This window comes from Bradyrhizobium sp. 172 (genome assembly GCF_023101065.1).
Classification (GTDB): domain Bacteria; phylum Pseudomonadota; class Alphaproteobacteria; order Rhizobiales; family Xanthobacteraceae; genus Bradyrhizobium; species Bradyrhizobium canariense_D.
The window spans coordinates 6,389,219-6,850,591 of the sequence record NZ_CP064701.1; the positions used below are offsets into that span (position 1 = coordinate 6,389,219).

General features: G+C 58.9%; 322 protein-coding genes, 73 pseudogenes and 1 other annotated feature (1 of these 396 running past the window's edge). Of the genes and pseudogenes, 166 read left to right on the forward strand and 229 right to left on the reverse strand.

The window, feature by feature from the left end:
• Positions 1 to 638, forward strand: a pseudogene (locus tag IVB07_RS30610) (IS3 family transposase) (its annotated part extends 229 nt beyond the left edge of the window); the annotation flags it as partial.
• Positions 639 to 679: 41 nt separating this feature from the next.
• Here the strand turns inward: IVB07_RS30610 and IVB07_RS30615 are convergent.
• Positions 680 to 2,053 (reverse strand): IS30 family transposase, encoded by a 1,374-nt coding sequence (locus IVB07_RS30615; protein WP_247442676.1) that lies wholly within the window; start codon positions 2,051 to 2,053, stop codon positions 680 to 682.
• Positions 2,054 to 2,307: 254 nt separating this feature from the next.
• Complete coding sequence (locus IVB07_RS30620) at positions 2,308 to 4,098, reverse strand: adenylate/guanylate cyclase domain-containing protein (RefSeq protein ID WP_247338440.1); 1,791 nt, start codon at positions 4,096 to 4,098, stop codon at positions 2,308 to 2,310.
• A 156-nt stretch (positions 4,099 to 4,254) separates the two neighbouring features.
• Between IVB07_RS30620 and IVB07_RS30625 the strand changes: the two genes are divergently transcribed.
• The 4 genes from IVB07_RS30625 to IVB07_RS30640 all read left to right on the forward strand — a co-directional run bounded on the left by IVB07_RS30625 (position 4,255) and on the right by IVB07_RS30640 (position 8,222).
• On the forward strand, positions 4,255 to 5,625 hold the full coding sequence (locus tag IVB07_RS30625; RefSeq protein WP_247456881.1) for a transposase: 1,371 nt from the start codon (positions 4,255 to 4,257) through the stop codon (positions 5,623 to 5,625).
• A 605-nt stretch (positions 5,626 to 6,230) separates the two neighbouring features.
• Positions 6,231 to 7,115: a hypothetical protein gene (locus IVB07_RS30630; RefSeq protein ID WP_247368937.1), complete on the forward strand. Its 885-nt coding sequence runs from the start codon at positions 6,231 to 6,233 to the stop codon at positions 7,113 to 7,115.
• Between the two features lie 358 nt (positions 7,116 to 7,473).
• Positions 7,474 to 7,836 (forward strand): hypothetical protein, encoded by a 363-nt coding sequence (locus IVB07_RS30635; protein WP_247336287.1) that lies wholly within the window; start codon positions 7,474 to 7,476, stop codon positions 7,834 to 7,836.
• Positions 7,833 to 8,222 carry a hypothetical protein gene (locus IVB07_RS30640; RefSeq protein ID WP_247336284.1) on the forward strand — a complete coding sequence of 130 codons (390 nt, stop codon included), beginning with the start codon at positions 7,833 to 7,835 and terminating at the stop codon, positions 8,220 to 8,222. Before IVB07_RS30635 ends, IVB07_RS30640 begins: the two co-directional genes overlap by 4 nt.
• Here the strand turns inward: IVB07_RS30640 and IVB07_RS30645 are convergent.
• Complete coding sequence (locus IVB07_RS30645; protein ID WP_247456406.1) at positions 8,203 to 9,225, reverse strand: site-specific integrase; 1,023 nt, start codon at positions 9,223 to 9,225, stop codon at positions 8,203 to 8,205. The genes IVB07_RS30640 and IVB07_RS30645 overlap by 20 nt on opposite strands.
• Before the next feature lie 143 nt (positions 9,226 to 9,368).
• On the reverse strand, positions 9,369 to 9,566 hold the full coding sequence (locus IVB07_RS30650) for a Dabb family protein (protein WP_247335417.1): 198 nt from the start codon (positions 9,564 to 9,566) through the stop codon (positions 9,369 to 9,371).
• A 283-nt stretch (positions 9,567 to 9,849) separates the two neighbouring features.
• Here IVB07_RS30650 and IVB07_RS30655 point away from each other — a divergent pair, with 283 nt between their 5' ends.
• Positions 9,850 to 10,044, forward strand: a complete 195-nt coding sequence (locus IVB07_RS30655; RefSeq protein WP_247335419.1) for a chorismate-binding protein — start codon at positions 9,850 to 9,852, stop codon at positions 10,042 to 10,044.
• On the opposite strand, the gene IVB07_RS30660 is transcribed toward IVB07_RS30655, so the two are convergent.
• Complete coding sequence (locus IVB07_RS30660; protein WP_247300649.1) at positions 10,031 to 10,192, reverse strand: hypothetical protein; 162 nt, start codon at positions 10,190 to 10,192, stop codon at positions 10,031 to 10,033. The genes IVB07_RS30655 and IVB07_RS30660 overlap by 14 nt on opposite strands.
• Before the next feature lie 729 nt (positions 10,193 to 10,921).
• Positions 10,922 to 12,880, reverse strand: coding sequence for a hypothetical protein (locus IVB07_RS30665; RefSeq protein ID WP_345946760.1), 1,959 nt, complete (start codon positions 12,878 to 12,880; stop codon positions 10,922 to 10,924).
• A gap of 3,481 nt (positions 12,881 to 16,361) precedes the next feature.
• Between IVB07_RS30665 and IVB07_RS30670 the strand changes: the two genes are divergently transcribed.
• The 3 genes from IVB07_RS30670 (at position 16,362) to IVB07_RS30680 (ending at position 19,219) form a co-directional block, all read left to right on the forward strand.
• On the forward strand, positions 16,362 to 17,051 hold the full coding sequence (locus IVB07_RS30670) for a response regulator transcription factor (RefSeq protein WP_018458359.1): 690 nt from the start codon (positions 16,362 to 16,364) through the stop codon (positions 17,049 to 17,051).
• A 73-nt stretch (positions 17,052 to 17,124) separates the two neighbouring features.
• A complete protein-coding gene (locus IVB07_RS30675; RefSeq protein ID WP_245288503.1) occupies positions 17,125 to 18,546 on the forward strand; it encodes a type II and III secretion system protein family protein in 1,422 nt (473 codons plus the stop codon).
• A 10-nt stretch (positions 18,547 to 18,556) separates the two neighbouring features.
• Positions 18,557 to 19,219 (forward strand): CpaD family pilus assembly lipoprotein, encoded by a 663-nt coding sequence (locus IVB07_RS30680; protein ID WP_018458361.1) that lies wholly within the window; start codon positions 18,557 to 18,559, stop codon positions 19,217 to 19,219.
• 43 nt (positions 19,220 to 19,262) lie between these two features.
• Here the strand turns inward: IVB07_RS30680 and IVB07_RS30685 are convergent, their stop codons facing one another.
• Genes IVB07_RS30685 through IVB07_RS30735 form a run of 11 tightly spaced genes read right to left on the reverse strand, consistent with a single transcriptional unit; the run spans position 19,263 to position 27,663 of the window.
• Positions 19,263 to 20,300, reverse strand: coding sequence for an EscU/YscU/HrcU family type III secretion system export apparatus switch protein (locus tag IVB07_RS30685; protein ID WP_018458362.1), 1,038 nt, complete (start codon positions 20,298 to 20,300; stop codon positions 19,263 to 19,265).
• Positions 20,297 to 21,118 carry a type III secretion system export apparatus subunit SctT gene (sctT, locus tag IVB07_RS30690; protein WP_018458363.1) on the reverse strand — a complete coding sequence of 274 codons (822 nt, stop codon included), beginning with the start codon at positions 21,116 to 21,118 and terminating at the stop codon, positions 20,297 to 20,299. Before sctT ends, IVB07_RS30685 begins: the two co-directional genes overlap by 4 nt.
• Positions 21,119 to 21,129: 11 nt before the next feature.
• Positions 21,130 to 21,405, reverse strand: a complete 276-nt coding sequence (locus tag IVB07_RS30695; RefSeq protein ID WP_018458364.1) for an EscS/YscS/HrcS family type III secretion system export apparatus protein — start codon at positions 21,403 to 21,405, stop codon at positions 21,130 to 21,132.
• A 2-nt stretch (positions 21,406 to 21,407) separates the two neighbouring features.
• Positions 21,408 to 22,073 carry a type III secretion system export apparatus subunit SctR gene (gene sctR / locus IVB07_RS30700; protein ID WP_018458365.1) on the reverse strand — a complete coding sequence of 222 codons (666 nt, stop codon included), beginning with the start codon at positions 22,071 to 22,073 and terminating at the stop codon, positions 21,408 to 21,410.
• Positions 22,066 to 23,151 (reverse strand): type III secretion system cytoplasmic ring protein SctQ, encoded by a 1,086-nt coding sequence (gene sctQ / locus IVB07_RS30705; RefSeq protein WP_247766825.1) that lies wholly within the window; start codon positions 23,149 to 23,151, stop codon positions 22,066 to 22,068. Before sctQ ends, sctR begins: the two co-directional genes overlap by 8 nt.
• 26 nt (positions 23,152 to 23,177) lie before the next feature.
• Positions 23,178 to 23,711, reverse strand: coding sequence for a hypothetical protein (locus IVB07_RS30710; protein ID WP_247766826.1), 534 nt, complete (start codon positions 23,709 to 23,711; stop codon positions 23,178 to 23,180).
• The gene (sctN, locus tag IVB07_RS30715; RefSeq protein ID WP_083926521.1) at positions 23,687 to 24,997 is read right to left on the reverse strand and encodes a type III secretion system ATPase SctN; all 1,311 of its coding nucleotides are present in this window, start codon (positions 24,995 to 24,997) and stop codon (positions 23,687 to 23,689) included. Before sctN ends, IVB07_RS30710 begins: the two co-directional genes overlap by 25 nt.
• A gap of 47 nt (positions 24,998 to 25,044) precedes the next feature.
• The gene (sctL, locus tag IVB07_RS30720) at positions 25,045 to 25,665 is read right to left on the reverse strand and encodes a type III secretion system stator protein SctL (protein ID WP_018458369.1); all 621 of its coding nucleotides are present in this window, start codon (positions 25,663 to 25,665) and stop codon (positions 25,045 to 25,047) included.
• Positions 25,662 to 26,294, reverse strand: a complete 633-nt coding sequence (locus IVB07_RS30725) for a nodulation protein NolU (protein WP_157643061.1) — start codon at positions 26,292 to 26,294, stop codon at positions 25,662 to 25,664. Before IVB07_RS30725 ends, sctL begins: the two co-directional genes overlap by 4 nt.
• Before the next feature lie 13 nt (positions 26,295 to 26,307).
• The gene (gene sctJ / locus IVB07_RS30730) at positions 26,308 to 27,174 is read right to left on the reverse strand and encodes a type III secretion inner membrane ring lipoprotein SctJ (RefSeq protein WP_018458371.1); all 867 of its coding nucleotides are present in this window, start codon (positions 27,172 to 27,174) and stop codon (positions 26,308 to 26,310) included.
• Between the two features lie 9 nt (positions 27,175 to 27,183).
• Positions 27,184 to 27,663, reverse strand: a complete 480-nt coding sequence (locus IVB07_RS30735; protein ID WP_245288502.1) for a nodulation protein NolB — start codon at positions 27,661 to 27,663, stop codon at positions 27,184 to 27,186.
• A 185-nt stretch (positions 27,664 to 27,848) separates the two neighbouring features.
• On the opposite strand from IVB07_RS30735, the pseudogene IVB07_RS30740 reads away from it, so the two are divergent.
• The 4 genes and pseudogenes from IVB07_RS30740 (at position 27,849) to IVB07_RS40595 (ending at position 31,407) form a co-directional block, all read left to right on the forward strand.
• Positions 27,849 to 28,542, forward strand: a pseudogene (locus IVB07_RS30740) (nodulation protein NolW).
• Between the two features lie 217 nt (positions 28,543 to 28,759).
• Positions 28,760 to 30,220, forward strand: coding sequence for a DDE-type integrase/transposase/recombinase (locus IVB07_RS30745; protein WP_247766827.1), 1,461 nt, complete (start codon positions 28,760 to 28,762; stop codon positions 30,218 to 30,220).
• A 36-nt stretch (positions 30,221 to 30,256) separates the two neighbouring features.
• Positions 30,257 to 30,946 (forward strand): hypothetical protein, encoded by a 690-nt coding sequence (locus IVB07_RS40590; RefSeq protein ID WP_275975607.1) that lies wholly within the window; start codon positions 30,257 to 30,259, stop codon positions 30,944 to 30,946.
• Positions 30,943 to 31,407, forward strand: a complete 465-nt coding sequence (locus tag IVB07_RS40595; protein WP_276578203.1) for an ATP-binding protein — start codon at positions 30,943 to 30,945, stop codon at positions 31,405 to 31,407. Before IVB07_RS40590 ends, IVB07_RS40595 begins: the two co-directional genes overlap by 4 nt.
• A 972-nt stretch (positions 31,408 to 32,379) precedes the next feature.
• On the opposite strand, the gene sctV is transcribed toward IVB07_RS40595, so the two are convergent.
• From sctV to IVB07_RS30780, 6 genes are all read right to left on the reverse strand, one after another.
• On the reverse strand, positions 32,380 to 34,503 hold the full coding sequence (sctV, locus tag IVB07_RS30755; protein ID WP_018458376.1) for a type III secretion system export apparatus subunit SctV: 2,124 nt from the start codon (positions 34,501 to 34,503) through the stop codon (positions 32,380 to 32,382).
• Positions 34,484 to 34,927, reverse strand: a complete 444-nt coding sequence (locus tag IVB07_RS30760; RefSeq protein WP_018458377.1) for a hypothetical protein — start codon at positions 34,925 to 34,927, stop codon at positions 34,484 to 34,486. Before IVB07_RS30760 ends, sctV begins: the two co-directional genes overlap by 20 nt.
• Before the next feature lie 2 nt (positions 34,928 to 34,929).
• Positions 34,930 to 35,466 carry a hypothetical protein gene (locus IVB07_RS30765; RefSeq protein WP_018458378.1) on the reverse strand — a complete coding sequence of 179 codons (537 nt, stop codon included), beginning with the start codon at positions 35,464 to 35,466 and terminating at the stop codon, positions 34,930 to 34,932.
• A 36-nt stretch (positions 35,467 to 35,502) separates the two neighbouring features.
• Positions 35,503 to 36,393: a hypothetical protein gene (locus IVB07_RS30770; protein ID WP_018458379.1), complete on the reverse strand. Its 891-nt coding sequence runs from the start codon at positions 36,391 to 36,393 to the stop codon at positions 35,503 to 35,505.
• 126 nt (positions 36,394 to 36,519) lie between these two features.
• A complete protein-coding gene (locus IVB07_RS30775; protein ID WP_018458380.1) occupies positions 36,520 to 36,804 on the reverse strand; it encodes a hypothetical protein in 285 nt (94 codons plus the stop codon).
• A gap of 67 nt (positions 36,805 to 36,871) precedes the next feature.
• On the reverse strand, positions 36,872 to 37,057 hold the full coding sequence (locus IVB07_RS30780; RefSeq protein WP_247363765.1) for a hypothetical protein: 186 nt from the start codon (positions 37,055 to 37,057) through the stop codon (positions 36,872 to 36,874).
• Positions 37,058 to 37,686: 629 nt separating this feature from the next.
• Between IVB07_RS30780 and IVB07_RS30785 the strand changes: the two genes are divergently transcribed.
• On the forward strand, positions 37,687 to 39,546 hold the full coding sequence (locus IVB07_RS30785) for an HrpF/NolX family T3SS translocon protein (RefSeq protein WP_275975608.1): 1,860 nt from the start codon (positions 37,687 to 37,689) through the stop codon (positions 39,544 to 39,546).
• A 77-nt stretch (positions 39,547 to 39,623) separates the two neighbouring features.
• Here IVB07_RS30785 and IVB07_RS30790 read toward each other — a convergent pair whose 3' ends face one another.
• Both IVB07_RS30790 and IVB07_RS30795 read right to left on the reverse strand, forming a co-directional pair.
• Complete coding sequence (locus IVB07_RS30790) at positions 39,624 to 40,043, reverse strand: IS110 family transposase (RefSeq protein ID WP_247335457.1); 420 nt, start codon at positions 40,041 to 40,043, stop codon at positions 39,624 to 39,626.
• A gap of 124 nt (positions 40,044 to 40,167) precedes the next feature.
• Positions 40,168 to 40,434, reverse strand: a complete 267-nt coding sequence (locus IVB07_RS30795; protein ID WP_247335458.1) for a hypothetical protein — start codon at positions 40,432 to 40,434, stop codon at positions 40,168 to 40,170.
• 1,582 nt (positions 40,435 to 42,016) lie between these two features.
• Here IVB07_RS30795 and IVB07_RS30800 point away from each other — a divergent pair.
• A complete protein-coding gene (locus IVB07_RS30800) occupies positions 42,017 to 42,640 on the forward strand; it encodes a hypothetical protein (protein WP_018458384.1) in 624 nt (207 codons plus the stop codon).
• Positions 42,641 to 42,757: 117 nt separating this feature from the next.
• Here IVB07_RS30800 and IVB07_RS30805 read toward each other — a convergent pair.
• Positions 42,758 to 43,202: pseudogene (locus tag IVB07_RS30805) on the reverse strand (transposase); the annotation flags it as partial.
• A gap of 564 nt (positions 43,203 to 43,766) precedes the next feature.
• On the opposite strand from IVB07_RS30805, the gene IVB07_RS30810 reads away from it, so the two are divergent.
• From IVB07_RS30810 to IVB07_RS40485, 4 genes and pseudogenes are all read left to right on the forward strand, one after another.
• Complete coding sequence (locus tag IVB07_RS30810; RefSeq protein WP_018454561.1) at positions 43,767 to 43,967, forward strand: hypothetical protein; 201 nt, start codon at positions 43,767 to 43,769, stop codon at positions 43,965 to 43,967.
• A gap of 26 nt (positions 43,968 to 43,993) precedes the next feature.
• Positions 43,994 to 44,225, forward strand: a pseudogene (locus IVB07_RS30815) (hypothetical protein); the annotation flags it as partial.
• 113 nt (positions 44,226 to 44,338) lie between these two features.
• Entirely contained in the window at positions 44,339 to 45,367 is a 1,029-nt protein-coding gene (locus IVB07_RS30820; protein ID WP_247374905.1) for an IS110 family transposase, read from the forward strand.
• A gap of 373 nt (positions 45,368 to 45,740) precedes the next feature.
• Positions 45,741 to 45,872: a hypothetical protein gene (locus IVB07_RS40485; protein WP_256464721.1), complete on the forward strand. Its 132-nt coding sequence runs from the start codon at positions 45,741 to 45,743 to the stop codon at positions 45,870 to 45,872.
• 76 nt (positions 45,873 to 45,948) lie between these two features.
• On the opposite strand, the gene IVB07_RS30825 is transcribed toward IVB07_RS40485, so the two are convergent.
• The 3 genes and pseudogenes from IVB07_RS30825 to IVB07_RS30835 form a co-directional block, all read right to left on the reverse strand.
• The gene (locus IVB07_RS30825) at positions 45,949 to 46,449 is read right to left on the reverse strand and encodes a Mov34/MPN/PAD-1 family protein (RefSeq protein WP_247335460.1); all 501 of its coding nucleotides are present in this window, start codon (positions 46,447 to 46,449) and stop codon (positions 45,949 to 45,951) included.
• Entirely contained in the window at positions 46,437 to 48,113 is a 1,677-nt protein-coding gene (locus IVB07_RS30830) for a ThiF family adenylyltransferase (protein WP_256464722.1), read from the reverse strand. Before IVB07_RS30830 ends, IVB07_RS30825 begins: the two co-directional genes overlap by 13 nt.
• A gap of 693 nt (positions 48,114 to 48,806) precedes the next feature.
• A pseudogene (locus IVB07_RS30835) lies at positions 48,807 to 49,626 on the reverse strand (ISNCY family transposase); the annotation flags it as partial.
• Positions 49,627 to 49,914: 288 nt separating this feature from the next.
• Between IVB07_RS30835 and istA (IVB07_RS30840) the strand changes: the two are divergent.
• The 4 genes and pseudogenes from istA (IVB07_RS30840) (at position 49,915) to IVB07_RS30855 (ending at position 56,584) form a co-directional block, all read left to right on the forward strand.
• Entirely contained in the window at positions 49,915 to 51,456 is a 1,542-nt protein-coding gene (istA, locus tag IVB07_RS30840; protein ID WP_247294116.1) for an IS21 family transposase, read from the forward strand.
• 19 nt (positions 51,457 to 51,475) lie between these two features.
• Positions 51,476 to 52,237, forward strand: a complete 762-nt coding sequence (gene istB, locus IVB07_RS30845) for an IS21-like element helper ATPase IstB (protein ID WP_027515747.1) — start codon at positions 51,476 to 51,478, stop codon at positions 52,235 to 52,237.
• 180 nt (positions 52,238 to 52,417) lie between these two features.
• Positions 52,418 to 52,693, forward strand: a pseudogene (locus tag IVB07_RS30850) (transposase); the annotation flags it as partial.
• A gap of 747 nt (positions 52,694 to 53,440) precedes the next feature.
• Complete coding sequence (locus tag IVB07_RS30855; RefSeq protein ID WP_247767814.1) at positions 53,441 to 56,584, forward strand: Ulp1 family isopeptidase; 3,144 nt, start codon at positions 53,441 to 53,443, stop codon at positions 56,582 to 56,584.
• A gap of 71 nt (positions 56,585 to 56,655) precedes the next feature.
• Here the strand turns inward: IVB07_RS30855 and IVB07_RS30860 are convergent, their stop codons facing one another.
• The 5 genes and pseudogenes from IVB07_RS30860 to panB form a co-directional block, all read right to left on the reverse strand.
• On the reverse strand, positions 56,656 to 56,928 hold the full coding sequence (locus tag IVB07_RS30860; RefSeq protein WP_018458918.1) for a hypothetical protein: 273 nt from the start codon (positions 56,926 to 56,928) through the stop codon (positions 56,656 to 56,658).
• A pseudogene (locus IVB07_RS30865) lies at positions 56,919 to 57,041 on the reverse strand (transposase domain-containing protein); the annotation flags it as partial. The gene IVB07_RS30860 and the pseudogene IVB07_RS30865, both read right to left, overlap by 10 nt.
• 1,362 nt (positions 57,042 to 58,403) lie before the next feature.
• Positions 58,404 to 59,540 carry an MFS transporter gene (locus IVB07_RS30870; protein WP_247287495.1) on the reverse strand — a complete coding sequence of 379 codons (1,137 nt, stop codon included), beginning with the start codon at positions 59,538 to 59,540 and terminating at the stop codon, positions 58,404 to 58,406.
• 1,309 nt (positions 59,541 to 60,849) lie between these two features.
• Entirely contained in the window at positions 60,850 to 61,701 is an 852-nt protein-coding gene (gene panC / locus IVB07_RS30875) for a pantoate--beta-alanine ligase (protein ID WP_247363772.1), read from the reverse strand.
• A gap of 14 nt (positions 61,702 to 61,715) precedes the next feature.
• The gene (gene panB / locus IVB07_RS30880; RefSeq protein ID WP_018458909.1) at positions 61,716 to 62,588 is read right to left on the reverse strand and encodes a 3-methyl-2-oxobutanoate hydroxymethyltransferase; all 873 of its coding nucleotides are present in this window, start codon (positions 62,586 to 62,588) and stop codon (positions 61,716 to 61,718) included.
• A gap of 2,430 nt (positions 62,589 to 65,018) precedes the next feature.
• Here panB and IVB07_RS30885 point away from each other — a divergent pair.
• The 3 genes and pseudogenes from IVB07_RS30885 to IVB07_RS30895 all read left to right on the forward strand — a co-directional run bounded on the left by IVB07_RS30885 (position 65,019) and on the right by IVB07_RS30895 (position 67,342).
• On the forward strand, positions 65,019 to 65,291 hold the full coding sequence (locus tag IVB07_RS30885) for a Dabb family protein (protein ID WP_256470086.1): 273 nt from the start codon (positions 65,019 to 65,021) through the stop codon (positions 65,289 to 65,291).
• A gap of 97 nt (positions 65,292 to 65,388) precedes the next feature.
• A pseudogene (gene pabB, locus IVB07_RS30890) lies at positions 65,389 to 66,781 on the forward strand (aminodeoxychorismate synthase component I).
• Positions 66,778 to 67,342 (forward strand): annotated as a pseudogene (locus IVB07_RS30895) (aminodeoxychorismate/anthranilate synthase component II). Before pabB ends, IVB07_RS30895 begins: the two co-directional pseudogenes overlap by 4 nt.
• 108 nt (positions 67,343 to 67,450) lie before the next feature.
• On the opposite strand, the gene xopAD reads toward IVB07_RS30895, so the two are convergent.
• Together xopAD and IVB07_RS30905 are read right to left on the reverse strand one after the other, a co-directional pair.
• Positions 67,451 to 75,856: a XopAD/skwp family type III secretion system effector gene (gene xopAD, locus IVB07_RS30900; RefSeq protein ID WP_346659443.1), complete on the reverse strand. Its 8,406-nt coding sequence runs from the start codon at positions 75,854 to 75,856 to the stop codon at positions 67,451 to 67,453.
• A gap of 758 nt (positions 75,857 to 76,614) precedes the next feature.
• Positions 76,615 to 76,808, reverse strand: a pseudogene (locus tag IVB07_RS30905) (DDE-type integrase/transposase/recombinase); the annotation flags it as partial.
• A 116-nt stretch (positions 76,809 to 76,924) separates the two neighbouring features.
• Here IVB07_RS30905 and IVB07_RS30910 point away from each other — a divergent pair.
• A pseudogene (locus IVB07_RS30910) lies at positions 76,925 to 77,319 on the forward strand (IS21 family transposase); the annotation flags it as partial.
• Between the two features lie 414 nt (positions 77,320 to 77,733).
• Here IVB07_RS30910 and IVB07_RS30920 read toward each other — a convergent pair.
• Positions 77,734 to 78,276, reverse strand: coding sequence for a hypothetical protein (locus tag IVB07_RS30920; protein WP_247368989.1), 543 nt, complete (start codon positions 78,274 to 78,276; stop codon positions 77,734 to 77,736).
• Between the two features lie 590 nt (positions 78,277 to 78,866).
• Here IVB07_RS30920 and IVB07_RS30925 point away from each other — a divergent pair.
• Positions 78,867 to 80,141 (forward strand): hypothetical protein, encoded by a 1,275-nt coding sequence (locus IVB07_RS30925; protein WP_247368992.1) that lies wholly within the window; start codon positions 78,867 to 78,869, stop codon positions 80,139 to 80,141.
• A 365-nt stretch (positions 80,142 to 80,506) separates the two neighbouring features.
• On the opposite strand, the gene IVB07_RS30930 is transcribed toward IVB07_RS30925, so the two are convergent.
• From IVB07_RS30930 to IVB07_RS30945, 4 genes and pseudogenes are all read right to left on the reverse strand, one after another.
• Entirely contained in the window at positions 80,507 to 80,743 is a 237-nt protein-coding gene (locus IVB07_RS30930) for a hypothetical protein (protein ID WP_247295538.1), read from the reverse strand.
• 126 nt (positions 80,744 to 80,869) lie between these two features.
• Positions 80,870 to 81,130 (reverse strand): hypothetical protein, encoded by a 261-nt coding sequence (locus IVB07_RS30935; RefSeq protein ID WP_247541867.1) that lies wholly within the window; start codon positions 81,128 to 81,130, stop codon positions 80,870 to 80,872.
• Between the two features lie 65 nt (positions 81,131 to 81,195).
• Positions 81,196 to 81,546: a Fic family protein gene (locus IVB07_RS30940; protein ID WP_245288556.1), complete on the reverse strand. Its 351-nt coding sequence runs from the start codon at positions 81,544 to 81,546 to the stop codon at positions 81,196 to 81,198.
• A gap of 273 nt (positions 81,547 to 81,819) precedes the next feature.
• Positions 81,820 to 81,906 (reverse strand): annotated as a pseudogene (locus tag IVB07_RS30945) (plasmid stabilization protein); the annotation flags it as partial.
• A gap of 540 nt (positions 81,907 to 82,446) precedes the next feature.
• On the opposite strand from IVB07_RS30945, the pseudogene IVB07_RS30950 reads away from it, so the two are divergent.
• The 5 genes and pseudogenes from IVB07_RS30950 to IVB07_RS30965 all read left to right on the forward strand — a co-directional run.
• Positions 82,447 to 82,877 (forward strand): annotated as a pseudogene (locus tag IVB07_RS30950) (integrase core domain-containing protein); the annotation flags it as partial.
• 1,036 nt (positions 82,878 to 83,913) lie between these two features.
• Positions 83,914 to 84,240, forward strand: coding sequence for a GcrA family cell cycle regulator (locus tag IVB07_RS30955; RefSeq protein ID WP_247338739.1), 327 nt, complete (start codon positions 83,914 to 83,916; stop codon positions 84,238 to 84,240).
• Between the two features lie 1,134 nt (positions 84,241 to 85,374).
• Complete coding sequence (hemN, locus tag IVB07_RS30960; protein ID WP_247368996.1) at positions 85,375 to 86,709, forward strand: oxygen-independent coproporphyrinogen III oxidase; 1,335 nt, start codon at positions 85,375 to 85,377, stop codon at positions 86,707 to 86,709.
• Between the two features lie 231 nt (positions 86,710 to 86,940).
• Positions 86,941 to 87,066, forward strand: coding sequence for a hypothetical protein (locus tag IVB07_RS40490; RefSeq protein WP_256374451.1), 126 nt, complete (start codon positions 86,941 to 86,943; stop codon positions 87,064 to 87,066).
• Between the two features lie 1,533 nt (positions 87,067 to 88,599).
• Positions 88,600 to 89,904, forward strand: coding sequence for a carbohydrate porin (locus IVB07_RS30965; protein WP_247766829.1), 1,305 nt, complete (start codon positions 88,600 to 88,602; stop codon positions 89,902 to 89,904).
• Between the two features lie 771 nt (positions 89,905 to 90,675).
• On the opposite strand, the gene IVB07_RS30970 is transcribed toward IVB07_RS30965, so the two are convergent.
• Positions 90,676 to 91,605, reverse strand: a complete 930-nt coding sequence (locus IVB07_RS30970; protein ID WP_247338745.1) for a TauD/TfdA family dioxygenase — start codon at positions 91,603 to 91,605, stop codon at positions 90,676 to 90,678.
• Between the two features lie 701 nt (positions 91,606 to 92,306).
• Positions 92,307 to 93,251: a hypothetical protein gene (locus IVB07_RS30975; protein WP_247456620.1), complete on the reverse strand. Its 945-nt coding sequence runs from the start codon at positions 93,249 to 93,251 to the stop codon at positions 92,307 to 92,309.
• 360 nt (positions 93,252 to 93,611) lie between these two features.
• Between IVB07_RS30975 and IVB07_RS30980 the strand changes: the two are divergent.
• The 3 pseudogenes from IVB07_RS30980 to IVB07_RS30990 all read left to right on the forward strand — a co-directional run.
• Positions 93,612 to 94,217 (forward strand): annotated as a pseudogene (locus IVB07_RS30980) (DDE-type integrase/transposase/recombinase); the annotation flags it as partial.
• Between the two features lie 123 nt (positions 94,218 to 94,340).
• A pseudogene (locus IVB07_RS30985) lies at positions 94,341 to 95,470 on the forward strand (IS3 family transposase).
• A 150-nt stretch (positions 95,471 to 95,620) separates the two neighbouring features.
• Positions 95,621 to 95,829, forward strand: a pseudogene (locus tag IVB07_RS30990) (transposase); the annotation flags it as partial.
• A gap of 98 nt (positions 95,830 to 95,927) precedes the next feature.
• On the opposite strand, the gene istB (IVB07_RS30995) reads toward IVB07_RS30990, so the two are convergent.
• The 5 genes and pseudogenes from istB (IVB07_RS30995) to IVB07_RS31015 all read right to left on the reverse strand — a co-directional run.
• Positions 95,928 to 96,689 carry an IS21-like element helper ATPase IstB gene (istB, locus tag IVB07_RS30995; protein WP_247766830.1) on the reverse strand — a complete coding sequence of 254 codons (762 nt, stop codon included), beginning with the start codon at positions 96,687 to 96,689 and terminating at the stop codon, positions 95,928 to 95,930.
• A 15-nt stretch (positions 96,690 to 96,704) separates the two neighbouring features.
• Positions 96,705 to 98,244: pseudogene (gene istA, locus IVB07_RS31000) on the reverse strand (IS21 family transposase).
• 457 nt (positions 98,245 to 98,701) lie between these two features.
• On the reverse strand, positions 98,702 to 101,329 hold the full coding sequence (locus IVB07_RS31005) for a Ulp1 family isopeptidase (protein ID WP_247282781.1): 2,628 nt from the start codon (positions 101,327 to 101,329) through the stop codon (positions 98,702 to 98,704).
• A 1,162-nt stretch (positions 101,330 to 102,491) separates the two neighbouring features.
• Positions 102,492 to 102,860, reverse strand: coding sequence for a hypothetical protein (locus tag IVB07_RS31010; RefSeq protein WP_026233973.1), 369 nt, complete (start codon positions 102,858 to 102,860; stop codon positions 102,492 to 102,494).
• Positions 102,861 to 102,950: 90 nt separating this feature from the next.
• Positions 102,951 to 103,333, reverse strand: a pseudogene (locus IVB07_RS31015) (transposase); the annotation flags it as partial.
• Positions 103,334 to 103,422: 89 nt separating this feature from the next.
• Here IVB07_RS31015 and IVB07_RS31020 point away from each other — a divergent pair.
• Both IVB07_RS31020 and IVB07_RS31025 read left to right on the forward strand, forming a co-directional pair.
• Entirely contained in the window at positions 103,423 to 104,643 is a 1,221-nt protein-coding gene (locus IVB07_RS31020; protein WP_247285483.1) for an IS701 family transposase, read from the forward strand.
• Positions 104,644 to 105,525: 882 nt separating this feature from the next.
• Entirely contained in the window at positions 105,526 to 106,170 is a 645-nt protein-coding gene (locus IVB07_RS31025) for an FMN-binding negative transcriptional regulator (RefSeq protein WP_018455512.1), read from the forward strand.
• A gap of 736 nt (positions 106,171 to 106,906) precedes the next feature.
• Here the strand turns inward: IVB07_RS31025 and IVB07_RS31030 are convergent.
• Positions 106,907 to 112,474, reverse strand: a complete 5,568-nt coding sequence (locus tag IVB07_RS31030; protein WP_247456102.1) for a trifunctional serine/threonine-protein kinase/ATP-binding protein/sensor histidine kinase — start codon at positions 112,472 to 112,474, stop codon at positions 106,907 to 106,909.
• Positions 112,475 to 114,634: 2,160 nt separating this feature from the next.
• Between IVB07_RS31030 and IVB07_RS31035 the strand changes: the two genes are divergently transcribed.
• The 5 genes and pseudogenes from IVB07_RS31035 to nolL all read left to right on the forward strand — a co-directional run bounded on the left by IVB07_RS31035 (position 114,635) and on the right by nolL (position 121,660).
• Positions 114,635 to 115,264: a response regulator transcription factor gene (locus IVB07_RS31035; protein ID WP_051112989.1), complete on the forward strand. Its 630-nt coding sequence runs from the start codon at positions 114,635 to 114,637 to the stop codon at positions 115,262 to 115,264.
• 49 nt (positions 115,265 to 115,313) lie between these two features.
• A complete protein-coding gene (locus IVB07_RS31040; protein ID WP_051112988.1) occupies positions 115,314 to 115,742 on the forward strand; it encodes a response regulator in 429 nt (142 codons plus the stop codon).
• A 1,203-nt stretch (positions 115,743 to 116,945) separates the two neighbouring features.
• Positions 116,946 to 118,208 carry a diaminobutyrate--2-oxoglutarate transaminase gene (gene ectB / locus IVB07_RS31045; protein ID WP_018455506.1) on the forward strand — a complete coding sequence of 421 codons (1,263 nt, stop codon included), beginning with the start codon at positions 116,946 to 116,948 and terminating at the stop codon, positions 118,206 to 118,208.
• A gap of 592 nt (positions 118,209 to 118,800) precedes the next feature.
• Positions 118,801 to 119,962, forward strand: a pseudogene (locus IVB07_RS31050) (transposase).
• A gap of 576 nt (positions 119,963 to 120,538) precedes the next feature.
• Positions 120,539 to 121,660 (forward strand): nodulation factor fucose acetyltransferase NolL, encoded by a 1,122-nt coding sequence (gene nolL, locus IVB07_RS31055; protein WP_018455501.1) that lies wholly within the window; start codon positions 120,539 to 120,541, stop codon positions 121,658 to 121,660.
• A 538-nt stretch (positions 121,661 to 122,198) separates the two neighbouring features.
• Here nolL and IVB07_RS31060 read toward each other — a convergent pair.
• The 6 genes and pseudogenes from IVB07_RS31060 to IVB07_RS31085 all read right to left on the reverse strand — a co-directional run.
• Positions 122,199 to 122,566: pseudogene (locus IVB07_RS31060) on the reverse strand (3-methyl-2-oxobutanoate hydroxymethyltransferase); the annotation flags it as partial.
• 228 nt (positions 122,567 to 122,794) lie between these two features.
• Positions 122,795 to 123,796 carry an aminotransferase class III-fold pyridoxal phosphate-dependent enzyme gene (locus IVB07_RS31065; RefSeq protein WP_247766831.1) on the reverse strand — a complete coding sequence of 334 codons (1,002 nt, stop codon included), beginning with the start codon at positions 123,794 to 123,796 and terminating at the stop codon, positions 122,795 to 122,797.
• A gap of 177 nt (positions 123,797 to 123,973) precedes the next feature.
• On the reverse strand, positions 123,974 to 124,606 hold the full coding sequence (gene bioD, locus IVB07_RS31070) for a dethiobiotin synthase (RefSeq protein ID WP_039799456.1): 633 nt from the start codon (positions 124,604 to 124,606) through the stop codon (positions 123,974 to 123,976).
• Positions 124,603 to 125,757 carry an 8-amino-7-oxononanoate synthase gene (locus IVB07_RS31075; protein WP_247475704.1) on the reverse strand — a complete coding sequence of 385 codons (1,155 nt, stop codon included), beginning with the start codon at positions 125,755 to 125,757 and terminating at the stop codon, positions 124,603 to 124,605. Before IVB07_RS31075 ends, bioD begins: the two co-directional genes overlap by 4 nt.
• An 86-nt stretch (positions 125,758 to 125,843) precedes the next feature.
• On the reverse strand, positions 125,844 to 126,197 hold the full coding sequence (gene panD, locus IVB07_RS31080) for an aspartate 1-decarboxylase (protein WP_018455497.1): 354 nt from the start codon (positions 126,195 to 126,197) through the stop codon (positions 125,844 to 125,846).
• 50 nt (positions 126,198 to 126,247) lie between these two features.
• A pseudogene (locus IVB07_RS31085) lies at positions 126,248 to 126,962 on the reverse strand (radical SAM protein).
• A gap of 2,971 nt (positions 126,963 to 129,933) precedes the next feature.
• Between IVB07_RS31085 and IVB07_RS31090 the strand changes: the two are divergent.
• Entirely contained in the window at positions 129,934 to 130,155 is a 222-nt protein-coding gene (locus IVB07_RS31090; protein WP_157642944.1) for a hypothetical protein, read from the forward strand.
• A gap of 2,155 nt (positions 130,156 to 132,310) precedes the next feature.
• Here the strand turns inward: IVB07_RS31090 and IVB07_RS31095 are convergent.
• The 3 genes and pseudogenes from IVB07_RS31095 to IVB07_RS31105 all read right to left on the reverse strand — a co-directional run.
• Positions 132,311 to 133,531 (reverse strand): IS701 family transposase, encoded by a 1,221-nt coding sequence (locus IVB07_RS31095; protein ID WP_247285483.1) that lies wholly within the window; start codon positions 133,529 to 133,531, stop codon positions 132,311 to 132,313.
• Positions 133,532 to 133,589: 58 nt separating this feature from the next.
• A complete protein-coding gene (locus IVB07_RS31100) occupies positions 133,590 to 134,099 on the reverse strand; it encodes an IS5 family transposase (protein WP_245286348.1) in 510 nt (169 codons plus the stop codon).
• Positions 134,039 to 134,350, reverse strand: a pseudogene (locus tag IVB07_RS31105) (IS5 family transposase); the annotation flags it as partial. The gene IVB07_RS31100 and the pseudogene IVB07_RS31105, both read right to left, overlap by 61 nt.
• A 114-nt stretch (positions 134,351 to 134,464) precedes the next feature.
• On the opposite strand from IVB07_RS31105, the gene IVB07_RS31110 reads away from it, so the two are divergent.
• The 8 genes from IVB07_RS31110 to IVB07_RS31145 all read left to right on the forward strand — a co-directional run bounded on the left by IVB07_RS31110 (position 134,465) and on the right by IVB07_RS31145 (position 145,956).
• The gene (locus IVB07_RS31110; protein ID WP_247766832.1) at positions 134,465 to 135,682 is read left to right on the forward strand and encodes an IS701 family transposase; all 1,218 of its coding nucleotides are present in this window, start codon (positions 134,465 to 134,467) and stop codon (positions 135,680 to 135,682) included.
• Positions 135,683 to 136,704: 1,022 nt separating this feature from the next.
• Positions 136,705 to 137,790, forward strand: a complete 1,086-nt coding sequence (gene gmd, locus IVB07_RS31115) for a GDP-mannose 4,6-dehydratase (RefSeq protein WP_018455490.1) — start codon at positions 136,705 to 136,707, stop codon at positions 137,788 to 137,790.
• Positions 137,771 to 138,748, forward strand: coding sequence for a GDP-L-fucose synthase (locus IVB07_RS31120; RefSeq protein ID WP_276578204.1), 978 nt, complete (start codon positions 137,771 to 137,773; stop codon positions 138,746 to 138,748). Before gmd ends, IVB07_RS31120 begins: the two co-directional genes overlap by 20 nt.
• 219 nt (positions 138,749 to 138,967) lie before the next feature.
• Positions 138,968 to 140,794 carry a glutamine--fructose-6-phosphate transaminase (isomerizing) gene (glmS, locus tag IVB07_RS31125; RefSeq protein WP_018455488.1) on the forward strand — a complete coding sequence of 609 codons (1,827 nt, stop codon included), beginning with the start codon at positions 138,968 to 138,970 and terminating at the stop codon, positions 140,792 to 140,794.
• 973 nt (positions 140,795 to 141,767) lie between these two features.
• Positions 141,768 to 143,117 (forward strand): MFS transporter, encoded by a 1,350-nt coding sequence (locus tag IVB07_RS31130; protein WP_018455486.1) that lies wholly within the window; start codon positions 141,768 to 141,770, stop codon positions 143,115 to 143,117.
• Positions 143,118 to 143,578: 461 nt separating this feature from the next.
• Complete coding sequence (locus IVB07_RS31135; protein WP_247294210.1) at positions 143,579 to 143,947, forward strand: transposase; 369 nt, start codon at positions 143,579 to 143,581, stop codon at positions 143,945 to 143,947.
• Positions 143,944 to 144,297, forward strand: coding sequence for an IS66 family insertion sequence element accessory protein TnpB (gene tnpB / locus IVB07_RS31140; protein WP_007601228.1), 354 nt, complete (start codon positions 143,944 to 143,946; stop codon positions 144,295 to 144,297). Before IVB07_RS31135 ends, tnpB (IVB07_RS31140) begins: the two co-directional genes overlap by 4 nt.
• A 69-nt stretch (positions 144,298 to 144,366) precedes the next feature.
• Positions 144,367 to 145,956, forward strand: a complete 1,590-nt coding sequence (locus IVB07_RS31145; RefSeq protein WP_247369577.1) for an IS66 family transposase — start codon at positions 144,367 to 144,369, stop codon at positions 145,954 to 145,956.
• A 175-nt stretch (positions 145,957 to 146,131) separates the two neighbouring features.
• Here IVB07_RS31145 and IVB07_RS31150 read toward each other — a convergent pair whose 3' ends face one another.
• The 13 genes from IVB07_RS31150 to IVB07_RS31210 form a co-directional block, all read right to left on the reverse strand.
• On the reverse strand, positions 146,132 to 146,998 hold the full coding sequence (locus IVB07_RS31150; RefSeq protein WP_247289257.1) for an electron transfer flavoprotein subunit beta/FixA family protein: 867 nt from the start codon (positions 146,996 to 146,998) through the stop codon (positions 146,132 to 146,134).
• 412 nt (positions 146,999 to 147,410) lie between these two features.
• Positions 147,411 to 149,171 carry a nif-specific transcriptional activator NifA gene (gene nifA, locus IVB07_RS31155; protein WP_247766833.1) on the reverse strand — a complete coding sequence of 587 codons (1,761 nt, stop codon included), beginning with the start codon at positions 149,169 to 149,171 and terminating at the stop codon, positions 147,411 to 147,413.
• A gap of 259 nt (positions 149,172 to 149,430) precedes the next feature.
• A complete protein-coding gene (locus IVB07_RS31160; protein ID WP_026232961.1) occupies positions 149,431 to 150,267 on the reverse strand; it encodes an SDR family oxidoreductase in 837 nt (278 codons plus the stop codon).
• 917 nt (positions 150,268 to 151,184) lie between these two features.
• Positions 151,185 to 152,159, reverse strand: coding sequence for a nodulation protein NodZ (locus IVB07_RS31165; RefSeq protein ID WP_026232960.1), 975 nt, complete (start codon positions 152,157 to 152,159; stop codon positions 151,185 to 151,187).
• Positions 152,160 to 152,357: 198 nt separating this feature from the next.
• Entirely contained in the window at positions 152,358 to 154,364 is a 2,007-nt protein-coding gene (locus IVB07_RS31170; protein ID WP_247363789.1) for a carbamoyltransferase, read from the reverse strand.
• Between the two features lie 189 nt (positions 154,365 to 154,553).
• Positions 154,554 to 155,342 carry an ABC transporter permease gene (locus IVB07_RS31175; protein WP_026232959.1) on the reverse strand — a complete coding sequence of 263 codons (789 nt, stop codon included), beginning with the start codon at positions 155,340 to 155,342 and terminating at the stop codon, positions 154,554 to 154,556.
• 3 nt (positions 155,343 to 155,345) lie between these two features.
• On the reverse strand, positions 155,346 to 156,260 hold the full coding sequence (nodI, locus tag IVB07_RS31180) for a nodulation factor ABC transporter ATP-binding protein NodI (RefSeq protein WP_018455479.1): 915 nt from the start codon (positions 156,258 to 156,260) through the stop codon (positions 155,346 to 155,348).
• Positions 156,261 to 156,264: 4 nt separating this feature from the next.
• Positions 156,265 to 157,977, reverse strand: a complete 1,713-nt coding sequence (nodU, locus tag IVB07_RS31185; RefSeq protein WP_247442443.1) for a nodulation protein NodU — start codon at positions 157,975 to 157,977, stop codon at positions 156,265 to 156,267.
• Positions 157,978 to 157,988: 11 nt separating this feature from the next.
• Positions 157,989 to 158,618 (reverse strand): nodulation methyltransferase NodS, encoded by a 630-nt coding sequence (gene nodS, locus IVB07_RS31190; protein ID WP_018455477.1) that lies wholly within the window; start codon positions 158,616 to 158,618, stop codon positions 157,989 to 157,991.
• Between the two features lie 22 nt (positions 158,619 to 158,640).
• Positions 158,641 to 159,999, reverse strand: a complete 1,359-nt coding sequence (gene nodC, locus IVB07_RS31195; RefSeq protein WP_018455476.1) for a chitooligosaccharide synthase NodC — start codon at positions 159,997 to 159,999, stop codon at positions 158,641 to 158,643.
• A gap of 14 nt (positions 160,000 to 160,013) precedes the next feature.
• Complete coding sequence (gene nodB / locus IVB07_RS31200; RefSeq protein ID WP_018455475.1) at positions 160,014 to 160,673, reverse strand: chitooligosaccharide deacetylase NodB; 660 nt, start codon at positions 160,671 to 160,673, stop codon at positions 160,014 to 160,016.
• On the reverse strand, positions 160,670 to 161,302 hold the full coding sequence (locus tag IVB07_RS31205; protein WP_018455474.1) for a NodA family N-acyltransferase: 633 nt from the start codon (positions 161,300 to 161,302) through the stop codon (positions 160,670 to 160,672). The genes nodB and IVB07_RS31205 overlap by 4 nt, the downstream gene beginning before the upstream one ends.
• On the reverse strand, positions 161,299 to 161,715 hold the full coding sequence (locus IVB07_RS31210) for a response regulator (RefSeq protein WP_247289263.1): 417 nt from the start codon (positions 161,713 to 161,715) through the stop codon (positions 161,299 to 161,301). Before IVB07_RS31210 ends, IVB07_RS31205 begins: the two co-directional genes overlap by 4 nt.
• A 442-nt stretch (positions 161,716 to 162,157) precedes the next feature.
• Between IVB07_RS31210 and IVB07_RS31215 the strand changes: the two genes are divergently transcribed.
• The 7 genes from IVB07_RS31215 (at position 162,158) to IVB07_RS31245 (ending at position 172,821) form a co-directional block, all read left to right on the forward strand.
• Positions 162,158 to 163,102, forward strand: coding sequence for a LysR family transcriptional regulator (locus IVB07_RS31215; RefSeq protein ID WP_018455472.1), 945 nt, complete (start codon positions 162,158 to 162,160; stop codon positions 163,100 to 163,102).
• Between the two features lie 1,793 nt (positions 163,103 to 164,895).
• Entirely contained in the window at positions 164,896 to 165,615 is a 720-nt protein-coding gene (locus IVB07_RS31220) for a MerR family transcriptional regulator (protein WP_026232958.1), read from the forward strand.
• 1,340 nt (positions 165,616 to 166,955) lie between these two features.
• Positions 166,956 to 168,032 carry a histidinol-phosphate transaminase gene (gene hisC / locus IVB07_RS31225; protein WP_247767816.1) on the forward strand — a complete coding sequence of 359 codons (1,077 nt, stop codon included), beginning with the start codon at positions 166,956 to 166,958 and terminating at the stop codon, positions 168,030 to 168,032.
• 209 nt (positions 168,033 to 168,241) lie between these two features.
• Entirely contained in the window at positions 168,242 to 169,270 is a 1,029-nt protein-coding gene (locus IVB07_RS31230; protein WP_039799450.1) for an LLM class flavin-dependent oxidoreductase, read from the forward strand.
• 330 nt (positions 169,271 to 169,600) lie between these two features.
• Entirely contained in the window at positions 169,601 to 169,876 is a 276-nt protein-coding gene (locus IVB07_RS31235; RefSeq protein WP_026232955.1) for a hypothetical protein, read from the forward strand.
• A 554-nt stretch (positions 169,877 to 170,430) separates the two neighbouring features.
• Complete coding sequence (locus tag IVB07_RS31240; protein WP_247289248.1) at positions 170,431 to 170,775, forward strand: hypothetical protein; 345 nt, start codon at positions 170,431 to 170,433, stop codon at positions 170,773 to 170,775.
• A 1,308-nt stretch (positions 170,776 to 172,083) separates the two neighbouring features.
• Entirely contained in the window at positions 172,084 to 172,821 is a 738-nt protein-coding gene (locus IVB07_RS31245; RefSeq protein ID WP_018455462.1) for an outer membrane beta-barrel protein, read from the forward strand.
• Between the two features lie 608 nt (positions 172,822 to 173,429).
• Here the strand turns inward: IVB07_RS31245 and IVB07_RS31250 are convergent.
• The 3 genes and pseudogenes from IVB07_RS31250 to IVB07_RS31260 form a co-directional block, all read right to left on the reverse strand.
• Complete coding sequence (locus tag IVB07_RS31250) at positions 173,430 to 174,023, reverse strand: autoinducer binding domain-containing protein (RefSeq protein ID WP_247442448.1); 594 nt, start codon at positions 174,021 to 174,023, stop codon at positions 173,430 to 173,432.
• Between the two features lie 805 nt (positions 174,024 to 174,828).
• Complete coding sequence (gene metC / locus IVB07_RS31255; RefSeq protein ID WP_346659249.1) at positions 174,829 to 176,175, reverse strand: cystathionine beta-lyase; 1,347 nt, start codon at positions 176,173 to 176,175, stop codon at positions 174,829 to 174,831.
• Positions 176,176 to 176,538: 363 nt separating this feature from the next.
• A pseudogene (locus IVB07_RS31260) lies at positions 176,539 to 176,947 on the reverse strand (transposase); the annotation flags it as partial.
• Positions 176,551 to 176,666: a sequence feature (AL1L pseudoknot), on the reverse strand. It overlaps the preceding pseudogene by 116 nt.
• A gap of 714 nt (positions 176,948 to 177,661) precedes the next feature.
• Between IVB07_RS31260 and IVB07_RS31265 the strand changes: the two are divergent.
• Positions 177,662 to 178,486, forward strand: coding sequence for a transglycosylase domain-containing protein (locus IVB07_RS31265; protein WP_247337050.1), 825 nt, complete (start codon positions 177,662 to 177,664; stop codon positions 178,484 to 178,486).
• Between the two features lie 282 nt (positions 178,487 to 178,768).
• Here IVB07_RS31265 and IVB07_RS40360 read toward each other — a convergent pair.
• From IVB07_RS40360 to IVB07_RS31280, 4 genes and pseudogenes are all read right to left on the reverse strand, one after another.
• A pseudogene (locus tag IVB07_RS40360) lies at positions 178,769 to 178,837 on the reverse strand (FMN-binding negative transcriptional regulator); the annotation flags it as partial.
• Positions 178,834 to 179,211, reverse strand: coding sequence for an FMN-binding negative transcriptional regulator (locus IVB07_RS31270; RefSeq protein ID WP_253075292.1), 378 nt, complete (start codon positions 179,209 to 179,211; stop codon positions 178,834 to 178,836). The gene IVB07_RS31270 and the pseudogene IVB07_RS40360, both read right to left, overlap by 4 nt.
• A 64-nt stretch (positions 179,212 to 179,275) precedes the next feature.
• Positions 179,276 to 179,428 carry a rubredoxin gene (locus IVB07_RS31275; RefSeq protein ID WP_026232952.1) on the reverse strand — a complete coding sequence of 51 codons (153 nt, stop codon included), beginning with the start codon at positions 179,426 to 179,428 and terminating at the stop codon, positions 179,276 to 179,278.
• A gap of 94 nt (positions 179,429 to 179,522) precedes the next feature.
• Positions 179,523 to 180,323 carry an MFS transporter gene (locus IVB07_RS31280; protein WP_345946708.1) on the reverse strand — a complete coding sequence of 267 codons (801 nt, stop codon included), beginning with the start codon at positions 180,321 to 180,323 and terminating at the stop codon, positions 179,523 to 179,525.
• Positions 180,324 to 181,491: 1,168 nt separating this feature from the next.
• Between IVB07_RS31280 and IVB07_RS31285 the strand changes: the two genes are divergently transcribed.
• On the forward strand, positions 181,492 to 181,860 hold the full coding sequence (locus IVB07_RS31285; protein WP_247296012.1) for a hypothetical protein: 369 nt from the start codon (positions 181,492 to 181,494) through the stop codon (positions 181,858 to 181,860).
• A gap of 219 nt (positions 181,861 to 182,079) precedes the next feature.
• Here the strand turns inward: IVB07_RS31285 and IVB07_RS31290 are convergent.
• A pseudogene (locus tag IVB07_RS31290) lies at positions 182,080 to 182,280 on the reverse strand (DUF2285 domain-containing protein); the annotation flags it as partial.
• A gap of 1,201 nt (positions 182,281 to 183,481) precedes the next feature.
• On the opposite strand from IVB07_RS31290, the gene IVB07_RS31295 reads away from it, so the two are divergent.
• Together IVB07_RS31295 and IVB07_RS31300 are read left to right on the forward strand one after the other, a co-directional pair.
• Positions 183,482 to 183,715, forward strand: a complete 234-nt coding sequence (locus tag IVB07_RS31295) for a hypothetical protein (RefSeq protein WP_026232951.1) — start codon at positions 183,482 to 183,484, stop codon at positions 183,713 to 183,715.
• Between the two features lie 3 nt (positions 183,716 to 183,718).
• A complete protein-coding gene (locus tag IVB07_RS31300; protein WP_247339997.1) occupies positions 183,719 to 183,940 on the forward strand; it encodes a hypothetical protein in 222 nt (73 codons plus the stop codon).
• A 1,380-nt stretch (positions 183,941 to 185,320) separates the two neighbouring features.
• On the opposite strand, the gene IVB07_RS31305 is transcribed toward IVB07_RS31300, so the two are convergent.
• Entirely contained in the window at positions 185,321 to 185,743 is a 423-nt protein-coding gene (locus IVB07_RS31305; RefSeq protein WP_247442452.1) for a hypothetical protein, read from the reverse strand.
• 19 nt (positions 185,744 to 185,762) lie between these two features.
• Positions 185,763 to 185,984 (reverse strand): hypothetical protein, encoded by a 222-nt coding sequence (locus IVB07_RS31310; protein WP_026232948.1) that lies wholly within the window; start codon positions 185,982 to 185,984, stop codon positions 185,763 to 185,765.
• Between the two features lie 835 nt (positions 185,985 to 186,819).
• On the opposite strand from IVB07_RS31310, the gene IVB07_RS31315 reads away from it, so the two are divergent.
• On the forward strand, positions 186,820 to 187,275 hold the full coding sequence (locus IVB07_RS31315) for a hypothetical protein (protein WP_247442454.1): 456 nt from the start codon (positions 186,820 to 186,822) through the stop codon (positions 187,273 to 187,275).
• Entirely contained in the window at positions 187,260 to 187,469 is a 210-nt protein-coding gene (locus tag IVB07_RS31320) for a hypothetical protein (protein ID WP_247412383.1), read from the forward strand. The genes IVB07_RS31315 and IVB07_RS31320 overlap by 16 nt, the downstream gene beginning before the upstream one ends.
• A gap of 605 nt (positions 187,470 to 188,074) precedes the next feature.
• Here the strand turns inward: IVB07_RS31320 and IVB07_RS31325 are convergent.
• The 3 genes from IVB07_RS31325 to IVB07_RS31335 form a co-directional block, all read right to left on the reverse strand.
• Positions 188,075 to 188,512, reverse strand: coding sequence for a hypothetical protein (locus tag IVB07_RS31325; protein WP_247442455.1), 438 nt, complete (start codon positions 188,510 to 188,512; stop codon positions 188,075 to 188,077).
• Positions 188,513 to 188,678: 166 nt separating this feature from the next.
• Positions 188,679 to 189,329 (reverse strand): hypothetical protein, encoded by a 651-nt coding sequence (locus tag IVB07_RS31330; protein WP_247766834.1) that lies wholly within the window; start codon positions 189,327 to 189,329, stop codon positions 188,679 to 188,681.
• Positions 189,319 to 189,714, reverse strand: a complete 396-nt coding sequence (locus tag IVB07_RS31335) for a DUF6074 family protein (RefSeq protein WP_247766835.1) — start codon at positions 189,712 to 189,714, stop codon at positions 189,319 to 189,321. The genes IVB07_RS31330 and IVB07_RS31335 overlap by 11 nt, the downstream gene beginning before the upstream one ends.
• 23 nt (positions 189,715 to 189,737) lie before the next feature.
• On the opposite strand from IVB07_RS31335, the gene IVB07_RS31340 reads away from it, so the two are divergent.
• On the forward strand, positions 189,738 to 189,917 hold the full coding sequence (locus tag IVB07_RS31340) for a hypothetical protein (RefSeq protein WP_247442457.1): 180 nt from the start codon (positions 189,738 to 189,740) through the stop codon (positions 189,915 to 189,917).
• Positions 189,918 to 190,094: 177 nt separating this feature from the next.
• Here IVB07_RS31340 and IVB07_RS31345 read toward each other — a convergent pair whose 3' ends face one another.
• Positions 190,095 to 190,358, reverse strand: a complete 264-nt coding sequence (locus IVB07_RS31345; RefSeq protein ID WP_247442458.1) for a hypothetical protein — start codon at positions 190,356 to 190,358, stop codon at positions 190,095 to 190,097.
• Between the two features lie 332 nt (positions 190,359 to 190,690).
• Between IVB07_RS31345 and IVB07_RS31350 the strand changes: the two genes are divergently transcribed.
• Positions 190,691 to 191,035, forward strand: coding sequence for a hypothetical protein (locus tag IVB07_RS31350; RefSeq protein ID WP_247766836.1), 345 nt, complete (start codon positions 190,691 to 190,693; stop codon positions 191,033 to 191,035).
• A 180-nt stretch (positions 191,036 to 191,215) separates the two neighbouring features.
• On the opposite strand, the gene IVB07_RS31355 is transcribed toward IVB07_RS31350, so the two are convergent.
• The 3 genes from IVB07_RS31355 to IVB07_RS31365 form a co-directional block, all read right to left on the reverse strand.
• Positions 191,216 to 192,697 (reverse strand): RES family NAD+ phosphorylase, encoded by a 1,482-nt coding sequence (locus IVB07_RS31355; protein WP_247456110.1) that lies wholly within the window; start codon positions 192,695 to 192,697, stop codon positions 191,216 to 191,218.
• Positions 192,698 to 192,824: 127 nt separating this feature from the next.
• A complete protein-coding gene (locus IVB07_RS31360) occupies positions 192,825 to 193,754 on the reverse strand; it encodes a DUF6035 family protein (protein WP_247442462.1) in 930 nt (309 codons plus the stop codon).
• Positions 193,755 to 193,917: 163 nt separating this feature from the next.
• Complete coding sequence (locus IVB07_RS31365; RefSeq protein ID WP_247442464.1) at positions 193,918 to 195,114, reverse strand: Fic/DOC family N-terminal domain-containing protein; 1,197 nt, start codon at positions 195,112 to 195,114, stop codon at positions 193,918 to 193,920.
• A 175-nt stretch (positions 195,115 to 195,289) separates the two neighbouring features.
• Between IVB07_RS31365 and IVB07_RS31370 the strand changes: the two genes are divergently transcribed.
• Positions 195,290 to 195,856: a hypothetical protein gene (locus tag IVB07_RS31370; RefSeq protein ID WP_247766837.1), complete on the forward strand. Its 567-nt coding sequence runs from the start codon at positions 195,290 to 195,292 to the stop codon at positions 195,854 to 195,856.
• Between the two features lie 598 nt (positions 195,857 to 196,454).
• On the opposite strand, the gene IVB07_RS31375 is transcribed toward IVB07_RS31370, so the two are convergent.
• A complete protein-coding gene (locus tag IVB07_RS31375) occupies positions 196,455 to 197,486 on the reverse strand; it encodes an IS110 family transposase (RefSeq protein ID WP_247372144.1) in 1,032 nt (343 codons plus the stop codon).
• Positions 197,487 to 197,627: 141 nt separating this feature from the next.
• Between IVB07_RS31375 and IVB07_RS31380 the strand changes: the two genes are divergently transcribed.
• Entirely contained in the window at positions 197,628 to 199,184 is a 1,557-nt protein-coding gene (locus tag IVB07_RS31380) for an ISL3 family transposase (protein ID WP_247767817.1), read from the forward strand.
• Positions 199,185 to 199,388: 204 nt separating this feature from the next.
• Here IVB07_RS31380 and IVB07_RS40365 read toward each other — a convergent pair whose 3' ends face one another.
• From IVB07_RS40365 to IVB07_RS31400, 5 genes and pseudogenes are all read right to left on the reverse strand, one after another.
• On the reverse strand, positions 199,389 to 199,487 hold the full coding sequence (locus tag IVB07_RS40365; RefSeq protein WP_253075632.1) for a hypothetical protein: 99 nt from the start codon (positions 199,485 to 199,487) through the stop codon (positions 199,389 to 199,391).
• Between the two features lie 130 nt (positions 199,488 to 199,617).
• Positions 199,618 to 199,917, reverse strand: a pseudogene (locus IVB07_RS31385) (ArdC family protein); the annotation flags it as partial.
• Positions 199,918 to 200,647: 730 nt separating this feature from the next.
• Positions 200,648 to 201,460 carry an arylamine N-acetyltransferase gene (locus IVB07_RS31390; RefSeq protein ID WP_247766838.1) on the reverse strand — a complete coding sequence of 271 codons (813 nt, stop codon included), beginning with the start codon at positions 201,458 to 201,460 and terminating at the stop codon, positions 200,648 to 200,650.
• A gap of 471 nt (positions 201,461 to 201,931) precedes the next feature.
• A pseudogene (queF, locus tag IVB07_RS31395) lies at positions 201,932 to 202,374 on the reverse strand (preQ(1) synthase); the annotation flags it as partial.
• A gap of 440 nt (positions 202,375 to 202,814) precedes the next feature.
• Complete coding sequence (locus tag IVB07_RS31400) at positions 202,815 to 203,282, reverse strand: GTP cyclohydrolase I (protein WP_247766839.1); 468 nt, start codon at positions 203,280 to 203,282, stop codon at positions 202,815 to 202,817.
• A gap of 2,145 nt (positions 203,283 to 205,427) precedes the next feature.
• On the opposite strand from IVB07_RS31400, the gene IVB07_RS31405 reads away from it, so the two are divergent.
• On the forward strand, positions 205,428 to 206,111 hold the full coding sequence (locus IVB07_RS31405) for an HAD family hydrolase (RefSeq protein ID WP_247766840.1): 684 nt from the start codon (positions 205,428 to 205,430) through the stop codon (positions 206,109 to 206,111).
• Positions 206,112 to 206,498: 387 nt separating this feature from the next.
• On the opposite strand, the pseudogene IVB07_RS31410 reads toward IVB07_RS31405, so the two are convergent.
• The 3 genes and pseudogenes from IVB07_RS31410 to IVB07_RS31420 all read right to left on the reverse strand — a co-directional run.
• Positions 206,499 to 207,112: pseudogene (locus IVB07_RS31410) on the reverse strand (nitrogen fixation protein FixA); the annotation flags it as partial.
• Positions 207,113 to 207,139: 27 nt separating this feature from the next.
• Complete coding sequence (locus IVB07_RS31415) at positions 207,140 to 207,883, reverse strand: LuxR family transcriptional regulator (protein WP_247298780.1); 744 nt, start codon at positions 207,881 to 207,883, stop codon at positions 207,140 to 207,142.
• Between the two features lie 883 nt (positions 207,884 to 208,766).
• Positions 208,767 to 209,630, reverse strand: coding sequence for a hypothetical protein (locus IVB07_RS31420; RefSeq protein WP_018455422.1), 864 nt, complete (start codon positions 209,628 to 209,630; stop codon positions 208,767 to 208,769).
• Positions 209,631 to 211,319: 1,689 nt separating this feature from the next.
• Between IVB07_RS31420 and aepX the strand changes: the two genes are divergently transcribed.
• The 4 genes from aepX (at position 211,320) to IVB07_RS31440 (ending at position 215,311) form a co-directional block, all read left to right on the forward strand.
• Entirely contained in the window at positions 211,320 to 212,192 is an 873-nt protein-coding gene (aepX, locus tag IVB07_RS31425; RefSeq protein WP_018455418.1) for a phosphoenolpyruvate mutase, read from the forward strand.
• 362 nt (positions 212,193 to 212,554) lie between these two features.
• Positions 212,555 to 213,355, forward strand: a complete 801-nt coding sequence (locus IVB07_RS31430; RefSeq protein WP_247336995.1) for a phosphocholine cytidylyltransferase family protein — start codon at positions 212,555 to 212,557, stop codon at positions 213,353 to 213,355.
• A 7-nt stretch (positions 213,356 to 213,362) separates the two neighbouring features.
• Positions 213,363 to 213,968: a CDP-alcohol phosphatidyltransferase family protein gene (locus IVB07_RS31435; RefSeq protein ID WP_247363834.1), complete on the forward strand. Its 606-nt coding sequence runs from the start codon at positions 213,363 to 213,365 to the stop codon at positions 213,966 to 213,968.
• A gap of 233 nt (positions 213,969 to 214,201) precedes the next feature.
• Entirely contained in the window at positions 214,202 to 215,311 is a 1,110-nt protein-coding gene (locus IVB07_RS31440; protein ID WP_247766841.1) for a histidinol-phosphate transaminase, read from the forward strand.
• Between the two features lie 604 nt (positions 215,312 to 215,915).
• Here the strand turns inward: IVB07_RS31440 and IVB07_RS31445 are convergent.
• Both IVB07_RS31445 and IVB07_RS31450 read right to left on the reverse strand, forming a co-directional pair.
• Positions 215,916 to 216,388 (reverse strand): annotated as a pseudogene (locus IVB07_RS31445) (transposase); the annotation flags it as partial.
• A gap of 82 nt (positions 216,389 to 216,470) precedes the next feature.
• Entirely contained in the window at positions 216,471 to 216,704 is a 234-nt protein-coding gene (locus tag IVB07_RS31450) for a hypothetical protein (protein WP_247285856.1), read from the reverse strand.
• 1,239 nt (positions 216,705 to 217,943) lie between these two features.
• On the opposite strand from IVB07_RS31450, the gene IVB07_RS31455 reads away from it, so the two are divergent.
• Both IVB07_RS31455 and IVB07_RS31460 read left to right on the forward strand, forming a co-directional pair.
• Positions 217,944 to 218,153 (forward strand): hypothetical protein, encoded by a 210-nt coding sequence (locus IVB07_RS31455; protein ID WP_247336986.1) that lies wholly within the window; start codon positions 217,944 to 217,946, stop codon positions 218,151 to 218,153.
• 73 nt (positions 218,154 to 218,226) lie between these two features.
• Positions 218,227 to 218,520: a hypothetical protein gene (locus IVB07_RS31460; RefSeq protein WP_247766842.1), complete on the forward strand. Its 294-nt coding sequence runs from the start codon at positions 218,227 to 218,229 to the stop codon at positions 218,518 to 218,520.
• A gap of 232 nt (positions 218,521 to 218,752) precedes the next feature.
• Here the strand turns inward: IVB07_RS31460 and IVB07_RS31465 are convergent, their stop codons facing one another.
• Both IVB07_RS31465 and IVB07_RS31470 read right to left on the reverse strand, forming a co-directional pair.
• Positions 218,753 to 219,241, reverse strand: coding sequence for a hypothetical protein (locus IVB07_RS31465; protein ID WP_157642934.1), 489 nt, complete (start codon positions 219,239 to 219,241; stop codon positions 218,753 to 218,755).
• 138 nt (positions 219,242 to 219,379) lie between these two features.
• The gene (locus tag IVB07_RS31470) at positions 219,380 to 220,372 is read right to left on the reverse strand and encodes a hypothetical protein (RefSeq protein WP_247766843.1); all 993 of its coding nucleotides are present in this window, start codon (positions 220,370 to 220,372) and stop codon (positions 219,380 to 219,382) included.
• Between the two features lie 801 nt (positions 220,373 to 221,173).
• Here IVB07_RS31470 and IVB07_RS31475 point away from each other — a divergent pair.
• From IVB07_RS31475 to IVB07_RS31510, 9 genes are all read left to right on the forward strand, one after another.
• Entirely contained in the window at positions 221,174 to 221,362 is a 189-nt protein-coding gene (locus tag IVB07_RS31475) for a hypothetical protein (protein ID WP_247284135.1), read from the forward strand.
• Positions 221,363 to 221,541: 179 nt separating this feature from the next.
• Positions 221,542 to 221,676 (forward strand): hypothetical protein, encoded by a 135-nt coding sequence (locus IVB07_RS40495; protein WP_256466633.1) that lies wholly within the window; start codon positions 221,542 to 221,544, stop codon positions 221,674 to 221,676.
• A gap of 125 nt (positions 221,677 to 221,801) precedes the next feature.
• The gene (locus IVB07_RS31480; protein WP_247297715.1) at positions 221,802 to 222,275 is read left to right on the forward strand and encodes a transposase; all 474 of its coding nucleotides are present in this window, start codon (positions 221,802 to 221,804) and stop codon (positions 222,273 to 222,275) included.
• Positions 222,256 to 222,609 carry an IS66 family insertion sequence element accessory protein TnpB gene (gene tnpB, locus IVB07_RS31485; protein WP_148750250.1) on the forward strand — a complete coding sequence of 118 codons (354 nt, stop codon included), beginning with the start codon at positions 222,256 to 222,258 and terminating at the stop codon, positions 222,607 to 222,609. Before IVB07_RS31480 ends, tnpB (IVB07_RS31485) begins: the two co-directional genes overlap by 20 nt.
• Before the next feature lie 52 nt (positions 222,610 to 222,661).
• Positions 222,662 to 224,233: an IS66 family transposase gene (locus IVB07_RS31490; RefSeq protein ID WP_247766844.1), complete on the forward strand. Its 1,572-nt coding sequence runs from the start codon at positions 222,662 to 222,664 to the stop codon at positions 224,231 to 224,233.
• A 599-nt stretch (positions 224,234 to 224,832) separates the two neighbouring features.
• Positions 224,833 to 225,051, forward strand: a complete 219-nt coding sequence (locus tag IVB07_RS31495) for a hypothetical protein (RefSeq protein ID WP_247338593.1) — start codon at positions 224,833 to 224,835, stop codon at positions 225,049 to 225,051.
• A 163-nt stretch (positions 225,052 to 225,214) separates the two neighbouring features.
• A complete protein-coding gene (locus tag IVB07_RS31500) occupies positions 225,215 to 225,643 on the forward strand; it encodes a hypothetical protein (RefSeq protein WP_247400764.1) in 429 nt (142 codons plus the stop codon).
• Positions 225,644 to 225,708: 65 nt separating this feature from the next.
• Positions 225,709 to 225,903, forward strand: a complete 195-nt coding sequence (locus tag IVB07_RS31505) for a hypothetical protein (RefSeq protein ID WP_247453412.1) — start codon at positions 225,709 to 225,711, stop codon at positions 225,901 to 225,903.
• 733 nt (positions 225,904 to 226,636) lie between these two features.
• On the forward strand, positions 226,637 to 226,897 hold the full coding sequence (locus IVB07_RS31510; RefSeq protein ID WP_247766845.1) for a hypothetical protein: 261 nt from the start codon (positions 226,637 to 226,639) through the stop codon (positions 226,895 to 226,897).
• Between the two features lie 39 nt (positions 226,898 to 226,936).
• Here the strand turns inward: IVB07_RS31510 and IVB07_RS31515 are convergent, their stop codons facing one another.
• The 5 genes from IVB07_RS31515 to IVB07_RS31535 all read right to left on the reverse strand — a co-directional run bounded on the left by IVB07_RS31515 (position 226,937) and on the right by IVB07_RS31535 (position 229,740).
• Complete coding sequence (locus tag IVB07_RS31515) at positions 226,937 to 227,344, reverse strand: hypothetical protein (protein WP_247284166.1); 408 nt, start codon at positions 227,342 to 227,344, stop codon at positions 226,937 to 226,939.
• A gap of 222 nt (positions 227,345 to 227,566) precedes the next feature.
• Positions 227,567 to 227,986, reverse strand: a complete 420-nt coding sequence (locus tag IVB07_RS31520) for a hypothetical protein (protein WP_247766846.1) — start codon at positions 227,984 to 227,986, stop codon at positions 227,567 to 227,569.
• Positions 227,983 to 228,444 carry a hypothetical protein gene (locus tag IVB07_RS31525; RefSeq protein ID WP_247400759.1) on the reverse strand — a complete coding sequence of 154 codons (462 nt, stop codon included), beginning with the start codon at positions 228,442 to 228,444 and terminating at the stop codon, positions 227,983 to 227,985. The genes IVB07_RS31520 and IVB07_RS31525 overlap by 4 nt, the downstream gene beginning before the upstream one ends.
• A 64-nt stretch (positions 228,445 to 228,508) precedes the next feature.
• Positions 228,509 to 228,904, reverse strand: coding sequence for a hypothetical protein (locus IVB07_RS31530; protein ID WP_247766847.1), 396 nt, complete (start codon positions 228,902 to 228,904; stop codon positions 228,509 to 228,511).
• Positions 228,905 to 229,275: 371 nt separating this feature from the next.
• Positions 229,276 to 229,740 (reverse strand): hypothetical protein, encoded by a 465-nt coding sequence (locus IVB07_RS31535; RefSeq protein WP_247766848.1) that lies wholly within the window; start codon positions 229,738 to 229,740, stop codon positions 229,276 to 229,278.
• A 42-nt stretch (positions 229,741 to 229,782) separates the two neighbouring features.
• Between IVB07_RS31535 and IVB07_RS31540 the strand changes: the two genes are divergently transcribed.
• Positions 229,783 to 230,979: a cytochrome P450 gene (locus tag IVB07_RS31540; RefSeq protein ID WP_247767818.1), complete on the forward strand. Its 1,197-nt coding sequence runs from the start codon at positions 229,783 to 229,785 to the stop codon at positions 230,977 to 230,979.
• A 652-nt stretch (positions 230,980 to 231,631) separates the two neighbouring features.
• Here IVB07_RS31540 and IVB07_RS31545 read toward each other — a convergent pair.
• The 3 genes from IVB07_RS31545 to IVB07_RS31555 form a co-directional block, all read right to left on the reverse strand.
• The gene (locus IVB07_RS31545; RefSeq protein WP_247766849.1) at positions 231,632 to 234,100 is read right to left on the reverse strand and encodes an ATP-binding protein; all 2,469 of its coding nucleotides are present in this window, start codon (positions 234,098 to 234,100) and stop codon (positions 231,632 to 231,634) included.
• Entirely contained in the window at positions 234,087 to 234,287 is a 201-nt protein-coding gene (locus IVB07_RS31550; RefSeq protein WP_247284198.1) for a hypothetical protein, read from the reverse strand. Before IVB07_RS31550 ends, IVB07_RS31545 begins: the two co-directional genes overlap by 14 nt.
• 776 nt (positions 234,288 to 235,063) lie before the next feature.
• Positions 235,064 to 235,315 (reverse strand): hypothetical protein, encoded by a 252-nt coding sequence (locus tag IVB07_RS31555; protein ID WP_247410954.1) that lies wholly within the window; start codon positions 235,313 to 235,315, stop codon positions 235,064 to 235,066.
• Positions 235,316 to 235,415: 100 nt separating this feature from the next.
• Between IVB07_RS31555 and IVB07_RS31560 the strand changes: the two genes are divergently transcribed.
• A complete protein-coding gene (locus IVB07_RS31560; protein WP_247766850.1) occupies positions 235,416 to 235,877 on the forward strand; it encodes a hypothetical protein in 462 nt (153 codons plus the stop codon).
• Between the two features lie 402 nt (positions 235,878 to 236,279).
• Here the strand turns inward: IVB07_RS31560 and IVB07_RS31565 are convergent, their stop codons facing one another.
• Both IVB07_RS31565 and IVB07_RS31570 read right to left on the reverse strand, forming a co-directional pair.
• Positions 236,280 to 236,558, reverse strand: coding sequence for an alkaline phosphatase family protein (locus IVB07_RS31565; protein WP_247400753.1), 279 nt, complete (start codon positions 236,556 to 236,558; stop codon positions 236,280 to 236,282).
• 1,000 nt (positions 236,559 to 237,558) lie between these two features.
• Positions 237,559 to 238,971 (reverse strand): MATE family efflux transporter, encoded by a 1,413-nt coding sequence (locus tag IVB07_RS31570; RefSeq protein ID WP_247370294.1) that lies wholly within the window; start codon positions 238,969 to 238,971, stop codon positions 237,559 to 237,561.
• A gap of 1,081 nt (positions 238,972 to 240,052) precedes the next feature.
• Between IVB07_RS31570 and IVB07_RS31575 the strand changes: the two genes are divergently transcribed.
• On the forward strand, positions 240,053 to 240,310 hold the full coding sequence (locus IVB07_RS31575; protein WP_247766851.1) for a hypothetical protein: 258 nt from the start codon (positions 240,053 to 240,055) through the stop codon (positions 240,308 to 240,310).
• Positions 240,311 to 240,408: 98 nt separating this feature from the next.
• Positions 240,409 to 240,614 (forward strand): annotated as a pseudogene (locus IVB07_RS31580) (cold-shock protein).
• 74 nt (positions 240,615 to 240,688) lie between these two features.
• Here the strand turns inward: IVB07_RS31580 and IVB07_RS31585 are convergent.
• Both IVB07_RS31585 and IVB07_RS31590 read right to left on the reverse strand, forming a co-directional pair.
• Complete coding sequence (locus IVB07_RS31585) at positions 240,689 to 241,057, reverse strand: ABC transporter substrate-binding protein (protein WP_346658857.1); 369 nt, start codon at positions 241,055 to 241,057, stop codon at positions 240,689 to 240,691.
• 6 nt (positions 241,058 to 241,063) lie between these two features.
• Positions 241,064 to 241,234 carry a hypothetical protein gene (locus IVB07_RS31590; protein WP_247766853.1) on the reverse strand — a complete coding sequence of 57 codons (171 nt, stop codon included), beginning with the start codon at positions 241,232 to 241,234 and terminating at the stop codon, positions 241,064 to 241,066.
• A 511-nt stretch (positions 241,235 to 241,745) separates the two neighbouring features.
• Here IVB07_RS31590 and IVB07_RS31595 point away from each other — a divergent pair.
• The 3 genes from IVB07_RS31595 to IVB07_RS31605 all read left to right on the forward strand — a co-directional run bounded on the left by IVB07_RS31595 (position 241,746) and on the right by IVB07_RS31605 (position 245,008).
• Positions 241,746 to 242,945, forward strand: a complete 1,200-nt coding sequence (locus IVB07_RS31595; protein ID WP_247766854.1) for a pyridoxal phosphate-dependent aminotransferase — start codon at positions 241,746 to 241,748, stop codon at positions 242,943 to 242,945.
• A 153-nt stretch (positions 242,946 to 243,098) separates the two neighbouring features.
• Positions 243,099 to 243,557, forward strand: a complete 459-nt coding sequence (locus tag IVB07_RS31600) for an isocitrate lyase/phosphoenolpyruvate mutase family protein (RefSeq protein ID WP_247766855.1) — start codon at positions 243,099 to 243,101, stop codon at positions 243,555 to 243,557.
• Between the two features lie 542 nt (positions 243,558 to 244,099).
• Entirely contained in the window at positions 244,100 to 245,008 is a 909-nt protein-coding gene (locus IVB07_RS31605; protein ID WP_247766856.1) for a LysR family transcriptional regulator, read from the forward strand.
• A 227-nt stretch (positions 245,009 to 245,235) separates the two neighbouring features.
• Here IVB07_RS31605 and IVB07_RS31610 read toward each other — a convergent pair whose 3' ends face one another.
• Both IVB07_RS31610 and IVB07_RS31615 read right to left on the reverse strand, forming a co-directional pair.
• A complete protein-coding gene (locus IVB07_RS31610) occupies positions 245,236 to 245,781 on the reverse strand; it encodes a DUF2285 domain-containing protein (protein ID WP_247766857.1) in 546 nt (181 codons plus the stop codon).
• Between the two features lie 414 nt (positions 245,782 to 246,195).
• Complete coding sequence (locus tag IVB07_RS31615; RefSeq protein WP_247410966.1) at positions 246,196 to 246,474, reverse strand: DUF2285 domain-containing protein; 279 nt, start codon at positions 246,472 to 246,474, stop codon at positions 246,196 to 246,198.
• Positions 246,475 to 246,881: 407 nt separating this feature from the next.
• Between IVB07_RS31615 and IVB07_RS31620 the strand changes: the two genes are divergently transcribed.
• A complete protein-coding gene (locus IVB07_RS31620; protein ID WP_247766858.1) occupies positions 246,882 to 247,163 on the forward strand; it encodes a helix-turn-helix transcriptional regulator in 282 nt (93 codons plus the stop codon).
• A 794-nt stretch (positions 247,164 to 247,957) separates the two neighbouring features.
• Positions 247,958 to 248,215 (forward strand): hypothetical protein, encoded by a 258-nt coding sequence (locus tag IVB07_RS31625; RefSeq protein WP_247410969.1) that lies wholly within the window; start codon positions 247,958 to 247,960, stop codon positions 248,213 to 248,215.
• 561 nt (positions 248,216 to 248,776) lie between these two features.
• Here the strand turns inward: IVB07_RS31625 and IVB07_RS31630 are convergent.
• The 11 genes from IVB07_RS31630 to IVB07_RS31680 all read right to left on the reverse strand — a co-directional run bounded on the left by IVB07_RS31630 (position 248,777) and on the right by IVB07_RS31680 (position 268,243).
• Positions 248,777 to 250,123, reverse strand: coding sequence for an aspartate aminotransferase family protein (locus IVB07_RS31630; RefSeq protein WP_247767819.1), 1,347 nt, complete (start codon positions 250,121 to 250,123; stop codon positions 248,777 to 248,779).
• 723 nt (positions 250,124 to 250,846) lie between these two features.
• On the reverse strand, positions 250,847 to 253,324 hold the full coding sequence (locus IVB07_RS31635) for a CoA transferase (protein WP_247766859.1): 2,478 nt from the start codon (positions 253,322 to 253,324) through the stop codon (positions 250,847 to 250,849).
• Between the two features lie 362 nt (positions 253,325 to 253,686).
• Complete coding sequence (locus IVB07_RS31640) at positions 253,687 to 254,475, reverse strand: SDR family NAD(P)-dependent oxidoreductase (protein WP_247477628.1); 789 nt, start codon at positions 254,473 to 254,475, stop codon at positions 253,687 to 253,689.
• 189 nt (positions 254,476 to 254,664) lie between these two features.
• Positions 254,665 to 255,942, reverse strand: a complete 1,278-nt coding sequence (locus IVB07_RS31645; protein WP_256470629.1) for an aminotransferase class I/II-fold pyridoxal phosphate-dependent enzyme — start codon at positions 255,940 to 255,942, stop codon at positions 254,665 to 254,667.
• A 1,267-nt stretch (positions 255,943 to 257,209) separates the two neighbouring features.
• Complete coding sequence (locus IVB07_RS31650) at positions 257,210 to 258,556, reverse strand: LLM class flavin-dependent oxidoreductase (RefSeq protein ID WP_247766861.1); 1,347 nt, start codon at positions 258,554 to 258,556, stop codon at positions 257,210 to 257,212.
• Positions 258,557 to 259,638: 1,082 nt separating this feature from the next.
• The gene (locus IVB07_RS31655; RefSeq protein WP_247766862.1) at positions 259,639 to 260,349 is read right to left on the reverse strand and encodes a hypothetical protein; all 711 of its coding nucleotides are present in this window, start codon (positions 260,347 to 260,349) and stop codon (positions 259,639 to 259,641) included.
• Between the two features lie 784 nt (positions 260,350 to 261,133).
• On the reverse strand, positions 261,134 to 262,222 hold the full coding sequence (locus tag IVB07_RS31660; protein ID WP_247766863.1) for an IS110 family transposase: 1,089 nt from the start codon (positions 262,220 to 262,222) through the stop codon (positions 261,134 to 261,136).
• Positions 262,223 to 262,539: 317 nt separating this feature from the next.
• Entirely contained in the window at positions 262,540 to 263,430 is an 891-nt protein-coding gene (locus IVB07_RS31665; protein WP_247766864.1) for a crotonase/enoyl-CoA hydratase family protein, read from the reverse strand.
• A gap of 240 nt (positions 263,431 to 263,670) precedes the next feature.
• Complete coding sequence (locus IVB07_RS31670) at positions 263,671 to 264,234, reverse strand: aminotransferase class III-fold pyridoxal phosphate-dependent enzyme (protein ID WP_247766865.1); 564 nt, start codon at positions 264,232 to 264,234, stop codon at positions 263,671 to 263,673.
• Positions 264,235 to 264,752: 518 nt separating this feature from the next.
• On the reverse strand, positions 264,753 to 267,215 hold the full coding sequence (locus IVB07_RS31675; protein WP_247766866.1) for a CoA transferase: 2,463 nt from the start codon (positions 267,213 to 267,215) through the stop codon (positions 264,753 to 264,755).
• Between the two features lie 5 nt (positions 267,216 to 267,220).
• Positions 267,221 to 268,243: a hypothetical protein gene (locus IVB07_RS31680; protein ID WP_247766867.1), complete on the reverse strand. Its 1,023-nt coding sequence runs from the start codon at positions 268,241 to 268,243 to the stop codon at positions 267,221 to 267,223.
• 1,186 nt (positions 268,244 to 269,429) lie between these two features.
• On the opposite strand from IVB07_RS31680, the gene IVB07_RS31685 reads away from it, so the two are divergent.
• From IVB07_RS31685 to IVB07_RS31700, 4 genes and pseudogenes are all read left to right on the forward strand, one after another.
• A complete protein-coding gene (locus tag IVB07_RS31685) occupies positions 269,430 to 269,879 on the forward strand; it encodes a transposase (RefSeq protein WP_247766868.1) in 450 nt (149 codons plus the stop codon).
• Positions 269,876 to 270,229: an IS66 family insertion sequence element accessory protein TnpB gene (tnpB, locus tag IVB07_RS31690; RefSeq protein ID WP_247766869.1), complete on the forward strand. Its 354-nt coding sequence runs from the start codon at positions 269,876 to 269,878 to the stop codon at positions 270,227 to 270,229. The genes IVB07_RS31685 and tnpB (IVB07_RS31690) overlap by 4 nt, the downstream gene beginning before the upstream one ends.
• Before the next feature lie 50 nt (positions 270,230 to 270,279).
• A pseudogene (locus tag IVB07_RS31695) lies at positions 270,280 to 271,826 on the forward strand (IS66 family transposase).
• Positions 271,823 to 272,446 (forward strand): UPF0149 family protein, encoded by a 624-nt coding sequence (locus IVB07_RS31700; protein WP_247766870.1) that lies wholly within the window; start codon positions 271,823 to 271,825, stop codon positions 272,444 to 272,446. The pseudogene IVB07_RS31695 and the gene IVB07_RS31700 overlap by 4 nt, the downstream one beginning before the upstream one ends.
• 107 nt (positions 272,447 to 272,553) lie before the next feature.
• Here IVB07_RS31700 and IVB07_RS31705 read toward each other — a convergent pair whose 3' ends face one another.
• Positions 272,554 to 273,306, reverse strand: a complete 753-nt coding sequence (locus tag IVB07_RS31705; RefSeq protein WP_247766871.1) for a class II aldolase/adducin family protein — start codon at positions 273,304 to 273,306, stop codon at positions 272,554 to 272,556.
• A gap of 1,360 nt (positions 273,307 to 274,666) precedes the next feature.
• On the opposite strand from IVB07_RS31705, the pseudogene IVB07_RS40790 reads away from it, so the two are divergent.
• The 3 genes and pseudogenes from IVB07_RS40790 to IVB07_RS31715 all read left to right on the forward strand — a co-directional run.
• A pseudogene (locus IVB07_RS40790) lies at positions 274,667 to 274,798 on the forward strand (class II aldolase); the annotation flags it as partial.
• Between the two features lie 230 nt (positions 274,799 to 275,028).
• A complete protein-coding gene (locus IVB07_RS31710; RefSeq protein WP_346659444.1) occupies positions 275,029 to 275,646 on the forward strand; it encodes a hypothetical protein in 618 nt (205 codons plus the stop codon).
• Positions 275,647 to 275,773: 127 nt separating this feature from the next.
• Positions 275,774 to 276,931 (forward strand): Xaa-Pro peptidase family protein, encoded by a 1,158-nt coding sequence (locus IVB07_RS31715; RefSeq protein ID WP_247766873.1) that lies wholly within the window; start codon positions 275,774 to 275,776, stop codon positions 276,929 to 276,931.
• A gap of 69 nt (positions 276,932 to 277,000) precedes the next feature.
• On the opposite strand, the pseudogene IVB07_RS31720 reads toward IVB07_RS31715, so the two are convergent.
• A pseudogene (locus IVB07_RS31720) lies at positions 277,001 to 277,362 on the reverse strand (IS630 family transposase); the annotation flags it as partial.
• A gap of 333 nt (positions 277,363 to 277,695) precedes the next feature.
• Between IVB07_RS31720 and IVB07_RS31725 the strand changes: the two are divergent.
• The 3 genes and pseudogenes from IVB07_RS31725 to IVB07_RS31735 form a co-directional block, all read left to right on the forward strand.
• Positions 277,696 to 277,818 (forward strand): annotated as a pseudogene (locus tag IVB07_RS31725) (IS6 family transposase); the annotation flags it as partial.
• Positions 277,819 to 278,868: 1,050 nt separating this feature from the next.
• Positions 278,869 to 279,123: a hypothetical protein gene (locus tag IVB07_RS31730; protein WP_247766874.1), complete on the forward strand. Its 255-nt coding sequence runs from the start codon at positions 278,869 to 278,871 to the stop codon at positions 279,121 to 279,123.
• A gap of 8 nt (positions 279,124 to 279,131) precedes the next feature.
• Positions 279,132 to 279,428, forward strand: coding sequence for an aminopeptidase P family N-terminal domain-containing protein (locus tag IVB07_RS31735; RefSeq protein ID WP_247766875.1), 297 nt, complete (start codon positions 279,132 to 279,134; stop codon positions 279,426 to 279,428).
• Positions 279,429 to 279,669: 241 nt separating this feature from the next.
• Here IVB07_RS31735 and IVB07_RS31740 read toward each other — a convergent pair.
• Positions 279,670 to 280,430 (reverse strand): annotated as a pseudogene (locus tag IVB07_RS31740) (IS5/IS1182 family transposase); the annotation flags it as partial.
• 79 nt (positions 280,431 to 280,509) lie between these two features.
• On the opposite strand from IVB07_RS31740, the pseudogene IVB07_RS31745 reads away from it, so the two are divergent.
• Positions 280,510 to 280,876, forward strand: a pseudogene (locus tag IVB07_RS31745) (IS3 family transposase); the annotation flags it as partial.
• 14 nt (positions 280,877 to 280,890) lie between these two features.
• On the opposite strand, the pseudogene IVB07_RS31750 reads toward IVB07_RS31745, so the two are convergent.
• A pseudogene (locus tag IVB07_RS31750) lies at positions 280,891 to 281,019 on the reverse strand (transposase); the annotation flags it as partial.
• Between the two features lie 588 nt (positions 281,020 to 281,607).
• On the opposite strand from IVB07_RS31750, the pseudogene IVB07_RS31755 reads away from it, so the two are divergent.
• Positions 281,608 to 282,572: pseudogene (locus IVB07_RS31755) on the forward strand (IS481 family transposase).
• Between the two features lie 17 nt (positions 282,573 to 282,589).
• Here the strand turns inward: IVB07_RS31755 and IVB07_RS31760 are convergent.
• The 4 genes from IVB07_RS31760 to IVB07_RS31775 form a co-directional block, all read right to left on the reverse strand.
• Positions 282,590 to 283,726, reverse strand: a complete 1,137-nt coding sequence (locus IVB07_RS31760; protein WP_247766876.1) for a Xaa-Pro peptidase family protein — start codon at positions 283,724 to 283,726, stop codon at positions 282,590 to 282,592.
• 831 nt (positions 283,727 to 284,557) lie between these two features.
• The gene (locus tag IVB07_RS31765; RefSeq protein ID WP_247766877.1) at positions 284,558 to 286,036 is read right to left on the reverse strand and encodes an MATE family efflux transporter; all 1,479 of its coding nucleotides are present in this window, start codon (positions 286,034 to 286,036) and stop codon (positions 284,558 to 284,560) included.
• Positions 286,037 to 286,363: 327 nt separating this feature from the next.
• Entirely contained in the window at positions 286,364 to 286,660 is a 297-nt protein-coding gene (locus IVB07_RS31770) for a hypothetical protein (RefSeq protein WP_247766878.1), read from the reverse strand.
• A gap of 115 nt (positions 286,661 to 286,775) precedes the next feature.
• On the reverse strand, positions 286,776 to 288,059 hold the full coding sequence (locus IVB07_RS31775) for an acetyl-CoA carboxylase biotin carboxylase subunit family protein (protein WP_247766879.1): 1,284 nt from the start codon (positions 288,057 to 288,059) through the stop codon (positions 286,776 to 286,778).
• Between the two features lie 757 nt (positions 288,060 to 288,816).
• On the opposite strand from IVB07_RS31775, the gene IVB07_RS31780 reads away from it, so the two are divergent.
• From IVB07_RS31780 to IVB07_RS31795, 4 genes and pseudogenes are all read left to right on the forward strand, one after another.
• Positions 288,817 to 289,056: a hypothetical protein gene (locus IVB07_RS31780; protein WP_247766880.1), complete on the forward strand. Its 240-nt coding sequence runs from the start codon at positions 288,817 to 288,819 to the stop codon at positions 289,054 to 289,056.
• 577 nt (positions 289,057 to 289,633) lie between these two features.
• Positions 289,634 to 289,888: pseudogene (locus IVB07_RS31785) on the forward strand (transposase); the annotation flags it as partial.
• Positions 289,889 to 290,125: 237 nt separating this feature from the next.
• Positions 290,126 to 291,493, forward strand: a complete 1,368-nt coding sequence (locus IVB07_RS31790; RefSeq protein WP_247337952.1) for an IS110 family transposase — start codon at positions 290,126 to 290,128, stop codon at positions 291,491 to 291,493.
• Positions 291,494 to 292,120: pseudogene (locus IVB07_RS31795) on the forward strand (IS3 family transposase); the annotation flags it as partial. It abuts the gene before it with no gap.
• Positions 292,121 to 292,160: 40 nt separating this feature from the next.
• On the opposite strand, the gene IVB07_RS31800 reads toward IVB07_RS31795, so the two are convergent.
• The 5 genes and pseudogenes from IVB07_RS31800 to IVB07_RS31820 form a co-directional block, all read right to left on the reverse strand.
• Positions 292,161 to 293,534: an IS30 family transposase gene (locus tag IVB07_RS31800; protein WP_247334725.1), complete on the reverse strand. Its 1,374-nt coding sequence runs from the start codon at positions 293,532 to 293,534 to the stop codon at positions 292,161 to 292,163.
• 70 nt (positions 293,535 to 293,604) lie between these two features.
• On the reverse strand, positions 293,605 to 295,194 hold the full coding sequence (locus IVB07_RS31805) for an IS66 family transposase (protein ID WP_247766881.1): 1,590 nt from the start codon (positions 295,192 to 295,194) through the stop codon (positions 293,605 to 293,607).
• Positions 295,195 to 295,263: 69 nt separating this feature from the next.
• The gene (tnpB, locus tag IVB07_RS31810) at positions 295,264 to 295,617 is read right to left on the reverse strand and encodes an IS66 family insertion sequence element accessory protein TnpB (protein ID WP_007601228.1); all 354 of its coding nucleotides are present in this window, start codon (positions 295,615 to 295,617) and stop codon (positions 295,264 to 295,266) included.
• Entirely contained in the window at positions 295,614 to 295,802 is a 189-nt protein-coding gene (locus IVB07_RS31815; protein ID WP_247296968.1) for a hypothetical protein, read from the reverse strand. Before IVB07_RS31815 ends, tnpB (IVB07_RS31810) begins: the two co-directional genes overlap by 4 nt.
• Positions 295,803 to 295,805: 3 nt before the next feature.
• Positions 295,806 to 296,036: pseudogene (locus IVB07_RS31820) on the reverse strand (transposase); the annotation flags it as partial.
• A gap of 81 nt (positions 296,037 to 296,117) precedes the next feature.
• Between IVB07_RS31820 and IVB07_RS31825 the strand changes: the two are divergent.
• Positions 296,118 to 296,378, forward strand: a pseudogene (locus IVB07_RS31825) (IS3 family transposase); the annotation flags it as partial.
• Here the strand turns inward: IVB07_RS31825 and IVB07_RS31830 are convergent.
• Genes IVB07_RS31830 through IVB07_RS31840 form a run of 3 tightly spaced genes read right to left on the reverse strand, consistent with a single transcriptional unit; the run spans position 296,348 to position 298,579 of the window.
• Positions 296,348 to 297,034, reverse strand: a complete 687-nt coding sequence (locus IVB07_RS31830; protein ID WP_247766882.1) for a recombinase — start codon at positions 297,032 to 297,034, stop codon at positions 296,348 to 296,350. The pseudogene IVB07_RS31825 and the gene IVB07_RS31830 sit on opposite strands and share 31 nt — an antisense overlap.
• The gene (locus tag IVB07_RS31835) at positions 296,977 to 298,419 is read right to left on the reverse strand and encodes a recombinase family protein (protein ID WP_247766883.1); all 1,443 of its coding nucleotides are present in this window, start codon (positions 298,417 to 298,419) and stop codon (positions 296,977 to 296,979) included. The genes IVB07_RS31830 and IVB07_RS31835 overlap by 58 nt, the downstream gene beginning before the upstream one ends.
• Positions 298,409 to 298,579, reverse strand: a complete 171-nt coding sequence (locus IVB07_RS31840) for a hypothetical protein (RefSeq protein ID WP_247360180.1) — start codon at positions 298,577 to 298,579, stop codon at positions 298,409 to 298,411. Before IVB07_RS31840 ends, IVB07_RS31835 begins: the two co-directional genes overlap by 11 nt.
• An 870-nt stretch (positions 298,580 to 299,449) precedes the next feature.
• Here IVB07_RS31840 and IVB07_RS31845 point away from each other — a divergent pair.
• The 3 genes and pseudogenes from IVB07_RS31845 to IVB07_RS31855 form a co-directional block, all read left to right on the forward strand.
• Positions 299,450 to 299,665, forward strand: coding sequence for a hypothetical protein (locus IVB07_RS31845; RefSeq protein ID WP_247766884.1), 216 nt, complete (start codon positions 299,450 to 299,452; stop codon positions 299,663 to 299,665).
• A 302-nt stretch (positions 299,666 to 299,967) separates the two neighbouring features.
• Positions 299,968 to 300,204: a hypothetical protein gene (locus tag IVB07_RS31850; protein WP_247766885.1), complete on the forward strand. Its 237-nt coding sequence runs from the start codon at positions 299,968 to 299,970 to the stop codon at positions 300,202 to 300,204.
• A 234-nt stretch (positions 300,205 to 300,438) separates the two neighbouring features.
• A pseudogene (locus IVB07_RS31855) lies at positions 300,439 to 301,224 on the forward strand (transposase); the annotation flags it as partial.
• A gap of 314 nt (positions 301,225 to 301,538) precedes the next feature.
• On the opposite strand, the pseudogene IVB07_RS31860 reads toward IVB07_RS31855, so the two are convergent.
• Positions 301,539 to 301,820, reverse strand: a pseudogene (locus tag IVB07_RS31860) (transposase); the annotation flags it as partial.
• Between the two features lie 66 nt (positions 301,821 to 301,886).
• Here IVB07_RS31860 and IVB07_RS31865 point away from each other — a divergent pair.
• A pseudogene (locus tag IVB07_RS31865) lies at positions 301,887 to 302,438 on the forward strand (IS110 family transposase); the annotation flags it as partial.
• Positions 302,439 to 302,440: 2 nt separating this feature from the next.
• Here the strand turns inward: IVB07_RS31865 and IVB07_RS31870 are convergent.
• Positions 302,441 to 302,665 (reverse strand): annotated as a pseudogene (locus tag IVB07_RS31870) (transposase); the annotation flags it as partial.
• A gap of 9 nt (positions 302,666 to 302,674) precedes the next feature.
• On the opposite strand from IVB07_RS31870, the gene IVB07_RS40600 reads away from it, so the two are divergent.
• Positions 302,675 to 302,836 carry a hypothetical protein gene (locus IVB07_RS40600; RefSeq protein ID WP_249812520.1) on the forward strand — a complete coding sequence of 54 codons (162 nt, stop codon included), beginning with the start codon at positions 302,675 to 302,677 and terminating at the stop codon, positions 302,834 to 302,836.
• A 90-nt stretch (positions 302,837 to 302,926) separates the two neighbouring features.
• On the opposite strand, the pseudogene IVB07_RS31880 reads toward IVB07_RS40600, so the two are convergent.
• Positions 302,927 to 303,034, reverse strand: a pseudogene (locus tag IVB07_RS31880) (transposase); the annotation flags it as partial.
• A gap of 464 nt (positions 303,035 to 303,498) precedes the next feature.
• Between IVB07_RS31880 and IVB07_RS31885 the strand changes: the two are divergent.
• From IVB07_RS31885 to IVB07_RS31910, 6 genes and pseudogenes are all read left to right on the forward strand, one after another.
• Positions 303,499 to 303,623, forward strand: a pseudogene (locus IVB07_RS31885) (IS3 family transposase); the annotation flags it as partial.
• Positions 303,624 to 304,119: 496 nt separating this feature from the next.
• Positions 304,120 to 305,115: a RimK family alpha-L-glutamate ligase gene (locus IVB07_RS31890; protein ID WP_247766887.1), complete on the forward strand. Its 996-nt coding sequence runs from the start codon at positions 304,120 to 304,122 to the stop codon at positions 305,113 to 305,115.
• A gap of 150 nt (positions 305,116 to 305,265) precedes the next feature.
• Positions 305,266 to 306,020, forward strand: a pseudogene (locus IVB07_RS31895) (site-specific integrase); the annotation flags it as partial.
• Positions 306,021 to 306,071: 51 nt separating this feature from the next.
• Complete coding sequence (locus IVB07_RS31900; RefSeq protein ID WP_247767841.1) at positions 306,072 to 306,296, forward strand: hypothetical protein; 225 nt, start codon at positions 306,072 to 306,074, stop codon at positions 306,294 to 306,296.
• A 479-nt stretch (positions 306,297 to 306,775) separates the two neighbouring features.
• On the forward strand, positions 306,776 to 307,321 hold the full coding sequence (locus IVB07_RS31905) for a tyrosine-type recombinase/integrase (RefSeq protein WP_247766889.1): 546 nt from the start codon (positions 306,776 to 306,778) through the stop codon (positions 307,319 to 307,321).
• A gap of 104 nt (positions 307,322 to 307,425) precedes the next feature.
• Positions 307,426 to 308,373 (forward strand): annotated as a pseudogene (locus tag IVB07_RS31910) (IS91 family transposase); the annotation flags it as partial.
• Between the two features lie 636 nt (positions 308,374 to 309,009).
• Here IVB07_RS31910 and IVB07_RS31915 read toward each other — a convergent pair.
• On the reverse strand, positions 309,010 to 310,401 hold the full coding sequence (locus tag IVB07_RS31915) for a CapA family protein (RefSeq protein WP_247767820.1): 1,392 nt from the start codon (positions 310,399 to 310,401) through the stop codon (positions 309,010 to 309,012).
• A 145-nt stretch (positions 310,402 to 310,546) separates the two neighbouring features.
• On the opposite strand from IVB07_RS31915, the pseudogene IVB07_RS31920 reads away from it, so the two are divergent.
• Positions 310,547 to 311,306: pseudogene (locus IVB07_RS31920) on the forward strand (IS5 family transposase).
• Between the two features lie 1,343 nt (positions 311,307 to 312,649).
• Here the strand turns inward: IVB07_RS31920 and IVB07_RS31925 are convergent.
• Positions 312,650 to 313,156 carry an FCD domain-containing protein gene (locus IVB07_RS31925; protein WP_247766891.1) on the reverse strand — a complete coding sequence of 169 codons (507 nt, stop codon included), beginning with the start codon at positions 313,154 to 313,156 and terminating at the stop codon, positions 312,650 to 312,652.
• 427 nt (positions 313,157 to 313,583) lie between these two features.
• Positions 313,584 to 315,308, reverse strand: coding sequence for a thiamine pyrophosphate-binding protein (locus IVB07_RS31930; protein WP_247766893.1), 1,725 nt, complete (start codon positions 315,306 to 315,308; stop codon positions 313,584 to 313,586).
• A 206-nt stretch (positions 315,309 to 315,514) separates the two neighbouring features.
• On the opposite strand from IVB07_RS31930, the gene IVB07_RS31935 reads away from it, so the two are divergent.
• From IVB07_RS31935 to istA (IVB07_RS31945), 3 genes are all read left to right on the forward strand, one after another.
• Complete coding sequence (locus IVB07_RS31935; protein ID WP_247766896.1) at positions 315,515 to 316,273, forward strand: SDR family oxidoreductase; 759 nt, start codon at positions 315,515 to 315,517, stop codon at positions 316,271 to 316,273.
• Positions 316,274 to 316,684: 411 nt separating this feature from the next.
• Entirely contained in the window at positions 316,685 to 316,816 is a 132-nt protein-coding gene (locus tag IVB07_RS31940) for a sigma factor-like helix-turn-helix DNA-binding protein (RefSeq protein WP_247766898.1), read from the forward strand.
• 142 nt (positions 316,817 to 316,958) lie between these two features.
• Positions 316,959 to 317,942, forward strand: a complete 984-nt coding sequence (gene istA / locus IVB07_RS31945; RefSeq protein WP_247766906.1) for an IS21 family transposase — start codon at positions 316,959 to 316,961, stop codon at positions 317,940 to 317,942.
• A gap of 40 nt (positions 317,943 to 317,982) precedes the next feature.
• Here the strand turns inward: istA (IVB07_RS31945) and IVB07_RS31950 are convergent.
• The 6 genes and pseudogenes from IVB07_RS31950 to IVB07_RS31975 form a co-directional block, all read right to left on the reverse strand.
• Positions 317,983 to 318,223 (reverse strand): annotated as a pseudogene (locus IVB07_RS31950) (transposase); the annotation flags it as partial.
• A gap of 438 nt (positions 318,224 to 318,661) precedes the next feature.
• The gene (locus tag IVB07_RS31955; protein WP_247766908.1) at positions 318,662 to 319,690 is read right to left on the reverse strand and encodes an ornithine cyclodeaminase family protein; all 1,029 of its coding nucleotides are present in this window, start codon (positions 319,688 to 319,690) and stop codon (positions 318,662 to 318,664) included.
• 71 nt (positions 319,691 to 319,761) lie between these two features.
• Complete coding sequence (locus IVB07_RS31960) at positions 319,762 to 321,045, reverse strand: FAD-binding oxidoreductase (protein WP_247766910.1); 1,284 nt, start codon at positions 321,043 to 321,045, stop codon at positions 319,762 to 319,764.
• 439 nt (positions 321,046 to 321,484) lie between these two features.
• Positions 321,485 to 322,699, reverse strand: a complete 1,215-nt coding sequence (locus tag IVB07_RS31965) for a pyridoxal phosphate-dependent aminotransferase (protein WP_247767821.1) — start codon at positions 322,697 to 322,699, stop codon at positions 321,485 to 321,487.
• A 36-nt stretch (positions 322,700 to 322,735) separates the two neighbouring features.
• Complete coding sequence (locus tag IVB07_RS31970; RefSeq protein ID WP_247766912.1) at positions 322,736 to 324,301, reverse strand: aldehyde dehydrogenase family protein; 1,566 nt, start codon at positions 324,299 to 324,301, stop codon at positions 322,736 to 322,738.
• 115 nt (positions 324,302 to 324,416) lie between these two features.
• Positions 324,417 to 325,811, reverse strand: coding sequence for a VOC family protein (locus tag IVB07_RS31975; protein WP_247766914.1), 1,395 nt, complete (start codon positions 325,809 to 325,811; stop codon positions 324,417 to 324,419).
• Between the two features lie 134 nt (positions 325,812 to 325,945).
• Here IVB07_RS31975 and IVB07_RS31980 point away from each other — a divergent pair, with 134 nt between their 5' ends.
• A complete protein-coding gene (locus tag IVB07_RS31980) occupies positions 325,946 to 326,887 on the forward strand; it encodes a LysR substrate-binding domain-containing protein (RefSeq protein WP_247766916.1) in 942 nt (313 codons plus the stop codon).
• A 289-nt stretch (positions 326,888 to 327,176) separates the two neighbouring features.
• Positions 327,177 to 328,697: a M81 family metallopeptidase gene (locus tag IVB07_RS31985; protein WP_247766923.1), complete on the forward strand. Its 1,521-nt coding sequence runs from the start codon at positions 327,177 to 327,179 to the stop codon at positions 328,695 to 328,697.
• A gap of 301 nt (positions 328,698 to 328,998) precedes the next feature.
• On the opposite strand, the pseudogene IVB07_RS31990 reads toward IVB07_RS31985, so the two are convergent.
• Positions 328,999 to 329,241: pseudogene (locus IVB07_RS31990) on the reverse strand (IS256 family transposase); the annotation flags it as partial.
• A gap of 256 nt (positions 329,242 to 329,497) precedes the next feature.
• On the opposite strand from IVB07_RS31990, the pseudogene IVB07_RS31995 reads away from it, so the two are divergent.
• Positions 329,498 to 330,654, forward strand: a pseudogene (locus IVB07_RS31995) (IS110 family transposase).
• Between the two features lie 38 nt (positions 330,655 to 330,692).
• Here the strand turns inward: IVB07_RS31995 and IVB07_RS32000 are convergent.
• From IVB07_RS32000 to IVB07_RS32020, 5 genes and pseudogenes are all read right to left on the reverse strand, one after another.
• The gene (locus IVB07_RS32000; protein ID WP_247766925.1) at positions 330,693 to 331,016 is read right to left on the reverse strand and encodes a hypothetical protein; all 324 of its coding nucleotides are present in this window, start codon (positions 331,014 to 331,016) and stop codon (positions 330,693 to 330,695) included.
• A gap of 23 nt (positions 331,017 to 331,039) precedes the next feature.
• Positions 331,040 to 332,080: pseudogene (locus tag IVB07_RS32005) on the reverse strand (IS256 family transposase); the annotation flags it as partial.
• Between the two features lie 378 nt (positions 332,081 to 332,458).
• A pseudogene (locus tag IVB07_RS32010) lies at positions 332,459 to 333,831 on the reverse strand (IS1182 family transposase).
• Positions 333,832 to 333,989: 158 nt separating this feature from the next.
• Positions 333,990 to 334,211, reverse strand: a pseudogene (locus tag IVB07_RS32015) (FAD-binding oxidoreductase); the annotation flags it as partial.
• 142 nt (positions 334,212 to 334,353) lie between these two features.
• Complete coding sequence (locus tag IVB07_RS32020; RefSeq protein ID WP_247766927.1) at positions 334,354 to 335,505, reverse strand: Xaa-Pro peptidase family protein; 1,152 nt, start codon at positions 335,503 to 335,505, stop codon at positions 334,354 to 334,356.
• 835 nt (positions 335,506 to 336,340) lie between these two features.
• On the opposite strand from IVB07_RS32020, the gene IVB07_RS32025 reads away from it, so the two are divergent.
• From IVB07_RS32025 to IVB07_RS40605, 3 genes are all read left to right on the forward strand, one after another.
• Positions 336,341 to 337,195: a PLP-dependent aminotransferase family protein gene (locus tag IVB07_RS32025; RefSeq protein ID WP_247766934.1), complete on the forward strand. Its 855-nt coding sequence runs from the start codon at positions 336,341 to 336,343 to the stop codon at positions 337,193 to 337,195.
• Positions 337,155 to 337,478 (forward strand): hypothetical protein, encoded by a 324-nt coding sequence (locus tag IVB07_RS32030; protein WP_247766936.1) that lies wholly within the window; start codon positions 337,155 to 337,157, stop codon positions 337,476 to 337,478. The genes IVB07_RS32025 and IVB07_RS32030 overlap by 41 nt, the downstream gene beginning before the upstream one ends.
• Before the next feature lie 283 nt (positions 337,479 to 337,761).
• The gene (locus IVB07_RS40605) at positions 337,762 to 337,968 is read left to right on the forward strand and encodes an ATP-binding cassette domain-containing protein (RefSeq protein WP_276578205.1); all 207 of its coding nucleotides are present in this window, start codon (positions 337,762 to 337,764) and stop codon (positions 337,966 to 337,968) included.
• Positions 337,969 to 338,205: 237 nt separating this feature from the next.
• Here the strand turns inward: IVB07_RS40605 and IVB07_RS32040 are convergent.
• Positions 338,206 to 338,768: pseudogene (locus IVB07_RS32040) on the reverse strand (CoA transferase); the annotation flags it as partial.
• A 733-nt stretch (positions 338,769 to 339,501) separates the two neighbouring features.
• On the opposite strand from IVB07_RS32040, the gene istA (IVB07_RS32045) reads away from it, so the two are divergent.
• Genes istA (IVB07_RS32045) through IVB07_RS40800 form a run of 8 tightly spaced genes read left to right on the forward strand, consistent with a single transcriptional unit; the run spans position 339,502 to position 344,348 of the window.
• A complete protein-coding gene (istA, locus tag IVB07_RS32045; protein ID WP_247766938.1) occupies positions 339,502 to 340,986 on the forward strand; it encodes an IS21 family transposase in 1,485 nt (494 codons plus the stop codon).
• Positions 340,983 to 341,795: an IS21-like element helper ATPase IstB gene (gene istB, locus IVB07_RS32050; RefSeq protein WP_247766940.1), complete on the forward strand. Its 813-nt coding sequence runs from the start codon at positions 340,983 to 340,985 to the stop codon at positions 341,793 to 341,795. The genes istA (IVB07_RS32045) and istB (IVB07_RS32050) overlap by 4 nt, the downstream gene beginning before the upstream one ends.
• Positions 341,796 to 341,826: 31 nt before the next feature.
• Positions 341,827 to 342,255, forward strand: a complete 429-nt coding sequence (locus IVB07_RS40370; protein WP_253075633.1) for a tyrosine-type recombinase/integrase — start codon at positions 341,827 to 341,829, stop codon at positions 342,253 to 342,255.
• Positions 342,252 to 342,425 carry a tyrosine-type recombinase/integrase gene (locus IVB07_RS40375; RefSeq protein WP_253075634.1) on the forward strand — a complete coding sequence of 58 codons (174 nt, stop codon included), beginning with the start codon at positions 342,252 to 342,254 and terminating at the stop codon, positions 342,423 to 342,425. The genes IVB07_RS40370 and IVB07_RS40375 overlap by 4 nt, the downstream gene beginning before the upstream one ends.
• Positions 342,426 to 342,454: 29 nt before the next feature.
• Positions 342,455 to 342,730 (forward strand): hypothetical protein, encoded by a 276-nt coding sequence (locus tag IVB07_RS32060; RefSeq protein ID WP_247766942.1) that lies wholly within the window; start codon positions 342,455 to 342,457, stop codon positions 342,728 to 342,730.
• Positions 342,678 to 343,361 carry a tyrosine-type recombinase/integrase gene (locus IVB07_RS32065; protein WP_247766943.1) on the forward strand — a complete coding sequence of 228 codons (684 nt, stop codon included), beginning with the start codon at positions 342,678 to 342,680 and terminating at the stop codon, positions 343,359 to 343,361. Before IVB07_RS32060 ends, IVB07_RS32065 begins: the two co-directional genes overlap by 53 nt.
• Positions 343,358 to 343,867, forward strand: a complete 510-nt coding sequence (locus IVB07_RS40795) for a site-specific integrase (protein WP_346659445.1) — start codon at positions 343,358 to 343,360, stop codon at positions 343,865 to 343,867. Before IVB07_RS32065 ends, IVB07_RS40795 begins: the two co-directional genes overlap by 4 nt.
• A complete protein-coding gene (locus IVB07_RS40800) occupies positions 343,803 to 344,348 on the forward strand; it encodes a tyrosine-type recombinase/integrase (protein ID WP_247766889.1) in 546 nt (181 codons plus the stop codon). Before IVB07_RS40795 ends, IVB07_RS40800 begins: the two co-directional genes overlap by 65 nt.
• 144 nt (positions 344,349 to 344,492) lie before the next feature.
• On the opposite strand, the pseudogene IVB07_RS32075 reads toward IVB07_RS40800, so the two are convergent.
• From IVB07_RS32075 to IVB07_RS32130, 12 genes and pseudogenes are all read right to left on the reverse strand, one after another.
• Positions 344,493 to 344,657: pseudogene (locus IVB07_RS32075) on the reverse strand (hypothetical protein); the annotation flags it as partial.
• 12 nt (positions 344,658 to 344,669) lie between these two features.
• Positions 344,670 to 345,563, reverse strand: a pseudogene (locus IVB07_RS32080) (site-specific integrase).
• 278 nt (positions 345,564 to 345,841) lie between these two features.
• Positions 345,842 to 347,080, reverse strand: coding sequence for an FAD-binding oxidoreductase (locus tag IVB07_RS32085; protein WP_247767822.1), 1,239 nt, complete (start codon positions 347,078 to 347,080; stop codon positions 345,842 to 345,844).
• 488 nt (positions 347,081 to 347,568) lie between these two features.
• Entirely contained in the window at positions 347,569 to 349,035 is a 1,467-nt protein-coding gene (locus tag IVB07_RS32090) for a M81 family metallopeptidase (protein ID WP_247766944.1), read from the reverse strand.
• Positions 349,036 to 349,071: 36 nt separating this feature from the next.
• Positions 349,072 to 350,103 carry a dipeptide ABC transporter ATP-binding protein gene (locus tag IVB07_RS32095; RefSeq protein ID WP_247766945.1) on the reverse strand — a complete coding sequence of 344 codons (1,032 nt, stop codon included), beginning with the start codon at positions 350,101 to 350,103 and terminating at the stop codon, positions 349,072 to 349,074.
• A complete protein-coding gene (locus IVB07_RS32100; RefSeq protein WP_247767823.1) occupies positions 350,100 to 351,107 on the reverse strand; it encodes an ABC transporter ATP-binding protein in 1,008 nt (335 codons plus the stop codon). The genes IVB07_RS32095 and IVB07_RS32100 overlap by 4 nt, the downstream gene beginning before the upstream one ends.
• Position 351,108: 1 nt before the next feature.
• Positions 351,109 to 351,990 carry an ABC transporter permease gene (locus IVB07_RS32105; RefSeq protein ID WP_247766952.1) on the reverse strand — a complete coding sequence of 294 codons (882 nt, stop codon included), beginning with the start codon at positions 351,988 to 351,990 and terminating at the stop codon, positions 351,109 to 351,111.
• A gap of 1 nt (position 351,991) precedes the next feature.
• Positions 351,992 to 352,933 carry an ABC transporter permease gene (locus tag IVB07_RS32110; RefSeq protein ID WP_247766954.1) on the reverse strand — a complete coding sequence of 314 codons (942 nt, stop codon included), beginning with the start codon at positions 352,931 to 352,933 and terminating at the stop codon, positions 351,992 to 351,994.
• A 6-nt stretch (positions 352,934 to 352,939) separates the two neighbouring features.
• The gene (locus IVB07_RS32115; protein ID WP_247766956.1) at positions 352,940 to 354,535 is read right to left on the reverse strand and encodes an ABC transporter substrate-binding protein; all 1,596 of its coding nucleotides are present in this window, start codon (positions 354,533 to 354,535) and stop codon (positions 352,940 to 352,942) included.
• Between the two features lie 80 nt (positions 354,536 to 354,615).
• Positions 354,616 to 354,951, reverse strand: coding sequence for a hypothetical protein (locus IVB07_RS32120; protein WP_247766964.1), 336 nt, complete (start codon positions 354,949 to 354,951; stop codon positions 354,616 to 354,618).
• Between the two features lie 837 nt (positions 354,952 to 355,788).
• Entirely contained in the window at positions 355,789 to 357,213 is a 1,425-nt protein-coding gene (locus IVB07_RS32125) for an amidase (RefSeq protein ID WP_247766966.1), read from the reverse strand.
• Entirely contained in the window at positions 357,213 to 357,413 is a 201-nt protein-coding gene (locus tag IVB07_RS32130) for a hypothetical protein (RefSeq protein ID WP_247766968.1), read from the reverse strand. The genes IVB07_RS32125 and IVB07_RS32130 overlap by 1 nt, the downstream gene beginning before the upstream one ends.
• Before the next feature lie 750 nt (positions 357,414 to 358,163).
• Here IVB07_RS32130 and IVB07_RS32135 point away from each other — a divergent pair.
• A complete protein-coding gene (locus IVB07_RS32135) occupies positions 358,164 to 359,303 on the forward strand; it encodes an ABC transporter substrate-binding protein (RefSeq protein ID WP_247766970.1) in 1,140 nt (379 codons plus the stop codon).
• A 459-nt stretch (positions 359,304 to 359,762) separates the two neighbouring features.
• Here the strand turns inward: IVB07_RS32135 and IVB07_RS32140 are convergent, their stop codons facing one another.
• Positions 359,763 to 361,982: an acetate--CoA ligase family protein gene (locus IVB07_RS32140; RefSeq protein WP_247766972.1), complete on the reverse strand. Its 2,220-nt coding sequence runs from the start codon at positions 361,980 to 361,982 to the stop codon at positions 359,763 to 359,765.
• A gap of 981 nt (positions 361,983 to 362,963) precedes the next feature.
• Here IVB07_RS32140 and IVB07_RS32145 point away from each other — a divergent pair.
• Complete coding sequence (locus IVB07_RS32145) at positions 362,964 to 364,433, forward strand: aspartate ammonia-lyase (protein WP_247766974.1); 1,470 nt, start codon at positions 362,964 to 362,966, stop codon at positions 364,431 to 364,433.
• A gap of 1,447 nt (positions 364,434 to 365,880) precedes the next feature.
• A pseudogene (locus IVB07_RS32150) lies at positions 365,881 to 366,256 on the forward strand (hydantoinase B/oxoprolinase family protein); the annotation flags it as partial.
• 373 nt (positions 366,257 to 366,629) lie between these two features.
• Here the strand turns inward: IVB07_RS32150 and IVB07_RS32155 are convergent.
• Positions 366,630 to 367,642: pseudogene (locus IVB07_RS32155) on the reverse strand (IS110 family transposase); the annotation flags it as partial.
• Positions 367,643 to 367,780: 138 nt separating this feature from the next.
• On the opposite strand from IVB07_RS32155, the pseudogene IVB07_RS32160 reads away from it, so the two are divergent.
• Both IVB07_RS32160 and IVB07_RS40805 read left to right on the forward strand, forming a co-directional pair.
• A pseudogene (locus tag IVB07_RS32160) lies at positions 367,781 to 369,336 on the forward strand (ISL3 family transposase).
• Between the two features lie 143 nt (positions 369,337 to 369,479).
• Positions 369,480 to 369,533: pseudogene (locus IVB07_RS40805) on the forward strand (hypothetical protein); the annotation flags it as partial.
• A 6-nt stretch (positions 369,534 to 369,539) separates the two neighbouring features.
• Here IVB07_RS40805 and IVB07_RS32170 read toward each other — a convergent pair.
• A complete protein-coding gene (locus tag IVB07_RS32170) occupies positions 369,540 to 369,854 on the reverse strand; it encodes a hypothetical protein (protein WP_247767842.1) in 315 nt (104 codons plus the stop codon).
• 16 nt (positions 369,855 to 369,870) lie between these two features.
• Complete coding sequence (locus IVB07_RS32175) at positions 369,871 to 370,683, reverse strand: aminopeptidase P family N-terminal domain-containing protein (protein ID WP_247766976.1); 813 nt, start codon at positions 370,681 to 370,683, stop codon at positions 369,871 to 369,873.
• 326 nt (positions 370,684 to 371,009) lie between these two features.
• Between IVB07_RS32175 and IVB07_RS32180 the strand changes: the two genes are divergently transcribed.
• Positions 371,010 to 371,168, forward strand: a complete 159-nt coding sequence (locus IVB07_RS32180; protein ID WP_247766978.1) for a hypothetical protein — start codon at positions 371,010 to 371,012, stop codon at positions 371,166 to 371,168.
• A gap of 273 nt (positions 371,169 to 371,441) precedes the next feature.
• Here IVB07_RS32180 and IVB07_RS40505 read toward each other — a convergent pair.
• From IVB07_RS40505 to IVB07_RS32215, 6 genes and pseudogenes are all read right to left on the reverse strand, one after another.
• A pseudogene (locus IVB07_RS40505) lies at positions 371,442 to 371,990 on the reverse strand (FAD-dependent oxidoreductase); the annotation flags it as partial.
• Positions 371,991 to 372,413: 423 nt separating this feature from the next.
• Positions 372,414 to 373,289, reverse strand: coding sequence for a transposase (locus IVB07_RS32195; RefSeq protein ID WP_247766980.1), 876 nt, complete (start codon positions 373,287 to 373,289; stop codon positions 372,414 to 372,416).
• Positions 373,290 to 374,917: 1,628 nt separating this feature from the next.
• Positions 374,918 to 375,604 carry an SDR family oxidoreductase gene (locus tag IVB07_RS32200; protein WP_247766982.1) on the reverse strand — a complete coding sequence of 229 codons (687 nt, stop codon included), beginning with the start codon at positions 375,602 to 375,604 and terminating at the stop codon, positions 374,918 to 374,920.
• 83 nt (positions 375,605 to 375,687) lie between these two features.
• Positions 375,688 to 376,554 (reverse strand): CmcJ/NvfI family oxidoreductase, encoded by an 867-nt coding sequence (locus IVB07_RS32205; protein WP_247767824.1) that lies wholly within the window; start codon positions 376,552 to 376,554, stop codon positions 375,688 to 375,690.
• A 478-nt stretch (positions 376,555 to 377,032) separates the two neighbouring features.
• Positions 377,033 to 378,202 (reverse strand): Xaa-Pro peptidase family protein, encoded by a 1,170-nt coding sequence (locus IVB07_RS32210; protein ID WP_247766984.1) that lies wholly within the window; start codon positions 378,200 to 378,202, stop codon positions 377,033 to 377,035.
• A 673-nt stretch (positions 378,203 to 378,875) separates the two neighbouring features.
• Positions 378,876 to 380,381, reverse strand: a complete 1,506-nt coding sequence (locus IVB07_RS32215) for a porin (protein ID WP_247766986.1) — start codon at positions 380,379 to 380,381, stop codon at positions 378,876 to 378,878.
• A gap of 490 nt (positions 380,382 to 380,871) precedes the next feature.
• Here IVB07_RS32215 and IVB07_RS32220 point away from each other — a divergent pair, with 490 nt between their 5' ends.
• From IVB07_RS32220 to IVB07_RS32255, 9 genes and pseudogenes are all read left to right on the forward strand, one after another.
• Positions 380,872 to 381,354 (forward strand): MarR family transcriptional regulator, encoded by a 483-nt coding sequence (locus IVB07_RS32220; protein WP_247766988.1) that lies wholly within the window; start codon positions 380,872 to 380,874, stop codon positions 381,352 to 381,354.
• A gap of 649 nt (positions 381,355 to 382,003) precedes the next feature.
• On the forward strand, positions 382,004 to 382,762 hold the full coding sequence (locus IVB07_RS32225; RefSeq protein WP_247766996.1) for a S9 family peptidase: 759 nt from the start codon (positions 382,004 to 382,006) through the stop codon (positions 382,760 to 382,762).
• A 276-nt stretch (positions 382,763 to 383,038) separates the two neighbouring features.
• On the forward strand, positions 383,039 to 383,653 hold the full coding sequence (locus IVB07_RS32230) for a hypothetical protein (RefSeq protein ID WP_346659446.1): 615 nt from the start codon (positions 383,039 to 383,041) through the stop codon (positions 383,651 to 383,653).
• 818 nt (positions 383,654 to 384,471) lie between these two features.
• Positions 384,472 to 386,003: pseudogene (gene istA / locus IVB07_RS32235) on the forward strand (IS21 family transposase).
• A 15-nt stretch (positions 386,004 to 386,018) separates the two neighbouring features.
• A complete protein-coding gene (gene istB, locus IVB07_RS32240) occupies positions 386,019 to 386,780 on the forward strand; it encodes an IS21-like element helper ATPase IstB (RefSeq protein WP_247356441.1) in 762 nt (253 codons plus the stop codon).
• A gap of 140 nt (positions 386,781 to 386,920) precedes the next feature.
• Complete coding sequence (locus tag IVB07_RS40510) at positions 386,921 to 387,055, forward strand: hypothetical protein (RefSeq protein ID WP_256470631.1); 135 nt, start codon at positions 386,921 to 386,923, stop codon at positions 387,053 to 387,055.
• 28 nt (positions 387,056 to 387,083) lie between these two features.
• Positions 387,084 to 387,680, forward strand: coding sequence for an IS110 family transposase (locus IVB07_RS32245; protein ID WP_247767016.1), 597 nt, complete (start codon positions 387,084 to 387,086; stop codon positions 387,678 to 387,680).
• 1,099 nt (positions 387,681 to 388,779) lie between these two features.
• Complete coding sequence (locus IVB07_RS32250; RefSeq protein WP_247767024.1) at positions 388,780 to 389,082, forward strand: class II aldolase/adducin family protein; 303 nt, start codon at positions 388,780 to 388,782, stop codon at positions 389,080 to 389,082.
• A gap of 202 nt (positions 389,083 to 389,284) precedes the next feature.
• On the forward strand, positions 389,285 to 390,220 hold the full coding sequence (locus IVB07_RS32255; protein WP_247767025.1) for a cyclase family protein: 936 nt from the start codon (positions 389,285 to 389,287) through the stop codon (positions 390,218 to 390,220).
• A gap of 54 nt (positions 390,221 to 390,274) precedes the next feature.
• On the opposite strand, the gene IVB07_RS32260 is transcribed toward IVB07_RS32255, so the two are convergent.
• From IVB07_RS32260 to IVB07_RS32275, 4 genes and pseudogenes are all read right to left on the reverse strand, one after another.
• Positions 390,275 to 391,093 (reverse strand): extracellular solute-binding protein, encoded by an 819-nt coding sequence (locus IVB07_RS32260; protein WP_247767026.1) that lies wholly within the window; start codon positions 391,091 to 391,093, stop codon positions 390,275 to 390,277.
• Between the two features lie 350 nt (positions 391,094 to 391,443).
• A complete protein-coding gene (locus IVB07_RS32265) occupies positions 391,444 to 391,674 on the reverse strand; it encodes a hypothetical protein (RefSeq protein WP_247767028.1) in 231 nt (76 codons plus the stop codon).
• A gap of 232 nt (positions 391,675 to 391,906) precedes the next feature.
• Positions 391,907 to 392,742: pseudogene (locus tag IVB07_RS32270) on the reverse strand (MaoC/PaaZ C-terminal domain-containing protein); the annotation flags it as partial.
• Between the two features lie 414 nt (positions 392,743 to 393,156).
• Positions 393,157 to 393,678, reverse strand: coding sequence for an acyl-CoA dehydrogenase family protein (locus IVB07_RS32275; protein WP_247767037.1), 522 nt, complete (start codon positions 393,676 to 393,678; stop codon positions 393,157 to 393,159).
• Between the two features lie 313 nt (positions 393,679 to 393,991).
• On the opposite strand from IVB07_RS32275, the gene IVB07_RS32280 reads away from it, so the two are divergent.
• On the forward strand, positions 393,992 to 395,362 hold the full coding sequence (locus tag IVB07_RS32280) for a transposase (protein WP_247767038.1): 1,371 nt from the start codon (positions 393,992 to 393,994) through the stop codon (positions 395,360 to 395,362).
• A gap of 7 nt (positions 395,363 to 395,369) precedes the next feature.
• Here IVB07_RS32280 and IVB07_RS32285 read toward each other — a convergent pair whose 3' ends face one another.
• On the reverse strand, positions 395,370 to 396,803 hold the full coding sequence (locus IVB07_RS32285) for an IS701 family transposase (protein ID WP_247767040.1): 1,434 nt from the start codon (positions 396,801 to 396,803) through the stop codon (positions 395,370 to 395,372).
• Positions 396,804 to 396,918: 115 nt separating this feature from the next.
• Between IVB07_RS32285 and IVB07_RS32290 the strand changes: the two genes are divergently transcribed.
• Entirely contained in the window at positions 396,919 to 398,139 is a 1,221-nt protein-coding gene (locus tag IVB07_RS32290; RefSeq protein WP_247285483.1) for an IS701 family transposase, read from the forward strand.
• Between the two features lie 182 nt (positions 398,140 to 398,321).
• On the opposite strand, the gene IVB07_RS32295 is transcribed toward IVB07_RS32290, so the two are convergent.
• The 8 genes and pseudogenes from IVB07_RS32295 to IVB07_RS32330 all read right to left on the reverse strand — a co-directional run bounded on the left by IVB07_RS32295 (position 398,322) and on the right by IVB07_RS32330 (position 405,269).
• A protein-coding gene (locus IVB07_RS32295) for an IS5 family transposase (protein WP_247767042.1) occupies positions 398,322 to 399,082 on the reverse strand; the annotation gives its coding sequence in 2 pieces (ribosomal slippage) (positions 398,322 to 398,746 and positions 398,746 to 399,082; 762 coding nt in all).
• Between the two features lie 223 nt (positions 399,083 to 399,305).
• Positions 399,306 to 400,542: pseudogene (locus IVB07_RS32300) on the reverse strand (IS701 family transposase).
• Positions 400,543 to 400,587: 45 nt separating this feature from the next.
• Positions 400,588 to 401,448, reverse strand: a complete 861-nt coding sequence (locus IVB07_RS32305) for an IS481 family transposase (protein ID WP_346659460.1) — start codon at positions 401,446 to 401,448, stop codon at positions 400,588 to 400,590.
• A 235-nt stretch (positions 401,449 to 401,683) separates the two neighbouring features.
• Entirely contained in the window at positions 401,684 to 402,076 is a 393-nt protein-coding gene (locus tag IVB07_RS32310) for an acyl-CoA dehydrogenase family protein (protein WP_247767048.1), read from the reverse strand.
• 207 nt (positions 402,077 to 402,283) lie between these two features.
• A complete protein-coding gene (locus tag IVB07_RS32315) occupies positions 402,284 to 402,886 on the reverse strand; it encodes a plasmid pRiA4b ORF-3 family protein (protein WP_256470632.1) in 603 nt (200 codons plus the stop codon).
• Positions 402,883 to 404,448 (reverse strand): IS66 family transposase, encoded by a 1,566-nt coding sequence (locus IVB07_RS32320; protein WP_247767071.1) that lies wholly within the window; start codon positions 404,446 to 404,448, stop codon positions 402,883 to 402,885. Before IVB07_RS32320 ends, IVB07_RS32315 begins: the two co-directional genes overlap by 4 nt.
• Positions 404,449 to 404,499: 51 nt before the next feature.
• Positions 404,500 to 404,853, reverse strand: a complete 354-nt coding sequence (gene tnpB, locus IVB07_RS32325; protein ID WP_247767073.1) for an IS66 family insertion sequence element accessory protein TnpB — start codon at positions 404,851 to 404,853, stop codon at positions 404,500 to 404,502.
• The gene (locus IVB07_RS32330) at positions 404,847 to 405,269 is read right to left on the reverse strand and encodes a transposase (protein WP_346659447.1); all 423 of its coding nucleotides are present in this window, start codon (positions 405,267 to 405,269) and stop codon (positions 404,847 to 404,849) included. The genes tnpB (IVB07_RS32325) and IVB07_RS32330 overlap by 7 nt, the downstream gene beginning before the upstream one ends.
• A gap of 263 nt (positions 405,270 to 405,532) precedes the next feature.
• Between IVB07_RS32330 and IVB07_RS32335 the strand changes: the two genes are divergently transcribed.
• Positions 405,533 to 405,856 carry a hypothetical protein gene (locus IVB07_RS32335; RefSeq protein WP_247767075.1) on the forward strand — a complete coding sequence of 108 codons (324 nt, stop codon included), beginning with the start codon at positions 405,533 to 405,535 and terminating at the stop codon, positions 405,854 to 405,856.
• On the opposite strand, the gene IVB07_RS32340 is transcribed toward IVB07_RS32335, so the two are convergent.
• Complete coding sequence (locus IVB07_RS32340) at positions 405,844 to 406,668, reverse strand: enoyl-CoA hydratase-related protein (RefSeq protein WP_247767082.1); 825 nt, start codon at positions 406,666 to 406,668, stop codon at positions 405,844 to 405,846. The genes IVB07_RS32335 and IVB07_RS32340 overlap by 13 nt on opposite strands.
• Before the next feature lie 156 nt (positions 406,669 to 406,824).
• A complete protein-coding gene (locus IVB07_RS32345) occupies positions 406,825 to 407,598 on the reverse strand; it encodes a hypothetical protein (RefSeq protein WP_247767084.1) in 774 nt (257 codons plus the stop codon).
• Between the two features lie 617 nt (positions 407,599 to 408,215).
• Here IVB07_RS32345 and IVB07_RS32350 point away from each other — a divergent pair.
• Positions 408,216 to 409,325, forward strand: coding sequence for a DUF2817 domain-containing protein (locus tag IVB07_RS32350; RefSeq protein WP_247767086.1), 1,110 nt, complete (start codon positions 408,216 to 408,218; stop codon positions 409,323 to 409,325).
• A 267-nt stretch (positions 409,326 to 409,592) separates the two neighbouring features.
• Here IVB07_RS32350 and IVB07_RS32355 read toward each other — a convergent pair whose 3' ends face one another.
• The 7 genes and pseudogenes from IVB07_RS32355 to istA (IVB07_RS32385) form a co-directional block, all read right to left on the reverse strand.
• Positions 409,593 to 409,808, reverse strand: a complete 216-nt coding sequence (locus IVB07_RS32355) for a thiamine pyrophosphate-dependent enzyme (RefSeq protein WP_346659461.1) — start codon at positions 409,806 to 409,808, stop codon at positions 409,593 to 409,595.
• A 122-nt stretch (positions 409,809 to 409,930) separates the two neighbouring features.
• Positions 409,931 to 410,446, reverse strand: a pseudogene (locus IVB07_RS32360) (plasmid pRiA4b ORF-3 family protein).
• A 386-nt stretch (positions 410,447 to 410,832) separates the two neighbouring features.
• A pseudogene (locus IVB07_RS32365) lies at positions 410,833 to 411,073 on the reverse strand (tyrosine-type recombinase/integrase); the annotation flags it as partial.
• Positions 411,074 to 411,125: 52 nt separating this feature from the next.
• Complete coding sequence (locus tag IVB07_RS32370) at positions 411,126 to 412,535, reverse strand: tyrosine-type recombinase/integrase (protein WP_247767132.1); 1,410 nt, start codon at positions 412,533 to 412,535, stop codon at positions 411,126 to 411,128.
• Positions 412,535 to 413,194 (reverse strand): site-specific integrase, encoded by a 660-nt coding sequence (locus IVB07_RS32375; protein ID WP_247767134.1) that lies wholly within the window; start codon positions 413,192 to 413,194, stop codon positions 412,535 to 412,537. Before IVB07_RS32375 ends, IVB07_RS32370 begins: the two co-directional genes overlap by 1 nt.
• A gap of 337 nt (positions 413,195 to 413,531) precedes the next feature.
• Positions 413,532 to 414,344: an IS21-like element helper ATPase IstB gene (gene istB / locus IVB07_RS32380; protein ID WP_247766940.1), complete on the reverse strand. Its 813-nt coding sequence runs from the start codon at positions 414,342 to 414,344 to the stop codon at positions 413,532 to 413,534.
• A complete protein-coding gene (gene istA / locus IVB07_RS32385; protein WP_247766938.1) occupies positions 414,341 to 415,825 on the reverse strand; it encodes an IS21 family transposase in 1,485 nt (494 codons plus the stop codon). Before istA (IVB07_RS32385) ends, istB (IVB07_RS32380) begins: the two co-directional genes overlap by 4 nt.
• 211 nt (positions 415,826 to 416,036) lie before the next feature.
• Here istA (IVB07_RS32385) and IVB07_RS40515 point away from each other — a divergent pair.
• Positions 416,037 to 416,129, forward strand: a pseudogene (locus tag IVB07_RS40515) (hypothetical protein); the annotation flags it as partial.
• Positions 416,130 to 416,186: 57 nt separating this feature from the next.
• Complete coding sequence (locus IVB07_RS32395) at positions 416,187 to 416,789, forward strand: plasmid pRiA4b ORF-3 family protein (RefSeq protein WP_247767828.1); 603 nt, start codon at positions 416,187 to 416,189, stop codon at positions 416,787 to 416,789.
• A 342-nt stretch (positions 416,790 to 417,131) separates the two neighbouring features.
• On the opposite strand, the pseudogene IVB07_RS32400 reads toward IVB07_RS32395, so the two are convergent.
• The 7 genes and pseudogenes from IVB07_RS32400 to IVB07_RS32435 form a co-directional block, all read right to left on the reverse strand.
• Positions 417,132 to 418,320 (reverse strand): annotated as a pseudogene (locus tag IVB07_RS32400) (IS701 family transposase); the annotation flags it as partial.
• A 153-nt stretch (positions 418,321 to 418,473) separates the two neighbouring features.
• A pseudogene (locus tag IVB07_RS40810) lies at positions 418,474 to 419,333 on the reverse strand (acetolactate synthase large subunit); the annotation flags it as partial.
• Between the two features lie 182 nt (positions 419,334 to 419,515).
• Positions 419,516 to 420,607 (reverse strand): ABC transporter ATP-binding protein, encoded by a 1,092-nt coding sequence (locus IVB07_RS32415; protein ID WP_247767135.1) that lies wholly within the window; start codon positions 420,605 to 420,607, stop codon positions 419,516 to 419,518.
• A 62-nt stretch (positions 420,608 to 420,669) separates the two neighbouring features.
• Positions 420,670 to 422,424, reverse strand: coding sequence for an ABC transporter permease subunit (locus IVB07_RS32420; protein ID WP_247767137.1), 1,755 nt, complete (start codon positions 422,422 to 422,424; stop codon positions 420,670 to 420,672).
• Complete coding sequence (locus tag IVB07_RS32425; RefSeq protein WP_247767139.1) at positions 422,409 to 423,542, reverse strand: ABC transporter substrate-binding protein; 1,134 nt, start codon at positions 423,540 to 423,542, stop codon at positions 422,409 to 422,411. The genes IVB07_RS32420 and IVB07_RS32425 overlap by 16 nt, the downstream gene beginning before the upstream one ends.
• A gap of 464 nt (positions 423,543 to 424,006) precedes the next feature.
• Positions 424,007 to 425,404, reverse strand: a complete 1,398-nt coding sequence (locus tag IVB07_RS32430) for an aminotransferase (RefSeq protein ID WP_247767143.1) — start codon at positions 425,402 to 425,404, stop codon at positions 424,007 to 424,009.
• 10 nt (positions 425,405 to 425,414) lie between these two features.
• The gene (locus IVB07_RS32435; RefSeq protein WP_247767151.1) at positions 425,415 to 426,950 is read right to left on the reverse strand and encodes an NAD-dependent succinate-semialdehyde dehydrogenase; all 1,536 of its coding nucleotides are present in this window, start codon (positions 426,948 to 426,950) and stop codon (positions 425,415 to 425,417) included.
• A gap of 130 nt (positions 426,951 to 427,080) precedes the next feature.
• Here IVB07_RS32435 and IVB07_RS32440 point away from each other — a divergent pair, with 130 nt between their 5' ends.
• Both IVB07_RS32440 and IVB07_RS32445 read left to right on the forward strand, forming a co-directional pair.
• Entirely contained in the window at positions 427,081 to 427,557 is a 477-nt protein-coding gene (locus IVB07_RS32440; protein ID WP_247767158.1) for an Lrp/AsnC family transcriptional regulator, read from the forward strand.
• Positions 427,558 to 428,025: 468 nt separating this feature from the next.
• Entirely contained in the window at positions 428,026 to 429,678 is a 1,653-nt protein-coding gene (locus tag IVB07_RS32445; protein WP_247767166.1) for an MFS transporter, read from the forward strand.
• Between the two features lie 594 nt (positions 429,679 to 430,272).
• On the opposite strand, the gene pimD is transcribed toward IVB07_RS32445, so the two are convergent.
• The 10 genes from pimD to IVB07_RS32495 all read right to left on the reverse strand — a co-directional run bounded on the left by pimD (position 430,273) and on the right by IVB07_RS32495 (position 447,672).
• Positions 430,273 to 431,415: a pimeloyl-CoA dehydrogenase small subunit gene (gene pimD, locus IVB07_RS32455; RefSeq protein WP_247767168.1), complete on the reverse strand. Its 1,143-nt coding sequence runs from the start codon at positions 431,413 to 431,415 to the stop codon at positions 430,273 to 430,275.
• A 66-nt stretch (positions 431,416 to 431,481) separates the two neighbouring features.
• Complete coding sequence (pimC, locus tag IVB07_RS32460; RefSeq protein ID WP_247767175.1) at positions 431,482 to 432,669, reverse strand: pimeloyl-CoA dehydrogenase large subunit; 1,188 nt, start codon at positions 432,667 to 432,669, stop codon at positions 431,482 to 431,484.
• A 1,098-nt stretch (positions 432,670 to 433,767) separates the two neighbouring features.
• On the reverse strand, positions 433,768 to 434,133 hold the full coding sequence (locus IVB07_RS40815; RefSeq protein ID WP_346659448.1) for an enolase C-terminal domain-like protein: 366 nt from the start codon (positions 434,131 to 434,133) through the stop codon (positions 433,768 to 433,770).
• 194 nt (positions 434,134 to 434,327) lie between these two features.
• On the reverse strand, positions 434,328 to 434,807 hold the full coding sequence (locus tag IVB07_RS40820; RefSeq protein ID WP_346659449.1) for a hypothetical protein: 480 nt from the start codon (positions 434,805 to 434,807) through the stop codon (positions 434,328 to 434,330).
• Positions 434,808 to 435,591: 784 nt separating this feature from the next.
• Positions 435,592 to 436,809 carry an IS701 family transposase gene (locus IVB07_RS32470; protein ID WP_247766832.1) on the reverse strand — a complete coding sequence of 406 codons (1,218 nt, stop codon included), beginning with the start codon at positions 436,807 to 436,809 and terminating at the stop codon, positions 435,592 to 435,594.
• A gap of 747 nt (positions 436,810 to 437,556) precedes the next feature.
• Positions 437,557 to 438,615: a phosphotransferase family protein gene (locus IVB07_RS32475; protein WP_247767177.1), complete on the reverse strand. Its 1,059-nt coding sequence runs from the start codon at positions 438,613 to 438,615 to the stop codon at positions 437,557 to 437,559.
• Between the two features lie 841 nt (positions 438,616 to 439,456).
• Positions 439,457 to 440,329, reverse strand: a complete 873-nt coding sequence (gene tesB / locus IVB07_RS32480; protein WP_247767179.1) for an acyl-CoA thioesterase II — start codon at positions 440,327 to 440,329, stop codon at positions 439,457 to 439,459.
• A 446-nt stretch (positions 440,330 to 440,775) separates the two neighbouring features.
• Positions 440,776 to 441,624 (reverse strand): acyl-CoA thioesterase II, encoded by an 849-nt coding sequence (locus IVB07_RS32485; RefSeq protein ID WP_247767186.1) that lies wholly within the window; start codon positions 441,622 to 441,624, stop codon positions 440,776 to 440,778.
• 1,169 nt (positions 441,625 to 442,793) lie between these two features.
• Positions 442,794 to 443,654 carry a MaoC/PaaZ C-terminal domain-containing protein gene (locus IVB07_RS32490; RefSeq protein ID WP_247767188.1) on the reverse strand — a complete coding sequence of 287 codons (861 nt, stop codon included), beginning with the start codon at positions 443,652 to 443,654 and terminating at the stop codon, positions 442,794 to 442,796.
• Positions 443,655 to 445,794: 2,140 nt separating this feature from the next.
• Complete coding sequence (locus IVB07_RS32495; protein WP_247767189.1) at positions 445,795 to 447,672, reverse strand: ABC transporter ATP-binding protein; 1,878 nt, start codon at positions 447,670 to 447,672, stop codon at positions 445,795 to 445,797.
• Between the two features lie 1,493 nt (positions 447,673 to 449,165).
• Between IVB07_RS32495 and IVB07_RS32500 the strand changes: the two genes are divergently transcribed.
• Together IVB07_RS32500 and IVB07_RS32505 are read left to right on the forward strand one after the other, a co-directional pair.
• Positions 449,166 to 449,918, forward strand: a complete 753-nt coding sequence (locus IVB07_RS32500) for an FAD-binding oxidoreductase (RefSeq protein ID WP_247767191.1) — start codon at positions 449,166 to 449,168, stop codon at positions 449,916 to 449,918.
• Positions 449,893 to 450,387, forward strand: coding sequence for an FAD-linked oxidase C-terminal domain-containing protein (locus tag IVB07_RS32505; RefSeq protein ID WP_247767193.1), 495 nt, complete (start codon positions 449,893 to 449,895; stop codon positions 450,385 to 450,387). The genes IVB07_RS32500 and IVB07_RS32505 overlap by 26 nt, the downstream gene beginning before the upstream one ends.
• Before the next feature lie 855 nt (positions 450,388 to 451,242).
• Here IVB07_RS32505 and IVB07_RS32515 read toward each other — a convergent pair.
• From IVB07_RS32515 to IVB07_RS32530, 4 genes are all read right to left on the reverse strand, one after another.
• Positions 451,243 to 451,563: a transposase gene (locus tag IVB07_RS32515; RefSeq protein ID WP_247767195.1), complete on the reverse strand. Its 321-nt coding sequence runs from the start codon at positions 451,561 to 451,563 to the stop codon at positions 451,243 to 451,245.
• A gap of 1,117 nt (positions 451,564 to 452,680) precedes the next feature.
• On the reverse strand, positions 452,681 to 453,592 hold the full coding sequence (locus IVB07_RS32520; protein ID WP_247767197.1) for a TauD/TfdA family dioxygenase: 912 nt from the start codon (positions 453,590 to 453,592) through the stop codon (positions 452,681 to 452,683).
• 1,728 nt (positions 453,593 to 455,320) lie between these two features.
• Positions 455,321 to 456,205, reverse strand: a complete 885-nt coding sequence (locus IVB07_RS32525) for a pantoate--beta-alanine ligase (RefSeq protein WP_247767204.1) — start codon at positions 456,203 to 456,205, stop codon at positions 455,321 to 455,323.
• Between the two features lie 206 nt (positions 456,206 to 456,411).
• A complete protein-coding gene (locus IVB07_RS32530; protein WP_247767206.1) occupies positions 456,412 to 457,899 on the reverse strand; it encodes a pentapeptide repeat-containing protein in 1,488 nt (495 codons plus the stop codon).
• Positions 457,900 to 458,720: 821 nt separating this feature from the next.
• Between IVB07_RS32530 and IVB07_RS32535 the strand changes: the two genes are divergently transcribed.
• A complete protein-coding gene (locus tag IVB07_RS32535; RefSeq protein WP_247454874.1) occupies positions 458,721 to 458,978 on the forward strand; it encodes a hypothetical protein in 258 nt (85 codons plus the stop codon).
• Between the two features lie 69 nt (positions 458,979 to 459,047).
• Here IVB07_RS32535 and IVB07_RS40825 read toward each other — a convergent pair whose 3' ends face one another.
• From IVB07_RS40825 to IVB07_RS32545, 3 genes are all read right to left on the reverse strand, one after another.
• Positions 459,048 to 459,956: an MATE family efflux transporter gene (locus IVB07_RS40825; protein ID WP_346659450.1), complete on the reverse strand. Its 909-nt coding sequence runs from the start codon at positions 459,954 to 459,956 to the stop codon at positions 459,048 to 459,050.
• A gap of 4 nt (positions 459,957 to 459,960) precedes the next feature.
• Complete coding sequence (locus IVB07_RS40830; protein ID WP_346659451.1) at positions 459,961 to 460,362, reverse strand: MATE family efflux transporter; 402 nt, start codon at positions 460,360 to 460,362, stop codon at positions 459,961 to 459,963.
• Between the two features lie 267 nt (positions 460,363 to 460,629).
• Positions 460,630 to 460,902 (reverse strand): hypothetical protein, encoded by a 273-nt coding sequence (locus tag IVB07_RS32545; protein ID WP_247454876.1) that lies wholly within the window; start codon positions 460,900 to 460,902, stop codon positions 460,630 to 460,632.
• Positions 460,903 to 461,373 lie beyond the last annotated feature (471 nt).

Genomic DNA, 461,373 nt, shown 5'->3' on the forward strand with positions numbered 1-461,373 from the left:
TGAAGGCGGAGCGGGATATCCTAATACTTCGCGAAGGAAGCGACATGAAGTTCGGCTTCATCGCGAAGCACCGGGGCATCTGGCCGGTGGCATGGCTATGCGAAGCGATGGGCGTGTCGCGGTCGGGCTTTCATGCCTGGCTGAACCGATCGCCCAGCGCCAGATCCCGAAGCGACGAGACCGTAGGCCAGCAGGTCAAGGTCAGCTTCCTTGCCAGTGACCGGACTTACGGCGCGCGGCGCGTCTGGCGAGACCTTCTGGCGGACGGCGTCGAATGCGGCCTGCACCGGGTCGAACGGCTGATGCGCCTGCAGGCCCTGCGGGCGCGGCCACGACACCGGCGTCTGCCGAAGGACGCAGGCCATCGCCAGATTGCGAACGTGGCGTCGAACCTTCTGGATCGGCAGTTCGAGGCCGAGCGCCCGAACCAGAAGTGGGTCGCCGACTTCACCTACATCTGGACGGCTGAGGGCTGGCTCTATGTGTCGGCGGTGATCGACCTGTTCTCGCGCCGGGTGGTCGGCTGGTCGATGAGCGCCAGCATGACCGCCCAGTTGGTTGCGGACGCCCTGTTGATGGCGGTCTGGCGGCGCGGCAAGCCGGATGCCCTGATGCATCATTCCGATCGCGGCAGCCAGGGCGGATTCAAGCGGTTGTCGCAACACCGAATGTGTTCCACTCATGACAGCAACTCGTCAAGCGCCTCTGCTGGCGTTTTCCAACCCAAAGTTTTTCTCGGTCGAGCATTGAGGGCCGCGGCCACGGCGGCGATGTCGTCGGCGCTGTGGACGCTCAGGTCGGTGCCTTTCGGGAAGTACTGACGCAGCAGCCCATTGGTGTTCTCGTTGGTGCCACGCTGCCAGGGGCTTTGCGGATCGCAGAAGTAGACTTGGACGCCCGCGTCGATCTTGAGACGATCGTGCTGAGCCATTTCGGCTCCCTGATCCCAGGTCAGCGAACGACGCATCTCTTCGGGCAAGGTGATGATGGTGCGCGTAATCGCGTCGCGCACGGCTTCAGCTCCGTGTCCCGCGAGAGCAGGGCCATTCTTCATGCGTGGAGCTTCGCCATGCCCCGCAAGCCGGGGAAGATGCAGCAACATCGTGAAGCGTGTTGTCCGCTCAACCAGCGTGCCGATCGCCGAGCTGCCAAGACCAAGGATGAGGTCTCCCTCCCAGTGGCCCGGCACCGCGCGATCGGCCGCTTCGGCGGGGCGTTGGCTGATCATGATCTCCGGCGAGACAAAGCTCTTGCCTCGCCTGCGTACGCGCGCCCTGGGGACCCGCAATACGCGCCCCGTTCGCAAGCAGGCTGACAGTTCGCGGCGTAGCGCTCCCCGACCCTGAACGAAGAGAGCTTGATAGATGGCTTCGTGGCTGATGCGCATCGTCTTGTCGTCCGGGAAGTCGATCGGCAAGCGTCGGGCAATCTGCTCCGGGCTCCAAGCCCTGGCCCATCGCCGATCCTTTCGCGGGCCATGCCGGCGGCCCTTCCACGGAACGGCGGGACCAGGAACGGCAGCGCCACTCGGGGTCATGACCACGCCGGCCAGTCGCTGCTCCAGATAAGTGCGCAACGTTGTGTTGAGCGCAAGCTTAGTCGGTTTGGGCCGACGGGCCGATCGCTCGGCGTGCCATTGGGCTGTCGATGCACGATACTCCAGGCCGCCGCTGCGCGTCGCGGCATTGCGTCGTAGCTCACGGGAGATGGTCGAGGCGGATCGGCCAAGTCGGCGTCCGATCTCGCGTCTCGAAAGGCCCTGAACGCGAAGAAGTGCGATCTCCTCACGTTCCGCAAACGAGAGGTACCGCCCGGACCGCGGCTGGGTTGAAGATCTGAACATCGCTGGTGCCATGCCGCCTGCCTGTCGGAACAATCTGGTTCCGACAGGCTGCGACATACCAGCCGTTAATGCAGCATCCTCGCTGGTCATTCCCTGCACGATCCCCAACCAGAATCGCTGGAGTTCAGATCGCCCCGCTACCGGCGGCCGTCCCGGTGACGCCAACGGTGCTCGTCGAGAGCGGTGTGATCGTCGCTTTCGAATGCCCATCGCAACCTCCTTCGTTCAGGTGTTGCGACGACCGCTTGAATCCGCCCATGGATTGCCGATCACTGCCCGCGTCTCGGATATGTCCCTGATCCGAAGACAGAACGAGACCGGCCAGTGACGGGGGCGTCCCGAACGTACGTCAGCTTTGTGACCCATCGCGTCGGCTGGCGCAGTGCACAGGCAGGCCGGGACTCAGGGGCGAGCAGAAGTCATCGCCTCCGGTGCGGACCGCCGCCTTTGACCCAAGTCGGACATCATTCCTCCGGTACGCCGGCCACGCGCAGCCCTTTCAGGATGCGCCTACTTCCCTCGAGATACACCGCACTATTGCCCATTGAGATGCTCTGCACCCGACGAATAGTAAATGTGGGATCGAGCGCTTGCCCTGCTTTCGCAGCGGCGTACGCGTCGTTCAGCTTGCCAAGTAAGGCGAGAGCAGCCGCAAGCCCAAAATGTACGAGGGGATAATTTCGGTTGACTTCGATACCGCGAAGGAACCAGCTGACTGCTTCGTTATCTGCTCCGATCTGCAACTTGGAAAACCCGACTGGCGACAGCCATCGGTAGGCAAGGATGTCACGAGGAGAGAGGCGCAATGCTTGATTTACGTGAGCCTCGGTCTCTGCGCCGCAGCCCATCATATACTTAGCGAGACCAATCATCGCGTGGGCGTCAGCAAAATTGCGATCCAATTCCAACGCTCGCTCGCACTCTGTCAGGCCTTGAAGCGCGCGGTTCGTATGCATCAAGACGATCCCTAGGAGCAAATGTGCAAAGGGATGATTCGGTGCATGGGACAGCGCCTCTAGGAGTATCGTCTCTGCGGCTGCTAGCCGAAGAGATAGGTCGTCGATCAAAAAGATCGATGAGGATGTCACATCGACCGCCGCCATCCAGACCGTCGCGTCAATGTTTTCAGCGTCGATCGCCAATGCCCGCTCGAAACAAAGGCGAGCTTGCGTCAGGGATCTAGACGTAAGGCCCTCATTGAATGAATGGCGGCCTCGGAAAATCAGATCCATGGCGTCGGGGTTCGGCGTGTTTTCCGCTCGCCGTGCCTCAGCCTCAATCAGCTGGGCATTTACTGTGTTCGCCAGCCGCGCAACGATCTCGTCCTGCATGTCGAGCAGGTCAGCGATAGATTTGTCGAATCGGTCAGCCCAGAGGTGACTACCTGTTTCGGTATCGACAAGCTGCACGTTCACTCGCAGCCGGGTGCGGTCACGCTGTATGGAACCTTCGAGTGCGTACCGGACCTTCAGTTCGCGACCGATCTGTTTGAGGTCAGCGACCTTTCCTCTGTAGGTGAATGCTGTGCGTCGGCCAATGACGAACGAGCCTCTAATGCGCGACAAATCCGTGGTCAGGCTCTCGGTCACGCCATCTACGAAGTAGTCTTGCTCGGCATCACCGCTGAGGTTGGTAAAAGGCAACACAACGACGGAAAAATGAGGTGGCGAAACCGGGGCCTGTCTTGTGCGCCTAGTCTCTGATGCCAACTTATCTCCATCCCGGATCATCGCATAAGCCCGGACAGGGTTGGCGATGTTCTTGAGATGTTGTTCGCCCATATCGGCGAACTCAGCGTCGACCTTGCCTCGGACGTGTTCGTAGACAGAAGCCGACACGCATATGCCACCCGGCTCTGCAATGCTCTCCAGCCTTACCGCTTTGTTGACGCCGTCTCCAAAGATATCGTGGGGCTCGACGATGACGTCGCCAATATTGATGCCTACGCGGAAAGCAATACGTGTTTCGTCGGCGTCACCTATTGTAAGTTCCTTGATGAGCGTTTGAAATTGTACGGCAGCCCGCACCGCTTGGACGGCGCTCGAAAATTCTGCCAAGAACCCGTCGCCGGTATTCTTCACGATGCGGCCCCGGTGTTCGGTGATTGCTGGGTTGACAGCGTCCGCCAAGAGCGCGGCAAATTTGGCATGCGTAGGCTCTTCATCGGTATGCATTAGCCGCGAATAGCCAGCCACGTCGGCCGCCAATATCGCTGACAATCTGCGTTCGACCCGGACTGGCCGTTCTTGCACCATGGCTTAGAATCCAAACCTGGGCGATTGTACATCAGATCGAACAGGATTCCACCTAACCGATGTCTCCTATTGGCCGATTTTGTTGCAAAAGTCGGTTGAGACAAGTCACGAACCGTGATTCCGTTGTGTTGACGCGAATCTCGGCGAGGTCGATCCATGATGGGCCGTCTGAAGAGTGACCAAGGTCAACTGTTCTACGAGTTTCGTCTTGGCGACGCGATACCCGAAGATCATCTGGTGCGGAAGATCGATGCTGCTCTCGATCTGTCCTGGCTTCGCGGTGAACTAGCATCTCACTATTCGTCGATGGGGCGCCCGTCGATTGATCCGGAACTGATGATCCGGATGCTGGTCGTGGGGTATGTCTTTGCGATCCGCTCGGAACGGCTGATCTGCCGTGAAGTGCAGGTGAACCTCGCCTATCGCTGGTTCTGCAAGCTTGGTATCGAGGACGCTGTCCCGGATCATTCGGCATTTTCGCGCGCCCGCAACGAGCGCTTCCGTGATGGAGATGTTCTCCGCCGCGTGTTCGAACGGATTGTCGAGACATGCATTGCCGCCGGTCTGGTTGGTGGCGAAGGATTTGCAGTCGATGCGAGCCTGATTGCGGCCGACGCGAACAAGCAGCGCTCGATCGCAGGTCAGGACTGGCGCAGGGATCGCGATCCGGCCAGGTCCAGCCGCGCGGTGAAGGAGTATTTGGCAACCCTCGACGATCCGGCGTGGGGCGCCGCCAGCGATGTCATCCCGAAGTTTGTCTCGCCATCCGATCCGGCAGCGCAGTGGACCGGCGCTCACAAGGGGCCGGCATTCTTCGCGTACTCCGACAACTATCTCATCGACGTGAAGTTCGGCGTCATCGTGGATGTCGAGGCCTCCCGCGCCATTCGCCAGGCCGAGGTCGGTGCAGCAAAAACCATGATCGAACGAACCGAGGAGCGCTTTGGTCTCAAGCCAGAGCGACTTGTCGGGGATACCGCTTACGGAGCGGCTCCGATGCTGAACTGGCTGGTCGAGGAGAAGGGCATCGCGCCGCATATCCCTGTGTTCGATAAGTCGAAGCGGGATGATGGCACCTTCTCGCGGAGCGACTTTCGATATGACCCAACCGGGGACGTTTACCACTGCCCGGGTGGTAAGCGGCTTGGGACGAGCGGTACCGTGCACGAGAGCAAGACCCTTCTGTATCGTGCCAGCAAGCTCGACTGCGATGTATGCCCGCTCAAACCGCAGTGCTGCCCAAAGGAACCATCACGCAAGATCCCGCGCGATATCCATGAGCATGCCCGAGACGTTGCCCGGTCGTTCGCTGGCACCGAGGGCTTCGAGCTCTCTCGGCGTCAGCGCAAGAAGATCGAGATGAGGTTCGCACACTTGAAGCGCATCCTGAAGCTTGGTCGGCTCCGATTGCGAGGCCCGCAAGGTGCCCAGGATGAGTTTGTTCTAGCCGCCATCGCTCAGAATCTGAGGCGGTTTGCATCGCTGGTCGCACGACCGCCGCCGGCTCAGGTTCTGCGCATCGCGTAGCGTAGCGTCAAAGTTGCGTAAAATGCGTCAGGGCCAGCGCTTCAAAGCGCGGCTCAACAAAAGGCCCAGCGGCCAAATCCATTGCAGCCAACTTTTGCAACAAAATCGGCCCTTCGACGAAGTGGCAGCATCGCTCCACGAGGTCCGCTTATTGAGGCATGGCAGGCCAGATTTGCTCACGTTCAGTTCTTCGTATTTTGACCCGCAACTGACTTTCGAACGGTTGCGATGTTGGGCGGCCCCGAACTCATGCTGATTCGATGAAAAAGGGTGTAGAGCCAGAGCGCTCGCTCGGTATCCGGGTGATCGACTTGGCCGTAGCCTCTTAGGAGGGCTGATGGCTGCGCGGGTCTTCGTGGGAAGAGCAGAACAGGGCCTTGGCCAAGTCGAAGAGCTTGGTCGGTGAAGCTTGGTGCGTAACTCTAATTTGCATTCTGGCCAAGCCGCTACAGCTGGCTGGAAGTTGGTTGAAATCTACTACGGGATCGTCAAGCAAGACCTTGGATGGGGGCACGCATTAGGCTCGTCGGAAATTTCCGAGCTCCAGAGGCTTGCGCCTGTCGATAACTTGTTAAACCATGGCTCTCTTTTGATGAAGCTTGCACATGGCCCTTTCCGTTAGATTTTACCTCTTTGCCGAAGACGGGCTAAAGCGCATTTCGCAGCGCGTGATGATGGCGCTGGTGCATGCCCAGGATGCCATGCCGCAATATGCCGGCACAAAACAAAAGGTTGCTGATGTAATTCTGGAGGTGGAGGACGGAAAGCCGCTCCGTATCCAGCAGGCAGAAGGCACCTTTCTGAGATTTGATGAGCGTGGACAAGTTCGCGAGGGCCTCGTCGCCTCAGGATTTGCGGCTCTCAATACAGGTCTCGCACTGCAAGAAGCTCTTCGAAAACCGCCTAGCAAAGTCGTCAACCTCGCTCCAAAGCTCAATCGAGAGAAATGGGAGCGCGAGAATCGCTGGACGTTGTCCAAAGAGGATCTCGATCTGATCGCTGATGACATCTGGGGCCGTAAGCGCGTGGCTGCATCCAAGGTGGAAAGGGCGAAGGGGACAGTACCCAAATCTCCGCAAATCACTTTTGACGCGCGCGAGGCGCTGCGAGAAATTCAAACCGGCATCTCGAGTATCGACAACAAGCTGACCTGGTTGAGCGAACCGTCCCTGAAGGGGGTTGCGCATGAATCCCGACAGAACGCCAAGAGTGACGTGGACGGACCGTTCTGGCTCGCTGTGGCGCAGGCCGCCGATCGTTATCATGAGCTTCTTGTCAGACGCCGCACTGGACGAGGCGCTTGGTATGCCGTGGTTTCTATTCTGCATTGGGACGCTGTCCGTCGAACGGCCGATACCAGCGCCTCTTTTCATGAGCGTTGTGCTTCCAAAAAAGAAGCAGAGGACGCGGTGCGGCGGCTCTTGGCCGAGCACGGAAAGCTTTTCAGCGCCATAGCGCGATCGGCAACAAGGCGCCGATATCGCTGTTGAATGGCTCATCGGCGCCCCCGCCGGCATGAGCTAAACCCCGGAAAATTCCAGCATCAGCTGGCCTAGTTTTGGGGAGCACTTCAGCACTTCAAAGCGGAAGTGCTCTCTGAATTGGAATGGGATGATAAGGAGGAGCAGCGCGCTACTTGATGGCCAGAACAGCGCATGAACATATTCCCCGGATTTCCCCCGGGTGTTGCAGCTTCGTTCTGCCATCTAGTGCCGGTAACTGCCGAAAGCCAGCAAACCACAAAGGGCGAATACGCCTATAATATCAGAGGGATTGGTGGTGGCCGCACAAGGGATCGAACCTTGGACCTCTCCCGTGTGAAGGCGCTACCAGCCATTGTAATTGTTGATGGATTTTTATCTGATCGGGCATTCCCCGCGATTTCCCCGGTTCACCCACCTTGTTGAGCATTGGTTGCGACTCTGGCAATCTTCTGTGATGGCCTCTAATCCGGACGCTCAACTTTTTGCGCAGTTTCTGGACGCCAAGGGCGTCTCGAACAAATGTCCTCGCTGCAATACCTCGAATTGGTTGTTGAACAACCAGCCTTCCCCTTGGGGTGGGATTTGGGGGAAGAATGCGGAGGGCAGCTTTTCGCTGGACTCGCCGATTTTCGAGATATCGATCTTGATCTGCACCAACTGTGGATTCGTCAGTCCCCACGCGAAGCATTATTATGACCAATGGGTGGAGGGGCGGAAAGAGAAATGAGCGAGCAGTCAGCGACTTCCGGAGGCATTGCCGAAGGGCATACGCCTGCTGCTCGCATATCAATGCCTGCTTTTGTGGATTGGCACATGATTCTTGATCGCGAGCTTGACCAACTTACCCAGCCGCAGTCGGGGCTGCTTGGGTCCCTCGGCTTCGTAGGCTTGGGGGCGGTGCTCGGCCTGATCGGCTCTTTTGTCGCGGCGCTTGAGAAGCTCGCCACGATTCCTGCCGCTCCTGTATCCAAGGCCGATATCAGTAATCTGCTGGCGTTTCCGGCCTGCATCGTGCTTACCGCTATTTGTCTTTTACTCGCGTTCCTGTCATGGCGGCGCAATTCTGGCCTCGCTGATGAAATCCGTAAGCGACCTAAGCACGCTTCCTTCTAGAAAGAGCAGTATCCGGCACCGGCAGCAGATCCGCCTGCCGCGCCTCCGCGCTCGCCATCGTGTGATTGTACCGATCAGCCGAGTCAGGATCCTTCCATCGGCCGGTGCGGGTCAGCCCATAGGTGTCGAGCCCGCCGTAGCGGTGCATCCAGGTGCCGTAGGTGTGGCAGAAGATGTGGAAGCCGCGCATGCGGCGCGGCAGCACGACGCCGGCGCGGTCCAGCGCCAGGTAGAGCATCTTGTAGAGCCGGCCGCCTTTGCAGAACCGGAACAGCCGCTCATCGCCATGGCGGTCGAGGAACGGCTCACCGGCACCAATGCGGTTTCGGCCGGCAGCACCGTTGGCCAATACCGTCCCGGCGGCCTTTCGGGGCCGGGTGGGGCGGGGCGGCGCCTTTCGAAACGCTTCCACCACGATCGGTGGCAGGTGTACCGGGCGGGGCTCGCTGTTCTTTGTGGTGCCCAGATAAAGCAGCGCCTGGTCCAGCTTCAGCCCGCGTAGCAAGGCCTCTTCCGTCACATCCCCAAGCCGCATACCTGTGTAGAGCAACGTGAGACAGAACAGGCCGAACTCAGGCTCGATTGCATAGGCCTCGCGGATCACGGCAAAGGCCTGGTCCGGCTCGAGCCATTCGGTGGCCTTGCTGCCGCGCCAGCCCTTGGGCCGGCGGATCTTCAGTTCGATGCCGGCGTGCTTAAGCACGGCCGATACGGGCGTGTAGAATTGGCGGTTCAGCGTAGTAGCGGGCGGCAGAGGGTAGACGCCGCGCGCGGCGTTGTCGATTGCGATCTGGTCGATGCTGGAGAGCGGTTTGTCGCGCAGGGCGTGGTCGCCAGTGGCTTCGATGATCTTGCCCAGAAACTTGGCCTCGCCGCCGGCCTTGAGATAGGCGAGCGCCGCATCGGCGAAGGTGGGCGGCCGAGGTGCCTCGACTACCTCCGGAGCGGGACGATAGCCTCCCCGGCATAGCCAAGCTGAAGAGCTTCTTCCGCGTTGCCGCACTCGATCTCCTGCACATCGAGTGTCTTCTGCCCCAGTCGTCGAGCGTCGATCCGCGCGAAGCTAATGACCTCCACGGAAGCATCTACTCAAAGTTCATCGCGAAGTTGCGGATTGACTTCGCTCAGGTCAGTCCGCTCCGAGAGCTACTGCCGGATCGACTCCTGGTAAAGCTCGTGCGCTTTATAGGCTTCGAGTTCGACTTCGTCCTCGAATTCACCGCAGACGATCACGTCAATTTCGTTGCCAAGCCGGTCACTCTTGCGCTTGCGAGCGAGCTCAAGCCGGCGTGCGTGCGGGATTTTGCCGAGAACGGAAAGGCCGTCGCGCCGATCTCCCGGCATTCCAGGGCGGCGCCGCCGCCTTTTTTGGCTACGAGCTGAACAGGACGCTGGAACGATACCGTCGGGAGGCATCGCTTGCCTCAGGCACTCCTATATCTTTACGAGGCGTGATAAGCTTGGATTACCGCCATGACAAATGCTGGTCCTTTCTACCGGGTGGCCGGAGCAGGATCCGGTTCGCCGGCGTGAGAGAGCTCGCCGAAGAGTCGAAGAATTTGTTGGGCTGGTTACAGTCTCAGCCCCCTCCTTTACACCAGGCCAGGCCGTCACGGCTGTACAACGCGTGATTGATCTGTCGGGTGACGCCTTCCAGGTCAACATTGCGCAGCGCTTCAGCGCTCGCCTGGCGAACTCGTTCGATCTGATAGCCTTCTATTGTCAGCTGCGGAAAATGAATTCGGCTCCCTTTGCCGACCTTCTTCGGTATGGCGAGCTCACCATTGCATCGAGTTCGCCCGAGCATTTCACAAAAGTTTGACGCGCCGGCAGATCAGCTCAAAAGCGCGGCCGATCGCGCGAAATGCCTGCTCACCATCGCTGAAATCGCCGCTCACCATCAGCGAAACGCGGAGGCCTTGGGAATAAAGCTCGCGAAGCGTGTCGGTATGAAAAGGCAACGTCGCCATTGCGCACAATATCTCTGTGATCCTCCACTGCATTTCCCTCGACGGCACGTCGTTTGACTGGGGCCACGCGCCGGCCCGGCCTTAATTTGCAAGTTTCTGGCCCGGTCCGCCGGGCCGGCGATGTCCCGCTGAGACGGTGGTCGTGGTGACCTCGGTCAATCGACTGGTGGCGAGCTCGCCCGCCCGCCGTTGCAGAGGATGACCCACCCCATCCGGACATCATCATGAGGCGCTTGCGATCTCGGAAAGGACCATAACCCCGGCGACGGGCAGCTGATCGCATTGCATTTAGGTGACGGCTAATCGACCAAGAGAACCGAGCTGGTTATCGATCCGAGTCTCTTTACACCGCATTCTGGTGCTCCAGGCCGGGAAGCGCAATCATTGGTAGGGCGCTAAGCACGGCGCCGCAGACACTTACGAAGCGATCGGCGATGGGATCTCGAACACAAATGCGCAAAACTGTTTCATTCACGATCTGAAGCATAGCCGGATCCTAGGCTATTCGGACCCGGCCATCGCAAGCGCGGCGACAAGGGCCGCGATGCTGTTTTTCAAGCGAACGGAAGTCGGGGTCTCCACGCTCCCGATCGAATTTCAGTCGGACCCGTTGTCGATCTGTTCGAGGAGCCCGCGCGGGCTTCGAGTGCATCGAGGATTTCCTCTCGGTGATACGGTCTGCTTGATGGTGTCAGCACAGCGACGCTCTGGCGCGAGACACTCAGGTAACTACATCCTGAGGCGCGCGAACTGCATCGACGCGTGCTCCGCCTCGGGAAGGGAGGCGATGCTCAACAACGACTTACAGAACGCAGGCGCGAGCTTGCCGCGGTGGATCACGACGTTCTTGTGCCCCGTGCGGGCTTGAGCGCTCTGCCATTGCCGATTGTAGCCGCGCTGTTCATTGGACTTCACGTGGCAAGCGGCGAAGTCGGCGACGCCCAGCGTCGCCAACTGCAAGGCATGTACCGGCAGCTTGGTATGGATGTGCACCCACATCGGATTTGGCATCCTACCACTGCGCAGCGCCTTGGGCTGCAGCTCGACCTCGAACAGCGTCGTTGGCTCGATCTTCAATGCGTGGGGTGGATACACAGACGCAAGTTCTTCGGCCGCCCGCAACTGTTCAAGGTACTTCTGCGATGGAAACGCATAGGTCTTCATGCAATCGATCGTGATCGCCGCCTTTTGCGCGTTCACTGAGTTTGCCTGTCCCTGAACCTCGGACAACATCGCCTTAAGCCGGACTATTTTGTTGTGCACTTCGGTCATTTGCGCAGGCGTGAGTAGGCCACGTCGGCGGGGCTCCTCCAGCGCGGCTACACAGGTCTTAATCTCGATGGTCTGCGTCTGCAGGCGTTTAAGGACGAGATCCACGACGTGGTCGGCGTCCTCGGGCTTCATCTGGCGCGCTTGCGAGACGGCGCTTTGCTGAGCCGGCAGATCGAACTGCAGCAGCTCGTCCAATCGCTTGAGTAATCCCGTCAGTGCGTTCCTGGAGGGCGGAGCCTTCCACATGTCCAGGTGCCCGGTCGCCGATGACGACGCCCTCGCGCGCGCCTCCTCTGCACTCGCGAGTTTCTTCGTACCCAGATCCGAGAGTACGATAACCGTGGCAGCGTCGGGCCTGGCGAGCTGCGGCTCGCGCAGCCTGGCAGTTGAACTCCCCTCGCCTGCGGCCGGTGCGCGCTTGCCTTTCCCTTTCCTGCGCGCCGCGTGGTTCTCAGCCGCTAAGTCGGTCTTTTCCGATATCGCAGTCTGGGCAGGCGGCTCCACTTGCCTGTTTGGCTGCACTGCCAAAAGTCGCGTGACTTGGTGCGCGGTGACCCATGCACCTTCCACGATCTGGTCCAATTGTTCCAATGGAAGGTCGGCATCCGTTCTAGCATCCCTTAGGCTGGCAACGATGCGTTCCACCCCTGAGGCAAATTCCGAATGCCGTTCCATGGCTCCTTCCAGAACGGCGCAGTGCTCTGCGTCGAGTGGTTCTCCGTCCTCGTTCAGAACGGCTTTGCACGTCGAGTTGAATGCCGGAAAAGCATCCTGGATATAGGTCCCGAGCAGACGCACCCGCCCCTTCTCATCCATGAGGGCGTCCCTCACGGCTGGTTCAAACGTGCTCGCCTGAGACTCAATCAGAAGCTTCGCGAGCTTAATCCGCGATTCCAGATGCAAGCACCCATCATAAAGTGCCGAGCCGGTATGCAGGCGTAGTGCGGCCTCGATGGGCTTCCGCATCTCGGCCGTCGTGCTTGGCAAGTTGGCAGCGGTCTCGCAGACGGACACCATCCGTTCCGAGCGTAACAGCTTCTTTCCCCACCACTCGATGACAGGCATATGGTCCTTCACCATACTGGAAGCCACTCGGCTCAGCTGGTCGGGGGTAGCGTTCGCGAAAATCCGCTGGAACAGGTCTGCCGAATTCTTTCTGCGGTCTTGCAAGGCGGAGATAATCGCCGAGCCCACCAATTTGGCTTTCCCCCCAGCATCGAGCACGACATAGCAGCATCGACGGACGTCAGCGTCGGACAGAATGCTTGGCGCCATGGCCGGGCGCAGCCTCGCGTAGTACTCCAGAACTGCCGAACCTGCTTCGACGAACCGATCGATCAGCTCTAGCGTCTCCTCCAGCTCGGCATCCTCGCCCGGCTGACGGCAAGCGGCAAGTTCCTCACGCAGGCGCTCCATGTGCCGCCTTGTTGCGTTGATTTCTTCCTCTGACGAAGAAATGGGGACTGCCACACCGGAAGTTGGCGGCTGGCTGGCGACCGGTGCCGTGTCTCCACCCTCCGACACTGAGGGAAAGCCGCGCCGCCGCGCAGTGACTGCACGTGGCGCAGCGGCTGCCCGTGCCGCAGCGCCTAGGATTCGATCTGGGCCAACGGAGGGACCGGAAGACCTGTCGCCAAGGGCATCGTCGGCACCGCGCGCCATGCTAGCGGAGGGCGTCCCTCTATCTTGGGGCCCAGAGCGCATCCGCTCCACGACGGAATCGAACGATTGACTGCCTTCCCCAGGGGCTAGACTTGAGTGCGAGCGTGAACTGCTCGATCCGGCTCCAGCATCCCCAATGCGCGATCTGCCAGATCGGCCAATGCCCGTCATATTCCATCTCCAACCAAGTCGAGAATGCGTAGCCTGTCTGGATAGACAGGCTGGCTGACGAGTAGCTGACGAAGGGCGTTTTTCCGGTTGCACAGGAAACCCACATCGCCGTGGATCGTGGTCGAGTAGCGAGGCCATTTGGCTTTGCCCTCACACATCCGGGCAGACGGCTTGGCGAGTAGGCCGGCGGAATCTCACCGCCGGGCTCTCATGGATCCCAGCGTGAGACTCTCCCGTCACTGGGCTCCCATCAGGCGAACGAGCCGCGTATGCCGGTCTTGCATTGTGCAAAAAACCGGGACGTTCGCGAGATAGCCGTTCGAGAACGCGGCCGGTCTTCGCCTTGCGACCCATAAAGCGTTTGGACCTCCGCATCATCCAAGCCTCGATTGTCTGATTGACGTATCGGAGGATTGCCCCAGAGGCGCCCGCCTGAATCGACCGTAATACACAATCCCCGCCCGCGGAGCGGATTGAGCTGCCGAGCGATGTCACCATTGACACATGGGTCCGTTTTCGGAGGTCCAAATCCCGGATTGCCACCCGCATAAACTTCACCGCCGAAGCGCTGAGCCGAGGCAGAAAACTGCAAAATGCCGAGGCGTTTTGTGAGTTCTTTGCCCGTCGCGGTCGGAAGCGGTAGCCGAGGAAGTCAAACTTGACGTTCCAAACCGGGCATCTGTCACGCGCGAGGAGCACTATTCGGCGCGAGCGCTTCCTTCAAGTTCACTACTGAACCGGCCCCTACAATAGCGAAATACCAGTCGGTTCCGCCAGCTTTCATCATTCCGAATCGCCTTGTCCCACAGCCAATCTTCGAACAGCGCGCTCCAGGTAATACGAGGGATCATCGTCAGACGAAATCCGTCTCGCAGCTCTCTTGACCATCGCTATCCTCGACTTTGGAAAGATACTTTGTAGGGCTGTCTACTCGGTGCCACTGGTCGTTCTCGTTCTCCGTCCACACTTTGGGATCCTGTTGAGGATCAAGCACCCAGTTTTTGCGACCCGCCATGAACAAAACCCATTTCCGCTAGACGGGGTTCCATACCTCCTACGCCAGGACGTGATAAGACCAACGGATGATCGCCGTCCATTCGCAGTTCATGCTCCAGCAGGATATCGCCCGCGTACTCGTCGAGCGGATGAGTAACGCGTAGATCTACCACGGACGTGATAACGTTACGCCCGAACTGTTGGCGAAACTGGTCTCCCTCGATCCGGACCGAGCCTCCGGCTCACAGTTTCGTCACCCGACCTGATAGCTGAAAAATCGCGCCGGCTTATCCGGATCACCGTAAGTACTGGAATAGCCTTCACCGGCAGTTGCAGCCCGCTCGGCTTTCTCCGACAAAATCCGAATACTCCTGCGGGTTACTGGCGATGTGCATGACGTCACTGGACAAGACTGTCTCACTTTGCGCATGAAAGATGCTCGGTCGACGATCTTGATAATGGGCGGATTGGAACGCAAGGAGTATGGCGACGCGCCCGCCGACGACGACCCACCTCGCTCCAGGCCGGCAACCGCTTCCGCAAAACGGATCCACCGATTCTGCCATACATCAGATCGCTCCCGCATTGGCAAAGGGCACGCGATTGAGCTCGTGCGCGGCAAGCTTTGCCAGGAGGATATACAGCTTAGCTGACCAAACGTGACCAAAGCAGCTGTCCGCGCTCCAATGCGCCGGCCAAGCACTGCGGAAGACTTATTGGCCGTCAAGCTCTCTAGGACCGGGGCGCTTCGGCTCAGACGGGACAACTTGCAGACGCGCGGTCATGCACCATGCGATTTCCTGAGCAAGTCGCCCACCGATTCCGAGATGCTGCACATTCTGATCAGACGTAGAATGTCGATCAGAACAACATTTTTCTCACGTCCGGATGGAGCAAAACCGACATTGCTGGGCGAGTGACCATGACTGGGTTTGCTAGTCCAGAAGAGTCGGTGCCCAATGTGAGCCTTGCAGGAAGACGCCGTCATGCAAAATCACCAAAATCATCGCTCACCCTACCAGAGCTGTCAGCGACAGATTGCGTTCGGTCATCAGAGCATCAGGTGCGACTAGGAGAGTGAGACACAGACCTCAGACGTCTTGTCACTATCCAGGATGTGAATGCAATCTATCCAAAGAATTGATTTCACACTTCATGTGCTGCCGGGTAGGGAAAGCGCCGTGCATCACGCAACATCGTAGGTTTGCTGTCGGCAAAGCTGCGATGAGTACGTGATCATGGACACCGCGATCGGATTGTAGGCACGGTTTTGCCCGGTGCGGCCAAGTTCATGTCACCCCCCGTCTTTGGATTGAGCAGTTCTTTCCAAAGCGTCTCGGTGATTTTATAAAAGTCAAAAATAGGAAGGCGCGGCAGGACGGCCTCGTTATGGCGTTCTCCAGCTGAGCGTAGCCGCGCTTCGCCATCACTGTCGCTCCGGTGATCGGAGCACGAAGGAGGCTCACCTTTTTGGCCGAATGAGGAAGTTCGTTGCTCAAGCACGGAACGCCTGCCGGCGTGTGAGGCTTTGCAAATTGAGGGCCGCGATGCAAATCGCATATCATCGCTGCTCCCCCATCAAACCTGCGGCCGTGCGGCTGCGTTCGCCATCGGAAGCATCGATCGTGATGAGGAGATTTAGATCCAGACCATGGAACGGCATTGTCACTAATCCGCCATGTGAATGCATCGAACCAAACCATCGATTTCACCAATCAATGTGTTCTCGGCAATCATCTCGACTTCACGATGTCGGCGACAACTGCCGCGATTGTTCCGGCGCTGAGCGGGTGCTGCCCGCCTATCGATGCAATGTATTGATTGCCGCCTACGCCCCGGTGGAAAGAGCACATTCGACGTCACCAAGATTCACGCGCGCCACGTGAGACAGTGAACAACGCCAGTCGAGCTCACAATGGAATCCCGATCCAATATGCGATTCGCCAGTACCGCAGCTCTTCGTCTATTCCCGATTCCAATGCTTACGCGGAGGCCGGACTGTTCAATTCCGCTCGGGGGTGGCGTGACGTGGTGGGTGTCTTGGCGTGACTTGATAGGAGGTCCTGGAATGCGAACGCTACTCGTTGATCATGAGAGGGACCCCGCGCGCGTTGTACAAGATGCGCTCTCCGATTGCGGTTTTGCCGTTGACGTAGCGTGCACCCTGGACGAGGCCGCCGCCGCTTTTTCTTGCGCCAGCTATGACATTCTCTTGCTCGAGTTGGTTCTACCGGATGGAGACGGCTTGGATTGGCTGAAGCAGTTGAGACGTGACGGACATTCGATGCCTGCCGTGATGATGAGTAACTTCAATGAGCTCGGTAGGCGGATAGCGCTATTTAATGGCGGTGCGGACGACTTCCTGCCCAAGCCCGTATCTACTGATGAACTCATCGCACGAATGCGCGCTACTCTGCGCCGGTCAACGCAAATGACGGCCCCCATTGTTACCTTTGGCAATCTACGATTCGATTCGATCGGTCGGCAAGCGACGGTCAATGGTCGACCACTGAAGATTGCCCGCCGCGAGGTGTGCATTCTCGAACATCTGCTCAGCCGCGCCGGCCGCACCGTGGCTCGTGCGTCATTGGAAGATAGCCTCTATGCATTTGACGACGAGGTCTCAACCAATGCGCTTGAGGTCGGAATCTATCGTTTGCGCGGTCATTTGAGTCGGTCCGGTGCGACGCTACGGATCAAAACCGCGCGCGGGATCGGCTACGTCCTTGAATTGAAAGGCGCGGCATCGACCGCGTAGTTAATTGAACTTGAAAGAAAAGACCATCTTGAGCATCATTCTTGACAAGCATGCTGGCGTCACTCGAGGATCGATCGCCGCCAACGGCCTTTCGTCCACATTTCTTCCTTGTCTTTGGCATCTTTTGTGCGTGGTCATCCTGCTATTCCCGGCTGCGGCCGTAGCTCAGATCAAGCGGGATGATGGAAGTGGGCCGCAGCGTACGGCTGCCGACGGCATTAGCGCAACGCTGACCCTTTCCTCTTCGCTAGGTAAGACGATTCACCTGCCAGCGCCAGCCGCGAGCATCTTTGTCGCAGATCCTACGGTCGCGGACTATCAGGCACCTTCGAACAGGACCATCTTTGTTTTCGGCAAAAAATCCGGTCGGACCACCTTGTTCGCACTGAACGAGGCCGGGGAGGCTCTCGCTGAGCTGCGTGTTGTCGTCACCCAGCCGATCGAGGATCTGCGCGCCACGCTGAAAGCCCAGGTCGGCGACTATCCCATCCAGGTAAGCTACACCCCGCGCGGGGCCATCCTTAGCGGTACGGCGCCCAATGCGGAGATCGTCGATATAGCGATGAAAGTGACCGAGCAGTTTCTCGGGTCTGGTGCGCTCGTCGTCAACAAGATTCAGGTGGCGGGGTCATTGCAGGTGAATCTGAGCGTGCGGGTGGCGGAGGTCTCCCGGAGCGCCATGAAGGAGCTCGGCGTCAACCTCTCCGCTTCCGGTCAAGCTGGCCCTTTCACTGTCGGCTTGGTCAGTGGCAGTGGTGGTGGATACGGCGCGGCGCAGGGCGGCGGTACGGCGAAGATGGGGGTCAACACTGGCCATGTGAACGTCAGCGCTATGCTCGATGCACTGGCTCACGAGCGCCTCGCTTCCGTACTTGCTGAACCGAACCTCACCGCAATGTCAGGCGAATCCGCCAGCTTCCTCGCCGGCGGCGAATTTCCCATTCCGGTGTTGCAGGACAATCGGCAGGTCTCTGTCGAGTTCCGTCACTTCGGCGTCAGCCTGGAGTTTGTGCCGACCGTTCTCAGTAACAATCAGATCAATATCCGCGTGAAGCCTGAAGTCAGCGAACTATCGTCACAAGGTGCTGTCAACATCAACGGCATCTCCGTGCCGGCTCTCTCCACCCGGCGTGCAAACACGGTTGTCGAGCTCGCCAGCGGCCAGAGCTTTGCAATTGGTGGGCTTATCCGGCGCAACTTCAGCACTGAGATCACGACTTTCCCTTGGCTCGGCGACGTTCCGATTCTTGGTGCGCTATTTCGCTCATCGTCATTTCAACAGGATGAGACGGAACTCGTGATCATCGTCACGCCTTACGTCGTGCGGCCAAGATCGAACTCGAAGCAGATGAGTGCGCCCACCGACCGCATCGCTCCGCCCTCAGACCTCGCGCGCAGTCTGACGAACACATTGGCAACGCGCTCGCCTGTTCGCGGTGCTCCCCCGATAAGCGTACCAGGCGCGACAAGGGGCACCGGCCACACCATCGAATGAGGATCGACCAATGAGATTACGATTCGTGCGCCCCTTCATCGGTCTGACGGCCAGTCTAGGTGGCTGCGCAAGCACCGCGCCGACTTACCTCGAGCCGACCGCGCAAGCGATCCTAGTTGAACAAGAGAAGAACGTCTTACTGTTACAGACCCTTGGAGGGCCCGAACGGCAGCGTCTGCGTTACTTCATAGCGAGTACCAGTCGCGGTCGGTACGACACGCTCCATCTTGATATCGTCGGCTCACGTCGGCTCGGGGCGCAGATAGCAGCTGAGGCCCGCGCAGTGGGCGTCGACGCTCACAACATCCGCCTGTACGGTCCATTCATCGATAGGCGTGATGGCTCTGCCGCCCGAATCGAGGCGATTACGTACGAGGCGCGCCCTCCAGTTTGTCCGTCGATTGCGATCGTCGGCCCTTCAGTGAACGACAATTCTTTCGATCCGACGCTTGGCTGCTCGATCCGCAACAACTTGGCCGGCATGGTCAACGATCCGCGCGACTTGATTGACAATCAGGCCGTTGTGCCGAGTGATGGTAATCGTGCGGCCATTCCCGTTGCCACATACAAAACCTTCGCGACCGGCAATAACAGCAACTTGGGTATGGCTAACAACAAGCTGCCGTCAGATCCCACGTCTGCCGGCACCCAGACCGTGCAGCCCTCTCGATAGCGAGAACATCAGTCATTCGATGCGACCTCATTCACAACACGAACTAGATTTGGCCGGCGGCAAAGAGTGCTTTTGCGACAGCCTCGAAGTACTGGACAGGAATGGAATTGCCAAGGCTAGTGTTGCGGATTAGCTCACGGACCAGGACGTGATCTTCGACGATACTGAGACGAAGGCGCCTCGCTTCATCAAAGAGCCGTGAAGCCGCCTCCCCGTCGCCGCGGCAAACCAGGACCGGGACGCCCGTTTCGCCACGGATGTAGCGTACCCCGACCAGCAGCTCGCGCCCAGTCAAGATCAATGTCGCGCGACTCACGCCGAGAGGGGACTCGCTCGCCTGCTCCCGCCGAAGGCGTCGGTGTTCGCGTTTGACCTCCGGATTGCCTTGCTGCTCCTTGTCCTCGCGCTTCATATCGCTCTTAGTCATGCGCATGCCGCGCAAGAACAACCAACGCTGGATGAGGAGATCGACCAATCCGCCGATAAGAAATGCACCACTTGCAATCCCGATCAACAGTTTCACTTGAATGAACACGAACTCGAAGCAGCCCGTGCCGCAAACCGGCAGATAGACCAGTGTCTTCCACGCGCCGACAACGACGAGGACAAAGATCGCGCCGAGGCAGAAGACCTTGAACAAGCTCTTGCCAAGCTCGATGAGGGAACGCAAAGAGGCGATGCGCTTCAGTCCGTTGATGGGATCAATGTTCTCGAATTTCGGCGTCATCGGCTCGGAGGAGAACACTAATCCACCATTGGCTAGGACCGTCGTCAGAATTGCGCAGGTGACCATACTCCCAAGAAGCGGGCCAACAATTCCCAGTGCAAGTTCGGGCAAGACGCCAAGCGCAAGATCGACCGCAATATTGAACGGCTTATCAAGCAGCTTGTCAGTCAGCATGAGCGCTTCACGACATTTGTCGTAGATGGAACTCGCTTCTAACCAGACATAACCGAGACCGGCGCAAGCGCTGAGGGCCCTGACTAGATCCGTGCTATGCGGAACCACGCCTTTCTTGCGCGAGTCGCTTAGCTTCTTTTCAGTGGGGGCGAGCGTTTTCTCTTCGCTCGTGTCGCTCACTTCAGTTTCCTCTCGAGCCTCTCCAGCTCTCGGCTCGACTGCATGATTTCCGCTTGCATGTATTCGATGAGGTAGAGCGTATAAGTCACCATGACGATCGCAAAACCTATATTCTTGATCGTCAACGATAGGTCCCGCGGGTTGAATTGCGGCGCAAAGCGCCCGAGCAGAAGCGCTGATATGTCGGCCAGCAAGAGGAAAGCTACCACAGGTCCAGAGACCAGGACGGCGGTACGTATGATGCTGTCGAGCACGCCCCACAACTCCAGTGTCCCTTGCATGCTCAGCGTGGGTCCAAGCTGATAAGCCGGCCAAACCAGATAGCTGCCGTAAAGCCCGCTGATCATGGTTTGCAGGCCCCCCGATACGACGAAGATCGTGGTCGCGGTGGTCCCGATAAGAAGTCCCGTCGCCGAAGCCTGACTGCGTGTCGCGGGATCGGCGGGAGTGACCACGCTACTGATGCCCCGTTGCGCGTCGATGAACTCGCCGACGGCCTGAAGACTCCAGAGGGGAATACTGAGGAGGGCGCCGATCAGTAGGCCGACACACGTCTCCTTAAGACCGAGTAGCGGGATCTTGAGCAGACGAGTGTCCGGATCTAGCTCCTTCAGGCCATCGGCGATGTGCGCCAAGTATGGTAGTTCGAGCGCGACGGCAAGGCAACCGCGGATCAGGCCGCCGATCTGCGGACGCGTAAATACTGGAAGCACCAGCATGATGCCCACGGGGCGGGCCGCACCAAGGCCGGCAGCAACGACGAGTTCGATGGTCGCCTGGATCAGACTTGGCGTGTCGGCGGTTGACAGATCATACATGACGGCTGCTGCTAGTAGCCCGTCGTGAGCGCGGGAAAATCAGTGAAGATCTGCTTGGCTTGTTCGATGAGCGGGGCGCTCAGCACCGGAGCAAACAAACCTATAATCCCAACAATGACCAAAAGCTTCACAGTCAGTGGCAATGTCTGATCCTGGATCTGCGTTGCCGCCTGGATGATGCCGATGATGGTTTCGGCGACCGCCGCTGCAATGAGCGGAGGCAGAACCCAGGTCATGAAAAGCACCAGTGATCGGCTCATAAAAGGGAGAATAGTGGCCTCATCCATGCTCACCCTCCAGGTGTTGAATAGCTCAGCACCAGCCCGTGCATAAGCCGCGACCAGCCGTCAATCGCCACGAACAGAAACAGCTTGAAAGGAACTGAGATCACTGTCGGAGACACCATTGACATGCCCATGGCCATCAGAATGGTCGTTACGATCAGATCGATAGTGATAAACGGAAGGTATAGTAAAAACCCGATTTCGAAGGCACGCTTGAGTTCTGAGATTAGAAAAGATGGGACGAGAATGACAAAATCATCGGCTGTCGCTCTGCCGCGCATCTCTTCCGGCCAGACACGCTCGGTCGAGGACAGGAAGAAGCCTCGCTGTTCTTCATTGGTGAAGTTCTTGAGATAGCCTCGCAGCGGCTCCTGCCCCACTTTCGCGGCGGCTACCCAATCCTCGAGCGTTTGATAGCGGAGCTGCAGATCGGCGACTCGATTGTAGCTCTGCTCAAAGACGGGGGCGCTCGTGAAGGCGGTGAGCATCAATGCTGCGCCGTATAGAACGATGTTCGGTGGAATCGATTGGGTCCCAAGCGCATTGCGAACGAGGAAGAGAACGACAGATACCTTTACGAACGCCGTGGTCGTGACGACAGCGAAGACCAACAAGCCGAGCGCGGCCGTGACCGCAAGAAGCGGCAGTATTGCTGGTTCAATGTTAGTCATTGCCCGCTAACCCGCCACGCAGTCTAACGCCGAGCTCGTCCCCAATACGTACTATGTCGCCACTCCCGATACGTACGCCGTTTGCAAGGATATCGACCGGGCCGTCGACCGGCCGGCCAAGTTCGAATACATATCCTTTGCTGATGCTTCTCAGGGCTCCCAGCGTGATGGGCCAGCGGCCGCATTCAAAGACAAGCGAAATCTCAATATCGTCGAGATCGGCTTCCGAAGGCGACTGCTGTAAACCGGGCAGTGTCGTCATATGCGCATACTCCAGAGGGCGCGGCCGCAAGCGAAACGGTCCGTGCAGAATCAGGCGGGTGCCAGTGACATCTGCCGCGGCCCATAACGGGCCGGCAGTGAGGATGATCTGACCGCGGGCGAATGGCATTACATCCGGCAACAAAGCGTCGCCCTCACGTGTTTTGCGAAGAAGCGAGGCTGACGCCCGGAGGGAGCCGATCTCTCCTGCAATTGTAACGGGTAGCTGTGCGGGGACCTCACACAACTGTCGCGGCAATTGGCCGAGCAGCTCGCCTAAGGCGCGGAACGCCGGCGGTATCGGTCCGTCAAGAGGCGAGAAAAGAAATAGGCGACCTTTGCCCCTGACCGGACCGTAGATGATGTCGAGTTCGATATAAGGCCCGTTCTTCTCGGCCTTTCCAACATGAAGGAGTCGCAGTTGCTGCTCTGTCTCAGTCTCCAGGTGCGCGAGCAACGATTCAATTGCAAGTTCGAGAACCAGCGAACGACTTGGCTCGGAAAGTAAAGCTAGGCCACTCTGTACTGTCGAGATCAAGACCTCCGCAAGCGCATGCGGTATCGACAACACGAGCGCATCATCGCCGAGGCGCCAAACGCAATCGAGCATCGACAGAGCCGGAGGTTCCTCCTGCCACACAAGTCGTTCCAGTCGCACCGATAGCGGCTTGTCGCAAAGATTACTCCGCAAAGAGGCGGAGGGCCACACGTTTCTGTTGAGCCATGAGACGAGACTCTGGGTTAGACGCTGGCTCGGCTCGTACTTCGCGTATGCGTTCGCGCGAGTTGCAGGAGGCGACTGTACAGGGCAGCGCATTTGGTTCCCAGCTGGACTAGCGGTCATCAAATTGAACCGCCCGCCACCAGCGTGGGCAAACCCCTCCCATGGCGAAGCAAGACTTCATCATCAGCCTCTAGCTCGGCTGTTACTTCCGAATGGGTATCGGCCGCACGCCGGACGTCGGTCTCGATTTGTCGCCATTTATGAGTCGCTGCGGAACGCTTCGCCCAGTGCGCACGCCTCTCGGATGCCGCTGTCTCGGCCTGCTTTTGAGTGATACGCGCCTCCTCAAGTGTGCGGCGTTTCGAGCTGATCTCAATCGCTAGCCTCTCAAGAGTGAGTTGGCAATGATCGAGTTCAACGACGGACAAGGTACCGACCGACATCAACTGCTGGTAAACCTCCGCCTGGGCCTCTGTATGATGCTTTTCAGCAATTCCAAGTTCGTGCCATGCGTGCTCCGCGGCCGAGGTCGCGATATGACGCTTGGCTTCCATATTGGACAACTCACTACGAGCACTACGCTCGCGCATATCCTTCACTTGCCGCAAGCTCGAAACGTGTATGCAACTCATGCAGTCAGACGGCACATCCATGTGACGGTTTCCTCAAAAGTGGACGCATCGTTTTCACCCTGGCGTAAAAACTCGCGCAGATCATCGATCGAAGCGACAGCTCGGTCCGTCAGCGGATCGCTGCCTTGCTTGTATTCGCCAACCTTGATCAAAAATTCGGCCTCTGCATGACGGGAGATAAGATCACGGAAGAGGGATGCTGCCTTGCGATGCGGTGCAGATACGACGGCATCCATGACGCGACTGCGGCTCGACAGTACGTCGATGGCGGGGAAATGCGCCCGCGCCGCGAGAGAGCGTGAAAGAACGATATGACCATCGAGAATGCCACGCGTTTCCTCGGCGATTGGATCGCCCGTGCCGTCACCTTCCACAAGCACGGTATAGAAGGCGGTGATTGAGCCACGCTCACTCATACCAGCGCGCTCCAGCAAACCTGGCAACATTGCAAAGACAGAGGGAGGAAAGCCCCGGCGAGTCGGTGGCTCACCGGCAGCAAGCCCGATCTCCCGCATAGCGCGGCTAAATCGCGTCAATGAATCCATCATCAGAACGACGCGCAGGCCTTGATCGCGAAAATATTCGGCGAGCGCGGTTGCCGTATAAGCACATTGCGCCCGCTCCGTCGCTGAGCGATCGGAGGTCTCAACGACGACGACCGTGCGGCGGAGGGCAGTCTCCCCAAGATGCCGCTCGATGAATTCACGCACTTCGCGTCCACGCTCGCCTATCAGCGCAACCACGGTCACGTCAGCGACCGCGCCTTTTACGATCTGCGACAGTAACGTCGACTTGCCGCCACCAGGCTCTCCATAAATGCCGATGCGTTGGCCCTCGCCGCATGTCAGAAGACCATCCAAGACGCGAACACCGAGTGGCAGAGGGCGAGCGATGATGCACCTCGTCATTGGATTTGGCGCTTTGCCGCGCAGCGGGCGCGTCTCCATGGCTTTGACTGCGCCCTTGCCATCGAGTGGACGGCCGAAACTGTCGATCACCCGGCCAAGCAAATTGGGGCCGACCGGCACTTCGTGCATTCGGCCAGTGGCAACGACTTCTGCGCGGCCGGACATGCCTTGCAGGTCACCGATCGGCGTCAGCAACACGCCGTCCTGCAACAGACCGATCACCTCGGCCTCAAGCGACCATCCGGTGCGCGGATCCTTGAGCACACAAACTTCTCCAATACGAGCATCCGGCAAGACTGCATGGATCAACGTGCCGATCGCACGCGTGATCCGCCCGCGTACGGCACGCGTGTCCACATGGCTTGCCGTAGTTCGCAGACGCGCCAGCGCCGCGTGCAGAGTCCCATCTCCATCAGGACAGCTATGGTCTGGTCTCGGCGCCGTCACTATTCGTCTGCCTCATGATCTAACCCAAGCCCCAAACGCAATGCGCGGAGCTGCGCGTCAAGTCCGAGATGGATATTGCCAAATTCGCTCCACAGCACGCATTCGTTCGCTGACAGCGCCGGGTCCGGAATAATTCGGACTTCCGGCCGGTCCTCCCGTCCGTCGCAGGCAGCAAATTCGCGCGTAAGCGCATCAGCATCCATGGGGGACGCATGAAGGGACAGTTTCGGCCCGCCATATCTGTGCGAAATCGTGTGACGAACCGTCCTCACCAACATCTCGCCGGGATCGAAATCGCCCAGTAGATCAGTTACGATGTCCATCACGAGCGCTGACAGTTCCTGCTCCAAAACGGCCTTTCGTCGTGCCACTTCCGAGGCAGCCTGCGCGACCAGCTGTGCCATTTCCTCGGCGCCGGCCCTCACCCCCTCAGCATGGCCGCGCGCACGCTCCTTCTGATAAGCTCTGCGCGCCCAGCCGCGAACGCGCTTCAGATTGCGCTCGGCCACGGCACGCGCCTCGAGGGCGCTGTGCCAAATCTCGAGATCCCTCGCCGCTATGAGTGGCCCAAGGGGGCGGATCTGCGGAGCGACGGGCGGCGCAGTTTCGTCGTCTGTCATCCCGCTGGGGCCTCCCTCGCCAAATGGGCCAACACCGGCGAAAACAATTGGCCCGCGGCATCGCGGTGTTCAGTCGCCGGATTGTCGGCGGCCGTTCCGACAGCTAGGCGTAGAAGCACGCGGCGGCAATCAAGCGTTGACGCTTCATCGAGCCAAGCGCCGAGGCAGGCATGTCCATCGTCTTCAATCCCTAGCGCGAGTTGTTGAGGATCAGCAATTAATCTGGTCGAAACCGCATGCGCTGCATGTCGGATCCCGAAAGCCAGCACCTCGGTGCCGACGTGCTCGACCAGAACGGCGACATCATGCTTTGAAACCAGCCTTGTCAGCGAACGGGCATGCCAAATGCCGCCGGCGAGGAGGGCAGCCCTGCTCGGATCATGCCCGAGGAGAAGGTCTGGCCCGAAGTCACCTCCGTTCAAGCCCAGTTCATCTTCAAGCAGCAACGCTTGCAGTCTTATCTGCAGCCTAGGACTCTTCTGCAGTCGCACCAACGTCGCAGACGAGAGGTTCGCGTCAAGTCGCGCGGCAAGGCGGGTCGGATGAATCGTGGCAGCAAGCTTACGAATACCTACAGAGGCTAGTTTCAGCGGATCATGCCGCTCGGCAGACGGATTCGGTCTCGTCATGTCGGATACCACACTACGCCGCATTAGGCTTAATCGCTTTGCGAATCATCTCCATAGCAGAGACAGCCGAGCGCCCACCGACAGCGCTAACTTTCTGAGATGATTGCCTGCGCTGACGCCCACGAGCGCTCAGCAAGACGCAGGACAGCACGCCGAATACAGACCCGCCGAGACCCATGGCAACTGCAACCAATGGCGTCGAAATGACTCCAGATGCTTGGGCGAGACCAGCCGCAGCCGCCGGTCGCGGCTCTAGTGCGGGCCGCTCGACTGAGACGAAAACAACAGCCACCTTGTCATAGGTTAAGCCCTCGATGCTGTTGGCGACGAGCATTTTAATCTGCGGCAGCAAGATTGAGAGATTTGCCCTCGAGTCATGTCGGATGAAAACCGACGCCGAAGATGGCGTGGTGTCACGTCGCAACAGGTCGTTCTTTGGCAGAACAACGTGGACGCGCGCCGAGAGGACACCATCGATATCACTGATCGTGCGAGATAATTCCTCGCTCAGCGCATAGACGTAACGGGCGCGCTCCTCGATTGGCGAAGCAATCAGACCCGCCGCGCTGAACACTTCGCCTAGACTCTTGAAAGCGTGGCGCGGCAACCCTTCGCCATTCAGCAGGTCGATTGCGGAAGCAATCTGAGTCTGCTCGACCTGGATCGTGATAGTCCCGTCCTTAGCAGCAACGCGGAGCGCATCGACCCCGTTCTTGAGGAGGACCGCAAGCATCTCATTGGCCTCACGCTCCTGAACTTTCGTGTAGAGATCGGCTTTGCAACCAACCAGGGCAAGCAGGAGCGGCAGCAGAGCCACAAGTTGAAGCCGCTTGCGGAATGGGCGCGCCTGATCGCTTTCGCGATCGATTAAACCAATCATTCGCCCCACTCAGCCCGCCGATATCAGCTTATTCAGAGATGAACCGAGGCTACCGATGCCATTTGAAATGAGTGTTACCTGGATGACGCTGTCAGAAACATCCTTCAGATTCGCCAACATCGCCTCGAAGTCACCTGCGCCACTGGGGGCGCCCGGCACACCTGCTTCCGCTTTGCCGGGTTGCAGCAAAAGGGGCTCCGACGTCGACCCGGTCTCCGCACCTTTTGGAACTGCATTGACCGGATACATCGCAGAAAGATTCTGGAGGATGCGATCGCCCAGCGGGCTCGCCTGTGTTGTTGCACGCGATACCTCGGATGTCGACGGAACCGCCACCGCTCCCGTTACTGGAGGCGCAAGGTCTTGAACCGAAGCCGCTTGCAAGAGACTCTGCTGAAACTGGGCCTGCTCGTCGACCGCTGTTGCCGAACAGGCCTTGGACAGGCCTTCCAGATTGTGAGAGATCGGCGCAGCGCCTAACATCATCATGGAAAGACTCGCTCTCATCGAGATGTGATACGACCAGCCGTTCAAGCCGATTAGCGGCTCAATGTCCTAGACAGGCCAGCTGACGACAAGCTGACGAGTTCGCCCGCACATCGCCATCTAAAGATCACGTTTCGCGTTCACGTACCGAACGTACTCCTGTTAGTTTAAGTCAAAGAGAACCATGAATGCTCATCCGATCCATAATCCCGCACGTTTTGAACGGAGTTCTGTGTGTCGCCGTTTTCGTTTCCGGCGGAACACAGATCGCGCGCGGCGCTCCCCTGTCGCTGCCCTCGACCCCTTATCGATATACGGTTCTGGATCAGGAGCTTTCTGCCGCGCTGCAGGAATTCGGCAACAACCTCAATATTAAAGTCACCATCAGCGCCGAGGTGAAGGGTCGGATTCGCGGGCACATGCCTGACCTGCCACCGCGCGAGTTCCTTGATCATCTGACTCAAGTCTACAATCTTCAATGGTATTACGATGGGCTCGTGCTTTACGTCTCTACCGCAAAGGAAGCGCAAACTCGTCTGCTTCTGCTAACTTCAATCAGCTGCGACGCGCTCAAGGCAACCCTCGATGCGCTCGCCATTTCCGACGAACGCTACATCATGAGATCGGCTCCGGGAAGTGGCCTAGTCCTTGCGTCCGGTCCACCGCGCTTCATCGCACTCGTGGATCAGACGCTCAATGGTCTTGTGGCGGAGGCGCAGGCGCGACCTCGCTCCGTCGAGATGCCGTCTCGGGAATCTGTGCTGATGTTATATCGCGGCGCCTCCGCGACGATCGTTCGGGAGGCGAACTGAAGGCCCGTACTCTTCAGACCTGCCGCGTCGGGAGGGTACCTTGCCTGCGCAAGGGCCGGGCCCAAGATGATACCGCTCAATCAGCCGTTACGCGGGGTGTGCAAGGAGGCTGGACCGATCGTCTGATCAGACGCCGCACAAGCGGGGCGAGACGAACGTGTCGTAAATCGGCTCCAGAACACGAGAATTGTCGCTGCGCGACCTTGTCCACCAGTATCGGGATATCCGGTGGTAGTGTGCGGGAGGTTCTGCAAAAGCTAGCGGCTGAAGCCGTCATAGTAAATCCGGTGCTTGCGAAGATCACCGCCCCTAGCGGAGCAAGCGATCGGGTGTGCGGCAAGCGGCTCAAGGTGATGATCCCGACCTTGCTGCCGGCGCTGGAGCAACATGGTAGATTGCAGCTTGGCCAACCGGACCGTGATCGTGTTCTGGTCATCAGCGCCGCAACCATCGATCGCCTACTCGTCGATGTGAAGATCGCGGCGAGCGGCGGCAGGCGGCGCCGTGCCGGATTTTATTCGGCAATCCGGCGCGAGGTCCCGATCCGCACCTTCAATGACTGGAACAGCCCGCCGCCCGGTTTCTGCGAAGTTGATATGGTCGCCCATGGCGGCACGTCGGTGGCTGGCTCGTTCATCCAGACCTTGACGATGGTCGATGTCGCCACGGGCTGGACGGAGTGCCTGCCGTTGGTGACGCGGGAAGGCTCGCTCGTCGTTGAGGCGATCAATCGAGCACAGAGCCTCTTCCCTTGGCTCTTGCGCGGGGTGGACTTCGACAACGGCAGCGCCTTCATGAACGATGTCGTTGTGCCATGGTGTCGCGAACAGAAGCTCGAAGTCACACGCTCGCGCGCCTACAAGAAGAACGATCAGGCGTTCGTCGAGCAGAAGAATGGTGCCGTCGTCCGTCGCCTGATGGGCTACGGCCGCTTCGATGGCGTCGAGACGGCCCGTGTGATGGGCCGCCTCTATGCGGCGGCACGGCTCTACGTCAACTTCTTCCAGCCGTCGTTCAAGCTGAAGGAGAAGCGCCGCGAAGGGGCTAAAGTGATCAAACGCTATCATCTCCCATCAACGCCCTATGAGCGTGCATTGGCGCATCCCAAGGTGACCGCGGCCGTGAAGAAGCGGCTGCGCGATCAGTATCGCTCGCTCGATCCCGTCGCGCTGTTGGCCGAGATTCGCGCGACCCAGGACGAACTCGGCAATCGCGTCGATCGTCGTGCCGGACAGGTGCGCCGCCTGCAATCCGCCAGCACGAGCACCGCGCCAGCCACCACAGCCACTTTTGCGAAGACGCTCGGCAAGACGACGACGTCCGGCGAGTCACGTGCCACACACCGGCGCACCCGTCGGCCCTATAAAACCAGGGTTCGCATGCCGTCCAAGCTCGACCCGCATATTGCTGCGATCGAGGGCTGGCTCGGTACGCAACCGCAGTTAACTGCACTCGCCATCGTCGACCGGCTGAGGGAGAAACACCCCGAGGAGTTCGGGACGAGACAGCATTCGATCGTGCAGCGTCTGCTGAGGGCGCTTAGACGGAAGATGGCCGAGCAGTTGTTCGCGAAGGAGCCGCTTGCGGACGCTACGACTGCTGCCCCATTGCCCGGGGTTGTGGACGGCTCGGGCTATGTAGGGCCCGACCCGCCCACAGCCCCTCTCATCGAGCAAGCCGGACAAGCCACTTGGCGCGGCCGATCAGTCGAGGTCGCATCGACCAGTGCAATGGCGCCATCAGGGTAACATTCGCTGATGCGGCAATACGGGGGGTCCACTCCAATGCCGAACGCCACCCGTGTCAGCCACGACGGGCTCGTGTGGATCAGTGGGAACTATTACAGCATACCCGACCATACGCGGCGCAGTGTCGAGGTGCAGCAATTGCCCGATGTAATCCCATTCTCGATCAAGCGCAATCGTTGCCGTCCATCCCGTTCTAGAGAAGGCCGCCGGCGAACTCGCGTCGCGCCCGAGCATCGACAGGCGGTCAACCGGTCTAGGTCGCGACCAGGCGTATCCGAAGCCCTCGTCGATCGGGCCGGCGATCACATGCCAAGGCGGTCGCTGGGTGTTACCGAGGTGTCGCAAGCGCCTCCCCCAATCGGAAGGCCGGCCATAACCATCCACGCGCAGCCGGCAGCGATCGACAGCGTCAAGAAAGGCCTAGTCGCACTCAACATGCCAGGTGCGCTCAGAATGACACCACGCTGCGGCGGATTGAAAGAGGGTGAGGTCACCTGGATTGAGGCGCTCGAAACGCTTATCGAGGAGCTGACCGTGCGCGACAGTCGCGGTGTCAGCACCGCGGTGAGAATGTCTCGCCTGACCACGGTCAAAAAGGCTCGCTGGCTTCGACTTCGCATTCCAGCTCGATCGCAATCGCATTCTGGCGCTTGCCCAATTGAAATTCATCTGCTTGCGACACCGGCAAGAGCGATCTCACGACGGCACTCGCGGTCGAGGCCGTGAAGGCGGGAAAGAGCGTCGCGTTCGCCACGATCGCGGACATTGTGACGACCACCGTGCGCGAGCACCTGCGGTTCCTCGCCCGCGCCTCCCTCCTCGTCGTCGACGAAATCGGTTACCTCCCGGTCGCCCCTGGCGGCGGCAATCTGTTCTTCCAGTTGGAAGACGCTCGCTATGACAAGGGCGCGATGATCCTCAATTCAAACTGGCCACAGCAGTGCTTGATGGACTGCTTCCCCACGCAATTGTTATCACATCGAGGGATCGAGCTATCGGCTCCGCCAGCACGCCGCTCTCGTCCCGGAAAACGTCCGCTCGCCAACCCGCCGCAGCCCAAGCGCCGCGGCCGCCCGCCTGGAAGGACCAATGACCTAGCGGCTGATCCCCGAAGCACAATCGCCGTCACCCAGGGAAATCTGGACATTCTCACGGAAAGTTCGCTGCCCGTTGACAGAGGTCCATGATCGCCACCAGGTACAACAGCCATCTGCAGTCGAAACGTAAGTGATGTCGGCGAGCCAGATCCGGTTCGCTGCTGCGGCCCTAAAGTTGCGATCGATGAGGTTTGGCGCGATCGGCAGGCCATGACGGCTGTCGGGAACGCGGTGCGGCCTGGCCATCATGGCGCCGATGCCTTGCCGATGCATTAGGCATTCGATCCCGCCACGGCTGGCGCCAGGTCCCTGTGCCCGCAGCGCAGCATAGACCCGTGGGTTGCCGTCCCCGAGCGCCGCTGTCCTGATGAGATATCAGTCGAGAGCGCAGCATTGGTCGTCGTGCGTGCTCTGTCCGGACGCTCGCGCCAGGCGTGATAGCCGGCCGGCGAGACCTCGAGCAAGAGACAACAGAACCAATACGTCCGCTACTATTAGCTATGCCCGGGTCACTTGTGTAGGGCGGCAGCGCCAGCGCAGCGGGCGGGTGCTTGCATTGCGCGATATCGTGCACCGATCGTTGCGGACAACGTGATTTGGTCCGCGCAATCGGAATAGCTGCGCTGACGCGATTGCTTGTACTGCGGTTGTGGCTCACGAAGCGTCCCACGTTCTCAAGTTAACGCATTTAGTCTTGAGCGCATATAGGTCGCAGGTCCAGGCAGACGTTGACGAGCAATCAATGCGAGGCGCTTTCGCATCGACACGCAAGACCGATCCGCTGCATTGATCTTCCGAGCTTTTTTGCTTCAACGCGTCGCGCAAAGCTCCTGGTTAGGAGTCCGGCCGATCGCGCACTCAATGCGTTCGCGCATAGCTGGATCGATATCTTTGGCGCCGAGCAACTTTGGCGCCGGCCGCTCTTGCATTTGAAGAGCTGGTCTATCCCAGCTAGCGCAACTGCAGAGCCCCAGAGTGGCGAAGAGAGCCGAGCACGAAAGCAGACAAAATGAACCCAAGCGCCACCGCGCTGCCTTACGAGGTGAATTCATGCGGTCCTTCTTAAATTGACTGCTGTGCCTGTGAATCGGGCGCAAGGAGCGTGTTGCTGAGTTCCTCGGACGGGGCGTCGTCGTCCTTTGCAGCTGCGAGTGTAATGGATCCAACAGGCTGGATTGTGAAGTCCGAGGCAAGGTCCTGATAGGATAGAACAGCAAGATCGATCCCATTACGGGTGAGAAAGCCGCGGACAAAGCGTCGAATATCCATCGAAGCAAGGATAACCGGCTTGATCTGCGCCCGAACTACGTTCGAATGGATGTGACGCATTTTTGAGAGCAGCGCCTCGCTTTGCCCGTCGCTCAAAACCAAGTAGGGTCCTTTGGCAGTCTCTCGAACCGCGCTGCGCACGATATCCTCGGTTTGACGCTCGATGATAAAGACCGGCACGACGCGGTGTGCGTTGGCATACCGGTGGCAGATTTGCCGTCTCAGACCGGAGCGAACATGTTCCGTGAGCAAGACGACGTTTTGTTCACGTCCGCTCCATTCGGCCAATGCCTCCAAGACCAGCCGTGTGTTCCGGATCGGAATACCCTCCTCCAGGAGGCGCCGCAAGACGTCGGCTACTTTAGGGACCGGCGTCGTACGCAACACCTCCTTGACCAGATCGGAATATTCGGTCTCCATGCGGGCCAGCAACTGGCGCGTCTCCTGGATACCCACCAAGCACTGTGCATAGCGGGTCAACGCCGAATGGACGCGCAAGGCCAGGATTTCAATGGGACGGTGGTGCCCGATACCGGCTGCTTTGAGAGCCGGTGCATTGCTCTGTTCAATCCAGATTTGATCCGTCTCCCGGTCATGCCGAAACGGGATGCCACTCAATTCAATGTTGGCCGGATCGTCGTGGAGTGCGAGCTGGGTTGGATCAATTAACTCCTGCTCGACGGGCACGCCCTCGACATCCACCCTGTACTGCAGGTCTGGCAAGCGCTCGTCGACCTCGATGGGGATGCGCGGAATTGTGATGCCGAGATCAGACGAGATCAGTCCCGAAACGCGTGCAATGTGCTGTTGCAATTCTTCTTTGTCGATCGCCCGTGTCAGACTTGACGCAAGGAACAACGCGATGGGAAGCGCCTCCGCAGGCACGATTTCCTTGTTAGACTCTGTGGGAGCCGGGCGAGAGACATCAGCGCTTTTCTTGCCGCTTTGGGTCCCACCGTCGGCAAAGCTCGCTGCCGCAAAGACTGCAGCCAAGACGAGAAAGACAGGGAGCGGAAAACCCGGAATAGCCCCCATTACAACGAGGACGCAGGCAGACAGCCGCAATGCGTGCGAGTTTGCTGTGAGCTGGTTAACGATGTCGGTCCCAAGATTGAGCCTTACGACCCCATTTACACGAGTGATGATTGTCGCAGCTGTAATCGAGAGCAGCAGCGAGGGAATTTGTGAGATTAACGCATCACCTATGGTCAGCAGGGTATATTGATGCAGCGCCGCCTGGAAAGACATGCCCTTGGAGAGCAGGCCGATCGTGATCCCGCCCAGCATGTTGACGCAGATAACCACCAATCCTGCGATGGCGTCGCCCTTCACGAATTTCATGGCGCCATCCATAGCCCCGTAAAGCTGGCTTTCTTTCTCCAATGTAGCGCGCCGGCTGCGGGCTTCGTTCTGATCGATATGGCCATTGCGCAATTCCGCATCGATTCCCATCTGCTTGCCTGGCAGAGCATCGAGCGTGAACCGCGCCGCCACCTCCGCCACGCGTTCAGCCCCCTTGGCCACGACGATGAACTGCACCATGGTCACGACTAAAAATATGACAATACCAACGACGATATTCCCCGATATGACGAAATCACCGAACGTGCGAATGATGCTGCCCGCATCCCCCTCAGCCAAGATCAGCCGCGTCGTTGATACGGTGAGCGCCAGACGGAATACCGTGGAAATCAGAATGACGCCTGGCAAGGACGAGAAATCAAGTGGAGTGCTAATATAGAGAGCGACCATCAGCAGCAATATGGCGAAGCCCAGATTGAAGCCGACGAGCGTATCGATCGCCACTATCGGGATCGGCATGATCATCATGCCGACCGTCAGAAGCAGCATCAACGCGACCATCAAATCGGAGCTGGCCGACGCGCGCGCAATGATCTTACGCAGGACGCTGGTCATGGGGACCTTCCGATCGTTGATTGATCAGGCCAGTGCCGTCACGCAACGAGACATAGCGTTGGAAAGCGGCGAGCGCCTCGTCTATGAGGCCGGCCCGCCGCAGGGCGTGGCTACGCAACAGCATCAAAGAGATACGCGCCGAGGGTTCGTCATCAAGTGTGTTCAGCCTATCTATGACCTGCAACGCCTCACCTCCGAGACCTTCCAAGATGAGGGCATAGGCGAGAATCCGTAATAGATCGACATCTCGCGAGTCCTTGCCGACGATGAGTCGTAAGAGAGCCACGCATTCTGCGCTCTGCCCACATGCAAGGTGAAGATAGGAAAGTGTACAGAGCAAATCGCGCTCCTGCCCGGAACTCAGTGAGTCGTTATCGGATTTGGAAACGTTGGTCGTCCGTTGCGCTCCATCGGAGTTGAACATTGTTAGGCTTCGATCAAGCTATTCCGATTCCGGCGGAGCAGCGCTAGCCAGTGCAGTCCCTGCCGTAGGACGACGATACCGCCCCCAGCTATCGGATCCGCAGGCGCGGCCGCCAGCTTATGGACGAGACCTTCCAGAACAATGCTATACCGCTCCGCCCGCAGCATGTCCGGATGACGAAGGCTTGGCGTGACGAAGGAGAGTAGATCGTGCGCGATATCGCGCCCGTAGAGCGATGCCATCCCAGCGCGTTGCTCGAGCTCATAAATGCGAGTGCGCATCTCGTTGAGACTGACACGCCCGACTGCATCAATACCTTTGGCCTCCGATGCGGCTTCGATCGCTAGATCCAGCGGCATATAGCGCGTGTTCAGCTCGCCCCAGATCGACGCCAGCTCCTTCTCGCCGTTTGCACGAGCACCGTCCGCCTCACCTTTATTGGGTTGGATGGTCGGCCCTATCACTGGTTGATGATGGTGCTCGCTGAGTCTCTGCGAAGCAGTGCCAGGCCCGACATCGTAGCGGGACACCTTTGACATGACGATCTCCTTATCCTTCCTTCGGGCCCGGAAACCCTAATACGGAACGGCAACAACGCGGCCATTGCGGCTTAGCAGCACACGCCCATCCTCGATTCGAGTGACCGCCCATCCGTCGGCCAAGAGAGCGCCGACGAAATACTTCTGCCCACCGACAAGGAGATAGGGCTGGGGTCCGCGCGAAACAGCTTCGATCGCGATTGAGGATGGCTGCTTTTCCTCCTTGACGATCACTCCGTTCACCAGTGTCACCGCACCGTATGTACGACCATCGAACCATTGCTGGAGCTCCTGCCATTTCGCAACGGTTGCAGGCGTGACTTTTCCCTCAGCGCTAACAAAACCCGGCCCCGAACCAACCCTGATATCGAGCAGGCCCGCCTTATCAATTTCCTGTTTCAGCACTTCGGCCGCAGCCTGAGCTCGCCGATCGTCAGGCCGGTTCATACCCAGCTTGGGTACAAGCTCTGCGGCAGGCGGAGCAATGCCGGTCGGTGCACTTCCGCTGGCTTTGAAGAAAATCGTCGAGAGACTGCCTACGCCAAGAAAGCTGAGGAGCACGAGGGCGAGAGCTGAGATCCAAACGCGCGAGAGGCTGATCGACCGAGCCTCAATCGCATTCTGCATCGACCAGCGAATAGACATGGCGCCCGCACGAATGACGGCGGGAAGAAAAAGAACAACACGCTCACCTGCGGCGATATCCCCTTCGCCCTCTGGGGTGCTTACGGTCGCAAGAGCCTCAAGCTCGATTGAATTGCCAACGAGGGTGATACGTAGGTGATGCGGCTCAAGCCCTTGTTCGACGAAAACCATATCCGCGTCGAGGCCGCTACCGATAAGACTCGTTCCGACAGCCGCCTTCCCGCTTAGCCCAGCATAAGGTCCCGACAGTACCTCGAAATGTAAGGAGGCGGCCTCATTCACGGACAATTCTCCGAACTATGAGGAGCACGGCAGGGCGATTGGTCGCACGACTCATTCCTAGGCCGCACCACTCACATCACCCCGACGACGGGAACGGCGGGGCGAGATTCGCCCCGCCTTTCACCGTTATCCGTTGACGCGCTCGCTGGCCGCCTTCCTCTCACTCGAGAGCTCGGTCGTCAGTGCACGCAACTTTATGTCCTGCACCATGGCCTGCTGGTTAACCGCCTTCAATTCGTCGATCAGTTTCTCGAAAGTACCCGTCCCACCAACGTTATCGGTCGCCGAGTTACCGACGCCGGGACCCGCGGACTTGGTATCAGTCTTGTTATCAGTCTTGCTAGCATTCTTGCTATCATGGGAGTCGTGGACACCACCAGTAGAAGGGCTAGTAGAGCTTGTTTTGGTCATATCGCTTCACCTTCCATTTTTTTGCTGCCATCAATGGCAACACTCCACTGACGTCGAAGAACCGGCGTCAGGTATCCTCTTCTGTTTCAGCTATAGCTTCGCGAAGATTTGACATGTTTCGCTCCATCGCCTGCATCGCGACGTTGGCAAGAACCGAACCGAAAGCCGATTCGAACTTCTGACGATCAGCTACCGACTGCGAGCTGCCACTGTCAGAATTGGTATGGATCACGCCTTCGATTGCCCCGGCCATCTGGTGCCCCTCACTTCAGTTCCGCCAAAACGGTGGTATCACCACCGAGCGATTCACATTGCTCACGCTACTGGGATTAGCTGTCGAGAAGCTGACGAGAATGAGAACAACCTCACTATCGTCAAGTGAACCCAGCTGAGAGCGCGCATTCGCAGGTACATGCCGCGACTGCCACCGCGCGAATTTCTCGGCCCCACTTTCAATCTCTACATAATGCCGACGAGCGCCAGATCGCGGCGCCGGCCCAACGCACCTCATCACATCGCTCGATCAGCAATGGTGTGATGGCAAGTCGGAGGCAAAACCGTGCGCAGTTAAAAATGCTACCGCGGGAATCGGTGGTGATGTTGTTTCGTGGCCCCACAGCGATCGTCACTCGGGACTGACGACCGCAGGCACCTGCTTTGCGAAAGCGTCAGAGCAGCGTCGTGCCTGCACATGCTCTGAGCCGGAGATGAGTTTCATGAGCACGATGACGCCTCTCCGGGATGTTAAGACGACCGACACTGGCTCGTCCTGCTCCGTCTAAAAGTCGTCAGCTTCTCGAAAGCTCGCCCCCTTAACGTGAAAGCCTCGATCTTACGATGTCGATGCCAAGTATTTACCGCAATGGAATGGAAATGAACCTAATGCAGCTCAACAGCGTTTCGCTGCCCGCCAGTGCAGATCCAGCTCTGTTCGGGCTTGTCCCGGGGGCTTCGTCGGCCTTGGAATCATCCGCGCAGACCCCCGGCCAGATTCGGGAAGGCGAACCTTCGATGTTCGAGGCGATCTTGTCCATCTGCTCGCGGGAAGAGAAATCCGACGTTCCCTCCACGCCACCGGATCTGCTGCAATCAGAACGACAGATCCCGCAGGATTCGCTGGACCAGTTGTCAGCGCACTCGAAGGCGGCGATCGAGGCGGTGATGAAGGATCCGGTTTTTTCTTCCTCGGTCGATTCCTCCTCGGTCGACACCCCTGGTGCAGACGCATCGTCGACGGCTGCTCCATCGCCTGACGTACCGAGCACTCCGGTGCCAAGCTCTAGGATCACGTGGAACGGCGGCACGCTCACCAATGCCGAGTTGCAGATCGTGGCAGTGCTGAACCGGCATAAGGACCAATGCCCACTCAGCTGGGACTCGCTGGCAGCCAAGGCCAGCGATCCGTCGACGCCCCCGGATCTGAAGGAGGCGATCGAAGGATTGCGACGCGATCCAGAGCTCTTCTATGCGATTGGCTCCCAAGGGGACGGCCGCTGCGGCGGCAAGATCAAGGCCAAGGATCTGTCAGAGTTTTCCGCCAGCCATTCGCAGGTTGCTACATTCCAGGAGCAGCAAGCGCAAAGCTACGAGCAGAACTATATTCCATCCGACGGCACCTCGAATGGACAAGCATCGGTCATGACGTTGAATGATGCATTGCGCGAGCTTTACAAGTATTCTGACTACCTGCCCAAGAATTTGAGCCTGGACGATTTCAAGCGGATCGTCGACGGCAAAGCCGACACTGGTAAGTGTCCGCCTCAGCTGATCGCGGCGGCTCAACACTTCCTCGAGCACCCGGACGCCTGGGAGCAGTTGTGCGGTGGTGCGACTGATAAAATCCACAAGGAAGACTTCTTGCAAGTCGCCTCCTCGTCGATGAATTCCACGCAAAGCGAGCTGAACACGCTCGACACGATCAACAAGAATCAGAACGCCTTCTTCGGGGACGGTGACCTGACACGACACAAGTTGGCGAGTATGGTCGAGGACAAGACTCTCGACCCGAAGATACGAGAAGCGGCATCGCAACTGCTCTCGGACCCGATCTTGTTCCGTTTGCTAAACAATTCGATTACGGGCTACAAGACCCATCAGGAGTTCTTCGATTTAGGCGGCGGGCATACGGTCGACTCCGGTAATATCAGCAACAACGACTTCAGGCACTTCTATAGCAACATGTCACCTGCGAACCATACCGTTCAGCAGATCAAGACCCATGTCCCCAAGACCGCCGCTGAACAAAATGCAGTCACAGACATGTTGATGGGGGTATCCGACCAACCCGATGTCGCGTCTCCGAAGAAGAATGGCGGGGTCCTCATGCATGCGGTCGATGACGTAGCCAAGGTGGGCTCGAAGGTGCTCGACTGGGAGGCCACGGCAGTAGGCCTGCTCGGCGTCATTCCGGGACTGGGCGAGTTGGCCGATGGCATATCGATGGTGCTCGAGCTCGAGTCGCAAGCATTGAGCCTTCTGCATACGGGCATTAGCGGAGGTGATATGAAACAGGCTCTGAAAGAGGTTGGCCTTAATCTTGCGGGGCAGGCCATTAGCTTTGTTGCTGGGCCCGAGGTCAAATTCGCGCTGCGCGAGGGCCTCGCAAAGGAGATGCTCGAACAGACCGTGCAGTTCGGCCTCGATACGGCGATCTCGAAAGTGCAGTCCTATGCCGAGGACCATTTGGACGACCTGAAGGCACGCCTTACCGAGCCCATGCAGGCCGCAGGCGTTCCGAGTTAGGTCGCTACGCCGCCGTCGTCTCAGAAGGTGGCCTGAAAGGCCAGTTGCGGGTAAAGGTGCGATTCGTATCTACCTTTTCAGGGACGGACGCTTGCAACTTCTGCGCCGCTCGACAGTACGGCCTCGAGAAAGTCGGTATGTGCCACGTCATCAGGGCGAAGCCGCCGCTCGGCAAGCGGCGGAAGAACGCGCGCTGCACTCGAGGCGCACCCCACGCGCGATGAAAGTCGCCTGTAAAAGCCGCCGAGCGCGGTGTCTGTACGGCCCACGGTTACGGCAGCAAGGCGCAGAATTGCCGCCGCCCTACCGCCGGATCCGCGCGTTCGGGACGAGAGCATTCTGCCGCCGGAGACCTTGTCGTTCGGCGCCAGTCCCAGCCAGGAGGTAAAATCCTTTGCACTTCGCCACGAGGAGAGGTCGTCGCCCCATTCAGCGATCAGCTTCAGCGAGAGGTAAGGACCGAGGCCGTCGAGCGTGGTGATGTCCTTTCCGAGCAACGGAACAGCGCCACGCGGACGTTCGTAAGCTAGAGCGTTCGCCTGATCGGTTCGATTCCGACGCGCCTTCAACACGGCTTCGATCCGGGGCGTCGCAGACAGATGCTTTCTCGTGGTAGGCGTCCTAAAGCGCAAGTGCCTGCTCGAGCGCAAACAGACGCTCGGCGCGATAGCTTCCGGTGAGCGCGTTCACGATCGTCTCCGCGCTAGCGTGGCAACTGTAATGGGCGCAAGCACGCCAGCGCCTCAGGATCGCGCGGATGAGGCGCAGCCGGTGGCGCCGGTGATCTCGGCGAGATCTGGTGGAGTTGAAGATTATCTCCGTCAAGGCCTTGTGCATATGCTTGATGTGGGAGGCCGCGTACCCAATCAGACGCTCGCGCTGGCGCACGTAGGCTCGCAGCTCCGCAATCTGTCCTTTGGGCCGAAAGCTGGCTCGCGACAGCCCAAACGAATGGAGCCGCTGCAGCCACTGCGCATCGGTGATATCGGGCTGCCTCGAGCATCGGCACCACTTCTGACTCAAAACACATCGGCCAACCGGTCCGGCCGGCGACGGCCGCGCCACCCTTCTTCTGCGATGGTAGGCGGGGTTGTTCTGGGTCCGATACGCGGTTGACGGACTAAACGACGCCTTGGCGGCGGCCACTGGCGGGCTGACGGTACTTCGTGTAGAGCCTTCTGTCGTTGCCGCCCGTGATGCAAGAAGTTTCTGACCCGTTCGGCGTGTGGACGATGCGCTCTTCTGTCAGGCCTTCCTTTACGGCGTCCTCAGAAGCCGCTGGCCGGTACGGTGATCCGCGGATCAAGTCCAATTCTCATCTCCGAGCACCTCGGCTCTTCAGCTCTAACTGGTTTTCCTGATCCAGATCTGTTCGATCGTTCCGCCCATTAGGGTCGTCCCCTTCTCACACCCTTCACCAACGTCAGGCTATTTCGTGCTGCATTCGTCATGATGCCGTCACTGCCTGCGCTGGGTTCCGATAATCCACCTTCCGGGTGGCCATGGCCCAAATCGTCCCAGCCATCTTGGCCGCGAAGGCGATCGCCACGAGCAGTGCGCGGCTTCCGCGAGAGCGCTTCGGCGAGCACAAGAGCTGCGTTTGCGCTCAGGTAATCTACCACTTCGCCGGCGGCCAGACCGTCGTCCGCCACTGATCCAGCAGAGCTGGCTCGAGACCGGAAGACGAGCCGCGGGCGTGGTAGTCGATGGCTCAGCTCCGGCTGCCTGTCTTCTCGACTCGGCTTCGGAAGGCGGAGCTTCCATGAGTTCGAGCACGGCGCGCCCCTTCCTACGCCAACCGCCGTTCAGGCGCTCGTCGAACGGCAGTGCCACGTAGTAGGCGACGTCATCCGGAGTCACTCTCGCGATCGCGTTGCGCGCCACGCGCCCACCATCCAGTCGACACTGCGTGCAGTTCGCTGCCTCGGACTGGGAGTGCCACCAGGTCGAGCAAGCCATCCAGCGCACGAGACGCTCGGGCGGCGGTGGAAGTCGCTTTCCTCGCGGCGAGCTCGACGCCTCGGCGGGTCCGAGTGCCCCGCATCATGTTCCCCTTGCGACGTGCCGCTTGCACCAGTCCAGCACCTCCTCGCCTCGTGCTGGGTGGATAACGTGGAAGCCTGCATCGCGCAACGCCTCGACGATACGCGGTCGAGCTGCCCAAAGGGGTCGGATTTTCCCTTTATGCGCTGGCGTCAGCTTACGGACAGCTAAGCTGTCTATCAATCGGGTAAGGTCTAACGACCTGAAGCAATGCAAGACGTATGATCCAGGTGCAGTCGTCATGTACGGTCGAGTTAACAATTGGCCCGATATTCCGGCCGAAGAAAGATATCATCGGGCAGCAAACGCTGAGGAAGCGGGTGCCGAAAGCCAGGGCTTCGCGGATGCGTTCGCTAGAACGCGATTGCAGGAGTCCGCTGGCAGCTCACCTTCGCAACCGAGTTATTCCCTCGTTCGAAAACCTCCTGTGGTCGAGATCGACAGAGCTACCTTCAGGACAGAAGTGAGGACCTTTCATGGCGACGCAATCAACCGCATCGCCAACAATCCACACGAGTACTCGGAATTTGTATCCGCAAGAGCTAAGCGCACAGCAGAGGTCGCTAAGGAATACGGTATCAGAAGAGATTCAGAAGACGCCCGATATTACAGCTACCAATTAGGAAATGTGAGCGTTGGCCTCCAAAGAACGGAGGCCGGATTCAACATGACTGAGTTCGAAAGCGATAAGTGGCGAAAACAGTTCCCTGGACGCAGTGAAGTCACCTCAATTGTTGATTTTCAGGTTGCTCATCCGCTTGTCGCGAACGCCGGCGATATTCTGCTCGAACATCAGCTTCGGCAAGACGGCGAACGACCATTGGTGAACTGGCGTCCTGCTAATGCAGAAGCGAAGGCCCGCGCAGAGACAATGGGCTTCGTTGAAGTGGACGAGGACGACATGGTACTTGACCCCACTCAGTCCGCCCAGTGGACAAAAAACAGCCTCGGTGAATGGCAGCGCGCAACTAAATCTCAGCTTTATCTCTCCAAGGTCGATAGTGATACGGAGGTTGCAGCAGATTCCGAAGAGGATGGTGACTTTATGTAATGCCCAGATCCGCTGGCATTCATGTTTGGGGAGGCGGTGGAGCAAGGAGCGCAGGCAAACGGACAGCTGCGGCAAAGGTCAAGCCTCAGCCGAGCGAAACCGACAATTCGACTGGATCGATGCCGACAACCCGGCAGCATCCTTGCCGAGCAGCGCAGCCAGCGCCTCAGAGAAGTCGCCGGTCGAGATACCCTTCAGGTAAAGGATCGGCAGCAGCGTCTCGATCGACTTCGACCGGCGCATGTAGGGCGGCAGGATCGACGGCGAGAACCGGATGCGGCCAGGATCGGCGGCGTCCGCTTCGCGATCGCGTACACGCGGCTGGCGGACGGCGACCGGACCGATGCCGGTCATCACTTCGCGCTCCGGCAGGTGACCGTGGCGGACGACGCGCTGGTGGCCGTCCCGAGTCTTCAAATCGGCATGCTGGCCTAGAAAGTCTGCAACCTCGGCCTCGACCGCCTGGGCCAGCAGGGGCACGCGCTCCATTGCGCAAGACTTCTGTGAGTTGATCGTCGAAGATTCCTGGCTGAATCAGATGGATGACGTTATCGTTGGACACGGCATATCGCTCCTTCGGTGGAGAAGTGGAGGCGTCAAGCACCCCCACGATATGCCGCCTTTCCGATTCCCGCCGTCACCAACTTTGGGCGATAGCTCATAACCGGCGTGCCCTCGCTCGTGCTGACGGACCATGACCAGCTTCGCTCACGGCGCTTAAAGGAAATCTCAAAGAACGAAAAACGATCGGACATAAACACCGATGGTCTGTCTGTACCGGAACGCCCGCCGCGGCTGCCCCGGAGATGGATTCGCCGTGTGGTGGAAAATAGACACTCTGGCAAGTGGCGAGACATCGCACGGACATCGCGGCGAAAATCGTCAAAAAGAGCCCCTCCAGCGCTGAATTCCACCAACGATGCGGTTCCTCCAGCACTGGAGTGGCGGAGCAAGACCAGCACAACTACCCTGTACGTGGAGGGCACAGCAGCAACGTCTCGGGCACCTACGAGCAACGACGACTGTGGTGAAGTTCATACTCGACTTTGGAATCAGCTAGTAGTCTCTTTGAGCGGTTCAGCGTGCTTCCTCTGCTACCATTCTTTGCGCCTTGCGGAGTCGCCAAGTGTTGGACGCAACGACCACTGCGCTTTTGCGTGCTGTTCTCGAGGAGGTTTGCGACGGTCTGCCTCGCAGCGAAGCCGGCACTCGGGCCCATGTCGCTTCCAAGATCTTGGAGGCTGCCAACAAAGGCGAGATCGCGGCGGAGCGCCTTCGGCAGGTCGCAATGCAAGCTCTTCGCTCCGCGCCAACTATGTGGCGCTAAATGCGGACAATTCTGATAGTGCTCATGTGAATTTCCAGGTCACGGGTTGAAGATCCTTGTGAGCTACCCGAACGGGTTCGCATCCATGCCGGATCTCAAGCGAGACATGGCCATTTTGGCCACGAGCGGTCCGGATTGGGCGGCGCGCACCAAACGAATGGGCGCCCGTGTGCCAGAGCTCGATTTTTTTCGCAGCAACTCGTCGAGCGCTTGAATGGAGGGTGGCGCATCACGGAAAAGGGACGAGCGGTGCTCGAGTGTCATTCGGCCTGCAAAAATTTGCAAACGATGACGTAATTGCGGTCGGCACTCGTGGCAGACAACCTCCGTTATCGTGGAGCCTCGCAATTAAATGATTCGAAGGAGCTCCCATGAAGCAGTACGTCCGGCTGGACGTCTCACAGAGAGAAACCGCTGTGTGCGTTGTCAACGAGACTGGTCAAGTGATCTTCGAAGGGAAAGCAAAGTCTAATCCTGGTGCCTTGACTGACCTGCTTAACAAACATGCGCCTCAAGCCGAGCGTATCGGCTTCGAGACGGGTGCGATGGCGAGTTGGCTATGGCATGAACTCCGCAGGGTTGAGCTTCCCGTGGTCTGCATCGACGTTCGGCATGCGCACGCAGCTTTGTCCGTCCAAATGAACAAGAGCGATCAGAATGATGCGCGAGGGCTTGCCGAACTGGTGCGGCTTGGATGGTATCGAGAGGTAAAAGTCAAAAGTGAGGAAAGCCAGAAGATCCGAGCGATCCTTGTCGCCAGATCTCGGCTAGTGTCCATGCACCGAGACATCGAGAACCAAGTTCGCAGCTTGATCAAGAAATGTGGATTGCTGTTCCCTCGCGCGATCGGCCAACAATTCCGCAACCAGGTCAGCGAACTCTTGGGCGTCGATCATTTGCTTCTCAGCGTGATATCGCCGCTGCTCTCGATCCATGAGAACGTTTGTCAACAACAAGGTAAGTTCGACGACGAGGTCCGCCGGTTGGCAAAGCTGGACGACACGACGCGTCGCCTGATGACGGTCCCCGGGGTCGGTGTCGTGACGGCCCTAACGTTCCGCCACACGATCGATGACCCCTCGCGCTTCCGATCGGCTTCGACGGTCGGCGCCTACCTAGGCCTTACGCCGAGGCGCAGCCAATCCGGCGAAACCGACACCAACGGAAAGATATCTCGATGGGGCGACCGGCTTCTCCGAACTTACTTGTTCGAGGCCGCCACTGTCCTTCTTTATCGAACCAAAAAGTGGTCTTCCCTAAAGGCCTGGGGCATGAAGCTCGCCAAGCGGATCGGCATGAAGAAGGCAAAGGTCGCCATCGCCCGAAAGATCGCCGTGATTCTCCACTGCATCTGGGTCGATGGCACGTCGTTCGACTGGGGCCAGCCGAAGCCAATCTGATATTTGCTCGCAAGTTCCTGGTCCGGTCCGCCGGACTGGCGATGTCCCGCTGGGACGGTGGTCGTGGTGACCTCGGTCAATCGGCTGGTGGCGGTTCGCCCGCACTCCGCTGCAAACGTTGAGGCGCCCGATCCGGACATCATCATGAGGCGCTAGCGACCTCGGAAAGGACCATGACCCCAGCTACGACATCAACCCAACCCGACGAAGCCGCCAACGACGTCGATTGCCAAGCCCGCTAGGCAATCGTCTCGCCATCCGCGATCGCTCCGTCTCCACAACCTGATCAGCTCCGACGGAGCAATCGCTACCGGCGTGTCACTGGAGAGAGGAAGAATGGTAGCTTGACAACAAACCGCAATTAAAGGGCCGATTGACACCCGAGGGCAAGGCGCCATTACAGGTTTTGATCGCCGAGGAGACGATCGAAGAAGCCAAGATACGGGCAATCCGGGAGAAGACCAGCGTGTCCGGGGTCGTCGAGGAGCTGCTGCAGGGTAGCTAAACGGCACCTACCAGCTGAAGTAATAGTGATACACGGCGACCGAAAATTCGCGTCCTAGCGGGTTCCAGAAGACACTTTAGTCATACCGTTGCAGTCGAGCCGACTCGATTGACAAGCTGCGGCGCCAACGCCAAGCCGACACCCGTCTGAACTCGGCGACCCGCACATCCGCCCGCCACTCTTGTGGGTGTCCGAACAGAACCAGCATCAGGACCTTAGACAACCGAGCGTCGCGTGACAGAAGGACGCGCCGCAACGCGCGTTTGTCGGTCCCGCTAAGACGGCCAGACAATGCATCAGGATGTGTGTGCCAATCACCGACATACACGTTCGTACGCCCCGATCGTTCGTATTCTAAGCCGATCTGAGCCGCTTCCCAAACGTGATCGTGTTCGTACGAATAGCGTTTATGGACGGCGGCAGGACCTGCCCCCATCACGGCGGTGATCACGACGTTAGCATCGTCGGCCCAATATCCGGTAAGCACCCCGCCGGTCTCGTTCGGGTAGAAGCGGTCGGCGTCACCGCGCAATTCTTCCAGTGACGGCGACGAAATCCAGGCGGTTAGGCCTTGCATGTACAGTTCGCATGTCGGCTCAAGGTCTCGCTGCGCCACGAGGGCAGTTTTACCCCAGCCTGCTCATTAAAACTCAGCGTGTGAACGGTAGTTGAGCCGTTCCCTCCACCGGCAGCAAGAAAAGCTGAAGCGACTCGCATTCCATGCAACGAGATTTCCTGCAGATCGTAAGACACACCTGTGAACGTTCGCTCTGAGCAACCTGGAGGCTGGACGAGACCGCTTTCGTCACCAAGGCCAGGCGGTTTGGAGATCAAGCCGTCGTCCCAAGCGCGCAGAAGACAAGCGGGGCAACCTCCTTCCGGACCATACAGCACCACGACACCTCCACTAACCGGAGGCGATGCATGCATTGCCATGACGGGAAGGCCGAGCCGCGCCGTAAAGTCGTGAATGAATGACATATTCCAGTACGCCGCCGTGGCGTCGATAACCAGGTCAACTCCGTCGGCCGCATCGGTCAAGGCGCGCTCATCCCTGAACGGATATTTCTGCGACTGCGTCCCCAATTGGTGCTTGATAAAGCGCACGTCACAGTTGGGGAATTCGTTCTTAATGAAGGCATCCAGAGCCTCAACCTTCGACCGTCCCCAGGCGCTCGCCCCCAACGGCCAGCGCATGGAGTTGCCAGGCTCAACGATGTCGGAATCGAGTAGCCTGAGCTCTTTGACGCCGTTGCGAGCCAGATCAATTGCGAGCGGCGCTCCGATGGCACCGGTACCGATGACGCAAACCTTCTTGGCAGATAGATCAGACGCTTGCGGCGCCCTCGAAGCCAAATCGGAAACACCCGCCCGTAAGGTGCGAACGATGCCCCCTGACAGGGGTTTGCGGCCTTGGAAACTCTTTTTGCCGCCCACAGACAGTGCGAAGAGCCAGCCGTCCCCGTTCCGCTTCCACTCGAGCTCGGAAGGATAAAGGAAAGCATTCAAACGGAAGCGCCGTGTGGACAGAGTCGATGAAGAAAAAACTGGAGACGAAGAAGCGATTTCGAGGCCTATGAGATTCCGCAGGGCATCCTCGGTCCCGGGATTCGGAGTTGTATCGAGACGTTCCCACGGAATGGTTAGGTCCCTCGCGTTACCATTCGCGAGAAACGCGGGGAGTCGTCTGTTCCAGTCTGCCAGTAAAGCGCCATCCTGTGCGAAAACCGCGGTCACCGACGCGCGCAATCGAGGCGTCTCCGTTTCGCCATTCTCGATGGTGTATTTGACACTAAGCCGACCTGAATCGATACGCTTGGCCCAGAGATCCCAAGTTGTCTCGATCAGGCAGTATGGAAGGTCATCTACTGGCGATCCGTTCCACCAAACTTCCGCTGGCTCGCCCTGCCGATCTTCATTGGCGCTTGCCTTCAGCGCATCGGTGAGCATCTCTCGAAGTAGGGCCGGTACCGTCAGACTAGAGGTCCATTGCCGACTATCCCTGCCGATAAGGCACAAGGTGCCGTCGGGGGCAACGTGTCTGCGATCGCGAAATGGCACCGGATCCCGCAGCAGGACCTGAGGCCGAAGAAAGGGATAACTGTCCGGATATACCGCCCTGAGTGGAAGAACTCCGCCCTCATGAGGCCACTCGAAATCAAGTACAAGTCGGTGGTCTTGCAGAGCACCGTCCTCGGGGCGAGGATCTACGTTTTCGGACTGAAACGCGTCGAGCTCCATCTGGAGCCGACCGGGAAAGCGTAGATCCCACTGCGGTATTCCGCCCCTTGGCTGCAGGACAGTATCGCCCACTCGCCTTACCCCACGACACGTGGCGGCGGCTTGGGAGGCTCGGGAGGACCGGGTGGCTTGCCGGGGTGCGGTGGCGGACCGTTGCCAGGCGTATCGCTGGGCGGGCCCGGCGGCACGTCAGGATGCTCCGGATGAGATGGGTGGGGCGGCTTAGACACTTAAAACTCCTTCTGCTCGCTTGGGCCACGGGGCCGACGTACGCACGCTGCAAGGGCACAGATCCACACGTTCGTCGTCGGTACCCATCGATCCAGAGCCAAAAGTGTGGTCCCGTTACCTCACTTGCAAGAAAACACCGCAAAACTGCGGGATTTTCACGTTTTGCGGCATTTTCGCCGCAAATCACGGACTTTCTTTTGTGTGAACTAGATCAGGTCCCGTTTTGCTGAGCCGATAGTAATAACGATTATTCGTGCCACAACACGGCCGAGTAGCCTTGTGTGGTGCTCAAAAAATGCATTTTCGAGGCGCAACAGCCGGAAATCTGTGCAGAATCAGATGGATGACGTTATCGTTGGACACGGCATATCGCTCCTTCGGTGGAGAAGTGGAGGCGTCAAGCACCCCCACGATATGCCGCCTTTCCGATTCCCGCCGTCACCAACTTTGGGCGATAGCTCACGCAGCCGCCTCAAGTCCTTCAAACCGCCGATAACCGATGATGCGTCGGACCACGGCTCCGTTCTTCTGTTCGACAAACGCCTGGTCGTTCTTGCGGTAGGGTCGGCAACGCGTGAACTCGATGTTCATCTGCTCACATGCCGTGCAGCGAGAGCGGCAGCTGTCGGCGAACTTTTGTCGTCACGGTGCTCAGGAGCGTTTGCTCGCGCACCAGCAACGGCGCACACTCCGTCCAACAGGTCGCAATATCCGTGAGCACCAGCGTCTGTATAAAACCGGCGCGCGCCGAGGGCCCACTGTGAGCGACCAGATCGGCTTCGACTAAGCCCGGCGCCGGATACTTCCAGCCGGCGGACGTCCGTACCGGGATTCCGTCGCTCTGCGCTCGCCACCGGGCGGCGCCGCTGGCGTCCACCTTCCTCTCGGATCTTGCCCAGCGCCCTATCGATCGTGGACGCGCTCCCCGCCAGTAGCTTCGCACAGGATTTCAGGAGCCAGGCCCATGTGACCGTTGCGTTCCATCGACTCGATCAGGAGCGGCAGCAGCGCTTTCAGCCTCTTGCCGCAGATCCGGTCGGATGCCTCACAAAGCACTACCAGCGCATTTCGCTCAGCTTCCTCGTAATCCGGCGACGGGTGCGCCGAACCGAGGATTGCCTCATCTCGCCTCGGAGCAGGCGCATCGCATGCTTTCGATGCAAGCCCGTCACAAGCACAAACTGGTCCAGAATTCGCGCTTCTCCGCGCGGCTCGCCTCTCTGTAGCGCTGCCCCACAGCGCCCGTCAGCTCTCTCCGAATCGCCATGCTCAGTTGCCTCATTATCGCGCCCGCAGTCCCATCCCACTGGGGAGCAAATTACGTGAGGCAGGCACAGCACAGCATTCAGGAACATTTCAACCGACTTCTTGCCATCCTCGTATGGCTTGCGGAATCCGGGGCAAAGCGGCCACCGATTCCGACGGAAGGCGGCCACCGATTCCGATCGAAAGCGGCCACCCGATCCGAACGAATGCGGCCACCCTGTTGATAGGGTGAGACGGGGGGCGTTGTCGGCAATCTGAACGGGGCAAGGTCCCTCCTTTTGCGGTTGACGCAATGGGAGGTCCGATGCCCGCCGAGAGATTGCCGATGCGGAAGATTCGAGAAGTTCTACGCCTGAAGTATGCTTGTGGGGTGAGCGATCGGGTGATCTCCCGATCGGTCGGGATCGGTCGCACGGCGATCGCGGAGTATGTCCGCCGGGCCGCGGTGATCGGCATCACCTGGCCGATCCCGGAGGAGCTCGACGACACAGCCCTGGAGCGCAAGCTGTTTGCGCCAGCCGGCTACAACCCGCCACGATCGAAGCCGCTTCCGGATTGGGGGCATGTCCATGCCGAGTTGCGCCGCCGCAGCGTAACGCTGGCACTGCTGTGGGAGGAATACCGCGGCCATCATCCCGACGGCTACGGCTACAGCCGGTTCTGCGACCTCTACGTCGAATGGCGCCACGGCATCACGGCGACCATGCGGCAGACCCACGCGGCCGGCGAAAAGCTGTTCGTGGACTTCGCCGGCGATACCATGCCGGTGTTCGACGGGCTCACCGGGGAGGTGCGCGCCGCCAAGATCTTCGTCGCGGTCATGGGAGCGTCGAATTACACCTTTGCCCAAGCCCGGTTCAGCGAGGCGCTGCCCGACTGGATCGGCGCCCATGTGGATGCGCTCACCTTCCTGGGCGGGGTGCCGAAGGCGCTCGTCTGCGACAATCTGAAGGCCGGGGTGACGGTGGTGAGCCGCTACGAGCCAGGCGTCAACCGGACCTACCAAGATCTTGCCGCCCATTACGGCACCACCATTATGCCGGCGCGGCCCCGCAAGCCGCGCGACAAGGCCAAGGTGGAGGCGGCGGTTCTTATCGTCCAGCGATGGATTTTGGCGCGGCTGCGCAACCGGCGCTTCTTCTCGCTCGCCGAGTTGAATGTTGCGATCCGCATCCTGGTCGACCAACTCAACGCCCGCCTGATGCGCAAGCTCGGTGCCAGCCGCCGCGAGTTCTTCGACACCATCGATCGTCCGGCCCTGATGCCGCTGCCGGCCGAGGCCTATCAGTACGCCGAATGGCGTCGTGCCCGTGTGGCGCCGGATTACCATGTCGAAGTTCAGGGACACTTCTACTCGGTGCCATCCCGCATGATCCGCCAGGTTGTCGAGGTTCGGGCCACCGAAGCCACCATCGAGGTGTTCCATCGCGGCACCCGCATCGCCAGCCATGCACGCTCGGGGGTGAAGCGCCGCCACACCACGATCCCCGAGCACATGCCGAGCGCGCATCGCCGATACGCCTTCTGGACGCCGGCGCGTCTGCTGGCCGCCGCTGAGAAAGTCGGTCCGTCCACAATCGCGCTGTGCGAGGCGATCATGCGGACAAAGCCGCATCCCGAGCAGGGCTTCCGATCCTGTCTCGGCATCCTGCGGTTGGAAAAGACCTATGGGACGCAACGTCTCGAAGCCGCTTGCCGCCGCGGGATCAGCATCGGCTCAGCGAGCTATCGGTCGATTGCCTCGATCCTCAAGACCGGCCTGGACAAGTCCTTCCTTCCCGACACCACCCCCGACGCCGATCCCATCCAGCACGGTAACATCCGTGGCCGCGGCTACTACCACTGACCAGCAACAAGGAGGCATTATGCTCAGCAATCATACCCACGAACGTCTCGCCGCTCTCGGGCTCGCCGGAATGGCCAAGGCCTTCGATGATCAGCAACGCCAACCGGACGTCACCGCGCTGACCTTCGAGCAGCGCCTCGGCCTGATGATCGATCGCGAAGCAACTGAGCGAGAGAACAAAAGGCTCATCGTACGCCTGAAGTTTGCCTCGCTACGGCAGGCCGCAATCGTCGAAGATGTCGATCTGCGCGCTCCGCGCGGCATCGACCGCGCCTTCTTTGCCAAGCTCGTCGATGGCGATTGGATCGGCCGCAAGCAAAATTTGCTCATCACCGGGCCGACCGGCGTCGGCAAGAGCTGGATCGCCTGCGCGCTCGGTCACAAGGCATGCCGCGATAATCGATCGGTCTTGTACCATCGCCTGCCAAGGCTGTTCGAAGCTCTTGCGCTCGCCCGCGGCGACGGACGCTATGCGCGGCTCCTCAAGACGTTATCGAGGGTCGATTTGCTCATCCTCGACGACTGGGGCCTCGCTCCGATTACCGGCGAGCAGCGTCGCGATCTCCTCGAAGTCGTCGACGATCGTCACCAGCGCGGATCGACCATCATCACCAGCCAGGTACCGATCGAAAATTGGCATGAGATCATCGCCGACCCGACCATCGCCGACGCCGTCCTCGACCGCCTCGTCCACAACGCTCACCGCCTCATCCTCAAAGGAGACAGCATGCGGAAAATAACTGCCCAACGCGCCAATCTTGACGCCGCGAAGAAAACCTGACCCAACTCCTCATGCCGGCAACGACACCCCGGCCGCCTTCGTCGGAACAGGTGGCCGCCTTCGATCGGAATGCATGGTCGCGTTCAATCGGAATCTCTGGCCGCAATCCCCGGAATCCGCAATGGCTTCCGACCGGGACGATCGCCCATGATGCCCTACACGCTTGAGGCCGATCCGTGTGCCACATCCAGGCGCACCGCTCTCGAGCGCTTCCTAAGCGACGGTCGCATCAAGCTCGACTCCAACGCCGTCGAGCGCGCAATCCGGCCACCAACCATCACGAGAAAAAGCGCGCTCTTCGCGGGCAGCCATGGTGGCCGGACCTCGGCCACCATCGCCACGCTGCTGCAGACCAACGAAGATGAACAACCAGACCCGCACTCCTGGCTCACGCAAACTCTCGAACGGATCGCGCGGCGCTGGCCGATCTCTCAGATCGATACTCTCATGCCCTGAACTTCCAAGCCTGAACGGCCAAAGTTTCGCGCTTACGCCACTGCCAACACGTCTTATCGGCGGCGGCGCGCCTCGCGCAATTAAGGTGCTCGAAAGCGGGGTAGATCACCAAGCTGCGAGGATTTGCCGCATCGTGAAACGGGTATGAAAACCCAAGCAGGCTCGACGCGACAGCGATGGGGGCTTGAAGTCTACGTAGCGTCAGGTTGTACAGTCTGAATCATACATACGGCCTTCTCTGAAGCTTCATGATCACTCGGAGAGGCTCGGTTGGTTGTAGCGAATGTGAGGACGTTGACCTGAAGAGGAAGCAGAGCTTGCAGTGCAAGTATTGAAACCCGGTCGCCTTCCAACAGCAGTGGGGCGGCCCAATGTCGGTCGCCGATGTGCCGCATGCGATGTCCCGGAAGGAGGGGCGGCAACACCGTGGCTTTTTGAGTCGTGCGAGTATTTGGGTTTCGTTTCTCCTGGATCGTTTTGAGTTTGGCGAGCGGTCACCTGTTGCCCAGGAGCCGGGGCGCTTTTCTGCAAGCAGCCAAGACCGGGCAGGTGTGAGTAATGCACGAGCTCGGAGCGACGCGCGATAACAGTCCCTTTTTGTTCAATTTGGCGATCTTGACGTCCGGCTTTTTGAAGCCGGAGTCTCTGTGGTCAATGCGCCGGAGTGTGGCTCCCGGGCAACTATGAAGAATCTTCTCATCTTAGGAGAGTCGTGTGGAACCGATCTATAACGATCCGAACTCTTGGATGCGCTGGTACGCCGAGCAGCAGGCGTTGCAGCGTGCGGGGCAAGAGGCCGACGTCGACCCTGCGGATCAAGCTGGCTTCGAGCAGCAATTGGGCGAGCTGCAACTCCGCTCTCCTGAGGAGAGTTCCGGGGCTAGTTCCCCCGACAGTTCAGCCGCACGGTCGCATGAAAACATCCAGCGTACGGACGTTGGTGGTTCGATGCGAATGCGGCCAAGGTCCAACCTGCGGGACAATTCGTTCAGCAGCACGCGTCACAGTGTCGATGTTCCGCACGCTCATCTTGGCTCGGCTGCAAATAATTATCGGTCTGACTTGCAGGACAGGCCATTCAGCAGCATGCGTTACGCAGCGCCCTCGGAGGAACAACCTACGGCGCGGACGAAGGACAATAAGCCGCGTGGACTGTTCTCTCGGGTCAAATCAGGGTTAAGCAAAGTCTTTGGAGGAAATCACCGTGAGAAGTGGTCCGGCGGCCCAGCCTCTGATGACGTCTACTCGGAGCTTCGCATCGACTTTGCAAAGCGCAGTCGCCCGTCCGAAGCAGACCTAGCGCTGATTGAAGAGTTCAAGACGGCATTGGGCAGCGCGAACCGTAAAACGAAGACGATCGAGAATTATGTGATGGCTCTTCGAATGTTCAGCGAATTCCTCCAACCCAAAGGCGTCACTCTGAACGACCTGCTTGGCAATGCTGATCTGCTGACAGCCTATAAAGATGAATTTAAGAAGGTGGCGAGCGCCAATAGCAGGAACTATGTGGGTGGAGCCTTGGATACACTCCAGAATTTCCAGGCTGGAAATCCCATATCTGCTCCAGCTGGGGTGGGTACGCGAGAGCAACCGATGCACCCCCAAGACGAGCGGATGATCCGCCAGTTCGTGGAAAACGTCAAAGACTACAGAGTAGATCCCGATGGTACCAGAGGCCGCGGGACTGGAAAGGTCCCGCTTGCAACGATCAAGGGCAATGTGCAAGCGCTCAACGCGTTTGCTCGTTGGCTCCGAGCGCAGAGCAAGGGGCCCCTGGCTCCTCGGGCATTCAATGAGCCAAGGTCGCTCGCCGACGACATCAACGAGTACTTCGTAGCTGGCGGCGATGATCGTGACCGCCTCAGCGCGGCATTGTCTCATCTCCGCAGGATCGGGGCTGACGGGCTCCAAGCTGTCGGTGCCGGGCCCCGCCTGATGGGGCGCGAAACGTTGTCGGCTCATCCGAAGGACGTCTCCACGATCAGTGACTTTTTAACGGACGCTCTATCCAAGCTTGGATCCGACGCGACTCGCAAGGAGAAAATCTGCGCTTCGGCGAGGGCTTCCAGGCTACGCTCTTTTAGTGATTGGCTTCAAAGAGAGGGCAGGCCGAGCATCATGGACCGTATCGAGGGCAATGCTAAGCAGCAGTCGTCATTGAGCGCAGATTATGCGGCGTACAGCAAAGCCACAAAGCAGACACCCCCACTCGATCTCCTTCGACAATACCTGGGGCTCGAGCCCCAACAAGGACTTCGTGCTTATGACGATGACGCCAGCCTGATCGAGAGCCTGGCCAAGGAAGAGCTGAGAAACCTCGACCCAGCTTCCGAACAGAGAAGAAAAACAATTCGTAATACTGCTTCGGCCCAACGCAATTTCAGTAATTGGCTCCGCACAGAGGGTAGGGAAAGCATCGCGAGCCGAATCAACGGCAATAGTGAGCAGCGGCGCTCGCTGGAGGCAGACCACCGGGCTTTCACGGAAGCCAAAGGGAAACTTGGCCTGAGTCTCAGGAAGCTCAGGCAGTATCTGCAACTCGTTGAGGCAAACAGAGGGCTGGGTGTGACCTTCCCTGAGCAGAGGGCTAGCTCGAACTCAACCTCAACCTGGGTGCGAGATTTGCCGACGCCGCCGTCCGAAAGTGAGTGGCCGCCGCTGCTAGATCCGTTTGGGCAGGCTGGCTTGCAGGAACCGGCCAGGTCGAGCTCGACCTGGTCCCCGCACGTGCCGTCCGACTTTGATCCAAGTGAGTGGCCGGCAGCGCAAGGCCCGGTTGGACCGGGTTGGCAGGACCTGGCCGGCTCGAGCTTAACCTGGTCTCCACGAGTGCCGTCCGACTTCGAGTGGCCAACTCCAGAGGGCGCGCCAGCTCGGTCCTCAGACATCTACCACGGTTTGGCTTCTTTCACTGATCTGCCGTCCACACCGCAGGAAATACGTGACGACGCCCAGTCAAGGCCGGTGCTCAGCCCTGCCGGCAGACCGCCGTTCTTCATCGGTTCATCAGGCAAGCCGCAAGAGCTCGAGGATATCGGATATCTCGTCGGCGAGGATTGGCAGCATGGCACACAGCCGGTGCCAGACTTCCTGCTCGATGTACTGGACAATAAAATGCTGCTGCCGAGTTCGCAAATGGCTCCCCAGCCGGTCTCTATCAACGGTGAGACCTACTCCATTGCGTTGGGGCCGCGAGGACGCCGCGACGCCCAGCTGATCCATCACCCTGGCCCATCCTCGGTTCCTGATGCCCGGATCGGCGCTTCGAGGGCGAGTGCCTCTGCCAGCGATCGCAGCGGACGGGTGCTCGGAGCCGGGGAATGGCTGGGTGACCAGCATATCCAGCGGGACTACGAGCTCCTGTCGCAGGAGTTGCGGCAAAGCAATCCAAACCTCGCCGCCCGGACCCGGTTCGTCGATCCTCTCATCGCCTTTCAGGTGGGCCATGGTACGCACGGCGACGCCCTGGACGCATTCCATCGCATTGTCAACGATCGGAATGGCAACGATACGGCCGACTTCCTGTTCTTGCCGGTGAGTGATGCGAGCGCTACGAACCTTCGTGCCCGCGGCTCCCATTGGTCGTTGCTGCTGGTAGATCGCCGCGATCGCGACAGGCCGGTCGCCTATCATTACGACTCCGCGAAGGCATACTACGACTCCGCCAAGGCATACAATGCCACACCTGCAGCAAAGCTCGCAGCGCGGGTGGGAGCCGATTTGCGAGATGCCCCCATGCGCCAGCAGGGGAACGGCTATGATTGCGGAGTGTTTGTGGTCGACGGTACCCGGGCGCTGGTCAGACGGCTCGCGGGAAGACGGCACGCAGATCTGAGCCTCCTCTACCTCGTCGTCGATCGGCAGGCATTGCAAAACCGACTAAGGGGGTGAAGTGGCTTCAACTGAATAGCGCGTGCAGCTGGTTGAACTGTATCCGTCCGAGATAAGCCGGGGACAGTGGATCACCGATTCCACCGCCTGAGGGGTTCGGTTCCCCTGTGCATCCTGATGAGCTCCATCAGGTTAGCCGAGTCGGTGAACGCCGTGACGCCGTCGTTACCTATGCTGTAAACCGAGATGACGCCGCCCACCGGGTCCACTCCGTTGGCCACATCCCAGAGCCAGTCCTCGTCCTCGCCGAGGTCCTTTGCCACGCGACCGATGGTGAAGACGAAATTGACTCTGTTGACGTGCGCTGAGCGGAGGACGTCGACGTGAGCGACGTCTAATTCCACGGCAGCAACTGGTGTAGGCAGCTCTGTGGCATGTCCGCGATGCGCGCGAAGGCGTCGGCGAGCCACGCTTTCGCATCGATGTTGTTGAGACGCGCCGTCATGATGAGCGTCATCCGGCGGGAAGTTCCGAACCGGACGTTTAATTGGACAGCCCGCGGCCGGGCTTCTGCGAGGTCGACATGGTCGCCCCCTCGCGGCACGTCGGTGGCGGGATCGTTCATCCAGACCATGACGATGGCCGATTCGCGACGGGCTGGACGGAGTGCCTGCCGTTGGTGAGGCGGGATGGCTCGCTGGTTGTCGAGGCTATGAAACACGCACAGAGCCGGTTCCGCTGGCTTCTACGCGGTGTGGACTTCGACAACGACAGCAGGTTCATGAACGAGGTCTTCGCGCCGCGGTGCGCCAACCGAAGCTCGGGGTGACGCGCTCGCGTGCCTACAACAAGAACGGTCAGGCCTTCGTCGAGCAGAAGAATGGTGCGTTGTGCGTCGCTTGATGGGCTACGGCCGCTTCGTTGGCCTCGACACGGCGCACGTGATGGGCCGCCTCTATTCGGCGGCAACTCTAGGTCAACTTCTTTCATCCGTCGTTCAAGCTCAAGGAGAAGCGCCGAGAAGGGGCCACGCCTGCACCCTTTGGTTTTAAGAGTTGGTACGCGGCTTGCTCCGTTCGGAGCAACATTATGGCGCGAGAGACACACGTCCGCCTTGTAAGGAGCGGTTCATCTGCAGGGTTTGCGATAAGCGCGGCACCATCCTAAGGGAACGAAGTGACCCAACCATGCCCATGAGAAAGCGTGCCGACCAAAAACTGCAATATCTTCACGTCGTGTACGCGTCAATCCAGCTTTCTCTTCTGGTGCCGACTTCGAGACTCCTCCATGCAAGATCCGTACGAAGGCCGATCTCGTGGTCCTTCTCACTCTCGTCGACCCTATCGAGCACCGCCCGCACCGGCGAGGTTGTCTCGGCTTCGAACGTCGGGATAGTCCCGAGAAGGAATGATCAAATCGACCGGGCTTGCAGAATTCGATTGATTAAGGCCACCGCACAACCCTGTCCAGGGGCTGCGAGATACCAGATACCGGTATTTCGAAGTCCGTGAGGTATCAACGCCTGCTCGGCGAACGTCCGCTTTGGGCAATCGGGTTGAACGCTCCGAGCTTGCGAACAGCCGAAAGCGCGGATTCACATAGGCATAGAAGCCTGGGATGAAACGATTGGGCGAACAGCAAGCGCATCAAGCGACCTATCATAGGCATGAAGGCAGATCTCTGTAAGAACGCGGACCACCAATCGCCGGGCCTGAAGCACTTCCGGAGAAGCGCACCGCTTTGTGACCAGCAAAAAGTAAGCGATCATCGGCGCCAGGCAGATATCAGCTAGCCAACTCATTGCCGTCTCGATCAGAGACAAGACACGATCGGAGCTTCTCTTGCGCGCGGGTGCCGCTCTTTCACGTTTCAAACGCATTCACCGTGTGTTCGCCGTCGCGATCGGCGCCAAGAGCACGACGAGGCACATGAGCCCGGCTAGGACCCCAAATGCGGCCGGCAGTCCCACGTACTTGGCCAGCAAGCCGATACCAGCTGGCCCAATGAGAATTCCGGCATAACCCACCGTCATGATCGCGGCAATCGCCGGACCAACGGGCATCGCCTCCTGCGTGCCGGCGCGCCGGAACAGAATCGGGGCGACATTCGATAGGCCAAGACCAATGAGCAGCAAGCCGATCATGGCGATGACGGCCGCCGGTGCCGCCAGCAGAGCTCCGAAACCTGCCAAGGCCAGTAGACTTCCGAACATAATTGTCGCGCGGTCCCCCGCCCGTTCGACGACGGCGTCGCCAGCAAGGCGTCCCACCGTCATGGCTATGGAGAACAGTACATACGCTAAGCCGCCCTGCGTCTTTGGAGCAAGACCAGCGCCGACGACCAACAAGGCAGCCCAATCGAGCATCGCGCCTTCGATAAGGAAGGCGATCGCCGCAATCACGGCTAGAAGGAGCACGATGGAACGCGGCAGAACGAAGGACGGTCCCTGGTCCGCCTGCGCCGTTGGTACCAATCGCGGCCACGCCAGCATGATCGCGATCACTATCAATCCCGAGCAGACCACAGCCGAAACAAATGCGTCAATCTGCAGTGAGAGAAAAGCGGTCATGGCTGCAGACCCCACAAGTCCCCCGATGCTGAATTGAGCGTGGAAGCTGGACATCAGCGGGCACTCCGCCGTGCGCTCCACCTCCATCGCATGAATGTTCGCGGCCACGCTAATCGAGCCTATCGAGGCGCCTAAGGCGAATAGCGCGACGCCGAGCGCCAACTTGCTAGCTGTCGTGAGGCACGGCAGGACGATCGCGAGACTAAGCCCACCCACAAGAATGATCAGCCTGACGCCGTAGCGGGCGCTCAAAACACTGGTCAGAAGCATCGCGATGATGGATCCAGCACCCAGGCAGAGCAGTAGTAGGCCAAGTACGCCGTCATCGGCCGCCAGCCGGTCTTTCGCAAATGGTACGAGCGGGGCCCAGGCCCCGAAGCCAACCCCGGGAACGAAGAATGCAAGACGCGTTGCTAAGCGAGAGGATGGTTGACCAGCAGACGCCATGAAAGGGACCTTATTGATAGACGACCCGCGGGCGCTGTACCAGCGACGGGCTCCCGAGCGACAGAGAGTGCGCAGGTTCGGCGGTCGAGAGGACATCGTTTGTTGGCGCAATCCGCCATGCCGACGGTTCAGCGCGTGATATCGGATCGCGTCGATCGTCACTCTAGTTCGATCCGCGACGACATCTTTGATTGCAAATACGATGCCACCGCGAAAACGCACGTGACGCCTCGATCCGGCCTCGATACGATCGGACCACTGTGCCGGCTAGGCATGGAGCGTCGGGGCTCTCAACAAGCTTGTTACTTGCTGAATTGGTGAGCGCGGTGGCGCACGGAAGGAGCACGAAGCACCCGAGTGCGCCTCGAGACCTCGTATTACGATTTGGTGACGCCCTTCAGCGCGCCAACGCGGCCTCGCCTTCCGTAGTCATATCCGCGACAAGTCAACATGGCTCAGTCGCAAAGCTGACAACGAGACGAAACTCCATCAGCCGATCGCAATCGGTCTCAATGCGAGGCGATGGGTTTGCAACCCTGTTACTCTGGGCTTGCGTAGTCTGCCATAGCTTGTGGCAACCGCCATCGCGGTGTAGACGCCGACATAAACACTTTGATCATGGAAGGCACGCAGATGCTTATGTGCCTGCTAGACTCACGGTCTTTGTCAACGCCCCCCTCACGGCTCGCCATTGACGACTTCTTCATCCAATTGGCTGTGCACATGGACCGGCATTGATTCTTGTCCGTGTGCGGAGGGATGCGCTCGTTGCCCAACAGTTCATCCAGAAAGCTGCCCCGCCCGAGATTGCGACCCGCTCGTGCGTAAACAGCGGACGAATCCGTTGCTTGGTCTGCCGCAACAAAGAAGCCCACAGCGTCGCGCATCTTCGACCGACGCTCCACCAATCATCAAATCCCGAATGATGGTGGCCCAGAGATTCAGAACCACCCGAAAATTGCAACTGTAGTGCTAGATCCGGTGCGCCAAATGCATCGAACCCCGTCCGGATCGCGTGTCGGTGTTCCGTTACGCGCATATTCTCTCCTTCAAGAAGGATCAGTGCAAGATCGGCGAATACGCGCTGCCCCAGACAGTCGTGCGTCATCTTCAGTCGGAATTGATTGCGGAAGCCCCCTGTCGACGCGGGCTACGTGCGCATTAGTTTCGACGACTTCGATCTACCCCGGCTAGAAATCTTGCCGCGGCGAAGCGCGAGGGGCGGCCGCGTCGGAACTTCCAGGGTTACACCGACGACCGCTGAAACAGATAAGAAGAACACAGTTTGTCGATTTGGTTCTGAATTGCGCTACAGAGTTGGCAACGCGAGCAGTACGTTGTCGATCAGCCGGGTCGAACCGACGTAGGCTGCGGCACAGAGCGCCGCCGGAAGCCGCAGCGGACTCGCGGCGCGCTTGAGCGTATCACCATCGACAAGTTCAAGGTATTGCAGCCGATCAACGGTCTCAAGATGCCGCTCCGCGATCGCAATCAGCTTATCCACCTCGCGCACTCCTGAGCGGAACTCATCCGCCGCGGCGAACAGCCCACGACTGATGGCAACGGCTCGCCGACGTTCTTCCTCGCTCAGATTGCGATTGCGACTGCTCATCGCGAGCCCGTCCGGTTCCCGAACGGTTGGCACGGTGACGATCTCGATCGGAAGATTGAGATCAGTTGCCATGCGACGCACGACCGCGCATTGCTGAAAATCCTTTTGCCCGAAAAACACGACGTCCGGACGCACCATGTTGAACAGCTTGCATACCACGGTTGCGACGCCGCGAAAATGCCCAGGCCTAAAAGCCCCGCATAGTGGCTTCGCCAATTCGCCCGGTTCGACGAAGGTCTCGAATTGAGCCGGATAGACTTCCCGTGCACCCGGCGCGAAGACAATCGCAACACCGGCATCGCGGCACAATTTTTCATCGCGCAGGAAATCGCGAGGATAGCTGCTGAGATCCTCGTTTGGTCCGAACTGAGTCGGATTGACGAAGATGCTAACGACGGTGACGTCGCATTGCGCTCGGCTCGCCTTGACCAGGGCCAGATGGCCCTCGTGCAAATAGCCCATTGTCGGCACGAGCCCGACGCGTTTGCCCGCGCTGCAAGCCTTCGCCAGTTCACGACGAAGCTCAGCGACCGTCGTAATCGTCTGCATCGTAGCACCTTACATCAGGTTGTCTTAGGAGGAGCCCAGTTTGCGATGATGTCACCCAGGCTTTCAGGAAGCCGATAGGACTCTTGCGGCGCCGGGAACGCTCCACTGCGGACATCGGTAGCCCAGCGCGACAGCGCCTCCTGCAACAGCTGAAAACCATCTGCATAGGCGCGAACGAATTTGGCCCGACGACCTTCGGTCAGCCCCAGCACGTCATGGAATACGAGCACTTGGCCCGAGCACCCGGGACCCGCGCCTATTCCAATAGTTGGTATCGACAGCGATTCGGTCGCTCGCTGGGCGAGCTCGGCCGGAATGCCTTCAAGCACCAACGCGAAGCATCCGGCCTCCTGCAGACGGTGAGCGTCATCAAGCAGCCGCAAAGCGTCATCGGCTTTCCGGCCCTGCACCTTGAATCCGCCCATGATATTGACGCTCTGCGGGGTGAGGCCGAGATGGCCCATGACGGGAATTTCGCAATCGACCAGGGCGCGCACCATTTCCACGCGCTTGGCCCCGCCCTCGAGTTTCACTGCATCTGCACCTCGCTGCAGGAATCCTCCGGCGTTGCGTATCGTCTCCTCCGGACTGAGGTGAAAGCTAAGAAACGGCATATCGGCCACGAGCAGGGCACGGGGCCTTGTGCGCGCAACAGCCTCGAGATGATGATTCATCATCGCCACGCTGACAGGCAACGTGTTGTCGAATCCGAGGCAGACGTTGCCAACACTGTCGCCGACAAGAATGATGTCGACGATGGGGTCAGCGATGCCTGCAGTAACCGCATCGTAGGCGGTGGTCATGGCGACACGCCGCCGCTCCTGCTTCCATCGCTGCAGGATTGGAATCGTGATCCGCTCAACTGATACTTCCGAAGCGTGGCTCATTTTCGATCCGTTCCGTCAGATGGCCTCAGGTCGATTTCGCAGCTCTAAGCGATACAATTTAATCTCACCTGTCTCGCCTACGATTTTGAAGCCACCGCCCTCCCGAAGTCCCCGCGTCACCGAATATGCTAGGCGAACGGTAATCCGATTCTTGCGACCGAAGCAGTTGAGTATTGCGCGCATCCCGGGGGACCACCCTTTTTCTATGGCGGACGAGTGAAAACTCGTCAACCATGAAAGGGAAACATACGCCTCCAAAGTAGCAGGCGCGTGCATAAAAACTCCAATGGTCGCGCGACCATCAAGCAAGAACTCCCAGATTCAAATTGTCATTTGGAAGCGCCTTGCGTCACGCTGGGCCTCAGGGCGCGCCGATGCGATCATTCTGGCAATTTGCCTGCGGCGTTGTCTTAACCGCATCTCTTGCATGTCGCACTGGCTGGCTCTGCCCAGGGAGGCAATACTCTACCGGAGCGAGTTCTTTTCCGAGCCTCATCAAGTTCAACTGCAGCCCGAGGATTTGTTGCCGCTCACACTGCGCTGCATCAACGCTCCGGCATACTTACTTCCCCATACAGAGCTGATAGAAATTGCGTACCATGCCCTGCTGCAATCCCTTCCCCGGGATACTTGGCACTTTCCAGCTCCCGAAACAGGCCTCGTGCTCACCCTCTGTTGTAGCGGCATATCGCGATCGATTCGTTCGATGAACCCCTGCCTGTCGGCCGAAAATTGCGTTGCGCGTATTCCGCGGTGAAATCCTTCAAACGAGCTCGGAGTGAGCGCCGCGCCTTCGTCAAATGCAAGCATGGGAGTGCTTTCCAGGCGCAGCAGATCGTGAAAGCTATGCAGACGCGCGTCTGCCGCCGCTAATTCGATGGCGTGTGGATAACCCGACCGTACAGACTTGTCAGGCGAGCCGCTTAGAGGCGTCGCTGACCTGAGGCGCCGGTGCGCTTGCCGTCGGCTTGCTGCTCAATTCGCAGCAGCCGTGGCAACCCAAGCGTCAGGCCATCGAAGAGTCGACAGTTTGACACGGCCAGCCAAGTCATGCGATGCAAAAAGGGCTAAGCGGGGTTAAGGCGCAGTAGTGCGGTCGCAATCTAAGCGGCGGCCGCCATTGCGAGGTCAGCAGCTTCTGCTGCACACGTTCAAAGGCCATTACTATTCGTCGAAGACACGATTTCGTAACAACACCCCGCATTCCCTTGGTGCGTCCTTTCGTGGCGTCTTGTACTGGTTGTCAGCGCGATCGTTCTACCCGCCGCGCCAATGCCTATGTCGGGTCGATACCGCAATAGGCGTCCGTCCCCGAACGAGAACTGGCAATTGCCAGGATCCCCCAGATACGTCCTTGCAGACAAGAGCGTCCTGCCAAGCGGGTCGCAGGACGTACACCCGAAGGCGAGACAAAGCCAAGTGGCATGGGAAGTGCTAGCAGCGACAAACAGCAGATTGCGCATGTCTTGCCTCCGCTAGGCTTTGCTTAAGGATAGACCATCGAATTCACTTGTATTGATGTCAAGCAAATGGCAGCCGCGCTTCCCTGGGCAATCGCATCCACCGATGTACCAGCGCGTTGGGCTCGCATGCGCATGCAAGCAACACGGTCCAAGTGAAGGCCGTCTAGGAGTGCTCGATCAGAACCGCGGCACCTCGGGCGGCCATTTTTTCCCAAAACTTGGCGAAGGCGGAGCAGCATTTCAGCGACTTTCCGGAAGGCAGCGCAGCCTTCCGGCGCGATGCAGCTGCGCGTTGGAAGCGCCTCCAGGCAAGCGTGTGCACCAGGTACTACCCTTCTTCGTTACTTCGCGACGAGCAGCGCCGAAACGATAAGCTCCTCCCAGGCGGCATGTATGGCTAAGACTCACGTTCCGCGATTGAAAGTCGTTTCACGATCATCTCTCTGCGGTGATCAGCCGAAGAGCGGAATCAACCTTGAAGTCACGCGTCGATGTCATCGCTTCAGGGGCTGGTGGCGGCCTTCCCCCTTCTGTTTTTGTGACCCGGCCTGTATTCAACGAAGGAGCGCATTTTGCTGCAGTTCTTATGCGCCGATTCTGCAAGTGAGACCGTTTCATGCACGAGATCCGCGCGAAGCTAATGACCGTCGACGGAAGCATCTGCTGAAGTTGTCCTAGCGACTATGATCAGGCGGTTCCTTACTTCGATGCAGAATTTCGTCTCAGAGATTGTCTACCTTGCGTAATAGCGGAGGAAGAACAGCGAGCTAAACACCCGCCACCGGGATGGTGCAGGGCGCCTGCCGTGCAGTGGCATCTGAACGGCTGCCCGAGGCTTGCAGACTTTGCGATGAGGCATCTGTCGCTTTGGGCGAAGTCAAACCGCAATGTTCGCGATCACCGACGGTCATCTATGATTCGACACATCGTATTCTTCACCGCAAAAGATTAGGCGCATGTCGACAAAATAGTCGACGGCCTTTCCGTACTCGCCAAAATCCCGCACGCACGCCGGCTTGAGGTCGCTCGCAACCGCAAGAGTGACCGGCCTGTCAACGAAATTGACGTGATCGTCTACGGTGAATTCGACGACGATGTCGAACTGGTAGCCTATAAAGCGCACGAGCTTTACCAGGAGTCGATCCGGCAGGTAAGACCGCTCCCAGAGCTACGTCTCGCGGCCGATTACAGCATGTCAACAGATGCGGAGCCATTTGGCAGGCCCTACCCGCGGGCGTAATTAACCTGGCCGGCACGTAGCGGTTTTTGGGTGCCCACGAGGCACGCCTTCGCCGGACGGGATTACAATCGGCCATGTATCGCTGAGCGACAGACTAATGCATGTATTGGAACTGCAGTGGATTGAGCCCGTCACAGCCATGCGACGCATCGCGCATCGGAGGCACCTCACGTTCCTGGATAGCGCATCGAGACACGCGGTGCTCGGGCAGTACTCGTATGTGACGTGCGATCCCTTCATCACTTACATAATCGCGGACGGGAGAGGTATTTGCAACGGAGAGTCCATTGTGGGCGATCCGTGGGCGGCACTTCGCGCTCTGCTAGCCAACTATCCGCAAATACATCGCGCCCATCTCCCGGCATTCCAGGGCGGCGCCGCCGGCTTTTTTGGCTACGAGCTGAACAGGACGCTGGAGCGATTGCCGGTGCCGACCATCGGGGGGCATCGCTTGCCTCAGGCACTCCTACATCTTTACGACGTCGTGATAAGCTTCGATCATCGCCATGATAGATGCTGGATCCTTTCTACCGGGTGGCCGGAGCAGGATCCAGTTCGCCGCCGTGAGAGAGCTCGCCAAAGAGCCGAAGGATTTGTTGGGCTGCTTACAGTCTCAGCCCTCCTCCTGATTTTAAACCAGGCGAGGCCGGCTCATGGCATTCAAACTTCAGTCGCCAGGGATACATCGCGGCGGTACAGCGTGTGATTGATCTCATTCTGTCGGGTGACGCCTTCCAGGTCAACATTGCGCAGCGCTTCAGCGCTCGCCTGGCGAACTCGTTCGATCCGATAGCCTTCTATTGTCAGCTGCGGAAAATGAATCCGGCTCCCTTTGCCGCCCTTCTTCGGTATGGCAAGCTCACCATTGCATCGAGCTCGCCCGAGCGTTTCCTAAAGTTTGACGGGCGACAGGTCGAAACGCGACCTATCGAGGGGACGGTGGCGCGTTCTGCTGATTGCGAGGAAGACCGGCGTCGCGCTGAGACGCTGGTACATTCGGAGAAAGACCGCGCCGAGAACACCATGATCCTCGACCTCCTGCGCAATGATCTCTCGCGCGTTTGCACGCCTGAATCAGTCCACGTCCCGTCCTTATGCAATCTCGAGTCCTATGCCTCACTGCACCATCTCGTGTCCGTCGTTACGGGTGAGCTAGCACACGGAGAGGATGCCGTAGGCCTACTTAGGGCCTGCTTTCCCGGCGGCTCAGTTACCGGAGCTCCCCAAGGTACGCTCGATGGAAATTATCTTGGATATCGAGCGTGTGGCGCGAGAGGTGTATTGCGGGGCCATAGGCTACATAGGATTCAATGGACATATGGATGTAAATATTGCCATTCGCACCGTAACGATCGGCGACGGCCTGGCCGTCTTCCATGCAGGCCGGGATAACAGCAATGTCCGATCCGGCCGCCGATTATGAGGAGAGCCTTGCAAAGGCAGAGCGCATTTTTCGCGCATTCATTGCTGAAGACGCCGGTGCATCTTGATTGTCATTATCGACAACTACGACTCTTTCGTCTTCAACATTGCGCGATATTTTCGCAAGCTTGGTGCAGCAACACGTGTCGTCCGGAACGACGCGATGGACGTGAGCGAACTTGCTGACCTTAGGCCGCGCGCGGTTGTCATCTCCCCCGGTCCGTGCACTCCAATTGAGGCTGGAATATCGATAGCCGTCGTTCGTGAACTTTCGGGTCAGGTGCCAATTCTCGGGATTTGTCTCGGACACCGGTGCATTGGGACCGTGTTCGGCGCACGCGTAACGCGCGCCCGTCGTCCTATGCACGGACGGTCCTCGTATGTCACACATGAAGGCGGCGGGCTTTTCAAAGAACTACCGTCTCCACTTCGTGTGGGGCGCTACCATTCGCTTATCGTCGAATTGGATCCTTCATCTGCCCGTCACCTGACGGTGACAGCACGCTCGGATGATGGAACTCATGGCCCTCGCCCATTGCGATCAACCAACATATGGCGTGCAGTTCCATCCAGAGTCGATACTCACCCCACAAGGGGACGTACTGTTCGCAAACTTCCTACGCGCTTGAACCTTAGAAGGGCCAAGCGAGCGCGAGCTTACTCACAGGCAAAATGGCTGTTCTGTTCCCGCACATCGGCGATACAATTCCGGTCAAGAACCGCACAGGAGCTGCGGCTCACCCTGGTTTTGCGCGGTGTGAACAAGTCGCCGCGGTAATCTCTCTTGCCTCCGTTGACCTGGCGATCTCGGGCATTCTTGATTCATCGAAAGCTCGCAATCCAAATGCCGCAGCGGCGCCGTCCTTACGATCTCCTTCGGCTCCCCAGTGGGGTATGCCCAGCGCGCCGTCAGGGATCGCAATCTCTGTGCAAACCTCTCTCGTCCGCTGCACCAGTTTCTCGGCCTCAGCTTGCTCCCAAGCATCCTCGCTTGATTGCCGCCGCAGCCTGCCGAGAATTTTATAGCTGTCGTGATTGGCAAGCTTGGCTTGATAGCTGCCTGGCGTGTGGAACTCCACTTCGAAGCGATAAGAGTCCGCCGTGGTGAGCACTGTCTTGATGCCGACGAAAGTCGGACTGCGCATTCTGAACCAGTTGGTTGTCTGGCGTTCGGTGTAGTCCCGCTCCTCGAAGGCCAGCATGGCTTTCTTGAAGGCACGTGTAAAATCCTTGTCAGGAATTTCTAAGACGTGGCGTACCGCGTTGCTGAAGAGCTGTGGGGCGCTGCTGGGTGGGATGCTCATGCCGGTGAGCTGATCTGTCATGGAGGCATGCGATTTCAAGCGGCGCTCCAGATGGGGCATCTTCACCTCGATGCCGGCTTGCGCAAGGATTCCGGCAACCTCGCGTGCCGCTGCGGTGATTTTCCTCTCTTCGGCTATAGCTCGGCCAGCCTCATTTTGAGCGCGTTCTGAGGCCTGCTCGCGGGTCAGCGTGATCATGTCAGCATCGTCAGCGGCTGGCCGGAGGCCGGACGGTTTGCGCAAAATGCCCTGCTCCGCAGCGAGTTTGATCGAGGTCTCCATGATTGAAGCCGCCAGAGTGGGGTTGTCCCTCAGATCCTCCAAGGTCGCATCGACATCAAACCTTCCGCGGGCGAGGGTCGCCGCCACGCCCTTGACGTAGGGCACGGACTTCAAGCCCGGCGTCTCGTAGAGGAGCCGCTGAAGATGACTGCTCTTCTGGAAAAAGAGGTTGGCGCCAGTATCGGATTTATAGGCGTCGGTGCCGACCTTGATGCCGAGGCTCAGCAAGTTGTTTGCGCTTTTTACGAGGTCGTCCGCATTGTAACCATCCGGGCGGGGATCGATGCGAGCAGGATAGTGGTCGAGTAAAAGCTGGATGCGGTCTCGTGGCTGAGGCGTTGCCGGATAGGTCTCCGCCAGATCCGGGAAAAGGTTGCAGAGCCTTGCGCTGAGGCTCGGGTTTGCGGCGTTCGAGCTTTCGATTATTTCGGGCAGGGGTTGCTCATTCGGCTTCACTGCCCATGCCGCTAGGTTGTCGACGAGCAACTCGGCCATTTCGCGAGCAACCAGATGTTTGGCGACCTCAATCTCGCTCCTCGCTCTCGCAAACGTGTTCTGGATATCTTGGCTACTCACCTCTTCCTGGCCCAACAGCTGACGGATCTCTCGCCTGAGCTCGTGGTGAACGCCCTCATAGGTGCCAAAGACAGCACGCTCGGCAAACCAGCGTTGTGCTTCATGGGATTGAGCCAGAAAGTTTCGCTGCAGGCAGCTATAGGTTCCCAGGACATCCTGCGTGGCGGCGAGGATCTGGCGGGCGCGACCGAACTGGTAATTGTCGCCCTCAAGCGCCGGGGTATGCGACTTTGGCGGCTTCAGCGACGGAAGTCCGAGAGCTTGCTCCTTGCGATCGAACTGGCGCACATGCTCATAAAGCTGCGGCCGGTCGCCGACGATGACGACGGTGTCCCCGTCGAAGTCTCCGTCAAGTTTTTTCTGTTCACCGATCGGGACGGCAACCAACGAGCCCGGAGCGAACACCTCGGTAGCCTGCAGGATGCCGACGCACTCGAGCGGCGTGTCCACCTTGGCGCGGTCCTTGCTCGAGGTCCAGCTCGAATGGCATTTGACGTCCTCGGCAGACAACACCAGCCCACGGTCGGCGTAGCCGGCCGGCCACATCTTATCCGGCACAACCATCAGAATGCCTTTGGCAAAAAAAGTCGGATCGTCGCCCGCCAGTTCCTTCCCCGACTTCTGCGCGACATTGAAGCTGTATTGGATGGCTGTGCAGTTTTCGAGGAACACAGCGGTCGGGTCCCCCTCAACGGCCGACTTGACTCGCTCGGCGGCAAACGGGCGCAGATTGGGCTTGTCGTAGGGCGAGCGCCCGATCAGCACGCCGCTCGCCCCCATCAACGTCTCGCTCTTGAGCGTCGGCACATGGAGACAGTCATCGCTGGACGGTACGGCAACCGCGCCGGGACCGTCGATGTGTCCGGCCGTCACGGTGCGAAACAACTCTTCAGACGTCAACTCTCGCCCTTGTCTGCTCTCGAGCCAGGTTTTGGCCTTCTCCCGCGCCTCATCGGTCACCGGCTCGCTTCGGGGATAGTGTTGCAGCGCCGATGCGGGAACGGACATTCTTCTTCCCTCAGCAAAGGCAGGCACCCGATCAGGACCTTCCTGTCGGCGGGCGCGATTTACAGCTGGCATACGGTTGGCCAGCGAGGCCTTGATAAAACCGCAACCATCATGCGGCCGCAAGGCGATCGGGCCTTCTGGCCCAGTCAGCTTGAAGGGATGCTCCTCGCTGGCAGGACGGTCCGGCAGCAGCGACAGTTTGAAGGCGCCCTCCAGCGCGTAGTCCCGAGGACCTAGGTCCTTGATTGCCGGCGGCGCGGCAAAACCCCTGCGCTGAGTGTAATAGTATGCCTCTTTGAAAGGGGCCCAGGCACGTGACAGCTGCTCGAACGCTGTGCCCGGCGCCGTTTCGGCATACGGAATCGCCAGCAGCTTTCCCCCGGAGGACTCTGCCCTCGCCACACCTGGAAGGCGGCCGGCGATCTGCGACACGGGCTTTTTGGGCGGCTTTAACTTGCTTCCGCCGAACAGGTCCATGCGGTATGGCACACCCTGGACGGTGATCGTACGCGCCAGCATGAACGCGCTCGGCTTTCCTGGCAGCTGGACCGCGACGACGGGCAAAACCCCCGAGGTCAGGCGATGAAAAATCGAATAGCGTGTCTCGGGCTCCGTGGCCACTGGCCGGCCCTGCATGTCCACCACTGACAACTGCATAAGTCCCGCGTCACCCTGCGGAGGTCTGGGCTCGTGGGCCATGGTTCGCAACACCTGATGGACGTCGAACACGGACGCTGGATGTTGGGCCTGGACCGTCGCCGCATTCTGCGCCAAGAACGTGTCCAGCGCATCGACCGGACTCTCCGCCGCGATCTCCGCCATCAGGTTCCAGCTCATGTTGGAAAGATCGCCTTCGACGAGGCCGCCCGTTTTGTCCAAAATCTCCTTAGTCTTGCGCTGCAGCTCTTCCTGCCTCACCCGCAAATCGGACTTCTTGCCTTCGACATAGGGCCGGCGGAACAATGCCGCGAAAACCGCACGGGCCTTGAGCGTTTGATAGATCGACAAGGCGGGGCAACGGCTCGAGTACGGCCCTCGGGCTCGCTCGGCATCGCTTGCTTTGAGATGCCCCTCGATCTTGTGCTCGACGATCGGTTGAATGTCGTTCAGCAAGTTTAAAGCCCGCCTCCGGTGCCAGCGCAGGTGCGGGCTGCGCGCCAGCGGCAGGAGAGCGACGCAGAGAGTACCCATGGTTTCGAGGTCGTTCTCAGCGGCAAAGCCAGGGGCACGATGCAGTTCCGTCAGCCGGTCTAACCCCGTGGGTGCGAGCAAACCGAGATCGTCAAACAATTGAGCCTTAGCCAGCGCTTTGAAAATCATGGCGATGTTCAGAACCTGGGTCTGCTCCAGGCGATCACTGGCATAGTGAAGGTAGTGGGCCATACCGTGCAGCCGATTCTTCAGCAGAGCGGTCTCTATGATCTCTCCAGTGCCCTCTCCCCTCGTGACACCTCGCCCGAGAGCATTGGCTATCATGCTGAGCTGAGTTGTGGTGAACGCTCCGAATCGGAGGTCTCCCGAGCCGAGTTTGCCCGCTATGTCGATTATCGCCCCATGGCACACCGCCTCTTCCGGCCACTTGCTAAAGCCGTTCACCAGGATCGCCAGTTCCCGCGGAGTAAAATCAGAGAGCCGGTTGTCACGGCGAGAGACCTCGTTGGCAATCGCGACTGTGGCTTGGCGAGCGTCCTGCTCTTGCAGCCACTTGCTGAAACCGTTCACCAGGTTCGCTAGACCCTGCGGAGTGAAATCAGACAGCCGGTCGGCGCGAAGGACCTCATGGGCGATTACAACGGTGGCCTGACGTGAGTTCTCCTCTTGTGGGTACTTGCTAAAGCCGTTCACCAGATTCGCCAGGTGCTGAGAGGTAAAATCGGAGAGCCGGTCGGCGCGGCGAAGCACCTCACCGGCGATCACAGCGGTGGCGTGACGTGAGTTCTCCTCTTGTGGCCACTTGCTGAAACCGTTCACCAGGTTCGCCAGACCCTGCGGATCAAACCCAGAAAGCCGGTCGGCGCGGCGACAGACCTCACCGGCGATCGCCAGCGTGGCTTCGCCACAGCCCGTCTCGTCAGGCCACTTGCTGAAACCGTTCACCAGGTTCGCCAGACCCTGCGGATCAAACCCAGATAGCCGGTCGGCGCGGCGACAGACCTCACCGGCGATCGACAGCGTGGCGTCGCCACAGCCCGTCACATCAGGCCACCTGCTGAAACCGTTCACCAGGTTCGCCAGACCCTGCGGATCAAACCCAGACAGCCGGTCGGCGCGGCGACGGACCTCGTCGGCTATTTCAATTATAGCGCTGCAGCAGTCTGTCCTTTCCGGCCACCTGCTGAAGCCGTTCACCAAGCTCGACAAGTGCCGGGGAGTAAAACTGGAGAGCCGGTCCGCTCGGCCAGCGCGGCGACGAACCTCGTTGGCGATTGCAAGTATAGCGTCGTTGCACTTCACCCCCTCGGGCCACCTGCTGAAGCCGTTCACGAGGTTCGACAAGTGCTGGGGAGTAAAATTGGAGAGCCGGTCGCCGCGGTGATGGACGACCTCGTCGGCGATTTGAACTATAGCGTCTCGGCAGCCCTGCGGCCACTTGCTGAAGCCGTTTACCAAGTTCGCCAACGCCTGTGGATCAAAATCAGAGAGCCCGACATCGCGGCGGCCCGCGCGGTAACGGACCTCGACGGCGATTTGAACTATAGCATCTCGACAGTCCTGCGGCCACTTGCTGAAGCCGTTCACCAGGTTCGCCAACGCCTGTGGATCAAAATCAGCGAACCAGACATCGCGGCGACCCGCGCGGCGACGGACCTCGACGGCGATTGCCCTCATTGCACCGCGACACTCCGCCTCTTCCGGCCACTTGCTCAAACCGTTCACCACGGTAGCCAAGTTCTGCGGACTAAAGTCAGAGAGCCAGACATCGCGGCGGCCCGCGCGGTGACGGACCTCGCTGGCAATTGCCCTTATAGCACCGTGACACTCCGCGTCTTCCGGCCACTTGCTCAAACCGTTCACCACGATAGCCAGGCTCTGCGGACCAAAATCAGAGAGCCCGGGAGCGCGGCGGCGAATCTCAGCGGCAACTGCTATTGTGGCCTCACGAGAGTTCTCCTGTTCCGGGCACTTGCTGAAGCCGTTGACCAGCAGGGCGAGACTTTGAGCGTTGAGCTCCGAAAGTGCTCCGCGTTGCTCACGAAAAAATCTGGCGATTCGGATCATTCCATTGCGACATTCCGCCACCCCGGGATATCGACTGAACGACAATACGAATAGGGAAAGCGTTTTGCTTTCGACGTCGTTTAGCGCATTGCCGAGGCTCGACACCTGAGCTGCCATGGCCCTGCAAGCTTCCACGCCTGCCTGACCTCCAGCCTCCCGGCTCATCGTGTTGCATGAGGTGGCGTACCCCCATGTATTCCGGGCGCGGATATCTTGTTCCCATCTTGGGACAAATTCGCGTTTGAACTCGGAAGCGGCCTTTTGCAGGAATGTTGCGTGGTCCGCTCGACCCTGCAGCTTCCTGTCATACTCCACCACAGCGCATGAGAATTTAGTGATGTCGCCAGCGAAGGAAATGTCATGTAAAGCGTTATTAAGTAGTTCCGAGTATCCACGCTTGAAGCTCTGTTCGGCTACATGGACGAAACGCCGCCTTCCCGGTCCTGCACCCGGGTCGGTCTCCGTTTGCCTATGGGGTGGCACCGTGTCTGGTTGCCAGCTTCTGGATCCTTTATTGCCGAGCCAGGGTTTGCCATCAGAACCTAAAGAAGTTTCTTCTCGACCTGGCGCTCCACCCTCCGGCAATGGGGGAAAACCGCACCGTCGCGCAGTGGCTTCACGTGGCGCAGCACCCAGGATCCGATGTGCGCCAACGGAGGGTCCGGAAGATCTGTCGCCAAGGGCATCATCGGCACCGCGCGCAATGCGAGCGAAGGACGTCCTTCTATCTTGAGGCCCAGAGTGCATCCGCTCGACGGAATCGAACGATTGGCTGCCTTCCCCAGGGGCAAGACTTGATTCCGGGTTCGCCGCCTTCGCCAGTCCCTGCGCCTCGGACAACTTCATCTTGAGCCGGACTGTTTTCTCGTGCACTTCGTGCACATGCGCAGGCGTGAGCAGGCCGCGTCGACCAGGCTCTTCCAGCGGGTCCAGACAGGCCTGCATCTCGGCGGGCTGCGTCTGCAGGCGCTCGACCACGATGCCCACTACGTGATCGGCGTCCTCGGGCTTCATCTGGCGCGCTTGCGAGACGGTCCTTTGCTGACCAGCCAGATCGAACTGCAATAGTTCGTCCGACCGCTTGACCAGTGGCGCCAACGCCTCCGTCGATGCCGGGGCCTGCCAGACCGCCGAGTGTGCCGCCGCCGACGACGCACTCGCATGCGCCTCCTTGGCGCTCACAAGCTTCTTTGTACCTAGATCCGAGCGCACGAGAACCTTGTCCGCTGGCGCGGTGTCGCTGTCGCCCGCGGCGACTTGCGGCTCGGGCCGCCCGGCCGAACTCGCGGCATCAGCAGCCGGCTTGCGGTTGCCTTTCCCCTCCCTGCGCGCAGCGGTGCCTTTGGCCGCCGCTGCCTTGCCGGCAGTGTCGGCCGGTACCGTAGCGCCAGCGTCGGCCGGGGATGCAATGATGGCTGACGTTTTCAGCTGCAGTGCCAGGAAGTGCATGACCTCGTGCGCAGTGATCCGTGCGTCGTCTACGATCTGGCCCAACAGTTCGAATGGGAGGCTGGCACCTGTTCGGTTATCGCTTAGCTTGGCAAGGATGTCGTCGTGCAACGCCAACGCAAATTCCGAAAGCCGTTCCATGACTCCTTCCAGAACGGTGCAGTGCTCTGCGTCGAGTGCCGCTCCGTCGTTGTGCAGAACGGCTTCCTCCGTCGAGAGGAATGCCGGATAAACATCCTGGACAAAGGTCCCGAGCAGATGCACCCCCCCGTTCTCACCCATGAGGGCGTCCCTCACGGCCGGTTCAAACGTGCTCGCCTGAGACTCAATCATAAGCTGCATGAGCGCAATCCGCGATTGCAGACGCATGTACCGCGCATGAAGTACCAAGCCGGTATTCAGGCGTAGTGCGGCCTCTTCGGGCTTCCGCATCTCGGGCGTCGTGCTTGGCAAGTTGGCGGCGGCCTCGCAGACGGACACCATCCGTTCCGAGCGCAACAGCTTCTTTCCCCACCACTCCACGCAAGCCGCATGCTCCTTCGCCACACTGGAAGCCACTCGGCTCAGCTGGTCGGGGGTAGCGTTGGATTCGAAAATCCGCTGCAACAGGTCTGCCGAATTCTTTCTGCGGTCTTGCAAGGCGGCGATAGTCGATGAGGCCAGTGCGTTGCATTGGTGGGCCGCATCGAGCACGGCATAGCGGTATCGACGGACCTCAGCGTCCGACAGAATGCTCCGCGCCACGGCCGGGCGCAGCCTCGCGTAGTACTCCAGAACTGCCGAACCTGCTTTGATGAACCGATCGCTCAGCTCTTGCGCCTCCTCCGAGTTCTGGGCGTGCATGGCCGCATTACGGCAAGCGTCAAGTTCCTCAACCAGGCGATCCATGTGCCGCCTTGTTGCGTTGATTTCTTCCTCTGACGAGGAAATGGAGACTGCCACACCCGAAGTTGGCGGCTGGCTGGTGACCGGCGTCGTGTCTCCACCCTCCGACACTGAGGGAAAGCCGCGCCGCCGTGCAGTGGCTGCACGTGGCGCAGCGGCTGCCCGTGCCGCAGCGCCTAGGATTCGATCTGGGCCAACGGAGGGACCGGAAGACCTGTCGCCAAGGGCATCGTCGGCACCGCGCGCCATGCTAGCGGAGGGCGTCCCTCTATCTTGGGGCCCAGAGCGCATCCGCTCCACGACGGAATCGAACGATTGACTGCCTTCCCCAGGGGCTAGGCTTGAGTGCGAGCGTGAACTGCTCGATCCGGCTCCAGCATCCCCAATGCGCGATCTGCCAGATCGGCCAATGCCCGTCATATTCCATCTCTGATAAAAGGGGAGAATCGCTGCTTATGATGTTGCGGGCTGATGTCGCTCGACCATGGTGCATCAAGCCTTTGGCCCATAAGTGCAATCGCCCAGATGGCGCATGGCATGAGGTCTGAGGAACCTGCGGCATGTTTTCGTCAACCGTCATGGTCAGCCCGGACCCGAGACGGCGCGGCCTACTCCTGGCCAAAGTACACGCCAGCAGCCCAAGATCGGCCGAGACTGGCACGCGATCGCATCACGCCGCACTCGCTATCCTCAGTTTTTCAGAGACAGAGTGGAGGTTTGATTGCGCGCTGCCATTCACCGGGGCCGTTCTTCGTCCACCTACGCGAAGATGAATTGTCGGTAGAACCACTCCGGCCAAATGCATCCGGGCAAACATGTTCGCGAATCTTTGGCTTCCTACATCCGTTTGCCCGGTGGCTCCCGACTGATTCGCTTCGTCAGCTTCGCCGCTGTAGAGGACATCGAACGAGGCACCAATTCGACCATACATGATGATTCGCAGCTCCTGCGTTTGCATTGGGTTCAGGCTGATGAGGCGCGGCAGGCCTAGATACACCGCCTGGCTGACGATTGGCTGACGAAGGCGTTCTCCCGGACCGATAAAGAAAATCCGAGACCTGGCTCAAGCGTTAATGAATCGGGCTGCGGCCTACACCGGCCGGCGAAGGCCGCAGGTCAGGCCGCCTGGGCCTGCGATCAGGCGCTGTCACCTTATCTAAGGAGCGGGAGCTGGCTTGGACGAAGAGATTACGGAAGGTTGAGAATATCGAGACGAAGCGCTGCAGGCTTCCCCGGCGAACGGAAGCCCTGCATCGTCCGCTCCCGCTTTCGCAGCGGCACATGGCAATTCTCGGCCCTATTGTTGAAGCCCCTGTGCGCGGTGCTCGGCATCCGGCATGACCTGCCGTTTCGTCGCTCAATAGGACCGCAGTGTGATTTTTCATGGAATAAGGACCCTGCTTGAGGGGTCGTTTTCATCCAAACGGGCCCCCCCTTAACGCAAGGGCGTGACACTGCTTCCGGTTTCATCGGAGGCATTTGTTTTGGATGTTGGTTGTGAAGCCGATTGCAAAGATGCGCCGGCTTTCGCTGGTTCAATCGATCAAGCAGATCTGCCGGGAATTGAAGGTCTCTCGGGAGGTGGTCCGCAAGGTCCCTGCGTTCGGGGCAAACGGAGTTCCGCTACGTGCGCAAGCATCAGCCGTTGCCTCGGCTGGGTGCATGGCGCGATGAGCTTGAGCGGCTTTTGGCGACCAATGCGACGAAGCCGTCGCCGGAACGGCTGACGCTGATCCGGATTTCTATCTTGTCGAGCCGGTGGCCTGCACGCCGGCGTCGGGCTGGGAGAAGGGCCAGGTCGAGAACCAGGTCGGGCTGTGCGCGAGCGCTTCTTCACGCCGAGGCTCCGCTTCAAAAACCTGGAGGAACTCAACGCCTGGCTGCTCGACCATGCATCGCTGTGCGGGAAGGCCTCGCGAAGCCTGAACTTGTCCAGCGCGCGCAGCGACGACAGCCGGTGGATCGATTGATGACACTCGTTCGCCGGCATTGCCATTTCCGATCCGGACCTCAGTCTGCGGGCGATCGCGGCACAGCTCGAGACAATGCGGGAGCGGACGCCGGGCGGCGGCTGGCAATGGGCGGCCTCGTCGGTCGAGCATCTGCTCGATCACGCGGCGCGTCTCGGTTTGACGGTGCACGAACCCGCTGACGGCTGAAAGCGGGCATCCGCCGCCGTTCTCCTGCCCTCCCGTTTCGTCCTGGTGTGACAAATAAGGAGAAATTCTACTCTCCCTCTGGCGTAACGTCGGAGCCTGCCCACAAGCGCGGAAGACCGGCGTTGTGATTCCTGATGTTCAAAGCCTTCCTTGCAGCGCGGGGAAGTTCTCTATCGCGTGCTTGACGGCGGCATCGCCTTGGAGACTGCTGACGTCGATCCGTCCCTCTTCCAAGAGAGCATCAAGGAACGACATCTCGCCGCGATCATGTTCGAACAAGGGCGCCAGTCGTTCTTGCCATTCGGCCAGCACGAGCTCGCGCCAGGCTTCCGGGCGGCCGTCCTTGTCGAACATGTCGCTCTTCACGACGGTTAGCAATTTTCCGCGGAGTTCGTTGGCGTCGTAGCTATATCCGTCCAGCGAGGCCGTCCGCCAGTTCAGGTCCCGTGTGGCCGCCCCGATCGCGAGCGTAGCGAGCTTGACCTGTTTCCAATCCAGCCCGCGGACGTGCAGCAGGCGCCATGCGTCGTAGAGATCGCGCAATGCGCAGCGCGCGGCCATCGCGACGCTTTGTCCGGCTGCGATCTCGCGCAGATCCACGACTGGGATTTTCTTCGCGGTGTAGCCGCCCAGAGGAACGGAATTCATTAGCGACGTCCCGAAGAACGGCGTGCGGTACATGTAGTTGACGTCGACCTCGATCGTGCCGGGCCGCCGATGGGCCGTCCCAGCCGTTGCCCAGCGGTGTGCACGGAAATCGGCGTTGCTCAGTCGCGAAAGAAGTCACTGACAGGCACGCCGCAGCGAGATCGACGGCCGGCCGCTAAGCGCATCCGCGACCTGGCCAGACGACCTTTTGGGGTATCCCGCTTAGAGGCGGCGCGCCATTGAGAGGTGGTGCCGCAAACGGGGCAGAGCGGTCCACGCGAAGCTGACGAGACGCGTGCCGTCCCCGGTCGCTGCATAGGAGGAAAAGAGCGCGACCGCCTTCCGATGGCCGGAAATCATGAGGGTTCCCCCTGGTTCGACAGCTTTGAGCCGGAACGGCGCTCCGGTTACTCCGAAGCTGCGGAATTTGCACACGCTGGCACCGCGATCGCAAGTGTGCTTGCCACGATGGCGATGGCAAGAGTGGATTCCTGAAGCGTTTTCACGGGCATCCTCTCTCGGACTTGTGAATTCATTGACTTCGCCCACTCATGCGGCGAGGGGAGCGATCAGAAGCTCAACTGGGGCGATCACAAGGGATTGAGACAACGGAGCTACCTCACTTGGCCGAGGCTCCCAATGCTGGCGCCAATAAACGGAAGCCCCGGCTTGGCGCGCGCCGCTCCCTTCAGTCTCGGACGTCTGCGGAGTCCACTCCCTCAGGGGAGAGTAGGCCAAAATACAACCATAGTCGCAGTACAGAACAGAGAGCGGCGGCACAGAGCGCCGGCCGACTGCTGCGGCCCGACTGCGGCGGGGTTTCTCCTCCTTTACCCCGCCGCGCCCGAAATCAGATCTGCTGCAAACGGCATCCTCTTCTTTTCTCGCGCAATCAAGGAACAGAATTGACAATTCAAATCGGCGTCAATGGCCACTCCATGTTCGCCTCCGGGGCGTACCGCCAGATCAATGACGAGGACGTCTTCAAGACGCTCGCCGCACATAAACTCAAGCGATACCGCCTGACCATTCCTCTGGCGGCTGACACTGATCCATGGGCAGCGACGCGCTTCACCTCGATCGTGGGCCTTGCCGCCAACTATGGCGTCACTCTTGAACCTGTTCTGGCGCTTCCGCTAATGTGGGGCGACAAGACCGATGCCGGCAAGTATCCTGCCGGCGACGCTGCTGCGATCTACTCCCAGGGCTACAATCGGACCCTGGCGTTTGTTCGCCAGTTCGCATCTTCGGTCGGCGACTGGGAACTTGGTAACGAGATCAATCTGACCGTCCGTGATGCCAACGGCTCTCCGTTGTTCGGCAAGGGATGGACCTCTGCCGAGTTCGCTGCATATCCGTCGATGGTCGACTTCGCCAATCTCTTGCGGGGAATGTCGGACGCGATCGAGCAGGTACGCCGCGACACCGGCAGAAACCTTCGGCGCATCGTCGGCACCACATCGACGATGTTCGGCTACATCGACTTCATGAAGGCGAATGGCGTCAAGGTCGATGTGCTCGGCTATCACTATTATGAGCATGCCGGCGTGAACCCGACGAACTACTGGGGCGGAGTTCGTCCCAATTTCAACCTGTTCACAAAGCTGTCGAGCTACGGCGTTCCAGTCGCCATCAATGAGATGAACGGCGCCGAGATCTACGACTCAACGTTCGTCAACACCTCGACGTCGGCGTCGATGTCGGCCTGCAACTCAAACCTGGATGCGATGCTGGCGAGGTTCTCTCAGTATTCGTTCATCGAGTGGATTGATCTCTACGAGCTGATCGACGAGCCGGACAAGACTGGTCCCGATGGTCGGTTCGGGCTGATGTTCAATCTGTCGACCCCGAAGCCGCTCATGTCGACGGTTGACAAGTATACGGGTGGACCCCAATAGGCCCCACCCGCACCAGCACCGACACCAGCTCCCGTATCGCCTCCGGCGCCGACCTATCCGTGTCCTACCGATGCTCCTGCGTACGGGGCATCGGTCATTTCGTTTTCCTGTCGATCACCCTCATCGCTTCAGCAACCTCAATGACCGCAACCGCGCATCCGGCATCGGCCTGTTCAATGCCGGTCGCCAGCTTGGCTGGTCTCATGGGAGCAACCCTGCTCCACAGATCGATCGACGATACCCGACCTGTCGACTTGGAAGCTCGCGGTTCAGAGCGGAACGCTCATTGATCAACGCTCTTTGGCCTGTGAGCGACCAATCCGTCCTTCACGCGCTCCGCGAATGTCTCCCCAGACTTCGCTTGTTCAGCAAAGGCCACAATGCTTGCTTCCGTTTCGGCGATCTGGGTCTTCATTGTTCGGGGCGCGCGGACCATCCGCCGCCATGCGCCTGATGCGGTCGATTTCTTCGACTGTCTGAGCCTGCACCTCATCGGATAGAACGTCAGGGGGCGGCAATGCGCAGAGCTTCTCGAACTGATCGCTTTCGCTCTGGAGCACGATCGACGAGTAGTCGGAAAATACGATGAGGGAATCGACCATCTCGTCGGTCTCGTCTAGGATCAAAACTCACGCACCCGGCGAGCCTTTGGATCATATTCTGTGGCGGCCGCCGACGAGGATTCTGATTCGACATCCAGGCTATGATCCAATGAAGATGATACAGGCTTAGCTCGCTGTTCCGGTGTCGTTCGAGAAGGCCGTTCGATAAAGCTCCTCAATCTTCGCGACTTCGTCTGGCGTTAATTGGGAGAATTCGTTGTCACGGGCGCGCTTTGAGAGTCGCCCTTCATTCTGTTGCAAGAATAAGAGATTGTTGAGGGTGCGCTCCGGCAAGTCCATCATATTTTCGACGCCCGCTCGGAATGTATCGAAGCTCCGCAAGAACCGGATTTCCTTCGGAAGATCCTGTTCGATGGTCCTCTGCACGCATTCGTACAGAAACTCCGCGTGCGGCGTTGCATCAAAAAATCGGTAAACGTCAGCCCTATCATTCAGGACCTTGACGTTGCCCTGTGGAGTAGGCTGCCATTGGACGCATGGAAGCAATCTACTCGAAGCTTTCTAATACGTCCTTGTATTCGGCGGTTTTGTCTTAGGACGGCGGCTGAAAACCGGAAAGTGGATGCCGGCGGATTGAATCCATCGTGCCAGGTGAGGCCATTGCCGTCCTCGAATGGATGGATGTAGACGAACCCGAAGGCCAGCACGGCGGCAGCCACGGCGGGGTCAAGCTTAATTGACGAGGCCTGGTCGAACGCGATCAATCCGTGGACGAGGGAGGCGATATCTTCGTGATGGCGCGCTGATATGGTCCGGAATGGGTCTCTGCGTCTCGTGGTCATGCTCACCGATGAAACCGCCTTCCTGCCGAAAGCCGAGCTTCACGAAACGCTCATCCACCGATGACAATGCGGTGCAGGCGCAAGAACACCGTCTCATCGAGCGGCGTCCATCCTGCTTCGCCGATGACCTTATCCCACCGCTGGATAAGATCCTGCGGCGGCTCTCGCCTTCGATGACGCAGCTCGATTTTGACTCCTTGAGGAGAAGGTTTAATTGCGCGGGCCCGCCGCAACGCCCTGGCCAGGGGGCCTGGCTCGGAACGCCGGCGCGCCCGTCAGGAGGCGCAGCCGGCCCTCGGGACGCACGGCGGCCTCCAGAATGGCGCACATTTCCGCTTCCGCGCTGCGATTGTGCTACGCCGGCGGATTTTCCCCTCGTAGGCAGCACCATTCTCAAGCGCGATCGGGCTGCACGACCGGGTCCACGAAGGTGATGTGCAACGTGATCGGCCCTCTGGAACCGTCGAGCAACACGCGAAGCCTGCTGCGCGTAGCACCGAACCCGAGAACGACTCCTTGCTTGCCGCTCAGACGCGGTCCAGCCGCTTCGCAAACGACTACACGTTCACCTACGGTCCAGTCGTGGAGCGTACTTTCACTGGCACATGTCACTTTGAGTGTCCCAGGACTTTACCCGTCCCAACTCCAACCACGCCGAAAGAGACACGCGAGTTAACGATCGCACATCGGGTCCCTCCGTTTCCGACACGCCTCGAAATGCTGCAAGACTCGCATAATTGCGGCCCGAGGCCTAGTCGAATGTTAGAGCTCTGCCTGGCGGTTCAGGGCCGGACTGGATCCACCAGTTGGAGTACGAACCTCCCGAAGCTGGTCTACTTTGAATTGGAGGATCCTTTTTGCAGTGGCGTTTATCCATTGGTCTAGGAGGGGCCTAACGGGCGTGTGGCGCGGGAACTGGACCGGCTGATGATCGAGCGCGGCAAGCCCAGGATGGTGGTCAGCGATAACGGCAGCGAACTCACCAGCAACGCCATCCTGGTGTGGGCCGACCAAAGCCGTGTCGAATGGCACGACATCGCGCCGGGCAAACCCATGCAGAACGCCTTCGGCTGTGGGATGAGCTGTTGAACGAGACGTTGTTCACGTCACTGGCACAAGCCCGCGTCACACTTGGAAGTTGGCGGGCCGATTACAACGACACAAGACCACACTCGCAGCTCGGATGGAGAACCCCGTCCGAGTTCGCGATGACCTGCCACCCGCGCCGGGATCTGGCGCTGCGCTATGCCGAAGGCTCCGCGCCAGCTCCCGTCGCTACCACCACCCAACCGGGCAAATCCAACGGCACGGCCGAACTCAGGATTGGATAAAACCTGGGGGCAAGGTCAGGCGCTCTCAGGGCAATGAGCGTTCTGTCCACCGTCGCGACGATATCCGCGACCGTGCTGTGGTCGGCATCGCGGTGGTGCTGTTCACGACGCATGACCATTCGGAGGTTACGCCACGTTCTCCGATGCCGCGATCGGACTGACAGTCTTACGCTGCTGAGCATGGACAGGAGGACTTCATCTTAATAAAACTGGGAGTCTAATACTTCTGCGGCGGGTCCACAATTGTGACGCTTCGCTCTGACGAGAATATTGTGTGATTTGAATCCACGGCTACGATGTCGCGGTATTTTGTTATCGACCAATATGGACCGTACGGGCTGCCTTCGCAATAATGGACGGGATCTTCCCTTCGCAGCCGCTCGAAACAAGTCCAAACGGTATCACCTTCAAAACGCTTGGGCTCGCTTACATCAAGACGGCTCAGCGGGATGTCAGCCTCCTCGCAAACGTTCTCTGCCGATAAGGCTGTCATGATTGTCTCGCGGACATTGGCGTGAAATTTTGAAAGATCGGCTCATGCGCTATTTTGCACTCGCATGGAAGCTCGGTCGAAACACAGCGAGCTGGGCCCTACAGTAACAATGCGTGACGGATGTCATGGCTCGGCTTCGCGAGAGCTCTCTGAAATTATCTTACGGCCGAAGTTACTTGGGAACTTGGTTCGGCCCCCGTCGATAAAGAAAAGTGGAAAGGCGAGCGAAGCTCCCCTATCAAGATTGGGGAGGCGCGCGAACTCGCTTTGTGGTAGTCAACATCAGGACGCAAGCACTCGCCGCGATGGCACCCAGCGGCACGCCCGGTTGCCACTCGACTACTTATATTACGCGAGCAGATGGCACCCTAATCACGGTAGGGACTAAGAAGAGAGCGCGGTGTGCCAAGGACACTCGTTTTCCTTCACTCGCGAGCGGGCTTTCTTAGAATGAATGAACAGGAGACCAAACCGGCGATCGTGCGCGAGCCGGACGAAGAGTAAACTAACCTGGGCGTCACAACTGGCACTAAAGTATCCTCCATGCGCTGGAATAGAAGAGAATTGGCACAGCTGGAAAAGCTCTGGGCCGCGGGACAGAGTGCCGCGCAGATCGCGCGTCATCTCGAGTGCAGTCGCAACGCAGTTTGCGGCAGGCTAGCTCGGTTGGGCCTCACTCGAGGTCACAAGCCACCAACAGCAAAACCCAAGATTAGACCCGCCCCGAAGCGAGGGCCGACGGCGATGGCGGCTGGTCGCGACTTCGTCGGAAAGAAGCTGTCGCAAAAGGCGCTAGATAGCCAGCCTCAGGAAATGAGCAAGCGGCAGCTTTACGCGATGCTAGCTGAGGCAGTCAGGAATACCGCGTAGAGCTATCAGGCGCGCCGCGATCTCCCGGGCCTATGCGCCGGATGGTCCATTCGGACGATTTGCTTGTTGGTTTGCGCGCTTTGTGGCTATGGGACGAACAGTGGCGTCGAGTAGACTGTTTCGCGGCGGAGGCTCGATCGTAGGTCAATTCATTCAATCTCAAGAGGCTGGATGCTCTGAATTAGAAGAAGAATGCGTTCTGGTTCTTGAGCCTCGGTTTCGGCTATGCATCTTCGGGGAAGCGCCCGACGTCCTGGTTTGCGCCGGTGTTTGGAACTTTCTGCACACGCCTGCCCGACGAAATACACGAGCTCGGGTGAAGCCGCTTGACCGTGAGCCTGTCCGGATGGAACCTCCGACAGGTACCGCCCCGGCGTCGGTGACAAGCTCAGCCTTGGAGCAACTTCACGGACCGCCGAGCTCTCGAGATATTGTCCGACCTCAGTCGAAGAAATAGACCCCTGCAGTGCCCAGGCACAAGACGACCACCACCCACCATAGGTGCCTTGACGATCTGTGCAAAACCGGTGGCAAGTCTGAAACGGCTGTTCAATTGCATCGATCACTTCTCGCTCGCCTACCCGGTCATTACTTTTTCCATACCAACTCGAGAACAGACTCACGCCAACAGCCGTGGCGCCGCGCGACACCGACGATCCGCGCATTGGTGAAGTCGACTACGTACCGGGATGTCCCCGAGCCGGCGCAGGATCCTTGGGTGGATGGGGAATACGCCAGGCAGAAGTCAACTACCAAACCTGGTCAGTTGCTGAAGATTGCGAGGCGACGTATCAATTTTGATCGATGAACCTCTCACGAGTCAGGTCGTGGAGCAGTTCCAGCTCTAGCAGCGTCAACCCCCGGTGGATGTCTCGTTGGCGAACGTCGGAGATTCGCGAAGCGGAGTTGAATCTGGGGCCCCGCCGTGGCCGTGTTGATTCGAGTATCTCGCCTGCAGCAGTTGTTCTCTGTCTTCGAGAGGAACGGCTTGCTATCCCACACCGCGTTTCGTCAGCAGATCGGCCGTCACGCAAGCTTCCAATTGTCTAGCGACATTCCGGATACTATCGGCAAAAAGGAATGCAAAAGACTTCGCTTGCGACCACAAACTTCGTAAACATAGGATAACAATCGTTGCAGACCTCGGTCCTGGAAAAGTATTGCGATGCTCGCCTTCCTTGGTACACCATTTATCCAACTGTAGCCCAGTTCTCCACGGTGGTCGGCGCCGAAGCCTGCGAGAAATGGCTGCAGCGCCTGCCGGTTAATGAGTCCGTGTCGCTCTATTTCCACGTTCCGTTCTGTCGATCGATTTGCTGGTATTGCGGCTTCGCTCGAAGCATCACTCGCCGGGATTCACCCATCCTAGAATATTTGGCGGTTCTTCGTAAGGAGATCGAGTTGGTCGGGGCGCAGGTGCCGCAACGGCTGCCTGTGAGCGACGTGCACTTCGGCGGTGGAACGCCGACCCTCATCGAGCCCGCGCAGTTCGGGGCGCTGATGGAACTTCTGCGCCGCCGCTTTGCGGTTTCGAAAACGGCCGCCATCGCTGTTGAGATCGACCCGCGCACGTTCACGCTCGCCACATCCGAAGCGTTAGCGGCTGCCGGCGTGAACCGCGCGAGCCTGGGCGTCCAGAGCTTCGATCCAATTGTTCAAAAGGCCATTAACCGCGTTCAGAGTGAGGCACAAACAGAGCGCGCTGTCGAAATGCTGCGGCAGCATGGAGTAATCCGCATCAACTTCGACCTCATCTACGGTCTGCCAAATCAGACGGTGCAGTCCTGCGTTCAGACCGCGACTACGGCGGTGGCCATGCGACCAGACCGGCTTGCGGTATTTGGCTACGCGCACGTTCCTTCCTTTAAGAAGAATCAGCGCCTGATCGACGAGGCAACGCTGCCAGACAGCCCTGCCCGTGCAGAACAGGCCGCGGCGATGGCCAATACACTGATTGCTGCGGGCTACCGCCAAATCGGACTCGACCATTTCGCCTTGCCGGACGATGAGCTCACGCTGGCGCAGAAAGCCGGTCGCCTGCGGCGGAACTCACTGGGTTACTCGGCCGACACCCGCCATAAAGTCATCGGCTTTGGCCCGTCGGCCATCGGCCGCCTTGGCGACGGTTACGTCCAGAACGAAGTTGAAGCGGGTTCTTACAGCGACCAAATCAATGCCCGCCGTCTGGCGACGGCAAAGGGCTACTGTCTCAGCCTCGAAGACCGCGTCCGGGCCGCAATCATCGAGCGGCTGATGTGCGATTTCGAAGTCGACGTGCCGGCAATTTGCATTACTCATGGATTTGACCCGGTCCCTTTCCTCGGTTCACCCGAACGCTTGGCAATGCTCGCCGAGGATGGGATCGTGGAGGTGGAAAAGGGATTCATCCGCGTGAGGCAGGAGCATCGTTTTCTAACTCGCGCTGTGGCCGCCGCATTCGATGCTTATCTTGGCGCGCCGCTCTGCTAAGACCAGCCAAGGAGCGCTGATCGTATGAATGCATCACCTTCGGTTATGCGCTCAGAAGCCCGGGTAACGATTTTCGCTCACCTGGTGCACTCACGTACAGCGCCAAATTCGTAAACGACGCCGTGCGCAGCTGCGCGACGAGAGCCGACCCGGCCCTACCGCGAAGACGGCTAGGCGAGTTGCTGCCGGGAATTGGACGCCCCCGACTGCAACGCAGTCCGCTCAAGCGGCGTGACCGACAAAGTTCATCACATCACCACCATTGCCCGTGTGGCCGCGGACCTCGACCAGGACGACGACTGGCTGCGGGAGGCCGCCAACAAAATGGCGATCGAGGACGGCTTCATCTGGGTCTAGCGCGCCGGAGAAGATGAGATCTAGGCGTTCAGCGACTTCGGTATCGAAAACCTGATCAAGCTCGTCCGGATGTACGAGGATATTTCGACCTCCTCAAGCGCTGGCAGCTCGGGATACCGCAATCAGCCTGCGGTCTACGCTGGATACGAACTCCCAGCAAAGAGGAGCGCTTCGTGGTGATGCACGACGGATCCTATTGATGTGCATGGTCGCCGCTCGACCGGGATCGCTACGGACCGCTGCGTGCAATCCAGAGCAGCAGCTGGCGACGCGATGAGCTAGACCAAAGAGCACAAAAGGACCAGCGCCGGCGCGACACGGCGCCAACGATAATCGAGCACCACAGTTAGAACCGGATCCCGCGGGATCGAAACAAGTTTCCGTAAGAGCCTCGCGCAACCGAAATCGAAGCGACCTTCCCGAATAGCACCACTCGATGCTGCCATACCGGAGTTCGTCCCTGACGCCGGGACGGTCTCGCGCCGAGCGGCACGATACCTACGATTCGCACAGCGAGGCCGACGTCCCGCGCCCGGTCAACCTACCAAACCTAGCAATTGATGGAGATGACGGACACATGCCAGTCAGTGCCGGTGAAACTCGCTCGGGCCACATCAAGGACGAAGTCGCGATGCGATATAGATTCGGTAAATCCAATCGAGCTGATGGATGTTCTGTCTGGTCCCGCAGCTATCAAAACGCCTCCAATCGCGCTCTCCATCTTCCCATGAGAGCCAATCAAGGCCTCGTGCCGGCCTCAGCGAGCTTACGGGCGTCAAAAGATGTTAGCCCCTTCTGCCCGCCTGTGCTTCATCGCATGGACCGAGCTGCGGGCGTTTCTAGGGTCCGGCGTGTTCTTATGCGAGCTCAGCTACTGGCGCGGCTCTCTGTTGAAGAACATCCTCGTGGCAGCGGATTTGTCGCGAGAATCCCTGGGCTCCGTGCGCTGGCCGCCAATCTCTTGGCAGCGAACGTCACGTCGAGCAGGCCACTCTCCGTCTCGACACGGTGCGGCAGATGCTTGCACTCGATTAGCGATCGGGCGGCTGGGTTGCGCCGCGCTGGGTACCACCCCGTTGGCCAAGCTGCGCCAGCATTGGTGATAGCACGGAAGGCTGAGCGGGTCTCGTTGGCATAGAGATGCGCCCTGGCCTCAAGCGTCACCTACATCGCCTTGAGCACTAGGATCGCGAACCGGTCTAGGCCGTCAGGTGGACGTGCACCTTATTCAAATCGACGGACGTGGAAATCACGATGCATTGTTGCGGTATAGCGCCAGTATCCATGCGGGCATACTCGGCTGGCGCAGTTGCTTTCATCTCTCGACCAAGTGCGAAGCCAAGAGGGCGTATTCTCCTTTCCCTGATAGCTAGTCTCGCCTGCAGTTCGGCGGAGGCAGAACTTCGTGATATCTCTGGCGCTAGAAGTCACAGCCCCGATGAGCTCGCCGAGGCAAGACTCCAAACAATCTCGAATCCGGCTGTAACCTTCCGAAGCGGCAGGCCCAAAGGAGCAGCGCGCCTTTCTGGGAACTTGCTGCCAAAAGCGACTAGGTCTACCACAACGCGCGACAGTGCGGAGGTCACCGCCAAGAGCAGAAGTCAAAAGCAGATTGACCCATTCGCAAAATTCGAGAAGCTCCGCGAAAAAGGTGCGGCGTTCACTGGTCCTGGTCCTGCGGACACCGTAGATCAGGATACAGCTTCTGTCAGATCCGAGCTTTCGGATCTCGGGATTGGATTCGCTGGCTGGACCCTAAACACGTTTATCAACAATCAACTCGATAATGCGGCCAGAAGCACCATCGCCAATCAACAATATGTCGGCCAGAATCCGACATTTAGTACGGTCAACTCTATGATCGTGACCTATGACCTCGCTCGGTTTGGAATTCCCGACGGTCAGATCGTCGTGGGAGCCGAGCATCAATATTGGACATGGAAGAGCGCCGGGCCAGACCGACTGGGAATCAATGCAGTTTCCTACTATCAAACGTTGTTCGAAAGGAAGATCGAACTCAAAGTGGGTTACCTCAGGAACCAACATGAGTTTGCGGGTGCCGGAGAAAAAGTTTTTGGACCCTCGTCGAAGATGCTGTTCCAAGCAGGCATGAGCAACAATTGGGCGCCAACGCCGGCTCTTAATCTGAAGTACAATTTTGACGATCGCTTATATAACAAGCTCTCAATCCAGCGCTCGCTTAGTCCAGCCGGTCAATATACGCATGTAAGCGAAAATCCCACTGGCTTGAACTGGAGCACGCGCGACGCGGGCATTCTTTTACTTGATGAAGTTTGCTATAAGAACAAGCCTACTCCCGGGGTACCCGAGACTTGGCTGCGGGCTGGCGCGGGCTTTAACAACAGCAGCTACACGGACCTACAGCATCCGACGCAACCGACAGCCAAGGCGAACAGCGTCTACTATGTAGCTGCGGATAGGCAATTCTGGCAGTCTGCCGTCCATGGCTCGGCATCTCGCGGAATCTATGGCGGGTTCTCTGTAATGTACGCTCCGCCTGACCTAAATAGGGCTAGCCAGTACTACGAGCTTCGCCTGTATGCGAAGGGCCTGTTTGACAGCCGGCCCACTGATCAGATGAGTCTTGTTGTCAACAACACCATCTGGAGCCATTTCGCGGTGGACGCTGTATTGGCGAAAGAGCAGCTGGCGCACCGGGACAGCACAGCAATTTCGGGACTGTATACGGCGCATCTCGCGCCCGGGATATATACAACCGTAGGACTGACGTACATCAATCACCCGACAAGCATTACCTACACGCCGCAAACAGGACACGCCCTGAATATATTGGTATCTACGTCGGTATTCTTCTAGGCTCTCAGGACTGCGCGTAGCGTCATGTAGTCGATATCCCACTCGCCCTTTTCAACGGTGTGGGCTACCCATCACGGCGATTTTGGTATCCGCTGTGCGCCTGACGCGAAGCCGGGTACCGCGTAAATTGAGCCGTGATATCCAACGTAGCATGCTGTTGGGAATGGTAGGTTAGAGCCTTTGCTGCTTCGGTCTACGAGCGATAGGCCGACGTCGTACTTGCGCAAGAGCTCCTCCGGCCGCGGAATGATCTCCCATGCCCATTTGTTCAATCGAGTGCTGAGCTTGCGGCAGCGACATTGCTTTCGGATGATTGCTGGTGCAGCTCGTCAGAATCGCGCCCGAGCTCGTACTCTGCCATGACAGGCCGAAATCGTGCCCTCGGAGCTTAGTTCACGCCGAAGAGGTGTGGTAAGCGGAGCCGCGACACAGATGCCAAAGCTACCCAACTACGGTAATCGCTGTATCTGTCCGACGGTCGTGGCGCTGGCCGAAAGGCAATGCGCGAGGTCGGCGGACACGTGCCCCCCCTTCGGCGGCAAATCGACCGGACGCGGCCGGATGACTTGCGCCACTCGAATGCTGACTCATTTTCGTCGGTCGAGACGAGCTTTAGCATCTTACTCCAGCAAGGAGGTCGCCTCCCGAGTCTGCGGCGCGTTAGCCCTCCCATCCAATTGCGCGTGGCGTTCTGCTGTCTCTTCTCAAACATCTATTCGCGCGAACATGCGATAAGAGCAGTGCATGATCGGTGAATTTTGCCGAGCCTTGCTAGGCAACCTTCGTGGACGGGTGCTTCGTCGTCTTGAGGCGCGTTACACTGCTTCGACCGTCGACGCTGACGGGCGCGTCACCATCGATTGTGGCACGATGAACGACGCGATGCTGGTCACCGTAATCGTTGACCGCATAATGCTGCGTTGCGCGGTTATCCCAGATCGCGACATCGCCTTCTTTCCAGCTCCAACGTACGGTGTTTTCGGGTGCCGTGATATGAGACTGGAATAGATCAAACAGCTTCTGACCGTCGCGTTTTGGGATATCAATAAACCTTTGCACCAGATCGCCGAGCACCAGGGCGCGCTCGCTGGTCTCGGGATGTACACGGACCACCGGGTGCTCCGTCTCATAGATCGTTTTGGTAAAGACCTCATCAAAATGCTTCTGGTCGATTTCGCGAACACGGCAGGTCCCGGCGTAGTCGAAGGCGTTGCTGTGAACGGTCCAGAGTTCGTCGGCAAGCCGTTGGAGCGGCCGCGGCAGATCCAGATAGGCGGCCACAGCGTTCGACCAAATCGTATCGCCACCGGACGATGGGACCACAATGGCTCGCAGCACCGCAAGTCTAGGATACGCCGCGAGAAAGGTTCCATCGGCGTGCCATACATCGGCCCGGCTACCTCCGCGCGCGGAATCAAGCTCGATGATCGAGGCCGTTCCATTGACCGTACCGAGTGTCGGATGCGGCACCAGCCTTCCCAATCTAGCAGCAAATCGCTCCTGCTCCGCGTCATCAAGATGCCCCTGATCGCGGAAGAAGATCACCTTGTGTTCGAGCAGCAAGCTGGTGATCTCAGCGATGGTTTGGCTCGGTAAATCACCCGAGAGCTTAATATTTCCGATTTCAACACCGATGCGCGCTGCGCGCTTGACGACGTCGGTCAGTGGAATGACCCTCTCGGTCGAAGCCGTTTGTTTCATTGCGAATATTTCCAAGCTTTGCGGATTCTTCAAGCGCACTAGGGCGCGTGTGACTAGGTTTCGTAGGCGAGCCTCGCGCTACGGGTACTCTCGAGCAAGCACCATGCCAGTTGGAAAACGGAGCTGTGAACGTCCCTCAGGTACGGGACCGGGTTTGAGTCGAACAGTTTGCCAGGAACTCGATGCCACCCCCCACCCTCTTTCCAACCCACCCGGGCCGGCGGCGAAAGGTATAGGGCGCATAGTCGATAGAAAATGTACCGCTCGGCACTCGAAGCCATACGGTCCTCGTGCAACGTCGGGCAGCCAGCCTTGCGCGCTGTTCTCGTCCAGTATGCGCACTCCGCTTAACAGTTTGCGGCAATCGGCCAGTCTCGAGCCGCCTCTGCGAACGGACCATCACCGGCTCTCAAGGTGTCCGGGACCTGCCTTGGCCGTGATCACTGCCGAAACAGCATCGGCTGGAAATGGGAGAGGAATAGATGACCCTGGAAGAGCTCCAAACGATTGAACTACGGCTTCATCCAGGCGAAAGCCATTGATCCGCGGCACTGGGCTCGCGATGTTCTCGATGCACCGACGTCCGAGCACGGTAAGGCAGATGTTCTGCACGGTCCGGCTGGATTTGCCCAACAAGCCAAAGATATGTCCACTACCAGTCTTTACAGGTGTTTCAATGTTGTCAAAGTAGTTGCCCTCGATCAGCACTTGCACAGATGGTCCAGCATCCACTGCATGGAAGAATCCGCCGCTCTGTTGCGCATTCGTGTTGTGGAAGTAATTGTTGAGGAGATGAATAATAGCCTGGGCACCGTCAATGTGCGGCGCCCGCCCTGAGATCTCATGGAAATAGTTATTTGCGATGGTGATCGTCTGCGGGACACCAAGAAAAGGAGATTCCAATAGTGCTCCCCGTTACAATAGGAGGAATAGGTATCGCTGCCATCGAAGTCGTTCCAGGAAATCGTAATATTCGTCGTAGGGCCAAGGCCGCCGGCAATCATCTGCCGCCCGATATTATGAAACCGGTTGTGATCGATCCAAACCAGGTCGGCTCGTGCAATTGCAATAGCATCGCCGGCAAATATCATGCCTTGATTGATATCACTGATGGTCATGTTGCGAATAACGACGTTGCTGACCCCATTTAGGCGCAGCCCCTTCCCTTTGATTGTCGCGCTCGGGCCAACGCCGATCACCGTCTTGTTTGAGCCAATCTCCAGCGGGTGCTTGCCGGCCCTGTCGAAGCCGACCAATGTCTTCTCCTTGCCGTCGCAATGCGCATCGTTGCCATCTATAAGGAGAAGGGACTCACTTTTATACGGTGCCGAACAAGCACGGCCGTATTGGCAACCCTGCCCCTCGCCTTGCCCTTCCGTACCGGTAAAGTCTATGGTTCCGGCTACCTGAATCTCGCGCGGACTACTGTCATTGCAGCGCCCGAAGCTGTACGAACGACACAACTCATACTTCAGAGCTTTGGTTGATCTGACCTGAACTACCTCGCCTCCAAGGCCGCCCGTCGCTGCAGAGCCAAAGCCATTGAGGGCTTCCGATCGCACATAGTTCGATCCGAGCACGGAAGAGACGCCGACGACGACAGCAAGTCCACCGAGCACGCGCAACGACCGTTTGATGTGCTTCATCGTGTCCCTCATAGGCATGTGCTCTCTTTTACCCGGAAAACCCGCACGAGGACTTGAACTATCGAACTCAAATGCTGAACTGGAATAGGCCATCAGCATCCGGCGTTAACGCCATCAGATCGTCCTCAATAAGGCAGGATCGGAATATCGGAACCATGCTACGCAACAGGTGCAGCCGCACGCTCCGCACCAGCTGTGATGGATCTGGGTAGCCATTGAGCCAATCACGGCCGATGAGAGCAGCGGTCGACCTTCAAGAGCCCCGTCAGAGGAATACTGTGGGGTGCAACACGTCTGGCCTAGGAGTTTAGTCCCAAGTTTTGATGGTGCATTCTTATCGCACGATTCGAAGGATGCGCTATGGGACAAGTTTTACACGGCTGCGCCACGACGACGGAGGCGGTCCGTCGAACAATACAAAATAGTCAAGAGAGCCTGAGAGTGCTCGCCAAGCGCTACGGGATCAACCAGAAGACTGTCGCGAAGTGGAGGGAGCGCGAGACCGTCGCCGATCTCCCGACAGGCCCCAAAGAAGCCAAATCGACCGTGCTTTCCATCGAGGAGGAGGCGATCATCGTCGCTTTCCGGCGGCATACGCTATTGCCGCTCGACGATTGCCTCTATGCGCTCCAGCCGACCATCCCGCATCTGACGCGATCATCCCTGCATCGCTGTCTCCAGCGCCACGGGATCAGCCGATTGCCGGAGGTCGGAGGCAGCAAGCCTCCGAAGAAAAAATTAGAGGCTTATCCGATCGGCTATTTCCACATCGACATTGCTGAGCTCCAGACCGCTGAAGGCAAGCTCTACCTCTATGTCGCTATCGATCGCACCAGCAAAGTCGCCTTCGTGCAACTGGTCAGGAAGACGGGAAGGACCTCGGCCTCGACCTTCCTCGAAGCTCTGATCGCGGCTGTCCCCTACAAGATCCACACGGTTCTCACCGACAATGGGATCCAGTTCACTTTCCCCCCGCGCTACGCGGACGGCCCCACGGCAAGAGAGCTGGCTCCGCAAATTCGGACAGTAGTTTGAGTGGATTTTCTGCCTGACAGCGGCGAGGATTCTTGCCGCGAATCAGGAGCGAAGATGACGAAGAAGAGCCGCCGGACGCATTCTCCGGCATTCAAGGCGAAGGTTGCTTTGGCTGCGGTCAAGGGCGACAAGACGCTGGCGGAGCTGGCGCAACTGGTTGATGTTCATCCGAACCAGATCACGATCTGGAAAAACCAGCTCCTGGAAGGCGCCGCCGGCGTGTTTGGGCATGACAAGGCATCGGCCGAGACGCCGGTCGATTTGAAGGCGTTACATGCCAGATCAGCGAGCTGGCGTTGGAAAACGATTTTTTGTCCGGCGCGCTCACCAAGGCGGGCCTGCTGAGCGCAAAGCGATGATCGACCGCGGTCATGATCTTTCTATCGTGCGCCAGGCGAAGGTCCTGAAGCTGGCTCGCAGCACGGTCTACTATGAACCTCGGCCAGTTTCGGCCGAGGACCTTGCCTTGATGCGTCGGCTCGATGAGCTGCATCTCGATTATCCCTTCGCGGGAGCGCGTATGCTGCGATCGTTGCTGCGGCGGGAGGGCGTATACGCCGGTCGCCGCCACATCGCGACGCTGATGAAGCGCATGGGGATCGAGGCGGTCTATCGTCGCCCGAACACGAGCAAGCCGGCACCGGGTCACAAGATCTACCCGTACCTGTTGCGCGGATTGAAGATCGAGGGGCCCGACCAGGCGTGGGCAATGGACATCACCTACATTCCGATGCGGCGTGGCTTCGTCTATCTCGCGGCGGTCATCGATGTGTTCAGCCGACGGGTCCTGGCCCATCGCGTCTCGATCACAATGGAGGCGGCCTTCTGCGTCGAAGCGGTCCAGGAGGCGTTGGCGAAGCACGGCAGGCCCGAGATTTTCAACACGGACCAGGGCAGCCAGGTTCACCCGCCTCGAGTTCACCGATGTGCTGCTGGACGCGAAGATCGCCATCAGCATGGACGGCAAGGGCGCCTGGCGCGACAACGTGTTTGTCGAGCGGCTCTGGCGCACGGTCAAATACGAAGAAGTTTATCTCCGCGCCTACGACAGCGTGTCCGAGGCGCGAGCGTCAATTGCCAAGTATCTGGCCTTCTACAATCAGGGAGGCCCTCACTCGAGCCTTGACGGGCGCACGCCCGACGAGGCTTACTTCGGCACGCAAGCTATGGTGATGGTCGCATGACCGTCGCCGACGATTTTGTCGTCGCTCTGGTCGGGCTACGCCCTCCCGACGCAACGACAAAATCGTAAGGCCCCGCGTTCAGCATAACCCGGCAGGAATCCACTTAAACCCCCGCGGGGCGCTGTCCAAACAACCGGGGTCAGCTCTGTCCGCCGCGTCACCAAGACCCATCCATCCGCCGCGAGATGAAGCGCCGCGCCGCGGTCGAGCCGGTGATCGGTCACCTCAAGGCCGAACACCGCATGAGCCGCAACCACCTCAAGGGCCGCGCCCGCGACCGAATCAACCCCGTCCTTGCCGCCGCCGGCTTCAACTTCCACCTTTTGCTGCGCTGGTTCGAACGGCTTTTGCGGCCCTGATGCGCATTTCGCTGATGGTGAGCGGCGATTTCAGGCGATCGTGAGCAGCTGTTTCGCGCGATGGTGAGCAGCGGCTTTGACCGACATGGGTGATTGGTTCAGGGGTTTGAGTTGGCGTCAAGAGTTTGATTGCGGGCGTTCTGCTTTCGCATGCTTTCTCCGGAGAGTTGCAGACGGTGAGCGTTGTGAACGAGGCGATCCAGGATGGCGTCGCCGAGGGTTGGGTCGCCCATAACGTCGTGCCAATGTTCAACAGGGACCTGACTGGTGACGATGGTGGAGGCGCGACCGTGGCGATCATCGAGGATCTCCAGAAGGTCGCGCCGTTCGGGCGGATTTAGAACTGACAGGCCCCAATCATCGAGGATCAGAAGTTGAACGCGGCCGATGGTTTTGAGCAGCCGGCCATATCGGCCGTCGCCGCGAGCCAGGGCGAGCGCCTCGAACAGGCGCGGGACGCGGTGATACTGGACCGAACGAGTGTCGCGGCAGGCCTTGTGGCCGAGGGCGCAGGCAATCCAGCTTTTGCCGAGCCCGGTTGCCCCTGTGATGAGCAGGTTCTCGTTGCGGTCGATCCAGTCGCCGCCGACGAGTCTGGCGAAGACGCTGCGGTCGATGCCGCGTGGCGTGCGCAAATCGACGTCTTCCACGCATGCGCTCTGGCGTAGCGCGGCGAACTTGAGACGGGTCGTGAGACGTTTGGTGTCGCGCTCGGCGGCTTCGCGATCGACGAGAAGCCCGATGCGCTCCTCGAACGGCAGGGCGTCGAGGTCCGGTGATCGTCGCTGCTCCTCGAAGGCTTTGGCCATTCCGGTCAAGCCAAGCGTGATCAGCCGTTCATGGGTGGGGTGTGTCAGCATTGGAGTCTCCCTGGTTCAGTGGAAATAGCCCTGACCGCGGATGTTGCCGTGGCGCAGGGGCTGGTGGTCGGACGTCTCGTCGAGGGAAAGCGCGATCGAGGCCGCTCTTGAGGATCGAACGGATCGAGGCGACGGAGCGAGCCTTGATCAGGATGCCGCGTCGGCAGGCGGCATCGACGCGCGCATGGTCGTAGCTCCTGGCCAGCGACAGAATACCGAGGCAGGTGCGAAAGCCTTGCTCGGGGTGCGGCCGGGCTTCGATGACGACCTGGAAGAACGCCGCCGTCGATGGACCGATCTTCTCGCCGGCGGCGATCAGCCCTCCCGTTGTCCATTTGCCGTAGCGGCGGTGGGCGCTGGGCATATGATCGGCAATCGTGGTGTGGCCGCGCCGGTTGGGCGCACGGGCGTGGCTGGCGATCCTCTGTCCCTTGTGGAAGACCTCGACGGTCTTGTCGGCGATACGGACATCGACGAGTTCACGGATCAGGCGGTAAGGGGTGGAATACCAATGGCCGTCGATCTCGACGTGATAATCTGGGGCGACACGGCAACGCTTCCAGCGCGCAAAGACGTAGGGCTGGTCCGGCAGTTCTCTCAACCTGGGGCGATCAATCTCGGCGAACAGTTCGGTCCGGCTGGAGCCGAAGCCGCGCATCTGGCGGGCGTTGAGTTCGACGACGAGCCCGCGGATGGCGGTATTGAGCTCCGCCAGGGAAAAGAAGCGCTGGTTGCGCAGGCGGGCCAGGATCCAGCGCTGGGCGATCTGGACTGCGACCTCAACCTTGGCCTTGTCCTTTGGTCGCCTCGGCCGGGCCGCCAGGATCGCGGTGCCGTAATGGCCGGCCATCTCAGCATAGGTGCGGTTGATCCCGGGATCGTAGCGATCGGGGTTGGTCACGGCGGCCTTGAGATTATCGCAGACCACGAACTTCGGCACGCCGCCGAGATACCTGAACAGGCTGGCATGCACGCCGATCCAGTCGGACAGGCTCTCGCTTGGGCAGGCCTCGGCGTAGGTGTAGTTCGAGGCCCCCATCGCCGCGACGAACAGCTTCATGGCGCGCACTTCGCCGGTGATGGGATCGAAGATATCGATGGTGTCGCCGGCGAAATCGACGAATACCTTCTCCCCACCGGCGTGGGTCTGACGCATGCTTGGCCGGGCCCGCTGCTTCCAGGCCTCGAACGTCGTGCAAAACCAGGTATAGCCAAAGCCGTCCGGATTGGCGGCGCGATACTCTTCCCACAACAGCAGGCGCGTCACGCTGCGGCGGCGCAGCTCCTTCTCGACATAAGCCCAATCCGGTGTCGGGCGCCGGTCGCTTTGCGAGGCTGCCGTCGGCGCCGGAAACAGCAGCAGTTCAAGGTTCTCGTCGTCCAGGCCCTCCGGCAGCGGCCAGGTCAGCCCCGCAAGGCGGGCGCGACGCACATAACCGTGTACGACCCCATTGCTCACTCCCAACGTCCGCGCGATGACGCGCTCGGTCAGGCCCTGGTGCCTCAAACGTAGAACTTCTCGGATCCGGCGCATCGACAATCTCTCGGTAGGCATCAGGCTTCCTCATTGGTTGAATGAGAAATCCGTAGCCCGGTTGAGTTGTCGGTCGAAGCGTCCGGCACCGCCAAACGTTGCTCACGATCGCCTGAAATCGCTGCTCACGATCCTCTGAAATCGTTGCTCACGATGCGCTGAAATCCGTGCTCACGATCCCGCGAAACGCGCAGCCCTGATGCAGAGGCTCCGGTGCATCATCCGCCAGCCGCACTACGCTTGAACCAGCGCGTTGCGGGAAACTTCACGGACGACATCCTACGCCGCATCAGCGCTTTACGCCACGCTCGCCAACCTCTCAGCACGCCGGCGAATAAGACGGGCTAGCTCCGGCTCCGCTCTCGTTGTGAGACACCATCATGCTCTGCGAACGGGCCGATTGCAGACCTTCAATCGGGGCGAAGTTGCACTTCAACCCCTTCAACCAGCTGCGCGCGCTATTCAGTTGAAGCCGACATCAGCCCCTTAGTCGGTTTTGCAATGCCTGCCGGTCGACGACGAGGTTGAGGAGGTTCAGATCTGCCTGCCGTCTTCCCGCGAGCCGTCTGACCAGCTCCCGGGTACCATCGACCACAAAGACACCGCAATCATAGCCGTTCCTCTGCTCGCGTATGAGGGCATCTCGCAAATCGGCTCCCACCCGCGCTGCGAGCGTTTCTGCAGGTCCGGCATTGTATGGCTCTAAGGAGTCGTAGTGATAGGCAACCGGCCTGTCGCGATCGCGGCGATCTACCAGCAGAAACGACCAATGGGAGCCGCGGTCAAGGAGGTCCGTAGCGCTCGCATCACTCACCGGCAAGAACAGGAAGTCGGCCGTATCGTTGCCATTCAGATCGTTGACAATGCGATGGAATGCGTTCAGGGCGTCGCCCTCCGTACCATGGCCCACCTGAAAGGCGATAAGAGGATCGACGAACCGGGTCCGGGCGGCGAGGTTTGGATTGCTTTGCCGCAACTCCTGCGACAGGAGCTCGTAGTCCCGCTGGATATGCGCGTCACCCAGCCATTCCCTGGCTCCGAGCACCCGTCCGCTGCGGTCGCCGGCAGAGGCACTCGCCGTCGAAGCGCCGATCCGGGCATCAGGAACCGAGGATGGGCCAGGGTGATGGATCAGTTGGGCGTCGCGGCGTCCTCGCGGCCCCAATGCGATGGAGTAGGTCTCACCGTTGATAGAGACCGGCTGGGGAGCCATTCGCGAACTCGGCAACAGCATTCTATTGTCCAGTACATCGAGCAGGAAGTCCGGCACCGCCTGTGAGCCATGCTGCCAATCCTCGCCGACGAGATATCCGATCTCCTCGAGCTCTTGCGGCTTGCCTGATGGACCGATGAAGAACGGCGGTCTGCCGGTCGGGCTGAGCACCGGCCTTGACTGGGCGTCGTCACGCATTTCCTGCGGTGTGGACGGCAGATCAGCGAAAGAAGTCAAATCGCGGTAGATGTCTGAGGACCGAGCTGGCGCGCCCTCCGGAGTTGGCCACTCGAAGCCGGACGGCACTCGTGGAGACCAGGTGAAGCTCGAGCCGGCCGGGTCCTGCCAACCGGTCGGTCCAACCGGGCCTTGCGGCGCCGGCCACTCACTTGGATCGAAGTCGGACGGCACGCGCGGGGACCAGGTCGAGCTCGACCTAGCCGGTTCCTGCAAGCCGGCCTGCCCAAACGGACCTAGCAGCGGCGGCCACTCACTTTCGGACGGCGGAGTCGGCAAATCTCGCGCCCAGGTTGAGGTTGAGTTCGACCCAGCCCTCTGCTCAGGGAAGCTCACACCCAGCGCTCTGTTTGCCTCAACGAGTAGCAGATACTGCTTGAGCTTCTTGAGACCCACGCTATCAACTCTCCCTGTGGCTTCCCTGAAAGCCCGGAGGTCTGCGCCCAGCGAGCGCTGCTGCTCACTATTGCCGTTGATTCGACTCGCGATGCTCTCCCTACCCTCTGTGCGGAGCCAATCACTGAACTTGCGTCGGATCGAAGCAGTCTGTTGAATTATTTTTCTTCTCTGTTCGGAAGCTGGGTCGAGGTTTCTCAGCTCTTCGTTAGCCAGGCTCGCGATCAGGCTGGCGTCGTCGTCATAAGCACGAGGTCGTTGTCTGTGTCGCCTGGTCTCGAGACCCAGGTATTGTCGAAAGAGATTGAGTGGGGCGCCCGGCTTTGTGGCTTTCTGGTACGCCGAATGATCTGCGCTCAATGACCGCTGCTGCTCAGCATTGCCCTCGATGCGGTCCATGATGCTCGGCCTGCCCTCTCTTCGAAGCCAATCACTAAAAGAGCGTAGGCTGGACGCCTTCGTCGAAGCGTCGTGTTTCTCCTTGCGAGTCGCGTCGGATCCAAGCTTGGATAGAGCGTCCGTCAAAAAGTCATCGATGATGGAGACGTCCTCCGGATGAGCCGCCAATGTTTGGCGCCCCATCAGGCGGGGCCCGGCGCCGACAGCTTGGAGCCCGTCAGCCCCGATCCTGCGAAGATGAGACAATGCCACGCTGAGGCGATCATCATGATCGCCGCCAGCTTCGACGTACTCGTCGATGTCGACGGCGAGCGACCTTGGCTCGTTGAACGCCCGAGGAGCCAGGGGATCCTTGTTCTGCGCTCGGAGCCAACGAGCAAACCCGTTGAGCGCTATCATATTGTTCCTGATCGTATCAGGGGGAACCGTTCCAGTCCCGCGGCCTCTGGTGCCATCGGGAGCAACTCTGTAGCTTTTGACGTTTTCCACGAACTGGCCGATCATCCGCTCGTCCTCGGGGTGCATCGGTTGCGCTCGCGTACCCACCCAGGCTGGGGCGGATATGGGATTTCCAGCCTGGAAATTCTGGAGTGCATTCAAGGCTGGCCCCACATGGTGCCTGCTATTGGCGCTCGCCACCTTATTAAATTCATCTTTATAGGCTGTCAGCAGCTCAGCATTGCCAAGCAGGTCGTTCAGAGTGACGCCTTTGGGTTGGAGGAATTCGCTGAACTTTCGAAGAGCCATCACATAATTATCGATCGTCTTCGCGGTACGGTTCGCGCTGCCCAATGCCGTCTTGAACTCTTCAATCAGCTCCAGGTCTGCCTCGGACGGACGACTGCGCTTTGCAAAGTCCATGCGAAGCTCCGAGGAGACGACATCAAACGCTGGGCCGCCGGACCACTTCTCACGGTGGCTTCCTCCAAAGACTTTGCTTAGTCCTGATTTGACCCGAGAGAACAGTCCACGGGGCTTGTTGTCCTTCGTCCGCGCCGTAGGTTGTTCCTCCGAGGGCGCTGCGTAGCGCATGCTGCTGAATGGCCCCTCCCGCAAGTCAGACCGGTAATTATTTGCAGCCGAACCAAGATGAGCGTGCGGAACATCGACGCTGTGACGCGCGCTGCTGAACGCATTGCTCCGCAGATTGGACCTTGGCGGCATTCGCATCGAACCACCAACGTCCGTACGCTGGATGTTTTCATGCGACCGTGCGGCTGGAGTGTCGGGGGAACTACCCCCCGAACTCTCCTCAGGAGAGCGGAGTTGCAGCTCGCCCAATTGCTGCTCGAAGCCAGCTTGATCCGCCTCTTGCCGCGCACTCTGCAGCTCCTGCAGCTCGGCGTGCCAGCGCATCCAATAGTCCGGATCGTTATAGATCGGTTCCACACCACTCTCCTACTAGATGAGACGACTCTTCAAGCCGCCTGGCAGCGACACCGGCGCGAAAAGCTAGACGTCAAGATCGCCAATTGAACAACAAGGGACCGTTATCGCGCGCGCTCCGAGCTCGTGCATTGCCGCAGAAGAGCGCCCCGGATTCCTAGGCAACAGCTGAGCTATCGCCAAACCTTAAACCAACGAAACCAAATACTCGCACGGTCCAAAAAGCCATGGTGCCGCCTCCCCCCTTCCAGGCAAGAAGGGCATGCGGCCACACCGCGATCGAAACTGGGCCGCCCCATTGCTGTTGGAAGGCGTCCGGGGTTTGAGAAGTTCCCTTGCAAACTCTCTTCGTCTTCAGTTCAATGTCCTCACATTAGCTACAACCAGCCGGCCGTGCCTGCACAATCAATACTCCAACGCACCTGCGCTCTTAGGACATTGAAGCCTCTCCTTCCGATCATGAAGCTTCACCGCATGTATGATTCGGACTGTACAACCTGACGCTACGTAGACTTCAACCCCGATCGCAGAGCCGGCTCCGGAAATGAGCTATCGCCAAATTTTGGTGACGGACGGGCCGGTCATGCGGCGGCGGTTTTGGGCTGACGGTCGGTCGGCTTGGCGATGCAGCACCTCCTCAGGGCTGAGAATGAAGGCCAGTGTCTTTGGCGCCTTTGGCGCACTGAATGATCTGGTCGAAATCCCAATCGAGGCCGAGCGTGGCGCGGTAGAGAAATCGAAGCGCCGCGACGGTCACTTGCACCGAGCGTGGCGCCAGCTTCTTCTCGTTCGTCAAATAGACCGGGTAGGCGTGCCAATCGGTCGGCAAGTCGTCGTCGGCGATCTCGTGTTCGTCTGCCCGCCGCCTGGGCCGGTTTCCGTCTTCGGCCTCGAGCGCGGACCCTTTCGGAAGGGATCGTGCGCCGGCGGCGCCGCGCCGCTCATCAAGACTGTCGGTGCGGCCCCGGGTGCACACATCGAGATCGGCGCCGCCGTCGCGATCCATGGCGTGCTGCTGCCCCGATCCCGCCTCAGCCCGTCGACGCTCAGGGACGATCGCTTTCGCCTTGGGCGGGTAATCGTCGCTCCGCCTGGCATCGCTCAGCGCATGGAGTTTTGTCGTGCGGCCGCCTCGCGAGCGGCCGATTGCTTGATTGTGCTCCCCCCTTTTCCGCCGGAGGCACACCGGTGAGCTTTAATCGAGGTCGAGTCGAGCGAAAGCGCGACGGCATCTTTGCCGGGCTTGGCGAGCGCTTCAAAGATCGCGCACCATCGTCCGCGCTTTGCCCAACGATTGAAGCGATTGTAGATCCACCGCGCACCCGATTGCAGCATTTGAATGAAGCCGCTGATAATGCGCCGATCGTCGTCCCGATCCGGTCCGGTCAGTCCCGTCGGCAGGTGAGGTTCTATCCGCGCCCACTGCTTATCATTCAACCAAAACAGGCCGCCACGCATCGCTCGTCCCCGAATCAAAATATGCGGAAGAGAATCACGTGGCGCAAATTAGGTACAGACCCTAGCATTACAGTTGCTTTTGTTGCGGGCTTCTGAATCCATGGGCAACCATGATTCGAATGTCGTGGGCGCGGGCCGCGTCGGTTGAGGCGACGCTTGCGTTGTGGGCGGCGTCGCTTCGAGAGATCAAGCAACGGATACGTCCGTTGTTCACGCAAGAGCGTGTTGCGACGAATGCAGGTCTGTTCCTGGAAGGTCTGCTCGGAGATGAGCAGCGCAAGACCGGTTGGATGCGCGCGGAGGCGGCTGGCGATCCCGGCCCATGGCGGCAGCAGGCGATTCTGGGTCGTGGAGACTGGGACGCTGATGCCCTGCGCGATATCGTGCACGACTATGTCATCGAGCATTTGGCGGATGACGATGCGGTGCTCGTGATCGACGAGACCGGTTTTCTCAAACAGGGCAAAGCGTCATGCGGAGTGGCGCGGCAATACACTGGTTCGGCAGGAAAGATCACGAACTGCCAGATCGGCGTCTTCGCTGCCTACGTTTCGCGTCATGGCCATGCGTTCATCGATCGCGCGTTGTATCTTCCGAAGGAATGGACCGACGATCCAGATCGTCTGGAAGCCACATATGTGCCTGCCGATGTCGGCTTTGCGACCAAACCAAAGCTTGCGACGAGAATGATCGCACGCGCGATAGCCGGGTCTGTACCATTCAAGTGGGTTGCCGGTGATACCGTCTACGGTGTTGGCAACATCGAACAGCAACTACGTCGGGCAGGCAAAGGCTACGTGCTTGGGGTCAGCAGCGCTCATGTGTTTCGATCCTGGGGCAAGCGACCGCCGGTCGCCGGTACGGCTGCAGACCTCGCCCGGACGCGGCGCTCATCCGACTGGAAGCGCCTGTCGGCGGGAGCCGGAACCAAAGGACCGCGGCTGCACGATTGGTGTTATCTCGAATTGGCGGATCTCGAGGCCGAGCAGTCCAACAGTGCAAATGACGGTTTGTGGACACGCGGTCTACTGATCCGTCGTCGCATTGCCGATGATGACCTCGCCTTCTTCACCACCTGGTGCCCAGCGGGAACAGCCATTGAAACGCTGGTCGCGGTCGAAGGCCATCGATGGGCGATCGAGGACAGCTTTGAAACCGCGAAAAACGAGTTCGGGCTCGATCACAACGAGAGCAGATCCTGGCATGGCTGGCACCGTCATGTGTCCTTGGTGATGCTCGCCTTCGCCATGATGGCCGCGATCCGACATCGCGCTAATCCGCCACCGCCCAAAAAAACGAAACGGCGCCCCCCGGCAAAAGCCAAAACATAACCACCCCACCACTGATCCGTTGGTCAATCCAGGAAATCCGCCGCATTGCTATCAGACTTGCGCGGAAGCGGATTCAACCCGCACACATCATCGCATGGTCCTTCTGGCGCAGAGCTCACCAGGCTGCCGCTCAACGCGCCCACTTCAAATCAAAAAAGCAACTGTAATGCTAGGCTAGGAGGATGGGCCGTCGCTCTTGACGTGCTGGACCGGCGGGAGGCGCTTGAGCTCTTCGCCATTTTCGACCAGCACCAGAACGCGTGGTGCATTCGCATCCCGCGGGAAACAGATAGGCGGCGCGGCTGGGATCCTCGTCATCCTGGATTGCACGTCGGATGTTAGGCCCCTGTCTGCGATATAGGTGGGCCAGATTGGGCCTGTATGTCGCGTGCCAGACACATCGCACAGACGGACGCCTCTTATCGACTTCTTGACCGGCGATCATCACGCCGCCGGAATGGCCAAGATTTCCTTGCTTTTGATATGTCCGTCCAGTGCCGGCGCGGATCTAGCACAACCAGTCACCGCCAACCTGCGACTCGCGGCGCGGCGAGCTGATGCGGCAAGGGCTCAGCCGCAACTCTGGCGTCCCACTCATAGCTCTAAGGTGAAGCTGCTCATGTGCTGCAGTCATCGGCACGAAGAGCCGAATTCGTCTGCAGGCGGCCCGTGGAAGGCAACGGCTGGCCAGCGTGCAAACGCACCCTCCGATCTGCACCTGCACCTTTGACTCATCATAGGCTTACTGGCCCAGGGGCCTAGAGCGCGGAGGAATGAAAATACCCACCAAAACCGATCGTTTCTGTGATCCGACACGAGGCGTACCCTAGTCCGAATCATGAGTCGCCCGGCTTTCCGTCGGGCTGCCGGGGAGCTTCGTCGATGTACACGCCGCCCTCCTTCCAAGTTGTCGATATCACCGACGTTCATCGGACGATGCGCGAGGCACGCACGGCGACACTGATCACCGCTACTCACGAAGGGCTTGTTGGAACGATGCTGCCCGTAGTACTCGACGAGCGCGAAGGCTCCATGGGCACGATTTACGCCCACGTGGCGCGTGCGAATCCGCAGTGGAAGCTGACACCGGCTGGCGAGGCGATGGCCATTTTCGCTGGGCCGGAGGCCTATGTCAGCCCTTCCTGGTACGTGACCAAGCACGAGAGAGGCGAGGCCGTACCGACGTGGAACTATGTCGCTGTGCATGCCTACGGGCCGATCGAATTCTTCGATGATGCCGATCGGCTGCGAAGGGTGGTCACGCGGCTGACCGATGTGCATGAGCGCTCGGGCAAAGACCGCTGGGCGGTGTCTGACGCCCCTGCCGATTTCGTCAAAACGGAGCTGAAGGGGATTGTCGGCCTGCGATTGCAAATTACACGGTTCGATGGCACGCGGAAGATGAGCCAGAACCGCAACGCGGCGGATCGCGCCGGCGTCATCGAGGGGTTATCAAAGAGCGACCGTGACGAAGACCGTCGTGTGGCTCACCTCATTGCGATGACGAACCCGAACGACGTATTGTGAACGACGCGGTACCACCTGCATTTCTCCATATCTCGACTGCTCTCCTTCTGCACAGCGATGCGCCGGCAGCGGAGGGTTCCTGCTCGCGGCAGGTGCTTTTCACAGAGCAGAGAAAACCATACAGGACGCCATCGCTTGCGCGTCAGCTATTGCAACCGCCAACAGCGGCGCGCGGCCCCGAGGCCAACTCCGGAGAAGAAGAGCGGTACACCGGTTGCAATCCGAGGTGCGCTTCGGGGCGCATGACAGAATGCTCTGCATTGAGATCGGATTCAAGTGGGCTGCCCCGGCTCCACGGTTATCAAAGCAAGCGGTTTCGAAACCAGTTTAGTACGGAATGTTGCGATGGGCCGAACTGATCACCGACACTGAAGATCTGCACTGCCACAGGCGACGGTTGCATGCATTAAGTTAAATCATGTCGCCCTCCCGACTCAAACAAAAGATGCTTTGGAGGGCGATTGCCGTCATTCTCTCCAACAGGTGCAGCTTTCGTCTGATTCCGCTTGACGCCCTGCAAGCCTCTGAGACTTGCAGGAAGCCCTCAAAGCGTCTTGAATCCGACGTTAGGGTCAGATTGCAGATCTTCTGACAATTCGCGACAATCTGCGCACGCTCCAACACTCCCCGATGGGCAGTAAGAAACGCGAATGTCTCAAATCCTCGAGGTCTCGCCGTTGCTTCTGTCACGATGATCGGGGCTCCCGGAGCGCCCTGCTCGATGTCGAATTCGAGCCTAAGACGTTGAAGAGACCTGTTCCGACCGATCCACGCCCTCCGGCGCAACCGGCATGCTGAACTGAAAGACAGCCCCGCGAGGATCATTGGCGCCCGCCCACATCCGGCCTCCGTGCGCCTCAATAATAGAATGGCAAATGGCCAGCCCCATGCCCATGCCTTCGGACTTGGTGGTGTAAAACGCATCGAACACGCGGTCAGCGCAGTTCGGATCGAGTCCTGGACCCGTATCCCGAAAAGTGACCACTACGTTATTCGAGTCATCTGTCCGCGCACTGATCAGTAACTCGCGATCACTTTCGTTGATCTCGCTCATGGCCTCGATGGCGTTCGTGATCAAATTGAGAATCACCTGCCGCACCTGGACGCGATCTGCCCGGACGAGCGGCAACGCCTCAGTCCGTCGCGTTTGCACCCATACATCATTTTTCGCAAGTTCCGCGCGAACTAGGCCCAGCACCTCTAAAATCAATTCGTCAATTGCGAGAAGCTCCGTTTGCATAGGAGCCTTATTCATAAGAGCGCGGATCCGGCGGATCACGTTCCCTGCTCGCATACTGTCACGGACAATCAACCCGAAGGTCTGCCGAACTTCTTCCAGATTTGGGGGTTGAGCACCGAGCCAATTTAGCCCCGCCCCCGCATTACTCCGGATCGCGGCAATCGGCTGGTTGACCTCATGGGCGATTGAGGCGGCCAGCTGTCCCATTGTCGTGATCCGATTGGCGTGTGCCAGCCCCATCAGAGTCTCGCGATACCGTCGTTCGCTTTCACGGGCTTCCGCTTCCGCTCTCTTTCGCTCTGTCAGGTCGAGGACGAAGCCAACACCTTGGTCGTCTCGCGCATCGAATACGGCGACGCCAACTAGCACCGGCACGCGGCTGCCATCCTTGCGGACATACTCTTTCTCGAACTGCTGAACCGCTCCGGTCCTTTTTGCTTCTGTTCGCGCATTCAGTGTACGCTCGTGCCATTCTGGCGGTGTCAGGTCGAGACCGTTCACTCGCCCCGCGACGAGATCCTCTCGGTCGTATCCAACCATCGTGAGAAAGCTTTGATTTGCTTCGATGATCTCGCCTCCTTCGCGAATGATGAATATTCCAATGATGTTAGCGTCAAGTAAGCGCCGGATTTTCGACTCCCGTTGCTGAACTTCGCTGTACAAGCGGCTGTTTTCCAGCGCTGTTGCAGCTTGGGACGCAAGCATTTTCAGCACCGAGTTGCGGGCAGCCGAGAATATGCGCGCGGCGAGATTATTCTCCAGATAAAGTACGCCGATCAGCTTGCCCTGCGTGATCAGTGGCAGGCAAAGAATAGAACGCGCTTTGCGCTCGCGGATATACGGATCTTCCGCAAATGAAGGCTCGGCGACAGCATCTTCGAGAATGACGTTTTCGCGGACACGCAGGACGAAATGCAGCACGGACTCGGGAAGAGCCATCGGCGTTACGGGCTGTTCATTCACCTTTACAAGCAGCGCATCCGCTACCGTTGTGGCTTCCGCCTCGATCCGTGGCTCGCCTCCATGTAGCAGAATCAACAAACCTCGTTCGGCGCCGGCCTGCTCAATGGCAGTCCGCATAAGCGTGTCGATTAGCTTTTGAAGAACAATCTCGCCGGAAATCGCCTGCGACACTTTTGTTACCGTCGCGAGATCAAGATGCTCAACCGGAGCTCCGATCCTCAGGCCATTCACGGCAGGAGCGGTCTCCTCATGGCTGAGGTGGGGATTCTGCTCGTCGAGCTGACGCACTTTGCCATCTGCCCCCCAACGAAGGTAGCCGCGCCGGGCGTCCTGCAGGTAAACCCGGGATATTCTGTCAAAACCACGCGCAGCATAAAAGCGCGCTGCAAGCTCGCAAGCGATTGCCTCGTGGTGGGCGAAACCGTTACGTGCTGCGGTCTGGATTGCGTGTTCATACAGTCGCATTGCGTGTGCATCCCGGTATTCGAGCCTTGCAATTTCAGCGCCGACCAGGGCAGTCCGATTCTCAAAATTTTCGGGGCAATTCGTCGCCCATATCTGCAGCTGTCTGTAATGGGCATCAATGATAAGCCAATGTTGCTGTTGTTCGCTTTCGCCTAGCTTGTCGCAGTAACATGAGTGAGACAGCGCACCAAAGAAGTGAAACTCCGCGATCAAGGGCTCTGTCGGCATAGTCCATAATTTGGGCTCCGCCTTGGAGCGAGCATCAACAGCCGCAGCATAATCGCCGGCTAGAAATCGCGCCTGAAGTTTGCGGATCCAGTAGACGGTTTCACTAGGTGACAGCTCCAGACTCCGAGCCAACGATCGCTCGACGTCTAGCTCGTCAAACTGTTGGTCATCCAAGCAACCGAATGAGCGCGTGAGGCCGCGCATGCTTCTAATGATTGCGAGCTGAGCGGCTACGGTATCAGCAGCAAACTGAACCTTTCTATCCCGTATCGTAGCAAAGCTTTTCTCTATCTCGTTCTGCACCTCTTTCAGGGGATCTCCGGCCATCATCATATTTGAGGTTAGGTGAAGCAAGCTGTACGCCTCGTAGATGACATCGCCGCTGCTGACCGCAGCTGCGAGCGCTCGCCGAATCAAAACTCGGCCACCTCTTAGGGGCTTCGTCCACGGGATCACGTTGCACCCGAAGGCCAAATAGACGGGAGCCCGAAAGCGGGAGAACTCACCGCGATCAACCAGGTCGCAAGCAAGACGACCAAATTTGTCAGCTGCTTGGTAGTCGCCGAAGCGCCCGGCCAAGATTCGGCCCAGCCATGCGTAATGGGCGCAAGAAGCATCGGTGTTGCCGTATTCGAGGCTGATGGTGACAGCTCTGCAGATGACCAAAGCGGATAAATTGGCGTCCGTGAAACCTGCGGGCGGAAGAATGCGCGTCAAGACGGCAAGCGTGGCAAGCATGGTCTGATCTGTCATCGCAGGCAACCTAGAAAGATCCTCGATTGCCTCGGGCAGCTGTGACCACATCCGCTGATATTCGGTTAATGTTTCCTGGTCCGTCGGATGCTGCGACCACTCGATCCCGACGTCGTGAAGATATTCGAGCCCTGTGAGCACTGCCCGCCCGTGCTGGCCGAGCGCCAAGTAAAGATCGACCCGCAAGCATGCGACCGTTGCTCGCTGGGGCGCGTTCAAGGCGCGCTTCGACAGTACCGACAGGAGGCTTTCTGCAATGTCCAGCTGGCCTACCAAGAATTCGCATTCAGCCCGGCTTGTCTCCAGTGCAAACGCGAGTTCGTGGCGCCTTCCCCAAGAGTGCTCCGCGAGCAGCGCAGCACCGACGGTGAAATATGTGAGTGCCGAGGCGTAGGCAGCCGACGCCCTGGCACGCTGCCCTGCGACGAAATTCAGCTCTGCGAGCTGCTCACGCTCATGACCGGAGGCAATTAGCGCGACGCCTCGATTGAGTTGGCTGACGATGTCGAAGACAGCCTCTTCGCGTTTGTGCGCAGGAACGTGTGCCGCCAGCAACCGACCGATCCGCAGATGGGCAGGAGCGCGCGAGGATTCCGGCACCAGGAAGTAGGCCGCCTCTTGAACGCGATCATGGAGGAAGCGGTAGGCTGTTCCGTGGCGCGCGATGAGTTCCTGCCGGATCGCCGGCCACAGGGTCGCATGCACCTTCTCCTGCGAAATTTCGAGCACGATCGCAAGCTCCGCCGTCCCGGCGATGTTGCCGAAACAGGCCAGCTGTTGCAGCGCGTCCTGCGTTGCCTCAGGCAGGCGGATGAGCTTGCCGAGCATCAGATCCACGACATTCTTGGTGTACGCTTTTGCGTGAATACGCTCGAGATCCCACCGCCAGCGCGCCGACTCGTGATCGAACGTCAATAGCTGCTCTTCGGCCAGTTCAGAAAGGAATTGAATGGCGAAGAACGGATTACCCATCGTCTTCTGATGCACCAACTTTGCAAGCGGGGCAGCGCGTTTTAGTCCGCAGCGAAGGGTATCCGCGACTAACTGCGCGACATCGTCTGCAGCGAGCGGCGAGAGCGTGATCTCCTCGAAATTTACGTCGGCTCTCCTGAAGGAGTCGAGCTTGCGTTTGAGTGGATGGCCTGCATCAAGTTCGTTGCTGCGGTAAGCTCCAATCAGCAGCAGGTGCAGATCCGACTGCGTCAGGAGATCCTCGATCAAGTCGAGCGTTGCGGCATCATGCCACTGCAAATCGTCGAGGAAGAGCACCAAAGGATGGGTTCGCCGCGCGAACACGCCAATGAAGCGGCGAAGCACCAGTTGGAAACGCATTTGCGCTTGCCGGGCTGGAAGCTCAGCAACTGCGGGCTGCTCGCCAATGATCAGGCTCAGATCGGGGATCAATTCGACCATCAGTCGTCCATTCGTGCCGAGCGCCTCCAGGAGCGCTTGCCGCCAGGTGGCGAGTTCGCCCTCACTTTTGCTGAGAAGAGGACGGACAAGACTCTGAAACGTCTGCACTAGCGTCACATAAGGAACGTCGCGCTTCAGTTGGTCGAATTTGCCTGATACCAACTGCCCGCGCGAGGGCACCAGTGCTTTGTGTAGCTCCTGGACGAGCGAAGACTTACCGACACCGGAATAACCGGCGACGAGCACCAACTTCGGCGCGCCGCTCTTCACCGCGCGATCGAAAGAGGCAAGCAAAACCTCGATCTGAAGGGCTCTGCCATAGAGCTTCTCGGGGATGAGCAGCCGATCAGGTGTGTCGTCTGTGCCGAGCTCAAACGGGTCGATGCGAGCGTGGTTGGCCCATGCTGCGAGACAGTGTTGCAGATCGTGCTCAAGGCCAGCGGCAGTCTGGTAGCGTTCCTCGGCGGTTTTCGCGAGGAGTTTCATCACAATCTGAGATATCGGCTCCGGGAGGGTTTGCGACTTCTCGACGGGCGGTGTTGCTTTTCTTGCAATATGACAATGGATCCACTCCGAGGGATCTGAGCCCGTGAACGGCAGCGCGCCCGTCAGCATCTGGTAGAATGTCACGCCAAGTGAATAGAGATCACTGCGACAATCGACCGAGCGATTCATTCGTCCGGTCTGTTCGGGCGCCATGTAGGGCAGCGAGCCGGCGATGAACTCGGCAGGCTCAGGCGGCACGCGCTCGCGGGACAGACGGGAAGCCAGACCAAACCCAGTGAGTCGCACCTGTTCGTCAGGACAATTGACCAGAATGTGAGCGGGTTTCAGCTCCTTGTGGACCAAGCCGTGCCGGTGAAGCTTGCCCACGGCCCTCGCGATACCCACAGCGAGGCGTAGGAAGCGCTTGGGCTCCATACGGATCCCGAGTAAATTTAGCAGTGGCTCGCCGCATGGATCCTCCAGGACCAGCATAGTCCGACCGGCTTCCCGGATGAGTTCCAACGGCCGCACCGCCCATCCCTCGTCTAGCTCCTCCCTCAGCCCGTACTCATGGGCGAGGCGGTCGAGCGTCGCTGGGTGTTCCGCGATGGGCCGCACGACAAGCACGACAGCCCTGCTGCCGTGGATTTGCCGGTGCCACCCACGGCAGAACGCGCGATCACCGTCCTCCCACAGGAGCTGGATGTCACTGTCGATACTTGAGCCGAACAGAGTTCGGCTGAGGTCCCGCGGCATTTGCCCGCCCGATCAATAAGGACTGAGCCGGAAGCTGACACATATCGGGCGAGCTTGTGAAGAGACTTCGCAAAGGGGCCGGAGTACCGATTAAGGCCGCCAAAGAGTGGACGGCGGCACGCCGAGATGCGACTTACAGACCCAATACGTGGCCCAAGCGTGTCGATCCAGCCCAATCCTGCGCGCCGGCCGAGCCTGCACAGAATCGGCGGCGGCGCTCTCGCTAGCGCAGTGTGTCGGCGAAGGATTGTATTCGATGGAGTGGGCTCGTGGCCCGTTACCCGACCATGGCGCACTGCCCGACGTGCAGCAGGGCCCAGATCGCTGCTTCGGTTCTAAGACCCGAGGAGAAGCAAGATGCTCGCTCGAGTCGCTGAACATAAACGCCGCAAGGGCGCTCAGGCTAGAAATCCCGGCGACACGAGCGGTGCTGTTTTCGAGATCGACGTTCACTCCTGGCTCCATTGTTGGAATGCGCCATGCAGTCATCGACTCTGAACCACAGCATCAAGGGCAGATCTGAAAGCCAAGTGTGAGCGAAACCGCGCCCATAACTATTCTCTTCATTCCTCCAATGATGGAGCAACTGACCCGCGACAAAGGCACCCCTGATGCTCACCGAACGCCCGTATAGGCCCTCGCTGATCGGAATGCCGCTCGCTGCCGTTCGCCGCAGGGCAATTGCCGGCCGTTGCGAAGCCGATGACCGAGAGAGTTTTCGCTGCTTGAACCGCTGTTCAAGCAAGGCGTAGGCTACCCCAAAACCGGTGAAGAGAATTGGAATTAGAATAAAGTACAGCGGAACGCCTTCTTTGCCAATTCGATAGATCTGCGCCGGCATCGTACAAACTGACGCTACGAATGACCAAGCCCCCCTTCCTGGCCGGCACGAAGTAGCGGGGAGTCACGACCTACTCTGCCTTGCTGAGCGAGCCTCAGCTTTGCCACGCTGGTTGCTTCATTGGAGGCAGCATCACCACGGATGTACTGGCGATGTGGGGCGAACCCGACGCACTTTCTTCTCGACGGAGTGCGTCGGCTCGCCTTTAATGCTTCTGCCTGGCCCTGGGCCCTTAGCGGATCGATGAGCTACTGGCAGGTCTAACAACACCTTCAGGTTGACCCCTCGGGGCGCGTTTTGTCCTTCCTATGTAGGTCAAGAGCGAACCTTCAAGGTGCCGGGCACGGACCTCTGATGTCCGCAAATTCTGGTGGAAGAATGATTCTTTCGCTGGATCAGCGGTTGTTTGGCTGGTGCAGGAGAGCAAATGCAACTGCCTTTTGGCGAACCGGTCCGCAGCTGGACACCGAATGGAGTGTGTCCCGCCTCTCCTTCAGATTACGCCGCCTCATGTTGGGGTGCGAGGCTCGTGAAGGAACAACGCCACGAACGCACGTGAGCGCCCCTGCAGCAGCTCGAATTCGAGCATCTTTCCTACAAACATGACGGAAAGGACTTGAATCGCACCTTGCGTCAGGTTGTACGAAGTCGGTGCGAGGTGCTTTCCTCACACAGAGCAACTCACAGGCGCTCTGACGACGGAAAAGAAGAGTTCATGTTGCTGATGCCGCTGCTACTCGCTCTGATGTCTATTTTCCTTAGCATGGGTGCGATAGTCTACTCCGCTTGCCGATCTCAACGCTGGCGGGATCGGCGCATGCACAGGCACAATCGGGCCGATTCGCTCAGCTCGCGCCCCCGCGTGCAACTACCAAGGCGACGGGCATTCTGATCGTTCAGCCGCATAATGAGCGGTCCGCTGCAGTCTCACTCGCGAAGGCCAGGCGACACGCGCCGCCGCTAAAGGGAGCGCCTCAAGTTCTGGATTCGGTGCTTCTCGATCGGCTGCTGATCGTTTGATCGGCGCCTTGGGAGCCAATCCAACGCGACGGCGGACAGACTCCAAAGGCAGTTCTCGACCAGTCGGGCGGTTTTTGCTACACTTTCCTGTCTGCGTCACGCTGGCGCGAATGGCTGACCGGTCACATACCTTGAAAATTTCAAAGATTTGCACTGCGCGAACGTCCTCAAAAGCCTATGCGATCAATCGAAGGTGGTCGTGAGGCAATAAGTCTACTGTAAATCGTACAAGTGAGGCCCTTATCGTGACCAAGCGCTCTGAACCCCGGAAGGAAGCCCCAAATGTCGTCGGGCCTGAGGTGAGGCCGAGCGTCTTCGTCGTCGACGATGACCTCTCAATGCGCGAATCGCTGGTCAACCTATTTCGTTCGATCGGTCTAGATGTCGTTGCTTACGGATCCGCCCGGGAAATGCTCCAGAGCGAGCTCCCTGATGTTCCTAGCTGCCTTGTGCTTGACATCAGGCTGCCTGGATTGAGCGGCCTTGAGCTCCAGAATGAGTTAGCCAAACAGAAGATTCACATTCCCATCATTTTCATCACCGCTCATGGCGATATTCCGATGACCGTCAAAGCCATGAAGAGTGGAGCAATCGATTTTCTCAGCAAGCCGTTTCGCGATCAGGAACTACTCGATGGCGTAGTCGCAGCTATCGAACAGGATCGGAAGAGACGAGGTGTAGACAAGGTGGTCAGCAGGCTCCAGTCCTTGTTTGAGGCCCTAAGTCCACGAGAGCAGGATGTGTTGAAACTGGTCGCCGCCGGGCTATTGAACAAACAGGTAGCCGCGGAACTCGGGCTCGCCGAGATTACAGTCAAAATCTATCGCGGCCACGTGATGAAGAAGATGGGAGCTCGATCGCTAGCCGATTTGATCAGGATGGCTGAGAGGCTGGGAATTGGGACTGAGCGTTTCACGGTACAAACCTAAGTATGATTTTACAATTTCGTCGTACACGCGCACCCTTCTGCTGGCCGTCATGCGTCGGCCAGCGCCTTCGCCCAACCAAGAACAGGTCGTCTTGTCTAGGTATTCAACTGTTTCCGTTATTGACGACGATCCTGCGATTCGTGCCGCACTGAACAACCTTTTGAAATCGCAGGGCCACATCGTTCATACGTTTGCATCGGCTGAGGAATTCTTGCGGTCGTCTCAATTGAACCACACGTCCTGTGTCATTGCAGACGTGCAGATGCCCATGATGAGCGGCTTTGAACTTTTGGAAAAGATGCGAGCCCAGGGCCACGCTGCACCGTTCATCTTGATGACTGCCTTCGCAGATGATCGCACGCGAGCTCGCGCGTTGAGCGCGGGCGTAGCCGGTTTTTTTGCCAAGCCGTTTGCTGACCTGGAGTTGAGCGCCTGCCTCGATGCAGCGCTTCGCGAGCAGGGTGGAACGAACGCGTGAAAGATGGGGAAGCAGTCTGGACCAAGCGCACTCGCGCGGCGCTTACGATGTCGATCAATGCGCGACTGCCCGTGCTTACCGCGTGCCAGTGGACCATCGCCTTTCTTGCCGCATTCCTGTCGTTGTTGTTGCACTTTCGGCATCTGGTTGAAGCACTTGCAACGTCGGGCTCCTGACAAGGCGCCTTTGGTATGATCGCGCAATCAGAGGAGGCGAGGCCCTCATCGGTTTAACGAGCGCCCTACCTTCACTCCTAAGATCCTTGCTGAGCTTAGCGCGAAGTGCCACGGCAGCGGCTTGCCGGCAGGACGTCGTTAGAACAAAGAATTCACCTGAAACTTGTGCCACCGCTCCAGACAAATCTGGCACCGAGTTTGCGGGAGCAGGACGGGACGATCGCGTCCAAAATCCCGCAGTCTGTCGAGGCGATCGCTTCGGAATTCACAGGAAACCCAAAGGCCGCATTTTCGATGTTGAGCTTTCGAAGGATCGAGCGGTGTACGCCAAACTCGCCAATTTGCGTTCGCTCCCAGCAACCCTTCGGCGGGCCGAAGCACCCGAACCTACGCAATCGGGTTGCAGGGCAACACAAATGCCACTGGTCGAAGCAATTTCAAGCCACGCCTTTGCTGCCGAACGCATCCACGCCACCACTCTCCGCGCCGATCCCGGCCAAACGCAAGGCCCAAAGCGGCGGCTCTGGACGAGCGATAAGCCCGCGCACCGGGCCAGATCCGCGGCGGCCCTGTCCCTTCTACTCGCCGGGACCCTGAGCGTGAGCATCCAACACACGCCTCCGGCTGGCGGGCTCCGCGGTCGCCGGGAGCGCATCGGCCCTCTGGTCGCGATGAACTTTCTCGGCCCACATACTTCCCCGCTTCCAAGCTAACCGCGCTGTATGCGCAAATTCTTCGATCGCGCGCGACTAAGCAAACCTGCCCGCGAAAGACGACTTAGCCGGGGCCCTCGCTGGATGGGGACAAAACTACTAGACATAGTAGCTTTGTTCCGCCTGGTTCTCGGGTAAGCCGTTGGAGCTGATTTTCAGACGCCCTACGCAGAGCCCAAAGGACGACGAGAGGCGCCGGAACCGTGCGCTCATGATCCGCCAATCCTGTACAATGTTGGCCGCGCGCTTGTTCGTCGGGCAGATTTTCTTGTCGAGGAGACGACGACATGGTTGGAGGACACGAGCCGCACAGAATGAAGACAGTCGAAATGCTAGAGTCTAACGTGCGCTCGTACTCACGTTCCTTTCCTGCTGTGTTCAGCAGGGCGCGCGGCTCGATTATGTTCGCAGAGGATGGCCGAAAGGTCATTGACTTTCTGTCCGGCGCTGGAGCGCTAAATTATGGCCACAACAATCAGGAGATCAAAGCGGCAATCAGCGAGTATCTGGACTCGGACGGCGTCGTCCACGGCTTGGACATGGCCACTCCAGCTAAGGTCGAATTTATGGAGACCTTTAGCTCTGTCATTCTTCGTGAACGGAATCTTTCCTACCGCTTTCAATTTACAGGGCCTACGGGAGCTAACGCTGTTGAAGCAGCTCTAAAGCTCTCGCGTAAGATCACAGGACGTCACAACGTCATTTCTTTCACGAATGGATATCACGGTCAAAGCTTGGGAGCCATAGCCGCGAGCGGTAACCGCTTTTACCGCAAAGCCAGCAGCATTCCCTTATCCGGCACAACGTTCATGCCCTATGATGGGTATCTTGGCTCCGCTCACAGTCCGGCGGATTACGTGCGAAAGGTATTAATGGATGAGAGCAGTGGCACTGATCTTCCAGCCGCCATTCTCGTCGAAACCGTGCAAGGAGAGGGAGGCATTAACGTCGCCGGTAAGGAATGGTTGCAGTCAATTGAGGCTTTGGCAAAAGAGGTCGGAGCTATTTTCGTAGTTGACGATATCCAAATGGGCTGTGGCCGTACAGGCGAGTTCTTCAGTTTCGAGTTCGCCGCGTTGTCGCCAGACATTGTTGTAATGTCGAAATCGCTGAGTGGGTACGGTTTGCCACTATCGATGCTCCTGATCAAAGAAGCGATTGACGCATGGGAACCAGGCGAGCACACGGGGACGTTTCGAGGAAACAACCTTGCACTCGTTTCTGGCAAAGCGGCTTTGAATCTGTATTGGCGCAACCAGACGCTCTCGCAACAGGTCCGACGCTTGGGCGCATTTATGCGGCGTAGACTCGATGCTATCGCGCACCAGCACGGAAACAAGTTTGCTGTTCGTGGACGGGGCTTGGTATGTGGATTCGATTGCAAAACGACCGAAATCGCAGAGGCAACGTCACATAGAGCTTTTAAAAAGGGATTGATTATCGAGCGATGCGGACCGACCGATCAGGTTGTCAAGTTCTTGCCTGCACTTACGATCGATCAAGAAACGTTGGGACAAGGCCTAGATATATTTGAGGAGTCATTGACCGAAACATTGAATTCAGCCCGAGCAAGCTAAACTTGTAGGCACACGAGAGAAACTGTTGCTACCGACAGCATCGCCGCACAAGTCACTGGCGTGAGCCCTTGCTTGCCGCCGAAATGGTCAGGAGTTTTGAAGCGATGATCATGAAGGTGACGTCTGAAGGCCAAGGCTATTCGAGATCGGCCGAGTCGGCTTATCCGCGGAGAGCGCCTGCTGCCCTCCTCGGTCCACAACGTGAGTGCGAGCAGCACCTTTGACCATAGAACCTCGCCCTCGCGAGCGACTCTGGTCGGGGTGGCTTATTTAAGTTTTCCAGTCTGAGGTCGGCCGAAGGTCAGCTCGTTGTGCGGAATGGAGTCCAATGTTGTGTATGGCTTCTTGGTGGCCAGATGCCAGCCGCACGAGCGCGGACTTTGTTAGGACCGTAGATTGAGCAGCAGCGATCCAGCCCGAGCCGTTTACAGCATAGGCGCAGCAGCAATCATCCCGCGGCCGGCTTTGCGACGAAAGCCGTCAAGGAACGCGCGGTGGGGATGTCCCGGGTTCTGTTGAATTTCTGAAGAGGTCGGGGTTGCCGTTGAGCCGGTAGGCTCGGCGTGCTGATTCCCCAAAGGAGAGCGACGTGATGACGAGAGATATCACACCGGCTGGTTGGCCGGCGACCGGGCTGTGGACGAAGCGTTTGCGAAAGTGCAGGCGAGCTTTGACCGGTTCTGCCTTCCGGCAGGGATCGAGGCGCTCGGCACGATGACGGAGCCGGATGTGACGGCGGCCTGCGAACGGGTTAGGGCGTGAACGCCCGCGAGGTCACGATTCCGTCCTGGGACAATGGCGGCGCAGGAGCACTGGCTCGCTCGCTGGGCGATGGACTTGATGCTGATCAATGTGTTGACGCGCCGGTTCGCCCGCGCTGTCCGGCTGCCGGAGGGTGACGCGCAGGCATCGGCCGGATCGGGGGGTGTCAAAGTCGGCTGCCTCGCGGAGGTTCGTAGCGCTGCCGACGGCGCGGCTGGCCGACTTCATGGCGGCCGATCTGTCGGCGCTCGACTTTCTGGTGGTCCAAATCGACGGGCTGCATCTCGGCGACGATCTTGTGCTGGCCACCGCGATCGGGGTCGACGGCGAAGTCAAAAAGCATCCGTGGCGCTGGTGGAAGGGGCGACCGGATTGCCGCAACGTTTCAGGCCCTACTGGACGATCTGGTTTCGCGCGGGCGCGACCCGGCGGTGCCAAGACTGTTGAGCGTTGTCGAAGGCGATCTGCCGCACCTTCGGTTCGGTCGCCACGACCCAGCGCTGCCAGATCTACAAGGTGCGCAAACATCATGGAACGCCTGCCGAAAGAGCATCATGCGGCCACCCGTCGGGTGCTGCGCCAACCTGGGAGCTCGATGACGCCGAAATGGCTGAAGAATTGATCCGCAATGTCGCGCGTCGAGTCGATCGGCATGGCTCGGCGTAGCTGTGAGCATCCTCGCGGGCCTCGACGAAATCCTGACTGTCGTCCGGTTGAAGTTGCCGAAGGAGCTTCGTTCATCGCTTGCCTGTACAACATCACCGAGAACATGATGCGCACCATTCGCGGTGTCACGCGCAACATCAAACGCGGGCGGGATGGCCCTGCGACGGGTCACGGCTGGCGCTCGAGGTCAACAAGGGCGTCGGACGATTGAAGGCGCATAAGCAATGATCGGTTCTGCGTGCGGCCACGATCGCAGGACGATCAAGCCCGTTGCCCACGTCACGACGGCCGCGTGGCATTCATTCCGGCAGCGTCGGCCCGGTTGAACAGCCATCGGGAGATCGCCGGCGCTGTTCACGGCGTCAGCTACGCTAACCGAGCCAGCATCTCAATCAGAAAGGGTCGGTCCTCGGCTTTTGCCCCAGTCTGCAGAGCACCGCTCTCCGTGTGCGCGCGTAGCACACTGCCGCAACCCCAATGTTGGCGTGCCCGAGTTCAGCATCAGAAGCGCCTATTGGCGTGAGCGCCTCGGCGGCAACCGAAGGTGACGGCCAAATGTCAAGTATGCTGGGCGGACGGAAGAAGCCCGACGCATCTGCCGGGTCTGAAATGCGTCGGGCTGAGTGGGAGACTGAGTGCGACAGTCTTCCTCCCAGAACCTGCCTCAGCAAATAGTATGCCGCGCCCGTACTGCTACATCACTACCTTGACCTAGATATCTGTTCTGCCGCGAAGTTCCTTGAGGCATTCAGAGAGGCTCGGCCCACAGCTCGTTCTTGAAGGCTAAAACAAGCTGAGCTTACTCCCTTCCAAAAAGTCCCGCCATCACCTTTCGTTTGGATCAAAAATGAGGCAGAAGAACCGAACAACGGGCCGCCGGCTCATCAACAACAGATAGCTAGATGTTTCATACATTGCTACGCGTGACTGGAACGATCGCCCCGAGCTCGCGCACGACAGAGGCTAACGATCGAGATCTGAGCTTAGACTTCGCGAAAGGTGCGCTCATTCTTTTGGTGATCGTTGGGCACCTGATCCAGTATGTCATCTACCGAGACGACGGGTTTTGGTATTCGCCGTACTACAAATCGATCTATATGTTTCACATGCCACTCTTTATGGCGATAAGCGGATATCTTTCTTCTCGATCGCTGCTGCAAAAGTCGTTCACTCGAGCCGCCAGCGACCGTGCGAAGCAGCTCTTGCTGCCGATGCTGTTTTGGTGGACGTTCATGGAGACCGTTAAGCTGGCGGCATTGTGGCGCGCGACCAGCATAACGAGCGGACTTTTGGGATTTTTAGACGATTTCGCTGGCACCTATTGGTTCATCTGGGCCACGTTTGTTTCCTACCTTCTCATCAAGATTTCTAGCAGGCTCGACCAGCGATCGTGGGTCATATCTGGCGTAGCCATACTGGTCGCACTCGCGCCTCTGACATTCTCCATATCACCCCTGATCAGATTCACTTACCCATTCTTCTGCTTCGGCTTCTTGCTTGCTCAATCGAGAGAACGATGGACGAGTACATGGCGACGTCACAAGCCGCTCCTGGTCTTATTTCTCTCGATAGTCACTTGCGTATGCTTTCTAGCGTGGGGCAAGGACACCTATGTCTACAATAATCTTGGGGTAATTCACGATCTTCGGTCGGCTAAAGACGTGCTTCTGATGTTTGTTGGCTCTGCAGCTGCCTCAGCAATCGTTATCGAACTCCTGCTGCAATGCTGGAGCCTTGGCCATTCAAATCGGATGGCCCGCTTTATCGCTGTGGAGTTGGGCCAGACCACGCTGCTGCTCTACCTGGTCCAGGGTACCGTGTTCCGTCTCATGGATTTCGTACAATTCGGAGAACTTTGGGATCTCACGACCCGGTTGATCATCGCGGGTCTGCTCGGTGCCTCGATTATTGCGATCGCGCTAATGGTGCGCTCGATTGTTCGCGGCGTTCCATATCTATCTCAGCTCGTCGTTGGAATGCCGCCACGCTCAGGTCTCCCGCAGGCCAAACCTGCAATAAACTAGCTGTATTGCATTTAATTGTTTGAGTACGGCAGGGTATTGCGATGGCATCGACTTGTGACGCCCGGAACAGCGTTCGACGGCGACGGCGTGCCGCCCGTCGAGCCGGTGATCGGCATAAGAGCAACCCCATCGAAGCGTGTATTGCTCAGGTTTGTATGGCACCGGCGAACTCAGCCCATTGCGTCCGTCTGTTCAATCGAGAGTCGTGAGATGAGCTTCGCTGTACCAGTCCTCTAGCCGCCGGGTTTCGACCCAGATCTGGCGATCGAACGTAATCCAATCACACTCGGCGAAATGTTTCTTCGAGTGCCGTACTGAATCCGAGACGTCCCAGTCGTTCGAATCTCCGTCTCGGCCCGCAGTTGCCCATGCACTACCTTGACTTGGAAGACGTCCAGTTTACGATCGAGTCGCGCAAACCGTCCGGAAGACGACATGACTCCTGCGACGCGGGGAATGCTGCGTTAAGGACATCAGCTGCCCAGCGCGAGAGGCCCTCCTGCAGCAGCTGACGGTCCTCTACATAGCCTGCGTCTGTGCCAAGCTGCAGGAAATCTCTAGCGTTGCGTATCGTGTCCTCGGGACTGATATGAAAGCTGAGAAACGGCATGTCAGCTACAAGCAGGGCGCGAGGCCTTGTTCGCGCGACCGCCTCCAAGTGGTGATTCATCATCCCATGCTGACGGGTAAAGTGTCATCACACCCAAGGCATACATTGCCGACGCTATCGCCGACAAGAATGACGTCGACGACAGGATCGGCGATACATGCCGTCACCGCATCATAACCCGTGGTCATGACGATGGTGTGCCTTTCCTCCTTGCATCATTGCAGAACTGGAATCGTGACGCGTTCAACTGACAGCTGCGAAATGTGGCTCTGTTCGATCTGATCCGGCCTCCGCATGTCTCTGGAAACGGCCTTCCTTGGAACCCACATTGCAGATGCGAGGTCACAATCGCCCATTTCGAAAGTCTATGGCAAGGCTCTCTCAAGTCGTTCGGGAAGCCGACGACAGCTCAGGATCCTTCATCTTGCGCTACCGCGCGCGTCTTCAGGCCAGCGCATCGGCAGCGTCACAGATGCGTGCATAAATTTCGTCCAGGTCACCTGCTGTTACATAATATGGCGGCATCACATAAATCGTATTACCGAGTGGACGCAGCAAGAGATTGCGGTCGTTAAGAAGGCGTGAAGCCTCGGGCCGACGCCTGCGAGATAGCCGGTATCTCTCGTCTTCAGGTCGAGTGCTGTGATGGTGCCGCTACGGCGAACGTTTGCAAAGCGCGGATCGGCGCGGAATCCTTCAATTGCCTGCTCTTGCATGGTTGCGACCGCAGCGATGCGCCGGTGACATTCCTGGCCTTTCCACAGATCCAGGTTAGCTTTGGCGGCGGCACAGGCCACCGGATTTGCCGTATACGAACTCGAATGAAAGAATGTGCGCGTACGGTCTTTTGAATAATGGGCATCGAAACTCTCTGCCCGGCAGAGTGTCACCGCGAGCGGCAGCGCCCCTCCCGTGAGACCCTTGGAATAGCACGCTATATCTGGCACAACATTGGCCTGCTCACAGGCGAAGATTGTTCCGGTGCGGCCCCAGCCCGTCATGACCTCATCGGCAATGAACAGAACGTCCGGCGCCTCGCAGATCCGCTTCATATCTCTTAGCACCCAAGCTGGGTACATCAGAATTCCGCCTGCCCCTAACATCAGAGGCTCGACAATAAAGGCTGCGGGATTTTCGTTCCGACATGCTGACTCAAGCGCATCGAGCGTCGCCCGCTCACGCCGCTCGCAGGGAACGGGATTGAGGTCACGTCGAACAGGAGAGGTCCGTACGCCGCGTTGAAGACACCGCGGGCACCAACTGACATCGCGCCGAACGTGTCCGCGTGATAGGAGTGCTGCTACAATGATGCGGGTTCGCTCTTCGCCTATATTGTGCCAATAACCGAGTGCCATCTTCAAGGCGACTTCCACGCTGGCTGACCCGCTGTCCGAGTAGAACACGTGGTCCAAGCCTTGGGGTGTGAGTTTCAAAAGGAGCCGAGCGACCTCCTCAGCCGGATCATGCGTGTAGCCGGCGAAAATGACTTGGTTTAGCTTGCCGGCCTGTTCCTGAATCGCGCTCACGATCTACGGATGGCAATGGCCGTGAGTGACGACCCACCAGGGTGAGATTGCATCTATGATTCGATTATGCATCCGCAGTGTAGAGTTAAGCACCATCGCCACGCACAACCTTGGTCATCTCGTTGTGAAGAGCATGCTGCGTGAATGGATGCCAAATTGGCGACCTCTTGTTTGGCTTCATGGCGTGAAATCGCCGCGAATAAACGAGCCTTTGAAGACAGCCTGCAGGCTCTCTGCCGTCAAAGGAGAAATCCAGGGCAGCCGTCCTAACCAACGCACCCGCGCGATGTCACAAATTGCGCTCTCAGTCTCCGAATTTCTTTCTCCGATGAATGCGATCCCAAGAATGTCGATCTGGCGCTTTCGCAAGGCCTCTATCGAGAGCAGGGAGTGATTGATGGTTCCGAGTAGCGTGCGCGCGCAAAGCACGACGGGAAGTCGCCACCGCTCGAAGATGTCGATGTAGAGTGCACTAGAATTCAGCGGCACCATCAACCCGCCAGCGCCTTCGATGACGAGCGGTCGCTCCCCGGTTTGCGGCAGGACGAGCGAATCGGGGTCGATGCGAATTCCGTCTATTTCGGCGGCATGGTGCGGCAAGGCGGACGTTTTAAGGCGGTAACGCTCCGGAACGATCCGATCGGCCGGAAGACCGCTCAGTCGTGCGACCTGCTCGCTATCGGTCTCTCCTTCAACACCGGCCTGAATTGGTTTCCAATAATTCGCGCCGAGAAGATGGGCAAGGCCTGCCGAAAAGACAGATTTGCCGATCCCTGCATCTGTGCCGGTCACCACGATCCGCTGGCTCATCGAGATTCGCCCCCCGTCTCCTCAGCGAGGGCATCGAGCATCGCACGCACCTCATCCTCTCCGACGTTGACCGTCAGTGAAATTCGTAAACGGGCCGTGCCGGTCGGCACTGTTGGCGGTCTGATTCCTCGGATGTCAAATCCGCGAGCCTGTAGCGCGGACGCTAGCCTCATGGCGCGGGCATTCTCGCCAACGATATAGGGAAGGATCTGCGAGTTCGAAGGACTTCTCTCGCCTCGCGCAACCATCTCCTGATGCGTGAACGCGACAAGCTTCGCCAGCCGCTGTTGGCGCTCCGGCTCCTCCTGCAGGATCAACAGAGCCTCCCGTACGGCCACCGCCATTAACGGCGAAGGGGCGGTCGCGAAGATAAACGGGCGACAGCGATTGATCATGAAATCGCGCAGCACGCCAGAGGCGGTGACAAGCGCGCCGGCAGCTCCCAGCGCCTTGCCGCAGGTATGAACAACCAGGAGATTTTCGCGTCCTTCAAACGGCCCTGTGAGCCCTCGCCCCTGCTCGCCGTAAACGCCGGTGGCATGAGCTTCGTCCACAACCAAGAACGCATCGTGCCGGTCCGCGATCGCGAGCAGGTCTTCAAGTGGTGCGAAATCGCCATCCATGCTATAGAGGCTCTCGACTACGATCCAGACCTGCCCCGCTCCGCCCGCGGCACGCCAGTCGCAAATTGCGCTTTCGATAACCTGCGGGTCGTTATGGGCGGTGATTCGAAACGCGGCTCGGCCAGCTCGTGCTCCTTCGTGAATGCTGGCGTGAACCAGGGAATCAAGGACGAGCAGGTCATCCCGTTGCGGCAACGTTGTCAGCACCGCAACCTTTGCAACATAGCCACCGCCGAAGAAGAGCGCGGTCTGCGCGCCGAAGAACCGCGCCGCTGCTGCTTCGAGGCATTCGTGCTCCTCGCAGTTGCCGCCCAGAAGCCGTGGTCCGCCGGCTCTGATCGAAGTACCGGCTTCAAGCGCGGTGACGATCGCTTTTTTCATCCGCGGCGCGCTCGCCAGGGCCAGATAATCGTTGGATGAAAAGTCAATCCCGGTGCGCGGCCTGAGACTCTGCAGGCGGTTCTCGTGTTTAAGCGCATCCAAGCCTGCCGCATAGCTGGTGACTTTACCCGCAATGATGGTATTCATTCTTCACTCGCTGAGCCAAGGATCGACGCCGCAAAACTCCTAACTGGCCACCAACGACAGGGCTCTACGCGATTAGCTTGTTGGATTCAAATCGGCACGATGCGATTTTGTCGATCAACCAGCACAATGCGCGGCCTGAAGATTCTTGCCTCCGCCTCGTCAACTGAGGCGTATGCAACGATGCTTATCCTATCGCCGGGCATCGCCAGTCGCGCCGCCGCACCGTTCACGTCTACCGTGCCGGACCCTCGCGGCGCTTCTGTCGCAAACGTTGCAAAGCGTGCCCCCGTCTCGAGGTTGTAGAGTTCGACGCGTTCGTTAATCAGGATACCGGCCGCGTCCAAAAGTGCGCGATCAATCGAGATCGAGCCTTCAAAGTGCAGGTCGGATTCAGTTACCGAGGCGCAATGAATCTTTCCCTTCATCAAGACAATCTGCATTTCTTACCTACGCTAGTGGCTTGCGCGCAGCACGCCGTTCTTCTGATGGCTTAAGCGAGTCCAGACGTAATGCCGAGCCGAGCTAACAAACTTGCATCACCGTCAAATTGCGGGTTTTTGGTAGTCAGCAACACATCGCCGACAAAGATGGAGTTCGCACCCGCCAAGAAGCATAGGGCTTGGAGTTCATCACTCATGTACTGGCGCCCGGCGGCCAACCGTACGACGCTCTTGGGCATCATGATCCGCGCGGTCGCCACCAGGCGCACCAGTGCAATCGGATCGGGACGCTCCGCCGTGACCTTCACCGGCACGCCATTCACCTCGTTCCACAGGTTGATCCTCGGGTGAAGTGTCCACGTTATGATTGTAGAAGTCGAGGCCGGCGTCGGCGAGGCGTGCGGCTTGCTTTGGCGTGAGCATGCCGAGCGTTACGCACGTCTCCATGCCAACACGTTTAACGGCGGCAATCATGTCGCAGACCTTATCGAGGTCGCGGTCCTTTGGACTGCGCCACGCCGCGGCCATGCAGAAGCGACTCGCCCCGGCCGCCTTGTCGCGCTGCGCGGCGGCGACCACATCAGCGCGATCCGTCGCGCGAGTCGCCTTCAGGCCAGTGTCGTAATGCACGCTCTGTGCGCAATAGGCGCAGTCTTCAGGACAGCCGCCGGTCTTGATCTGAGCAGGCTTGCGGTTTCGACGTGGGTCAAAATTACCGCGAGGAACGGTCTGGGCCTGAACTAGGAGCTCGGGAATTGGCTGCACGTAAACCCCCTCCGCCTCGGCACGTTCGCAGTCGCGGCGGACCGGCGCGCCGTTGCGGCCGCTATTGCCTTCGACTTCCACAGCACCCTCAAGATTTTCGCTCGATCGTACAGACGACAACGTCGTGCGTAGCTCCGCAAAGCAACACTCTTGCCCTGTATTGAACGAGAAATATCGCCGAGTTGCGCGGGCATGGCGCCGATATCAGGCTAATCGCCGCCCCCTCATGCAGGATTTCCCCGCGGGCGCGCCTCACTCAGGTAACTAAGCGGTGCGTCCGGTAGTTGCGCCCCCTAGGAGACTCTTCCGATGCAAATGTATTTGGCCGCGCGCCGTGTATAACGGAGCGACAGATCTGCTCACCTGGCTGAATCCTCAATGGTGTTGTTATGCGCGTCACATTCCGCACAACAAACGGCGGCCTCAACAAGCCGACTCTGCGAGCGTTACCTTCCGCCCCTTTCAGAAGTGCAGCGGGTTGGGCTCTGGGGCGCAGAGTAGTGGCTGACGGCCCCTTGGCGGGCCTTGGCCACCTAGGCTCGCTCGCCGCTGTGCTCGTCGTCCCTGGCTGTGGTGAGCAACTCCGCGGGACTCTCGATTATGTCGCCGCCGCCCGACTTGGCGTCGGCGGGGCGAGATCCGCTAAGGTGTCGCACTCATCTGCGCAAACAGAATTGCCGCTTCAGACGGCCCGAGCCCGACGATGCCCACGAAGGCTGCCGGAGGCATCGGAATGACCTGACGCGTCGGCCTCCAGAGATGCAGGCAATAGCGACTATTGTTCACATACTGCGAATGAGGAGGATGCAGCTGCATCACGCATTCCTCTTCATCCCAAAACATATCTTTAGCGAGGCACATCTCCTCCCAGTTTGGAGATCGCCGTGGCGTCGACACTGAGACATGCTCCCATCCCGGACGGATTAAGCCGATGATCTTGAGTTGGCAGCCACAAGGCCCCTGCACGAAGAAGAGACCAGAAGGGCCAGACCCTGGTGCAGTGGCGAATTGGCCCTCGCGAACGCGCCCCGCTTCCAGTCTTTCTACACTGTGCCTCCTCATGCGTCCTCCATTTGGCCGATAGAGTTGCATTCGGCACCACTCGTCTTGTCCGAGTCGCACATCGAACGGGCACCCGGGCATGGGCAGCCCCAGCTACCGCTGATCATCTGCACCGAACCTACTTGGATGAAGATCATCGGTTCTATCCGCACCGTTCACCGGGGAGTTCTCTTCGGTTTGTCTTTCGACATCTGATCGTCTCTTCAATTTTCTTGTCATTCGCGCCTTCGTTGCCGAACCCGGCCTCATGCAGACAATCTGCGCAGAGATCTATGATGGCCCGTCTTGGCAAGCCGTGCCAGCAGGAGCTTCTGCTCGCCTCTTCGCCTGAACATGTCCGCAATGTATGGCGTTGAGTTCAGCAGTGCTTGGTGCAAGATGCCAGAATTCGACTGAAACGCCTCACGCCAAAATGGCGGCGGAAGCCAATTCGCGTGGCATGATCCGGCGAACCGGCTACTTTGTCACCCAAACAAACGTCCTGGCTTCAGCAACATGATGCAAAGCGCGACGCCAATGCCTCGCCAGTTCATCGAGCGAGAGGCTTTTGATTCGACGAGCTGACGGTGGGCTTTCATCTCATCCTTCTCATGTCTAGCGGTTAGCCGGCTTGCCGCCTGAGACACCGTCAATGCGTCATCTATGTGGCCGGCCCCGCGACTCAGAATGGATTCATGGTCAGAGGCTCGGACGCGCGGACCGCACTCGTTCAGCAGCCTAGCTCATTGGCCTTACCGCATGACGCAGTTTCGCAGTTCAGCTAACGGGCTATGAGCTCCAACGGAGAGACACCCGCGCCGGGGTCACAAGGCGTTGACGATCGGTGCAACCGTCCGCCCGGTGGCGATCAGAACTGCCCGTCAAGCTCATTTCTTTGCCGCCCCTCCGCGAGGCGAGCCAGCTTATCATATTCTTCAGCGACCTTGAGGAGCCTGCATCTGGATGTGTCGTCCTCGAGCGACTCCGCTTTTCTTCGGGTCGCTTCAGCACGGCTTCTCCAATGTTTGGCGTCTGAGAACAGCTTTTTTTCCTTCATGCGGAAGACGATGCAATTTTTAGATCACGAAAATGCGACACATGCCCTACGTAAGATCCCGTAGGTTGGCTTTCGCAAAAGCACCTCATTTGCGGTTATCTGCCGACCACTCTGTTGATGTCTGCGATGCGACAAGCCGCTCGCAGCAAGCGCAGCAAAGGGCGCGAATGCGCGACTCTCGACATTAGGGCTTGAATCGTACGTAGCGTCAGATTGTAGGGTCTCTTACAGTTGGCAAGCGTGCTTGGCCGTACAACAGCTTCCGGGCGACACAATTTCGAGTGTATCATTTGGCGCCCAGATTGCAGAACGCCCGCCTTGTCCCGGGCGCCGCAGTGAAGTCGCCTCGGCGAATCATTGCACGTGTGGCGACTAAGCCAGGCTGCAGGGGAACCGGATTCTAAGATCGCAGCAGCATCCTCGCGTGGCGGTTGCCCGATTTGACAGATTGCTCACGCAGAAGGTCGCCGTCCGGAGATCGGGGCCTCGCAGCTCAGAGTGGAATGGAAGTTGGAGGCCATACTCATCTTACGTAGCCGTGATGCGGCCGCGGCGAACCTGCAATAGCTTGCTCACGCCAAAACAGGTAGCTCCAAGCATACACGGTTGCCAGCATTCTCGCCAGAGATGCGTCGACTGGTCGCTCATGCCGAAGCCGCCTTCGGGTGCCTGGATTGCCTCCGCCGCCGCCTCCATCACGTCGTATCCAAAGACGGGCAACACGGCCTTCGGAGTAGCAATGACTTCTACAGCTTTGGCTAGCAAGTGGCCGTTCAACTGATGGCCATGGCGAGCGCGCGAGGTCAGACCACAAGGAAATCTCGATCTATGCTCTGTCCGAAATGTCACACAGATAACTGGTGCGAGATCGCAATGCACGATCCCTGGAGCGGCCGACCAGTGATCAACTGCAATACTTGCGGTGAGTATGCCGAATACGATTGCCTCCAGCGCAAAACAGCGCACGCGATCATCGCAGCTACCTTGGCCTGTAACGTTAGCAAAGAGGACGAGCGAGATCCGCGGGCGGTTGCTGAAACGATTTTGGATGTGCTGGAGAATGCCGGCCTAACAATCGCTCGCGCCTCAAGATGAATGGGAGGACGCCGATCGGTGCCCGCTACAAGGCCTCGGCCATCCATCAGAGAGCATTGCCAACTGCGCCGCTCGTTCCAACAGCCATTTGATTGCCTGCAAAACCGCGGTCTTTCCCCCGGCCGACCTGGAGTAGTCGGCGTAGCAAGTCTTCAATACCAACACGATTGTAGCAAACGCGCCAATCTGGACTCGAGCCGCGATGCTCTCAATGGGACCAGGGCTGAGTACCGCTTAGGCCTTCCAACGTGACGCTCGGCAAATCTTCCCACAAATATCGAATCCGCGATGATCAACCCGGCGTGGCCTGCACCTGACGACGCCTTTCGAGCTCGTCCATAGTTCAAGGTTATCTAGAACGGCGAAGTCATTGTTGGGTTACCTGACGGGAGCTTGGCTCTTTGACCAGGTTAACGGGCTGCCGATTGATCTCGTTTCCAATCTTCTCAGCCGCCGCGGCACCGACAACTCCCGGGAAGCAGCCCCATTACGATGGTGACAGCGGCAGAGCTCGGCTGGATAGACAAAGCCAATTCGCACCGACTCGCCAGAGCATTCCAGCCATGGGCGATCGATTGCGTCGCCAAGGCACCTCCTATCCACACATTTAAGTAAGCTTGATTGATTCGCTTGATCACTCGTGGCCACCGACGAGCAGCCTCCCAACTGGGGGGTCGCTATGCGCGCACACTCGAGCGGACCTGAGCTGCGCCTTCCGCAGACGATTGATACCCAAAGCCAACTGCCTTGGTGAAGCGCCTCCCGCCCTGCTCGTCTTGCGGCTGGCTCCTGGCAAACGAATACGGGTTCGACATATTCACGCGATAAGCTCGGAGGGGGATTGAATCATACGTAGCGTCGGATTGTAGAGTGCACAGCTAGGGAGCACCAATGTTCGGCCGCTTCCAGCGGAGCAGGCCGACCGCTTGCGATGAGAGGTCTTCTGCCAAAGCGGCTGAGGATCGCGCTCAGCCGAAGAACGCACCTTCTGTCCTGTCCACGCAATCGCCGGCCCCATGAAGACAAGATCGCCCACATGTAAGAAGGACCAATCCAGCCTTGGAGGCTACGAAATACGTTTGCGGGCACTGAGTTCCAAACCAGCCGCCGCGAGATCGATGCGGTATCCCGGAGCGGTCATGTGAGAGGACCCGATGGATCCAACAGGGTCTTGCTCGTCGATCACTGTGAGGGCCAATGCCGGGCGATTGTTGGTTTCAAGAATGGCGATCCGGGAGCCGCGTATATGTGCGGCGACCCCGTTGTGACGGGGCCTCGCCAAAAGCTGTCATCGTGGTGCGCTTATCACCATTCCCGAATGCACGTCATGCCATGGTCGGACGGACGCAGCCTCGTTGAACGAAAGTAGACTAGATGAACAACCGTAATCCGAGACGAGTCCGCGCAAGTGCTAGGCATGGGCAGCGGTCATCGCGGGAGCAAGAGAGCTGCCGATAGATCCGCGAGCTGGGTCTGCTCGAGGTGCAGGCCTGACGATTGCCCAAGAGCCGAACGCCGATCCGGCAATGAGGCCCATCAGGACCTGACGAGCGATTATGGAGAAGCTCATGTGAGCGCCTTGGAAGAGATGATGTGGAAGTTTATACCCGCGAGGGACTGAAGATTGATCTCGGCACCATGATTGAGGGAAACACCGCGTTCGAACCCGATAATCCGGCGATTCATTTCGAGACGCGCCTCTAAAGCTTACGCTGCTTTCGGCGCATTCGAGCGGGGGCACTTGGTTTAATGACCCGGCTCGACCTCTCCACTCTCGACGAGCAGCTCATCCGACTTCCTTCTGCCGAGGGGCTGCAAATCAAGTGTGATAGTTGAGGTAGAACGCAGTTGATCCGTCAGCTCAGGCTGCTATCCGCAGAATGCTTGCTCAAGAACCGGACTTTGCCGACAAGAGAAGGGGCGCTCGGGACCAGCAAACCGCCAGTTTCAATGGCAGCGGCACGTGCTCGAGGCGGCTTAGCTTAGCATTACAGTTGCTTTTTTGATTTGAAGTGGGCGCGTTGAGCGGCAGCCTGGTGAGCTCTGCGCCAGAAGGACCATGCGATGATGTGTGCGGGTTGAATCCGCTTCCGCGCAAGTCTGATAGCAATGCGGCGGATTTCCTGGATTGACCAACGGATCAGTGGTGGGGTGGTTATGTTTTGGCTTTTGCCGGGGGGCGCCGTTTCGTTTTTTTGGGCGGTGGCGGATTAGCGCGATGTCGGATCGCGGCCATCATGGCGAAGGCGAGCATCACCAAGGACACATGACGGTGCCAGCCATGCCAGGATCTGCTCTCGTTGTGATCGAGCCCGAACTCGTTTTTCGCCGTTTCAAAGCTGTCCTCGATCGCCCATCGATGGCCTTCGACCGCGACCAGCGTTTCAATGGCTGTTCCCGCTGGGCACCAGGTGGTGAAGAAGGCGAGGTCATCATCGGCAATGCGACGACGGATCAGTAGACCGCGTGTCCACAAACCGTCATTTGCACTGTTGGACTGCTCGGCCTCGAGATCCGCCAATTCGAGATAACACCAATCGTGCAGCCGCGGTCCTTTGGTTCCGGCTCCCGCCGACAGGCGCTTCCAGTCGGATGAGCGCCGCGTCCGGGCGAGGTCTGCAGCCGTACCGGCGACCGGCGGTCGCTTGCCCCAGGATCGAAACACATGAGCGCTGCTGACCCCAAGCACGTAGCCTTTGCCTGCCCGACGTAGTTGCTGTTCGATGTTGCCAACACCGTAGACGGTATCACCGGCAACCCACTTGAATGGTACAGACCCGGCTATCGCGCGTGCGATCATTCTCGTCGCAAGCTTTGGTTTGGTCGCAAAGCCGACATCGGCAGGCACATATGTGGCTTCCAGACGATCTGGATCGTCGGTCCATTCCTTCGGAAGATACAACGCGCGATCGATGAACGCATGGCCATGACGCGAAACGTAGGCAGCGAAGACGCCGATCTGGCAGTTCGTGATCTTTCCTGCCGAACCAGTGTATTGCCGCGCCACTCCGCATGACGCTTTGCCCTGTTTGAGAAAACCGGTCTCGTCGATCACGAGCACCGCATCGTCATCCGCCAAATGCTCGATGACATAGTCGTGCACGATATCGCGCAGGGCATCAGCGTCCCAGTCTCCACGACCCAGAATCGCCTGCTGCCGCCATGGGCCGGGATCGCCAGCCGCCTCCGCGCGCATCCAACCGGTCTTGCGCTGCTCATCTCCGAGCAGACCTTCCAGGAACAGACCTGCATTCGTCGCAACACGCTCTTGCGTGAACAACGGACGTATCCGTTGCTTGATCTCTCGAAGCGACGCCGCCCACAACGCAAGCGTCGCCTCAACCGACGCGGCCCGCGCCCACGACATTCGAATCATGGTTGCCCATGGATTCAGAAGCCCGCAACAAAAGCAACTGTAATGTTAGGGTTCAGACTCAATTGATCCAATAAGCGACGAGAGCGGCGAGGTGGACGGCGGCCAAGAAGTTTCTGGCAAGTTTGTCGTAGCGAGTAGCAACACGCCTGAAATCCTTGAGCCGGCAGAAACAGCGCTCGATAACATTGCGCCCTTTATAGAGGCGCTTGCTGAAGCTGTGGAGGGTTACCCGGTTGGATTTGTTTGGAATGACGGGTTTCGCGCCGCGATTGACGATTTCGGCGCGAAAGCCGTCGCCATCGTAGCCTTTGTCCCCAATGAGGGAAGACATGGGCGGCGCGAGCTTCAAAAGGGCCGGCCCTGCGGCAATGTCTGCGGCTTGTCCCGGAGTGAGATGAAATGCGCAAGGTTTGCAATCAGGGTCGCTCAGCGCGTGGATTTTCGTGGTCCGCCCACCGCGCGAGCGGCCGATCGCCTGTTCACACTCCCCCCTTTTCCGCCGCTCGCCGAGCGATGCGCTTTGATCGAGGTGGAGTCGATCGACAAAGCCGCTCGGTCCTTGCCGCAGCGGGCGAGCGCTTCAAAGATCGCCTGCCAATGTCCGCGCTTAGCCCAGCGATTGAACCGATTGTAGATCGTCGTGTAAGGGCCATAGTCGGACGGGCAATCGCGCCAGCGTGCGCCGCACTGGAGCATGTGAATGATACCGCTGATAATGCGTCGATCGTCTTGGCGCGCCGGGCCGGTCTGGTTTGTTGGCAGATGCGGCTCTATCTGAGCCCACTGCTTGTCGTTGAGCCAGAACAGTCCTTTGCGCATCGAAGTCCCCCGTGCCGAATCAACTTGGCACCAGGGAATCAGAACTCGCTAATTAGGTACAGACCCTAACATTACAGTTGCCCTTTCTGAGGATTTCTGAATCCATGGGCAACCATGATTCGAAGATCATGGACGCAGGCAGCGTCGATTGAAGAGACGCTTGCGCTGTGGGCGGCGTCGCTTCGTGAGATCAAGAAACGGATACGTCCGTTGTTCAATCAAGATCGTGTTGCGAGGAATGCAGGCTTGTTTCTGGAAGGTCTGCTCGGAGATGAGCAACGCAAGACTGGTTGGATGCGCGCGGAGGCAGCTGGCGATCCCGGTCCTTGGCGGCAACAGGCGATCCTGGGTCGCAGGGATTGGGATGCTGATGGTCTGCGCGATATCGTGCGCGATTATGTCATCGAGCATTTGGCGGATGACGATGCGGTGCTCGTGATCGACGAGACCGGCTTTCTCAAGCAAGGCAAGGCGTCTTGCGGGGTGGCGCGGCAATACACTGGTTCCGCCGGCAAGATCACGAACTGCCAGATCGGCGTCTTCGCCGCCTACGTGTCGCGCCACGGTCATGCGTTCATCGATCGCGCGCTGTATCTTCCGAAGGAATGGACCGACGATCCGGATCGTCTGGAAACCGCATATGTGCGTGCCGATGTCGGCTTTGCGACCAAACCAAAGCTTGCGACGAGCATGATCGCACGCGCGATAGCCACGTCTGTCCCATTCAAGTGGGTTGCGGGTGATACAGTCTACGGCGTTGGCGATATCGAACAGCAACTACGTCGCGCAGGCAAAGGCTATGTACTCGGGGTCAGCAGCGCTCATGTATTTCATTCCTGGGGCAAGCGGCGATCAGTCTCTGGCGCCGCCGCGGACATCGCCTCGACGCGGCGTTCGTCCGACTGGAAACGCCTGTCGGCAGGGGACGGAACCAAAGGACCACGGCTGCATGATTGGTGTTATCTCGAACTGGCCGATCTGGTCGGAGAATCAAACGACGAAAATCCTGGCGTTTGGACACGCGGTCTGCTGATCCGTCGTCGTATCGCCGATGGCGATCTCGCCTTCTTCACCACCTGGTGTCCAGCGGGAACATCCATCGAAACGCTGGTCGCGGTCGAAGGCCATCGGTGGGCGATCGAGGACAGCTTTGAAACCGCGAAAAACGAATTCGGGCTCGATCACAACGAGAGCAGATCCTGGCATGGCTGGCATCGCCACGTGTCTATGGTGATGCTCGCCTTCGCCATGATGGCGGTGATCCGACATCATGCCAATCCGCCGCCGCCAAAAAAAACCAAACGTCGAACCACAGCAAAAACCAAAGCATAGCCACGCCGTCGTTGATCCGATGGTCAATCCAGGAAGTCCGGCGCATCGCCGTCAGGCTCGCTCGAAAGCGGATCCAACCCGCGCACATCATCGCATGGTCACTCTGGCGCAGAGCTCACCAAGCGATCGCTCAGCGCGCGCATTTCAAAGCAAAAAGCCAACTGTAATGCTAATTCACCCACAAGCGGGCTTTGCCTGGTCATACTACGGCCGGCCCGAAGACATGCTTGCGAGCGCGGAAAACACCCCCGGCGGAATGGTCGCCGAACCGAGCACTGACCTTGTGAGCCATATCGTCCGCCCGCTAAACGCACCATTGTTGTTGATTCCTTGGCCACTCGCGAGCAATGAACCGCCAGATGCCTTTCGCTACTGAATTCGCCCTTCGGGGGCGCAGGGCACACTAATCGTCGCGATAACCCCCTTGAGGTCCCATATAGCACTGGCCTCATTCATCCAGCGTTTTTCTGTGAACTCAAACAGCACGGAGGCAGTATGCGCGCCTTCACTTTTGCTTGCCAGATCACCAACTTGATTGTCCAGAAATGATCGACGATGATAAGTACTGCGCGACAGAGAACGAATTTCAATGCTTTGTTTGGCCGGCTTGCTCGCGGTTGCACTGGATGAACAGCAAGATTGGAAAACTCATAGGCAAGGACACGAAATGAGGGAAACTCGCTGGCTCAACGTGCGAGTTGACCACGAACGGAGTGGAACGCTTCTCGGCCAAACGGGTCTGCTTACCTCCCATCCGCGCCGCAATTTCATTGGTCGCGCCCACGCCGAGAAACGCCTGACGAAGGCCGAACGGAATCTTCCGGACTACAAACTTTCGTATAGTCCTTCAAAACCCTTTCGATGTGGAAGGTTACCTCCGTACAGTTGAGCGCTTGATGCAATGCCTATACAGAATCCAGAACTCGGCCGTTCGAGAGCGTGACGCTTCCGCATTTCGAAGAGGCCAGACGCGATTGACGTCGTCGATCGGGGACCGACATTAGCCTGCGCAGAGCAACGATTTGTCAAACCAAGAGAGCAAACGGCGGGTCGCTCTAATCACCGGCGTGACTGGACAGGACGGCGCCTATCTGGCCGAATATCTGCTGTCGCTCGGCTATGTCGTGCACGGCATCAAGCGGCGCTCGTCCTCGTTCAACACTGCGCGGGTCGACCATCTCTACCAGGACCCGCATCTCGGGGACGTGCCGTTCCTGATGCACTACGGCGACATGACGGACTCGACCAATCTGATCCAGCTGGTGCAGCAGATCCGGCCGACCGAGATCTACAATCTGGCCGCCCAAAGCCACGTCGCGGTCAGCTTCGAGAGTCCCGAATACACCGCCAATGCCGATGGGATCGGCGTGCTGCGGCTGCTGGAAGCGATTCGCATCCTCGGCATGGTGAAGGAGACGCGGTTCTACCAGGCCTCGACCTCCGAGCTCTACGGCCTCGTCCGGGAGATCCCGCAGAAGGAGACCACGCCGTTCTATCCGCGCTCGCCCTACGGCGTGGCAAAACTCTACGGCTACTGGATCACGGTGAACTACCGCGAAGCCTATGGCATGTTCGCCAGCAACGGCATCCTGTTCAACCACGAGAGCCCGATCCGCGGCGAGACATTTGTGACCCGCAAGATCACGCGCGCTGTCGCCCGTATCGAGGTCGCGCTGGAGGAGACGCTCTATCTCGGCAATCTCGAAGCCAAGCGCGACTGGGGCCACGCGCGCGATTACGTCGAGGGCATGCACAAGATCCTGCAAGCCGACAAGCCCGACGATTTCGTGCTCGCCACCGGCGAGATGCACTCGGTGCGCGAGATGGTCGAGCTATCGTTCGCCCAGCTCGGCCGCCGCATTGCATGGCGTGGAGCAGGGGTCGAGGAGACCGGCGTCGATGAGACGAGCGGCAAGACGGTGGTGAAGATCGATCCGACCTATTTCCGCCCCACCGAGGTCGATCTCCTCGTCGGCGACGCCAGCAAGGCGCATCAGGTGCTCGGCTGGAAGCCGAAGCACACGTTCGCCCAGCTCGTCGAGGAGATGATGGCAAGCGATCTGGCGGAAGCAAAACGGGAGGCGGCCCATGGCAAGCGCACCGTTTGAGCTGAACGGCAAAAGCGTCTACGTCGCCGGCCATCGCGGTATGGTCGGCAGCGCGATTGCGCGCCGGCTCGCGCGGGAGGACGTGCAGCTCGTCACGGTCGACCGGCGCGAGGTCGATCTCTGCAACCAGACGGCCGTGTTCGAATGGTTCGCGAAAACGCGGCCGCAGGTGATCTTCCTCGCCGCCGCAAAAGTCGGCGGCATCGTCGCCAACGACACGCTGCGGGCCGAGTTCATCTACCACAACATCACGATTGCTGCGAACGTGATCCAGGCCGCGCATCAAAACGGCGCCGAAAAGCTGATGTTTTTGGGCTCGTCCTGCATCTATCCGAAGCTAGCCCCACAGCCGCTGCGCGAGGTCTCGGTGCTATCAGGCCCGCTGGAGCCGACCAACGAGCCCTATGCGATCGCCAAGATCGCCGGCATCAAGATGGCGGAAGCCTATCGCGGCCAGTATGGCAGCGACTTCATCAGCGTGATGCCCACCAATCTCTACGGCCCCGGCGACAATTATCATCCCGAATTGAGCCATGTCGTTGCCGCGCTGATCCGCCGCTTCCACGAGGCGAAGGTCGCGGGCGCAAAGAGTGTCGCCGTGTGGGGCACCGGCACGCCACGGCGCGAGTTCCTTTATGTTGACGACATGGCGGATGCCTGCGTGCACCTGATGAAGAGCTATTCGGGACCGGAGCTGATCAATATCGGCACAGGCGAGGACATCACCATCGCCGAGTTCGCCCGTGTCGTCGCCGAGGTCGTTGGCTACAGCGGCGAGATTGCCTTCGACACGTCGCGCCCCGATGGCACTCCGCGCAAGCTGCTCGACGTCAGCCGTCTCGCAAGCCTCGGCTGGCGCGCGAGGACATGGCTTGTAGATGGAATGCGCCAGACCTACCGGGCCTTCTTGGCCGTATCGGGTACATCGGACAAAACGAGAGCCTCATGCAGCTGCTAACTGCTGACGGCGCTCATTGTGCGATTGCCAGACAGTTGCTTTAGGAATCTCCCGGCGAATTCGACAGGGCTCCACGTTTTCTTGGAGTTCGAGCACCTCCGGGTGCCGCGTGCCCGATGGAGGGCAGGCACGGCTAGACTGGCGGATAACTAAAGCGAGCGAATTGGTCAGGCGCGCCTTGCGGGACGCTCTGTTTTGAACTTGAGGTAAACTGACTAAATGTGCGGAATTGTCGGCATCTTGGGGCGCGGTCCGGTGGCGGATCGTCTGATCGATTCACTGAAGCGACTGGAATATCGTGGCTATGACTCAGCGGGCATCGGAACGCTCAAAGGAAACCATATCGAGCTTCGACGCGCCGAGGGCAAGCTGAGGAACCTTGAGACACGCGTTCGCTGCCATCCGCTCTCAGGCCATGTCGGGATTGGGCACACGCGCTGGGCTACTCACGGCAAGCCGACGGAGCACAATGCTCATCCCCATGCAACGGACAATGTTGCAGTCGTCCATAACGGCATAATTGAGAACTTCCGCGAGCTGCGAGCGGAGCTAAAACAGCATGGCGCCTGTTTCGCCTCTGAAACAGACACCGAGGTGGTGACGCATCTCATCGACTTTTATCTGAAAGATGGCTGCTCGCCGCAGGAGGCAGTAAAAGCGTCGCTGCCGCGGCTAATCGGCGCGTTTGCGCTTGCAATCCTGTTCAAGGGTCAACACGACCTCATGATCGGTGCGCGCAAGGGCTCACCACTCGCGATCGGACATGGAGAAGGCGAAATGTATCTCGGATCGGATGCTATCGCGCTCGCGCCCCTTACCGGCTTGATCACCTACCTTGAGGACGGCGATTGGGCTGTGCTCAACCGCAACTTCAGCGTGGTCTACGACGCACAAGGCACAGTTGTCCGCCGGGAGGTGATGAAATCTGGCGCGTCGTCGGTTCTCGTCGACAAAGCAAACTACCGCCACTTCATGGCGAAGGAAATCCACGAACAGCCAGAGGTGATCGGGCAGACGCTGGCGCGTTACGTCGATATCGCCACCGAGAGCGTGGCACTGCCGCAGGAGCTTCCGTTCGACTTCAACGAGATCGGACATATCTCGATCACGGCTTGCGGTACGGCAGGCTACGCCGGCCATGTCGGCAAGTACTGGTTCGAGCGGCTGGCTCGTATTCCGGTCGAGCTCGATGTCGCCTCCGAATTTCGGTATCGTGAGGCGCCGATGCGCAAGGGAGATCTTGCTATCTTCATCTCGCAGTCCGGCGAGACGGCCGATACGCTGGCCGCGCTCCGCTATGCCAAATCGCAAGGCCTGCATACCCTCTCTGTCGTGAACGTACTGAGTTCGACCATTGCGCGCGAAAGCGGGACAGTGTTGCAGACGCTCGCCGGACCTGAGATCGGCGTTGCCTCGACCAAGGCGTTCACATGCCAGCTGGTCGTCCTTGCGGCGCTTGCGGTCGCTGCTGGCAAGGCGCGCGGTGAATTGCCGGATAGCGACGAGGTCGATCTCGTGCGAGCGCTGATCGAAATCCCACGGCTTGTTACCGCGGCGCTTGCCAGCGAGCCGCAGATCGAGAAGCTCGCACGCGACATCGCCAAATCGCGTGACGTGCTATATCTTGGTCGCGGCACGTCGTTTCCATTGGCCCTGGAGGGGGCACTGAAGCTGAAGGAGATCTCCTATATTCACGCGGAGGGCTATGCGGCCGGAGAGCTCAAGCACGGCCCGATCGCCTTGATCGACGAGAGCGTTCCCGTAATCGTCATTGCTCCCTGCGACCGGGTGTTCGAAAAGACCATCTCGAACATGCAGGAGGTCGCCGCACGCGGCGGCAAGATTACCTTGATAACGGACGCTCGGGGAGCCGCAGAGGTATCCATGGATTCACTCGCGACGATTGTGATGCCGGAGATGGATACGACGTTCACGTCCATTGTTTATGCGATTCCGGTGCAGCTTCTGGCCTACCACACGGCCATCCTGATGGGCACGGACGTCGACCAACCCCGAAATCTCGCGAAATCGGTAACTGTCGAGTAAGGCAAGGTGATGCGACCTGGACATCGTGGTCAGATTCCGAATGCGCACAAGCCTCGGTCACATCGAATTACGATGTGCCGCCCAGCTCCTGGCCCGATGCCACCGCATGGTTTCGCGGCGGTTCATAGCCCTCGCTTACGGAGGCGAGCCTCATGTGCAAAATTTACGGCCAATCAGGTTGCGAGGCTGGCGTGGCCTTGCCTCCGGCAAGCAAGCAGTCGCGCAGGGCTTATCACGACATTCCGATTGCTTGGACCTGGTCATAATTCGTGACAAACATCCAGGTTTCTAATACGACGTGGAAGCCAGATGAAGCTGTTCGATTAAGCCCATTATCGCTGAGGAGGCCCGCTGTGATCCTCCCCCTCAGCGCGGGTTTTGGACCGCATTAGGACCGCAGCGCCCCTCGAAGTACGAGGCGCGCCTCGCTTCGAAGGACAACGTGGCACTTGCCCGAGCATGGCGATCGGCGCTATCGGACGGGCTCGATCACCAGCACGCTCACCAAATCTTTTCCGTAAACCTCAGGTTAACTTGAGCAACTCGAGGCCAAATCGCTGGACATCGGGTGAGATGCTAACGCACCTCGGCTCCAATCGCAGGCTCGCGAGCTGTTCTAGCAGACATCTCACGGCAGCTCTTCCCTGCCGCTCTATCCCATGCATCTCGTCCTTGCTTTTCATTGCATGTCGGTGCGCTCAATGAGGAATTCGGCCACGCCACAGACAACAACCTTTCCACCGAGAATTGCCCGAGGTTTCAATAGGTTGAGAGTCACTCCTGCGACGCGAGCGGAATAACGCCCGAAAAACTGTGCGAGTTTGCGGCAATTGCCGAAAATATGCCGGAAACGTCAGGCGCTTACGGGTTGGTCGATAGTGCCCTTATGGCAGATTCGCGGCCATGAAACTGCACTCGGCTGGCGTGAGATTTTCTCCAGAACCGGCCATTTCAAACCGAGAGGAAACTCGCCATGTCACCAGCGTCCATCGCGCAAGCGTCAAAGGCCAAACAGCGCATTGGCGCCATCTTACGTGCGACGAGCGGCAACTTCCTCGAGCAGTTCGACTTCTTCTTGTTCGGGTTCTACGCCAGTGCCATCGGAAACGCGTTCTTTCCATCAGGAAGCGAAACCGCTTCACTGCTTAACACCTTCGGTGTGTTCTGGCTGGGGGCGTTGATGCGACCTGTTGGCGCGATTGTGCTTGGAGCCTATATTGACCAGATTGGCCGTCGGCAAGGCCTGATCATCACGCTTTCGATTATGGCTATTGGCACCGTCATCATCGCCTTTTGTCCCGGCTATGCAACGATCGGCATTGCCGCACCCGCGATCGTGCTGTTCGGACGGCTGTTGCAGGGCTTTTCTGCGGGCGTTGAGGTTGGCGGCGTTTCCGTCTACCTCTCCGAGATTGCCACCCCGGGTAACCGCGGCTTTTACACATCGTTTCAGTCTTCGAGCCAGCAGGTTGCGATCTTTGTCGCGGCTCTTATCGGATATTTTTTGAGCGAAGCACTTCCGGCCGAAATGGTTGCCGCCTGGGGCTGGCGGATCCCATTCTTCCTTGGCTGCTTGATCGTTCCGCTTATCTTCTTCCTGCGCCGGACGCTGGAGGAAACTCCGGAGTTTCTGGTCATGAAGACCCACCCAACGGCCCGCGAGGTCTTTGCCTCCACAGTTGCGAACTGGCGCATTGTCATTCTTGGCATGATGATCGCAATGCTGACGACCACGACCTTCTATTTCGTCACAGTGTACACGCCTACGTTCGGCAAGCACGTATTGCAGCTGTCCTCGCAGAACACGCTCTTGGTGACGCTTTTGGTCGCCGTGACGAACTTCATCTGGAACCCAATTGGCGGCGCGATCTCTGATAGAATCGGTCGGAAGCCGGTCTTGCTGACCATTGCCGGCCTTGCCTTGGTGACTGTATATCCGGCGTTGTCCTGGCTTGTGACCGACCCAAGCTTTGGCAAGATGGTGGCAGTGGAGATGATGTTCTCGTTCTATTTTGGCACCTACAGCGGCGCCATGTTGGGCGCTTTGGTCGAAATCGTGCCGAAGCACGTTCGCACAACCTGCTTTTCTTTAGCCTTCGCACTCGCCGCAGCTCTCTTTGGTACCTTTACGCCGCTGGCATCGACTTGGCTGATCGATCGGACCGACGACAAGGCTTCGCCGGGTTTCTGGTTGATGTTTGCAGCTTTGCTCGGCATTATCGCCGCGCTCAGGATTTATCCAGGAAACACCAACAGAGTTGCGAAGCTGTCGCGACCCGAGGGGTCTAACGGGGCCGTAAGCGCGCAATTTACCACACGTTAGCAGCGCGCCCACGGGGGACCTTCACGTCCAAGACTGAACTGAGCGGGGTGCGTGGCGGTCCTTGCGGTGATCTCGGTAGTCCGCGTGCCACTCGGCGGGCCGCGGGCCACTGCGGAATTCATGCAGCCTCAAGACGTGCCCGTTAAGTTTGCATGGCAGCGCACGTGGAGCTCGCGCGAGGGATGTATCTCCCTCGCGCGAGCTCTGCTCGTTTTTCACCTAACCGAAAAGTGCGAGTCGCGCCGCTCGACCACACAACGCATCGAGCGTTGCGTTAGTGCTCAGCCATTCCGACTCAGCATCAGCGACGGCTCGTCCCGATACGGCGTAAGCGCGAAGCCGATACCCTTGCTTCAGAATTCGAATGAACGTGCGAAAGAAGCCTCCGGCTTGGACGGAGGTTTGGGATGGGATTGGACAGCAAAAAGGACGTCCATTTGGACGGCTCAACGAGGGGGTCGGTGAGCCGGCTGGAGGTTCTTGAAGGACCATCGGGGCGCCGCGTACGTTCGGAAGCCGAGAGAGCTCGGATCGTCGCCGAGAGTCTGTTACCCGGTGCCCAGGTGTCCGAGGTGGCGCGCAAGCACGGAGCGACGCGCTGGCAGATCTACGATTGGCGGCGGCGGTTTCGACAGCGAGGCATGTTGCCGCCGCGCGAGGCATCGCAGCCGACATTCGCGCCGCTGGTCGTGGAAGGTGCGTTGGAGGAGCGTCAGGTTCCGGCGATCAAGCTCGAGATCGCGATCGGCGATGTCGTGCTGCGGACGGACACAGCCATAGATGGCGAGCAGCTGTCCCGTGTGATCCGCGCGATGCGAGCGTCACGATGATCGCGGCCGGTGCCGATCTGAAGATTTACATCGCGACGCGGCCGATCGACTTCCGCTGTGGCCACGATGGGCTTGCGGCGAAGGTGCAGGAGATGCTTCGTCTCGACCCGTTCAGCGGCGCAGCCTTCGTGTTCCGATCGAAACGAGCGGACCGGATCAAGATTTTGGTCTGGGATCGAACGGGTCTGGTGTTGGTGCACAAGCGTCTTGAAGGTTGCAAGTTCGTTTGGCCAACGATCGCAGACGGCGTGATACGGATATCGCCGGCGATGTTCGCAGCCCTGTTCGAGGGGCTGGATTGGAGGTTGGTCCGCCCGGAAGAAGCGCGGCGTCCCCAGGCGGCTGGATAACTGCGGCAGAATGACTCGGAAGCTATTTTGAATGTGGCACGCGCGGCGGCGATGTGCTCGAAATAGCGCATGAGCATCGCGGCGCTGCGCGACGAAAATGAACAATTGAAAGCGCTTTTGGCGCAAACGCAGGCGGCCTTGAGCGAACATCAGGCGGCGCTGGCGACGTCGGAAGAGGCGCGGCGTCGGTTGGAGGTCATTCTCGGCGAATTGCGACGCGAGAAGTTCGGCGCGACGTCCGAGAAGCTGCGGCCAGATCAGTATCACTTGCCGCTGGAAGACGTGGAGATCGCGCAAGGCATCCTGGACGCGGCGCAGGAGAGAGCCGAGGCTGTGATCAAGGGCCGATCGCGGAGCGCGCCGGATCAAGGTTCTCATCGCAATCGCGGCTGCCTGCCTGCCCATTTGCCGCGGGTGGAACGGATCATCGAGCCTGCGAGTACGCTTTGCCCGTGCGGTTGCGGCGCCATGACGAAGATCGGCGAGGACGTCAGCCAGCGCCTCGACGTGATCCCGGCGCAATGGCGCGTGCTGATCACACGCCGCCCAAAATACATCTGTCGCCGCTGCTCCGGCCCCGTCGTGCAGGCGCACGCACCGGAGCACGTCGTGCCCGGCGGGCTGCCGACCGAAGCGGCCATCGCGCATGTGATCGTCTCCAAATTTGGCGACCATACGCCATTTTACCGTCAGGCCGAGATCTATGCGCGCCAGGGCATCCGGCTTGATCGGGCGACACTGGGCAACTGGTCCGGCCGCGCCTGCTTCCATCTTCAGCCCATCGCGGAACACATGCGCCACCACCTGGCCATGGCGGATCGGCTGTTCATGGACGAGACCAAGGCGCCGGTACTCGATCCGGGGCGCGGCCAAACGAAGAAAGGCTACTTCTGGGCGATTGCCTCAGACGACCGCGGCCACAGCGGCCCAAGTCCGCCGATCGTGCTGTTCCGATATGCCCCCAGTCGCAGCGGTGCCTTCGCTGAGCAGTTCCTGGATGGCTTTGGCGGACGCTTCCTGCAATGCGATGCCTATGACGGTTATGATCGACTGACCGAAGTCGCTCGACTGCAAGGGCCTTGGACGCTCGTGCATTGCTGGAGCCACTTGCGCCGACGCTTCGTCAAATTGGCCCGCAATAGCAAATCGCCGATCGCCGAGGCCGCCATTCGGCACATCGCACAGCTTTACGCCATTGAAGCCATGGTGCGCGGTGCATCGCCGGACATCCGGCTCGCCGCACGAAAGGAGCATTCGTTGGCTCTCGTCGCCGCTTTGAAAATGTGGTTCGAGAAGCAGCTGTCGATGATCTCCAGCGGTTCGACGCTCGCCGAGGACATCCGCTACGCGCTCAATCACTGGCAAGGTCTGACCCGCTTCCTCGAAGACGGGCGCCTCGAGCTCGACACGAACCCTGTCGAGAACGCCATCCGGCCAGTCTGCCTGACCAGAAAAAATGCGCTCTTCGCCGGTCATGAGGTCGGAGCCGAAAACTGGGCCTTGCTCGCCTCGATCGTCGCCACCTGCAAGCTCAACGACGTCAACCCGGCCGCCTACATCGCCGAAACACTCGAGACGATCATCGACGGCCATCCCCATAGCCGCATCGAAGACCTCATGCCGTGGCGATTCCGCAAAACGTCAAGCCAGCCTCAATAGGGTTGCGGCTAAGCGCTTACGATACGGCTCGACATTGCATAGGAAGAAGGTGTATCGCAGCTCGCCAATTCTCAGCTAGCGGTCGAAAAGCTTGAATCGTGCCTGGTGCGCCGAGCGTCGGGCCAGCATGACCACGACCCGGGCCGTCGCTGGCTCCGCTCGATCAGCGGCGACTTCACGCACCGCTAGTTTGGGCGGATGAGGTACCGCGCGCAAGCTGTGCGAGCTCCGTCTCGAGCGTAGGGTTGCGCTTGAACATGGCGTCGATCAACGCTTGCGCCGGCTGCTCGGCCGCTTCCACCCACGTCGCCTTCTCCGCTCGTGCGGAGGGCGCGAAGACACGCTTGACGACCGTCGGCGACCCCCTCAGACCGCATTTGGCCATGTCATCCACGCCGGCAGTTTGAGCGCTCCATTTTACGACGGAGGCACGGGCCGCACGCAAGGCGTCGATCATTGCACCGCGGCGAATTTGATTGCTTGCCTCTAACATGCTGACGAGACAAGGAAGCTTGGAACGCAGCACTTGGACTCCTCCTTCGCAGCGCCGTTCCGCATCGATCGTGCGTGCTTTGAAGTCCAACGCTTTGATTGTTGAAACATACGTAAGCTGCTGGACCCCGAGCCTCTTTGCAATGCCAGGTCCCACCTGCGCCGTATCGCCGTCGATAGTCTGCTTGCCAGTGAATATGACGTCTGGTGGGCCATATTCCTTCCCGATATTGCGAATCGCGCACGCCAGAGCGTAACTCGTCGCCAGCGTATCAGAGCCTGCGAAACTACGATCGGTGAGCAGGACAGCACGATCGGCACCAAATGTCAGCGCCTTTCGGAGAGATTCTTCGGCCGACGGCGGCCCCATTGTCAGAACAGTGATTTCACCGCCGAACTTGTCTCGTAGCTCGAGCGCAGCTTCCAGTGCGAACAGATCATATGGGTTGATGATCGTCGGCACGCCCTGCCGCATGATCGTATTCGTGACAGGATGCACGCGGATTTGTGCGGAGTCGGGGACCTGTTTGATGCAGACGATGCTGTGCATATGCTTCTCCTAAGATGTTGAGCAGGCTCCCCACGAATAGCAACTGTCATACCACCCCAGGCACTTCGCCGATGTGCGACGAATGCAACGGCTGGCGATTGACGGCGAGACCGTTGGGACTGCGACGAGCTGCGTAAAGCGGGACGTGATCTCTCTCATCTGAGTCGCGCCATAAACGGCCCGGCCGCGATCTTGCGCTGGTTCGACACCTAATCATTTCTCATAGGGCGAATACATTGCAAGCAGACGATGACCAGCACGCGGCTGACGCGAAGATGGCTTACGCTCCCGGCATGGCCTCCCAAGCAGAGCACATCGGTTTCGTATCCGCTTCATGGACCAGAGTACCGCCTCTTGCGCACGCTCTCCTACCGCGCCCGGCGATCGAGAGAGACGCGAGCCGACTTTTTATTCAGAAGCGCTTGATCTCGATACCGTGCCTTCTCAAGGCATAGCCAATCTGGCGCGGCGTCAGTCCAAGCAAGCGCGCCGCCTTGGCCTGTACCCACCCGGACGTTTCCATCGCGGCGACTACGCGCTCGCGATCTGTGACCTTGGCGGCACCTATGTTGGGTCGGCCGGGTGGCTCTAGCGGCGTCAGTTCGCTACCGACCGGCTGAACGTGTGCCACAGCTTGTGTCGGCGGCATGCTCAGCCTCGCGGGAAGTGAGATTATCGGGCTCGGCTGTCGTGCCACTTGCTCCAGCCCGCACTTCCATAGCGTGGCCGACAGGCATTGCCCGTGGCAGCAGGCAAAATCGTCTCTTACGATCGACGATCCGTGCGCCAGGGTCGCGGTCCGCTGCACACAGTTCTCCAGCTCACGGACATTACCGGGAAATCCGCAATTCATAAGAACGTCTATCGCACTTGACTCGAAGACCAGAGCACGGCCGTTCTCATTGTTGAAGTTCTTCAAGAATCGAGCGGCGAGAAGCGGAATATCAGTGCGTCTTTCGCGCAGCGGCGGCAGTAGCAGAGGAACCACGCTAATGCGATAATAGAGATCGGCACGAAACTCCTTCCTTGCCACCGCCTCTTCAAGATTCTTGTTCGTGGCAGCAATCACGCGGACGTCGACTTTGATCGTCTGATTGCCGCCCACCCGCTCGAACTCCTGCTCCTGAAGCACGCGCAGGAGTTTCGCCTGGAACGACGCCGAGATCTCGCCAATCTCATCCAGAAACAACGTTCCCTTGTCCGCGAGTTCGAAGCGACCCTTGCGCGCGTTGAATGCGCCCGTAAACGCCCCCTTCTCGTGACCGAACAATTCGGATTCCAGCACCGTCTCGGTGAGGGCTGCGCAATTCAGCTTGATAAAGGGGCGTTTGGCGCGCGCTGAACGCTCGTGAATAGCCTTCGCGACCAGCTCTTTGCCGGTGCCCGATTCGCCACGCAACAGAACGGTGCTATTCGATTTTGCGATCAGCTCGATCTTCTCAAGCATCGCGCGCAGCGCCGGACTGTCGCCGATAATTCCCTCGACTTGGACCTTCTTACGCTCCCGGCCATGAGGCTTGAGCTCGGACGAAGGCTGCGTCTGCAGCCGGAACTCCTCGTCCATAAGCCGCCCGCGGTCGCGCACAAAGGTGCAATGCAGCTTTGCCGTCTGGCCCAGAAGGCTTGCGACCATCGTCAGCAGGCGGAGGTCGTCCTCGAGCTGCGCATGCGTCCCGTTGTCTGCGATGCGGTCGATGCTCAGCGTACCCACAACTTTCTCGTCGATCTCTATGGGAACCCCGATGAAGGCAACACACGTATTACGGGCGGCGTCTAGCATCATCTCGACTTCCGAAAAACTGAAGATCGAATGCAGCGCTACGTTCTCGACGATGAGCGGCCGCCCCGTCGCCACAATTTGATCAATTGCTCCTTGCGGCAAGCGCCCCCCGCAACGCGCGTCGCGCCCTTCGCTCCGGCCGTCGTCTACGATGATCTCGGGCAGCCCGTCATGTTCGAACAGACATACGATGCCGCGCCGCATCTGCACGAGCGATGGCAGCCGCTCGATGACGCTCGCCAGCTTGGCTTCGAGCCGGGATAGGCCAGTGAGCGTGTGCGCTATTTCAAAGATCGTGCTTAGCGATTTCTCTTGCGACGGCAGAATAGAAGCGGAAGGGTCCGCGCCGGAGGTTGAGTTTGGTGTTTCGCTCAGGGAAACGCTGGCCAGCATAGTGACTTCTCCGTTCCTTTCTTGATCCTCCCCATCACCTCGATCGGACTTGTTAGACTCGTGTTGCATGCCTGCCTCGATCTGACATCCAATTCTCAGGCCGGGGGCGAGAGATGACGGCTCTTCATGGCACGCCGGCAGCACTTACATTGACTAGATTTTGCGCTTATTCTTTCCAACTCGCTGCGCGGATTCGCCCGGCCAACATGGCTTCGATCGATGAAGCTGAGTTAGTCGGGTTCGCCAGGAACGGATTCACTCACAAGTGTTGCCCGCCATTGATCGGCACTTCGGCACCCGTGACATAACTTGCCGCATCTGAACATAGGAAGAAAATGACCTTGGCGACCTCTTCGGGTGTACCCACCCGGCGTAGTGGGATCTTTGGCACAAGATGCGCTTCCGTATCAGGCGACAAAATGTCCGTCTTGATTTCGCCGGGCGCGATCGCATTGACGCGAATGCCATGTGAGGCGTAGTCGTGCGCCATTTCGCGCGTGAGACAAGCGAGCGCAGCTTTCGACGTGGCATATGCCGTGCCTGCAAATGGATGCACCCGCGCTCCGGCGATCGAAGTCACATTGACGATCGAGCCTGACGCCGCTTTTAGCTCATCGAACAGACCTTGAGCGAGCAGGATCGGCGCCACCAGATTGAGGTGGAACACGCTCATCCAGGTATCGACTGAGGTCGCCAGCGACGTGAGCCGGGCACCGTTTGGCGTTTTTGGTGAGTTTCCGGCATTGTTTATCAGTCCCTGCAGCGGTGCGCCGGCAAGGCGCTCCTTTATCTGGGCAAGCACGCGCGGTAGCGTCCGATGATCGCTCAGGTCGACTTCGATATAGCTATCCCCCTCTGAGTCCCATGGGCAGCGCACCGCGTCGAATGGTTGGCGCGCGCAAGAAATGATGCGCCAACCGGCTTCCGAAAACAATCTTCCCGTGGCGCGACCGATACCGCGCGATGCCCCGGTCAATACCAGCGTCTTCCGCTCACGCAGCGGACGGCCCGCTCCATCGGCGTGAATTGGACCACGAGGGTCCGTTTCCGACGATTTAGCTGCGACCGCGTTGTCATCTGGTAGACCTAGATTCACACGCGACTCCCTTCCGCTCCCCTCGCCCGTGCACCTGGTGCAGGATCCGGGCCAGAGCGAAGCAGGGCACAGGTGGCGCGCTTTTACGACGCAAATGGCAGGTTCCGAACATCTGGCCTGTTTGCTTTGCGACACCGGCAGCGCCGCAGCAATGGCTGTCGTCGAGCTCCCGGGTGCTGCCCACTGCGTGCGCTACGCTTCGAGCCAGAGGCTGGGGTTTCCATGGCGAGCTGACTGCGTCACCACTCCACGAGTGGTCTGTGGGTCATGCGCGCTAGACGAGATAGATTAGCTGCGGGCGGAGATCAGGATTTAATGGCCGGTTCGTCCAAGTTGCTCTCGGCCTGGTTACGCGCGGCCGCACATACGGCTCTTGAGCAATACCGATGGGCCGCCGGCCGCGCGGTTCATCACACCTCCGTCCGAAAGGACTCCGCGAGCGGAGCATGAACAAAGGCCGTCGTCCAGAAAACGAAAGCCCTGCCCAGCAAAGGCGATCCATCTACCGGACGCGCCTCCTTGCTGCTGGGATATTCTGTCGTGACTGTCTGTTACGTCAGATTTCCTCGGCGACCCGGACCGCCATTGCCGTGCTTTTCACCGTCTGGCCAGCCACGGCGGACTTGGCTGGAGGATGACAGAACTGTAAGCTTTCCGCGCGACTCGACTTGCACCGGAGGGCCCGAAGTGTTGCCGGGCAAGACCGCCGGCCCTCGCTGGCATCCGCCTTACGCTTCTCAGGCGTTCGCCCTCCCACCGCACCGCATCCATGGTAGTGCGCCGGTCAGCCGTCGCTTGCGGGACGGAAGTCGCCATCCAACGTTCCTGCGACACGTTACGAAACTCGACCGTGTCGAAGCCAGCAGTATCAGACCGATGATCTAGCCCGTCATTGTTCAGGCCCACATTCTGGCGCTTCAGGAAGCCGCGAAATGCTCGTATGGATTATCGATCAGGGTCAAGCGCTCCGGATTGCTCTGGTCGAATTCAATAATCCGTGGCACGAGCAGACGGGCATAGCGCGTGAAGGCGCTGGTGGGGGGAAAGCGGATCACGGTAGCGCACCGCGCAAGAAGATACATGTCGATGAGAGCCGAAGCTCCACCTTCAATTCCCATTTCCGCACTATGCAACGGCCCTGCCCGATCGGCCTGGAAACGTTTTGGTACGGCGAAGACATCGGGAAACAGACCCGATAGGCGATCGAGCACCTGTGCACTGTCAGTGCACAGGAAGACCTTTACAGGCTTTGGATATGGCAAAGCCTTGGCTTTACGGATTGCCATGCAAACCTGACGAAGGGCGAGCTCCGAATCGGCCCAGTACGGCGCATGCTCCATGATATCTTCGCCATTGCCGTGCCGAACATGAACGCCAATGATGCTATGGCCGCTAAAATGTTCCTCATACAAGGCGTCGATCCGCGCTTGAATCTCAGACCTGAGCTTGATGTTCCGAAAGATCAGTCGTTCGGCTGCCTCGCCACAACGCCACATCAGGCAGGCGTCACAGACAATGGTGTTGGCTTCGTTATCTTCTCTCGCCTGGAACAGCTCGGTCAGTTCGTCACGTTCTCGGAAGATCTGCTCATCCGGACGATTGATGCAGTCGATCGACGGCCTATTCCACCACCGCGGGAAGAACGGTCCGGGAAACGAGAGCTGGTTGATCCGGTCATCGCAAATCACCGGTACCCCAGCGATGTCCTCAACCGGCTCGAAGAACACCGGAAAGGCGTTGCTGAACGGTCGGTCGATGTAGCAGGAACCGCGCCAGTCAACGACGAGCGTCCGCCCGGTCCGCTGCGCGTACGACCAGGCCGACGCCAATGACCAGAGGCAGTCACCGAAGCCGGTACGCCTCCGAGAAATAACAAAGCGTTCCTTGGTCAAGTTATCAAACCCTTCTCGTTGTGCAAGATCAGCTTTGTGTGGCGCACCTAGCATCTGCGATTCCGATCCACGCCAGTGGACGGCTGGTCACCGGGACGCAAGGCGATCAACCCGCAACCCTCCTCCACGGCACCGCGCTTGGGAGGTCATACGAGAGGCCTCCAAAGAGCCCTCTTCCGCATTGCTCACCTTTTGCAATCACGCAGTCGGTGACGGATGCAGCCGTATACGGCGGAGATCCCAGAGCCCACGCAGTTCGTTCACGAGAGCTTCTCGCCTAGTCCTGTCAGTGGTGACCCTGGCGAGAAGATCGGCAAGAACAGCTTCCTTCTCAATTTGCATCAGCATGTCGAACAGGTCATGCGAGACGCGCACGCTCTCCTGGCTGGAGTGACCCATGCGGATCTCGCAGACTGTCTCCTGGCGTTCTCGGCCCGCATGAGCGCGAACCCGGTAAAGAGATACATGGGGCGGCAGTGATACAGCGAGTGCAGTCCAGCTTTCGAGCGTTGTCGCCCGCTTTTTGACGAGGAATGAACCGATTACAAGGCCATCCAGCTCGGTTGACAAAAACGCCGTAATCGCATCGGCAACGGAATCTACGATCGGTTCGGCATTGTTGTTGAACGACGTGTTAAGCAAAATCGGGACGCCTGTCCGGCTCTTGAACGCATTGATGAGTTCCCAATAGGCGGCATTGTTCGTGCGGGAAACCGTCTGCAGCCGAGCCGTACCATCGATATGCGTGATCGCGCCCAGCAAAGCACGCTTGGATTCCCGCACGCGAACGACGAAATTCATGAAGGGGTATTCTGCGCGACCATCCGGCAACTCAAAAAACGCGCCCGCATCCTCCTCCAGAACTGATGGTGCAAATGGTCGATAACTCTCGCGCTTCTTGACCATCGCATTGATCCGGTCCTTGTTCGCCGCGGGCCTCGGGTCCGCCAGAATACTACGGTTGCCGAGCGCACGAGGGCCGAACTCCGATCGGCCCTGCACCCACCCGATCACGGCGCCATCAACCATCCACTCGGCTGCTCTGGTTGCGACGTCAGCGGTCCGTTCAAACTCGAGGTGTCCGGCCCATCCCTTCAGTTCCTTTTCGATGCTATCGTCGCTGCCGACATCTGGCCCCCAATAAACCGCCTGTAGCCGCTCGCGGGGCGCAGGCTGCCCGGCCTCGTTCGACACCATCAGCGCCGCGCCCAATGCGCATCCGGCGTCATGCGCAGCCGGCTGCACGAAGATGTCTTCGAACAGGCCTGAATACAGGAGTTTTCCGTTCAGCGTGCAGTTATGGGCCACCCCGCCAGCCAGGCACAACCGTTTCATTCCGGTCGACTCACGGTAATGCCGCAGAATGTGAAACACGATCCGCTCCAGCGCCTCCTGCAACGATGCGCTCACATCTCGATGCTGTTGGGTGAACGGCATTCCCTTTCGCCGGACCTCGATATTTTGCAGCAATGCTGGGCCGATACGTTCGAGGTGAACGCGGTAGCCACCGTTTGCGCAGAGCTCATAGAATTGGGAAAAGAGCTCGCGATAGCGTGCGGGATCTCCGTAAGGAGCCAGTCCCATAACCTTATACTCGTCGAACAGGCCGTAGCCGAGATATCGGATCGTCTCCAGATAGAACAGTCCGAGAGAGTTATTCTCTGGAAATGTCATAAGCTCGGTCATTTCGCTGCCTGACCCGACAGCCAAGAGACCCGACAGGAAGTCGCCACAACCGTCGATCGCGAGGACCAGGCTATCTTCAAAACCCGACATCGCCAGAGCGCTCACGGCGTGGGCCTGATGGTGGCCTACGAATGACACCCGGGAAGGATCAACTTGGGTACCGAACTCCGTGGCTAGAAGGTGCCGTAGCAGCAGATTCGCATCTAGGGGAATTGAGATTTCCGGTTGTGAGATGAACAACCGTTCGAGCATTGCATTGCAATAGGCTTCAGTAGCGTAGAACGCAATACGATCGACGTCGCGAAGCTCCACACCCGCGGCTGCAAGACAGTATTCGATCGCACTGCTCGGGAGCTTGTTTGAATGTTTGATCCGGTTAAGGCGCTCCTCTTCCACGGCAGCGATCACGCGCCCGTCCTTGACAAGTACCGCCGCGCCGTCGTGCAGAAACGTGCCCGGCAGCCCAAGGGGGTTTTCATAGACCCTGTCGAGGCCGCCACTCAATCCTAGACACAGCATCTTGTTCTCCGTTAATCCTGAGAGGCCTGTTGGCCTATTTCGTATCGCTTGCTTTGGGGGTAGGCCGCGCGAGGCCGATCAGGCATCGCTAGCTGACGAGACGCATATAAGCGTCGCACGCGATTGGAAATTCGCTAAGCCAGATATCTCATCTCGCACACGCGATGCTTCGCTTAGATCTTATTCCTCTCACCGCATCAGGCGCTGCCGAAGGAGCACGGCCGAGACGAGGAAGGGAACTGCTGCGTAGATGCAAAGTGCGCCCACATGCAATCCGACGCTGTCAACCGGTCGACCAAGCATTGTTGGACGAATGAGATCGACCGAATGACTCAGCGGCAATAAGGCTGCGATGCGTTGAAATGAACCGGGCAACTGGCTCATTGGGAAGATCGTCCCGCTTAAATACATCATGGGCGTAAGAATAAGCGACTGGTAGAAGATGAAATAGTCGTGGCTCGGTGCAAGTGCTGAAACGACCATTGCGAGGCTCGCGAAAGTAACGCCAGTGAGGGCGATGGCTGGTAACGCATAGGGAATGGATGACCACTCTGCGTAACCCAGCGCGACGGCCACAATCGTGATCGCGGTCCCGGCGAGCAAGGCCTTGCTCGCTGCCCAGGCCACTTCACCGAGGACAATGTCGCCGAGCGTAAGGGGCGTACAGAGCACTGCCTCCCAGGTGCAATTTGTCTGCATGCGAGCGTAAGCCGCATAGATCGTTTCGAAGGTTGCGGAGACCATCGCGCTTGTGGCAACCATTCCAGCCGCCAGAAACGAGATGTATGAGGTGCCCTCAACTCCACCTATGATCATTCCAAGGCCAAAACCGAGACCGAACAGAGAGCTCATCGGCTCGGCCAGATTCCCAAGAACCGATGCCAGAGCAACTTTCCGCCAAACCAGAAAATTGCGGCGCCATACCGCCATCCAGTTCCATGGATTAGCAGGGAGCGCCGGCGCAAAACGTTGCCACATCGTTCAGTCCTTTATCTCTCGCCCGGTTAGCCGCAAGAACACATCCTCCAGATTTGGAGGACGCTGCAGAAAGCGCAGATCCGTGCGGTTGACAAGCCGGAGGCGCACCTGCTCTGGATCCGTGACATAGCAGAACAGCGTCTCCCCGCTCACCTCAGCGCGCTGCACTTGGGGTCTGACCAGCGGCAGCAGTTCGTGCGGGTTACCGCCGTAAATCTCGATCACTTGGCAGCCGATCTGCTGCTCGATCAGCGCGCGAGGCTGACCTTCGGCGATCTTACGGCCGTGCTCGAGCACGCACAGGCGGTCGCACAATCGCTCCGCCTCTTCCATGAAGTGGGTGGTGAGAAGGATCGTTTTGCCGCGCCCTAATAACGAGCGCAAGCGTTCCCAAATCAGGTGACGGCCGTGCGGATCGAGGCCGGTCGTCGGCTCATCAAGGACCAAGAGCTGCGGATCGTTAATGAGGGCCCGTGCCAACGTCAGGCGTCGCTTCATGCCGCCGGACAGTTCGGCGACTCGCGCGTCCGCCTTGTTCTCCAGGCGTGCGAATTCGAGCAGTGACGGCGTGACCGCTTCCACCTCAGCCGCGCTCATGGCGAAGTAGCGCCCGAAAACGAGCAAGTTTTCGCGCACCGTGAGCTGAAGATCAAGGTTATCGAACTGTGGGACAACCCCGATCCCCCGGCGCGCCAAGCGCGCCCGCGCCGGCACTGGCTCGCCGAGCACGCATATCTTACCTGCGTCGGGCGATGCAACACCCAGGATCAAACGCGCAAGCGTGCTTTTACCCGCGCCGTTTGGTCCCAGCAGACCGAAGCACTCTCCCGGCGAGACCGTAAACGAAAGAGCGTCCACGACGACCCTGTCGTCGTAGAACTTGCTCACCTGGAAAAGGTCGACTGCCGCGGTTGACATCTGCTTACGCCATCGCGACGGACGTTGTTCCCGCCGCTTCCCCGCTTGCGCGCTTTTTTGTCCAAAGCAGGCCGTCACACCATACGTGATCGACGCGTCCCCACTGGCACGCGGCGGCAGCATCCGGGAAAAAGCCGCGTCCATGCAGATTGGCGCTGGTATTGCAAAGCAGCGGAATGGCTGTGAGCTTCTCGTATTCGACGAGAAGCTCGGCCACTTTATGCTGGGAGGTTCTAGAAACGGTTTGTAGACGAGCAGATCCATCGAGATGCACGACGGCGGGAATTTTGTCCCGCCATTCTGGTCGCGTCTGGTGATCGAACAGCATGTACGGATCGGGTATTCCAGGGCTAAAAATCTCCGCGGCACGATCCTCCAGGCATATCGGCGCTACCGGCCTGAAATGCTCACGAAGTTTGACATCGTTGAGATGATCTTTCATTCCTTCCCAGCTCGCAGCCGCGAGAATGCTTCTGCCACCCAAGGCTCGCGGCCCGAGCTCGGCACGCCCGGCAAGGAAGACCACGGGCTTGTCGCAAGCGAGGATTGCCGCAAGTTGGCCCATAGTGCAGGGCGCGCCCTCCCATTCGGGCGGGACTTCGCTGGGACGCACGGCCGGTCCGCTGTAGACCGACCATTCCAGAGCTCTAAAGCCTTGCTGTGCCGCCAATGCAGAGCAAGCAGCACCAATGGCTGAGCCGCTGTCGTTCGGAAAGGGCGGCACCCACACGAAATCGAACAGGCCTGTCGCACGAAATGCACTATTCCACTTAATATTCAGGCCACAGCCGCCGGCAATGCAGAGGTTACGCGCCCCCGCAAGATTCGAATGCCGCTCCACCACATCAGCAATGGTGCGAACCAGCAGACGCTCTAGAAACACGTGAAATGACGCAAGGACGTCTTGGGCCTGTTTTTCCTTCAATCGCATTGCGCACGCATCGAAGAAGTCGTGCAGAGCTTCAAGTGGCGATTGTGAGCTGTTGATCTCTTCAAGCTCGGGACAAGCACCCTCAGCATCCGTGGCAAAGTGCGCCTCATAAAGTTCATGAAACGTCTTAATACAATCCTCGTCGGGCGATCCCAGTGCGATATAGGCCATCAGCTTGCCGGCAATACCGAGATCCCAGCTGGTCCGGTCTGCCCGCCTGTAAGGTCCAAAGTGGTGTCCTGCCGTCGCATAGGCGTGACCTATTACCGGAAACAGGCACTCGATGAACCGGATGCCGTGGGGCTCTACATAGTAGAGGCGCGGAAACATGCAGCCGTCCCACACCAAGCAGAAAGCAGATTGTCCGGATTTGGCAAACGAGCTGGCGCAGTATGCGGATGCTACGTGCCCGGTAACATGGGGATAGCTTTGATAGGGATATAGCTTCCCATCAAGCATGAGGCCGATCCGATCGCGGGACGTCAGGGGGCTATCGCCTTGCCGTTCGACATACGGCGCGCCCTTGAGCTTGATGGTCGTCGTCCCACTAAGGACTTCAAACTGTGACTCGAACTCTCCATCCCAGCCATCAATGACGAACTGATCAACATCGCTCGGATCCAGCCCGTGCTCCGCCAAGGCGTCAACAACGGCATCCAGGTTGTCGATGGTTTGATAACGCGGATTGTTGTTCAGCTTCTCCTGTTCGACACAAAACACCACCCGGCCGTCCTCGATCAGAGCGACTGCCCCGTCGTGCGTCAACTTGATACCGCAGATGCGCATAGTAGGTCCTTTCAAGCTCGGCCGTTAGAACAAATCGAAGATCGCTCCGGATTGCGAAAGCGGACCAACAAGCAGTCTTCGTCAGCCGACTGCCCCTGGCACTGCACGCGTTCGACCTCAATGAGCGCTTCAGCCAACATCGTGATGACTGTCTCGGCGCCAGCGACATGCCCCCATCGCCTGCAGGTGGCATCACGTGCAGATCCGAAGACCAGGTGCCCACCTGGAGCAAGCATCTTCACCAGCTTGTCGATTGCGGTACGCATCCGTGTCATGTCTTCGAGATAGTAGAGAACTTCGGCGACCACGATCAGATCGAACAGCTCTTCGGTCGAGAACTGCAGAATATCGGTCGCCGCCCAGCTGATATGCGACCACCTCTTGGTCCGCTGGACCGCTCGACCGATCGCTCGCGGCATAACATCGATGACCGTGAGCCGTTTGCAGTGAGGAGCAAGCTTCTCTGTGAATGCACCGGCCGCGCACCCGATCTCGAGGCCGGTTGAGACGGCGCCGTTCGACAGCGATAGTCGTAGCAATTGGGTGTGACGCTCACGTTCGAACGGATTGTCGTCAAGCCGCCACGGGTCATCGTTGGTCAGCTCCCGTTGCAACGATTGATATGTCTTGTCCACGCTCACCACTAAATCCCCTACAAAGCTGTCAGTCAGTCGCGGCGGCAATGCCATCAGACGCGATCAGCTGCGAGGAAGCGCGCGAAAGACCTGCCCCGCGAATTGAGCCTGGCGCTTCCGATCCCGGGTTAAGGCTTGGTCCATTTGTCGCGTCTTCGATCGAGGCCTTCGACTCATCGACGTCTGATGATTTCGCTACTTTGCGCGAGAGCCAGTCGCTGTTGCTCAAGGTACAGAGCGCATAGGCTTTCATCGGGAGCAGGAGGAAGATGTTGATAGGCGTGTGCAGCGAGAAGCCGATAAATCGAAGCTCGCCGGCACGAAGGGCCGCCACGCTGCATCGAACCATGGTCATCGCGACGATGGTCAGACCGGTCCACCAGGGCACGGTGCCGGTGAGCGCGAGCTGAGCGAGCGCGGCAATCGATGAGATGGCGAGCAGCAGCGGCCCGAGGTTCTGTCCGAGCACGTCGAGCGTAAGGTACCGGTCCAGGCCGGGCAACAGGTGCAAACCCAGCAGCGTATCGCGGTAAGTGCTCCGCGCCCAGCGGAGCTGTTGCCGCAGATAGGGCAAGAGCCTGTCCGGGACCACCGTGGCGGCGATGGCGTCCGGAACGTACTCGGTTCGAAACCCTGCCTTGAGCATGAGGATCGTCAGATGGCGGTCCTCACCGAAGTCGCTCGGCTTTCCTCGGAAGAACTGCGTCTCGTACTGGTCCAGCAGCAACAGCAGCGCGGAGCGGCGGTACATGGCACACGGCCCGCAGCAGCACATGACGGCACCAAAGCGCGTCTGAGCCGCGCGCTCCTCGTTGCAAGCCAACCAGTACTCCATGTCGATCAATCGGGTCAGCCAGCTGTCGTTCCGGTTGCTGGCCATCAATTGCCCCATGGCCGCGCCGACGGCTGGATCCTGCATCTTGCGTACGAGTTTGCTGACCACGTCGCTGGCGATTTCCGTATCGGAATCGACGTTGAGCACGAGATCGCCGAACGACCGGCGTATCGCTGCGATCTGCGCCTTACGCTTTCCAACGTTACTTGGCAGCAGAATGACGGTGAACCTCGGGTCATACGCGTAGCTCCCATGGACCGGGGCCACTGCAGCGACATTTGCAGAGCCGTCATCGACCACATACACCTGCAATCGCCCTGGGTAATCCTGGCTTGCGAGAGATTTCAGGCAGGCCGCCAGCGTGCGCGGATCCTCGTTGAAGCAGGGCACGATGATATCCACGCTGGGCAGAGCTGCGCTCTCGACGAGGTCGTACGGCGGCAGTGAGGCGTCGGTTCGCAGCGCATAAAGCGCCTGCGCGGTCTTATGGACGCTGGAGAGCAACGCGTAGGAGGCAACAGCAGCGGTGCTGATGGTGGCAAGCAGGCTCATGTGATTTGATCTATTCAGTGAGTTTGAGGAAGCGACCGGATTGCAAATCCAAGGTCATGCAGTGCTGGAATGAGCTGGGCGAGCGCCGTCACGGTCTGGTCGCGCCGACTAGAGTGAGGGCAGCGTTTCAACTCGTCGGGAGGGCACCCGTCGTGCAGGAGCACGATTGCTCCCGGCCGGACCGAGGCCAGCACCGCGGCAACAATCGCCTCGCCGCCAGGACGAGACCAGTCTTGCGGGTCCACTGACCAGTGCAGGGCTGCCAGTTCGGCCTTCGCCGACACGGCGAGGGCCTCCTTGGTCCAAGTCCCATACGGCGCACGCATGTGCCGCACAGAGGCTCGCGGGCAGGCCATTCCGATGACCTTGTTCGTCGTTAGGATCTCGTATTCCACCTCATCCGGCATGCATTTGGATAAATCCGGGTGCGTCATTGTGTGGTTTGCGAGTTCGTGGCCTTCTGCAATGATGCGCTGGATCAGCTCCGGCTGGCCCGCTGCATATGCACCAATCACGCAGAAAGTGGCGGGGGCCCGATGCTGCGCCAGCACATCCAGGATAGCCGGCGTGCAATGCGGGTTGGGACCATCATCAAACGTCAGATAGACACAGCGCTCTCCGCCCGAGTCGGCGCAGTCGCTCCGCGCTTCAGTCTCGTTGTCTGCGGACGTCACAGTTCTGGCCCGTTCCGTTCAATCATCTCACCGGCCGGCCATTCGCTCATTGGCCTCGCAATCGGCAGAACGAGGCCGACCACGTCCTCCACGCGCGTCGGAGGCACAGTGAGATAGATATCCGGACGAGCGGACCGGACACGGAGCCCTGGCAGAACAGTCGCTAATCCCTGTCGCCCGAGCAGCCTGGTAATATGTTTCTGCAGGGCAGATCGGACCGTGCCAAAACCGAACGGCACCCCAAGATCTCGCAATACGGGATACATCACGCGGATGGAGTGGCTGATGCCGAGCCCCTCGAGATCCGGGCGCACCCCGTACAATCCGAGTTCAGCCACAAGCAGATCGACCTCACCCACTTTTATGAAGCGGCGCAGTGCGCCGATGTGAATCGCAACACCACGATCATCGTAGCCGATTGCGCGAATCTCAGGCCTTGCGCCGGCCCAGCTTCGATGACCTTCAAAGGGCTTTGCATTGAATGCCCCGGTCGGACCATAGGTCTTCCGGAAGAAGTCGGACAACTCAATATGGTCAGCAAGTTGAAGCTCATTCTCCCAGCACAGCCTCCAACGAACTGGAGGGCGCGCCGAAGCACCTCGTGTGGATCCGGGCGCGATCATTTTCATAGAGAGTAATTCCTATTCATTATCTGGCTCCTGACGCACGCCAGCAGTTCGCTACGCTCGAAAGGCTTGCTCAAAAACTGGAGTCCAGTTTGCAGGACTCGCCTCATATCGTTTTCGAAGCTGTCTGTGAGCAGAACGGTGGGAATCGCGCGTCCGGATGCAGCCAGATGATGGAAAAGCTCAAAGCCACTCATCACGCTCGACTGCATGTCCGCGATCAAGCACGACGTGATCAAACGGCGGCCCGATTTCAAGAACTCGTCTGCGCTCTCGAAGGGTTCGGGTACGTAACCCGCCGAAAAAACCATATCTGTCAGATCTTCACGCACTGACCGATCTGCATTCACAATGGATACGACGTCGAGCGTGTGCGCAACTCGCATCAGATTCACGAAGGACGGCTTCGCTTGCATGTTCGGCACGATTTCTCCGCAGCAAGGACGCAATCGGATGCGACCAAAACACATTTGGCACCCGCAACCGAAGGGGTCCAACTGGAGGGAAATCTACGGTCAGGTTAAGCGTTCGCTCAATTCTACAGCGGTACACGGCCGGTATAGAATGGGTTGGCGAAGCCATACGATGGTTTGCTCGTCCTATACGCCCACGCACATTTGCGGATCCCCACCGTGCTAGCTCGCCGAGATAGGACTTGCGCAACACGCGCGAAACTGCGACCGCACGGTCCAGATGTCTTGATCGATCCCTGGCGCTGGGCTGAGACGCGCTACGATTTGTAACCATTCTGATAGATCTGGCATCTCGCTAAACTATCCTTTGCTATCCTCAGTCGGTACAAATGGTAAAATCGATTGTATCGATAGAACACATTCACACGGTGGATCACTCAAGATTATGCGTTTCAAGGGCCTCGATCTGAATCTCCTCGTCGCGTTCGACGCCCTGGTGACGCAAGGCAATCTCACGGCGGCGGCAAGAAGCATCAACCTCAGTCAACCTGCCATGAGTGCTGCCGTCGCGCGGCTTCGCACTTACTTTCGCGATGAGCTATTCACGATGAGGGGTCGGAAGCTTGTCCCAACGCCGCGGGCTCAAGCGCTCGCAGCCCCAATTCGCGAGGCTCTCGCTCACATTCAGCTCTCCATCATTTCTCCGGAGGGCTTCACTCCGTCTCAATCGAATCGGCGATTCAGGATCATCCTGTCCGACTTCATGACTGTCGTGTTTCTTCGAAGAATCGTGGACCGCGTCGCGCGGGAAGCTCCGACGATCAATTTCGAGTTGCTGCCGCCCTTAGAGGAACCCGATGAACTTCTCCGGCGCGGTGAAGTCGATTTTCTCATGTATCCGGAGATGTTCATGTCGAGTGCGCATCCCAAGGCGGCACTGTTCGAGGACACGTTCGTTTGCGTGGGCTGCCCCATGAACAAGCAGCTGGCGCCGCGACTTACGTTCGAGAAGTACATGTCGATCGGGCACGTGGAAGCCCGGTTCGGGGGCTCCCTGAGGCCCTCCTTTCACGAATGGCTCTTGCTCGAGCATGGTTTCAAGATACGCACCGAGGTCGCAGTGCAGGGTTTTGGTATGATTCCGCCTATGTTATTGGGCACCAACCGTATAGCGAGTATGCCCTCAAGACTGGTCAGCCATTTCGCAGACACGATGCCCCTGCGGGTCATCGAACCTCCGCTGCGACTTCTCACATTCACCGAGGCCGTCCAGTGGCCGGCCATTCATAATACTGATCCTGCAAGCATTTGGATGCGCAACATGTTCTTGCAAGAGGCATCCATGATGGTCTCTCCGTCCGAGACCAACCAATGTCACGGCCCGTTCTAGCATTGTTCGGCCGTTTGCGATCTAATCTCGGTTAACCAGATCTACGCCAGGCTCGAGGCTCCGGTCCTCGCTGGTGTTCGGATTGGCGCGTTTGAGCGTAGTTTGATCGGGTCGGCCGCGCTCTTGATCTCGCGCTGGCGTGACGATCTTGCGCTTCATACAGCTCGTTCGGCGGCGCTCCGCCTGACTTGCCTGACACGACGGCTGCATCGCACTGTTCTACATGAGCTGAGGCTCAGAGCTCGCGAAATGATCCGGCCAGTCAGATGAACGAAATCAGGCCTTGGCACTAAAATCCCTCGAATCGTACACCGCGTCAGGTTGTAGACTAAGACCTGCGATCGAGGCTGCAAACGTGGACACTGGCAGGCACCCACACCGCTCTTAACCTGCCGGTGGGCATTCTCCTTGCCGTCTACTCTCCCGGTGATCGCAGCAGCAATGCCAAAGCACCACATCGGATCGGTGGGTGCAGGTCATCCTTTCGGATCGCGACAGTGGTGTTATTCGAGAGTGTCGTGGCGCGTCGCGCGCGGGATGCCGCCGCCGTTGGTCCCGAGTTGCGGCCACTCACCGCTGACCTCGAAGAGCTACTTCGGTGCGGTAACATGATTTGCCAATCTTACCCAAAGCATCTATGTCCAGCGCTCGCACACCAAAGCGATACTGTTCGAGAATGAAAGTGAGTGAGCTTCTGGACGAGCAAGGGACTGTGCTGCGCAACACTGATCCGGCTCACGTCTGGATATGCGAGTTATTGCTGTAGGAGCTATGGCACGTCGTTGTTTCCCGGCGCGCCCGCGCGGCGCCGGGGGCGTGTTGCCCGTTTTGAGTGTGCCTCCACGTCCGACGGATATCGGAGCGATCCTTCGAGGCTCCGTCCTCAATCGCGAGTAACGCTTCGCCAACCGCGCGAGGTGCGCTCGCGTTGAGATACATGCCGGAAATGGTTTTGCGGCCCGCCTTCTCTCATTATACTGGCGCTTTGCGTCGCAGACTTTCGCCGTTGAAGAGCAGCCATCATCTTGTGGCATTCCAAAACCCGATGTTGCCATGCGCGAACAACGCCTTCGCGGCCACAAAGCCATCAACAGACTAGCAGCGCGTCGAAAACGCTGCTAGGTGCCGAGCGGGCGGCCGCGCCACCCATCTGATCAGATCAGTACTTTGTCTGGGCAGCCGTTCGTGAAGCTGTGTCTCAAGAGCAAGCGGGGTGGCATGTACCTGCTTTCGCTTCGCGTGGCGATCAGACAGCAAATGGCCGCTGCTGCGCCAGCATCCAGCGGAAATTGCACAGTTTCGGTCAGGCAGTGTTGGACAAAAGGGAAGTAAACGCCGTGTTGCACAACGGCACCACACGAACGCACCTGTCACATTCTTTCGCGCACGTCGCCGCTCCGTCTTGTTTTTGCCCTACCACAGCCAAACGGCTTCCCCACGTGCAGCGAAGGTGCCGCAATGAAAGGAGCATACTGTTGGAGAAGCCGAGCGGAGTCTACGACCCGGAGGATCTCGCGAGCTTGGGAAACCTTTTTGATCGAGCAATCGGGTCTTTACCGACATGCATGCGAACCGGCGAGAATCGCGTAGCGATCGCCAGACTTGTGATGCAACGCGCAGCGAGGGACGAATTGGCGTCGCTGGCGAACTTGATGCTTGCACTTGTCTCGGCTGATTGATTAACAGCATGCGCTCAGTGCTCCTGGGGTTCGCAGCGAGAGACCATCATCTAGATCATTGAAATCACTTGATTCTCACGTGACGTCAGGTTGTAGGCTTGCAAATTGAGGACCATGACAAAAGCCACACCACGACGGCGCCGATGGCGCATTGGAGAACTTGCAGAGGCGACCGGCGTAACGGTACGCACTCTGCATCATTACGAACATACGGGGTTGTTGACGGTCGCGGAACGTACCGGTGGCGGTCACCGCATGTACGATCGTGAAAGCCTACAACGCGTCTGTCAGATACGGGCGCTACGTGAGCTGGGCTTCTCGCTTCCTGAGATCCGCAAAGCCATCGAGGGACGGTCGTCTCTCACGGACCTATTGCGCAACCATCTCGAGCGAATTGAAATTCAAGTCGCGCGGGCGACATTATTACGGGATCGATTGCGCAATATGACGACGCAAGGTGAGACAGAAGTTAGTGTCGACGAGCTACCGGCCACGTTAGATGCAATGTCGCGGATTCAGGAACGTACCCCCTCGGCCATCTGCACATGCGCCTCTAACGCTAGCCGCGAAGATCGGTGGCGCAAGATTCGGGACGAGCTACGAAGCTGCATGGATCGGGGCGAGCCGCCATGCGGTGAGCGACCAAATGCGGTCGCGCGTCAGGCCCGTTCGCTGCTGACTGAGATCGCAGGAGTTGATTCGACTGTCTCGATGATACTGAAGGTGCTGACGCGATTGACTGAACCACACAATCTCGCCGGCTGGGATGCGAGCCTCATGCGATACCTGGATCTCGCCCTCGCCGCGCTGGAGAGCCAGCTCGGAACGAGTTGACGCACCCGGCTGCCGGACTCGGTTGCTCAAATGTCTCTAACTGAATGAGCTGATGCTGATCCTTGTCTGACTGAGGATCGTTGGCCCGTAGCAATTCGCCTGCGAATGTGCGTTGTCGACACCCTGGGAACTTTCGCTCTGCCAACCTCGACGAGCACGCTTCGAAGTACTTGATCCGTACGTAGCGTCAAATTGTACCTTCTAAAAGTATCGACGCAGCGGCGGGGCGACCTACAGAGCGCCGGCTACGCCGATGGAGACTCCAATGATCTGCACCACTTTTGGAAGTTCCCGGTGAGAGCGCTGGGCGAGAACAATTCGGTGGATGACCGTCTTTGGCCATTGCCGGCGACTCCGGCACGCTCCTTTACCTCCATGCCGCACTCGACGAAGAATGCTGCAGGGGCAGCCGATGTCGCCAAGCTCAAGGCTTCAAGCCAATCTGCTGCAGGTTGCAGGCTACGCTTATGCCCCAGTTCAAGCATGGGCAGGCTCGGTCAGACGGGCGGGCACCGTCGATGCCACGCGGGTCGCTGCGGCCGAACCTCGGGCTCAATCGAAAGGGCCATTGCCACGGTTCGATTCGACTCCAAGGGAGACAATGCCGCCCCTGGGTCCATCGATTACCGCTGGCCCGATAATCCGTCGAAGGGGTCGCGCAGACCTGGCCGCCCGCACCAACACCGCACGGAGCGTTGAATGATGAACCATCCTAGGCCTCGCGATTGCGCGCTGGTCACGTGCGTCGCAGTCGCCGCAGTCGCGGCATTTCTCGCCCTCGCGGCAATGCTATCACAGCTGTCGTACGCGCCCGAACGGCCGCCCGAAGAGTACGTTCCCATTCGTCTGGTACCACTGGAGTGAGCATCACTTCCACAATCGTAAGGCCGACGAACATCGGTGGCTTCTTCCACCTAGTGACACTGATGCGCACCTCGCTCTCGGGAGTGAGCTGCCATGACCTCTTTAGAAGGAACGTAGCTTGTGGCAACATGTCAGGCGTGCGCAGTCTGTCTGCGGATTACGAGTTCAAGCCACGTTAGCCGCGCTGTTCGGCCGAGTGGACGTGGCGTTTCCTCCCCTCTTAAAACAGGTATTCGCCGGGATAACGCCGTGCGCCCGCCTGATCCGCACTGATCGCTGCCGGACTTTGAGCCGGACTCTGATCCGGTGCGGCGCTTAGATCTGAGCCCGCCTGTGGCACCCACCCTCACATTCATGCACGCCTTGCGCTTCCCGGCTCCGAATACGGGGCGCGCATCAGGTAGGCTCGATGAAGGCCGTCAACTGCTCTCGTCGACGAAAGGGAGAACATCAAATTGGATACAAAACTGCAAAATATGCTTTCCTCGCTCTCGCCGGTGGCTCGCGAATTGGATGCTCTGCCGTCCGGGCGGCCTACGCGCGACAATACTTCCGTGAAACTGAATACGAATGAGAACCCATTTCCTTTGCCAGCCATCGTGATGCGAAGCGCAATTGCAGCTCTTGAGGTGCAATACCGCTATCCAGAAGATGACAATATCAGCTTGAGGCAAGCGGCCGCAGCGGCGTACGGGATTGCCACTGATCGCGTGATGGCTGGCAATGGATCGTCTGAACTCCTCAGTCTCATTTACAGAGCCTTTCTCGCCCCGGGCGACAGCATCGCAATGATGTCGCCCGGCTTCTCATTCAATCGCAAGCTTGCCATGTTGCAAGGGGCTCGGTTCATTGAAATTCCCTGGTCTGAACCCGACTGCTTGCCGATGGACGAGCTGCTTTTCGGTCCGGCTAAACATGCCAAGTTCATTCTGCTGGCCAATCCGAACAATCCGACCGGAACCTTCGTTCCGGTCGCTGAGATCGAGCGCCTCGTTACACGGTCTGACCGATTGATCGTATTGGACGAAGCTTATGTCGATTTCGCACCTGAGGACGGCCTACGCCTCATTGAGCGCCATTCGAATCTTCTGGTCCTGCGCACGCTTTCCAAGAGTCATTCCGCCGCTGGCATTCGCGTCGGCTTCGGTTTCGGCCACCCCGAGCTGATTGGGCGGCTTCGCAACATCCAGAATGTTTTTAACATGAATGTGGTCGCTCATGCCGTAGGCATGAGCGTCCTTGCGCATCGCGACGCCTACGAGGAGAACCATCGCCACGTCAGGTCTGAGCGTCAGCGCGTAGCGGCCGCCCTCTCGGAATTTGGGTTCTCCGTAACGCCTTCCCACGCGAACTTCTTCCTCGCCCGTGTGCCGGTAGGCCAGGGTGGCAGATGGTGGCAGGCGGCGTTGCAAGACCAGAGCGTCCTCGTCGCCTTCTTTCCGGATCCCGGCCTGGAAGAGTGCATTCGGGTTAGCATCGGTACAAAGCGCCAGATGGATGCGTTTCTTGCGGCTGTCGGCAGCATTCTTAAGAAAGTGGGATGCCGTGGCTAGTGAACCCTTCCACTCAGGTCACAGATCCCCGTTCGTCATCGAACAGGACCCGCACATGATGCAGCTTCGCGACCGGCCTCAGTCAGTTGTTGTCCGGTCGGCGCATTGCGAGCTGCTGAGAACGGCTTCGCAGCATATGCACGCCAGCGAGCGCTTCTTGAACCCCAAAAACCTAGCGGACTCCGGTCCTCTCTATAGGAGATAACTGAGTGAGAAACGTTCTTCCCTCAAACCTGACCTGCGGCATTTTTGATCATCTTGACGAGGACGGTCCCGATATCGCCAGGCAATACGCGGACCGCCTCGCGCTGGCGGAGGCCTACGACCGGCTCGGTTTCTATGCCTATCATCTGGCAGAGCATCATTGCACCCCCCACGGACGCGGTCCATCGCCGAACTTGTTTCTGTCAAGCGTCATACAACGCACACGGCGACTTCGCGTTGGTCCGTTGGTCATGCTGCTCAACCTCTACCACCCGTTGCGGGCATTCGAGGAGATCTGCATGTTGGATCACCTGAGCAGCGGCAGAGTCGAGGTCGGCCTTGGTCGCGGCTCCCTCCCGATCGAACTGAGCTATTTTGGGGTTGGAGCCGATGTTGCCTCTAGCCGTTACGAGGAAGCTTCCCAAATCTTCGTTAACGCGATGAATGGCGGCCCGCTCTCGTACAAAGGGCAACATTTTGCGCTGAGCGACGTTCCTTTGACGCTTTCACCTCACCAGCGTCCTTGTCCCCCGACATGGATTGCTACAAATCGGCCAGAGTCCGCGCATTGGGCGGCGGCGAATGGCGCTAATCTGGCGTGCATGGGACCCTCTTCTGCCGTTCGCAAAGTAACAGATCGCTATCGCGCTCATGGAAACGCGAAGTATGACACCAACGGTTCAGCACCATTTCTCGCATTACTCCGCATGGTCGTAATTGCCAGCTCTGAAGCAGCCGCCCGCTCCCTCGCCGCGCCAGCCTACGAAACCTGGCTCAAGAGCTTTAAGTTCTTGTACGACCTCAATGACATCCCGCCTCCATCCAACCTGCCCCTAACCTTGGATGCCGCAATTGAGAGTGAACTGTGCGTTGTCGGATCCCGCGCTTCGGTGCGCCAAACTCTTCTCGATCACGTGGAAGAGGCAGGCGCCAACTATCTCCTTTGTCAGCTCGCCTTTGGATCTCTGTCACTGGATGCCTGCCTCAACACAGCAACTGCGATTCACTCCGAGCTCATGGCGGCGGAGCACTGATGGTGAGCCGATTCGAAGCAGTTCGCCCTTGACCATGCAATAAATGGCAACACCGAGGCCCATGAGCACCGCAGCCGGATGCATTTGTCAGGCCGCTCTTATGGCTCAAGTGGCTCTTACGCGCATGAGACCCTTTCGACTACATCACCAAGGTGTAGTCTCGACGGCAATAAATGCCGCGTCTCCCATTTTGCATGTGTTGATATTGCCCGCGCAGTGGTTTGCTTGGCCAGGTGAGTTGGCTCACGCTCATCCCGCTTTGGCGCGCCAGTTCGTCGATCGCATTTCACACGAATCCAAGATGTGGCTTATCGCACGGGCGGGCCTGTCGTGACGCGGTCCCCGCAGCGCTTCGACCAGATGGACGAGATCGCGCGTAAGCTCGAGATCGTGCTGGCGGAGTTGGCTTCGCTGCGCATTCTGCTGGCTGCGCACGGAATTAGCACCCCTCCGCCTCTGCATGAGGACTACCTCACTGTTCAGCGATACGCAGCGATGAACCACATAAGCCCCGAAGGGGTGCTCTCTCGGATCCGCCGCGGCAAGCTGCGCGCGGAGAAGCGCGGTGGCCGCTGGTGGGTGAAATGCACGGTTTGCACAGCATAGCCGTGCAGTGGCGAGGACAGTTATGGTAGCCGAAACGAACCAATCCGAGATACGGAATCCAGCACGTGAAAATGATCTGCGCGTTTAAGTTGCCGCCCTTTCTGCGCTCGACCCGATGACCAATGGAGAATCAAGAGATGATCGAGGTCAACGTGGCGCACGACCAACACACCGTCGCGGGATCGGTAGGCTCGATGTCGATGCACCCAGGCAATCACAAAACGCGCGCGTGGCAGAAGTCCAACTCCGATGCCGCTGCATGTATTGTGGCAAATGGGAAGCGGCGCATACCCTCCGTTTTGCACGTGAGCCACCGCACGCTACCGAGTTACGGCTTGGAGCGCAGGAAAGAGAAGTGCCTTGCTCGCAATCGCACCTTGCGAGTTCCGCTGAGCATATCTTGAACGTCCGTCTCACGCGGGCTGGGGTGTAGCAGCCGACATGTATCCCAGTCATTCGCCTGTTCAGGGTCGCCTCGCGCGCCGGTGCGAGACGCGGACAGGTCTAATTTCGCTGGGATAGTCCGAGATTCAGGCTGGAGAAGGAGATGGCCAATGATGTCACCAAGGCTAATGTCAGTTCTCGGGTCGACGGTAGCAGTCGAGCGTATATTTTGGAAATTTCGAGAATTGATTGATGGCGATAGCGCGATCTCACCTGAAGTTCGAGAGACGCTTCATGTAATCCTAGATGCAAAGCTTCTTTCCGCAAAAGATAAGATTATGAGCGACGCGCGCGCTGCGATTGACGCAACTCCTGATTTGCCGCAGGCGGCCCGCGATCGAGCATACCGGTCGCTCGACTTTGCAATGAAGATGTTCATGACCAGTGAACCGCGCCGCGCTGAGGATCCCTTTAACGAAGTTGGTATCTGCAGCGCTCATCCCAAGACGCGTTGATGCAGGACCCGCTCCAGCGATCGGCGCCTCACTGCCGCCGTACGACCCGGTCAAGATCGGTGCTTTGCCCAGCGTGGATGTCGTCGTGCCCTGCTTCAACGAGGGACCGGCGTGCGCTTGCCGCCTGCCTGAGGTCTCTCGCAAGCCAGGGCTTCCGGCAGTTCTGCTCCGCCGCCGCTCCGAGTTCCCGCACGCCGTGGTTCCTAATGCGGCATTCGGCCTTGCTCAAGCAAGGAACTGCCGATCTGCCACAAGAGGGCGAACGCCGGGCGCCGTCAGTTCGTCGAGCACAAAATCGGGAGGCGGCGTGGAGGGCACGCGCGTGCAGTCAGTCCCAACAGCGCGGTGCAAGGTACGACTGCTGGCCGATTTGACCCGAGACACTGACGGTGACGACGGCGAGCCGGCCGTTCACGGATGATCGGATCGGCAGCCGTGTATTCGCGACCGGCCCTGGACCTTGCAACGTACGTTTGTGTGATCTTAGCATGCGCGGAAGCCATTGCCGGACCGAATTCTAACAAGCGCTAGTGCACACCATCGACAAGGAGCACCTTTCACTCTCCTGCGGCATCTACGCCGGTTCAATGCCCGTGTCCATCTGCACTGGGCCAGAAGGCTGATCCAGAGCCACCGCACGACTTCGAATTTCATCTCGCGCAGGATCAGCGCCGCATTGACCGCCGAATTGAAATCTCTCAACTCGCCTACCTAAACCGAGAGGTTTCCAAGGTTAGGCTCTCCTCCTAGAACTCGATCCGCGATAGTCACTACAGCGGATGCATCATGAAACCTGACGAGCGCCTCGCCGAGGTCCTTGAGAATAGCGCGTGTTTTGATCATGAGGCATCGGAGGTGTGGGCGCAGTGCCTCTCACCCACTGAGCGGCTGGCGTATATTCGAAAGCATCGCTCTCACTTCCGGTTCGCAGATTACGATGACGTGATATCTGTTATACGGGGTCGGCGCTTCACCGGTTGCTCATCGCAGCTCCTTCGGTGGCGTCACAGGATAAGAGCAAGGGCGTTGCAAGGCGCTTTGCTCTTTTCGGTTGCGGTGTGGCTGGGCCTCGTGTGGGTTGCGGTGCGCTTCATCCGCTGAGATCAGCAGCTCGCTTTTCGCCGACGCCACGCAATCTGGTTCGCACGCGAAAGAGCATTGCGAAGCGTGATCCGCAACGCCGCAACCTGACGCAGGGTTCGGTTCAAGCATTCCTTTCCGACGAAATGTTGCGGTGCAGCTACAGCTATCCGTGCGGATGTTGTTAAGACGCGCGAGGCTCGGGGCACTCAAGACATGAGAGTAGAAATGAAGAACTTGTTGCTCGCGACTGCAAGCATTGTGGCGCTCGGCGCGATTGCGCCCGCATTCGGCGCGGATCTGGCTGCGCAGCCCGTCCAGCCTCTCTATGGCAAAGCTCCGCAGCTTGTTGCGGCTATGATCTATGACTGGAGCGGCTACTACGTCGGCTTGAACGGCGGCTTGGGCTCAAGCGCGAATTGCTGGGACTTCAATGGCGGCACACCTGAGGGCTGCCATGATGCGACCGGCGGTACTGTGGGTGGCCAGATCGGGTATCGAAGGCAGACGGGCCAGATCGTGCTTGGTGTTGAAGGCCAGGGGAACTGGGCTGGTTTGACCGGCTCGAATGACAGCGTCGCGTTTGCGGATATCAACCAGACCAAGATTGATGCGTTCGGCCTGATAACAGGGCAGATCGGTTATGCCGTAGACAACGTATTATTTTACGCCAAAGGTGGTGCCGCAGTGACGAGCAATACCTATCAGATTAGCTCGACCCTCACGGGCGCGCAGCTTGGGAAGAGCGACCACATTCTTTGGGGTGGTGCGCTGGGAGCTGGGATTGAGTACGGTTTCGCGCCGAGCTGGTCGGTCAGCCTCGAGTACGACCACCTATTCATGCAGCCCGGAGCGGTGCACTTCGCCGCGCCCGCAGGCGGAACCGATCGCGTCCGCCAGGATTTCGATCTTCTGACTGCCCGGCTCAATTATAAGTTCGGCGGCCCGTTTCTTCTGAAATATTGATCAGCAGTACGAACGAAGAATCGGAAGCCCCGGCCCATGGCCGGGGCTTGTTTTTGCAAGGGCAGGCTTGCTGCATCAAGCAATACCGTTATCCCAGGCGACTAGCTTGCCGCAATCCAGGCCCAAAAACCGCTCCCGTATTGATGGGTATCGGCATCCACAACCAAGCACGCTTGCGAAGATCACTGTGATCGCACGCGCGTCATCGATGCGCCGAATGGTCTACCGTCATGGCCAGTCCACGTCGGATTTAGGCGATCGTACGAACCTCTCCCGCCTCGAAAACTCGACCAACCCTCGGCGGGATACGCATCTATGCCCCCGAAGACGACGAGACGACAGGCGTGTCAGCTATTCGCGGCGACAGCATCTTCTGCACCTTGGGCTGAACGTGTCCTCGCTGTCATGTTGCCACGCTGGTCAGATCGATCGCTCGTGACTTCGACATAGGTCGGTACGGGGCAGCGGCGCCGAAACGTCAGATTAGACCGGGGCGAATCGCCTTGGCAAGGCAATGGGTACGGCTGTTCGTCTCTAGCTTTCGCATCGCGGTTCTTCAGGTGAAAGTTCACCGTATTCTCGCTGACTCTCAGGATGACTCCGATTTCCTAGGATGATTTCCCCTCTTCCACCCAGCGGAGGCAATCCTTTTCTCGTTCGGATAGGGCCACTTTCATATGGCATTTGCCCTCCGATGAGGGCGCGATTTTTGTAAATGCATGATGAAACTGCCAAGCCAATGCGTTGAGACGACTGAGGCGATACTGAGGGTCGACATCGTCGAACCTGGATGCAAAGGATACGACGCATAGCCGTCCAAATGGTCCGAACAGTGGTACGGTTACGCCGTGCTTCAGACCCGCCTCTTTGGCCTCGTTCAACACACGCACTTCGCCGGGTTGCAATCGATCTTGTGAGCGAGTTGATCCCATAGAAACGGTGACGACTGCATCGTCGTACCGAACCACAGGATCGATGGCATTGTATCGGCGTTCAGCATAGCGCTCGCGCCACGCGGAAGGAAAGCTCACCGTCACGGCGGCTGGCAGATACTCTGGCCGGCGGGTCGGCTCCGCGTCCGTCAGCGCCCCGTAAGCGACTTGACTGAAGCCCTGTTCGCTCGAGCAGCTCACAAGCAGATCGAACAACACCTCGGGAGATCGACTCTGTTTTGCGCATTCGATGAAGCAAAATAGGTCCATTTGGTGCCTCCCGCCACCGACTTAGGCAATCCGGTGCTGCGTCTTTTGAGTGGATCGATTTGGGCAGGGCCCTGCGCCACTTCGGCCTCATCTTGCTTCGAAGTGCTCGACCGAACGCGACAGTCATACTTCTCGTCACGAGCTGCAATCGAGTTGGCTGAGATCGGGTAGCTGCTCGATAGAGAACATTGTGCATGCGCCTCTTCCGGAGGAGGCGGACCTGAAGCGTCCAGCAAATGTCGTCCCAGCTGAGGCGGCAGGAGCACTGCCGCAAGCAGGAGTGTTGGAGAACTGGGCGCCACGTTCACTGCTACAATTCGGACATTCGTCGCAAGAGAGACAACCTTGTTGGTGCTAGCTGAAGAATGTATGTCGCATCGGCAAGTACGCGAAGGATCGTTTACGCCTTGGGTCAGCCTCCGCGCCTCTGCTCCGGGGGCCAGCCGAGCTAATAGACCCGGCGCCCGCGTCATAGGGCACAGAGGCAATTAGTCGCAGAAATGGCATGCATCCGCTGCGATATACCCGTTTGCGGTCGCGCCGTAACCGAACGGAAAGCCGGAGATTCCCGGTTGCGCGGTCGCCTATTGCCAAGCGCTCGTGTTGAAAAGCACCCGGACATGTTTGGGCAAGCGAATCATCCGAATACGGCAATGGCCTGCGGCTTAAATGAGATCCAACCGACCGCACACATGGGCGTTGTGCTCACGCACATTGACAGACAGAAGCCGTACGCATGGTTGCGATAGCGCCCCCAAGCGTCGCTCTTATCGGCCTCCTCGCACCATCAATACTGCCCTTGAAATCACCCGTCTCTGCTCTCATCCTGGTAAGCAGCGTCGCTCACGGAGTGTTCGCAGGCGGCTTGCAGCGCCTGATGCATGTCCGCAATGAGATCACTCGGCCTCTCGATGCCGGCGTGAATACGAATCAACGGTCCATCAAATGAAACCTTAGCTTCCGTTCGTGGAGGATCATCGACAGGCAGCGCAAGGCTTTCGTACCCACCCCACGACAATCCGATTCCAAAAAGGCGCAGTTTCTGGAAGAAAACCGAAAGCTGGGCCTTGGGCATAGCCTTCAGAACGACGCCGAACAGGCCACTTGCACCCAAGAAATCCCGCTTCCAAATAATGTGGCCGGGATCGTTTGGGAGCGCAGGGTGTAGAACCCGGCCCACTGCCGGGTGGTCTTCCAGGCTTTGAGCCAGCTTGATGCCATTTTCGCAATGCTGCCTCATGCGAACGGCTAGTGTCCGCAGTCCACGAAGAGCTAAATAGATGTCATCTGGCCCAGCGATCTCCCCGAAATGATGAGCGCTTGGCTGCAGGAGCGGCCACGCTTCCTTGTTAGCAGTAGCAATGCCCAGAAGGGCGTCGGAATGACCAACGATATACTTGGTCGCGGCATGGATCGAAATGTCGACGCCATGGAGAAAGGGTTTGAAATAGAGCGGCGTCGCCCAAGTGTTGTCCATGAGCACGAGCGCACCCGAATGATGCGCGATCGCGCACAGCGCGGGAAGATCCTGTACCTCAAACGTCAGTGACCCCGGGGACTCCAGGTACACAGCTCGCGTTTTTGCTCCAATCTTCGCGAGTAGATCCGAAGGTTGTGTGGGATGGAAGTACTCCACTTTGACCTTAAATCTAGTTAGAACCTCGTTCGCGAATATCCTGACCGGTTCATAGACGTTATCGCAGATCAAAACATGATCCCCGGCCTTCAGTATCCCGAGAAGCGCGTGGGAGCACGCAGAGAGCCCCGAAGGGAACAAGATCGAACGATACCCGCCTTCCAGTTCACAAATGGCAGCCTCGAGAGCGCGAGACAGCGGTGAGCCGAATCGTCCGTAGTTCGTCACTGGATTCTGCTTGCGCCTATCCCACTCTTCGAGGCTTTCCGAAACGATCGTGGAACCTCGATAGACAGGCACATTGACCATCCCGGCGTGTTCAGCCGGCGCGCGACCGAGATGAGACAATTTCGTGTTGGGCTCTGGCAAGCCTTTACCCGAAGGGATCCGATCCATACTTCTCCTATCTGGGATCGCGCCGCTTAATGCGCAGCGAATGCCCACAACGTGCAACTCGTCTCCGGCGCGACCACTCGAGAATTCTGCATCGACGCCCTCTTCGTCATCATATCCCAATTTTAGAGCAGCTCTCCTCCCGCACCGAAAGCGCGGTCAACCACACAGCGAGACCGTGCCGGACCGCGCTCCTCAAAGTCGGTGGTCAGCTTCATGCAGATCTACAGTGGGTCCATCACTACAGCAAAGGTTGGGCCAGACGCGCGGGGTGCGGGCTGCAGGCGGATTAACCAGGACTGATCGAATGACTCGGCACCAGGCGACTTTCTTGTCGGACAAAAGACGCTGCATGTGGGCTCCTCGCCAAATCGGTTAAATCGGGACGATCTTGATGTGGGTTGACAATTGCACTTGTTATGAACTCGCGCGTTGGCGTTGTTTTTTCAGCCGCTTGGCTGGATCGCGCCGCTTGGCCGCATCGGCGTGGTAGGTCGAGGGGGCGCATCGGCAGGACCTTGCAGATCGGCTCACCCCCATGCGCCCACGATGGATCATCAAGAGGCGATCATGGCTTGGACCCGCGGTCGAGCTCCGCCATCGCAAAATAGGCGCTTGCGTTCCGTAGGATTTCGTTAGCCTGCCGGAGCTCGCGGTTCTCCCGTCGGGGCCTTCAGCTTCTCGGCCATCTCAGTCGGAACGCCGGTCCGCTGCCCGCTGTCGATCTCGCCTTCTTGACCCAGTCACGAAGCGTTTGCGGTGTGCCGCCGATCTTTGCCGCAACCGATCTCACCGCCGCCCGGCGCGAAGGATGCTCGCCGGAGAGATCCAGAACCATCCGAACCGCTCGGGTTCGGACCTCGGGTGACAATTTGTCCGTCGTCTTGCTCGTCATGGCTCCATCCTCTCAGGAGTTGGAGCGTCCGACAAACCCGGGCGGTTCAAACCGATACCTGACTGGATCGAGAGCTGGACCTTAACACCACTTGAATCGTACCTAGCGTCAAGTTGTACTAACTACCGGTTCGATTCTCCGAACCGAGACACATTCCGGCCTCAAGGTGCAGGCGCGGGACATTGAGGATCTGCGAGGCGTGCTTGAGATGATGGTGGCAGCTCTTATTGTCCTTTCGATTGTCGCCGCCGGTGGGGCTGGCTACGGCGTCCGTACTCGGCGCTTTCGCATCCGACGAGAGCGCGCGCGGCTGCATATGGCTACGGCCCACTCCGCAGAGAGTTGCAGCAGTCGTCCGCCGTCGCGCAACTCGCTCGAGCAACCCGCGTGCTGGCAACCAGAAGCAGATCTTGCGGACCAGAAGCGCTCGACAATAGCCCGCGAGGGCTAAACAAATTCACACGGGCTCACCTCTCACCTGCAGAATTCGCTGCCGGCACCCTCGGCAAGGTGCAGCTGATGCGCGAGTTCTTACGTTGTGCTGCGGCGTGTCGCGGCTCCAGAACTACGACAGATGCTTTGTCTGGCGGGGACGTCCGAACGGAGCGGCGTGCCGCAGGCAGCACGCGTTTCGACGCGCTAAGTTCAAAACAATTTGAAACGCAAGTGAGTCAGATGATACCGCGAAGAAGAACCCCAATCCCAGATCGTATGATGGCTGGAGCCACGCGTGGCTCGTCGATTATGCGCGGTGCAAGGCTTGTTCCCCGATCCTTGCGCTGTACGATCATCGATCCGCTTTCGGAGGCCTTAACATTCGGGCTCATCAGCCTCATAGTGTTAATGATCGTGGCAAACCCCGTTTTTCAGAAAACAGGTGATCAGGATTGGAGCCAGGGCGACGATCCCACACTCTGTCTGCCGGAATGTCGCACGGGTCTGACCAGCGCTTGCGCGACCTACAGCTCGATTTCAGTGAAGGAGCTTCCGGACGTCCTAGTCAAGGCGACATTGGCAACCGGGGATCGCCGCTTCTATAGCCATTTCGGCTTTGACCTTACCGCGATCGCGCTCTCATTGCATGCCGCCCCGGGCACACAGGCCGTGCGATCGTCCATTACCCAGCAGGTTGCGAGAATTCTATTCCCCTCAGATCAACCAAATTTGGAGGTCAGGATTCAGGAGGCGCTTGTCGCAATTTGGCTCGAATGGCGGCTCAGCAAGGATGAAATCCTGAAGATCTACCTAAACCGTGTGGAGATCGGAGGCGGCATCTTCGGCGTCAGTAAAGCTGCGCAGAGTTATTTCCAGAAGCAGGTTCAGGATATCGAGCTTGGCGAAGCAGCCTTGCTTGCCGGCCTGATAAATGCGCCACTAGATCTATCTTCGCATGTTGCTCTTCCGAATGCGCGTGAGCGTGCAAACCTGGTTCTGGACACCCTCCTCGAGACCGGGCTCATCACCAATGATCAGCTGTTCGCGGCAAAGCAACATCCGGCACGCCTGATCTTCATGGATCAGGACGCATCGCCGAATTGAAGCGATCGAGGTGAGCGTGATCTCGCGGAAGATGATTGCCACTGCTGCCAACGAGTGGAGGGTAGCACAGCTGATTGACTGGCTATGAAGCCTGCTCCGTGTTGACGGCTGCGGCCAGCATTGCCTCGCCCACCACATTGTTCCCTGTGCCTTTAGGGCATAGCCGGCGCCGACAATATCTCGGACCTCTTTGTTCTGGCTGAGCTTCGACTTGCCTATGAGGCGTGTGACCTCGATCTCGACGCCGACGATCATCTTGAGCATCTCGCCGATGTAGTCCTTGGGGCTGTCGGTCATCTTCCAAGGATCGGCCTGTTTCGCCTCATAAATGCGCGTCAGGCGCGCGACTATGCCGCGGACATACGCTCATCATCGCGGATCGTGACACGTCCGTACACATGCGCAACCATGTAGTTCCAGGACGGAACCTGCTTCTTGGACTCGACCTTGCTCGGATACCAGTTTGGCGCGATGTAGGCATCCGCGGCGCGGAAATCGATCAGAACCTCATCGCCGGTGGCGAGATCCTGACAAATAGGGCTCGTACCAGCGACATGCGAATGAAGCACGCCCTGCTGACCTTCGTGCGCATGCAGCTCGAAGGGAATATGATTCGCGTCAAACCCACTCTTCCCGTTGGTAAAGAGGGTGCCGAGCGGATTTTTTTCAATGAGATGGTGAAGTACCTCGGCGCGAGCCTCAACGAGGTGCGGAGGGACGTACATGATAACTCCTTTGGCATTGTGGGACGCCGTGCACCATAGGGTCGCGCAGCATCAACGGTTTGGTTCAGACCTCGGTCATCTCGAATTCACTTTTGCCAGCACGCCGGTCGGGGCAGATCCAATCTGCGGGCACGTCCTCCCAGCGGGCGCCGGGCGGAATGCCCTCTTCAGGCCATCCGTCTCGCTCGTTGTAAATGAGCCCGCACAACGCACACATCGAGGTCTTGTAGAGAGGCGCGTCGGACGCGATCTCGGTGTTCACGTGAGCACTTTCGTTGCTCATGACAGCTTCCATATTCGTCGGGCAGGGTTCATGAGGTCGACTTAGGGCGAGTCTGGCCTATCCAACTTGTAACTGCATTTTTGCTGGTGCGATCGCGATGGGATAGATCAGGCCGGGGTAGATGTTGCCGGTTGCCGGTGTAGCTGACGAGCGAGAGGCTGATCAGCGGAACGAAGCCGCCGAGTATGCCAGTGCCGATGGGATACGGAAGCGACAGCGAGGTATATCGCAGCCGCGCCGGAAAGAACTCGACGAGAAACGCGGCATTCGGCCCATACACCAGCACTACCAAGACGAGTTGCGCCAGGAATAGCGCGGTGACGGCCACGTAGTTGTGCGCAGCCGTGGCGCTTGCAACGCCCATGTAGATGTGAATGTAGAGCGCGGCGGCGAGCAGAAGTCCGGTGACGATCAGCGGACGACGTCCGATGCCGTCTGACAAGGCCCCGCTCACGACCACCAGGGGCGTACCGATAGCTAGGGCAATGGCGACGCAGACATTCGCCGTCAGGAAATCCACCTTGAGAACGCTCTGCAGGAAATACAGCGCGTAGAATTGCCCGGTGTACCACACGCATCCCAGACCCGCCGTCGCGCCGAAGAGAGCATACAGCGCATAACCAAATCCTTGTCTCGTGCCGAAACTTTCGCGAACCGGCGCGCGCGAGACCTTGCCGGCCTGGCGCATCTGCTCGAAAACCGGCGACTCGCTCAGCTTGAGACGAAGATTGATCGAAAACACGACGAGAAGTGCGGACAGCAAGAACGGGATACGCCACCCCCAAGCACGGAAACCTTCCTCCCCGAGCGTTAGCCGACACGCCAGCACGACCAGAATTGCAACGAAGATGCCATCGCTTGGTAAGAGAAGTGCCTCGATGGACCTTCAGAAATTCTCGATCAGAAAATCAAAGATCTGCCTGCAGGCCCCTATAAAATCGGCCTAAAGGCGGTGATGGCGCATATTGATGCCGCCATCAAGCACTACAAGCGAGGACAATCCGAGCCAGACCAAACACTATTCACCGATGTTGTCTTTCGCTGCAATCAAGCTTTTGAGGGTTAAGGAAGCTTACCGAGTGCTCGCTGGCAAGGACCCGTCGCGTATCGCGCCCCACAAAATCGAGGAGTTCCTCGGTCAGGCTGATCTACTTCGAAAGAAAGTGTTGGATCAATTTGCGCGTTACCGGACCGAATGGCGCAACCCATTCCACGCACGACTACGCTCTCGATTTCGACGAGGACGCAGGCCTGATGGCAATCGTATCTGTCACGGTCTTCGCCATCGTTCTTTGCGATCAGATAGACGGAAACTTCCTTTTGACACTGCGGCGGACCCACGAGCGCCTGCCGCCACCCCGACGACCCGGCAGGCACACCGCTGTTTGACTTAGTTACGAGCGCCCTTCTCAGATTTGCTCAAGGACATACAGATGATCCTTTGGTTTCTCGCGATCAATTGAGACCGCATTATCTTCGTACGGTGGGCACTATTGCGGGCTATCTCGTCAGTGCGCTGCGCGGCGTGCCAGGTGTTAGGGTCAAACAGAGCCAACTGTTCTCTGATAGAGAGGCTGATATCGTCGTCGAGCGATCAACGGGAGTGAGCTCTACGGAGAAGGTAATCGTTGAGTTGAAGGTTTCCTCCTCAGGGAAGTCCCTTCCGAGGCGCTTCCTTCGACGTAGCGCGGTCGAAAAAGCCGCTTACTTCTTGCACCTGCCCGACGTGACGGGAGCCGTCGTATTTCTATATTCCGGCAGCAATAAAACGTATGAGATTGCCGATACAACGGAGGCGCCGATAGAGAAGATGCGAATAGTCGGCGCGGCTTCGGATACAAAGTTAGTGAGCCCAAGAGATTAGAAGTGCACCGTCTGTTTGGCATGGGCCTCGGGCTTCTCGTTGGCATAAATGCGGTGCTCTTCACGGCTATGATTTTCTCGGAATGCCGGCTCACAGCCGCGATTGCCGGCGAGCGGTCCGCCGAGACGCCGGAATGCAGGGAGATAACGGCTCGGATCATCGAGCGGGAAACACGCATTTCGATCACTTCTCGGCCTCCGGCGGCAGTGTCTTTTTCAAGAAGCCGGACAGGGTCTTAATCTGCGATCCAAAGTTTGTGAACGCGAGCGGCTTCCCGTCAAATGATTGGTTTGCCCTCGCCGCGACGGCAGGAAGCGCGGTCACGGGTGTCGATCCGAAAAAACTGCAGGCGGCGGCTCATCGATGCCAGAGAACCGCACTCAAGGACGACGGCGAACAAGCTAGCGTTGCTCTTCCTAACGCAGCAGTCGGGTGTCAGGCGTTCACCAGAGACGGCGGAGGCGTGGTCGTGGATGTGGCAATACCGCTGCGAAAGCATTGAACTGGTTCAACGCAGGTCCCAGCACACCGCCGCGTTGTTGCCCGCGAAATAGCCAGAGCCTGCCCGAATTGGTTAACGGGTTGTTGATCGGGGTTCGGCAGGCTTACCATCAGCGCTGCCGATCAGCCCCCCAGCCACAGGTAGCGCAAAGCGATGGCCGGCGGCAGCGATGCCCGCCGGCCATTGTCGTGACCTAGCCCTTTCAGCAGCCGAAGGCCATCCTTGCCGCAGCAACCGACGGTACCCACTGTCAGCGACCCATTTCGCGCGCTCAAGATGGCTTTCGAACGCGGGCCGAGCGCGCGCTGGCTCACGTTCCGGGTCAATGCGCAAGATGATCCGCGATACCTCGCGCCAGTCAGCGCCTTCCGCATCGGCATCAAGCATGCGGAGATAGGTGATGCGGTGCTGTTCATCATAGAAACATGTGCTTCCTTCCGATCATTGGTTGCAGCGCCGGGACCATTCTCGGTCTTTGTGTCGCCCGGGTGGGCGCCGGCACGGGACTAAGGCCGCTGCGAAAGGTCGCTGATTTATTTCCCGCGCGATCCGGGTTGACGTGATCGGTATGCGCGCCGGCGTTCCCAATTCGGCCCGCGGTAGGGCTGGTCATCCGGCGTTCTTGTGAAGCGCGCCGGGCGAGTACCGAGGCAGCGCCGCTGCGACATTCCATGCAGCCCGCGGCCGCTTCCAAGCCGCTAGGGAAGTTGGACAGGATAGCCAAATCGCCCCCGCGTTTCGGGGTCCGCACCTACCGCAGCGCGGGGCCGTAGGACTGCCGGCACTCGACAGCCCGGTCATGTTGCACACTGGTTATTGATCCGGCCAGCCCAACATGCAGGCTTGGGATGGGCCGGCGCCGACGCCAAACACGCGCCCAGCTGGGACCGCAGCGCCTGCGCGCCGTAACGGAAGTTCAATGCCAATGTGGAGCATCTCTCGGCGGATCGCGGCCGCCACCTGAGCCGGTAAAACAAGGCGGGCCCGGTATTCCTAGGAACCCGGGCCCACAACCTCAGCAACGTCATGGCGGCGCCGTTCGGCTGCGTGTTGGGTTCTAAGCGCCCTTGTCTCAAACCGCCTTGAGCAAGGTCAAAGACTGCCCTTCTGGCAGTGGGGCTGGTCATCGGTCGACCTGATGCTATCGGCTACAAGCGGATGCAATTCAACCTCGATGGACCAGGCGAGCATAGCTTCGCCTGACAGTGGGCACGAACCAAGCAGATGCGTCCTCCCATGCCGCAAAACAACAACCATGAACCATTTAGAAAAGATTGCCGGCTGTTCCCGGTCGTTAAGTGATCGTAAACCATGCGATGGCAACAAACCGCATGGAAACCGAACTCCCGCCTGAAACGATACTGCGAGACAGCCGTCGGCAAGAAAAGCGCAGGTCGCTTTTTAAGCACTATCACCGGCAATTTCTCGATCGTCTTCGTGACCGCGATTGGGTGTCTTCGTTAAAGCTTCCCGGCAGCCCCGGAACGACGCTCGCTCTTTTACGAAACGGATGGATGGAGCGACGCTCAACGGGCAAAGGCGTCGAATATCGTATGACCGAAGCCGGTCTGTTGGAGCTTAGCCGGCCGCGATAACTCAAAGGCGCAGTGGAGGCAACGCAGTGTCAACAGCCATGGAAATGATCGTCGCCGGCTACGTGAAGGTGCGGGACCGACGTGCCTTGACGGACCTGCTCGCGCATCGGCGCAAGATGCTGGGCGAACTACACGCTGTCTCCGGCATCGATCCCGCGAACGCTGTTCAGGCCGTCCAAGACGAAATAACAACTATCGAAGCCGGCCTAGAAGAACTCAAGCCGCCGCCCGGCTCGCTCCCCGAAAACGAGTGGAGCTAGGGCGTGCGCGTTAACAAGATCAATTGGGAGAAGATCGGCCGCATGACAGAGCCCGGCCGTTACAAATGCTTCTTCGGCTATCTAACCGTTACGTCAGACGACATCGAAGTGTGGACGCGCTATCCCGACGCGACGTTCACTTTGATTGTGGGGCCAACGACTGAGCAATCGGTGGGCGAAGATTACCGTTTAGGCGCGTTCGACATCGGCGATCCACAACAGTAGGCGGTTCGCCGTCGGCGATGCCTATCAGGCTGCCGCTTGCGCCGACCTCGCCAAGGCGCCAGGCCCCGATCTAGACCGCCTCGACGGTACATCGCTGGACAAGGGCGCCGAACTTGATGCACTCGCGGCGATGCCAGCAGACGACCGGGCTTCGCTGATCCGATGGGCGGCCGCCGGCGAGATTGTCGCCGCCTTTGCGGTCCTGCTGGCCGGTTGGTTCAGCGAGCGCGCACTCCGTGCAGAAAGACGGCGCCGGATGCCCCATCGACGCCGCTGATCGTCGTGGTTGCGATGCTAAGTGAAGCCTCGCCAATCAGTTTGGGGCAACATGGTTCGGGCATTTCGCGATACTGTCATGGCACTCACTTTTCTTGTAGTCGCGGGCAGCAACATTTTGTGGGATTTCATGAATAGCTACCTCGCCTGCGGCCTTGCACTGACCGCTTCAATCACGGCCGGCTTTTGCGTCGAGCGCGACTTCATCAGGCGGCCCAATCGCGAGATGGCCCGCCTCCACCGCGAGCATTCGGCAGAAGGACCAATAGGCCGGCGCGGCTGGGAGTAAGGCCAGCTCGGCTTACGAAATACGGCTCCCGTGATTGAGACGCTGCATTCCCGATCGCGGCGAGATCAGCCCTTAGCTATTCCGGGCCGCTTATCGCATGGGTCTTGAGGGGCTGGTATCCAAGCATCGCGATCGGCCTCACCGTGGCCGTCGGCAGAAGCACTGGATCAAGGTGAAGAACCGCAGCCACCCGGCGACGGGACGGGAGCTATAGATCGGGAGCACGGCTGTTCCAGAATTAACCTGATCTCGCTGCATCAAGCTTAATTTTGCAACTCGATTGCAGCATCGCTGCGAAGCGTTACCTTCTGAGCGCCGGACATTGCCCGTCCGGCTCCACCCAAGGCGAAGTCGTCGCACCACCATATTCGACGCGGCGCTTCGTTTGATTGCAGGCGGTTTCGTTTGGAAAAGCAGCCGGACCACGAACCGCTTGATCTCGTCGAGATGCGTCGGCAACTCACCGTACTGCGTTCGCAACATTCCGAAAATCATGGAATAGCGTCGCTGTTGAACCGCTTCCTCGTGAAGATCGCGTTTCTGTCAGAGCCGAGGGACGTCGCGCACGTCCAACATCTGCGGTCTGAGTTCGCACGAACGCTACAAAAGGTTGAAGCGATCGCCTCGCGGTCCCCATCTGTGAGGCCATCAGGCGCCGTCAAGCAGCCCAAGTAACACTAACGCACAGACGTCCTTGCGCCTGCCGCCGGCGGCGCCGATGCTGGATGCAGTCGCGAAGTCGTCCTCGTCTCGCGTCCGGCGGCTTCGCGGCTAGGGGTCGCCGCCACAAGCGGCGGCCCCGCCCATGATCAGATCTAGGGAGCGCGCCGCACCGCTCGGGGTACAAACGGCAGTCTCGGAGAAAACGACTTGGCGGTCGCGAGAACCGCGGCTTCGTCGGTTTCGAGTGCGATCTTCTGGGCGAGCATCACATCGCCAACTGCCAACGCCCGTTCGGGGAGGAAGCACCATCCCACCTTAGGCTCCAATTTTTCATCCAGCTCCAAAACATTGCTCATGGTGCCCTGATGAATTCGGTATCGACGGCCGGTAAGAGAACCAGTGACTTCAAAAAAGCCATTGACATCAAATTGCGCGCGCTGTTCTGGAGATAACCATTCCCGCAAAAGACGGCGTGCACGCGCTTCCGGGCCATTTTGCTCGTTGAAGCTCTGATAAAGCGCACGCAGGGCGCGCAAACGCGCGCCCTGCGCGACGTTGCGTCCGAACAAAAACATCTTCGGTGCTACGACGGTTCTAACCGCCGACTAAGTGCGGATAGAACAGCGTTTCCTCCGCTGTTGCATCAAATGTCCGTATCAGCTTGAGATCGCCGGCCGGGGTCCGAGTGGCAGCGGTAAATCCCCGGCCGGTAAACATCTTGAAGCGCCGCTCGGCCTCGGCGAGCCCCTTGGGGTCGTCTTGCTCAAAAAAATGTCTGCTGTCGCCTGTGCTGTCCATTACAATCTGGGTAGCCATGGAAGAGAACTCCGCAACGCCTAGCCTCTGATGAAGAACAAACCTCGCTGCGATCAATAGTGTTCCTGCTCTCGGCAAATTTCATTGTGCCTTCTTGTTAGTCAGCGGTCGTCTACGAACATTCTACCGTCGCGACGCTACCCGCGCCAAGGGGCTAGGTTCTTGGACTATGTTTCAACACGTCGCGCACCAATCCTCAGGAAATGGAACGAGCAGCCACGGCCCGTCCTCAATGTTATCGTTTGCAGCTACGGGTCTGCCGGTCGCGAGGGGCTCGGCTGCGAACTCTTCGACCTCAGCGGTACTCGCCGCGTGACGCTCGGCGCAGCTTAAATCACTTTGCATGAATAAAACTTCCCACCGGGGCACGATCGAATTTGCAGCGTCTTCGAAAAATATGGATCAAAAAGATCGGCACGCGACAAAATATCAGACCCCCTTGGCAAGCGATAGGAGCGCGGACCTGTCCTTTTGCATCCTAGTCGCGCGCGCCATCACGCGTTGCAGTGCAGCCAACAGCCATCTCCATTCTTTGAGAGCCGTCGCTCCATCAAACTTTGGGGGGGCGATCATGGCCTGTGAGGGCGGCTCAACGGAGTTCTGCGCCGCGCGCCGTACCTCCCTGCCGCGCAGCGCACGGCGGAAGCGATCGCTGCTAACCCGGAGAAGTTTGACCGCGCTATCGCGGCGGAAATCGGCGTCAGTCACCCAATCGTAGCGAAAGCCCGTCGATCAACTGGAAAGCAGTTACCAGTTGCAAAACGAACCGGCCGCCACGGCAAGCAACGGAAGGCGCCGACCATGTCAGCTGCGCAGGTTGAGGCATTCTCGGTCGATGAACTCGACGCCTGCGACCGTGCTGTCGTTTGCCTATACTGCAGCGAAGCTTCAAGCGCGGCTTGCGAAGGCGAAGAAGGCCCACGACGAACTGATCTGCGCCTACCGCGCGCAAGGCGATGCGCTTAATATCGAGGCGCGGGCAAAGCGTCGGCTTGCCGACGAATACGACGCAGCGCAAGCGCGGGGTGAGGTTGCGCGTCTTGGAGATAATCTGCCTAGAGTTACCACCCGGAACGCTAGCAAGCCGACAGCGGCCGACGTCGGTATCTCCCGCCAAGAATTCCATGAGGCGCGCCAGATCAGGGACGCGGAAAAGCGCCACCGCGGCGCGCCGCTAGGAACCACCGCGGGGGAATTCCTCGCGGCAATCACGAGTGTAGTGTCCGTCGGTGCCAAACCCGGCCGCCTCCGGAGTGTTGCAGGGGGGGGCTGCTATTGGCAATCATTTTGATCCTGGCTCTCGCCGGCGCGATCCTCCTTCTAGCGATCCGCATCGTCATCGGCTGGATTTCCCCGACCGCCGGTAAACAGTTCTCCCCGGCGATCGACATAGCCGGGACGTTCTTCCTGAAACTGATCGTCGTGGTTGCCCCGGTCGCGATCTTGGCCGTCGTCGGCTTCGCGCTGATGACCTCCACCAAGTAGAGCAAGCGAACCACGACATCGATATCAGACGCCACTTCGGGATAGAACGTCGCCTGACGATTACCTAGATCGAAGTGAACGCGACCTCGGTCAGGCATGGTTTTGGCCCGAGCTCGCAGATACCGATTGCCGCGGCTTGATTGCGTGAACTCGATCGGCTTGATCGGACAGACGGCCTTCAACATGTGGGCCGACAGCCCGCAATAGCTCGCGGCTTGACCCAGCCGCAGCGCCGCCGGCCAGTATGGTAGGTCGCGCTTCATGTCGCTGCTTTGACCGGCCCGGCCAGCGCGGGTACTCGTTCGTACCGACGTAGCCGCGCTTCCCAACACCCGACCTATATGACCGTTTGGTAAAGCCATCGTCGGTCCACTCCGCAAACAACATCCGCTCGCCCTGGAACCTAATTTCGAGTTTTCTGGTGTGCGCTGGATTGTCGATCTGCCGACGCAAGGACAGCGCCATATCGTTGTATCGGAAGTCGTAAACGCGGGCCCGGCCGTCGAGCGCTTGGATAATGAAACCGGCAGCGTTCCGGAAGGATCGCTAGAGCGACCTTCGCCAAAGCTTGACGCGTTCAGAGCGGTCAGCTTGGTACATGCAATTCAGCTGGGTGTTTCGGCTATAAGCTGGTCAAGTTCACTGGCCGTGATCAGATCGCGGTGCATTAGGACTTTCGCTACACGATCAATCTCGGCCCAGTGCTCGTCGACCAACTCTTCACAATTCTGCAAGATGACGGCCAGTATGTCGTTCGCCTGCCGAAGGACGTCCCGGGGAAGTTCAAGCTCCTCGTTCCCAGCGCCGGGCAACGACTGGCCGGATTTCAATAGAGCAATAGAAGCGGCCGCCGCTTGTGCAATCTGCAAGTCGCTTTCGGCGCCGTCAGAAAACGAGCTGGGACGCCCGGAGAAACGAACGTTCGCGACTGGTCCTGCTAATGCTACAGCGGCATCGATCTCGTACCCCGCAATCTTCGCTTCTACTGCTTCTCCACTCTCATAAGACGCCGAAGCCGTTAGGGCTCCGACCGATCCTGACATACGTATTTCCGCGCATGCTAGCCCTTGACGGCGAGCCAGCACTGCGTGGGCCGCTTCATGGTATGCCATCATCATTCGTCTTCGCCTTCGCTCGCCCATGGTTGGACCTTTTTCGTAAAGATGCCCCGGAGGACGGCGGCGGAAGCCGCCGCCCCATTCGACGATGTTATGCCGCAATTCCGGCGACGCGAAGGACCGCACTTGCGAACTCGCGGCCCAGAAGCAGACCTCGCCCCTGTTCGCCGCCGCAATAGTTGCTCTTCTGCACTTCCTCGAACAGCATCATGCCGCGCGCCAAGATCAACATTCCTGAGACGGTAAGCGGCGCGTGCTGGCGACTTCTATACAGCAAAGAATGGATTTTCCTTGCTTCTTTGTGTGCTGCGTCCTTCGCGGCTTCGACACCGGAGACTTCGATAGCTCTGGCGCACTGGGCTCCGTATCGTTCGGCTGCGACAATTCGCGCTGTCAGGTCCCCTTCCAGTCGTTGCCTAGCCCGCTTGCCTCCCCAACGTTCGGTATCCCCCCGGACCGCGGCGAGTGCGATGCGGAGACGATCGGGCTTGAGCAGGTTGAGCCAGGCCGCGTCGGCGTGGACCGCCCCGTTGGCATCGACGATCGTGCGATAGAGCGGCTGGCCTTCGAACCCTTCGGCTTGCTCAAAGTAACCTTGGAAGGCCCGCCGGTCGGCCGCGGACGTGATCACGATCGAAGGCGGCGGTTCGGGCCACTGTTCAGCCGCCAGCGCCCGGGCCTGCTCTAGGCGGGCCACCGCGGCCCGGTAAGCCAGCGTGCGGCAGCGGTGCTCATTGGTCACCGCCCGGCGTCAGAACCTGCCGCCACAGTTCGGCGCGGACCTTTGCTTCGATGCGCCGGACTTCCGCGTCGATGGTGAAATGATCAACGCCTATTTCATCTAGTGTCCGACGGATCGCGTTTAGATTTTGCCGAACATGCTGCTCGCCTTGCTCGGCAGGTCGCGTCAGAACGAATTCGACGTGGCGCTTGATGTAAGCGGCTTCCCGGAAGCGGCCGGGCAAAAGTAAGACCTTCGCCTTTGGCTCGGCGATGCGGACATGAAGCCGGGGATCGCCTTCCTGGGCCGGCGCCACTTCGCGCCGGGCGTTGCGCACGGCGCGCGACACGGCCCGTTTAGTCATGCTGCCCCCCAAGTCCGACGATCTGCGAAGACGATCTGCCAAGCGGCCTTCGCGAAAGCGTGGCAATGCTGTTCGGTTTCGGCATCGGTGACGCCCAGCCCAGCGAGCCGGCCTCACTCGATGTCCAGGTGCTTGATCAGATATTTCTCAGCGTCGTCAGCCGACGGTCGCTTGCGCATTTCGGCGGCTATGAAAGCGACGATCCGACGGTGGCGGGCCGACGGGAACGCGTAAACGTGCGCTGAAGGAACTGCCTTGCGTCGGCGCTTCATCGGTCAACTCCCGGTCTGCTGGATGAAGGGCGGCGCGCTGGGGAAAGGTTCAGAGACCGCAGCGCGCCGCCGCTCGCGCCGCCCGGGTACGTCCGCCGGGTCGGCGCCGGCGCTGACGCGGGACGGAACCGCGCGCACCGAAGTGGAAGGTTAGGCGGCGGCTTGATCGCCGCGCAGAAGCTGGAACAACTCTTCCACAGGAGCAGTCGTGTGGCGTCCGTTCTTTCGAACGCGGATCACGCCGTCCTTCACTAGCTCATAAAATCTGGTTGTCCCAATTCCAGCGACTTCGCAAAAGCGGTCGGCGGGCACGTTCAGGGACAGGTTGTAAAGTTTGACGACGTCCGGGAGCGTCATGTCGCCGGGGCGAGAACGATGGGAGGTCGACAACTGGGGCGGCAATTCGCGGCGCATTGGGAGAGTTCTCCTAGGCTTCAGTTTCGTCCAAGACCGCAATCATTCGCAACACTCAGAGCGCTCGTCAACGCGCCCAAAATCCAATACTAAAGCACCGGAGTTATGTCGTTGATGCGAGGTTTATTCCGGTCCGACGGATTATTGATGAAACGACTACATCGAATGGGCGGGTGCGAAATCGCGCAGCGATGTGATTTGCGGCGGTCATTCCGGGCGCTTTACCGGTTGATTTCGAGCGTAGAGAGACGAAGGCGAATGCAAGTGACGGTGCTTTCGTTTCACCGCGGCGTCGAATGCCGGCGGATGACTGCGCCGAGCTGATTACTCGGATGCGTTACGGAGACGCCATCTTTGGCGACGAGATCGTGCAGTTCAACGGTGGCTCGGCTCATATCACTCGCGCAAAGAATGGATTTTGGCATGGGCCTAACGGTCCGCGGAACACGCATGTGAGCGCAGTTCTATTCTTACCTGAGACAGGATTGTCGAAGCTGAGAGAGGAGAAATGGCAGCCGGTACTCGCAGTTCATCCTTGGGCGGACCACCCTCTTCCGGGCGAGCTACGAGAGATCAACCGATTTGAGGCGGACGACGACAAGTGGATGTTTCGGGACGGAAAGCGGTTCGCCGACATTGTCAGCCTGCCTGATCCGTGGTCGCCAAAGGAAGAATGAAAGCTATTCCCTTGCAGGCAAGCGCTGGCGCATCCCAATTCGGGCCGCTGTTCTCATCGATACGTTCGCGGTCGTCGTAGGAATTTTCGTGCCACTGCTTGTGGCCGGCGAAAGCGCCTCATGCGTCAGCGCCATTAGTCGCCGCCGCCATCACACACCTTCTCGTGACCGGGTGTAAATTTAGAACGGGGATCGATCGTCCTTCTCCCAGCGGGAACGACGCACCTGATACTCGTCTGTCTTGAAGACGACGCCCTCCACATGGTGTACGCTGACGCTGTCCGGCATGACGCGAAGGCTTGGCTCCCGCAGATCGGAATCGACCCGTTCTCCCGCCAACGCCGGCATGGCATCGAAGTCGGGCCATCCTGGCGATTTTTCCTTTTCTTCATCAACCTTTGGCCGCGGCGGCACCTCCTCGAATACCGAGTAATCGACTTCCCACCCCTCCGCGGTACTTTGCCCCGTCCTGGCTCTGATCTCGGTCCCGCTCGGAATTTCCATCGCCTCGACGCGCGCAGCCTTGTGGAATAGGACGACGTTGAGCACGTCTCCCGCGACCTGAACCGACGGGAAGATAATGCCATCAATGGGCACCGAGGATTCCGTTGCGAGAAAATCGGCGATGGCTTGCGTTGCCAGATACTCGAAAGGCTCATCGTCGGGCATGACCGGTTGGGTGATACGGTTGCTCAGAGATTTCAGAAATTGCGCTCGTTCCAGCCGGCGCGCAAAATCGACGTCAAAGATGCTTCCGCGCATCTGGACATTCTTGAGCGCCGTCAGATCGAGCAGCCGGAGTTTTCGGATAATCTCGAATTGCGCCACGGCAACCTTGCTTCCAACCGGAGGCCGCACCTCGGCGATGGCGGCCTTGGGATCGTTGGCGCCGTAGAACACAGAAATGCCCCGCGCATTCATGCGACCTGCCGCAGCCACCAGCGCTGGGGGCGACCCGAGCTGGAGGTCGGGCCGACACATCGCCACCTCGAGTTTGTCCTCGGACTGGAAGACCCGGGCACGAGAGAGTGTATGGAAGAGCGTTCCGGGCCCCGCATCTACGACCAGAGGCTGCCCCTGCCGCGTCCGCAAAGCATCCACCCCGTCGAAGATGGCCGCCAGATGCGTAGCTGCGGTGCGACTGAAGAAACGCGCCTCGGTCTTGAGTGAATTCTCGAACCGATACCATTCCTCGCGCCAAGCATCATCGCTGACCTTTTTCTCTTGATAGTAACTGTCGCTCGCGAACTCCGTCTCTTCACCCATGGCCGCGCTGTCGAAATCGCTATGTTCCTCCTCCAGGATTGACTGGACGTCCTGGGCCGCGTCTTCAGGGATTTCGGCGGCGTTTTGAATGGCGTACACGACATCATCGCCATGTCGATTCCATTCGTAGCTCAGCTCCTTGTCGCGCTGGAGCATATATTCGTAGTCGTTTGGTTGATCTGACGTTCGATAGTAGTGCTGCTCGAACGCGGTCGCCACACGTGCGGCCATCTTGTCAAGGCTGAAGGTACGACGCGCCTTGTCGCAATAGCTGCACTTGGCGCGTTTGCCCTTTGCGCGAACTTCTTCGCTTAGATACTGCTCGCCAATGCAGGCGTAGCATATGCGCTTCGCTTCGAGGTCGTCACTATCTACGGAATGCACGATATTTTCCACCTTGTTGCGCCATCGTCTCCTACCAAGCCGCTGCCCCCACAGGCAATCTGGCCCCGTCCGCAATCCTCGACTCACTTGATTGCGCTACAGAATACGTCAAGCGCTGAGATACGCTGCTGGCATTGCGTCAAGCTGAAGAGAATATCTCCGGGAACAAGGCCAGCGCGATCCGCTCTTTCCATTTCGTACCTCTTTCGCCGAGCGCGCCGCGCCAGCGCGACAGAAAGTCATGATGCCAAGGCGGCCTCGACGGGACCGCGTTTGCGCGCCCTCCCTCGATCCAATTGAGGTCGGAAATCGTGACCAATTTCGAGCGCCATGCGTCTTCATCCAGCCAGAACGCGCGCAGGATTACTTCTCGCCGCTGTCTGGAGAGGGCTATCGTTTCATCGTCAATTGAGAACAGGTTCTTGTCGTGGGAGTAGAAAATGTCCTCAAACGAACTGAGTAATCGGCCGCTCGTGGGGGGCTCAAAATTCCAGGTGAGCCAAATCAGGCGAATGGACGCGCTCTCATAGAAATCTTCGCGTTGCACGATGATGGGGATTTGCGTGGTTGCAAGTTGAACCTCCACGACGAGTGGCATGCGATCATAGATCGCGCGTACGTCCGGCCGCCGCCGTCCATTCTCTAGGATAAGATACTCATCGACAACGACGCTTCCTGCGGTCGTGCGCGGATCGTTGGTCAATAACTCACCGACGATATGTTTGATTTTAGCATGCAGCGGGCTTTCCTGCGCTCCGTCAAATTGCTGCGCGCTAACGATATCGACGCTGGCCGGCGTCCCCGTCCACCAGGGACAAAGCTGTGGGGCACCCGGGTGGTGTTTCCAGTAAGGCTGGCCGGTCCGGCCTTCGCGCGGAGCGTAGACGGCATGTCCGCATTTCGCGCAGACGAAACGCGCTTTCCTGTCGAGCCGCGCGCGCGTCGCCGCGCGACGGAGAACCTGATAATCGTCCTTGCTCATCGCTATGAGCGCATCACTCGTGATGCTGTGCATCGATGCAAGGTCAAGCACTCTTTTGAGTGTCCTTCGGAGAATCGCCTCGACCATCTACCGAATCTCCCTTCGTCCGGCGTGATCATTGAGCATTTGGGGGATCGCGTGCTATGGAAAATCGCCTGTGTCTCAAGGAAGTCCCGCCGACGGCATGACCGGCGGCGGGGCGAAGACGCAATTCGCGGCTTCCCCGATTGTCAGCCCGGCATACCGGCCGTCAGGTGTCCGCACCGGGAAGAATGGGTTCTTCGCCGAACGGGCGGTTAATGATCGACAGCGCGTCGGGCGCGGCGAAGACGCGGTTGCGCGCATAGCCGGTACGCTCGTTCAAGATTTTATTCTCGACCAGTTGCTCTACCGCTTGCGACGCTGCAGGCACCGTAATGCTGAGAAGCGAGGCCAGACGCTTGACGGTCAGCACTGGATAGTGCGGCAGAACATCGAGTGCTCGCAGGCTCGCTGAGCCCTGGCGAAATTTGCGCCGCTTTCGCCATAGATCGCCAAGTGCAGACAAAGCGTCGCGCGTCTTCAGCAGCTCATCCGTGGTGCCGACAATTGCGTCCGCCATGAATCCGACCGCTTCATGCCAATCGAGGCGCTGCTGAGCCGCTTTGAGCGATTCATAATAAGCCGCCTTGTGGGCTTCAATGTACGGTGACAGGTAAATCGGCATCATGCCTTCCGCCGCCATCATCAACGGCAGGAGGAGACGGCCGACGCGGCCATTGCCGTCACGAAACGGGTGGACTGCCTCAAAATGTGCATGCGCAACCGCCATTCGCACAATGAAGCTCTGGTACATCGCCTGCATGCCCTCGCAGCGCATGTACTTCATCGTGTCCTCAAGACACGCGGCAATCTCAGACGGCGGCGTCGGATTGTAGGTCGAGTAAGCAATATCGCCCCTGCCGCCGGTCCAGACCACAACCTGGCGAAGATCGCCGGGCTTGTCCTTGTATTCTGCGTCGCCGCGCATGACGGCGTGATGCAGATCCTGCACCAAACCGCTTGTGAAGATTTCCAGTTTCTCTTGTCTGGCCCGCGGCAGGAAGTCATCGAGCGCGAGCGCGTAGTCACGCACCTGAACTACCGCCTCGCCCTGCTGGGAATCTTCGCTTTCTTCACCGGACAGCAATTCGTCAAGCGTGCTGTTGGTGCCTTCGATCGCCGAGCTGCTGACAGCTTCCCGCCGTGGCAAGATGCGGCTGATCAGATACGGGTCCTTTAGTTCGGCCGCGAGCGTCTCGATGCGCACCAAGGCTGCATCCGCCGCCCTGAGCCGGGCAAGGACCGACCCCGCGGCAACCCCGTCCTCAGGCGGGGGCAGCGGAACCACGCCGTAATGCGCCGCATAGGGCGCCGGAAGCCGCTGCAATCGTTCCCGAACGGCGTGAGTGAGATTATTGCGGTTCAAGAGAAACCTTTCGCAGAAGAGCCAAGTCCGACACCAGAATAAAGGTTGTTTATCTATACTTCAATAAAGCGACTGATGGTGGGCCCTATCTAACGTTCTTAGGTTCCATCAAGGAACCTCTTTCCCGTACTGTCGTTACGGTATAGATGGCGTAACGACAGTACGGAGACATTTCGTGGCCGATCCTACGGTAGTCAGGCGAGTAAGACGCCAGCGCGACGTTCGCCTGGCTGAAGGCTGGCAGGAAGTCCGTGTGTGGGTGCCCACCGAACGAGACGCAAACGACATCAGAAACCTCGCCGCCGATCGCAGGGCAAAAGCAAAAGCGCTCGCCGGCCTTGACGAAGGAATTAAGAGCATGCCCCCAGAAACACTGAACCGCATTGCCGAGGCGATCGCATCCCAGGGCTCGGCAGCCTACACGACCCCTTCCGGTCCTGTACTGGACCTCCTCACCAAACTCGCGGAAGAGGACGATCTCGCGAGCTTCTCGCGGGCTTTCATTCTTCTGGCGCGCGCCGCACCGGCTAGAGCCGCGTTTGTCGCGGGCGCGGTGCCGGCAAAGATCTCCAACTTCCTGATCAAGCATCGCGGCGTCAAGGCGACCGCGCTGATCAAGTGGACCGAGTCGAATCCGGATTGGACTGAGGAGCTCAAGAACGCACTGCGTGATCCCGATCTATTTGTTCGTGTTGTCGAAGACTTCGCCTCTGCGATCAAGCAAGGTGCCGCCGCTCACTAGACCTTTGACAAAGAAACCGGCGCCGTTTCAAAAAAGCGGCGCCGGTTTCTAGGCTGCGCGCCCCTCGTATTCACGGCGAAAGGCGTCGACACTGCAGCCCGCGTTGCCAGAACCACTGTAGCAGCTCCAGAGCCGTCCCCTCAGGGGTGCGCGAGCTGGCTATAGCTGGGGCGGCCGCAAAGTGAATATCTTTGCGTCGCGTCTTACGGACGCCTTGGCGGCGGCAGCGAAAACCGCGCGGGAATCCGACCTTCATCAGCTTCAGCTGTCAATCGGCTTGCAAATTTTGGACGCCGATCCCCCGGCTTAGGGGGTCAATATTGGGCTCTGACTCATATGTGGAACGGCCCGGGCTGCAAGATCTTTCTCTGGTTGAACAAGGGATGACGGTGCGGTCATATGTTCGGCCTGCGAAGCGGCGCCTGGCCGCTGGCCACGATGATATCCGCGGAAGCAATCGCCCAATCAATTTCTCGCGCTCGAAGCGCAGTGAGTCAGGCGGTCTGATTGCTACCGGGAATGACGTCATTCGGGGTTCATCCAGATTTGCACCTTGCCTCCTCGGCAGCTTTCTTCTTCCGCCGGAGAGCTCTTAAGATTAGGATTTCAGCATTGCGGCCGGCGCCTGATAGATGCCGCCTCTGACCAGCAAGGCCCAGATCGTGCGCGCAATCTTATTGGCGAGCGCGACCGATACGACCTTGACCGGCCGTCTTTGCAGCATGGTCCGAATCCAGAGTGGGACTTTCAAGCCTCGTTTAGCAAGCTTGATGATAGAGGTCGCACCAACGATCAAGAGCGTCCGTAGTTGCCGATTTCCACGCTTTGATATCGCGCCGAGCCTTTCTTTTCCGCCGCTCGACTGTGCCCTCGGTGTGAGCCCCGTCCAAGCCGCAAAATCTCGTGCAGTCGCAAAATTGCGAGCGTCCAAAACCGACGTCCGAACGGTAGCGGCGATGAGAGGACCGACACCCGGAATGCTCATCAGACGCTTTGCATCGGGGTCCTTTCTGACGGCAACCAAAATCTCTCTGTCGAGCTTCTCTATGCGGGTTGTAAGCAGCTCAATCTGTTCAGCGAACAGGATCAGGGCAAAGCGGGCGGCGCCGGGGATCCTATTGTCTTTTTCATCCCGGAGAAGCACCAGGAGTTTTGCGATGCTTGCCATGCCTGTGCCGGCGATAATGCCCAATTCGGCCATATGAGCACGTAGGGCATTTGCAGTCTGGCTGCGCTGCCTCATCAGCAGCTCTCGCGTTCGCAAAATCATGCTGGCCGCTTGTTGTTCGGCAGTCTTCAGCGGTACGAACCGCATTGTCGGGCGGGTGACCGCCTCACAAATGGCTTCAGCATCCGCCACGTCGGTCTTGTTTCGTTTGACGTAAGGCTTCACGTAGGCTGGCGGCATCATGCGGACAGCGTGGCCCAGCGCCGCGATCTCGCGTGCCCAGTGATGGGCACTCGCACAGGCCTCCATACCAACCAAACAAGCTGGAAGGCTCCGAAAGAAGGGCAGAACCTGCGATCGCCGCAATGTACGACGAACCAAGACTTTCCCGTTTTCGGCGATGCCGTGAACTTGAAAGATCGACTTGGCCAAATCCAAACCCACCGTGATAATCTTCTCCATGGAACGGTCCTTCCTTTGTGGCGCCTCTCTACGCGACCACGTTAGGCACTTTTGATGCCGGTTCGAAGGGCCGTTCCACACCATCACTTTTGATGAAGTTCAAGCGCCGGCTCGCGTTGGTTTCACAAAGGAATCAACATGATGCAGCGTGTCCTGCGACCGTCGGCCCTGATCCCTCCTGGGTTTGACGTGGAGAGCGCCGTCTGTGATGGCGCCACGACCGTGATCACCGTCCGTCCCACGAGCGACAAGAGTCTCTGTCCCGGATGCGGAGCCAGTTCTGGGCGGATTCATAGCCGATATCAGCGATGCCTCACCGATCTGCCGCTGGCGGGGCGGCCGGTTCGCCTGGTGGTCGTGGCGCGCCGCTTCCGCTGCGTCACTGTTATGTGCGGGCGACGTATTTTCACCGAGCGGTTCGATGACGCGGCTCTGGCGCCGTGGGCGCGGCGAACGGCCCGGCTCGATCTGCTCGTCCATCACCTTGGGCTCGCCCTGGGTGGCCGCCCGGCCGCGAGTTTCGCTCGCCGACTTATGCTGCCCGTGAGCAACGATACATTGCTTCGGGTGGTGCGAAGGCGCGGTTGCCAGCCCTATGCTGCGCCGAGCGTGATCGGTATCGATGACTGGGCATGGCGGCGCAATCAGCGGTACGGAACAATCATCTGCGACCTCGAGCGGCGACGACCGATCGCCCTGTTACCCGACAGAGAGCCAGCTACTGCACAGGCCTGGCTCTCGGGGCAGCCGCAAATTGCTGTCGTCGCGCGCGATCGCGGCGGTGGTTACGCCCTTGCTGTAGCCAAGGCGCTTCCGCAGGCCACCCAGGTCGCTGACCGCTGGCATTTGATGGAGAATGCCAGCCACGCATTTCTCGATGCGGTCCGCAAATCAATGCGCCAGGTTCGTGTGGCGGTCGGCTCCGCCACAATAAATCCTGCCTTGCTGACGGCTGCGGAGCGGATCCAGTACGAGGGCTATCTACGGCGTGAGGATACCAACGCGGCAATCCTCAGACAGGCGGAGACGGGCGTCTCCATAAAGGAGATCGTACGACTTACGGGACATAGCCGAGGCCTCGTCCGCAAGGTGCTCCGAGGTCAGCGAACGGATGTATTCAGAGTGCGTGAGAGTTCTCTCGAACATCATCTGTCTTGGCTTGATGCCCAGTGGACTAGTGGTCATCACAACAGTGCCGACTTGTGGCGTCGCCTCAGGAGGCTGGGTTTTAGGGGCTCCGAGCGGGTTGTTAGAGAGTGGGCGACACGCCATCGGCGCGCCGAAACGCCCGATGCTCAAAGTGTACAGCGCGTGCCGTCCGCCAGAACCATTGCCCGCCTGATGACTAATGGCCGCGATGCGCTATCAAAGTCTGAGACCGTTACCATCGCGGCGATCGAGCAAGGCGTTCCTCTCCTGGTGGAAGCGCGCGAAATCATCGCAGCTTTCCACACGATGATCCGCAAGAAGGCTCACGTAGATCTTGATCCTTGGCTGGAACGAGCATGCGCAAGTCTCGTCGGGTCCTTCGCCAACGGTGTCACCAGAGACAAGGCCGCCATCAACGCTGCGATTAAAACATCTTGGTCCAACGGGCAGACCGAGGGTCAGATTACCAAGCTCAAGCTCGTCAAGCGTCAGATGTACGGGCGCGCCAAGCTCGATCTTCTGCAGGCCCGCTTGATCGGTGCTACATGATCCCGATGCACCAAAATTGCGTCAGAGCCAATATTGCAAGCCGAATGACACTTCAGCCACTGCGCGAGATACGAGCGTGATCGGCACGCACATCCTGCGTGATCTGAAGCTCCGCGCACAGGAACGCCGCGCCGAATTTCAGCGACCAATTCCTCGGCGGCGTAGGCCTGACTGCCGAAGCGTTTACCGAACGTGCGATCGAGCCTATGTTTCGCGCCGGGTCAGCTCGTGGACAAGCGTGGCGTAATAGCCTTCGCTGCGGGACAGCGTTTCGGTGCCGCAGAACATTTCCTCCGGAGGCATCTGGATACTATCGGTGGAGAGCCGGTAAAAGGCCCGGTCGCGCCGTGCTCGATGCGCGCGCCCGTCGCTCTCACGAACGCATCGGCGCCTGCGATGCGGGCGACCGGACCGAGAGGCTCCGGCACTGGGTTCAGGGCGTAACCCTCGACCTGCGCCGCGTTGAACACCCGCGCGATGCGCGGGCGACACGCGGTTTGCCGTCGTCATCCGCAACGTCGGGATCGGGCTCGGCGTCGAATTCCTTGTAGAAGATCACAGGGCTCGATTTCACGCCTGCGCGAACCTGAGCGCAAAGCTCCGACCATTGTTTGTAAGTGGCCCACACGGGCGAGCTGAACCCCTTTAATTGGGCGGCGACCCAGAGACTCACGATATTGCTATAGCCGTTCTTGGTCAGCACATTGACCGGCATGAAGAGAGCGCCCGATGATTTGCGCCAGGGTAATTATGGTCTGTCGGGATTCGCTTCGATTGCGGCCACAAGCTGGGACGTGATCTCGGATTAGCATCCTTCCGGGTGGAGACGCTGGTTGATTGAGGGGACATTGCATCGCCTTTCGCTCTTGCGAGCCCGCCGTGATTGGCGGTCTCGATGCCGAGCGAAGGCGGCGGTGCCTGACGAAGTGCCGTACGCTTCGAATCCACGGCTGGTCACAGCACTTATTGCTGTAAGCCCACAAGACTCACAGGGAATTGACGAGCATAGCTCCTGATCTCGTACGTTCAACCTGAAGCGGATTCGAACCAAAATTGTGAAACATCGGCTTGGTAGTAGCTAATGGTATTCTCGGTTTGGTAAATTATAAAATTGTGAATTTTCAGTTAGTTGGTGGTATTCTTAGATTCCGGCCAGGGGCTTGCGGGTCAGGCAATGGAAACGAAGCTTGGCCGCCACCGCCTTCCTCGACCATGCCGAGGATATTCGACCACCTCTCCGACGAGAGGGATCGCCGCAGCCCGCACCCTCCGGCCAGCTGTGACATAAAGGCGGCAGGCGCACGGCACCCTTGAAGCCACGGATCGATGGGATCATTCCAGAGCAACTCGATCGTCCCCTGAAGCACTACGACATCGCCAATAACAGAGTCGACGATCCCGCCCTGGGATTTGGAAGAGACCGCACAGGCTATCGTCGCGCTGGGAATGCTTTACTTTCTTTCCTATACAAGTCCACGTGAGCCAAGCTTTTCCCATAACGAATCAACGGTGCACTGAGTCAGTCGGAGCCCGAAGACATTGGCCAAGACCTGCTGCAGTTCGATCTTCGTTTCCAGTGTTTGTGTTTCCCTAAATTGGCTGCGAGTCAATCTGAGCTTCTTGTTAAGCAAGGTTGCACGTCCCTCCGATGTCAGCACACTCATCATGAGGACGGATGGAAAGGGCATACGATCCCAGCGTGCGCAGATGAAGTTGGCGCCCTCGAAATCGGGTGGCAGGGCGACGGCTCGGTCAATGCCGAAAAGAGCGAACCATTCATCTTCGTTCTTGCGTTCAAGCACGAGCTCTCCACTGGCCGGGTCGGCCCGCAGACGAAACACGTCCCCGCCAACTATTTGCTGCTCCTTCGCATCGATTCGTAGCGGTGTAATCGGTGCCGGACCGGGAAAGCCGGCATCGGCAAGCCAGTCGCAACCCTCTATGGTCACGATCAATGCATGATGTGTGCGTGGGCCACCTTCCGAAGCCCCCATGCGCACCCTGCAAAGAATTGGCCGGACCGTGAAATCGAGTTCTTCGAGCGCCAAGCCAAACAACTTGTTCAATTCGAAGCAATAGCCGCCTCGCCGGGCATCGATAAGTTTGGCCCAGATCGAATTCTCAGTCAGATCGGGGATATCGCCCAGCAGAACATCAATGTTCTCATAGGGGATCGCTCGCATTTGAGCCTGCTGGAGCGCAAGAAGGCCATCAACCGTTGTCGGGACTTGAGCAAGGCCGATCCGATCGAGATAGGTCGCAATCTTAAATGCCATGGCACGTCCTCTGATGTCTGGACTCGTTTGATTAAGCCGCCGGAAGCGCGATGACTTCGCAGGCGACGCGTAGAAGGTGGCCATCTCTCCTATAGAAATGAAACAGCCCCAGCACTTCCGGCGACAGCCTCAGTGCCAGTATCGAGCCAACGGGCCATTTGTGCACGGCCGGAGCAGCCCGTAGGACTCCCGGTCCGCGGCGATTTGCAACGGCGATCTTCCAGCCTTGCGAATCATCTCGTCTCGCCTCGCCGCGAATGCTCCGCGTTTCGAGATCCACCGCCGCCCGCGATCCGCCATCACTAAGTAGAGAACGGCGACAGCTACCAGCTGAGGAATCGCTCTCAGCTACACCAGCAGTTTCTGCCGCGTTCAACATGACATCACCCTTGATGAATCGTAGTTACGAACCTGCAGCTCTTGCGCTACTAACGAGCGGCTGTCGCTCTTTTGGTTGCTCAGCCGACGGCAGCGATAAGGCGCCACACCTGTATCGCGCAACCAGGCGCCCTCCGGTGGCGCGCCGGTCTGCCAGAACACGTCGATCGGGATGCCGCCACGCGGATGCCGGTAACCGCCGACGCGCAGCCACAGTGGTTTGATCGCCCTGGCAATGCGTCGGCCGACTAGCGCTGTGCATTCATCATGCAAAGCGCCGTGTTTGCGGAACGAAGTCCTGAACTGCTTCAGTGATTTGGAGCCCACCAGTGCCTCGTCGGGCGCGTAGTCGATTACGATGAAACTCGGCTGACCGGTGACGGGCAGACCGAGGTGAATTCCGGGCAGGTGCAGCGCACGTTGGCGGGCGGTCCGTCGCCGCGCCTGAGCGGCGCGTTTTCGAGGACCGCCTTATCTGGGCTTCCTGGCGTCTCGACGTGGGCGCCGACCTGTGTAAAGTTCCGGGTGGTAGGCACGGGCAACTCCTTGATGCATGCCGCCGGAAGTGCAGCCGTCGAGCCGGGCATCGCCGATGAAGTCCTCCTGATCCACTGCCGCTGCTCTCGAGTGGACGACGACATCGGAGAAGCCACCGCGATCGTCGCAAGGGTGAAGCCGCAGAACCTTCCAACCCCGTTACCGCACGCCGAGAAACTTCGTGTTTGAATGACGACGCGCTCAGTCGCGTGCAGTCACCTCCTGAGTGCTCCGCTCCGCTGCCTTGGCTCAACGATTGCATCCATATTGCTGGCTTGGTCGCCCCACCGATGTTGAGGGTTAGTAGTTTGTCGACGTCGGCAGGCTTGTCGACGGGCGACATCTTGGCCCAACAGGCGACGGTGCGACGGCGGGCGCCGCTGGCAAAACGCAGCAGATAGGCCGATTTCACGGCCGTATGTCTTGAGTGATACATAGGTCACGGTTTAGTCCTTGATGAGCGCCAGAAATTCGCTACGCAGTATTTTGCTGTCGCGGAAACACGGCGCATGATGCTGGTCACCATAGTGGTTTCCGTCTCGCGAACGCCTCGCCACACGCACTGGTGCCGCGCCGTAACCATGACGGCCAACCCCTTCGGATTAATGTGGCCTCGAGCTCGTCTGCCAACATAATACGCTTCCTCTTGGATTGCCGGAGCGCCATGATCAAGTTGGCCGCACGCACAACTTTGCTGATACCGATCACCGACACCAGGCAGCACGCCGACCCACATGCGGTGGAGCTTGTCGGGGCCGAACCATCCCGAGCCGCCGGGCCGCAATGAGCCGAACGAGGCCGAGAGAAGCGCGCGGCGGGCGGCGGCGGTGAGGCCCGCGAGATCGGGGCAACCCGGCTCGCCGATCACGAGCGTCGGTTGCGGTGTGGAAAGGTCCGGGAGGCGCATCGAAAACCCTCAATGAAAATGCCAATGACCGGAACAAAGTGGTGCGAGCACGCCGATCTCACGGTGATGGAGCCAAGCGCGTAGGTCTCTTGCAGGCAGCCCGCGTTTGGCAAGTTCCGTAGCCGCAGGGCTAGCTTCAAAGCGCTCGACGAACACCTGGCGCACGTACATCTTGGCTATCCGTTTTGCAGTCGCAGTCGTGTTGTGGTCGCGGCTAGTGTCGATAACCAAGCCTCAAGCAAGACTGCAAGTGCTGCTCGACTTCTGCTTGTACTATCTCACCCTCACCGGGCCGCAAGTATTCTGCGACATCGGCGTTTATTCCAAAGGACACGCCTGCGTCGAGCAGGCGTTTACGAGTTGCTTGCGTTGAGCTCATCAAACATCCTAGCCGGGCGCTTTGCCTCGCTCTCGCGCGAACAAGTTGATCTGCGGGCGCTTCTGCATTTCGGCAGTCCACATGATGCCCCTGGCGTCGGAACGGCCGCTTGTCGCCTCCCGATCTGCGATTACCTGCCGCATGGCCTTGATATCCTGGATGAATTCGAGACTTCCACCGTGTCGGCAGTATGGCCAGTCGAGCGATGCCATCCATTGTGCTGCGTAGCGCCTCCAACGTTCGAAGAATGACGGAGTTGTTTGATGGAATAGATAGCTTTCATCTGAACTCTTGACTGGTGACGGCGAGAGATCGCTGTTTTTGAAATGCGTCCTTCACCGTCGCTGCAATCAACGTGCCGAAAACCGCCTTCTTCGTCTTGCTGCAAGAGAACAACACCATTGCGCTTTGCGAGCGCGCGCGGAAACATTTTACGCCCTGATGTCGGGGACCGGACATTAACGTCTTCAAGACGACCCGGCTGAAAACAGACATAGCGGCGTGAAAACATGAGCCGGTCCCCTTGCCGACCTCGCTTGCGTCTGCGCCATGTGCCTGAAAGTACACTCAGTGAAGCCTAGCCGAATCGCACGAGCTTCGTTCACAAACGCCCTCATTTATGTGACGCTTCAATAGCCTTCACTTTGCGTATCGATGCCGTCACGGAGCGTCTACCAATTGAAAGCTGCAACAAGGGCGGACAGCGCTGTTCGCTCCGTGACATCAAGGAGATCGGAGCGTGCACGAATTCAATCAGCAAACAGGGCCCGATGGTCCCTCAGGTGGGGGTCCAGTTCACTGAACGTTTTCGTTCTTCAGCGTAGGGTTCGGACTGGCCGCTTGAGGATTGGACCAAGACATTCCCGCCGCGGCAACAGTCGCTTAACGCTCTTTGCTGCGGCTGCTAGGCGGAGCACCGCGGGATAGCCCCATCAGGCACCGTGCCCACCAAAGCTGACTTTTGGCGGCCGCGCTGTCGGAAGTCAGGCAGCCGGATCAGGGCGGCTGTTTCGAATCACACAGTTCGCTTGCCAAGCTCGGCGAAGCCTCCTGCCCGCGAAAGAGGACTTGGTACGAGCCTTGCTTGCCGAGGCGCAAAAGCATGTGCTTCGCGCCAGCTGACGGATTACCTCCGCTCGGTGTCGGTTCCAGACATCGGATGTCTGCAACCGTACAGGGGGGAAAACAACAACATGCAACGGGCGACATCCATAATCGTCGGTCAAGGAGACATAGCATGTCCGGTGCTGCAGGCGCATTTCTGTTGCCTTCAAGCCGCTCACAAAGGCCGGTTTCCGATCAGCTCAAGCACATGGTGCCGAAGCTTGAAAACCGTGCACAGAGGGGGTTCCGCGTTGCCGCATCTATGCATGAAGAACGGTTTCAACATACAAAGTTATGCCGGCCAGCAGGCAAACTAGCAGATGTTGATTTCACTGAGCAGGACGCGCATTCCAGGCCGCATGCAGCTATAGCACACGTTCGCACTCCCTCTCACAGGGAGAAGAGTGACGCCGACTTCCAGCCCTTTGACAATCATAAAACCTCCTGCCGTCGTTTGACGGTTTGTTTGAACGGGGCTCTGGTCAACGCTGATGTGCCCTTTGAAGTCTGCTTTCCTTGCTGCCGCGGGGACATGAGGGAATCGGTCTTTCTGCGTTTACGCTCGAGATGCCGCCCCCTTGGCGGGCAAAAACGCGCAGACGAGACTTCAAATAGATTGATCGCCGATCTCACCTCAACGAAAACGTCTGCAGCATGAGGCCATGATGAAACCTGCTCTTGTATTCGATTGGAACGGCACTCTCCTCGACGACGCCGACGCCTTGCTACAAACGACGAACACCATTTTGGACCGCTTCGGCCGAGCTGCCATCGACATGCACACTTTTCGGGATCATTTCGATGTTCCACTTTCGGTTTTTTACCGCAATCTAGGAATGTCGGAGAGTGAAATCGAAACGGTCGATGACCATGACAGCGCTATTTTTCACGATACTTACGAACCGCTGGCGAGCAAAGCCGAACTGCGCGAAGGCGCGCGTTGCATTTTGGAAACGGCACGTCAACAAGAGGTTCCCAGCATTATTGTTAGTAACCATATAGTCGATCCCCTTATTACCCAATTACGAAGACATGGAATCGACGATTGTGTCGCGGAGGTTCTGGCTTTTGAAAGCCGCGCTACTCAATATAAAAGCACAAGCAAAGGAGAGCGGCTTCGTCTGTATATGCGAGCATACAATCTGAACCCCAGCTCAACGTTCATCATCGGGGACATGCCCGTCGAAACGGATATCGCACGCGAACTTGGCCTGATCAGCGTAGCCATTACGGGCGGATTTGTTTCCGAGACGCGTCTGCGAGCGGCGCAGCCGGATTATCTCATCGAGGACCATCATAAGCTGCTGCCCATTCTGCAGGAGCGTGGCGTTTTTCAGAACTCATAACGACGCAGAGCATGACTGAAAACCTCTACCGTCCATGTCTTCCTGTTCTCCAGCGAAGCCTTCACACTGATGGCCGAAGCATCGGCTCTGGACGGACGAGGCCCAAACGAAGGTGCGCGCCTAATTAGTATTGGCCGATAGGGGACTTCGCCGTTCGAGTTTGTCAATCTGCAACCTGACGCAGTCCGACTTAACACCCATTCCCTACGTCGAGGTCCTTCCAGACGGGCTGCGGTCTTTAAGACGTAAGACCCGCGCCGAGAAATTTCCTCTGGTCGGGAGCGCGCTTGCCGCGGCCCTGCCGTCGAGTTCTTATCCAGGAGCGGTTAGAGCCTCGGAATTGTGCAGCGACGCGCATGCCTGAAAGCGCCCACAAAGCTGCCCAGATTACTCGCGGACCGGTGCGGCAACTTCCGCTTCAAGCTTTGGCTGGTGCTTGAAGATCGCGTGGATCAAAGCTTGCGGCGGCTGCTCGGAAGCCTCCACCAGCATCGCTTTGTCAGCGCGCGCCGAGGGAGCGAAGACTCACTTGATCACGGTCGGCGAGACCACATTTGGAATGGTCCTCGAGACCCGCGTCCTGTGCGTTCCATTTCACGATTGGCGCGCGGGCGGCTCGTAGCGCATCCGGCCATGGCGCCGCGGCGAATGTGGTGGTGGCCTCGAGAATCGTAATGAGATACGGGCTGGTAAGCAGAACCTGGACACCGCCTTCGGCACGTCGTTCCGTTTGGATTGTGCGCACGGTTAGGTCTAGTGCTCTGATCTTGCCGACGTAGGTCAGCCGTAGCATCCCAAGCCGCTTCGCAATCCCGGGTCCCACCTGGGCGGTGTCACCGTCGATGGTTTGCTTGCCGGTAAAGATGAAGTCGGCGGTCCATGCTCCTTACGAACTTTTCGGATGGCGGCCGCCAACGCGTAAGTTATCACCAGAGTTCAGAACCAGCGAAGGGCCGGTCAGTGAGCAGAACGGCTCGATCGGCGCCGAATGTCAGCGCCTTGGGTACAATCGTCCTCCATCAAGATGCTCACGCAGCATGGACATCAAAAATAAGATTGAGGCGGATCGCCACAATGACAGCTTGGATCCGGCTGGTCGCGCCCAGCTTTCGCATCGCGTTCTTAAGATGAAAGTTCACCGTATTCTCGCTGATTTGTAATATCCTCCCGATTTCCCAAGACGATTTGCCCTCTGCCACCCACCCTAGACAATCTAATTCCCGCTGTGATAGCGCAACTCTCATATTGCAGTTATCTTCCGCCGGACGTGTGATCTCCACACAAGCGGTGTGAAAGTGCCAGGCTAGTGCGTTCAGATGGCCTTTGGAATGTTGAGGATCGGCATCGTCGAACCGAGATGCAAACGATACGACCGATAATCGACCCAATGGCCCAAACAATGGTACACTCATGCCGTGCTTGAGACCGGCCTCTCTGGCCTCATCAAGTACGCGCCTTTCGTCGGGCTGTAGTTGATATTGCTCGGCGAGTTGATCCCACAGAAACGGCCGCGAAAGCGTCGGCGTCCGCCGGACCACCGGATCGATTTTGTGGTACTTTCGCTTAAAATATCGTTCACACCACTCGGGCGGCCACTTAACGGCCACGGCGGGCGGCGGATACTCCGGTAGGCGAAGTGGCTCTGCGAAATTGAGCGCTCCGTAAGAGACTTCGCTGAAGCCTTCGTCGCTGGCACAGCTCACAAGAAGCTCGAAAAGCGATCGGAGCGATTGCGTTCGCGTCGCGCATTCGGTGAAGCTGAAAAGATCCATTTTGGGCGCCTCAGCGGGCTGACCCAAGAGGTCGGTATTGCGCCGCTCGATTGAGCTTGTTTTAAGCGGAGGCAAGTTCCAATCCGTCGCCGAGCCGCTCCGCGGTCCCGAGCTCAACGAGCCCGGTGTCACCGCGGATGTTCGGCTTGCCGGCGAGCATGAAAAGAAGTGGGCCAAGGTCGTGCACGATCTACGGATCTGCATCGTCAGCCCCCAACTGATCTTCACCGCGCCGGCACCGACGATAGCCGGGTCGATGAGCAGCCCAACAGACTCGTCGCGCAAGTTTGGCTCCTTGCATGAACAATGCGCGGCGTCTGGGTGGCTTAGTCGCACGCCTTCGACGCGAACAATTCTTAAGGGTTGAGCGCGACCGGCCCTCGTGGTGCAAGACGATGTTCGTCGGGGGGATACCCCGATATGCCGGCAGTCGGAAATTCTGTTTGGTGCAGAGGGCACTTTGCATACGCATCTCCGGAAGGGAGAGAACCTAGGGATGAGAACAGCAAGGGTCGTACCAGTTGCACCGCTCCAAAAAATCGGGTTTAACGACAATGACTTGAGAGAATTGGGATAGCTGCCTCGAGCGCGTGCGTTGAAGAATTCGCGACAACAGGAGGAAAGCCGACAGCGCCATTTGGCTTAATTGTTCGTGACGATTGCCTGATTGGCTTTTTCTCTTGGGTGTGACCGGTGCCCCTGAATCGCTCATTATTGCGTGTCGCTTGCCAATAAACTGAAAACGAGCGAAAACGTTCAAGGACAGCGCATGCAGGCTGTCTGAATCCTCTGTGAGCCGAATCCGCTCTGGCCGACCAACACATGCACTTCTGAGGCACTGACGGGAGATGAGCGCTCGTCTGTCTAGTTGCGCGCCGACGCTTCAATCTGTCACTGCCGCTGTTAGCGGCTTACCGACGTTTCTCAGGACAGCGGCGCGGCAGTTGACAAACATCTGCTTCGTGTAATTCTCGCCGAAGTAATCCAGTACGAAGGTGCCTGTATAGTCCGGATCATCGCCCACGCTGCGGATTAGGTTGTCGAGAATCTCACCGATTTCGGAAATGCGCTCGCAGTAACGGGCACGGAGAACATTAACAGCGTTCATCGAGTGAACTGCCTCGTCGGCAACCACCTCTCTCAGGCAACGAAGGAAGCTGCTGCCAAGTCCGGCATAGAACTCTCTATCCGCAGCATAGGCGCGGCAAGTACACATCTCATCAAATGCGATCATTACGATCAGAGAGAATTCGTCCTTCAAGTATTCATTGATTGCAGAAAAACTATGCGATCGAGCCTCCAATCTGTCTCGAAGATCTTTTTCGGATTCACCAGCGACAAGCTCCATGATCCGGATGAAACTATCGGTGTGACGCTCTTCATCCGCGGCCCAGGCACTAATAAACGCCTCAGCTTCGTTGGTGGCGATCAGATTTCGGTTGAACACTTCTTGTTTTAAGTGCCTCGCGTCGTATTCAGTATACAACTCTGGCCACAACTTGTCCCGACGTGCGCGCACAATCGATGGTCCGGCCGTGAACATGGCCGGCGTCAACTCATCGAAAATGTCTTTTGGATTCCAGTTCCGTCGAATCGGCGCAATCATCCGACTGTCCTTCTCTGTGAGCAGCCTGGCAGACGGCGCTCGCAAAGCACACTTGCTCCACACGAAGTATGCTGTCGCCCCCTCGTTTTGGTGGGCAATTTCGAGACGGAACTCATCAAACGGTTTGAAACTCGCGATCATCAACAGAAGCTCATGGGGACGGTCAACGTTTTATAGTCCGCGTGTAGTGTAGGCTGCGGCATCCCATCGCTTTCTTTGCAAACCGCTCCCTTTGCTTGCGCGGCAGGCGAACTGGGGGTCGCGGCGGCTTCCCGGCGTGCGTCAAAGCAGAGAGCCGACTGAAGGAATTCTGGCCGATTTGGTGGCCGCCGCAGGAGCTTCGCTCGGATGTGAAGGAGCTTGAGCCAAGCTGGGACCATCAGCTATGACGGGTAAACCGGACTTGACCTCCCAACGCCTTTGATCGCCCCTTTTGACCCGATCCAGGCGTTCAGCCCTGACGACATCGTTCGCGGCATGGCGCCCCGCGGCTGCCAAGGAGATTCCCGAACTGCATTTGGAGCGGCCTACGCCATTCTACCTAACGAATATCGACGCAGGTGGCGATGGCGCGCGATGCCCAACATTGAATGATTTCACTTCGCATGGAGTTGCGAGGGGTCGGCCTGCTTCTGGAGCAGCAAGCCGAGGTTGCGTGCCTTCTTCCTTACTGAGGTGATATGGCGATCGAGCCCCGGCTATATCGAAGGCCACGCGAATGGTCAAAGCAGGAGGCGCAGCGATTGATAGCTCTCGCGCGTCAGAAAACCTGCGCCGTCGGACCCGGTATCTGGGTTGGACTCCGCCCGGCGCCGACAGTGCGGTCGCGATGTGTGTCTCTGTCCTAATTCCCACGGAACAAAAGCGCAGCCGTTTGTCGCCCCTCGGACAGACGGGCCAAATCCGCTCGGCTCCAACTTCACTATTGGAAGCAGTCATCGGTTGGGGAGACGAAATGGAACATTTCCTATTAATTGAAATGACGCGACAAATATGTCGAGCGGTGCAAGCAGCGGGCTTTCGATCATCTCGACCGAGCTGATCTTAGGAACTCGGTCGCCTCGTTTGTGCGCAATATGAACGCGCTTCCCGATTGCGAGTTGCCAAACTACTTGGCAATGCTTGGCGGTTCGCTTCTGACGGCGAACGATGCGCTCGGCCGGAGAACGCTCATTGAGGGATTGAGGTGATGGTCCGATGATCAAGCCAGCGAGGGTCTGGGCCCGCTCAATTCCTTGGGGAGGGGATGGCGCACTACCGAGCTTACCTTTTGGATCACGACCGCCACGTTATAAGCGCGGCCAATTTGCAGTGTGCCGACGAGCAAAAAGCACAGGAACGTGCTCAGCAGCTAGTTGATGCCATCGACATCGAGCTATGGCAACTCGACGGACGTATTGCGGTGTGTTTGAAGCCGCCACAAGCCGAGCCTCGCACGTGGCAGGACAGGCAAGACCGCGGCGCCCTACAGACAAACGAAGCGTGCGTGAAAGTTAAGCGCGCGTCTCAGTCCTAGGCTTCGATTGATTGCGGATCACAGGCGCGGGATAGTTAGGGAAGACGCCCGGCATGGGCTGCAAGTTGCCGATGTAGCGATTGACCACGCGGAAGATGGCTCTTGAGCACTCCCACACGGAGCAGGTTTGCGGGCGCGGTCAACTACCAACCCTCGCAATTGATCTAGATGACGGAAGCAGGTCACCTATCGATTGATGAAATCGGCCGGTCTACACGTTAGGCCCGTCATCACAAGGAATTGGCATGCAAGACCGATTAGCATCTGTTCGCGCCAACGGCCCCGATCACTCCGCTGGTTCCTCACCTGCTGAAATGCTGCGGGCCGAAATCTGTTGCCGCAGCGAGCTATCGTTCCTCATGGAAGCGCATGATGGTCTCTCCGCCGCAATCGCTGAGCGCGCGGGGTTCAAAGGCCTCTGGGCGTCCGGCCTGTCAATTGCCTGCTCCCTGGGCTACCGCGATGCCAACGAAGCGTCGTGGAGCCAACTCGTAGATGTAGTCGAGCGGATCGTGGACTCGAGCGGACTGCCTGTGCTCGTTGACGGAGATGGCGGCTTCGGGAATTTCAACAACGCGCGCCTCGTGACACGCAGCCTCCGTCAGCGTGGAGCAGCCGGCGTGGCGCTCGAGGACAGTTGCTTTCCGAAGATGAACTCGTTTGTTGGGCATCGGCACCCCCTCGCCGATATCGACGAATTCTCTGGCCGCCTCCGGGCAGTGAAGGATACAGTCGCGGACGACTTGATCTTGGTGGCAAGGACCGAGGCGTTGATTGCTGGGCATGAGATGGACGAAGCACTTTCGCGCGCTCACGCCTACGCCGACGCGGGAGCCGATGCGATCCTCATTCATTCGCGAAGGAGCACCGCGGACGAAGTCCTTTCGTTCGCGCGCGCTTGGCAGAACAGACTGCCGGTCGTGATCGTTCCGACGAAATACTATCGAACACCGATTTCTGTATACCGAGAAGCCAGCATCTCTACGGTGATCTGGGCCAACCAGTCTATGCGAGCGGCAATAGCGGCAATGCGTCAAGTCTGCGGTCGCATCATCGCTGAGGAAAGCACCGCGAGCATTGAGCCGCACATCGCTACTCTCGAGGAAGTCTTCGAACTGTTCAAGTACGACGAACTCGCCCGTGCGGAAACGCGATATTTGCGTCCCGACGCTGAACTGCGCAAATAGGGTTTCGTCGACACAGGAGCGCATTTTCGTTGTCCACCTACTGTCCTGGACTTCCTCCTAGCTGGCCAAGTTCGACTGCAATCTCAAATGCCTAACCATTGCACTGAGATGTCCTGAGATAGCGTAGCCCGCCTCACTCAACCGAAATGCGCACTTTGCCATCTCGGCAGCTCGAGGCACCGGATCCACCGCCTCCCTTCTCTCTGGTGAAAGGACCGACGAGAACCATTTGTCTGTCTTAACGCTTGGGCTCCATTTTCAGATGGCTCCGGCAGACCTGATCTCGCTTCAGCACGCTAAAGCTGGCGCAAGAAGTCCGTCGGTGTTTCACCTTAGAGGCGCGACGAAAAAGGAACTAAACTTTGACCGATGCTCCCAAGAACGCCATCATTCTCGCCGCTGGCTGCGGCTCCCGCCTGCGTCCTCTGACAGATCTGCGGCCGAAGTCGCTGGTCGAGGTCAACGGCACTTCGATTCTTCACAACGCTCTACACAATCTGGAATCTGTTGGCGTGGAAGAGGTGACGATCGTGGTGGGTTACCGCAAAGACGCCATTCAATATGCCTGCGGTAGCAACTTTGGCGAACTCAAAATCAAATATGTCGAGTCGACCGTCTTCGACCGCACCGGAAGCGCCTATTCTTTGTGGCTGGCGCGCGACGCTCTTCTCTCCGGAGACTGCTTTCTTCTCGAGGGCGACGTCTTTTTCGAAGAGGATGCGCTGCGACACTTGATAGTCTGCCGCGGGACCGACGTAGCTGCAGTCGTTCCCTTCGATGATTCAATGGAAGGGTCGGCCGTCCTGTTGTCGCAGAACGGCTTCATCTCAGGCTTTCGATTGAAGCAAACCGCGGCAAATCTTGTTGCGGATGGCCCAAAGCTTTTCAAGACGATGAACCTCCTACGGCTTTCAGCGCCGACACTCAAGGCAACGATCGTTCCGACACTGGACGATATCATCACCGCTGGAGCTAGGCAGACCTACACCGAAGAACTTTTGGGTTATCTGATAGCGAGGCGAGGCCTACAGCTCGCCGCGGCGCAATGCGACGGCCTCAGCTGGTACGAAATTGATAATGCTGACGATTTGGAGATTGCCGAGCGCATTTTCAAGGACCGAACGAATGCCTACGCGGCGAGACGTCATTTGCAAACGAGGTGAGAGTTCAATGCTGAAATACCTTTGGGATCCAGCGAACGCGATAACGATCACAGGTCTTCTCTTTTCCTCCGCCAGCCTGTTTTTAGCTCTCTCTGACCGCCTGGAGCTATCTGTGGCAGCGGCGCTTTGGGCTGTTCTATCGGACCACCTGGACGGGTTTGTGGCAGGTCGCACGAAAGGTCGAGATCCAGATGTCGCAAAAATGGGAGCGAGCCTCGACGGCTTTGCAGATATCATCTATGGAGCCGTTGTGCCTGCGGCAGTTGTGGTACAAGTCAGCCAAGCTTCACAAGTCGCGTTTGCGACCGCAACCGCTCTACTGGTGACGGGAGCAATAAGGCTTAGCTACTTTGCGAACTTTGGCAGGTCGCGTGATGGACGGTTCTTGGGCATCCCCTTATCATACGACGTGCCGCTCCTGGCGCTTCTATTTCTTTTTAAGCCTCTTATTCCTGCTGAAGCATTTCCGGATTTCGTGAACATTGCCTTCTTGCTGCTCGCTATAGCGCATGTCGCGCCTCTTCGCGTGCCACCACTCAGCGCAACAATGTATACGGCAATAAGCATCTTCGCCGTCGCGTCATCGGTGCTTTTAGCCAGTCGCTCCTTTTGATTGCGGATGGAAGTATGATCCAGCGACTGGCCTTCTTGGGCTTGCAGGCTTCACTCCATGCAGGTCACATGATGACGTGTAGTCTCGCCAACCCCGGCGTGCACCAGACTTGTTGCCGAGAACATCTCCGCACGGATCGGCACTGCTCGAGGCTTGTTCGCCGGGAGCTTGTCGGGAGATCGCGACCATCCTACGATTTTCGTTTGCCCTGAAACGTTGAGCTAGTCGCACTCATGAATACCGCAGCACAAATGGCCGTATCCCTTAGGCCGGACGAGGTTTCTGACCTGGTCAACCGATTCCCCGGCGGCTATTGGAAATATGACATCAAGGACTTCGTCCTTCTGGTAAATCCATATTTTCCGCCGCAGGCGTTCCTTGACGAACTTAAGAACGCTCTACCGCGGCTTATTACTTGCTATCCCTCTCCTAATGCGCAGCTGGTCCAGCTTCTTGCGGATGCGGTAAAGACGCCGGTTAATAATCTTGTCATTTGCAATGGCGTGGCTGAACTGATTCCCATCCTCCTTGGCCGACTTGGTATGCGGATTGCTGTCCCGGTCCCAACCTTCAATCCCTATGAAACCACCGCCTTGCTCGGGCGGTTGTCACGCTTTTTCCTGTCACCGCCAGATTTTGAACTCGATGTGCACCGCTATGCAGCATTTGCGCGTGCAAATGGTGTCGACGCCGCAGTCGTGATATCGCCGAATAATCCCACCTCGCGGATGGTTCCCTATGCGGATTTACTATATCTGGCTTCCGCGCTTCGAGCTCAACAGCAACTCCTACTGATCGATGAGTCATTTATCGAGTTTAGTGAGCTCGGGCGAAGTGCAAGCCTGGAAAATCATCTGCTGGAATTTCCGAACGTGATCGTTCTCAAAAGCCTTGGAAAGATTTACGGGACATGCGGTTTACGGGTCGGGTATGCGGCATCAGCAAATGTACAGACGATGGACGAAATTAGAGCCGCCCTCCCCACGTGGAATGTTAATACGTTTGCTGAGTTTTTTCTAAGCAAGCTTCCTCACCTGGCGCACGCTGCAAAGCAGAGTTGGGTGAGGGTGGGCAGCGACAGGGACAAACTATACGCAGACCTGCGCAGCATCGACGGAATGAGAGTTCTGAAGCCCGACGCAAATTTCGTGTTCTGCGAACTCCCGCCCCATTGGCCGGATGGGGACGTGATCGCCCAAACACTTTTAAAAGATAGACGGATATTGATCAGGCACAATGGCGGCAAGACTCTTCAGAATGGTAAACGATTCTTGCGCATCGCAAGCCGCACTGAAGACGACAATAGGCTTTTGGTGGAAGCACTGAAAGACATCTCTGATTAGCGCAACCGACGCCGGTACTAAGCCTTCTCATGGCTGATCCAGAAGGAAAGAAACTTTAGTTGGGGGCCAGAGCTGCAATCGCAGAACACTCCATTACTCGATCTAGCGGAATCAAAGCAGATCAAGGCCCCGCGGCAACCACATCGCGGTTCTCTTCGCGCCGTCGGCGACCACAATCTTCCAGCGCGGATCGGCTATGTACAGCACTCTTCATGCTGACCTAATCTGGTATGTGACACAAGAGCGCGTCCGCGCTGGCGGACGGAAGTCCGCCATGTTCGACTAATAAGGCGCGAAAATTGCCCCATCGGGTCACATGCCCATCCTCAAGCCACGCACACTGAGTCTGCTGTCCAAGTGCGAGCGTCGTTCTCCCGAACAAGCCTCATCATTTCCACCTTCGCGATGTTCTACCTCGCCCACCGGGCGTTGACGGTCTGAAAGCGGGTTCTCCCGATTCTCGGAACGAGGTATCTGCATTAAGTCGTCATGCGCTCGTCTATTGGTGTTGCCATCTCGTAGTCCGCCAGCCTCAGGCCGCGAGCGACAGCTTCCGCTCCTTGTAGTCTCGCCCCCGACAATCGATAATCCTTGGTAACTCCGCTGTCCCGTTGCGCCACTTGGCCGACGCGATGCCGAGTTCGGCCAGGTGCCCGCGCAGTGCATTGCTCAACATTGGTAGGCTGGCGCACCAGCGATTGTCGAGTCCGGTGCAGCATCAAAACGGCTGCTGCTCCGTCGTCTCTTGACCGGGACAAAACGCATCGGCGGCCGCGTCACAGCCTCACAGATCGCAGCCGCATCATTCGTAGCGTTCTTACTGCGATTGAGGTAGGCCTTCACATAGCTCGGAGGTGTCAGTCTGACCGTATGTCCAAGCGCCTGAAGTTCGCGGCCCCAATGATGCGCTGAGGGTCATGCTTCGATCCCAACCAAACAACGTGGCTGCTGGCAAAAATACTCCAGCACCTTTGCCCGACTTACCCGCTTCATCAGGACCGCGCGCGTGACATCGATCCGATGCACTTGGAACAGCGACTTCGCCAAATCCAGACCAATCGTGCTAACCTCACCCATGACGGCTCCCTCAACGGGCAGATCACGCTTCCCAGCACGCCCGGCATGTTCCGGCGGTACCAACTTGGTCGGCTTGGCGATGTCAGGCGTGCTGAGCAACATCGCCGATGTCCCGACTGGTCACAAGGATGAACTGCAGATGATGCAGTGACGACCATCTTCGAGACCGGCCGGTCCGGTGGCCCGCCGCAGCCTTGAGCAGCGGCATGCCATCGAGCGCCGGTTCGTCGGGCTCGACCAGATACGTCAGCAAGGCGCCAGGTGTATTGCGTTTGATTTTAGCCAGATCAGCGCGGCGGTGGTGACGATTACTCACAGTGATACCTCGTCGTCTCCCGCAATCGTTTCTCTCACCCAGTTTGTCGTCGTAGCAAGCCATCTGGTGGTGCCTTGCGTGGTGGGCGTGGCGCGCGGCGGTGCATCATGCTGTAACGCGCCAAACGCTCGCGGCATGCGCGCGTTCTGCACGCCCCCGAACAGAACCGCAAGCTGGAGCGCTGCAGCGTTTAAGCCCTGCCGCACTGCTCGCACGTCCTGCGCCGTTCCGGAGGACTCTCGCCCTCGTCACGAACGTGGAAGACACGGCGGCTCGTGTGTCGGGCATCGAACCTGAACTCACGACGACGCTCCGGCAAAACACCCAGACGCTGGGATAATCGACGAGCAGCGGTGGGCTGACGTGTGACTGCTGGCTCGCCTCGATTCAGAACGGCACAGCCGGGGTCAAAATCTCAAACAAGGTAAATGCGCCAAGCCCAACCGCTCGGCGCCCAGAGGGAGCGGCTTGCGTCAACATCCGGGAATTCTGCGGCCGACAAGCGGCTTGGAACGACTTCCCGATTGCAAAGTTTTCCTGTTGCCCTTTGCCAGCGGGTGGCTGCCTTTCCCAAGGGGCAGCCTCAAGACAGCCCCAGCTTCACCGCCCTGAAGCTGGGGTCCTTTTGCTCTCTCAATGGTCTCGGACCGCGCTGACCGAAGCAGCCACCCTGCGGCAATTAGCCTGACGTATTGAAATCCGATGTTTACCCATGATAGTTTTCACTTTTACGCTCGCGCTATTTGCTCTGAAGCCGTCCTGATAGTGCTTTTTGTGCTGGGGAGGACATTATGCGAAGCTCTCGCCCAATCTTTTGTGCCCGACGACTTAGTGAACTCATTTCTCAGCTCTCAGAGTTGGAAGATCTTCGAGATCTGGTCGAAGAAGCTGAGCGAAGCGCCCGAGGTGTGCCTCCACTACGCTGGACACATCCTCCGTCGCGCCGCGTTCGACGTGGTGAACGGGTCGCTTTGTCTGTTCGCCTCCGTCGCCACGCGGCACTAAGGGGGAATGCAGGAGCTATCAGCTCCCCCTGACAACGACAACCAAGTCGATTGGGCTTTGCCGGAGCCATTCCTGGACGGATGGTGGGCTTCCTCCTAAGCCTCTCCAAACGCTGGCTTGACCAAGAGATCGATCGAATGCTGGTGGACTACCCACCGTGAGAAGACACCTGACAGCCCTGTCGGACTATTCTTATCGTGGCCATAGCCCATGCAACAGAAGGGCCGTTCGCCAATGGACGAATTCGCGATGCTTCTCGCCGAGCTGGACCGGTGCAAGGCGGAATTTCAGCACCTGCAGAAAGAACTCAATCTCGCGACCGGCGCCGGGCCGACCGACATAGTAGCGCTTCAACACGCGGCCCGCCGGATGAGCGGCATCGCAGCCCGCCTCGAGGCTTTGACGCGCGCGATCTCGAAAGGTACGGCCAGCGGAGTACATTGAGCACTCCCCTCCCTTCCCTTGAAGAGAGCGAGCCGACATCCCTGAGGGAAAGGACGCGACAAACCCTCTATCGGTGGTGGTGTTTGTTCATCATGGTAGCCGCGCGGGGAAGTTAAATGCCCGCACCGATCGAAGGCCTTTTGCATTTTTCGTTTTGGTAGCCTCATCGCTGGGGGTATTCCTTTTTGCCGTTGTTGCTTATGTCCTTAATCACACCAATATTGTCGGCCTGGCGATCAATGCTGGGTTGGTCGGGCTAGGAATATGGGCAATTGTGACTTGGCCGCATGATTCCGGCGCGTGGTTCATTGCCTTCTGTGCTTTTGCGATTGGCGGGTTCAATCTCTATTCAATGTTGTCGGAATAAACTTCTCTTCTTCGTTCCGATCGAATCGAAGCCTTCGACATGGCGGGTCTCGGGCGACCCGCAACGGCTCGAAGATTGTGATTGCATAATAAGACTTCTCCCGATGCTGAGATGACTTCGCTCGACCAACGACGTGATGAGGATGGCGGCCATGGAATTTTGCGCCCCTCTGGAGGTTCAGTGACTTGAAGGGAGTGAAGGCAACCGTCGAGAAGGCGACCTACGAACGCCATTACGGGGCTATGACCCGAATCGGGAAGAATAGCGCCACAATCACGAGACAAACGCCAAGTCCAGAGATCGCAAGGTTCATCGCAATCCAAAACTGATTCAGACGTAGAACACTCAGTTTCGGAAATTCTCGCGTGTTGTCATCATCCGCGATCCGTCTGATGCTTCTCAGAGGGGACCCTGGAAGCAGCGCATCATAGGCATCACGATAGCCCCGTGCGCGCCGCGTGTGTAGCTGTATACGCTCGTATTGCTTCGCGGAAAACACTGCTCCGAACATGCCGAGCAGAACGAGTAGCAGTGCAGGCGGCAGGTCCAAAGGACTCAGCGTCTTGTCCGAAGTCATGAAGGCGATGACTGCGCCCGAAATGCCTATGAATGTAGATGCTACCGCCGCTCGTTGCGTCTCGTGATGACGCGCTTGGATCGAATTCTCTGAGTACATTTTCCAATGCGCATCGCGCAAAGTGGAGTCGTGTTCATCAGGCACTGGACCCTCCCGGCGTAGGAGCGAGTTTCCCAACAAATGAGACCACAACATTAGCAGAAATGCCACAGGTTGATAGTCCCTATGTGCTCACCCCTGAAGGGAGTCTAGCCGAAAATCTGCACCGGAATAGCGCCGCTGTTATTGGGGTCCACCCGTATACTTGTCAACCGTCGACATGAGCGGCTTCGGGGTCGACAGATTGAACATCAGCCCGAACCGAGCATCGGGACCAGTCTTGTCCGGCTCGTCGATCAGCTCGTAGAGATCAATCCACTCGATGAACGAATACTGAGAGAACCTCGCCAGCATCGCATCCAGGTTTGAGTTGCAGGCCGACATCGACGCCGACGTCGAGGTGTTGACGAACGTTGAGTCGTAGATCTCGGCGCCGTTCATCTCATTGATGGCGACTGGAACGCCGTAGCTCGACAGCTTTGTGAACAGGTTGAAATTGGGACGAACTCCGCCCCAGTACTTCGTCGGGTCCACGCCGGCATGCTCGTAATAGTGATAGCCGAGCACATCGACCTTGACGCCATTCGCCTTCATGAAGTCGATGTAGCCGAACATCGTCGATGTGGTGCCGACGATGCGCCGAAGGTTTCTGCCGGTGTCGCGGCGTACCTGCTCGATCGCGTCCGACATTCCCCGCAAGAGATTGGCGAAGTCGACCATCGACGGATATGCAGCGAACTCGGCAGAGGTCCATCCCTTGCCGAACAACGGAGAGCCGTTAGCGTCACGGACGGTCAGATTGATCTCGTTACCAAGTTCCCAGTCGCCGACTGAAGATGCGAACTGGCGAACAAACGCCAGGGTCCGATTGTAGCCCTGGGAGTAGATCGCAGCAGCGTCGCCGGCAGGATACTTGCCGGCATCGGTCTTGTCGCCCCACATTAGCGGAAGCGCCAGAACAGGTTCAAGAGTGACGCCATAGTTGGCGGCAAGGCCCACGATCGAGGTGAAGCGCGTCGCTGCCCATGGATCAGTGTCAGCCGCCAGAGGAATGGTCAGGCGGTATCGCTTGAGTTTATGTGCGGCGAGCGTCCTGAAGACGTCCTCGTCATTGATCTGGCGGTACGCCCCGGAGGCGAACATGGAGTGGCCATTGACGCCGATTTGAATTGTCAATTCTGTTCCTTGATTGCGCGAGAAAAGAAGAGGATGCCGTTTCCAGCAGATCTGATTTCGGGCGCGGCGGGGTAAAGGAGGAGAAACCCCGCCGCAGTCGGGCCGCAGCAGTCGGCCGGCGCTCTGTGCCGCCGCTCTCTGTTCTGTACTGCGACTATGGTTGTATTTTGGCCTACTCTCCCCTGAGGGAGTGAACGCTAGACCTGCCGCCCGTATGGGCAGGTAGCCTCAACTTTCGGCGAACGATGATATTCGCGCCGTGCTAGCTTTCGGCATTCCCGCACGGTTGGCGGAGGAAGCGGACCGGCACCTGACAAAGTGCAAAGTTCAATGTGGCTAAAAATGTGCGCTGTTTCACAAAAGTGCACAGACTGCCGGGCTAAAGTCATACACGCTTACTTTCCCTCGTACGTTGCGCCTGCACTATTTTTTGGCTTTCATTGTTTTGTGTTGGAGGCATTGATGAAGAGCTCTCGCGGTCTCCTTTTTGCCCAGCGGTTGAACGAACTCAATTCTCGGCTCTCAGAATTGGAAGAACTTCGAGAGCGGATCAAAGAAGCGGAGCGACGCGCCTGCGGTGCACCGTCACTACAATCGACACCAAAACTCCGAAGTCTCGCGAATATCGATATCTGTCCTGACACTCGTAACCGGGCACGCGCCGCTTCTATGCGACGGACTTCCCGAAGGGCGCGACCGGCGCCCTAATGGAGTGGCCGGATTCACCTATGAAAATGCTGGAACTGGAGAGGACTGCGACGCTGCGGCCATTCCAATCGTCCAAGTATTGCGGGTCGCTCCATGGTTTCAGCCGATCAGTCGAACGAGAACACCGTTGTCGCTACGCAGTTGCCGATCGCGGGCAATTGGCGCCTTTTCGAGTGGATTTGGGGAGTGAGCTTTTTCCTCAGCATCATGCTGGCGATGGCGGGATGGCTCTACGTGCTGGGCACGCTTTCCATCAAAGTTGTCTATTGGCTAGCTTCCTAGCAGCTTCGCGCGACGCGCCCATTGCCGTGAAGATTACCATTAAAATTTGACCGAGATTTTAGAACCGTCCTTCAGCGGTCTTCCGGTGCGCTGTTTGAGCATTCATCAGTGGAGGCACTCATGAGATATCTACCTGACCATGGCCTGCTCCTTGTTCAACTCAAAGAGCGTCGCCGCGAATGGTCGTGGCGCTGCAGATCGGCCCGATCAGCGATGACGAACTGCAGAAGATTGCAGCCATACAGCAGACCAGCTCAGCTTTCGAGGATGTCATCGCAGATCTCGACACGGAATGCCTTGATCGGGCGGCTTGAGACGAGCCAATCAGGCTTGCGCACGCCCCGGATCTGGATAAGGGTAAGCGCGAATTTCCCTGCACCTTTTGCTTTTGAGTGCTCTGATGCATGAGGTGTCCACCAAAATAGGTGGACACCTTGTGATGGCAGACGATGATCAGAAACTGCGGGTCAGGCTTGTTGGTCGGAACGGTCGCCGGCGCTACGAGGCGGCATCGAAGGAGCGTCTTGTCGCGAGTTGTCTTGAGCCTGGCGTTTCGGTATCGAGACTTGCGCTCGAACACGGGGTCAACGCGAACCTGCTTCGGAAATGGATCAAGAAGCACACCGCGACCAGGTCTCTCCCGCGGTCTCCCCCATCGGCGTTCATCCCGGTTCAACTTGAGGGGGCTTCCGATCGCGCCCTGTCGCGGGGGAGCAGCGTGGCGATGGTGGGTTTGCCGGCGGCTTGCGATGAAGTGCGCGGGTCGGAACCCAAGGGGACTACAGCTTTTTGTTCTCCGGCCAAAGTGAGCGCGTCGCTGCCGAACGGCGTGAAGGTCGCGCTGGAATGCGGCGATGTGGATGCATTGACGGCGATCATCGGAGCCCTGGGCCATGTTCAGACTGGGCGGTGACCTGCAGGTCTATCTGCACCGTGAGCCGATCGACTTCCGGGCTGGCATCAACAGCCTTGCGGTTCTGGTCCAGGAGACGATGGCGCTCGATCCGTTCGCTCCGGCGGTTTTTGCGTTCTGCAATCGCCGTTGCGACCGGATGAAGTTGCTGTTCTTCGACCGGTCCGGCTTTGTGCTGGTCCTGAAGCGGCTGACCGAGGACAAGTTCCGATGGCCGCGCCGCCAGGAGGCGGTCGTCACGCTGACGACCGAGCAATTGCACTGGATCCTTGACGGCATCGATATCGATGCGATGGTCCGCCATCCGGTGCGGCAATATCAGGTTGCCGGCTGAGCTCTCGACTTGAGCGGTTGACGCGTCGGTACGGTTCAGATTCAAGAATCCGATGAATCGAACCGGCGAACCGAGTGTCGAAGCGCTGTTGGCGCGCATTGCTGCGCTGCAGGTGGAGAATCGTCAGCTCACGGAGCGCGTCGTCAGGCTCGAGGAAGAACTGGCGCTGGCACGCCTGCATCGTTTTGCGCCGCGCAGCGAAAAGCACGTCGACCGTCTGTTCAATGAAGCCGAGCAGGCCGCCGACGAGGATGATGCCGGCAGCGAAACGGACAATATCGCCGAACTTCCGGACACGGGCTTGCCACCCGTCGAAAGCACAACGGGAAAGAAGCGCGGCCGCAGACCGCTGCCGGCGAACCTGCCGCGTGAGCGGGTCGAGTATGACCTGCCCGACGATCAGAAGGCGTGTCCTTGCTGCCGTGGCCAGATGCATCGCATGGGCGAGACTGTCACCGAGCAACTTCATATCGAGGTGAAGGCGAAGGTTTTACAGAATGTGCGCTTCAAATATGGGTGCCGCCATTGCGATCGCACCGGGATCAATGCCCCTGTCGTGACCGCGCCGATGCCGACGCAGCCCTTGCCGGGCAGCGTTGCCACGGCCTCAACGCTGGCGTTCGCGCTGGTTCACAAATATGTCGATGGCACGCCGCTCTACCGTCTGGCGCAGGCCTTCGAACGCGCAGGTGTTCCTGTCAGCCGCGGCGCTTTGGGTCACTGGGTGATCGGCTCGAGCGAGAAGCATCTGCATCGCATCTCAGACGCCCTGAAGCTGCGGCTCAGACTGCAACCTCTCATCCATGGCGACGAGACGACGGTTCAGGTCCTGAAGGAGAAGGACAAAAAAGCCACCAGCACATCGTACATGTGGGCTTATCGCAGCGGCCAGGGCAGTCACGAGCCCATCGTTCTTCTGGATTATCAGCCGGGCCGCGGCCAGATCCACCCGCAGGCCTTCCTCGGCGATTACCGTGGCATCGTGATGAGTGACGGCTATACCGCATGGCGCACGCTGGAAGGGACCACCCACATTGGATGCATGGCCCACTCCCGACGGCGCTTTGTCGATGCCCTCAAGGCGAGGAAGAAGGGCGGCGGCCCGCCAGAGCAGGCGCTGCGGTTCTTCGAACAGCTTTACCGGGTTGAAAGGCAGGCGCGGGACGAAAAACCAGACAGAGGCGAAACGCCAGATCAATGCATTCGCCGCTTCCGCCAGCAACACAGCATTCCCGTCCTGAACGCCCTCAAGGAATGGCTCGATCAAATCGCCCCGAAGGTCTTGCCCGACAGCAAGCTTGGCGATGCCGTATCCTACACTCTGAACCAATGGTCATATCTGACGCGCTACACGCAAGACGGCAGGATGCCGATCGACAACAATCTCCTGGAGCGCGATATCAGAATCTTTGCCACTGGCAGAAAGAGCTCGCTGTTCAGCGACACCGTCGAGGGAGCCAGGGCCAGTGCCGTCGTCTACAGTCTGATGCTGACCTGCCGCGCCTCACGCGTCGAGCCGTTAGCCTGGTTGCGCCACGTGCTCACCGAATTGCCTCAGCGCGCCGACGACGCCGATATCACCGACCTGCTGCCCTTCAACTTCCCCAAAACCGCCGCTGCCTGAACGGGTCAGATGCCGCCCTCGATACGAAGGCCATCCGTCAAAAGCGCGGGCGTCATCGTGCGGAGAAAATCGCGCTTACGGATAAGGATCATGCCGCTACCGGCTCGCGTATTGGGTGGCCGCCCCACCTTTTATTAGGACCATTGGCAGGCCGCCGTCATCCCCAGGATGACGGCGGTATGATTCAGGGGCGACGAGCTAGCCTAGTAGCGCGAGCACTCTCAATGCCGCGCAGCCGATCATTCCCCAAATCGCAAGGCTAATCAGCAACGCATCGCTCATCGCATCCATCCTGCGTATCCCCTGGTGCAGAGTGGCGGTGGTTCGAAGAAGTGACCAGAAATTCCCGTTGTGCGCCGCAAGGCCAGCACGTACTCGCCTCCCAACGAGAGAGCCAATACCCTGAGAGAGTGGAAGGACTGCCATCTGCGCGAACCAGATCGCATCGACAGTCGCGCAGATGACGACAATCTTACGCAATAACCTTTACGAACAAACTATGCGTCTACTTACCGAGGAGAGCGAACCGCATGTTGCTAGCCAACATAGATTCAGCCAAAGACTAACACTGGCTGGAGGCAAGGCCGAGGGAACGGCTGATGCCAAGAACTATCCAGGAACAACTGGACCAGGTGGAACGTGATATCAAACTTTACACTGAATTCGATAAGGCCGAAAAAGCTCGCTTCGATCGCGAGTGTTACCTCTGGACCGCGGAAGACCGCATCGAGTGGCAGGAGACGCAGCTTTCCAATGCTCAATATCTTCGCGAACTAAACGACGAGCGCGTTGCGTTGCTTAAGCGGCTAAAGGGGTGAGCGGCTGTTGGCGCAGCGCGGTGCCCTGAAGGGAGTGGACCGCCTGTCCTAGGGAGTGGACGGTTGGCGAGGGGAGATTTACGCTGCGATTGTCCAGCCGAGAGGAACCCTAAGTAACTTTCTCACGTAAACACTTCTAAGATGGCATTTTCGGAGAAGACCCATGGCCAACGCGAACCTCGCAAACCCGTTTGCCAGCTGCTCAATGAAGCTGAAGCGCGCTCATTCCCATACGGAGGCTTTCGCGAGAGAGTTTAAGGCACTCGACGGGACTGATTTTGCTGCAATGTATGTAAATTATAATCGCGCCAGCGGTGATTTCGACCTTAAGTGGGGCGGATCGCAGCCCTTCATTGTCGATCTACAACTCACCGTCGCAGACTCGCTTTACAATCTTCGGTCGGCATTGGACCAAGCAGCATGTGTATGCGCAGAATTAGGCGGCCAAGCTGCAGACGGAACGTACTTCCCCCATGGGAAAGATGCGGCACATTTCGAAAAGAATTTAGAGAAGCAATGTCGCAGGGTACCCCAACATTTCGTGCAGATTATTCGTGAATGCGAGCCATACTGTGGGGCAAGGGATACCTAATCCGTGCCCTGCACGAGCTAAACATCGTAGGCAAGCATCGCCGTCTTATCCAGCAAGATTTCGCGATGCAAGAGGTGCATATCGATCAACAAATCGAATCGACCCCCGAAGGTCTTGTCATCCTTCCGCCCGTGCATTGGAGCAGCGAAGCGGCCGCGAAAGATGAAGACACCATCGAAAACTCAAAAGACGGAGTGCGTTTTAGCTGTTCGCTCTCGTTTGGAGAAGTCGAAGTCCTCCGAAGCCGGCCGGTCGAGTAGTGATGGAAGAAATGGCGGCCTGCGTTCAGCAGATTATCGAAAAGCTAGGAAAATCCGCTCTCTCGCAGCCATGACCATACCGAAATGCCTGCACCTATGTGCTTCGTTTGATGCACCGCCCTGGGAGATTGTTCTCGGAAAGGCACTGTCCAGAAGGGAGTGGACACAGCTTGCTCAGGGCTCGTAGGATCAAGCACTCAGGAGAGGCCAGATGCCTGTTGCAAAGCCCTTTCACCGGAATTTTCGAGGAATCGCAGATGGACCGAACTCGGGTTACAGCAGCTTGGCCTACATCCTCGATCGCGACTACGCGAGAGACGCCGAACATTATGTTCGTGCACTGACACTGATCCAGGCACGATCTTCGTTCAATATTCGAATACGTCGAACCAAGCGCCGAGTGCATGAGCGCCTACTCGTTCCGGATCCACTCGCTCTTCATGCGGACCTGCATCGAGATTGAAGCAAATTTCAAGGTGATCCTAGCCGAGAACAATTGCAGCCGCAGCGGCCGGCAATTGAATATGGTCGACTCTCGAAGGGTAGATGCTACACACCACCTGTCGTCCATGTTACCTATTTGGAGCGGTTCGCCGCCGACCTTGCGACCTTTCGAACAGTGGCGACCTCTACGTGGACTTCCGAGTCCCACGGAAAGGGCGCCCCAATTTCCTGGTACCAAGATTACAACACCAGCAAGCATGATAGGCACGATGCTTTCAAGAAGGCTAATTTGAAGAATCTGATCCTTTCCGTCGCCGGTCTGCTGGTGATCGTCACGTCTCAGTTTGGTGCACACGATTTCGGCGCTGGCACACCAGCAATTGTTTGGTCCAACGGCTATCAGCCGATGCGCGCTTCGATCGGCGAGCTATTCAGAGTCAACTATCCCACCGACTGGGCCGAAGATGAAATCTACAACTTCAACTGGTCGGATATCAAAGATCAACCGAACCGGTTCGGGCGCATCGACTTCGACGCCATACCCGCTTAAGCGACGTGACGCGCGATGGACGATGCACGAATAGTCAAACTAGCTCTTCGATTCAGCTCGCCTCAGGCCCAAAGCGCTCAACGAGGCGGCCAGTGTCTCTTGAGCCTGTTGCGTCGTGTAGCTGTCTCGCGTCGTCATGGTTACGATCAGAGCTGCCGCTGCCGCGATAGCTTCTGCTTCACTGACTGGCCCAGCCACCCCCTGCACAGGCCAGGTCGCAACTGGCATATTGCCTGGCAAACTCTGAATTACCGAGAGTTCGCCGCCGTCGTAGGGACGACCGCCAAACCAGTACGTTGCCGCATCGCCGATGTCGCCGCTTTGATTCGTCGGCTGGCTGACATTCTGCGAGACGGCCGGATTGTCTCCTACCCAAAGGGCGAGCACGACGTTGATTGCGTTCTTGTTCGCAGCAGAAATAAGAGTGACACCATAGTGAGCGGTCATGATCAGGGGTTCCTTCGCGACATGAGATAGGAGGCCAGGACCGCTGGTTTGGTGGCACTCAGTGGCTTGGTGATAAGTAAGGCCGCTCCGATCCCGGTCCAATAGTTTGACGGAGTGGCGAGCGCGCGAGCAAACAGAGCGACGCGGGCTGCCGCCGTTGCGGGCGTCCCGGGCAAGCTCCCTTCCTGCGCTCCGTCCATGAACAGCACAGTGCCAGCGGAGCTATAGGCCCCTCTGATCACCCGGTCCTGAGAATAGCGTGGCGCCGCCGACAGAGACGTTGCCGCCGCCGGTTCCGAAAACCGTTCGGCCGTAGACTGGCGTGGCGATCCTTCCGATCGTGCGAGCGTCGCTTTGAGACGCGTTGGCATAGCCGAACAGATCGAAAAACGTTGCGCCGGCCACAAGATTGTCGTTCTGCGCCAGCGACCACAATTCGCCGCCCGCGTCCCCTGCCGGCAGGCCGGTGAGCAGCGCGGCGTCTGTGCACGCCAGACAGTCGTCGATACCGTCAGAGGTTAAACCCGGGGAACCGTTGAACGAAGTGCTGGAAAACACCGGCTGCGCTGCCCCCGAAGCTTGAACCGCGCTGCATCCAGCGACGATGTCCCGCCAAGAAGAAACCCCCGTCGCAATCGTCATGCCGCCGTTCGCGACCCAATAGTGCGCGTCAGCGTCCACCATGCAAGCAGATCATAGCCGAGCGCCACTACGGGATTGTAGGCGTTCACTCCCCCAAGGAGTGTGTACAGGTCAGTGAAGTTCGCCTGCGTCGCGGCGCGCAACTGATCGCTTGAGAGCCCGGCATTTAGATAGCGCGCGACCGGCAGCAGCAAGCCGCTGGCCACGATCGCATAGGCCGGCACGAAGACAGGAACTCCGGTGAGCCCCTGCGCCTTCACCGCAGCATAGAGGTCCGCAAAATTGGCCCGCGTAAAGTCCAGCACCTGGCTGTCAGAAAGCCCGCTGTTCAGAAGCCGCGGCACCAGGTTGGTACCGTACTCGGAATTCAAAGCGGCATAGAGCTCCACGAAGTCGGCCTGCACTGCCGCCCGGATCTGCTCGCGGGAGAGCCCGATGTTTAAATTTTGCTGCGTCATCTTAAGCGGTCGATCTCAGGATGTCGTTGAGCGACGCAAACCGAAACTCCTTCAGCGCGCTGCTTCAGTCGCGTTGATGACTTCGACGCCGACGGCGCGTGCGGCCTCGTCCCAGCCTGCAAAGCCCGGAACGAATTCGCGCTAATAGATCTCGGAATCGCGGGCCGAGCCCTTGTACTCGTCGTGGCAGTGCTCCCGGTCCTACCCGCGTCGCGCCGAGCGCGATCGCCAGGCCATCCCAGTTCGCCACCAGCTGGCGCCGCGGCTCGTACCAGCCGGAATCCGTGAAGAACAGCACGCTCGCCCAGGGCGCCAGCACGGCCGACAAGTTGATGGCGATCGACCGCCGGCCGCGCACACGCTGGCAGATCTCCGCCATGAGGCTCGGGCCCGACGCCAGGCAGAAAATCGTCTCGCCATTGAACAACCAGGCGTGGTTGTCTTTTCCGGTATGCTTCAACCCAGGAATCCGTTCCAAGCGGCCGACCGCCACGATGTGCGAGCACGCTTGCCAGTCACGTGTTCCAGCAACAGCGCATGCATCACCTCCCCGGTGTAGGGCGGGCTGGCGGGCGGGGGCGTCTTTTCACTTCCGCACGTTCCGATCCCTGTACTGCCGGAGAAGCGCAGAGCGTCGCGCCAGAGGCGCCGTGCCTAACTATTGACGAGCTCCTGGCACAGATCGGGAGCCCCGTCACACGCCTGACCACACGAGCGAGCTAGACGATGCCGTTTATCAAGGAAGTAAAGTGGGAGCACGTTCCTAGCAGCACCAGCGGCGAGGATAGTAAATGGTGAAGCCGCTGCGGCCAAGGCCGTGCTTGGATCGGATCAGTTGGCTATTTGACGGCGCGCAAAGCGCCGAAGGAATTGTTGCTTTGGTCTTTGACATGCCGCTGGAACATTGCCCAAGCGCGGTCCAAACATCTCCATCTTCTGTTTGATTGAACGCGCGACCCCGACCACCGCGTCGGTCCCCTGCCCGATCGCGTTGTTCAGATTGAGCATGCCGAAGTCAGGCCTTATTTCGCAGCGGCCACAATTCAAGCGGGCCGCCGCGACCCTTCCGCAATGAGACGTGGCCGACTTATCTGGCGGCGTTCCGCTCGCATAGACAAAGTGGCGGCGATCTCGCTCCTGCCGGAACTGGCAGGGGGCGCCGCTCAGTTTTTCGAGTATTCTTTGCCGCTTCGGCGAGAAGCTCTTCCCAGCTGAAGCACTCGGCACGCACTCCATGCGGTTACGACCTGTCGAGATCGGGTTCTTCAAAGAGAAACGGCCAAAGGACACGGTCATGAAAACGCCCTTTAACGTGCGCGGAGGCGAAGATGTGCCGGCATCCCGTTGAGAGATCTAGATGTAAGCGAACCTAGACGATTTCAAGATGATAGCTTATGGCCCTGCTTCGAGCGGCTGCGAAGGGAAGATCCCGTTCACCACTGCCAAGACAGCCCATACGGACCATATTGGTCGATAACGAGATACCGCGATATCGTGGCCGTCGATACAAATCATAAAATATTCTCGTCAGAGCAAGGTGTCACGATCCTCGACGTGCCCGAGGAACATTGGACACCGAGTTTTATCAAGGCAGGTCCTCCCAAACATGCCGCGCAGCGCAACACCGTAAGTCCGATACTCGCACCGGACAATTTGGAAAAACTCGAGGGATTAATCCGCACTCGCGCTAGAACAATCCTTGATGCCCTGCCGCGCAATGAAGCCTTCAACTGGGTCGATATGGTCTCGATCGAGTTGACGACGCAGATGCTGGCCACACTTTTCGACTTTCCGTTCGCGGATCGCCGGCTCCTAACGCACTGGTCGGACGTAGCCGTTGCAGCGCCGACGGTTGGGCAGGCGATCGACAGCTGGGGCAAGCGAAGCGCAATCCTGTCCGAGTGCTTGACATATTTTACTCGGCTTTGGCGGGAGCGGATAAATGCCGAGCCACGACTTGATCTCATTTCGATGATGGCGCACTCGTCCGGGACTCGGCATATGGAGCCACGTGAGTTTCTTGGCAATCTCATTCTACTGATCGTAGGGGGCAACGACACCACGCGCAATTCGATCACCGGTGGCCTGCTGTTCATGAACCAGCACCCCTCCGAGCTACGAAAGCTACGAGATAATCCCGCCTTGGTGTCGAGCGCTGTGTCCGAGATTATTCGGTACCAAACGCCCATCGCACATATGCGCCGCAACGCCACCGCGGACATTATCATGGGAGGCAAACAAATCAGGCGAGGCGACAAGGTTGTAATGTGGTACATCTCTGGCAACCGAGACGATGAGGTCATCGAGGACGCCAACAAATTTACGATCGATCGCAAGAACGTGCACCAACATCTCTCGTTCGGATACGGCATCCATCGTTGCCTTGGTCGACATCTCGCGCGGCTGCAGCTTAAAATCCTCTGGGAGGAGATACTGAATAAGCGCATGGAGGTCGAGGTCGTTGGCGATCCGGAGCGCGTTGCATCGAACTTCGTGCACGGTTATTCCGCACTCCCGGTCCGAATCATAGTCTAGGCTGTGACGCCCTGAAATGATGCGTGAGCTACACGGCAGGACCGTCGTCGGGCTCTCTGATGACCAGTTACGCCATTGCACGCGGACTGGCGCGCGCCGCTGAAGATCGCCATCCCGGCTGGAGCCCGCACCTCCTGACCAACTTGGTCCGCCACTACGCTTCGCGTGACGCATCTCTCAAAGGCATCAAGTCCATGTCCGGGAACTCTGTCACAATCGGGTTCAGACCGGAGCACGGGCGTATAAGATGATAGGTAAGCGGCAACGAGACCCGCAAGCCGGAACCTTTGGTCGCAGCGGTCCTCCGGTGCCGGCTTATCGCTTCGAAGACAGCCGGTCCGGCGAATGCACTGTTCGCGATTCAGTGGCCTTCTGCCCGCAGAAGCCGGCCGCCGACCGGCGTGCGGCCTGATCCTGAACCCCTGCGGCCATTATCGTCGGCACCAACCCCAGGTGCAGCGCCCATCATCATAGCGGTGTCAAGCCACAATGAATGCGCGATCATCGCGATCCGTCATCGGCGCTGCCGGTCGATTCAGAGCCCGCGCGGGGCGACGAGCGGACCAACTTCACCGCATGATCCGGCCTCGAGGGTGCGTGGCCACAGGTTCACATACACGCGTCAGCGACGGTCTGGGCCGGGCGAGGAGCATCAGTTCTTCTTCGGGACGAGGTTGAGACTGACAGCGCTGCAACTGCAGCGGAGCACTTCCTTGTCACCCTTGATAGGCGAAACGCAGAGGAATTCGCCGCAATCGGTGTTGGGGCACTGCATCAGTTGAAGCAATTGTTGAAACGAACTCACGACCGCAGCGAATTCCTTCGATTGCAGGTCCGCCCAGGCGTTGTAGTGAACCGCCTTGTTGATCATCCACTCTTCGGACTTTGTCGCCGCCACCCGCTTTTTGGATTCTATCTGGAGCGCTTCGGCATCCTGAATATTTTTCCCCCACGAGGAGGCGGAGTCGCGCGCCTCTTTGAGACGGGCCTTCCATGCGGCTAACACCCCGGGCCAGAGATCGCCCAGGTCGTATTGTCCGTTTCCATGATATTCGATGCGAGCGCGCAGATTATCCGCAAGGATCGTCGAGGTGAACTCCAGATAGCGTCGCAAAGTCCCTGCCGCCAAAAATACATTGTCATTGGCGAGGTGTTTCTGGATCTGCGTCCAGACGTGACCCTCGTTCCAGACCTGTGGGCCACTGTCGACCGTCCAGCCGCCAAAGCTAAGAGTGCTCTGAACCAGCTTTTCGCTCTGCATGAACTTGAGCCACACGCCGTCGTGAGTGGTCAGGACAAACTGCGTGTTTGGAAATTTCTGCTTCAGGAGCGCGCAAACCTCACGACGATGGCCGGCGTCGACCGACATCAGCACATCGTCGAGGACGGCAAGCGTAAATCCATCGCCGAGCGTGTGCTTCACCAGTGCAAGATAGAGGCAAAGCCCCATGCCATCCTGATGGCCCTCGCTGTGGTAGGCCCCGGGAGGAAATCTGCCTCGTCCGTAAAAGTCGACATCGAAGGCCAGTTTGCCGAATGATGCAGAGAGCTTGCCCTCGAAATTGGCCTCATCGTCGCGGTTGATGAAACTGTAGTATTCGGTGAAGTCCTTCTGCACCTTGTCGTAGATGCCTTCCAACATTGCGGTGCTGACCGTACCGTAGTGGCTAAACACCGCAGAAGCTGTTTCGGCCTGCTGGGCCGCGATATTGAGGGTCTGCTGCGTCCCACGGCATTGATCGTATTTCTCCTGGGCGACGATCAAGAATTCCTTGGCTTCTTGCTCCTTTGAAGGGTCGGAGAGCGTTTCGATATAGGCCGCCAGACGATCGGCGGGCTGAAGCAACTCGACCGCGGGCGATGCCCCCAGTCGACCAAGGGCTTGCAGCGCGTGGGCGAACGCTGCCGGGTCCCGGACGACCTTGTCTAGTGTGTCGCGGTCACCGTCGAGGGCCTTTGCGTGGGACCGCAGCGACGTGGCATCTATAGGAGGACTGGCCTTTTCGCACCATTCGGCCACTTTGCCCGCGTCAAGCGCCATCGCCCGCAGGTGAGCCGCGAGGGGGTCGATCGCCAGGGCCAGTTGCTTCAATGCCGTCGAGGCTGCATCTGCCTTTGCGATCTTCTCTTGAAGATGTGTTGCCAGGAGGGCCATCTCCCAGGGACCGTCGCACAGTGGACAAGCGTCTCCTTCGACCAGCTCAAGACCCCGCTCAACCAAAGCGCGCTGCTTGACACCCCTTAACAGGGCCGGATCGTCCGTGAGCTGGGCGAGAGCGGCGACTGCATCCGACTTTGCGCCAGTTATGGTTATTTCCTGCGAGACAGCCAGCCTCTTCAGGAAGCTCGCAAGGTCATTCTTGGCGCCGAGCTTGGAGAATGGCTGCGACGCCTCGTGCTCGGCATCTGGATTGATGCCTACCTTCAAGGCATTTTCCGGCGCGAGGTCCGCCACAGGATCGAGCTTCAGCACAGCTCGACGAGCATTTACAGAAGCAAGCAGATCAGTTTTGTTTGGAGTGGCAATGCCGAGATGGTGAAAGAAATCGGACTTGGTCCGCCGATCCTCCACCTCGGCCCTTCCGTGGTCGCGTTTTGCATCGTTGGCGACGCGTTGGAGTGAGACCCGCAGCTTTTCGAGCTGATCAAGGCGCAGCAGCTCTTGGACGTATTGTGATCGTTTGCCTGCAGGAACGAGAATATATTTGATGATTTCTCGACGAGACAGGGCAAACTCAGGATGGGTTTCGAGCTGCGCTAGAAGCGCCCTGGTTTCAGCACTGCTCGGCTTGAGTACCGCGGCGCCTGGATTCTTGACGCTCCGCTCGATCATGAAGCTCTTTTTGAGAGCGGGCGCATAGACCTGCAGGCGAACGAGCGCGGTTTCTGGCTTTTTGCTCGCGTCGACATGTGGAGCGTGCGCCTTGACACTCAGCTCCGCCGTGCCCGCACCGCCGAGACGAGTGATGTTTCCGGTGAGGGCAAATTCGATCGCATCCACGATGCCGCTCTTGCCAGTACCGTTCGGCCCGGCAATGCCAAAACTCCTTCGGCCCAACGAGCGCTTGAGATGACGAATTCCACGGAACTCGACAATTTCGATTTCTTCAATCTGGATCATTGGTCGGCTCAGCAGCATTGAAAATGGCCGCCCGTAGGCTCTCGGCGTCCAATTGATGATCCGCCAGTGCCTTTCGCAGCGCCGACAAAGACGCCCGCGAAAGGGTTTTCTGGTCCTCGAGCTTTTTCAAGAAGGCATCGACAACGGATGAGACCGTAGATGAAAAGGGAAGATCGTCAGCGGCCATATGGTTGCTATTCCTGGGCTGGCCACCTGCTTCTGTGCGGCAGCGTCAATCGCGAGACGTCTCGACAAACAGCGATTTCGGACGTGGTCCTAGTGGTTGTGCACAATGCGCCACTAATCGCTTACGTTACTAGCCCTGCAAAGCCGCCCAGAACGCTTCGCCAAATGAAATTGAGATTAGAACTGAGCCACCCATCTGGCACAATGAAGCCGACTTGAAAGCGCTGCCTGAAAATCAATCAAGCCGACCGATCGACCATCGGAAAGATCTGCAGTGACCTCGGCTTGAGTTTGACTTGAACTGAGTCAGCGAGCACACCGCGGAGGCCAAGCCGACGCGAACGAAGCAAAGAACGCTGCCCTCCCAAGCTTGACATATTTTCCTGCCCCAGGCCCGTGGCGGGGCTCGTTTTACCCGCCACGGCAGCTGCGAACTAGGCTAGGCGGACGCAATGTTCGCAGCGCGGCCGCCCTCCGGTGCCGGAGGCGAGATTCTGCCGTTCGATGTTATTGCCCTCGGTACACTTGTCGTTGTCGTGATAGACGCTTCGCGCACCAGGCTTCGTTGAATGAAATGGTGAAACTTTCGACATAAATCGGTCCCCGACGGAGATGGGTGCATTTGTTCGTATGTGGTAGCAAACATGGGGGTTTGAATTAGTGCAATGACTCTCGAGCCAGCGCTTAAATTTGGCGCTCCATCGAATTTTTCGACGAATTTCACCATCGGTGGCAGCAGACCGGCGCTTGCGGGACGCAGATCGAGCTTGAGTTATGTCAGTTATTGGGACGCCCCACGACGCCAGCAAAATCAAGATAGACTGCCTCACCGACCTGCACACGACGAAGGTGCTGCCGGTATGCACCGGGAAGCCCGATATTTCCTCGCACGATTGTGGGACTGGCGCGCCAAAGACGATGGCAGCGATCAGCTTTGTCGATCGGCAGTTGCGCCGCGTGCTCGATTGGTAGAAGGCTGAGGGCGCCTCCCTTGGCGTGCACCTGATCGCCGCCTCCGATCATGGACATGTGACGGTGCATGCGCGGGCCGATCTATTTGAGACGCTCGAGGCTGCCGGGCTGCGCTGCGGCCCGGCACCGGCGGCCGGCATCGATGCCATCGTCATACTTGGCCAAGTCGGAGCAATTTACCGCCGAGCCATCGGACGCCGTTATCCGCCGCACAGTAGGATCGATGATCGAGCGGCCCTGGTGTGGTCCGGTGCTTACCGCGGGTGGCGCGGCCTATGGCATTGCAGCGGCCAGCTTTGCCCGCCATTTGGTGTTCGCCGACCATGCCCTATCGGCGGACATTCTGTTCTCGTTCCGGTCGGATGGTCTCGATCCATTTGGCGTTATGGGCCGCACCTTGAGTGCGGATGGGGCGGTCGGCTTCGGAGTGCACGGCGGGTGGCATGCCAACGAGATGTCGTCGGTCGGCATTTTGGCGGGACCGCTGATCGAAAAACGACTTCGTCTCGCAAGTTCCCTCAGGCATTTGCGACATTGCGCCGACAGTGCTCGGTCTTCTGGGCCTTTCGCGACGGGCAACGATGACCGGTCGTGCGCTCGCAGAGATCTTCATCGATGATGGACAGGACGTACCTCGTACGGTTGAAAAGATATACGAGACCAGCAGCGGAAGGAGAGGATTGCGACCTCGGGGCCGAATTTGAGGCCAGATTACGTCGAGGAACGCTGAAGTCAGGAAGGCTTGAGAGGCAAGATCTGGGTTGCCGGCGGGCGGCGGCGCAGGCGTCGGCGCCAGCAGGGTCTCCACTCGTCTGAGCATCTCGGCGGAGGTCGCGATGCAAGGGAAGTGGCCGGAGAGCGTCACTTGTCCGAGCTTTCGAGCTTTATGATTCAGCAGGCGCGTTGCCCCCCGCCGAGTTGGAAGCGAGGACTGAGAAGGTCCTGCCGTTCGCCGCGAGGATCTCACCAAGTGATGGCACACCGACTAGATGGCCGTCGCTCGCGGCATCAAGGTGCTCGATCAGGCGCGCGTCGCTCGTGTCGACACAGCGCGGTATGGGCGACTGCCTGTCGAGATATTGATCTCAATGATGCCGTGGCGATCCGGCGTCGCGCCAGTGACGAGGCTCGTGAGCGCTATTCGTGTTTCGCTGGGCGAGACGGTGCGCTGCCTGCCCAGCACCGCACCGCGGCGCTGCAGCCTGACCAGATTCGGCGTCAATGATGGTTTGACGAGATCGGGTCGAAGCCCATCGAACAGCACGATGAGAACCCGATTCCGGATCGGTCGGTCGAACATGTAAAACTTTCGTCTAACTGGAACGTAGCAGACTGGGAGCGACCAGGACCTGGCTGGCGCAGCCCAGCGCCATCGACTTGGAGCCGAGGCTGATCGCTAGCACGAGCGCAATGCGGGTATGGCGCTCCCAGCCATGCTGACCAAAGCCCGGCCAGCGCGACGGCCGCTCCCGAGCCGGGATTGCGGCGTGCGAGCGCCAGCAGCTCTCCTCAGCTGTAGATCGGCCCGGCTTGTCTAAAACGGAGGCTGCGGCGTCAGTGGTTTGGTCTGATCATGATCGCCTGATGCACCTCTGCGGGCACAGCGTGAAGACACGGAAATCATCACAGGCCCCGAGGATCGCCCAATTCCGGCGAGGACGTCAGGTAGGATGTCCAGCAAGCCGTCGATAGCACGGCCCCGCAAGCAAGCGTAGCAAATGCCGCGTCCAGGAGAACCTGCTCGCGCCCTAGCCGATCCTGATCTGGTCGACGTCGCTTGAGCCAGCAAGCGTGATCGATGCTGCCGGCAGATCGTTTTGCCTGGCGGCTTGATTCCTGCGAATGCGATGCATCTCGTGTGCTTGGCATTTCACAGCTGTGGCGCTCGCAGACACCGGTGGGCGTCTCGAAAATTGATATGCCCTGACTAAGCGTGATCGTATCGACGCCCGGTGCGCGCCGCTGGGCTGCTCGATTTTGCCGGCGTTGCTCTCGAAGGGAGGGACCCGTTGAGCCATTCTGGCAGGAGTGACAAGTTGGAAAGCCTGCAAATCGCCAGGGACGCCTTGAGGACTCCTACTCGCACTCGAACGAGCTAACCACTTTGGCTATCGTTTTTTGAAATGAAATGATCGAAAAATATGATGCTAGTTGAGTTACTATTTCGTTGTTATGTTATCCCTGCAGTCGCGCCGTGACGCGAAACCTTCAATTTTCAGTCCGGGCGTTCGCCCCGGTCACAACCGCACGGGCAAGCACCCGGGCATATCGTCGCCGCTGGCATCAGTGATGCGCGCGCCTCAGAGAGGGCGACTTGCTAAGTGGCGGAACCGCAGCACGAGGATCGCCGCATAGATTGTGAATCCGGTCGACAAGCCAATCCATATACCGACGGCCCCCAAACCGATCTTCAGACTGAGCCAATAGCTGAGGGAAAAGCCGATCGGCCACCAAGCAATAGTCGCAAACAGCAGCGGCACCCGCGTGTCCTTCAGCCCGCGCAGGCCGCCTGCCGTAATGCACTGGGCGGCGTCAGTGATAAAGAGGGTTGCGCCGACGATGAGGAGCGTTGCAGCGAGGCTGATCGTTGCCTCCGAATCGCGAGCCGTTCTGCCCAGAAACAGCTCCACGACCTCAAAACGCACGGTGATCAACGTAAGCGTTAGCGTTGTAGCTATGACCATACCGAGCAACATCGCCGCCAGATTCGCCCGCTTGACGCCTGCACGGTCGTCGCGGCCGGCGGCATGGCCAACGCGCATGGCAGCAGCCGTCCCAATGCCGAGATAAATCATAAACAGGGTCGAGGAAACCTGAACAACAATCTGGTGAGCGGCCAGTGCGCTGTTGCTGATCGAGCCCGCAACGAGCGACGTGGCTACAAAAAGTCCCGACTCGATCAATGAAGCGATGGAGATCGGCGTCCCAAATGCGATGAGCTGCCGCATTGCGCGCCAATCGAAACGCCAGAGATCCGCAAGCACATGGTACTCACGGAACGGCCGGCGCAGTGCAGCGAACCACAAGCCCGCCAAAAACATGCCGCAGTTGACCAGCGTGGTCGCAAGACCTGCCCCGAACAGTTCCAACCGGGGCAGCCCAAGCTTCCCATAGGCCAGAATATAGACCAACAACGCATTGAGGGGGATGGCGGATAGCGTAATCCAGAAGACTGGCTGTGGCCGATTGACCCCACCCATGAAATTGCGGATAGCCAAAAACGCCAGTGCCGGAGCCGTGCCGAGGGCTAATCCGAAGAGGTATTGCTGGGCGAGCTGCGCCACATCTGGGGTCTGGCCCAAGGCAAGCAGTATTTGCTCTGCTCGCAGCGCCACAGCAATGATCGGGAATGACAGGATCAGGGCCAGCCATAGGCCCATGCGCAGCGAGCGCTGTACCGCGCCTAGATTATTTTCCCCAAACGCCCGCGCCGCCAAAGGCGCAATGGCACTTAGTAGTCCCACGCCGAATGTGACGCTAATGAGATAGAGCCGGCCTGCCAGCGCTGCCGCGGCGAGCGCCTCAGCGCTGATACGCCCGATGAAGGCAAGATCAGTCGTCATCATCGCAACCTGCGCAACCTGCGTCAGCACCATTGGCAACGCGAGCTTCGCGGTTTCGCCGAGCTCGATAGAGAAGCGACGGATAGCTGCCCGTCTCGTCCCTTCTGGTCGCCAGATTAATTCCGGCTTTGTCTTGGCTATCTTGTCCATATCATCAGGCCGCCGTTTGCCTCGGCGAACGAAATCCCGCTTCTGTCACGGGAGTATTACGTTCTGACTTGAATTCGCGGTCAGCCTGCGATGCTGCTCGCGGGCAGCCTCGTGCGACCGCACGTTTAGACGCAAAAACGGACCACGGCTTGGCCGCTGGGCTTCGACCAGCGCGGCGCCCCTTTTCGCATGCAATAAGCGCCAAGGAGAGGTTGCAAATGCCGCGCCAGAATTGGCCAATCACCGCAATCGTGCAATGGAAACGGCGCGCATCGGGATGGAGCCAGGTCGATCATAGAGCGATTCATGCGCAGGCCACTGCGTTGATGCCAACGATTTAGGCCCGAAGTCGGACCCGATCCATGCCACGAATTGAAGACTTATCATCCCACAAGCCATCCCTGCACTCCTGAGCAATCGATGGGATCTCGCTCTTCAAAGCCCATTTCACTCTTCAAAGCCCTGCCAACTGCGACGGAATGAATAGATGCTCGCTCTTCTCCAAGCGGACTTGTCGGGAGATCGACAGCACGTCGCAAACAAGACAACCGGCATCGCCTGCTCAGCGGCGAGAGGGCGGCGGTGCGCCACATGGCGAGCGTGATTTCATCCGTTAGGAGGACCTAGCGGGATTGACTCGTTTGCTCGACTGGATCACAGATATCGATATGCAATCACATTGATGAGCTGCGTGGCCTCGATCCCAGTCTTGGCACCTTGGAAAATGAAGTGCTCTCGACATTGGTGGCACAAGTTAGGAAGCCATAGACGTCGATCGTGACTTCCCCTTCCTGGGCCTTGCGCAGGGTTGTCCAGGAAAGGCTGCATATGAATGCGGTACTGTGCTGCCTCGTTAGCTTTATCCGGCAAGGTTTTCGTTTGAAAGCGCTGATGTACGCTACCCGGCCGTGGCTAGTGCCGGTATCGTCGGGAGTTCCTTGAATCTTTGCGTGCGCATGTGAGCTTTCAGCTATCCATACTGAAGATACTTGCCGGCCAGCCGGGCGGCCGAGCCGCTCTTGAAGTCGTCAAACAGCACTTGGCCATCTTTTACACCAGCGGACCCGAGTGGCCAGCGCGCATGAAGCGCATCGCGAGCCGCGAGCCGAACCTCGACATCTTCGGACAAAATCTCATCGACCGCGAGGTGGGATACTGGACCATCACTGAGGAGGGACGGAAGGTCCTTGAGGCCCTTGAGAAGCTCGATCGATTTGTGGCGCAAGGCCAGCCCGAGGCACAGGCCGATGAGCCAGCTGGCGATGAGCGACCGCCATTGCCGGCTGCGCCGCCACGACCGATGGCCCGCAGAAACCGTCCTGGGCGTAAACGGTTGTAGACGCGTGATGGGCGCTCAACGTGAGGGGTCGCGCGGACGTCCTTATGGTCAGGCAGTTCTTCGATTAGATCGCGGAACTTCAGTTTGGAAACAATGCAATGGCATTGGGGACTGTGAAGTGGTTCAACGCGGCCAAGAGATACGGCTTCACCAGCCAGAAGACGGGGGAGCTGGCCTCTTCGTTCACATCAGCGCGGTCGAGAAGGCCGGCTACACTGATCTCGCGGAAGGCGTGCGGGTCAGCTACGAGCTGATGGCCGGTCGTTCGGGCAAGAGGAGCGCCGAAAATCTGCCCATCGGCTGATCGGCTTGCCCTGAGGAATCTGCCAAGCTTTGGTATTTCTGAATTAGCTTGTGGCTTGCGCGAGAAGCATCGACTCAGCAAATCTCCCCGCCTGAGGCCGTTTCGACGAGCTTGTAAGGACCGCTTCGAACAGGGGCTGTGGTCCACCGCTCCCACGAGCCCGCCGCCACGAAGGCGCGCTGACTGACGATCTCCGATCCCCAAGCAGCCAAACGCTGCTCGAGGAGCGCGTCGCCGCCCTTGGCAATGACGATAAAAGGATCAACGATTTCGACTTTCTCGAGCCGATCAAGGGACTGAAGCGCCTGGGACATTCCGCGGCGTCCAGGTCCGAGCAGGTGGTCAGGACCAAGACTGAAGGCTACATCTTCGGCGGTCAAAGACGTTCCGTCATGGAAAGCCACTCCCTTGCGCAGGAACAGCCGCAGTAACTGCGCATTGATCCGCTCTCAACGCTCGGCCAAGCCGGGCCGTAGCGCCATATCGTGGGCATGGTCGAAGGTGATCAGCGTTTCGAAAAGCTGCGGCATAGTCCGGCGAATGGCAGTATCGGTCGCGATGACCGGGTCTAACGATCGCGGAAATCCGGACATGCCGACCTTGAGGCGGCGACGCGTCAATGTCTTAGGCTCACCCTCCACAGCACCGGCGCCTGTGCTGGCCAACACGCTTGCGGCAACCGCGCCTGCGATGGCTTGCCGTCACGTGAGTTCGATATGGGTCATCACCCCTCCGGTTCCACTTCCATTCCTACGGATGCCACGCCCCGGAATTCTTAGATCGGCACTGACATTGGCGGACCACCGAAATTGGGCGCTTGTGTCATCAGGCATATCCGCGATTGTGTACGACCTTAAAAACCTGAACTGCTGCGGCAGGATGACACTATCGAATAATTCGATGTAAGCTTGCGAAGATGCGATAGTTGGCATTTCTAACGCAGTCTGATGAAGAGGGAGAGCGAAGACGCAACGCGCTGCGAACGGCCCAACAGAGCCGCACGAAGAAGCGATACACTTATCGCAATCTACGATGATTTTATCCAATGCTGCGATCACTCGGTTAGTTTGGTCGTTCGCGTTCGGGTAGACGCCACGAAACCGCTCATTCGAAATCGAAGGATATTGCGTCTTGTCTCTCGTTTCAGAACGGCTCAAACTCGTCCGTCCCTCTCAAACCAAGGTCATGACGGCTCGCGCCGCCGAGCTGCGCGATCAGGGCGCCGACGTGATTACGCTTAGCCAGGGTGAGCCGGATTTCGACACGCCGTCCGCTATCTGTGAAGCTGGCATCCGAGCCATCCGCGACGGGAATACAAGATACACGGCGGTCGCCGGAATCAAGCCACTGCGGGCAGCGATCGGCGAGAGCCTCCGTCGCGATCATGGCCTCGATTACGGTATTGACCAGATCACGGTGGGCTGCGGCGCCAAGCAGGTCGTGTTCAACGCACTATTCGCTAGCCTCGATCCGGGCGACGAGGTTGTGATCCCAACGCCATGCTGGGTCTCCTATCCCGACATGGTGGCGCTGGCCGGCGGCAAGCCGGTGGTCGTCGCCTGCAGCGAACTCGATGGCTTTAAGCTCCGCCCTCGGGCGCTGGAGAAGGCGATCACGCCGCGCACCAAATGGTTGATGTTGAATTCGCCATGCAATCCGACCGGCGCAGTCTACAGCCGGGGTGATTTGCTCGCCCTCGCTGCGGTGTTGCACGAGCGTACCCATGTGCATGTGCTATCCGACGACATCTATGAAAAGCTCACCTACGGAGCCGACTTCGCAACAATGGCCGCAGTCGCGCCGGATCTCTACGAGCGCACCTTAACAGTCAACGGCGTGTCCAAAGCTGACGCGATGACCGGTTGGCGCGTCGGGTATGGTGCCGGACCTCTGGCGCTAATCAAGGCCATGAACCTCATCCAGGGCCAGACTTCTTCGCACACCAGCTCGATTTCTCAACATGCCGCGCTCGAGGCGCTGTCAGGGAGGCGGGACCATCTCAAAGAGTTCGTGCGCGCGTTTTTGGAGCGCCGCGACCTTGTCGTAGCCAAGCTAAACCAGGCGAAGGGGCTTGCTTGCCGTGTGCCGGACGGTGCCTTTTATGTTTTCCCGTCCTGCAAGGGGGTTATCGGCAAGCGCACGCCGGACGCCAAGCTGATCGAAACAGACAGTGACTTTGCGATGTATTTGCTCGACGCTTTCGCCGTGGCTGTCGTGCCCGGCAGCAGCTTCATGGCCTCGCCCTATATCCGGATTTCCTATGCTTCCTCGTTCGAGGACCTCAACCGGGCCTGCGACCGAATCATCGCCGCCTGCGCGACCCTGTCCTGAAAGCCAATCTGATGTCCCTGCCCAAAAGCCTGCGCGCCCGCATGGCCGAGACTGGCCTGGTCCACATCATGGCCGCCCACAGCCCATTTTCGGCGATTCTCGCGGGAAGAAGCCGGATTTGACGGACTGTGGGCGTCCGGCTTTGATCTGTCTGTGCCTTATGGGCTGCAGGACACGAGCCTCATCTCAATGACACAGCATCTGGACATGCTGCGGGCGATCGCCGGACGCACGAGGCTGCCGATCGTCGCGGACATTGATGCGGGCTATGGCAATGCGATCAGTGTCATTCACACTATCACGGAATATGAGCGGGCCGGCGCCAACGCCGTTGTGATCGGCGAGGCCGCCATAACGGCCAGATCGGACCCTGATTTCCTCGTCATCGCCCGCACCGAAGCCTTGATTGCCAGCCTCGGCGAAGCGGAGGCCCTGCGTCCGGCGCGCGCGGAGGCTGGCGCGGACATGATCCTGATCCATTCGAAAGTGACGAATCCTTCCGAGATCGAAAGCTTTTCGCGCGCCTGGATGGAAGCGGTGCCGCTGGTGATCGTGCCGAACGCCCTGACCTCGAGTCCAAGCGGGTCAAAACGTTGGGCAATGTCAGCATGATGATCTTTGGCAATTACGGCATCCGTGCTGCTGCGAACGCCATGCAGGAGACGTCCCGACGGATCATCGCTGACGGCGGCGTCCAGAACGTCTACGCAGGATATTCTGCCGGTAGATGAGATCTTAAGAATCCAGAATATGCAAGAGGTTAAGGCGGCTGAAGCTCGCTTCCTTCGCTGAACGCTGCGACTGATACTGCTGTCGAGATTTGAACGAACTCAGGACCGCGCTCTGCTCCGGCGCACTCTAAACGCTCTTAAGATGTGGTCCTGTCGTCTAGACGACCCTCGATGTCGACTGCTCCATCAGCGGTTAGCCCGCTTGGCGGCACCTCGAGATCACCTCTTAAAAAACCGTCGACGGGAATCGGTAGTTGCGTGCCAGACCGCACGAACCGTAGCAAGAAGGCGGACTTTGCGCGTGAGATATCGTTCATAAGCGGCAATCCGGCTACACGCATCGAATAATGTGATGGAGCATTCATTTCCGGCAATGGCCCGCCGTGACAATCAGCGGACATTCCAGGACTACCGGAGCAGAAAATGCCTGCCGAACACAATGAAGTGCCTCTCAATGCTATACGGGTGTTTGTGACCATTGCGCGCGAGGGAAGCGTAACGCGTGCAGCGAGCACATTGGGAACGACACAGAGCTCGGTCAGCCGTTATTTGGCTGTGTTACAAGACTACTTTGGCACCGATCTTGTGCAACGGCGAGGCCGGCGGAACGAATTGACTGAATTCGGAAGGCTCTTCGCGAACGCGGTTGCCGAACCGCTTGACACAGTGTGTTTCACCGCGAAAAGGATGCGGCGTAGGATCCGAACGGACGCCAATCGACTCGTGGTCCACACGTCTCTTTCCACCTTCGCATACTCCTTTCTGATTCCGAATCTCCAGGCGTTCTCTGCTGAGATGGGCGGCGTAGTCGTCGACGTGATCAGTTCATTGTCTCCGCCGAGATCCTCCGACAATTTCGACATCTTGCTCACTCGCGATCTTTGTATCGCTGAACCGGCCGACGATTGGGCGATCTACAATGAGACGCTCGTATGCGTAGGTTCTCCAAATCATGTCATGGGAAAAACGCTCTCAACTGTCCATTCAATGCCAATTCTGAACATCACATCGCGGCCCGACATACTGCCAACATGGCTTAGGGCCATGAACCTTTCCGCACGGGAGATCAAGTCGGGGGCGCGATACGATCATAATTACCTTGCTTTGCCGGCCGTAATGACCGGAAAATGCCTGCTGGTGGCGCCTGAAATTATTGTCAGCGATCTCGTGCGGACAGGGGCGCTCCATGTGATACCAGGATCACGTACTTCAAGCGGCATGCAGTATCGGGCTTATGCGGTGGACCGAAGTGACAATCCCGAGATCGCTCGTGCCTTTTGCCGATGGGTCGCTCGGCTCTGCAAAAGGGCCGCAATTCCGGAAGCCGCCTAATCGCGTATTCGGTCTTAGCAGAAGTTCGATCGATGCTTTGAATAATACTAGCAGGTCCATTTGCACGTGCAGACGTTCGCGATCGACGGCGAGGCTCATTTTTAGGCGAGTACCGCGGCCAACCCGCAGTCCAAAACGCTCACCGCGCCCCGCAGAACGCTTTCCGCCTTCAAACCGGCCGCCGCCAATGGTCTTGTGAGATCAGGGTCGCACCATCAACCAAAACATCAAGGCCTCTCGCCCTTGTCTTTGCGGTTGCGACGGAGCAATGCGCGATAGCCGCCTCGCATGAGACGCAGCCCCGCCCGGACCAGGCGAATGGTCCGGCTGCGGAGATGGTCTGTTTTCCAGCCGCGATCGGGAATACGATGCTTGCCGAATAGGCCTTGCGCAATTTCGCGATAGCTGTTTCCTTCCAAGGACCCATCGACTGCACGCAAGGCGAGGATGAGCCGATGACCGGTCAAGAGTGGCAGCGTCAGAGGGGGTGGTCCGATGGGCCGCCGTTCGAGCGCCAGCCAAAGGCGATGAGCTGCCCGCACACGAACCTCGAAATTGCGATCGAGCGGCAGGTCGACAGCAACCGATGAGCCCACCGGTGGCAGTTCTGCTAGCCAAAGGCGATGCTTCGCTCCTCCGAGCGCCACAACGGCATGCCATCCATCCGGCGCGCAACGAAGCTCGCTACCCGCTAGTTTGCTGAAATCCAGGTCGTACCGTTTGGACGCCGCTGAGTGGACAGCCGTGCGCACGGACAGCACGGTCGAAAGCACTTCAGGCCCCCAGAAAATGGCTTGTTGGTCGCACGTCTTTTGCGGATCAGCTGCGAAAAGACAGCCCCCATCGCTGTCGAAAGTGGTCCGCCATCGCGCTGGATCGTTCGCTGGCGGCCAGGGCCATATAGTCTCTTTGGTACTCGCAATTGCGGCGCAGCCATTCCCAGGCTATGTCCGCAGCTTCTGCTTTCTTGGCGTCAGGATAGGCTTCCTCTGATTTCCAGTCAGCACCTGGCATCGTACCACTTTCCCCGTATGTTCTTAACGCACATGCAAGGAATTGCAGCCCGACAAATGTGACCATTTATGGTTGCGCAAACCCAGATATTCGCCGTTAAACGAAGTTACGCGATGGGACGATCTAACTTTGCGATCGGACATCAACAGAAGTGACGTCCGTTTCGAAGGCATTCATTCCTCGCCGTTCGGCCAACCGCGCTGCAGGAGACGCCGAAAGCCGTGACGCGCCGCCCATTTGGCGCGAGCCATATGACTTTCAAAAGTACGGCGGGCGCGATCCGGATCCAGGGTGGGATCAATACCAAGCACAATGCGCGCGACTTCCCGCCAATCAGCGTTATCGGCCTCGGCATCCAGCAGACGCATATAGGTGACGGCATGTTGCTCGTCATAGGGCGTAAGCTGGGGCGCGTTGGGCGCGGAATCTGCGATCTTGGGATCGGACGGCACTGCCTGAAAGTCCTACCAGATTGAGAAGCATCGATTAAGCGAGGGTAGCGGCATTCAGAGCCTCTTCGTAGAGAACCGATCGTCGCGGCCTGAAACATTCCATGCCGGCTTCAATTAGTGGTCGCAGTGGCTATTCCCGTCGTTCCCTTCGATTCCGGTCGCTCCAAGCATCGCCACAATGCATTTGATCGCAGTCCGTTACGCTCGGCTGCCGCGCCCGCAGCTCGAATTAACAGGTCGACACTGCTCTTCATAACTCGTCAGCCTCGGCTCATTCGGCGCGAGATCTGGCAGCTCTTTCACCCAGCTCACGTCGGGACACAGCTCATCTGCATTTTGGAAAACCTACCGCAATAGTACGGTTATAGCCAGTGGTTTGATGGCCGTCGTAATGGCTGCTTTGGCGCATGAAAGCTCGTGCGCTTGTTGCCTGGAATGTGCGCCGAATCCGCGTAGACCGCGGTATTTCGCAAGAGCGGTTAGCGTACGATGCCCGGATTGACCGCTCCTATATGGGCGGTATCGAGCAGCAATCGCAGAACCCGACAATCGATATTCTCGAACGTATCGCGGAAACACTGGATGTTCATCTGTCTGAGTTCTTTCTTCAACCGCCGATAGGCGCGGCGTCACCAAAGACGTTACGTAAAGGTCGCAAGCCCGCGCGTTCAGGTCGCAAGACGAAGTAGCACGTATCCCCTGAGAGCTAGCTATGACATGAGGAGTGTTGGCTACAGTTCTGCCTGAATGAACGTCGCGTAAGTTGCCAAAAGCAGAGACGATTCACGCAAAATTGTTCCTTGGCAGCTTGCGACATACAACACTATCAGCGATTCAGATCTTGGTCAGCCTACTCCATTGCGCTGTTCCTGCTCGAAATCGCAAGGGCGCTAGGCCAACTGCATCGATCCCTACGGGCATGCAAGAAACGCTCAAGGACGCCAAGGCAAAAGAGCCTCGGCTGAGCGAAGATTCATCGGCAGCTTGGACGAGTCGTGGACCGAAAAGGAGGTCCCGCCGAACATTTGCTTGGCTCTGAAACCGTGCGGCTAGCGGCGCGAACGAAGTAGTCCGCGAAACACCTGACCGCTCCACTCAAGCCGCAACCTCCTAGCCGTTTTGATTCCTTCGACGGAAAATATGCGGCCGAGAGATTCCTATGCATTTTTTCAAGCTCCTGCCACATGCACCGAGAGCGTCCTTGATAGCGGCCCGCTCATTCTGTCGGATCCGTTGGAGAGAGCATTAACGCGTCCCTGACGGGGGCAGTGCACGTTTGCTCGTTTTCAGCACAAGCGAAAGTGGATCTGCCTTCCCTAGAGTTGGTAGCGGGACTTGCTTCGGGTTTGCTGTAGACTTCCTTTGAGATCGACGATCGGTTCGCGACGGAAGCGCCGCAATTGGTGACGGCGATCTGCCACGATCGTTCACGATAACCGCAATCCTGGGGCGGTAATGACGGTAGACTCATGGACTTATGGTCATGAAGCTTGTCGAATATCCTTCCGGAAGCTCCGCCGGGTCGACCGTCTTTGTTGGCAAAAACCGTTTTGGAAACTGGGTCGTCCGCGAGCAGAATGGTATTTTCGGAGGTCTGTTCGCGAGCCGCGCGCATGCGCTCAAATACGCACTCTCTGAGAATGGCCAACATCCAGACACTATCCTCGAGGTATCTCGCGAGATCGACATCTTTTGTCGCAATCAGCATGAGGCGAAAATCGGCGCAATTGAGCAAGGGTAATAGCTTCTCGTGAACAGACCGCTACGCCCTTATGAGCATGTCGCTTCCGGTGGCACGACTACGAGCAGCGAAAACGGGATCGTCGGTCTTGCGTCAAGAGGACGGGAACCCAATCGCATCTTCGTCGAACAGTGTCCCGTGGGCACGCAGGCCATATCCCGGAGTGGAATTCTGAACTGGTTGGGATACCTTCGACCCTTAACTCCGAGCTGTCGATATCAGCCCATTGATTGCAACTCAACAAAGGCACGACGGTAGCGCTCGCACCATCGGAGCTGGTCAGGGTCGAAAACCGGCTTAGGTGTATCGCTTCATCAGGCATTGGATCGGACTGTATTTGGAGTGGCCGAGCGCCTCAGGGCGAGGCCCTAGTCGGGCGCTCCGCCCGTGCAGCGGAGTGCGGACGAGCCACCACCGGGCGATAGACCAGCTCATCACCGCTGTATCCCACCTGAATATCGGCGGCCCTCGCTTCGGCGCCCTCGATCACGGTCGGACGGCAATCTTTGGCCGGAGATCATCTTAACGGCAGGAAGCCAAAAAGCATTGCCAAGACAGCGCTCATTTGCGTACTGTTATCTCACCCAACATGTCTTGATGGCTTTCGAGAAAGCCTGCGAACACATCCACGATGAACTCAGCATCGGTGCGCGCCATCGGCGTCGAAATCGATGCGGCAGCACCATACGGCAGGATGATGCCATTCTCCGTAAAGAAGCGTGTGAGCTCCTTCATTAGAGTTGCTCCGGCAGGCGTGGGATAACTCTCGCGATAGTCATTCGGCGCTTCTGCCTGCGGATGAATGCGAAATAGCGAAGCGGCTCCCGTAACATACAGCGGCGCAGCGAGGTTCGAGATGGCGCGGCCAATCCCGTCACGAACAATGTCCCCAAGCATCTCCAGACGTGCAAAAGCGGGATGATCTAGATGCCGCATGGCGGTCAGCCCCGCGGTCATGGATAGAGGATTGGCGGAAAACGTACCGCCTTGCGGAAGCAGCGGTCGACCCGCTGAGGCATCAAATACCTTCATTACGTCCTCGCGACCGCCGATTGCTCCAATCGGCAACCCGCCGCCGATGATCTTGCCCATGGTGATGACGTCCGGAGCAAGGCCGTAGCGTGCGGAAGCACCCTGGAAACTCTGCCTGAGATTGAGGACCTCATCAGCGATGACAAGAATGCCGTTTTTGAGGGTCGCTTCCTGCACGGCAGCGAAGAATTCAGGCTTCGGCGCAATGAGGCCGCAGCGGCTCGGCATAGGATCCAGAATGACAGCGGCCAGGTCGTGCGCATTTGACGATATCAAGCGGCGCGCGCCTTCAACATCATTGAAGCGGAGCACAACGACTTCATCGAGCACGCTCGCAGGCATCCCGCGATAGAAGGCCGTGGACTTGGGCTCGATTGCGTCACCCCAATTGTCCGGCGCCGCCGCTTGACTGACCTCGACCCAATCATAGGCACCATGATAGGCGCCCTCGAGCTTGGCAATCTTCGAACGTCCGGTGAAGGCTCGCGCAGCTTTGATCGCAAACAGCACGGCCTCAGTTCCCGTATTGACGAAGCGAACGCGATCAATCCGCGGAATGCGGCCGCAAAGTAGTTCGGCGAGTTCGATCTCGCTCTCCGTCGGATTGGCGAAGCAGCTACCGCGCTGGAGTTGATGGGTTAGTGCTTCGACGACCGGGCCGAAGGCGTGTCCATGGATCAAGGTCGTGAAGTTGCAATTAAGGTCGAGAAACCGGCGGCCGTCCACATCGAACAAATAGCTGCCCATCCCACGATCGATGTAGAGCGGAGTTGGATCCCGCTCAACCGTCACTCGCGAAGTGCCGTCTGGAAAAACCTTTTGCGCGCGGGCAAAGCTTTCGTTCGACCGCCGGCTAGCCCGCGATAATCCGGCCATCGTACTCGAACCTGCAATCTCCTGGTTCACCACAACCTCCTCGATTTCCTTCGCATTTTTGCTGAGTTGCCGGACCGGCACGTGTTGAAGTGCCGACTTTCGCCACCTGTTATTGGGGAACTGGTGCGGAGCGTCGATCTATGAGCATCGCGGCGACAGAGATAACTTAGACTAGAATAGCTGCCCGCCTCCCAAACCGCTGCCATTCGGCGTGTGCTCTCAACTTCAAGATGAGTGGGTACGTCCCAATCTAGGAGCCCCGATGGTAACAACTGCTGGCAGGCGCGCCTCGCGCGTCGCTGTAATAGCCGCTTTGGATCGCGGGTGAGTGTCATCACCTGGCGGCTGCGGCTGTCACAGGCTCTGCTGGTGGCCTCAGACTAGCTTGTCACAGCCTTTAAGGCGAATAGCTGACTTACCGTGCACGATAGCAATGAATCGAGATACTACCTACTCTGGTGAGATGACAGCCGTCTCGCTACGCATCTGCTTGAAGCTGCCCCAGACAAAAGAGCCGCCTACTCGTTTTATGCCCCACCGGTCGTCGAATTCTGACTTGCGACAAATTGTTCTCTTCGGTCGCAGCATTTGGCACAGAGCTAACTTTCACGTGCAGTGGAGTACTTCTGGGGTATAGCGCTGCAGAGCACTGAACAAGAGCGCCACGATGAGTCTCTGTCTTCCAAGCCTGAGAGTTCGTTGGTCGGATCTAGTGTTGATTTTTCAACCTTGCGGTACCGTCTTTGTTGTCGTTAGCCCCCCTCTTTCTGAAAGCATCACTGAACCGATGATACCCTCCTTGGCCAAGTCCGCGATCTCGGTGTCGGAAAGCCCAAGAAGACCTGATAGAATCTCTGTGTTGTGTTGTCCAAGCGTCGGTGCCGCTGAGCGGATTGCATACGGCCCTTCACCTTCCCGAATCGGCATGGACGGCTGTGGATGCCGGCCGATGAAAGCGCGCTCAATTTCTTGCAGATACCCACGCGAGCTAAGATGCCGATCGCTGAGCAGATCAATTGGAAGGCGGGCCACGCCGGCCGCAATCCTTGCGGCCTGCAACTCGGACATCGCCTGATCGGCCTCGCGGGCGATCGTCCAGCTTTCGATCTCTCTCTCGATCAACTCCTCGATATCGCGGCGATCTTCCGCAGATCTCAGCGAAGCGTCCATCGCCCAGTCTGGCCGCCCAATAAGTCTGGCAAGTCTCTGCCACATGTCCTGGTCGGTGGCGGCTACCACGATCCAATTGTCCTCACCTGCAGACCGAAAGCAGCCATGCGGCACAAACTGCGGATGTCGATTGCCGTATCTTATCGGCAAGGACCCGTCGATCGAATGGACAATGATCCATGGCGCTGCGAAGGGTAGCATGCATTCGATCAGCGCAAGATCAATGAACTGCCCCAGCCCTGTGGTGCGGGCGTGAATAAGCGCAACCAGAACTGCAGCGCAGCCGTTCAACCCACCAACGGCATCTCCAAATGCTACGTGGCTCATCACAGGTGGCCCGTTGGTCTTGCCCACCACGCTCGGCAACCCAGAGCCTTGCTCGAGGGTCGAGCCGTAGGCGCGGCAAGTGCGAAGGACGCTGTTCGTGCCAAAGGCCGACATCGACATCATGACAAGGCGAGGGTTGAGCGCTCTGAGCACGTCGTAGCCAAGCCCGAGCTTTGGCAGCACATCGGCCGAATAATTGTCGACGACAATGTCGGCTTCCCCTGCAAGCCGCTTGGCAAGAGTGCGGCCCTGCTGCCGCGTCAGGTCAAGGGTAATGCCGCGCTTATTGCGGTTCGCCATGCAGAAGCGTGCGGTCTTTTCATACATTTGCTCCTCGATGTAAGCAGCACGCCGGTCAACGCCGCGCCACCAATCCGGATACTGGATGGCTTCAATCTTGATGACGTCCGCACCCAGATCAGCCAGCGTGCGCGTACACAGCGGGCCCGCCCAGCCCATCGAGAAGTCAAGAACCCGAATTCCCTGCAGTGGCGCCCCACTTGCATCGTTGCAGCCCGACGATACTGACGCAGTACCGGTGAGGCGTCTTCCTGTATCCGCGAAACTCTGCTGCGCGCCTGGAGCCGGAACCTTGCCGCCCCGACGCGGCGGCGTCAGTGTCAGCCTTTGCATCGAGCCCGGCGTCTGGCCCCGTTCTTGGCCAAGCAGGACAGGCACGATTGCACCGCGCTCCCTCTTCTCCGCATCCTGCAGCAGATCGGACATATCGGGTGCCGGAACGATCGGGATCTTGCGTTTCAATCCTTCCGCAAGCCACTCGTGCGCTGTGCGCGTTTTCAGCCGCGGAATGAAGTGTCTCTCGATCCGCTCCATGTGTTGCAGACGATCGGCGCCGAGAACGAGAGCCGGATCGTCACGCAGTTCGGCCAGATCAAGCATGTCGCAGAAACCGCGCCATTGTGCCGGAGTGATCGTCGTGACGCCGAGCCAACCCTTTTTGGTCTCGTAAATGCCGATCGGAAAATTTGGCCAGAAGCGGTTGATGCCAATCCGGCGCATCACGTCGCCGCGCTCATAGGCCTCGAACATCTGATACTCGCTCAGAGCGAGGCTCGATTCAAAAATACTGAGAGACCACGACCGTCTTCTCCCAACGGCTTTTTCTTCCGGAATCGTCGAAGAAGCCGCCGCGATGAAGCCCCACAGACCAGCCAGAATACCAGTCTGGTAATCCGGTGCGTGCAACGGTGGGCCCTCGACAGCTCCAGCCAACTTGATGAGGCCGGCGAGCGCGCGCACCGTCGAATCGGTTGCGGCGAATCCTGCATAGGGTCCCGCTCCGCCAAACCAGCTTGCTTCGAGGTAAGTCAACCTGGGACATCTCTGCCGAATGGCGGCAATATCAATGGAAGGGCAATCTGCGGGATCAATATCGCGCCCATCGACCAGAATGTTGCAATTTTCGATCAGTGCCGTCAGCTGCGGGATCGCGTCCGGCTCGGCGGCATCAATGACGACACTTGACTTGTTGAAGTTCAGGAAGGCAAACCACGCGCTTTGGCCAGAAGCCGTGAGTGGCGCGCTACCGCGGAGTGGATCTCCTCCTGGCGGTTCGACCTTCTGAACGTCGGCGCCGAAGTCGGCAAACAATCGCGCGCAATAGCTGGTCGCGGCGGAGCTACCGATCTCGACGACCCGCAGATGCGAAAACACTTCCATCGAGGTCTTCATTTTCGCGGCCATCCGATACTCCGCATTGTTACTTGCTCGCAACGCAAGCCCGCAGACGCGGCAAGCGCGGCGCCTCTTACCACGCCATTGGCGGAAGGGGCCGTACTGCAAGCCCGTGCAAACAAGCCCTTATTCAATCCTGGCATCATCCGGACCCGATAACGTACTTGATATTGAACATCGCGAGAAAGAGGCATGAAGGCCGACACGAGGGGACCCCCCGCCGCCGACTGGCATATCCGCTCCAGTCAATCCATCATCTTCATGCTTCCACGCGACTGTATGCCGTTTGCGCCGCGAGACAGTTGAAGACACGGTCAGCCTGAGCGAAACCAGCATTTTAGTGTCGGCGATCAAATGCGATATGCATCGGCTTACGCGGCGAACTCGCCGCCTGTGATATCGATGGTTGCGCCGGTGATAAAGCCCGCCATCGGCGAGGCCAGAAAGGTTACGACGTGCGCCACCTCTTCAGCAGTTCCAAATCGGCCGACCGGAATCCTGCTGAGAGCGGAGCGGTTGACCTCGGTCTCGGGTGGTCCAGTCAGATCGCTGAGAATACGCCCAGGAGCGATACAGTTGACTGTGATACCGTGTGGAGCGAGATCCCGCGCAGCAGCGCGGGTTAAGCCGACCAACCCCGCCTTCGATGCAGCATAATGTGGGCCTGCGATCATCGGCATGGCGCGCCCCGCGAGTGACCCGACATTGATAATGCGCCCATAGCCGTTCGCGATCATTGCTGGCGCCAATAGCCGCATAAGAATAAACGGTCCGTTGAGATTGACATCGACGACCCGCCCCCATTCATCTAAGGACGTCTGCGAAAGCCAAGGTGCATTTTGGTCCACGCGCTTCGGGGAGATGCCAGCATTGTTCACCAAAATCGCTATTTCGCCCCAACGTTCCCGGATGTGGTCAACAAATCCCTGGACATCGTTGTGTCGAGTTACATCAATCCTCTCAGCATAGAGCCTATCTTCCGGGCGGCCGAGAAGATCAAGCGCGCGGTCGACATGCTCCGCTTTTGTCGCTACAAATGCTACGCGATAGCCATCGGCCAAGAACCGGCGCACGATCTCGAGTCCGATCCCGCGCGCTCCTCCGGTCACAAGCGCAACGCGCCGGTCGCTTTGACCTCGGAGTTTTCCTGGCTTCGGCATACTCAGACGCTCCCAAACAGCGCAACGAGCGAGTGGCGCCTCGCCGAGAACATTGGCGTAAGCGGTCTGGAGGCACCTCCGGCGTCTAACAATGGATCGAGACTTGACGAACTTTCGTTATTCTTTCCGGCATAGGGGGATAGCAACCGTACCGGGCAGTACCATGAATTCGTCGGCTGACTCATTACATCACCTCAGAGGGTATGGCTTTCCGGTCGTCTCGGCCACAGCTTCCAAAATGCAGTCGCACAATCGCTCTATATCGTTGTCTTCATGATCGGCCGTAATGCACACCCGAATCCCTGCCTTTCCTTGGGCGACCGTCGGGAAGAACGTCACCGAGGTGTAGAAGCCGGCATCGAGAAGCTCTTTGGCTATTGCAATCGCCTTGGTTTCCGATCCTATTGCAATCATTCTGATGGGAAATGAATTTCCTTGCTGAGCGGTTGCAACATGATCGTCAAAGACCTTGATACGTTGCGCTAACCGCCTCTGACGATCGCCGAGTTCTGCCGAGCGATGAATCCTGCACGAGCCAAGTGCCGCGCCAACCGCCGCCAGATTGGGGGGCACCGAAAACGCATAGGGGATAGAATAGCGGCGGAACAGAGCTTCGTGATCAGCCGTTCCGAGCATCACCATGCCGCCCGATGCGCCGAAGCCCTTAGCGAGCGAGGCCACTATGATCGTCCGGTCACCCAGCACTTGCGGAAACTGAGATCGAGCAAATCCTTCGCCTTGACGTCCGAAGATCGATATGCCGTGAGCATCGTCGATATAGAGAAAGAGCCCATACCGTTCCTGAAGTTCGCGCAGTTCCTTGATAGGCGCGTTCCCTCCCATAGAGTAAATGCCATCGCATACGTAAGCGACCACCGGATGTTCGCGGCACAAGCGTTCGAGAGCTTCAATGTCGTTATGCGCGATCGTCTCCAATCGCGTTTCATCAGCAACCACCGGCTTGTGATAGGCCAAGGATATGTGCGCAAGGCGGTCGAACACGACAAGCGGCTTTCTTCCGCCTGTCAGTTGGCCCGAGGCAAGGAGGGGCATCATACCTAGATTGGCGAGCATGACAGTGGAGAAGGCGATCACGCGTGCGCAGAACATCTCCGAGAGGGTTGCTTCAAGCTCTGCCAAGAGATCGAAATTGAGCCGCGTTCGTGCGCATGACCAGTGCAAGGAACGATGCGCCTCTATCGCGTCGATCGCGCCACCGACGATCGCAGGATGATTGTCCAAGCCAAGGTAGGAACATCGCACGAAATCAATTTTTTCCGGCCGGCCATCAAGCGCCCCCGAGCCAAAAGCAACGGCGCGTCCAGTCATCGAACGTCCATGGACGGCCATGAGACCAGCCTCATGAGCTGCATCGAAATACGAACGGCTCTTATCGATCATGTATGCCGTGTTCCGAAAATGTCCGGCCGGCCGACCATCCTCAGAGAGAGGGCTACGCTGTGGCATTTGATTCTCCGTTCTATTTGCCAAGCATGCAGATCCGACGGATCGGCTGAGTAGCACGGTAGGCGTTTGCACGACCGCTCACATTGAATTCTCTACGCGCAGCTCGATCGCTTCCTTAGTTGCATAGAGACTTTATATCGGCGGGATCGCTTGGGCAGCTACCAACTCGGATAGCTTAGATTTGACAGAGTCGAACACGACGCTGAGACGGAGCCCGGACACGATAGCCACACTCCTTTCATGAATAAGATCGGAAATGAAACGCGCAAACCGAACAAACAGCGGCCACAGCTGCAGCTCTCCAAGATCGCGGCCTCAATGTTGGTGCTGTCGCCGACCCTGGGTGGCGATGGGCAAACACTCGCCCGATTTGAATTGGGCTTAAGGGCCACGCTGCTTGGTCTTGCGCCGAGCTGTCTGGCAGACCCGATAGCATGCCTTTTTTTGACGGAGATCGGTCGGCGCTTGCTAGGAAGCCGTAGCAGTTTTGGAGGTCGTCCGTTTCCCCCAGCCTTGGCTTCTGCGGCCGCGGTACGGCCGAACGCGCCATACGCAGGTGGCAATATGCTGGCCACAGAGTCGGGCTCGGTTGGGTCGTAGTTCCATACAGCGCCGTGGCAGTGCCGCGGCCATCCTCCATCAGAACCAAGCTATGCGGCAAGCTCACCACGCAGTTCCAGCGCAAATAATCAAGCGCTGCCGCCTTAGCCTTGCAATTTTCCTTGGTCGGACCTGGCTTTGCCGGCGATGTGCACGATCCTTCACACGCTCCCCCATTAGATTCAAGTGAACCGGCAAGAACGCGGATGATTCGCAAGGAAAACCGCTCAAGGCAACCTGGCGATTGTCTTGCTCGTCCATCTGACCGATTACCGTGCAACCCTGACCGGATGCCGCCCCTTCGTACGAGAGCCCGTATCATCAATGATCAACGCTTGATTTCTCGTGACATTCGGTGCCCCCAGCACCAACTCACCGTACCTGACCAACACCTGCTGATGCGACCAGTCGCCTCGGCGACCGCCACCACGCGACGCTCTTACGATCACCGCATCATCACCGCAGCATAGATCCGCCAAGTGGTTCCAACATGCTCAGCTCACGTTCGTAAGGTGCCCATGACGTATCGAAAACCGCGACGCTACGTCCCCCGATTAGTCAGCCCCATCTCAATCTCTCCTTGCTGAACGTTCAAAGATACATCACTCCTGGGGATACGGGCCAACTCTGGCTATCCTAGCCCGACGTCAGTGAAATTCAGTGGCGCTCATCGACTGCTTTGCGCGAACCGATTAAGTGGCCGCTTGAGTCCGAGATTCTCTCTTAATGTTTGTCCAGAGTACGTGGACCTGAATTTACCTCGCTTGCGCAATTCCGGGATGACGAGTTCAACAAAATCCTTGAGCTCGCCTGGAACAGTTGCTGGTAGCACGTTGAATCCGTCAGCAGCACGCAGGTCAAATCTATCGACCATGGCGTTGGCGATTTCGTCCGGCGTTCCAACAATCATGAGATGGCCCCGGCTGTCCGATACGAAGCGGATCAGTTGTCTCCAGGTGAATTTCTGGCGTACGGCCAGATCGAGGAGCGTCTTCTGACGACTCTGGATAAAGTTCGTCCGCGGTAATGATTCAGGTACTAATGAGTCGAGGTCCATCGAACGGATATCAGTGACAAATCCCAGCCAACGATCGGCGGTCCCAATTTGAACGTCAATGTGAGTATACGATTGTAGCCTTTGCAGCTTGGCGGCGGCTTCTTCCTTGGTCCTGCCAACAATCGGAACAATGCCAGGCATAATTAGAACCTGATCGTCCGTCCGCCCAAGTGCGCGTGCCTTCTCTTTGAGAGTTGCGTAGTATCGTTTACCGCTTTCCAAACACGGTTCGGCGGTAAACACTACCTCGGCCAGAGCTGCAGCGAACCGTATTCCGGACTCCGATGCGCCCGCCTGAATCAACACGGGATGTCCTTGAGGCGGCCGTGCGATGTTCAGCGGGCCTCTGACTGAAAGGTAGTCTCCTCGGTGATTGAGCAGATGCAGCTTCGTCGTGTCGACAAAAATACCTGTTTCCTTGTCGCGAACAAACGCGTCGTCTTCCCACGTATCCCAAAGCCCCTTGACAACTTCTACAAATTCTTTCGCTCGGGTATAGCGCGTGTCGTGATCTGGAAGCTCTTCTTCGCCGAAATTTGGGGCCTCGTACTTATTTCCCGAGGTGACAATGTTCCAGGCCGCCCGTCCAAGGGAGAGGTGATCAAGTGAGGCGAGCATCCGTGCAAGGTGATATGGCTGGTGGTAAGTCGTTGTCGCTGTCGCTACGAGGCCGATGTCCCGCGTTCTCGATGAAAGTGCCGACAGTAGTGTGATTGGCTCGAACGTGTCGTTTCGGCTCACACGCGCAATATTAGCGTTATCTTGTTCTACAACGCTAGGGCTGTCGGGGATAAACACGAAGTGAAATGCCGCAGCTTCGGCAAGTGCTGCTAGGTGAGCATAGTGGTTGACATCAACTCCGCCATTGGCAGGCACGCTCGGATCTCGCCATGCACCTTCGTTATATCCCGCCTGAATCAGGTATAATCCGAGCGTCAGTTCACCATTGCGCTGCATGTCGTGTCTCCCGTTGAATTGGACTAACTAGCGCACCATGTTCGGTCGGTAGTCCTCGTCTTTGAACAGAACAGATGCCTTACTCGTTCGCTTTTCGTAATGCTTGACGGTCTCGTCGATTGAGCCGCAAATGGTTGCCGCGCTTGCCAGTTTTTGTGAGATCCAGAGGATCCTAACGCGCGCCGCCTGAGAAACATTCGTGCTTCATCGTGGCCACCGATTTTCGGCAGCCTAACGGTTTTCCCGAGACACTCGCTTGCTGTCGCCGCAAGTCACTTAAACCGGCGCCGACGTGTATCGACCGATAAGTGACATGCTTGCGCTATGTAGATCAATTACTAGCAATGGTAGTTGATGGCACTGCACGTTCGGCGGGGGTCCTGTAGCACGGCTCGAAGTTGACTAGAGCTCTGGTCGCACAAACTAACGAAATGCTGATTTCGGAATAGCTGGCCGGAGTCGACCGAGCTGACGCGTGCTTAGCGCTTTAGAGTATTCACCGTGGCTTCTGCGATAATCATCTGCGAAGTGGTTCGCGCGCTCAAATGGACAAGAGCACGGTGCATCGGTGCGCTCGAGTCCGGATCGTGCAAAATGCACGATCACGATCACTCCCCTCGGTCGCGGTGTAGTTGTCGGCAGATCACCGCATTCACCGGCTGGAGCGAAACTGGTCAGTCGGCAATCGTCGGAAAGCTGCGGATGGATCATTGCTCGGCTGGGTGGTGGTTCCAAGGTTATGTAGCAAGCACCCTAGCGGGCCATATGCTGTTTGACAGGATGGCGCGGTGATACGAGCGATGACGCTTCCATGGGAAGCTGGGTCCCGCTCGATCAGAGGGATTTTGCAACCCGTCTTTCGACCTGCATGAGGTGGTGGTGGAAGCGAGCGCCAACAGCATGGCCGTGTCACGCACCTATGCCGCAGACCTGGTCTTTTCATCCTTCGGGCCGCTCACCAACTGCCGGATGATGTGCGAGCGTCGATCGGTCCACCCTTTCGTAAGCTTGACTGGCTGGCGGAAGACTCGGTCCTGCTCGCGCCCTTAGGAGATTTGATGAGGATCGCCGTCAGCGAGACTTCAGGAGGCTAAAGCCGACTTGCTGCTATCGTGAACGGCAACGAGGCTTCTCAACTCCTCGCCGGTTAGCCAAACAAGCAGATCGTGATCAATGATGTTCTCCTCTACCAGATGTAGTATCGAACCGCCGTGTTCATAGTGGGCATGTCCGTATTGCGCAAGAACGCCCTTCTCGAGCAGCCAGCGCTCTGCAAGTCCACATACGAAGTCGGGAGACCACATGGCAAATGAAGCGCCGCGCAGTATTGCAGCCATGATCGAGGGTATGCCTTGTCGCCTAAAGTCGCTGCGCAGCCAAAAATCTCCATGGTAAGCTACTTTCCCAGTAATCTTCTTTGCGGTTGGCGCAGCGCAAGTACAACGGTCCTGAGGATGTGCATGTACGGCTGGTTCGGCGTAGAACGCCCTCAGAGATTCAAGATGCTCTGCAAAGTTACTGTGCGAAAGGTCATAAAGTCGAGCAGCCTGTACGAGCGCAATCTGCTTGTCCTGGTCGACGCCCACCATCCAATAACCCTCACCCGATTTGATCGGCGAACGATCTGGCCGAAAGTTTGGATATGTCGGTTTCTTTGTTGGAAGGGCCCGTGTGATCGAGACGTACTCATTGAAATCAAATCCTATCGAAAGCTTGATGCCCTTTTGGGCGGCGGCATCGTCATATACCCGAAGGAATCGCGAGACCTGCAACGGATTAACTACGGATTTCATTGCTGCACCTCCTTTCTGATCTGATGAATGCGTGTAGCCTCGACAACTCATCCAGCTCGCGTGTACAGCACAACCAATGAACCAACGGTACTACCTATCCTGATGAGAGATGCGTGGCAATTGATGAGGCCATTCGCAATGATTAGTCTTGCGGCGGCAAACCGTTCTCGAGCGGCACCGGATCAATACGAGCTGCGGCCTGCGGCAAAGCACATTGACCAAGCCGACGCGAGAAGCTGCACTCCCTCGATGGCGAGCTAAGGCCGACGGCGACATGGTCAAGTCGCACAAATTGCTCGAGAGCAACTCCCAAAACAGAAGAAGGCTTCGGCTCAACCCGTGCCTTCCCGCACGGTCGGATACTTTATCCAGCCGTCTTAATCGGTCGTGTCGTCTGTCTGACCTCAGCCATTCTCGCTTCCTTTCTCGCTTGCGACAAGCCTCTCTGATCCACGCCATGACACAATCCACGCCATGACACGATGCGCCGCGAGGCTTGCGAGTCCTGATGCGCCGTGCAGTCTTCCGCGCTCAGCGACGGCACAGTGTCGCTGCAGCAAGGCAGCGCGGACGCCGTCGCGGCGCATCTTTCCATCGGTGTGACGGAGCCACATCACAGGCAATCCGGCGCGATCGGTCGGCATCCGAAGATGCATCGTCGCAGGCAAGATAACGTGCGTTCCGTCGTGTTGGTGCTGCACCAGTCCTCATCCGCCGGCGGCGGAGCTCCGTGTTCAGGTCGCGGCCATCACCGCGTCGTTGCCAGGTTGCAGGATCACGCGCCTCATGCGTAGGGCCCGAGCAATTTGCGCTGCTTAGCTGTTGTTTCGGCATGCATCTCCGCCGCCGAGGCGTCCGGATCGCCGCAGTAGAACGTGCCGCTGGTCCACATCGCATGCATGATCACAGCGAGCTTGCGCGCTACCGCCACCGTCGCCTTGCGGTGCGAGGAGCGCTTGGCCAGCGCCAGCCCCCACGCCTTGACCTTGTCTTTTTTCTTGTAGCGAGTCAGCAAAGCGCTGGCCGCCTCGTACAGCGCCCGCCGCACGTCACCGTCGCCCGCCTTGCTGATCCGGCCCTTGACGTCGATAGACGAGCCGGACTGCCAGCGCCGCGAGGTCAGGCCAAAATAGGCCGCCACGTCGCGCGAGCGCCTGAAGCGCGAGGGATCGTCGACCGCGGTCATAAAGCTCAGCACCGCGATCGGGCCGACGCCAGGAATCTGCATGAAGCGCCGGCACAGCTCATGGCCGGCGACCAGGCGAACCACCAGGTCGTGCAGCCGGCAGTACTCCTTCCACAGCGCCGCGCGCGCATTCAGCATGGCGTCGATCAGCTCGCTGACAAGCGCATCGTGGGCCACCGCCTCGCGCACGACTTGCGCAAAGCCGCCGCGCCCGACCCGGTTCAGCCGGATGCCAAACACTTTCAGCGAGTGCCGGATCGCATTCTCGAGGTCCACAAACTTGCGCTTCAGATTGCGCCGGTGCGTCAACAACAGCCGCAGCCGGTAGCAGGCCTCGCTCTTGATATGGGCGCGCCGGAACCAGCCGGTGCGCATGATGTGGGCAATCCCGAGCGCATCTGCCCGGTCGGTCTTGTTGCGCTGCGCCTTCAGCGCCGCGCGAACATGCAAAGTCTCCAGGCAGACCGCCGGCAGGCCCAGCCTGAGCAGCTCCGGATGCAGCCAGGGCGACAGCGATCCCGCCTCATGACCAAGGCGTCGCAAGCGGCCAAGATAGGGCGTCAGCGCCACCTTGATCGCGTCCGGATCGGTCACCACCGCCGTCTCCAGCATCACCTTGCCGGTCGCGTCCACCACGCAGATCGCCGTCTCGTCCATGCCGACGTCCAAACCACAGAAGAATTCCATCACACGCCTCCCGCGTTGCTGAGCCGGTGCAGTGTGCGCAATATTCATCGCGCAGACCATCTGCTCCGCCGCCGCAAGTTCTGCAGGAGACCGATTACGGGCGGCCATCCTGCTTATCTTTCAATCTGCATTCTTGCAGGGGCGCGGCGAGACTGGTTGAGCTGAGTTACCAAGAATGCCATCGCTGCCGATGAAAATCCCGGCCGCTCGCTAGACTCACCGACTCGTCGACGAGCTGATATCAGCGGATCGGCACGGCCCGGAAAATTGCCTCATCGAGCGGCGCGGATCGGCTAGGCTGGTAGGGCAAGGAGCCATCATTTGTACTCTCGTTCCGTCCACCATGGAAAAAAATCCGGCATGTCGGCCGACACCTTGTCTCTGAAAACTGCGGGCCGCTTCTCCAAGAATGCCATCACACCTTCCTTGGCATCGGCGGAACGCCCGCGCGTATACATACCGCGGCTTTCGATCTTGTGGGCTTCCATCGGGTCATCTGCACCTAGCATGCGCCACATCAACTGCCGGATTAGCGCAACAGATACGGATGAGGTCTTGTCGACGATTTCGCGAGCGAGCTCACGCGCGGTGGGAAGCAGTTGTTCTGGCGGCACAACTTTGCTAACTAGCCGACCGGCAAGCGCTTCCTGTGCCGGAAATACCCGCCCGCTGAGAGACCACTCCAGCGCCTGTGCGATGCCGACGACGCGCGGCAGGAACCAGCTCGAAGCTCCCTCCGGAACGAGGCCACGCTGCGAGAACACGAACCCAAAGCGCGCGGCTTCAGAAGCGATGCGGATGTCCATCGCGAGCTGCATGGTCGCGCCCATGCCGACCGCCGGCCCATTCACGGCGGCGATGACGGGCTTCAGACACTTGAAGATCCGCATCGCGATCTTTCCACCGCCGTCGCTGACGTTCGGATCGCTGTAATCCACTGCGCCATCGGGCAGTCGTTTAACCGGTCCACGCCGGGTGTCGCGGTCAAATGTGTCGCCGCCCGAAGATAGATCGGCGCCGGCACAGAAGGCTCGTCCTTCGCCAGTCACGATAATGGCGCAGACATCATTGTTCTTATCTGCTCGATCAAAAGCGTCGACGATCTCGCGCTCCATGGTTGCGGTACAGGCGTTGAGCTTATCCGGCCGATTTAGGGTTATCGTAAGGATTTGCTCTGCGATGTCATATTTGATGGTCTGGTACGCCATGGTGTTCCTTTCAGATACTTGAACTAGTTGGGGGGGGCGCTCACTCGATCCCAGTCTGCTTCAGCGCTACGGCCAAGGCTTCCTCAAATATTTCAAGGAGCCTGATTTAAGGTGTCATGATTAATCGTGAGTGCTGGCAAGAACTTTATAACCTGATCGATTGGCCCGCATCGTTCGATGATCAGTCCTCTCTCAAAGGCCTTGCGCGCCGTGGTTGCTCCAGCCTCAGTCCTTCGGCAATCAAAGCCCACCGCCATGCCTCGCCCTCGAACGGCAAAACTGTTTCCATACTCTGATGCAATGGCTTGTGGACGTGCGAAAGAGCCGATTGCCGCTCGCGGCAACCGCTCCTAAGCTCATGCCATCATATCCATGCGTGAATGAAATATGGCTCTGACGCCGGGTGACTTTGCGTGAAAGCTTCAGAGCTGACTCAATAGCATTAGCAGCTGTCGGCCCTGAGAACTGGAATCGGTAGCGCAGATACCGCTCTCGAAGTATGAGAGAGGAAAACGTCTCCATGAAGCCGAGCTTTGCCGGAGTGGCCATGTCAAGCCCGTGGACCATGGCATCCGACGCAAAATACTCAGTAATGTCAGCTTCGATCTGATGATTGTTATGGCCGTAATTCAATGCTCCAGCATCAGACGGAAAGTCAGTTGGCTGTCGACTATACTCCGTCAACATAACGGGGCCGCGCGCTCGACTGAAAATAGCCGGAAACGAACGTGAGTACGATCGGACGGTTGACTTGAGGACTTCGAAGGCTTGCATCTTACGGGGCTCGCCAATGACTTCATCCACGATCGTCTCCTCCACCAACCTCAGACGTATCAGATTGCGCGAGCTGTGGACTTAGCGAGCGGCACGTGCCGCGCGTCTCGGCGCGGCCTTCCCCGCGTGCTCTCCCAGAAGGCCCACTCACTTACCAGATAACCGGCAACGACGGACCTAGTAGGATTTGTGGGTTGTGACTCAAAGAGCGACGCATATCCCTGCCGATTCAGGCGGAGAGCCAATGATGTCCTCAAGTCCGGTACTCATTCGTGTCTCGCAAAGCGGCTTCCGTTCTGGGTTACGAATGGGATGCGAAGCTGCATAAGCTATCACGCAGTCGTCACTGAAAGGCGATCGCAATGCCATGTAGTTCCACAGTTTGCTGAGATAATTAAAAACGCCGCCCCACTGCTTTGCCCTGAGGTATGGATGACCGAGGCCACAGGCTGCGCTGCTGAGCGAGCTGATCCGCCAAGTCTGAGTGCAATCGAGCCGTAGCATGATCTAGCAGTCTGACGCCACCTTCTAGGTCTTCGCGAGCTACCTCAGGAGACCATCGCGGTACCGATGATGTTCTCGCTTGCCAGTTGCGCGATCTCGGCGTCGGAGAGCCCGAGAAGTTCTACTAGGACGTCTCTGTTATGCTGTCCCAGTGTCGGGGCCGCCGAGCGGATCGCATACGGGGCTGCGCCTTCGCGAATCGGCATGGATGGCTGCGGGTGCGAGCCAATGAAAGCGCGTTCGACCTCCTGCAGAAATGCGCGCGAGCCGAGATGTCGATCCTTGAGCAGGTCAATCGGCAGGCGGGCCACGCCTGCCGCAACCCTTGCGCCCTGCAGCTCGGACATGGCGTGATCCGCATGACGAGTGTGCGTCCAAGCTTCGATGCCTGCCTCTATGAGGTCCTCAATGTCGCGGCGAGCTTCCGCAGATTCAAGCAATGCGTTCGAGGCCCAGTCTGGCCTACCAATAAGGATGGCAAGCCTCTGCCACATCGCCGCATCGGTTGCCGCTATGATGATCCAGTTGTCCTCACCCGCACACCGGAAGCAGCCATGCGGCACCAACTGCGGATGTCGAGCACCATACTTTGTGAGTGGCGCCCCATCAATCGAGTGAACGGTTATCCATGGCGCCGCAAAGGGTATCATGCACTCGATCTGCGCGAGATCAATGAATTGTCCCTGCCCGGTGTTGTGAGCGTGAATCAGGGCGAGAAGGACTGCAGCGCAGCCGTTCAATCCGCCGACGGGATCCCCGAACGCGATGTGGCTCATCGCGGGCGGCTCATCGGCGCTTCCGACCACGCTCGGCAGACCTGAGCCCTGCTCGAGAGTCGAGCCATAGGCCCGGCAATCGCGATGGACACTGCTGGCGCCAAAAGCTGACATCGACATCATGACGAGGCGTGGATTGAGTAGTTTGAGTACGTCGTAACCAAGCCCGAGCCTTGGCAGCACGTCGGCTGAGTAATTGCCGACCACAATATCAGCTTCCGCCAACAGCCGCTTGGCAAGAACGAGGCCCTGCGGCCGCTTCAGGTCAAGTGTGATGCCGCGCTTGTTTCGGTTCATGATGCAGAAACATTGCGCCAACTCATAGATCTGCCCGTCCACGTAGCCGCTGCGCCGGTCAACGCCGCGCCACCAATCCGGATACTGGATGGCTTCGATCTTGATAACGTCCGCACCGAGATCGGCCAGTGTCCGGGTACACAATGGGCCAGCCCAGCCCATTGTGAAGTCGATAACGCGAGTCCCATGCAACGGCTGCCGGTCCGCATCGATGCAGTCGGACGATCCATGCCCAGTCAGCGACCCGTGAGTTCGGATGTGCGCGGAATGTTGCTGCTCGCCGGGAGCCGGAACGCTGCCGCCCCGGCGTGGTGGCGTCAAAGTCAGCCGCTGCATCGAACCAACCGTTAGGCCCTCCTCTTTACCAATCACAACCGGCACGATTGCGCCGCGCGCCTTCTTCTCCGCGTCTTGGAGCAGATCGGATATTTCGGGCACCGGCACGATCGGGATTTTGCGCTTGAGTCCCTCCGCAAACCACTGTTGCGCTGTCCGCGCCTTCAGTCTCGGCGCAAACTGTCGTTCGATCTGGTCCATGTGTTTCAGGCGACCTTCGTTAAAGGCCAGAGCCGGATCATCACGCAATTCGGGCAAGTCGAGCATGTCGCAAAATGCGCGCCATTGCCCCGGCGTGACAGTCGAAAGGCCGAGCCAACCTTTTTTGGTTGGGTAAATGCCGACCGGAAAGTTGGGCCAGAAGCGGTTAATACCGATCCGACGCATCACGTCGCCGCGCGCAAATGCCTCGAACATGAGATACTCGGACAGAGTGAGACTCGATTCGAAGATGCTGAGCGACCACGAGCGCCCTGCCCCACCCTGCAGTCGCCCAACAACGGACGATGCCGTGGCGATGAAGCCCCACAAGCCAGCGAGGATACCCGTCTGGAAATCCGGTGCGTGCAAGGGCGGGCCTTCGGCCGGTCCGACTAGCTTGATGAGACCGGCGAGGGCGCGCACTGTCGAGTCGGTGGCAGCGAATCCTGCATAGGGGCCCTCGCGGCCGAACCAACTCGCTTCAAGATAGATCAGCCCAGGAAGTCGCTGCCGGATCGAGGCGATATCGATGGGTGGGCAATCCGCCGGATCAACATCGCGCCCATCGACCAGAATGTCGCAATGCTCGATCAGTTCCGTCAGCTGCGTGGTCGCATTCGGGTCGGTGGCATCGATGATGATGCTCGATTTGTTGAAGTTCAAGAATGCAAACCAGGCACTATTGTCGCTGGGCGTGAGCGGCGCGCTGCGGCGAAGTGGATCGCCGGCTCTCGATTCGACCTTTTGAACATCGGCACCGAAATCGGCAAACAAGCGCGCGCAATAGCTGGTCGCGGCCGAGCTACCGATCTCGACGACCCGTAGATGCGATAACACTCCCATCGATAGCTCCTTTTCCACACCGATGCTCAGGAAGTCGCCTATCAGCCGACGCAAGCTTGTCACATCGCAGCCGCGGCTCTGCTTAGTAGGCGACGGCACACAGTTGTTTGTGCGATGATGCGAGGCGGCGACAGCAGGACCGAGCACCGAGGCCGCGTTTCCGAGGGCCCGTCTGCCATTGTCGGCTTCAGACAACGACCAATCGATACGGCCGTGCCGTTCGGATAGCGCTCAGCAACTTTCTTCTCGTCTGACCTAGGCGAACCGCGATGGCTCTGTCTCCCGATGAAAGCCAAACAGCATGTGGCCCGGCCGCCCATGCGGGCGAGTTCGCCGGTCGTTCCCGCGGCCGCGCAGAAGGAGCCGTAAACGCGCCCGATCATTCGACTTCTAGCCAGGCTGTGACCATTGCGCGGCACGACGCCGAACGCGGCGCTGGCAGCGAGCCCGACAATGAAGATTCGTAAACTGGCCATTCTTTTTCTGTCTCCCGCGCGACCCAGACCGGACTTATCGCACGATGATACGGATCGGCAGATCGAACCTATGGGAGAGCTGAATGAAACGTGCGGCCTTGTGTATCGATGATCACGCCCAAGCGCCCTAGGGTTTCGCCAATCAAGTCGAACGGCTTGCTCTCGATACTGATCAATGCTTTGAATATCCCGGGGGGCGATATCGCGGCGAAATTCGAGCACCGAATTCTGATCGGCGACCAATCGATCACCCGCCGGAACTGCGTAGATAGGCAGACGTTTTCCCGAAAATTCACGCCGTAGTGACAGCCGCTGGATGACCATTTTCCAATCAGTTGACGGCCCCTGAAAATAGGCCATGTACTCGTGTGCGGTGCGCCGTCGATTTCTCGTCATTTTTGCACGAAGACATCGATTGCGCCGGTCGAGGCCCACTTCCTCAACTACGCCCGCGATCATGGCCGCTTCTGCCTTGGCGATCGAGGTGTTCCTCGTCGCAATAACGTCGCAGCAGCCGAGCCTTGCCGCATCGCGACGAAACCAGTAGGCAGAAAGGACATCAACCACCGGCAGCAAACCGGAATCTCGGCAAGCTGTAAAAAGCACGTGCCATCCAAGCCCGTCATGCCGAACCGATTGGTATCGACCGGCCGATCTCCGGCGCACTTTGCGTAGAATACTGGCGGCTTGTGTCACCGCCCGGCCAGCGTCAGCATCCGATCGAGCATCTGACTCTTCGCCATTAAAGGGCAACGAGCACGCGTAGCCGCAAGCCGTCACCCTGCAGCAGGTGGCTTCCGGCTTAAACGAGCGACGTTGACAACAAGCCCGCCCGCTTGCGCGCTTTTGATTAGGTCCAGGAACGGCTGTCGGCCTTTTAGAGCGACTGCAAGTCCCCATTCGATGAACAAACCTCGCTTGACGGGCTGTGCGAACTTTCATCCGCCCTCGGCTGGTTGCTCTAGGACCCCAGCTCGACCGCCGCCGGCCGATTCTGTCAAGCATATCGGCCTTCGGTGCGACTATCTCCGCCAAATCCGGACGACTATAATCGAGATCGAGTTCATCGCGCCGAAACTGTTCGGTGAGGTAAGCACCGTGAGAGAGGGCGATCGACTGTTGCATTCCATTCTCCGTCTCATTGGCCTTCAAAAAGAGAATGCATACCACCAATCAGATGAGCCGGCACGACAGCCAGCTTAGTCGCTGTCGGGTCGAAGTTGAGATTCCTGTACAAGCCTGCGGCAGTGGTTTAAACGAAATAACCATCAGCTATCTCGCTTGGGCAGCTACCAAATCAGGGAGGCGGCACCATACGGCGTATCGATGTTCCGCCCACTAGCGCGCGTCAGCTCAGCATTGCGTTGGAAACAGTTCGATACCGGAGCCGAGCTGGACCGATCGGTCCATCATCACGCATGCTGCCACATTCTGCTGCGCCCTCTGGGTCCCTAGGCAGAATGATCACGATGATAAACGATCGTCGCTGCTACCATGCTGAAGCGCAGATCGATTATCTACTCGGTACTCAAGCCAAGTGCATGTTCAAAATCGCTAGAACAACGCCCGCGCAGCGGCATGGTCGCCCAGCCAGGTCTAGAAAAGCTCCTGGCCTCGCGCGGGAGGCTGGGTTGCACTCTGGCTTGATGCCAAAGGCCGAGATCGAATGGGTACCATAGCAAAACACGCCCTCTGGGCTATTGTATCGTAACCGGCATGGGGCCCCCACCTCGCCATCGCTAGGTTCGCCTGCGATACAGCCTGGCATGAGCTGATCGGTGAAGTTGAAGCGATGGCAAATGCCATGCTTGATGCCAGGCAGGAAGGTGACTCCTATCGTCGCGTCGAGGTGATCACTGGGGAGCGCCGACGGCGACGGTGGACGGGCGAGGACAAGGCCCGGATCGTGGCGGAGAGCTTTGAGGAGGGCGCGAACATCTCCGAGGTGGCGCGGCGCAATCGCGTTTCCCGCGGGCTGCTCACGGTGTGGCGCCGCCTGGTTGCGGCGGCGGTGGCCGGCTTCGTGCCGATCCAAATTGGCGCCGGAAGCGGTGGCGGGACAGCTGGCGAGTCCGAGCGTATTTCGCCGGCACAAACGACGCCTTTGGAGATCGCCGCGCCGCCGGCGAGGCCCTGCGGGGTGATCGAGATCGAGGTGAGTGGAGCGCGCATCCGCGTCGAGCCAGGCGTGGAGTTGGCGACGCTTTCGACGGTGCTGTCGGCGCTCCGGGGTATCCGGTGATTGCGCTACGGTCTGACCTCAAGGTGGTGCTGGCGACACAGCCGGTCGACTTCCGCAAGTCGGTGCACACGCTGTCGGCGCTGGTGAGCGAAGCGCTGCGCGCGAACCCGTATTGCGGCGACGTCTTCGTGTTTCGCAGCAAGCGCATGGACAGAGTGAAGCTTCTGGCGTGGGACGGCAGCGGCATGGTGCTGGTGACGAAGTGGCTGCACCAAGGGCGCTTCACCTGGCCACCGATCCGCGACGGCGTGATACATCTGAGTGCGACGCAGCTCACGATGCTGCTCGACGGGCTCGAGTGGACGCGTGTGTCGCCGAAGCCTGTGAAGCAGCCGGCGCTCGTCGGATGACGCGTGTGGATTTCGCTGGAGCCTGTGGCGCGCGGATGTATCGTTTGATCATGGCGATTCGTCCCGACGCTCTCCCGACCGACACCGCAGCTCTGACCGAGATGGTGCTCGCGCTTGACGCCGAGAACGAGAAGCTACGTGTGGCGATGCAGGCGCTCAAGGAGATGATCTTCGGGAAGCGGTCGGAGCGACTTGCGGTGCTCGTTGACGAGCAGCTCGCGCTCGAGCTGGACGATCTGGAGACCGGCGTCACACCAGCTGCGCCGGCGAACGACGATAGCGGCTGCGACCAAGCCGGCTGGTAAGCCGCGCAAGAAGGCCCACCGCAACATCGGCGCGCTGCCCAAGCACCTGCCACGCTGTGAGCAGGTGCTGGAGCCGGACGCGACAGCGTGCCCGTGTTGCGACGGCCGCCTGCATTAGATCGGCGAGGACGTCAGCGAGGTGCTGGACGTGATCCCGGCGATCCTGCAGGTGCTGCGCACGATCCGTCCCAAATACGCCTGCCGCGGCTGCACCGACGGCGTGGTGCAGGCGAAGGTGCTGCCGCGACTGATCGAGAGCGGCATGGCCTCAACGGCGCTGGTGACCCACGTCGTGGTGTCGAAGTTTGCTTGGTATCGGCAGGTGCAGATTCTGGCCGGTCAGGGCCTTCATCTCGACCGCGCGACGCTGGCCGGCTGGGTGAAGCGTGCGCCCTGGTGGCTCAAGAGCCTCTATGAGCTCCAGCTGCGCACGATCCAGGCCTCGCCGCGCGTGTTCTGCGACGAGACGCCGATGCCGGTGCTCGATCCCGGACGACATCGCCCCCGCATCTGCCAGTTCTGGGCGCATGCCATGGATGACCGCCCGTGGGGCGGCCCCGCGCCACCGGCAGTCGCCGACGTGTTCGCCGGCGGCCGCCGCACCGGGGAGATCGCCGGACAATTGATCGGCTTTTCCGGCATTCTCCAGGTGGATGGTTATGACGCCTACAAGGCGCTCGCCCGCGATCATGGCAGCGCGATCCAGCTCGCTTTCTGCCTCGCCCATGCCCGGCCCAAATGTGTCGAGGTCTACAAGACGACCCAGTCGCCATTCGCTCGCGAGGTGACGAACTGTTGCAGGCGGTCTATGCCATCGAGGCCGAGATCCGCGGCAGCAGTGCCGAGCAGCGGCTTGCTGCCCGCCGCACCAGGACCACTCCGTTGATGGCGGCGCTCAAGGCGCGACTGACGGCAACGGTCGGCCAGCTCTTCTCCCAGTCGAAGCTGGCCGAGGCCATCAACTACGCGCTCAATCACTGGACGGACTGACGCTGCTTCTTCGCGACGGCCGCGTCGAGGTCGATTCCAACACGGTCGAGCGTTCCATGCGCCCGATTGCAAAGGGAAGACGCAACTCATTGTTCAGCGGCAGCGAAGGCGGCGCCGAGAGCTGGGCGATCCTGTCGTCGATCGTGAACACAGCAAAGCTTCATGAGCTCGATCCGCAGGCCTACTTGTCCGACGTGCTGGAGCGCATCGTGTCTGGGCGAACCAAGAGCCATCAGCTGCACGAGCTGCTCGCCTGGAACTGGAAGGCGGCCCGCGAGCGCATCGCACAAGCCGCCGCATGAGCCCGCGTCGCCATTCAGCATCGTCGTCGACGGCCGCAGCCGCGATGCCGCTTGCGGAGCTCGAGCGGTGGCTCCAGGTTCGTGTCGATCGGCACGCTGCCGCCACCAGTCTCCCCATGCTCGATGGCTACGTCGCCGCGATCGTGGCCGGACCGGTGTCGATCAGCCCGCTCGACTGGATCTGCCCGCTGCTCGCCATCGATGCCGATGCTTTCAACCACGGCGGCACTCCGGAGTTCGCAGCGATCTCCGCCGTCGCGCCGCGCCACAACGAGATCAGCCAGATCCTTTCGACCACGCCCAGCCAGTTCGAGCCGATGCACCGGCGCAAAGCCAATGGCGACGTCGATCCGCGACCCTGGTGCCAAGGATTCTATGCCGCAACGCGGCTCAGGCCGTCGGCGTGGGCGCCGTTGCTGGACGCCAGCAACGTCAATCATGGCCTGCTTCTGCCCATCCTGCTGCACTGTCGCGACGATCAGGGCCGGCCGCTGCTCGGACCGCCACGAAGCGGGCGCCAGATCAGGGATTTTCTGCGCAACGCCCACGCCGATATTCCAGCGGCCGTCGAGGCCATGCGCCAATACTGGATGCCGATCCGCTACGCTCGCGCCCGCTGATCACCGCAGACGTGGGAGCTCATACCGGTTACATTGTATCGCGCCTCGTCGTCCTCTACCCGTGTATCTCCTCGGCCGCTGTACTCTCACGTTCCCACCGCCTGACATCAGGTCGCGTATCCCGGGCTGATGCGATCGAGGCGGCGTTTGAGCGCCGCCCAGGGGCGCGGACTCTCATTGTAGCCATGATACTTGAACTGCGCCGCCGTGTGGGCAGCCACACTCGCAGAGAGTAGCGTAACCTTTTGCCTACCCTGAGTAGCCGCAAGCTGGATTCGGCAGGATTGCTCCAACTGGTACATATTAAGGAACGCTTCGGCCACGGTACGCCCGACCGTGAGCAAGCCATGGTGCTTCAGGACCATCGCGTCGTTGTCGCCGAGATCATCCACCAGCCGCTCGCGTTCCTCGAGATTGAGCGCGACACCTTCATAATCGTGAAATGCAATGCTGCCGTAGAATGCCATTGACTTCTGATTTAACGGCAGCAGCCCCTGCTCCTGGGCGGCCACCGCCATGCCAGCTAAAGTGTGGGTGTGCATGACGCACTTGGCGTCGTCACGACTCATGTGCACCGCGGAATGAATCGTGAAGCCCGCATTGTTTATCTTGGTTTCTTTTTCCTCCTCGCGAATATACCCGTTGGGGTCCACGACGACGAGACTAGAGGCCGTGATTTCGTCGAACATCATGCCGTAGGGATTGAGGAGGAAGCGATGCTCCTTACCAGGCAGGCGCGCCGATAGATGAGTGGAGATTAGATCATCCATGCCGAAATGCGCGATTAGGCGGTAGGCCGCGGCCAGATCACAGCGGATCTCCCATTCCTGGGAGGTATCATTACGATTATCCACTTTCATGCTCCGTATATCTTCTTCTTCCGTTTTCGACTTTCATGTAAACTTTTCGATGCCGGTCTAGAGATGCACAGGAACTGCGGCTTACGCTCTCCAGTTCTAGGATGCCGAGGACTCTGACATCTCTCGCTCTGCAGAGTTCGGCTAGTCGCCTCCCTTCCGATCGACCATGCTAGGGCGATTCCTTCAGAGGAAGGTGGACTCAACTGCGTGAAGCCACAAGCTACGAATGCTGGTAGCCTTCCGAGACGGAAGCTTGGCTGAAATCATACAGGGCTATCCAGTACGGCTTGTCCCAATCTGTCGGGCGCCCTATTGCTCGGATTGCGGTCCAGTCCGGCCGAATGTTGATTCCAGCATCAATCGCCGACAGCAAGCTGGCTTGCTGCGCAGGCATGATCTTTCCAGATCATTCGCAACATTTCGGAGGCATCGCTATTCATCGCGCTGCTACGCGACTGTGCGGAGCGACCAGTTGCGCGGGGATAAGTTTGGACTTCGGAGAAAGGCTTGTTGCGGCTAACAATGGTTCCGAGCCAAGCTGACTTCAGCGCTGTACCCCGTCAGTTCGATCCAGAGGATTCAAGCGCGCCCCTTTCATGGCGGCTTCTGCTCAGCTGCATTGTTGGGATCGATAACAAATGGCTGCGACTGGCGTACTTGACGCAGAGTTGCCCGCACAGAAGGTCTCGGACGCTCGAACTGTCGCTTGCCACGCGGCCATCAACGGGGCGGATGCTGCTCAGAAGGTTCCTCAGCCGCGCATTCCGGTGCCGCAGCTCTCTCGCAGCCCGACCTGGGTAGCTTGCTTTAGTGCGCAACAGTTGCACGGGCTCAGGCCCGACGGGTCGCGCCATTCTTCAATATCTAGGCCAGCCGCACCAGCGCTAAAACCGCTTGGTGTTCGCTTGAGAATGTCCCAGAGATGCTGCCGGTCACGAAATTTGGGCCGTTTGATCATCATCTGTGCCGCAAGTCGAGCTGATCGCGAAGCGCCACGTGCATCACAGCCGACGCGTTGGCTTTCCGACGCTGTAGCGCTTGCGACAAATCGCACTCACTGAAGATCGTCTCTTTTCACTAGTTTGGAAGAAGTTCTGGCATGGCACGGGGCTTGCTAACGTGGTTGGAAAGACCAAGAGGCGGCCACCCATGATTGAAGCCACTGCCAACCGCGAGACGTCTTCAGCTAAGCCGATCGTGTTGACGAGACCACACTCTGTAGGGCAAGCAGGCGCTTGGCTTGCAATTTGCGACAGCGGAAAACGTAGCGATTGCGCGTGCGCTGGCGAGCTGAAGGACATCGAGTTGGCGCCCATGATGGGAATACAAGAGACAGGCCATCATCGACGCCTGCCGCCGCATGAATACGCCAGGCATCAACCATCAAGCAATATCTGCGTGCGGCATGGGGACGGGCTCCTGATCACCCCGACCAGCACGCCCTATGAGGCCATAACACCGGACCAGGTTCATGGCGATCGACGGCTCGCATGAAATCACCGCCAAATGCGAGGCGAACCTGCTCTATCACTATGCTCGAGACCGATTGTCGAGCCCCCGATCTGCACCTGCCTCAACGGCGACTCTGCCTCAAGCTGGGAATTCGGTCTGTCCCGAATAACCTCGTCAATGATCTCGCGAACGCCACGCTCTCTCGGAGTTATGCACCTCGAACGTGGGGCGCCGGTCGGCGCCACGCCGCCGATACCAGCGCCCGGCTCAATGCTCAATTCGGCCACCTTCAATTTCCCGATCATCTCCGAAACGGTCGCGGGAGCTTGGGTAGAGAATGTCGTGCGCGGCGATCCAGCTCTTGAGGCGTCATTCATCGCTGCCGCCCAGCGGCTCGTCGACCGAGGTGCCATCGCGATAAGCTCTACCTGCGGTTTTTCTATCCGGCATCAGCAGGCGGTGGCCAAGTCGATGAATGTGCCCGTAGTCATGTCAAGTCTGCTCCTGCTGCCGGCGTTGCTCCGGCAGCTGCCGGCATCCGCCAAGATCGCAGTCTTGACCTACGACTCGACGCATGCAACCAAAGACCTGCTCGGGGTTGATGATCCAGCCCAGCGGGCGAGGATCGTGATTGGCGGCATCGAGGGCGGCAAGTTCTGGCACGACGAGTTGAAGCGTCCGCCACCACCAACCGACATCGCGGCGATCGAGAACGACGTCGCTGCCTGTACCGCGCGACTTCGCATCGCGCATCCGGAGATCGCGATCATCCTGTTCGAATGCGCGGCGTTCCCCCTGGTGGCGCCGGCGATCCGTCATATCACGAAGTTGCCTGTCTACGACATCACAGACCTTTGCAGACTGACGATGGCGTCCATCGCATCATAAGGCGGGCCGCGGTGACAGACTTAGAGGGATACTTCGCAACAACGGGGGCGCCAAAACGACATTTCGCGGCTGCGTCGCTTCCATGCCGAGCATCGTCCGCCATGCGATGAGTTCAGGAGAAACTGAGATGCCCGCATTTGATCAACAGGAATATCGCGAACGTACGGCTCGGCTGCGCCAGCGAATGGCGGAACAGGACATGGATGCAATGCTCGTCTTTAACGAGGCGAACATGAATTATCTCACTGGCTACGATGGATACTCGGACTACGTCCCGCAGCTCGCGCTTGTGAGTCAAGATGAGGAAGATCCGTGGCTGATCCTGCGCGAGATGGACGTCGCATGCGCAACGGTCACATCCTACCTGCCACGGTCGCGCGTACTTGGTTATCCCGAGAGATACATCGGTTCGAGCCAGCGGACGCCGTGGCGGCCGATCGGAGATATGATCCGGGAACGCACCAAATCAAGCCACATCGGGGTCGAACTGACGGCAAAAAATTTCGGGGTGAAGGCCCAAACTACCCTGGCCCAAAACCTGGATCTTTCGGAGAGCATCGATGCCGATGGCCTCATTTCCACGCTGAAGCTGCTGAAGTCTCCTGCTGAGATCGCCTACATGGAACAGGCCGGAAAGATCGTCGATCGAGCCATGAGAGTCGCCCGTCTAGGCGTTGCTCCCGGAGCGCGAGAATGCGATGTGGCCGCAGCCGTCATGCACGCGTTGTGCACGGGCACACCGAAATTCCCGGGCCATGCTTCTCGCATTTATCCGACCATGCCGACCGGTCGCCCAGCGACTGCGCCGCATCTCAAATGGTCAGACGCGAGCTATGCGATGAATTGTCAGACCAACTTTGAACTTGGTGCCTTTCGCCACCGCTATTGCTGCGCATTGTCCCGGACCGTGTTCTTAGGTGAGCCGTCCCCTCGGTCACAGCACCTACACCAGGCGGTGCTTGAGGGCTTCCTGGCTGCCTTCGAAACGATGCGACCTGGAATAACATGCAGAGATGTCGACAGAGCTTTCCGGCGTACCTTCAATACTCGTGGCGTACGCAAAGAATCTCGAATCGGCTACTCCCTCGGAATTGATTGGCCTGACGGTGGCGCGAGCCTACAAGAAGACGATGACACCGTGCTCCGACCCAACATGACTTTCCACCTGATCATCGGCATCTGGGAGAAGGACGACGGCTATGTCTTCAGCGAGACAGTGCGCGTGGCTGAAAAAGGCGCAAAGTCGTTGAGTAGCATGTCACGCGACCTGCTGGTCAACCGCTAAGATCACAGTCGCTTATCCGTTTCGTCGTCACCAGCCTCGATGTCTGCTCGGCCAAGTGGATCTACGACAGTGGCTGCGCTGGAAGCGCCAGACATATTGGACGTCAACATCGCCCAACCCTCGGCCAACAGAGCGCCGACCCAGCAGCTTAGACTCCGCTTGTCGGTGGCCTTCGTCGGCTGCTTGCCGGGCCGCGGCTTGCCTTGCACCTTCAAGGCCATGATCGGCATAGGGTGCTGCCAAAGGCTGACAATGCGGGGCTGGACTCCGACTTCTTAGGCCATCGAGCGGATGCTCCGCCCGTCCGCCGCCAACAGAACTACCCGCGCCGCTTCAAATCGCGCTGCAACGTCACCGGCGAGCGACAACACGCCCTCAAGTACCTTGCGATCTTTCCGCGAAAAGTGGACTTCTCTTGCTTCGGGGATCATCCATATCGTGAATAACGATTCAAGAAAAAGTTAATACTAGGCCGCTTCCGGAACTCCTGTGCCATCAGCCCGGCGTTCCGAAGGACCCGGTGCTCGGCGCTAAAGGCTCGGCGATGAGCGTCGCCAGGTGGTACGGTCTGCAAAAGAGATCGTCGCGCCTTGCGGTAACTCGGCGGGCGGTCATCATGCACCTTAGGTAGCGCGACGGACACTCGGTGGACGAGGGAGACTATGCCGGTGTCTGATCCGCCTCGAGAAAGGACGCACAAGTCCCGCCAGCCGACGGAAGGTTTTCCTCGCTGGACGACCGATGCTCCCTTGAAACCATCAGTCAGCGCCGATGCTATTCTCGAAGGAATTGCGATTGTCCATATGATGCATAAGCGACGGGTAAGGTACGCCTTCGATCCGAATCTGTCCCCAGTGCGATTCGCTATCTCGCCAGCTGATCCGTAGCGTCCCTGACCCTCCGTGCGCCCTACGTTCGCGAGGTAACCTGTCGACGATCATTCCCCGAAGCCGGAGCGAACACGGCGGCGCACGACCGACAGCAGGTTTATCCCGCGCACGAGCAGAAGATGTGCAGCGCGGTCCAGAGCCCTGTGCGCCGAACATCTGCCCGAACGCGAAGACAACGACTCTCGCAAAGCCCGCAAGCGCGAATCCGCCGCCGCGGTGAGCCTGACAGTGCGCAAGAAAGCCGCCTGATCGCTGGCGCCGATGGAACGCAGGGGCGCGCTGCTGAGCGGTCGCGGCGATTCCGTCGAGGAAATAGAACAGAAAAATGCAGCAGCACCGCGTTGGCGACGAGGATCAACGTGCCAAGCTGGGCGCCCTGCCGCGTGAACAGGAGGTATCTTCCCATGAGCACGAAGGATCATTATGTCGCCGTTGAGGTGTAGCATCCGCCTCAGCCACGCCTTGAACGTTTCTATGACAAAACGCGCCAAGAAACGATTAGCGCTGTTACAAGAAGCGGGTTTGACTTTGCCTCGTTCCCAATGGCAGGTTCTGATCGCCAGATGTTGACCACTCAATCCGGTAGCTGCCTCTCCGGGTTGTTTGGCGCAGGCAGAATAAACGTAAATCTGTCCACGGACAGGCAGTTGTTCGCCTCGAAGTCACTCAAATCGACGCACTAGCCAAGGACGGAACTGTGGAAGCGGTGTAGGTGCGGAATGCGTGGCGTGTTTCGTCGGCGTCGAGTGGCGTTCCGAATATTGGGTAAACTCCGAGGATCCATCCGGCACGCATTTTCCGCGCGCTCAGAGATGTTCGTGCCCACGCGGCGACGAGGCTCGGCATAGCGGGAGCTGAGGGATGATCAATGCTGGCTACATTAGACTCACGTCCCAAACAACTATGACGTGGAGCTCGCAGGCCTATCAGGATTAGGCATTGAGCATTTCCTCAACCGATGCGGGCTCGCGCGGAAGCTAATCACACGGGCGTAGTCTCGATTCCGCCCCCGGACGCCTCTTAATGCGATCACATAGGAATGATTAGATGACGCAGCCTCTGCTCTTCCCGCTGCGCTTTCCCGTCGAGGAACTCCGCTCGCGCCTTTGCAGCATTGCGCATCCTCATGGCCGAGAGGCAGGTCGATATTCTTATCGTCGACCAGTTCGAGCACATGGCCTATTTCGGGGCTACCGGTCCACAGCCGCCATGTATCAGGCCTTGCTCATCCACCTTGATCAAGAAGCGGTCACTGTGATCGGTGAGCTCGACCTTCCGGTTTCAGCGAAAAAAGCTGGCTAAGCGATTCCGTGGCATTCCGCGACGCCTCCAATCCGATTAAGGTCGTGGCCGAGACGATCAAAGCCCGTGTTTTTGGAGCGTCGGTCGTAGGCCTCGACCGCGACAGCCATTTTCTCACAGTGAGACGGGCATGTGAGCTCGAAAGCCTGCTGCCGGATGCAAAGGTCGTTGATTTCTCCCGTGTCATGTGGGAAATGCGGCAGATCAAATCCCCGCTCGAACTTGCTTGCCTCGAGGTAGCTGCGGAAATTTGCGGCCGCGCAGCGGCGGCAGCCTTCGACGCCGCTCGAGCAGGTATCAACTAGTGCGAAGTCTTCCTAGCCATGACTAGCGAAGCGTGGCGCAGTGGCGCAGATAATGCAGGGGTCGTCGTCATGGCGTCCGGACCTCGCTCAGCAATCTTGCATGCCTCGCTCGGCAGCCGTGGAGGACATCCTTCATGTGGAGCCGGTTCCGCACTTCCGCGGCTACACCTCGCGAATGATGCGCCCGAAACCGATCGTCGTCGGTGAAGAACGCGGACGAGCGGTGATTTAGGGCGATCTTTCAAGCCGGGACAGTTTCGGCGCCCGGATGATGGCGCAAGAGTGCTGCGAGCCATCGCAGGAGCAGACCGAAGTTGTAGCCGGCTGCTGCGAGGATGGCGTTGACGCGGTCGCCGAGGCGGCCCTTGAGGTAGTTGCGGTCCATGCGGTGCTCGGCATTGACGTGGCCGATGACGGGCTCGACAGCCGCACGACGCTTCATCTCGCGCCGGATGGAAGCCGTGACGTGGCGGACCTGCTCCGAGACCCAGACCCTGAGCCGGTTCGAGTGGTTGTGGCCACGGTACCCTTTGGCGACGTGGATGCGGCGAGCCTCCACGCCGGTGAGCTTCTCCACGGCGATCACGGGGCCGAGGGTGTGCCCATCGAAGGGATTGCCATGCAGTGCCTTGGCAAGCACGAACTGTTCGCCCTTCTGGGAGGTCACGGGGGTGGCGATACTGACCTTGCAACCGAACTCGTAAGGCGCGCGGGCATTGCCTTTGCCGATGCACTCGACCTCCGCCGCATCTAACGCACAGACCTTGGCCGCGCTGATGCTCATCCTGCAGGCGTATCCGCTGCGCCAGATCGAGCAGCGGGCCGAAGTGAGCTTCCAGCACCGCATCGCCATCAATCTTGCGGCGGACGTCGCGGATGATCCGGCCAAGCCGCGTCCGCAGGAACTTGAGCTGGCGCCGGGCGCTTTGAACTGGTGAGCGTGGGTATAGCGGCCGACCATGATGGCGTACGCTTCGCCAGGCGCAGGTAGCTCTGAAGAGCCGGCTCCGGAAATCTGAACAGGGCGATAAGTGGAGTTTCTGCCTGACGGTGGGCAAGATTGGCCCGCGAACAGGAGACGATGAGCAGACGAGCACGCCGGAACCACACCCCAGCCTTCAAGGCGAAGGTAGCACTTGCTGCCGTCAAGGGCGACCGAACACTGGCTCAACTGTCAGAGCAGTTCGACGTCTACCCCAATCAGATCACATCGTGGAAGGCGCAGCTTAGGCAGCGCCGCCGATGTGTTCGGGCCAGGTCACGGTAACGCTACGCCGTTGCCCGCGATCGTTGTGAAGTCGCTGCATGCCAGGATCGGGGAGCTGACGCTGGAGAACAACTTTTTTTGAAGGAGCGCTCACCAAGGCGGGATTGCTGAGCGCAGAGCGATGATCGACCGCGAGCACGAGCTGTCGATCACCAAGCAGGCGGAAGTTCTGAAGATCAGCTGTTTGCGTCTTGCCGCATCCGGGAGGAGCGCTGGCAGGATCGTCTCATCGGCGAAGATCCGTTCGCCTTGCTTGATCTTCTCTAGCACATAGTCGGCCAGCGGCTGTAATTCGAAGCCGACCTTGCCTATCCATTGCGCCATCCGACAACCCATCGCGATGTCTGTGTGATGCCCAGCGTAGCCATAATGCCGGCATCCAAGCATCGTGAGTCCGCAGTGAGTACTGCGATTTTCTTGTTCGCAGGCACATTTAACAGCGACGATGGAAGCATGAGTCGGCGTGAAGTCAGACAGGAACCGATACAGCTGCCGAAATTGCACGCTGGTATCGCACCGTAAAGCCGCAGTCACATGGATTGCGTCAGCTCCTTCCCGTGCAAGCTCTTGCGCAGCTTTCATATACTCATCCTCACAGGCAGGACACCCGAGACAACATTGCTGGCCCATGCTCCCGGATCCGCTTCTATATCGTGGGAGACCCATAGCGCCGTGAATTGGCAATGCTTGGGCCGAAGTACGAAAATAGTCGCCAACATTCGATGGGCATAGAACACCTAGCGTTGCTGTATTTTCCTCCTCCCAAACAGTAAGCGTCATGTGATTACCTTTGAGAGGCCATCCCGACGCGAACTTTTGCCCCGCCCCGCCTTGGGCTCGAGGGCCTGGATTTAGGTGTTTAGTCCCAAGCTTTGATGGTGCATTCTTATCGCACGATTCGAAGGATGCGCTATAGGACAAGTTTTACACGGCTGCGCCACGACGACGGAGGCGGTCCGTCGAGCAATACAAAATAGTCAAGAGAGCCTGAGAGCGCTCGCCAAGCGCTATGGGATCAACCAGAAGACTGTCGCGAAGTGGAGGAGCGCGAGACCGTCGCCGATCTCCCGACAGGCCCCAAAGAAGCCAAATCGACCGTGCTTTCCATCGAGGAGGAGGCGATCATCGTCGCTTTCCGGCGGCATACGCTATTGCCGCTCGACGATTGCCTCTATGCGCTCCAGCCGACCATCCCGCATCTGACGCGATCATCCCTGCATCGCTGTCTCCAGCGCCACGGGATCAGCCGATTGCCGGAGGTCGGAGGCAGCAAGCCTCCGAAGAAAAACTTCAAGGCTTATCCGATCGGCTATTTCCACATCGACATTGCTGAGCTCCAGACCGCTGAAGGCAGGCTCTACCTCTATGTCGTATCGATCGCACCAGCAAAATTCGCCTTCGTGCAACTGGTCAGGAAGACGGGAAGGACCTCGGCCTGGATCTTCCTCGAAGCTCTGATCGCGGCTGTCCCCTACAAGATCCACACGGTTCTCACCGACAATGGGATCCAGTTCACTTTCCCCCCGCGCTACGCGGACGGCCCGACGGCAAGATACTGACACACATGTTTGATATGCGCTGCCACGAGAATGGCATCGAACATCGGCTGACCAAAATCAAGCATCCCTGGACCAATGGCCAGGTCGAACGCATGAACCGCACGATCAAGGAAGCGACCGTCAAACGCCACCATTACGATCGACACGATCAGCTCGAAGCTCACCTTGATGACTTCATCAACGCCTACAACTTCGCTCGGCGGCTGAAAACCTTGAAGGGCCTCACGCCTTACGAATACATCTGCAAATGCTGGACTTCCCAGCCAGAACGATTCAAACTCAATCCGCTCCACAAAAATGCCGGGACTAAACACCTAGTTGTCAGCGGCTTAAAATCAGAAGAAGAGCCTGCGCTCCTTTTTGGTCAGGCGCTTCCCTCCCTCGGGCGTGACGACGATGGTTTCGCTGAAGCTCATCCCGCGCGCCGATGTGTACATGTGGAAAATTTGGTTCTTCTCCAGCTGCCAGTCGCTGTCGGCCAGGAAGACGCGGGTGAAATCACTCATGCGCGGTTGACATTTGAGGCCAAGCGTATAGCCGGTGATGTTCGTGTAGCTATCCCGCAATTTGGCCGCTACTATCCCCTCACGCACAATGCGGTCGACGTCCCGTGCTTTTGCACCAGCCTTCATGGCACGGAACTGCTCGTCCTGAATTCCGATCATCGTTTCCGCAGTCCGCATTTGTTCATCGGTTGGCGCACCGATCGACTTCGGGCGCATGATTCGTGAGTTGTAGCTGCGAAACTGCGGCACGGGCTCCATATGGACGATATCTCCCTCAGCGAGCATGCGGCCGCCGAGCGAGCCGTGCAAGATTGCGGAGCGAGAGCCGGACGCGATGACCGCGACCAGCGCATTATCCGCGCCCTTAAGCCAGGCTTCGTTAGTCATGGCTGCCAAGACTTCACGTTCGTTAACGCCTGCCCGAGCCGCATCGAGACCTGCCACCACCACGCGGTCGCAAATCTCCGCGGCCACCTCGATGTATGTAAGTTCGAGCGGGGATTTGACCTGTCGCATTTCCCACATGACACAGGAGAAATCTACGAACCTGACGTCCGGCAGCAAGCTTTCGAGCTCCAATGCCCGGTTAACAGTGAGAAAATGGCTGTCGCGCTCAACGCCTATCACGGAAGCTCCAAAACCACGAGCTATGATCGTCTCGGCCACGACCTTCACCGGATTTGCGTTGTCGTCGAACGACACCCAAGCAGCGAACCAGCTGTTTTCATTGAACACTGGAGCATCGAGAGCACGAATTACAGCAACCGGCTCTTGATCGAGGGGTATAAGTAAGGCCTGATACATGGCCGCTGTGGACCGATAACCGCTGAAATAGACCATGTGTTCGAACTGATCCACGATAAGTAGGTCAACGTGCCTCTCTGCCATGAGGGTGCGCAATGCTGCGAGGCGCGAGGCGAATTCGTCCACGGGAAAGGGTGGCGGGAAGAGCGGAGGCTGTGTCATCAAATCATTCCTGTGTGATCATAGTAAGCGGGCTACGGCGGAGCCGGCTTGGAGTTTATCGTTCGCGTGGTCGAGATCGATTATCACTCCGTCATCAAGCAGGAGATTCCCAGTCCAGATAGGTTGACGACGTCGTCGTCATGGCTGTGTCGCGGGATCAACCTAATACTACCGAACCTACTTCGAGCCTGACCTGAAGCGGCGACTTTCGGACTGTGCCGATCGGCGAGTGCATTCCGCTTCGCTCATCGCAGGCCGCCATTGCCTCTTTCCTCTCCCAGACGCAGATGAGCGAAAGGAACTGCGATTGTAAAAGCGCCTGGATGAGATCGGCCGGAATCTTCAACGGGTTGAGCGGAATTTGAGAATCTGAGTGGAACACTGGCGCCGTTCATTCGGTTTTACTAAATCCGACTGTCCTCCCCTGCCCGAGAGTGCCCAGGCGGCGGCTCGATGTAAGGGCGGAGAGCGCTATAACCAATTTATTGCGGCTCTCGGCCGTCGTTAAGGTCCGAAGCATTTGGCAGGAAGTGTCTGAAGAGGCTGATCAAACGAAAGCAAAGCGCATGAAATGATTGGTCACCATGGGCTGTCAGCCTTAAAGATGATCTGTCCCGCAGGGACATGATATCCTGCGCCTTTAGCCATTTTTACAGTCACGCGTCCGGACCAAGGATCGCCGTGGCCAAGGAGGAAGCCGTCTCCGCTGCTACACTCATCGCGCTCCCATCTCCGGCCTGATTTTGGCGCAATTGCCGCCATGCCAATGCACCGCGCTCCGATCTGACGACGCACGAATCCATCCGCCTGCCACCTGCTGACGACGATTGATCAGCTATCTCCAGCGCATCGGCTACCACACGGTTCGTCATCAGTCGGTGACTGCGCGAACTGGTTGCGGACGCGGCGACGCATGACCCATAGCAGGCTTATCCCTCGCATGAGCAGAAAAATGTGATAAGCAGCCCAGAGGCCGTGGTTGCCGAACATCTTCCCAAAGGCAAACAAAGTCGTGATATAAGCCCCAAAGGACATGAGCATCACGTTCCGCATGTCACGCGACCAAGTGGCGCCGATGAAGACACCGTTCATCTGGAAGGCTAGCACGCCGCTTAGGGCAGTGGAGGTCGCCCAAGGAAGATAGAAGACCGCCTCCGCGCGCACGTCCGGCGCTTTTGTTATTGCGCTAACGAGCTGCTCACCGAAGACGACAAATAGGACACTCGCAAACGCCGCAATCGCAAATCCCCAGCCCATGGTAAGTTTGACGGCACGAAAAAAAGCCGCCTTATCACCGGTACCGATGGCACGCCCGACGAGCTGCTGTGCTGCGGTCGCGAAGCCGCTGAGGAAGTATTCCGCGAACAGCAAAAATTGCATCAGCGCAGCATTGGCAGCGAGGGTCACTGTGCCAAGCTGCGCGCTCTGCCGCGTGAAAACGAAGTATCCTCCCATGAGCACGAAGGAACGGATTATGATATTGCCGCTGAGGTGAAGCATCGACCTCATGGCCGCCCGATCGAAGGTATGCTGGGGCGCTATTCTCGGCATTGCGCGGAATCGCTCAAAGAGAATAAAAAGGCCGGCGCTCATGGTGGCCAATTCAGCGCATGACGTTCCCCATGCGACTCCTGCAATACCCCAGCCGAGATAGATGCCTAGAAAGCTTGATAACGCAATATTTGCTCCGTTGAGCAGAAGTTGCAGGAAAAGTACGAGCCCTGATTCGCTACGCCCGACGAAATAGCCGACAGTTACAAAGTTGATGAGCGCCGCAGGTGCCGAGAAAAGGCGAATGCGGATGTAAATTTCCATGGCCGCCGTCAGGGCCGGTTCCGCGCTCATGAACCATTCGCAGATTGTGGCAACTAGTGGCGCAAGCAGCACCAGAGCCAAGCCAGAGAGGGCCGCAACGAGAAATGCGCGCAGGAAGACCGCCCGCTCTTCCAAGGCGTCACCTCTCCCAAAACACTGGGCAACAAGGCCGCACGTGCCGGATCGCAGAAAATTGAAGGTCACAAAGATAACGTCGTAAGCCACGGCTCCGGCCGCAAGACCGCCGAACAAAGCGGCATCGCCGAATTGACCGACGACAGTCGCGTCGACAAGGCCGACCAGCGGCGTCGTGATGGATGCGAGCATCATGGGAATGGCGATCCCGAGGACCTGCCGGTTGGTAACCGGGAATGGCTTGGAGCCGAGGATCACTGCTTTCTGTTCCACGTCGCCTCTTACTGGATCAGTTGTACCGTTTTGAGCGCCGGCGATGTTGCTCGGAGCACCTGGAGCAATCCCGAAGAAATGCGACATTCAAGGGAGGTCGGTCTGACCTGTCTGTCATCCCGGGTTGCGAACGCTGTGACTGGCCTACGTTCTTATCCTGCGTGATCTCAACGCATCGTTGGCCGAGTGGGGCATTTCGGTCGATTACTCGAGCATCTAGAGCTGGACGATTTGATTCTCTCTGTGGCTGGAACACTAGAATCGGCGCAAGCAAAGTGTCACCGGCAGATGGCCTGCGACGAACTCTTTTCAACGTCCCTGCCCGGTTGGTATATAGCGCCATCAACGCCGTCGCCGAGCCGGTCGAGTTCTAGCTCCCTGAGGGCCGCGATCTGGCGGCCGCGAGCCGGCTCTTTAGGCGAGCGTTTGAGCGGTCATGGCCGGCCCGTTCGCGTCACCGGCTGCAATTTGAGCAACCGAGTGGCGGTGATGCGCTGCAATACCACGAAGCGGATGCAGCATCGCTCGGGGCACCGACCAAAGACGATGCGGGTTCACCGAAGCACGTACTTGAACACTCTCATCGAGCAGGAGCACCGGGGTGTCGAGCATCGACGGCGAGCGATTTTCGGCTTTAAGTCCTTCGCCGAGGAAGGTGTTATTCTCGACGGGACCCAAAAGGGACAGGTAAAGCTTGCCTTTAATCCGCATCCGACCTCTCCAACCAATTTGCTATTCTCGCCGTTCGCGGCCATTTCTTTTCACTGGCGCCCTTGCAACAAGCCCAAGCTTACGCGCTCTCAACTGAACGAGCGTTCGGCGACTATCACCTATAGCCCATGCCATCTGCATCGGTGCCGGAATTAAGGGGCTGCAGCTGTCGTTTCCGCGCACCCAGTTGTGAAAATGGTGTGATGGACCAATCGATGAAGTCTACAGCGCATTGAAGTATCGCCTTGGTCTGAGCAAGGTTAGGTGAGACGGCTATGACATGTCCGATTTTGTCTCGATAGTCGCCTTTCCTGACGATCGAGGTCTTAAGTTCAATAAGAAATTTGACCTCTGTGACACCAGGTACTGCAGCCGCCCGACTGTCGCCACCAATCGCATCGAGAATGCCATCGCGGTCAGGAACCAGGATCCGCGCAGCCGCAGTATGCAAATGACTTTTGCGCAAATTGCATTCCTCCCCGATAACAAGCTTGATGTGCTCTGTGACGAGATCGACACCATAGGCCAGCTTTACCAGTTGAGGGTTGGGTGCGCCCGCAAGACGCGGGTTGACTTCAATCACGACTGGACCAAGCTTCGTCCACCGCATATCGATGTTCATCGGCCCCCAGCCCAGGCCGAGGGCTTGCAAACAGCTCAGCGAAACATCGGCGATACGCCTATGCTCGTCATCAGTCAGCAGGGCAGGATAGATGTACTCACGACAGACGAAGTGCGGCGGGCCGCCGAAGTCAGCGGCGCCAATCCCGATGACCTCATTTCCCATTATTTCCACGCTATAATGCGGGCCTTGTGCGAATTCTTCGACTAGTATCCTTGGGGAAGACCGCCATATGTGCTTCCCACCCAGCAGATAGCTAGTATGTTCGGCTAACTCATCGACATCGCGGCACAATCGGACGCCGCTACTTCCTATGCCTGCGGCTGGCTTGACTATCACCGGCAGCCCGATTTCTGCAGCAGAGTTTTCCACGTCCGCCGCATTCGCTGCCAGCCGATAAGCAGGTATTGGGACGCCGGCCTCCGCGAGAAGCTGACGTTGAGAGAATTTGTCGCGGCACCGTTCAATCGCTGCGGGGCGCGGGCCAGGCAGATCAAAATACGAGCAGAGCTCGCCGACCGCCGCATAGACTGACTCCAGCGCACTGGTAATGCCGGCAATGTCGGACGTCAGATGCAATCTGGCGCATTCGTGTATCATCGCATCAAGATTGTGTGTGTCGACACAGATTGCCTCGCAGCCTCCTGCCGCAACATAGTCATACTGAGTTGGATCGGCCGACAGAGTGATTGGATGCAGACCAAGACGCTGGGCCGCTTGGACGTACAGCGGACCATTACTTCCGCCTTCAAGCAGAATGAGAGCTCTTCGTGACATTGACTGGTGACTCCTAGTTGCATGCAGTGCTGCGGTCCGTGGAAATGTGAATCATCATGCATATGGGACATGAATGCCCCAACTTTCAATCGTTATGGGAATTAGTGAAATATCGGCGAATACCTTACGACGATACTGCCATCCTAGATAGGTGCACGGGACGAGGTTGTCGGCTAAAAGCGTAGCGCGCGTCAGAATTTCAGTTTTCTGGTCGCGCGAAGGACACGATTTGGGATGCGAAATTTTTATTGGCCGACTCTGTCCATTGATATGGCTTGTTGTCATTGTGGCGCTCAGGACGCTTTCGACATGGGTCTGGCGTAGTTGCTTGCGTGTCAGCTCCGCAAACCACGGTTCGACTAGTTGATCCAAGACGCCGAGGCGTTGAGTGCACGCGGTAGCGTGGAGGTTCATCAGGCAGGTCCGGTTCAATGCCGTTTTGCGGATCGCAGAGTCGATGGGCTGGACGCCCCCTCACGGCATTGCTGCTGCCAAAGTGGTGTCGTCGACTATCACTTAAACTGAGGCGTCCATGTAGGAATTAGCCTAATCGGGTTAGATCTGGCGACGAGTGTGCCGAGATCAGGAGCCTTGCTTTCCTGCAAGAAGCTGTGCCGGGACCAACGCTCAAATTGTTGCCGCAGCGGCGCTCGGGCTGCGCCAGCAGCCACTACCGGGCGCGCGAAATCGTGAGGCTGGAGCATGAGGTGCGACCATCGCGCCAGACTATGTAAAGCCGTTTGTAAAGAGGCTAAGAATGATGCCGCCGATGCGGAAGGCCTCCGGGAGAGCCGGCCAGCCGTCGACGATGCGTTTCGTGGCGGTCAACAGCGCAGAGCTGCAGGTGGCGGCCGTTGTGTTTCGCGCTCGCGACCTCCTGGTGCGTCAGCCCACCCAGACCATCAATGCGATTTGGAGCCATCCGGCCGACGAGAGCTCGCATCCGGCAACGCAAAACCGCCACGAGCAGCGCGGGGCTCTCGGAGATCAAGGCTGAGAATCCGCGGTTAGGATCCCCGATCGCGGTGCAGGTTTGCGCCAGGAAATGTTCAGCGCTATCGTCACGGCGCTCTTCGACCTCTGGGACAAGGAGCTAATATCCAACCCAATTGTCGCGACGCTCATCATGAATGGCTCCTATCTGCCGTCGGGGATATCTGCCAGCATATCGCTGGTGATGAGAAGAAAGAAATGATCTCACCCCACCGCAGGGTTGGAGATGGGTCACTCGACCTTCGGCGTCGCCCTCATTCAGGATTCGCTCGATGCGCCTCCGCGAGTTTGGACTGGCGGGCCGATTACAACAGCGCTTGATAACGCCCAAGGGACTGAGTTTTACGAGCTTCTGTATCGATGGCATCCGTGTTTGGTCTGCTGGTCTGCGGTTGGCGGTTATCATGGGCAAGATCAACACTTCGGCCCAGGTATGGCCGAAAGCGTGGATGTTTTGGTGCAAATGTTGGAGGTCGCATGGCACCAGCAGCGCTTGTGAACTAGCTGAAGGAAGTCGACCTGAGCTGCTGCCGGTTTGATGGACACCAAGATTGGGTGTTTTATCGAGCCAGAGGTGGGTCATGCAGAGACGGAAGTTCAGTCGAGAGTTCAAGATCGAGGCGGTCAAGCTCGTCAGGGAGCGCGGGGTATCTGTGGCGCAAGCTGGCCGAGACCTGGGCGTTCATGAGAACGTGCTGCGCAAATGGGTGAAGGAGTTCGGCTTCGACGCTGCGCAGTCCTTCCCCGGCCACGGGCAAATGAAGCCTGAGCAATTGGAGATCGAGCGGCTGCGGCGCGAGGTCAACAAGCTGAAGGCGGAGCGGGATATCCTAAAAAACTGTCCAGGGCCGTTGCGCGCCTGTGCGGGGTAGAAACAGCACTGTGTTATCCTCTGCGGCTGGGAGGGTAGCGGCCGTCAGCTTATTGGAGGCACTGTCCCCGTTAAAAAACGTGGTCCATGGGTGCATGCGGACTTGAGAGTGGTGACGCCGCTTCGGCTGCGATCCCGAATAGGAAGATGACGATTGGCATAACCCAGACCCTTCCGCTCATGAGTGAATGGAGGATTTGCGATGCCCCAGAGGACGACCGGTGACCGGCCGGAATTGAAGCCAGTCAACGTCAGCGCGGCCGCCATCGACATCGGATCAAAGATGCACATGGCTGCGGTGAACCCGGACTGCACTGACATTCCCGTGCGCGCGTTCGGCACATTTACACAAGATCTCCATGATCTGGCGGATTGGTTTAGCGCATGCGGCGTGACCAGTGTCGCGATGGAATCCACCGGGGTCTATTGGATCCCAGCCTATGAAATCCTGGAGCAGCGTGGATTTGAGGTTATTCTGGTCAACGCCCGGTACGCCAAGAACGTGCCCGGACGCAAGACCGACGTCAGCGATGCCGCGTGGTTACGGCAGCTTCATTCCTATGGACTGCTACGAGGCAGCTTCCGACCCGATGCCGAGATCGCAACACTGCGGGCCTATTTGCGGCAGCGCGAGCGGCTTGTGGAATATGCCGCCGCCCATATCCAGCATATGCAAAAGGCCTTGATGGAGATGAACCTGCAGCTCCATCATGTCGTCTCGGACATCACGGGCGCCACTGGCATGCGGATTATCCGGGCCATTGTTGCAGGCGAGCGCAATCCTGATGTTTTGGCAACCTATCGGGACGTGCGATGCCATTCATCCACCGAGACCATTCGCGCGGCACTGGTAGGCAACGACCGGCACGAACATGTCTTCGCCCTGAGCCAATCGCTAGAACTCTACGACGTCTACCAGGCGAAGATGCTGGACTGTGACCGCAAGCTCGAAGTCCTGATCGCCGCGCTAGGAAATAAAGGGGCAAAGCCGGTCGGGAAGCTATCCAAGCCGCGCATCAAGACCAAACAGATCAACACGCCCACCTTTGACGTCAGGACCGCGCTGCACGGCGTGCTCGGCGTCGATCTGACTGAGATCCATGGACTGGGTCCGTCGCTCGCATTGAAGCTTATCGGCGAGTGCGGCACGGATTTGAGGGCATGGCCGAGCGCCAAGCACTTCACGTCCTGGCTCTGCCTTGCACCGGGCAACAAAATCTCCGGCGGCAAAGTGCTTTCTTCGCGCACCCGGAGATCTTCCAGCCGGGCTGCCGCACTGTTGCGGTTGGCGGCCACCACGGTGGGGCGAAGCGATACGGCGCTCGGAGCATTCTATCGCCGCCTGTCCTTACGTGCGGGTAAGTCAAAGGCGGTGACAGCGACCGCCCGCAAGATTGCGGTTCTATTTTACAACACCCTCCGGCACGGCATGAGCTACAGGGATCCAGGTGCCAACCAATATGAGCAACAATATCGCAGCCGCGTTCTCGCCAACCTTCAGCGCCGGGCCAAATCTCTGGGCTTCGTGTTGCAGGCCATTCCGACGGACGCCAATCCGGCTGTTTCTTAGGAAGGCCGCTGCCTACTTCGCGAAGGAAGCGACATGAAGTTCGGCTTCATCGCGAAGCACCGGGGCATCTGGCCGGTGGCATGGCTATGCGAAGCGATGGGCGTGTCGCGGTCGGGCTTTCATGCCTGGCTGAACCGATCGCCCAGCACCAGATCCCGAAGCGACGAGACCGTAGGCCAGCAGGTCAAGGTCAGCTTCCTTGCCAGTGACCGGACTTACGGCGCGCGGCGCGTCTGGCGAGACCTTCTGGCGGACGGCGTCGAATGCGGCCTGCACCGGGTCGAACGGCTGATGCGCCTGCAGGCCCTGCGGGCGCGGCCACGACGCCGGCGTCTGCCGAAGGACGCAGGCCATCGCCAGATTGCGAACGTGGCGTCGAACCTTCTGGATCGGCAGTTCGAGGCCGAGCGCCCGAACCAGAAGTGGGTCGCCGACTTCACCTACATCTGGACGGCTGAGGGCTGGCTCTATGTGTCGGCGGTGATCGACCTGTTCTCGCGCCGGGTGGTCGGCTGGTCGATGAGCGCCAGCATGACCGCCCAGTTGGTTGCGGACGCCCTGTTGATGGCGGTCTGGCGGCGCGGCAAGCCGGATGCCCTGATGCATCATTCCGATCGCGGCAGCCAGGGCGGATTCAAACGGTCGTCGCAACACCAAATTTGTTCACTCACAGCAGCAACTCGTCAAGCGCCTCTGCCGGCGTTTTCCAGCCCAAAGTCTTTCTCGGTCGGGCATTGAGGGCTGCTGCCACGGCGGCGATCGCATCGGCGCTATGAATGCTCAAGTCGGTGCCTTTCGGGAAGTACTGGCGCAGTAGCCCATTGGTGTTCTCATTGGTGCCACGCTGCCATGGGCTTTGCGGGTCGCAGAAGTAGACCTGGATACCTGCATCTATCCTAAGGCGATCGTGCTGGGCCATTTCGGCGCCCTGATCCCAGGTCAGCGACCGACGCAGTTCTTCTGGCAAGGTAATGATAGTGCGAGTAATTGCGTCGCGCACGGCTTCCGCCCCGTGTCCCGCGAGAGCAGGACCGTTCTTCATGCGCGGAGCTTCGCCATGCCCCGCGAGGCGAGGAAGATGGAGCAGCATCGTGAAGCGCGTTGTACGCTCAACCAACGTGCCGATCGCCGAACTGCCCAGACCGAGGATGAGGTCTCCCTCCCAGTGCCCCGGCACTGCGCGATCGGCCGCTTCGGCCGGGCGTTGTCTGATCATAATATCCGGCGAGATAAAGCTTTTGCCTCGGCTGCGTACGCGCGCCCTGGGGGTCCGCAATACACGTCCCGTTCGCAAGCAGGCCGTCAGTTCGCGACGTAGCGCGCCTCGGCCCTGAACAAAAAGTGCTTGATAGATGGCTTCGTGGCTAATGCGCATCGTCTTGTCGTCCGGGAAGTCGATCAGCAAGCGTCGAGCAATTTGCTCTGGGCTCCAGGCCTTGGCCCATCGCCGATTCTTTCGCCGGCCATGCCGGCGACCCTTCCACGGAACGGCGGGACCAAGAACGGCAGCGCCCCTCGGGGTCATGACAACGCCGGCCAGTCGCTGCTCCAGATAAGTGCGCAAGGTTGTGTTGAGCGCGAGCTTGGTCGGTTTGGGTCGACGGGCCGATCGCTCGGCATGCCATTGAGCTGTCGATGCACGATACTCCAGGCCACCGCTGCGCGTCGCGGCATTGCGTCGTAACTCACGGGAAATCGTTGAGGCGGATCGGCCAAGTCGGCGTCCAATCTCGCGTCTCGAAAGATCCTGAATGCGAAGAAGTGCAATCTCCTCACGTTCCGCAAACGAGAGATATCGCCCGGACGGCGGCTTGGTCGAAGACCTGAACATCGCTGGTGCCATGCCGCCCGCCTGTCGGAATAATCTGGTTCCGACAGGCTGCGATATACCAGCCACCAGCGCAGCATCTTCGCTGGTCATTCCCCGCGCAATCCCCAGCCAAAATCGCCGGAGTTCAGATCGCCCTGCTACTGGTGGCCGTCCGGGTGACGGCAACGGCACTCGTCCGGAACGGTGTGATCGGCGCTTTTGAATGCTCATCGCAACCTCCCTCGAAGAGGTGTTGCGACGACCGTTTGAATCCGCCCAGTGTAAGCGCTTAGCCGCAACCCTATTGAGGCTGGCTTGACGTTTTGCGGAATCGCCACGGCATGAGGTCTTCGATGCGGCTATGGGGATGGCCGTCGATGATCGTCTCGAGTGTTTCGGCGATGTAGGCGGCCGGGTTGACGTCGTTGAGCTTGCAGGTGGCGACGATCGAGGCGAGCAAGGCCCAGTTTTCGGCTCCGACCTCATGACCGGCGAAGAGCGCATTTTTTCTGGTCAGGCAGACTGGCCGGATGGCGTTCTCGACAGGGTTGGTGTCGAGCTCGAGGCGCCCGTCTTCGAGGAAGCGGGTCAGACCTTGCCGGTGATTGAGCGCGTAGCGGATGTCCTCGGCGAGCGTCGAACCGCTGGAGATCATCGACAGCTGCTTCTCGAACCACATTTTCAAAGCGGCGACGAGAGCCAACGAATGCTCCTTTCGTGCGGCGAGCCGGATGTCCGGCGATGCACCGCGCACCATGGCTTCGATGGCGTAAAGCTGTGCGATGTGCCGAATGGCGGCCTCGGCGATCGGCGATTTGCTATTGCGGGCCAATTTGACGAAGCGTCGGCGCAAGTGGCTCCAGCAATGCACGAGCGTCCAAGGCCCTTGCAGTCGAGCGACTTCGGTCAGTCGATCATAACCGTCATAGGCATCGCATTGCAGGAAGCGTCCGCCAAAGCCATCTAGGAACTGCTCAGCGAAGGCACCGCTGCGACTGGGGGCATATCGGAACAGCACGATCGGCGGACTTGGGCCGCTGTGGCCGCGGTCGTCTGAGGCAATCGCCCAGAAGTAGCCTTTCTTCGTTTGGCCGCGCCCCGGATCGAGTACCGGCGCCTTGGTCTCGTCCATGAACAGCCGATCCGCCATGGCCAGGTGGTGGCGCATGTGTTCCGCGATGGGCTGAAGATGGAAGCAGGCGCGGCCGGACCAGTTGCCCAGTGTCGCCCGATCAAGCCGGATGCCCTGGCGCGCATAGATCTCGGCCTGACGGTAAAATGGCGTATGGTCGCCAAATTTGGAGACGATCACATGCGCGATGGCCGCTTCGGTCGGCAGCCCGCCGGGCACGACGTGCTCCGGTGCGTGCGCCTGCACGACGGGGCCGGAGCAGCGGCGACAGATGTATTTTGGGCGGCGTGTGATCAGCACGCGCCATTGCGCCGGGATCACGTCGAGGCGCTGGCTGACGTCCTCGCCGATCTTCGTCATGGCGCCGCAACCGCACGGGCAAAGCGTACTCGCAGGCTCGATGATCCGTTCCACCCGCGGCAAATGGGCAGGCAGGCAGCCGCGATTGCGATGAGAACCTTGATCCGGCGCGCTCCGCGATCGGCCCTTGATCACAGCCTCGGCTCTCTCCTGCGCCGCGTCCAGGATGCCTTGCGCGATCTCCACGTCTTCCAGCGGCAAGTGATACTGATCTGGCCGCAGCTTCTCGGACGTCGCGCCGAACTTCTCGCGTCGCAATTCGCCGAGAATGACCTCCAACCGACGCCGCGCCTCTTCCGACGTCGCCAGCGCCGCCTGATGTTCGCTCAAGGCCGCCTGCGTTTGCGCCAAAAGCGCTTTCAATTGTTCATTTTCGTCGCGCAGCGCCGCGATGCTCATGCGCTATTTCGAGCACATCGCCGCCGCGCGTGCCACATTCAAAATAGCTTCCGAGTCATTCTGCCGCAGTTATCCAGCCGCCTGGGGACGCCGCGCTTCTTCCGGGCGGACCAACCTCCAATCCAGCCCCTCGAACAGGGCTGCGAACATCGCCGGCGATATCCGTATCACGCCGTCTGCGATCGTTGGCCAAACGAACTTGCAACCTTCAAGACGCTTGTGCACCAACACCAGACCCGTTCGATCCCAGACCAAAATCTTGATCCGGTCCGCTCGTTTCGATCGGAACACGAAGGCTGCGCCGCTGAACGGGTCGAGACGAAGCATCTCCTGCACCTTCGCCGCAAGCCCATCGTGGCCACAGCGGAAGTCGATCGGCCGCGTCGCGATGTAAATCTTCAGATCGGCACCGGCCGCGATCATCGTGACGCTCGCATCGCGCGGATCACACGGGACAGCTGCTCGCCATCTATGGCTGTGTCCGTCCGCAGCACGACATCGCCGATCGCGATCTCAAGCTTGATCGCCGGAACCTGACGCTCCTCCAACGCACCTTCCACGACTAGCGGCGCGAATGTCGGCTGCGATACCTCGCGCGGCGGCAACATGCCTCGCTGTCGAAACCGCCGCCGCCAATCGTAGATTTGCCAGCGCGTCGCTCCGTGCTTGCGCGCCACCTCGGACACCTGGGCACCGGGTAACAGACTCTCGGCGACGATCCGAGCTCTCTCAGCTTCCGAACGTACGCGGCGCCCCGATGGTCCTTCAAGAACCTCCAGCCGGCTCACCGATCGCCTCGTTGAGCCGTCCAAATGGACGTCCTTTTTGCTGTCCAATCCCATCCGAAACCTCCGTCCAAGCCGGAGGCTTCTTTCGCACGTTCATTCGAATTCTGAAGCAAGGGTATCGGCTTCGCGCTTACCAGCCAGTACGTCAGCGAGCAGTTCCAGCGCTTGATGGCTGATAGCGGCATCGTCTGCAGCATGAGTCGGTCCGGCAACGTCTGGGACAACGCGGCGATGGAGAGCTTCTTCTCGTCGCTGAAAACCGAACGCACCGAGCGCAAAACCTATCGCACCAGGAACGAGGCCAGAGCAGATGTGTTCGATTACATCGAGCGGTTCTACAACCGCGCATCAGAACACCCATCTGTCTATGTTGTTGAAGAGAAAAGACTTTGCTGATTGGGATTCGATCCCGTGGGGTATCTTGGGTTCTGTCGCGCTCGTTCGGCGATAGATCGAGCAGCAGTTGTTATCAGCGAGCTGCGGGCGAAGATCCAAGGACCATCCGACAGAGGATGGATGGCTTCGATTTCACCAGCTTCAGCGGCCAGCCGGAGCGTCTTGGGCGCGATCTTCAGGAGCTTGGCGGCGTTGCTGAGGTTTAGCCAGTGCTCGATGCCGTCCTCGGCGGGCTTGAACACCGGGATGCGATAGTTCGAGCGCAGCGAGGTAACACGCTCGCGCGTCCAGCGATTGCCGTTACCGGTCTCGAGGCCGTTGCGGTTGAGGAGGCCGGCGATCAGATCGTCGCTGGCGATCAGCACCAGTCGGCGCACAGCCTCGATGATGTTGGCGGAGGTGCTGTTACGCTGCCCGCGCCGGCGCTTGGGCAGGCGTATCTCGCTGTGAACGCCGCCGACCCAGTGGACGATGAGGACGATCTCGGAGGCCGCATCGTCGATATCGGCCACGACCTCATGGATGAGGGTGCGCACAACGCGCTTCTTGAGGCGAGCATCCGTCGTCGGCGCATCCCAGACCGCTTTGAGGTTCGAGGCTAGAACGCCGAGCGAAGCTGGATCGGCAATGGGGGCGGGCGTCGCCGCCTCATGCATTGCGATCTTGCCCTCGACCTCCGCCGCGTGAGCGAGCGCCCTGTTCCAGCGCGCTTCAAGCTCGCCCGCCACCAGCCGGTTCGCGGGGTCAGCGGCATCGTACTGCCGGAAGGCCCGGTCGGCGGCATAGCGCGCCGCTTCGAGGTCGCGACTGAGAGCATCGCGCACCTCTGATCCCGCCGTTCCCTGGCTTCCTTGGCGGCCGCGGTTGCAGCGGCGATAGCGCCCGGACCGACGACGCCAAGCAGCGCTTCCTCGACTGCATCATCGACGCGCAGTCCGCCGAAGCCGATGCAGTGAGGGCCACCATTGTCCATCCAGGCGCGGCTGCAGCTGTAGCGCGGGATATGGTGCTTCATGCCGGAGTATCGGAGTGTGAGCTTGCGGCCGCAGCGCTTGCACCGGATCAGGCCGGCCAGCAGCCCGTCACCATGCTTGGGCGCGCCGTGATGCCGGCCGGTGGGAATGTTGCTGCTGACCATAGTGCGGATCGCCTCGAACCTCTCCCAGCTCACATACCCTTCGTGGGTGTTGGGCTTCAGCGCCAGCCATTCGTTCCGCGCCTTGCGGCGGATCTTCACGCTCACGCCTGCGGCGCTGTATCCCGCCGCCACAGCCGTCTTACCATAGGCATAGGCGCCGCCGTAGACCGGGTTCTCAATGATCCGGTGGATGGCGGAGTAGCTTGGTCGCCGCCAGGCCGTGTCGCCGCTGGTCTGCTTCACCGGCAGATCGAGATTGTACTCGTGGAGCCAGCAGAGCGCCTGTCGCGCGCTGCCCAGTTCCTCGACCTTGTCGAACACCAGCTTGATCGCTTCCTGGACACGCCCATCCGGATCTTTCTCATAATGGTCGCCGGCCTTCACGAAGCCGACGGGCGCCGCCACAACCAACTCGCCCCGGCGCGCCTTCTCGTAGCGGGCCGAGAGCGAGCGCTGACGCAACAGATCCAGCTCGTACTCGTTGAGGCTGCCCTTGAGCCCGAGCAGCAGGCGGTCGTTGCCGTGCCTCGGCGCATAGATTGTCTCCTGATCGACCAGAGCGGTATCGACCACGCGGCACATCTCGATGAGTTGCTGCCAATCCCGGCTGTTGCGAGCGAAGCGCGAGACCTCGCGGGCGCAAACCGCGCCAACCTTACCGAGGCAAACCTCCGCTACCATCCGCTCGAAACCGGCGCGTTGTACCCCGCCGGCGGCTGAACGACCGAGATCATCATCGATCACTTCAATCTCTGACCACCCGAGCACCGTCAGCCGGTCCCGCATGACGTGTTGCAATGCGCTGCTCTCGCGATTGTGCAACACCTGATGTGCTGAGGATTGGCGCACGTAAAGAAGCGCCTTACGCTCGAGATGATGAGGCCTGACCTTGTCAGAGATCATGATCGACCCCCTTCGCGGGCGGCGTCGCTGTCATCGCAGCATGGTCGAGGATCAACTGCGTCATCAGACTCATAAGGGCCGCCTGCGCTTCCGCCGGCAGCTCCGACCATGCCGGCGCGCCGATGGCGCCGTTCGACAGGCCGCTCCCGAACAGATCCATCTGCTGCTGCGGCCGCGGTCGTTGATTGTGTCGGTATCCGCTCCCTGGCATTGCCGTCTGGCTTGACATGAGTCGCTCCCCGATTCTGGCCGTGAGAGCCTCTGGATGCGCCAGAAAGCGGGGCAGCTGATGGCGTTTGATCCTTCAACGCTACATCGAGAAGCGCAGAAAGCGCCGCAAGTGCATCGATCCTAACAAGCGGCTGAGCTGTCAGAAACCCGGCGTCATGGCATGCCGTCCGGTCGAACATCCATGCGGGAACTTCCAGCCAACGGTCTGCTTGCGATCCGTCCAGGGTGCAGCGAAAAACGACATCGTCGGCCTTGTCGATGGCCCCATGAACGCAAACTCGGCGCCCAAACCAAGGATGATGCCGATAAAGAACCTCGCGAAGAACGGTCCTGTGGGCGTTCTCAAACGTCGTTGTACAATCGCCGCCGTCCCCACTCGAGCCTTGACGGCAGCGCATCTGATCAAGCCTACTTCACCCCACTGCCAATCCGCTTGGCAGCCTAACCCCGGCAGAGGCTCCACTTATCAACGCGGAGATTCTGTTCAGACAACCGGGACCAGCTCAGCGCGAGGTCCAGCAGCGGTTCCACGTAATTGACGCGCCGCGCGCCTACCGGCGTGAACTGCCGCCTCAAGCCCTGGCATGGCCGCTTTTCCAGCGGCTGCTGCGCTCCATCGACCTATCGAGCCGGCTCGGTTGGCGCGACTATACGATCCTCCATTTGATGTCGCACTACGGCCTGCGGCCCTCGGAATCGTCGCACTGACGCTTGGCTCGGGGATTGGGAGAACAAGACGCTCCACGTCAAGCAGTGCAAAACAAGATCAGATCTGATCCTTCTTCTGGCCGAACAAACCGTGCGGGTTCTCAGACATTATCTGCGCTGCGAGCGGCCCGGCGGAGCGTACACTGAACTGTTCCTCCGCGCTAGCACCCCGGTAGGTCCCCTCACGCACTACGCCATCGGCGATCTCTACCAGAAGCGCGCGCGTCAGAGCGGGCTGCCGCTCCAGGGCACGCCTTCCTATTGCCTGCCATTCATTTGCGATGCGATCTGCTTGATCGAGGTGTAGGGATAAAGGTGATCAGTGATCTGCTGGGTCATCGTACCCTAGAGAGCACCTGCGTCTATCTCCGACTGCAGACCGGAGCCCTGCGAGAGGTCGCCCTTCCTCTGCCCACGCTGACCACCGGCGTCGAAGAGGCGTCGCATGACTCCGATATTGCCGGATAGTGCATTCGATGAGCTGATCGACCGTTACTTGCGGAGGCAACGTTCACTGGGTCGCGCTTATTTTCATGAGGTGCCGCGCGGCTGCGGCTCGGCGGGTGCTGGCCCCACGGCCGCGGACCGGGAAAGGCCGAGCTCGACGAGGTGCCGACGAAAGAGCCTGGCACCGTAGATGGTGTGGTGGTTGCGCCAGCCGCCTTTGGCGCGTGGACACCGGCAATTGCGCAGGTGCTCGCCGAACGCGGCGAGATCAACGTCCGTCAGGCCCGCGCCTTGCTCGGCCATGACATGGCCGATGTGAGCCGCCGCTTGCAAATAGCGTACCGCTGTCGCGGGGCCATAGCCCTGCTGCTCCAGCGCCGCTGCAAACCCATCAAGTAAGGCCCGCTCGGCCCACTGCGCAGATGCCCCAGCATCTTCGCTGCCGAGAAGTACGTCTCCAACATGTCCGTCTCCGTATGTGACCGGCCATCAGTGGCCGACCCAACGGGGCCGCACGGGCGACTTGTAATGGAGAGCTCGAGAGCGGCAATACACAGGAAAATACGGTGATCGCGATTGCCAGCTCCCCATTACCGGCTTTGCCCATAAGGCAGGTAATGGGCGACGCCCATTACCTGCCGCGATCGGCACTGCCCGAAGTGCCAGGGTCCGTCGCGCGCAGTGGCTCGCCGAGCGGCAAGCCGAAGCTCCTTCCCGTGCCGTATTTTCACGTCGTCTTCACCTTGCCGGCACCTGCCGGAGAGATTGCCTTCCAGAACAAGGCCGTCGTCTGTGCGATCCTGTTCCGCTGCGCGGCCGATTCGCCGCAACCATCGCGGCCGACCATCTCGGGCCCAGCTCGGCGTGACCGCCTCCTCCACCTGAGGCCAGACCCTGCAACACCATCCGCATGTCCACTGGGTTGTGCCCGGCGGAGGACCTTCGCCCGACGGCACGCGCTGGGTCGCTTGCCGGCTTGGCTTCCTCCTGCCGGTGCGCGTCCTTCTCCCGGCTGTTACGCCGCCTATTTCTGCAAGAGCTGCAAGCTGCCTTCGCGGCCGGCCAGTTGGGCTTCTTTGGCGATCTCGCCCACCTCGGCGATCCCGCCGCGTTCATCCAGCGCCTCGATCAACTCCGACGCACCGACTGGGCCGTCTAGGCCAAGCCGCCATTCGGCGGGCCCGAGCAGGTGCTGGCTTATCTCGGCCGCTATATGCATCGCGTCGCCATCGCCAACACTCGGCTGATCTCGCTAGCCGAGGGCAGGTGAGCTTTTCCTGGAATGACTATCGGCAGAATCGCAAAGCCAAAGTGATGACGTTTGATGCCGATGAGTTCATTCGTCCGTTTCTCCTGCACACCCTGCCGGACGGCTTCCACCGCATCCGCCACTATGGCTTCCTCGCCAATGGCGGACGTAACGATAGATCGCCCTCTGCCGCCCTAACTCCTTGCTGGCCGCAACGCGCCGACTGATCAAGAAGCCGCCACAGATCCCCTCGTCAAATGCGAGATCCCCGTCTGCCCACGTTGCGGCGGCACCATGCGGCGCGTCGATGTTGTCCCGCGAGCTTGCGCGCGCGATCAGGCGTTTCGTTGTGGCGCGTCATGACCAGCGCCTGCACCATCCACCCCCTCCGTGATCCGTTCTCGGTGGCAACGTCCGATGTCGCCGTGGCCGCGTTCGTCACCGAACACCCCGCCAATCGTTCGGCTGACCTTGCCCCCAGGTTTTATCCAGTCCTGAGTTCGCCCGTGCCGTTGGATTTGCCCGGTTGGGCGGTGGCAGCGACGGGAGCTGGCGCGGAGCCTTCGGCATAGCGCAGCGCCAGATCCCGGCGCGGGTGGCAGGTCATCGCGAACTCGGACGGGGTTCTCCATCCGAGCTGCGAGTGTGGTCTTGTGTCGTTGTAATCGGCCCGCCAACTTCCAAGTGTGACGCGGGCTTGTGCCAGTGACGTGAACAAGGTCTCGTTCAACAGCTCATCCCGCAGCCGGCCGTTGATGGAGAAGACGGCCCCGCTCCCTCGGCGCCGGTGATATCGTGCCAGATGTGCTGGCGGCAGAAGGAGTCAATCAAGATGAACATCGCGACTATTGGGTTGGACATTTCGAAGTCCGCTTTTCACCTCCATGCGGTTGATGACGAAGGACGCGTGGTCTGTCGCCAACGCCTGCGGCGTGGTGAGATCATCGCCTTCTTCTCATCACTGTCATCCTGCCTGGTCGGCATCGGGGCTTGTGCTTCCGCGCATCACTGGGCACGCGAGATCCAGCGGCTTGGCCACGATGTGAGATTGATTCCGCCGGCATATGTAAAGCCCTACGTCCGGCGAGGAGCTAAGAACGATGCCACTGATGCGGCCGCAATCTGCGAAGCAGTTGCTCGCCCCAACATGCGGTTCGTTCCGATCAAGAGCGTCGAGAACCAAGGCTTCTTGATGCTTCATCGAGCGAGAGGCCTGCTGGTTCGTCCGAGCACTATGACATCTTGCGCCATCCGAGCCCATTTTGCCGAGTTCGGAGTTATTGTTGGGCAAGGCCGACAAAGGGTGGATGGTTTGGTGCAAATGTTGGACGATGATCAGTTATCGCTGCCGACTACGGCGCGCATGGCGCTGGCAGCGCTTGTGAACACGACGTTACGTGCTCCGATGACCAGCAAGTGCCTAAGATAGGAATCTCCCTGCTTCGTTATGCGGCCGAGCCGATCCTTTCCACCAGTTGAGTTCTGCCTTGGCGTTAGGCCGAGCCAAGCTGCGAACTCCCGCCCGGAACGGAACATGGTTGGATCGGGGACGGTGGCAGCAAGGGCTGTAGCCGTTACGGGGTCGACGCCCGGGATGGAAGCAAGCAACCTCGCCACTGGATGCGCTCTCTGAATCTGAGCCAACTCTCGCTCGATGGCTTCAATCTGCCGGTCGACTTCCTTCATCTGGCCAAGCGACTGCGGTCGCTGGAAGACGAGAACACGAAGCTGAAGCGGCTTCTGGCAGACGCCATGTTGGACAATGCGGCGTGCGCGCCGTAAACCCTGTGCAAAAAAGCGGGCTCGAGCCCGAACCATTTATCTGGGAACGGCACGCGCGGATCCAGGTTCGGCGGGATGGACGTCTCGGAGGGCGTCGCTTACACCATGCTTGCGGCAGAGATCGGCGACCGGAATCCCCGCTTCGTGCTCCTTCAAAATCCCGATGATCTGTTCTTCCGTAAACCCCTTGCGCTTCATGCTCTGGCCCCCGGCTTGGGCCAGAACGAACTTCAAACTGGATTAAGCCCGAGGGGCAAGGTCAACGCATCCCAGCGCAGCAAATCGCTCGCTGGATCGCGCCCTTTGCCCGATCAATCGGGCCACTCACATCCGATGAATGTTTCATCGACGCGCGGCGACCACAGGCGCGCCTCTCCCGCAGCCGCACCGGCTGCACTATCCCCATAGCGCCCACAACTCCGCGGCTTCGTTCAATCCGGCTTCTATGAGGTCGCACACCCGACAGAGCGCGCGGCTCGCGCCTGCCACTACTACCAGTTCTTCTGCGGCAAGGAGTTTTTCCAGCACCGGCTGGTGTTCGATCGCTCGTTGCTGACGAGCCGGCGAAATCGCATGGGCGAGGAACGGCTGCGGGCGCCGGATGAGATGAACTGCTTGACGACTCCTGTTCTTCGACCTCAACGACGCGCGAGGAATGTATTAATTGGGTCGTGGACTACAAACCTAGGCTCACCTATTCGTCGCTGAAATAGCTAACTCCCGCAGTCTATGCTGCTCACCTCACCGCAACGGACGATCGGCTGCGCAACTCGATCGTCTATTGCGATACCTGCACGCACAAAACTCCGCGTCTCTAATGACCGCGGGATGAACAGTGAGTGGCAAGTCACGGATGGTGGTCATACCAATCTGCATTGTCGTTCTCGTGAAGATGGCGCCGCATAGGTGGCGTGTAGCACCGCGAATGACGGCGCTCCGTTCTTCCACTGAAAGGCTTGTAATCGTTGTCCGGCTTACGACAACGTCACACGTCTGCCAGGTTCAAAACACATGACGTCTTTGCCTGGATGCCGAGTTTCTTAGATGACAATCAGCAACTTAGAGACCGAAATCGACGCTGGCACGGAAGTTGCTACTAGCATGCAGCACGCATCAGTGATGCGCCAACTAGGACCCCGAATGTCACCCAGAGCACATTCTCGCGGATGCGCGAACTGAGGTGATTTCGAAAAAGGCCTAATGTACCGACGGCAGACAACCATCTCGAAATCTTGCTCGAGACGTGTAGCTCAATCTGGTTTCCGATCTGCGAGGAGAAGGTGATGAAATTGCTCATACTCACAAGCCGCCTCGACTACTTAAGTGAAAATGATGCAGAAATCGGTGATGCGTTCCGTCGTTTCGGCTGCGAAGTGATATTTGGCGATGTCAATGCTATTGGGGCAGATGACTACCGTTGTTTCACACAAGGAGCGCTGGCACCGCCAAGCGGCGAATCGTACTATCCCGGCTCTGCGGCACCGGGCACTCGATGCGTATATTTTCTTGACGAATGCCAGTTGATCTGGGTCATGAGCGAGCCGCAGGATTGTGTAGCCCGCGATGTCTGGCAAATGCTGTGGCTAGCCTCCCAACATACCGCCTTTGTCAACAGCATTGAAGGCATGATGTTTCTAAATACAAAACATGCTTTGGGCTATGTGTTGCCAAAAAAGAACAGGGCTTCTTCACATATATCGAGCGATTTCTCGTTGCTTTGGGAACGCTATCGGAAAGCCTCAGATCAGTGGTGGGTTGCCAAGCCGCCGAATGCTTTTTGCGGGCAAAACGTCTTCTTACTTCCTCCAAACGGACCAAATGCTCGAACAATCCTCCAAAGCCTCACCGGAAACACCGTCGCACAACACGAACTCGGCTATGGGCTAGGCGGCTTCAAAGCTAAGTACGCTATTCTCCAGCAGTTCATTCCGGAAGTAACCCAAGGCGAAAAGCGTATCATAGTTGCCTGCGGGAAAGCGGTCGCCTGGCATGGTAGGCAAGTGCCTCCTGACGATCACAGATCGAATATAACGCAAGGAGGAAAGCCGATTTCAGTCGAATTGCATTCCGGTGAAATCGAGCTCGCCGAGTTGAGTGGTCGAAAGCTGATGGCACATGGAATCAACTTCGTAGGGGTAGATATGGCTTATCCGTATATACTAGAATTTAATGTCGTAAACCCGGGAGGGCTGTACGATGAGCGCTTGCTCTCTGGAATAAAGCGGTCGGACCAGGTTGCGGAGCTAATCATCGCTCACTTTAAGAAGTATTGTTCTTGATGATGACACGATTGATTTGGTCGCAAGTACGTGTGCATCCTGGGATTGAACGAAGCCGCTGCCGCGGCTTAAGGGGCAAGGTGGCGTAGATCGCCTCCTGGCTGAGAGGATGTGGGTGTTGGAGCCCACCCCTCAGACAGGAGTATCGAGATGGCCGATTTGAGTCCTCTTCGCCGCCGCATGATCGAAGACATGACCGCCCGCAATCTATCGCCGGCGACGCAACGATCCTACATCAGCGCGGTTTCGAAGTTCAGCCGCTATTTTGGCCGATCGCCTGACCGTTTGGAACTGGAAGACGTCCGCGCCTTCCAGGTGCATCTGGTCTCGACCGGAATCTCATGGCCGGCGCTGAACCAGATCGTCTGTGCGCTACGGTTTTTCTACGGCGTCACGCTCGGCGAGGCGCCCATCCCGGAGCGCATTCCCTATGCGCGAGAACCGCGCAAGCTGCCAGTCGTGCTCAGCGCCGACGAAGTGGTTCAGTTTCTCGAGGCCGTGTCCAACCTGAAGAGCCGCGCCGCGCTCACCACGGCCTATGCGGCCGGACTCAGGCGAAGTCGCGGGACTGCGGATCGAAGACATCGACAGCGCCCGCGGCGTCATCCAGGTGCGCCACGGCAAGGGCGCGAAGGATCGCAACGTGATGCTGTCGCCCCAGCTGCTGGGCATCCTGCGCACCTACTGGCGGCTCGCCCGGCCGCGGCTTTGTCTGTTCCCTGGTCGTGACGAAGATCATCCGATCGATCGGACCGTGTTGCACGCCGCGTGTCGGTCGGCGGTGAAGGCTGCGGGCCTGACCAAGCGTCACGCTCCACACGCTGCGCCACAGCTTCGCGACGCATCTTCTCGAGAACGGAACCGATATCCGGATCATCCAGGTCTTGCTCGGGCACAACAATTTGCCTGTCGCTGGAGGTGACGCCACCTCGATGATCCGCGGCGGAATGCGGGTGATGATCCGCCCCGACAGCCGCTCCAACAGGCCCGCCATCGAGATTGCCGATATTCTGCGCCGGCATGGCGACACCTATCGTCGGGTACATGCCGGTCATCTGGGGCGGGTCGAGCGGCGCGCGATGAGCGAGATCGTTGCGTGCCGGATCGAGGCGCTCGGCGGCCCATGGAGGCTTGCGACGACTGCGGCACGACACGCGTTGCCTATAATTCCTGCCTTATAGGCAAAGCCGGTAATGGGGAGCTGGCAATCGCGATCACCGTATTGTCCTGTGTGTTGCCGCTCTCGAGCTCTCCATTACAAGTCGCCCGTGCGGCCCCGTTGGGTTGGCCACTGATGGCCGGTCACATACGGAGACGGACATGTTGGAGACGTACTTCTCGGCAGCGAAGATGCTGGGGCATCTGCGCAGTGGGCCGAGCGGGCCTTACTTGACGGGTTTGCAGCGGCGCTGGAGCAGCAGGGCTATGGCCCCGCGACAGCGGTACGCTATTTGCGAGCGGCGGCTCACATCGGCCATGTCATGGCCGAGCAAGGCGCGGGCCCGGCAGCCGGCAGCGCTCGAGCGCAGATCCGCCGTGTACTGGCGATCCCGTTGAAGAAAACTGACACGCGCCTGGTGCCCTACCTTCTGCGCGAAGAGCTCCAAGCCGTGCTCGACGCCCCGATCCGGCGACCCGCGATGGCATCCGCGATCGCGCAATGCTGCACGTGGCCGTCTGCGCAGGGCTGCGCGTCTCCGAGCTGACGGGCCTCAAGGTCGATGACATCGACCTGCCTTCGATGAGCATCCGCGTGCTCGGCAAGGGACGCCGGGAGCGGACGCTGCCGTTGTGGAAGCCGGCGGCCGCTGCACTGCGTGCCTGGCTGGCCATCCGCGGGCAGGTCGCGACACCCGAGGTGTTCGTCAACGCCCGCAGTGAGCCGCTGAGCCGATGGGGCTTTGCCTATCTGCTCAGGCAGCACGCCGCGACTGCGGCTCGCAAGCAACCCGGTCTCGCCAGGAAACGCGTCTCGCCCCACGTGCTCAGGCACACCTGCGCGATGGTCGTTCTGCAAGCGACCGGGGACATCCGGAAGGTGTCGCTGTGGCTGGGCCACGCTACGCTGACGACCACCGAGGTCTACACGCGCGGCGATCCGACCGAGAAGCTCGATGCGATGGAGGCGATCGTGCCGCCCCACCTGCGGCGCGGCGTCTTCCAGCCCACCGACCAGCTGATCGAACTCCTCAGGCGTACCTCGTAATGGAGAGCTCGAGCGCGGCAATACACAGGACAATACGGTGATCGCGATTGCCAGCTCCCCATTACCGGCTTTGCCCATAAGGCAGGTAATGGGTGACGCCCATTACCTGCCGCAATCGGCACTGTCCGAAGTGTCAGGGGACAGCCCGAGCCGCGTGGCTCGCCGCGCGTCAAGCCGAGCTGCTTCCGGTTCCCTATTTCCACGTTGTCTTTACACTTCCCGCACCGATCGCCGCGATCGCTTTCCAGAACAAGGCCGTCGTCTATGCCATCCTGTTCAAGGCTGCCGCCGAGGCGATGACGACGCTCGCCGCCAATCCACGCCGGCTCGGCGGTGCGATCGGCGGCGTCGCCGTCCTCCACACCTGGGGACAGGCGCTGATGCATCATCCCCACGTCCATTGCGTCGTTCCGGGTGGCGGCCTCTCGCCCGATGGCGCGCGCTGGATCGCTTGCCGACCGAACTTCTTCCTGGCCGTCAAACCGTTGTCCAGACTATTTCGCACACTTATCTCAAACGTCTGTCGGCAGCCTTCAACTCCGGTGCCTTGTTTCTTCGGCGATCTCGGAGCTCTGGCCGAGCCGGCTGCCTTTGCGGCCCACGTCGACGCCATGCGACGCATCGTTGTTTACGCCAAGCGGCCCTTCGGCGGGCCCGCACAGGTGTTGGCCTATCTCGGCCGCTACACCCATCGCGTCGCCATCGCCAACAGCCGGCTCGTCGCCCTCGACGAAGATCAAGTCGCCTTCTCATGGAAGGACTACCGCCAGAACAGCGCGACAAAGATCATGATCCTCAAGCCCGACGAGTTCATCCGCCGCATCCTTCTTCACACGCTGCCCGATGGCTTCCATCGCATCCGCCACTTCGGCTTCATGGCCAACGGCCATCGCGCTGCCAAACTCGCCCTTTGCCGCAAACTTCTCGATCGTAAGCGGACAGCGCCAAACGATGGCGAGCCGTCGCGTGTGAATTCGGACGCTCTGACGTCGGCCAAGGTTCCCGCCTGTCCTGATTGTGGTGGCGTCATGCGCATCATCGCGCGCTTTCGACACAGCTTCAGTCGTTCCAACCCTCGAACCCCACCGTTCCGACACTCACATACCATCAGAGCAATTTCGCAACCACCGGGCGACGCGCCCCCCCGAGACCCCTCATTTAGTTCGCCGCAGCTTGCCAACATTATCCCGTTTGCGTCGGGACTCCCGTTTACTCGTGGCCCGTGGACGTACCGCCAATCAAGCCCTTCCAGCAGCGCCGAAATTCCGCCGTCGCCATCTCACCCTCGCAGTCCTCCCCGTCAACGCCTTGCGGGCTTATTCGCTCATCGATGGGAAGTTCGCCCGGCCTCGGCAGCAAGCAATCAGGCGCCAACGACCAACCAGACCCATACGGCTGCAGCCAGAGCGCCGAGCGGGGACCGGATGACAATTGGTCGTCAGCTGAATAGTTGACGGCCTTCATAGAGCTGCTCGACTTCAGGCGTGAAATGCGCGTTGACCGCGCGGCCGGCGATCAACGAGCTGGTGCCCGAAACCGCAAGACCAACAATTCTTGCCGGGATGCAAGCCGCTCCAAAAACTGTCTCCTAATAACCATCATTCACTCCCGGTCCGCCAATTTGGCATTGGTGGCTATCGAGATCGAGTCCGTTGGTTCAAGCAGCCCATCCACGAATCCGAGCCGCATCATCGCCGCGAGCTGGGCCCCGGTCTGATGACGCCAACATCCTTTGCGATAGCGATCCGGGTCCCAAACGGCTTCGAGAGCGTCTGTAAGCGGTCTAGAATGGCCTTCCCCTGCGGCGTGGGGGCGACCCGCGGGATACCCCTGTTGGCAAACCTCATCGAGCGACCGAGCTCGATCGGATAAAGTCGTAATTCAGCAAGCTGGTTCTGCTCAAATCGGATGATGGTGACAATGCTCTCATAGAAGATCGGATCGGATAATCCTGGATCTGTCTCGTATCCTCTTGCCATCTCTTCGACGGTCACCTCAGCGTCCGTGTCAACCCGCGGGTCCTTACCGTAAGCGGTGAACATGTCCGCACCAGCCGGGGTATGGAGGTTGTCCATGATGAAATTTCCAAGGCTGTAAAAGATCGGCCGGCCCTTGTAGATCTCGATGCCACGTAACTGGTGCGGTCCATGTACGACGTATGCGTCCGCTCCGGCATCAATTAGCCTATGCGCAAACCACTGTGCATAATCAGGTGGTTCCTGACTCCAATTGCCGGGCTCGTGACCGTGGTTTGTGACGATGCAGAAATCCGCGAACTGCTTGCCTCGGCGAACGTTTCGCATAATTGCGGCAACGTCGCACGGGTCGGCTTCATAGGTGTAACCGATCTTGTCGCCGGTCTTGTATGTCACTCCCGCGAGCTCGACCCGGCTTGGATCCTCAACACCGGGCCTAAAGCCGGGCAACGCATTGCGTATCAACCTCAAGCTCTCGAGCATGTCCGGCGTGACCACGATGCTTCGCGCCAAACGAAGAGCGTTGAGTCCCGGTCTGCCTGGCGCTTCGCCGGCGGGATCGGCCGCACGCGACAACGGAGTGAAAGTTGAAGCAAACGACAGCAACGCCACGCGACCGCGTGCGGTCTCTAGAAAGCGAGCGGCGCCCGCTTGTGCGAGGTTCTCGCCAGCACCTGCATGGACGATGCCGTTCTGATCAAGCACGCGGCTCGTCTCGCGCATGCCTTCGACGCCCCAGTCTAGCGAATGATTGTTCGCACGACTCACTATGTTGAATCCCATCGCCTTCAAATCGGGTCCAAGCTCAGGTAGGCTAGTGACATACGCACCGCCATACTCGGCTTGCGGACTTCCCTTGAACGATCGGATATCGAAGATGTTGGTTTCAATGTTGCCAAATGTAACATCAGCATCATGAAGTATTTTGATGATGGTGTCAAAGCCGGGATGTTGACCTTTGGTTAGCGGCCGCGTAACGAGGAGGTCGCCAACTGCTACCATCGTGAAACCGTCAGCAACATTCGTTGCAATCGAACCGACCACATCATAGCTACTGTCTTGCTTGGCCGAATGACAACAGTTGTTGTGCGAGTTTTTCTTCATAGGAGGGCTCCTCAACAGATTCCGATTTTCTGTCAGATCGAAAAGTTCGCGCATCGCTTCGGCCATTACACCTGTCTTAGGGTCTGTACCTAATTAGCGAGTTCTGATCCCCTGGTGCCAAGTTGATTCGGCACGGGGGACTTCGATGCGCAAAGGACTGTTCTGGCTCAACGACAAGCAGTGGGCTCAGATAGAGCCGCATCTGCCAACGAACCAGACCGGCCCGGCGCGCGAAGACGATCGACGCATTATCAGCGGTATCATTCACATGCTCCAGTGCGGCGCACGCTGGCGCGATTGCCCGTCCGACTATGGCCCTTACACGACGATCTACAATCGGTTCAATCGCTGGGCTAAGCGCGGACATTGGCAGGCGATCTTTGAAGCGCTCGCCCGCTGCGGCAAGGACCGAGTGGCTTTGTCGATCGACTCCACCTCGATCAAAGCGCATCGCTCGGCGAGCGGCGGAAAAGGGGGGAGTGTGAACAGGCGATCGGCCGCTCGCGCGGTGGGCGGACCACGAAAATCCACGCGCTGAGCGACCCTGATTGCAAACCTTGCGCATTTCATCTCACTCCGGGACAAGCCGCAGACATTGCCGCAGGGCCGGCCCTTTTGAACTCGCGCCGCCCATGTCTTCCCTCATTGGGGACAAAGGCTACGATGGCGACGGCTTTCGCGCTGAAATCGTCAATCGCGGCGCGAAATCCGTCATTCCAAACAAATCCAACCGGGTAACCCTCCACAGCTTCAGCAAGCGCCTCTATAAAGGGCGCAATGTTATCGAGCGCTGTTTCTGCCGGCTCAAGGATTTCAGGCGTGTTGCTACTCGCTACGACAAACTTGCCAGAAACTTCTTGGCCGCCGTCCACCTCGCCGCTCTCGTCGCTTATTGGATCAATTGAGTCTGAACCCTAAGCCAATCGACGTATGGTTCGGCAAACCGGTCCGCATCTCGTGCGGTAGTGAACCCGCAGATCGGCACGAAGCACGCGGAAGTTGGTGGGTCCGGCATCATCGCAGTTGCCTCTTCGGCCGCATGAAAGCGCCGTCACTTAATTCTCCGGTCATCGGCACGCTCGTTTGGAAAAGATCGGCTTTGGTCACTGCTCGTCGCACGCTCCGCGTTCGCTTTCCGCGATCCGCTCGTATTGATGGCTTTCGGATCATCGCTGCTGCGCCAGAGCCGTTGAGCACTTTCGGCAAATTGGCCCTCTTTGTATTTGTCTTCCTGCTACCCAGACGTGGCATCTCACTGCACATGGCTGCACCAACTTTGCCCAGAATTCAACGATGTCCTCTGTCCTAGGCTGGAACTTAGTCAGGACCATCAGCAAGTTTTCCGCTTACCGCCAGCGATCCACTTTAATGGGAGCAGCCGGAAGTTCGATGCGCAGGACATCTTGTTCTCCAAAGCAAACATTACGCGACTTTATGCCCGAGCTTGTTTTTGCCTCACAAAGGTGACACAGGGCTTCGGGGAAGGAGAGCACCTCTCCTCTTGCGGGTTTGCGTCCAATCAGTCCGTGTGTTGCAGCATTGCAAAGCAACCGCCGTGCCAGCCCAATCGGCGCCAAATTAAGGCCGGATTGTACTGCAGAACAAGCTCGGCAGCGCCCGACTACCCCTGGTGTATTGAACCTGACGGGCTTTGTGCGTGACATCTCATCGTGCTGTGCCGCGAACTCGCTGACCGAGAGGTTCCTTACCCTCACATCCCGCGCCTTGAAGATCGGTTCGCCCAGTTTCATCAGCGCTGCGCACCTGTCGACGCCCCCGTCCTCATCGCCATAGTGCGCGATGAGGCCGCAGATGGTCATCCGCGCGCCCTGATTGAACAGCGGAAGCACCGCCTCGAATACCTTGGCCCCACATTCTCGAAGTAGGCGTCAACGCCGCTTGGCAAACCGCGGCGACATCCGCTGGCAGATTGGGCGAAAGGTGGGAGACGCAGGCGTCGAAGCCCAATTCCTCGGTCACGAACTTGCATTTGGCATCACGGCCACCAATCCCGATGACCCGCGCCCCGCTGCTTGGCTAGTTGGCCGGCGATCTGGCCGACCCCGCCCGAAGCCGCCGAGACCACCACTGTCTCGCTTGGCTTAGGTGAGGCCGCTGTCTGACGGCAACCAAAATCTCTCGAGCTTCTCTATGGGGGTTGTAAGCAGCGGCATTCGTTCACGCGCGTGTTTGTTCACATCCCGACGGAAGTGCCCTCGAATAGCGGCCCAGTTGATCGAGCTGGCCGTCAGTTTGCGCCGACAGTTGAGGTCGAACTTCGCATTTTCTTCTTGTCTTCAGCGGGCTGATTCAGCCTGACGACGGCCTTCTCGAGGTATCTGCTGGCCCAGAGTATGTCGTTGGCGAGAGCAAGGCGCGCGCCTGCACCATCTCTTGCCGCTAGGCTCGTCAATATCGACCGATGAGGATGATCCTTCGCGGTTGCGGATTCACTGAAATCGTTCAGCGTGAGAAGCGGGCCGATCTGAACCCACAGGCTTTCGATGAGTCCGCAAACCACAGGCAAATCTGATGATCTGTAGATCCTAAAATGAAACTCTTCGTTGATTGAGAGCACGGTCTGCACATCGCGCTGGCGTCTTGCGAGCATCAGTTGCTCATGCATCTTCTCCAAGGCGAGGACATCGTGCGACGAGATGTTATTCGCCGCAGCTTCCGCGGCGCGGCCTTCCAGCTCAATTCGAATGTCGCGGATTTCCCTGAAGCGGGCCACACTCAAGACGGGAACCATCATGGTCCGAGACTGATGTGGAACAAGGCCGCGCTCGGACGCCAAGCGGAGAAGCGCCTCCCTGACAGGCGTGACACTAACTCCAAGTTCCTCGGCCAATGGCTTTAGAAGAAGCCGCTGACCCGGCCGGAGCCGACCAGCCATCAGAGCTTTCCGAAGCATGAAATATGCTCGCGCGTGTAAGTTGTCACGCCCCACGTGCAGCCGATCGATGTCGGTTGGCATGAGGAAGGTGGATGAGGAAGCAGAGAATTCTGCGTCTCGAGATCCTGCCTTTCTCATTTTCTATTCGTTCCTCTCTTGGCGCCGCGCGACCCGGGGCAGACCTGCTCCTGTGGGCACGACCGTGTACCACGGTCGAGGTGAGCTACAAAAGCTTAAAGGGGCCGCACGGGCCCTTTAACATCTGTCTGAACGGGGCCAGGTCGGCCTAGCCTCCGGGTGGCGGGGTCCAGGGCAACGGAGCGAGCGCCTCAAACTCTGTCACCACGTCAATAACCGCGGGCTTACCGGACCGGCGCGCGTCGTCAAATGCCTTGGCCAAGTCACCGGGCTTCTCAACACGCACACCGAAGCAGTCGAAATCGCGCGCGATTTGCGCGAAATCCGTGTCTCGATAGGCAAAGATCTCCTCTTTATTGCCTTTCCTCCCTTCGTAGGCGATGTCGATGTTTCTTCGACCCTGTCCAAGGCAATGATTGTTGTTCACGATCGTGATCACGTTAAAGCCATAGCGCCTGGCCGTTTCCAGCTCGGGAAGATGATACATAAAGCCACCATCTCCGGTTAAGCAGACGACGGGGCGATCTGGCATTGCGCACTGGACGCCGAGCGAAGCAGGAAAGGCCCAACCCAATGAGCCAGCGGCTCGCAGGTATCCCTGAGCCGGGTCGGTGAGATAGACGAGCGTCCCGCTCCAGTGCGATGCGTAGCCGGTATCTGCCACCAGCATTGCGTTCTTCGGAAGCCAGTCCGAGATCTCCCGGCAAAGACGCTCCGGCCTGATCGGCGTCGCGTCAGACGATCGGGCGATATCCGCTTCCGCCCGCCATTCGGCAACGTAATCAGCAACCTTACGCTGCCAACCTCCCCGTGCACGGGATGGCAGTTCCGAGGCAAGGCGCTCGAGAGCCGCCTTCGGATCACCGTGTACACCGATCGCTTCGGGGAAGTTGCGACCAAGCTCCGCCGGATCGATGTCGATCTGTACGATTTGCGTCTCGGGTCTCGGCAGCTTCCAGTGATTCGTGATCATGTCCCCCGTATCGCTGCCGACGAAGATGACAAGATCTGCATCGTGCAGGATTTTGTTTGCACAGGTCCGCGAGTAGGTCCCGGCCACTCCACCATTTTGCGGATGAAACTCCGGAAGGGCGTGCTTCGCATCAAGGGACATGACGACTGGAATTCCGTGGTGCTCGACGAAGGCCTTCAGGGCCCCTTCGGCGCCCGACATCATTAAGCCGGCGCCTGCAAGAATCACAGGGCGTTCCGAAGCCGCTATCGCGGCCGTAGCACGAGCGACCGATTTGGCGTCCGGAGAGGGGCGGAAAGCCGGCACCTTCGCGAAGGTGTCTTCGGGAAAAATGGAAGCCATGAATTCGGCGGCGCCGACGATGTCGCCCGTATAGCCGGTGATGTCGAGATGGACAGGGCGGGAGGCGCCGGTGGTCGCCTCCCTGAATGCTTGACGCAGGAGATGAGGCAATTGCGCTACCTCGTCGACCCGACCTCTGAACTTCGTGACGGAGGCATAAAGCGGCTCGTGCGGCAGTTCTTGATACGCGTTACGGTACTGGTAGTTGGCCGCGTGGCGCCCCGTCAACGCGACAACGGGCGAATAGGCAAACCAGGACTCCTGGAGAGCCGCGGCAAGATTGGCGGCTCCGACGGACTGCGCCATGCAGACGGCAGGACGGCGCAACGCGCGTGCATAGCCGTCAGCCATATACGCGATTCCCTTTTCGGAGTGCCCGAGGATCCGCTTGATGCCGAGGTCTTCCATCTCGGTGAGCGCCCGCCGCAGAACGGCATCCATGAAGAAGACGTGAGAGATACCCTTGGCCTTGATGGTTTCGGCAATGAAGCGCCCGCCGGTCATTCGGCGGGCTGGGGCGAGCGCGGAATTTGTCGAAAGCAACTTCAGATTGTCCATTTCTACCCCGTCAGTTTGTCGATTACGCCTGGAAAATAGGCTCACGAGCGGCACCCATCTGTCCACGACAACTGTCGCGACAGGTATCTCGCGTTGCGCGAGCTTTTTATATGATATAAAAAATCCCGTCAATGAGTTCACCCTTCGGCCAGCCTCGCGGCACGGCCACCGGGCTCGCTGTGAGAGAACGCAATAAAGGAGAGACTATGATCCGCTACGAACTGTCGGGAAGTAGAGCGCTCGTTACCGGTGCAGCGTCAGGCATCGGCTTGGCGACTTTGAAGCGGCTGGCACAGGCAGGGTGCACCGTTGCGCTGAATCACCTTCCCGATGATCCAAGGGGGCCTGAGGAGGTGAGCAAGCTCCGCGCGGATGGTTACGACGTATTCGGCGTCCCTGGCGCCATAGGTGATGGGAAAGAGGCAGAGCTCGTAAATGTTGCCGTCGACAAGATGGGTGGGCTCGACCTTCTCGTTAACAATGCCGGCACGCCGGGAGCACGGAAATCCGTTTCGTCTTCCGAGCTCGACCTCATTACTGACGAGATGTGGTCGGCCGTGCTGGACACGAACCTCATCGGGCTTTTCCGATGCACGCGCGCGGCTGCACCTTCCTTGAGACAATCGAGAGGCGCGGTCGTAAGCCTGGCATCAGTGTCAGCATTGACCTCGAGAGGGTCTAGTTTGGCCTATGCGGCAAGCAAGGCCGGTATCATTGCGATCACGCGCCATCTTGCTCAAGGTCTAGCACCAGAGATTCGGATCAACGCGGTGGCGCCGGGTGCGGTTGATAGCACCTGGCAGATCGAGTGGACGGAGGCGCAAAGGCAAAGCTCCATCGAGCGAACTCCCCTGCAGCGCAGATGCGTTCCCGAGGATATTGCCGAAACGATTGTATATCTGGGCTTTGCAGCGCCCATGATCACAGGACAGACTATTGTCATAGATGGTGGGCTCACGCTTTAGCCACGGCTCGATTCGTTCTAAGATTCGCGAAATGTGAATGCACCAACCTATCTGGGTCGCGTTCGAACTCCCCTGCTGGAAGAGCGACTAAGACCTGGATCGTGGCGCGGTGGAGATGCTACGCACCCAAGCTGCCGACATCAACGACAAAGCGCGCGCGAACTGCGGCTTTGTCGTTCAGTGATCGGAGCTCTGCCCTAAGGACGTCTCATCTAGAATGCGCGTTCCAGCCGATCGTGATCACCGATTCCAGGCCATCGTGATCACCCATTCCAGAGCATCGTGATCACCATTTCCAGCGATCACGATCGGGGGCGACCAGGAGGCGTGCACCGCTGACAGTCTGCAACCCGGGTAGCTTGGTCTTTTGCCTAACCTCAGAGGATCCAGATGCCGACCGAGAGACTGTCCATGCGCCACATTCGCGAAGTTCTACGCCTGCATTACAGCGTCGGCATGTCGCAACGCGCCGTTGCCCGCAGCCTCGGCTTGGCCCAAGGCACGGTCAGCAAGTACCTTAACCGAATCGCCGCGCCGGCCTGACCTGGCCGTTGCGGCCAGAGCTGGATGACGATGTCCGGCTCGAGCACCGCCTATATCCGCCGCCATCCGATCGGCCCAGCGACGAGCGTCCACAGCCCGATTGGGCGCTCGTGCATCGCGAGCTGCGGCGCCCGTCACGCTGATGTTGTTGTGGGAGGAATATTGCGACGCAAACTCCGACAGCTTCAGCTATTCGTGGTTCTGCGAGCGCTACAAGGAATGGGCCGGCCGCCTCAAGCTGACGCTGCGTCAGGTTCATGTCGCTGGCGAGAAGCTGTTCGTCGACTATTCCGGCCACACCATGGAGGTGGTTGACGGGCTCACCGGCGAGGTGCGCAGCGCGCAGATCTTCGTCGCCGTGCTCGGCGCCTCGAACTACACCTACGCCGAAGCCAGCCTGAGCCAAAGCCTGCCGGACTGGATCGCCTCACACGTTCGGGCATTTGCCTATTTCGGCGGCGTGGCCCGACAGACGGTGAGCGACAATCTGAAGGCCGGCATTACCCGGGCTTGCTTTCACGAGCCGATGGTCAACCGGACTTATGCCGATCTCGCTCGCCATTACCGCACCGCTATCGTTCCGGCGCGGCCGTATCGGCCAAGGGACAAAGCCAAGGTCGAAGTCGGGGTCCAAATCGTCGGGCGATGGATTCTGGCGCGCTTGCGCAACCGCCGCTTCTTCTCACTCGCCTCCCTTAATGAGGCGATCCACGCGCTCCTTGTCGACCTGAATGATCGACCGTTGCGCAGCTGGGGACGAAGTCGCCGCGACCTGTTCGAAGAGCTCGATCGTCCGGCGCTCACTCCCTTGCCGGATGAGCCGTACCAGTATGCCGAGTGGAAGCGCTGCCGGGTCAACCTCGATTATCACGCCGAGATCACCAAGCATTACTACAGCGTCCCTCACCACCTCGTGCATCAGGAGGTCGAGGCTCGCATCACCCAAAAGACCCTCGAGCTCTTCCTCCGCGGTAAGCGGGTGGCGTCGCATCTGCGCAGCACCCGCCGTATCGTGCGACCACGATTCGCGAGCATATGCCGAGCACACATCGCCGCTACCGCGACTGGATCCATGAGCGCATTCGTTCCGAAGCCGCCAAGATCGGCCCCGATGTCAAGACGCTGATCGACCTTCAGCTTGCGTTCGCAGAACGCCTACAGCGAGGATCCAGCCGCTTGTTGATCGCGCTGATCGTCGAGGCCGAGAAGGCATGGTCCACCAGTTCCTCGATGACCTGCTTCACCTTCCGCGTCGAGACGCCTTGCACGTACATCTCGGCCAGCGCCTCAACCATCCCTTCTCAGAGCGCTGATAGCCCTCGAACAACTCGGTCGAGAACCGCCCCTGGCGTCCTGCGGCACCTTGAGCTCGATCTTGCCCAGTCGGATGATCAGTTACTTGAGGAACTCCTTGTCCGACGCCAAAAGCTGTTTGACGGCAGATACATCCGTCCTAATCTTCGTCACGGTCATGGTGGTCCTTGCTCCTCTACGAGCGGTGATTTTCGCAACCACCGGACCACCATGATCTTCAGCCGCTCAGCTTTTGCAGAACCTCCCGCACACTAACACCGCCCGCGAAACATCGGATGAGCCGGCAGTCCACTGTACGATCCGAGTGGCCCGCCAACACCCTTCTTGGCGCGGCTCATGGACGCGCGATTCGCTGGCCAGGATGAGACGTAGGAGACTGTGGCGCCACAGACACAATCGACCACAAGTTTGGAACGCGAGGAGCGCCCTCTAGCGGTTCTTATCCGCTAGAATGAGTACGGAAGCCGAGACATCGAGCAGAACTTCCAACCACGGCAAACGTTGTACGAGCGATCAGCTTGCCAGCGAACGTCAGTCGCCCACAAGAAGGCTCGCGGCCGCAAGATCTTCGGCTGCGACCCCAACAGACTTGAAAAGCGTAATCTCGTTGCAGGAAAGGCGCCCTGGTCTTGCACCGCTTGTCAGCTCGTGGAGGTCGCCGCAAATGTCGGCGGCGTGCCAGCAACCGCTCGCGATAGGTTGGATCAAGTCGCCGGCTTCGTTGAGCGCTCCTGGATACGTGTCGACAAAGACGCGACTACGGCAGACCACGTCATCGTCGGTCTCGCGCATTTCCCGCGTGAAGGCGCCCACGAGATCAACATGTGTTCCCGGCCTCAGGTGCCGGCCAGCAACAAGCGGGTCGCGCGATGTGGTCGCGCAGCTGATGATATCAACCGTTGACACAGCCGACGACAGATCGGCAGTTGCGATTGCGTCAAGACCTTGCCTGGCGAGTATGTCGGCAACAATCTGAGCACGATGCAAACTGCGGCCCCAGACAACAACTTTATCAATCGGCCGGACCGCGCGATGGGCAAGAGGCAGATATGAGGCAAGCCGACCGGTACCAACCATCAGCAGCGTGCGACTGTCGGGGCGCGAAAGATGTCGTGAAGCGAGCGCGGAGGCCGCAGCGGTGCGGCGATTGGTCAGTGCTTCGCCATCGATTATTGCGCGAGGCTGGCCTGCAACGCCATCGAACAAGACGTATAGTGAGGAGACGGCACCTACATTCAGCGCCGAATTTTGTGGAAACACCGTTACGAGCTTCACACCAAGCATCTTACCACGGTCCCATGCCGGCATAGTGAGCAGATGTCCGGGATTTGAAGCCGTTCCAACCTCGTAGCTTTGCCTTACCGGCATAGCCTCGCCGCCGCGGTGGAAGGCTTCGCTTAGCGCATCAATTAGTCGCGGGTAGTCGAGGCCCGCTTCGACTTCAGCGGCGGAAAAGTAATGTAACAAGGCTCTCTCCTTCTCGGCTTGTTCGATTGGCGTCGCGAGCGTGGAATTTGCGAGGCCTGCTTCCCTGCTCTGTACTTCCTGATGGAATCGCATAGGTATTCCCTGGTCGATGCTCAGGGATGTCTCGCCATGCTGCATAGTCTGCATTCAGAATCATAAGCTGGTCAGAACCAACCTTCAGTGAGGTGAACAAGCTGAGAGCCAATCTTATAGAAGGCCTCCCGGGCCGCTCGAAACGGTTGCTCTGCGATTGGAACAACCGGTAGCGGCATGTCACTTTCAGTGATCTGACCCAGAATATAGGACGCCAGCACACTGCCAAACACCGTGCCTGGTGCAATGCCACGTCCGTTGTAGCCGCTGAAAGCGATGACATTGCGGTCGAGCTTGTGAAAGTGGGGGAGATTGGTTGCAGTCATCCCAATCATGCCGAACCAGTTGGTTTCAAGCTCGACATCGCCGAGTTCAGGAAACAATCTGCCCAACGATCGTAGAGCCCAAGCCCGATGAACCGAGGCAGCGAAGCCCTCGAGCGCGCCAACGCTACCAAATACGAGGCGACCAGAACGATCAAAGCGAAAGGAAGAAAGGACCTGTTTGGTATCCCACGCACCTTGGCGCTCGGGCAAAATCGCCTTCCTCAGATGGTCTGAAAGAGGACGGGTCGCGAAGTTAAAATAGGGTAAATGGATCTGCTGCTGTCGGACCTGAGACCATGGTCCTCTTGCATACGCATCGGTCGCGACGATTACCCATTCTGCATCTACCGATCCGTGTTCGGAGCCGATCCTCCAGCGTGATCCGGTGTTCTGCGCTGTGATGACCTCGGTTTGAGTAAATATCTTTACTCCTGCCGCAAGAGCCGCGCGCGACAGGCCGCGCACGTAAGCAAGCGGCTGTATAGTCCCGGCGCGCTTGTCGAGCAACGCGCCGGTGTAGTCGCCACCTCCAATTTTTCTACGTGTCTCCTCCGCATTGAGCACAACGACCGGAGCACCGCGCTTCTGCCACTGTTCGGCACGTGTCTCGATCTCACGCAAGCCGCTGCGTCCGACAGCACAATGAAGGGTACCGGCCCGTTCAAGTTCACACTCGATGCCGTACTTCTCGATCAATTCAAAGACCTTTTGGGGCCCGCGACCGAGAAGTTCGATCAACCGCTCCCCGAAAGGTGGGCGAAGGGTGTCCATAAGCGTATCTGGCATGACCCACATGCCCGCATTCACCAGCCCCACATTCCGCCCGGAGCCACCGAACCCTATTTCTCTCGCCTCGAGTAGAACGACGCGTGCGCCTGCTTCGGCAAGGTGAAGCGCTGACGAGAGCCCGGTATATCCACCCCCGATTACAACGACGTCTGCGATCGTGGGACCAACCAGCTGGCTTGTTTTCGGCGCGGCCTGCGCTGTCAGCTCCCACAACCCGTGCGATTTCACGTCCCTCAGCATCTGCTACACCTCTTCTAACCTCCTCACTGCATTGAGTTGCTTGTCAACTCAACAGCAGTAACGGACGGCTTCATTCTTACTCATCTACTAAAATTCCCTATGGGGGACGGGGTCAGGGATCGCTATTTCCTATGACGATATTCTCTCCCGGGATGAGCACGAAACAGAGGTCTTCGGCCGGACAAACGCGGGTGCGCGTCAATCTCCTCCGCGAGGGATCTGAGATCGAAAGACCGCCAGTGTTCAAGGCAGCAAGGCGTGCAGAAACGCATCTTCGCTCTCTCCTCTCCTCATTTCCCAATCCAAACAATGGGCCACAAACGTTATGCGTGACATGGCTCGAACTGCTGGAGCAAGGGGACGACCTCGCGCCGCCATTCGGGCGAGGAGCAGAAGACTGGAGCGCGTTCATTGCACCAGGCCGCACAAGGACCACGCGTCAGGATAACCGGCTTGTCGCGTACGCAATTCGCGCACACGCCTCCTTTAGCTCGGAATCCGAAGTGGCGTAAGAAATCCGGAAGAATGGGCCCTGTCCGAATGCAGACCCGGGAACAACTGCGACCCCGACGCTGCGCAGCAGATATTCCGCGAAATCGGTATCGCTTTCGATGCGTTGACCACCCGGTGTGGTCCGACCGATCAGCCCGGCGCAACCGGCGAAAGTATAGAATGCGCCTTCAGGCACCCTGCAGCTTATTCCTTCGATCCTGTTCAAGGCTGCCACCACAAAGTCGCGCCGCGCTTGGAAGGATCGGCATCGCTCTTGAACGACATCTTGAGGTCCATTGAGAGCTGCAACGGCGGCAGCCTGACTGACCGATGAAGGACATGACGTGGATTGGCTCTGGACGACGGCCATGGCGCGAATGAGTGCACTCGGCCCCGCTCCGTAGCCGATGCGCCAGCCGGTCATCGCGTAGGATTTCGAAACTCCATTGACCGTAAGCGTACGGTCACGTAGTGCAGGCTCGATCTCGACCGGGGTCACGAAACGAAAATTATCGTAGACGATGTGCTCGTAAATATCATCCACCATCAGCCAGACGTGTGGGTGATCGACCACAACATCCAGGATAGGCCGATAGTCGGCTTGCGAATAGGCTGTGCCGGACGGGTTGGACGGCGAATTTAGCATCACCCAACGAGTGCGAGACGTAATCGCCCGGGCGAGGTCGTCAGCGACCAGACGGAAGCCGTTGGCTTCCTGACAAGGGACCAATATGGGTTTACCACCCGCGATCAGGGCTATATCGGCATAGCTCACCCAGTACGGCGTCGGAATGATGACCTCGTCACCAGGCTCAAGTGTCGCCATCATGGCGTTGAACAGAACCTGCTTCGCGCCGGCTGTTACTGTGATCTCCTCTTGCGCGAAGGCGATGCCGTTGTCGCGCTCAAACTTCGCCCGGATGGCAGCCTTCAGTTCGGGCGTTCCATCGAGAGCGGTGTACTTCGTCGCGCCGGCTTGCGTTGCGCGCGATGCCGCTTCTTTTACATGGTCTGGCGTGTCAAAATCAGGCTCGCCTGCGCCAAGGACGATGACATTCCTGCCCTGGCGCTTCAGTTCCGCTGCTAGCCCAGTGATCTTGAGGATCTCCGAGATGCCAATTGCCGACAGGCGGCTCGATGGGCGAAACAAGGACGGTCGCATGCAAGCAGGAGCGTTCACGTTTAAACCTCTACCTTCTCACAGCACATCGAACTCGACGCCCTGTGCGAGCGGGAGCGTGCGGCCGTAGTTTATGGTGTTCGTGGAGCGGCGCATATAGGCCTTCCAAGCGTCAGACCCCGATTCGCGTCCACCGCCGGTCTCCTTGTCACCGCCAAATGCGCCGCCGATCTCGGCCCCAGACGGGCCAATATTGACATTGGCAATCCCGCAATCGGAGCCTCGCGCCGAGAGGAATGTCTCGGCTTCGCGTATATCGTTGGTGAAGATCGAGGACGAAAGGCCTTGCGGAACAGCATTGTGCAGTTGGAGGGCGGCATCGAAATTGTCGTACTTGATCATGTAAAGGATCGGAGCAAAAGTTTCGTGCTCGACCGGTCCCGTCTGAGCGGCCATCTCCACAAGGGCAGGGCGAACGTAATAAGCATCAGCGGCCCCCTCGACGGCGACGCGTTCACCACCGTTAATCTGCCCTCCTGCGACCTTTGCCGCATCGAGCGCTGCTTGCATTGCGCGATAGGCTGCGCCATCGATCAGTGGGCCAACGAGCGTGCCGCCCTGGAGGGGATCGCCGACAATCACCGACTCGTAGGCGCGCTTAAGCCGTGACAGGAAACTGTCATAAATGCTTTCATGAACGAAGACGCGACGTAGGGTCGTGCAGCGCTGGCCGGCCGTTCCCATCGCGGCAAAGGCTACGCCGCGCAACGTCAGGTCCAGGTCCGCGGTGGGTGCGACGATCGCGCCATTGTTGCCGCCGAGCTCCAAAATCGCCCGCGCGAAACGCTTGGCGAGCCGCGGCGCAAGCCCTCGGCCCATCGCCGTCGAACCGGTGGCCGACACCAGCGGGACGTTGGCATTGTCGACAAGCGCCTCACCGAGGACGCGGCCGCCGAACAATACGCTCGCAAGCCCCTCCGGCGCGCTCCCGCCCTCCTGCTTGAAACGCGCGAGCGCGCGATCGAATAGGGCCTGCGTGGCAAGCGCCGTCAGCGGTGTCTTTTCAGACGGCTTCCAGACAACGCTATTCCCGCAAACCAGAGCCAGGGCCGCATTCCACGCCCACACGGCTACTGGAAAGTTGAAAGCAGAAATAATGCCGGTGACGCCGAGCGGATGCCAGCTTTCCATCATGCGGTGCTCGCCGCGCTCGGTGGCGATGGTCAGGCCATAGAGCTGGCGAGAAAGCCCGACGGCGAAATCGCAGATATCGATCATTTCTTGGACCTCGCCCAGGCCTTCGGAAACGATCTTGCCGACCTCGATCGAAACGAGCCGGCCTAAACTCTCTTTGTTGGTGCGCAGCTCTTCGCCAAACAGACGCACGAGTTCGCCGCGCTTGGGCGCCGGCATAAGCCTCCAAGCGTGGAACGCTACGTGCGCCGTTTCGATTGCCGCAGCCGCTTCGCTGGGGCTTGTTTCCCGCACATATCCGATGCTCTGGCCCGTTATGGGCGTGCGTACCTCGACGTGGCCGCCTTTAAAGTGGGATCTGCCAATCCCGAGTCCGGTCAGTAGCCGATCGACTTCTCCGGGAATGCCGAGCTCGAGAATTTGCGTTCGCGCTTTCGTTGGTACGGACATCAGGTTTCTCCATCGGGCTTCGAGCTCAGATCGTTCGGGGTCAGCAGGTATTGACATACCCGCTGGGGTTCTGTTCATGCGAGCGACACGCATATCGATCGCTGTTCGTCTGCAATCAAAGCAACCTTGGGAGGCCAAGCTGTTTCATCGCCCGCTCGAGCGACGCTCGAGTTGCTTGGTCATAGAGCTCCAGCTCGTCGTAAACCGCGATACCGAGGGCCTCTTCGAACTGTGCGCGGTTAGATCGCCCGACATAGTTGTTCTGCTCGTCGGTGCCGAGATTCGACTGGAAAATGCCAGCTGCGCTGACGGGAAGGAAATCTTCGTAGTCGATCGGATCGTACCGAAGAAAACCATTTGCGATCAGTGCGTCCATCGTCAAGGGCATCTCGCCAGCGGCCCTACTTGCGAGGCCGGCCTCAGTCGCCGAATAGCGAAAGAAGGCAAGCCCCCTGCCACGCAATTCGGTCCAGTCATCGGGAAAGGAGCTAAAGCACTCGGAGAGTCGCGCCTCATAACTGCCCGCGCTCGAACTCGCGCCGACTTGGACGCTGCGACGGACGGACGCGAGCAGGTTATCGTACAGCTTGCGCCCTTTTGCAGTTAGAGCGACGCCGCGTTGCTCGATCTCTCCGAAGCGCGCCGCATGCGTCCCCACCGCCTCGCTGCCAGCCTGCTTGAAGACAACCGACTCTTCCAACGCCTTGAAGCTAGTCTGCCGCAGAAGGATCGGGCAGTCGCGTCGCGGTGGCCCCTCGATGACGGCCTTGGGCAGGATGCCCCGGCCAGGCATACCGGCCTGAACTGAATCGATATCCAAAGTCCGCGGCGTGAGATGATTGATGTGCGGTCCCTTGAAGCTGACGACATCGGCAATCAACCTGTGGGCAGAATGCAACTTTCGATAAGTGTCAATGTCAACAGTGGCATCACTGCGCCAGCAGAAAGTCTGCAATGCTTCGCGTACAAATTCCTCGGCTTCCGCGCGCGTGAGCGCGCCTTCACCTTCGAACACCCTGACGATCTTGAGAACCCGTGAAGTGAAAATCCGCCGGCCAGCCAGAATCGCCTCGGCTTTTGCGCGTAATGCAGGATCTTGGATCAAGTCGAGCCGGAGCAGAGATGTGAACACTCGGAATGGATTGCGCCGGAGAGACCGCTCCGGGATCGGACGAAACGCGGTCGAATGAACCGGGACGCCGGCCACGGACAAATCATAGTAACCGACGGGATGCATGCCCATAACAGCGAAGACGCGACGAATATCAGACAACTCGTGGGCCGTGCCCAGGCGGATGGCACCGTGACGCTCAACGCTCAATCTCTCGACTTCGCCACCGTTTTCGAGCCTCGCCCGCATCTGAGGATTGGCATCCAGAGTAGCGGTGTTCACCTCGGCGACCAGCTGCAGCAGCGTCCCATAGTGTGGGACCTCGGCGCGATACATATCGGACATCGCGCGGGAAAACAGGTCGCGGATGTCATCCGTATGAACGTCTCGCGCGGCCATAATTGACTCCCTACTGCTCCCCCGCTGGAGGAGACGCCGAATCCAAAGCAACGCCTTTGTATCCCGAGCGGACTTAGTATTGAATTTCTAGCGCGATCAAACGATTTTTGTTCAACACATCATTCTGAGCTGGAATGACCATGCAAACCCCACGCCGATTTCTTCCGTCGACCGCACTGCTGGCCGCGTTTGAGGCCGCCGCCAGAACGGGAAGCGTCACCCTGGCAGCAAGGGAACTGAACCTCACCCAAAGCGCGGTGAGCCGGCAAATCAAGCTTCTTGAAGAGCAGCTTGGGATCGATCTGTTCTCGCGTGAACGCCAGACCATCCGCCTGACTGCCGCCGGTGACGCCTACGGGCGAGAAATCCGCCAAGCACTGCGTCAGATCACCACCGCTTCCTTCAACCTGCGCGCCAACCCGCAGGGAGGCACGCTGAGTCTCGCCATCTTGCCAACCTTCGGCACGCGGTGGCTCGCGCCACGACTGCCTAGATTTCTGACGTTGAATCCCGGTATCACAATCAACCTTGCGACACGGCTCACCTATTTCGACTTCCGCACCGATGTTTTGGATGCGGCCATCCATTTCGGGCCACCGGATTGGCCCGCCGTCGAAATGGCGTTGCTGCGCTCCGAAAGGGTGGTTCCCGCATGCAGCGCAGAACTCAAGAATCAGTTCGGCTTTCGTGTGCCTGGCGATCTCAAGAAGGCGCCGCTGCTCAGCATCTCGACCCGGCCCAACGCCTGGGACCAATGGTTTTCGGCGCAGAACATCGCTGGAGGATCGGGACAGACGATGTATTTCGACCAATTTGCGACGGCCGCTCAGGCAGCAATGGCAGGCGTTGGCGTAGCACTATTGCCCATTTTCCTGATCAAGGACGAGTTGGCAAGTGGCAGATTGGTTCGCGCGTTCAACCGCCCGATGGAGAGCTCCGAGCGATACTATCTGGTCTGGCCACGAGAACGGTCGACCCACCCCCCGCTCATAGCGTTTCGGGAGTGGCTGCTACAGGAGGCCGCAGCTGACCGGAGCGATGATTCAGATCTGCTACGAAGTCGCCAGAAACCTTAAAGTGCTGCCACCAGGCGGTCGCGTGACCGAACAACGGCCGGTGCAGAAGCAATTGTGCGGCCGAAATCCTTTCTAATTAGTCATATTTTGCAGATTAACTGCGAATTAGCGCGTGTTTTCGAGAAACAAATTTCCAAAGCGGCCGCACTGTCTTGGTATTCGCAATGCACTTGGATTCGCGGCGAACCAATGACTGCAGTCGAGAGACACCAGGTTGGCCAGAGTTACAATCGAACAAGCGCCCAGAGATTGCGGTCTCCTCTCGACAGACTCACTAGAAGAACGACGAATGCCCTTCACAGTTCTCACAGCCGAATTCTTCCACGAAACGAACACTTTCAGCCGCATACCCGCTGACTATGCCTCCTTTGTTGCAGAGTACCTGCATCTCGGCGACGATGCCGTGGCGGCTCGCGGCGAGGCGAATACGCCGCTCGCCGGTTTTCTCGACGTTGGCAAGCAGAACGGCTGGAGCGTGATTCACACCATTAGCGCTTCGGCCGAACCGTGTGGGCCCGTGACGCGGGAGGCCTATGATCGGATTGTCGGCGTGATTATGGCGGGCGCGAGCCAGCACAAGCCCACGCTAAACGGCATATTGCTCGGACTGCACGGTGCGATGGTCACTGAGTTTAACCAGGACGGAGAGGGCGAACTGCTGGAGCGTCTACGTGCGTTGGTTGGGTACGAGTTGCCAATCGGTCTCACGCTCGATCCGCATGCCAACGTGACTCGGAAGATGGCAAAACTTGCAGATATCATTGTGTCCTACAAGACATATCCGCATGTGGACGTGCGCGAATGCGCGAGGCAGGGCGCCGCCATTCTGCAGCGCACAATGACTGGCGACATCAGGCCGGCAACTATTCGCGCTCAACGCCCGATGCTCGAAGAGATCAATGGCGGCCGTACCGACGTCGGTCCGATGCTCGAACGGATCGCCCGGGCGCGTGCATATGAGCAGGAGAAAGATGTTTTTGCCGTTAGCGTCAACGGCGCATTCGGCAATGCCGATATTGAAGAGGTCGGCCCAACAGTGTTGGTGACGGCCCAGGGCGATTTTGCAAGGCATCACGTCTTTGCAGAGGAATTGGTCCATGACATTTGGACGCGCCGCTTCGAGAACCTAAACAGCTATCTGACCGTCGAGCAGGCTGCTCGGCAGGCGAAAGTGTTTGAATTTAAGAGCGGCCCTTTGGTCATTGCCGATTACGCAGACAATCCGGGAGGTGGCGGCTACGGCGACTCAACAAATTTATTGCGCGCCATGATCGAGGCAGACGTCCGCGATGCTTGCTTCGGTCCGATGGTCGACCCGGAGGCCGCAGCAGAGCTGCACCTTCACAAGCTCGGCGATCGTGTAGAAATCCGGATTGGCGGCAAAACCGACCCTCAGATCGGTGGTGGACCGATCCAGGTGGAGGGAACGCTGCAGCTACTTGACGACGGCGATTTCGTGGGCGACGGGCCGATGCTTGGCGGATTGAAGCGAAGCTGGGGCGCGACGGCGGTCCTGCGCGTCGGCGGTATCGATATCCTCGTGACGACCTTTCGTGGACAGATGCTCGACCTGCAACAGTTCCGCTCGTTCGGCATTGATCCAGCCGCAAAGCGCGTGGTGGGGCTTAAATCGATGCAGCACTTCCGCGCCGCTTTTGAGCCAATCGCCGGCGAAGTTGTCCTTTGCGATAGCGGCGCCCTCTGCACGCCTGATCTGAGCGGGCTGCCATACAGACACGTTCGTCGACCTATTTTTCCGCTCGACCGGGACATGGAGTTCCGGGAAAATAACATCAATCGCCCGGAATGATTACTTTCCGGGAAATAAGCCGGCCGAAGTTCTGGACCTTCTAGAGTTTCCGGTCTTATCGTCGACTTCGAAGGGGCAGGCCAAACACGTCGTGCGGAGAGGCCGGTACTCTTGTTGAGAGCGCGGACCGACATGCTCCGAAGCTGAACGGCTCGACGCGCTTGACTCCAAAGGACCCGTTGCATGCCGACGGTCATCCGTGAACGGATGCTGTGCAGTAGAACGTCCAAGTGCGTCGACAAGACCCTTCTGCGGCGAGCGCATTGAGCTATCGCCAAAGTTTGGTGACGGCCGGAGCCGGTCAGGCGGCGGCGGTTATGGGCTGACGGTCGGTCGGCTTGGCGATGACCTCGATCCCATCATTGAATGTCACACCGACAACGAGTTTTGGCAACTGGTTGTGGCCATCGAGACGACGCCAGCTTCTCTGCGCGGCCTCGAGCAGTTTGAAGACCATCGCGAGTGCCGTCTTGTTGGACAGGCAGCCCTTCGATCGGATGGTGCGGTGGCGAACGGTGGCGAAGGTGCTTTCGATGGGGTTGGTAACCGGTATGAGATTTCCGGTGCCAACGTTCCGCTGCGGTGTTCTGCGTCGTGGCGTATGTGCGACCATCGGGACAGAGGCACCGGGAGCACGATGTGCGGGCAGGCCGATGCATACGATGAGCCGAGAGCTCGAGTTAGTAGCTGGCCGCCTCTGCGACTCGCCCGGTTGCGCTGGGAGCGCGAATCCGTAGTTGTCGTGTCGCCCGCAGCTCCCGTCATATCAACAGGAGGTGCAAATGCGACGGGTGATTGGCATCGACGTCCACCGAATTTTTGGGGAGGTGGTGTTTTGGGAGGACGGCAGGCTCCGACATGCGGGCCGCATTGATATGACGCGGACTGCGTTGGAGGGATTTGGCAAGACCCTGTTGGCCAGTGATGAGGTGGTGGTCGAAGCGACCGGCAACAGCATGGCGGTATCGCGGGTTCTGGCACCGTGCGTGGCACGGGTGATTATCGCCAATCCGCTGCAGGTGAAGGCGATCGCCCAGGCTCACGTCAAGACCGACAAGATCGATGCCGGCACGCTCGCCAGTCTGCAGGCGGCTGGGTACCTGCCGCAGATCTGGACGCCTGACGCGCAGACGGAACGCAAGCGTCGGCTGGTGGCGCGGCGCTACCAGGTCGTGCGGCATCGCACGCGGCTCAAGAACGAGGTGCATTCGATCCTGCACTCGCACCTGATCCCGAAGTGCCCGCATGCCGATCTTTTCAACGGCCGCGGCCGGGCGTGGTTGGCCGTCCAACCGTTGCCGGACGATGAGCGCGCGGCGATCGATCGGCACGTCCGCGAGCTTGACCGGCTGGCGGAAGATCTGGCCCTGCTCGACCGCGAGATCGCGCAGGACGCCATCGGCGATTCCGCGGTCAACAGATTGATGACGATCACCGGCGTCAACTTGGCGGTCGCTGCCGGCATCATGGCGGCGATCGGCGACATCAGCCGGTTCAACAGCCCGCAGAAGCTGGTGAGCTATTTTGGGCTGAACCCGCGGGTACGGCAGTCCGGACTGGGCACCGCCCATCACGGCCGCATCAGCAAGATCGGCCGCAGTCACGCGCGCGCCATGCTGGTCGAGGCGGCCTGGGCAGCGGCCAAGGCGCCTGGTCCGCTGCATGCGTTTTTCGTGCGCATCCGCGCCCGGCGCGGCCATCAGATCGCCGCGGTGGCCGTGGCCCGGAAGCTCACCGTGCTTTGATGGCATTTGTTGACGAAGGGCGAGGATTACCTGTGGGCGCGCCCGGCACTGGTCGCCATTAAGACCCGCGCGATGCAGCTTCAACCGGACATCCGCAACAGAAAGGCAGCCGGCGTGGGCCAGCGTATGCCTACAACATCAAGGCATTGCGCGACCGCGAAATGTTGATTGCCGCACAGGCGGAGCAAAGCTACGAGCGCTTGGTGAGGTAATGGAAACCACGGCGGCCAAAAACCGGCGCGCGGGCGCCTCAGCTCGGCAAGACAAAATAGGGCAGCCTGGTGGCGCTTGCAGCCGATGCGCCACGCTTCGCCACGAGGTCGCCCGCGCCCACCCAGGATAATCCCGCCTGACGGCAAGTGCCAGCCAGGAATGCAGTCCCGTTCCACGCCAGCATGCCGCCGTGCTCGGGCCGGTCAAGGCCAAGCCTTGCGGTGGCCGCAAATGCGGCCAGCCTTGACCGCCCCTGAGCGCGGCGGCTGCGAGATCGATGGCCGGGACGGAAGAATGGCCCGCGGCGCAGCCGAACAAAAGAATGGACGTACGCGAGTTCTGCAATCGTCATCTCGGTCATGAAAAAAATCGCTTGCCCATCTCATCCGTCGTCCGCAAGTGTTTCCAGTGCTCGGCCGGGAAGTCGTAGAACGCCAGTAGCGTGTCTCGATCCTTGCTCAGGCAATCGGCGGCCTTCTCGTACTTCAGCGCGTAGCTCTCGATGAAGGCGTCGAGCGCCAGCTCGGCGGCGAGCTTCGTTTCAGCCATCCAGATCTCCTGCAACGCGCGTTTGGCCTTCGGCTGCTGGCTCTTCGGCAACTTGGCGAGCACGTTGGCGGTCTTGTGCACCCAGCAGCGCTGCTCGCGCGTTTTCGGCCAAACCTCGCCGGCCGCCTTCCCGAGTGCGCCATCGGCGATGGTAAGCTGCGGCGCCACGTCGAGCCCGCGCCGCTTCAGATCGAGCAGCAGATCGCGCCAGTCCTGCGCGCTCTCGCGGGCGCCATCGGTGAAGCCGACCAGTTCCTTGCGGCCTTCCGGGGTCGCGCCGATCAGCACCAGGATGCACTGCTTTTCGTCTTCGAGGCGCGCTTGAAGATGGATGCCATCGGCCCAGATGTAGACGTAGCGCTTCGCCGACAGATCGCGCCTCTGCCACGCGGCGTGCTCGTCGAGCCAGCCATCCTTCAGGCGACCGATGGCGGATGCCGACAACCCGGCAGCATCCTTGCCGAGCAGCGCAGCCAGCGCCTCAGAGAAGTCGCCGGTCGAGATACCCTTCAGGTAAAGGATCGGCAGCAGCGTCTCGATCGACTTCGACCGGCGCATGTAGGGCGGCAGGATCGACGGCGAGAACCGGATGCGGCCAGGATCGGCGGCGTCCGCTTCGCGATCGCGTACACGCGGCTGGCGGACGGCGACCGGACCGATGCCGGTCATCACTTCGCGCTCCGGCAGGTGACCGTGGCGGACGACGCGCTGGTGGCCGTCCCGGGTCTTCAAATCGGCATGCTGGCCTAGAAAGTCTGCAACCTCGGCCTCGACCGCCTGGGCCAGCAGGGCACGCGCTCCATTGCGCAAGACTTCTGTGAGTTGATCGTCGAAGATTCCTGGCTGAATCAGATGGATGACGTTATCGTTGGACACGGCATATCGCTCCTTCGGTGGAGAAGTGGAGGCGTCAAGCACCCCCACGATATGCCGCCTTTCCGATTCCCGCCGTCACCAACTTTGGGCGATAGCTCGAGCGCATTTGCTGGATTGTTCAGGGTCATGGGACATGGCTGCTGCCGTCCGGGGGGCCGCGTTGCTACTGCAGCGCGGGGACAACCTTTCTGAGCAACACGTTCCAGTTCAGCGGTTGTTCCGGATGACGTCTTCCAACTGCATCGGCGAGTCGCCCTGTCCGGTTGAGCGTCTGATTGTGTTGCAAAACTCGTTTCTGACTTGGGGGCGAGCTTGGCTTTGGAGTTTCGGCGGTTTTTTTGGTACGGGGTGTCGGCGGTTTCCGTTTTGCGGCGGATTTCAGCACGCGACTGCCAGTTGTGGCGGGGGACGGCAGATTAGCTTGGCCAGCCGCCTCAGGTTCTGCGCGGTGGGTGTGAGCAGCACTTCGTCCCTGGCGCCATTCAGGCCCGCAGCCGAAGCCGGTCGAGCCTGAGAATGCGTTTCATATGAGCAAAACGCATCTCGACCTTTTTGCGCTCGCGGTGCGATTGCTCGAAGGCTTCCGTATTGGCCAGCGCACGGACATGATCGCGCACATCTTCGTTGACGTCGCGGGTAATTTTGCGCACGACCGCCGTCGTGCATTTGGGCTTCAAGGCGCAGCCAGAGCAATCGCTCCTGCTGGCCCTGTAGTAAACGATGTGACCTTGATCGATGTTGCCGGTGCTGGTCAGTTCCGCGCCACCCGGGCAAACATAGACATCGCGCTTTTTGTCGAAGACGAAGTCCGCTCGGCTAAAGGTGCCATCGGGGCGTGCCGACTTGTCCCACACCGGAACGTGCGGCGTGATGTTGCGATCCACCAGCCATTTGAGCAGTCTGACCGCGCCGTAAGCCGTATCGCCTGCCAACCTTTTGAGACGCAGATCGAAGCGACGCTCAACACGGTCCACCATGATCTGGGTGACAGAAATCTCAACCGCACGGTTCGCGCGCGTGCCTACCGCATCGAGGATGATCCCGGCCTTGTTGTCGATCAGATAGTTCGCATCATAAGCAAAGAATGGATCCACGCCCGGCCTCGTAACCCATGTTGCTTGCGGATCGGTGAGCGAGACTTCCTTGGGAGGCTTGCGGCGACGGCTGCCTTCACTCGAGCCGCCCCCGTCTTCATCGCAGTCATTATGGCGGCATCAAGCGCTGCGATGTACTCGCGAACCGCATGGGATGCTTCCTCCGCCTTTGGCCAGGTAATAGGCTGGTCGCCGGGAAGTCGCCTAGTCTTGTTCACATCTGCCTTGATCAGGCTCGCATCGACTGAGAACGCTTCGCCTCCGACCAGCCCCGCCGAAACACACAGCGCCATTACACGCTCAAAAACCCGGCGTAAGGCATCGCTCTCACGGAAGCGTTCGCGCCACGCCCGGCAAATCATCCTCGATGCCGAGCTTGCAAAACCATCTATAAGCCAGATTGACCTGGACCTCGGCGCAGAGCCGACGCTCGGAACGAAGTGCAAATACGTAGCCCAAGACCAGCATCCGGATCATGAGCACCGGATCAATCGAAGGCCGGCCAGTGTGGGAGTAGAATGGAGCGAGCTCGTTGTGCACCCAACTCAGGTCCAGAAAACCGTCGATTTGTCGTACCAGGTGATCAACCGGCACCACCTTGTCGAGAACAAAGGAGTAAAAGAACTGGCCCTGACCGCTCTCCTGCCGCCCTAACATCCGCTGCTCCCGAAATGCCGCCTCAAACCAACGGAATCACGGTTCGCGAGTCGCCTCAACCGGAGTTTTGCAACACAATCAAGTCTGGCAACGGACGCGTGCCACTCCACTCGAAAGCGTTCGACGCGAAATGGAGCCGGGCCGCAGACGGTCTCGGTGCCGGTGATCAGCTCCGCGATTAGCCGGCCCGTCACTGGGCCGAGCGTGAGCCCGTGATGCGCATGCCCGAATGCGAACCACATATCGCTATGACGCGGCGCAGGGCCAATGATCGGAAGCATGTCGGGAGTAGAAGGTCGGCAGGCCATCCATGGTTCGTCGTCGAGGCACGCGCCGAGCGGAAATAACGTGGCGTTTGCACGTGCGATCACCGCGTGTCGCGTTGGCTCTGGCCACCAGTAACGCCGTGGCCGATCGCGTGTTTTTCCAGCGGGCCGCTTCGTTGGGTCTTACATTAACGCTGTCGTCGCCTTACAATAATGAAGAGACGCGTGGGTCAAGATTAGCCAGACAATGGGGCAATCAAGCCACGTTCCTTGCTAATCTCGCGCTTTCATTGCTCGAAAAGAGCCGACGTTCCACCTTGCCCAACCTTTCGCCGCCATTCGGACCGACTAGGACTGTGTCGCTGATGGCAATGCCTCCGGCTGAGGTATACATATGGAAGACCATTCCCTCTTCCAGCACCCATTCAGAACTGGGAAGAAAGACCCAAGTAAAGTCGCTGGCACGCATCGCTCTGTGTGAATAGTAGCCGACTGTATAGCCCGTTATGTTCGTGTAGTCTTGACGAATGCCCGAGTCCAGCGCGCCCAGCCGCATTATGCCATCCACATCCTTCGCGATCGCCCCGGGCTTCATAGCCACAATCTGCTTGTCTTGCAGTTCGATCATCTTCCTCGATAGGACGTCCAACTCTGGCGGAATGTCGCCCAGGACAACACAGCGGATCAAGCGCGAGGTGTAGCCGTTGACGCGCGGAATGAGTTCAAGGTGAAGCACGTCCCCTTTCTGGAGTGCCGTGTCGTGAACATGTCCGTGCAAGAAATCCCAACCTTTGCCGACAGTAACGACAGGGCTAGTGCCGTCGCCTCCGTAGCGGAGGGTGGCTTCAACGACCATTCGGAGCGCTTCCCGTTCCGTCAAGCCCGACTCCGCGGCTGTCACGATCTCCTGCATCACGGCGTCATTGATAGCAGCGCCCTTGCGCAGTTTTTCAAGTTCAGCCTTCGACTTTAACTTGCGCATCTTCCAAGGCAATCCGTCGGCATCGACGAATTGGACATGCGGCAACTCGCGCTTGAGGGCCTCGAACGTCTGGACCGTGAGCGCGTGGCTCGTCAGGTCAATGCCGATACGCGCGCGATCGTAGCCGCGTTGTCGAATCTTCTCTGCAATTGCAGTGACCGGGTCTTTCCAGTCGGGATAGCCGACGATGTCCTTGATCGAGGCACGCTCGCTCAACGGCGCGACGTCCACTGTTCTCAGCACAAAGAACGCTTCGCCTTCAGCGGGAATAAAGCCAGCACGGTAGAAACTCACCGACACCTCGTAGTTGAAGTAGTAGGCAGTCGCTTCACAATCATCAATGAGCAGCAGATCGAGGTTGCGAGCACGCAGCTCGGAGCGCAGCCGCTCCACTCGGGCTTGGATCTCACTATTTTCAGAAGGCATACGTGCTCCATCTTTGGCTGAACTGCTGTATCACACTAGGAGCGCGAGCGTGTGGTTTGGCAGCGCATTTGTCGCATCTAGATAGCTTTCCTGCAATCAAGGCCTCATTCTGCAGGATTGCGCGATAACCGACGTAAACTCTTGAGCATTGGGCCTGGCGAAATCGATCGTTGGCACCGTCCAACCAGACGAGGGCCTAGGCTAAGCCGGCGGCCGGCCTTTAGATCGACGGCTTCTACGACCCGGGGCAGCATCATTCGATGCTCGTTATCTCAGTCCCGTTCAGTTCGATGGCTGGCCGGACAAACAGAGAATCGTTATCCGCTAATGCGAAGCGACTACGCTCTGGCATGGCGGGAATTTGTGCGGCAGTATGCGCCAGGGTTGGCTCGCGCAGGATGTACAACACAGCATTGAGCACCCGACGCAATTCATATATACGAGGGCGGCCGCAGCAGGTTGCGGGAGCAAGGAGAGGCGCCACGATCGCCCACTCCGCTTCACCGTGTCATAAAGCCTTGGCTGTCATGCCCCTTCAGAGGCTCGATTCGATATTCAAGACATTCTCCGGCAGCGAATACAGAACGTGGCTAAGCCACCACACCGTTGAACCGCCGCTTCCTCAATGTGTGGGCATCACTCATCTTCCGCCATAGCTCTAATCAGGCGAGCCATAGCGCTCAGGCATAGCTGATAGCGGTCGACAAACTCTCCATTTGCGGGACCCCAAGCTGCTACTATTCAGGCCGCTTGCAATGGCCCGCGACCTAAGACGGTCGGGCGAACTGGGCGTTCAGCCGTCGGGGATGGAAGCCCTTCATGATAGGGAGCGACCATGTTTGACCGGATCAATTTCGCGCGCGGTGTCCCAGCGGAAGCCGCATTCCCGCGCGCTCAAATTAAGGCCTGTGTGGAATCCCTTGCTTCAAAGCCTGACGTAGCCGCCTTCCAGTACGGCCCTTCGACCGGCCCCTTGGGAATTCGGGAATGGTTGGCCGATTATCATGGCGTCAGCTTGGAAAATGTCATGGTCGGTGATGGGTCCGTTGCGCTGTTCGACATATTGTGCCGGATTTGGCTGAAGAAGGGGCAGACGGTTCTCGTCGAAGAACCCTGCTACGATCGGATCCTTCATCTGCTGCGCTACTACGGCGCGAACATCATTAACGTTGGGATGGACAACGACGGTCCTTCCATTGAAGCCTTAGAAGCGGCCGCCAAGGCTTCGCCGCTCTTCTTCTACACAGTTCCTGACTTCCAGAATCCGTCGGGATGCGTGTGGTCGGCCGAAAAGCGCCACCATCTGGTGAGCCTCGCCAGACGAGGCAACTTAAGATCGTGGAGCCCTTACCTTCTGCTCCGCTACAAGGGAGCGCAGCAGCCTTCATTTTTGGAAATCGGGTCGGACGTCACTGTCCAACTTAATTCTTTCTCGAAGATCATTTCGCCAGGACTACGGACGGCTTACCTCATCGCATCACCGGAAACCATCGCGGCTGCAAGCAAGACGGCAGAAAACACCTATGTCACTCCATGCAATTTCGCTCTATCAGTTGCAGGCGAATGGCTCCGCCGCGGGTATCTACCCGAGCAAGTCGCGGGTCTGAAAAGCTTGTATTGGCCCCCGGGCAGAGGCAATGGTTTCGGCCTTGGAGGAGTTCATGCCCTCCCATCGTTTTGCCAAGCCTGAGGGCGGATTCTTCGTTGGCGTGACGTTGTCGGATCCTGTGGATCCGGAGCAACTGCGGACGCAGGCGAGGATTGCCGGTGTCGACCTCTCCGATGGTGCGGGCTTCTTTCTCAACGCGCAGCCGGCACCGTTTCTGCGTTTGCCGTTTTGCTCGATGGATGAAGACACCGCGCGGTGCGGCGTTCGCACGCTCGCGACGGTCATCGAACGCTCCTCGCCACGAGATCAGCATCGCGGACGTCCGTCGCCGATATCCCGGCCGAAGCAGCCCGTCCGAACATAGCGAACATTGACTTGGGAGGACAGGCCCTGGCCGACAAGACGGTCGATTCTGGCATTGATGCGGTGTCCGGCATCGCGCCGGTCGCATCGAAATCCGCGCGAAGGACCTAACTACAGTCCGTCCGTATCGCCGAAACGTCGATACGGTATTTCAGCACTATGTGATCTTTCCGCATCTAAAGGTATTCGAAACGTTGCATTAGGGCTGCGCCGTCGCAAGCAGCCGAAGAACGATGTCATCGAGGCAAACGCCATAGGAGCGTACGGCGAGTCAACGCGATCTCTTGCACGACTGCCTGGCTAGGCAACTTTCTGGCGGTCAACAGCAGCGGGTTGCCACCGCGAGAACGCTCGCGATCGAACCGGAGGTGCTCCTGCTCGACGAACCGGTCTCCAATCTCGACGCGAAGCTACGCCGCGACGTGCGGCGCGAAATCCATGGCCTGCAGCGTGATCTCGGGATCCGTGACAATCATGGTTGTTCCCCATGATCAAGATGAGGCATTGAGCCTCGGGATGGCCAAATGATGATGGCCAAGGGCAAGGTCCAGCAAATTGGATCACCAAGGGAAAATAAGAGACGCCAGGAATCTCTTCGTCCCAGGCTTATCGCCGCGCGAATCTCCTCGCGGCGCAAGTCAAGGCGACGACGAGTTCGTTGCCAAAGAGGGAGCAGTCACGCCCCTTGATTCGCGAAAGTGTCGGCCACAACCGCGTCCGTCCTCGATGCGCCCGCGCGCGACGTTGCTCGAACGGCGCTCGTCGGTCTCCAGTTCCGGCCGGCGCAGAAATTCGGCGGCGAACTTCACCCATTCCCGGTCGCTCTGGATCGAGATCAGGCTCTGCCTGCCTTCGCTGCTCGAGAAGACGCCATAAGGCGCGATAGAGGGATGGGCGAGGCCGAGGCGCCTGGGCGGCTTGCCGCCTTGCTCATGCAGCAGCGGCACAGTCGGCCAGTCGGCCATCACGTCGAAGATCGAGAGACGGATCGAGGATATCGGCCCCCTCGCCGGTCATTCCGCGCGCGATCAGAGTCTCCAGGATCGCGGCACGGGCTGTCGCGCCCGTGGCAATATGTCGACGATCGAGATGCCGAAGCGCGCCGGCTCTTCTGACCCGTTGGTGATTGAGGAGAAGTCCGATTCCGCCTGGATCAGCAGTCGTATGCCTTTCGATCGGCGTAAGGGCCGCTCTCCTCATAGCCGCTGATCGAGCAGATGACGAGCCGCGGTTGATCCTTGCGTAGCGCTTCGGGTGCGAAGCCGAGGCGTGCCAGCCCACCGGGCTTTAAAGCGGGATGGGGTTAAGTTGAATCGATTTGGGATTGAACGAAGCCGCTGTCGCGGCGTGGGTGGCGAGGTGGCGTAGATCGCCTCCTGACTGAGAGGATGTGGTGTTGGAGCCCCGCTCAGCCAGGAGTATTGAGATGGCCGATTTGAGCCCTCTTCGCCCTTCGACGCGACCTTGATACTTTGCTCACTGGGCTCGCCGACACAGCGATCCTACATCAGTGCGGTTTCGAAGTTCAGCCGCTATTTTGGCAAATCTCCGGATCGGTTGGACGCTGGCCATGAAATGCCGGTCGAGACCAGATGTACCTGGAAGGCGCGGACGTCTTCCAGCCCCCGCAAGGGTGCCATATCGGTCCTGGTCTAGGTCTCGTCGAACACCAGCCGCTCAGCTTTACTTCGCCATGTTGGCCTGGATGCCACAAGGATGGCGCCGTTCCGGCCTACGCTCATTGGCAGCTTGCCGACATGCCCCGGTATCTATCGACCAAGCAGGTCTCGACCGGCTGATTGCGGCGCGGCAATCAGGATGGAAGTGCAGCGTCAATCAGGATGAGAGAGCTTCGCCGGGCTCGTGACGCAGGGAGGGCGTAGCCCGACCGGAGTTACGAGCCCGGCGACGGCGCGATCCGAGCGGACCGCGCCGTCTGGTGATCGCGGCTGGCCGGTGATGGATGGTTCTTCTCGCCAAAGAGGAATCACCCGTTGCCAGGCTGCCATGTCACCGATCACCAGATGAGGCTCTACATGAAGTTCCGTCAAACCAATTCGCCGCCAGAGGCGGCCGCGAAGGCGTCGTTCAGTTCGTCGACCGCTTATCGGCTCGAGAAGGATCTGCGCCTTCCGTCGCAAAAGAAGACACCGCGGCAAAGGCGGCGGCCGGATCCCTTGGCCAACGTCTTCGGCCTGGAGGTCGTGCCGATGCTGAAGGCGGCTCCCGGCGTGCGGCCCGTGGCCATCTTCGAGGAGATGCTCCGACGCCATCCTGAGCTGGGGGCTGGAATCCGCCGCACGCTCGAGCGCCGGATCCGCGCCTGGCGGGCGATCCACGGCGAGGAGCAGGAGGTCATCTTCCGCCAGACCCACGAAGTGGGCCAGGTCGGCCTGTCCGACTTCACCGATATGGGCGAGCTTGGGGTCGCCATCGCTGGCGTGCCGCTCGATCATCGCCTGTATCACTTCCGGTTGGCCTATTGCGGGTTTGAACACGCCCATGTCGTGCTCGGTGGCGAGAGCTTCGTCGCATTGGCCGAAGGGCTGCAGAATGCCCTGTGGTCGCTCGGTGGGGCACCGCGGGAGCATCGGGCCGACAGCCTGTCGGCCGCCTTCTGCAATCTCGATCGCAATGCGAGGGACGATCTGACCAGGCGGTACGAGGACCTCTGCGCCCACTACGGCATGCGGCCTTCCCGCAACAATCGCGGCATCGCCCACGAGAACGGGGCGATCGAAAGCTCGCATGGCCATCTCAAGCGCACGATCGCCGATGCGCTGCTGTTGCGCGGCACTGCCGACTTCGATGATCTCGCCGCCTATCGCGGCTTCATCGACGAGATCGTCAGCCGCCGTAATGCCCGCAACTCCAAGCGGATCGACCACGAGCGCGCCACCCTGCAGGCGTTGCCAGATCGCCGCACCTCGGACTACGAGGAGGTGATTGTCCGCGTGACGTCAAGCGGCGGCTTCACCTTGCGCAAGGTGTTCTACACCGTGCCGTCGCGTTTGATCGGGCACCAACTGCGGGTGCGCCTTTACGACGATCGTCTCGACGTGTTCGTCGGCGGCACCCATCTCGTCACCCTGCCGCGTGGGCGGCCGCATTCCAACGGCAAGCACGACCAGGTCGTCGATTATCGGCACGTGATCCATTCCTTGCGGCGCAAGCCAATGGCGCTGCTCAATCTCGTCTACCGTGATCGGCTGTTCCCGCGCGATGCCTATCGCCGAACCTTCGATTGCTTGCGCGAACGGCTGCCGGACAGGAAAGCCTGCCGGATCATGGTCGATCTGCTCGCACTGGCCCATGAGCGCGGCTGCGAGGCCGAACTCGCCGATCAGCTCGCGACCGAGCTTGATGCCGGCCGACTGCCCGACCTCAACCGGCTGCGCGCTTACTTCTCTCCCGATCCGGCCTGCGTGCCGCACGTCGTGGTGCAGCTCGCACCGCTCGCCACCTATGAGTGCCTCATCGGTGCCGGCGAGATCGGAGGTGCCGCATGAGCACGGCCAACACCATTGACACCGCGCGCCTCAATCTATTGCTCAACGAGTTGCGGCTGCCAGCCAACAAGGTGCTGTGGCCGCAATTTGCCGAGCAGTCCGACAAGGAAGGCTGGCCGGCGGCCCGCTTCCTCGCCACCATTGCCGAGCACGAGATCGCCGAACGCGGCCGCCGCCGCGTCGAGCGCCATCTCGTCGAGGCGCGGCTGCCCGCTGGAAAGACCTTCGACAACTTCGACTTCGAGGCTGTGCCGATGATCTCCAAGGCACAGGTGACCGCGCTCGCCGCCGGCGATGGTTGGCTCGGCAAGGGCGCCAATCTGCTGCTGTTCGGCCCGCCCGGCGGCGGCAAGAGTCACTTGGCGGCAGCCATCGGCCTGGCCCTTATCGAGAACGGATGGCGCGTCCTCTTCACCCGCACCACCGATCTCGTCCAGAAGCTCCAGGTGGCGCGGCGCGAGCTCAATCTCGAGGCCGCCATTAACCGCCTCGACCGCTTCGACCTCCTGATCTGCGATGATCTTGCCTACGTCACCAAGGACCAGGCCGAGACCAGCGTGCTGTTCGAGCTCATCAGCGCTCGCTACGAGCGGCGTTCCATGCTGATCACCGCCAATCAGCCCTTTGGAGAGTGGAACAGGGTCTTCCCGGATCCTGCTATGACGCTCGCCGCCATCGATCGCCTCGTTCACCACGCCACCATCGTCGAGATGAACGTCGAAAGCTATCGCAGGCGCACCGCGCTCGAGCGGAAGCGTGGTCCAGGGCGACCATCCTCGCACGCGACACCAAAAACACTCGCTGATTGACGCTCCGCGACAATCAGAGCGAACAAAACTCTTGCGCGCGACAATCATCGCGGCAATCATCACCTCGCCGCGACACCGACTCGCCATCCTGATTGTCGCGCGCTTCCCATCCAGATTGTCGCGCTATAGGCTGATCGCTGCCTGTGACGGCGATGCCGGTGCGCGCCGGCGTGATCGTGCGATCGTACTTTTGTTGGTGCGACTCGGCCTGAGGGTCGGTGACGTGGCGCAACTGTGTCTCACTGATATCGAGTGGCAAACGGGATCGCTGCGGGTCTGCGGCAAGTCGCGGTACGAGGTCCGGCTGCCGCTACCACAAGACGTCGGGGATACGATCGCCGCCTATCTCGAATGCCGGCCGTCTACCCGCCGGAACGATGTCTTGTTCCTGCGCACGATCGCGCCGTGCGGCCATTCCGACGAGGCGACGGCATCTCGTCGGTGGTTAAGCGTATCATGAAGCGGGCCGACATCGTGCCGCCGGTCAAAGGGGCCCACGCTCTGCGGCACACCGCGGCGACCGAGATGCTGCGCCGCGGCGTGCCGCTCGACAGCGGCCTCGTCCTTCGGCATCGCGGCATCGACACGACGGCCTATTACGCAAAGGCCGACGTCGCGCTGCTGAAGTAGGTTGCTCAGCCCTGGCCGGAGGCGCTCTGATGCTCGACGCCATCGAGACCTATCTCGCGCTCCGCCGCACCACGGGCTTCGCGATGTCGACCGCGGAGTACCTGCTGAAGAGCTTTGCCGCCTTCGCAGCCGAGCGCGGACAAACGTACGTCGAGACAAAAACAGCGATCGACTGGGCCGCGCTCGGACCATCCGTCGCGCAACGCGATGCACGGCTAAAGAGCCGTCTGTCGCTTCGTACGCCATGTCTGGGTGGAAGACGTCGGGCACGAGCTGCCGCCGGCAAATCACTTCGGCGCCCGTAAGAAGCGTCGCACGCCGCACATCTACACGACAGACGAGATCAGTCGGCTGGTCGAAGCTGCGCTGCGGCTTCGGCCGATGCGCGGATTGCGCCAACACACGCAAGCGATCTTGATCGCGCTGCTCTCATCCACCGGGCTCAGGATCTCCGAAGCCCTGAAGCTGACGATCGCGGACGTGACCCGCGACGGTCTGCTGATCCGCAAGACCAAGTTCCGCAAGACGCGACTGGTGCCGCTGCACGACATGGCGCCCGCCGGCTTGCAGCGATACCTGGCACGCCGTGGGCCTGGCTCAGACGATGATCCGGTGTTCATCGACAAGCGCAATCGGCCGCTACGCTACATTGCCGTCAAGGAGACCTTCGACAGGCTGGTCGACAAGGCTGGCATCAGATCGACGTCGGCTCGCCGTCCTCGCCTGCACGATCTGCGGCACACGTTTGCGGTGCGCGCGCTGCGAGGCAGCCCGACCGGCCGAGGCCGGTGCGGGGCACACATGGCGGCACTCGCGACCTACATGGGTCACGTCAACATCTACGCGACCTACTGGTACCTCGAGGCCACGCCCGACCTCTTGCGCGATGTCGCCACGGCCGGCGAAGCGTTTATGTCCGAAGGGAGGTCATCATGACGCCGATCGCTCCCCTCATCGAGACGTTCCTGCGCGACACATTCGCTTGCCAGCGGGGCGCCAGCCGGCACACGCGGGACTCCTATGCCTCGAGCTTCCAGCTGCTGTTCGTGTTCGCCGCCGACCGGCTCAAGGTCAAACCATCGGCGCTGACGCTCGAGCAGATCGATGCCGGGCTCGTCAGCGCCTTCCTCGAGCATCTTGAGGACGAGCGCAAAAACGCGGCCGTGACGCGCAACGTTCGCCTGGCGGCGATCAAATCGTTCTTTCGCTTCGTCGAGTACCGGCAGCCGGCAGCGCTCGAGCGCAGATCCGCCGTGTACTGGCGATCCCGTTCAAGAAAACTGACACGCGCCTGGTGCCCTACCTTCTGCGCGAAGAGCTCCAAGCCGTGCTCGACGCCCCGATCCGGCGACCCGCGATGGCATCCGCGATCGCGCAATGCTGCACGTGGCCGTCTGCGCAGGGCTGCGCGTCTCCGAGCTGACGGGCCTCAAGGTCGATGACATCGACCTGCCTTCGATGAGCATCCGCGTGCTCGGCAAGGGACGCCGGGAGCGGACGCTGCCGTTGTGGAAGCCGGCGGCCGCTGCACTGCGTGCCTGGCTGGCCATCCGCGGGCAGGTCGCGACACCCGAGGTGTTCGTCAACGCCCGCAGTGAGCCGCTGAGCCGATGGGGCTTTGCCTATCTGCTCAGGCAGCACGCCGCGACTGCGGCTCGCAAGCAACCCGGTCTCGCCAGGAAACGCGTCTCGCCCCACGTGCTCAGGCACACCTGCGCGATGGTCGTTCTGCAAGCGACCGGGGACATCCGGAAGGTGTCGCTGTGGCTGGGCCACGCTACGCTGACGACCACCGAGGTCTACACGCGCGGCGATCCGACCGAGAAGCTCGATGCGATGGAGGCGATCGTGCCGCCCCACCTGCGGCGCGGCGTCTTCCAGCCCACCGACCAGCTGATCGAACTCCTCAGGCGTACCTCGTAATGGAGAGCTCGAGCGCGGCAATACACAGGACAATACGGTGATCGCGATTGCCAGGTCCCCATTACCGGCTTTGCCCATAAGGAAGGAATTATAGGCGATGCGGGTCGTGCCGCAGTCGTCGCAAGCCTCCATATGGCCGCCGAGCGCCTCGATTCGGCACGCAACGATCGCGCTCATCACACGTCGCTCGACGCGACCGAGATGACCGGTATGCAAACGGCGATAGGCGTCGCGATGCCGGCGCAGGACATTGGCGATCTCGATGGCGGGTCTGTGCGGGCGGACGTCGGGGCGGGCCATAACCCGCATCCCGACGCGCTGTCACCCCGATGGCGTCACCTCCAGCGACAGGCGGTCGAGCGGGCCCTGCGTCGCCCGGATCGTATGGGCGACCTGCGTATAGCGCGCCGTCGAAGACAAATTATTGTGCCCGAGCAGGACCTGAATGATCCGGATGTCGGTTCCGTTCTCCAGAAGATGCGGCAAAGCTGTGGCGCAGCGTGTGCAGCGTGACGCGCTTAGTCAGACCCGCAGCCTTCACCGCCGACCGGCAGGCGGCGTGCAACACGGTCGGATCGATCGGGTGATCTTGGTCACGCCCGGGAACAGATAAAGCCGCGGCCGGGCGAGCCGCCAGTAGGTGCGCAGGATGCCAAGCAACTGGGGCGACAGCATCACGTTGCGATCCTTCGCGCCTTTGCCGTGGCGCACCTGGATGACACCGCGGGCGCCATCGATGTCTTCGACCCGCAGTCCCGCGACCTCGGAGGCCCTTAGCCCGGCCGCATAGGCGGTGGAGAGCGCGGCGCGGCTCTTCAGGCTCGACAACGCCTCGAGGAATTGCACGACTTCGTCGGCGCTCAGCACCACCGGTAGCTTGCGGGGTTCTCGGGCATAGGGAATGCGCTCCGGGATGAGCGCCTCGCCGAGCGTGACGCCGTAGAAAAACCGTAGCGCACAGGCGATCTGGTTCAGCGCTGGCCATGAAATGCCGGTCGAGACCAGATGTACCTGGAAGGCGCGGACGTCTTCCAGCTCCAGCCGATCCGGAGATTTGCCAAAATACCGGCTGAACTTCGAAACCGCACTGATGTAGGATCGCTGTGTCGCCGGCGACAGATTGTGGACGGTCATGTCCTCGATCATGCGGCGGCGAAGAGGGCTCAAATCGGCCATCTCAATACTCCTGTCTGAACGGGGCTCCAACACCCACATCCTCTCAGCCAGGAGGCGATCTACGCCACCTCGCCACCCACGCCGCGACAGCGGCTTCGTTCAATCCCAAATCGATTCAGCCTGCCCTCATCGCGCTTTAGCTGGATTGTTCAGGGTCATGGGACATGGCTGCTGCCGTCCGAGGGGCCGCGTTGCTACGGCAGCGCGTGGACAACCTTTCTGAACAACACGTTCCAGTTCAGCGGTTGTTCCGGATGACCAACTGCATCGGCGAGCCGCCCTGTCCGGTTGAGCGTCTGGCAACGGACGCGTGCCACTCACACTCGAAAGCGTTCGACGCGAAATGGAGCCGGGTCGCAGACGGTCTCGGTGCCGGTGATCAGCTCCGCGATCAGCCGGCCCGTCACTGGGCCGAGCGTGAGCCCGTGATGCGCATGCCCGAATGCGAACCACATATCGCTATGACGCGGCGCAGGCCCAATGATCGGAAGCATGTCGGGAGTACAAGGTCGGCAGCCCATCCATGGTTCGTCGTCGAGGCGCGCGCCGAGCGGAAATAACTCGCGCGCGGCTGGCTCCACCGCGGCGAGCTGCACTGGCGTTTTTGGCGCATCGCGCAATCCCAGCTCAATACCGGTCGTGAGCCGGATGCCGCGTGCCATCGGAGCGATCAGGAAGCCGTTCTCCTCGTCGACCACTGGATGGCGCAACCGCGCGGTCCCGTTGGGGGTGTAGTGCATGTGATAGCCGCGCTTGACCGCGAATGGCACATTGTAGCCAAACATGGACGTAATGCGGTCCGACCACGGCCCCATTGCGATTACCACCGATTTTGCGTGGATCGCTCCCTCCTGGGTATCAACGCGCCATTGCGGCGCGAGCGTGGTCGCATCGCCAATGAAAATGCGACCTCCCAGAGCCTCCAGATGACGCGCGTACTCGCGCACCAACTCCTGCGGGTCGGTAACCGACTCTGCGGCGGTGTAGCGCAATGCGCCGACGACGGCCGGGCTCAGATCGGGTTCGAGCGCGTGCAGGCGGACCGAATCCAGTGCTTCATAGGCAATGCGGAACTCCCGGTACCACTGTTCAGCAGTAAGCAGCTCCTGATCCTGCGCGGCGCGGCTGCGAAAGATCCTGATCCAGCCGTCGCGCCGCAACAGCGCGCTTGCGCCGGCAGCCTCGGCAAGTGCGCGGTGCTCACTCACGCAGTGCTCGATTAACGTGGCGTTTGCGCGTGCGATCGCCGCGTGCCGCGTTGGCTCCGAATGCCACCAGTAACGCATCAGAAACGGCGCTATCTTCGGCAGCGCGCGCGGATGGTATCTTGCGTCAGGCGCTCGGTTGCGCGCGTAATGCAAGAGCGCGCGAGGGGATCGCGGGAGCGCGTAAGGGTAGACGCCCTCGCGCTGGATCAGTCCGGCGTTACCAAGCGAGGTCTCGCTACCAGGAGACTTGAGGTCCACAAGCGCAACTGACCTACCGCGGTTCTGCAAATGTACCGCGACCGAAACACCGACGATGCCCGCGCCGAGCACCAGCACATCGAATTTCATCACCATCGTCAGCTTTCCATCTTTGTGTTCTCAGGTGTGCTTTCTGCTGCGCTAATTTCTCATCGCATGACGCGAACGCGGCAATCTCGACGTGGAGACCAGGTCGAGCCGATTTCCGGCATCCGGCTTTCCGACCGGCTTCACCGCAGGCGCACGACGGGACCGCTCGGGGCAGGCGTTGCAGATCGTCAGCGGCAACTGTACGCAAGTGGGGACTCGGGCACCCCAAACGGTTGAGCTCGTCGGCATAGCCTGTATCGCCCAGGGATATGTTGGCGGTCAGCAGGGGCCACACCCAGCGCTCCGCGAGAAGCGGGTCGGTGGACGTCGCTGGTCTGCGGCCTGACCGACGTGTCGGACGCCCGGCCCGCCAAACAGAAGACAGCCTTGACGGCTACTTGGCTCGCGACGGCATGTAACTGCAGACGCAGAATTTGCCAGACATGATTCTTATCAAACATCGGGGACCGGCTCTCAGTTATCCCTGCTCAAAGGATGAGGCCAGGAGCTGTCTTTTCGTCGAGCGGCCAGATCGGACGGTTGACACGCCTGTAGTGAAGAGTTCGGGAGCCGCCGCTCAAAGCGCCGCCGCTGTCGACGTAGATCACCTTCTTGGCCATAGGACCATAGGCCGCCATAAAATGGTTGCTGGACTTGAGGACCAGGATTTTCTTGGCCATCGGATCGATGCCGACGTTGAGAAAGAGGTCCAGCCCAACGGCCTGCGAGCGATGGCTGACCAGCACCGCCTCAACATCGCCGACGCGCACGGCCGCGCAATCCCCTAGTTGATGCGGTGAGAGGGCGTAACGTTGCCAACAATCTCGCTTGAGCCCCAGCACCGTTACAGTTGCATCGATCGGCGCACCGGACGCGGGACCGATCTTGCCTCCGAAACGCAGCTGAAACTCGGCCCCCTCCTCCGCATCAAAGCAAAGCCGGACCGCAATGGGATCCCAGATCGGCCCCACCGCTACACTCCTGACATCGCGCTCGATGAGACGACGCATGATGGTCGTGTTGTCGGACGGCGCACCGCCGCCCGGGTTGTCAGCCGGATCCGCTATTATGACCGGCGCATCATTGAATTCGATAGCAGCGGTGATTCCGTCCTCGACAGAATAAAACTGCGGCGAAGTCTTGCCGCGCATCGAGACGAGTTCTTCTCCGATCCTGGTGGCGAGCGCGTCGCCTTTCGCCTTGTCCTTGTCCGTGATGACAAGGACGCGGCTGGACATTTCGGGCACGTCGCCATGACCAAAGCCATGGCAGATCGAGATCGAGAGCACGCCCTCCTTACCTTCCATAGCCTTTATCCGGTCCACGAAGTCGCGCATCAGCGGCAGGGTCGTCGGATAGCCCTGGATTTGCCTACAGTCGTAAACCGACATGACCGGTTGCACTTGTCCGCGCAGCGTCTTGAGCACGAAGTCGAGCATTTCCTCGGCCCGCTCCACCACGTCGATATGGGGATATTCCTTATACAGGACGATGATATCGGCAAGCTTCACGCGCTTCAGCGTGAGATGGCAGTGGGGGTCGAGCTCGACCCCGATGACGCATTTCGGACCGACCAGGGCGCGAACCCGCTCTAATATGTCGCCTTCGACGTCTTCATAACCATGCGCTAGCATGGCGCCATGAAGGCCGAGCAACACACCGTCAACCGGCAGAGCCGCCTTAAGCTGGGTCAGGATCTCATCCCGCATGAACTCGTAGGCGCGCCGGCTCGTGCTCCCGGCAGGCTCAGCGGCAAAACAGCTGCCTTCGACGAGAGTGATGCCTTCGGCCGCTGCTCTGCGGCGCGCAACCCAGAGCGGGGCCGTGCACCAGATCGGCATCTCGAGGGGATCGCCTGGCTTCCAGAAGAGACATTCCTTGTAGGAATCAAGACTCGTCGGGAGAGGCGAGAAGGTATTAGTTTCGGTGGCAAGCGTAGCGGCAAAGAGTTTCATGAATATGCGTTCTCACGATTATGTCTCGGGACTCTTTTAGAATTGAGCCATGAACGTGGTTCGCAAGCTATCTTCAAAGGACAACTGAGCCGGGGCATTTGGCGCGCGCACATGACAAGCTACGGTCCGTCCGTCCGGCATCGGCATCAAGGGCGGCACGTCGATTCGGCAACGCTCGATCGCAAGCGGGCAGCGCGGATGGAATGAGCAACCGCTTGGCGGATTGACGGGGCTTGGCACCTCACCATCCACAGGCGCCTTCAGACGAACCCGGGTGGGGTCCGGCACAGGCGCTGCCGCTATCAACGCCTCAGTGTACGGATGTACGGGGTTGTCGAAGAGTGCCTCACACGGGCCGATCTCTACGATTCTTCCCAAATACATGACCGCGACGCGATCGCCGATATGCTGGACGACGGTAAGGTCATGCGAGATGAAGACGTAAGCTATGCCCATTTGTTCCTGCAGATCCAGGAGCAAATTCAGTATCTGCGCTTGCACGGAGACATCGAGCGCTGAGACGGCCTCGTCGGCGATCAAGAGCGAGGGCTCGAGGGCCAGCGCACGAGCGATGCCAAGCCGCTGCCGCTGTCCGCCTGAGAACTCAGATGGCAGCCTATCCATCATCTCGGATGACATACCAACTTTTCGGAGAAGATCCGCGGCAAGTGCTTTGCGCTGCCTACGACTCAGGCGCTCGAAATTCTCGACAGGCTCAGTGACAATCTGCTCGGCGGTAAGGCGCGGATTTAGCGATGAGTAGGGATCTTGAAAGACCATCTGCATGCGGCGCCGCCACGCGCGAAGTGCGTGCGAGCCGAGAGCGGCAATGTCAGTGCCCTCAATCATCACGCGGCCTGACGTCGGCTGTAGCATCCGCATCAACAGTCGCGCCACCGTGGACTTGCCGCAGCCTGACTCGCCTACGATGCAGAGGGTTTCACCCGCCTCGACAGAGAAGGACACATCATCCACCGCCCGCACTACCGGCGTCGTCCGCTTCAGAAACACCCTGGCGAGCGGATAGTGCTTAGTCAGACTTTCGACCTTCAGCAGAGGAGCGCTCATGCAGCCACTACCTCTTCGGCGCGCCAGCAAGACACGGCATGACCGCCGGCTAGTGTACGCATCGTTGGACTCTTCTCACGGCATATGGCTGTTGCAAACGGACAACGCGGCGCGAAGCTGCACCCGACAATTGGATCGCGCAAGCTAGGCACAACGCCAGGAATTTCTGGGAGACGACGGCGGCGGCCGTGCCGCGGATCGGGTACAGAGCGCATGAGGCCTTGGGTGTAGGGATGCATCGGCCCCGCGAACAGATCCAACACACTCGCCTGCTCCACGATCTGTCCAGCATACATCACGATCACGCGTTGGCACGTCTCGGCCACAACCCCCAGATCATGCGTGATGAACAGTACCGCGGTTCCCATACGTTCTTTGAGATCGACGATCAGGCGCAGGATCTGCGCCTGGATAGTGACGTCAAGCGCAGTCGTCGGCTCATCTGCGATCAACAACTCCGGTGTGCATGCGAGAGCCATGGCGATCATGGCGCGCTGGCGCATACCGCCTGACATTTCGTGAGGATAGTTGTTGATGCGACGTTCGGGATCAGCAATTCGAACGAGGCGGAGCATCTCCTCGGATCTCGCCATCGCTTCCAGGCGAGACGTCCTCGTGTGAATTTGTACGGCTTCGGCAATTTGGCGACCGACACTGTAGACCGGATTCAGGCTCGTCATCGGCTCCTGGAAGATCATGGCGATCCGGTTGCCACGGATCCGACGCATCTCCGGTTCCGACAATTTCAGCAGATCACGTCCATGAAAGCGGATTTCGCCCCCGACGGTTTTGGCGGTGGTCTTCGGCAGCAGGCGAAGGATGGATAGCGCCGTTACACTTTTTCCACAGCCGGATTCGCCTACCACGCCGAGCGTCTCACCTTTCTTTACTTGGAAGGAGACGTTGGCGATTGCGCGGGTAACGCCCTCCTCGCGGAGAAAATGTGTCTCGAGATCTCGAACATCGAGAAGCACGTCATTGTCAGCGGTCACATGATGCTGCATGTCAGCGCGCACGCTTTGCGCGGGGGTCAAACAGGTCTCGCAATCCATCCCCGAAAAGGTTGACCGCCAGGATCGTCATAGCAAGGCAGATGCCGGGAGCTAAAACCGACCATGGCGCGACAGCGAGATACAAGCGAGAACTTGAGATCATATTGCCCCAACTTGGAATTTCTGAAGGCAGACCAACCCCAAGGAAGCTCAGTCCGGCCTCCGTAAGAATGGCGCTTGCGCAAAGATTAGCGCTCTGCACCATGAGCAGCGGAACGGTGCTAGGAAGAATGTGACGCCAGAGCACCTTCGGCAGGCGAGCTCCGCCGCAGACCGCAGCCTCCACGTAGGCACGCTGTCGAACACTCAGAACGACCGAACGCACCTGCCGTGCGGTGCTTGGGATCTGGGTGATCATGATGGCGAAAATCAAAATTCCGACTCCGGAACCGGTCAGCGAAACAAGGGCAATTGCCAGCAGCATCGAGGGGATCGACATCAAGCCGTCCATGAGTCGCATGACGATGTTGTCGAAGCTGCGGTTGTAGCCGGCCATTACACCGACGAGAAGTCCGAGCACGACCGCACTCGCGGCCGAAATCAAACCTACCATGAGGGAGATCCGTGCGCCGACGGCCATTCGTGCAAACACGTCGCGGCCCAGATTATCAGTTCCAAGCCAGTTTTCGGAGGAAGGCGGCTGAAGACGGGAGAATGGATCTATGTTGAGTGGATCGCCGACATACAATGGTGCCGCAAATGCCAAAATGATCAACACCGCCAATAGCCCGCCGCCCGCAAACACCAAGGGATGTCGCCTTGCCAATCTGGGAAGCTCGGAGAACTGCGGCTGGCTCATCCGCACGGGTTCAACTGGTGCAGTGGGGACGGACATATCAGTACCGAATACGGGGATCGATCAGGCTATAGGCAAGGTCGACTATCAGATTGATCAGGACGTACGCGCCAGAAGTCAAGATCAGCACGCCTTGGATAATGGGATAGTCCCTGTTGTTAATGGCATCGACCGTCAGACGACCGACCCCAGGTATGTTGAACACCGTTTCCGTGATGACGACACCAGAGATCAAGTAAGCGAAAACCAGACCGACTACGGTCAGAATCGGAACACCCGCATTCTTCAGGGCGTGATGGACAAGCATGGAATAGGAGGAGGCACCTTTGGCGGCGGCCGTTCGCATATAATCTTCGGACAGAACTTCGAGCATGCTCGCCCGCGTGATTCGGGCGATGAAAGCAATGTAGCCAATGCTCAAGGCTAGGGTGGGTAGTATCAGGTGCAAGAACCAGGACACCAATCCGTCTTCAAGGGGCTTGTATCCTTGAACTGGTAACCAGTGCGCACTGATGGCCAACCAGTATATGAGAAAGTAGCCGACCACAAACACAGGGACAGAAAAGCCAAATGCCGCGAACGCTGTCAGAGCGCGATCGATAAGGCCACCAGCTCGCCATGCGGCCAGAATCCCGAACGAAACCCCGACACTAAGCGAAAGGGCCATGGTCAAAAATGAAAGAGAAATTGTCGGCTGCAAGCGTTGCGCGACGAGCTGGAGAACCGGCTGACCGGCAAGGATTGAGTTTCCAAAATCACCCTCGATGATTCCTTGAGCCCAATGAGCGAACTGAAGCGGCAGTGGATCGGCGAGGCCCAGCTTGGCGCTAAGCTCAGCGATCATTTGCGGAGTAGCCGTATCGCCGGCCATGATGGCAGCCGGATCACCGGGGGCGAGTCTAAGAAGCAGGAAGACGAACATCCCGACCATTATCATGACCGCGATGCTCGAGACTATCCTGCCAAGGATGTAACCAGCCACGTATCCTCACGCCTTCTGCATATTCCACATTGGAATCAAATTCGGCATGCCAATGATCCCAGTTAGCGTCTTGCGGCGCGCGGTAGGAAACAAAACTTGTCCCGCCGGCACGTCGCCGACGAAATCCCACCAAATTCCCTGCATCTTTCGAGCCAACGCCCTGCGCTCTTCCAGAGTATCGATATCGGCCCATTTGCTGCGAAGGGCCTCATACTCATCGTTCTTTGGCCAACCGAACCAACCATTCTCACCGTTCGCGGTCAGGAAGACAGAATTGAGTGGATTTCCCATACTGTAGTCGGAATCGCTCGAGATAAAGATGCTCCACCCACCATTCTCGACGGGCCCCTTGTTCGCCCGACGGGCGACAATTCCGCCCCAATCGCTCGCCACAAGCTCGGCATTAACGCCGATCTTTCGCATCTGCGCGGCTACGACCTGCGCAATATTGTGGAATACAGGTATATTCGCCGCATCGAGAATGACGACTTTCTCGCCAGAGTATCCAGCCTCCCTGAAGAGCTGCCTTGCCCTTTCCGGGTCCCCCCCCTTCTTCAACCACCCCGTATTTTCGTTGTTGGAATAGAGCGTTCGATTTCCGAAAATCGAGGAGATGGTGCCGGTGTATTTTGTATCCGCGCCCATTGCTCGCACGATCGCATCCTGATCGATCAGATAAAGCATCGCCTGACGAGCCTTCACATTGTCGAATGGCTTCTGCAAGAAATTCAGACGCAGGATATTATCCTGGCCCGCCTTGTCGAGAACTTCGATTTCGAGGTTGGGATCACGCTCGATCGTCGGGATGAGATCGTAGGAAGGATTGTTGACGAAGTCGATCTCACCAGCCTGTAACGCCGCGACAGCGGTTTGCTGATCGGAGATATTCTCCCAGATGACACGATCAACCTTGACGATCTTGCCCCCAGCAAATCCATCAGGGGCTTCGCTGCGCGGCGCGTACTTCTCGTTGCGGTCGTAGGTGAAGCTTGCACCTGGCTTGGCAAGAGCATGATTGAATTTGAACGGACCTGACCCGATATTCTCCGTAACCTGCTCGGTCGCGGGACGACTCGCATCCTTCTCGCGCATGACAAACAGGCTATTTGCGGCCAGGAAATCGATCAAAATTCCCAATGGCTCCTTAAGCTTGATGGCGAAGGTTCTGTCGTCCTTCTTGGAAATGTCCTCAGTACGCGCCATGACCAGCTTTCCGCCGGAATCCTTCTGGCCCCAGCGACGAATAGAAGCCACGCAATCCGCCGCAGTCATTGGAGTGCCATCGTGCCAGCCCAGCCCCTCGCGAAGCTCGAAGGTATAGATCTTCTTGTCGTCAGAAACACCCCACCTCCCAACTATCTGGGGCTGCGGCATGAACTTGGAATCAAGCGAAAACAACGTGTCGTAGATCGCTAGACCATGATCGGCAGTGATGACTGCAGTTGAAAAGATCGGATCGAAGATGCGGAGGTCACCAGCCATCACCATGCGGACGGTTCGCGCGGGGGCTGACGCCATCTGCGCGCGCAGAACTGACGGCATCGACACCGCCGTTCCCGTTGCCAAGCCGGCCTTGATGAGGTCGCGCCGAGAGACCGTCATGTTTCGTTTCCCCGTCTTGCATTCGCAGGTCTGATCCGCGCCCGCTCACAATGGATACCGATATTTCCAGCCGTTTTTCTTCAATTCTCTGCCGGACGCGCACACATTCGTCTTTTTTGGGTGAGTTGCGCCGGAACGCGGCGAACGCGGGCGAGCAAAAAGCTTGATTTAGCAATCATAAAAAAGAGGCTCCATGTCAGGTGGCATGGTTTGCCGGCACTTGGATAACCTTGCAGCCCTCTCGGACGCTGAACGCAGATTGCGCCGTCGGAGACACCGGCGCCACCGAACGCCTGGATGGCCGGGCTTTCACTCTGCGTCCGATCCGAGGGGACCTTGATCATGGCAATTTCGAGCCGGACGATCTTGTTGCCTTCTAGCATCTCAGCGGCCTTCAGACACAAGAACCAAGCCATCTCGGATTCCGATGTGCGCTTTTGCAATCAGCTGATGCCAGCCCGAAGCGAGATGGGAGTTCAGGCGAGTGACTATCGTCTCCAGCGATTCCTTTGCCTTGCGAACCGTGCCAAGCAAGGATGGATGCGGCCTGGAGCTGGCGGCCTTGCGCGATCTCGAGGGCCGCGATCTTCTCCGGACAGCAGATTCGAGGCAGGCACCTCACATTCTCAAGGAGCTTGGCGATTAGCATGCGGCTCTTGGTGCCGGGTGTCGAGCGATAGGAGTATCTGGGACTGCTGCGGGTGGTGCCAGGCGTGTCGGTTCAACGGAGCAACTGTCGCGAAGTGAGCTGCCAAAGTGCGCGAATATGTCGTTGCTAGGCGGCTGGGTCGGTTCGAACGACGAGGTTCTCAAGTTCGCCAAGCCGAACATAGTCGGTTCGATGACTCGGAGTCGTGCGGACTGAAGCGGTCGGGCGACAACTCTGTCTGGCCAGAATTGAGCTTACGATGCATCAGGCTCGGTAGTCAGGCACACAAGGGCTCTTTCAGGAAGCCTGGACTAAGTTTAGGTCTCGTTCGGCCTGCTGTGGGGTGCCCTCATCAACTTATTTGCCCTATTCCCTCGGGGATGGCGGAAGGCGAGTCCGCCGACGGACTAAGTGGATGGGTCGGCCCGGTAACGACACCTGTTAGCACGTCGCAGGCTTGCAAAAGGCGTTTCGGTGTTGGCACTGAAAATTGGAGCCACTGTCGTTGGATTCGGCTGCAGGTCACAGCAGCGCTCCTGAGCGTCTACACCTTCGTCACAGATCGCCCGAGCCGCGACCATTGCAAAGTCGCTCCTTTCATCCTCTAAGCCAGGATCGGCGGACGGTGCTTGTGCCAGTCCGTCTCCTGCTGATAGGCGTCCGCCAATTTGAGCGCCTCGACCTCTGCAAAGGGGCGACTAGTGAGGGACAGGCCGACGGGCAGTCCATCGGGATTGAAGCCGCAGTTGACGTTAATAGACGGAAGGCCCAGGTAACTAAAAAAGCGGGTATTGGAGTCCATTGCCGTGGATGTGGATACGGAAGCCACACTTGCGTCGCTCTTCTCGATGTCAGTCTGGATGAGCGTCGGCACGCAGGTACGCATGGTGGGGGTCGCGAGCACATCAACGCTGCCGAATACCTCTTTAACGAACTCTCGCAGGATCGGTCCGCGCCGCGATAGGGCTTCAACATAGTAGGGCGCCGGGATGGCGTAGCTCGCATACAGCCAGTCCAAGATATCCTGAGGGTAATCCTGCGGGCGCTTACGCATCCACTCGGCGTGGATCGCCGCCGCTTCGACACGGCTCAAGATTCCACCATACGCGAGGATCGCATCGATCATGGGCAGCACGATCCGCTGCACCATGACGCCTTGCTTTTCGAGCACCCTGATGGCCTCGTCGATCGCGAGCGCCACCGGTTGATCAGCATGGTCGAAGAAATGTTTCGTAGGCACGCCGATCTTCAGGCCGCGTACATTCCCATCGAGTGCCGCCTCGTAGTTGGGGACCTCTTCAGTCGAGCTCGTGGGATCCAGAGGATCATATCCCGCGATCACCGAGAGAATGCGCGCGCAATCGCGCGCTGTGCGGGCTAGTGGACCGATAACATCGGCGGAAAACGACAAGGGCATTACCCCCGCACGACTGACCCTGGTCTGGGTTGGCTTGATGCCGGTGACTCCGCAGGCAGATGCGGGCAGGCGGATCGAGCCGGCAGTGTCCGATCCCAGCGCCGCATATGTCATCCGGGCAGCTACGGCCGCTCCCGAGCCGGACGACGAGCCGCCGGAAATGTAAGTTGGATTCCAAGGGTTGCGACAATCGCCGAATTCCCTGTTGTGTCCGGTTTCGCTCCCGGCGAACTCAGTCATGTTGAGCCCGCCGAACCCGTACGCGCCAGCCGCATCCATTCGCGCGAGGACCGTGGCGGTCACTTCGGGCACAAAGTCCCGCCGGATGCGGGAGCCGCAGGTGCAGGGCTTCCCACTGCGGTAGAACATGTCCTTGTGCGCCATAGGAACGCCATGCAGCGGGCCGAGCTTGGCGCCATTGCTTGTCGCTTGATCGGCCTTGCGCGCGGATTTGCGAGCGCTTTCATAGTTGAGCCAAGTAGTGGCGTTGATCTGCTGGTTCGCACGTTCGATATTGGCGAAGCACGCATTTAGGAGTTCGAGTGACGAAACTTTGCGCTCGCGGACGGCTGTTACGGCTTCGGTCAAGGTGAAATCGGCGAGATCGCTCATTACGCCCTTCTCTTCGCCTGAACTAGCGCGATCTCGAAGCTGGCTGGTTCGTCCTCGAATCTCATGGTACCCCGCTGGCCTTCGAACCTCGAGATTACATCGGCGAGTTCAATGGCCATGCGCTTGGCCCTCTCATTCGGTGCAGAGATGCCGTGCCAGGCGCCGATCCAGAACTCGACACTATCCAGGAACTGATTCACCCGATTTCTCCGCCGTTCTCAATGCTTGCGATGACGTGTAGTGGATGGGTGCAGACTTCTGCTTCTGCCGAAGCACAACATAGTACTGCGCGGCAGATAGCAGATACGGACGATTAGACAGAAAGCGGTCCCCCTCCGGCTCCGTATATTGCCGTGAATCCATCATGGTGAACGCTAAGGCGATCTTGAAGTCGAATTTCACCGATGCATGGCTCCTAAGGGTCGAAAACTTGCACCAAAACCAGCCTGAGAGCGGCGGGGCTAGGTGCCAGCTGCAGAAGGAGAAAGGGCCAGTTTGTCCGATGCCTGTATAGCTGCAGTTGAGCTCTAGAGCGCGGCTTGTCTGCTTGATCTGAGTACGCAATTCGGCAAATCTGCTCATCGACTACCAGGCGCGGTGAAGCTGCGTCTTCCCCGATTCCAAGCAGCATTCCGGCGAGGGGAGCCTCGGATTGAGAAAATTAAGCCTCAAAGAGCTAGATAAGATTGTACACGGATATTTCTGTTTCCGATGCGATCTCTAGCGACATTTCAACCTCTTGGTAGAAAAGAGAATATTCGGATACTGAACGCTCCTCCGTTGGTGAATCGGTCGAGGAGCTCGGGAGAATTGAGGAGCCATGCTTGGGAAGGAACGCACGCCTCCCGAGCAGGCGGTCTGTTTCGTCGCGGAAAGGGAGGTATGCGCGCCGAACGCAGGCAACCCTAAGCGGAATAACTTCGTTCTTCGTTAAGAAAAGGGGAAGCGTTATGAGCAAAAAGGGATCTCAACGACACAAACTCGGTGGACTGAGCCGGCGCTCACTACTTCAGTCAACGGCAGTAATGTTGAGTATTCCGGTCATCGCTAACGCCACGAGCGCGTGGGCGCAGGAAAAACTCGCGGGGAGCGGCGAAGTTGTCGTTTTCAGCTATGGTGGCTCTTTCACGGATGGCCTTCGGCGGAATGTCTATGGACCCTTCACGAAAGCGACAGGAATAAAGATCGTTGAAGTGGTGGCCGATATTGCCGAGCCTCAAGTGAAGGCGATGAATCGGGCCGGTCGGATCGACTGGGACGTAGCCTACATTGACGACAACAAGTATCCCGTTATGCACGAAGCTGGCATGTTTGAGCCCTTAGACTACACCCTTTGGGACGCAGAAGCGCTGGATGGCGTGCCTAAAGCGTATCGTCTCAGCGACGCGGTTGTGGCATTCGAAACCTCGACACCATTTGCTTATGACAGACGGGCTTTTCCGAACGCTGGGCCGCAAAACTGGGCAGACTTTTGGGACGTGAAAACGTTTCAAGGCCCACGGGGCCTCGAGGCTTTGAACGTTCGACATAACATCGTGTTTGCGCTCGCCGCCGACGGAGTTGCGCACAAAGATATATGGCCGCTAACAGACGACAAGATCGAGCGGGCATTGAAGAAACTCGACGAGCTCAAGGCGAATGTGGCGAAGTGGTGGACCGCAGGGGGTGAACCCCCTCAACTTCTCATCAATCGCGAATATGCGATGTCCAGTGCGAACGCCGGTCGTTTGCTCGTTGCCGTTCGACAGGGAGCTCCCCTTCAAGTTGTCTGGGATGGCGCGAACAAGGCTCTGGTCTACCAGGCAATTCTGAAGGGCGGCCCGAACAGAAAAAATGCGCAAAAGCTGATCGCCTTCGTAAACCGCGCACAGATTGCGGCTGGGTTTACCGAAGGCAGCGGCTACCCTGGCCCGAATACCAATCTGCTCAAGTATGTGCCAACGTATCTGAGCCCATTGCTCAGCATTCATCCGGATAACGCTCCGAAAACTATCACGGAGGATTCCTCATGGCTCTCGGCTGAACGCTCCGATGGCAAAACCAATGTGGATCATATCCAGGAGCGTTGGTTGAAGTGGAAGATGGGATGAGTCCCAGAAGCTGGACGGCTGCTGTCTGGTACACTTGGCGAGTGACAGTATTCGCTATTTAAGGTCAACTCAAAACCCGAGAAGTCGAGCGGACCGAAAGCCAACGGCTTTAAGGGCGGTGAATTCCGCCCTCTCGGTGAAGTGAAGGCATATCAATGCAAGCAGGGCGGGCTCGACCGCAAAATGTGGTGATCATCTGTGCCGGCAGTGGCATTGGTCGTAGCACAGCGGGGCTTTCATCGCGGAGGGGCGGCGGCAAAGCAAGGCGAAGGCGACAAATACCGCGCGCCTGGGACGGCCTCCCGCTTCTGCCGCACCGATGTGACCGATAAGGGGCAGATCAAGACTCTATTCGATCAATCCATCTCGCTACATTTGGGCACACGGACTGCTCTTTCAACAATGCAGGGGCGCCTTCGCCCCCCGTTCGTAATGAAAAAACAGCAACGTCACACGCCACTAACTTTCTGTTCCGCGCCTCTTTCTGGTGATGAGGCAGTCGACGGCGGTCAGCCCGGCGCCATTGGGCGCAAGGATGAGCGGATTGATGTCGATCTCGCCGATCTCTTCGGCCAGGTCGGTGCAGAGCGTGCCGAACCTGACAATACATTCGGCAAGCGCGTCGAGGTCCGTCTTCACTCCACCACGCGCGCCACGCAGAACATTGGCCGCTCGAAGTTTGCCGATCTCGGTCCTGACATCAGCCGCATCGAATGGAGGCAACAAGACACGCACATCCCTCAGGTATTCGACCCAAATTCCGCCCAGGCCGAATACGATAATTGGCCCAAATTGCGAGTCGAAAGTGGCGCCAAGCATCACCTCAGGCCCAGTTTTGGCCATTTCCTGTACGACCACGCCAGCAATGTGTGCTTCGGAGCGATGCGAGCGGACCGAAGTCATTATCTGCTCGAAGGCGGCCGCAGCCTGCTCGGCCGATGAGACATCCAACACGACGCCGCCCACATCGGTCTTGTGGATGATTTCGGCCGACTCGATCTTCATCGCAACAGGAAAATTGAGATCCTGTGCGATGCGCACAGCTTCGTCGGCCTGCGTAGCAAGCGCATCGCGCGTGACCGGGATGCCATACAGCGCAAGCAGTCGCTTCCCTTCCCGCTCCGTCAAAACGTCGCCTTTTGCCTGATCAATGATGCCGATGGCCTGGTCGTAGCAGGCGCTACGTGGGCGCCGCTGTGCGGAGAGAAGCTTGCTCGGCTTACGTTCACTCAAAAATTCGGAGTAACCGATGAGGGCTGAGAGTGCCTTCAACCCCGTGGCCATGCCCTGGAGGAACGGCAAGCCGTCGATGTCGGCCTTTGGCTCGACCATCGCGTCTTTCGGATCGAGGTTGGAATGGAAATGGCCTCCAGCAAGACTCATAACAGTGAATACTACATGAGGGGCTGCCGCTACGGCTCGCGTCAGCGCCTTGCCGACCGACGACTGCATATCAAGGCACGATGGGAAGCTGCGGCCCCAGACGATCACGTCATAGGCATTGGAGGCGGCGAGCGCCTCCAATGATTCGTCGATGATGTGTGTATCGTAGCCGGCCTGTGCCGTGAGATCGAGTGGATTGCTGACATTACCGAACTCGGGAAACACTGCTTCCAGCCGGGTCTTGACCGCATCCGGTAGAGGCGGAAATTCGATGGCGCAAGACTCGGCAAAGTCAGCAAGCATGCTGACCATCGTGCCGGAGAAGGACGCGAAAGCTACGCGACGCCCCTTCGGCCGCTTGGTCGAGGACAGTGCCGCAGTCGCCTCGATCATGTCGTCGACGTTATCAACTCGGATTACGCCAAGCCTTTTGAGAACGGCGTCGACCGCCACGTCGGATCCTACGAGCGAACCGGTATGGGCCAATGCAGCCTTCCGGGCCGTCTCTGAGCGACCAACCTTGATCATCACGATCGGCTTACCATTGCTGGCTGCACGTTCGCATGCCCTGATGAATTCCAAGGGGCGCCTGATTTGTTCGCAGTAGCAGGCGATAACGCGCGTATCCTCGTCGTCGACGAAGTAATCGATGAAGTCCGCTACGTCGAGGCAGGCTTCGTTACCGACCGTAACCACGCGCCCGATGCCGATAGTGCGCGACAGGAGCGGCACGATCAGACTATAGACAAGCGTTCCACTTTGCAGGATGGCACTTACGCCGCCTACGGTCATGCTGTGAAAATCCAAAGGCACGGCCATCAAGCGATTGGCGGCATTCATCAGCCCGAAACAGTTGGGACCAACAACAGGAATACCCGTTCGTTCCGACCACTCAGCAAGCCAGCGCTGTTTGGCGAGCCCCTCGCCAGCTTGCTCAGCGAAGCCGCTGGAGATGATTTGGATCGCGCAGACCCCGGCTGCTTCGCAATCCTCGAGCACTGCAGGGATTGCCTTGCTGGGCACACCGATTATCACGAGGCCGACTGGGCGAGGTATGGCCGCCAAGCTCGGGAAGCAGGGCACGCCCCCGATCTCGTGGTACCTCGGATTGACCGCCATCAGTTGGCCGGCGAAGCCCCATTTGTTTATGTTCATGAGAATCTCCGTAGCGAAGCCCCCTTTTTGGGAAGCTCCAACTACGGCGACGGATTCTGGCCGAAAAAGACGGTCGATTCTCGCCAGGTGCTGATTGATCTCTTGGCCGACGAAAAGTCCGCGCACCTTCTCATCAAGCATGTTCGTCCGTCCTCTCGTTAGGTGCCTGCGGTTACGTAGTCTGGTCCGCCAAACCCCTATCATTCAGTGGAACTCGCGTACGAGTATCCATGCGTCAGACGATCGCTATAGTAAGCGGGGCCCCCACAATTATGATCCAGGTTTTGGGCGGAATCTGTCCAATGCAAGCGCATTACACGCCGTAAAACTTCGCGCGGCTGCCGAGATACGACCGTTTTGTGCAGAGTAGTGCCGTCTTGGGCTCTTGGGCTCGGGGTCACCGCTGAGGAGCCAAACCAGCGCCGAGCCGATAAGCGGTGGTGAACGCCATGAATGGGCGTCATATGAACTCATCCTCAATATACAGAAAGTCTGGGTTGGGGCGGCGAGGGTCTGTAGCCGACTGACCGATTTTGGCCTCCTACAATCAGCCCCTGTCTCGAGCCGCCTTGGAGATTCGGGTCAAACGTTGAGCCGCGCGTCAGATCGCCATTTTGTGCGACGATTTGGCACAACTTTCCCACTCCGAGCAAAACCGCGCCTCTCACCTATCCATCGATCTCGAGCAAACGTGCGCCTTGTTTTGCCCCCGCATCATCGCTGGTGGGCTCTGCACTTGTTCGCTACGACAACCTGGTTTTCGGGCTTGAGCTCGGCCATTGCCCCGGAACCTTTTCGATCAAGGCACCACAAAGGGCCTTTCTTGGGCGTAGAGCTAGTAACAGTAGAGATTCCGGATGAAGATCGGAAGATCGATGAGACCAGGCCACATCAAAAGCGGCAGAAGTGCTTATTTGCGCTCTTTTTCATCACCCATTTGCGCGTTTTCGCGAGAAACCCGCGCGGCCGCTCTCCTAATCTCTGTGCGCTTGCTGGGGCTCGTGACGCTGCCTGGCGATCTCAGGGAAGTGAGATCATCGGGACGTGGCTCGATCGCAGCATGAAGATCAAAGTGAGTTTCGCAAGGACAGCGTGGTCACCCGCGCAGCAGAGAGATCAATAATGAGCACGGTACGCAAAGAGGGCGACAGTCTGGGAGAAGTCGATGTCCCGGGGGAGGCCTATTATGGTGCTCAGACCGCTCGAGCAATCCGAAATTTTTCGATCTCAGGAATCCCAATCAGCCATCTTTCACATCTTATCCACGCCTTGGCGATGGTCAAGAAAGCCGCGGTCCTGGCGAACGTCAGACTCGGAGATATTTCAGAGAGCAAAGGCAATGCAATTGCTGCAGCGTGCGATGACATCATTGCAGGTAACCTGATGGCGGAGTTTCCTGTTGATGTTTTCCAGGGCGGCGCAGGAACGTCCACAAACATGAACATCAACGAGGTTATCGCCAATAGAGCGCTTGAGCACTTGGGACTCCCGCGCGGCCGCTATGACGTTGTCCATCCAAACGATGACGTCAATCTTTCCCAATCGACTAATGACGTCTATCCAACCGCGATCCGCCTCGCAATCCTGCTGGCGCATCGGTTTCTAGATAACGAACTCCGTGGACTTTCGGAGGCGCTGGAACGAAAAGCATCAGAGTTCGCGAGCATCGTCAAACTGGGCCGCACACAGCTGCAGGACGCGGTGCCAATGACTCTCGGCCAGGAATTTGGCGCGTTCGCGACGACGATACGGGAAGATATAACCCGGCTGGAGGAGCTCGTTCGTTTTTTCCACGAGGTGAATCTCGGTGGCACCGCCATTGGTACTGGGATCAACACGAATCCGGAGTATGCCGCGATCGTAGTTGAGCAGCTTTCTGAACTTACGCAGTTTCCGTTGCTCTCGGCCAGCAATCTGATCGAAGCATGCTGGGATACAGGATCGTTCGTCTTGTTTTCTGGCATGTTGAAGCGTACGGCTACAAAACTTTCCAAGATATCGAATGATCTGAGATTGCTATCAAGCGGACCCAGAGGTGGCTTGGCCGAGATCAATCTACCGGCCCTACAACCCGGCTCCTCGATAATGCCGGGCAAAGTTAATCCGGTCATTCCCGAAGTAGTGAACCAGGTTGCCTTCCAGGTCATTGGCACGGACCTCACGATAACGCTCGCTGCCGAGGCGGGCCAGTTGCAGCTTAACGTGATGGAGCCCGTAATCGCCTACAGCATGCTGCAATCTATGTCACTTCTGGGTAACGCGGCCCGGGTCCTTCGCGAGAAATGCATTACTGGGATAACCGCCAATGTAGAACGATGCCTTGAACATCTTGAGGCAAGTACGGCAGTTGTAACCGCTCTTACCCCGCTGATCGGATATGAACGTGCCTCCGAAATTGCAAAGGCAACGCTTAAAAGCGGCCGAAAAGTCTGGGATGTCCTGCAATCGGAGCTACACCTCGATCCGGAGTTGCTTGATCAATTGCGTGACCCCTCAACGCTGACGAGACCATGGAAGGCGCAAGAACTCAAGGTATCGAAAGCCTCATCTGCAGTTCGGCTGATCAATGGTAAGCAGTCTCAGAAATCCTGAACTCAATGGTACATTCCCGATCTCGGGCCCCAACAGTTCTGAGACGGCAGGCACCAGCTCACGGATGAGTGCGCTTGGCAGGGCGTCCTCTTCATCTCGTCCAAGCTCAGTTCGTAAGCGAGCCGCGAACTGATATGATTGATCCACCCAGACCCCGGAACGTTCAGCGTTGGCGACACCACTGCGGCGGTGCGTCATGCCAATTTTGCCGCTGGTGCTGGCGCTGTACCTCCGAAAACGTGTACGGAGCTGTCTCGGCCACGCGGACAGGTTTCCACGGCTCCCGCCTGGCCGCTGCGCACTTCGAGATCGCCGAGATGTCCAGCCGGCGTGCAGGCCTTCACCTCTTCGGGCTGATTACGCCACGTGGCTGAACTGCTTTGCAGAGAGGCGAGCGGCCAGACCCGTGCTGCGGCCGCGGCAGCCGAGCAGAACTGTGGATTCTGACGCGTCCATGTGCAGCGAGGATGTGCTTAGCTGTCAGGCGCACAATTGGACCAATGCGATGAAGCAAATATTGACGAGCGCAGCCACGAAGGCCAGCCAACGGATGCGGCTGGCGATAGTTCAAAATCATCTTGCGAAGTGCTGCCCCAAAGCGGTTGCATCTCAATTTCGCCAAGTCGAGCAGCGCGAGGCGGGCGTTCAAGGCGCGCCATAGCCGCCCCACCGGGCGTCTTGATGATGCAAATATCACCCGGGCGGACTTCGCAGGAATCGTTGCCGGCGAGGGTTTCCGTTTCACCGCAGGCACGCTGAACCAGAGTCTCACCTGGCTGGCCGGGTTCGCCACCTGCAACGCCGAAGGCACGTGTCCGCCGGTGAGACGAGAGTATCGTCACCGTCATAAGCTCCAGGAAACGGAGCCTGCGAACCACGCCATCTCCGCCGGGATAGCGACCCCGGCCCCCGACTCCCGGCGTATGGAAAACTCCTCAACACGGACAGGGTAGCGTGTCTTTAACACCTCGGGGTCCGTCATCCGGGTGTTGGTCTGATGCGAGTGGACCGCACTCGCGCCTTCGAAGCCATTGCCGCCCCAGTGCCGCCACAGATCGTTTCGTAATTCTGATGCACTTCGTTGCCTTAGACGAAGTCGTTCATTTTGCCCTGGGAGCCGGCGAAGGAACTAAGCACGCCGTAGAGCGTTTCGGTGATCGCCTGGCTGACCCCCCTATTGCCGGCGATAACAGCCGCCGGATAAAGGCGGCATCGGAATATCGGATCCTAAAGGGTACGAAATACGTAGAGAACGGCCGCCTTGCAGATGGCCAGAGGTGCATTGTAGTTGCCGTCGTCCTGGATCGAGGTTCCGTGAAATCGACGGTTGCGGAGCGGTTTTTGCGATCGATCCGAATGGCGGCTCGAATGAACGCACCACTGTCGAGTTCATAGGCGAAGTCGCAATTGGTGAGCGTTGAAAGTACCGCTGATTGATCGCTTGTCTCTTTCCGTTGGCGAAAAGGTGGACGGGCCCGCGATAATTACGGACCCAAGTGGCACCAATGTCGTCGAACCTGGCTGGCAGGCCGAAACGAACATGGAAATCTGTTGCTGCGCCGGGTTCTGCCGCTGATGCGGGCGGAGGCAATCGGCACACGAGCCGACGCGCTGATGCTGTAGGTCTTCAACCACCTCTTCATGTCCATCGCCGAGCAGATGGGAGTAACGCTTCAAAACACGGCGTATTCTGTAAACATCAAGGAGCGTCTCGACTTCACCCACGCTATCTTTTGATCCAGAAGGCAATCTCGTCGCCAACGCACGGTATGCGCCGGTGCAATTTGGGCTCGATGAGTGAGAGTGTTCGAGCTGTGCTGCGCAAGCACCGAGGCAAACGGAGACTGTGTTTCGGCATGGAATAAGGACCCCGTTTTCGGGGTGATCGGCATCCAATCGGGGCTCTGACTCTGACTCATATGTGGAACGGCCCGGGCTGCAAGATCTTTCTCTGGTTGAACAAGGGATGACGGTGCGGTCATATGTTCGGCCTGTGAAGCGGCGCCTGGCCGCTGGCCACGATGATATCCGCGGAAGCAATCGCCCAATCAATTTCTCGCGGTCGAAGCGCAGTGAGTCAGGCGGTCTGATTGCTACCGGGAATGACGTCATTCGGGGTTCATCCAGATTTGCACCTTCTCCTCGGCAGCTTTCTTCTTCCGCCGGAGAGCTCTTAAGATTAGGATTCAGCATTGCGGCCGGCGCCTGATAGATGCCGCCTCTGACCAGCAAGGCCCAGATCGTGCGCGCAATCTTATTGGCGAGCGCGACCGATACGACCTTGACCGGCCGTCTTTGCAGCATGGTCCGAATCCAGAGTGGGACTTTCAAGCCTCGTTTAGCAAGCTTGATGATAGAGGTCGCACCAACGATCAAGAGCGTCCGTAGTTGCCGATTTCCACGCTTTGATATCGCGCCGAGCTTTTCTTTTCCGCCGCTCGACTGTGCCCTCGGTGTGAGCCCCGTCCAAGCCGCAAACTCTCGTGCAGTCGCAAAATTGCGAGCGTCCAAAACCGATGTCCGAACGGTAGCGGCGATGAGAGGACCGACACCCGGAATGCTCATCAGACGCCTTGCATCGGGGTCCTTTCTGACGGCAACCAAAATCTCTCTGTCGAGCTTCTCTATGCGGGTTGTAAGCAGCTCAATCTGTTCAGCGAATAGGATCAGGGCAAAGCGGGCGGCGCCGGGGATCCTATTGTCTTTTTCGTCCCGGAGAAGCACCAGGAGTTTTGCGATGCTTGCCATGCCTGTGCCGGCGATAATGCCCAATTCGGCCATATGAGCACGTAGGGCATTTGCAGTCTGGCTGCGCTGCCTCATCAGCAGCTCTCGCGTTCGCAAAATCATGCTGGCCGCTTGTTGTTCGGCAGTCTTCACCGGTACGAACCGCATTGTCGGGCGGGTGACCGCCTCACAAATGGCTTCAGCATCCGTCACGTCGGTCTTGTTTCGTTTGACGTAAGGCTTCACGTAGGCTGGCGGCATCATGCGGACAGCGTGGCCAGCGCCGCGATCTCGCGTGCCCAGTGATGGGCACTCGCACAGGCCTCCATACCTACCAAGCAAGCTGGAAGGCTCCGAAAGAAGGGCAGAACCTGCGATCGCCGCAATGTGCGACGAACCAAGACTTTCCCGTTTTCGGCGATGCCGTGAACTTGAAAGATCGACTTGGCCAAATCCAAACCCACCGTGATAATCTTCTCCATGGAACGGTCCTTCCTTTGTGGCGCCTCTCTACGCGACCACGTTAGGCACTTTTGATGCCGGTCCGAAGGGCCGTTCCACACCATCATTTCTGATGAAGTTCGCCGGCGACTGTGGTTCTTCAACGGAGAATCGGCGCCATGCGGACAGGCTTTCGTATTTCATCGCTCGTACCGAGTGGTTTGGTGTTTGATGGCGTAAGTGATTCAGAGGATTCGGTTATTCTGGCTGTTCGGTCAGAGGCTACGGAGGCCCAGTGCCCTTTGTGCACGACAGCATCGCGCCGAATCCATAGCCGTTACATCCGGCACGTGGCCGATTTGCCATCAGCGGGCAGAAAGGTGCGCCTCCGATTGCTCACGCGGCGCTTCACATGTGAGGTGCCGCATTGCCACCGGCGGATCTTCTCAGAGCGGTTTGGAGAAGACATCGTTCCGCTTCGACGGCGCCGGACGGCACGGCTGGAATACATCGTCCATCACTTGGGGTTGGCGCTGGGCGGCCGGCCGGCGGCAAGCTTCGCCAAGCGGCTCATGCTGCCCGTTAGCAACGATACCTTGCTACGGGTGGTCCGCCGGCGGGCGGCGATGCCGACAGATCCATTGCTTGTTGTGGGCATCGATGACTGGGCGTTCCGGAGAAACCATCGATACGGGACGATCGTGTGCGATTTGGAGCGCCGGCGGATCGTTACCCTGCTGCCCGACCGGGAAACTGCGACCGTTCGGGCGTGGCTATCGAAGCACCCAGCGATCAACATTGTGTCGCGAGATCGCGGTGGTGGATACGGCGAGGCAGCAGCCAAGGCGCTGCCGAACGCCATCCAGGTCGCCGACCGCTGGCATCTGATGGAAAATGCGAGCGCGGCCTTCCTTGATGCGGTGCGCCGCTCCATGAACAGAATCCGAACCGCAATCGGAGCGACGACGATCGACCCGGAATTGCTGACCTGTGCGGAAAAGCTGCGCTATCAGGGCTATCTGCGGCGCCAGGACAGCCATGCCGTAATTACGGCTCTCGCCAGCGACGGTGTGTCGCTCAAGGAGATCGTCCGCCGCACAGGACATAGTCGCAATCTGGTTCGCCAAATAGCCGCGGCGGCGGTACGGATATGTTCCGCACCCGTCAAAGCACCCTGGACGGGCATCTGCCGTTCCTGGACGCGCAGTGGTCAGGCGGCTGTCGCAACGGTGCCGAGCTCTGGCGCCGCTTGAAGGGACAAGGCTTCAAGGGATCGCTCCGCGTGGTGGCGGAATGGACGACGCGACGGCGGCGTGCCGAGACTATCAGCCATCAACAATTGCAGAAGGTCCCCGCCGCCAGGACGATAGCGCAGCTGATGACGACGAAGCGCGACCACCTAACCAGGGCGGAGACCGTCACGCTTGCGGTCATCGAACAAAACGTTCCTATGCTGGCCGATGCCCAAGCTCTCGTTGGCCGCTTCCACGCGATGATCCGAAGGAAGGCCGAGATCGAGCTCGAACCTTGGATTGAAGAATCCAAGCGGAGCCTCATTGCCTCGTTCGCGAATGGAATCGCCAACGATAAGGGCGCGGTGCACGCCGCTATTACGCAACCATGGTCCAATGGCCAAGTGGAAGCGCAGATCACTAAGCTCAAGCTGGTCAAACGGCAGATGTACGGGCGCGCTAAGCTCGATCTCCTTCAGGCAAGGCTGATTGGCGCGCCATAAAAACAATCACGATCATCGAATATGCGTCAGAGCCCCTTTTGGATGCCGATAGGGGGGTCCCAGTCGAACGCCGATTGACACTGAGACCAGGCGACGTTCTGATGATGAACAATCCCTAGAACGGCGGTACGCACTTGCCCGATGTGACGGTCATCACGCCGTTCTTCGATGAAGAAGCAACGGAGATCCTTTTCGCCGTTGCCTCACGCGGCCATCATGCCGATATTGGTGTGCGCACGCCAGGTTCCGCTCCCCGCGAAATATGTGTCGACCGTTTCCCTGCCACGTGGTGCCACACCTTGGTTGATGGTGCTCGCCGCAGCCGTCACTCCGGTCGCGAGGATCGCCTCGACGGTAATCATCTCGACCACCAGATCCGCGCCTTCAGGGAAATAGGCTTGAAGGGTGATGCTTCTGGTGCCCTCGCGCTCCCTGGGATTGTTGGGAGCTGCGCTCTCGCAGCGCGAGCGGCCCGATTCCTGAGTCGTTTCTGCCTCGTTGAGAGCTATTCCTGGCACCGCAGGCTCAGCAGAGTCATCGACCTGCGCGATCCGTAGCTGCGGGCATCTTTACCGGTTTGAGTACGCAAAAAACGACCTCGACTTCGGAAGCGGTAGAAATCGGCCAAGAGCGAGGAGTGTGTGAAACAACGCGCGACCGATGGCCGATTACGGTGCTTTTCCAGCTGAACGCCGGTTGCGTACTTACATTAAGACGGTTGCCGCGCCTATAACGAAGAGACGACATCGCTTCGAGATCGGCAAGGCACGTGTCTTGATTACCTGTTGTTTGACTGGTCTTGACCCACGCGGGGAATGAGTTCCAGGTGGAGCACATCCCCTTCCTCGAGAGCGTTATCGTGAACGTGTCCGTGCAAGCAATCCCAGCCCTTGCCGAGGTAACGACGGGGCTAGCGCCGTCGCCTCCGTAGCGGAGGGTGGCTTCAACGACCATTCGGAGCGCTTCCCGTTCCGTCAACCCCGGCTCCGCGGCTGTCACGATCTCCTGCATCACGGCGTCATTGATAGCGGAGCCCGGCTTTGACTTCAACTTGCGCATCTTCCAAGGCAATCCGTCGACGAACTCGACATGCGGCAACTCGCGCTTGAGGGCTTCGAAAGTCTGGACCGTGAGCGCGTGGCTCGTCAGGTCAATGCCGAGACGCGCGCGATCGTAGCCGCGCTGTCGAATCTTCTCTGCGATTGCAGTGACTGGGTCTTTCCAGTCGGGATAGCCGATGATGTCCTTCATCGAGGCACGCTCGCTCAGCGGCGCGACATCCAACGACCTTAGCACAAAGAAGGCTTCGGCTTGAGCAGGGATGAAGCACGCACGGTAGAAGCTCACCGAAACTTGCTAGTTGAAGTAGTAGGCCATCGCTTCGCAATCATCGATGAGTAGCACATTGAGTTTGCGAGCACGCAACTCGGATCGCAGCCGCTCCACACGAGCTTGGATTTCACCTTCGCCAAACGGCATCCGCCGAAGCGGGAGTGTAATTTGACAGCGAATTTGCCGGGCTCGCATTGTTTTCCTGCAATAAGCCGCTGCATTTTGCAGGAATACGCAATAACCAAGGCGGCTCTTTCTCGTTGCCCAAACCAAAATGCATGATGGGTCTGGACAATTTTGGCGCCGGTTGAGAAAATGCATTTGATGCGAACCAGGCAGAGTTGCGCCATTCAGCAGATATTCTGGAAGATCAGCGCATCACCGAGCACATGGCGATCATTGACGCGATCCGCCAGGCGACTCCGAACAGCTTCTGGACGCGTTATCCGATCACGCCGAACTGCTCAGGCGTCGTATCGGTTCTTCAAGCAGCGCAATGAAAGACCGGTCTTGACGCAAACCTCATAGCCAACTCCGTCACGGGAGTGCTCAGCTTTCCGAGGAGGAGCAGTCGTTATTTGATCTGCTCTAGGACAGGTTTTCTCGACAGCTTCTACTTGAGTCCCGATTTTGGCGTAAGGCATTCCGCAGAGTTAGCTGATGAGGACGACAGTTTCCTGCCATTCAGCATCATGCGATCCTCGAGGTGATGGCGCACCGCGCGGGCAAGTACGCGCCGTTCGATATCGCGACCTCTGCGTACGAGATCATCTGGCGTTTCTCCCGAGCCCCGCTGCGCGACGGATAAGCGGTTCGTACAGCTTCTCCCAGAGCGCCGCAGGCCACATGAAGGTCTTGTAGTAGAAACCAGCGACCATGGCTGGCGCAGCAAGACCGTTAACAGACAGCAAATCAAAAGCCAGCGAAGGCCAGCGATTTTGGCTCGTCGCCTCGAGACCATCGAACAGCTCGATGGTCGTCGCCTTCGTGTTCGGCTCGCGCCGAGAGCCGACGCGTAGCTCGACTAGAGCGTTCGGCTCCTCTGGGCTAGCGGACAACAGGCCGCGCGGGCGATGATACTTGAAGGAGCGGCCAAGGAAAGCATCGCGCTGAGCGTCCGAATGAAAGAGGTTGAGCACCCCGCGCTGGCTGACCATCGCGTTGTAGTTAAGGTCGCGCTCCAGCCTGTCCCAGAGCTTCATTGACAACTCATAGAACGGTGTATTCCCTGGCACGAGATAGTTCGACCGGATAATCGTTGTATTGCGGCCTACGTTACCAGAACCAATATAGCCTTTCTCGAGCACCGCGACGTTTTTGATCCCGTAGCGGCTTGCGAGCTAGTGGGCAGTGGCAAGACCATGCCGCCATCCCCGATGATCAGGACGTCGTATGCGGGTTACGGCAGCGCGCCAGGCGGGTTGCCAACCTGTATGACTCTTCATGGTCTGGGCGATCAGGGAGAAGAGAAGATGGAATAGGGCATTTGGCAGGTTTGAAAGTGGATGGTGCTGGCCGCAGAGGCCAAGCTTGTCTGACCTAGATTGGCAGGAGTAGTTTCGCCCGCATGATCACCAGCGACGTTCGATTGCCTCAGAACGACAGCCCACCTGAACCGACGGCTCATGTCGGCTTCTGCTGATTTTGTTGCAAAAGTCGGCTGTGACCGATGATGCGGTTCGGCCATTTCACCTGGGCGACGGGGTTTGGTCCCCGACCCCGGCACTTTCTACGCAACTCATACGCTACGCAATACGCAGAGCCTGAGCGGGAGGCGCTCGCGCAACCAGCGATGCGAGCCGCCGCAGGTTCTGGGCGATGGCAGCCAGAACGAACTCATCCTGGGCGCCTTGTGGACCACGAAGTCGAAGCCGGCCGAGCTTCAGGATGCGCTTCAAGTGTGCAAACCGCATCTCGATCTTCTTGCGCTCGCGACGCGACTTCTCGAAGCCCTCGGTGCCAGCGAATGACCGGGCAACATCTTTGGCGCGCTCATGGATGTCTCGCGGGATCTTGCGCGATGGTTCCTTTGGGTAGCACTGCGGCTTGAGCGGGCATATACCGCAATCGAGCTTGCTGGCGCGATACAGAAGCGTCTTGCCCTCGTGCACGGTGCCACTCGTGCCGAGCCGCTTCCCGCCTGGGCAATGGTAAACGTCGCTCGTCGGGTCATATCGAAAGTCGCTACGCGAGAAGGTGCCAACGTCCCGCTTCGATTTGTCGAACACAGGAATATGTGGCGCGATACCTTTCTCCTCGACCAGCCAGTTCAGCATCGGAGCTGCCCCGTAAGCGGTATCTCCGACAAGCCGCTCAGGCTTGAAGCCGAAGCGCTCCTCTGTTCGCTCGATCATGGTCTTTGCCGCGCCGACCTCGGCCTGCCGAATGGAGCGGGATGCCTGGATCGCAAAGACATACCCCACGACCAGCATCCGGATCATCAGTTCCGGATCGATCGACGGGCGCCCCATCGACGAATAATGAGGCGTTAGTTCACCGCGAAGCCAGGACAGATCGAGAGCAGTGTCGATCTTCCGCACAAGGTGATCTTCGGGGACCGTGTCGCCAAGACGAAACTCGTGGACCAGTTGACTTTGTTCATTCTTCAGACGGCCCATCATGGATCGACCTCAACGAGAATCGCGTCAACACAACGGAATTATGCTTCGAGGCCTGTCTCAACTGACTTTTGCAACAAAATCTGCTCATGCCTGACTTTGTGATGCTGCGGTATGTGTCCGTAATAGAACCACTGCGGGCCGCAAATCGTCTGTCGGGTCGCGTGTTGTACCGCTGGAGCCACATCTCAATCGACGGCGAACCAGCCGCGGCGTCCAACGGCGTACGCATCCACTCGGACTTGTCTGTCGCGACAAAGGAGCAGTTTGATTATCTTTTTGTCTGCGCTGGCGGCGACCCCGCGCTATTCAAGCACGCGCCAACCTTCGCTTGGCTGAGGCAACTTGCTCGGCGCGGCGTCAAGATAGGCGGAGTAGCCGGTGGTTCCTATATTCTACCGCGAGCGGATTTGCTCGGCGGACCAGATTCGCTCTTTACTGGGAGCATGCGCCGGCATTCATCGAGGATTATCCCGAACTTGATCTGCGGCGCGCTCTGTACGAGATCGATCCGATCGATTGACATCGAGTGGCGGCACCGCGCCGTTAGATATGATGCATGCCATTATTGCCCGTGAACATGGCACCACGTTGGCAATCGCTGTTAGCAAGTGGTTTCTGCAGACTCACGTTCGCGAAGGGTCCGGTCCTCAGCGAATACAGTTGCGGGAACGGCTTGGGATTACGCGCGCAGCTCTGGTGCGCGTGATCAGCCGGCTTGGGCATGGAAAATCCTCTTTCGCGCGAAGACCTGGTATGGGGAATGTCTCCCTGTGACATCCCGAGCGGCTCTTCCGCCAGCATCTCGGTTGTTCTCGGCGAGTGCTATTTGGCGCTGAGGCTGGATCGCGCGCGGCATCTGGTCCGGCAAACCAGCCTTTCGGTTCTCGAGATTGCACTTGCTTGCGGTTTCACAAGTGCAAGTCACTTTCTCGCAGCTACCGCACGCGCGTCGGTTATGCGCCCCAGAGCGATTGCGCGAAACGCACGCTAAACAGCGATAACACTCAGGTCAGATCGCTCGCTGGGGATCTACCTGCGCGACCTTACTCCCGGAAACAGGATTCCGGGACGGCGAAATATGCGTGACGTCGTGATTTGCCGAAAAGGGCAAACCTCGACGTGAAACCGCAGCATCAACCATCTCGTGCGATGCCAGCCCGAAGGGTCTCAGCAATGGCCTCTCCATCAAACAGCATTCATATTTCATTCCTGGAGAACGTCAGTGGAGCGCATTCGTGACCCCGCTCCATGCGCGGTCGCCGGGGCCCTCGCCATTTTCTGGTGCCGGCTTTACCCCACGGCTGCATAGGGCCGGTGCGGCACCACGGATGTTTGATGCCCTCGCTTCTGCGTGAAGTCGTCAAGATGCCCACATGTCATGCGCGAACGCCGAACCTAATGAAGGACGCTGAGCCGCTCTTTACGCTATTAGTCGCAAATGTGCCCATATGCGACATTGCTGTTGCGATATTTGCGCGCGCTGCGGGTGGATCTCCAATGCAGGCCAGAATGCTGGCCATGATCTCGGTTCTGAGGGCGAGCGCGACTGGCAATTCGGACCGCCCCTTACTTGGGCGGGCATGGAAAATCATAGCTAGCACCTCAGATCTTGGTCTGAAGCGAAACTTTCACCAGCGAATCCTCACACCGCGGTAGTCCTGAAAAATGCCGCTGGTGGCTGGCGTGAGTTCCGCGATCCTAGCGATAAGGCCGCGCGCACACTCTTCAGCCGATATAAAAGCAACCTGACCTTTGACCATTTCCGTTTGCACATAACCAGGATTTAGTAAGGCCACCAGGATCCCATCACGGTCCCAGGCGCGCGACAAGCCACGCATGCCATTGTTGAGTGCCGCCTTCGAGGCTCGATAAGCATACTTGCCGCTCCCGGCGCTGCTGGTGGAGCCCATAATGCTGGTGATTGCCACTAGCTTTTTCTGAATGCTGCTTCTCAAATTGTCGTGCATGGTCTGCGCGATGAGCATAGGTGCCAGGGCATTGACGCGCATAGTGGTCATATAGCCATCGGCCTCGATGCGATCGGCCGATAGACCGCTGATTCCGGCATTGTTGATGAGGATGTCGATTGGCTGATCGCCCACGGTGCGCTTAAGGGTCTCAATCGAGGACTCGTCGGCTACGTCGAGTGGGATGATCCGCACGCGACCGCTGGATGACGCGGCGATTTCTTTGAGGTCGTCGACCTTCGCTGGATCGCGGCAGCACGCAAAAACATCAGCACCCTCGCTTGCGTATTGTCGCGCAAGCGCAAGGCCAATACCTCGATTCGCGCCCGTGATCAGAACTGTGCTCATCGAAAGAACGTCTCCCCTTCAACTGGACTTCCGCAAGTTCCTCCATGAACTCGCGCAGTGATTATCGACAACAAGAACGGCCCTCAGTCGTAGTAAACGAAGAAGCGAGCCTCGACACTCTTGCGGGGGTTTGCATTTGGGTAAGCGCGACGATTGTCGAACGCTGCATGAGCGGACCGGGGATTGTGATCGTCTTCGGAATCATATCCCTTAAACAGAGCGAACTCATCCGAGGTCATCTCCGGGAAGTAATACCAGCGGTGAACCGGACTATAGTGAACAAGCCACATCTTATGCTTGACGTCATCGTTCTCGTAAACGGTATCGACCAGGTCCGTGTCCACGACCGAGTTGCCATCGCAGAACGCCGGGGGAAAGTCCTGCGGAGGCTCCGAGAGAGCATGCCAAGCTTGAATGATCATCAATCGAGAATAGGCCCGGATTGGAGTGCCCTGGAGTTGATCTTCCCGCGCCGCCATCACCGGGCCGGCGATTGGGGCATAATCGATATGAGCAAAGCCGGCCACACACGGCCTGAATAGACGGGTCCCCTTCTCTGCCGGCGGAACAGAGCTCCCGCCAGCAGAGCGAATGATAACGGCGTCTCGCTTGGGTACGACCCACGACGCTTTGAAATAGTCCTTGATGAACGAGACCATTTCTTCGAGATACCTGTCGCGCATGACCTCCGGATCGCGTTCGCTCGCACAGGAAATCTTGTGCTGAACAAGAGTAAACCCTTCTCTGTCGAGAGAAAGGTCGTCCACGATCGGACGCGCGTCGCGTATGGTGACGTCATAGCTCACCAAGGGCCCATCTGATCCCCGCACGACAATTGCTGGAGCGTTCTCGCTCGGCGAGCGTCGAGCAAAGGCGATTTGACCTTGCACCGATCTTAACAGATCACGGTTGATGTGCGCCGTCGAAGAACCTTTCATCTCCGCTCCCATCACTGTTTTTCTCCGCTTCAGAGGCAAGAGTCTTAACGAGAGTTTGGGCCGAATAGCTTCGAAATGGGAGCGAATATGCCGAAATTGTGCACGAAGGAAGGGACCGCGGTGCGGCCCGGCGTAAGGCTAGGAACGGGCCAGTAATCGAGGCGACCAGCTCACCGGCATCAAGCTTGGTGTGATCAGCCTCCCAGCGCGCAACCGCATCGCAACACAGGCCGCTACCACCCCGATGAGGTGAATGACGGAATGGCGAATCCGCACCGAACGAGGTCCCCTGCACAAAGAAAGAGGCCGGGTCAGAAGGAATCATCAACGGGTCTCATGAGTACTCTGAAGCGGGGAAGAGCGGCGGCCGCCAACTGGAAGCTATTAAGTGCAAGCATCCAGCGAGCATGTTGGCAACATCGCGGCAACCTTCCCAAGCAGAGCGGCTTTCCGCGCGGCAGGCTCCTGATCGGAAGAACCCGCAGTCGAGTTAAATCTCGAAAATTTGGCGTGGCACCTGGGTCAACACGTCAGCGCCGGAGTCCGTGACCCGGAACGTCTCACTAAGGACATAGCCAAAATCCTCATCGATCCAGTTACCGAGCATCAGGTGGAAAGTCATGTTGGGTTTCAGAACCGTCATGTCCCCTTCCTTAAGGCTCGTGACCGCCTCGTTCCAATCGATGCCGATGCCATAGCCACAGCGGGATTCTTTCTGAAAGCCCGACTTCCCAATCGTGCGATTGAATGCTTCGGCGACGTCGCTGCAGGTTGCTCCTGGTCGGACTTTATCCAGCGCAGCCTCCAAGCCGGCGACCTCAGCCTCGTGTAGGCGGCGCAGACGGTCGGAAGGCTTGCCAATGGAGAACGTACGCATAACCGCCGCCGTATAGGTGTGGCGCACGCCACCGAGTTCCAGATTGATTTGCGAACCCTGGCGGAAGATGTCGTCGCTCCAAATAATGTGGCTTGTTCCGGTGCGCGGTGAGGAACACATGAAGATGTTCGCAATCCCCGTTCCGCGCTTGCCATTTGCACCGCGCGCTAACGTCGAAAGGATCTCGGCAACGGCGTCAGCTTCATGCACTCCTGGACGTATGACATCGGCCGCCCGCATCATACCCGCATCGGCAATCGCGGCGGCCTCTTTCATCAGAGCTATTTCAAGATCGGACTTAATGACGCGAATCCATGTGACCACGTGCGTACAATCCACGAATCTAGCATCGGGCAGTCGCCTCTTGAAAGTATCCGCCGCTCGCGCTGGAAGCTGCCCCGATTCGAGTCCGACTCCACGGTTCGTGAGGTTCGCTTCCTGAAGAAAATCGATGACGGCGTCGTAACCATCCTTCTCGGGGTTGCCCACGAGCGATTCGGGATATCCAACAATCTTGTTCCGCTTCAGAAACGTCAGATGAATGCCCGCGGGCACATCCATAAGACGCAGGATAAGCGTCGGCTCCTCTTCGTGCACCGAGATCACAAGGGCTTGCGGGACATAGGCGGAACGCGCGGTGTAGCCGGTCAGATAATTGATGCTGCGATCGAAAGTGACGAGAAGGACGTCGACTTCGCGCTTGACCATTTCTGCTTTTACTGCGGTAAGCCTTCGCAAATACTCCGTGCGCGGAAACACCTGCGGTCCTTTGCTGATGGACATTCCCTTAGCTCCTTGGTTTGTTGGCATCTGAAGTCGTTTCAGGAGAGCGCGCACATTCGGCAAGCTTAGAACGATCGCTACGTCACCTTCATCTGGAAGCAAATTTCTCGATTCTGCTCGAGCGTTAGGTGATGGCCGCCGTACGTGTCCTCCAGGACCTGAAAGATCTTAATCGCAGCACAATAGAGAACCTCGCAAAGGTGAATTCCTCTAAATAAGAGATTTATCCGTCGAAATTCCGCGTTTGTGATCGGGTCGGTGCGGGCCCTCCCGCCGGAAGCCCGCCGGGCAAAGCGAACTGGATGTTGATTTCTGTTGCCGCATCCTACTCATAGTAGTCCGATTCCTTCGTTCGCATAGGACGTGTGCCCCGTCGCCAGCCTCACATCATACCTGAGCCGTGGCGGCGATGACGGGATTGGGGACCTTTGGAAGATCAAAACTGACCCAATTTCGACCGCTCCGTTCGCGCGCCAAAACGAAAGTTCTTGCTCAATAAATCTCGCGTCGGGAAGCATGTTCTTAGTGCGAGAGTGAACGACTCCTCGAAGCTGACCAATTGAGCCGCGGACGGCAGTCATGTTCTAACGAGAAAGGCCCCCGGCGGGCATGCCGGAGGCCTCTGGAGGTCAGTTGAGAGCCTGTTCCTTGCTCCTTTCGCTGAAGTGACGACTTAGAAATTTCGCTGAGCGCGGAGCAGCAGCACCAAGCTGTTCTGATCCTTCAGCTCATAAACCGTACCAGGCTTTGCGACGCCCGCCTGGACTGGAAGGGTCACTGTGCTTCCGCTCGCGTACTTCTGATCGAGCATCATGTACGCAAGCTCACCCGTAAAGGTCAGATTGTTGACCGGGGTCCAGGACGTCTTGGTGCCAATCACTGCGTAGTTGAAGTCGGGGTTGCACCCGCCAACGCCGCTCGAGAGCGCTAGATTTGCGACGAAAGCTCCGCAGATATACCCCTTGGCTGTGTTGTTATGCCGCACAGCAGCCCACGCGCCGAAGACGGACGTATTCCAATACGGATCCCAGTTATGAGTGTAGCCGCCATTGAAGCCATATGTCTTGGTCAACTCCTGACCGGAACCGGTGACGAAGACGGAATCAGATACACCGGCAATGCCCAAGCTCTGGTACGCACCAGCCACACTCGTACCGCCATACATGGCGTAGGTGGTCGACAAATAGTCCTGGAAGTTGTACCGGCTCGCACCGTTGGTGTATACGCCCGTCAAGTTGATTGTATCACCAGGTCCAGTCGGAAGATTCTTGATCGACACCGCGAGCTGACCAGCCCAACCCCATTTGTCGCCCGGGTGTCCAGTCATCTCGGTCGCACCATAATAGGCAGCATGGTTGTCATGAGCGGCGACTGACGCCTGGAAGAGGCCCCAGGCTTGGTCAACACGAAGCATTGCAACGAGGTCTGGAGCGCGACTACCTCCGATATCGTTGGTACCGTACGCACCGCTCGCATTTCCCGCGGCCGTTGCACCGCTGACGTTCCAAATGTTCGTGGTGTAGTTCTGGACTTGGTCCTGGGCTGAAAACGCCGCTGTGATTCCTTGACCAAAGTCGGCCGTGTAGGTGGCCTGATTTACCCAGTCATAGCCACCGCTGCCCACCAATTCAAAGTTGTTCGCCGGGTATTGCGCCCAAGGCGTGGAGAACTGGGAAACCGACTTGCCGAACGTGAAGCCGGCGAACTGAATGAACGCGTTATAGACGCCCAGCGAACCACCAGCGATCTGAGAACCGGTCGATGAGGTATAGGCCGTCCCACCAGTACCGGAACCACTGTAGGTGCCCGCCGTCCAAGTGAACACCAACTCAGCATATGTGCGAACAACGCCGTACTCGGTCGCGGTGCGCGTATCGATCTTCAGATCTTGGCGAGTTCGCGTCGTGTAATAGTTGCTAAGCCGATTGCGCGCACCAGCCACACCACTGCTGGCGGCGTCGAAGTCCGCGTTGGTGGCCAGCATGGTATCCGCCCGCAGATACCCCCCCAGCTTGATGCACGTGTCGGTGCCGGGAATGTAGTAGAAGCCAGCACCATACAGCGAGCAGATCTTTACGTATTGGATAGCCTTGGCCTTGACGGGGAGATCGGCAGCCTGCGCTCCAGCCCCCACGAACATTGCCGCAGACCCAAGGATAATACCCTTCATCACTGTCATAGATGACCCTCTAAGTTGGAAAACCGCGTTTCCGTCCTTCAAAGATCCGCTCAGTCACCTCGCCCCAGGGCCAGGTGCATGACGGAACGACTTCGAGGACCTCCTCGCTGTCACGCAGCGGTTTAGTTTCTATCATCAATTTGTGCAATTAATTAATTTCGGGTGCTATTAGATTGCTGCCGGCATGATGCAACCGAGCAACACAGCGGAGCCGCGGCGCCAAAAGCGCCCTTCAGTGCGAAATGCACAAAAAAGAAACCCCCGAGGGGCATCTCGGGGGTTCTGCTTGGAGGATATCCGCTGAGAGCGGTCGCGTGGTCGCGCAATAATATGCATAATTAATTGTACATGTCAATTGTTCTGTTACATAGTGCCTATGTCCTATGCGCGCTGTTTCAGGCAACTTGCGATGGATAGGATCGGCTACCGCCCCCCTGAGTCGTCCGCGACGCCTCTTCCCTCGTGACAATGAGCAAGCGCGAAAGCAGCCATGGCCGAAAAAGAACAATTCGATCGAGCCGTTAGAGACCTGATCTGGAACATCGTCGAGATCCACTCTCAACTCGAAGAAATACACAAGAGCTGGGCGGAGCTTTTAGGAATAACCGAACCGCAGTGGCTAATCCTTATGGCCATTGACGAACTGGACGATGGTCGCGGCGTCTCCGGAATTGCGGTTGCAAACAAGCTGCGGATCCATCCCGCCTTTGTAACAAACCAAACGAAGAAGCTCGAGCAGATGGATCTTCTCGCCCGAGTGATATCGTCCGACGATGCGAGATACCTGCAGATATCGCTGACCCAAAAGGCTCAAACGGAAATAGCGAAATTGTCAGACAAGAGACAGGCACTTCATTCCACGATGCTTGCCGGTCTCGACGAAGAGTCCTTGGACTACCTCAACAAACGACTGGCATCGATCGCCAAGAACAGCCGGCTTGCGCATCAAAAATTGAATCTTGGGCTATTGTAGCGCGGCGCTTGATCGAGCTCGGGACGCATTTGACGATCCTCGGAATGGCCCGCCCGAAAGCAGGCACCGCCGATTATGATGACCAGCAATGGGGTGATCGCTCCTTCCGCAAACCTGCCCGGCACTTCTGAGGCCGACTTTTGCGCAAGCTTGGAAATACTGCGCATTTTACGAAACAACGCAGAATTTCGGCGGCGCGCCCCCGTAGATCGGGGCGCGTCAGCTTTGATGATCCCTAGAATTCGGAGCTGACATAAGCGGAATCTGAAGCCTGCAGTCAACGTCGACGGGGTCAGCGCCCTCCACTGCTCAAGTTTGTAGGGCGGTCTTGAGCGATTGGTCACGATCCACACAAGGGGTGAAACCAATGCTGTGCGCTGCTTGGCCTGAAGTGACGGACAGCCTTAAGTCCACAAGGCGAAGTGCCGCGCTATTCCTAGCTAGCTTCTCTGGGCGTTACGAGGCGACCAGCCGGCGGCACCTCGTCGCAAGATGGACGAACATTGGAGATGCTCACTGCCTGTTAGGAGGCCTGAATGTTGAACGCGGGACCTTCGATGCGGCGGCGGAATCTTGGCTTTGCGCACTAACCGCGTTTGAAGTTGCCAGACGACTGGTCGACGAAGACGATCCACAAGCGGGAGACGTTTTGGCCAAACTGGAAGCTGGCATCAGCCATTTCGGTTCTCTCGAGCACAGGGTGCGCCGCGTCGAAATCCCGTCTTGGGATGAACGCAAGCTGCCCGCCTACTACGTGTCGGCGGGCCGGCCCGACCTATGTGCCCCAGCAGTGATTTGCATAAGCAGGGAAGATGAAACGGGAGCGATGCTGCTTGGACGACTCCTGCCTGTGATCGCAAGCCGAGGCATGGCGGCGCTCGTCGTCGCTTACGACGACGTTTCGACGAGTCGGCATGGACGATCAGAAATCCTTTCTTCTTGCTTGGACTATTTGTCTGCTCAGCCGGAAGTTGATGCGTCTCGAATCGGGATCTACGGTGAAGGGCTGTCGGCCGCCTTAGCAACCGATTCCGCGCTAGCTGACCGCCGCATCGCTGCGGCGGTTTGCGATGGCGGCATATGGAATTGGGCTCGTACTAAGGCATCCATCTCGTGGATGACAGGAACCTCTCACCTGCTGGATGATCAGTTGGCTTCAGCACATCGCTCGCGATTGGCGCGACGATTAAAATGCCCGATTCTCGTAGTTGTAGGTGGACACAGCATCGTCAGCGTCCCAGAAGGCATCAAACTAGAATCCGACTGCACAGCGGCGCGGCTCGATCTCAAGTTGTTAATGCCGCCGGTAGAACCGAATTTGGGCGGTGAGTCCGAGAACTTTGCAGCCTGCGACAACGACATTTTCGCCTGGCTGGAACACAAGCTGGCGCAAACTTTCGCTTTATAGGAGATGGGCGCCTTCGAACACTCCGCCCGGGCCTATCGAATGAACCACCGCACGAAATCTGTATTTAGGCTCGCCTCTAAGCCATTCGCTCGAACACCGGCTTGTTCAAGAACCGCATAATTCGCCTGTACGAGGGGTCTCTTTGGATAATCCTGCGCTAGATTGTTTTAGGGTTAAGATATGACCTCGCACTTGGCGCCACGCTCTTTCGGCATCTTGCACCTGGAACGGGGGCTGTCACCCGGCGCCTCTCTGCCTGCTCCGGCGCCCGGCTCGATGCTGAACCCGGCGACGTTCGACTTTCCGACGATTTCGGAAACCGTCGCAGGAGCTTGGGTGGAGAACGTCGTTCGTGGTGATCTGGCGCTCGAGCCGGCATTTATAGCCGCAGCTCGACGACTGGTCGATCGGGGCGCGGTCGCGATAAGTTCGACCTGTGGCTTCTCTGTCAGGCATCAACCAGCAGTGGCGGCTTCGGTTGACGTGCCGGTTGTCATGTCCAGTCTGCTGCTGTTACCCACATTGCTCCGTCAATTGCCCTGGCGCGCAAAGATCGCCGTCCTGACCTATGACTCGACTTATTGCAGCGAAGATCTGCTCGGGATCGACGCTCGGTCTGAGCGAGCCAGGATTGTAATCGGCGGCATCGAAGGGGGTAAGTTCTGGCATGACGAGCTGAAACGTCCGGCGCCGCCCCTGGATGTTGCCGCCATCGAAGCGGACGTCGCCAACTGCATCGAACGTCTCCGCTCACAGCATCCGGAGATCGCAACTATCCTGTTTGAATGTGCGGCCTTTCCGATCGTCGCTCCAGCGATCCGCCGCATTGCGAAGCTCCCAGTCTATAGCATCACGGACCTCTGTCGGCTGGCCATGGCATCGACCAGCTGATACCTCTCTCGCCTGGAGGGACGATGCACTGGCTCGCGCCAGCCACGGTTATCAAGAAGGTCGGTACCGAGCTGACGGGCTGGTACTCCTTGACCGCGACCGACACTCGATCCTTGTGGGTAGTCGCCCTTGCACAGTTAGCAACTACAACCATTGATGCTGGCAAGGCGGATCATGGCTCACCGCCTTACATTTCGGCAGGTCGATCGTCAGCTGTTCCGACAGCAATCATATTAGTAACCGGTATGAGATTTCTCGGTGCAAACGTTCCGCTGCGGTGTTCTACATCGTGGCGTATGGTGCGACCATCTTGACAGAGGCACCGGGAGCACGATGTGCGGGCAGGCCGATGCATACGATGAGCCGAGAGCTCGAGTTAGTAGCTGGCCGCCTCTGCGACCCGCCCGGTTGCGCTGAGAGCGCGATCCGTAGTTGTCGTGTCGCCCGTAGCTCCCGTCATATCAAGCAGGAGGTGCAAATGCGACGGGTGATTGGCATCGACGTCCACCGAACTTTTGGGGAGGTGGTGTTTTGGGAAGACGGCAAGCTCCGACATGCAGGCCGCATTGATATGACACGGACAGCGCTCGATGATTTGGCAAGACCCTGTTGGCCAGTGATGAGGTGGTGCTCGAAGCGACCGGCATGCGCGTTTCGCGGGATCGTGAGCACGGATTTCAGCGCATCGTGAGCAACGATTTCAGAGGATCGTGAGCAGCGATTTCAGGCGATCGTGAGCAACGTTTGGCGGTGCCGGACGCTTCGACCGACAACTCAACCGGCCTACGGATTTCTCATTCAACCAATGAGGAAGCCTGATGCCTACCGAGAGATTGTCGATGCGCCGGATCCGAGAAGTTCTACGTTTGAGGCACCAGGGCCTGACCGAGCGCGTCATCGCGCGGACGTTGGGAGTGAGCAATGGGGTCGTACACGGTTATGTGCGTCGCGCCCGCCTTGCGGGGCTGACCTGGCCGCTGCCGGAGGGCCTGGACGACGAGAACCTTGAACTGCTGCTGTTTCCGGCGCCGATGGCAGCCTCGCAAAGCGACCGGCGCCCGACACCGGATTGGGCTTATGTCGAGAAGGAGCTGCGCCGCCGCAGCGTGACGCGCCTGCTGTTGTGGGAAGAGTATCGCGCCGCCAATCCGGACGGCTTTGGTATACCTGGTTTTGCACGACGTTCGAGGCCTGGAAGCAGCGGGCCCGGCCAAGCATGCGTCAGACCCACGCCGGTGGGGAGAAGGTATTCGTCGATTTCGCCGGCGACACCATCGATATCTTCGATCCCATCACCGGCGAAGTGCGCGCCATGAAGTCGCGGCGATGGGGGCCTCGAACTACACCTACGCCGAGGCCTGCCCAAGCGAGAGCCTGTCCGACTGGATCGGCGTGCATGCCAGCCTGTTCAGGTATCTCGGCGGCGTGCCGAAGTTCGTGGTCTGCGATAATCTCAAGGCCGCCGTGACCAACCCCGATCGCTACGATCCCGGGATCAACCGCACCTATGCTGAGATGGCCGGCCATTACGGCACCGCGATCCTGGCGGCCCGGCCGAGGCGACCAAAGGACAAGGCCAAGGTTGAGGTCGCAGTCCAGATCGCCCAGCGCTGGATCCTGGCCCGCCTGCGCAACCAGCGCTTCTTTTCCCTGGCGGAGCTCAATACCGCCATCCGCGGGCTCGTCGTCGAACTCAACGCCCGCCAGATGCGCGGCTTCGGCTCCAGCCGGACCGAACTGTTCGCCGAGATTGATCGCCCCAGGTTGAGAGAACTGCCGGACCAGCCCTACGTCTTTGCGCGCTGGAAGCGTTGCCGTGTCGCCCCAGATTATCACGTCGAGATCGACGGCCATTGGTATTCCACCCCTTACCGCCTGATCCGTGAACTCGTCGATGTCCGTATCGCCGACAAGACCGTCGAGGTCTTCCACAAGGGACAGAGGATCGCCAGCCACGCCCGTGCGCCCAACCGGCGCGGCCACACCACGATTGCCGATCATATGCCCAGCGCCCACCGCCGCTACGGCAAATGGACAACGGGAGGGCTGATCGCCGCCGGCGAGAAGATCGGTCCATCGACGGCGGCGTTCTTCCAGGTCGTCATCGAAGCCCGGCCGCACCCCGAGCAAGGCTTTCGCACCTGCCTCGGTATTCTGTCGCTGGCCAGGAGCTACGACCATGCGCGCGTCGATGCCGCCTGCCGACGCGGCATCCTGATCAAGGCTCGCTCCGTCGCCTCGATCCGTTCGATCCTCAAGAGCGGCCTCGATCGCGCTTTCCCTCGACGAGACGTCCGACCACCAGCCCCTGCGCCACGGCAACATCCGCGGTCAGGGCTATTTCCACTGAACCAGGGAGACTCCAATGCTGACACACCCCACCCATGAACGGCTGATCACGCTTGGCTTGACCGGAATGGCCAAAGCCTTCGAGGAGCAGCGACGATCACCGGACCTCGACGCCCTGCCGTTCGAGGAGCGCATCGGGCTTCTCGTCGATCGCGAAGCCGCCGAGCGCGACACCAAACGTCTCACGACCCGTCTCAAGTTCGCCGCGCTACGCCAGAGCGCATGCGTGGAAGACGTCGATTTGCGCACGCCACGCGGCATCGACCGCAGCGTCTTCGCCAGACTCGTCGGCGGCGACTGGATCGACCGCAACGAGAACCTGCTCATCACAGGGGCAACCGGGCTCGGCAAAAGCTGGATTGCCTGCGCCCTCGGCCACAAGGCCTGCCGCGACACTCGTTCGGTCCAGTATCACCGCGTCCCGCGCCTGTTCGAGGCGCTCGCCCTGGCTCGCGGCGACGGCCGATATGGCCGGCTGCTCAAAACCATCGGCCGCGTTCAACTTCTGATCCTCGATGATTGGGGCCTGTCAGTTCTAAATCCGCCCGAACGGCGCGACCTTCTGGAGATCCTCGATGATCGCCACGGTCGCGCCTCCACCATCGTCACCAGTCAGGTCCCTGTTGAACATTGGCACGACGTTATCGGCGACCCAACCCTCGGCGACGCCATCCTGGATCGCCTCGTTCACAACGCTCACCGTCTGCAACTCTCCGGAGAAAGCATGCGAAAGCAGAACGCCCGCAATCAAACTCTTGACGCCAACTCAAACCCCTGAACCAATCACGCATGTCGGTCAAAGCCGCTGCTCACCATCGCGCGAAACAGCTGCTCACGATCGCCTGAAATCGCCGCTCACCATCAGCGAAATGCGCAACCGGCAACAGCATGGCGGTATCGCGGGTTCTGGCACCGTTCGTGGCACGGGTGATTATCGCCAATCCGCTGCAGGTGAAGGCGATCGCCCAGGCTCACGTCAAGACCGACAAGATCGATGCCGGCACGCTCGCCTCTGCAGGCGGCTGGGTACCTGCCGCAGATCTGGACGCCTGACGCGGAGACGGAACGCAAGCGTCGGCTGGTGGCGCGGCGCTACCAGGTCGTGCGCCATCGCACGCGGCTCAAGAACGAGGTGCATTCGATCCTGCACGCGCACCTGATCCCGAAGTGCCCGCATGCCGATCTTTTCAACGCCCGCGGCCGGGCGTGGTTGGCCGCCCAACCGTTGCCGGACGATGAGCGCGCGGCGATCGATCGGCACGTCCGCGAGCTTGACCGGCTGGCGGAAGATCTGGCCCTGCTCGACCGCGAGATCGCGCAGGACGCCATCGACGATTCCGCGGTCAACAGATTGATGACGATCACCGGCGTCAACTTGGCGCTCGGTGCCGGCATCATGGCGGCGATCGGCGACATCGGCCGGTTCAACAGTCCGCACAAGCTGGTGAGCTATTTTGGGCTGAACCCGCGGGTGCGGCAGTCCGGACTTGGCGCCGCCCATCACGACCATATCAGCAAGATCGGCCGCAGTCATGCGCGCGCCATGCTGGTCGAGGCGGCTTGGGCAGCGGCCAAGACGCCCGGGCCACTGCATGCTTTTTTCGTGCGCCTCCGAGCCCGGCGCGGCCATCAGATCGCCGCGGTGGCCCTGGCTCGCAAGCTCACTGTGCTCTGCTGACATTTGCTGACGAAGCGCGAGGATTACCTGTGGGCGCAGCCAGCGCTGGTCGCTAACAAGACCCGCGCGATGCAACTTCAAGCCGGACATCCACAATAGAAAGGTAGCCGCCGCGGACCAGCCTATGCCTACAACATCAAGGCGCTACGCGACCGCGAGATGGTGATGCCGCCCAGGCGGAGCGAAGCTACGAACGGTTCGTGTCGCAATGGAAAGCGCGGCGGCCAAAACCCGGCGCGCGGCGCCTCAGTCTCCGGCAGGACAAAATAGGCAATCCGGTCACGCTTGCAGCCGACGCGTCAAGCTTCGCCACGAGGTCGCCCGCGCCCAACAACCATAGTCGCGGCTGACGGCAAGGTCTAGCCAGTCCAGGAACCCAGTCCCGTTCCACGCCAGCGTGCCGTCGTGCTCGGGCCGGTCAAGGCCAAGCCATGCGGTGGCCGCAAATGCGGCCAGCCTTGACCGCCCCTGCGCGCGGCGGCTGCGAGATCGGTGGCCGGGACGGAAGAATGGCCCGCAGCGCGACCGAACAATAGAATGGACTTACGGCGATCTCCGCAATCGTCGCTTCGGCCATGAAGAAATCGCTTGTCCATCTCATCCGTAGGTAGGCGCGTCCGGAGCTAGTCATGAGGGCCCTTAAGCGCCGATGTCGGGACCTGAGTCGGTAACAGCAAGCCCCTCCGTTTTCCTCCGGCATATCTCACGTAAGGTGAGCGCATGATTTCGGACGGGGCACTCAGCCGCAACATTCTTGCGGTGGTGGCGAGCTCAAGAAGCCTGCTAATTGCATCACCACGATCCATAAACCACAATCGAAGGCATATTGATTGTTAACCGAACGACGGAGCTGCAGCCTTCGTTATGAATCTTGGGCCAACGCTGAAAAGGGGCCTTCAACAGGCAACAAGGAAGCGTCTAGAAATGGATGAAATCTGAGATTTCATTTGCCACGAGGGGAATATCCACGACCGAAGTTCATTCATCACCGCAAATCTTGCCCGGCCCTTGCTATGATCCTCAGTCACTTTCCCAAGTGACTTGAGGAGAAGCGACCATGTGTAACGCCGCCATCCAGGAATAGGAGATCCGCTGCGATTTGGCTGTAGCCTATCGCCTGATCGCCCATCTCGGCATGGACGACCTGATCTCCAGCCACTTGTCAGCGCGCCTGCCTGGCAAGATGGATCGTTTTTTGCTCAATCCCAACGGGATGATGTTCGACGAGATCACTGCCTCTAGTCTCGTTACCGTCGACCCAGAAGGGCATGCCATTCAGAAAGAGGACGAGGCGAAGATAAACAACGCGGGTTTAGCGATTCACTCAGCGGTGCACATGGCACGTGATGATGCTCAATGCGAAATTCACACGCACACTTTGCCAGGGACCTTCGATTGGTAAGCCGATAGTATGCTCGGGAAGCATGAAAATGATGAGCCGGGCTCCTGCCGCGGGTATGCAGGATGTCCGAAAGAAGTACGGGATGTAGGGACCGGAACCTACTGTTGAAGGAAGGCGATTTGCGCCTGGAGAATAAATCACAGGCGCGAACCGCATTTTTCGGAACTCGTCAACCCCTTCGAAACTAGACAAGGAGCGCGCAATGCGGCCCGTCAACTTTGACTATCTTGCCGATAGACTGCGCAATTGGGGGCGGTGGGGCGAAGCGGACCAGCGCGGCACGCTTAACTACATCGGACCAGCAACGCTGAAGAATGCTGCGGCCGAAGTGCGTGACGGCAAGCTCTTTAACCTGGGTCTGCGGTTTGATCGGAATGGGCCGCAGCTGGGACGCAAGCGGTTTAATCCGATGATTTACGCGACAGACCTTTTCACTCCCATGGGCCCTGAGGCGCAAGGTGTCTGCTACTCCGATGACGTCATTCACATGCCCTTGCAATGTTCGACGCAATGGGACGCGCTCGGCCACGTCCACTATGACGGCCAACTATACAATGGATGCAGCGCGCGCGAATGCCTCACCGAAAATGGCGCGCTGAAGATGGGAATCAACCACCTGGCAGCCCCCGGCATCGTTTCGCGCGGGGTACTCGTCGATATTGCACGGCTGAAGGGGATCGACCGACTGCCGCTTGACTACGCGATCACGGTCGATGATCTGAACGCTGCATGCGAGAAGCAAGCCGTAAGCGTCGACACCGGCGACATCCTTTTGGTGCACACCGGACACATGCTTTGGTTCACCGCGGACGGGGACCGTGACAGCTTCATGGGAATGCAACCGGGCCTCAGTTATACCTGCGCCGAGTGGGCTCATGAAAAGTCGCTGGCTGCCGTAGCCGCCGACAACATGGCTGTGGAGATATTAGACGCCGAGGGAATGGGCTCGGAAATGCCGCTCGCCTTCCACATGCTGACGTTGCGAGACATGGGCATGCCGCTGGGTGAGATGTTCAATCTCGAGGCCCTGGCGGCCGACTGCGCCGCCGACGGACGATACAGCTTCCTGCTTGCAGCTCCGCCCCTGGAGGTTACTGGCGGATTTGGATCGCCCGTCAACCCGCAGGCGCTCAAATAGACCATTTTAGAGTTGGGGCCGTGCAGTCGACGCTGAGCAATGTCGGCAGCCGCGTCAGGGCTGACGACATCGACAAACATCCTGCACTCCTAGCACCGCACCACGGGGTACAAAGCCAGTTGAGCTTGCATGGACCAAATAGGCATCGGCTGCAACGGCGCCGCAGGACGTAGTCCCTCTTCGCGAACGAAGGCTCAGAAAAGCTCGTTGTTTCCGCAAGAGCATTTCCATGCGACTGTGCTGGAAAACTTGGTCCTCGATCGCATGCGCTGTCCAGGGAGACCAACCGTTCACGTTACATCTCGGCTTCTGCGCTGCCCAGCAATCTACCCAGCTCAGTGCGCTCGCCACGCTAGCCAACGCTCCTGCACATGATCTGCGTTGACCATCGGGTCGCTTGGCCGCGAGCCAAGCGCCGTCCTCAGGGATGACCTTAGAAGCATTTTTCGGATCGATGCTGAGCAGAAGGATCCACTCGGCTGGGAGATACTGCATCTGATGTGTATTCGGCCCGGGATAGCCAGTACCTTCCGTAAATCCGGCCGCAATCTGCGCCCGGTTCAAGAATGCGAACAGCTTTTGCGCATTCGCTGTATTGGGATCACCCTTGAGAATCGCTGCATTTCTATACGTCATCCAGGCGCCCTCCCAGATGAACTTGATCGAAGCTCCCTTTCGAATCGCGGCGGTTACACGGCCGTTGAACGCGCTACTCATCGCGTATTCGCCGTTGATCAAGAGTTGAGGCGCTTCACCGCCTGCACTCCACCACTTAGTAACATAAGGCTTGATCTGGTTAAGCTTGTCGAATGCGCGGTCAAGCTTCTCGTCTGTCGAGGGCCAGATATCCCGGTGGGGACGCCCGGCGGCCAACAGCGCAAGCGGGATCGTATCCTTGCCAAGCAGGCCTCAAGGCTGCGCGCTCCTGCAAATTTCTTGATCCAATTTTTGCGGCCCGCCGTTGGGAAACGCACGCTCGTTGTAACCCAACACCCCGCCGTTTGGAAGACCACAATTGCATCCTTGAGACGCGCGTGCTGCGGCGTTCCTTCGAGGGGCCCTTCATCCCAGAGCGTGTAGTCAACCGGCACTAACATTGCGGCTTCATGCATAGCCGGATAGTTCTGCACGACGATATACGCGATGTCCCAATCGACCCGGCCAGCCTGATGCATTGCCTTCAGTGTGGGGCTCGGCTAAATCGCCAACCACATCCACGACCTTTATTCCTGTGGCTTTCGTGAACGGCTCATAGACACACCGTCGGATGCCTCGGTAAATGAGCCGCCATAGCTGAAGACGACGACCTCTCCATTGCCTGCAAGCTTCTCCTGGGCCGGCGCCGAGGTGGCGTTTGCATCCAAGGACATGCTCAGTAGCGCCGCTGCTGATTGAAGCATGGAGCGCCGGATAATGTTGCAGAAGGAACGGCTTCCGAAAACTCGCTTGGTCATGACCTCCCTCTCGTTGTGCAAGTTCCTTCCTTAAGCCTGCCTCACAGCGACGCTTCAATGCTTGTTGATTTTGTCTGGGCTAACGCCGCAAATTCGGCACTTCCATGATTACGTAGAGGGCAGGGTATCCAGCTGACGCGGCACAAAGACCGCATAATCCGTCTAGGATCGGATAAATGCTGCAGAACGGGCGACTTTCGCGAAATTGTCCGGTAGCTCGACGGGATGTCAGAAGGATTGTCATGCCGTTCTTGACAACCGTGACGCCGCGCTCCTTCACGCTCGCTTCGAACGAGATCACGTTGTCATCCTTCCACATCTCCAGCGTGACGGTCTCGCCGGGCTAGACCGGCGCTGAAAACCGTGCCGTGCGCTGTCTGAAGGCGCTTGGATCATAATCGGCATAGGTCTGCAGAATGCCGCGGCAGGTGATTCCGTAGATGCACATGCCGTGAAGGATTGGCTTCGGAAACCCAAATTGCTTCGCGGATTCCGGATCGGAATGCAACGAGTGACGGTCGCCGCAAAGCCGGTAGATCAGCCCCTGATCGGGAGCGCGTGCAAAGGTTCACGATCCGGTCGGGGGCTCGGCTGGGCATTTGATGTGGCTGGGGCTGTGGCCGCCAAAACCGCCATCCCCACGCGCAAAGTACGAAGTCACCAAAATTGCCAACGGTTCGCCGCGGCTGGCTTTCAGTACCGTTTGGAAGCGGATGATCGCCCCTTTATCCTTACCTTTGTCATAGACCGCAATCACGGAAGAGTCAGCTGTGATATGAGCGGCCGGCGGAAGCGTGCTGTGGAATGTGATATCGCGCTCGTCGTCCAACGCGATGAAGCTCAGATTGAACTCACCGGGTTCGGCGAAGCCGGCTGCGATTGAGGCGAACGTCGGCACCATTCTCAGTGGCCGCGCCATCGCTGCCGCCTCGTTCACAAAAGCGAGCGCCTTCTCGTCCAAAGGATCAGCTCCCATGCCGATAGCAAGGGCGTAAAGCAGCACATCGCGCTATAGCTGTATGTTTGGCCGAGCTTCTTCATCGCCATCAGCTGTTCATAGTTGATCATGTGATCGTTCCACTTGCCAAGACTTGGCTGTTTATATGGCCCGACTACTGTTGTTGCGGAGAAGGAACGAAGCAACGATCGTTGCGTGCCTTAGATCTCGTCCCCAGCTGAGCTCACCAGGCGCGCCTCAGTCAATCAGGCGGTTACCCCTTAGCATGGCACGCCCGCGATCTGCGCGTAACGGACCTCGCCGGAGAAGCCCTATTTCTTGATGGTCGTGAGATTTCTGTTGCGATGCTTTTGTCCTGGGAGACGCCTACAACGGCGACCGACCCCGGCCGAAAAAGCTGGCTGATCCTTCCCGCCGCTCCCTGGTGAACGGCGTCCTGTCGCTGTACACGATCAACTTGCATCTTCAACCCTCGTTTGTGGTCTTGCGAAACGCTGGCGCCTGGTTTGGACGAGGACCCGGTCCTACCGTTGAATTGCTTGCTCGCCGAAAAGTCCTCCGAGCGAGGCGAGCCGCTGAAAATGGTGGTCGGTATCGCCGAACGACGCGTCGATTATCGTCACATGTTTAAAGTAGTGGCCTATGCTGTCTTCCATGGTTATACCGATGCCGCCGTGGAGCTGGATAGCTTGGCGTCCGAGCGTTTTCGATGACTGCCCGATCTGCGCTTTTGCCGCCGAGATCGCCCGCTCACGCTCGGTCACATCACTTTCTCCTGCCATCATGGTGGCGTACATCGCCATGGAACGCGACTGTTCCAATTCGACGAACATGTCGACCGCGCGGTGCTGAAGCACTTGGAAGGAGCCGATTGTCGTGCCGAATTGCTTGCGCGTCTTCAAGTAATCGACGGTGATGGCATGCATTTCAGCGAAGCAGCCGACGGCCTCAGCGCACAAGCCTGCAACGGCTTCGTCCGCAACTCGCGAGATAATCGGGAAAGCGCCTGCCGTCGCCGATAACGTCAGCGGGAGCAATTCGTACATCCTTAAAGCGTGATTTCGGCGGTGCGCAGCCTGTCCTGTGTGGGATAGGCGCGACGCATAAGACCCGGCGCATGAGCATCGACCAGGAAATGGCCGATACCTTCCTTTTCTCGTGCGCTCCCCGCAGTTCGCGCCGACACTATGATCTTGTCTGCGGCGTCGCCGTGGAGGACTAGCACTACTTTGGCAGAATGTGTTTGCGCCACTGTTTTTCAAGGATTTGCTTTCGGCAGATTTTGTTGCAAAAGTCGGTTGAGACAAGTCACGAACCGTGATTCCGTTGTGTTGACGCGAATCTCGGCGAGGTCGATCCATGATGGGCCGTCTGAAGAGTGACCAAGGTCAACTGTTCTACGAGTTTCGTCTTGGCGACGCGATACCCGAAGATCATCTGGTGCGGAAGATCGATGCTGCTCTCGATCTGTCCTGGCTTCGCGGTGAACTAGCATCTCACTATTCGTCGATGGGGCGCCCATCGATTGATCCGGAACTGATGATCCGGATGCTGGTCGTGGGGTATGTCTTTGGGATCCGCTCGGAACGGCTGATCTGTCGTGAAGTGCAGGTGAACCTCGCCTATCGCTGGTTCTGCAAGCTCGGTATCGAGGACGCTGTCCCGGATCATTCGGCGTTCTCGCGCGCCCGCAACGAGCGCTTCCGCGATGGAGATGTTCTCCGCCGCGTGTTCGAACGGACGGTCGAGACATGCATTGCCGCCGGTCTGGTTGGCGGCGAAGGATTTGCAGTCGATGCGAGCCTGATTGCGGCCGACGCGAACAAGCAGCGCTCGATCGCGGGTCAGGATTGGCGCAGGGATCGCGATCCGGCCAGGTCTAGCCGCGCGGTGAAGGAGTATTTGGCAACCCTCGACGATCCGGCGTGGGGCGCCGCCAGCGATGTCATCCCGAAGTTTGTCTCGCCATCCGATCCGGCAGCGCAGTGGACCGGCGCTCACAAGGGGCCGGCATTCTTCGCGTACTCCGACAACTATCTCATCGACGTGAAGTTCGGCGTCATCGTGGATGTCGAGGCCTCCCGCGCCATTCGCCAGGCCGAGGTCGGTGCAGCAAAAACCATGATCGAACGAACCGAGGAGCGCTTTGGTCTCAAGCCAGAGCGACTTGTCGGGGATACCGCTTACGGAGCGGCTCCGATGCTGAACTGGCTGGTCGAGGAGAAGGGCATCGCGCCGCATATCCCTGTGTTCGATAAGTCGAAGCGGGATGATGGCACCTTCTCGCGGAGCGACTTTCGATATGACCCAACCGGGGACGTTTACCACTGCCCGGGTGGTAAGCGGCTTGGGACGAGCGGTACCGTGCACGAGGGCAAGACCCTTCTGTATCGTGCCAGCAAGCTCGACTGCGATGTATGCCCGCTCAAACCGCAGTGCTGCCCAAAGGAACCATCACGCAAGATCCCGCGCGATATCCATGAGCATGCCCGAGACGTTGCCCGGTCGTTCGCTGGCACCGAGGGCTTCGAGCTCTCTCGGCGTCAGCGCAAGAAGATCGAGATGAGGTTCGCACACTTGAAGCGCATCCTGAAGCTTGGTCGGCTCCGATTGCGAGGCCCGCAAGGTGCCCAGGATGAGTTTGTTCTAGCCGCCATCGCTCAGAATCTGAGGCGGTTTGCATCGCTGGTCGCACGACCGCCGCCGGCTCAGGTTCTGCGCATCGCGTAACGTAGCGTCAAAGTTGCGTAAAATGCGTCAGGGCCAGCGCTTCAAAGCGCGGCTTAACAAAAGGCCCAGCGGCCAAATCCATTGCAGCCAACTTTTGCAACAAAATCGGCAATATGGGCACTGCTGAGACGGCGGCCGAAGGATGAGATCGACGATGGCGTGACGTACGGCGGGCATGGTTGGTTGAGGCGGAGGCCCGTTGATTCTTTTTTTTCCGCCCCGCGTATGCGAGGCGATGATGTTGCAGGAAGGCGTAGGCAATCATTGTCATCAGGGCGTGGCGATGCAGACCTTGCCATGATCGCCCTTCGAAGTGATCAAGTCCAAGCTCCTCCTTCAACTGCTGATGCGCCTGCTCACAAATCCACCGTGCCTTGATGGTGGCGGCCAGTGTGCGCAGATCCGTCGCCGCCGGAAGATTGGCGAGATAGTATTTCTTCTCCCCAGAGGCACGTTGCTCGCCAATGAGCCAAGCTTCGTCGCCTGGGAGATGCTGCTGACCTTTATCCCATATCCGCTGCGGAGGGCCGTCGGCGGTCCGGACACGGAGAGCAGCAAATCGGGCTTTTAGCCGACCTTTCGTCCCGCTGCGCCAACTCACGGTTTTCCATTTGGCGCTGGCCAGCATTTGTTCTGCCGCAATCGATAAGATATCGGGCACGTGGTGCTTTCGTGGTTTGCTACGGGCTTTGGTGATCGGCCAAATGAGCTTCACATCGACCGGATACACTTTCTGGTGCCGAGGGATACCGACCGCCCAGGCCAGCCCGCGCTCTGTTAGCCCTTGTCGAAACGGCGCGCTGAGGCCGTATCCTGCATCCGCCAGCACACATCCAAAGCGCACCTTGGCTGCCATCGCGCGGTCAATCTCGGCCAAAGCGATCTCCGGCTTGGACCGCGGCGTTCGGTGTTCGACTGGCACGCGAGCGCGCTTCAAGCGAGGCATGTCACTTGTCCAGCTGTCAGGCAGAAAGAGACGTAACGCGACCATCACGGGCACTTCGCCGCGCGCAAGCGTTAAAGACACCAGCGTTTGGCAATTTGCCGTTTTACCGAGAGCCGACGCGTATTGAGCCGCAACACCGACCGATCGCTCACCCTTTTTCGGCAGTGAGGTGTCATCAATAACCAGCACCGCATCGCTGCCGCCGACAAGTCGGTCCGCCTGGTTGAGCAGCTCTGTCTCCAGCGGCGTCGCGTTCCAGACGCCGTCCGCAATGAAGTGGTGCAACTGGTCGTAGTTGCTCGCGGCAAGGCGTTCCGCCATCGGCTGAACGCTCTTGCGATCGCCAGGACCGATCAATCCCGCAACATATAGAGGACACATCCGCTGTCGGGTCTTATGACCCAGCCGGTCCAAGAACGGCATCAGCCAGCGTTCGAGTTCGTCTTCCCATCCCGGCATGGTCAGCCCTCCAAGAGCCGACCACCCATGAATCATTGAAAAATTGATTCGGGAATCCTATAAATCGCGGCAAAATCAACAATCTGCCAAAGTAGTGCTAGGCTAGCATTACAGTTGCTTTTGTTGCGGGCTTCTGAATCCATGGGCAACCATGATTCGAATGTCGTGGGCGCGGGCCGCGTCGGTTGAGGCGACGCTTGCGTTGTGGGCGGCGTCGCTTCGAGAGATCAAGCAACGGATACGTCCGTTGTTCACGCAAGAGCGTGTTGCGACGAATGCAGGTCTGTTCCTGGAAGGTCTGCTCGGAGATGAGCAGCGCAAGACCGGTTGGATGCGCGCGGAGGCGGCTGGCGATCCCGGCCCATGGCGGCAGCAGGCGATTCTGGGTCGTGGAGACTGGGACGCTGATGCCCTGCGCGATATCGTGCACGACTATGTCATCGAGCATTTGGCGGATGACGATGCGGTGCTCGTGATCGACGAGACCGGTTTTCTCAAACAGGGCAAAGCGTCATGCGGAGTGGCGCGGCAATACACTGGTTCGGCAGGAAAGATCACGAACTGCCAGATCGGCGTCTTCGCTGCCTACGTTTCGCGTCATGGCCATGCGTTCATCGATCGCGCGTTGTATCTTCCGAAGGAATGGACCGACGATCCAGATCGTCTGGAAGCCACATATGTGCCTGCCGATGTCGGCTTTGCGACCAAACCAAAGCTTGCGACGAGAATGATCGCACGCGCGATAGCCGGGTCTGTACCATTCAAGTGGGTTGCCGGTGATACCGTCTACGGTGTTGGCAACATCGAACAGCAACTACGTCGGGCAGGCAAAGGCTACGTGCTTGGGGTCAGCAGCGCTCATGTGTTTCGATCCTGGGGCAAGCGACCGCCGGTCGCCGGTACGGCTGCAGACCTCGCCCGGACGCGGCGCTCATCCGACTGGAAGCGCCTGTCGGCGGGAGCCGGAACCAAAGGACCGCGGCTGCACGATTGGTGTTATCTCGAATTGGCGGATCTCGAGGCCGAGCAGTCCAACAGTGCAAATGACGGTTTGTGGACACGCGGTCTACTGATCCGTCGTCGCATTGCCGATGATGACCTCGCCTTCTTCACCACCTGGTGCCCAGCGGGAACAGCCATTGAAACGCTGGTCGCGGTCGAAGGCCATCGATGGGCGATCGAGGACAGCTTTGAAACGGCGAAAAACGAGTTCGGGCTCGATCACAACGAGAGCAGATCCTGGCATGGCTGGCACCGTCATGTGTCCTTGGTGATGCTCGCCTTCGCCATGATGGCCGCGATCCGACATCGCGCTAATCCGCCACCGCCCAAAAAAACGAAACGGCGCCCCCCGGCAAAAGCCAAAACATAACCACCCCACCACTGATCCGTTGGTCAATCCAGGAAATCCGCCGCATTGCTATCAGACTTGCGCGGAAGCGGATTCAACCCGCACACATCATCGCATGGTCCTTCTGGCGCAGAGCTCACCAGGCTGCCGCTCAACGCGCCCACTTCAAATCAAAAAAGCAACTGTAATGCTAGGGTTCAGACTCAATTGATCCAATGAGCGACGAGAGCGGCGAGGTGGACGGCGGCCAAGAAGTTTCTGGCAAGTTTGTCGTAGCGAGTAGCAACACGCCTGAAATCCTTGAGCCGGCAGAAACAGCGCTCGATAACATTGCGCCCTTTATAGAGGCGCTTGCTGAAGCTGTGGAGGGTTACCCGGTTGGATTTGTTTGGAATGACGGGTTTCGCGCCGCGATTGACGATTTCGGCGCGAAAGCCGTCGCCATCGTAGCCTTTGTCCCCAATGAGGGAAGACATGGGCGGCGCGAGCTTCAAAAGGGCCGGCCCTGCAGCAATGTCTGCGGCTTGTCCCGGAGTGAGATGAAATGCGCAAGGTTTGCAATCAGGCTCGCTCAGCGCGTGGATTTTCGTGGTCCGCCCACCGCGCGAGCGGCCGATCGCCTGTTCACACTCCCCCCTTTTCCGCCGCTCGCCGAGCGATGCGCTATGATCGAGGTGGAGTCGATCGACAAAGCCACTCGGTCCTTGCCGCAGCGGGCGAGCGCTTCAAAGATCGCCTGCCAATGTCCGCGCTTAGCCCAGCGATTGAACCGATTGTAGATCGTCGTGTAAGGGCCATAGTCGGACGGGCAATCGCGCCAGCGTGCGCCGCACTGGAGCATGTGAATGATACCGCTGATAATGCGTCGATCGTCTTCGCGCGCCGGGCCGGTCTGGTTTGTTGGCAGATGCGGCTCTATCTGAGCCCACTGCTTGTCGTTGAGCCAGAACAGTCCTTTGCGCATCGAAGTCCCCCGTGCCGAATCAACTTAGCACGAGGGAATCAGAACTGGCTAATTAGGTACAGACCCTAACATTACAGTTGTCTTTTTGATTTGAGATGCGCGCGCTGAGCGGCAGCCTGGTGAGCTCTGCGCCAGAATGACCATGCAATGACATGCGCGGGTTGGATCCGCTTTCGAGCAAGCCTGATGGCGATGCGGCGGATTTCCTGGATTGACCAACGGATCAGCGGCGGCGTGGGTGTGCTTTGGCTTTTGCCGGGGGGCGGCGTTTGGTTTTTTTGGGCGGTGGCGGATTGGCGCGATGGCGGATCGCCGCCATCATGGCGAAGGCGAGCATCACCAGGGACACGTGGCGATGCCAGCCATGCCAGGACCTGCTCTCGTTGTGATCCAGCCCGAACTCGTTTTTCGCGGTTTCAAAGCTGTCCTCGATCGCCCATCGATGGCCTTCGACCGCGACCAGCGTTTCAATGGATGTTCCCGCTGGGCACCAGGTGGTGAAGAAGGCGAGGTCATCATCGGCGATGCGACGACGGATTAGTAGACCGCGCGTCCATAAACCACCATTTGCGCTGTTGAACTGCTCGGCCTCGAGATCGGCCAATTCAAGATAAACCCTATCGTGCAGCCGCGGTCCTTTGGTTCCGGCTCCCGCCGACAGGCGCTTCCAGGCGGATGAGCGCCGCGTCCGGGCGAGGTCTGCAGCCGTACCGGCGACCGGCGGTCGCTTGCCCCAGGATCGAAACACATGAGCGCTGCTGACCCCAAGCACGTAGCCTTTGCCTGCCCGACGTAGTTGCTGTTCGATGTTGCCAACACCGTAGACGGTATCACCGGCAACCCACTTGAATGGTACAGACGCGGCTATCGCGCGTGCGATCATTCTCGTCGCAAGCTTTGGTTTGGTCGCAAAGCCGACATCGGCAGGCACATATGTGGCTTCCAGACGATCTGGATCATCGGTCCATTCCTTCGGAAGATACAACGCGCGATCGATGAACGCATGGCCATGACGCGAAACGTAGGCAGCGAAGACGCCGATCTGGCAGTTCGTGATCTTCCCTGCCGAACCAGTGTATTGCCACGCCACTCCGCACGAGGCCTTACCCTGCTTGAGAAAGCCGGTCTCGTCGATCACCAGCACCGCATCGTCATCCGCCAAATGCTCGATGACATAGTCGTGCACGATATCGCGCAGGGCATCCGCGTCCCAATCTCCACGACCCAGAATCGCCTGCTGCCGCCATGGGCCGGGATCGCCAGCCGCCTCCGCGCGCATCCTACCGGTCTTGCGCTGCTCATCTCCGAGCAGACCTTCCAGGAACAGACCTGCATTCGTCGCAACACGCTCTTGCGTGAACAAACGGACGTATCCGTTGCTTGATCTCTCGAAGCGACGCCGCCCACAACGCAAGCGTCTCCTCAACCGACGCGGCCCGCGCCCACGACATTCGAATCATGGTTGCCCATGGATTCAGAACTCTGCAAACAAAGCAACTGTAATGCTAAGCCTTTAGGGTGTTTAGTCCCGGCATTTTGTGGAGCGGATTGAGTTTGAATCGTTCTGGCTGGGAAGTCCAGCATTCGCAGATGTATTCGTAAGGCGTGAGGCCCTTCAGGGTTTTCAGCCGCCGAGCGTAGTTGTAGGCGTTGATGAAGTGGTCAAGGTGAGCTTCGAGCTGATCGTGTCGATCGTAATGGTAGCGTTTGACGGTCGCTTCCTTGATCGTGCGGTTCATGCGTTCGACCTGGCCATTGGTCCAGGGATGCTTGATCTTGGTCAGCCGATGTTCGATGCCATTCTCGTGGCAGCGCATATCGAACATGTGTGTCACGTATCTTGCCGTCGGGCCGTCCGCGTAGCGCGGGGGCAACGTGAACTGGATCCCATTGTCGGTGAGAACCGTGTGGATCTTGTAGGGGACAGCCGCGATCAGAGCTTCGAGGAAGGTCGAGGCGGAGGTCCTTCCCGTCTTCCTGACCAGTTGTACGAAGGCGAACTTGCTGGTGCGATCGATAGCGACATAGAGGTAGAGCTTGCCTTCAGCGGTCTGGAGCTCAGCAATGTCGATGTAGAAATAGCCGATCGGATAACCCTTGAATTTTTTCTTTGGAGGCTTGCTGCCCCCGACCTCCGGCAATCGGCTGATCCCGTGGCGCTGGAGACAGCGATGCAGGGATGATCGCGTTAGATGCGGGATGGTCGGCTGGAGCGCATAGAGGCAATCGTCGAGTGGCAATAGCGTATGCCGCCGGAAAGCGACGATGATCGCCTCCTCCTCAATGGGAAAGCACGGTCGATTTGGCTTCTTTGGGACCTGTCGGGAGATCGGCGACGGTCTCGCGCTCCCTCCACTTCGCGACAGTCTTCTGGTTGATCCCGTAGCGCTTGGCGAGCGTTCTCAGGCTCTCTTGACTATTTTGTATTGCTCGACGGACCGCTTCCGTCGTCGTGGCGCAGCCGTGTAAAACTTGCCCCATAGCGCATCCTTCGAATCGTGCGATAAGAATGCACCATCAAAACTTGGGACTAAACACCTAGTGCCGTTCAGCACCCATCCTTCGCCGTTCATCTTCGCCCGAGCTTCAACATCGAACAGATCATAGCGTGACTGTGGTTAGGCAAAGGCAAGCTTTGTCCGACCTTCCACAATAGCCGGGGATGAGATTGGCCTTCTGGGCTTCGCTCGCTCCCTGCCGCAGGACGCCGCCTGCAAGGACCACCGTTGCGAAATATGGCTCGAGGATAAGCGCCTTGCCGAACGCTTCCATGACAATCATTGTTTCGACCGCCCCGGCGCCGAGCCGGCCAGGAGCCTCCGGAAGCAGGAGACCAAGAAGCCCGAGCTCAGCATAGCGCGCCCACATCGCCTCACTGAATCCCAGCTTTTCCGTCTGGTACTTGCGGCGACCCTCAAAGCCGTAATGCTCACGCATCAAGCGCTCGACGCCATCCTTAAGGAGCCTCTGCTCCTCCGAAAGATCAATATCCACTAGAAAAACGTCCTAAAAGGGGCCGCATCTTTGCCCCTCAAGCCTCTTAGAACCCTGCGCAGACATCTACACGCGCCTCCACCGCCGCCTCCCGCCGAAGCCGGCATGCAGAAATACTTCCGCGTCAGCCCGCCTTCGGCTCACCAGATGGTGCTGACGCTCGAACGTAAGCGTAGCTCTGAGGCCCATTTGATTGGTGCTTGACGTCTATTTTGAACGCGTGGTGCGCCGGCGCGGCTTCCATATTTCCGACAAAGCGTTGACGGCGGCCTCGAGCGCCTTCCGGTCGACGACGTTGGGATCAAACTGCTCAGGGCCCCAGCGGCGCATATGTTCGTGCTCCGGATGAGCAGGGTCGCAGATGGCGTCGAGGTATTCGGCATAGCCTGGCGCACCGCCGACGTCTTCCGGAGGACAACGACCGGCGGCCTCGAGCAGGAAGGGCATGCCCTCCGTCGTGGTGTTGTCGAACCATTTTTCGAGCTTGATCACATGGTCCCAGCTGTCGCCGAAGTCATAGAGATAGTGGATCGTCTTGGCGCCAGTCTCTCGAACGATATCGCAAAGCCGCGCTTTACGGGCATCCATGGGCTGGTGGCCGTAATCATTGTCGGGGTCGGGAATCCCCCAATGTGCCTCACCAGCGAAGAACTCGAAGAGATGGCTATTCGTCCAGCCAAACGCCGCCTGAAGCGTCAGATGCAGCCGATCAAGGCGCAGCGTGAGCGGCACGACAAGGCATCGCATCACCTCCGGTTTCACGTCCTTGAGAGTCACCTTGATCCGGACCGCGGTCGTGCTGAGGCTCATGCCGCAAGCCTCGGATCTTGTGCATGCATCGTATAGGTGGATGCCCAGGGAAGCAGTTCGTCCAGCCGTGCCGCCGGCCAGCCATTGACGAGCTTTGCGAGAACGTCGGCAAGCCAATACTCGGCGCTGACGCCGTTGAGCTTACAGGTCTCAATGAGCGACGCCAGCAATGCCCAATTCTCAGCACCCTCGTCACACCCGGCGAACAGGGCGTTCTTGGCATTGAGCTTGATCGGCCGCATCGCACGCTCGACTGCGTTGGTGTCCATTTCGATGCGCCCGTCATCAAGGTAGAGCGTCAAGCCGTCCCAATGACGCAGTGCATAGCGTAAAGCTTTCGCCGTCTCACTCTTCTGCGCAAGGTGATCAAGCATAGCCTCAAACCACTGCTTCAAGGCTGCAGCCAGAGGCCGGGCATGCGCCTGTCGGCCCGCGCGACGCTCGGCATCAGATCGGCCGCGGAGGGCTTTCTCGACCGCGTAGAGCTGGGCGATGCGCTCGAGGGCCTCGCGTGCAACCGGAGCCGGCGCCGGCGCAGCCTCGCGCTCGATCTTCACAAACTGGCGCCGGAGATGCGACCAGCAGAAGGCGAGCGTGCCGGACAGCGCGTCCGCACGCGTCTCTCGCATCATGGTCTTGTAAGCCTGATAGCCGTCGCAGTGGATGATGCCGCGATAGCCTTCGAGCAGTCGCAAGCCATGGACGGCGCCGCGGCCTGGTGCATAGGCATAGACCACCCCAGGCGGATCAGGCCCGGCCCAAGGCCTGTCATCGCGCGACAGCGCCCAGAAGTAGCCGGTTTTGGTCCTGCCGCGCCCGGGATCCAGCACCGGCGCCGGGGTCTCATCGAAACAGAGCTTCGGAGAGGCGAGCAGAAGCTGGCGCAGACGATGCCACAAGGGCTTCAATTCCTGGGCCGCATAGCCGACCCAGAAGGCGAGCGTGGAACGGTCGATGGCAATTCCGTGCGTCGCCAGCATCTGCGTCTGGCGGTAAAGCGGCAAATGCCAATGATACTTGGCATCGATCACATGCGCGACGAGCCGCTCGGTCGGCAGTCCTCCCCTGATCAATCGCTCGGGAGCAGCATGCTGGAGGACGACGCCGTGACAGGCGCGGCAGGCCAGTTTGGGGCGGCGGGTGACGATAACGCGATACTGCGCCGGTACGACGTCCAGCCTCTGGCTCTCACCGTGACCGATCTCAAAAAGGTCGCCTGCGCAGCACGGGCAGCAGGTTGCAGCGGGCATCACGGTCTCGATGATGCGCGGCAAATGCTCCGGCAGCTTGCCACGATTGGCCCTGCGCTCGGCAGCTCTCTTCTCGCGTGTTTTGGGATTGGCGCGGTCCTCGGCTGCTTCGAGAGCCGCGACAGCCTGATCGATATCCTCCAGGACAAGCTGGAGCTGATCACCGTCAAGCTTTTCCGACGATCGACCGAACTGCGCGTCTTTTGCAAGCTTGAGCAACCGCTCGAGCCTGGCGCAGCGATCCAGCAGAGCCGCGGCAAAGACGCGCAACTCGGCTGGATCGTTCGGCAGTTCATCAGGCAAATCACTCATTGGCCCGAGTCTGCCATGCTTCGCGCCCCGATGCAGCGAAGATTTTCTGTCCTACGCAAGCGCTTTCGGCTGCGGGATTCGAGGCGCATGCATGCGTGTCCAATCCATGCCGGCCAGAAGCGCGGTCAACTGCGCGGCGTTCATTCGCATCACGCCGTCAACGATCGGCGGCCACTTGAAGGCGCTGCCCTCAAGCCGCTTCCAATACAGCACGAGGCCACTACCATCCCAGACCACGATCTTCACCCGGTCAGCGCGCTTCGCACGGAAGACCACCGCCACGCCCTTCATCGGATCGTGGCCCAGCGTCTCCTTCGCCAACAGCGCCAGACCATCCGCGCCCTTCCTGAAGTCTGCAGGTCGGGTCGCAACGTAAATCATGAGGCCAGCGGAAGCCGTCAGCATGAACGTGTCCGGCGCAACGCAACAAACACATCACTCAGCACGGCAAGTCCAGGCGTCCCTCGCACCTCAACTCGTGCCCCCTGGAGCTCAACCGTCACAACGGCTGCTTCCGGCGATCCGGAGGGCGCGGCAGCCGCCGATGGCGACGATTCCGACACCAACGGCACAAACGACAGTGCACCCGCCGCAGCTGGCAGCACCAGTTGACCTAAACGCGCCCGGCGCCGCCAGTCAGGCACCTGCTGTGGCCGGCAGCCATGCCGGCGTGCGATATCTGTTACAACCGCGCCCGGCTCAAGGCTTTCCGCGACAATCCGGGCCTTCAAATCATCCGGCCACTGCTTACGGCCTGCGCCGGCGTACACTTCGATACGCGGTGACAATGGTCGTCTTATGTCATCCGAATGGTCGTCCATTGTGAGCACCCTTGCAGAAGATGACTCTTCTAACGGTGCTCCCAAGATTGCGCACAGATATTCTAAAGGGCCGCGGCGCTACGCTTACGCTCGAACGACAAGGCTTCATCAGACGCCAGCCGGCGACCTCACGCAGCATCGAATTGCTCGTAGATCCCAAATGCCTGCCGGAGCTAGAACCGCAAGTCTAACCGGTCATAATCACTGTGCAGGGGTACTAGTTGCGTGCGCGACGCGCCTATCCAGTGTTGGCGAACATACCTATGGCCGACCCGCCAAAACTCTCAGAATTGGAAGTCCCAGAGCTGAAGAACTGCGTAAAACCCGCAGTATTGACTTTTTTCGCGCTGGGGAGGTGTTCGATCGTGGCTCACGACGCAATCAAAGCATCCAAAAAGGTAGCCGACGAGTTGATGACGCCGGTCGCCGCCCTGCGTCAGAGCCTCATCCAGATGCTGCAATCAGTTGAAGCCGAATGTTCGTGTCGGCAGTCTGCCAGCAATTTGCACGAGGGTCGGCTGATCATTGATCGGGCTTCGCTTGCGAAGGTTGGTCGCAAGGCGCTGCAACGAACTCAACGCCCCTGAAACACGGGCTTCTGCTTCTGCGCAAACGCCCGTACGCCTTCCTTGTGGTCAGATGTCAATTCTGTCTTGATCAGGTTCGCGGCCTCGTGGTCCATCGACTGCAAAAGGCCAGAATTGAGGGCGTGATCCAAATTGTCCTTCATGCAGCTAAACGCGAAAGTAGGTCCGTCAGCGAGCGAAGCAGCAAGAGCAAAGGAAGATTCGGCCAAATCCGCGTCGGCTACCACGCGATTGAGCAGACCCATCGTTTCGGCTCGCCGGGCATCGATGCGTTCGGACAGGAGCATCAGTTCGCGCGCGCGGGAAACTCCGACCAGTCGTGTCAGCAGCCAGGCTATACCGCAATCTCCCGCCAACGCGACTCTCGCATAAGAGGTCGTCAGGATGGCCGACTCTGCGGCGATGCGGATGTCGCAGGCCAGAGCAAGCGCAAGGCCCGCGCCGGCAGCTGGCCCGGGAAGCGCCGCAACCGTCGGCTTTCGCAGTGCGAACAGGTCACCGATCAGCATTCGCTGGTCCGCCCGCAAATCAGCTACGCGCTGTTCGAATGTTGCTTCGGCTGTCGCCGTACTTCCGCCCATGCCCTTTACATCGCCCCCGGCGCAAAATGCGGTCCCCGCGGCGGTGATTAGAATGGCGCCCACTGTTTGGTCATCAGCGAAGCGCTTGATCAATTCGACCCAAGCCGCTTTCATACCTTTGGAGATTGCGTTGCGCGCCTGTGGCCGATTGAGCGTAATGAGGGCCACTCGATCACGGATCACTGCAAGCAGGTCGTCTGTTCCGGTGTGGATTTTTATTGTCTCTGACATACTCATAGCTCGACCGTCGTTTTCCGCGCTTGGGCAACTAGCATAGGGAGGGGCAGCTCGCCGCAATCAGGATCGTGCGCCGAAGAGCTTTGAGCCGTAATGAAATATGGGATGCCAGACGTCATTCCCGCTGAGTTCTTATGGGCGCTGACCGGTTCATCGCACTGACGCAGGCCACGGCTTCGGCCTCACCGGCTGGCTCCGCAGACGCCAATCAACCGGGTACGGGACGAAGAACATAATTCCTCTTTCGCCTTCGTATTTCAGCGGCGTCCCTTTCGGCAGCCAAACCACGTCGCCCAACCTTGCGTCCATCGTACGACTATAGTTTGCGCCCGTGCGAATCCGCATCATTCCACCGAGCGCGACCGAGATCTGATCATACTCAGTCGTCCAGTCGACCGAGCTGCCGTTGAAGGTTGCAATCGTGGCGCCGATCGACTTGCTAATTTCCGGAGTAACGAGGCTACATGTGGACGCGTAGCCGCCCGAGTAGATTTGCATCTGTGAATAGATCATATCCGTGCTTCTGAAGTGGTATACATCGCTCATCGGCTTCTCTCCTGCGATAACCGCGCTGTCCGTGCTCCAATCAACTGGATGCCGAGCATAAAATACCTTCGCATTGTCCCCTTGGTACTTCAAACGGGTCCCTTTGGTGAGCCAAATCACGTCCCCGAACTTCGCTTCGATGACGCGGCTATAGTTTTCGCCGGTGAGAATGCGAAATGTTCCGCCAAGGACGACTGCGGTCTCGTCGTAGTTCACCGTGCGCTCGATCGAGCAGCCATCGTAGATGACCACACCGGCATGGATCGTCTTGCTGATTCCTGGACCGACTAATTGGCAAAGCATTGCGGAGCCATTAGCCGCGCTTTGATCTTGCGCGAACACCATGTCATCGCTCTTGAAATAGAGCGCCTCAGTCATCGTCGTTCTCCTTCCTGGTCGGCGGCCAGCCACCATGGGCATGTAACCACTCTTTCGATGCAAAGGTTAGAGCAATCGAATCCAATCGCGTACCCACAGTAAGCCTCGGCGACTCCGTTCCGAGACGCTGCAGATAGTCGACGACCCTAGTCTCCAACAATCTCCGCACCAGCGCATTGCACTGCCACGGAAGGGTGCCTTCCGCGCTTTAGCAGAGCAACTATATTGCATCTCCAATGGCGCTCATATTGCGAAAAGCGCTTCACAGTGACAGAATTCTGCAAGTTGCGGGGCATTTGGTTGGAATTCCAGACTTGGATGCCTGAATCGCGCTGCAGCTCAGCTGACGGCGTTCAGCTTGCAGAGTGCGTCTCGGCTGAACCCGAACGCGTTCCCCCGGGTTCCTAGTTTCCGTTGGGAAAGCCCCCGGCGGCGCGCTTTCATTCCAACGCATTCAGGGCCTAAACGCCGAAAAGCTGCGAACTGAATCCGGTAGAGCTTTGGTTCTGATCCGAGAAAGGAATCCAGAGCAGTTCTAAACGACGCGACTCTCGCGGCTCAGTGTTCGCAGAATGGCGATGGCTAGCAGCCCCTTCTCAACCATGATTGGAATGCCCATGACTAATGCCATTGTCCAAGCAGCGAACAAGCACTTCTCATCGAACTACTTCGAAGCTCGCCAAAAATTTAGGCACTATGTTCGTGACGCCGCGATGGGCGAAGCAGCCGTATACCTCTCCCGCGCCCGGGGACCTGGTGGAGAAGAACTCTCGACGGATGTTGCGTGGTTCGGCGATCGAGGCGCTTCGAAAGTCGGAATTCTGATATCAGCGACGCACGGCGCCGAAGGATATTGTGGATCTGCTGCGCAGCTCGATTGGCTGGCCGAGCGGGGGTACGAAAGGCTCAAATCTGATGAAGCAATCTTGCTTATTCATGCCCTAAATCCATATGGGTTCGCATGGGATCGACGCGTTACGCAGGAAGGGTGCGACCTCAATAGGAATTTTATCGATTTCACGGCTTCGCTCCCTCGAAACGATGGATACGACGCACTTGCCGATAGTCTGGTACCAAGTGCGTTGGAAGGACCTGTTTTCGCGACCGCCGAAGCAACGATAGAAAAATACCGTTCGACCTACGGCGAGCTCGCCTACCGAAAGGCGCGGACCACCGGTCAGTACCGACATCGAACCGGAATGTTCTTTGGCGGTTTTGGCCCTACAGTAGCTCGTGAGACACTAGAGCGGATCGTGTCGGACTATAACATCGGATCGCGCCGGTTGATCATGATCGTGGATTACCACACCGGGCTAGGACCGTATGGTTATGGCGAGTTGCAGTGCGAGCAGGCGTCGGGCATGTCCGGATATCAGCGAGCACGGGACATATTTGGCTATTCGGTCACATCGCCAGATCTGGGCACCTCATCGGCTCTTGTCCTCAACGGCACGCAGGATGATTACTGGCAGCGGATCTTGGGTGATCGCCACGTTTATGTCTGCCTGGAGTTCGGAACCTACCCTCCAGAGGTCGCAAGGCCGGTCTTGCGCGCTGACCATTGGCTCTATGCGTATCGCCAAACTGAGATCGACGGCGAACTTGGTCGCGATATCCGCAGGCGCATGAAGGACCACTACTATCCGGACAGAGCCGACTGGAAGGAGATGGTCCTATATCGCAGCCGTCAAGTTCACCGACAGATGATGGAAGGGATGAGCGCGTGACGCCAGCGAGTGATGGCCAGGCGCGCGAACTCCGTCAGCGTTCGGCAGGATCAGCGCGAAGCGGCGCTACAAGGAAGGTGTGGGAGCATCGCCAACACCACTCTCGCCGCACTTAGCCAATCACGATGATACAGTGGAATTCAACGGAAACTCCAGACCAACACTTCGACCAAATATGGTCCAGGGGTCGCAAGTCCGCGTGCCACCTCGATATTGAATTTGTCCATCATTGTCACCCGCGCCCCCGGCACGCCCACTCTGGCCAGTTCAAGAAGTCGATGTCAGGCCGACTGAGATCGAGCACTTGCGCCCGACATTCTGCGCCCCGACGTTGGCCAATTCATCTCGAAGACAGGCATATGATCTATTGTTAAACAGCACTGTCGTAATGTTCAGGCCTTCACGCGCCTGTGTCCAGAGTGACTGAATGGCGTACAGCGCGCTACCATCCGCCTGAAAGTTGAGCAGAGGTCGTTCGGGCAGGCGATCGCAGCGCTCGTAGCCATAGGCATCCCAACCCTATCGAACCGCCCATGTTCTGAAGCCAAGTGTGTGGCTGCGAACTCCAAGTTGCAGCGAAAAAGCCGCCACCAGTCGGCATCGACTCATCGTAAGCGTAGCGCTGCGGCCCTTTCGATTGGCGCTTGACGCCTATTTTGATCGCACTTGTGCCGTCTTGGCTTCCAAATTCCGGACAATGCGTTGACGGCGCCCTCGAGCGTCTCCCGGTTGACGACGTCGGGATCGAACTGTTCGGGCCTCCAGAGGCGCATATTTTCATGTTCTGGATGGGTAGGGTCGCCGATGGCATCGGGCGCACCTCTAACATCCTCTGGAGGGCAGCGGCCGGCGGCCTCGAGCAGGAGGGGAAGTCCCTCTGTCGTCCTGTTGTCGAACCATTTTTCGAGCTTGATCACATGATCCCAGCTGTCGCCAAAGTCATAGAGATAGTGGATCGTCTTTGGCGCCGGTCTCTTGAACGATATTGGAGAGCCGCGTCTTGCGGGCATCTATAGGCTGGGGGCCAAAATCACCGTCGGGTCAGGGATGCCCCAAGACTCTTCGCCAGCATGGAACTCGAAGAGCTGGCTATTTGTCCAGCCAAATGCCGCCTGAAGCATCAAATGCAGCCGATCAAGGGGCAGGGTGACAGGTACGAAGGCGACGCATCACTTCCGGTTTCACGTCCTTGAGGGTCACTCTGATCCGGACAGCGGTCGTGTTGAGGCTCATGCTGCCAAACTTCGATCGTGAGCATGCATCATGTAAGTCGATGCCCAGGGGAGCAGCTCATCCAGTTGTGACGCAGGCCAACCATTGACAAGCTTCGCGAGGACGTCGGAGAGCCAGCGCTCTGCACTGACGCCATTAAGCTACAGGTTTATGCCGCCCGCCGAACTATGCCGAACGGATTTGGTATGGCACGCCATGGTCACGCGCTGGCACCGTCGATCGCGTGCAGGGCAGCCCCATTCCATTCGGCATAGTCTGGTCGTTCAGAGTGCCTTAGGAAGGCGAGTAGGCGGTCGTTCGGCTGGAAGCGGGTTCGCTTGCCGCGCTCGTACGGTTGAGCTTCGCCAGGGCAGCTTCCTTGAGGGCCAGGTGGGCGTGCAGGTATGTCTGCGTCGTCTCGACCGATTCATGACCGAGCCACAGTGCGATCACGGAGCAGTCGACGCCGGCTTGCAGCAGTTCCATCGCAGATCTGTGCCTCAGCAGTGCGGCGACACGCTCTTGGCCTTCAAAGACGGGCAACTCTTGTGAGCGACACGAGCATGCTTTCCCAGCAGGGACCGGACGCTATCGGCATGGCGTCACCTCCCATCGCCAATCGAGACGCCGCGCCGCTTCTTCCATCAACTCGGGGCAGGCCGAGAGATACCAGTAGGTATCGCGCCCGCAGGCGTGGCCGAGGTAAGTGGAGAGCACTGGGAGTTGTTGCTCGACGTCCTTGCCTTCGCGATACCAGTCGAGCAGCGTCCGGATGGCGAAGCGATGACGGAAGTCGTGCACGCGTGGCCCGGTACGATCACCTGGGCGCCGCAGCCCGATCTCTCTGGACAATCGCCAGAAGACGCGATGAACGTACTGGTGCAGCAATCGGCCTCCCTGTTCGGCAACGAAGAGGGTCGAGCCGCAGCGTGATCCGAGCAGCGCATCGCGCCGGTGGGCGTAGTCGCCCAGCGCGGTTCTCGTCGTCGGATACAATGGCACGAGCCGCGACTTGCCGAACTTGGTCAGCCGGACCGTCAGCACGCCGGCGTCGAGGTCGACGTCATCACGCTCCAGGCCCATCGCCTCGGATATACGCATGCCTGTCACCGCGATCAGCCCGAACAAGGTATGGTAAGTCCGTTGGCGCAGCCCGTCCGCTGGCGGCAGAGCCAGCGCTGCCGTCAGCAACGCATCGATCTCCGCGTCGCTGTAGACATCCGCGCTTCCATCCGGGCAGCATGCCCACGGGCGACCACCTCCGTTCTCGGATCGAAGTTGGCGAAATGGCGCGCGAACCCACGCACGTCGCTCAATCGCAGCGCACCAGGATGCATGACGATCGGGCGGCAGCGTTGCCCATTCCATTGCCAGCTTCGTCGTGATGATCCTGGCCTTGCGCTTCTCCATGAAAGTGACGAAGTCGGCGAGCCGACGGGTCTGGTGCTCGTACTTGTATCCCAACCCCTTGCGCATGCTCAGGTACTTATCGAGTGCGGAGCGCAGATCGGTCATTGCACGCCTCCCGGCCAGGGCAGGCTCAATGTCTGAGCGCATCGATGTCGACATCGTGGTTCTCGTGCGTACCAACTGTCCGATCTCCGACAAGGTCGCGCCAGATCGGAGAAGCTCGGTAGCGAGACTGTGTCGGAAGATATGGGCGCCGCGGTGGGCGCAACCTTCGATTCCAACGCGATCGAGAGCGGCCTTGGCGATCATGGTGATCGCGCATCCGGAAGCAAAGCCGACGTGTGGCGCGAGTGTGCGGACGAACAGACGTCGGCACGACGACTTTGGGCGGCCATTGCGCAGATATGCAACGATGGCCGCACCAACGTCTGGCGGTATCGGCATCCGTGCACGCTGGCGGCCCTTGGCGCGAACGAGTATCTCGCTGGCGCGCCAGTCGACATCGTCGAGCGTGAGCGTCGCAACCTCGTCGGCCCGCAGGCCGAGCTTGGCCGGCAACAACAGAATGGCGCAGTCGCGCCGCCCCATCACTGTCCTCGGTCGCATCCGTCGAGAGCCTTCCGCACCTGAGCGGCAGACAGATAAGTCGGCAGAGTTGCGAGCTTCCATCGGCGCATTGATAGAACGCAATCCGCCAACGGGCGCGCGTTCAGCCCCCGATGGTGGCGGTAACGGAGAAAGGCGCGCAACGACCAGCACATCGCCTTGCCTGTTTTCGGGCTCCAATCCCGGGCGTGGCGCTCAATGTAGCGGATCACGTCCTCTTGACTGATCTTGCACAGGGCGCCGGCGCCGCCGGAGCACACCTCGTGCAGGAACCTGCGGATGACTGGGAGATGGCGGACGATGGACCTCGGGGCCAAGCCGCGCTCTGATCGCAGGTAGGCATCGAACTCCTTGAAGATCCGTTCGTGCGGGGTGAGAGGCGGTAGCACCAACGGCGCGATCGCGCCTTCCTCGCGCAGCACCGACAGCCATCGCTTGAGCGCAGCTCGGTCACCGGGTTGGATAGACTGCCTCCTGCGTCGATGTCGGAGGTACCGCTCAACGAGCTGCTCATCGAGATCGACCAGCTTGTAGCGACGGCCCGCGATCCAACTCAGGAGCCCGCCAACCACGTTGAGGCAACGCGACGTGCCGTGCCGAACGAGCCTCTCCTCGACGAGACGAGCGGCGTAGCGCTCCACGAGCTGTCCATGCGGCCCTCTCATACGCCGGTACAGCCGGCTTCTGCCCAGGTACTCTTCTTTCCATCTTCCTGTTCTCCGCTGTTGAAAGCGGAGGCACAGAACGAACTATGCCGAACCGATCAAACGCTGGTCAGCGAGGAATCTGGGGAAAACGACCCAACTCGGCATAGTTCGGCGGGCGGCATAAACGTGCAAGCTCAATGGCGTATAGCGCGACAATCTGGATGGGAAGCGCGCGACAATCAGGATGGCGAGTCGGTGTCGCGGCGAGGTGATGATTGCCGCGATGATTGTCGCGCGCAAGAGTTTTGTTCGCTCTGATTGTCGCGGAGCGTCAATCAGCGAGTGTTTTTGGTGTCGCGTGCGAGGATGGTCGCCCTGGACCACGCTTCCGCTCGAGCGCGGTGCGCCTGCGATAGCTTTCGACGTTCATCTCGACGATGGTGGCGTGGTGAACGAGGCGATCGATGGCGGCGAGCGTCATAGCAGGATCCGGGAAGACCCTGTTCCACTCTCCAAAGGGCTGATTGGCGGTGATCAGCATGGAACGCCGCTCGTAGCGAGCGCTGATGAGCTCGAACAGCACGCTGGTCTCGGCCTGGTCCTTGGTGACGTAGGCAAGATCATCGCAGATCAGGAGGTCGAAGCGGTCGAGGCGGTTAATGGCGGCCTCGAGATTGAGCTCGCGCCGCGCCACCTGGAGCTTCTGGACGAGATCGGTGGTGCGGGTGAAGAGGACGCGCCATCCGTTCTCGATAAGGGCCAGGCCGATGGCTGCCGCCAAGTGACTCTTGCCGCCGCCGGGCGGGCCGAACAGCAGCAGATTGGCGCCCTTGCCGAGCCAACCATCGCCGGCGGCGAGCGCGGTCACCTGTGCCTTGGAGATCATCGGCACAGCCTCGAAGTCGAAGTTGTCGAAGGTCTTTCCAGCGGGCAGCCGCGCCTCGACGAGATGGCGCTCGACGCGGCGGCGGCCGCGTTCGGCGATCTCGTGCTCGGCAATGGTGGCGAGGAAGCGGGCCGCCGGCCAGCCTTCCTTGTCGGACTGCTCGGCAAATTGCGGCCACAGCACCTTGTTGGCTGGCAGCCGCAACTCGTTGAGCAATAGATTGAGGCGCGCGGTGTCAATGGTGTTGGCCGTGCTCATGCGGCACCTCCGATCTCGCCGGCACCGATGAGGCACTCATAGGTGGCGAGCGGTGCGAGCTGCACCACGACGTGCGGCACGCAGGCCGGATCGGGAGAGAAGTAAGCGCGCAGCCGGTTGAGGTCGGGCAGTCGGCCGGCATCAAGCTCGGTCGCGAGCTGATCGGCGAGTTCGGCCTCGCAGCCGCGCTCATGGGCCAGTGCGAGCAGATCGACCATGATCCGGCAGGCTTTCCTGTCCGGCAGCCGTTCGCGCAAGCAATCGAAGGTTCGGCGATAGGCATCGCGCGGGAACAGCCGATCACGGTAGACGAGATTGAGCAGCGCCATTGGCTTGCGCCGCAAGGAATGGATCACGTGCCGATAATCGACGACCTGGTCGTGCTTGCCGTTGGAATGCGGCCGCCCACGCGGCAGGGTGACGAGATGGGTGCCGCCGACGAACACGTCGAGACGATCGTCGTAAAGGCGCACCCGCAGTTGGTGCCCGATCAAACGCGACGGCACGGTGTAGAACACCTTGCGCAAGGTGAAGCCGCCGCTTGACGTCACGCGGACAATCACCTCCTCGTAGTCCGAGGTGCGGCGATCTGGCAACGCCTGCAGGGTGGCGCGCTCGTGGTCGATCCGCTTGGAGTTGCGGGCATTACGGCGGCTGACGATCTCGTCGATGAAGCCGCGATAGGCGGCGAGATCATCGAAGTCGGCAGTGCCGCGCAACAGCAGCGCATCGGCGATCGTGCGCTTGAGATGGCCATGCGAGCTTTCGATCGCCCCGTTCTCGTGGGCGATGCCGCGATTGTTGCGGGAAGGCCGCATGCCGTAGTGGGCGCAGAGGTCCTCGTACCGCCTGGTCAGATCGTCCCTCGCATTGCGATCGAGATTGCAGAAGGCGGCCGACAGGCTGTCGGCCCGATGCTCCCGCGGTGCCCCACCGAGCGACCACAGGGCATTCTGCAGCCCTTCGGCCAATGCGACGAAGCTCTCGCCACCGAGCACGACATGGGCGTGTTCAAACCCGCAATAGGCCAACCGGAAGTGATACAGGCGATGATCGAGCGGCACGCCAGCGATGGCGACCCCAAGCTCGCCCATATCGGTGAAGTCGGACAGGCCGACCTGGCCCACTTCGTGGGTCTGGCGGAAGATGACCTCCTGCTCCTCGCCGTGGATCGCCCGCCAGGCGCGGATCCGGCGCTCGAGCGTGCGGCGGATTCCAGCCCCCAGCTCAGGATGGCGTCGGAGCATCTCCTCGAAGATGGCCACGGGCCGCACGCCGGGAGCCGCCTTCAGCATCGGCACGACCTCCAGGCCGAAGACGTTGGCCAAGGGATCCGGCCGCCGCCTTTGCCGCGGTGTCTTCTTTTGCGACGGAAGGCGCAGATCCTTCTCGAGCCGATAAGCGGTCGACGAACTGAACGACGCCTTCGCGGCCGCCTCTGGCGGCGAATTGGTTTGACGGAACTTCATGTAGAGCCTCATCTGGTGATCGGTGACATGGCAGCCTGGCAACGGGTGATTCCTCTTTGGCGAGAAGAACCATCCATCACCGGCCAGCCGCGATCACCAGACGGCGCGGTCCGCTCGGATCGCGCCGTCGCCGGGCTCGTAACTCCGGTCGGGCTACGCCCTCCCTGCGTCACGAGCCCGGCGAAGCTCTCTCATCCTGATTGACGCTGCACTTCCATCCTGATTGCCGCGCCGCAATGGCGTCAGTGCCGAGCACTGGCTTACTGACGTCCTCGCGAAGCTCGTCAATGGTTGGCCTGCGGCACGACTGAATGAGCTGCTCCCCTGGGCATCGACTTACACGATGCATGCTCACGATCCGGGGGCTGGCAGTATGAGCCTCAACACGACCGCTGTCCGGATCAAGGTGACCCTCAAGGACGTGAAACCGGCGGTGATGCGGTGCCTCGTCGTACCCATCACCCTGCGTCTTGATCGGTTGCATCTGACGCTTCAGGCGGCCTTTGGCTGGACGGATAGCCACCTCTTCGAGTTCCTCGCTGGCGAAGGGCATTGGGGCATTCCTGATCCCGATAACGATTTTGGCCACCTGCCCATCGATGCCCGCAAGGCGCGCCTCTCCGATATCGTTCACGAGACCGGCGCCAAGACGATCCATTATATCTATGACTTCGGCGACAGTTGGGATCATGTGATCAAATTCGAAAAATGGTTCGAGAACACGTCGACGGACGATCTTCCCCTCTTGCTCGTTGCCGTCGGCCGCTGCCCTCCGGAAGATGTTGGCGGGCCGCCCGGCTATGCCGACTACCTCGAAACCATTGGCGATCCTGCCCATCCAGAGCATGAACATATGCGTACCTGGGGCCCAGACCGGTTCGATCCCAACGTCATCGATCGGGCTGCGCTCGAGGCCGCCGTCAGCGCATTACCGGAAATGTGGAAGCCGCGTCGGTACACGACGCGATCAAAATAGACGTCAAGCGTCAATAAAAAGGGCCGCTGAGCTACGCTTACGATCGACGCGATTGCCGAGTTCGTCCTGGGTTTCGCGAATCTCGGCCAACAGCGCAACCGATCGAGCGAGCGATACTGATCGCGGCGCCAGCTTCGCGGCCTAGCATTACAGTTGCTTTTTTGGTTTGAAGTGGGCGCGTTGAGCGGCAGCCTGGTGAGCTCTGCGCCAGAACATGCGATGATGTGTGCGGGTTGAATCCGCGTCCGCGCAAGTCATAGCAATGCGGCGGATTTCCTGGATTGGGACCAGCGGATCAGTGGCGGCGTGGTTATGCTTTGGGTTTTGCCGGACGCGCCATTTCGTTTTTTTGGGCGATGGCGGATTAGCGCGATGTCGGATCGCGGCCATCGTGGCGAAGGCGAGCATCATCAAGGACACATGACGGTGCCAACCATGCCAGGATCTGCTCTCGTCGTGATCGAGCCCGAACTCGTTTTTCGCGGTTTCAAAGCTGTCCTCGATCGCCCATCGATGGCCTTCGACCGCGACCAGCGTTTCAATGGCTGTTCCCGCTGGGCACCAGGTGGTGAAGAAGGCGAGGTCATCATCGGCGATGCGACGACGGATTAGTAGACCGCGCGTCCATAAACCACCATTTGCGCTGTTGAACTGCTCGGCCTCGAGATCGGCCAATTCGAGATAACACCAATCGTGCAGCCGCGGTCCTTTGGTTCCGGCTCCCGCCGACAGGCGCTTCCAGTCGGATGAGCGCCGCGTCCGGGCGAGGTCTGCAGCCGTATCGGCGACCGGCGGTCGCTTGCCCCAGGATCGAAACACATGAGCGCTGCTGACCCCAAGCACGTAGCCTTTGCCTGCCCGACGTAGTTGCTGTTCGATGTTGCCAACACCGTAGACGGTATCACCGGCAACCCACTTGAATGGTACAGACGCGGCTATCACGCGTGCGATCATTCTCGTCGCAAGCTTTGGTTTGGTCGCAAAGCCGACATCGGCAGGCACATATGTGGCTTCCAGACGATCTGGATCATCGGTCCATTCCTTCGGAAGATACAACGCGCGATCGATGAACGCATGGCCATGACGCGAAACGTAGGCAGCGAAGACGCCGATCTGGCAGTTCGTGATCTTCCCTGCCGAACCAGTGTATTGCCACGCCACTCCGCACGAGGCCTTACCCTGCTTGAGAAAGCCGGTCTCGTCGATCACCAGCACCGCATCGTCATCCGCCAAATGCTCGATGACATAGTCGTGCACGATATCGCGCAGGGCATCCGCGTCCCAATCTCCACGACCCAGAATCGCCTGCTGCCGCCATGGGCCGGGATCGCCAGCCGCCTCCGCGCGCATCCTACCGGTCTTGCGCTGCTCATCTCCGAGCAGACCTTCCAGGAACAGACCTGCATTCGTCGCAACACGCTCTTGCGTGAACAAACGGACGTATCCGTTGCTTGATCTCTCGAAGCGACGCCGCCCACAACGCAAGCGTCTCCTCAACCGACGCGGCCCGCGCCCACGACATTCGAATCATGGTTGCCCATGGATTCAGAAGCCCGCAACAAAAGCAACTGTAATGCTAGCTCGGTGCGGATTGAGCATCCAACTCGTCCGCAAGCCGCTCAAGCGCGTCCGGTGCGTCGTCTTCGCTACGTGCAAGCGTCAAGAAATCCGTATCCTCAGACGCCATCAAGCTTGGCTTGTCGGGATAGGCAAAGAAGGCCACCGGGATGCGGCTACCAACCAGGACGATATGTTTGAGTCCCGCAAGTGTCGCACGGGCTTCGTCGACCGGGAACGGAAGGCGATCGACCGCAACGCGACCAGCGCCACGCTCAATGCGGCCAACAAATGTTTGTGCCATGATCTTCGCGCCTGTGTTGGCACACATTCGCCCTGCCAGACTAAGGCCGCGTTGTCGCAGCGCGAGTTCCCCCAGCAGCACCATCGCTGGCATACCCGACCGGAATGCCCTGGCAGCATCCTTGATGCAATCCTGCGAAACCCGCGCTCTTTTGGGTGCTTCGCCCACAGCAGCGGGACCGCCGCCTTCGTTTCAGGCGGTATCAGCCGGAAGAATGAGGTTGCCACCTGACCGGGTGGGCTGCGCGCCGCTGCGATGGCCGCAGCGCCATCAGCCGCAACACGCATTGCGATCGGGGAGGTACGGACCCAGCCAGAAAACGGCTTCGCTGCACCTTCAATATCTGACGTGAGCGGTGCATCGTAGTTACGGTGGTAGGCTGCGTGATCTCCCACGATATTGATGATTGGGCCGGACGCCTTGGTGGCGTTGTGCAAATTGGCGAGGCCATTCGCCAAGCCCGGGCCCACGTGTAGCAGCGTTGCGGCCGGCCTTTCGGACATGCGCGCACAACCGTCCGCAGCGCCAATAGCAATTCCCTCGAACAGCACAAGCACGCAGCGCATACCATCGACGCGGTCGAGGGCCGCTACAAAGTGCATCTCGGACGTGCTTGGATTTGCAAAGCAGGTGTCCACTCCTCCAGCAACCAGTGTACGAATCAGACTTTCAGCGCCGTTCATCGATAAGTTGCTCGCCTTGCTTAGATCGCATCCCGCCTCGGAAACACGTTATTAGTCTTCGGGCAGAGCGATAAAAAAGAGATGGACGGCGAACGCCCAGCGCTTACGTTCATCTCAACTGCGAGGCGGACGCTAGTAGATTTCAAACCAGGACCAGAGTTCGATGCGGCTAATCGGTCAAGCTATTCTGTCAGGATTGTTGCGTCGTTCGCAGCCCAAGAGGCGACGCAGGGATCGCCGACCTCCGGCATTGTTTTGGCCGATACGTTCAGCACCTTCGATGACAGCTGCAATCCCGTTTCGCTGCGGAATTCCAAGACCGTGGCATCGCCAACGAACGTCATGCCGCTGATGCGCCCCTGAATTCCGCCGGATGAACCGGCGGCGCTCGTTTCGAGATGCAGATGTTCGGGTCGCACGCACAGCGTCGCCCCCCTGTCCGCATCCTGCCACTGCGGAGCCGGCAGGGTTTCGCCCGCAGGCCCATGTACGGTGCCAGATTTGAGCTTGACGGGTATCAGATTGACCTCACCGACGAAACCCGCCACGAACAAGTCGGTAGGCTTGCGATAAATATCCTTCGGCGCCGAGACTTGGCGGATCCGCCCCTCGTGCATCACGGCGACACGGTCGGACATGGCAAGCGCCTCATCCTGGTCGTGCGTGACGTAGATCATCGTCTTGCCGACTTCCTTGTGCAGGGTCCTGATCTCGTTCCTCAGATGCTCGCGCAGCTTCTTGTCCAGCGCGCCCAAGGGCTCATCAAGGAGAAGAACGGGCGGATCGAAGACCAGGGCCCGCGCGATCGCCACTCGCTGCTGCTGACCGCCGGACATTTGGTGGGGGTAGCGCGAGTCCAAGGCACCGAGATGCACCTGATCGAGGATGCGGCGTACCCGCGTTTCGATGTCCACCCTTGCCATACGCCGCATGCGAAGCGGATACGCAACGTTTTCGGCGACCGTCATGTGCGGGAACAATGCGTAGTTTTGGAAGATCACGCCGAGTTCGCGGCGGTGAGGCGGCAGGCGCGTGATGTCCTTGTCGTCGAGCAGAACCTGACCGCTGTTAGGCATCTCGAAACCTGCGATCATCATCAGAGTTGTTGTCTTTCCCGATCCGCTCGGACCCAGCAGGGAGATGAACTCTCCGGGCGATACGGAAAGACTGACATCGTCAACGGCCATCGCGCTACCGTAACGCTTCTGCAGGTTATGCAGCGTGATGCCTCCGGTTTTCACATCAGTGCCGCTCACCGTCGCTTTCATCAACATTTCAGCTCCCTAGGTAAACTCGTCATTTGTTTTGGTCTGAACTGCGCCCCCAGTCAGGGCCGTCAGGTCTGTTTTTGCCTTCTCAGCACGGTACCCACGATAATAACAATTGTAGCAACCAGCATCTGCAGCGTGGCTACCGCAGCAATAGTGGGATTGATGTCCTGCCGGATGCCTTCCCACATGCGCATTGGCAAAGTCGTGATCTTTCCGATGCCAAGAAACAGCACATAGACAACATCGTCGAACGAGGTCAGGAACGCAAAGAAGCTAGCGACGATGAGGGCGGGCATAACGAGCGGCGCGACGATCGTGCGAAAGGTGGCCAGCGGCCCGGCGCCAAGGCTCCGGGCCGCACGCTCATAGGTCGTGCTAAGGTCGCGCAGATTGGCAACCACAATCACCACCACGTAAGGAATGGCGTGGACCGCGTGGCCAAGCGCCAGACCAAACTCGGTGCCCTGCAGCCCGAGCCGCGCGAGCAAGAAATAGGTCGCGACGGCTACGATAACTGTAGGCATGATAATCGGCGAGAGCACGAGCCCAATCATAGCTCCGCGACCAGGCATCCCACCGCGCGATAACCCGAAGGCAAGCATACCGCCGAGCGCAGTGGCCATGCCCGCCGCCATCAGCGCAATGCGGATGCTGGTGAAGGTCGCGCGCAACCAAAGCGTGTCGAAAAGATAGGCCTCGTAGTTGCGCAGCGAGTAGCCTGGCAACGGGAAGACGAAGTACGACGAAGCGCTGAACGACAAGTATGCGACGATCACGACTGGCAGCAGGAGAAGCACGGCCAGAAAGCTTGCCAGAATCGGGACACCTCGCCCTCCCGTCGAAGGAAGCCAGCGGTCGAGCGTGTTTGCTGCCGAGCCGATACGCATCAACAGTTGGGCACCCATTTGGCGGCGGGAGGTGGTCGAACCGGCCTTGCCGTCAGAGAATCCCAGGAGCTGCTCAATCGGGAAGAAGCGCGAGCCGAGCCACAATACGCTCAGGACGGCGACCAGGAGGACCACGGAAAGCGCAGCACCGAAATTCCAATTGAGTTGTTCCAGGATCTGCGAGCTGATCGCCATGGTAATCATGACGTCTGACAGCCCACCAATCAACGCAGGTGTAATGTAGAAGCCGAGACAATAGATGAAGACGAGCAGAACCCCTGCAATCAAACCAGGCAGGCTAAGCGGCAGAAAGATGGTGAGGAAGGCAGCGATCGGGCTCGCTCCATTCGACCTCGCGGCGCGCAGAAGCTTCGGGTCAGTGCTGGACATGACCGTATACATCGGCAGGATCATCATCGGCATGACAATGTGGGTCATACAGAGGATTACACCAAATCGATTATAGAGCATTGGCACCGGTTGAGATACCCAGCCGAGCTCGAGCAAGAACTGGTTGACGACACCATTACGTCCGAGAAGGACGATCCAGGCGAAGGTCCGCGCCAGAGTGCTGGTAAAATAAGGCAGCACGACCCCGATGAGCAAAAAGGTGCGCAACGCCACTCCGCCCGTCGTCAGAGCGTAGGCAATGGGATAGCTCAGCACGAAGGCGAGCGCAGTCACGGTCACGCTGATCTCCAGCGTGTTGCGCATCACGGTCAGATAGACGGGCGTGTCTGCGATGCGCGAGAAATTCGCCACCGTCCAGCTCGGCATCCCAAAGGCGAGCAACAGAAGACCTGTGAGCGGCACCACAAAGAGCACCACGAGGAAGATGCTTCCAGGCAGCAGCAGCCAAGCCCAGGGCGTGGGCCAAGGCCGCGAGGATTCCGCCCGGCCTTTGATTGTGGTAGAACTCATTGTGCCCGCCATGCCAGCCAGCGCTCCTGGAGATGATCTACATTGGTCTGGCCGTCAGGTCGCTTGGCGGCGAGCCAAGCATCATCCTGGGCCACGAGTTGGGATGCATTCTCCTCAGTAATGCTGAGGAGCGGAACAAGATCGGCCGGCAAATGCTCGAGCTGATTCACATTGGGACCAGTCAAGTTTGTCCCCAGCGTGAATTCCGCAGCGTTCTGAGCCCGGTTCAGGAATGCAACCAGCTTTTGTGCGTTTGCGGTGTTAGGACCGCCTTTGAGCACCGTCCAGTAGACATAGACCAGATTGCCACCGCTCCACACCATGCGAATAGGCGCCCCCTGACGGATGGCCGACAGCGCACGACCATCGTAACAGCTCGTCATCACGAACTCCCGATTGATCAACGCTTGAACAGGCTCCCCTCCAGCCGTCCACCACTTCGCGACATTCGGCTTGATCTCCGAGAGCTTCTTGAGAGCCCTCTCGACCTTGTCATCGGTCAACGGCCAACGATCCGAATTTGGCACGCCGTCAGCTGCGAGCGCCAACACCATATGCCTGGCGACCGCACTGAGGCCCAGCGGCCCTGGGAAGGCTTTGACATTCCAGAAATCGGCCCAGTTTTGCGGTCCTCCCTTCGCAAAGGAACGCTCGTCATAAGCGAGCAACGTCGTTGAACGGAATGCAACGACTGCGTCACTGAGGCGAGCACTCTGCGGCGCCCCCTTGAGCGCTTCTTCGTCCCACAAACCGTAGTCGATGGGCTGAAACACCCCCGCCTCATGCATGGTCGGGAAGTTCTGCCCGTCAATCAGGGCGACATCCCAGTCGATGCGCCCGGCGCGAGACATTGCTCTCACTTGGGGCTCGGCAATGTCAGCGGTCACATCGACCACAGCAATGCCCGTCGCCTTTGTGAAAGGCTCATAAACGTATTTTCTCACCGCTTGCGTGTACGATCCGCCATAGCTGAAGACGACAACTTCGCCACTGCCGGCGAGCTTGTCCTGCGGCCAGACAGCGGTAGCCTTAGCGACGAACGGCACGCTCAGTAAAGCCGCCGACGTTCCAAGAAATGAGCGCCGGCTCGTGCCGCGATGAAAACGGCCGGCCCTATCACTTGTGATCATGACACTCCTCCCCAAACTAACCCAGCACTACGCCGCTACCGCCGCCATTTAGAACGTCTAGCTAGCCATCCGCGCGCAAATCCAGCAAAGAATTGCCACCATCAAAGAAAAAGATGCAAATCGCGGGCCACCTCTACGCAATTCCACTATCAGCTATTGCAATATGACGGCCTTACAACCACAGGCCGTACGTCGCCCAACGCTCGCTCTTGAAACCGAGACGCCGCCCCCTCCCGACAGGTTTATCCGGCGAGGCCGGCCGCAACACCGCACGGTCGACCCACAGAGTGGAAGATCCGGTAGGATCCCATCATGATGCTTCCTGCCTGCACGCGAATGCTATCGAGCGCTAGGGGGACCTTGCTACGCGATCTCAGCTGAGCTCGTTTCAGCTGCAACACACTTGTAAAGGTGTGCGAATGAACAAGCCTGTTGGTTCCGATCGGAATACAAGAAGCGACGTTTCAAATTGCCGCTTCCTTCGCAAGTTCGTCCATCACTTGCTTCGTCGCGCGATAGGCGATCTCGACGATCTCATCTATCTCAGATTCGGAAACGACGAGAGGCGGAGCGAAACCTAGAATGTCGCCATGAGGCATTGCTCGCGCGATGAGTCCCCTGTCGCGCGCCGCCTTGGAGATGCGAGCGCCCACCTTGAGCTGCGGATCAAAGCGTCGTTTAGTCTGCCGATCGGCGACAAACTCAACGGCACCGAGCAGGCCCACTCCCCTTACCTCACCGACGATCTCAAGCTGGGCGAACCGTTCCTTCAGCCGCTTCAAAAAATGCAAACCCACAGTTCTCGCTCGCTCACTTAGTCGCTCCTTCTCGACAATATCGAGGACCGCGTTAGCAGCTGCAGCCGCAATCGGATGACCGGAATAGGTATATCCGTGGGAGAATGCGCCGACACGATCGGCTGCTTCTTCCATCACCGCGTAGACCCTCTCGCCGACGATTGCGGCCGAGAGTGGCATATAGCCGGATGTCAGTCCCTTTGCCACCGTCACCAAGTCGGGCTCCATGCCATATAGCGTGCTGCCAAAATCAGCTCCAGTTCGGCCGAACCCACAAATCACTTCATCGGCAATCAACAAAACGTCGTAGCGCCTAAGCACGGCTTGAATTTCACGCCAGTAACCATCGGGCGGCGGCGTGATCCCTCCTGTACCCAGCACCGGCTCGGCAATAAAGGCGCCGATCGTTTCCGGTCCCTCACGCACGATCATCTCTTCTAGTTCGGCTGCTCGTCGACGAGAGAACGCCTCCTCCGTCTCACCTGGCTCGGCACCCCAATAGTGGTGAGGCGCGCCTGTGTGCAAAATGGCTGGAAAGGGCAGATCCATGTGATCATGGTAGAACGACATGCCGGTCATAGAACCGGAAATAACCGAACAACCATGGTAACCGCGATCGCGCGAGACAATCTTCTTCTTCTTCGGCTGACCGCGTAGATTGTTGTAGTACCAAACAAGCTTAGCTTGCGTTTCGTTGGCGTCCGAGCCGGATAGCCCGTAAAAGACTTTGCTTGGCTTACCTGGCGCCATTCGCACGAGGCGATCCGATAGATTAGCCAGCTCATCCGTCGTGTGGGCGGCATATGTATGGTAATAAGCCAACTTGTAGGCTTGCCGCGCAATCGCCTCAGCCACTTCGGTCCGGCCATACCCAATGTTGACGCAGTAAAGACCAGCAAAGCCGTCAATGTAACTATGGCCCTGCGCGTCTTCGATGCGGATACCCTTCCCCCCGCTGACGATTGTCGGATCACCAATCTTGCCAGTGGCGAAATCCTTAAGTTGGGTGAAAGGATGCAGAACAGTCGCACGATCTTTTTCGGCGGTCGTCTTGATATCGTTCATACCACTTCTCCTAAGCCACCAGATCGCCGAAGCAGACGTATTTCAATTCCATGTATTCCTGAATGCCATGTCGCGAACCTTCGCGACCGAGCCCGGATTGCTTCCAACCTCCAAACGGAATTGGCGGCCCAGTGAATGAGGCGGTATTGATGCCGACCATTCCGTACTCGATGTTCTCAGACAGTCGCAGCGCTCGGCGCAAGCTGTCGGTGTAAACATAGGCGGCCAAACCCATTTCACTGAAATTGGCTCGGTCCAGAACCTCCTTTTCAGAATCGAACGGAAGCACCGCGGCGACTGGACCGAATGTTTCCTCGCTCGAAATGAGCATGTCGTCAGTGACATCGCTCAGCAGCGCTGGAAAGACGAAGTTCTGGCCGAAGACCTGGTCTTGCTTCTTAGAAATAACCCGCGCCCCTTTTGCCGCCGCATCCTCAATTTGAGCCCTGCACTTTTCGGCCACGGATAGCTTCGTCATCGGCCCGATATCAGTCGCAGCCTCCAGGCCATGGCCAACTCTGAGCCGAGTGATTGCCGCAGCAAATTTCTCGACGAAGGCACTATGGATGCCCCTCTGTACGTAGATGCGATTAGCCGCCAAGCAGTCCTGCCCCGAGGTGGCAAACTTTGCGGCCACGGCGCCTTTAACGGCCTTATCCAGATCGACATCATCAAAGACAATGAAGGGAGCGTGCCCGCCGAGCTCGAGCGACACCTTCTTCACAGTCTGCGCGGCCCCCTCCAGTAGCAAACGACCGACTTCCGTAGACCCCGTGAACGAAAGGGCTCGCACGCGCGCATCCCGCAACAGGGGTGCTGAAAGTTCGATCGGATTGCCGACAAGCACTTGAAACACACCACGCGGAACTCCAGCCTCTTCAGCCAACCTCGCCAGGGCAAGAGCCGAGAGCGGCGTCTCGGGCGCAGGCTTCACGATGACGGGGCAGCCAGCCGCCATCGCGGCGCCGGCCTTTCGCGTAATCATAGCGACGGGAAAATTCCAAGGAGTGATTGCCGCAGCAACACCAACCGGCTGCATTCTTACCTGAAGCAGACTTCCAGGCTTATGGCTCGGGATCGTCTCCCCATAGGCGCGCTCTCCCTCTGCGGCAAACCACCGGAGAAATCCGGCACCATATCCAATCTCGGACCTCGCTTCCGCGAGCGGCTTGCCCTGCTCGCTAGTTATGAGGACCGCAAGCTCCTCCGAATGGGCGAACATTAACGATGCCCAAGTCCTGAGAATTTCGCCGCGCCTCTCTGGAAGCAGCTCTCGCCATTGAGCAAAGGATCCCTGCGCTGCGTCGATGGCAACATTCATATCTGCTGCGCCGCAACGAGCAACTTCAGCGATCACCTCGCCAGTTGCTGGATCGACGACAACATCTCTTTTGTCGCCCTCGATCCAGCGACCATCGATCAGAGCAGCCCCCGTGATAAAATCCCGACGGCGCAGATTGTCGATATGCCCCTTAGCTAGCCCGACCAGAGGTGGACTTTTGGGCCAGGCAGCTTGCAACACCATTTGGAAGTCCTTGGCGGTCATCTTGTTGAAATTCTGCTGCCAATCAGGATACTAATGTCAGAGACAGATTTGCGCCGCTTTTCACCGTCGCTTGGACGGTTTCCTGCAGGACCTCACCATTTTGCAGCGAAATTCACCCGGAGCCCGACTTATGCAATATGACCGAACTGACGCCCGTATCTTGGAGATCGTGCAGAAGAACAATCGCCTGACATCTGAGATCATCGGCGAACTTGCTGGACTCTCTGCTACTGCGTGCCAACGACGATTGAAGAGGCTCCGCTCTGACGGCATCATCGAGGCGGATGTCTCGATTGTTTCGGCAAAGGCGGTAGGAAGGCCTATTCAGATGCTCGTGCTCGTAAGCCTCGAGCGCGAGCGCGCAGATATCATAGACAGGTTCAAGAAGGCGATTAAGTCGTCAGCTGAGGTCGTCAACGGATTCTACGTCACTGGGGACGCCGACTTCGTTCTGTATATTACGTCGCGGACGATGGAAGATTATGAGCAATTCACACGGCGTTTTTTCTATGAGAACCCTGACATCAAGGGCTTCAAGACGATGGTTGTCATGGATCGCGTAAAGGCTGGTTTTGCGATTCCGGTAGAGATTCCAGACGAAGATTGATCTTCGTATCTTTGCGGTCGTTGTTTCGAGGCCTCGCGCGTTTTTTCATCGCCCATCCTCGCACAACGCGAGAAACAAGCACCCGCGCCCTTGTAGTGTCTTTGGATGTTGATACGCGCTGAGATAGAGGAGCATGGCTGCTCCAGCAGGCGGAATGGCGGCCAAGTGAGGCGACGTCGCGGACACCTGAGAGCAAATCGAACTGCCGTTGTGGCTGCGACGCCCCGATCGGATCGTTGCTGGAGCAATGCTAAAAAACTGTCAGAGAACTCGACAAATTCACTCCTTGATCTGGATATCATTTTTGCAGGTCGTGGTAGAAGCAGCAAATTCGCAAACGAACCGGGCACACAAACGCGAATTTCAGATGTTTGAGGGCGGGCCAGAACCGCTCGTCCGATTTGGCTTCAGCGTTCCGCGACAAACACTGACGTTAGTCAGGTCGTGGTGCACGGTCGGTGGATCCAAATGACGAAACTTTCCGATCCTCAGATTTTTAGCGTCGATGGTATTGCGGCGCCGCTGTGTTACCCCACCTTCCGCCGGATTTGGATCGCGAGCCTGCTGTCGAACCTCGGTATTCTTGTCCAAGGCGTCGGCGCGGCCTGGGCCATGACAGAGATGACATCGTCAGCCGATAAAGTTGCACTGGTGCAGACGGCTTTGTTGCTGCCTGTGATGTTGATCGCTGTGCCGGCCGGTGCCATCGCTGACATGTATGACCGCCGAATTGTGATGCTCGTTGCGCTCTTTATTGCGCTCTGCGGCGCGACAGCGTTGACTGCGCTCGATTGGTCGGGGCTTACCACGCCGGATCTACTCCTGGTGCTTTGCTTTGTAGTCGGCGGCGGCATGGCGTTGATGGGACCGGCCTGGAGCTCCTCGGTTAGCGAGCAGGTTCCGCCAAAGACGCTGCCGGCGGCGATTGCCCTCAATGGCATTAGCTACAACATCGCGCGTAGCTTTGGGCCCGCGGTCGGGGGAATTGTTGTTGCGACCGCGGGCGCGGGTGCGGCCTTCGCAATCAACGCATTCCTCTATTTACCACTGATCGTGGCGTTGTTCCTCTGGAACCGTATCGCGGAGCCGTCGCGGCTACCGCGCGAACACCTGAGCCGCGCCATTGTTTCGGGCGTGCGCTATATCGCCAATTCGCCTTCGATTAAGATTGTGGTAGCGCGCACCATGATAACCGGCGTCGTCGGCAGCGCGCTCCAAGCGCTAATGCCGCTGGTCGCTCGCGACCTGTTGGAGGGCGGCGCTCAGACTTACGGCATCATGCTAGGTGCGTTCGGGTTAGGCGCGGTAGTAGGAGCTCTCAACATCGCCGAGATGCGCAGGCGTATGAGTGGCGAGGCTGCGGTTCGTGCCTGCACACTGTCCATGAGCGGCGCTATCGCGGCGGTCGCGCTCAGTCACAATTCGGTCTTGACAGCCGCAGCTCTGGTTTTAGCGGGTGCCGTATGGACCATCGTGTGGACGCTGTTCAATATTGGCGTGCAGCTCTCCGCTCCGCGCTGGGTTGCGGGCCGCTCCGTTGCGGCTTGGCAGGCTGCGTTCTCTGGGGGCCTCGCAGTTGGCAGTTGGGGCTGGGGTCGCCTAGCCGATGCCGTCGGTGTCGACGACACGCTGCTCGTCTCTGCCGGACTGATGCTGCTCTTGCCACTGCTTGGGCGCTGGCTGCGCATGCCGGCCATCACCGAGCGCGGGGAGGGCGCCGAGATGCTTGCCGATCCTAAGGTGCGGCTCCCGCTGACCTACCGGAGCGGCCCACTGGTGGTTGAGCTCGAATATCGGGTGGCCTTGGAGAATGCCCGAGCCTTCCGCAACCTCATGCAGGATGTGCAGCTCTACCGGCAACGCAACGGGGCCTATGGTTGGTCAATTGCGCGTGATATCGCCGACCCCGAGCTGTGGACTGAGCGCTATCACTGCCCGACATGGCTCGATTATTTGCGCCAACGCAACCGCTGGACCCAGTCGGAACGTGCATTAGATGAGAAGGCAACGGCTTTCCATATCGGGCCTGAGCCAGTGCGTATCCGTCGTATGCTGGAGCGCCCGTTTGGATCGGTACGCTGGAAGGATGATGTGCCCGACCGCGCCGCGAGTGAGCTCTAGTTGTCGGTCGGCGCCGCAAGCACTAACCGTCCCTTCCATTGCACCGCATTCAACCCCCCGGCTGCGATGACGCCGTTGCGCTTGGCTCCCCCCGTCATCCACTTCCCCAGATACTCACTGGACATATGTCAGTCAGATTTAACGCGGAGCGAAATCGCCAACTATTGTGATGCTCTTTCTACTAGCCCTAGCAGGATCTTGAAAAGTTCGAGAGGAATCTGGGTGCGCTCTAGCAAATACAGGCCCGACGAACGCTCGGCTAATAGCGATCGGTATTAATATGGACCCCAAGTTGCTTAGCACTACTTGTCACTTAAGCATTTGTTTCTTGGACTAATGGCCAGGTTAAACGTATGAACGCACGATCAAAGAAGCAACCGTAAGGCCATCATTACGACCGACACGATCAGCTCGAAGCAAACCTTGCCGACTTCATCAACGCCAACAACTACACTCGGCGGCTGAAGACACTGAAGGTGTCTCACACTTTACGACTACATCTGCAATTGCTGGACTTCCCAGCAAAAACGATTCAAACTTAACCCGCTCTAGCAAATGCCGGGACTAAACGTCTAGCTTCCTAAGTGCCACCAATCACACCAACGCGCCCGTCTCACTCACCCGACGAAGGTGATAGTCGGCATCCCCAAACGTGTTCTCGATCATGGTCAGCCGCTTAAAATAATGGCCGACCTTAGCGGCCATGGTCATGCCAATTCCACCATGAAGCTGGATCGACTGCTGGCCGATGAATTTTCCGCTCCTCCCGATCTGCACTTTAGCCGCAGCAACCGCTTTTGCACGCTCGGCAGCATTATCGATATCCGAGGCCATGGTGGCGTACATCGCCATGGAGCGCGCCTGTTCGAGCGCCACAAACATGTCGGCGGCGCGGTGCTGCAGACTCTGAAACGAGCAGATTGGCACCCCGAACTGCTTTCGCGTCTTAATATAATCGACTGTGGTGTTCAGCGATTCGTCCATCAGGCCTACCGCTTCCGCGCAAAGCGCGGTGCGAGCGTCGTCAACCACCCGCTCGATAAGCGGCAGCGCATTTTCGGGATCGCCGATCGCCGCTGCGCTGCCCACCTCGACCCTTGTGAAGCTGATGTCGACCGCGCGCAGCCCATCTTGGGTCGGGTAGCTCTTTTTGGAGATGCCTCTCGCGTCGGCAGGCACCAGAAGCACCGCGATCCCGCCTCTATCGCGTTGAGCGCCTTTGATGCGCACGGTGACGATCAACGTGTCGGCGGTCTCGCCATTGAGCACAACAAATTTTTCGCCGTCAATGACCCATCCATCGCGGCTCTTCTTGGCGGAGGTGGTCACGTCGTTCAGATCATAGCGAGAGTTCTTTTCAAGTTGCGCGAATCCGAAGGTCTTGCTGCCGTCGATGATCCCAGGCAGATGAGCTGCCTTCTGCGCGTTCGAACCGCCACGGCGCATGAAGCCGCCGCCAATCACAACCGTGGCGAGATAGGGCTCGACCACAAGCGCTCGGCCGAACGCTTCCATCACGATCATAGTCTCCACGCCGCCGCCACCAAACCCGCCATCGGCCTCGACAAAGGGAAGTCCGAGCAGACCCTGCTCAGCAAAGCGGCTCCAGATCAATCTGCTCCAGCCGCCCTTCTCCTTCGAATATTTTTTGCGCTGCTCGAAAGTGTAGATATCGGTCAAGAGTCCATCGACGCTTTCCTTGAGAAGCCGCTGCTCCTCGGACAAATTGAAGTCCATATCTCAGCTTCTCCTGGCGACGGATCTGGACTCTTGGGGTCCCCATTTGCGGGGATGGAAGAAGAGTTAGAGTCCCAGCACCGCCTTGGCAATGATGTTGCGCTGAATTTCGTCGGAGCCGCCGTAGATCGAGACTTTGCGGTTGTTGAAGTAGCTCGGGGCGATCTGCGCGGTCCAGTCCATCGCTTCGTACGAAGACTCGTGATGTTCGTTGTAGGGCGCAGCGAATGGCCCGACCATCTCCATCAAGAGTTCAGTCGCAGTCTGCTGGCTTTGTGTGCCCTTAATCTTAAGCATGGAAGACGCTGGATTTGGCTTACCATTGCCGTGCTTGCCGTCGTCGGCGACAACGCGTAGTTGCGTGAGCTCCAGTGCCTTCAGCTCGATCTCGGAGATGGCCAGCTTCTCCCGGAACGCGAAATCCTCGATCATAGGCCGGCCGCCGCTTTTGACGTCAGAAGCCACCTCCTTGATGCGCCGGATGCGCTCCTTGGAGACGCCGACCCGTGCAATGCCAGTGCGCTCGTTGCCGAGCAGGAACTTTGCGTAGTCCCAGCCCTTGTTCTCCTCGCCGATTAGGCTTTCGTAGGGCACCTCCACGTCATCGAAGAAGACCTCGTTGACCTCATGGCCACCATCGATGGTCTGAATCGGACGCACCGTCACGCCCTTGGAATTCAAGCAGAACACGATGAAGGAGATGCCCATCTGCTTCTTGGCGCGGGGATCGGTGCGGCAGAGGCAGAAGATCATGTCGGCATGCTGCGCGAGCGTGGTCCAGGTCTTTTGGCCATTGATAATCCACTTGTCGCCGCTGCGTTCGGCCTTGGTCGTGAGCGAGGCGAGGTCCGAGCCAGCGCCGGGTTCCGAAAAGCCCTGGCACCACCAATCATCCACGTTTGCGATGCGCGGCAGGTAGTACTTTTTCTGCGCCTCATTACCGAAGGTGTAGATGACCGGGCCGACCATGCCGACGCCAAAGGCGAGCGGCGTCGGCGCGGGATACATCTGCAGCTCCTCCCTGAAGATGTAGTGCTGGAGCGAGCTCCAGCCTGTGCCACCGTATTCCTTCGGCCAGGAACTTACGTTCCACCCCTTCTTGTTGAGGATGCGCCACCACGTAACCATTTCCTCCTTCGACACATGGCGACCTTCGATCATCTTGTGCCGCATCTGCGGCGATACATTGTCGCGTAGAAACTGCCGCACTTCCTGCCGGAAGGCTTGTTCCTCCTCGGTGAATACAAGATCCATCGGATACTCCTGCGACCGAACTAATTCGGGACGCGCTACGATGACGAAACGCTCTCCAAATTGCCAATCGGAAGAGGCCTCGACGTGAATTAGAACCGAACGCGAAGAGGATCAGCGGGGCTGACGAAGGGCAAAGCATTCGCCTGTTCCTAGAGCCCTTGCGTTGCGATACCAAGAACTTCTCCTTCCTGGCCTCTGCGAACCTGTTGGATGAAAGCGTTCCATGTCCACGCTCAACTTCCCGCTGTTCAATTTGTCGCAAAACGCGATTTGTCCCACCAAGGGCGTCTTGCCCCCATCAAGCGAGCGTTAACGCTTGCCTCAGCTATTCCCGCATTCTATCTCCGTCAGGAATGCCGCACCCTGGTTTACGGGAGCGAAGCATTGCTCATCCTGCGCTCCAAAATGCATTCAACCGCCCCTTCTCAGGGTTGCCACCTCTCTGTAGCAACACTCGTGCCAGCCGCGTTCGAGCGCTTAAACCTCTGATTCGTTTTGAGAATGGCTCGTACTTCGCAAAAACGACCTCCGTTTTGAGCCGAACAGAAATGGTACGCTGTCAGAGATCGGACAACCATCGAGAGTGGACGGCTATTTCGATTGCCGCACGGCTAACGGATTCAAATTTGCTAGCCGTCATTATCTCTCAGCTCGATGCGGATCGATGTGGACTAACGTTCGCCTGCCGCTCGAGCCCTGTGGTCATCAGAACGGACGGATGCAGAAGCCTCAGGTGTGCCGAAATGCTGGCGGTCGCGCAGTTGAGGCGTTTTCGGCACGACGGCCTTGCGAGGACAGTCCAGGACGCCTTCCGACGCGCGCAGTCCTTGACGCTGCCATAGCCGACCTGCCAGCCGGTTCGACGAGCAGTCTGCCGCAATAGATTGTCCTAAGCAGACCACCGACATCATCATCCAGCCGAACGGTTCTTCGATCCGCTTGCTTATCAATGCTGATCCAACACCGGGCATGACCGTGAACGTGAGCAAGGACGGCGGAAGCATCGCTCGCCGTCTGCCCGAAACATCAGATGTGGGGCAGGGATCGCGAGACTCGAGCCAATCAGCAATGCTGGGGTCGCGCGCAGCGGCTGATGCATCACCGCCTAGCAAATCGGGCCAGCGCCTTCCGATCGATCTCGATGCCCAATCCCGACCCATTAGGCACAGCGACGATGCCGCGAGTGTGCTCGATGGGCTCGGTGAAAATCGCCTGCCTGAGCGGGTTTTCGGTTCGGTCGAACTCCAGCAACGGCGCCACGGGTATGGGCGAGGACCGCGTGTGCGGCGGCAGAACGGCGAGCAAATGCAGCGACGCGGCAATTGCAATCCCGGTGCCCCAAACATGCGGATTGTAACGGACGCCGAACGCTTCTGCCATATCGGCGATCTTCTTGCATTCGGTCAAACCGCGGGCCGCGCAAATGTCGGGCTGCGCTATATCGAGCGCGCGCGAGACGAACACGTTGCGGAACCCGAAGCGGGTGAACTCACATTCTCCGCCTGCGATCGGGATCGCAATCGCCCCCCTTTACCGCGCGGTGGCCGGCAAGATCCTCTTGCGGTACCGGCTCCTCAAACCAGCCGATATCGTGTTTCTCGATCATGCGCCCAGACGGATCGCTGCGACGCTGTCAAAGGCGTGGTTCGCATCCACCATCAGCGAAACAGCCGGCCTACCGCCTCGCGCACGACGCGTGTCGCGGCCGCATCCTCCTCCACACCGAAGCCGACCTTGAGCTTCACCGCCGAGAATCCCTCCGCGACGTAGCGCGCTGCCTCCTCGGCTAGATACCGGGTCGGGTCTTCAGCTTTGCGTCGGTGGAGGCCAGTCGCGTAGGCGACGATGTGACTCCCCTGCGCGCCGCCGAGCAGCTGATGCACGGGAACGCTAAAATACTTGCTCTTGACGCCCCAAAGCGCGATATCGATACCGCTCAACCCCTCTATCACGACACCCTTCTGGCCATGATCGCGCAGGCGCGCATAGATCATTTGCCAGAGATACTCTGTGCGCAGCGGATCTTCGCCAACTAGCCATGGCGCGACGCTCTCGACCACGGCGGCCGTCATCCTCGCCGGTCCGTAGCATTCGCCCCAGCCAACAAGACCCTGGTCGGTCTCGATTTCGACCAGCATCGCTGTACGCGTATCGTACCAGCCACGCGCGGAGGCAAGAGGCTCCGACAGCGCGGCTTGAAGGATATGAGTGCGAACGCTCGTAATCTTCATCGGCTTTGCCTTGTTCCAGTCCTGCTGCGCTCCTCACTCAGAGCAGCCGCTTCTAAATAGATACCGGCCGTGCTGCGGCTTTTAAACGCATTAAGCTTTTGCTTTGACAATGCCCGCACATAGGAAACGATGATCGATGTATTGAAGGTCAGATCTTTTAAGCTGTCAGCAACTTGACAAAAATACCGACCGTTCATGCATGAAGAGCGCCGGTACTCACCACGGTGGGGCAATGGCCGTCGTCCAGGCAGCGGCAGGGGAGCAGCGAAGCACTGCCTCTCGCTGTGCACACCGGACACCCGCAAGTCCTTAGATGCCTGAGTTGGGATCCCCGTTGAGCCGCGCGGTGCTCGTGGACACAATCATCGCCGCGGTAGATAGTACCGGACGCTTTGAGAGCCTCAGCCGATATCGCCGCCTTCATTGATGCGCATGTCCGTATTTGCGCAAGGACCGGTCCGGCTGCCATCGATCCTACAACGCAAAATACGAAGCCATGGGAAAAGAGCAGTCCAATGCTAGCATTACAGTTGGCTTTTTGCTTTGAAATGCGCGCGCTGAGCGATCGCTTGGTGAGCTCTGCGCCAGAGTGACCATGCGATGATGTGCGCGGGTTGGATCCGCTTTCGAGCGAGCCTGACGGCGATGCGCCGGACTTCCTGGATTGACCATCGGATCAACGACGGCGTGGCTATGCTTTGGTTTTTGCTGTGGTTCGACGTTTGGTTTTTTTTGGCGGCGGCGGATTGGCATGATGTCGGATCACCGCCATCATGGCGAAGGCGAGCATCACCATAGACACGTGGCGATGCCAGCCATGCCAGGATCTGCTCTCGTTGTGATCGAGCCCGAATTCGTTTTTCGCGGTTTCAAAGCTGTCCTCGATCGCCCACCGATGGCCTTCGACCGCGACCAGCGTTTCGATGGATGTTCCCGCTGGACACCAGGTGGTGAAGAAGGCGAGATCGCCATCGGCGATACGACGACGGATCAGCAGACCGCGTGTCCAAACGCCAGGATTTTCGTCGTTTGATTCTCCGACCAGATCGGCCAGTTCGAGATAACACCAATCATGCAGCCGTGGTCCTTTGGTTCCGTCCCCTGCCGACAGGCGTTTCCAGTCGGACGAACGCCGCGTCGAGGCGATGTCCGCGGCGGCGCCAGAGACTGATCGCCGCTTGCCCCAGGAATGAAATACATGAGCGCTGCTGACCCCGAGTACATAGCCTTTGCCTGCGCGACGTAGTTGCTGTTCGATATCGCCAACGCCGTAGACTGTATCACCCGCAACCCACTTGAATGGGACAGACGTGGCTATCGCGCGTGCGATCATGCTCGTCGCAAGCTTTGGTTTGGTCGCAAAGCCGACATCGGCACGCACATATGCGGTTTCCAGACGATCCGGATCGTCGGTCCATTCCTTCGGAAGATACAGCGCGCGATCGATGAACGCATGACCGTGGCGCGACACGTAGGCGGCGAAGACGCCGATCTGGCAGTTCGTGATCTTGCCGGCGGAACCAGTGTATTGCCGCGCCACCCCGCAAGACGCCTTGCCTTGCTTGAGAAAGCCGGTCTCGTCGATCACGAGCACCGCATCGTCATCCGCCAAATGCTCGATGACATAATCGCGCACGATATCGCGCAGACCATCAGCATCCCAATCCCTGCGACCCAGGATCGCCTGTTGCCGCCAAGGACCGGGATCGCCAGCTGCCTCCGCGCGCATCCAACCAGTCTTGCGTTGCTCATCTCCGAGCAGACCTTCCAGAAACAAGCCTGCATTCCTCGCAACACGATCTTGATTGAACAACGGACGTATCCGTTTCTTGATCTCACGAAGCGACGCCGCCCACAGCGCAAGCGTCTCTTCAATCGACGCTGCCTGCGTCCATGATCTTCGAATCATGGTTGCCCATGGATTCAGAAATCCTCAGAAAGGGCAACTGTAATGCTAGTCTCCTGCCATCATTTTTTGGGGTTTACCTTTGAAGATGCTGTTCACAGCCAAACCACATGGAAGGCTACTGTAAAGGTCATCTTTCGCGCTTGGTGCTATATAAAGTCGAATGTGCCTTCTGAAGCAGATCAGCGCTAAACACCTCTGCAAGATGATCTGTAGAGTTGGCACGAGAAAGCTCATACCCTCGAACAACCTGCAAAACGCGACCTCGTGGTTTTTGTCGACGCCTATCATCCAAAATCTATCTCGTGATTTTGTTGGGGAGCGATCAAGCTTTAAAGTTGGAGACGTGGGCGCCTTTGTTGATCTAGTCAACGCGATCGCGACAGACCTATGGAAATCGGATCCTGTCGTTCCCCTTGCGGCGGCGGCATGATCATATACTTGCAGCAATGGGACGTGCAGCGGGTCAACTAGGATATTCATGTCTGTGCTCCGTCCAGCTGTGACCTGCGATATAGCGTATGCTGTCATAGTATTGCCGTACACCGTCAACAAGGATCGAGACACTACCTACTCTGATAAGGAGTACATTTGATAGAAGGGCTATTGCTGTTTCGACGCGAACCGCGGCGCACGAGCTTCAGCCGGTTCAACGGGCCAACAACGCCCTCTGACCGACTTTATTGACCTTGATGCGAGAACTGGTCACTTAGAACTTTCCTAACATCGAGCTCGTTTCAACGATTTCCGTTACCTCGCGCCCGCCTTCTGCGCATATTTCCATGACGCTTTCGCGAGCGGCACGGTGCGCTTGGCAGCTTCGATCGCCTTGGCATTGGCGGCTGTGCCATCTCGGATCCGGGCTGCGATGCCTTGGGTCATGCCGACTAAGCGAAAGAGATTATACGAAAGATACCAGTTCAAATCCGGCAGCTCGCTGCCCGTGTAGTCGCAATAGATTTGCGCGGTCTCGTCCATGCTAGGAATATTGAGCGCCTTCAGGTCGGCGGTCGCAAGCCCCGGCCTAATCCATTGCATCAACAGATAGGTAAAATCGGACATGGGATCGCCGAGCGTCGACAATTCCCAGTCGAGCACCGCGATCACGCGCGGCTGCCTTGCATGGAAGACAATGTTGTCGAGCCGATAGTCGCCATGCACAATGGAGACACGCTTCTGCTCGGGGACCGTGCTCGGCAGCCACTCGATCAGCTTTTGAACCTCCGGAATATGTTGCGTCTCCGAGGCGCGGTACTGCTTGGTCCAGCGATCGACTTGGCGCGCGAAATAATTGCCAGCCTTTCCGAAGTCCGCAAGGCCGATCCTATCGGGATCAAACATGTGCAGCTTCGCGAGAGTCTCGATCTTGCTGCGGAAAATCTTCGGTCGCATCTCGGCCGGTTCGCTCGGCAAGGTCGGATCCCAATAGACCCGTCCGTCCTCCATCGACATGATGTAGAAGGTCGTGCCAATGACGGCATCGTCAGTGCAGAGCGCAAATGCATGCGCGACCGGGAAGCCCTGATCGCCGAGCGCCGAGATGACACGGAACTCGCGATCCACCGCATGCGCCGACGGCAGCAATTTTCCGAAAGGCTTTCTGCGCATCACGTAGGAGCGGCCGGGGCTGTCGAGTTTGTAGGTGGGATTGGATTGGCCTCCCTTAAACTGTAAGACGGTCAAGGGGCCGGAGTAGCCCTCGACATGCTTGCGCATCCAACGATCAAGACGGATCTCGTCGATGCGATGTCGCTCTTCGACGGGTCTCGTGCCCGAAAACTCCTCGTCCTTCCTGACGCCATCGGCCAAGGTGACGCTCCTCGAATTTCGTGAAGCGTCACGCGTGGCCGCTTCTCATTAATCACCCGAGCAGTTGCATACTTCGGAAGTCCAAGTCTGACAACCGGGCGGCACTGCATTTCATCGGGTTATCAGACGCGTGGTACGCGTCCTGGTTTGGTCGGGGCGGATTCCGCTCCTCGTGGACGCGCAGGCGCAAGGTCTGCGCCGCTTGATCGATGATTCACAGGCTGGTTCGTCTTTAGATGCCAATTCAACAGTACTCACTCGTCCTCGAACCTCTTGTGCGGATCTCAAGCGGCCGGACAGGAGGCAAAAGTCAATCTTTTGGCGATGCGAACGGGCGGAGCTGAAACTGACTAGGGTCAGGCGTCTTTTCTCTGCGCTGACAATACGATCTTGACTCGCGTGGAAGCGGGCTGCGACCTTGCGTGAGTGACGAACAGTCGGAGGGGGAACTGAACGTCCTCGTCCGCGCGGTTTCAGCCTGCAGATGATCTCCGCGTCATCACCGGCATCGTTCATCTTTTGAGAAGTCGCTGCGCTAGTGTGATCCTGCGGCTAGAATCTACAATCGCTTTGTCCGCTGGGTGACGTAGGGCATGGGAAATCCTGTTCCGGGAGCTTGCCGGCCTGACGCGCGCTACGGACACGCAAATGATCGACGCCACGCACGTCAAAGCGCACCGCTCGACAGCGAGCAGAAAACGTGGGAGCGCAAGCAGGTTATTGGCCGCGCGAGCGGAGGGCACAGCACGAACATCCACGCAGCCGCAGATGCTGATTGGCCTAATCGCAATCCTGCTGGCGTGGGTGAGGCGCATGACTGCCGATCGCCGAACGTTTTTGCTCAATTGGAAACCGAACGACGTTCGCGCACCGAGCCCTCCTGAGAAACGGACGCTACCAGCGTGCCGTCACGCTTGAAGATCAAGCCGCGCGCAAGGCCGCGTCCGCCTTGCGCGCTCGGCGACTCTTTGGCGTAAAGTAGCCACTCGTCGGCCCGAAACGGGCGGTGGAACCATATTGCGTGATCGAGGCTCGCCGAGATCATGTGCCCGTCGAACAGAGTGCGGCCATAACGCACCATTACGGCATCGAGCAGCGACAAATCTGAGGCATAGGCCAGGGCGCACATATGCAGCGCGGGATCATCGGGCAGCTTTGCTGCGGCTTTGATCCAGATATGGAAGCGGCCGTCGTCGATCTTCTGACCGACATAACGGCCAATCTCGACCGGACGCAATTCAATCGGTCGATCGAAGTCATAATAGCGCCGGATGAATTCCGGCATGTCAGGAAACATCGGCCGCTTGGATAGTTCCTCGACGGTGAGCCCTTCTGGCGGCGGAACATCGGGCATGTTGTTTTGGTGGTCGAAGGCGCCTGGCTCGCCTGCATGAAAGGACACCATGATGGAAGAGATTGGATTACCCTCCTGGATCGCGGTTACGCTCCGTGTCGAATAGCTCTTACCATCGCGCAGCCGTTGGACCTGGTAGATGATCGGAACCTGCGGGTCACCGGCCTGAATGAAATAGCAATGCAGCGAATGCGGCAGCCTGTCTTCGACGGTGCGACATGCCGCGACCATCGCTTGCCCTATCACCTGGCCGCCGAACACCCGTTGCGAGCGAGTGTTTGACTGTTTGCCGCGAAATAGGTTCACCTCGATCGGTTCAAGGTGGAAGATGGCGGATAGATCGATCGAGGTTTTTGACATTGACGCGCTTTCGTTCTTCCTCGGCATCATTCCCCGGCATGCCGGCCAAGTGACGAAGCCGAGCTCTCGAGATCTGGCATTCTTTCGCGCCATCCCGGCGCGATTCTTGTTTTTCGTCCATCTTTTCGCAGGTAAGGAGCCCAACTGCGACTACATTGAATTGGACAGATCGAGAATTCCTAGTGAACTCGTGCGAGCGAGACTACCGCGTCGACCATTCCAATGATGCTCCCTAGCAATCACCGTGCCACGACGGTATACTTGAACAGCTGCGAAATCGATGTGCTCATCCCACGCCGGCAACGACACTTCCGCTTACTGTCGGGCTGCCAACCAGACACCGCCCGGACACGACAAGGCACATGAAAAAGACATGAACGCATCACGTGCCGGAGGATCGACGGCGCTGGGATCTTCGAAATTTTCAACACGTCTATACTGAAGGCTCAGCGTCGCTCGCGAACCGAGCCTTCCTGGGCGACAGACGCGACCAGCGTGCCGTCAGGCTTGAAGATTAAGCCGCGCACGAGACCGCGTCCGTCTTGCGCGCTCGGCGACTCTTTGGCGTAAAGTAGCCACTCGTCGGCCCGAAACGGGCGGTGGAACCACATCGCGTGGTCGAGACTTGCAATCATCAGCCTCTTGTCGAACAGTGGGCGCTCGTAGCGCGCCGTTACCGCATCGAGCAGAGAGTAATCGGAGGCATAGGCAAGCGCGCACATATGCAGCGCTGGATCGTCGCGCAACCTCGCTGCGGCCTTGATCCAGATATGAACGCGACCGTCGTCAGTTTTCTGACCGACATAACGGCCGATCTCGACCGGGCGCAACTCTATCGCGTAATAGCGGCGGATGAACTCCGTCGTTTCGCAATACATCGGCTGTTTAGGCAGTTTCCCCGCTACGAGCTTTTCCGGCGGCGGCACTCGGGGCATCTTGTCCTGGTGGTGAAACGCGCTCTCCTCCCCGGCATGGAACGAGACCACCATCGAGAAGATTGCGTTGCCATGCTGGATGGCGGTGACGCGGCGCGTCGAATAGCTCTTGCCCTCACGCAGCCGCTCGACCTGGTAAATGATCGGCACCCGAGGGTCGCCGGGCCGGATGAAATAGCCGTGCAGCGAGTTCGGTAGCCGACCCTCGACCGTACGGCATGCCCCGATCATCGCCTGCGCGATGACCTGGCCGCCAAACACCCGTTGCGCCTTAGTGTTCGGACACTTGCCACGGAATAGGTTCGTTTCGATCGGTTCCACGTCGAAGATAGCGAGCAGGTCGATTAGGCTTTCGGACATTGATGTTCTTTCGGTTTTCTTTGGCGTCCTTCCCGGGCATGGCACACAGCTGTGAACCTAAAAATTTCCAGATTTCGGGGCGTTCTTTCGAACCGCACGATTCAAACGCAAATTTGCGAGACGGCACGCGACAGTGCTGCTGTCTGTGGTATTGACTTGGATAGATCGAGACCTTCTCATGAACTCACGGGCTGTCAGCATTTCGCAACGATGCTTTACGCTCGCTGCAGCAATCGGCGTGCCATAAGACGCTGTGCATCCCAGAGGAGCCGCAAATCCATCTACTTTGTGCCGCGCCGGCGAAATACTTACACCCGCGCGTCGCGGTCTGAACATACATATGAAACCGAACACAGCTGAGCACGACAATCACGCGAAGGACACCCTTCGCCTCTCGTGCCGAACGTTTGGCGACGATGGTCCTTCGGAATTATCTCACAGGTGAGGCTTCGTATTAGATCGACGTCCCTTGCACTTTCGCAATTAGAACAAAGAAGCGCGTCCGCGCTGTCATACGGGGAAATAAGCCTAATGCGGCCTCTAATCTCGCAAGCGCCTTCTGCTCCCTGTGGCTCCAGGGCAATCCGGGAAAGTAGTTTCTAGGTCGATCGTTGCAATGATCGCCTTCCATCCGGTTGCTCCGCTGGGTGAGCTGTTGCCCAGCTGACGAGCGCTATGGTCTACTCATCCTCCGCGCCAAAAGTGCGCGCTAAGCTGGCGCCACTCGCCCGGTTTGCATCTGGCAACGGCTGCTTAGCGCAGCCAGGAAGGTCAGTGTTGCGACAGCGCGCTCGGCGGAAGCTTCATCCTCGATGGCCGGCGCGGCCTTCTCCTTGCGACGCTCACACCGTTAGCCCGCTCTGAAGCGGTACTGCAGTACACTCGCAGCACGCGCGCCGTAAGATATGAGTAGTAGATAGCCGCTCACATCTCCCTTTCCGCGGCTTGGCGGACCACCAAGCGCGGCCGGATCGTTCAGGCGGATCACCAAACGGCAGCAGAGCGAAAGGCCTTTTCAGATTTTGCACCTTCGCCTTTATGGGATCGTAATTAGGCAAAGCAATGCTGGGCACCAAGCGCCACCTCGCCATACCGGCAGGCCTCGATTTCCGGGCGTCTAAGGCCGCACGGGCGCCTTGCCATTCCGCTGGCATCTTCACCTAGACAGCTCAGCCCAGCAGCGTCTGCCCATTTCTGGCGACGGTAACTTGGCGCTCCCGAACATGAGCTTCGAACGAAATCGAATGGCCGTCCTTCCAGAGATTCACCGTAATGATCTCACCCGGAAACACTGGGGCAGAAAAGCGGACGCGATGACGATGGAAGGCAGAGGGATCGTAGTCAGCATACGTCTGCAACACGGCTCTGCAGGTCAGTCCATAGGTGCACATACCGTGGAGAATGGGTTTGGGAAAACCGGCCTTACGCGCGAATTCCGGGTCGCTGTGCAAGGGATTTCGATCACCCGATAGACGATAGAGCAGTGCTTGGTCGGGCCGGATCGGGATATCCACTGATCTGTCCGGCGCTCGGCGAGGTACTTGGTGCGGCTCGGGCATTCCCTCTGATGGTCCACCGAAGCCACCGTCGCCCCTGGCAAAGGTCGACGAAGCGATCGTGACGATCTTGTCACCTTCCCCATCTTTGACCACGACTTCGTTCTGGATGATCGCGCCCTTCTCCTCGCCCTTGTCGTACACGCCGCGCACGCGCGCATCCGCCGTAACGCTGGCCGCGACAGGCATCGGCTTGTGAAATGTGATGTCCCGTTCGCCATCAACGACCATGACGCGGTCGATGTCGATGACTCCCGGTCGCGCCCCCCAGACGCAGACCGACGCAAAGGTGGGCACCACTTTCAGCGGCTTCGATATTGCAAATGCCTCGTTGACAAACTGCAGCTCCTTTAAGCTCAGCGGATCGGAGCCCATGCCTATGCCAAGCGCATACAGCATCACCTCGCGATCGCTCCACGAATAGGGAGCGGCTTCGGACTTGAGATCGAGTATGGCGGGATAGTCGATCGGCATCGGGCCGCTCCCTCGTTGTTCCCTTTGACGTCAGGCCACCTTACAGCGCGGCAGTGGAGGTCCACGCTCGGTCAACTTTTGTGTACATGCGAGCCGGCCGTTGATGGCCATGGCCCAAGGTTTTCGCGAGGTTTATGTCGCAACGACAGCGAGAAGCGGCGGCTCTGCTCGAATAGCAACTTGTTATCGCGACCTCGCCCCTTCTCAATACGCGCGCACAATTGCGGCTCATGCGCTCGGGCGTCGCAAGATCGGCGCTGGCTGACCAGCGTTTTTTTTGCATGCCGCGAAGGCGAGGCCTCTCACGGCGGAGGTTGAACCGGGCCCAATTCGAGGCTTGGCTGCTCGCTGGCGCTCCACGGCATAGGTATCGGCATAGTCGCGCGAAGAGTTGGCGCGTCCGCGGACCGCGATGCTCATGCTGGCCGCTCATCATCTGGACTTCGGCGGGGCGTGAGGTTTTTTGTTCAGGACAGGCGACACAGAGGTTGAAGGGAACAGCATCCATCGTCTTCCGTGCGAGATTGGCGCGCAACCGAGTGTTGCTGATCTCAATAGCAACGGCCGTGCCAACGTCTCACCGCTTCTAAGCCTCTGATCACGCGTTCGAAACCCCAACAACATCCAAGTCCCCAGTGTTCTGAACCTGACCGGGGCTTGTGCCTGTCAGAAATTGGACAAGAACAGAGCGCTCGGCGCCGCCAGGACGCAGCTTAAACGGTCAGCAGAATGGATTTCGGCTTCAATATTCTGCCGCTCTCCCGGCGCATTTTTCCAATCCGTGCTAGGCCACTTTGAGTCCAGCTGCCGACATTCAAACTCGCAGCCTTGACCTTCGTACGCGAAGTATACTGACGTTTTCTACCTGGGGGCACCGGGCGCGAATCGCACCGCCCGCCGAGCGCGCCCATGGTTCTGAATTCTGAAGGCGTTCTTTCCAGTTGGTGGTCTAAATTGGAGTGAATTCTTCCTCAAGCTTTAGCACATGCATGCAGCTGATGGATCGTGATTGACGAATCGGACAACCTCATCGCGGTCCCGAAATGTGGGCACCCGGATTGAGGCAAACCGAGCGTAGCGTAGACGCGGCAAGCGGAGGCGAATGACGAACGCGGATCATTGCAGACGCAGTCCACGGCAAGTTGCACCCACTCTGCGCGCCCTCTCCAGTAACTGAGCGGACAAACATGTTTGGCAGGCGACCAAAACACATGGACCCAGACGGAGGCGCGGAACGGGATGAAGCTATCTGACAAAGTCCCCTCGCTCCGTACTTTCTTATGATAATCGAGCCGGATCAGGTGGTGCAACTCCACGAGCCTTCGTTGAACAGGCTCTCCGAACAAGTCGCGCGGATCAGAGGGCGGATGGCAATAGCCTGCAGCTTCTGCACGGCTCGGTGACGCGGCTAAGATCGTTCCCGTTTGTCCGAGAGGATGATGATCCGTCTCGCTAAGACGAATGTTCATGTTGGGCGAGCGACCCCTGTCGCAGGCGTTTGCGTGGAAGTACGAACAACGTCGTTCGGAACACCGATGGATTCACGTTTGAAGTGCAACGATTGATTTAAGCTCAGAGAATGCCTCGGCGGGTGTCTTGAAGTCCAGGCATTTACGTGGCGTATCGTTGAGGCGCTTTACGTACCTCCTGAGATCGGCGGCGGTAAGGAGATTGAGGTCGGTCTTGCGAGGCAGCGATCGTCGCAAGCGTCCGATTGAGTTTTCCACGCCGCCTTGCTTTCTGCCAAGGCGGTCCCATCGCAAGGCTTTAGCTCACGCGGTTTCGCAGGCCAGGCTGGCGTGCCAGCTTGAAGCGACAATCCCACCGCCTGCGTCGATCGGCCAATAGCTGGGCTCGCACCGGTTCGTAGCCGCCGGCCCAAACCTTCGTCGGCCTCGAATTACGCTTAAGTTCCCGACTGATCGTCGATGACGCCCGGCCAACCACAGACGCAATCTGATTTCGAGATATACCGCCTGCATGCAGGCGGTATATCTCAACGCGCTCTTCAAGGCTGAGATGGCCATAACATCGTCCCATCGCAACAACACCTTAGGAGGTGTTGCACTTGCATCGTGACCGAACACCCATCCGGATACTTCCGCGGGGCACACGGCCTGCCAGCTCCTGATAATAGTGCTCAAGTTTGACGCACCATATAGACGTGACCAGAAGGCGTCCGATTGTCGGGTTTCGATGCTTCGCAGGGGTCCGGAGTGACCGGCTCGCTTGTCTCCGAGACCCTATCGCTGGCTTGCCGTTCGAACAACCATCGATAGATGCCGTCGGCCCGAGTCAGGGAGCCGTGGGTGCCCTGCTCGACGATCTCACCGCGATCGAACACCAGAATGCGATCGAGGTTGCGCACCGCCGACAGCCGGTGCGCGATCACGATCGAAGTGCGTCCCTTCATCAACCGCTCCATCGCCTGCTGGATCAGTCCCTCGGATTCCGAATCGAGGCTCGAAGTCGCCTCGTCCAGAACCAACACCGGCGCGTCCGCGAGGAACGCCCGCGCCAGCGCGATCCGCTGCCGCTCACCGCCCGACAGCTTAACGCCGCGCTCGCCGACCAGCGTGCCATAGCCGTTCGGCAGCCGCAGGATGAAGTCATGCGCATTGGCGAGCCGCGCTGCCTGCTCGATGGCCGCCATGTTGGCGCCGGGGCGGCCGTAGGCGATGTTCTCAGCCAGGGAGCGGTGGAACAGGATCGGCTCCTGCTGCACGATCGCGATCTGGCTGCGCAGCGATTGCTGTGTCGCTTTAGCAATATCTTGACCGTCGATCAGGATCCTGCCGCCGGAGAGGTCATAGAGCCGCTGCACCAACTTGACAAACGTGGTCTTGCCCGAGCCGGAACGGCCGACCAGCCCAACGCGTTCGCCGGCACGGATGTCGATCGACAATCCGTCGTAGAGCGGCGCGCGGTGCCCCCCATAGTGAAAGGTCACATCCTCGAATGTGATCCTTCCGCCCTTGACATCGATCGGTTTGGCACCGGGGGCATCGATGATGCCGATCGCCTCGCCACTGATCGTAACAAGTTCCACCATGTCGTTCACCGAACGCTGCAGATTGTTGATGTGCATGCCCAATTCACGCAAGTAGGCGTGAATAAGGTAATAGCTCGTCAGCACATAGGTGACGTCGCCCGGGGAGGCGTACCCCGATAACCACAGCAGGATAGCGCCGCCAATTACCGAACCGCGAAAGCACAAGAGCATCACGTGCTGCGACACATTGGTGGCGTTGCCACGCAGCCACGTGCGCGACACCCGTGCCTGCCACCGGTTCATGACACCGTTGAGCCGCGCATCCTCGCGCGCCTCCGCGCCAAATGATTTCACCACGGCGTTGCAGGTGAGCGCGTCCGCCAGCGTGCCACCGACCTTGGTATCCCAGGCATTGGCTATTCGTGCAGTTGGAGCGATGTAGCCGATCGTCATTGCGAGAGTGATCGCGACATAGATTACGGTGCCGACCGCAATCACGCCGCCTAGTGCGGGCCAGTGTAGGCCTAGCAGGATCATCGATCCCACGAGCACGGCGAGCGACGGCGACAATGCCATCAGAATGATGTTATTGAGCAGGTCGAGCGCCCACATGCCCCGCGTAATCTTGCGCACGGTCGAGCCGGCGAAGGAATTGGCGTGCCAATCGGTCGAGAAGCGCTGCACCCGCATAAAGGCTTCGCGCACCACATCGGAGATCGTTTTGAGCGTGAATGGCACAATCGCCTGCAGGCCAGCGAACCGCAGGATGAGCGAGACGAGACCCAGCCCGACGATGCCGCCGAACGCAACAAGCGCCGCATGCCGTGCGGCCAAATCGGACGGGCCTGACGTTAATGCATCGACCAGATGGCCCGAATAGACCGGCATGAACAGGTCGGCGACTGATGCACCTAAGAAGCCGACGAAGACGATCGTGAGGCGGACAGGCTGCTTCAGCCACTGCTGGAACACGAAAGGGATCACCTCGTTGATCGCGGCGGGTCGTTTGTCGTCGGAAACAATCATGGCGCAATCCGGCCGCACTCACAGAGCGGGCCGACTCCATCTAAATTGACGCGCGGTGACGCAAGGAACGACAGAAGTGTCACCGGAAAACAGTAGGTCGTGGGGTGCTTTGGGCGAGCGGGACGTTGGTCCGGATCAACGCCGGCGGTCAACGGCACGGACGAAAACCCACCAAGAACAGCGGGCGTAGGTGCGCGATCGTTGAACAAGACACGACCACGAAAAGCCTTGTCGGTCGGAATGGCGAGGCGCAGCCTACGGATGTATTGGGTGCAATCTGCCAAATGGCAAGCCCGTGAGCGCATCCATGTCAATGCACGTCGTCGAATGACGCCGCCACGGTGGCGGCCTCGTTTGTAGCCGATCTGGCGGTCTTGCAAGACCACACGGATATCGGTGACGTTGCGGTAGATTGATGGACCGTAGTCACCGAAGGATTTCCGGCCACAGTCGCCGCCGACGAGCACGCCAATAGATCCTGCGGCCCACCTCCGGAGTCGAGGCGGGATCTCCACCGCAGGCTCGAGATCCGCTGAATTGGCGCTACCGCTTGAAGCAAGCGTAACCCTTGTGTCGTCACGCCAAAACCCCACTTCAGTTCGCATCATAAACTTTCACAGCGTGCATATTCCCGACTTGCACACACGTCCATTGACGGAACAAGTGCGACATCCCTGCTAGGCGTCAGCTCACATAAAATGACGCGCTGGAATGGCCTGACGCTGTTACGCCGCTTTCGCGCGCTTTCAGATAGAACGCGCTGTGCACGCGACGGCTTTCCGGCGGCAACCGATTTTCTAGAATTGGCCATTTTCCCGTCTCTCGCTCCAGCATCATACAACAGTGCGGCCGAACTTCTTTGTGGCATGTCGGCTGCAGCACGAATGCCCTCACGACTCGAACATCGGAAAAACAGAGCATCGGTCTTGTGTCACCTCTGTAGCTGCCTTTACTTAGCAACACCCGTGCCAGCACGTTTGAAACGTGTTAAGTTGTTGTTTGGGATTGGAAAACCGTACGCCGGCAGACGGTGGCTGGTGTTTTGAGCGCGACGGCCGACATACCGTCGTCAGAAACCGAACAGGATCGGCGGTCGTTTGCGCCCGAAAGAATGCCTTGCGAGTACTGTCGAGCACGGCTGACCTACCCCAGCGGCAGACGCAACCAACGTTGAAATTCACTCTGGCCGATGCAAGTACAGCGCATCAAGCGCGGCTGCGTTGGGAGGTACGCGTGGTTTCTTCCGCCAAGGAAGGCGCATAAATTCCATGAGTGGCACGTCGATTGCTACTGGGAAACACCGCAGCCCGAGAGCAGTTGGGTTCTTCCCGGGGCGTCGATGAAGATTGCTACACCGGTGCATGAATGCGCCAACGGCTTTGTGGTTCTGGAAACAGCAAAATGGCTGCTGAGAACCTCGCCCGTAGGCCAATGAGAACGCTCCAGCATTCTAACAGGGGGCCATGCCATCATGATTGACTTGAGTGAGGGACATGACCGACAGCTTCATCGACCGACTGTGCAAGGCGCTCCGCAAGGGTTCGGTGCTGACTGGCACGGACATTGCCTCGCGCTATTACCACGATTTGGCCGGTAAACCGGTCACCCAGCCGCGAGCGGTCGTCCGTCCAAGGACGACGGAAGATGTCTCATCCTTGCTTCGGTTCTGTCAGCGCGAAAAAGTGCCAGTGACGACGCAGGGCGGCATGACCGGGTTGGTGCGCGGCGCTCTGCCGAATCCACATGAAATTGTGCTGTCGATGGAACTGATGACTGCGGTCGAGGAGGTGGACATCTCATCAGGCGTAGCCGTGGCGCAGGCCGGCACGCCGCTGCAAACGATACAGGACCGGGTCGGGCAGGAAGGGTACATGTTCCCGCTCGATCTCGGCGCGCGCGGTAGCTGTACTATCGGCGGCAACATCTCGACAAATGCCGGCGGCAATCGCGTGATTCGGTACGGCATGACGCGCGACTTGATCCTCGGCCTCGAAGTCGTCACCGCCGATGGCACGGTGCTACAGGGCTTACGCAAATACATCAAGAACAATACTGGCATCGACCTTAAGCAGCTTTTCATAGGCAGCGAGGGAGTTCTCGGCGTGGTGACGCGAGCCGCCTTGCGCATCTTTCCCGCCCCTAGGGAGCGGCAAGTGGCGCTTTGCGCCCTGCCCTCTTTTACACAAGTCATCTCGGTCTTAGGAATGGCGCGAAAACATCTTGGGCGGAGAATTGACAGCATTTGAGGTGATGTGGAACGAGTACTACCGCCTCGCGCTCGAGCGCGTGAACGGCATGGTTCGGCCGCTGCCGGTCGATTATCCCTTTTATGTCTTGATCGAGGCCTCTGGCGACGATGCCGATCGTGTCCACGCCGATCTCGAAAAGCTGCTCGATACGGCAATGCGCGCGAACATGATTCTTGACGCGACGCTCTCGACGTCGAATGCCTCTGCAGCAGCGATATGGCGTATCCGCGATTGCAGCTTACAACTTGCCCGGACGTTTCCTTATGCTGCACGTATCGCCCTCGACGTCAGTATCGCCATCAACCGGATGGATCAATATGTGAAGACAATTGTCGCGCGTATTAAGGAGATCGACCCCGGCGCGTTCACGATCGTCTTCGGTCACGCCGGTGATGGTAACCTGCATGTCGAGCTACATCAGGAGCACACGCCCGATAGGCGGCAGGAGTTGGAGAGGCTTGCTTAAGATCACCAGCGAATTCGGCGGATGGATCTCAGCGGAACACGGCATCGGCATAGTTAAGCGGCCGTATCTGAAGATGAGTAGGACGCGGGAGGAAATTGAAACGATGCGTACGCTCAAACGAGCGCTCGATCCGAACGAATTTTCACGATGTGAGAGGACGCGAGGACGGGGCGGGCATCTCGGTCGGAACGGTCGAACGTGCGTGAGGCCTTTCGGCAAGTGGAGGCCCAACACCTTGTCATTGCCCTGCCTCCTCGCGGGGGACGGGTTGCTCCGTTCGATACCCACAAGGAGATCGCCGGGATGCGCGACGCGCTCGAACTGGTCGCGGGCGTCTCTCAGCATTTGGCGCGGATAGAGCTCGCCCTGACTGAAGGAGACAAGGCGCAAAGCAGTTCAGGAATTTGAGAGGCTAACCTTGCCTTTACGCCATCGTGGCACCTTCCGCGATGTCGGGCCTGCTCGCCACGGGCTACAGCTTGCAGATTCTCAGTTATTGGTCGCGATGGCGTGCAGTAGCGGCTGGCGAGCACGGCCTAATCATCGCCTGATCCTGCAAGCACTGCGATCGCGCAACGTCGATCAGGGTCGTAACCGTCTCGATCGCCACATTCAACCCATCGAGCGGCTTGCCCTTCCAACCTCCTGACGGGAATGAGACGGTGAATTCCAAAGAAGGCCCTCTTAGAGCGTCGAACCACCGTCTTGCGGCGCGAGGCACTGGCCGATGACGCCCATGCGCCGACGCCGTTAAAGTAGAGCTTCGATCCGCCTCCGGCTCGGGAGCGCGGGTTTGTTTACCAGACGACGCTACGCCGATTGGATGACAAGGAAGTGCCTGAGATAGTATTCGCCCTATTTCCTATCCGCGAACCGATCCTTCCCACCGGTAGAATTCTGCTTAGGCGTCGGGCCGTGCCAAGCCGCGAATTCTCGCCCAGCGCTGAACATGGTCGGATCGGGCGCGGTCGCAACGAGAGCCGTGGCCGCTATCGCACAAATTCCGGGAATGGAGGAAAGCGACTTCGCCACCGGATTTACTTTGTGGATCTGAGGCAGCTCTCGCTCGATGGCATCCACTTGCTGGTCCAATTCCTTCAGTTGGTTCACAAGAACATCCAGTGTCATACGGGCATTGCATGGCAGCGGCAGCCCGTCGCCATCCAGCCCGGCCACCGTCCCTCCCTCCTTGGCCCTGCCAACCAAGAACCCGCTTAAAGCAGAATGAGCTCGGATGGCGTAAGCCGTCATAGCTCTCCCGCGCACCAGCAGCCCTGTCGCTCGATGGCGCAACAAGGCGCCCTGGTTCGGGGCGGCGGCCCAAGACTGCGCGACCAATGTTCCGGGGTTCGCTACCGGACTCACGCCAGCGCATGCTGAATGAATGTCCGGCAAACTCCGAACGAGGTCTGGTGAGCGAACAAGAAGGACGATCCCGAGCCAAGTTCAGCATGTACGCGCGGATTAGCCAGGCCGGACCTCGCCCACTGAGGGCGTTGATCAGCGGCTCGGTCCGCTGTGCCACTCCGAAATATTGCTTCGAGCTTGCTTTCCCGGCGGCTCCACTAGGGCGGGCCCAAAATTGCGATCGATGGAAATTCGAGACGTCCATTGCGGCACGCTCTGCTTTCATCAGCTTAAAGGGGCACATGGGTATTTTGCGACCAAACTGGTCACAATAGACGAGAACTTGGCCGTTTTCATGCAGATGTCGAATAATGGCGACGTCGAAAGAGGCCCAAATACGAGAAGACGCTCGTCACCGCGCAGCGATTCACTGACGCATTTGTCCGAAACGTCCGCTTCATTTCGAATTCCGAATCCTTTGTCTTCAACATTACCGCTGCTTCGGCGGGCTTGGTAAACTATGCGCTCCGCGGCTTTTCGGTCGACCAGCAGCCGTCGATGCAATCTTCGAACGGCAATGCTTTGAGATCAGATATTCGTCACTGTTCCTCGAAGGAGTTGGCCATGCCATTCAAGCCGAGCTCGTTACGGCTTCGTGGGTGGGATGGTGAGCATCCAGCACTCATTGGCTTCAGTGAAAATCGCCTGGTTACTTATCTCGCCCTAGCGCAGGGTTGGTGTTCAGAATGCTCGTGGGAACAGGTGCGATCCAGGTCGTTCTCGAGGATGGAGCAGGATCGAGGCGACGCATGCCTGGATCAGAATGCCACGCCGGCGGTTCGCATCGACGAGCTCGGTGCTGTAGCTTATTGCCAGACAGGACGCCGTCTTGCGAGGCACCTTCAAATCACTTCGCGTCTGTCGCGTTATACCAGATCAGCCCCAACTAGGCAGCCTTGGCGGCCTGTGGCTTTGACCTGGTGCGCGCCACGCTGCAAGGACTACCGATACTGAGCGGCACATCGCCATCGATGGCGATGGGGCTCACCACGCGATCTCGATCGCTCGATTCCTTGAGGGAGCGACGCTCGGCCGCCAGGTTATCCCAGATTACGACGTCGCCCAACTTCCAGCTCCAGCTCACGGTATTTTCCCGCGCTGTGAGGTAGGATTGAAGCCGGTCGAACAGCTTCTGGCTGGCATATTTTTCTAGGCCAACGAAGTTTTGCACAGAATGTCCGAGCACGAGCAAGCGCTCGCCCGTCTCGGGATGTAGGCGAACAACCGGACACGCGGTTTCGCAGATTGTTCCGGTGAAGACATTATCGAATTGCTGCGTGTCCATCTCGATGGCGTGCCTGGTCACGGTGCAATCAAAGGCGCTGCAGTGCACCGCCCAGAGGTTGTCGGCCAGCATTCGCAGCGGCTCGGGAAGATCATGATATGCAGCCGCAGTGTTTGACCAAATAATGTCATCGCCATCAGGCGGGATCACGACTCCGCGCAGTACTGAGATTTTCGGACATGACTCACCGAAGCTGAGACCCATGTGCATCCGGTCGGAACGACCGCTGCCGCGGCCCGGCGCCATGTCCGGGGTCAATGTTCCCTTTATCGTACGCGGGATCAGAGAGCCGAGGCGGACGGCAAAGCGCTGCTGTTCGGCATCATCGAGATGTCCCTGATCACGGAAGAAGATGATTTTGTGCTCGAGAAGTAACTGGCTAATGGCGCAGATGACCTCGTCGGACAATCCGTCCGATAGCCTGATGTTCTTGATCTCGGCACCAAGCCGGGCCGCGGACTTGACGACGTCCGATCGCGGAATGACATTATCCATTGTCGTCACGTTGCTCATGATCATGCTCTCACTATCGTGATGCCTAAAACAAAGCTGCGCGATACTTCGTCGCGAGACTAATGGGGGAGGCGAAGGAAATCGGTTTGTTGACGGATCCTACTCGGCCGCAATGTGCTCCAGCATCCGCCACACAGAGCCACGCCGGGTCATCGGCACGCACGACCATCATCATCATGTGCCCCTCTCTGTTGCGATCAGAGCCACTCTTGCATCGGCTCCGATCAGACGACGGAAAAGGCCGGCAACGCTGCCGGGATCGACGTGCAGCATAATGAATTACCTCGCTCTTACATCTCAATCATACGGTCAATCGATGTCTAGTCCATGAAACGAAACCAGCTTTCTTTTCGACGATGTGAAATGTTCATTTTGTCGGCGAGCCAGGCACCAAGCTATTTTTAGGAAGACGATTTCTCACGCGTCGCAATAGGTACAATCGCGGTGGTCAGGACGGAATGGATAGCTTGTAGTCTTAACCAATCGGCGCGATCAAGTTACTCTACCTTCGATTGTTGACACATCACGCACATTTTATAGGTTAGGCAAGATTGTCGCCATATCGAATTCCCGTTGTGTGCGGCTGTTTCACCCGTCTGTCACAGATGGAGCAGGTGCCGACTGCTCGCGAAGCGAGAGATCGATACCCCGTATGCTCTAGCAGTTCCCGCCCCGGTTTAACACGGGCTGTATCACCCGTTTTGCGGGATGCGCTTTCCAAACACGAGGAACATCGACATGCAACCTGAAGTCGGACCTGCTTTAAGTGGAAACATCATGATCAAGCATTGGAGCAACGTATAGCTGACGAGGATCCGCCCGCTCGCAATAAATGTCACGATAAGGTGAGCGCCGTCACATGTTTCCCTCGAGAAGTCGGGAGTGGCCAAGCACGCGAAGCCGTACGACATTGCCTGGGCGAGTGATTCGTGCGCGCAACACACCCCAAGAAAGAGCGAATCTGTCTCGGCTCAATCATCCGGAGTTTTTCTCTTACGACTGCCCGACGCGGCGCAGATCGCGAATGGGCAAGCGGACAATCATGCTTGCACGCGGCGACGCGCCAATGGACGACCGAGGAAAAGCGGCAGCGAAAAGCGCCAAAATGCGCAACAAAGTAGCGGCTTAAGACCGCAATCAACGTCTCCACCACCGCGGAGATAGATCAGAGCCCGATGAGGAAGGCGATTCACCCTCATCATTTGTTACCACGAAGCTGATGTTCTCCAGCATGCTCTTTGCGGGCACCGCCTACGCTTCTGCTATGGCGGTCAGCGCTTTAGGCAGGACCCGGACTGCGTTTGCGGCAAACGGGCGCCTACCTGAAAGACCTCGAATTCAATGGGCTCGTCGATAAATACTCTCGAAGCGACGAAATGCTTCCGGCAGCGCGCGTTTGACATTGACGCTGCGAGGATTGCCTTGGAGTGCCCCCCGACAACCCAAACTCGTCGAGAAAACGACGCCAACCTCGCCGCATGGCTCTGAAGTAGAGCGCGCCGAGTGGCCCGTCACGCCCATGTGGATATCGCCTGCCAAATCATCCCGCGCGCTACGGATTCCGATGCAAGTGACGCTGAGCCGCTTGTGAATGCCGCCACGTCATCCAGATCACGGGAAATGCGTCTATCGCTGGCCGAGGAGTTTTCCTAAAAAGAGTCTTTCCTGATCAGAGCCCAATGCGCGAACCGCAGCCCGTCTCTTCAAGCTTGCGACTGTACAGGGACATCAGATCCTAGCTTCGGGCAAATCGATCCATATATCTGCAGGACCATCCAAAAGCGTATCTTGATCCGGCACATAGATATTATCTGGCACTCTGAGACCGTGGCCAACGGCGATTCCACTGATTACAAAGGGAAGCTCGATCTGCTCTTGATCTTCAAAGCTGTCCGCGCCAACGATTCGGAGACTTTCCAGTTCAAACCGTCGGAATTTCATCAGCGGTTTTGCCGACGCTATCAGGTCTTTGGCGGAAGATACTCCCCGCGCGGCCTCTTTTCTCAAATGGTCCAGCGCCATGAAGAGGGACGAAAGCTCGTCCAGCTCAGAACGATTGAAGTGTCGCAAACGCGATGAAATGGGCACTCCGTTCCTGTATCGTACTGTCGGCACAAAACGTATCTCGCAATCAACAAGCAAGTCTGTGACCGCTTGTTTCACGAGAAGGGCCTGTCCAATATCCTTTAAACCGAAATAGCTGCGATTTGGTCGCGCAAAACAAATCCAGCGGATGCATCCGGTGATACCTTCCTTGAGGAGCCCATGAGGCCCGCTCGCACGCAGCGGATAATCCCCTTGAGATACAAAGGTGCGATATCCTGGCGGAAACATCTCCGCGTCGGTCGTTGAAATGACGGCAGAAGCGCCCGCTCCCAGCGCAAGCGCAATGTCATCCTCCAAATTGAACTCGTACTCAGGACCTGGGCTAAGCTGAATCTTGTTCGGATAGACTGTGACAATGGCCACATCGTTCTCGGCTGCGGCCCTTCTGATTAACTCCGCGTGGCCCAGATGCAATGCTCCTAAAGTGTGTACTGTGCCGATAGTCTGCTCTCTTCTTGCTACGTCCGTAATGAAGGTCTTGCCAGCTGAAAGAGACGCTAGATGCATGCTTCCTACTCCGTCTTGTTGATTGCCCGGCAGCCCTGCTGCTCGAGCAGACATGACCCATGGCGAGCGCTACCGGCCACATCGACGGCGCGGCGGATGAGCTCATGAGCGCCTGGAGTCCGGCCACAACGGGGACACATCCCGCTTCTCTATTGTCCTTCTCTATGATGACAGGCGCCCCAAATGGTCATGCGTCCTTTAGCCCATCAGGTCGATCCTTCTCGACCGCGCCTCATTAGCGATGAGAACTCAGCCAAATACTCTGAAGGTTCGGATTTCTGATCTTCCACGTCCTTCAAAGCAGCCTGGAGCCCAGGACATCTGTCTGCAAAAAAGGGCGGTTCAAAGGTCGTTATCCTTGCACCCGAGAAGTCTGTTTTTACAAAGCTTGCCTGGAAAGGTGAAATTCCACTCAAGTTAGTCTTGCAGAGCGAGGATTGATTCATTCGAACGTATGCCGTACGGGCCGCTTCCAGGTTGCTGCCAGTCATTCCTGCCGCAATATAGGACTGAACAAGGTTGGCTCCCTCGAAATTGGCGCGGTTCAAAGCCATGGACTGTGGAGGATCACCGGTAATCATTGAGCGATATAGGTAGGCCTGCGAAAAATCTGAATCATCGATATCGCAATCGCGTATAAACGCACAGCGCGCACGGAAGCCGCGCAACTGGGCGGATCGCATCGTGCTCTCGAAGATCGAAATGGCTTCCCCTGATGCGCGAGATAGATCAGCTCCATCGAGCTGACAAGAACGAACGGATACTCCGTTCAACACCGCGCCGACGAGGTTGGCATTAGCGAGGTTTACCGACAGAAGTCGCGCCTCCGATAGATCTGCCTCCTCGAGCTCCGCCTTCGCGAGATTTGAGAGGCTGAAATCCGCAAAGGGCGCGCTCAGCGCTTTGGCCAGGATGCGACCGCTCGCCTTTGAAAGCCTGAAGTAAGGAAGATGAGCGTTCTCTAGGACAAGATTATCGACCGAAGTGGGGCGCAGGATTGATAGAAACTCCCCCCTTGACTGCAAAAGCGAGCTGCCGGTCAGATGCGCCTTCGTCATCGTAACTTGGTTTAACTTGGCAAAATGAAAGGACGAGCAAGGCAGGTAGCATTCGTTGATGGTCGATCCTTGCAGTTCAGCGCCATCAAAGACAGCCTGGCTCGCGTCACATTGATAAAAGAGGACGCCACTTAGCACTGCGTTGTCGAAACGGGTCCTTCGCATGCTGCACCCGTGGAATAGGCTACCCGTTGCATCGATGAGATTGCGCAGACTTGCATCGTCGAAATTGCAAACCTGTGCGGCAATAGCATGCATATACGCAAAGTCGAGCTTGGCTCCGCGGAAACTTGCTCGCTCTAATCCCGGGCAAATGAGGTTGGCCTCGGACAGATCGGCTCCATCCAGCTTCGCTCCGTGAAGTTGCGCACGATTGAGGATGCATCGCCGCAACGGAAATCCAGATAGATCGTGACCGTTGAAGTTCTCGGAAGATAGCCGCAGGCCGATGCCGGTCTTCTCGATCGCGTCCTCGGTTCGCCTTCCCACCGCAGCCAACGCAGACGCCCGATCACCGTTTCGGCTCCAGTACCGGACAAAGTCGCCATCTGCCGAAGATTGGCTTAGCGCTGTGGCACGGATATCCAACTCCTCAGGCACGCTGAAATGGCTAGTGGCGTCGGTAGCTTGCGTCATTGCCAGGCTCTTCCATTCTCCATGACGAGCGCACTTTCTCAGCCTCGTTTGCCGGGCGCTTTTTGCATGGCCCGCCTGTTTGAAGTCGCCAAGGTTTGCCGCGAGCGCCTCTTGGGATTTCTCTCTGCGAGTTAAGCATCATCCCTCATCAGGATCTAACTTACCTGACCGGGCCTCTTGAATTGCGCCATCACGAACCGACACGCACGAAAAGCCTGAGCAAGTTGCAGCAGACGGAGTTGATCTCCCAGGACGTCACCCTTGGGTACTTAATCGATCTGTCGACAGTCGAGCGAAAAACGCCGCAACTTCGGCTACCCCCGAGTTCGTGCTTCTAACAGTCGGCCTCACGATGCACTTCAATAGCAACGTCTGTGCCACGTCCCTCATCTATCCTGACAGACGTTGAATCATTGTCTAGAAACCGCGCTCGGCAGAAGGCGTCTGGGCTTTGGTAACTGACAAGGACTTGCGTCCTGTCACAAACCGTACAATCATCCCCGACGCTCGCAACGGCGGCTCCTGCTTGTTCTCTATCGCTTCGACGACAAGTGCGATGTCCCTCTCCATGACCGTCGAGTGACGTTTGCCTTCAATGCACGTTGGCGCATTCTCCAGATGTCGTACTATTGAGCCACAATTCGCCGCCCGTGTTCCTCAGTTTTCGTCCCGGCGACGCAGCTCCGTTCCGGAAATCCACCAACAACGTCGCGCGAGGTTCCGGGGGCGGTGTTCGGGTCAGGAGTTCACATGCAGGGCGTACAATTGTATTACATGCGAGGGTCGGTTATCGCACTTTCTTACGAGCTCGGCGATGCCGGATGGGCGTGACGGGTGATGAGCCTGAGGAAGCGCTCGACCTGGTTGAGGCAGGAAGCATAGGCTGGAGAGAATGTGCCAGCCTGGACTTCGGGCGGGCCAGCTCCTTGGATGCTTGTGGTTGCGTCGTTGCCAAGGACGAGATGGATGTCAAACTGGGCCGGCAAATTGGTTTCGATGTGCCTTTGCAAAGGCACGGAACTGCTGGTGACTGCGCGGTCAAGAATTTTGTTTCCAATCGGACGCCTTGCCCTCTTTGAAGGCGGAGGGACCCCCGGAGTCGCCTCGCATTCCTGGATTCCCGCTCGCCAAGAACCGCCATTACGCAATCAAGTGACGGCTCTGAATGCACACCTGCTCGCCCGCAGCGGGAAACGGAGGACGAGGGGCCCTGTATAGATGTTCTTCCCGATTGACAAGCCAATCCAGATGCCGGTCGCACCAAGCCCGATCTTCAAACCAAGCACGTGGCCAAGTGAGAAGCCGATTGCCCGGTAGGCAATGCCGACGAACAGAAGCGGCACCCGAGTTTCCTTCAGTCCGCGCAGACCGCCCGCCACAATGCTCTGCGCGGCATCAGTGACAAAAAGGCTCGCGGCGACCACAAGGAGCTCTGCAGTCCGCCCGATCCTTGCGTCGGCATCTTCGGCCGATTTGTCCAAAAGCAGCTCGGCGATCTCAGAACGCGCGACGATCACCGCAACGGTCAGCAAGGCAGCGATTAGCGTACCGAGCAGCATCGCGACCAGGCCTGCCCGCTCGATGCCAGGACCGCCGTTGCGGCCGACCGCATGGCCAACGCGTCGGCCGCCGCCAAGCTGATGCCGAAAGCGAGCATGGATGTAATCACGGTGATCTGAAGTGCGATCTGATGAGCCGCGAGTGCACTGGTGCTGATCAGCGACAGGAGCGCAGCAGCGGACAAAACTCCGTACTGCATCAGGGAGGCGATTGACCGGACTTCCGATCACGATCAGCTGTCGCAAGAAGGGCCAATCCAATTGCGAGAGATCTGCAAGCACGTGGTAGTTACTGAAAGGACGACGCATTTCGGCAAACCACAAACCGGCCAGGAACATCGCACAGTTCACCAGCGTGCTCGCAAGCGCCGCACCGAACAGCTCAAGCCGCGGCAGCCCGAACTTGCCATAGACCAACAGATACACGAGCTCGGCGTTGAGGGGGATTGCCGCCAGCGTGATCCACAAGATCGGCTCCGGCCGGTTGACCGCGCCCATGAAATTACGGATGGCCTGCAGCCATAGCGCCGGCACTACGCCACAAGGCCAGTCCGAACAGATATTGCTGGGCGAGCCGCGCCGCGTCTGGAGCCTGACGAAAAGCGAGTAGGATTTGCTCTCCACGAAACACAAACGCTACGATCGGGAACGATAGTAACAGCGCCATCCATAGGCCCGTGCGCAGTGCGCGCTGAACCATAGCTAGATTCCCGGCCCCATACGCCCGCGCCGCCAAAGGTGCGATCGGCGCCACCAGGCCCGCGCCAAAGGTGAAGCTGACGAGATAGAGCGTGACGGCCAGGGCGGCCGCAGCGAGTGCCTCAGGCCCGATGTGCCCGATGAAGGCCCAAGATCCGCCGTCATCATCGCGACCTGCGCAAGCTGGGTCAACACCATCGGCCACGCGAGCTTCACAGTTTCGTTGAGCTCGATCTTGAAGTGTTGGCCAGCCGCCCGTCTCGTGCCCTGCCGCAAAACTGATACCGGTTGTGCTTCGATTATTTTGCCCATGGAAATCTAACTACTTGTTTGCCCCGGCCGCAAACGACTCTTGTTCCGCCGAGATGATGCTCTTTTTCGCCCTGAAGTCGCGATCTCCTGCCCATGCGGGATCAGTCCGGCCGGGCAGCTGCGCCTCACAGAGGAGGCGCGCATCGGCCTGGGCTTACCGTTAACCCTGTGGTTTGGCGACTGCTCGTGCGCTGATGCGCGGCTTCATCAGCGCCTCCGCCAGCGCATCGAGTCGCATTTTAAGCGCAAAGGCGGCAGGTGGCTGGCGGTCATCGGCACCGCGATAGGTGCGGGCGTGGACCGCAATCGAGGCTTGGTCGATCACCTTGGCGAAAGCGTGCGCGAGCGCGCACTGAGTCGGACAGTGGCGCTCGGGAGTCGCAATCGCACGCGACGCATACGTGAACTGAGAGGCTATGATCTTCTGAGCCATCACTACATTCCTTGAGCATGCCATGCTGGATGACAGCTCCTTTTTAAGGCTCGTGCCAACTGCGATAGCTTGATTTGTAATGGCTATTTGCCTTTGGCGGGCGTGTCCTCCTCCGACAACATGTCGCAAATCCCACGGTCAGCATCAAAGACGAGCCCAAAGCCCGCAGACATCCCGCAAATCCACCAGGAATCCGAATAGACGGATGCCGATATGACAACCCTCCGAGCTCGCCAGCGCCGCAAATCGGCTAGACTGAACTCTCGACTCGGGTGGCAATAATCGCTGCGCGCAAGACAAAGGCGTCGCTTGCCTGAGCAGGGTATGGCTTCGACGCGTTTTCAATCGCCAAAGGCCGTGGCCCGTTCGTCGAAACGGCCTTCATCACAGGATCGGGAATGAGCGCACTTATGAGCGTCTTCTTAGAGCGGCTGAATGAACGATTGGCCAGCCCGCCGCGCGCAAGACTTG

Coding starts and splice junctions, on each gene's coding strand:
- IVB07_RS30615 (WP_247442676.1), bottom strand. CDS start 2,053: ATGGGCATTCGAAAGCGACGATCACACCGCTCTCGACGAGCACCGTTG.
- IVB07_RS30620 (WP_247338440.1), bottom strand. CDS start 4,098: ATGGTGCAAGAACGGCCAGTCCGGGTCGAACGCAGATTGTCAGCGATA.
- IVB07_RS30625 (WP_247456881.1), top strand. CDS start 4,255: ATGATGGGCCGTCTGAAGAGTGACCAAGGTCAACTGTTCTACGAGTTT.
- IVB07_RS30630 (WP_247368937.1), top strand. CDS start 6,231: ATGGCCCTTTCCGTTAGATTTTACCTCTTTGCCGAAGACGGGCTAAAG.
- IVB07_RS30635 (WP_247336287.1), top strand. CDS start 7,474: ATGGATTTTTATCTGATCGGGCATTCCCCGCGATTTCCCCGGTTCACC.
- IVB07_RS30640 (WP_247336284.1), top strand. CDS start 7,833: ATGAGCGAGCAGTCAGCGACTTCCGGAGGCATTGCCGAAGGGCATACG.
- IVB07_RS30650 (WP_247335417.1), bottom strand. CDS start 9,566: ATGCCGGGAGATCGGCGCGACGGCCTTTCCGTTCTCGGCAAAATCCCG.
- IVB07_RS30660 (WP_247300649.1), bottom strand. CDS start 10,192: ATGGCGACGTTGCCTTTTCATACCGACACGCTTCGCGAGCTTTATTCC.
- IVB07_RS30665 (WP_345946760.1), bottom strand. CDS start 12,880: ATGGAGCGCCTGCGTGAGGAACTTGCCGCTTGCCGTCAGCCGGGCGAG.
- IVB07_RS30670 (WP_018458359.1), top strand. CDS start 16,362: ATGCGAACGCTACTCGTTGATCATGAGAGGGACCCCGCGCGCGTTGTA.
- IVB07_RS30680 (WP_018458361.1), top strand. CDS start 18,557: ATGAGATTACGATTCGTGCGCCCCTTCATCGGTCTGACGGCCAGTCTA.
- sctT (WP_018458363.1), bottom strand. CDS start 21,118: ATGTATGATCTGTCAACCGCCGACACGCCAAGTCTGATCCAGGCGACC.
- IVB07_RS30695 (WP_018458364.1), bottom strand. CDS start 21,405: ATGGATGAGGCCACTATTCTCCCTTTTATGAGCCGATCACTGGTGCTT.
- sctR (WP_018458365.1), bottom strand. CDS start 22,073: ATGACTAACATTGAACCAGCAATACTGCCGCTTCTTGCGGTCACGGCC.
- sctQ (WP_247766825.1), bottom strand. CDS start 23,151: ATGCGCTGCCCTGTACAGTCGCCTCCTGCAACTCGCGCGAACGCATAC.
- IVB07_RS30710 (WP_247766826.1), bottom strand. CDS start 23,711: ATGGATGTGCCGTCTGACTGCATGAGTTGCATACACGTTTCGAGCTTG.
- sctL (WP_018458369.1), bottom strand. CDS start 25,665: ATGACAGACGACGAAACTGCGCCGCCCGTCGCTCCGCAGATCCGCCCC.
- IVB07_RS30725 (WP_157643061.1), bottom strand. CDS start 26,294: ATGACGAGACCGAATCCGTCTGCCGAGCGGCATGATCCGCTGAAACTA.
- sctJ (WP_018458371.1), bottom strand. CDS start 27,174: ATGATTGGTTTAATCGATCGCGAAAGCGATCAGGCGCGCCCATTCCGC.
- IVB07_RS30735 (WP_245288502.1), bottom strand. CDS start 27,663: ATGATGATGTTAGGCGCTGCGCCGATCTCTCACAATCTGGAAGGCCTG.
- IVB07_RS40590 (WP_275975607.1), top strand. CDS start 30,257: ATGCCGAACGCCACCCGTGTCAGCCACGACGGGCTCGTGTGGATCAGT.
- sctV (WP_018458376.1), bottom strand. CDS start 34,503: ATGACCAGCGTCCTGCGTAAGATCATTGCGCGCGCGTCGGCCAGCTCC.
- IVB07_RS30760 (WP_018458377.1), bottom strand. CDS start 34,927: ATGTTCAACTCCGATGGAGCGCAACGGACGACCAACGTTTCCAAATCC.
- IVB07_RS30765 (WP_018458378.1), bottom strand. CDS start 35,466: ATGTCAAAGGTGTCCCGCTACGATGTCGGGCCTGGCACTGCTTCGCAG.
- IVB07_RS30775 (WP_018458380.1), bottom strand. CDS start 36,804: ATGACCAAAACAAGCTCTACTAGCCCTTCTACTGGTGGTGTCCACGAC.
- IVB07_RS30780 (WP_247363765.1), bottom strand. CDS start 37,057: ATGGCCGGGGCAATCGAAGGCGTGATCCATACCAATTCTGACAGTGGC.
- IVB07_RS30785 (WP_275975608.1), top strand. CDS start 37,687: ATGCAGCTCAACAGCGTTTCGCTGCCCGCCAGTGCAGATCCAGCTCTG.
- IVB07_RS30820 (WP_247374905.1), top strand. CDS start 44,339: ATGAAGCAGTACGTCCGGCTGGACGTCTCACAGAGAGAAACCGCTGTG.
- IVB07_RS30825 (WP_247335460.1), bottom strand. CDS start 46,449: ATGCAAGGCCTAACCGCCTGGATTTCGTCGCCGTCACTGGAAGAATTG.
- IVB07_RS30830 (WP_256464722.1), bottom strand. CDS start 48,113: ATGGAGCTCGACGCGTTTCAGTCCGAAAACGTAGATCCTCGCCCCGAG.
- istA (WP_247294116.1), top strand. CDS start 49,915: ATGCCCGCCGAGAGATTGCCGATGCGGAAGATTCGAGAAGTTCTACGC.
- istB (WP_027515747.1), top strand. CDS start 51,476: ATGCTCAGCAATCATACCCACGAACGTCTCGCCGCTCTCGGGCTCGCC.
- IVB07_RS30855 (WP_247767814.1), top strand. CDS start 53,441: ATGCGCTGGTACGCCGAGCAGCAGGCGTTGCAGCGTGCGGGGCAAGAG.
- IVB07_RS30870 (WP_247287495.1), bottom strand. CDS start 59,540: ATGGCGTCTGCTGGTCAACCATCCTCTCGCTTAGCAACGCGTCTTGCA.
- panC (WP_247363772.1), bottom strand. CDS start 61,701: ATGCAGACGATTACGACGGTCGCTGAGCTTCGTCGTGAACTGGCGAAG.
- panB (WP_018458909.1), bottom strand. CDS start 62,588: ATGAGCCACGCTTCGGAAGTATCAGTTGAGCGGATCACGATTCCAATC.
- xopAD (WP_346659443.1), bottom strand. CDS start 75,856: ATGACGGGCATTGGCCGATCTGGCAGATCGCGCATTGGGGATGCTGGA.
- IVB07_RS30920 (WP_247368989.1), bottom strand. CDS start 78,276: ATGTACCGCACGCCGTTCTTCGGGACGTCGCTAATGAATTCCGTTCCT.
- IVB07_RS30930 (WP_247295538.1), bottom strand. CDS start 80,743: ATGGTCGATTCCCTCATCGTATTTTCCGACTACTCGTCGATCGTGCTC.
- IVB07_RS30940 (WP_245288556.1), bottom strand. CDS start 81,546: ATGACCACGAGACGCAGAGACCCATTCCGGACCATATCAGCGCGCCAT.
- IVB07_RS30955 (WP_247338739.1), top strand. CDS start 83,914: ATGCGCTGGAATAGAAGAGAATTGGCACAGCTGGAAAAGCTCTGGGCC.
- IVB07_RS30970 (WP_247338745.1), bottom strand. CDS start 91,605: ATGAAACAAACGGCTTCGACCGAGAGGGTCATTCCACTGACCGACGTC.
- IVB07_RS30975 (WP_247456620.1), bottom strand. CDS start 93,251: ATGAAGCACATCAAACGGTCGTTGCGCGTGCTCGGTGGACTTGCTGTC.
- istB (WP_247766830.1), bottom strand. CDS start 96,689: ATGCTGACACACCCCACCCATGAACGGCTGATCACGCTTGGCTTGACC.
- IVB07_RS31005 (WP_247282781.1), bottom strand. CDS start 101,329: ATGGACTTTGCAAAGCGCAGTCGTCCGTCCGAGGCAGACCTGGAGCTG.
- IVB07_RS31010 (WP_026233973.1), bottom strand. CDS start 102,860: ATGGATCGCGACGGCGGCGCCGATCTCGATGTGTGCACCCGGGGCCGC.
- IVB07_RS31020 (WP_247285483.1), top strand. CDS start 103,423: ATGATTCGAATGTCGTGGGCGCGGGCCGCGTCGGTTGAGGCGACGCTT.
- IVB07_RS31025 (WP_018455512.1), top strand. CDS start 105,526: ATGTACACGCCGCCCTCCTTCCAAGTTGTCGATATCACCGACGTTCAT.
- IVB07_RS31030 (WP_247456102.1), bottom strand. CDS start 112,474: ATGCCGCGGGACCTCAGCCGAACTCTGTTCGGCTCAAGTATCGACAGT.
- IVB07_RS31040 (WP_051112988.1), top strand. CDS start 115,314: ATGCGTCGGCCAGCGCCTTCGCCCAACCAAGAACAGGTCGTCTTGTCT.
- ectB (WP_018455506.1), top strand. CDS start 116,946: ATGAAGACAGTCGAAATGCTAGAGTCTAACGTGCGCTCGTACTCACGT.
- nolL (WP_018455501.1), top strand. CDS start 120,539: ATGTTTCATACATTGCTACGCGTGACTGGAACGATCGCCCCGAGCTCG.
- bioD (WP_039799456.1), bottom strand. CDS start 124,606: ATGAGCCAGCGGATCGTGGTGACCGGCACAGATGCAGGGATCGGCAAA.
- IVB07_RS31075 (WP_247475704.1), bottom strand. CDS start 125,757: ATGAATACCATCATTGCGGGTAAAGTCACCAGCTATGCGGCAGGCTTG.
- panD (WP_018455497.1), bottom strand. CDS start 126,197: ATGCAGATTGTCTTGATGAAGGGAAAGATTCATTGCGCCTCGGTAACT.
- IVB07_RS31090 (WP_157642944.1), top strand. CDS start 129,934: ATGCACGATCCCTGGAGCGGCCGACCAGTGATCAACTGCAATACTTGC.
- IVB07_RS31095 (WP_247285483.1), bottom strand. CDS start 133,531: ATGATTCGAATGTCGTGGGCGCGGGCCGCGTCGGTTGAGGCGACGCTT.
- IVB07_RS31110 (WP_247766832.1), top strand. CDS start 134,465: ATGATTCGAAGATCATGGACGCAGGCAGCGTCGATTGAAGAGACGCTT.
- IVB07_RS31120 (WP_276578204.1), top strand. CDS start 137,771: ATGGCAAGCGCACCGTTTGAGCTGAACGGCAAAAGCGTCTACGTCGCC.
- glmS (WP_018455488.1), top strand. CDS start 138,968: ATGTGCGGAATTGTCGGCATCTTGGGGCGCGGTCCGGTGGCGGATCGT.
- IVB07_RS31130 (WP_018455486.1), top strand. CDS start 141,768: ATGTCACCAGCGTCCATCGCGCAAGCGTCAAAGGCCAAACAGCGCATT.
- tnpB (WP_007601228.1), top strand. CDS start 143,944: ATGATCGCGGCCGGTGCCGATCTGAAGATTTACATCGCGACGCGGCCG.
- IVB07_RS31145 (WP_247369577.1), top strand. CDS start 144,367: ATGAGCATCGCGGCGCTGCGCGACGAAAATGAACAATTGAAAGCGCTT.
- IVB07_RS31150 (WP_247289257.1), bottom strand. CDS start 146,998: ATGCACAGCATCGTCTGCATCAAACAGGTCCCCGACTCCGCACAAATC.
- nifA (WP_247766833.1), bottom strand. CDS start 149,171: ATGCTGGCCAGCGTTTCCCTGAGCGAAACACCAAACTCAACCTCCGGC.
- IVB07_RS31170 (WP_247363789.1), bottom strand. CDS start 154,364: ATGCTGTGTCTAGGATTGAGTGGCGGCCTCGACAGGGTCTATGAAAAC.
- IVB07_RS31175 (WP_026232959.1), bottom strand. CDS start 155,342: ATGTGGCAACGTTTTGCGCCGGCGCTCCCTGCTAATCCATGGAACTGG.
- nodI (WP_018455479.1), bottom strand. CDS start 156,260: ATGTCAACCGCGGCAGTCGACCTTTTCCAGGTGAGCAAGTTCTACGAC.
- nodU (WP_247442443.1), bottom strand. CDS start 157,977: ATGCGCATCTGCGGTATCAAGTTGACGCACGACGGGGCAGTCGCTCTG.
- nodC (WP_018455476.1), bottom strand. CDS start 159,999: ATGAGCCTGCTTGCCACCATCAGCACCGCTGCTGTTGCCTCCTACGCG.
- IVB07_RS31205 (WP_018455474.1), bottom strand. CDS start 161,302: ATGAAAATGATCGCGCCCGGATCCACACGAGGTGCTTCGGCGCGCCCT.
- IVB07_RS31210 (WP_247289263.1), bottom strand. CDS start 161,715: ATGCAAGCGAAGCCGTCCTTCGTGAATCTGATGCGAGTTGCGCACACG.
- IVB07_RS31215 (WP_018455472.1), top strand. CDS start 162,158: ATGCGTTTCAAGGGCCTCGATCTGAATCTCCTCGTCGCGTTCGACGCC.
- IVB07_RS31220 (WP_026232958.1), top strand. CDS start 164,896: ATGACAAAAGCCACACCACGACGGCGCCGATGGCGCATTGGAGAACTT.
- hisC (WP_247767816.1), top strand. CDS start 166,956: ATGCTTTCCTCGCTCTCGCCGGTGGCTCGCGAATTGGATGCTCTGCCG.
- IVB07_RS31240 (WP_247289248.1), top strand. CDS start 170,431: ATGATGTCACCAAGGCTAATGTCAGTTCTCGGGTCGACGGTAGCAGTC.
- IVB07_RS31245 (WP_018455462.1), top strand. CDS start 172,084: ATGAAGAACTTGTTGCTCGCGACTGCAAGCATTGTGGCGCTCGGCGCG.
- IVB07_RS31250 (WP_247442448.1), bottom strand. CDS start 174,023: ATGGACCTATTTTGCTTCATCGAATGCGCAAAACAGAGTCGATCTCCC.
- IVB07_RS31265 (WP_247337050.1), top strand. CDS start 177,662: ATGGCTGGAGCCACGCGTGGCTCGTCGATTATGCGCGGTGCAAGGCTT.
- IVB07_RS31270 (WP_253075292.1), bottom strand. CDS start 179,211: ATGTACGTCCCTCCGCACCTCGTTGAGGCTCGCGCCGAGGTACTTCAC.
- IVB07_RS31275 (WP_026232952.1), bottom strand. CDS start 179,428: ATGTGTGCGTTGTGCGGGCTCATTTACAACGAGCGAGACGGATGGCCT.
- IVB07_RS31285 (WP_247296012.1), top strand. CDS start 181,492: ATGCAGGGAGATAACGGCTCGGATCATCGAGCGGGAAACACGCATTTC.
- IVB07_RS31305 (WP_247442452.1), bottom strand. CDS start 185,743: ATGTTTTTGTTCGGACGCAACGTCGCGCAGGGCGCGCGTTTGCGCGCC.
- IVB07_RS31310 (WP_026232948.1), bottom strand. CDS start 185,984: ATGGCTACCCAGATTGTAATGGACAGCACAGGCGACAGCAGACATTTT.
- IVB07_RS31315 (WP_247442454.1), top strand. CDS start 186,820: ATGAACTCGACGCCTGCGACCGTGCTGTCGTTTGCCTATACTGCAGCG.
- IVB07_RS31325 (WP_247442455.1), bottom strand. CDS start 188,512: ATGTCAGGATCGGTCGGAGCCCTAACGGCTTCGGCGTCTTATGAGAGT.
- IVB07_RS31340 (WP_247442457.1), top strand. CDS start 189,738: ATGCTGTTCGGTTTCGGCATCGGTGACGCCCAGCCCAGCGAGCCGGCC.
- IVB07_RS31345 (WP_247442458.1), bottom strand. CDS start 190,358: ATGCGCCGCGAATTGCCGCCCCAGTTGTCGACCTCCCATCGTTCTCGC.
- IVB07_RS31350 (WP_247766836.1), top strand. CDS start 190,691: ATGCGTTACGGAGACGCCATCTTTGGCGACGAGATCGTGCAGTTCAAC.
- IVB07_RS31360 (WP_247442462.1), bottom strand. CDS start 193,754: ATGGTCGAGGCGATTCTCCGAAGGACACTCAAAAGAGTGCTTGACCTT.
- IVB07_RS31375 (WP_247372144.1), bottom strand. CDS start 197,486: ATGGAGAAGATTATCACGGTGGGTTTGGATTTGGCCAAGTCGATCTTT.
- IVB07_RS31380 (WP_247767817.1), top strand. CDS start 197,628: ATGCAGCGTGTCCTGCGACCGTCGGCCCTGATCCCTCCTGGGTTTGAC.
- IVB07_RS40365 (WP_253075632.1), bottom strand. CDS start 199,487: ATGCCTCCGGAGGAAATGTTCTGCGGCACCGAAACGCTGTCCCGCAGC.
- IVB07_RS31390 (WP_247766838.1), bottom strand. CDS start 201,460: ATGGCATTTAAGATTGCGACCTATCTCGATCGGATCGGCCTTGCTCAA.
- IVB07_RS31400 (WP_247766839.1), bottom strand. CDS start 203,282: ATGCGCCTCCCGGACCTTTCCACACCGCAACCGACGCTCGTGATCGGC.
- IVB07_RS31405 (WP_247766840.1), top strand. CDS start 205,428: ATGATGAAACCTGCTCTTGTATTCGATTGGAACGGCACTCTCCTCGAC.
- IVB07_RS31415 (WP_247298780.1), bottom strand. CDS start 207,883: ATGGATCTTTTCAGCTTCACCGAATGCGCGACGCGAACGCAATCGCTC.
- IVB07_RS31420 (WP_018455422.1), bottom strand. CDS start 209,630: ATGATCGCGAGTTTCAAACCGTTTGATGAGTTCCGTCTCGAAATTGCC.
- aepX (WP_018455418.1), top strand. CDS start 211,320: ATGCTGCGGGCCGAAATCTGTTGCCGCAGCGAGCTATCGTTCCTCATG.
- IVB07_RS31435 (WP_247363834.1), top strand. CDS start 213,363: ATGCTGAAATACCTTTGGGATCCAGCGAACGCGATAACGATCACAGGT.
- IVB07_RS31440 (WP_247766841.1), top strand. CDS start 214,202: ATGAATACCGCAGCACAAATGGCCGTATCCCTTAGGCCGGACGAGGTT.
- IVB07_RS31455 (WP_247336986.1), top strand. CDS start 217,944: ATGGACGAATTCGCGATGCTTCTCGCCGAGCTGGACCGGTGCAAGGCG.
- IVB07_RS31475 (WP_247284135.1), top strand. CDS start 221,174: ATGGTTTCAGCCGATCAGTCGAACGAGAACACCGTTGTCGCTACGCAG.
- IVB07_RS40495 (WP_256466633.1), top strand. CDS start 221,542: ATGGTCGTGGCGCTGCAGATCGGCCCGATCAGCGATGACGAACTGCAG.
- IVB07_RS31480 (WP_247297715.1), top strand. CDS start 221,802: ATGGCAGACGATGATCAGAAACTGCGGGTCAGGCTTGTTGGTCGGAAC.
- tnpB (WP_148750250.1), top strand. CDS start 222,256: ATGTTCAGACTGGGCGGTGACCTGCAGGTCTATCTGCACCGTGAGCCG.
- IVB07_RS31490 (WP_247766844.1), top strand. CDS start 222,662: ATGAATCGAACCGGCGAACCGAGTGTCGAAGCGCTGTTGGCGCGCATT.
- IVB07_RS31495 (WP_247338593.1), top strand. CDS start 224,833: ATGCCAAGAACTATCCAGGAACAACTGGACCAGGTGGAACGTGATATC.
- IVB07_RS31500 (WP_247400764.1), top strand. CDS start 225,215: ATGGCCAACGCGAACCTCGCAAACCCGTTTGCCAGCTGCTCAATGAAG.
- IVB07_RS31505 (WP_247453412.1), top strand. CDS start 225,709: ATGCAAGAGGTGCATATCGATCAACAAATCGAATCGACCCCCGAAGGT.
- IVB07_RS31515 (WP_247284166.1), bottom strand. CDS start 227,344: ATGACCGCTCACTATGGTGTCACTCTTATTTCTGCTGCGAACAAGAAC.
- IVB07_RS31520 (WP_247766846.1), bottom strand. CDS start 227,986: ATGACGATTGCGACGGGGGTTTCTTCTTGGCGGGACATCGTCGCTGGA.
- IVB07_RS31525 (WP_247400759.1), bottom strand. CDS start 228,444: ATGACGCAGCAAAATTTAAACATCGGGCTCTCCCGCGAGCAGATCCGG.
- IVB07_RS31535 (WP_247766848.1), bottom strand. CDS start 229,740: ATGACCGTGTCCTTTGGCCGTTTCTCTTTGAAGAACCCGATCTCGACA.
- IVB07_RS31545 (WP_247766849.1), bottom strand. CDS start 234,100: ATGATCCAGATTGAAGAAATCGAAATTGTCGAGTTCCGTGGAATTCGT.
- IVB07_RS31550 (WP_247284198.1), bottom strand. CDS start 234,287: ATGGCCGCTGACGATCTTCCCTTTTCATCTACGGTCTCATCCGTTGTC.
- IVB07_RS31555 (WP_247410954.1), bottom strand. CDS start 235,315: ATGTCCATGATCGGAGGCGGCGATCAGGTGCACGCCAAGGGAGGCGCC.
- IVB07_RS31565 (WP_247400753.1), bottom strand. CDS start 236,558: ATGTTCGACCGACCGATCCGGAATCGGGTTCTCATCGTGCTGTTCGAT.
- IVB07_RS31570 (WP_247370294.1), bottom strand. CDS start 238,971: ATGGACAAGATAGCCAAGACAAAGCCGGAATTAATCTGGCGACCAGAA.
- IVB07_RS31575 (WP_247766851.1), top strand. CDS start 240,053: ATGAAGCGCATCGCGAGCCGCGAGCCGAACCTCGACATCTTCGGACAA.
- IVB07_RS31605 (WP_247766856.1), top strand. CDS start 244,100: ATGCCTGCCGAACACAATGAAGTGCCTCTCAATGCTATACGGGTGTTT.
- IVB07_RS31620 (WP_247766858.1), top strand. CDS start 246,882: ATGAAAGCTCGTGCGCTTGTTGCCTGGAATGTGCGCCGAATCCGCGTA.
- IVB07_RS31625 (WP_247410969.1), top strand. CDS start 247,958: ATGAAGCTTGTCGAATATCCTTCCGGAAGCTCCGCCGGGTCGACCGTC.
- IVB07_RS31630 (WP_247767819.1), bottom strand. CDS start 250,123: ATGGCCGGATTATCGCGGGCTAGCCGGCGGTCGAACGAAAGCTTTGCC.
- IVB07_RS31635 (WP_247766859.1), bottom strand. CDS start 253,324: ATGGCCGCGAAAATGAAGACCTCGATGGAAGTGTTTTCGCATCTGCGG.
- IVB07_RS31640 (WP_247477628.1), bottom strand. CDS start 254,475: ATGCCGAAGCCAGGAAAACTCCGAGGTCAAAGCGACCGGCGCGTTGCG.
- IVB07_RS31645 (WP_256470629.1), bottom strand. CDS start 255,942: ATGCCACAGCGTAGCCCTCTCTCTGAGGATGGTCGGCCGGCCGGACAT.
- IVB07_RS31650 (WP_247766861.1), bottom strand. CDS start 258,556: ATGCAGCGCAATGGTGAACTGACGCTCGGATTATACCTGATTCAGGCG.
- IVB07_RS31655 (WP_247766862.1), bottom strand. CDS start 260,349: ATGAAATCCGTAGTTAATCCGTTGCAGGTCTCGCGATTCCTTCGGGTA.
- IVB07_RS31660 (WP_247766863.1), bottom strand. CDS start 262,222: ATGGAATTCTTCTGTGGTTTGGACGTCGGCATGGACGAGACGGCGATC.
- IVB07_RS31665 (WP_247766864.1), bottom strand. CDS start 263,430: ATGGCGTACCAGACCATCAAATATGACATCGCAGAGCAAATCCTTACG.
- IVB07_RS31685 (WP_247766868.1), top strand. CDS start 269,430: ATGGCAAATGCCATGCTTGATGCCAGGCAGGAAGGTGACTCCTATCGT.
- IVB07_RS31700 (WP_247766870.1), top strand. CDS start 271,823: ATGAGCCCGCGTCGCCATTCAGCATCGTCGTCGACGGCCGCAGCCGCG.
- IVB07_RS31705 (WP_247766871.1), bottom strand. CDS start 273,306: ATGAAAGTGGATAATCGTAATGATACCTCCCAGGAATGGGAGATCCGC.
- IVB07_RS31710 (WP_346659444.1), top strand. CDS start 275,029: ATGCTCAATTCGGCCACCTTCAATTTCCCGATCATCTCCGAAACGGTC.
- IVB07_RS31715 (WP_247766873.1), top strand. CDS start 275,774: ATGCCCGCATTTGATCAACAGGAATATCGCGAACGTACGGCTCGGCTG.
- IVB07_RS31730 (WP_247766874.1), top strand. CDS start 278,869: ATGACGCAGCCTCTGCTCTTCCCGCTGCGCTTTCCCGTCGAGGAACTC.
- IVB07_RS31760 (WP_247766876.1), bottom strand. CDS start 283,726: ATGACACAGCCTCCGCTCTTCCCGCCACCCTTTCCCGTGGACGAATTC.
- IVB07_RS31765 (WP_247766877.1), bottom strand. CDS start 286,036: ATGTCGCATTTCTTCGGGATTGCTCCAGGTGCTCCGAGCAACATCGCC.
- IVB07_RS31770 (WP_247766878.1), bottom strand. CDS start 286,660: ATGCGGATTAAAGGCAAGCTTTACCTGTCCCTTTTGGGTCCCGTCGAG.
- IVB07_RS31775 (WP_247766879.1), bottom strand. CDS start 288,059: ATGTCACGAAGAGCTCTCATTCTGCTTGAAGGCGGAAGTAATGGTCCG.
- IVB07_RS31780 (WP_247766880.1), top strand. CDS start 288,817: ATGATGCCGCCGATGCGGAAGGCCTCCGGGAGAGCCGGCCAGCCGTCG.
- IVB07_RS31790 (WP_247337952.1), top strand. CDS start 290,126: ATGCCCCAGAGGACGACCGGTGACCGGCCGGAATTGAAGCCAGTCAAC.
- IVB07_RS31800 (WP_247334725.1), bottom strand. CDS start 293,534: ATGAGCATTCAAAAGCGCCGATCACACCGTTCCGGACGAGTGCCGTTG.
- IVB07_RS31805 (WP_247766881.1), bottom strand. CDS start 295,194: ATGAGCATCGCGGCGCTGCGCGACGAAAATGAACAATTGAAAGCGCTT.
- tnpB (WP_007601228.1), bottom strand. CDS start 295,617: ATGATCGCGGCCGGTGCCGATCTGAAGATTTACATCGCGACGCGGCCG.
- IVB07_RS31815 (WP_247296968.1), bottom strand. CDS start 295,802: ATGTTGCCGCCGCGCGAGGTATCGCAGCCGACATTCGCGCCGCTAGTC.
- IVB07_RS31830 (WP_247766882.1), bottom strand. CDS start 297,034: ATGCATGAGGCGGCGACGCCCGCCCCCATTGCCGATCCAGCTTCGCTC.
- IVB07_RS31835 (WP_247766883.1), bottom strand. CDS start 298,419: ATGATCTCTGACAAGGTCAGGCCTCATCATCTCGAGCGTAAGGCGCTT.
- IVB07_RS31840 (WP_247360180.1), bottom strand. CDS start 298,579: ATGGATCTGTTCGGGAGCGGCCTGTCGAACGGCGCCATCGGCGCGCCG.
- IVB07_RS40600 (WP_249812520.1), top strand. CDS start 302,675: ATGCGCTCTCTGAATCTGAGCCAACTCTCGCTCGATGGCTTCAATCTG.
- IVB07_RS31890 (WP_247766887.1), top strand. CDS start 304,120: ATGAAATTGCTCATACTCACAAGCCGCCTCGACTACTTAAGTGAAAAT.
- IVB07_RS31900 (WP_247767841.1), top strand. CDS start 306,072: ATGATCCGCCCCGACAGCCGCTCCAACAGGCCCGCCATCGAGATTGCC.
- IVB07_RS31905 (WP_247766889.1), top strand. CDS start 306,776: ATGCTGCACGTGGCCGTCTGCGCAGGGCTGCGCGTCTCCGAGCTGACG.
- IVB07_RS31915 (WP_247767820.1), bottom strand. CDS start 310,401: ATGAAGAAAAACTCGCACAACAACTGTTGTCATTCGGCCAAGCAAGAC.
- IVB07_RS31925 (WP_247766891.1), bottom strand. CDS start 313,156: ATGATGGTTCCCGTCTTGAGTGTGGCCCGCTTCAGGGAAATCCGCGAC.
- IVB07_RS31930 (WP_247766893.1), bottom strand. CDS start 315,308: ATGGACAATCTGAAGTTGCTTTCGACAAATTCCGCGCTCGCCCCAGCC.
- IVB07_RS31935 (WP_247766896.1), top strand. CDS start 315,515: ATGATCCGCTACGAACTGTCGGGAAGTAGAGCGCTCGTTACCGGTGCA.
- IVB07_RS31940 (WP_247766898.1), top strand. CDS start 316,685: ATGCGCCACATTCGCGAAGTTCTACGCCTGCATTACAGCGTCGGCATG.
- istA (WP_247766906.1), top strand. CDS start 316,959: ATGTTGTTGTGGGAGGAATATTGCGACGCAAACTCCGACAGCTTCAGC.
- IVB07_RS31955 (WP_247766908.1), bottom strand. CDS start 319,690: ATGCGATTCCATCAGGAAGTACAGAGCAGGGAAGCAGGCCTCGCAAAT.
- IVB07_RS31960 (WP_247766910.1), bottom strand. CDS start 321,045: ATGCTGAGGGACGTGAAATCGCACGGGTTGTGGGAGCTGACAGCGCAG.
- IVB07_RS31965 (WP_247767821.1), bottom strand. CDS start 322,699: ATGCGACCGTCCTTGTTTCGCCCATCGAGCCGCCTGTCGGCAATTGGC.
- IVB07_RS31970 (WP_247766912.1), bottom strand. CDS start 324,301: ATGTCCGTACCAACGAAAGCGCGAACGCAAATTCTCGAGCTCGGCATT.
- IVB07_RS31975 (WP_247766914.1), bottom strand. CDS start 325,811: ATGGCCGCGCGAGACGTTCATACGGATGACATCCGCGACCTGTTTTCC.
- IVB07_RS31980 (WP_247766916.1), top strand. CDS start 325,946: ATGACCATGCAAACCCCACGCCGATTTCTTCCGTCGACCGCACTGCTG.
- IVB07_RS31985 (WP_247766923.1), top strand. CDS start 327,177: ATGCCCTTCACAGTTCTCACAGCCGAATTCTTCCACGAAACGAACACT.
- IVB07_RS32000 (WP_247766925.1), bottom strand. CDS start 331,016: ATGACCGAGATGACGATTGCAGAACTCGCGTACGTCCATTCTTTTGTT.
- IVB07_RS32020 (WP_247766927.1), bottom strand. CDS start 335,505: ATGCCTTCTGAAAATAGTGAGATCCAAGCCCGAGTGGAGCGGCTGCGC.
- IVB07_RS32025 (WP_247766934.1), top strand. CDS start 336,341: ATGTTTGACCGGATCAATTTCGCGCGCGGTGTCCCAGCGGAAGCCGCA.
- istA (WP_247766938.1), top strand. CDS start 339,502: ATGAGGCTCTACATGAAGTTCCGTCAAACCAATTCGCCGCCAGAGGCG.
- istB (WP_247766940.1), top strand. CDS start 340,983: ATGAGCACGGCCAACACCATTGACACCGCGCGCCTCAATCTATTGCTC.
- IVB07_RS40375 (WP_253075634.1), top strand. CDS start 342,252: ATGAAGCGGGCCGACATCGTGCCGCCGGTCAAAGGGGCCCACGCTCTG.
- IVB07_RS32060 (WP_247766942.1), top strand. CDS start 342,455: ATGCTCGACGCCATCGAGACCTATCTCGCGCTCCGCCGCACCACGGGC.
- IVB07_RS40795 (WP_346659445.1), top strand. CDS start 343,358: ATGACGCCGATCGCTCCCCTCATCGAGACGTTCCTGCGCGACACATTC.
- IVB07_RS40800 (WP_247766889.1), top strand. CDS start 343,803: ATGCTGCACGTGGCCGTCTGCGCAGGGCTGCGCGTCTCCGAGCTGACG.
- IVB07_RS32085 (WP_247767822.1), bottom strand. CDS start 347,080: ATGAAATTCGATGTGCTGGTGCTCGGCGCGGGCATCGTCGGTGTTTCG.
- IVB07_RS32090 (WP_247766944.1), bottom strand. CDS start 349,035: ATGAAACTCTTTGCCGCTACGCTTGCCACCGAAACTAATACCTTCTCG.
- IVB07_RS32095 (WP_247766945.1), bottom strand. CDS start 350,103: ATGAGCGCTCCTCTGCTGAAGGTCGAAAGTCTGACTAAGCACTATCCG.
- IVB07_RS32100 (WP_247767823.1), bottom strand. CDS start 351,107: ATGCAGCATCATGTGACCGCTGACAATGACGTGCTTCTCGATGTTCGA.
- IVB07_RS32105 (WP_247766952.1), bottom strand. CDS start 351,990: ATGTCCGTCCCCACTGCACCAGTTGAACCCGTGCGGATGAGCCAGCCG.
- IVB07_RS32115 (WP_247766956.1), bottom strand. CDS start 354,535: ATGACGGTCTCTCGGCGCGACCTCATCAAGGCCGGCTTGGCAACGGGA.
- IVB07_RS32120 (WP_247766964.1), bottom strand. CDS start 354,951: ATGGCTTGGTTCTTGTGTCTGAAGGCCGCTGAGATGCTAGAAGGCAAC.
- IVB07_RS32125 (WP_247766966.1), bottom strand. CDS start 357,213: ATGAGCGATCTCGCCGATTTCACCTTGACCGAAGCCGTAACAGCCGTC.
- IVB07_RS32135 (WP_247766970.1), top strand. CDS start 358,164: ATGAGCAAAAAGGGATCTCAACGACACAAACTCGGTGGACTGAGCCGG.
- IVB07_RS32140 (WP_247766972.1), bottom strand. CDS start 361,982: ATGCTTGATGAGAAGGTGCGCGGACTTTTCGTCGGCCAAGAGATCAAT.
- IVB07_RS32145 (WP_247766974.1), top strand. CDS start 362,964: ATGAGCACGGTACGCAAAGAGGGCGACAGTCTGGGAGAAGTCGATGTC.
- IVB07_RS32195 (WP_247766980.1), bottom strand. CDS start 373,289: ATGATGGGCCGTCTGAAGAATGAACAAAGTCAACTGGTCCACGAGTTT.
- IVB07_RS32200 (WP_247766982.1), bottom strand. CDS start 375,604: ATGAGCACAGTTCTGATCACGGGCGCGAATCGAGGTATTGGCCTTGCG.
- IVB07_RS32205 (WP_247767824.1), bottom strand. CDS start 376,554: ATGGGAGCGGAGATGAAAGGTTCTTCGACGGCGCACATCAACCGTGAT.
- IVB07_RS32210 (WP_247766984.1), bottom strand. CDS start 378,202: ATGTCCATCAGCAAAGGACCGCAGGTGTTTCCGCGCACGGAGTATTTG.
- IVB07_RS32215 (WP_247766986.1), bottom strand. CDS start 380,381: ATGACAGTGATGAAGGGTATTATCCTTGGGTCTGCGGCAATGTTCGTG.
- IVB07_RS32220 (WP_247766988.1), top strand. CDS start 380,872: ATGGCCGAAAAAGAACAATTCGATCGAGCCGTTAGAGACCTGATCTGG.
- IVB07_RS32230 (WP_346659446.1), top strand. CDS start 383,039: ATGCTGAACCCGGCGACGTTCGACTTTCCGACGATTTCGGAAACCGTC.
- istB (WP_247356441.1), top strand. CDS start 386,019: ATGCTGACACACCCCACCCATGAACGGCTGATCACGCTTGGCTTGACC.
- IVB07_RS32255 (WP_247767025.1), top strand. CDS start 389,285: ATGCGGCCCGTCAACTTTGACTATCTTGCCGATAGACTGCGCAATTGG.
- IVB07_RS32265 (WP_247767028.1), bottom strand. CDS start 391,674: ATGACCAAGCGAGTTTTCGGAAGCCGTTCCTTCTGCAACATTATCCGG.
- IVB07_RS32275 (WP_247767037.1), bottom strand. CDS start 393,678: ATGTACGAATTGCTCCCGCTGACGTTATCGGCGACGGCAGGCGCTTTC.
- IVB07_RS32280 (WP_247767038.1), top strand. CDS start 393,992: ATGATGGGCCGTCTGAAGAGTGACCAAGGTCAACTGTTCTACGAGTTT.
- IVB07_RS32285 (WP_247767040.1), bottom strand. CDS start 396,803: ATGATTCATGGGTGGTCGGCTCTTGGAGGGCTGACCATGCCGGGATGG.
- IVB07_RS32290 (WP_247285483.1), top strand. CDS start 396,919: ATGATTCGAATGTCGTGGGCGCGGGCCGCGTCGGTTGAGGCGACGCTT.
- IVB07_RS32315 (WP_256470632.1), bottom strand. CDS start 402,886: ATGAGCCTCAGCACGACCGCGGTCCGGATCAAGGTGACTCTCAAGGAC.
- IVB07_RS32320 (WP_247767071.1), bottom strand. CDS start 404,448: ATGAGTGATTTGCCTGATGAACTGCCGAACGATCCAGCCGAGTTGCGC.
- tnpB (WP_247767073.1), bottom strand. CDS start 404,853: ATGCTGACGGCTTCCGCTGGCCTCATGATTTACGTTGCGACCCGACCT.
- IVB07_RS32330 (WP_346659447.1), bottom strand. CDS start 405,269: ATGGACGACCATTCGGATGACATAAGACGACCATTGTCACCGCGTATC.
- IVB07_RS32335 (WP_247767075.1), top strand. CDS start 405,533: ATGGCCGACCCGCCAAAACTCTCAGAATTGGAAGTCCCAGAGCTGAAG.
- IVB07_RS32340 (WP_247767082.1), bottom strand. CDS start 406,668: ATGTCAGAGACAATAAAAATCCACACCGGAACAGACGACCTGCTTGCA.
- IVB07_RS32345 (WP_247767084.1), bottom strand. CDS start 407,598: ATGACTGAGGCGCTCTATTTCAAGAGCGATGACATGGTGTTCGCGCAA.
- IVB07_RS32350 (WP_247767086.1), top strand. CDS start 408,216: ATGACTAATGCCATTGTCCAAGCAGCGAACAAGCACTTCTCATCGAAC.
- IVB07_RS32370 (WP_247767132.1), bottom strand. CDS start 412,535: ATGGGGCGGCGCGACTGCGCCATTCTGTTGTTGCCGGCCAAGCTCGGC.
- istB (WP_247766940.1), bottom strand. CDS start 414,344: ATGAGCACGGCCAACACCATTGACACCGCGCGCCTCAATCTATTGCTC.
- istA (WP_247766938.1), bottom strand. CDS start 415,825: ATGAGGCTCTACATGAAGTTCCGTCAAACCAATTCGCCGCCAGAGGCG.
- IVB07_RS32395 (WP_247767828.1), top strand. CDS start 416,187: ATGAGCCTCAACACGACCGCTGTCCGGATCAAGGTGACCCTCAAGGAC.
- IVB07_RS32415 (WP_247767135.1), bottom strand. CDS start 420,607: ATGTTGATGAAAGCGACGGTGAGCGGCACTGATGTGAAAACCGGAGGC.
- IVB07_RS32420 (WP_247767137.1), bottom strand. CDS start 422,424: ATGGCGGGCACAATGAGTTCTACCACAATCAAAGGCCGGGCGGAATCC.
- IVB07_RS32425 (WP_247767139.1), bottom strand. CDS start 423,542: ATGATCACAAGTGATAGGGCCGGCCGTTTTCATCGCGGCACGAGCCGG.
- IVB07_RS32430 (WP_247767143.1), bottom strand. CDS start 425,404: ATGAACGATATCAAGACGACCGCCGAAAAAGATCGTGCGACTGTTCTG.
- IVB07_RS32435 (WP_247767151.1), bottom strand. CDS start 426,950: ATGACCGCCAAGGACTTCCAAATGGTGTTGCAAGCTGCCTGGCCCAAA.
- IVB07_RS32440 (WP_247767158.1), top strand. CDS start 427,081: ATGCAATATGACCGAACTGACGCCCGTATCTTGGAGATCGTGCAGAAG.
- IVB07_RS32445 (WP_247767166.1), top strand. CDS start 428,026: ATGACGAAACTTTCCGATCCTCAGATTTTTAGCGTCGATGGTATTGCG.
- pimD (WP_247767168.1), bottom strand. CDS start 431,415: ATGGACTTCAATTTGTCCGAGGAGCAGCGGCTTCTCAAGGAAAGCGTC.
- pimC (WP_247767175.1), bottom strand. CDS start 432,669: ATGGATCTTGTATTCACCGAGGAGGAACAAGCCTTCCGGCAGGAAGTG.
- IVB07_RS40820 (WP_346659449.1), bottom strand. CDS start 434,807: ATGCTGGTCGAAATCGAGACCGACCAGGGTCTTGTTGGCTGGGGCGAA.
- IVB07_RS32470 (WP_247766832.1), bottom strand. CDS start 436,809: ATGATTCGAAGATCATGGACGCAGGCAGCGTCGATTGAAGAGACGCTT.
- tesB (WP_247767179.1), bottom strand. CDS start 440,329: ATGTCAAAAACCTCGATCGATCTATCCGCCATCTTCCACCTTGAACCG.
- IVB07_RS32485 (WP_247767186.1), bottom strand. CDS start 441,624: ATGTCCGAAAGCCTAATCGACCTGCTCGCTATCTTCGACGTGGAACCG.
- IVB07_RS32490 (WP_247767188.1), bottom strand. CDS start 443,654: ATGCCGATCGACTATCCCGCCATACTCGATCTCAAGTCCGAAGCCGCT.
- IVB07_RS32495 (WP_247767189.1), bottom strand. CDS start 447,672: ATGATTGTTTCCGACGACAAACGACCCGCCGCGATCAACGAGGTGATC.
- IVB07_RS32500 (WP_247767191.1), top strand. CDS start 449,166: ATGACCGACAGCTTCATCGACCGACTGTGCAAGGCGCTCCGCAAGGGT.
- IVB07_RS32520 (WP_247767197.1), bottom strand. CDS start 453,592: ATGAGCAACGTGACGACAATGGATAATGTCATTCCGCGATCGGACGTC.
- IVB07_RS32525 (WP_247767204.1), bottom strand. CDS start 456,205: ATGCATCTAGCGTCTCTTTCAGCTGGCAAGACCTTCATTACGGACGTA.
- IVB07_RS32530 (WP_247767206.1), bottom strand. CDS start 457,899: ATGACGCAAGCTACCGACGCCACTAGCCATTTCAGCGTGCCTGAGGAG.
- IVB07_RS32535 (WP_247454874.1), top strand. CDS start 458,721: ATGGGCGTGACGGGTGATGAGCCTGAGGAAGCGCTCGACCTGGTTGAG.
- IVB07_RS40825 (WP_346659450.1), bottom strand. CDS start 459,956: ATGGGCGCGGTCAACCGGCCGGAGCCGATCTTGTGGATCACGCTGGCG.
- IVB07_RS32545 (WP_247454876.1), bottom strand. CDS start 460,902: ATGGCTCAGAAGATCATAGCCTCTCAGTTCACGTATGCGTCGCGTGCG.